Origin of the sequence: Pseudomonas algeriensis, from assembly GCF_048847255.1 — a bacterium.
Lineage (GTDB): Bacteria > Pseudomonadota > Gammaproteobacteria > Pseudomonadales > Pseudomonadaceae > Aquipseudomonas.
Genome location: NZ_JBKKRK010000002.1, coordinates 55720 through 491507 on the forward strand (window position 1 = coordinate 55720; position 435788 = coordinate 491507).

431 protein-coding genes, 3 tRNA genes, 1 other RNA gene, 3 pseudogenes and 1 riboswitch (1 of these 439 running past the window's edge) are annotated in these 435788 nt (G+C 60.6%); of the genes and pseudogenes, 281 read left to right on the forward strand and 157 right to left on the reverse strand.

The annotated features are described in order from the left end of the window. Positions 1-528, reverse strand: the 5' portion of a protein-coding gene (gene mqo, locus ACLK1G_RS03070) for a malate dehydrogenase (quinone) (protein ID WP_420764085.1). The gene continues 981 nt to the left of window position 1, outside the view; 528 of the gene's 1509 nt are visible here — the first part of the coding sequence; the start codon lies at positions 526-528; its stop codon lies off the left edge, out of view. Between the two features lie 735 nt (positions 529-1263). After that, entirely contained in the window at positions 1264-1497 is a 234-nt protein-coding gene (locus ACLK1G_RS03075; protein ID WP_420764086.1) for a hypothetical protein, read from the reverse strand. A 205-nt stretch (positions 1498-1702) separates the two neighbouring features. On the opposite strand from ACLK1G_RS03075, the gene ACLK1G_RS03080 reads away from it, so the two are divergent. Then, a complete protein-coding gene (locus ACLK1G_RS03080; protein WP_030138601.1) occupies positions 1703-2287 on the forward strand; it encodes a YajG family lipoprotein in 585 nt (194 codons plus the stop codon). Positions 2288-2421: 134 nt separating this feature from the next. On the opposite strand, the gene ACLK1G_RS03085 is transcribed toward ACLK1G_RS03080, so the two are convergent. Continuing rightward, positions 2422-2628, reverse strand: a complete 207-nt coding sequence (locus ACLK1G_RS03085) for a hypothetical protein (RefSeq protein WP_420764087.1) — start codon at positions 2626-2628, stop codon at positions 2422-2424. A gap of 225 nt (positions 2629-2853) precedes the next feature. Here ACLK1G_RS03085 and ACLK1G_RS03090 point away from each other — a divergent pair, with 225 nt between their 5' ends. After that, complete coding sequence (locus ACLK1G_RS03090; RefSeq protein ID WP_420764088.1) at positions 2854-3135, forward strand: hypothetical protein; 282 nt, start codon at positions 2854-2856, stop codon at positions 3133-3135. Between the two features lie 66 nt (positions 3136-3201). Here ACLK1G_RS03090 and ACLK1G_RS03095 read toward each other — a convergent pair whose 3' ends face one another. Continuing rightward, positions 3202-4368, reverse strand: coding sequence for a 1-acyl-sn-glycerol-3-phosphate acyltransferase (locus ACLK1G_RS03095; RefSeq protein WP_420764089.1), 1167 nt, complete (start codon positions 4366-4368; stop codon positions 3202-3204). A 137-nt stretch (positions 4369-4505) separates the two neighbouring features. On the opposite strand from ACLK1G_RS03095, the gene ACLK1G_RS03100 reads away from it, so the two are divergent. The 3 genes from ACLK1G_RS03100 (at position 4506) to ACLK1G_RS03110 (ending at position 5760) form a co-directional block, all read left to right on the forward strand. Next, the gene (locus tag ACLK1G_RS03100; RefSeq protein WP_186612369.1) at positions 4506-4688 is read left to right on the forward strand and encodes a CPXCG motif-containing cysteine-rich protein; all 183 of its coding nucleotides are present in this window, start codon (positions 4506-4508) and stop codon (positions 4686-4688) included. Between the two features lie 9 nt (positions 4689-4697). Beyond that, positions 4698-4958, forward strand: coding sequence for a putative signal transducing protein (locus tag ACLK1G_RS03105; RefSeq protein ID WP_420764090.1), 261 nt, complete (start codon positions 4698-4700; stop codon positions 4956-4958). 178 nt (positions 4959-5136) lie between these two features. Then, complete coding sequence (locus tag ACLK1G_RS03110) at positions 5137-5760, forward strand: SOS response-associated peptidase (protein ID WP_420764091.1); 624 nt, start codon at positions 5137-5139, stop codon at positions 5758-5760. A gap of 57 nt (positions 5761-5817) precedes the next feature. Here the strand turns inward: ACLK1G_RS03110 and ACLK1G_RS03115 are convergent, their stop codons facing one another. Further along, positions 5818-6660, reverse strand: a complete 843-nt coding sequence (locus tag ACLK1G_RS03115; RefSeq protein ID WP_420764447.1) for a methyl-accepting chemotaxis protein — start codon at positions 6658-6660, stop codon at positions 5818-5820. 15 nt (positions 6661-6675) lie between these two features. Next, positions 6676-8001: pseudogene (locus ACLK1G_RS03120) on the reverse strand (methyl-accepting chemotaxis protein); the annotation flags it as partial. Positions 8002-8173: 172 nt separating this feature from the next. On the opposite strand from ACLK1G_RS03120, the gene ACLK1G_RS03125 reads away from it, so the two are divergent. After that, on the forward strand, positions 8174-8989 hold the full coding sequence (locus ACLK1G_RS03125) for a M48 family metallopeptidase (protein WP_420764092.1): 816 nt from the start codon (positions 8174-8176) through the stop codon (positions 8987-8989). A 62-nt stretch (positions 8990-9051) separates the two neighbouring features. On the opposite strand, the gene ACLK1G_RS03130 is transcribed toward ACLK1G_RS03125, so the two are convergent. The 3 genes from ACLK1G_RS03130 to ACLK1G_RS03140 all read right to left on the reverse strand — a co-directional run bounded on the left by ACLK1G_RS03130 (position 9052) and on the right by ACLK1G_RS03140 (position 11897). After that, positions 9052-9636 (reverse strand): TMEM165/GDT1 family protein, encoded by a 585-nt coding sequence (locus tag ACLK1G_RS03130; protein ID WP_039592168.1) that lies wholly within the window; start codon positions 9634-9636, stop codon positions 9052-9054. Between the two features lie 90 nt (positions 9637-9726). Beyond that, positions 9727-9848, reverse strand: a riboswitch (yybP-ykoY riboswitch). A 51-nt stretch (positions 9849-9899) separates the two neighbouring features. Beyond that, on the reverse strand, positions 9900-10898 hold the full coding sequence (locus ACLK1G_RS03135; protein WP_420764093.1) for a methyltransferase: 999 nt from the start codon (positions 10896-10898) through the stop codon (positions 9900-9902). Positions 10899-10931: 33 nt separating this feature from the next. Beyond that, complete coding sequence (locus ACLK1G_RS03140; RefSeq protein WP_420764094.1) at positions 10932-11897, reverse strand: 2-hydroxyacid dehydrogenase; 966 nt, start codon at positions 11895-11897, stop codon at positions 10932-10934. 199 nt (positions 11898-12096) lie between these two features. On the opposite strand from ACLK1G_RS03140, the gene ACLK1G_RS03145 reads away from it, so the two are divergent. The 6 genes from ACLK1G_RS03145 (at position 12097) to ACLK1G_RS03170 (ending at position 21763) form a co-directional block, all read left to right on the forward strand. After that, the gene (locus ACLK1G_RS03145; protein ID WP_420764095.1) at positions 12097-12726 is read left to right on the forward strand and encodes a LysE family transporter; all 630 of its coding nucleotides are present in this window, start codon (positions 12097-12099) and stop codon (positions 12724-12726) included. A 145-nt stretch (positions 12727-12871) separates the two neighbouring features. Further along, positions 12872-14554: a fatty acid--CoA ligase gene (locus tag ACLK1G_RS03150; protein ID WP_420764096.1), complete on the forward strand. Its 1683-nt coding sequence runs from the start codon at positions 12872-12874 to the stop codon at positions 14552-14554. 287 nt (positions 14555-14841) lie between these two features. Further along, positions 14842-16737 (forward strand): DUF1302 domain-containing protein, encoded by a 1896-nt coding sequence (locus tag ACLK1G_RS03155; RefSeq protein WP_420764097.1) that lies wholly within the window; start codon positions 14842-14844, stop codon positions 16735-16737. 25 nt (positions 16738-16762) lie between these two features. Beyond that, a complete protein-coding gene (locus tag ACLK1G_RS03160) occupies positions 16763-18127 on the forward strand; it encodes a DUF1329 domain-containing protein (protein ID WP_420764098.1) in 1365 nt (454 codons plus the stop codon). Between the two features lie 231 nt (positions 18128-18358). Further along, positions 18359-21091 carry a winged helix-turn-helix domain-containing protein gene (locus ACLK1G_RS03165; protein ID WP_420764099.1) on the forward strand — a complete coding sequence of 911 codons (2733 nt, stop codon included), beginning with the start codon at positions 18359-18361 and terminating at the stop codon, positions 21089-21091. A gap of 171 nt (positions 21092-21262) precedes the next feature. Then, the gene (locus tag ACLK1G_RS03170) at positions 21263-21763 is read left to right on the forward strand and encodes a methylated-DNA--[protein]-cysteine S-methyltransferase (RefSeq protein WP_420764100.1); all 501 of its coding nucleotides are present in this window, start codon (positions 21263-21265) and stop codon (positions 21761-21763) included. An 87-nt stretch (positions 21764-21850) separates the two neighbouring features. Here the strand turns inward: ACLK1G_RS03170 and ACLK1G_RS03175 are convergent, their stop codons facing one another. From ACLK1G_RS03175 to ACLK1G_RS03195, 5 genes are all read right to left on the reverse strand, one after another. After that, positions 21851-23758 (reverse strand): alkaline phosphatase D family protein, encoded by a 1908-nt coding sequence (locus ACLK1G_RS03175; RefSeq protein ID WP_420764101.1) that lies wholly within the window; start codon positions 23756-23758, stop codon positions 21851-21853. Between the two features lie 111 nt (positions 23759-23869). Beyond that, positions 23870-25153 carry a C4-dicarboxylate TRAP transporter large permease protein DctM gene (gene dctM / locus ACLK1G_RS03180; protein ID WP_420764102.1) on the reverse strand — a complete coding sequence of 428 codons (1284 nt, stop codon included), beginning with the start codon at positions 25151-25153 and terminating at the stop codon, positions 23870-23872. Next, positions 25150-25782: a TRAP transporter small permease gene (locus tag ACLK1G_RS03185; protein ID WP_420764103.1), complete on the reverse strand. Its 633-nt coding sequence runs from the start codon at positions 25780-25782 to the stop codon at positions 25150-25152. Before ACLK1G_RS03185 ends, dctM begins: the two co-directional genes overlap by 4 nt. 66 nt (positions 25783-25848) lie before the next feature. Beyond that, positions 25849-26844, reverse strand: a complete 996-nt coding sequence (gene dctP, locus ACLK1G_RS03190; RefSeq protein ID WP_420764104.1) for a C4-dicarboxylate TRAP substrate-binding protein DctP — start codon at positions 26842-26844, stop codon at positions 25849-25851. Between the two features lie 125 nt (positions 26845-26969). Next, complete coding sequence (locus tag ACLK1G_RS03195) at positions 26970-27965, reverse strand: TRAP transporter substrate-binding protein (protein ID WP_420764105.1); 996 nt, start codon at positions 27963-27965, stop codon at positions 26970-26972. 201 nt (positions 27966-28166) lie between these two features. Here ACLK1G_RS03195 and ACLK1G_RS03200 point away from each other — a divergent pair, with 201 nt between their 5' ends. Then, a complete protein-coding gene (locus ACLK1G_RS03200; protein ID WP_039592153.1) occupies positions 28167-28538 on the forward strand; it encodes a PH domain-containing protein in 372 nt (123 codons plus the stop codon). Positions 28539-28559: 21 nt separating this feature from the next. Here ACLK1G_RS03200 and ACLK1G_RS03205 read toward each other — a convergent pair whose 3' ends face one another. Then, positions 28560-28976 (reverse strand): VOC family protein, encoded by a 417-nt coding sequence (locus ACLK1G_RS03205; RefSeq protein ID WP_420764106.1) that lies wholly within the window; start codon positions 28974-28976, stop codon positions 28560-28562. Positions 28977-29241: 265 nt separating this feature from the next. On the opposite strand from ACLK1G_RS03205, the gene ACLK1G_RS03210 reads away from it, so the two are divergent. The 7 genes from ACLK1G_RS03210 to ACLK1G_RS03240 all read left to right on the forward strand — a co-directional run bounded on the left by ACLK1G_RS03210 (position 29242) and on the right by ACLK1G_RS03240 (position 36548). After that, positions 29242-30396 (forward strand): mandelate racemase family protein, encoded by a 1155-nt coding sequence (locus tag ACLK1G_RS03210; protein ID WP_420764107.1) that lies wholly within the window; start codon positions 29242-29244, stop codon positions 30394-30396. Positions 30397-30465: 69 nt separating this feature from the next. Then, positions 30466-32088, forward strand: a complete 1623-nt coding sequence (locus ACLK1G_RS03215) for an ABC transporter substrate-binding protein (RefSeq protein ID WP_420764108.1) — start codon at positions 30466-30468, stop codon at positions 32086-32088. Between the two features lie 33 nt (positions 32089-32121). Beyond that, a complete protein-coding gene (locus ACLK1G_RS03220) occupies positions 32122-33159 on the forward strand; it encodes an ABC transporter permease (protein WP_420764109.1) in 1038 nt (345 codons plus the stop codon). Then, positions 33159-34067 carry an ABC transporter permease gene (locus ACLK1G_RS03225; protein WP_420764110.1) on the forward strand — a complete coding sequence of 303 codons (909 nt, stop codon included), beginning with the start codon at positions 33159-33161 and terminating at the stop codon, positions 34065-34067. Before ACLK1G_RS03220 ends, ACLK1G_RS03225 begins: the two co-directional genes overlap by 1 nt. 10 nt (positions 34068-34077) lie before the next feature. After that, entirely contained in the window at positions 34078-34917 is an 840-nt protein-coding gene (locus tag ACLK1G_RS03230; RefSeq protein ID WP_420764111.1) for an ABC transporter ATP-binding protein, read from the forward strand. A gap of 10 nt (positions 34918-34927) precedes the next feature. Continuing rightward, positions 34928-35695 carry an ABC transporter ATP-binding protein gene (locus ACLK1G_RS03235; protein ID WP_420764112.1) on the forward strand — a complete coding sequence of 256 codons (768 nt, stop codon included), beginning with the start codon at positions 34928-34930 and terminating at the stop codon, positions 35693-35695. Between the two features lie 130 nt (positions 35696-35825). Continuing rightward, complete coding sequence (locus tag ACLK1G_RS03240; RefSeq protein WP_420764113.1) at positions 35826-36548, forward strand: oligogalacturonate-specific porin KdgM family protein; 723 nt, start codon at positions 35826-35828, stop codon at positions 36546-36548. 177 nt (positions 36549-36725) lie between these two features. Here ACLK1G_RS03240 and ACLK1G_RS03245 read toward each other — a convergent pair whose 3' ends face one another. Then, positions 36726-37469 (reverse strand): FadR/GntR family transcriptional regulator, encoded by a 744-nt coding sequence (locus ACLK1G_RS03245; RefSeq protein WP_420764114.1) that lies wholly within the window; start codon positions 37467-37469, stop codon positions 36726-36728. Positions 37470-37565: 96 nt separating this feature from the next. Here ACLK1G_RS03245 and ACLK1G_RS03250 point away from each other — a divergent pair, with 96 nt between their 5' ends. Beyond that, on the forward strand, positions 37566-38279 hold the full coding sequence (locus tag ACLK1G_RS03250) for a FadR/GntR family transcriptional regulator (RefSeq protein WP_420764115.1): 714 nt from the start codon (positions 37566-37568) through the stop codon (positions 38277-38279). Positions 38280-38335: 56 nt separating this feature from the next. Here ACLK1G_RS03250 and aceE read toward each other — a convergent pair whose 3' ends face one another. Beyond that, positions 38336-41005 carry a pyruvate dehydrogenase (acetyl-transferring), homodimeric type gene (gene aceE / locus ACLK1G_RS03255; RefSeq protein WP_420764116.1) on the reverse strand — a complete coding sequence of 890 codons (2670 nt, stop codon included), beginning with the start codon at positions 41003-41005 and terminating at the stop codon, positions 38336-38338. 174 nt (positions 41006-41179) lie between these two features. Here aceE and ACLK1G_RS03260 point away from each other — a divergent pair, with 174 nt between their 5' ends. Continuing rightward, on the forward strand, positions 41180-41632 hold the full coding sequence (locus tag ACLK1G_RS03260) for a MarR family winged helix-turn-helix transcriptional regulator (protein ID WP_420764117.1): 453 nt from the start codon (positions 41180-41182) through the stop codon (positions 41630-41632). Positions 41633-41642: 10 nt separating this feature from the next. Here ACLK1G_RS03260 and ACLK1G_RS03265 read toward each other — a convergent pair whose 3' ends face one another. Continuing rightward, positions 41643-41915 (reverse strand): hypothetical protein, encoded by a 273-nt coding sequence (locus ACLK1G_RS03265; RefSeq protein ID WP_420764118.1) that lies wholly within the window; start codon positions 41913-41915, stop codon positions 41643-41645. 65 nt (positions 41916-41980) lie between these two features. Then, a complete protein-coding gene (locus tag ACLK1G_RS03270; RefSeq protein WP_420764119.1) occupies positions 41981-42280 on the reverse strand; it encodes a hypothetical protein in 300 nt (99 codons plus the stop codon). Positions 42281-42500: 220 nt separating this feature from the next. On the opposite strand from ACLK1G_RS03270, the gene ACLK1G_RS03275 reads away from it, so the two are divergent. After that, entirely contained in the window at positions 42501-42572 is a 72-nt protein-coding gene (locus tag ACLK1G_RS03275; protein ID WP_420764448.1) for a DUF4256 domain-containing protein, read from the forward strand. Between the two features lie 153 nt (positions 42573-42725). Here ACLK1G_RS03275 and ACLK1G_RS03280 read toward each other — a convergent pair whose 3' ends face one another. Further along, entirely contained in the window at positions 42726-44237 is a 1512-nt protein-coding gene (locus tag ACLK1G_RS03280) for a DUF6630 family protein (RefSeq protein WP_420764120.1), read from the reverse strand. 100 nt (positions 44238-44337) lie between these two features. Next, positions 44338-44742: a DUF488 domain-containing protein gene (locus ACLK1G_RS03285; protein WP_420764121.1), complete on the reverse strand. Its 405-nt coding sequence runs from the start codon at positions 44740-44742 to the stop codon at positions 44338-44340. Positions 44743-45023: 281 nt separating this feature from the next. Between ACLK1G_RS03285 and ACLK1G_RS03290 the strand changes: the two genes are divergently transcribed. From ACLK1G_RS03290 to ACLK1G_RS03310, 5 genes are all read left to right on the forward strand, one after another. Then, positions 45024-51167 (forward strand): two-partner secretion domain-containing protein, encoded by a 6144-nt coding sequence (locus tag ACLK1G_RS03290; protein ID WP_420764122.1) that lies wholly within the window; start codon positions 45024-45026, stop codon positions 51165-51167. A gap of 97 nt (positions 51168-51264) precedes the next feature. Then, positions 51265-52929 (forward strand): ShlB/FhaC/HecB family hemolysin secretion/activation protein, encoded by a 1665-nt coding sequence (locus ACLK1G_RS03295; protein ID WP_420764123.1) that lies wholly within the window; start codon positions 51265-51267, stop codon positions 52927-52929. 327 nt (positions 52930-53256) lie between these two features. Further along, positions 53257-54093: a response regulator transcription factor gene (locus tag ACLK1G_RS03300; protein ID WP_420764124.1), complete on the forward strand. Its 837-nt coding sequence runs from the start codon at positions 53257-53259 to the stop codon at positions 54091-54093. Further along, a complete protein-coding gene (locus tag ACLK1G_RS03305; protein WP_420764125.1) occupies positions 54093-56480 on the forward strand; it encodes a 7TM-DISM domain-containing protein in 2388 nt (795 codons plus the stop codon). Before ACLK1G_RS03300 ends, ACLK1G_RS03305 begins: the two co-directional genes overlap by 1 nt. 1 nt (position 56481) lies before the next feature. Continuing rightward, positions 56482-58833, forward strand: a complete 2352-nt coding sequence (locus ACLK1G_RS03310; RefSeq protein WP_420764126.1) for a TonB-dependent receptor — start codon at positions 56482-56484, stop codon at positions 58831-58833. On the opposite strand, the gene ACLK1G_RS03315 is transcribed toward ACLK1G_RS03310, so the two are convergent. Then, a complete protein-coding gene (locus tag ACLK1G_RS03315) occupies positions 58817-59902 on the reverse strand; it encodes a diguanylate cyclase domain-containing protein (RefSeq protein ID WP_420764127.1) in 1086 nt (361 codons plus the stop codon). The genes ACLK1G_RS03310 and ACLK1G_RS03315 overlap by 17 nt on opposite strands. A 112-nt stretch (positions 59903-60014) precedes the next feature. Between ACLK1G_RS03315 and ACLK1G_RS03320 the strand changes: the two genes are divergently transcribed. After that, positions 60015-60350, forward strand: a complete 336-nt coding sequence (locus tag ACLK1G_RS03320) for a DUF4160 domain-containing protein (RefSeq protein WP_420764128.1) — start codon at positions 60015-60017, stop codon at positions 60348-60350. Positions 60351-60353: 3 nt separating this feature from the next. Beyond that, positions 60354-60839 carry a DUF2442 domain-containing protein gene (locus ACLK1G_RS03325; protein WP_420764129.1) on the forward strand — a complete coding sequence of 162 codons (486 nt, stop codon included), beginning with the start codon at positions 60354-60356 and terminating at the stop codon, positions 60837-60839. A gap of 168 nt (positions 60840-61007) precedes the next feature. On the opposite strand, the gene ACLK1G_RS03330 is transcribed toward ACLK1G_RS03325, so the two are convergent. The 3 genes from ACLK1G_RS03330 to ACLK1G_RS03340 all read right to left on the reverse strand — a co-directional run bounded on the left by ACLK1G_RS03330 (position 61008) and on the right by ACLK1G_RS03340 (position 63075). Then, positions 61008-61289 (reverse strand): Rho-binding antiterminator, encoded by a 282-nt coding sequence (locus ACLK1G_RS03330; RefSeq protein ID WP_420764130.1) that lies wholly within the window; start codon positions 61287-61289, stop codon positions 61008-61010. Between the two features lie 96 nt (positions 61290-61385). Then, positions 61386-62273 (reverse strand): dihydrodipicolinate synthase family protein, encoded by an 888-nt coding sequence (locus ACLK1G_RS03335; protein ID WP_420764131.1) that lies wholly within the window; start codon positions 62271-62273, stop codon positions 61386-61388. Between the two features lie 19 nt (positions 62274-62292). Beyond that, positions 62293-63075 (reverse strand): aldolase, encoded by a 783-nt coding sequence (locus ACLK1G_RS03340; RefSeq protein WP_420764132.1) that lies wholly within the window; start codon positions 63073-63075, stop codon positions 62293-62295. Positions 63076-63225: 150 nt separating this feature from the next. Between ACLK1G_RS03340 and ACLK1G_RS03345 the strand changes: the two genes are divergently transcribed. Further along, a complete protein-coding gene (locus tag ACLK1G_RS03345; protein WP_420764133.1) occupies positions 63226-63792 on the forward strand; it encodes a helix-turn-helix domain-containing protein in 567 nt (188 codons plus the stop codon). Between the two features lie 510 nt (positions 63793-64302). Then, on the forward strand, positions 64303-64662 hold the full coding sequence (locus ACLK1G_RS03350; protein ID WP_420764134.1) for a DUF6124 family protein: 360 nt from the start codon (positions 64303-64305) through the stop codon (positions 64660-64662). A gap of 143 nt (positions 64663-64805) precedes the next feature. Here the strand turns inward: ACLK1G_RS03350 and ACLK1G_RS03355 are convergent, their stop codons facing one another. Further along, positions 64806-65522: a helix-turn-helix domain-containing protein gene (locus ACLK1G_RS03355; RefSeq protein ID WP_420764135.1), complete on the reverse strand. Its 717-nt coding sequence runs from the start codon at positions 65520-65522 to the stop codon at positions 64806-64808. Positions 65523-65660: 138 nt separating this feature from the next. Between ACLK1G_RS03355 and ACLK1G_RS03360 the strand changes: the two genes are divergently transcribed. Next, on the forward strand, positions 65661-66818 hold the full coding sequence (locus ACLK1G_RS03360) for a trans-sulfuration enzyme family protein (RefSeq protein ID WP_420764136.1): 1158 nt from the start codon (positions 65661-65663) through the stop codon (positions 66816-66818). 435 nt (positions 66819-67253) lie between these two features. Beyond that, positions 67254-67868, forward strand: a complete 615-nt coding sequence (locus ACLK1G_RS03365) for a hypothetical protein (RefSeq protein WP_420764137.1) — start codon at positions 67254-67256, stop codon at positions 67866-67868. A 135-nt stretch (positions 67869-68003) separates the two neighbouring features. Here the strand turns inward: ACLK1G_RS03365 and ACLK1G_RS03370 are convergent, their stop codons facing one another. Together ACLK1G_RS03370 and ACLK1G_RS03375 are read right to left on the reverse strand one after the other, a co-directional pair. Beyond that, positions 68004-68678, reverse strand: coding sequence for a DUF4276 family protein (locus tag ACLK1G_RS03370; RefSeq protein WP_420764138.1), 675 nt, complete (start codon positions 68676-68678; stop codon positions 68004-68006). After that, positions 68675-69802 carry an AAA family ATPase gene (locus ACLK1G_RS03375; protein ID WP_420764139.1) on the reverse strand — a complete coding sequence of 376 codons (1128 nt, stop codon included), beginning with the start codon at positions 69800-69802 and terminating at the stop codon, positions 68675-68677. Before ACLK1G_RS03375 ends, ACLK1G_RS03370 begins: the two co-directional genes overlap by 4 nt. 307 nt (positions 69803-70109) lie before the next feature. Here ACLK1G_RS03375 and ACLK1G_RS03380 point away from each other — a divergent pair, with 307 nt between their 5' ends. Continuing rightward, positions 70110-70781, forward strand: coding sequence for a hypothetical protein (locus ACLK1G_RS03380; protein WP_420764140.1), 672 nt, complete (start codon positions 70110-70112; stop codon positions 70779-70781). Between the two features lie 14 nt (positions 70782-70795). Further along, positions 70796-71482 carry a tetratricopeptide repeat protein gene (locus ACLK1G_RS03385; protein ID WP_420764141.1) on the forward strand — a complete coding sequence of 229 codons (687 nt, stop codon included), beginning with the start codon at positions 70796-70798 and terminating at the stop codon, positions 71480-71482. 106 nt (positions 71483-71588) lie between these two features. Here the strand turns inward: ACLK1G_RS03385 and ACLK1G_RS03390 are convergent, their stop codons facing one another. Further along, positions 71589-71918 (reverse strand): hypothetical protein, encoded by a 330-nt coding sequence (locus tag ACLK1G_RS03390; protein WP_420764142.1) that lies wholly within the window; start codon positions 71916-71918, stop codon positions 71589-71591. A 334-nt stretch (positions 71919-72252) separates the two neighbouring features. Further along, positions 72253-72337: transfer RNA gene (locus ACLK1G_RS03395), tRNA-Leu, on the reverse strand. A gap of 108 nt (positions 72338-72445) precedes the next feature. On the opposite strand from ACLK1G_RS03395, the gene queA reads away from it, so the two are divergent. The 6 genes from queA to ACLK1G_RS03425 all read left to right on the forward strand — a co-directional run bounded on the left by queA (position 72446) and on the right by ACLK1G_RS03425 (position 78526). Beyond that, positions 72446-73495, forward strand: a complete 1050-nt coding sequence (queA, locus tag ACLK1G_RS03400) for a tRNA preQ1(34) S-adenosylmethionine ribosyltransferase-isomerase QueA (RefSeq protein WP_420764143.1) — start codon at positions 72446-72448, stop codon at positions 73493-73495. 14 nt (positions 73496-73509) lie between these two features. Further along, complete coding sequence (gene tgt, locus ACLK1G_RS03405) at positions 73510-74625, forward strand: tRNA guanosine(34) transglycosylase Tgt (protein WP_161951757.1); 1116 nt, start codon at positions 73510-73512, stop codon at positions 74623-74625. Positions 74626-74668: 43 nt separating this feature from the next. Further along, complete coding sequence (gene yajC, locus ACLK1G_RS03410; RefSeq protein ID WP_007956696.1) at positions 74669-75004, forward strand: preprotein translocase subunit YajC; 336 nt, start codon at positions 74669-74671, stop codon at positions 75002-75004. Positions 75005-75067: 63 nt separating this feature from the next. Beyond that, positions 75068-76936: a protein translocase subunit SecD gene (gene secD, locus ACLK1G_RS03415; protein WP_420764144.1), complete on the forward strand. Its 1869-nt coding sequence runs from the start codon at positions 75068-75070 to the stop codon at positions 76934-76936. A 9-nt stretch (positions 76937-76945) separates the two neighbouring features. Then, the gene (gene secF / locus ACLK1G_RS03420; RefSeq protein WP_420764145.1) at positions 76946-77860 is read left to right on the forward strand and encodes a protein translocase subunit SecF; all 915 of its coding nucleotides are present in this window, start codon (positions 76946-76948) and stop codon (positions 77858-77860) included. A gap of 117 nt (positions 77861-77977) precedes the next feature. Continuing rightward, complete coding sequence (locus ACLK1G_RS03425; protein WP_420764146.1) at positions 77978-78526, forward strand: glycine zipper 2TM domain-containing protein; 549 nt, start codon at positions 77978-77980, stop codon at positions 78524-78526. A 312-nt stretch (positions 78527-78838) separates the two neighbouring features. On the opposite strand, the gene suhB is transcribed toward ACLK1G_RS03425, so the two are convergent. Next, positions 78839-79657, reverse strand: a complete 819-nt coding sequence (gene suhB / locus ACLK1G_RS03430; RefSeq protein ID WP_039592127.1) for a type III secretion system regulator SuhB — start codon at positions 79655-79657, stop codon at positions 78839-78841. A 144-nt stretch (positions 79658-79801) separates the two neighbouring features. Here suhB and trmJ point away from each other — a divergent pair, with 144 nt between their 5' ends. The 22 genes from trmJ (at position 79802) to ACLK1G_RS03540 (ending at position 99173) form a co-directional block, all read left to right on the forward strand. Further along, positions 79802-80572 (forward strand): tRNA (cytosine(32)/uridine(32)-2'-O)-methyltransferase TrmJ, encoded by a 771-nt coding sequence (trmJ, locus tag ACLK1G_RS03435; RefSeq protein ID WP_420764147.1) that lies wholly within the window; start codon positions 79802-79804, stop codon positions 80570-80572. 1 nt (position 80573) lies between these two features. Further along, positions 80574-81350, forward strand: a complete 777-nt coding sequence (cysE, locus tag ACLK1G_RS03440; protein ID WP_420764148.1) for a serine O-acetyltransferase — start codon at positions 80574-80576, stop codon at positions 81348-81350. A 241-nt stretch (positions 81351-81591) separates the two neighbouring features. Continuing rightward, the gene (gene iscR / locus ACLK1G_RS03445) at positions 81592-82083 is read left to right on the forward strand and encodes a Fe-S cluster assembly transcriptional regulator IscR (RefSeq protein ID WP_030139599.1); all 492 of its coding nucleotides are present in this window, start codon (positions 81592-81594) and stop codon (positions 82081-82083) included. Positions 82084-82133: 50 nt separating this feature from the next. After that, positions 82134-83348, forward strand: a complete 1215-nt coding sequence (locus ACLK1G_RS03450) for an IscS subfamily cysteine desulfurase (protein ID WP_030139598.1) — start codon at positions 82134-82136, stop codon at positions 83346-83348. Between the two features lie 43 nt (positions 83349-83391). Next, a complete protein-coding gene (gene iscU, locus ACLK1G_RS03455; protein ID WP_003185157.1) occupies positions 83392-83778 on the forward strand; it encodes a Fe-S cluster assembly scaffold IscU in 387 nt (128 codons plus the stop codon). A 24-nt stretch (positions 83779-83802) separates the two neighbouring features. Continuing rightward, positions 83803-84126: an iron-sulfur cluster assembly protein IscA gene (gene iscA, locus ACLK1G_RS03460; RefSeq protein ID WP_420764149.1), complete on the forward strand. Its 324-nt coding sequence runs from the start codon at positions 83803-83805 to the stop codon at positions 84124-84126. A gap of 8 nt (positions 84127-84134) precedes the next feature. Continuing rightward, the gene (gene hscB, locus ACLK1G_RS03465) at positions 84135-84656 is read left to right on the forward strand and encodes a co-chaperone HscB (protein WP_420764150.1); all 522 of its coding nucleotides are present in this window, start codon (positions 84135-84137) and stop codon (positions 84654-84656) included. 50 nt (positions 84657-84706) lie between these two features. Next, the gene (gene hscA / locus ACLK1G_RS03470; RefSeq protein ID WP_420764151.1) at positions 84707-86569 is read left to right on the forward strand and encodes a Fe-S protein assembly chaperone HscA; all 1863 of its coding nucleotides are present in this window, start codon (positions 84707-84709) and stop codon (positions 86567-86569) included. 3 nt (positions 86570-86572) lie between these two features. Beyond that, positions 86573-86914, forward strand: a complete 342-nt coding sequence (gene fdx, locus ACLK1G_RS03475; RefSeq protein WP_420764152.1) for an ISC system 2Fe-2S type ferredoxin — start codon at positions 86573-86575, stop codon at positions 86912-86914. 13 nt (positions 86915-86927) lie between these two features. Continuing rightward, complete coding sequence (iscX, locus tag ACLK1G_RS03480) at positions 86928-87128, forward strand: Fe-S cluster assembly protein IscX (RefSeq protein WP_305498989.1); 201 nt, start codon at positions 86928-86930, stop codon at positions 87126-87128. An 87-nt stretch (positions 87129-87215) separates the two neighbouring features. Beyond that, the gene (gene ndk / locus ACLK1G_RS03485) at positions 87216-87641 is read left to right on the forward strand and encodes a nucleoside-diphosphate kinase (protein ID WP_042727994.1); all 426 of its coding nucleotides are present in this window, start codon (positions 87216-87218) and stop codon (positions 87639-87641) included. Between the two features lie 28 nt (positions 87642-87669). Then, a complete protein-coding gene (gene rlmN, locus ACLK1G_RS03490; protein WP_420764153.1) occupies positions 87670-88818 on the forward strand; it encodes a dual-specificity RNA methyltransferase RlmN in 1149 nt (382 codons plus the stop codon). Positions 88819-88830: 12 nt separating this feature from the next. Beyond that, complete coding sequence (gene pilW / locus ACLK1G_RS03495; protein ID WP_420764154.1) at positions 88831-89589, forward strand: type IV pilus biogenesis/stability protein PilW; 759 nt, start codon at positions 88831-88833, stop codon at positions 89587-89589. Continuing rightward, positions 89589-90620 (forward strand): RodZ domain-containing protein, encoded by a 1032-nt coding sequence (locus ACLK1G_RS03500; protein WP_420764155.1) that lies wholly within the window; start codon positions 89589-89591, stop codon positions 90618-90620. Before pilW ends, ACLK1G_RS03500 begins: the two co-directional genes overlap by 1 nt. Positions 90621-90623: 3 nt before the next feature. Further along, positions 90624-91733, forward strand: a complete 1110-nt coding sequence (gene ispG, locus ACLK1G_RS03505; protein ID WP_325717643.1) for a flavodoxin-dependent (E)-4-hydroxy-3-methylbut-2-enyl-diphosphate synthase — start codon at positions 90624-90626, stop codon at positions 91731-91733. Between the two features lie 22 nt (positions 91734-91755). Next, positions 91756-93045, forward strand: a complete 1290-nt coding sequence (gene hisS / locus ACLK1G_RS03510; RefSeq protein ID WP_420764156.1) for a histidine--tRNA ligase — start codon at positions 91756-91758, stop codon at positions 93043-93045. 40 nt (positions 93046-93085) lie between these two features. After that, positions 93086-93727 (forward strand): tetratricopeptide repeat protein, encoded by a 642-nt coding sequence (locus tag ACLK1G_RS03515; protein ID WP_039592112.1) that lies wholly within the window; start codon positions 93086-93088, stop codon positions 93725-93727. Continuing rightward, positions 93720-94871: an outer membrane protein assembly factor BamB gene (bamB, locus tag ACLK1G_RS03520; protein ID WP_420764157.1), complete on the forward strand. Its 1152-nt coding sequence runs from the start codon at positions 93720-93722 to the stop codon at positions 94869-94871. Before ACLK1G_RS03515 ends, bamB begins: the two co-directional genes overlap by 8 nt. Before the next feature lie 134 nt (positions 94872-95005). Continuing rightward, positions 95006-96478 carry a ribosome biogenesis GTPase Der gene (gene der / locus ACLK1G_RS03525; protein ID WP_045155133.1) on the forward strand — a complete coding sequence of 491 codons (1473 nt, stop codon included), beginning with the start codon at positions 95006-95008 and terminating at the stop codon, positions 96476-96478. Positions 96479-96758: 280 nt separating this feature from the next. Further along, the gene (locus tag ACLK1G_RS03530; RefSeq protein ID WP_420764158.1) at positions 96759-97907 is read left to right on the forward strand and encodes a pyridoxal phosphate-dependent aminotransferase; all 1149 of its coding nucleotides are present in this window, start codon (positions 96759-96761) and stop codon (positions 97905-97907) included. Further along, entirely contained in the window at positions 97895-98689 is a 795-nt protein-coding gene (locus tag ACLK1G_RS03535; RefSeq protein WP_420764159.1) for an amidohydrolase, read from the forward strand. The genes ACLK1G_RS03530 and ACLK1G_RS03535 overlap by 13 nt, the downstream gene beginning before the upstream one ends. A gap of 64 nt (positions 98690-98753) precedes the next feature. Beyond that, positions 98754-99173: a hypothetical protein gene (locus tag ACLK1G_RS03540; RefSeq protein ID WP_420764160.1), complete on the forward strand. Its 420-nt coding sequence runs from the start codon at positions 98754-98756 to the stop codon at positions 99171-99173. Positions 99174-99284: 111 nt separating this feature from the next. Here the strand turns inward: ACLK1G_RS03540 and leuA are convergent, their stop codons facing one another. The 3 genes from leuA to xseA form a co-directional block, all read right to left on the reverse strand. Further along, positions 99285-100964: a 2-isopropylmalate synthase gene (gene leuA, locus ACLK1G_RS03545; protein WP_420764161.1), complete on the reverse strand. Its 1680-nt coding sequence runs from the start codon at positions 100962-100964 to the stop codon at positions 99285-99287. Between the two features lie 463 nt (positions 100965-101427). Beyond that, positions 101428-102249: a peptidoglycan DD-metalloendopeptidase family protein gene (locus ACLK1G_RS03550; protein WP_420764162.1), complete on the reverse strand. Its 822-nt coding sequence runs from the start codon at positions 102247-102249 to the stop codon at positions 101428-101430. A gap of 3 nt (positions 102250-102252) precedes the next feature. Further along, complete coding sequence (gene xseA, locus ACLK1G_RS03555; protein ID WP_420764163.1) at positions 102253-103632, reverse strand: exodeoxyribonuclease VII large subunit; 1380 nt, start codon at positions 103630-103632, stop codon at positions 102253-102255. Positions 103633-103848: 216 nt separating this feature from the next. Here xseA and ACLK1G_RS03560 point away from each other — a divergent pair, with 216 nt between their 5' ends. The 8 genes from ACLK1G_RS03560 to tadA all read left to right on the forward strand — a co-directional run bounded on the left by ACLK1G_RS03560 (position 103849) and on the right by tadA (position 112077). Continuing rightward, positions 103849-104616 (forward strand): sulfite exporter TauE/SafE family protein, encoded by a 768-nt coding sequence (locus tag ACLK1G_RS03560; protein ID WP_420764164.1) that lies wholly within the window; start codon positions 103849-103851, stop codon positions 104614-104616. 70 nt (positions 104617-104686) lie between these two features. Next, positions 104687-105235 (forward strand): sugar ABC transporter ATPase, encoded by a 549-nt coding sequence (locus ACLK1G_RS03565; RefSeq protein WP_420764165.1) that lies wholly within the window; start codon positions 104687-104689, stop codon positions 105233-105235. Between the two features lie 241 nt (positions 105236-105476). Further along, complete coding sequence (gene guaB / locus ACLK1G_RS03570) at positions 105477-106946, forward strand: IMP dehydrogenase (protein WP_420764166.1); 1470 nt, start codon at positions 105477-105479, stop codon at positions 106944-106946. A gap of 79 nt (positions 106947-107025) precedes the next feature. Continuing rightward, on the forward strand, positions 107026-108603 hold the full coding sequence (guaA, locus tag ACLK1G_RS03575) for a glutamine-hydrolyzing GMP synthase (RefSeq protein WP_420764167.1): 1578 nt from the start codon (positions 107026-107028) through the stop codon (positions 108601-108603). 613 nt (positions 108604-109216) lie between these two features. Then, on the forward strand, positions 109217-109492 hold the full coding sequence (locus ACLK1G_RS03580) for a hypothetical protein (RefSeq protein WP_420764168.1): 276 nt from the start codon (positions 109217-109219) through the stop codon (positions 109490-109492). Between the two features lie 4 nt (positions 109493-109496). Beyond that, positions 109497-110018: a helix-turn-helix transcriptional regulator gene (locus tag ACLK1G_RS03585; protein ID WP_420764169.1), complete on the forward strand. Its 522-nt coding sequence runs from the start codon at positions 109497-109499 to the stop codon at positions 110016-110018. A 185-nt stretch (positions 110019-110203) separates the two neighbouring features. Next, a complete protein-coding gene (locus tag ACLK1G_RS03590) occupies positions 110204-111580 on the forward strand; it encodes a multicopper oxidase family protein (RefSeq protein WP_420764170.1) in 1377 nt (458 codons plus the stop codon). Further along, positions 111580-112077, forward strand: coding sequence for a tRNA adenosine(34) deaminase TadA (gene tadA, locus ACLK1G_RS03595; protein ID WP_420764171.1), 498 nt, complete (start codon positions 111580-111582; stop codon positions 112075-112077). Before ACLK1G_RS03590 ends, tadA begins: the two co-directional genes overlap by 1 nt. A 73-nt stretch (positions 112078-112150) precedes the next feature. Here tadA and cmoB read toward each other — a convergent pair whose 3' ends face one another. The 8 genes from cmoB to ACLK1G_RS03635 form a co-directional block, all read right to left on the reverse strand. Beyond that, entirely contained in the window at positions 112151-113107 is a 957-nt protein-coding gene (gene cmoB / locus ACLK1G_RS03600; protein ID WP_420764172.1) for a tRNA 5-methoxyuridine(34)/uridine 5-oxyacetic acid(34) synthase CmoB, read from the reverse strand. After that, positions 113104-113847 carry a carboxy-S-adenosyl-L-methionine synthase CmoA gene (gene cmoA, locus ACLK1G_RS03605; protein ID WP_420764173.1) on the reverse strand — a complete coding sequence of 248 codons (744 nt, stop codon included), beginning with the start codon at positions 113845-113847 and terminating at the stop codon, positions 113104-113106. The genes cmoB and cmoA overlap by 4 nt, the downstream gene beginning before the upstream one ends. A gap of 59 nt (positions 113848-113906) precedes the next feature. Next, on the reverse strand, positions 113907-114542 hold the full coding sequence (locus ACLK1G_RS03610; protein WP_420764174.1) for a lysoplasmalogenase: 636 nt from the start codon (positions 114540-114542) through the stop codon (positions 113907-113909). Between the two features lie 2 nt (positions 114543-114544). After that, positions 114545-114937 (reverse strand): protease inhibitor I42 family protein, encoded by a 393-nt coding sequence (locus tag ACLK1G_RS03615; protein ID WP_420764175.1) that lies wholly within the window; start codon positions 114935-114937, stop codon positions 114545-114547. A gap of 205 nt (positions 114938-115142) precedes the next feature. Continuing rightward, on the reverse strand, positions 115143-117557 hold the full coding sequence (lon, locus tag ACLK1G_RS03620) for an endopeptidase La (protein WP_420764176.1): 2415 nt from the start codon (positions 117555-117557) through the stop codon (positions 115143-115145). 150 nt (positions 117558-117707) lie between these two features. Beyond that, the gene (locus ACLK1G_RS03625) at positions 117708-119021 is read right to left on the reverse strand and encodes an MFS transporter (protein ID WP_420764177.1); all 1314 of its coding nucleotides are present in this window, start codon (positions 119019-119021) and stop codon (positions 117708-117710) included. 303 nt (positions 119022-119324) lie between these two features. After that, positions 119325-120563 (reverse strand): CNNM domain-containing protein, encoded by a 1239-nt coding sequence (locus ACLK1G_RS03630; RefSeq protein ID WP_420764178.1) that lies wholly within the window; start codon positions 120561-120563, stop codon positions 119325-119327. A 12-nt stretch (positions 120564-120575) separates the two neighbouring features. After that, complete coding sequence (locus ACLK1G_RS03635; protein ID WP_420764179.1) at positions 120576-121388, reverse strand: cytochrome C assembly family protein; 813 nt, start codon at positions 121386-121388, stop codon at positions 120576-120578. A gap of 206 nt (positions 121389-121594) precedes the next feature. Here ACLK1G_RS03635 and ffh point away from each other — a divergent pair, with 206 nt between their 5' ends. From ffh to ACLK1G_RS03690, 11 genes are all read left to right on the forward strand, one after another. Further along, positions 121595-122971, forward strand: coding sequence for a signal recognition particle protein (gene ffh / locus ACLK1G_RS03640; RefSeq protein WP_413794151.1), 1377 nt, complete (start codon positions 121595-121597; stop codon positions 122969-122971). A gap of 251 nt (positions 122972-123222) precedes the next feature. Further along, on the forward strand, positions 123223-123474 hold the full coding sequence (rpsP, locus tag ACLK1G_RS03645) for a 30S ribosomal protein S16 (RefSeq protein ID WP_003198088.1): 252 nt from the start codon (positions 123223-123225) through the stop codon (positions 123472-123474). A 5-nt stretch (positions 123475-123479) separates the two neighbouring features. Then, positions 123480-124016: a ribosome maturation factor RimM gene (gene rimM / locus ACLK1G_RS03650; RefSeq protein ID WP_420764180.1), complete on the forward strand. Its 537-nt coding sequence runs from the start codon at positions 123480-123482 to the stop codon at positions 124014-124016. Then, the gene (gene trmD, locus ACLK1G_RS03655; RefSeq protein WP_170845966.1) at positions 123998-124771 is read left to right on the forward strand and encodes a tRNA (guanosine(37)-N1)-methyltransferase TrmD; all 774 of its coding nucleotides are present in this window, start codon (positions 123998-124000) and stop codon (positions 124769-124771) included. Before rimM ends, trmD begins: the two co-directional genes overlap by 19 nt. A 45-nt stretch (positions 124772-124816) precedes the next feature. Further along, the gene (gene rplS, locus ACLK1G_RS03660) at positions 124817-125167 is read left to right on the forward strand and encodes a 50S ribosomal protein L19 (RefSeq protein ID WP_003175895.1); all 351 of its coding nucleotides are present in this window, start codon (positions 124817-124819) and stop codon (positions 125165-125167) included. Between the two features lie 125 nt (positions 125168-125292). Continuing rightward, positions 125293-126189: a site-specific tyrosine recombinase XerD gene (gene xerD, locus ACLK1G_RS03665; RefSeq protein WP_420764181.1), complete on the forward strand. Its 897-nt coding sequence runs from the start codon at positions 125293-125295 to the stop codon at positions 126187-126189. 161 nt (positions 126190-126350) lie between these two features. Then, positions 126351-127082 (forward strand): DsbC family protein, encoded by a 732-nt coding sequence (locus ACLK1G_RS03670; RefSeq protein WP_420764182.1) that lies wholly within the window; start codon positions 126351-126353, stop codon positions 127080-127082. A 132-nt stretch (positions 127083-127214) separates the two neighbouring features. Further along, positions 127215-128519, forward strand: a complete 1305-nt coding sequence (locus tag ACLK1G_RS03675) for a homoserine dehydrogenase (protein ID WP_420764183.1) — start codon at positions 127215-127217, stop codon at positions 128517-128519. Positions 128520-128622: 103 nt separating this feature from the next. Then, entirely contained in the window at positions 128623-130032 is a 1410-nt protein-coding gene (gene thrC / locus ACLK1G_RS03680) for a threonine synthase (protein WP_420764184.1), read from the forward strand. A gap of 120 nt (positions 130033-130152) precedes the next feature. Then, positions 130153-131529 (forward strand): transporter substrate-binding domain-containing protein, encoded by a 1377-nt coding sequence (locus tag ACLK1G_RS03685; RefSeq protein ID WP_420764185.1) that lies wholly within the window; start codon positions 130153-130155, stop codon positions 131527-131529. Positions 131530-131686: 157 nt separating this feature from the next. After that, positions 131687-131974 carry a DUF3509 domain-containing protein gene (locus ACLK1G_RS03690; RefSeq protein WP_420764186.1) on the forward strand — a complete coding sequence of 96 codons (288 nt, stop codon included), beginning with the start codon at positions 131687-131689 and terminating at the stop codon, positions 131972-131974. Between the two features lie 244 nt (positions 131975-132218). On the opposite strand, the gene ACLK1G_RS03695 is transcribed toward ACLK1G_RS03690, so the two are convergent. Further along, on the reverse strand, positions 132219-133418 hold the full coding sequence (locus ACLK1G_RS03695; protein WP_420764187.1) for a CaiB/BaiF CoA transferase family protein: 1200 nt from the start codon (positions 133416-133418) through the stop codon (positions 132219-132221). Between the two features lie 147 nt (positions 133419-133565). Between ACLK1G_RS03695 and ACLK1G_RS03700 the strand changes: the two genes are divergently transcribed. From ACLK1G_RS03700 to ACLK1G_RS03710, 3 genes are all read left to right on the forward strand, one after another. Then, positions 133566-134108, forward strand: coding sequence for a YaeQ family protein (locus tag ACLK1G_RS03700; protein ID WP_420764188.1), 543 nt, complete (start codon positions 133566-133568; stop codon positions 134106-134108). 157 nt (positions 134109-134265) lie between these two features. Then, positions 134266-135975, forward strand: a complete 1710-nt coding sequence (gene recJ, locus ACLK1G_RS03705; RefSeq protein WP_420764189.1) for a single-stranded-DNA-specific exonuclease RecJ — start codon at positions 134266-134268, stop codon at positions 135973-135975. A gap of 264 nt (positions 135976-136239) precedes the next feature. Further along, complete coding sequence (locus tag ACLK1G_RS03710) at positions 136240-137346, forward strand: NADH:flavin oxidoreductase/NADH oxidase (RefSeq protein ID WP_420764190.1); 1107 nt, start codon at positions 136240-136242, stop codon at positions 137344-137346. Positions 137347-137422: 76 nt separating this feature from the next. Here ACLK1G_RS03710 and ACLK1G_RS03715 read toward each other — a convergent pair whose 3' ends face one another. Continuing rightward, on the reverse strand, positions 137423-139048 hold the full coding sequence (locus ACLK1G_RS03715) for a glucan biosynthesis protein D (RefSeq protein ID WP_420764191.1): 1626 nt from the start codon (positions 139046-139048) through the stop codon (positions 137423-137425). A gap of 359 nt (positions 139049-139407) precedes the next feature. Between ACLK1G_RS03715 and ACLK1G_RS03720 the strand changes: the two genes are divergently transcribed. Beyond that, entirely contained in the window at positions 139408-139593 is a 186-nt protein-coding gene (locus tag ACLK1G_RS03720; RefSeq protein WP_420764192.1) for a hypothetical protein, read from the forward strand. 45 nt (positions 139594-139638) lie between these two features. On the opposite strand, the gene ACLK1G_RS03725 is transcribed toward ACLK1G_RS03720, so the two are convergent. The 9 genes from ACLK1G_RS03725 to ACLK1G_RS03765 all read right to left on the reverse strand — a co-directional run bounded on the left by ACLK1G_RS03725 (position 139639) and on the right by ACLK1G_RS03765 (position 148575). Beyond that, positions 139639-139938 (reverse strand): type II toxin-antitoxin system RelE/ParE family toxin, encoded by a 300-nt coding sequence (locus tag ACLK1G_RS03725; RefSeq protein ID WP_420764193.1) that lies wholly within the window; start codon positions 139936-139938, stop codon positions 139639-139641. Then, on the reverse strand, positions 139901-140164 hold the full coding sequence (locus tag ACLK1G_RS03730) for a CopG family ribbon-helix-helix protein (protein WP_420764194.1): 264 nt from the start codon (positions 140162-140164) through the stop codon (positions 139901-139903). The genes ACLK1G_RS03725 and ACLK1G_RS03730 overlap by 38 nt, the downstream gene beginning before the upstream one ends. Before the next feature lie 145 nt (positions 140165-140309). Then, positions 140310-141734, reverse strand: coding sequence for a gamma-aminobutyraldehyde dehydrogenase (locus ACLK1G_RS03735; RefSeq protein ID WP_420764195.1), 1425 nt, complete (start codon positions 141732-141734; stop codon positions 140310-140312). Between the two features lie 146 nt (positions 141735-141880). Next, a complete protein-coding gene (locus ACLK1G_RS03740; protein ID WP_420764196.1) occupies positions 141881-142693 on the reverse strand; it encodes an ABC transporter permease in 813 nt (270 codons plus the stop codon). Further along, positions 142683-143630, reverse strand: a complete 948-nt coding sequence (locus ACLK1G_RS03745) for an ABC transporter permease (RefSeq protein ID WP_420764197.1) — start codon at positions 143628-143630, stop codon at positions 142683-142685. Before ACLK1G_RS03745 ends, ACLK1G_RS03740 begins: the two co-directional genes overlap by 11 nt. Position 143631: 1 nt before the next feature. Next, positions 143632-144669 carry an ABC transporter ATP-binding protein gene (locus ACLK1G_RS03750; RefSeq protein WP_420764198.1) on the reverse strand — a complete coding sequence of 346 codons (1038 nt, stop codon included), beginning with the start codon at positions 144667-144669 and terminating at the stop codon, positions 143632-143634. Between the two features lie 202 nt (positions 144670-144871). Next, the gene (gene ydcS, locus ACLK1G_RS03755) at positions 144872-146023 is read right to left on the reverse strand and encodes a putative ABC transporter substrate-binding protein YdcS (protein WP_420764199.1); all 1152 of its coding nucleotides are present in this window, start codon (positions 146021-146023) and stop codon (positions 144872-144874) included. Positions 146024-146105: 82 nt separating this feature from the next. Further along, positions 146106-147563 carry a gamma-aminobutyraldehyde dehydrogenase gene (locus ACLK1G_RS03760; RefSeq protein WP_420764200.1) on the reverse strand — a complete coding sequence of 486 codons (1458 nt, stop codon included), beginning with the start codon at positions 147561-147563 and terminating at the stop codon, positions 146106-146108. Between the two features lie 97 nt (positions 147564-147660). Further along, positions 147661-148575: a LysR family transcriptional regulator gene (locus ACLK1G_RS03765; RefSeq protein ID WP_420764201.1), complete on the reverse strand. Its 915-nt coding sequence runs from the start codon at positions 148573-148575 to the stop codon at positions 147661-147663. Positions 148576-148760: 185 nt separating this feature from the next. Here ACLK1G_RS03765 and ACLK1G_RS03770 point away from each other — a divergent pair, with 185 nt between their 5' ends. From ACLK1G_RS03770 to ACLK1G_RS03805, 8 genes are all read left to right on the forward strand, one after another. Next, positions 148761-149471 carry a tellurite resistance TerB family protein gene (locus ACLK1G_RS03770; RefSeq protein WP_420764202.1) on the forward strand — a complete coding sequence of 237 codons (711 nt, stop codon included), beginning with the start codon at positions 148761-148763 and terminating at the stop codon, positions 149469-149471. A 392-nt stretch (positions 149472-149863) separates the two neighbouring features. Further along, a protein-coding gene (gene prfB / locus ACLK1G_RS03775) for a peptide chain release factor 2 (RefSeq protein WP_095963568.1) occupies positions 149864-150959 on the forward strand; the annotation gives its coding sequence in 2 pieces (ribosomal slippage) (positions 149864-149935 and positions 149937-150959; 1095 coding nt in all). A 107-nt stretch (positions 150960-151066) separates the two neighbouring features. Further along, on the forward strand, positions 151067-152569 hold the full coding sequence (gene lysS, locus ACLK1G_RS03780; protein ID WP_420764203.1) for a lysine--tRNA ligase: 1503 nt from the start codon (positions 151067-151069) through the stop codon (positions 152567-152569). A 101-nt stretch (positions 152570-152670) separates the two neighbouring features. Beyond that, complete coding sequence (locus ACLK1G_RS03785; RefSeq protein WP_420764204.1) at positions 152671-153387, forward strand: TetR/AcrR family transcriptional regulator; 717 nt, start codon at positions 152671-152673, stop codon at positions 153385-153387. 89 nt (positions 153388-153476) lie between these two features. After that, positions 153477-154031 (forward strand): hypothetical protein, encoded by a 555-nt coding sequence (locus ACLK1G_RS03790; protein ID WP_420764205.1) that lies wholly within the window; start codon positions 153477-153479, stop codon positions 154029-154031. Between the two features lie 37 nt (positions 154032-154068). Then, complete coding sequence (locus ACLK1G_RS03795; protein ID WP_420764206.1) at positions 154069-155346, forward strand: flavohemoglobin expression-modulating QEGLA motif protein; 1278 nt, start codon at positions 154069-154071, stop codon at positions 155344-155346. A 144-nt stretch (positions 155347-155490) separates the two neighbouring features. Further along, positions 155491-156396: an alpha/beta hydrolase gene (locus ACLK1G_RS03800; RefSeq protein WP_420764207.1), complete on the forward strand. Its 906-nt coding sequence runs from the start codon at positions 155491-155493 to the stop codon at positions 156394-156396. Next, on the forward strand, positions 156393-156722 hold the full coding sequence (locus ACLK1G_RS03805) for a PA3694 family proteiin (protein WP_420764208.1): 330 nt from the start codon (positions 156393-156395) through the stop codon (positions 156720-156722). Before ACLK1G_RS03800 ends, ACLK1G_RS03805 begins: the two co-directional genes overlap by 4 nt. Before the next feature lie 186 nt (positions 156723-156908). Here ACLK1G_RS03805 and lptF read toward each other — a convergent pair whose 3' ends face one another. The 3 genes from lptF to ACLK1G_RS03820 form a co-directional block, all read right to left on the reverse strand. After that, the gene (lptF, locus tag ACLK1G_RS03810; protein WP_420764209.1) at positions 156909-157700 is read right to left on the reverse strand and encodes a lipotoxin F family OmpA-related lipoprotein LptF; all 792 of its coding nucleotides are present in this window, start codon (positions 157698-157700) and stop codon (positions 156909-156911) included. 49 nt (positions 157701-157749) lie between these two features. After that, positions 157750-158163 (reverse strand): DUF4398 domain-containing protein, encoded by a 414-nt coding sequence (locus ACLK1G_RS03815; RefSeq protein ID WP_014336761.1) that lies wholly within the window; start codon positions 158161-158163, stop codon positions 157750-157752. 286 nt (positions 158164-158449) lie between these two features. Further along, a complete protein-coding gene (locus ACLK1G_RS03820) occupies positions 158450-158794 on the reverse strand; it encodes a pilin assembly protein (RefSeq protein ID WP_420764210.1) in 345 nt (114 codons plus the stop codon). 176 nt (positions 158795-158970) lie between these two features. Between ACLK1G_RS03820 and ppc the strand changes: the two genes are divergently transcribed. From ppc to ACLK1G_RS03855, 7 genes are all read left to right on the forward strand, one after another. Next, the gene (gene ppc, locus ACLK1G_RS03825; RefSeq protein WP_420764211.1) at positions 158971-161601 is read left to right on the forward strand and encodes a phosphoenolpyruvate carboxylase; all 2631 of its coding nucleotides are present in this window, start codon (positions 158971-158973) and stop codon (positions 161599-161601) included. 289 nt (positions 161602-161890) lie between these two features. Next, positions 161891-162538, forward strand: coding sequence for an adenylate kinase (gene adk, locus ACLK1G_RS03830; RefSeq protein WP_420764212.1), 648 nt, complete (start codon positions 161891-161893; stop codon positions 162536-162538). A gap of 94 nt (positions 162539-162632) precedes the next feature. Further along, the gene (gene tsaB, locus ACLK1G_RS03835) at positions 162633-163322 is read left to right on the forward strand and encodes a tRNA (adenosine(37)-N6)-threonylcarbamoyltransferase complex dimerization subunit type 1 TsaB (protein WP_420764213.1); all 690 of its coding nucleotides are present in this window, start codon (positions 162633-162635) and stop codon (positions 163320-163322) included. A gap of 329 nt (positions 163323-163651) precedes the next feature. Beyond that, positions 163652-163960 carry a hypothetical protein gene (locus tag ACLK1G_RS03840; RefSeq protein WP_420764214.1) on the forward strand — a complete coding sequence of 103 codons (309 nt, stop codon included), beginning with the start codon at positions 163652-163654 and terminating at the stop codon, positions 163958-163960. Further along, positions 163960-164820: a DUF72 domain-containing protein gene (locus ACLK1G_RS03845; RefSeq protein WP_420764215.1), complete on the forward strand. Its 861-nt coding sequence runs from the start codon at positions 163960-163962 to the stop codon at positions 164818-164820. Before ACLK1G_RS03840 ends, ACLK1G_RS03845 begins: the two co-directional genes overlap by 1 nt. Positions 164821-164853: 33 nt before the next feature. Further along, positions 164854-165675: an isocitrate lyase/PEP mutase family protein gene (locus ACLK1G_RS03850; protein ID WP_420764216.1), complete on the forward strand. Its 822-nt coding sequence runs from the start codon at positions 164854-164856 to the stop codon at positions 165673-165675. A gap of 16 nt (positions 165676-165691) precedes the next feature. Then, complete coding sequence (locus tag ACLK1G_RS03855) at positions 165692-166390, forward strand: extensin-like domain-containing protein (protein WP_420764217.1); 699 nt, start codon at positions 165692-165694, stop codon at positions 166388-166390. A gap of 3 nt (positions 166391-166393) precedes the next feature. Here ACLK1G_RS03855 and ACLK1G_RS03860 read toward each other — a convergent pair whose 3' ends face one another. Beyond that, positions 166394-167014, reverse strand: a complete 621-nt coding sequence (locus tag ACLK1G_RS03860; RefSeq protein WP_420764218.1) for an energy transducer TonB — start codon at positions 167012-167014, stop codon at positions 166394-166396. Positions 167015-167106: 92 nt separating this feature from the next. On the opposite strand from ACLK1G_RS03860, the gene ACLK1G_RS03865 reads away from it, so the two are divergent. Next, a complete protein-coding gene (locus ACLK1G_RS03865) occupies positions 167107-167889 on the forward strand; it encodes a class I SAM-dependent methyltransferase (RefSeq protein WP_420764219.1) in 783 nt (260 codons plus the stop codon). 102 nt (positions 167890-167991) lie between these two features. Here ACLK1G_RS03865 and ACLK1G_RS03870 read toward each other — a convergent pair whose 3' ends face one another. Next, positions 167992-168627: a TetR/AcrR family transcriptional regulator gene (locus ACLK1G_RS03870; protein ID WP_420764220.1), complete on the reverse strand. Its 636-nt coding sequence runs from the start codon at positions 168625-168627 to the stop codon at positions 167992-167994. Between the two features lie 93 nt (positions 168628-168720). On the opposite strand from ACLK1G_RS03870, the gene ACLK1G_RS03875 reads away from it, so the two are divergent. Beyond that, entirely contained in the window at positions 168721-169821 is a 1101-nt protein-coding gene (locus tag ACLK1G_RS03875) for an efflux RND transporter periplasmic adaptor subunit (protein ID WP_420764221.1), read from the forward strand. Between the two features lie 6 nt (positions 169822-169827). Further along, positions 169828-172893, forward strand: a complete 3066-nt coding sequence (locus tag ACLK1G_RS03880) for an efflux RND transporter permease subunit (RefSeq protein WP_420764222.1) — start codon at positions 169828-169830, stop codon at positions 172891-172893. 144 nt (positions 172894-173037) lie between these two features. Here the strand turns inward: ACLK1G_RS03880 and ACLK1G_RS03885 are convergent. The 3 genes and pseudogenes from ACLK1G_RS03885 to plsB all read right to left on the reverse strand — a co-directional run. Then, positions 173038-173718, reverse strand: a pseudogene (locus ACLK1G_RS03885) (DUF4197 domain-containing protein); the annotation flags it as partial. 29 nt (positions 173719-173747) lie between these two features. Then, positions 173748-174146 (reverse strand): YbaY family lipoprotein, encoded by a 399-nt coding sequence (locus tag ACLK1G_RS03890; RefSeq protein WP_420764223.1) that lies wholly within the window; start codon positions 174144-174146, stop codon positions 173748-173750. Between the two features lie 53 nt (positions 174147-174199). Further along, positions 174200-176701: a glycerol-3-phosphate 1-O-acyltransferase PlsB gene (gene plsB / locus ACLK1G_RS03895; protein WP_420764224.1), complete on the reverse strand. Its 2502-nt coding sequence runs from the start codon at positions 176699-176701 to the stop codon at positions 174200-174202. Positions 176702-176941: 240 nt separating this feature from the next. On the opposite strand from plsB, the gene ACLK1G_RS03900 reads away from it, so the two are divergent. Further along, positions 176942-177151: a cold-shock protein gene (locus tag ACLK1G_RS03900; protein WP_007927922.1), complete on the forward strand. Its 210-nt coding sequence runs from the start codon at positions 176942-176944 to the stop codon at positions 177149-177151. A gap of 139 nt (positions 177152-177290) precedes the next feature. On the opposite strand, the gene ACLK1G_RS03905 is transcribed toward ACLK1G_RS03900, so the two are convergent. The 3 genes from ACLK1G_RS03905 to dapE all read right to left on the reverse strand — a co-directional run bounded on the left by ACLK1G_RS03905 (position 177291) and on the right by dapE (position 179708). Further along, positions 177291-177668: a hypothetical protein gene (locus ACLK1G_RS03905; RefSeq protein WP_420764225.1), complete on the reverse strand. Its 378-nt coding sequence runs from the start codon at positions 177666-177668 to the stop codon at positions 177291-177293. Positions 177669-177747: 79 nt separating this feature from the next. Continuing rightward, the gene (locus ACLK1G_RS03910) at positions 177748-178557 is read right to left on the reverse strand and encodes a putative RNA methyltransferase (RefSeq protein ID WP_420764226.1); all 810 of its coding nucleotides are present in this window, start codon (positions 178555-178557) and stop codon (positions 177748-177750) included. Continuing rightward, on the reverse strand, positions 178557-179708 hold the full coding sequence (gene dapE, locus ACLK1G_RS03915) for a succinyl-diaminopimelate desuccinylase (RefSeq protein WP_420764227.1): 1152 nt from the start codon (positions 179706-179708) through the stop codon (positions 178557-178559). Before dapE ends, ACLK1G_RS03910 begins: the two co-directional genes overlap by 1 nt. Before the next feature lie 305 nt (positions 179709-180013). Here dapE and tcdA point away from each other — a divergent pair, with 305 nt between their 5' ends. Then, entirely contained in the window at positions 180014-180826 is an 813-nt protein-coding gene (gene tcdA, locus ACLK1G_RS03920) for a tRNA cyclic N6-threonylcarbamoyladenosine(37) synthase TcdA (RefSeq protein WP_053182857.1), read from the forward strand. A gap of 125 nt (positions 180827-180951) precedes the next feature. Here the strand turns inward: tcdA and ACLK1G_RS03925 are convergent, their stop codons facing one another. The 5 genes from ACLK1G_RS03925 to ACLK1G_RS03945 all read right to left on the reverse strand — a co-directional run bounded on the left by ACLK1G_RS03925 (position 180952) and on the right by ACLK1G_RS03945 (position 184787). Then, the gene (locus ACLK1G_RS03925; protein ID WP_420764228.1) at positions 180952-181356 is read right to left on the reverse strand and encodes a SufE family protein; all 405 of its coding nucleotides are present in this window, start codon (positions 181354-181356) and stop codon (positions 180952-180954) included. Then, positions 181353-182558, reverse strand: coding sequence for an aminotransferase class V-fold PLP-dependent enzyme (locus ACLK1G_RS03930; RefSeq protein WP_420764229.1), 1206 nt, complete (start codon positions 182556-182558; stop codon positions 181353-181355). Before ACLK1G_RS03930 ends, ACLK1G_RS03925 begins: the two co-directional genes overlap by 4 nt. Positions 182559-182631: 73 nt before the next feature. Then, entirely contained in the window at positions 182632-183666 is a 1035-nt protein-coding gene (gene dapD / locus ACLK1G_RS03935) for a 2,3,4,5-tetrahydropyridine-2,6-dicarboxylate N-succinyltransferase (protein ID WP_420764230.1), read from the reverse strand. A gap of 32 nt (positions 183667-183698) precedes the next feature. After that, positions 183699-184061, reverse strand: a complete 363-nt coding sequence (locus ACLK1G_RS03940; protein WP_186728925.1) for an ArsC family reductase — start codon at positions 184059-184061, stop codon at positions 183699-183701. A gap of 330 nt (positions 184062-184391) precedes the next feature. Further along, complete coding sequence (locus ACLK1G_RS03945) at positions 184392-184787, reverse strand: type II toxin-antitoxin system PemK/MazF family toxin (RefSeq protein ID WP_420764231.1); 396 nt, start codon at positions 184785-184787, stop codon at positions 184392-184394. Positions 184788-185270: 483 nt separating this feature from the next. On the opposite strand from ACLK1G_RS03945, the gene ACLK1G_RS03950 reads away from it, so the two are divergent. Continuing rightward, on the forward strand, positions 185271-185636 hold the full coding sequence (locus ACLK1G_RS03950; RefSeq protein WP_420764232.1) for a DUF6124 family protein: 366 nt from the start codon (positions 185271-185273) through the stop codon (positions 185634-185636). 240 nt (positions 185637-185876) lie between these two features. Here the strand turns inward: ACLK1G_RS03950 and ACLK1G_RS03955 are convergent, their stop codons facing one another. Beyond that, positions 185877-186179, reverse strand: coding sequence for a Fis family transcriptional regulator (locus ACLK1G_RS03955; protein ID WP_420764233.1), 303 nt, complete (start codon positions 186177-186179; stop codon positions 185877-185879). Positions 186180-186189: 10 nt separating this feature from the next. Then, entirely contained in the window at positions 186190-186531 is a 342-nt protein-coding gene (locus tag ACLK1G_RS03960; protein WP_028237030.1) for a type II toxin-antitoxin system RelE/ParE family toxin, read from the reverse strand. 86 nt (positions 186532-186617) lie between these two features. Here ACLK1G_RS03960 and ACLK1G_RS03965 point away from each other — a divergent pair. Next, positions 186618-186764, forward strand: a pseudogene (locus ACLK1G_RS03965) (DUF6124 family protein); the annotation flags it as partial. 263 nt (positions 186765-187027) lie between these two features. On the opposite strand, the gene dapC reads toward ACLK1G_RS03965, so the two are convergent. The 3 genes from dapC to map all read right to left on the reverse strand — a co-directional run bounded on the left by dapC (position 187028) and on the right by map (position 191894). Beyond that, a complete protein-coding gene (gene dapC, locus ACLK1G_RS03970; RefSeq protein ID WP_420764234.1) occupies positions 187028-188227 on the reverse strand; it encodes a succinyldiaminopimelate transaminase in 1200 nt (399 codons plus the stop codon). A 137-nt stretch (positions 188228-188364) separates the two neighbouring features. Next, entirely contained in the window at positions 188365-191067 is a 2703-nt protein-coding gene (locus ACLK1G_RS03975) for a [protein-PII] uridylyltransferase (protein WP_420764235.1), read from the reverse strand. Between the two features lie 44 nt (positions 191068-191111). Next, positions 191112-191894 carry a type I methionyl aminopeptidase gene (gene map, locus ACLK1G_RS03980; protein ID WP_186705495.1) on the reverse strand — a complete coding sequence of 261 codons (783 nt, stop codon included), beginning with the start codon at positions 191892-191894 and terminating at the stop codon, positions 191112-191114. A gap of 375 nt (positions 191895-192269) precedes the next feature. Between map and rpsB the strand changes: the two genes are divergently transcribed. The 23 genes from rpsB (at position 192270) to ispD (ending at position 218593) form a co-directional block, all read left to right on the forward strand. After that, on the forward strand, positions 192270-193007 hold the full coding sequence (rpsB, locus tag ACLK1G_RS03985; protein WP_003198231.1) for a 30S ribosomal protein S2: 738 nt from the start codon (positions 192270-192272) through the stop codon (positions 193005-193007). 195 nt (positions 193008-193202) lie between these two features. Next, positions 193203-194069 (forward strand): translation elongation factor Ts, encoded by an 867-nt coding sequence (tsf, locus tag ACLK1G_RS03990; RefSeq protein WP_072387961.1) that lies wholly within the window; start codon positions 193203-193205, stop codon positions 194067-194069. A 213-nt stretch (positions 194070-194282) separates the two neighbouring features. Next, positions 194283-195026 (forward strand): UMP kinase, encoded by a 744-nt coding sequence (pyrH, locus tag ACLK1G_RS03995; RefSeq protein ID WP_039591983.1) that lies wholly within the window; start codon positions 194283-194285, stop codon positions 195024-195026. Beyond that, positions 195023-195580, forward strand: a complete 558-nt coding sequence (frr, locus tag ACLK1G_RS04000) for a ribosome recycling factor (RefSeq protein ID WP_420764236.1) — start codon at positions 195023-195025, stop codon at positions 195578-195580. The genes pyrH and frr overlap by 4 nt, the downstream gene beginning before the upstream one ends. 13 nt (positions 195581-195593) lie before the next feature. Further along, positions 195594-196349: a polyprenyl diphosphate synthase gene (gene uppS, locus ACLK1G_RS04005; RefSeq protein WP_420764237.1), complete on the forward strand. Its 756-nt coding sequence runs from the start codon at positions 195594-195596 to the stop codon at positions 196347-196349. Next, entirely contained in the window at positions 196349-197155 is an 807-nt protein-coding gene (locus tag ACLK1G_RS04010) for a phosphatidate cytidylyltransferase (protein ID WP_420764238.1), read from the forward strand. Before uppS ends, ACLK1G_RS04010 begins: the two co-directional genes overlap by 1 nt. After that, on the forward strand, positions 197152-198342 hold the full coding sequence (gene ispC / locus ACLK1G_RS04015; RefSeq protein ID WP_420764239.1) for a 1-deoxy-D-xylulose-5-phosphate reductoisomerase: 1191 nt from the start codon (positions 197152-197154) through the stop codon (positions 198340-198342). The genes ACLK1G_RS04010 and ispC overlap by 4 nt, the downstream gene beginning before the upstream one ends. Before the next feature lie 54 nt (positions 198343-198396). Then, positions 198397-199749, forward strand: coding sequence for an RIP metalloprotease RseP (gene rseP / locus ACLK1G_RS04020; protein ID WP_420764240.1), 1353 nt, complete (start codon positions 198397-198399; stop codon positions 199747-199749). 74 nt (positions 199750-199823) lie between these two features. Next, the gene (bamA, locus tag ACLK1G_RS04025; RefSeq protein ID WP_420764241.1) at positions 199824-202199 is read left to right on the forward strand and encodes an outer membrane protein assembly factor BamA; all 2376 of its coding nucleotides are present in this window, start codon (positions 199824-199826) and stop codon (positions 202197-202199) included. 45 nt (positions 202200-202244) lie between these two features. Then, positions 202245-202748 (forward strand): OmpH/Skp family outer membrane protein, encoded by a 504-nt coding sequence (locus tag ACLK1G_RS04030; RefSeq protein WP_003184901.1) that lies wholly within the window; start codon positions 202245-202247, stop codon positions 202746-202748. Positions 202749-202751: 3 nt separating this feature from the next. Continuing rightward, entirely contained in the window at positions 202752-203807 is a 1056-nt protein-coding gene (lpxD, locus tag ACLK1G_RS04035) for a UDP-3-O-(3-hydroxymyristoyl)glucosamine N-acyltransferase (RefSeq protein ID WP_420764242.1), read from the forward strand. A gap of 111 nt (positions 203808-203918) precedes the next feature. Continuing rightward, positions 203919-204359 carry a 3-hydroxyacyl-ACP dehydratase FabZ gene (gene fabZ, locus ACLK1G_RS04040; protein WP_003184897.1) on the forward strand — a complete coding sequence of 147 codons (441 nt, stop codon included), beginning with the start codon at positions 203919-203921 and terminating at the stop codon, positions 204357-204359. Then, a complete protein-coding gene (gene lpxA, locus ACLK1G_RS04045) occupies positions 204356-205132 on the forward strand; it encodes an acyl-ACP--UDP-N-acetylglucosamine O-acyltransferase (RefSeq protein WP_420764243.1) in 777 nt (258 codons plus the stop codon). Before fabZ ends, lpxA begins: the two co-directional genes overlap by 4 nt. A 2-nt stretch (positions 205133-205134) precedes the next feature. Further along, complete coding sequence (gene lpxB, locus ACLK1G_RS04050; protein ID WP_420764244.1) at positions 205135-206265, forward strand: lipid-A-disaccharide synthase; 1131 nt, start codon at positions 205135-205137, stop codon at positions 206263-206265. Between the two features lie 11 nt (positions 206266-206276). Further along, positions 206277-206921 (forward strand): ribonuclease HII, encoded by a 645-nt coding sequence (gene rnhB, locus ACLK1G_RS04055; RefSeq protein WP_420764449.1) that lies wholly within the window; start codon positions 206277-206279, stop codon positions 206919-206921. Positions 206922-207160: 239 nt separating this feature from the next. Next, positions 207161-210682 carry a DNA polymerase III subunit alpha gene (gene dnaE / locus ACLK1G_RS04060; protein WP_420764245.1) on the forward strand — a complete coding sequence of 1174 codons (3522 nt, stop codon included), beginning with the start codon at positions 207161-207163 and terminating at the stop codon, positions 210680-210682. A 150-nt stretch (positions 210683-210832) separates the two neighbouring features. Further along, positions 210833-211780 (forward strand): acetyl-CoA carboxylase carboxyltransferase subunit alpha, encoded by a 948-nt coding sequence (locus ACLK1G_RS04065; RefSeq protein WP_420764246.1) that lies wholly within the window; start codon positions 210833-210835, stop codon positions 211778-211780. A 132-nt stretch (positions 211781-211912) separates the two neighbouring features. Beyond that, the gene (tilS, locus tag ACLK1G_RS04070; RefSeq protein WP_420764247.1) at positions 211913-213214 is read left to right on the forward strand and encodes a tRNA lysidine(34) synthetase TilS; all 1302 of its coding nucleotides are present in this window, start codon (positions 211913-211915) and stop codon (positions 213212-213214) included. A 299-nt stretch (positions 213215-213513) separates the two neighbouring features. Beyond that, positions 213514-215145: a CTP synthase gene (gene pyrG, locus ACLK1G_RS04075; RefSeq protein ID WP_420764248.1), complete on the forward strand. Its 1632-nt coding sequence runs from the start codon at positions 213514-213516 to the stop codon at positions 215143-215145. Positions 215146-215149: 4 nt separating this feature from the next. Then, positions 215150-215995 carry a 3-deoxy-8-phosphooctulonate synthase gene (gene kdsA, locus ACLK1G_RS04080; protein WP_122565457.1) on the forward strand — a complete coding sequence of 282 codons (846 nt, stop codon included), beginning with the start codon at positions 215150-215152 and terminating at the stop codon, positions 215993-215995. Positions 215996-216149: 154 nt separating this feature from the next. Beyond that, a complete protein-coding gene (gene eno / locus ACLK1G_RS04085; RefSeq protein ID WP_258631378.1) occupies positions 216150-217439 on the forward strand; it encodes a phosphopyruvate hydratase in 1290 nt (429 codons plus the stop codon). A gap of 171 nt (positions 217440-217610) precedes the next feature. Then, positions 217611-217889 (forward strand): cell division protein FtsB, encoded by a 279-nt coding sequence (gene ftsB / locus ACLK1G_RS04090; RefSeq protein WP_420764249.1) that lies wholly within the window; start codon positions 217611-217613, stop codon positions 217887-217889. Further along, complete coding sequence (gene ispD / locus ACLK1G_RS04095) at positions 217886-218593, forward strand: 2-C-methyl-D-erythritol 4-phosphate cytidylyltransferase (RefSeq protein WP_420764250.1); 708 nt, start codon at positions 217886-217888, stop codon at positions 218591-218593. Before ftsB ends, ispD begins: the two co-directional genes overlap by 4 nt. 152 nt (positions 218594-218745) lie before the next feature. On the opposite strand, the gene ACLK1G_RS04100 is transcribed toward ispD, so the two are convergent. Then, on the reverse strand, positions 218746-219642 hold the full coding sequence (locus ACLK1G_RS04100) for a LysR family transcriptional regulator (protein WP_420764251.1): 897 nt from the start codon (positions 219640-219642) through the stop codon (positions 218746-218748). 107 nt (positions 219643-219749) lie between these two features. On the opposite strand from ACLK1G_RS04100, the gene ACLK1G_RS04105 reads away from it, so the two are divergent. The 8 genes from ACLK1G_RS04105 to rpoS all read left to right on the forward strand — a co-directional run bounded on the left by ACLK1G_RS04105 (position 219750) and on the right by rpoS (position 226889). Further along, positions 219750-220862: an S-(hydroxymethyl)glutathione dehydrogenase/class III alcohol dehydrogenase gene (locus ACLK1G_RS04105; protein ID WP_420764252.1), complete on the forward strand. Its 1113-nt coding sequence runs from the start codon at positions 219750-219752 to the stop codon at positions 220860-220862. An 8-nt stretch (positions 220863-220870) separates the two neighbouring features. Then, complete coding sequence (gene fghA / locus ACLK1G_RS04110) at positions 220871-221716, forward strand: S-formylglutathione hydrolase (protein WP_420764253.1); 846 nt, start codon at positions 220871-220873, stop codon at positions 221714-221716. A 44-nt stretch (positions 221717-221760) separates the two neighbouring features. Further along, complete coding sequence (ispF, locus tag ACLK1G_RS04115; RefSeq protein WP_420764254.1) at positions 221761-222234, forward strand: 2-C-methyl-D-erythritol 2,4-cyclodiphosphate synthase; 474 nt, start codon at positions 221761-221763, stop codon at positions 222232-222234. Further along, positions 222231-223289 (forward strand): tRNA pseudouridine(13) synthase TruD, encoded by a 1059-nt coding sequence (gene truD / locus ACLK1G_RS04120; RefSeq protein ID WP_420764255.1) that lies wholly within the window; start codon positions 222231-222233, stop codon positions 223287-223289. Before ispF ends, truD begins: the two co-directional genes overlap by 4 nt. Then, positions 223277-224026: a 5'/3'-nucleotidase SurE gene (surE, locus tag ACLK1G_RS04125; protein WP_420764256.1), complete on the forward strand. Its 750-nt coding sequence runs from the start codon at positions 223277-223279 to the stop codon at positions 224024-224026. Before truD ends, surE begins: the two co-directional genes overlap by 13 nt. 41 nt (positions 224027-224067) lie before the next feature. Next, positions 224068-224703: a protein-L-isoaspartate(D-aspartate) O-methyltransferase gene (locus ACLK1G_RS04130; RefSeq protein WP_161796107.1), complete on the forward strand. Its 636-nt coding sequence runs from the start codon at positions 224068-224070 to the stop codon at positions 224701-224703. Positions 224704-224929: 226 nt separating this feature from the next. Beyond that, positions 224930-225775, forward strand: a complete 846-nt coding sequence (locus ACLK1G_RS04135; RefSeq protein WP_420764257.1) for a peptidoglycan DD-metalloendopeptidase family protein — start codon at positions 224930-224932, stop codon at positions 225773-225775. 106 nt (positions 225776-225881) lie between these two features. Continuing rightward, positions 225882-226889, forward strand: a complete 1008-nt coding sequence (gene rpoS / locus ACLK1G_RS04140) for an RNA polymerase sigma factor RpoS (RefSeq protein ID WP_420764258.1) — start codon at positions 225882-225884, stop codon at positions 226887-226889. 490 nt (positions 226890-227379) lie between these two features. Here the strand turns inward: rpoS and fdxA are convergent, their stop codons facing one another. The 3 genes from fdxA to ACLK1G_RS04155 all read right to left on the reverse strand — a co-directional run bounded on the left by fdxA (position 227380) and on the right by ACLK1G_RS04155 (position 231154). Next, complete coding sequence (gene fdxA / locus ACLK1G_RS04145; protein ID WP_065886008.1) at positions 227380-227703, reverse strand: ferredoxin FdxA; 324 nt, start codon at positions 227701-227703, stop codon at positions 227380-227382. Between the two features lie 144 nt (positions 227704-227847). Further along, on the reverse strand, positions 227848-230415 hold the full coding sequence (mutS, locus tag ACLK1G_RS04150; protein ID WP_420764259.1) for a DNA mismatch repair protein MutS: 2568 nt from the start codon (positions 230413-230415) through the stop codon (positions 227848-227850). A 385-nt stretch (positions 230416-230800) separates the two neighbouring features. Further along, positions 230801-231154, reverse strand: coding sequence for a DUF6124 family protein (locus ACLK1G_RS04155; RefSeq protein WP_420764260.1), 354 nt, complete (start codon positions 231152-231154; stop codon positions 230801-230803). A 537-nt stretch (positions 231155-231691) separates the two neighbouring features. On the opposite strand from ACLK1G_RS04155, the gene ACLK1G_RS04160 reads away from it, so the two are divergent. The 18 genes from ACLK1G_RS04160 to ACLK1G_RS04245 all read left to right on the forward strand — a co-directional run bounded on the left by ACLK1G_RS04160 (position 231692) and on the right by ACLK1G_RS04245 (position 245778). Next, entirely contained in the window at positions 231692-232426 is a 735-nt protein-coding gene (locus tag ACLK1G_RS04160; RefSeq protein WP_420764450.1) for a LexA family transcriptional regulator, read from the forward strand. 534 nt (positions 232427-232960) lie between these two features. Beyond that, positions 232961-233389, forward strand: coding sequence for a hypothetical protein (locus ACLK1G_RS04165; RefSeq protein WP_420764261.1), 429 nt, complete (start codon positions 232961-232963; stop codon positions 233387-233389). 130 nt (positions 233390-233519) lie between these two features. After that, positions 233520-233870, forward strand: a complete 351-nt coding sequence (locus ACLK1G_RS04170) for a phage holin family protein (RefSeq protein WP_420764262.1) — start codon at positions 233520-233522, stop codon at positions 233868-233870. Positions 233871-233915: 45 nt separating this feature from the next. After that, positions 233916-234428: a hypothetical protein gene (locus ACLK1G_RS04175; protein ID WP_420764263.1), complete on the forward strand. Its 513-nt coding sequence runs from the start codon at positions 233916-233918 to the stop codon at positions 234426-234428. A 3-nt stretch (positions 234429-234431) separates the two neighbouring features. Continuing rightward, positions 234432-235043: a phage baseplate assembly protein V gene (locus ACLK1G_RS04180; protein ID WP_420764264.1), complete on the forward strand. Its 612-nt coding sequence runs from the start codon at positions 234432-234434 to the stop codon at positions 235041-235043. Between the two features lie 11 nt (positions 235044-235054). Then, positions 235055-235387 (forward strand): phage baseplate protein, encoded by a 333-nt coding sequence (locus ACLK1G_RS04185; RefSeq protein ID WP_420764265.1) that lies wholly within the window; start codon positions 235055-235057, stop codon positions 235385-235387. Next, a complete protein-coding gene (locus ACLK1G_RS04190; protein WP_420764266.1) occupies positions 235384-236379 on the forward strand; it encodes a baseplate J/gp47 family protein in 996 nt (331 codons plus the stop codon). The genes ACLK1G_RS04185 and ACLK1G_RS04190 overlap by 4 nt, the downstream gene beginning before the upstream one ends. Further along, positions 236376-237011, forward strand: coding sequence for a phage tail protein I (locus ACLK1G_RS04195; RefSeq protein ID WP_420764267.1), 636 nt, complete (start codon positions 236376-236378; stop codon positions 237009-237011). The genes ACLK1G_RS04190 and ACLK1G_RS04195 overlap by 4 nt, the downstream gene beginning before the upstream one ends. Continuing rightward, positions 237012-238886 (forward strand): phage tail-collar fiber domain-containing protein, encoded by a 1875-nt coding sequence (locus ACLK1G_RS04200; RefSeq protein WP_420764268.1) that lies wholly within the window; start codon positions 237012-237014, stop codon positions 238884-238886. It begins immediately after the preceding gene. A 2-nt stretch (positions 238887-238888) separates the two neighbouring features. Then, a complete protein-coding gene (locus tag ACLK1G_RS04205) occupies positions 238889-239311 on the forward strand; it encodes a phage tail assembly chaperone (protein ID WP_420764269.1) in 423 nt (140 codons plus the stop codon). Between the two features lie 84 nt (positions 239312-239395). Further along, a complete protein-coding gene (locus ACLK1G_RS04210; protein ID WP_420764270.1) occupies positions 239396-239605 on the forward strand; it encodes a hypothetical protein in 210 nt (69 codons plus the stop codon). 2 nt (positions 239606-239607) lie between these two features. Continuing rightward, entirely contained in the window at positions 239608-240774 is a 1167-nt protein-coding gene (locus tag ACLK1G_RS04215) for a phage tail sheath protein (RefSeq protein WP_420764271.1), read from the forward strand. Then, the gene (locus tag ACLK1G_RS04220) at positions 240774-241280 is read left to right on the forward strand and encodes a phage major tail tube protein (protein WP_420764272.1); all 507 of its coding nucleotides are present in this window, start codon (positions 240774-240776) and stop codon (positions 241278-241280) included. The genes ACLK1G_RS04215 and ACLK1G_RS04220 overlap by 1 nt, the downstream gene beginning before the upstream one ends. 149 nt (positions 241281-241429) lie before the next feature. Continuing rightward, positions 241430-241996 (forward strand): phage tail assembly protein, encoded by a 567-nt coding sequence (locus ACLK1G_RS04225; RefSeq protein ID WP_420764273.1) that lies wholly within the window; start codon positions 241430-241432, stop codon positions 241994-241996. 257 nt (positions 241997-242253) lie between these two features. After that, complete coding sequence (locus ACLK1G_RS04230; protein ID WP_420764274.1) at positions 242254-244164, forward strand: phage tail tape measure protein; 1911 nt, start codon at positions 242254-242256, stop codon at positions 244162-244164. After that, positions 244164-244547, forward strand: a complete 384-nt coding sequence (locus ACLK1G_RS04235; protein ID WP_420764275.1) for a phage tail protein — start codon at positions 244164-244166, stop codon at positions 244545-244547. Before ACLK1G_RS04230 ends, ACLK1G_RS04235 begins: the two co-directional genes overlap by 1 nt. Then, positions 244540-244752: a tail protein X gene (locus ACLK1G_RS04240; protein ID WP_420764276.1), complete on the forward strand. Its 213-nt coding sequence runs from the start codon at positions 244540-244542 to the stop codon at positions 244750-244752. The genes ACLK1G_RS04235 and ACLK1G_RS04240 overlap by 8 nt, the downstream gene beginning before the upstream one ends. A gap of 9 nt (positions 244753-244761) precedes the next feature. Continuing rightward, positions 244762-245778, forward strand: a complete 1017-nt coding sequence (locus ACLK1G_RS04245; protein WP_420764277.1) for a phage late control D family protein — start codon at positions 244762-244764, stop codon at positions 245776-245778. A 23-nt stretch (positions 245779-245801) separates the two neighbouring features. Here the strand turns inward: ACLK1G_RS04245 and ACLK1G_RS04250 are convergent, their stop codons facing one another. Continuing rightward, positions 245802-246614: a lipopolysaccharide biosynthesis protein gene (locus ACLK1G_RS04250; protein WP_420764278.1), complete on the reverse strand. Its 813-nt coding sequence runs from the start codon at positions 246612-246614 to the stop codon at positions 245802-245804. A 59-nt stretch (positions 246615-246673) separates the two neighbouring features. Here ACLK1G_RS04250 and ACLK1G_RS04255 point away from each other — a divergent pair, with 59 nt between their 5' ends. The 5 genes from ACLK1G_RS04255 to recX all read left to right on the forward strand — a co-directional run bounded on the left by ACLK1G_RS04255 (position 246674) and on the right by recX (position 249914). Then, the gene (locus ACLK1G_RS04255; RefSeq protein ID WP_420764279.1) at positions 246674-247219 is read left to right on the forward strand and encodes a glycoside hydrolase family 19 protein; all 546 of its coding nucleotides are present in this window, start codon (positions 246674-246676) and stop codon (positions 247217-247219) included. After that, complete coding sequence (locus ACLK1G_RS04260) at positions 247216-247731, forward strand: lysis system i-spanin subunit Rz (RefSeq protein ID WP_420764280.1); 516 nt, start codon at positions 247216-247218, stop codon at positions 247729-247731. The genes ACLK1G_RS04255 and ACLK1G_RS04260 overlap by 4 nt, the downstream gene beginning before the upstream one ends. A 70-nt stretch (positions 247732-247801) precedes the next feature. Further along, on the forward strand, positions 247802-248302 hold the full coding sequence (locus ACLK1G_RS04265) for a CinA family protein (protein WP_420764281.1): 501 nt from the start codon (positions 247802-247804) through the stop codon (positions 248300-248302). Positions 248303-248385: 83 nt separating this feature from the next. Then, positions 248386-249438 (forward strand): recombinase RecA, encoded by a 1053-nt coding sequence (gene recA / locus ACLK1G_RS04270; RefSeq protein WP_420764282.1) that lies wholly within the window; start codon positions 248386-248388, stop codon positions 249436-249438. Positions 249439-249446: 8 nt separating this feature from the next. Next, positions 249447-249914 carry a recombination regulator RecX gene (recX, locus tag ACLK1G_RS04275; RefSeq protein WP_420764283.1) on the forward strand — a complete coding sequence of 156 codons (468 nt, stop codon included), beginning with the start codon at positions 249447-249449 and terminating at the stop codon, positions 249912-249914. 42 nt (positions 249915-249956) lie between these two features. Here recX and ACLK1G_RS04280 read toward each other — a convergent pair whose 3' ends face one another. After that, complete coding sequence (locus ACLK1G_RS04280) at positions 249957-251075, reverse strand: LOG family protein (RefSeq protein ID WP_420764284.1); 1119 nt, start codon at positions 251073-251075, stop codon at positions 249957-249959. Positions 251076-251575: 500 nt separating this feature from the next. On the opposite strand from ACLK1G_RS04280, the gene ACLK1G_RS04285 reads away from it, so the two are divergent. Continuing rightward, on the forward strand, positions 251576-251770 hold the full coding sequence (locus tag ACLK1G_RS04285) for a hypothetical protein (RefSeq protein ID WP_420764285.1): 195 nt from the start codon (positions 251576-251578) through the stop codon (positions 251768-251770). Here the strand turns inward: ACLK1G_RS04285 and ACLK1G_RS04290 are convergent, their stop codons facing one another. Next, a complete protein-coding gene (locus tag ACLK1G_RS04290; RefSeq protein WP_420764286.1) occupies positions 251771-252193 on the reverse strand; it encodes a quorum-sensing-regulated virulence factor family protein in 423 nt (140 codons plus the stop codon). It lies immediately after the preceding gene. A 183-nt stretch (positions 252194-252376) separates the two neighbouring features. Between ACLK1G_RS04290 and ACLK1G_RS04295 the strand changes: the two genes are divergently transcribed. The 3 genes from ACLK1G_RS04295 to ACLK1G_RS04305 all read left to right on the forward strand — a co-directional run bounded on the left by ACLK1G_RS04295 (position 252377) and on the right by ACLK1G_RS04305 (position 254424). Then, the gene (locus tag ACLK1G_RS04295; protein ID WP_420764287.1) at positions 252377-253120 is read left to right on the forward strand and encodes a tRNA-uridine aminocarboxypropyltransferase; all 744 of its coding nucleotides are present in this window, start codon (positions 252377-252379) and stop codon (positions 253118-253120) included. A gap of 216 nt (positions 253121-253336) precedes the next feature. Then, positions 253337-253990, forward strand: coding sequence for a response regulator transcription factor ErdR (gene erdR, locus ACLK1G_RS04300; RefSeq protein ID WP_420764288.1), 654 nt, complete (start codon positions 253337-253339; stop codon positions 253988-253990). A 71-nt stretch (positions 253991-254061) separates the two neighbouring features. Then, positions 254062-254424, forward strand: coding sequence for a diacylglycerol kinase (locus ACLK1G_RS04305; RefSeq protein WP_420764289.1), 363 nt, complete (start codon positions 254062-254064; stop codon positions 254422-254424). 1 nt (position 254425) lies between these two features. Here the strand turns inward: ACLK1G_RS04305 and ACLK1G_RS04310 are convergent, their stop codons facing one another. Next, on the reverse strand, positions 254426-255352 hold the full coding sequence (locus ACLK1G_RS04310; protein ID WP_039594356.1) for a LysR family transcriptional regulator: 927 nt from the start codon (positions 255350-255352) through the stop codon (positions 254426-254428). Positions 255353-255474: 122 nt separating this feature from the next. Between ACLK1G_RS04310 and fpr the strand changes: the two genes are divergently transcribed. After that, the gene (gene fpr, locus ACLK1G_RS04315; protein WP_003198368.1) at positions 255475-256254 is read left to right on the forward strand and encodes a ferredoxin-NADP reductase; all 780 of its coding nucleotides are present in this window, start codon (positions 255475-255477) and stop codon (positions 256252-256254) included. A 208-nt stretch (positions 256255-256462) separates the two neighbouring features. On the opposite strand, the gene tsaA is transcribed toward fpr, so the two are convergent. The 5 genes from tsaA to rimO all read right to left on the reverse strand — a co-directional run bounded on the left by tsaA (position 256463) and on the right by rimO (position 260691). Next, positions 256463-257161, reverse strand: coding sequence for a tRNA (N6-threonylcarbamoyladenosine(37)-N6)-methyltransferase TrmO (gene tsaA, locus ACLK1G_RS04320; protein WP_420764290.1), 699 nt, complete (start codon positions 257159-257161; stop codon positions 256463-256465). 155 nt (positions 257162-257316) lie between these two features. Continuing rightward, positions 257317-257778, reverse strand: a complete 462-nt coding sequence (locus tag ACLK1G_RS04325; RefSeq protein WP_420764291.1) for a YehS family protein — start codon at positions 257776-257778, stop codon at positions 257317-257319. Positions 257779-257833: 55 nt separating this feature from the next. Then, the gene (locus ACLK1G_RS04330; RefSeq protein WP_420764292.1) at positions 257834-258544 is read right to left on the reverse strand and encodes an rRNA pseudouridine synthase; all 711 of its coding nucleotides are present in this window, start codon (positions 258542-258544) and stop codon (positions 257834-257836) included. A gap of 81 nt (positions 258545-258625) precedes the next feature. Further along, on the reverse strand, positions 258626-259099 hold the full coding sequence (locus ACLK1G_RS04335) for a GNAT family N-acetyltransferase (protein ID WP_420764451.1): 474 nt from the start codon (positions 259097-259099) through the stop codon (positions 258626-258628). A 251-nt stretch (positions 259100-259350) separates the two neighbouring features. After that, positions 259351-260691 (reverse strand): 30S ribosomal protein S12 methylthiotransferase RimO, encoded by a 1341-nt coding sequence (gene rimO / locus ACLK1G_RS04340; RefSeq protein WP_420764293.1) that lies wholly within the window; start codon positions 260689-260691, stop codon positions 259351-259353. A gap of 334 nt (positions 260692-261025) precedes the next feature. On the opposite strand from rimO, the gene ACLK1G_RS04345 reads away from it, so the two are divergent. After that, positions 261026-262867, forward strand: coding sequence for a potassium transporter Kup (locus ACLK1G_RS04345; protein ID WP_420764452.1), 1842 nt, complete (start codon positions 261026-261028; stop codon positions 262865-262867). A gap of 66 nt (positions 262868-262933) precedes the next feature. Here the strand turns inward: ACLK1G_RS04345 and ACLK1G_RS04350 are convergent, their stop codons facing one another. The 4 genes from ACLK1G_RS04350 to ACLK1G_RS04365 form a co-directional block, all read right to left on the reverse strand. Next, a complete protein-coding gene (locus tag ACLK1G_RS04350; RefSeq protein WP_420764294.1) occupies positions 262934-264223 on the reverse strand; it encodes a virulence factor family protein in 1290 nt (429 codons plus the stop codon). Continuing rightward, complete coding sequence (gene mprF, locus ACLK1G_RS04355; protein WP_420764453.1) at positions 264223-266790, reverse strand: bifunctional lysylphosphatidylglycerol flippase/synthetase MprF; 2568 nt, start codon at positions 266788-266790, stop codon at positions 264223-264225. The genes ACLK1G_RS04350 and mprF overlap by 1 nt, the downstream gene beginning before the upstream one ends. A gap of 224 nt (positions 266791-267014) precedes the next feature. Continuing rightward, positions 267015-267091: transfer RNA gene (locus ACLK1G_RS04360), tRNA-Met, on the reverse strand. A gap of 220 nt (positions 267092-267311) precedes the next feature. Beyond that, positions 267312-267388, reverse strand: a tRNA-Met gene (locus tag ACLK1G_RS04365). Positions 267389-267670: 282 nt separating this feature from the next. On the opposite strand from ACLK1G_RS04365, the gene dinB reads away from it, so the two are divergent. Continuing rightward, positions 267671-268732 (forward strand): DNA polymerase IV, encoded by a 1062-nt coding sequence (gene dinB / locus ACLK1G_RS04370; protein WP_420764295.1) that lies wholly within the window; start codon positions 267671-267673, stop codon positions 268730-268732. Positions 268733-268794: 62 nt separating this feature from the next. Here dinB and ACLK1G_RS04375 read toward each other — a convergent pair whose 3' ends face one another. The 4 genes from ACLK1G_RS04375 to ACLK1G_RS04390 all read right to left on the reverse strand — a co-directional run bounded on the left by ACLK1G_RS04375 (position 268795) and on the right by ACLK1G_RS04390 (position 273600). Beyond that, positions 268795-269748: a YceB family lipoprotein gene (locus ACLK1G_RS04375; RefSeq protein WP_420764296.1), complete on the reverse strand. Its 954-nt coding sequence runs from the start codon at positions 269746-269748 to the stop codon at positions 268795-268797. 17 nt (positions 269749-269765) lie between these two features. Further along, positions 269766-271481 (reverse strand): proline--tRNA ligase, encoded by a 1716-nt coding sequence (locus tag ACLK1G_RS04380; RefSeq protein WP_420764297.1) that lies wholly within the window; start codon positions 271479-271481, stop codon positions 269766-269768. A gap of 143 nt (positions 271482-271624) precedes the next feature. After that, positions 271625-273202 (reverse strand): AmpG family muropeptide MFS transporter, encoded by a 1578-nt coding sequence (locus ACLK1G_RS04385; protein WP_420764298.1) that lies wholly within the window; start codon positions 273200-273202, stop codon positions 271625-271627. A gap of 44 nt (positions 273203-273246) precedes the next feature. Then, positions 273247-273600, reverse strand: a complete 354-nt coding sequence (locus tag ACLK1G_RS04390; protein ID WP_420764299.1) for an MGMT family protein — start codon at positions 273598-273600, stop codon at positions 273247-273249. A 155-nt stretch (positions 273601-273755) separates the two neighbouring features. On the opposite strand from ACLK1G_RS04390, the gene ACLK1G_RS04395 reads away from it, so the two are divergent. After that, complete coding sequence (locus ACLK1G_RS04395; RefSeq protein WP_420764300.1) at positions 273756-274763, forward strand: DUF481 domain-containing protein; 1008 nt, start codon at positions 273756-273758, stop codon at positions 274761-274763. Between the two features lie 177 nt (positions 274764-274940). Here ACLK1G_RS04395 and ACLK1G_RS04400 read toward each other — a convergent pair whose 3' ends face one another. Further along, positions 274941-275150, reverse strand: coding sequence for a cold-shock protein (locus ACLK1G_RS04400; protein WP_002554837.1), 210 nt, complete (start codon positions 275148-275150; stop codon positions 274941-274943). 353 nt (positions 275151-275503) lie between these two features. Between ACLK1G_RS04400 and dcd the strand changes: the two genes are divergently transcribed. Continuing rightward, positions 275504-276070, forward strand: a complete 567-nt coding sequence (gene dcd, locus ACLK1G_RS04405; RefSeq protein ID WP_017126297.1) for a dCTP deaminase — start codon at positions 275504-275506, stop codon at positions 276068-276070. A 102-nt stretch (positions 276071-276172) separates the two neighbouring features. Next, positions 276173-276379, forward strand: a complete 207-nt coding sequence (locus tag ACLK1G_RS04410; protein ID WP_420764301.1) for a hypothetical protein — start codon at positions 276173-276175, stop codon at positions 276377-276379. A 34-nt stretch (positions 276380-276413) separates the two neighbouring features. Here the strand turns inward: ACLK1G_RS04410 and pdeM are convergent, their stop codons facing one another. From pdeM to ACLK1G_RS04460, 10 genes are all read right to left on the reverse strand, one after another. Next, the gene (pdeM, locus tag ACLK1G_RS04415) at positions 276414-277070 is read right to left on the reverse strand and encodes a ligase-associated DNA damage response endonuclease PdeM (protein ID WP_420764302.1); all 657 of its coding nucleotides are present in this window, start codon (positions 277068-277070) and stop codon (positions 276414-276416) included. After that, a complete protein-coding gene (locus ACLK1G_RS04420; protein ID WP_420764303.1) occupies positions 277070-279556 on the reverse strand; it encodes a ligase-associated DNA damage response DEXH box helicase in 2487 nt (828 codons plus the stop codon). The genes pdeM and ACLK1G_RS04420 overlap by 1 nt, the downstream gene beginning before the upstream one ends. Positions 279557-279806: 250 nt before the next feature. Further along, positions 279807-280571: an ABC transporter ATP-binding protein gene (locus ACLK1G_RS04425; RefSeq protein WP_420764304.1), complete on the reverse strand. Its 765-nt coding sequence runs from the start codon at positions 280569-280571 to the stop codon at positions 279807-279809. Between the two features lie 13 nt (positions 280572-280584). After that, on the reverse strand, positions 280585-281703 hold the full coding sequence (locus ACLK1G_RS04430) for a succinylglutamate desuccinylase/aspartoacylase family protein (RefSeq protein ID WP_420764305.1): 1119 nt from the start codon (positions 281701-281703) through the stop codon (positions 280585-280587). A gap of 27 nt (positions 281704-281730) precedes the next feature. Further along, on the reverse strand, positions 281731-282441 hold the full coding sequence (locus ACLK1G_RS04435; RefSeq protein ID WP_420764306.1) for an ABC transporter permease: 711 nt from the start codon (positions 282439-282441) through the stop codon (positions 281731-281733). Beyond that, positions 282438-283166, reverse strand: a complete 729-nt coding sequence (locus tag ACLK1G_RS04440; RefSeq protein WP_420764307.1) for an ABC transporter permease — start codon at positions 283164-283166, stop codon at positions 282438-282440. The genes ACLK1G_RS04435 and ACLK1G_RS04440 overlap by 4 nt, the downstream gene beginning before the upstream one ends. A gap of 58 nt (positions 283167-283224) precedes the next feature. Continuing rightward, on the reverse strand, positions 283225-284007 hold the full coding sequence (locus tag ACLK1G_RS04445) for a transporter substrate-binding domain-containing protein (protein ID WP_420764308.1): 783 nt from the start codon (positions 284005-284007) through the stop codon (positions 283225-283227). A gap of 264 nt (positions 284008-284271) precedes the next feature. Then, positions 284272-285960, reverse strand: coding sequence for an ATP-dependent DNA ligase (locus ACLK1G_RS04450; protein WP_420764309.1), 1689 nt, complete (start codon positions 285958-285960; stop codon positions 284272-284274). Further along, complete coding sequence (locus ACLK1G_RS04455) at positions 285957-286988, reverse strand: ligase-associated DNA damage response exonuclease (RefSeq protein ID WP_420764310.1); 1032 nt, start codon at positions 286986-286988, stop codon at positions 285957-285959. Before ACLK1G_RS04455 ends, ACLK1G_RS04450 begins: the two co-directional genes overlap by 4 nt. A 220-nt stretch (positions 286989-287208) precedes the next feature. After that, entirely contained in the window at positions 287209-289659 is a 2451-nt protein-coding gene (locus ACLK1G_RS04460; RefSeq protein WP_420764311.1) for a penicillin acylase family protein, read from the reverse strand. 271 nt (positions 289660-289930) lie between these two features. Between ACLK1G_RS04460 and ACLK1G_RS04465 the strand changes: the two genes are divergently transcribed. Continuing rightward, positions 289931-290488 carry a cysteine hydrolase family protein gene (locus ACLK1G_RS04465; RefSeq protein ID WP_420764312.1) on the forward strand — a complete coding sequence of 186 codons (558 nt, stop codon included), beginning with the start codon at positions 289931-289933 and terminating at the stop codon, positions 290486-290488. Between the two features lie 127 nt (positions 290489-290615). Here ACLK1G_RS04465 and ACLK1G_RS04470 read toward each other — a convergent pair whose 3' ends face one another. The 4 genes from ACLK1G_RS04470 to ACLK1G_RS04485 all read right to left on the reverse strand — a co-directional run bounded on the left by ACLK1G_RS04470 (position 290616) and on the right by ACLK1G_RS04485 (position 292363). Beyond that, entirely contained in the window at positions 290616-290816 is a 201-nt protein-coding gene (locus ACLK1G_RS04470) for an SEC-C metal-binding domain-containing protein (protein WP_034146774.1), read from the reverse strand. A gap of 5 nt (positions 290817-290821) precedes the next feature. Then, positions 290822-291307, reverse strand: coding sequence for an LEA/WHy family protein (locus ACLK1G_RS04475; RefSeq protein ID WP_420764313.1), 486 nt, complete (start codon positions 291305-291307; stop codon positions 290822-290824). 67 nt (positions 291308-291374) lie between these two features. After that, on the reverse strand, positions 291375-291851 hold the full coding sequence (locus ACLK1G_RS04480) for a YchJ family protein (protein WP_420764454.1): 477 nt from the start codon (positions 291849-291851) through the stop codon (positions 291375-291377). Between the two features lie 14 nt (positions 291852-291865). After that, on the reverse strand, positions 291866-292363 hold the full coding sequence (locus ACLK1G_RS04485; RefSeq protein ID WP_420764314.1) for a DUF6231 family protein: 498 nt from the start codon (positions 292361-292363) through the stop codon (positions 291866-291868). 193 nt (positions 292364-292556) lie between these two features. On the opposite strand from ACLK1G_RS04485, the gene ACLK1G_RS04490 reads away from it, so the two are divergent. From ACLK1G_RS04490 to ACLK1G_RS04505, 4 genes are all read left to right on the forward strand, one after another. After that, a complete protein-coding gene (locus tag ACLK1G_RS04490; protein ID WP_420764315.1) occupies positions 292557-293252 on the forward strand; it encodes a PA1041 family peptidoglycan-binding anchor lipoprotein in 696 nt (231 codons plus the stop codon). Between the two features lie 90 nt (positions 293253-293342). Continuing rightward, entirely contained in the window at positions 293343-294068 is a 726-nt protein-coding gene (locus tag ACLK1G_RS04495; RefSeq protein ID WP_420764316.1) for a PA1041 family peptidoglycan-binding anchor lipoprotein, read from the forward strand. Positions 294069-294190: 122 nt separating this feature from the next. After that, the gene (locus tag ACLK1G_RS04500; protein WP_420764317.1) at positions 294191-294463 is read left to right on the forward strand and encodes a DUF1145 domain-containing protein; all 273 of its coding nucleotides are present in this window, start codon (positions 294191-294193) and stop codon (positions 294461-294463) included. Then, positions 294456-295214, forward strand: coding sequence for a collagen-like protein (locus ACLK1G_RS04505; RefSeq protein WP_420764318.1), 759 nt, complete (start codon positions 294456-294458; stop codon positions 295212-295214). The genes ACLK1G_RS04500 and ACLK1G_RS04505 overlap by 8 nt, the downstream gene beginning before the upstream one ends. Positions 295215-295265: 51 nt before the next feature. Here ACLK1G_RS04505 and ACLK1G_RS04510 read toward each other — a convergent pair whose 3' ends face one another. Further along, positions 295266-295730, reverse strand: coding sequence for a CopD family protein (locus ACLK1G_RS04510; RefSeq protein ID WP_420764319.1), 465 nt, complete (start codon positions 295728-295730; stop codon positions 295266-295268). Positions 295731-295828: 98 nt separating this feature from the next. Between ACLK1G_RS04510 and dinG the strand changes: the two genes are divergently transcribed. The 4 genes from dinG to pdxH all read left to right on the forward strand — a co-directional run bounded on the left by dinG (position 295829) and on the right by pdxH (position 301171). Next, positions 295829-297973 carry an ATP-dependent DNA helicase DinG gene (gene dinG, locus ACLK1G_RS04515; RefSeq protein ID WP_420764320.1) on the forward strand — a complete coding sequence of 715 codons (2145 nt, stop codon included), beginning with the start codon at positions 295829-295831 and terminating at the stop codon, positions 297971-297973. Between the two features lie 143 nt (positions 297974-298116). Continuing rightward, the gene (locus tag ACLK1G_RS04520) at positions 298117-299262 is read left to right on the forward strand and encodes a serine hydrolase domain-containing protein (RefSeq protein ID WP_420764321.1); all 1146 of its coding nucleotides are present in this window, start codon (positions 298117-298119) and stop codon (positions 299260-299262) included. A 118-nt stretch (positions 299263-299380) separates the two neighbouring features. Then, on the forward strand, positions 299381-300499 hold the full coding sequence (locus tag ACLK1G_RS04525) for an OmpA family protein (RefSeq protein WP_420764322.1): 1119 nt from the start codon (positions 299381-299383) through the stop codon (positions 300497-300499). Between the two features lie 24 nt (positions 300500-300523). Continuing rightward, positions 300524-301171, forward strand: coding sequence for a pyridoxamine 5'-phosphate oxidase (gene pdxH / locus ACLK1G_RS04530; RefSeq protein WP_420764323.1), 648 nt, complete (start codon positions 300524-300526; stop codon positions 301169-301171). On the opposite strand, the gene ACLK1G_RS04535 is transcribed toward pdxH, so the two are convergent. Continuing rightward, on the reverse strand, positions 301119-301400 hold the full coding sequence (locus ACLK1G_RS04535; RefSeq protein ID WP_420764324.1) for a hypothetical protein: 282 nt from the start codon (positions 301398-301400) through the stop codon (positions 301119-301121). The two genes, pdxH and ACLK1G_RS04535, sit on opposite strands and share 53 nt — an antisense overlap. Before the next feature lie 172 nt (positions 301401-301572). Here ACLK1G_RS04535 and ACLK1G_RS04540 point away from each other — a divergent pair, with 172 nt between their 5' ends. Next, on the forward strand, positions 301573-302037 hold the full coding sequence (locus ACLK1G_RS04540) for an outer membrane lipoprotein (protein ID WP_024776354.1): 465 nt from the start codon (positions 301573-301575) through the stop codon (positions 302035-302037). 210 nt (positions 302038-302247) lie between these two features. On the opposite strand, the gene nhaA is transcribed toward ACLK1G_RS04540, so the two are convergent. Beyond that, positions 302248-303426, reverse strand: a complete 1179-nt coding sequence (gene nhaA / locus ACLK1G_RS04545) for a Na+/H+ antiporter NhaA (protein ID WP_420764325.1) — start codon at positions 303424-303426, stop codon at positions 302248-302250. Between the two features lie 265 nt (positions 303427-303691). Here nhaA and ACLK1G_RS04550 point away from each other — a divergent pair, with 265 nt between their 5' ends. Continuing rightward, a complete protein-coding gene (locus tag ACLK1G_RS04550) occupies positions 303692-304786 on the forward strand; it encodes a PLP-dependent cysteine synthase family protein (protein WP_420764326.1) in 1095 nt (364 codons plus the stop codon). 124 nt (positions 304787-304910) lie between these two features. Here ACLK1G_RS04550 and ACLK1G_RS04555 read toward each other — a convergent pair whose 3' ends face one another. From ACLK1G_RS04555 to ACLK1G_RS04565, 3 genes are all read right to left on the reverse strand, one after another. Further along, positions 304911-306524 (reverse strand): NAD(P)/FAD-dependent oxidoreductase, encoded by a 1614-nt coding sequence (locus ACLK1G_RS04555; RefSeq protein ID WP_420764327.1) that lies wholly within the window; start codon positions 306522-306524, stop codon positions 304911-304913. A gap of 109 nt (positions 306525-306633) precedes the next feature. Further along, positions 306634-307308 carry a COG3650 family protein gene (locus ACLK1G_RS04560; RefSeq protein ID WP_420764455.1) on the reverse strand — a complete coding sequence of 225 codons (675 nt, stop codon included), beginning with the start codon at positions 307306-307308 and terminating at the stop codon, positions 306634-306636. A gap of 59 nt (positions 307309-307367) precedes the next feature. Further along, entirely contained in the window at positions 307368-307967 is a 600-nt protein-coding gene (locus ACLK1G_RS04565) for a short chain dehydrogenase (protein ID WP_420764328.1), read from the reverse strand. A 104-nt stretch (positions 307968-308071) separates the two neighbouring features. On the opposite strand from ACLK1G_RS04565, the gene ACLK1G_RS04570 reads away from it, so the two are divergent. Then, positions 308072-308980 carry a LysR family transcriptional regulator gene (locus tag ACLK1G_RS04570; RefSeq protein WP_420764329.1) on the forward strand — a complete coding sequence of 303 codons (909 nt, stop codon included), beginning with the start codon at positions 308072-308074 and terminating at the stop codon, positions 308978-308980. Between the two features lie 180 nt (positions 308981-309160). On the opposite strand, the gene ACLK1G_RS04575 is transcribed toward ACLK1G_RS04570, so the two are convergent. The 6 genes from ACLK1G_RS04575 to ACLK1G_RS04600 all read right to left on the reverse strand — a co-directional run bounded on the left by ACLK1G_RS04575 (position 309161) and on the right by ACLK1G_RS04600 (position 314470). After that, positions 309161-309862, reverse strand: a complete 702-nt coding sequence (locus tag ACLK1G_RS04575) for an ABC transporter ATP-binding protein (RefSeq protein WP_072409624.1) — start codon at positions 309860-309862, stop codon at positions 309161-309163. Next, positions 309863-310630, reverse strand: a complete 768-nt coding sequence (gene livG, locus ACLK1G_RS04580; RefSeq protein ID WP_420764330.1) for a high-affinity branched-chain amino acid ABC transporter ATP-binding protein LivG — start codon at positions 310628-310630, stop codon at positions 309863-309865. Next, entirely contained in the window at positions 310627-311883 is a 1257-nt protein-coding gene (locus tag ACLK1G_RS04585; protein WP_420764331.1) for a high-affinity branched-chain amino acid ABC transporter permease LivM, read from the reverse strand. The genes livG and ACLK1G_RS04585 overlap by 4 nt, the downstream gene beginning before the upstream one ends. Beyond that, positions 311880-312803 carry a high-affinity branched-chain amino acid ABC transporter permease LivH gene (gene livH / locus ACLK1G_RS04590; protein ID WP_420764332.1) on the reverse strand — a complete coding sequence of 308 codons (924 nt, stop codon included), beginning with the start codon at positions 312801-312803 and terminating at the stop codon, positions 311880-311882. The genes ACLK1G_RS04585 and livH overlap by 4 nt, the downstream gene beginning before the upstream one ends. 230 nt (positions 312804-313033) lie before the next feature. Beyond that, positions 313034-314161 (reverse strand): branched-chain amino acid ABC transporter substrate-binding protein, encoded by a 1128-nt coding sequence (locus ACLK1G_RS04595; RefSeq protein WP_420764333.1) that lies wholly within the window; start codon positions 314159-314161, stop codon positions 313034-313036. Between the two features lie 60 nt (positions 314162-314221). Then, positions 314222-314470, reverse strand: coding sequence for a hypothetical protein (locus ACLK1G_RS04600; protein WP_181289307.1), 249 nt, complete (start codon positions 314468-314470; stop codon positions 314222-314224). 30 nt (positions 314471-314500) lie between these two features. Between ACLK1G_RS04600 and ACLK1G_RS04605 the strand changes: the two genes are divergently transcribed. Then, entirely contained in the window at positions 314501-314806 is a 306-nt protein-coding gene (locus ACLK1G_RS04605) for a DUF2288 domain-containing protein (protein ID WP_420764334.1), read from the forward strand. A 285-nt stretch (positions 314807-315091) separates the two neighbouring features. Here the strand turns inward: ACLK1G_RS04605 and ACLK1G_RS04610 are convergent, their stop codons facing one another. Beyond that, positions 315092-317266 (reverse strand): hypothetical protein, encoded by a 2175-nt coding sequence (locus tag ACLK1G_RS04610; RefSeq protein WP_420764335.1) that lies wholly within the window; start codon positions 317264-317266, stop codon positions 315092-315094. 361 nt (positions 317267-317627) lie between these two features. Between ACLK1G_RS04610 and ACLK1G_RS04615 the strand changes: the two genes are divergently transcribed. Then, positions 317628-318977 carry a spinster family MFS transporter gene (locus ACLK1G_RS04615; RefSeq protein ID WP_420764336.1) on the forward strand — a complete coding sequence of 450 codons (1350 nt, stop codon included), beginning with the start codon at positions 317628-317630 and terminating at the stop codon, positions 318975-318977. A 174-nt stretch (positions 318978-319151) separates the two neighbouring features. Here ACLK1G_RS04615 and ACLK1G_RS04620 read toward each other — a convergent pair whose 3' ends face one another. Continuing rightward, a complete protein-coding gene (locus tag ACLK1G_RS04620) occupies positions 319152-320642 on the reverse strand; it encodes an MDR family MFS transporter (RefSeq protein ID WP_420764337.1) in 1491 nt (496 codons plus the stop codon). 94 nt (positions 320643-320736) lie between these two features. Beyond that, positions 320737-321927 carry a 4-hydroxybenzoate 3-monooxygenase gene (gene pobA, locus ACLK1G_RS04625; RefSeq protein ID WP_420764338.1) on the reverse strand — a complete coding sequence of 397 codons (1191 nt, stop codon included), beginning with the start codon at positions 321925-321927 and terminating at the stop codon, positions 320737-320739. 172 nt (positions 321928-322099) lie between these two features. Here pobA and ACLK1G_RS04630 point away from each other — a divergent pair, with 172 nt between their 5' ends. Further along, positions 322100-322993: a helix-turn-helix domain-containing protein gene (locus tag ACLK1G_RS04630; protein ID WP_420764339.1), complete on the forward strand. Its 894-nt coding sequence runs from the start codon at positions 322100-322102 to the stop codon at positions 322991-322993. Between the two features lie 7 nt (positions 322994-323000). Here the strand turns inward: ACLK1G_RS04630 and ACLK1G_RS04635 are convergent, their stop codons facing one another. From ACLK1G_RS04635 to ACLK1G_RS04675, 9 genes are all read right to left on the reverse strand, one after another. After that, a complete protein-coding gene (locus ACLK1G_RS04635) occupies positions 323001-323177 on the reverse strand; it encodes a hypothetical protein (protein WP_420764340.1) in 177 nt (58 codons plus the stop codon). A 168-nt stretch (positions 323178-323345) separates the two neighbouring features. Further along, a complete protein-coding gene (locus ACLK1G_RS04640; RefSeq protein WP_420764341.1) occupies positions 323346-323705 on the reverse strand; it encodes a DUF5064 family protein in 360 nt (119 codons plus the stop codon). A 108-nt stretch (positions 323706-323813) separates the two neighbouring features. Then, the gene (locus ACLK1G_RS04645) at positions 323814-325160 is read right to left on the reverse strand and encodes a CoA transferase (protein ID WP_420764342.1); all 1347 of its coding nucleotides are present in this window, start codon (positions 325158-325160) and stop codon (positions 323814-323816) included. Between the two features lie 56 nt (positions 325161-325216). After that, positions 325217-325639, reverse strand: a complete 423-nt coding sequence (locus tag ACLK1G_RS04650; protein WP_420764343.1) for a YbaN family protein — start codon at positions 325637-325639, stop codon at positions 325217-325219. A gap of 135 nt (positions 325640-325774) precedes the next feature. Then, a complete protein-coding gene (locus ACLK1G_RS04655; protein ID WP_420764344.1) occupies positions 325775-326365 on the reverse strand; it encodes a biliverdin-producing heme oxygenase in 591 nt (196 codons plus the stop codon). Between the two features lie 160 nt (positions 326366-326525). Then, positions 326526-329117 (reverse strand): TonB-dependent receptor, encoded by a 2592-nt coding sequence (locus ACLK1G_RS04660; protein WP_420764345.1) that lies wholly within the window; start codon positions 329115-329117, stop codon positions 326526-326528. A 120-nt stretch (positions 329118-329237) separates the two neighbouring features. Then, positions 329238-330200 carry a FecR family protein gene (locus ACLK1G_RS04665; protein ID WP_420764346.1) on the reverse strand — a complete coding sequence of 321 codons (963 nt, stop codon included), beginning with the start codon at positions 330198-330200 and terminating at the stop codon, positions 329238-329240. 106 nt (positions 330201-330306) lie between these two features. After that, positions 330307-330819, reverse strand: a complete 513-nt coding sequence (locus tag ACLK1G_RS04670; RefSeq protein WP_420764347.1) for an RNA polymerase sigma factor — start codon at positions 330817-330819, stop codon at positions 330307-330309. A gap of 289 nt (positions 330820-331108) precedes the next feature. Further along, positions 331109-331837 carry a S24 family peptidase gene (locus ACLK1G_RS04675; protein ID WP_420764348.1) on the reverse strand — a complete coding sequence of 243 codons (729 nt, stop codon included), beginning with the start codon at positions 331835-331837 and terminating at the stop codon, positions 331109-331111. Positions 331838-331985: 148 nt separating this feature from the next. Between ACLK1G_RS04675 and ACLK1G_RS04680 the strand changes: the two genes are divergently transcribed. The 22 genes from ACLK1G_RS04680 to ACLK1G_RS04785 all read left to right on the forward strand — a co-directional run bounded on the left by ACLK1G_RS04680 (position 331986) and on the right by ACLK1G_RS04785 (position 343036). Next, positions 331986-332330 (forward strand): helix-turn-helix domain-containing protein, encoded by a 345-nt coding sequence (locus ACLK1G_RS04680; protein WP_420764349.1) that lies wholly within the window; start codon positions 331986-331988, stop codon positions 332328-332330. Continuing rightward, entirely contained in the window at positions 332323-334359 is a 2037-nt protein-coding gene (locus ACLK1G_RS04685; RefSeq protein ID WP_420764350.1) for a DNA-binding protein, read from the forward strand. The genes ACLK1G_RS04680 and ACLK1G_RS04685 overlap by 8 nt, the downstream gene beginning before the upstream one ends. Positions 334360-334421: 62 nt before the next feature. Then, complete coding sequence (locus ACLK1G_RS04690) at positions 334422-335144, forward strand: AAA family ATPase (RefSeq protein WP_420764351.1); 723 nt, start codon at positions 334422-334424, stop codon at positions 335142-335144. 56 nt (positions 335145-335200) lie between these two features. Next, positions 335201-335923, forward strand: a complete 723-nt coding sequence (locus tag ACLK1G_RS04695) for a hypothetical protein (protein ID WP_420764352.1) — start codon at positions 335201-335203, stop codon at positions 335921-335923. Continuing rightward, the gene (locus ACLK1G_RS04700) at positions 335920-336294 is read left to right on the forward strand and encodes a hypothetical protein (RefSeq protein WP_420764353.1); all 375 of its coding nucleotides are present in this window, start codon (positions 335920-335922) and stop codon (positions 336292-336294) included. Before ACLK1G_RS04695 ends, ACLK1G_RS04700 begins: the two co-directional genes overlap by 4 nt. After that, positions 336278-336460 carry a hypothetical protein gene (locus ACLK1G_RS04705; RefSeq protein WP_420764354.1) on the forward strand — a complete coding sequence of 61 codons (183 nt, stop codon included), beginning with the start codon at positions 336278-336280 and terminating at the stop codon, positions 336458-336460. Before ACLK1G_RS04700 ends, ACLK1G_RS04705 begins: the two co-directional genes overlap by 17 nt. Next, positions 336460-336954, forward strand: a complete 495-nt coding sequence (locus tag ACLK1G_RS04710) for a hypothetical protein (protein ID WP_420764355.1) — start codon at positions 336460-336462, stop codon at positions 336952-336954. Before ACLK1G_RS04705 ends, ACLK1G_RS04710 begins: the two co-directional genes overlap by 1 nt. Beyond that, positions 336944-337336 carry a hypothetical protein gene (locus ACLK1G_RS04715; RefSeq protein ID WP_420764356.1) on the forward strand — a complete coding sequence of 131 codons (393 nt, stop codon included), beginning with the start codon at positions 336944-336946 and terminating at the stop codon, positions 337334-337336. Before ACLK1G_RS04710 ends, ACLK1G_RS04715 begins: the two co-directional genes overlap by 11 nt. Further along, positions 337333-337974, forward strand: a complete 642-nt coding sequence (locus tag ACLK1G_RS04720) for a DUF3164 family protein (RefSeq protein WP_420764357.1) — start codon at positions 337333-337335, stop codon at positions 337972-337974. Before ACLK1G_RS04715 ends, ACLK1G_RS04720 begins: the two co-directional genes overlap by 4 nt. 59 nt (positions 337975-338033) lie before the next feature. Continuing rightward, positions 338034-338252 carry a hypothetical protein gene (locus tag ACLK1G_RS04725; protein WP_420764358.1) on the forward strand — a complete coding sequence of 73 codons (219 nt, stop codon included), beginning with the start codon at positions 338034-338036 and terminating at the stop codon, positions 338250-338252. Beyond that, an RNA gene (locus ACLK1G_RS04730) (hammerhead ribozyme type II) lies at positions 338251-338322 on the forward strand. The genes ACLK1G_RS04725 and ACLK1G_RS04730 overlap by 2 nt, the downstream gene beginning before the upstream one ends. A 19-nt stretch (positions 338323-338341) precedes the next feature. Further along, on the forward strand, positions 338342-338755 hold the full coding sequence (locus tag ACLK1G_RS04735; RefSeq protein WP_420764359.1) for a gp16 family protein: 414 nt from the start codon (positions 338342-338344) through the stop codon (positions 338753-338755). After that, on the forward strand, positions 338752-339195 hold the full coding sequence (locus ACLK1G_RS04740; RefSeq protein WP_420764360.1) for a Mor transcription activator family protein: 444 nt from the start codon (positions 338752-338754) through the stop codon (positions 339193-339195). Before ACLK1G_RS04735 ends, ACLK1G_RS04740 begins: the two co-directional genes overlap by 4 nt. Beyond that, the gene (locus tag ACLK1G_RS04745) at positions 339195-339698 is read left to right on the forward strand and encodes a hypothetical protein (protein ID WP_420764361.1); all 504 of its coding nucleotides are present in this window, start codon (positions 339195-339197) and stop codon (positions 339696-339698) included. The genes ACLK1G_RS04740 and ACLK1G_RS04745 overlap by 1 nt, the downstream gene beginning before the upstream one ends. A gap of 105 nt (positions 339699-339803) precedes the next feature. Then, the gene (locus tag ACLK1G_RS04750) at positions 339804-340121 is read left to right on the forward strand and encodes a hypothetical protein (RefSeq protein ID WP_420764362.1); all 318 of its coding nucleotides are present in this window, start codon (positions 339804-339806) and stop codon (positions 340119-340121) included. Continuing rightward, positions 340121-340408, forward strand: a complete 288-nt coding sequence (locus ACLK1G_RS04755) for a putative holin (protein WP_283553486.1) — start codon at positions 340121-340123, stop codon at positions 340406-340408. Before ACLK1G_RS04750 ends, ACLK1G_RS04755 begins: the two co-directional genes overlap by 1 nt. Positions 340409-340446: 38 nt before the next feature. Beyond that, positions 340447-341043 (forward strand): transglycosylase SLT domain-containing protein, encoded by a 597-nt coding sequence (locus ACLK1G_RS04760; protein WP_420764456.1) that lies wholly within the window; start codon positions 340447-340449, stop codon positions 341041-341043. Next, positions 341040-341675 (forward strand): DNA-packaging protein, encoded by a 636-nt coding sequence (locus tag ACLK1G_RS04765; RefSeq protein ID WP_420764363.1) that lies wholly within the window; start codon positions 341040-341042, stop codon positions 341673-341675. The genes ACLK1G_RS04760 and ACLK1G_RS04765 overlap by 4 nt, the downstream gene beginning before the upstream one ends. Then, positions 341662-341883 carry a TraR/DksA C4-type zinc finger protein gene (locus ACLK1G_RS04770; RefSeq protein WP_283553484.1) on the forward strand — a complete coding sequence of 74 codons (222 nt, stop codon included), beginning with the start codon at positions 341662-341664 and terminating at the stop codon, positions 341881-341883. The genes ACLK1G_RS04765 and ACLK1G_RS04770 overlap by 14 nt, the downstream gene beginning before the upstream one ends. Beyond that, positions 341883-342215 carry a hypothetical protein gene (locus ACLK1G_RS04775; RefSeq protein ID WP_420764364.1) on the forward strand — a complete coding sequence of 111 codons (333 nt, stop codon included), beginning with the start codon at positions 341883-341885 and terminating at the stop codon, positions 342213-342215. The genes ACLK1G_RS04770 and ACLK1G_RS04775 overlap by 1 nt, the downstream gene beginning before the upstream one ends. Beyond that, the gene (locus ACLK1G_RS04780; protein WP_283553482.1) at positions 342212-342520 is read left to right on the forward strand and encodes a hypothetical protein; all 309 of its coding nucleotides are present in this window, start codon (positions 342212-342214) and stop codon (positions 342518-342520) included. Before ACLK1G_RS04775 ends, ACLK1G_RS04780 begins: the two co-directional genes overlap by 4 nt. A gap of 3 nt (positions 342521-342523) precedes the next feature. Then, positions 342524-343036 carry a DUF3486 family protein gene (locus tag ACLK1G_RS04785; protein ID WP_420764365.1) on the forward strand — a complete coding sequence of 171 codons (513 nt, stop codon included), beginning with the start codon at positions 342524-342526 and terminating at the stop codon, positions 343034-343036. Positions 343037-343047: 11 nt separating this feature from the next. Here ACLK1G_RS04785 and ACLK1G_RS04790 read toward each other — a convergent pair whose 3' ends face one another. Beyond that, positions 343048-343500, reverse strand: a complete 453-nt coding sequence (locus ACLK1G_RS04790) for a hypothetical protein (RefSeq protein ID WP_420764366.1) — start codon at positions 343498-343500, stop codon at positions 343048-343050. Between the two features lie 59 nt (positions 343501-343559). On the opposite strand from ACLK1G_RS04790, the gene ACLK1G_RS04795 reads away from it, so the two are divergent. Together ACLK1G_RS04795 and ACLK1G_RS04800 are read left to right on the forward strand one after the other, a co-directional pair. Next, on the forward strand, positions 343560-345113 hold the full coding sequence (locus ACLK1G_RS04795) for a hypothetical protein (RefSeq protein WP_420764367.1): 1554 nt from the start codon (positions 343560-343562) through the stop codon (positions 345111-345113). Beyond that, complete coding sequence (locus ACLK1G_RS04800; RefSeq protein WP_420764368.1) at positions 345113-346669, forward strand: DUF935 domain-containing protein; 1557 nt, start codon at positions 345113-345115, stop codon at positions 346667-346669. The genes ACLK1G_RS04795 and ACLK1G_RS04800 overlap by 1 nt, the downstream gene beginning before the upstream one ends. Before the next feature lie 11 nt (positions 346670-346680). Here ACLK1G_RS04800 and ACLK1G_RS04805 read toward each other — a convergent pair whose 3' ends face one another. Continuing rightward, positions 346681-346950, reverse strand: coding sequence for a hypothetical protein (locus tag ACLK1G_RS04805; RefSeq protein WP_420764369.1), 270 nt, complete (start codon positions 346948-346950; stop codon positions 346681-346683). A 108-nt stretch (positions 346951-347058) separates the two neighbouring features. On the opposite strand from ACLK1G_RS04805, the gene ACLK1G_RS04810 reads away from it, so the two are divergent. The 22 genes from ACLK1G_RS04810 (at position 347059) to ACLK1G_RS04915 (ending at position 365423) form a co-directional block, all read left to right on the forward strand. Continuing rightward, a complete protein-coding gene (locus tag ACLK1G_RS04810; protein WP_420764370.1) occupies positions 347059-348345 on the forward strand; it encodes a PBECR2 nuclease fold domain-containing protein in 1287 nt (428 codons plus the stop codon). 100 nt (positions 348346-348445) lie between these two features. Beyond that, positions 348446-349000, forward strand: coding sequence for a phage virion morphogenesis protein (locus tag ACLK1G_RS04815; protein ID WP_420764371.1), 555 nt, complete (start codon positions 348446-348448; stop codon positions 348998-349000). Between the two features lie 144 nt (positions 349001-349144). Beyond that, complete coding sequence (locus ACLK1G_RS04820) at positions 349145-350149, forward strand: hypothetical protein (RefSeq protein ID WP_420764372.1); 1005 nt, start codon at positions 349145-349147, stop codon at positions 350147-350149. 55 nt (positions 350150-350204) lie between these two features. Then, positions 350205-351173: a phage protease gene (locus ACLK1G_RS04825; protein ID WP_420764373.1), complete on the forward strand. Its 969-nt coding sequence runs from the start codon at positions 350205-350207 to the stop codon at positions 351171-351173. A 27-nt stretch (positions 351174-351200) separates the two neighbouring features. Beyond that, positions 351201-352094 (forward strand): Mu-like prophage major head subunit gpT family protein, encoded by an 894-nt coding sequence (locus tag ACLK1G_RS04830; protein ID WP_420764374.1) that lies wholly within the window; start codon positions 351201-351203, stop codon positions 352092-352094. Positions 352095-352103: 9 nt separating this feature from the next. Next, positions 352104-352571, forward strand: coding sequence for an HI1506-related protein (locus ACLK1G_RS04835; protein ID WP_420764375.1), 468 nt, complete (start codon positions 352104-352106; stop codon positions 352569-352571). Further along, the gene (locus tag ACLK1G_RS04840) at positions 352568-353059 is read left to right on the forward strand and encodes a phage protein Gp36 family protein (protein WP_420764376.1); all 492 of its coding nucleotides are present in this window, start codon (positions 352568-352570) and stop codon (positions 353057-353059) included. Before ACLK1G_RS04835 ends, ACLK1G_RS04840 begins: the two co-directional genes overlap by 4 nt. Beyond that, positions 353059-353625, forward strand: coding sequence for a phage protein Gp37 (locus tag ACLK1G_RS04845; protein ID WP_420764377.1), 567 nt, complete (start codon positions 353059-353061; stop codon positions 353623-353625). The genes ACLK1G_RS04840 and ACLK1G_RS04845 overlap by 1 nt, the downstream gene beginning before the upstream one ends. Next, positions 353625-353822 (forward strand): hypothetical protein, encoded by a 198-nt coding sequence (locus ACLK1G_RS04850; protein ID WP_420764378.1) that lies wholly within the window; start codon positions 353625-353627, stop codon positions 353820-353822. The genes ACLK1G_RS04845 and ACLK1G_RS04850 overlap by 1 nt, the downstream gene beginning before the upstream one ends. Continuing rightward, positions 353819-354916 (forward strand): phage tail sheath C-terminal domain-containing protein, encoded by a 1098-nt coding sequence (locus ACLK1G_RS04855; RefSeq protein WP_420764379.1) that lies wholly within the window; start codon positions 353819-353821, stop codon positions 354914-354916. The genes ACLK1G_RS04850 and ACLK1G_RS04855 overlap by 4 nt, the downstream gene beginning before the upstream one ends. 13 nt (positions 354917-354929) lie before the next feature. After that, positions 354930-355301, forward strand: a complete 372-nt coding sequence (locus tag ACLK1G_RS04860; RefSeq protein ID WP_420764380.1) for a phage tail protein — start codon at positions 354930-354932, stop codon at positions 355299-355301. Positions 355302-355305: 4 nt separating this feature from the next. After that, on the forward strand, positions 355306-355692 hold the full coding sequence (locus ACLK1G_RS04865; RefSeq protein WP_420764381.1) for a hypothetical protein: 387 nt from the start codon (positions 355306-355308) through the stop codon (positions 355690-355692). 179 nt (positions 355693-355871) lie between these two features. Further along, the gene (locus ACLK1G_RS04870; protein ID WP_420764382.1) at positions 355872-358103 is read left to right on the forward strand and encodes a phage tail tape measure protein; all 2232 of its coding nucleotides are present in this window, start codon (positions 355872-355874) and stop codon (positions 358101-358103) included. Further along, positions 358100-359425 carry a DNA circularization protein gene (locus ACLK1G_RS04875; RefSeq protein WP_420764383.1) on the forward strand — a complete coding sequence of 442 codons (1326 nt, stop codon included), beginning with the start codon at positions 358100-358102 and terminating at the stop codon, positions 359423-359425. Before ACLK1G_RS04870 ends, ACLK1G_RS04875 begins: the two co-directional genes overlap by 4 nt. Further along, complete coding sequence (locus tag ACLK1G_RS04880; RefSeq protein ID WP_420764384.1) at positions 359409-360536, forward strand: phage baseplate assembly protein; 1128 nt, start codon at positions 359409-359411, stop codon at positions 360534-360536. The genes ACLK1G_RS04875 and ACLK1G_RS04880 overlap by 17 nt, the downstream gene beginning before the upstream one ends. Positions 360537-360544: 8 nt before the next feature. Then, complete coding sequence (locus ACLK1G_RS04885; protein ID WP_420764385.1) at positions 360545-361096, forward strand: phage baseplate assembly protein domain-containing protein; 552 nt, start codon at positions 360545-360547, stop codon at positions 361094-361096. Positions 361097-361165: 69 nt separating this feature from the next. Beyond that, positions 361166-361903: a hypothetical protein gene (locus tag ACLK1G_RS04890; RefSeq protein ID WP_420764386.1), complete on the forward strand. Its 738-nt coding sequence runs from the start codon at positions 361166-361168 to the stop codon at positions 361901-361903. Positions 361904-361984: 81 nt separating this feature from the next. Continuing rightward, entirely contained in the window at positions 361985-362335 is a 351-nt protein-coding gene (locus ACLK1G_RS04895) for a phage GP46 family protein (protein WP_420764387.1), read from the forward strand. A 1-nt stretch (position 362336) separates the two neighbouring features. Then, a complete protein-coding gene (locus ACLK1G_RS04900) occupies positions 362337-363407 on the forward strand; it encodes a baseplate J/gp47 family protein (RefSeq protein WP_420764388.1) in 1071 nt (356 codons plus the stop codon). Then, positions 363404-363979 carry a YmfQ family protein gene (locus tag ACLK1G_RS04905; protein WP_420764389.1) on the forward strand — a complete coding sequence of 192 codons (576 nt, stop codon included), beginning with the start codon at positions 363404-363406 and terminating at the stop codon, positions 363977-363979. The genes ACLK1G_RS04900 and ACLK1G_RS04905 overlap by 4 nt, the downstream gene beginning before the upstream one ends. After that, on the forward strand, positions 363979-365019 hold the full coding sequence (locus ACLK1G_RS04910; RefSeq protein WP_420764390.1) for a hypothetical protein: 1041 nt from the start codon (positions 363979-363981) through the stop codon (positions 365017-365019). The genes ACLK1G_RS04905 and ACLK1G_RS04910 overlap by 1 nt, the downstream gene beginning before the upstream one ends. Next, positions 365019-365423: a tail fiber assembly protein gene (locus ACLK1G_RS04915; RefSeq protein ID WP_420764391.1), complete on the forward strand. Its 405-nt coding sequence runs from the start codon at positions 365019-365021 to the stop codon at positions 365421-365423. The genes ACLK1G_RS04910 and ACLK1G_RS04915 overlap by 1 nt, the downstream gene beginning before the upstream one ends. 189 nt (positions 365424-365612) lie before the next feature. Here the strand turns inward: ACLK1G_RS04915 and gap are convergent, their stop codons facing one another. After that, positions 365613-366614 (reverse strand): type I glyceraldehyde-3-phosphate dehydrogenase, encoded by a 1002-nt coding sequence (gene gap / locus ACLK1G_RS04920; protein WP_039593774.1) that lies wholly within the window; start codon positions 366612-366614, stop codon positions 365613-365615. A 230-nt stretch (positions 366615-366844) separates the two neighbouring features. Between gap and edd the strand changes: the two genes are divergently transcribed. The 11 genes from edd to ACLK1G_RS04975 all read left to right on the forward strand — a co-directional run bounded on the left by edd (position 366845) and on the right by ACLK1G_RS04975 (position 380753). Further along, positions 366845-368671 carry a phosphogluconate dehydratase gene (gene edd / locus ACLK1G_RS04925; RefSeq protein ID WP_420764392.1) on the forward strand — a complete coding sequence of 609 codons (1827 nt, stop codon included), beginning with the start codon at positions 366845-366847 and terminating at the stop codon, positions 368669-368671. Further along, entirely contained in the window at positions 368668-369627 is a 960-nt protein-coding gene (locus ACLK1G_RS04930; RefSeq protein ID WP_420764393.1) for a glucokinase, read from the forward strand. Before edd ends, ACLK1G_RS04930 begins: the two co-directional genes overlap by 4 nt. A 183-nt stretch (positions 369628-369810) precedes the next feature. Further along, the gene (locus ACLK1G_RS04935; protein WP_420764394.1) at positions 369811-370542 is read left to right on the forward strand and encodes a response regulator; all 732 of its coding nucleotides are present in this window, start codon (positions 369811-369813) and stop codon (positions 370540-370542) included. After that, positions 370532-372001, forward strand: a complete 1470-nt coding sequence (locus tag ACLK1G_RS04940) for an ATP-binding protein (protein ID WP_420764395.1) — start codon at positions 370532-370534, stop codon at positions 371999-372001. The genes ACLK1G_RS04935 and ACLK1G_RS04940 overlap by 11 nt, the downstream gene beginning before the upstream one ends. A 255-nt stretch (positions 372002-372256) precedes the next feature. After that, entirely contained in the window at positions 372257-373516 is a 1260-nt protein-coding gene (locus ACLK1G_RS04945) for a D-mannose isomerase (RefSeq protein WP_420764396.1), read from the forward strand. Positions 373517-373632: 116 nt separating this feature from the next. Continuing rightward, the gene (locus tag ACLK1G_RS04950; protein WP_420764397.1) at positions 373633-374934 is read left to right on the forward strand and encodes an ABC transporter substrate-binding protein; all 1302 of its coding nucleotides are present in this window, start codon (positions 373633-373635) and stop codon (positions 374932-374934) included. Positions 374935-375168: 234 nt separating this feature from the next. Beyond that, on the forward strand, positions 375169-376077 hold the full coding sequence (locus tag ACLK1G_RS04955) for a carbohydrate ABC transporter permease (RefSeq protein WP_030139360.1): 909 nt from the start codon (positions 375169-375171) through the stop codon (positions 376075-376077). Further along, the gene (locus tag ACLK1G_RS04960; protein ID WP_420764398.1) at positions 376070-376909 is read left to right on the forward strand and encodes a carbohydrate ABC transporter permease; all 840 of its coding nucleotides are present in this window, start codon (positions 376070-376072) and stop codon (positions 376907-376909) included. Before ACLK1G_RS04955 ends, ACLK1G_RS04960 begins: the two co-directional genes overlap by 8 nt. 2 nt (positions 376910-376911) lie before the next feature. After that, positions 376912-378072: an ABC transporter ATP-binding protein gene (locus tag ACLK1G_RS04965; RefSeq protein WP_420764399.1), complete on the forward strand. Its 1161-nt coding sequence runs from the start codon at positions 376912-376914 to the stop codon at positions 378070-378072. 194 nt (positions 378073-378266) lie between these two features. Further along, positions 378267-379613, forward strand: coding sequence for a carbohydrate porin (locus ACLK1G_RS04970; RefSeq protein ID WP_420764400.1), 1347 nt, complete (start codon positions 378267-378269; stop codon positions 379611-379613). 285 nt (positions 379614-379898) lie between these two features. Next, a complete protein-coding gene (locus ACLK1G_RS04975; protein ID WP_420764401.1) occupies positions 379899-380753 on the forward strand; it encodes a D-hexose-6-phosphate mutarotase in 855 nt (284 codons plus the stop codon). A 140-nt stretch (positions 380754-380893) separates the two neighbouring features. On the opposite strand, the gene ACLK1G_RS04980 is transcribed toward ACLK1G_RS04975, so the two are convergent. Continuing rightward, positions 380894-381754, reverse strand: a complete 861-nt coding sequence (locus tag ACLK1G_RS04980; protein ID WP_181289374.1) for a MurR/RpiR family transcriptional regulator — start codon at positions 381752-381754, stop codon at positions 380894-380896. A gap of 196 nt (positions 381755-381950) precedes the next feature. Between ACLK1G_RS04980 and zwf the strand changes: the two genes are divergently transcribed. From zwf to ACLK1G_RS04995, 3 genes are read left to right on the forward strand one after another with little or no spacing between them, the layout of a single operon-like run. After that, positions 381951-383423, forward strand: coding sequence for a glucose-6-phosphate dehydrogenase (gene zwf / locus ACLK1G_RS04985; RefSeq protein WP_420764402.1), 1473 nt, complete (start codon positions 381951-381953; stop codon positions 383421-383423). After that, positions 383410-384123, forward strand: coding sequence for a 6-phosphogluconolactonase (gene pgl, locus ACLK1G_RS04990; protein ID WP_420764403.1), 714 nt, complete (start codon positions 383410-383412; stop codon positions 384121-384123). Before zwf ends, pgl begins: the two co-directional genes overlap by 14 nt. A 17-nt stretch (positions 384124-384140) precedes the next feature. Further along, positions 384141-384806, forward strand: a complete 666-nt coding sequence (locus ACLK1G_RS04995) for a bifunctional 4-hydroxy-2-oxoglutarate aldolase/2-dehydro-3-deoxy-phosphogluconate aldolase (protein WP_283556083.1) — start codon at positions 384141-384143, stop codon at positions 384804-384806. Positions 384807-384932: 126 nt separating this feature from the next. Here the strand turns inward: ACLK1G_RS04995 and ACLK1G_RS05000 are convergent, their stop codons facing one another. Then, positions 384933-386120: an aminotransferase class V-fold PLP-dependent enzyme gene (locus ACLK1G_RS05000; protein ID WP_420764404.1), complete on the reverse strand. Its 1188-nt coding sequence runs from the start codon at positions 386118-386120 to the stop codon at positions 384933-384935. A gap of 29 nt (positions 386121-386149) precedes the next feature. After that, positions 386150-386386 carry a DUF3820 family protein gene (locus tag ACLK1G_RS05005; RefSeq protein ID WP_060738861.1) on the reverse strand — a complete coding sequence of 79 codons (237 nt, stop codon included), beginning with the start codon at positions 386384-386386 and terminating at the stop codon, positions 386150-386152. A 207-nt stretch (positions 386387-386593) separates the two neighbouring features. On the opposite strand from ACLK1G_RS05005, the gene ACLK1G_RS05010 reads away from it, so the two are divergent. The 4 genes from ACLK1G_RS05010 to ACLK1G_RS05025 all read left to right on the forward strand — a co-directional run bounded on the left by ACLK1G_RS05010 (position 386594) and on the right by ACLK1G_RS05025 (position 390331). After that, a complete protein-coding gene (locus ACLK1G_RS05010; RefSeq protein WP_186709209.1) occupies positions 386594-387058 on the forward strand; it encodes a PA2169 family four-helix-bundle protein in 465 nt (154 codons plus the stop codon). Between the two features lie 205 nt (positions 387059-387263). Further along, positions 387264-389264: an FUSC family protein gene (locus tag ACLK1G_RS05015; protein ID WP_420764405.1), complete on the forward strand. Its 2001-nt coding sequence runs from the start codon at positions 387264-387266 to the stop codon at positions 389262-389264. Beyond that, positions 389251-389457: a DUF1656 domain-containing protein gene (locus ACLK1G_RS05020; protein ID WP_420764406.1), complete on the forward strand. Its 207-nt coding sequence runs from the start codon at positions 389251-389253 to the stop codon at positions 389455-389457. Before ACLK1G_RS05015 ends, ACLK1G_RS05020 begins: the two co-directional genes overlap by 14 nt. A gap of 10 nt (positions 389458-389467) precedes the next feature. Beyond that, a complete protein-coding gene (locus ACLK1G_RS05025; RefSeq protein ID WP_420764407.1) occupies positions 389468-390331 on the forward strand; it encodes an efflux RND transporter periplasmic adaptor subunit in 864 nt (287 codons plus the stop codon). Between the two features lie 165 nt (positions 390332-390496). On the opposite strand, the gene ACLK1G_RS05030 is transcribed toward ACLK1G_RS05025, so the two are convergent. Together ACLK1G_RS05030 and ACLK1G_RS05035 are read right to left on the reverse strand one after the other, a co-directional pair. Then, entirely contained in the window at positions 390497-390967 is a 471-nt protein-coding gene (locus ACLK1G_RS05030) for a MaoC family dehydratase (RefSeq protein WP_420764408.1), read from the reverse strand. Positions 390968-391007: 40 nt separating this feature from the next. Then, positions 391008-391952, reverse strand: coding sequence for an alpha/beta hydrolase (locus tag ACLK1G_RS05035; protein ID WP_420764409.1), 945 nt, complete (start codon positions 391950-391952; stop codon positions 391008-391010). Positions 391953-392161: 209 nt separating this feature from the next. Here ACLK1G_RS05035 and fadD2 point away from each other — a divergent pair, with 209 nt between their 5' ends. Both fadD2 and fadD1 read left to right on the forward strand, forming a co-directional pair. After that, positions 392162-393850, forward strand: a complete 1689-nt coding sequence (gene fadD2 / locus ACLK1G_RS05040; protein ID WP_420764410.1) for a long-chain-fatty-acid--CoA ligase FadD2 — start codon at positions 392162-392164, stop codon at positions 393848-393850. Positions 393851-394213: 363 nt separating this feature from the next. Then, positions 394214-395905: a long-chain-fatty-acid--CoA ligase FadD1 gene (fadD1, locus tag ACLK1G_RS05045; RefSeq protein WP_420764411.1), complete on the forward strand. Its 1692-nt coding sequence runs from the start codon at positions 394214-394216 to the stop codon at positions 395903-395905. 58 nt (positions 395906-395963) lie between these two features. Here fadD1 and ACLK1G_RS05050 read toward each other — a convergent pair whose 3' ends face one another. Beyond that, entirely contained in the window at positions 395964-396341 is a 378-nt protein-coding gene (locus tag ACLK1G_RS05050; RefSeq protein ID WP_030139341.1) for a hypothetical protein, read from the reverse strand. Positions 396342-396536: 195 nt separating this feature from the next. Between ACLK1G_RS05050 and ACLK1G_RS05055 the strand changes: the two genes are divergently transcribed. The 3 genes from ACLK1G_RS05055 (at position 396537) to def (ending at position 398389) form a co-directional block, all read left to right on the forward strand. Next, positions 396537-396728 (forward strand): CsbD family protein, encoded by a 192-nt coding sequence (locus ACLK1G_RS05055; RefSeq protein WP_420764412.1) that lies wholly within the window; start codon positions 396537-396539, stop codon positions 396726-396728. 174 nt (positions 396729-396902) lie between these two features. After that, the gene (locus tag ACLK1G_RS05060) at positions 396903-397853 is read left to right on the forward strand and encodes a YihY/virulence factor BrkB family protein (protein ID WP_420764413.1); all 951 of its coding nucleotides are present in this window, start codon (positions 396903-396905) and stop codon (positions 397851-397853) included. Next, the gene (def, locus tag ACLK1G_RS05065) at positions 397850-398389 is read left to right on the forward strand and encodes a peptide deformylase (RefSeq protein WP_420764414.1); all 540 of its coding nucleotides are present in this window, start codon (positions 397850-397852) and stop codon (positions 398387-398389) included. The genes ACLK1G_RS05060 and def overlap by 4 nt, the downstream gene beginning before the upstream one ends. 66 nt (positions 398390-398455) lie before the next feature. Here the strand turns inward: def and ACLK1G_RS05070 are convergent, their stop codons facing one another. The 3 genes from ACLK1G_RS05070 to gntR all read right to left on the reverse strand — a co-directional run bounded on the left by ACLK1G_RS05070 (position 398456) and on the right by gntR (position 400708). After that, positions 398456-398878, reverse strand: a complete 423-nt coding sequence (locus tag ACLK1G_RS05070) for a GNAT family N-acetyltransferase (RefSeq protein ID WP_420764415.1) — start codon at positions 398876-398878, stop codon at positions 398456-398458. Positions 398879-398964: 86 nt separating this feature from the next. Further along, on the reverse strand, positions 398965-399519 hold the full coding sequence (locus ACLK1G_RS05075; RefSeq protein WP_420764416.1) for a hypothetical protein: 555 nt from the start codon (positions 399517-399519) through the stop codon (positions 398965-398967). 157 nt (positions 399520-399676) lie between these two features. Then, positions 399677-400708, reverse strand: a complete 1032-nt coding sequence (gene gntR / locus ACLK1G_RS05080) for an HTH-type transcriptional regulator GntR (RefSeq protein WP_420764417.1) — start codon at positions 400706-400708, stop codon at positions 399677-399679. A gap of 216 nt (positions 400709-400924) precedes the next feature. Here gntR and ACLK1G_RS05085 point away from each other — a divergent pair, with 216 nt between their 5' ends. Together ACLK1G_RS05085 and ACLK1G_RS05090 are read left to right on the forward strand one after the other, a co-directional pair. After that, positions 400925-401458, forward strand: a complete 534-nt coding sequence (locus tag ACLK1G_RS05085; protein WP_420764418.1) for a gluconokinase — start codon at positions 400925-400927, stop codon at positions 401456-401458. Positions 401459-401550: 92 nt separating this feature from the next. After that, positions 401551-402903 (forward strand): GntP family permease, encoded by a 1353-nt coding sequence (locus ACLK1G_RS05090; protein WP_305496305.1) that lies wholly within the window; start codon positions 401551-401553, stop codon positions 402901-402903. Positions 402904-403065: 162 nt separating this feature from the next. On the opposite strand, the gene alaC is transcribed toward ACLK1G_RS05090, so the two are convergent. Further along, the gene (alaC, locus tag ACLK1G_RS05095; protein ID WP_305496304.1) at positions 403066-404280 is read right to left on the reverse strand and encodes an alanine transaminase; all 1215 of its coding nucleotides are present in this window, start codon (positions 404278-404280) and stop codon (positions 403066-403068) included. A 207-nt stretch (positions 404281-404487) separates the two neighbouring features. Between alaC and ACLK1G_RS05100 the strand changes: the two genes are divergently transcribed. Both ACLK1G_RS05100 and ACLK1G_RS05105 read left to right on the forward strand, forming a co-directional pair. After that, the gene (locus ACLK1G_RS05100; protein WP_420764419.1) at positions 404488-405150 is read left to right on the forward strand and encodes a LysE family translocator; all 663 of its coding nucleotides are present in this window, start codon (positions 404488-404490) and stop codon (positions 405148-405150) included. A gap of 77 nt (positions 405151-405227) precedes the next feature. Then, a complete protein-coding gene (locus ACLK1G_RS05105; protein ID WP_420764420.1) occupies positions 405228-405716 on the forward strand; it encodes a GyrI-like domain-containing protein in 489 nt (162 codons plus the stop codon). Positions 405717-405851: 135 nt separating this feature from the next. Here the strand turns inward: ACLK1G_RS05105 and ACLK1G_RS05110 are convergent, their stop codons facing one another. Beyond that, positions 405852-406337: a GNAT family N-acetyltransferase gene (locus tag ACLK1G_RS05110; protein WP_420764421.1), complete on the reverse strand. Its 486-nt coding sequence runs from the start codon at positions 406335-406337 to the stop codon at positions 405852-405854. A 141-nt stretch (positions 406338-406478) separates the two neighbouring features. On the opposite strand from ACLK1G_RS05110, the gene ACLK1G_RS05115 reads away from it, so the two are divergent. The 3 genes from ACLK1G_RS05115 to ACLK1G_RS05125 all read left to right on the forward strand — a co-directional run bounded on the left by ACLK1G_RS05115 (position 406479) and on the right by ACLK1G_RS05125 (position 408640). Continuing rightward, positions 406479-406913, forward strand: coding sequence for a YybH family protein (locus tag ACLK1G_RS05115; protein ID WP_420764422.1), 435 nt, complete (start codon positions 406479-406481; stop codon positions 406911-406913). Between the two features lie 55 nt (positions 406914-406968). Continuing rightward, positions 406969-407313 (forward strand): YciI family protein, encoded by a 345-nt coding sequence (locus ACLK1G_RS05120; RefSeq protein ID WP_420764423.1) that lies wholly within the window; start codon positions 406969-406971, stop codon positions 407311-407313. Between the two features lie 91 nt (positions 407314-407404). Next, positions 407405-408640, forward strand: a complete 1236-nt coding sequence (locus ACLK1G_RS05125; RefSeq protein WP_420764424.1) for an RNA polymerase sigma factor — start codon at positions 407405-407407, stop codon at positions 408638-408640. 152 nt (positions 408641-408792) lie between these two features. On the opposite strand, the gene ACLK1G_RS05130 is transcribed toward ACLK1G_RS05125, so the two are convergent. The 4 genes from ACLK1G_RS05130 to ACLK1G_RS05145 form a co-directional block, all read right to left on the reverse strand. After that, positions 408793-410136, reverse strand: coding sequence for an imelysin family protein (locus tag ACLK1G_RS05130; protein ID WP_420764425.1), 1344 nt, complete (start codon positions 410134-410136; stop codon positions 408793-408795). A gap of 183 nt (positions 410137-410319) precedes the next feature. Continuing rightward, a complete protein-coding gene (locus tag ACLK1G_RS05135; RefSeq protein ID WP_420764426.1) occupies positions 410320-412371 on the reverse strand; it encodes a putative bifunctional diguanylate cyclase/phosphodiesterase in 2052 nt (683 codons plus the stop codon). Between the two features lie 354 nt (positions 412372-412725). Next, on the reverse strand, positions 412726-413322 hold the full coding sequence (locus ACLK1G_RS05140; RefSeq protein WP_420764427.1) for a superoxide dismutase: 597 nt from the start codon (positions 413320-413322) through the stop codon (positions 412726-412728). 174 nt (positions 413323-413496) lie between these two features. After that, complete coding sequence (locus ACLK1G_RS05145) at positions 413497-414099, reverse strand: LysE/ArgO family amino acid transporter (RefSeq protein WP_420764428.1); 603 nt, start codon at positions 414097-414099, stop codon at positions 413497-413499. Between the two features lie 98 nt (positions 414100-414197). On the opposite strand from ACLK1G_RS05145, the gene ACLK1G_RS05150 reads away from it, so the two are divergent. From ACLK1G_RS05150 to ACLK1G_RS05160, 3 genes are all read left to right on the forward strand, one after another. Then, positions 414198-415091: a LysR family transcriptional regulator ArgP gene (locus ACLK1G_RS05150; RefSeq protein ID WP_420764429.1), complete on the forward strand. Its 894-nt coding sequence runs from the start codon at positions 414198-414200 to the stop codon at positions 415089-415091. A 41-nt stretch (positions 415092-415132) separates the two neighbouring features. Then, a complete protein-coding gene (locus ACLK1G_RS05155) occupies positions 415133-416125 on the forward strand; it encodes an NAD-dependent epimerase/dehydratase family protein (RefSeq protein ID WP_420764430.1) in 993 nt (330 codons plus the stop codon). A gap of 107 nt (positions 416126-416232) precedes the next feature. Next, on the forward strand, positions 416233-417111 hold the full coding sequence (locus ACLK1G_RS05160) for an ATPase (protein ID WP_420764431.1): 879 nt from the start codon (positions 416233-416235) through the stop codon (positions 417109-417111). Positions 417112-417169: 58 nt separating this feature from the next. Here ACLK1G_RS05160 and rapA read toward each other — a convergent pair whose 3' ends face one another. Then, positions 417170-420016 (reverse strand): RNA polymerase-associated protein RapA, encoded by a 2847-nt coding sequence (gene rapA, locus ACLK1G_RS05165; RefSeq protein ID WP_420764432.1) that lies wholly within the window; start codon positions 420014-420016, stop codon positions 417170-417172. Positions 420017-420266: 250 nt separating this feature from the next. Here rapA and ACLK1G_RS05170 point away from each other — a divergent pair, with 250 nt between their 5' ends. The 3 genes from ACLK1G_RS05170 to ccoM all read left to right on the forward strand — a co-directional run bounded on the left by ACLK1G_RS05170 (position 420267) and on the right by ccoM (position 421123). Beyond that, entirely contained in the window at positions 420267-420608 is a 342-nt protein-coding gene (locus ACLK1G_RS05170; protein ID WP_420764433.1) for an aspartate-semialdehyde dehydrogenase, read from the forward strand. 91 nt (positions 420609-420699) lie between these two features. Next, a complete protein-coding gene (locus ACLK1G_RS05175; RefSeq protein WP_420764434.1) occupies positions 420700-420861 on the forward strand; it encodes a hypothetical protein in 162 nt (53 codons plus the stop codon). Positions 420862-421006: 145 nt separating this feature from the next. After that, positions 421007-421123 carry a cytochrome c oxidase subunit CcoM gene (gene ccoM / locus ACLK1G_RS05180; protein WP_030139315.1) on the forward strand — a complete coding sequence of 39 codons (117 nt, stop codon included), beginning with the start codon at positions 421007-421009 and terminating at the stop codon, positions 421121-421123. Between the two features lie 185 nt (positions 421124-421308). Here ccoM and ACLK1G_RS05185 read toward each other — a convergent pair whose 3' ends face one another. The 3 genes from ACLK1G_RS05185 to ACLK1G_RS05195 form a co-directional block, all read right to left on the reverse strand. Then, entirely contained in the window at positions 421309-422784 is a 1476-nt protein-coding gene (locus ACLK1G_RS05185) for an inorganic phosphate transporter (RefSeq protein WP_420764435.1), read from the reverse strand. A 353-nt stretch (positions 422785-423137) separates the two neighbouring features. After that, positions 423138-423338, reverse strand: coding sequence for a hypothetical protein (locus ACLK1G_RS05190; RefSeq protein WP_420764436.1), 201 nt, complete (start codon positions 423336-423338; stop codon positions 423138-423140). Positions 423339-423480: 142 nt separating this feature from the next. Beyond that, a complete protein-coding gene (locus ACLK1G_RS05195; protein ID WP_420764437.1) occupies positions 423481-423882 on the reverse strand; it encodes a hypothetical protein in 402 nt (133 codons plus the stop codon). A gap of 16 nt (positions 423883-423898) precedes the next feature. Here ACLK1G_RS05195 and pcaR point away from each other — a divergent pair, with 16 nt between their 5' ends. From pcaR to pcaC, 11 genes are all read left to right on the forward strand, one after another. After that, a complete protein-coding gene (gene pcaR / locus ACLK1G_RS05200; protein WP_420764438.1) occupies positions 423899-424741 on the forward strand; it encodes a pca regulon transcriptional regulator PcaR in 843 nt (280 codons plus the stop codon). Between the two features lie 109 nt (positions 424742-424850). Then, entirely contained in the window at positions 424851-426197 is a 1347-nt protein-coding gene (gene pcaK / locus ACLK1G_RS05205; protein WP_420764439.1) for a 4-hydroxybenzoate transporter PcaK, read from the forward strand. 294 nt (positions 426198-426491) lie between these two features. Next, positions 426492-427352 carry a CoA transferase subunit A gene (locus tag ACLK1G_RS05210; RefSeq protein ID WP_420764440.1) on the forward strand — a complete coding sequence of 287 codons (861 nt, stop codon included), beginning with the start codon at positions 426492-426494 and terminating at the stop codon, positions 427350-427352. Next, positions 427349-428128 (forward strand): CoA-transferase subunit beta, encoded by a 780-nt coding sequence (locus tag ACLK1G_RS05215; RefSeq protein ID WP_420764441.1) that lies wholly within the window; start codon positions 427349-427351, stop codon positions 428126-428128. Before ACLK1G_RS05210 ends, ACLK1G_RS05215 begins: the two co-directional genes overlap by 4 nt. Continuing rightward, positions 428125-429330, forward strand: coding sequence for a 3-oxoadipyl-CoA thiolase (pcaF, locus tag ACLK1G_RS05220; protein ID WP_420764457.1), 1206 nt, complete (start codon positions 428125-428127; stop codon positions 429328-429330). The genes ACLK1G_RS05215 and pcaF overlap by 4 nt, the downstream gene beginning before the upstream one ends. 36 nt (positions 429331-429366) lie before the next feature. Further along, positions 429367-430071, forward strand: coding sequence for a protocatechuate 3,4-dioxygenase subunit beta (gene pcaH / locus ACLK1G_RS05225; RefSeq protein ID WP_420764442.1), 705 nt, complete (start codon positions 429367-429369; stop codon positions 430069-430071). A 1-nt stretch (position 430072) separates the two neighbouring features. Then, positions 430073-430639: a protocatechuate 3,4-dioxygenase subunit alpha gene (gene pcaG / locus ACLK1G_RS05230; RefSeq protein ID WP_420764443.1), complete on the forward strand. Its 567-nt coding sequence runs from the start codon at positions 430073-430075 to the stop codon at positions 430637-430639. A gap of 383 nt (positions 430640-431022) precedes the next feature. Further along, positions 431023-432318 carry an MFS family transporter gene (locus tag ACLK1G_RS05235; protein WP_420764458.1) on the forward strand — a complete coding sequence of 432 codons (1296 nt, stop codon included), beginning with the start codon at positions 431023-431025 and terminating at the stop codon, positions 432316-432318. 135 nt (positions 432319-432453) lie between these two features. After that, positions 432454-433818, forward strand: a complete 1365-nt coding sequence (locus ACLK1G_RS05240; RefSeq protein WP_420764444.1) for a 3-carboxy-cis,cis-muconate cycloisomerase — start codon at positions 432454-432456, stop codon at positions 433816-433818. Between the two features lie 12 nt (positions 433819-433830). After that, positions 433831-434631: a 3-oxoadipate enol-lactonase gene (gene pcaD, locus ACLK1G_RS05245; protein ID WP_420764445.1), complete on the forward strand. Its 801-nt coding sequence runs from the start codon at positions 433831-433833 to the stop codon at positions 434629-434631. Between the two features lie 10 nt (positions 434632-434641). Beyond that, entirely contained in the window at positions 434642-435034 is a 393-nt protein-coding gene (gene pcaC, locus ACLK1G_RS05250; protein WP_030142291.1) for a 4-carboxymuconolactone decarboxylase, read from the forward strand. Between the two features lie 476 nt (positions 435035-435510). Here pcaC and ACLK1G_RS05255 read toward each other — a convergent pair. Next, a partial coding sequence (locus tag ACLK1G_RS05255; protein ID WP_420764446.1) for an OprD family outer membrane porin occupies positions 435511-435788 on the reverse strand: 278 nt, incomplete at its 5' end.

Here is a 435788-nt window from a genome sequence, read left to right on the forward strand (position 1 = left end):
CATGACGCGGGTGGCGGCGATGACTTCATCGGCCGGCCGGCCTGGCATCATCAGGGGCATCCACTCGGCCATCTGGTCGCGATCTTCGGTGTATTCCATGTCGGCGAAGGCGTGATGCTGGCTCATCAGTTCGAAGCGCTTCTTCAAGAACTCCACGCCTTTTTCACCCTGTACGAAACTCAGGTGCGGCACCGGGGCAATGAAGGATTTCGACGAGCCGAACGTGCCCTTTTTAGTCAGGTACGTCCAGAACTGCTTCGACACCTCGAACTGGGTGTTGATGTGCACGGCTTTCTTGATGTCGACAGTGCCATCGGCGGCCTGGGGCGTGTAGTTCAGCTCACACAGCCCGGCATGACCGGTACCGGCGTTGTTCCAGGGGTTGGAACTTTCCGCGGCACCCGAGTCCATCAGCTCGACGACTTCCAGGGAAATCGCCGGGTCGAGCTCCTTGAGCAGTACGGCCAGGGTGGCACTCATGATGCCGGCCCCTACCAGAACTACATCAACTGCTTCGTTATGCGCCATTTAACGCGTCTCCAAAATCTGCAGCACCAAATTGTCGGCATAGCGGCCAGGAAGCGGGGCAGGTCAGTTGCGCCCCAGGTATCCATGGCCAGGAATCGCCATGTCCGAATCTTCGCAATTTTTCGCACTCTTGCGGATGCATGCAGCCTGGCCTCTAGAGTCCCATGAACTCATTTAAGCGCAGGGCAAGCAATTCGACTTATGGCCGAGACATCCGTTCGTGCAACCAAATCCGTAGCGGACAGGCTTCAGGCGGCGGTTCTTGAGCGATATCCGGTCCTGTGTCGTTGGGCTGTTCCAGACGCTGATGGTGCTTGTTCAGACGCAAAACTCTTCATTTGCTCGCCACACTCTTGTGAAGTTGTGAAAACCCGTTTTTTCACGCTCTTTTGAAGACGTGAACCTCAAAAAAGGGCTGTCCCAGCCTGGCACCGGGCCCGGTTTGGTTGCCCCCATGCAATACATGACAGGCAAAACGGGCAGACAGCTCAGTGACCGAGCGTAATGACAGCTCTGCAGATTCGCGAAAAGCGGTGATTTGCCAGGGAAACAGCAAGCGCGCCAGCTTCACTCGATCTGTGTGGGCGGCTCTCTGTGGGCGGTGCGGGGTGCCAATACAAGCGCATCAGCGGCGTTGCGAGGCCCGATCAGGAGACGTCCTTATAATCGGGGGGAGATTGTAACGAAGAAACGCGTAGAAATGGTCGTGTTTTATGACTTTTATTAGCCTTGCGGTCAGAAGGCCAACAGCTGGCGGTTACGTACGCGAGTGCGAGGCGGTTGTACCAGGGCACTGGCAGGCAAGGGCTGGTGCAGCCAGTTGAGGCGGATCTCTTCGATTTCCACCCAGCCATCGCCCATGGGCTGCAGGCTGCACTGCTTGAATGCCTGGCAGCGGCCGGTACGGTCTAACAGGGCGAAGCAACGATGATGCGGGCGCGGGGTAAACAGGGAGATGAGAAAACGCATGGTCAGGTACCGTGTCCGGGGAGCTTGGGGACAGCCTGACAGCCGGCCATGACACCCTGGTGTAAGGACCGTGACAAAGGGGTGACAGGAACCGCCTATCCGGGCCCGTGTCAGACATTTCAGTATTCATCGAAGGCGCTGGTTCGCCGCGATGGCGCACCGCTATACTGCCGGCCTGTCTGTGCCCGATTCTGGAGAGAAGAGCATGTTGCAACGCCTGTTGTTCGGTTTGATCGCAGTGACCAGTCTGACCCTCGTCGGCTGTGCCCACAGCCCGCAACAACTTAACCCGGAGCCCAAGCTCAACGCCCAACTGGCGCCGGTGGGTCGCGGCCAGCCGGTGGTGGTCCGTGTCGTGGACGGTCGTCCGTCGCCGACCCTCGGCACCCGTGGTGGCTTGTACCCGGAAACCAGCGTGATCACGGTGCAGGGTGCGCAAATCCTGCCTAAATTGCAGGCCCAGGCCGAGGCGGCCGTGCGTTTGCTGGGCTTCACCCCCACCGCCAATGCAATGAATGCCCCGCAACTGACCGTGACCCTGGCGGAACTGAAATACCAGTCGCCCAAGGAAGGCATGTACGTGACCGAGGCGACGATCGGCGCGACCTTCCGCTCTGACGTGCAGAACGCCAATCGTCGCTACAGCGGTCGTTACGGCGCTTCGCTGGACCAACGCTTCGGCATGGCGCCCAACCAGGACACCAATACCAAGCTGGTCAGCGATGTATTGAGTGATGCCCTGACCCGTCTGTTCAAGGACCCGACCATCGGTCAGGTGTTGGCAGAGTAACGACTGAAGACCCGTATCCCCCTGTGGGAGCGAGCTTGCTCGCGATAGCGATGGTTCAGCCACTTCGATGTTGGCTGATCCATCGTCATCGCGAGCAACCTCGCTCCCACAGGGGTTTTTTATGGGCGATAAATTCACGCCGCCTGGGAATAGAGCTCCAGCACGCTGATCCCGGTCAGCAGGTCCGTCTCCGGCAGATCGGCATGTGAATGGCCGCCGAGGGCGCAATACACCAGCCAGTGCCGGTCCTGCACGTTGAAGGACAGGCTGTCGACGAGGTTCTGTTGTTCGTCGCTCGGGCTGATGAGATAGAGGCGATCCTGGTTTTCGGCGTGCAGCATGACGGGTTCCGTGCGGGTTTGGAGGGCGACAGGGTGGCCTATCCATATGACGAAACCGTTACCGATGAAATTAATCCGCAAACACGCTCGCCCAAAAGCACCCAACCTTGCGAGGCATCGTTACCGGTCGGAAAAACCGACGCAGCACGCCAGGCTTTCGGTAGAATCCGCGCCCTGTTCGTAGGTCCCGGGCGCAAGGCGTCCGTTATTCGCTTGAGGTCTGTGATGTCGTTGCAATTGTTTTCGCTGTTCGCTGCCCACCCGGCCAAACTGATCAACCTGCTCGCGCTGCTGTTTGCCTGCCCGGGTGGCTGGGTATTGCATGCAACGCGCCGCCGCGAACAGCGAGCACGCGCCTGCCTCCAAGCGCGCAGTGGCGAAAGCAATGAACGATTCGAAGCCCTGCTGGACCTGGCCACCCAACGCATGAACCGGTTTTTCTACCGGTTCGGCTTTGCCTGCCTGGGCGTCGCGCTGCTGATGTCCTGGATCAGCACGCAGCTCTGAGCGCAGCAGCTTCAGTGTCGAGGGAGCAAGCCCCCTCGCCATTAAAGCCGCTAAGCAATCACTGCTTTAAAGCGGCAACCCCGCCTTGACCCGATACTGATTACGCACCGGCGTTGCATATTGCAGCACCAGGAATGGCCGCTGTTCCGCCGGGCACGCATCCAACCGACGCTGCCATTCTTCCTGAGCTTTCGCCAGTTCTTCGGCACCGAACACTTCAGCCGCCGTCGGCACCTGCAGCTGCGGGTCGGCATCGGTCCATTGGGCGTAGGCCAGGTAGTGCACGGGGAACAGGCGATAACCGCCGAGAATCTGCCGGTCCATCTCCGCTGCCAATTGCTTGGTGTCCTCGAACAGCTCTGTAATCGGCGCGGAGAAGTTCACGTGGACCCGGCCTTTGTAGCCGGTGATGCCCTTGGCGATGCTGACGTCGTCCTCGCCTGGTGCCTTGGTGTAGGTCCCGGTGGTGGCGCGGATGTAAAGCTCCCGGGCCTTGGCCTGGTCGCACGGATCATATTCGTAGCTGATCGACACCGGCGTGAGGTTCAGCGAGCGGATGACCTCGCCGAACGGCTCGTCCTTGCGGCTCATGTGGAACATCTTGAGGATCGCCGATTCGGTCCGGTCATCGCCGTCCTTGGCTCGGCCCTCGGCCTGGGCGATCCAGATCGAGGCGCAATCGTTGCGGATCGAGTGATTGATGTACGCCGACAGCAACTGGTACGCCGCCATTTTTTCCCGGCGACCGGTGATGGAACGGTGCACGATAAAACTCTTGTTCAAGCGCATCAGGTCGCTGACAAACGGCTTTTGCAGCAGGTTGTCGCCGATGGCGATGCGCGGCGTCGGCAGGCCCGCGTGGTAGACGGCGTAATTGACGAATGCCGGGTCCATCACGATATCGCGGTGGTTGGCGATGAACAGGTACGCGTTGCCGGACTTGAACTGCTCCACCCCCGTGTAGGTCACGCCATCGGTGGCGCGTTCGATGGTGTGGTCGACATAGAACTCCACTTTGTCCTGCAACGTGGCGACCGATGTCACACCGGAGAACTCTCGACGCAGCTTCTGCGCTATAAGGGGTTTGAGCATCCAGCCGAAAGCACCGGCCAGGCGCGGGAAGCGGAAGTGGGTGAGGATATCTAGAAACGCCTTATCGCTGAGCAGCCGTGCCAGCACCGCTGGGACTTCACTGTCGTCGTAAGGTCGGATGGCATCGAATTCGCCCATCATGCTCTCTTGTTGGAAACGGCTAGGGTAAGTAAAGGTTCGATAAATAGCGCCAGGGCACGGCCAGGAAGACAGTCCAGGCAACAATAGCCCTGCAAATAGACCGGCGATTATACGCACAAGTCACTCGGGAGACCGCGATGCTGGAAGCTGCTGAATATGAATGTCCGTATTGTGGAGAAGAGGTCGAGACTTCATTGGATCTTTCCGGTGGCGACCAGACCTATATCGAGGATTGCCAGGTCTGTTGCCGGCCGATCACTTTCGTACTGCAGGTACACGATGAAGAATGGCACCTCGAGGTCTTCAGCGAAAACGAATGAGGGGCGGCCATGCAGCGAATCTACGAACTGGAAAACCTGATGGAAGGCGAATTGCTGCAAGGCATGCTCGCCAGCGAAGGCATCACCGCGCATCTGGTGGGACGTGACCTGGTGGGGGGCGCAGGGGAATTGCCGATGCATGGCTTGCTGGGGCTGGCGGTGGACGATGAACAGGCGCAATACGCCCTGGAACTGATCGCCGCCTACAATGCCGCGCTGCCGGTGCCCGGCGATGAGCCGGACAGTTACCCCGGAACGCTGGTCTGTTAGGCTCTGTACGAAATGTATCCGCACTCACCCATACTGCGTTGAAACGGGGCTCGGAATGCTCATGTACTCCAGTACACTGCGCTTCCTCGCCCCGTTTCGCCTTGTCTGGCCTTCGCGCGAACACATTTCGTACAGACCCTAGGCTGGCCGCCGTTTGATAGGAGAGTCGTGTTACCCCATGTGTGGACGTTATGCCCTGTTTCGCTGGAACCCCGCCTTTGCGGCCTTGCCTGGCTTCCCTGCCGACCAGAAGGCCCAATGGAACATATCGCCCAATGATTCGGTTCTGATGCTGCGGGCTGGCGCCGATGGCCAGCGCGAATTGGCCCGCGCCCGTTGGGGGCTGACGCCGCCGTGGCTGACGGACCTGTCCCGGACCCCGGCCCATGCTCGGGCCGAAACCGTCGCCGAACAGCCGATGTTCCGCGAGGCCCTGCGGTTGCGTCGGTGTCTGCTGCCGGCCAACGGGTTTTACGAATGGCGCGGTGGTTCGCGTAAACGCCCCTATTGGCTGACGCCGGGGGAAGGTTCGTCGCTGTTTTTTGCGGCGATCTGGGAAGCGTATCCGGTGCAGGAACAGGTGTGGTTGAGCACCGCCGTCATCACCCAGCCGGCGGCCGGTCAGCGGCGTCCATTGATTCTGGATGAAGAAGGCCAACGGTTGTGGCTCGACCCCGAGACACCCTTGCATGCCTTGCAAGGGCTGCTGGCGAGCGAGCCTGCGCAACTGCGCGAGCGGGTGCTGGCCAACATGGTCAACGACCCGAAACTCAATGGGCCGGAGTGCCTGACGCCGGCTTGAGGTTTGTGATGGCTGTGCAGGCCTCATTGCGAGCTTGCTCGCAATGAGGTGCTTGGGTCAGACCCTGAACTGATTGATCAACCGCCGCTGCTGCTCCGCCAACTTGGTCAGCCCGGCACTGGCCGCGCTCGACTCGTCGGCGCCGCTGGCCACCTCGTTCGCCACTTGGCCGATGTTGATCACGTTGCGGTTGATGTCATCCGCTACGGCGCTTTGCTCCTCGGCGGCGCTGGCGATCTGGCTGTTCATGTCGTTGATGACCGACACCGCCTGGGTAATTGTCTCCAGCGCCTGGGCTGCCTTGGCTGCGTGCTGCACGCTTTCATCGGTGCGGTGCTGGCTGTCTTCCATGACGCGCACCACATCGCGGGTGCCCTGTTGCAATTGCTGGATCATCGACTGGATTTCTTCCGTGGCCTGCTGCGTCTTCTGCGCGAGGTTGCGCACCTCATCGGCGACCACCGCAAAACCTCGACCTTGTTCACCGGCCCGAGCCGCTTCGATGGCCGCGTTGAGGGCCAGCAGGTTGGTCTGCTCGGCGATCCCGCGGATGGCCGTGAGGATCGCGTTGATGTTCTCGCTGTCCTTGGCCAGGGTTTGCACCACGCCCACGGCCTTGCCGATTTCCACGGCCAGCGCGCCAATGGAAGTGGAGGTGTCGCGTACGATCTGCATGCCCTGGCTGGCGGCCTGGTCGGCGTGACTGGCGGCTTGGGCGGCCTGGGTCGCATTGCGGGCCACGTCCTGGGCGGTGGCAGTCATTTCATGCACGGCGGTGGCGACCTGATCGATCTCCGACATCTGCTTGTGCACGCCCTGGTTGGTGCGGATCGCGATGTCGGCGGTGTGCTCCGACGAATCGCTGACACTCTGCACCGAGGTCACCACTTGGGTAATCATCACCTGCAATTTGCCGAGGAACGTGTTGAAGCCCTTGGCGATGGCGCCCAGTTCATCGGCGCGGTCGCTGGTCAATCGGCGAGTCAGGTCGCCCTCGCCCTGGGCGATGTCATCGAGCATCGCCACCATTTGCTTGAGCGGCCGGGCGATGCCGTGGCCCACCAGCCAGATCACCAGCAGGCCGATGGCGGCAATCGCCAGGCCGACCATGGCCATGCCGAAAATGTCGGTCTCGCGCTGATCGTCGAGGTCCTTCTGCAAGGCTTGCAGATCTGCCATCACCGCGTTCAACGGCAGTTGCATCATCAGCGTCCAGCGAGCGCTGGTCTCGCCGATGCCGAACGGCATGTACACCTCGATGTGACCGTGGGCTTCGTCGACGTCGTAACGCACTTCGCCAGCGCCGAGCCTGGCCAGGTTGTCCAGCTCGTTGGCGTCCAGCAGGTCGCTGGCTTTTTCCCCGAGCTTGCTTGGGTCCTTGGTGAAGGCCACCAGGCGATTGTTACTGGCGAGCAAGGCCATTTCCCCGGCGCCGTCGTACAGCTTGGCGTCAGCGGCAACGAGCATGTCCTGGATGAAGTTCACCGACAGGTCGGCGCCGACGATGCCCTGGAATTTGCCATCGACGAGGATCGGTTCGATGAAGGAGGCCAGCATGGTCATGGTGTTGCCGACGCGGTAGGGCGCCGGGTCGATCACGCAGGCTTTCCTGCTGTCCTGGGAGCACAGGTAGTACTCGCTGGCACGAATGCCGGTGGACAGCAGTTTCTGGTCAGTCACGTCGGCGAGCTTTTCCAGGCCCAAGGTGCCGTCCTGGTTGCGAAACCACCACGGCAGGAAGCGCCCATTGGTTTCCATACCGAGCACCTGGCTGTTCACATAGTTGGCGTCGTCGTGGTCGATAGCGTTCGGTTCCCAGGCGATGTAGGCACCCAGGACCTTCGGGTTGCGCACCACGGACTCGCGCAACAGGCTGATCATCTGCTCGCGGGGCATCTTCAATAACGGGTTGCCGTCCGTGCCGTTCATGCCCATCAGGGCGTTAGTCGTCGCCAGTCCTCGGGCAAGCAACAGCGGTGCTTCAAGCTCGCGTTGGATCAGGCTGGCCTGGGTGCGGGCGAGGGCACTGAGGCGTTGTTCGATGAGTTGCTCGAATTGCGCCTTGGTCCGTTGTTGCACCATTTCCTGGGTACGGGCGCCGGCGAACAATGCGTACAGCACCAGGGCACCAACAACGCTGAGGACGATGGCACCGGCCAGGGCGGCAACGGAAAACTGGATCGATTTGAATTTCATAATGGCTCCGGACCCGGAAATGACGTCTGGTATCTGTATCGGCATTTCCGTGGGCGGGCATGAGGCGCTGTTCGTCGGGTGACTGTATTGGTTAGGTGGGAGTCGTAAAAGGATGAGTGGGACCTGTCCGAAAAAACTGTAATCGCTCGCTGTGTATCTGGCGCCGATACAAATCAAAGCCTAGGATACGCCCACGATTCCATGGAGCTTCTTTTGTATGAACAAGACTTTGATGGTGAGCGCTCTGGGCGCGGCTCTGCTGCTCGCCGGTTGCCAGTCAGTCAACACCACCAGCGGCGGAGCCGTGGGCGTGGAGCGCAAGCAGTACATGTTCAGCATGCTGTCGACCGCCGAGGTCAACCAGATGTATGCCCAGTCCTATCAGAAGACGTTGGGTGAGGCGAGTGCGCAAGGTGCCCTGGACAAGACCAGTAGCGACGCCAAGCGCCTGCAGGTCATTGCTGATCGTTTGATCGCCCAGGCGCCTGTGTTCCGTCCGGATTCGGCGCAGTGGAACTGGGAAGTGAACCTGATCAAGAGCGATGAACTCAACGCCAACTGTGGTCCCGGCGGCAAGATCATGTTCTACACCGGCCTGATCGACAAACTGAAGCTGACCGACGCTGAAATCGCCGCGATCATGGGCCATGAAATCGCTCACGCTTTGCGCGAGCACGGCCGTGAAGCCATGTCCAAGGCTTATGGCATCGAAATGGCCAAGCAGGGTGCCGGTGCGATATTCGGCCTGGGCCAGGATAGCCTGGCGTTGGCCGACACGGTTGCCAACTATGGCATGACCCTGCCCAACAGCCGTGGCAACGAGAACGAAGCCGACCTGATCGGCCTGGAGCTGGCCGCCCGCGCCGGCTACGACCCGAACGCCGCGATCACCTTGTGGAACAAGATGGCCAAGGCTTCGGAAGGGGCACCACCGGAATTCATGAGCACCCACCCGTCCTCGAGCAGCCGGATCGCCTCGTTGCAGGCGGCGATTCCGAAGGTGATGCCGCTTTATCAGCAGGCCAAGAAGTAACCACCGTCATGTGGTGAAGTTTTTTTTGTGGCGAGGGAGCAAGCTCCCTCGCCACAACAGCCTCAAACCCACCCACTGCTCTGCATCGCCTTGTACACCGCAACGATCGCCAGGATGAAAAACGCCGAGGCGGCCAGGCGGCGGATGAGGGCCAGGGGCAGTTTCTCGGCGGCAAAGTTGCCAGCCAGTACCACCGGCACGTTGGCAATCAACATGCCCACGGTGGTGCCAATGATCACCAGCCACAGTTCCGGGTATTGCGCGGCGAGCATCACCGTCGCGATCTGGGTCTTGTCACCGATTTCCGCCAGGAAAAACGCGATCAGCGTGGTCAGGAAGGGGCCGAACTTGCGGGCCGTATTCGCCTCTTCATCGTCGAGCTTGTCCGGCACCAGGGTCCAAAGGGCCGTGGCCGCGAAGCTTGCCGCCAATATCCAGTGCAACACCGCATCGGAAAAGAACCCGCTGACCCAGGCTCCTACCGCGCCCGCGGCCGCATGGTTGGCCAGGGTCGCGGCGACGATGCCAGCGATGATCGGCCACGGCTTGCGAAAGCGAGCAGCGAGGATAAGCGCAAGCAGTTGCGTCTTGTCGCCGATTTCGGCCAGTGCAACGATGGCGGTGGGAACAAGGAAAGAGTCCAGCATCAGGTAATTCCTAAGAGGGGCGGGTCGACACGGCTATGACACGGACAGCCTTCCCGCCCCGGGTAAGGTGTGCGTGTCATAGGTCTTGTCAAACCCAGCGACCATCTGCGTGGACGCTTGGGCCGCATACGCCATGGTCTGCTGACCAAGTATGTTGACGTATGCCGGGCGAGCAGGGCGCTCGCGGGAGACTACTCCCCTAGGACGGTGCGGATTCTGCCTAGGCAAATCCGATTGGGCAAGCGTTGTTTCTCAAAAACGCTTCAGCCGCGCTTGGCCCGGTAGATGCGAAAGCCTTGGCCCTCGGCCTTGATCGCGCAGGGGCCCAGGTGCTCTTCGATCAACGGCTGATACTTGAGGAAACTGTTGGCAACCAGGCGCAGTTCGCCGCCGTTTTTCAGATGTTTGGCCGCTTTTCGCAACAGGTTTTCGGTCGCGTGGTAGTCGGTGTGTACGCCGACGTGGAACGGCGGGTTGCTCAGAATCGCGTTCAGGCCCATGGGCGCGGCGTCGATCCCGTCACCCGTCAGCACTTCGGCTTCCAGGCCATTGGCGGCCAGCGTCAATCGACTGCTGGCGGCGGCGAAGGCATCCACGTCCAGCAGCGTCACGGTGTTATGGGGATAGCGTCGCTTGACCGCCGCCCCCAGCACGCCGGCGCCGCAGCCGAAGTCCAGCAGGTGGCCGCTGGGCAGCTTGTCCAGATGCTCCAGCAACAGCGCGCTGCCGCGATCAAGGCGGCCATGACTGAAGACTCCCGGCAAACTGATGACCTTGAGCGGGCCCTCGACCAGCGGCAATTCATAGGTTTGCGCGAGGCTTTCCAGCGGCTTGGCTTCAGGGACGTTGGCGACGGTGACCTGCCACAGTTGGCAATGCCGTGCGCTGTCGAGCTTGCGCGGCTTGCCAAAGGGGTTGAGCTGCTTGGAAGCGCCTTCGATGCCGCTGCGCTTTTCCCCCACCAGATACACCTCGCGCCCAGCCAGGCGCGCGGCAACGGCGTTGAGGATGTAGTCGGTCAGGTCCTTGGCCTTGGGCAGGAAGACCACGGCAGCGTCGAACGAAAGTTCGGGTACATTCACGCCAAAATGGCTGCGCCCTGGGAAGCGGGCATCCAGGGCCGCCTGGTCGCCGGCATGCCAGCACCAGCCGTGGGCCTCGGGCAAGCGGCCAAGCAGGTCGTCGGCGGGGAGCCCGGCCAGCAGGACCGGACCCTGGAATAACTCGGCCTGACGAAGCAGTACTTCACTGCGCGGATCCATGGTCTGCTCCTTGTAAAAAAGTGCGGCAGTCTATCAATTGACGACTCGTTGCGCTGTACCGCTGAAAAAGCCCCGGGCGTTTTCCGCCAGTTGGCCGACGATCCGTTGCCTGGCCTCGCGGCTGCCCCAGGCGTTGTGCGGCGTGACGATCAGCCGGGGGATATCACCTGCCAGCAGCGGATTGCCCTGGGTCGGCGGCTCCACGCTCAACACGTCGGTGGCCGCCCCGCCCAGGTGACCGCTGCGCAGCGCATCGGCCAGTGCCTGTTCGTGGATGAGGCCACCGCGTGCGGTGTTGACTACGAACGCGCCGGGTTTGAGCGACGCCAGTTCACGCGCGCCAATGAAGTGGCGGGTGTGCTCGTTGAGCGGGCAATGCAAGGTCAAGGCGTCCACCGTGGGTAGCAGTTGGTCCAGGGCCACGCGGTCCGCACGGGCGGGCCTTCCTGGAATCTGCCCCAGCAGCACGCGCATGCCGAAGGCTTCGGCCAGCCGTGCGACGGCGCCACCCAGTTCGCCATGGCCGAGCAGCCCGAGGGTCTTGCCCTGCAGTTCGACGATCGGGTAGTCCAGCAGGCAGAACTGCGAAGCCTGTTGCCAACGACCTTCGCCCACGGCTTTTTGATAGTCGCCCAGGCGCGTCGCCAGGTTCAGTAGCAGCATGATCGTGTGCTGGGCCACCGACGGTGTGCCATAGCCCTGGCAGTTGCTGACGACGATGCCATGGCTGCGGGCAGCGGCGAGGTCGACGTTATTGGTGCCGGTGGCGCTGATCAGGATCAGCTTCAGTTCAGGGTTGGCGGCCATGGCGGCTGCGTCGATCACGACCTTGTTGGTGATCGCCACCGTGGCGCCCTCGATCCGGCCTGCCACCTCATCCGGGCGGGTGCCGGGAAACAGCTGCAGTTCGGTGAAGCAATCGCGCAATGGAGCCAGCTCCAGGTCGCCGAGGTCCAGTGAAGCGTGATCGAGGAAAACTGCGCGTGCGGTATTGGTCATCAGCTGTACCTGTCATGTAGAAGACTGAAGGCGTAATGTGGCGAGCCTATCAGAAGAGTTGCCGTGGCGAGGGAGCTTGCTCCCGCTGGCCTGCAAGGCAAGGCCCCGATACGCGACGAGCGACTGCTGCGTAGCCGAGCGGGAGCAAGCTCCTCGCCACGGATTTCATTTAACAAAGATTGTCGCCAGGAGCACCACCATGTACCTCGCCGAATTTCTCACTGTCGCCCTGATCCACCTGTTGGCCGTGGCCAGCCCTGGCCCGGACTTCGCCGTGGTGGTCCGCGAAAGCGTGACCCACGGCCGCCGTGCCGGGACCTGGACGGCGTTGGGGGTCGGCACGGCGATTTTCCTGCACGTGGGGTATTCGTTGCTGGGCATCGGCCTGATCGTGTCCCAGTCGATCGTGCTGTTCAACGCCTTGAAGTGGGCCGCCGCCGCTTACCTGCTCTACATCGGCTTCAAGGCCCTGCGCGCCCAGCCGGCCAAGGCGAACCCGGAAAACCTGCACAAGGAGGCAGGTGAGCGCACCGCTCGGGGCGCGTTTACCGCCGGCTTCGTTACCAACGGCCTGAACCCCAAGGCGACGCTGTTCTTCCTGTCCCTGTTTACCGTGGTCATCAATCCCCATACGCCCCTGGCGATCCAGGCCGGCTACGGTGTGTACCTGGCGGTTGCCACGGCGGCCTGGTTCTGCATGGTCGCAATGTTGTTCAGCCAGGCGCGGGTGCGTGCCGGTTTTGCCCGCATGGGCCATTGGTTCGACCGGACCATGGGCGCCGTGCTGATCGCCATCGGCGTGAAACTGGCGTTTACCGAGGCCCATTGAGCGAGTTGAGCGAATCCTGATAATGGCTCAAGGCTAGTGTTTGCGGGCGGATCAAATCATTCCTTCGGCTGATTTGATCCGCGGACAAGCGCTTTAAAGTGCTTACTTTTCCAGCCAAGACCGTGCAGTCAGAAAAGGGATTCCTATGTTGCAGACTCGCGTTATTCCTCCAGCCGAGGGCGTTTACCAATACCCGTTGCTGATCAAGCGGCTGCTGATGTCCGGCGCACGCTATGAGAAAACCCGCGAGATCATCTACCGGGACCAGTTGCGCTACAGCTACCCCACCCTGATCGAGCGCGTCGCACGGCTGGCCAACGTGCTGACCGAGGCCGGGGTGAAAGCCGGGGATACCGTGGCGGTCATGGACTGGGACAGCCATCGGTACCTGGAATGCATGTTCGCGATCCCGATGATCGGCGCGGTGATCCATACCATCAACGTGCGACTGTCGCCGGAACAGATCCTCTACACCATGAACCACGCCGAGGATCGCTTCGTGCTGGTCAACAGCGAGTTCGTCGGCTTGTACCAGGCGATCGCCGGCCAGCTGACAACGGTGAAAAAGACGCTACTGCTGACCGACCAGCCGGACAAGACCGCCGACCTGCCCGACCTCGTGGGCGAGTACGAGCAACTGCTGGCCGGCGCCAGTCCGACCTACGATTTCCAGGATTTCGACGAAAACTCCGTCGCCACCACGTTCTATACCACCGGCACCACGGGCAACCCCAAGGGCGTGTATTTCACCCATCGGCAGCTGGTGCTGCACACCCTGGGTGTGTCGACCATCATGGGCGCCATCGACAGCGTGCGCCTGCTGGGCACCAACGACGTGTACATGCCCATCACCCCCATGTTCCACGTTCACGCCTGGGGCTTGCCGTACGTGGCAACCATGCTCGGCCTCAAGCAGGTCTACCCCGGTCGCTACGACCCGGAGTTCCTGGTGGAGCTGTGGCGCAAGGAAAAGGTCACTTTTTCCCACTGCGTGCCGACCATCCTGCAAATGGTCCTCAACGCCAAGGGCGCCCAGGACACCGATTTCGACGGCTGGAAAATCGTCATCGGCGGCAGCGCCCTGAACCGCAGCCTGTACGAGGCGGCGAAGGCCAAGGGCATCCAGCTCACCGCCGCCTACGGCATGTCCGAAACCGGCCCGCTGGTGTCCTGCGCCCACCTCAACGATGAGTTGATGGCCGGCGGCGAAGACGAGCGCATCACTTATCGGATCAAGGCCGGCGTGCCAGGGCCACTGGTGGAGGCGGCGATCGTCGACGGCGAGGGCCGCTTCCTTCCCGCCGATGGCGAAACCCAGGGCGAATTGGTATTGCGCGCGCCATGGCTCACCGAAGGTTATTTCAACGAACCGCAAAAGGGCGCCGAACTCTGGAGTGGCGGCTGGTTGCACACTGGCGACGTCGCCACGCTCGACGGCATGGGCTTCATCGACATTCGCGACCGCATCAAGGATGTGATCAAGACCGGCGGCGAATGGATCTCGTCCCTGGACCTGGAAGACCTTATCAGTCGGCATGTGGCGGTACGCGAAGTAGCAGTGGTCGGCATTCCCGACCCGCAATGGGGCGAGCGGCCGTTTGCCTTGCTGGTCGTTCGTGAGGGGCACCAGATCGGGGCTCGCGAGCTCAAGGAGCACCTCAAGCCGTTTGTCGAGCTGGGGCACCTGAGCAAATGGGCGATCCCTAGCCAGATCGCCCTTGTTACGGAAATTCCCAAGACCAGCGTCGGCAAGCTCGACAAGAAACGTATCCGCGTCGACATCACCGAATGGCAGAGCAACAACAGCACCTTCCTTTCGACGCTTTGAGCGTCCTCGCCGTGCCCGAAAAGGGCACGGCAGCCCCACCAAGCAAGCGCTTGTCTTGTTAAATCGGAAATTTCAGCCATCCTTGCCGTGCCGACAAACGTCGGCCTGGCGAAGGACTGTTCCAGAGTGGTCGGGGGCTGCAAATCACACTTTAGAGGGATCAAGCCGTACTACCTGCTGGCTATAGTCCGCTCAAGGCTTTTCGGAATGGGACGCGCGTGCCAGCACGGCGAAGGGTTTCCGGAAACGTCCACTGCCATAACAATAAAACACATGGAGTTGCGTCGATGACCTCAGCAAACACTTTCTGGCGCCGGGCAAAACTGCCTCTGGCCGTCAGTCTTGCCTCCTCGCTCGCCGGCCCGGCATTCGGCGTCAGCTTCAACATTGGTGAAATCGAAGGCCAGTTCGATTCGTCCCTGTCGGTCGGCGCGAGCTGGTCCACGGCCAAGGCCAACAAGAACCTGATCGGCGTCAACAACGGTGGCCATGGTTTGTCCCAGACCTCTGATGACGGTCACTTGAATTTCAAGCGAGGGGAAACTTTCTCGAAGATCTTCAAGGGTATCCATGACCTGGAGCTGAAGTACGGCGACACCGGTGTGTTTGTGCGTGGCAAGTACTGGTATGACTTTGAGCTCAAGGACGAAAGCCGTCCGTTCAAGGACATCAGCGACAGCAACCGCAAAGAAGGCGCTCAGTCTTCCGGCGGGCAGATTCTCGATGCGTTCATTTACCACAACTACGCCATTGCCGATCAGCCCGGCTCGGTGCGCCTCGGCAAGCAGGTGGTTAGTTGGGGCGAGAGCACCTTCATTCAGAACGGCATCAATGCCATCAACCCGGTCGATGTGTCCGCGTTCCGTCGTCCGGGCGCCGAGGTCAAGGAAGGGCTGATCCCGGTCAATATGTTCTATGTGTCCCAGAGCTTGACCGACAATTTGTCAGCTGAAGCTTTCTACCAGTTGGAGTGGGACCAGACCGTTACTGACAACTGCGGGACTTTCTTCTCGCAGCCGGACGTCATTTCCGATGGTTGTGACAGTAACCTGCGAGTGCTGAGGAGCGCGTCGGCGATTCCAGCGGCTGCCATGCCTACGTTGGGTGCGTTCGGTGTGGACGTAGATGGCGAAGGCACTTTGGTTCGTCGTGGCCCCGACCGTGATGCTCGGGACAGCGGCCAGTTTGGCGTGTCTTTCAAGTACATGTACGAGCCGCTGGATACCGAGTTTGGCGCTTATTTCATGAACTACCACAGCCGTGCACCAATTTTCAGTGGTCATGGTGCACCAGCCAGCGCTTATACCAGCGGACCCGGATTGGTAGGGTCGCTGATGGCTGCCGGCATTCCGTTTGCTCAAGCGGTTGCCATGGCTCAAGCCATGGTACCGATGGTTGTCGCAGGTAATTCAAACTACTACGTCGAGTATCCCGAAGATATCCGCCTGTATGGCCTGAGTTTCTCGACCACATTGCCCACAGGTACCGCATGGAGCGGCGAAATCAGCTACCGCCCGAATGCGCCGGTCCAGCTCAATACCACCGATATCCTGTTTTCCGGATTGACGCCTTTGAACCCCGATGTTTCCGTACTGCCAGGACAGGCAGACACGGACCAGCCAGGCTATCGCCGCAAAGAAGTGACACAGCTGCAAACCACTTTTACCCACTTCTTCGATCAGGTCATGGGTGCCGAGCGTCTGACCCTCGTAGGCGAGGTCGGCTTCACTCACGTCGGCGGTCTGGAAAGCACTTCCAAGGCGCGTTATGGCCGTGATCCGAGCTATGGCCCTGGGCCTTTGCCGAATGGCCAATGTGAGATATTGAACGGTTCGACCCTGGCAGGCGGAGCGCAGAACAACGCTAGTCGCTATTGCGAAAATGACGGCTTCACCACGGCAAACTCTTGGGGTTATCGCGGTCGTGCCATTTGGGACTACAACGACGTATTTGCCGGTGTAAATCTGCGTCCCAACGTAGCTTGGTCCCATGACGTCAAGGGCTACTCGCCAGGCCCTGGCGCCAACTTCGAGGAAGGCCGCAAGGCTGTGAGCCTGGGTGTTGATGCCGAATACCAGAACACCTATACCGCCAGCCTGGCCTACACCAATTTCTTCGACGGCAAGTACACCACCGTGGACGACCGGGATTTCGTGGCGCTCAGCGTCGGCGTGAACTTCTAAGCACCGTATTTCAGGACGACACACTATGAAAATAACAAAGAATCTGTTGCAAGTCGGAGCGCTGGGGTTGTCCCTGCTGGCGGCCAGCGTCATGGCCGCCGTGCCTGCGGCCGAGGCCGATAAGCTGGGCAAGAGCCTGACGCCGATGGGCGCCGAGATGGCGGGTAATGCCGATGGTTCGATTTCGGCCTGGAAACCCATGGCCAAGAACGCCGGTAGCGTGGACGGCAAGGGTTTCCTCGCCGATCCGTACGCCAGTGAAAAACCGTTGTTCACGATCACCGCGCAAAACGTCGACCAGTACAAGGACAAACTCGCCCCCGGCCAGTACGCGATGTTCAAGCGCTACCCGGAAACCTTCAAGATGCCGGTCTACACGACCCATCGCGGCGCAACCGTGCCCGATGACGTGTTGGCCTCCATCAAGAAAAACGCCGTGAACACCAAACTGGTGGGCGGCGGCAACGGCCTGGAGAATTTCGAGACGGCCGTGCCGTTCCCGATTCCCCAGAGCGGACTCGAAGTGATCTGGAACCACATCACCCGTTATCGCGGCGGCAGCGTGACCCGCCTGGTGACCCAGGCCACGCCGCAGCCAAACGGTTCGTACAACCTGGTGTACTTCCAGGATCAGTTCGTCTTCCGCGACAAGATCAAGGGCTTCGATCCGGCCAACCCGGGCAACGTGCTGTTCTACTTCAAGCAGCAAGTGACCGCGCCGGCACGCCTGGCGGGTACCGTGCTGCTGGTTCACGAAACCCTCGACCAGGTGAAGGAACCACGCAAGGCCTGGATCTACAACGCCGGCCAACGCCGTGTGCGCCAGGCCCCGCAAGTCGCCTATGACGGCCCGGGTACCGCCGCCGACGGCCTGCGCACCTCCGACAACCTGGACATGTACAACGGCGCGCCGGACCGTTACGACTGGAAGCTTGAAGGCAAGAAAGAGTTGTACATCGCCTCCAACAGCCACAAGATCGATTCGCCGCAACTCAAGTACGCCGACATCCTCAAGGCCGGCCACATCAACCAGGACCTGGCGCGCTATGAACTGCGTCGTGTCTGGCACGTGACCGCGACCCTGAAGGAAGGCCAGCGCCATATCTACGCCAAGCGTGACTTCTATATCGACGAAGACACCTGGCAAGCGGCGGTCATCGACCACTACGACGGTCGTGGCCAACTGTGGCGCGTGGCCGAGGCCCATGCCGAGAACTACTACGACAAGCAAGTGCCGTGGTATGCCCTGGAAACCCTCTACGACCTGCAGTCCGGTCGTTACCTGGCCCTGGGCATGAAGAACGAAGAGAAATCGGCCTACGACTTCGGCTTCACCGCGTCCACCAGCGACTTCACCCCTGCGGCGCTGCGCCAGGAAGGCGTTCGCTAACCGCTTTGCCCGAGGCCGCATCCTCGAAAAAACGCCCCGACTGGTTCGGGGCGTTTTTTTTGCCAACGCATATCGTTTGTGGCGAGGGAGCTTGCTCCCTCGCCACAACCGCCATAAACAATCTGTAGTCTTTTTGTAGCCATTTGTAGCACTCCCTTCAATACGTCCTCGTTTACGGCTAGTCTGCGGACATCTGCAACGCCGCCACCCGCATTCCAACAAGAGCCGGCCATGACTGATCTGTCTTCACTCCCGGATTCTTCCCGCGCAGCCTTCGCGGTACAGGAAGGGCGCTTTTATCGCCCGCCTTTGCCCGATGGGCACGTCGTGCGGCCGCGGTTGTGCGAGCGCCTGAGCGCGGGGCTCGGTGGCCGGTTGCTGTTGGTGAGCGCCCCGGCGGGGTTCGGCAAGAGCTCGTTGGCGGTGGAGTTTTGCCAGGGTTTGCCGACGCATTGGCACAGCCTCTGGTTGGGGCTCAGTGCCAGGGACAACGATCCGGGGCGTTTCCTGGAGCGGTTGCTTGAAGGGCTCCAGGCGTTTTTTCCCCAGTTGGGCGGCCAGGCGTTGGGCCTGTTGAAGATGCGCCAGCGCCACCAGCCCTTTGCTTTCGAGGAATGGCTGGACGGCCTGCTGGACGAGCTGTCCGGGCATCTATCGCCACGGGCGCCCTTGCTGCTGGTGCTCGATGACTACCATCTTGCCCAGAGCCCGGTGCTGGATCGCTGCTTGCAGTTTTTCCTCAACCACTTGCCCGATGGGTTGCTGGTGCTGGTGACCAGTCGCCAGCGGCCGGACTGGCATCTGGCGCGTTTGCGCCTGTCGCGCCAGTTGCTGGAACTCAACGAGCAGGACCTGCGCCTGACCCACGACGAAGCGCTGACGCTGCTTCAGCACCACAGCAGTTCACTGCGTGGGGAAGCCTTGGAAAACCTGATCCAGCGCAGCGAAGGCTGGGTCGCCGGGCTGCGTTTCTGGCTGCTGGCTGCTTCCGAGGCCGGCAGCGAGGGGCGATTGCCCCAGGCCCTGCACGGCGGGGAAGGGCTGATCCGTGACTATCTGCTGGAAGAAGTCATCGATTGCCTGCCCGCCGAGGTGCAAGCGTTTCTCTACGACATCGCCCCGCAGGAACGCTTTTGCAGCGAGCTGTGCGATGCGGTGCGCGACGCCCACGACAGCCAGGAAATTCTCCAATACCTGGCGGCCCATCAGGTTTTCCTCGTGCCGCTGGACGAGCACGGGCGCTGGTATCGCTTCCATCACCTGTTTTCCGATCTGTTGCGCAGTCGGCCCAGCGCGCAAGCCATGGTGCCGGGCGCAACGTTGCACCTGCGCGCCTGTCGCTGGTTCAACGCCCAAGGCCTGATCGATGAAGCCGTGGAGCAGGCGCTGCGCGCCGGGCATTTGGACGTGGCGGCAAACCTGGTGCAAAACCTTTCGGAGGAACAACTGCTGGCCGAACAGAATGTCGGTATGTTGCTGCGCTGGAAAATGGACCTGCCCGACAGCCTGCTCATCAGCACGCCGCGCTTGATCGTGCTCTACAGCTGGGCCTTGGGCCTGGCCTGCCAACTCGATGCCGCGCAGGAGCTGGCCGCTCATTTGAGCCGCTTCCTGCCGGCCCCGTCGGCCACCGCGCATAAATCCATGCTCGCCCAGTGGCTGGCCCTGAGCGGCATCGTCGCCCGTGGCCGTGGCGATCGCCAGGCCACCCTTCGCTATTGCACCGAAGCCCTGGAAAGCCTGCCGCAAAAACGTTACGGCCAACGCCTGATGTGCTTGTCCACCTTGTCGAACCTGGCGATTGCCGACGGCGACCTGTGGCGCGCCCGGGCGCTGAACCGCGATTCCCTGGAACTGGCGCAGCGGGTCGGCAACCCACTCTTCGAGGCTTTGGCCCATTACGATCGCGCCCGGGTGTTGCAGGCCCGAGGGGAAATCCTGAGGGCGCTCGATGAGGTGAAACAGGGCTTGCAGCGCTTGCACGCGCTCTCGCCTCAACGGTTGTATGCGGTGCGCGCGCGACTGGTCCTGTACGAAGGTTTCCTGTTGACGCTGCGCATGCAATCCACGGCCGGGTTGGCGCGGTTGCAGGCAGGCCTCACTGAAGCCCGTGCCTGCCGGGATATCAGCGTGTTGATCGGCCATTGCGTGATCGCCCGCGTCGAAGGCCACGCGGGCGAATTTGCCCGAGCCTTTGCCGAACTGGCCGAAGCCGAGCGCCTGATGCATATCTGGGATGTTCCGCCGGTGTACTACCTGGCGATGATCACCCTGGTCAAATGCGAGCTCTGGTTGGCCCAGGGCCGCACTGAACTGGCCGAAGCCTGGCTGGCGCGGCTGGGGCAGACCTATACCGGCGAACGCGCCGCCGCGCCACCGGAGTTCCATCCGCAACTGCCGCTGCATGTCGAGCTGCAACAAGCCCTGCTGGAGTCCATCCGCGGCCAGCCGATGCAGGCTGAAGGGCGGCTCGATGCATTGCTCCAGCACGCCCAGCAAACCGGACGGCAGATGCTCGCCGTGATGGTGCTCAACCAGAAAGTCGCCTTGCTGCTGAGCGTGGGCCGCGAACCCGATGCGCGCGGCACATTGGCCGAGGCTTTCGAAGCCGCCATCGGGGGGGCGCTGCAGCCATTTGAATGGTTGCTCAAGGAGCGTCCCGAATGGTTGCGTGAGCAACTGCTGCAAGCGCCGCACAGCGAGTTGCGTCAACAGTTGCTCGATCGTTTACCGTCGACGGTACTGCCTGTCGAGCCCGCGCCATCGGTGGAGACCCTCAGCAGCCGGGAGCGAGCGGTGCTGCAACTGATCGCCCAGGGATGTTCCAATCAGGAGATCAGCGAGCAACTGTTCATCTCGCTGCACACGGTGAAGACCCACGCCAGCCATATCAACAGCAAGCTCGGCGTCGAGCGCCGCACCCAGGCCGTGGCTCGGGCCAAGGCGTTGGGATTGTTGGGATGACGATGCTGTGAGAAACCTGTGGCGAGGGAGCTTGCTCCCGCTGGGTTGCGAAGCGGACCGCAACATCAAGCGCCGCGGTGTATCAGGCTTTGCATGGGGCTGCTTCATGCCAGCGGGAGCAAGCTCCCTCGCCACAAGCACCTATTGGGTTTGAGCCAAGGAATCACTCGAATGTTGCCGTTGTACAAAACCATCCCATCCCCGGTCGGCGAGCTGATCCTCGTTGCTCGCGACGCCAAGCTGGCAGCCATCCTGTGGGAAAACGAACGGCTCAACCGGGTGCGCCTCGGACCGCTGGAGCTCGACAGCGATCACCCGACCCTCAAGGAGGCCGAGCGCCAGTTGCTTGAATATTTCGCCGGTCAGCGCCGCCAGTTCGAGCTGGTACTGGACTTCGCCGGCACTGACTTCCAGGTGCGGGTCTGGCAGGCGTTGCTGACCATCCCGTTCGGCGAAACCCGCAGTTATCGCGACATCGCCATCCAGATCGGCCAACCGACCGCGACCCGGGCGGTAGGGGCGGCCAACGGCCGCAATCCGATCTCGATCATCGCCCCGTGTCATCGGGTCATCGGTACATCAGGCAGCCTCACCGGTTTCGCCGGCGGCCTCGCCGCCAAACAGTATTTGCTCAGCCTTGAAGGCCAGCAGAGCCTGCAATTGGCATTCTGACCTGGCCCCACCCTCTATGGGAGCGAGCTTGCTCGCGAAAGCGGTCGTTCAGTTGCATAGGCGTTGATGACCTCTGACAGCAAGTGATCAGCTCATGGGGTTTTTTGGCGACAGCATGCGCGTTGGCGGCTTGCCATCGGCATTGTGTTGATAGATTCGCGCCGGTTGCCCCTGTTCGTTGAAAAATACCTGGCCGATCCCGGCCGAGTTCCATAACCGTTCCCCGGCCTCGGCGTGTTCCGGGACATGGGGAACGATGCGCATGCTGCGGCGCTTAGTGAACCAGTTCAACGGCGAACGGGGTGAATAGAGCCAGCGGTTCAGGCGGTCGAACCACTCCAGCAACGCCGGCGGAAATTCATTCTTGATGCCGCTGCTGGTGATCTGCCAGACGCGCGGGCCACCCTTGCGATGTGGGATCAATACCTCGTAGACGAACGAATAATGCACGTCGCCGGACAGCACCACGTAGCTGCCCGGCGTGCGCGAGTGTCGGAAGATATTCAGGATCACCTGGGCCGCGCCACGGTGGGCCATCCAGTTTTCCGCGTCCACCAGCAGCGGGTAGCCGCACCAGCTGAACACCCGTTGTACGGTCTCGATCAGCTTGACGCCAAAAATCGGCGCCGGCGAGACGATGATCGCCGAAGGGTGGTCGAGCAATTCTTGTTGCAGTTCGCTCAGGGCCTCCCAATCCAGCAGGCCCGACGGCTGCTTGAGACTGTTCTCGCTGCGCCAACGGCGAGTACGGGTGTCGAGGACCACCAGCGCCGGGGTCGTCGGCAACACGTAATGCCATTGTTGGAAACTGAGCAATCTATCGATCAACGCATCCTGGGGGGCGCTGTCGATGTAGCGGTCCTGGGCGGTTCCGCTCAAGGCCACGGTTTGCTGGATGACCTCACCAAAGGCATCCGGGTTGTTGCCCCAGCCCTGGCAGAGCATGTAGGCGATCAATGCATTGCCGATGATGCGCTTGGAGAAGGGATGACCGTAGGCGGTTTCTTCCCATTGGGCGGACAGGTTCCAGTCGTCCGTGATGTCGTGATCATCGAAGATCATCAGGCAGGACAGGTGAGCAAATACCCGCGCCACGCCGTCCAGCCCGGTCTTGAAGGCCTCGATCCGTTGGTGTTCCAGCTCGTAGCGCTGGCGCCGTTCGACGGTCAGTTCCGGCGGTTGCGGATCGATCAGCGTCCACGGCACGGGTGACCACACCAGCAAATACATCGCCATGACTTCAGCGAAGGTCACTAAGTGATTATCGGCGCTGCTGCTGGTAAAGATCGGCTTGCGCGCCCCGCCGAAAAATCGTTCCCGCAGGGTTTCGTTGCTTTCCAGTGCCGGCAGCAGATCGGCGCGGTGGTAGTAACTGGCCGGGTGTTGGTAAAGCTTGGCGCTGTCTTGCACCACCGCGCCTTCAAGGCACTCTTCAAACAGCCCAAGGCGCTCGATCAAGGCATGGATCGCCCGCAGCATCGGGCCCGCCACATCATCGGCATACACCTGGTCGCCGCTCATCATCAGCAGCGCCGGCCGTTGTTCGGGGGATTGCGCCAACAACCGGTCGACGCAGAGCAATCCGTCGTTGGCGGGGAAATGGGGTTTGCGGCAGGAGCCGTGGACCAGTTGGTCGATGCGCGAATGCACCATGAAACTTGGACACCGTGCATCGCCATACACCAGATGCGGCGCCCATTCGGCGATGCCGGCACCGTCCACCAGCAGGTCGTAGCCAATCGCCGCGTCCAGCGACAGGGTGGTATCGAGTTGCACATCGATCAAATGCACAAACGCGTGGCGGCCCACCGGCACCACCGTGCAATGCAGGGCGTCGAGTTGCAGATCGGCTGCGCCGTCCAGCCGCAAGGTCAACGCCAACGGCCGCGAGCCCACCAGCCACATCACCAGCCGCCGGGGCTCCAGCCGCCGCAGCAGCGGGCCTACAAGGACGGAGGGCAGGGTGCAAGAGGTGTCGGAAGAGGACGGCAACATGCGTGGAAAAGCTCTGCTTTCAAAGGAAAGCGAGGATCATAACGCAATGTGCCCGAGGGCTGTGGAGGCTGCACTGGTGTGGCGAGGGAGCAAGCTCCCTCGCCACAAGACTTAGCTCATGCCCAGCCAGTTCGGCAATGCCAACGAGATCCATGGCACATAGGTAATCAGCACCAGGAACGCCAGCAGGATCATCAGCCACGGCATGGCCGCGCGGATGGTCGCTGTCAACGACATGCCGGTCACCGCCGAGGTGACGAACAGGTTCAGCCCCACCGGCGGTGTGATCAGGCCGATCTCCAGGTTCACCACCATGATGATGCCCAGGTGGATCGGGTCGATGCCCAGTTTCATGGCGATGGGGAACAGGATAGGCGCCAGGATCAGGATGATCGCCGACGGCTCCATGAACGCACCGGCAATCAGCAGCACGATGTTCACCACCAGCAGGAAGGTCACCGGCGTCAGCCCGGCTTCGATCACCCACGCAGTGATCTGCTGCGGCAGTTGCTCGGTGGTCAGCACGTGGGCGAAGAGCATGGCGTTGGCGATGATGAACATCAGCATGATGCTCAACTTGGCCGACTCCAACAGCACCTTGGGCGTTTCGCGGAACGTCAGGTCCTTGTAGACGAACAGTGCGATAAACGCTGAGTAGACCGCCGCCACGGCTGCTGCTTCGGTGGGTGTGAACATCCCCGAATAAATCCCGCCGAGGATGATCACCATGAGCAGCAGGCCCCAGCCTGCCTTGCGCGCTGCCGTCAGCCATTCACGCAAGGTTGCCCTGGGCATGGCCGGCAGGTTTTTCTTCACCGCGACAATGTAGATCACCACCATCAAGGCGGTCCCAAGCAGCAGGCCCGGTATCACACCGGCCATGAACAACTTGCCCACCGAGGTTTCGGTCGCGGCGGCGTACACCACCATGACGATCGACGGTGGTATCAAGATGCCCAGGGTGCCGGCGTTACAGACAATGCCCGCACCAAACGCCTGTGGGTAACCCGAACGCACCATGCCGGCGATGGCAATGGAACCCACCGCCGCTACCGTCGCGGGGCTGGAGCCGGACAAGGCGGCAAACAGCATGCACGCCAGCACCGCCGCAATCGCCAGGCCGCCACGGATGTGGCCGACGCAGGCGTTGGCAAAGTCGATCAGCCGTCGCGCCACGCCGCCCGTGGTCATGAACGCACCGGCCAGCAGGAAGAACGGAATCGCCAGCAGGGTGTAGTGTTCGCTGGTTTCGAACAGCTTGATCGCCAGGGAACGTACCGAGTCGGGGCTGAAGAAAATGATCGTCAGCGATCCGGCCAGGCCCAGGGAAATCGCGATCGGCACGCCGATAAACATCAGCACGAACAACGCGAGGAACAGGAAGGCAATGGTCATGGCTTGTCTTCCTCGATATCGGTCAGTTTGATCGCTTCCGCCGCTTCATCGGCCAGGCCCAGGCCGGTCTGACGATTCATCAGGATGCGTACGAGAATTTCCGCAAAGCGGATGAATACCAACGCGAATCCTACGGGCACGATCAGCCCGATATGCCATTGCATGATGCCGAAGTGGCCGAGGTCTTCGGCGCCGATCTCGGCAATCATCAAGGTGTTGATCCACTCGAAACTCGCCACCGCGAGCAACCCGGCATAACCCAGGCAGCACAGGCAGGCGATCACGCCGATGTAGCGTTGCACCGGTTTGCTCGCCAGTTTCACCAGCGCATCGACACCGATGTGCCCGGCGGTGCGCACGCCGTAGGACAGGCCAAAGAAAATCAACCAGCCGAACAGCGCCTTGGTCAAGGAGCTGCTCCAGGTCATGGCCTGGGCCATGCCCATGATGCCGTCGCCGATGGCGAACATGGGCTCGCTGGCGGCCGGCCAGTTGTCGCCAAGGCTGTAGAACACCGCATAAAGGTTGTTGAGGACCACGTAGACGAAGGTGACCAACGTCATGGCGGCCAAAAGGAAGGCAATGAAAGCTTCCTCGAAATGTTCCCAAGTGCGCCGAAGGGCGTTCATGGATGGCATCTCCTGCAGGGAGGACGACAGGTCGGCGCTGCCATGACGGCAGCGCCGGCCAACCCATTACTGAGCCTTGTTGGAGGCTTCGGCGGCCTTGATCAGGTCGGCACCGATGTCACCTTCGAACTTCTTCCACACCGGTTTCATCTTCTCGCGCCATTCGTTGCGCTCTTCAGGCGTGAGCGTAATGATCTCGGTGGTCTTGGCGTCGATAATGCGCTGCTTGTCGTTCTGGTTCAGTTGCGCCGCTTCTTTGTTCACGTGCGCGGTCACTTCAACCAGGATCTTGTCCAGTTCGCTACGTACATCTGGCGGCAGGCCGCTCCAGAACTTGGTGTTGGTGATCAGCATGTAGTCGAGTACACCGTGGTTGGATTCGGTGATGTACTTCTGAACTTCATGCATTTTCTGGCTGTAGATGTTCGAGTACGGGTTTTCCGCACCGTTGACCACGCCAGTCTGCAGGCCTTGGTACACCTCGGCGAAGCTCATCTTGCGCGGGTTGGCGTTCACCGCCTTGAACTGCTCTTCGAGCACGGCGGAGGCTTGTACGCGGAACTTCAGGCCACGGGCGTCCTTGGGTTCGCGCAGTGGCTTGTTGGCGGACAATTGCTTCATGCCGTTGTGCCAATATGCCAGGCCGGTGATGTTCTTGCTTTCCATGGACTTGAGCAGTTTCTGGCCTTCGGGGCTCAGCTGGAAGCGGTCCACGGCGGAGATGTCATCGAACAGGAAGGGCAAGTCGAACAACTGCACCGTCTTGGTGTATTGCTCGAACTTGGCCAGGGACGGGGCGATCATCTGCACATCGCCCAACAGCAGGGCTTCCATTTCCTTGCCGTCGCCGAACAGCGAGGAGTTAGGGTACACCTCGACTTTCACTTTGCCTGGCAGGCGTTCTTCCACCAACTTCTTGAACAGCAGCGCACCCTGGCCCTTCGGCGTTTGCTCAGCCACCACGTGCGAGAACTTGATGACCACCGGATCAGCCGCCATGGCGGTGCTCAGCGCGCTGAGGGCCAGTGTGCAGACGAGTGCTTTCCACATAGGTTTAAACATTGGGCTTTCCTTTTATTTTTAGTTTCGCCCGTGCGGGCTCATTCAAAACACAACGCACGGTAGGACAGTTGCAAGTCTAGGCAGAAAATAGCTTGCCTGGGCATTGTGACATCAAGTGCGGGGCTTTACTGCGTCTTGTTGGACGCTTCGGCGGCCTTGATCAGGTCCGGGCCGATATCTTTTTCAAACTTCGCCCACACCGGTTTCATCTTGTCACGCCATGCGTTGCGCTCGTCCGCCGTGAGGGTGGTGATTTGAGTGGTCTTGGCATCGAGCACCCGTTGCCGGTCCTGTTCATTGAGCCGCTGCGCCTCTTTGTTGGCATGGGCGGTTGCCTCGACCACGATCTTGTCCAGTTCGACGCGAATGTCCGCTGGCAGGCCGTTCCAGAAATCGGACGTGGTAATGAGCATGTAGTCGAGAATGCCGTGGTCCGTCTCGGTGACGTACTTCTGCACCTCGTTCAGTTTCTGGTTGTAAAAGTTCGAATAGGGGTTCTCCGCGCCATTGACCACACCCGCGCGCAGGGCCTGATACACCACCGAAAAAATCATCGGTTGCCCTTTGGCGCCTACCGCCTTGAACTGCTCCTCCAGCACGGCGGAAGTCTGCACACGAAACACCAGGCCCTGCGCATCGCTGGGCATGCGCAGCGGTTTGTTCGCCGAAAGCTGTTTCATGCCGTTGTGCCAATAGGCCAGGCCAGTGATGTTCTTGCTCTCCATGGACTTGAGCAATTGCTGGCCCTGGGGGCTTTGTTGGAAGCGATCTACCGCCGCGATGTCATCGAACAGAAACGGCAGGTCGAACAGTTGGACTTTGCGGGTGTACTGCTCGAACTTCGCCAGTGACCTGGCAATGATCTGCACGTCTCCCAGCAGCAAGCCTTCCATCTCCTTGTCATCGCCCAACAGCGTGGAGTTGGGGTAAACCTCGACCTTCACCTTGCCCGCCAAGCGTTCTTCCGCCAGTTTCTTGAACATCAGCGCGCCTTGGCCCTTCGGCGTCTGCTCGGCGACTACGTGGGAGAACTTGATGACGATGGGATCGGCTGCCATGGCGGCGCCCGATGCGGTAATGGCCAATGTACAGGCGAGCGCTTTCCACAAGGATTTGAGCATGGCGGATCTCTTGGAATTATGTTTATCGTACGGACACCTTCGATGTCCCTGCGAACAGCAAACAATGGCAAGTCTAGGAGATAAAATGCGGGCCGCCGGGCTGTTTTGGCGTGGTGGGTAAAATCGCTTGGCACCTGCCGGGACTGGCCTTCAGAATCAAGCAAGCAGGATGTTCTCAAATACCAGCAAGGACTTCGCTCCATGATCGATTTCAACAACAAAGGTTTCTTCAAGCTCAAGCAAAACGATGAGTACGCCGAACGCGTCACAGCCCTCTTGCTGGACGGCGAACAAGTCATCGACGCCTACAAGTCCATGCGCGATGGGGTGGTCTTTACCAACAAACGCATCATTGCCGTGAACGTGCAGGGCATCACCGGCAGCAAGAAGGACTTCACTTCGCTGCCCTATAAAAACATCGTCGCGTACTCGGTGGAAACCTCCGGCACCTTCGACCTGGATTCTGAACTGGAGATTTACTTTTCGTCCCTGGGCAAGGTGAAGTTCGAATTCACCGGCAAGACCGGTATCGTTGAAATCTCCAAGGTCATCTCCAGGCACCTCTTGGCCTGATCCCAGCAGGCCGGCTGGAGCTCAGGGCTCCAGCGACGGCCCCTTCAACTCGATCTGGTTGCCATCCGGATCGCAGCAGTAGATCGATAAGCCCTTACCCTCCGCCCCGAAGCGCATTTGCGCTTTCTCGACCTCCAGGCCTGCTGCGTGTAGATGAGCGAGCAGCGCTGGTTCGTCGAACGGTTCGATGCGCAGGCAGAAATGGTCGACGTTATGGCCGTGTTCGCCGGCTGCTTCGCCACCCTGACGGCCAAGTGGCCCGTCGACGTCCACCAGATCGATCATCGATGCACCGGCGCCGAGGTGGATCAGTCCCAGCTCGTCCCGACGTTTCCTGAGCTCGCAACCCAATACCGATGTGTAGAAGGCGAGGCTGCGTTCGATGTCTTTCACGCGCAAGACGATGTGGTCGATGCGCTCGATGCTGAAGTTCTTCATGTCGGCCTCCGCATGAGTTCTGGCGCCAATGAGTCCAGTCACTGTAGCCAATGATTCCCGCAACGGGCACGGGCTGATTCGTGGCGAGGAAGTGGCTTGTGGTATGACGACTTCTTAAGATGTCATGGTTGTAAAAAGCTGTCCGGACAAGATAAATCTCTTATTTCGTTGATTTGATGGGTTGACAGGTCGGCCAAAGTGCTCAAATAATCGGACATGTTGTATGACGACATACAAATATAAATAACAACACGGTGCCCTCCCTATGAGAATCACAGGCGTTCACGTCGAAATATTTTCCACTCCGTCGCGTCGCGCCCAGGACAGCGCCGGCCACGCTCATCCCGGCGACGAAGTCATGATCAAGATGGCCCTGCTGCGGATCAGCTGCGACGATGGATCGGAGGGTTATGCGTTCGGTACGCCTGAATTGATTCGACCGCACATCATCGAATCCTTCGTGCGCAAGGTGCTGATCGGTCGCGACCCGATGGACCGTGAGCGCATCTGGCAGGACCTGGCGCATTGGCAGCGCGGTAGCGCAGGGCAGTTCACCGACCGGGCGCTGGCCCTGGTGGAACAAGCCTTGTGGGATCTGGCCGGGCGCAAGCTGAAGCTGCCGGTGCACAAGCTTATCGGCGGTTACCGCGACAAAGTCCTGGCCTACGGCTCGACGATGTGCGGCGATGATCTGCCGGGCGGTCTATCGACGCCGGATGAGTACGGCCAGTTTGCCGAAAAGCTCGTCGAGCGCGGCTACAAGGCAATCAAGCTGCACACATGGATGCCGCCGATTTCCTTCGCGCCAAATCCGCAAATGGATATCCAGGCCTGCGCCGCCGTGCGCGAAGCGGTTGGCCCGGACATCGCGCTGATGCTCGACGGCTACCACTGGTACAGCCGCATGGACGCGCTGACCATCGGCAAGGCCCTGGAAAAGTTGAATTTCGCCTGGTTCGAAGAGCCGATGATGGAAGACTCCGCCGAGTCCTACGCCTGGCTGGCGGCCAACCTGGATATTCCGGTGCTGGGCCCCGAAAGCATCGCCGGCAAATTCCACAGCCGCGCCAGTTGGGTCACGCACAAATCCTGTGACATCCTGCGCGCCGGCGTGGCCGGCGTCGGTGGCATCGGGCCCTGCCTGAAAGTGGCGCACCTGGCCGAGTCGTTCGGCATGGATTGCGAAGTCCACGGCAACGGCGCGGCGAACCTCGCCGTGGTGGGGGCGATCAGCAATTGTCGTTGGTACGAGCGTGGCCTGCTGCACCCGTTCCTCGATTACGAGCAAGTGCCGGCGCATCTCAACAGCATCGTCGATCCGATGGACGCCGACGGTTATGTGCACCTGTCTGATCGGCCGGGGTTGGGCGAGGACATCAACTTCGCCTATATCGAAGCCAACACATTATCCCGACATTGATGGCGCACTGCGTCCGGGGCTGAATGGCCCGGACGGCAAGTCTATATAAATATAAAAAAGGACTGAACCATGAAACTCTGGCCCAAGCGCCTGTCCAGGCTGCTGTGTGTCATCGTGGCGCTGTGCACAGTGCAGGTGCCCGTCAGCCTGGCCAAAGGCGAAACGCCCGCCGACCAATTGGTGGTGGGCATGAGCATGATCAACCTGTTGTCCCTGGACCCGGCCGCCGCGACGGGCCTGGAGGTTGCCGAGGTCAACGCCAACGTCTACGACATGCTCCTGGAGCAAGACGCGGCGCAGCCGGACACGCTGGTTCCGGCCCTGGCCAAGAGCTGGGAAATCAGCCCGGACCGGATGCGCCTGACGTTTCAATTGCGCGACGACGTACGCTTTCACTCCGGCGCTCCGCTCACTGCGCAGGATGTCGCCTGGTCCTTGCAGCGCGTTGTCATCCTCAACCGCGCCTTGGCTTCGACTTGGAAAGCTTACGGTTTCACAGCCGAAAATGTCGTCAAACTGATGCGGGCAGAAGGGCCGCACACCTTTGTCATGGAGCTGGCGCGCAGCACCGATCCGCTGCTGGTGCTCAATACCTTGGCAACTTCGCCCAGTGCCTTCATCGTCGACCGCTCGGTGGCCTTGCAGCATCAGGTCGGTGACGATCAGGGCGCGGCCTGGCTGGCTACGCATACGGCCGGGTCAGGCGCATTCAAGCTCGACATATGGCGGGCCAACGATGTGATCCTGATGAGTCGCAATGACGACTATTGGCGCGGCGCGCCGAAGTTGCGCCGGGTGATCATGCGCAACATGACCGAGTCACAGGCGTTGCGCCTGATGGTCGAGCGGGGTGACCTGGACGTAGCGCGCGGCATGGCCGCCACCGACATCAAGGCGCTGGGCAAGGTCGACGAGGTGCGCATTCAGAGCATCGCCCGCGGAACGCTGTACTACGTGGCGATGAGCATGCAGCAACCGCTGTTCCAGGACATCCGCGTGCGCCAGGCGATCCGTCTGTTGATCGACTACCAGGGCATCAACGATGTGGTGATGCCGCATTACGGCGTGATCAACCAGCGGCCGATGCAATTGGGCTTGCCGGCGCGCCTGGAGGATCCGGGTTATCGCTTGGACGTGGCCAAGGCCAAGCGGCTGCTGGCGGAGGCCGGACACGCCGAAGGCTTCAAGGTGAGCATTCGCTCGCTGACCGACCCGCCGTTCATCAACATCGCCACCAGCCTGCAAGCGACGCTGGCCCAGGCGGGCATCCAGGCGACGATCATCACCGGCACCGGCAACCAGATTTACGGGGCGATGCGCGACCGACAGTTCGACATCCTCGTGGGGCGTGGTGGTGGCGGGGCTGAGCGCCATCCGCATTCGAGCCTGCGCGCTCTGGTGTACAACCCGGACAACCGCACCGAAGCCAAGTTGAGCAACTTCCAGGGCTGGCGCACCTCGTTCTTCAACCAGCAGCTCAACCAGTTGATCGAACAGGCCGAGAGCGAGCGCGACCCCGAGCGTCAGCGGCAAATGTACGCCCAGGTCCAGACCCTTTATGACCAACAGGCCGGGGCAATCATGCCGGTCTCGCAGATGGTCGATGAGGTGGTGATCCACGCTGACGTGCGCAACTACATCGGACACACCGCCGCTACCACGCGCCTTCGGGACGTCTACAAGCAGCGCTGAAATCGACGGCCGCAGGCCAAGGCAGGAATGAATATGTCGACTGCATCCTTTTCAATCTGGACCACCCGGGCCGTTTCGGCGACCCGGCGCGGCGGCTCGGTGGCGGTGACGCTGCTGGGGTTGCTGCTGCTGACTTTCTTTATCGGGCGCGTGATGCCGCTGGACCCGGTGCTGGCCATCGTCGGCCCGGACGCCGACGCTTCGGCGTATGCCCAGGTATATAAAGAGCTCGGCCTGGACAAGCCATTGTGGACCCAGTTCGCTATCTATCTCGGCGATCTGGTTCACGGTGATTTCGGCATGGCGTTGCTGACGGGCAACCCAGTCATCACTGACATCGCCCGAGTATTCCCGGCGACATTGGAACTGGCGACCCTGGCCATTCTGTTCGGCGTGCTGGCGGGCCTGCCGCTGGGTGTCTACGCGGCGACCCATCAGGGCCGTGCCGGTGACCATATCGCACGGCTGATCACACTGTTCGGTTATTCCACGCCGATTTTCTGGATCGGCATGATGGCTTTTTTGGTGTTCTACGCCTGGCTGGGTTGGGCCGGCGGCGTCGGGCGGATCGGCCTGGCCTATGACGGGCTGATCCCCAGTCACACCGGATTGTTGTTGATCGACACGGCTTGGTCCGGCGATTGGGAGGCCTTTCGCAGCGCACTGCGGCACATCCTGCTGCCGGCGGTGATCCTCAGCTTCAACTCGGTCGCCTACATCAGCCGCATGACCCGCAGCTTCATGCTCGAACAGCTGTCCCAGGAGTACATCATCACGGCCCGGGTCAAGGGGCTGTCCCAGCGCAAGATCGTCTGGGGCCATGCCTTCGGCAACATTCGCGTGCAGCTGTTGACCATTGTCGCGCTGGCCTACGGCGGGTTGCTCGAAGGCGCGGTGCTGATCGAAACCGTGTTTGCCTGGCCGGGCTTCGGGCAGTACCTGACGAGCAGTCTGTTGCTCGGTGACATGAACGCGGTGATGGCTTGCGTTCTGTTGATCGGCCTCATCTTCGTGACGCTGAACCTGATCAGCGATGCGCTCTACAAGATCTTCGACCCGAGGACTCGCTAATGAACCTGCCCCTTGCTTCCAGCGCAGCCGGCAGTGCCGCGCTGCCTGCTTCGAGTACGGCTGCGCTGGTCGCCAGCGCCACCCGGCTGCTGCGATTTCTGCTGCGCAACCCGATGACGTTCGCCGGCCTGGTCGTCGTCTCGACCCTGATCCTGGTCGCGGCCTTCGCGCCCTGGATCGCCGGTCACGATCCCTTGGCGCAGAACCTTGCTGGCGCGTTGCATGCGCCCAGCAGCGAGCACTGGTTCGGCACTGACGAGTACGGTCGCGATGTGTTCGCCCGGCTGGTGTATGGCTCGCGCATCACGCTGTACATCGTCTTGCTGGTGACGGTGATCGTCGGCCCTATCGGCCTGTTGGTCGGCACGGTTTCCGGTTACTTCGGCGGTTGGGTCGACAGCCTGTTCATGCGCATCACTGACATCTTCATCTCGTTCCCCAGCCTGGTGTTGGCGCTGGCTTTCATCGCTGCCCTCGGCCCGGGCCTGGAGCACGCGGTGATCGCCATCGCGCTGACGGCGTGGCCGCCGATAGCCCGATTGGCACGCGCTGAAACCCTGCCGCTGCGCAACGCTGACTTTGTCGTGGCGGTCCAGCTCCAGGGCGCGTCGAGTCCCCGGATCATCCTGCGCCACATCATTCCGATGTGCCTGTCGTCAGTGATCATCCGCCTGACCATGAACATGGCGAGCATCATCCTCACCGCCGCCGCCCTGGGCTTTCTCGGCCTCGGCGCTCAGGCACCCTTGCCGGAGTGGGGGGCGATGATCTCCACCGGGCGGCGCTACATGCTCGAAAGCTGGTGGCTGGTGGCGGCGCCCGGTGCGGCGATCATGCTGGTCAGCCTGGCCTTCAACCTGTTGGGCGACGGCTTGCGCGACGTCCTTGATCCCCGCAGCCAATCCTGAGGAACAAGTCATGACTGAGATAAAACTTGCGGTACAGGATTTGTGCGTGGAGTTTCGCAACGCGGGCAAAACCTCGCTGGCGGTGCGTGATGTGTCGTTCAACCTGGGCCGGGAAAAACTCGCCATTGTCGGCGAATCCGGCTCGGGCAAATCCACCGTCGGCCGCAGCCTTTTGCGTCTGCATCCGCCGACGGCGCGGGTCACCGCCAAGACCCTGCGCTTCGCCGATATCGACTTGCTGAGCGCGAGCGAAAAGCAGATCCAGGCGATTCGCGGCGCGCGCATGTCGATGATCATGCAAGACCCGAAATATTCACTGAACCCGGTGGTGCGCGTTGGCGAGCAAATCGCCGAAGCCTATCTTGCCCATCACAAAGTGCCCCATCGCCAAGCGCGGGAACGGGCCTTGGACATGCTCGCAAAGGTGCACATTCGTGACCCTCGTCGGGTCTATGACCTGCACCCCCACGAAGTCTCTGGCGGCATGGGCCAGCGGATCATGATCGCCATGATGGTCATCACCGATCCCCAGGTGATCATCGCCGACGAACCCACCTCGGCCTTGGACGTATCGGTGCGCCGGCAGGTGCTCAACGTGCTGGAAGAGCTGGTCAGCGAGCGTGACCTTGGACTGATTTTCATCAGCCACGATTTGAACCTGGTACGGCATTTCTGCGACCGCGTGCTGGTGATGTACGCCGGCCGCGTGGTCGAGTCGATTGCCGCCGCCGACCTGGATAACGCCACCCATCCCTACACCCAAGGCCTGTTGGCTGCATTGCCCAGCCTGGACCATCCGCGCGCCACGCTGCCGGTGTTGCAGCGCGACCCGCACTGGTTGAATCCTTGAGGAGCCTGTCATGAGCATGATCGAAATCACCGGCCTGAACCTCAGTTTCGGCACCGGCGCGGCACTGAACGCGGTACTGCACGACGTGGGCCTGAGCGTTGGCGAAGGTGAGGCGTTTGGCCTGGTGGGGGAGTCCGGTTCGGGCAAGACCACCGTGCTGCGTTGCCTGGCCGGACAATACCAGCACTGGACTGGTCAACTGCAAATCGCCGGCAGGGCAGTGACGCGCAAGCTGCCGCTGGACCACTACCGTACCGTGCAGATGGTTTTCCAGGACCCGTACGCCTCGCTGCATCCGCGCTACACCATCGACGCCGCGCTGCAGGAGCCACTGCGTATCCACGGTATCGACGGGCGTGGGCCGAAGGTCAGCGAGATCCTGCGCAAGGTTGGTTTGAACGACAGCTTTCGCTTTCGTTACCCGCATCAATTATCCGGCGGCCAGCGCCAACGCGTGGCGATTGCCCGTGCGCTGATCCTGCGCCCTCGGGTGTTGCTGCTGGACGAGCCGACCTCGGCGCTGGATGTCTCGGTGCAGGCGGAAATCCTCAATCTGTTGGCCGATCTGCGTCGCCAGGAAGGGCTGACCTATTTGATGGTCACCCACGACTTGGCGGTCGTTGCGCATTTGTGCGATCGGCTGGCGGTGATGCAGCAGGGCAGGGTAGTGGAGACACTCGACAGTCACTTGCTCGCGAACAATGGCGCCGACCATGAATACACGCGCCTGTTGGTGCAAGCCAGTCGCGATATTCAACGCGTACCTATTGCCGTTTGAAGTAACTGACCCGCTGTACCTGTTTTAAACCGCAGAACACGTTGAACCGCACGTTTCAATGCGCGTACGCGCTCGCCTGCGATTTGGCGTTCAACCCAACTAATGATTTCAACTTACAAGAATAAAAAATATGAAAAAGACCCTCGTAGTTTTGTCGATCGCTTCGTTGTTCACCTCGGTTGTCGCTCAGGCGGATACCGGTTATATCAATGTCCGGCATCAATATGCTGAAAAGACTCGAATGCATGCCGACCGCGCCAAGTTCGGCATCAGGCTGGATAACGGCGTGGGCCTGGAAGGTGAACTCAAATACAAGACCGCCGGTGACCGGAAAGACGTCGCCTTCGACAATACCGTCGGCAGCGGCCATGAATTTACCGTCAACTACCAGCATAAGATCGATGATCGCTGGACGCTGACGCCTTCGTTCGCCATGGAGAGCGACGAGGAATCCACGACCTACAAAATGGGCATGCGCCTGGGTTACAAGATCACCAAAGAACTGAGCATCGCCGGTCGCTACCGTTACGATTCCTCCAAGCTGGACCGCGACAAAGTCGATCGCGACGTGCCGGACAACGGCCAGGACGACCAGACGATCCATCGCTATGACGTGTACCTCAACTACGCGGATCAAGGGCCTTGGGCGTATGAATATCAACTGACGTACTTTGATGCCGATTACATCCGCTACAACGGCGGTACTGACGACTATGAGCAGAATGCCGTGGTCAAGTACAAGTGGGACAAGCGCTGGGCACCGTTCTTTGAAGTGGGTGATATCAAGGTCAACTCGGTGGACAGTGATCGCCAACTGCGGTTGCGGGTGGGGATCCAGTACAACTTTTTCTGAGTGGTGGGAGAGGTAGTCAACACTGAATTAAAACTGTGGGAGCGAGCTTGCTCGCGATAGCGGCCTGCCTGTGCCGGTGATATTGGATGTTCCGCCGCCTTCGCGAGCAAGCTCGCTCCCACAGGGGGCGGTGGAGAATAAAAATGCGGTGGTCACTGCAGCCACAAAACTGGGGGGTTATTCGTTGTAGAACGCCTGGCGTTGTTGGGTTTCACACAGGCGCATGCGGCTGTTGCTCAAATGCAGGTACATGGCCGCCCGCGCCGCATCGACATTGCGACTGGCGATGGCATCGAAGATTTGCTGGTGCTCGGCATTGATCCCATGCAGGTAGGCGCTGCGATCACTTTGCCCTGAGTAGGCGGAGTTCATCCGGGTGCGCGGGATCAGCTTCGTACCCAGGTGCTTCATGATGTCGATCAGGTAGTAATTGCCGGCCGCCTTGGCGATTTTCAAGTGGAACTGAAAGTCGGCGTTGATGGTGGTGCCGGATTTTTCCGGCCCTTGCAACAACGCATCCAACGCCTGGGCCAGTTCGGCCAGGGCTTCGGGCGTGGCGCGTTCGGCGGCCATGCCGGCGGCCTGCACTTCGAGGCTCAGGCGAAACTCCAGCAAGTTGAGCACGTCGGACAATGTGGCAATCGTCGCCGGCCCGAGGGTAAACCCTTCCGGTGCCGGCATATCCAGAACAAACGTGCCGACGCCGTGGCGCGTCTCCACCAACCCCGCCGCCTGCAAACGCGACAATGCCTCGCGCACCACCGAACGGCTGACGCCTTCGGCTTCCATGATGTGCACTTCGGTAGGCAGCTTTTCGCCACATTTCAGGATGCCGTCGCGCATGCGCTGGGCAAAACGGTCGACCAGTGTTTCGGCCAGGCGGCGCGGCTTGTTCAATGGAGATAACGCTTGGTCCGTCATCGGCGTGCTCTAGTGAGATCAGCGGGCATTATAGTGAGTTTTGAGGCAAGGTCGCGGCTATAATGCCGCGATCGTCTGGCTTGATGGATAGGTGCAATGGAGCGTGTCACAACCGATCGACGCCTGAGCATGACTCAGCAACTGGTGGTCGACCTGACGCAGCAGATACTCGCGGGCGACCTGCCTGCGGGCAGCAAGTTGCCAACGGAACAGGTGATCATCAAGGAGCGTGGCGTCAGTCGGACCGTCGTCCGTGAAGCCATGTCCCGGCTCCAGGCTGAAGGCTTGGTGGAAACCCGACATGGCATCGGCACGTTCGTGGTGGACACCGCGCGCCCGGGAGATTTCCAGGGCGGCAAACATGTCAAGGGTGACGCTTATGACGCGCTGGCCGTGATCGAACTGCGCCTGAGCCTGGAAGTGGAAGCTGCGGGTATCGCTGCGCAACGCGCCACGCCGGATCAGTTGCTAACGATGCGTGAGGCGCTCGATGCGGCGAATGCGCTTGATCCAACGGATGAGGAAAGCGCCCGGGTCGATTTCGAGTTTCATCGGCAGGTCGCCCAGTGCACCGGCAACAGCTTTTTCATCGATGCCATGGCCCATGTGGGCAACACGTTGATCGAGGTAGTGCAACAGGCCGGGCCGTCGGTGACAGGCCAGAACCGGGCACTGGTGGTGCGCGAGCGGGAGCAGATCTACGCGGCGTTGGCGCGGCACGATGCGCAAGCAGCACGGGCTTCGATGCGGTTGCATTTGATCAATATGTTGCAGCGAGTCCGGGGTGTGGTCGAACTGAAGGCGCAATGACCTGCATCACCATCCACTGTGGGAGCGAGCTCGCTCCCACAGGTTGATCGTGGGGGTCAAACTTTCGCAGGGTTCTGCTTTTGCGGATCGATCCCATAAAGTGTGATCGCCTCAGCGACTTTTTCCCTTGGGATTTGCCCGTCGTCGGCCAGGGCCTTCAACGCCGCGAGGGCGATGAAGTGACGGTCCACCTCAAAGAATCTGCGCAGCGACTCGCGAGTGTCCGATTGACCGAAACCATCCGTGCCCAGGGCCACGAAGCGGCGCTTGGGTACGAACGGGCGGATCTGGTCGGCGAAAATCTTCATGTAGTCCGTCGCGACCACCACCGGGCCCTGTTTGTCGTGCAGACAACTTTCCACATAACCGACGCGCGGCGCGTGCTCGGGATGCAGCAGGTTCCAGCGTTCGGCTTCCTGGCCGTCACGGCGCAGTTCGGTCAGGCTGGTCACGCTCCAGACTTCGCTGCTGACAGCAAAATCCTGTTCCAGCAATTGGGCCGCCGCAACGACTTCCTGAAGGATTGAACCGCAACCCATCAGCTGCACATGCTTGCCTTCGACAGGTTTTTCCGACGCCGAGAGGCGGTACATGCCCTTGAGAATGCCTTCCTCGACACCTTCGGGCATCGGTGGGTGGGCGTAGTTTTCGTTCAGTACGGTGATGTAATAGAAGATGTCTTCGTTTTCAGCGTACATCCGCTGCATACCGTCTTGGATGATCACCGCCAGTTCGTAGGCGTAGGTCGGGTCGTAGGATACGCAACACGGGATGGTCGAGGACAGCACGTGGCTATGGCCGTCGTCGTGTTGCAGGCCTTCACCCATGAGCGTCGTCCTGCCGGAAGTCGCCCCGAGCAGGAAGCCGCGAGCGCGTGCATCGCCCGCCGCCCAGGCCAGGTCGCCAACGCGCTGGAAGCCGAACATCGAGTAAAAGATGTAGAACGGCACCGTCATCACGCCATGGGTGCTGTAGGACGTGCTTGCGGCGATCCACGAAGATATCCCGCCGGACTCGTTCAGCCCCTCCTGCATGATCTGGCCGTCCCGGGCTTCTTTGTAGTAGCTCAACTGGCCGGCGTCTTGTGGGGTATACAACTGGCCGACATGGGAGTGAATGCCGATCTGGCGGAACAGGCTTTCCATGCCAAAGGTGCGAGATTCGTCCGGCACAATGGGCACGATCAGCTTGCCGATGTTCGGGTCCTTGAGCAGCGTGCCGAGGATGCGCACGAACGCCATGGTGGTGGAAATCGCCCGTTCGCCCGTGCCTTTGAGCTGTGTATCCAGCGCTGATAAGGGTGGCACCTGCAATGGCGCCACGGCGTTGAAACGCGCCGGGATATAGCCGCCCAACTGGGTCCGCCTGGCTTGCAGGTAGAGGGCTTCGACGCTGTCCGCGGCGGGTTTGAGATAAGGCATGTCACCCAACTGGTCGTCGGTGAGCGCCAGTGCGAACCGGTCACGGAACGCCTTGACCGCCTCGTCGCCCATTTTCTTGAGTTGATGATTGATGTTCTGGCCTTCACCCGCTTCGCCCATGCCGAAGCCTTTCACGGTCTTGGCCAGAATGACTGTCGGCCCGCCAGTGTGGCGCATGGCAGCGGCATAGGCGTTGTAGACTTTTTCCGGATCGTGGCCACCGCGAGACAACTTCCAGATGTCGTCGTCGCTCAGGTCGCTGACCAGCTCCAGCAACTGGGGATATTTGCCGAAGAAATGTTCACGCACATAGGCGCCGTTCTGGGATTTGTAGTTCTGGTAGTCGCCGTCAACGCATTCCATCATCCGTTGGCGCAGCAGGCCGCTTTTGTCCTTTTCCAGCAGGGCATCCCAGCCACTGCCCCAGATCACCTTGATGACATTCCAGCCAGCCGCCCGGTACAGGCTTTCGAACTCCTGGATCACCTTGCTGTTGCCACGCACCGGACCGTCCAGGCGTTGCAGGTTGCAGTTGACGACAAAAATGATGTTGTCGAGCTTCTCCCGGCCCGCCAGGGAAATGGCCGCCAGCGATTCCGGCTGATCCATTTCACCGTCACCGAGAAACGCCCAGACTTTGCGGCCTTGGTGTTCTTTCAGGCCACGATCTTCAAGGTAGCGCATGAACCGGGCCTGATACGCGGCGGTGATCGGTCCGAGCCCCATGGAGACCGTTGGAAACTGCCAGAAGTCTGGCATCAGCCGTGGATGCGGATAGGACGAAACACCGTCGCGGTCAGTCTCGCGGCGGAAGTTGTCCAGCTGCTCTTCGCTCAGGCGACCTTCCAGATAGGCGCGTCCATAGATGCCGGGTGAAGAATGGCCTTGGATGTACACCATGTCGCCAGCGAATTGCTCGGTGCGGCCACGGAAAAAATGCTCGAAGCCGACGTCATACAAAACGGCCGCCGATGCATAGGACGCGATGTGCCCGCCCACGTTTGAATGTTTGCCGGCGCGCAGCACCATGGCCAGTGCATTCCAACGGATATAGGCGTTGATCCGGCGCTCGACGGCCAGGTCGCCAGGGTAGGGCTGCTGGCGGTCGACCGGGATCGTATTGACGTAGGGGGTCGTCACTCGGCCGTAGAAATCGCCGTGGCGGTTGGCGTCGAAATCAAGCATCTGGTCGATCAGGTAGTGAGCGCGAGGGCGCCCTTCGACGCTTGCCACCGACTCAATGGATTCGAGCCATTCGCGAGTCTCTTGTGGATCCTCGTCGAGAAACATGGATTGTTGTGCCATCGTTGTCGTCTCCTGGACAGTGCTGCAGCACCGAGTCGTTTGGTGCCTGACTAAGGGGCGTGGGTGGACGCCAACCTTCTGGAATTTTGTAGTTGCATTTGCAACTACGAGCGAGAACTTATCCTGCCACGCGCTACAATTGCAACTAAATCGATCTCATCAAAAAGGTGCTGCATGTCTTCAAACGAGCCGGACACCTGGTTCAGATTCGTCCGGGCCCACCGCTGCCTGATCCGCGAAATAGAGCGTCGCCTGGCGGCTGAGGGGCTGCCTGCCTATGCTTGGTACGACGCGTTATGGGGCTTGGAAAGTGGCCCTGACGGCGCGCGGCGCATGAGCGAATTGGCCGATGTCATGGCCATCGAACGCTACAATCTCACGCGCCTGGTCGACCGCCTGGAGGCTGAAGGCCTGGTCACCCGCAGCCGCGCCAGCGACGACGGTCGAGGCGCGTACGCGGCCATCACCGAGAGCGGGAAAGCGCTGCGCAAGAAGATGTGGAAGGTCTATGAAGGCGCGGTGGACGAACTGTTCCTGTCGCAGTTCGATGACGACCAGCAACGAGTCTTCAGCGAAGCATTGGAACGTGCGGCCAAAGCGGCGCGCTCCAGTGGGCGAGCGGGATGAGCGATGTGTGTCATTGCAACAGGTATTGGCTCATCGCCTGCTCGACCAGCGCTCGGTCGATAAGCCCATCCTGAGCCAGGGCCTGCAACGACGACACCACGATCCAGTGTTTATCCACCGCTGCGCAAGCGGCACCGATAGAGTCGGCGCCGAGGGCCACGAACCGTGAGCCGATGTGGCTGCCGATCTGCTCGGCGACGTGCTGCGCGTAACCCGTCACCGCGACGACCGGATTGTCCGAGGGGCCCAGGCAGTCGAGCAGATGCGACGATCGTCTTGGCATCCCGGGGTGCATGCGATTCCAACGCTGTGCCTTGTCCGCGTCACGGGCTCACCAGCAGCGGGTGTTCATTCGCAATAGATGTGCTTCACTTTTCTTTTTTTGTCGATCACCACAGTGAGGCGAGATTTATCCGGGTGCTTGGCCCGTTCCGAGTGGGTGATCCGCACGCGCTTCACATCCAGTTTTTCCCTGTACTGGGCTTTGGACAAGGCTTTTTGAGCTATACCTCCAGGTTCCAGAATCATCGCCAGCCCGACTTTCTGAATATTGCAGTCCTCGGTCGCCAGCGCCGGGAAACAGGTGCCGGCCAATGTAATAGGCAGGATAAGTGGGAGCGCTCTGATGCAGCTTATCGTTGTATTCACCCTAGGCTCCTGCTCGCGAACCTGTAGCAGGTTAAGAGCCAACGCCGCCGCGCAACTACTGTCAGAGTCGACAGTAGCCAATATCAAATAGAAATATCCAAGCCGTGACTTTGCTGCATATCGCTATTAAGCGCTCCGCAGCCTCTGATACGACCGTGCGGCCCCGGATGCGCGCAAGGAGAACAAACCCAAAGGCAGTGCCTTGGAATTGGCCGAAGCGGTGTTCGTTTACCACAATGGGGTGCAGTCGTATTACGCGGCGCGTGGGTTTCGTGGGGTGCTGCAGGTTTAAGACAAACCCATGGCGAGGGAGCTTGCTCGCGCCGGGTTGCGCAGCAGCCCCCGGCGGCATGGCAGGGGAAAACGGTTGGCAGGTTTTGCGACTGCTGCGCAGTCGAGCGGGAGCAAGCTCCCTCGCCGCGGAGGTCGCCGCCGCGAAATCGCCTCACTGAAAAGTCAGAACCTCACATCCCTTGGCCTCAAGGATCTGCGCGAAGCCCGGCAACCGCGCCACAAAATCCGTCTCGAACGCCAGATACCGTTCCTGCGCCGGCACGTAACGAATCTCAGGCTTGACGCGCGGGATATCCTTGGTCGAGAGCTTCACTACCTCATTGCTGCGTTGATTCCAAAACCATGCCAGGGTCTGGGTGCCGAAGGTGTTGGCGCGATAACGCCACACCCACCAATCACCATGCCCACGGGACACATGAAGCTGTCCATGGAACGTGCGCAGCGTGATCACCTGCTTGGGCTGGGTGACCAGCAGGCGGGTGTCCTGGCGCAGCTCGCTGCCGAAGCCGTCCAACGTCGCCTTCGCCTTGGCACCGGTGATGAAATTGAAGCGCCACGCCAACAGCACCGTCTCTTGATAACCCGAGTGCTCGACGTTCGGCCGCGCGCCTTCGCTGAACAGCAAAATCTCGTCACCGCCCAGGTACGCGGTCGATGCGCGCAGCTTATAAGCCTCGGCGGGCATTGGCTTGGCGGCGACGGCCTGGTGCGGCGGGTCCTGGTTCCAGACCCAGCAGCGCTTGCCGTTGTGTTGCATGAACAGCAATCGGCGCGGGCCGACGGGCAGGATGGTCAGCTCATCCGAGTCCTCGAAAATCACCTCGCTGCTGTCCGCCGTGGTCCGCCAGATCCTCGTCAGGTGCTTGGGCTCGTAAATGCGCTGGCGCTCGAATATCGTGTCGTCTGCCACAACGCAGGGTTCTTCGAATGCCTGCCACTCCTGGCCGGCAGGTCCGAAGTCCTCGATGGTATCGCCCCGGCGAATCTCATATTTGAACCGATCATCCGCGCTGTAATCGCCGCGTTTGACCTGGCGTCGCCACAGGCTGCGCTGGGCGTTGGCGTCGATCAGCCGCAGGTCCCCGCCATCCACCTCATCGGTGCGTTGTTCGAGCATGTCCAGCTCGACAGGCGGCCACTGGTTGTAGTCGATCAAAAAGCACAACCACCGGTCTTCGTCCTGCTCGGTGATGGCAGCCCAGCCATTGCGATAGTTGTATTCATGCACGTGAGTGGGGCCGGGGTAGTCATGGACTTCCTGCAGCCAGTTCACCTTGCCGCGCTTGGTCTTGGCCGGTTTGTGTTCGGTCACCATGGGCTTGGGCGGCTCGATCAATCTCGGCGTGAATCTGGGTTCGCCACGTGGGCTTTGCCAATGCTGGGCAAACGCCTCGCGTTGGTCGGAGGGGAAAATAACCGGCCGATAATCATCGCCGCCGGCGTCCAGGTTCCACAGGTCGTAACCCTGGTGCGACAACAGCGCCGCCAGCGCCTCGAAGCAGACCTCGGGCATCTCGTTGGACAGCTCATCCAATAACGTCTCGAACCCCGGGCCGGCGAACACCCCGATGTCGGGGTAGTAATGCTGCAGCAGCCCAAGCAAGTCGCTGCCGGGTGTTTTCCAATCGATATGAACCAACGGATCAAAGGGCGATGGCGTCACGGCTGTCCTCCCGGTGAATTCTCTGCGCCGATCTTAGGCAAATCGATAACCCGTGGCGAGGGCGCAAGGTCCCTCGCCACGGTGTTACAGCAAGCCCCTTTCAAAGCTCTGGAAACTCATCCAGATAACACACCGGTGAGCTCGACTCCGTGCGTTTCTCCACCTCATCCTCCAACCACTGCGCCAGCACCACCGCGTTATTTTCATCCGTCGATTTGGCCGCATACACCAGGGTAAGCGTTCCATCCCGCGCAAGGTCCACCAGCTTCCACCAATGCTCCGGCCGCGCCGCCAATTCCTTGCGATACGCCTCGCGGAACTGCTCGAACGAAACCGCGCCCGCCTTGAACGCCTTGCGCAATGGGTGGGAAGGCCCGAGCTGCGGCAGCCACTCGGTGATCGCCAAGGCATCCTTGGGGCAGTTACGCGGCCACAAGCGGTCCACCAGCACCCGCACGCCATCCTCGGCGGTGGCGGTTTCGTAGGCGCGTTTGCATCGGATCATCAGGGCCCGCCTGTGGAAACTGGACCGACTGAGCATAGGTCGCCGACGAGGAGGTGACCAGCGAGCCACCCATCGGAAAATTGGAATTCCATCCCCTCATTCAAAAGCCATGGGCGCTCAAGCAAAGGCACTGCCCCCAGCGCGGCGGACATGATGGGCGCAGCACTGTGGGATTTTTCGAGCCGCAATCCGCCCCGGATTCGGTTTCTCCGTTTGATTTGTCGACAGGAACCGTCGGGTCGTCTTGGCGTGACCCGCTGTATCAGGAATGAGTGAACACAATGAATAGAAGTTACCGAGTCGTCTGGAATGCCGTGATGGGCGCATGGCAGGTGGCATCCGAGTTGGTCAAAAGCCAAGGCAAGGACAAAAGCCGTCAATCCCTCAACCTCAGGCTGAGCCTCGTCATGGGCGTGGGCGGCGGTGTATTCGCCTCGTTTGCCACGGCGGGGCCTTTGCCGTCCGGCGGCAATATCGTGGCGGGTAACGGCAGCATCCACCAGGGCGGCACGGGCATGGTCATTCATCAGGGCAGCGACAAGCTTGCGATTGACTGGCAGAGCTTTTCCATCGGCAAGGGCAACACCGTCCAGTTCGTCCAGCCTGGCGCGAATTCTGTCGCATTGAACCGGGTATTGGGCTCGGATGTGTCGGTGATCCAGGGCGCGCTGAAAGCCAACGGCCAGGTGTTCCTGGTCAACCCCAACGGCGTATTGTTCACCCCCGGCGCGCAAGTGGATGTGGGCGGTCTGGTGGCCTCCACGCTTAATCTATCCACCGAAGATTTCCTTGCCGGCAATTACCGTTTCAGTGGCGACAGCGCCGCGTCGGTGGTCAACCAGGGCAACATCAACGCAGCGCAGGGCGGCACTGTTGCCCTGATCGCTGCGAAAATCGTCAACGAAGGCAACATCACCGCGCACAAGGGCAACGTGGTGCTGGGCGCCGGCAGCGTCGTGACGCTCGACTTGGGTGGGCCGGTGCAGTTGGAAGTCCAGGAAGGCGCGTTGCAGGCGTTGATTGAAAACGGCGGTGCCATTCGTGCCGATGCCGGGAAAATCCTGCTGACCGCCCGTGCGGCGGAAACCCTGGCGAGCACCGTGATCAACAACACCGGCCTGATCGAAGCCCGTTCCCTGGATGTCGGTGAAAACGGCGTGGTCACGTTGATGGGCGACCGGGGCGACGTACAAGTGGCCGGGCGCATCGATGTGTCTTCCGACACCGCCAAGGGCGGCAAGATTGTCGTGACCGGGGATCGCGTGGCCATCAACGGCGGCGCTGCGCTCGACGCCACCGGCGCCAAGGGCGGCGGCGAGATTTACGTGGGCGGGAGCTGGCAAGGCAAGGACGCTTCGATCAAGCAGGCCAGCCAGACCACTATCGCCGCTGGCGCCGTGCTCGATGCATCGGCCACCGATAACGGCAAAGGCGGCACCGTGGTGGCCTGGTCGGATGTGAAGAAGCCTGGCAGCGTGACGCGCGTGGACGGCACCTTGAAAGCCACCGGCGGCGCCAAGGGCGGTGACGGCGGCAAGATCGAAACCAGCGGCGCCAAGCTGGCGGTGAGCAAAGCCGCCGATGCCTCGGCCAAAAACGGCAAGGGCGGCTTGTGGTTGCTCGATCCGGACAGCGTCACGGTGGGACCGGGCAACGGCGGGTTGACGGGCGGCGCCAACGGGACAGAGGCCACGGTCGGTTTCAACGCGATCGATACGGCCCTGGCCGGCGGCACCGATGTGGCGATCAAAGCCGACAACAGCATCCACTGGAACGGCGACTACACCCCGACGAACATCAGCGGCGATCGGACGCTGACCTTGCAGTCCGGGCACAACGACGTCGGCACGGGCCGCTACGTCTTCGGCAATATCTTCCTCAACGGTGATATCGATGCCAGCGGCGCGGGCAATGGCAACAGTTTGGCGTTGATCTTCAATGGCAAGATGGCGCTCAACACCGACGTCAGCCTGAAGAGCAACGGCGGCAACATCGTGTTTGCCGGCGTGGTGGATTCCGATGCGGTGGCCAACAAGCGCGAGCTGCGCGTGGACGCAGGTTCAGGCTCGATCATCTTCAGCGACATGGTCGGCGGTAACAGCGCCCTGGGCGCCCTGTACGCGACCACCAGTGGCGCCGGCAAGACGTATATCAACGGTGCAAAAGTCTTCACCAGCGGCGAGCAGGTCTACAACGGTGCGGTTGAGATGGGCACCTCGCAGTTCCTGAACGCAGACTTCGAAAACGGCCTGGTCGGCTGGAAGACCTCCATCGACCAGTTCTTCACTGGTGTGACCGTGGTGGAGGGCGTGGTATCTCCCGATGACCCGACGCTGCCAACCACATCGCCGACCAATGGCAACCCGCCGAGCGTTTCGCCTGGCGACCAGGGCGACATGAACTACAAGCCCCTCACACCGGTCGTCGCGGCTGGCCAGGGCCAGGACGGTGGCGCTGCGCTGCTGCTGGGCACCGAGAACAACTCCAACTGCCAGAACGCACCCGCCGGTTGCATCATGCGCGGTCCGTCGGTAGTGAGCGAGGGCACGGTCTCCCTGGCGGCGGGGGAAGCGGTCAGTTTCGATTACAAACCGGTTGCGGGCGGCGACACCTATGACGTCTTCGGCTATCTGTTGAACGTCAACACCGGTGAATACCAGATCATCCTGAACGAAACGGGGAACGGCACGGGCGCGGTGGATTGGAAAAGCCATACGGCGACCGCTGACAAGGCCGGCACGTACAAATTCGTGTTCGTTTCGGGCAGTTTCGACCAGACCGCCGGCAAGCAGGTTGGCGGCTCGCTGTACGTCGACAACATCAAGACCAACACCTCTGGCAGCAAGGGCCTGCAAGGCAGTTCGATTACGTTCAACGGCAGCCTCAACGGCACCGACAACAACCTGGCCATCAAGGCCGACGATATCAACTTCAACGGCGGCGCCGGCAGCGTTACCGGCAATGGCTCCATTGCCCTTGAAACCAACACCCCGAGCAAAAACATTGCCGTGGGCGGCAGCACCGGCGACGCCGCCGGTTCGTTGGAACTGACCGGCACCGACATCAGCGCCCTGGGCGACGGGTTCACTTCCGTCAAGATCGGTGGCGCGGACATGACCGGTGACATCAGCATCATCGAAGCCACCCGCATCAACGACAACCTTATCCTCGATGCCGGCACCGGCGATATCCACATCAACGACCAGTTGACCGTGGCGGACGCACCGGGCGCCGGCAACGACGACAACAAACCGGCTCCGGTCCTGGCATTGCAAAGCAATGGCGGCAAGATCGACCAGACCGCTGGCGGCGCCATTGTCGCCGATGGCCTGGTGTTGCTGGGTGACGGCGCCGTCCATGACCTGGACAACGCCGCCAACGACGTCGACACGATTGCCAGCGACACCGGCACCGTCAGCTTTGCCGATGTCGATGACCTGACCGTCGGCGTCGTCACCGTTCCTGACAGCCAGACCCCGGCGAACCCGCAAGGTGTGCCGGTGGCCGGCATGACTCAGACCGGCGACCTGAACCTTATCGCCGACACGCTCACGGTCGGCCAGGCATTGGCGACCCAGGGCAATACGAGCCTGACCGCCGACGAAATCGATCTCGCCGCGAGCGTTGCCGGTGGCGGCAGTCTCACCTTGCAGCAGAAGACCCCAGGCCTGGATATCCACGTGGGCGGCAGTGATGACCCAGAGGTGACCGGGCCAAACGATCCGCTGGTGCTGTCCGACGCTGACCTGGCCAACATCCAGGACGGTTTCGACAAGGTCGTCATCGGCAATGACAAGACCCGCAACATCACCGTCGACGATGAAGGCGCGACGCTCATGGACGACCTGGCGTTGGTCGCCAACGGTGTCCTGAACCTGCTGGGCGATCTGGCCCTCGAGGATCCCGAAGGCAACGACGAAGACGGCACGACCGGCAAAGGCCTGACCCTCACCGTCGACGCCGGCAAAGGGGCGACCCAGGCAACGGGCGCGACCATTACCGCGGACGAATTGGCCCTGCGCGGCGAAGGCGATTTCGACCTGGGCAAGGGGCATGACGTGGGCGTGATCGCCGCCGATGTCGGCAGCTTGAAATTCGCCGGCAACGGCAACCTGACGGTTGGCGTCGTGGACGGCACCGTGGGGATTACCTCCGACGAAGCGGTCACCCTGAAAACCGACCACGACCTGTCGCTGGTAAAAGGCATCACCATCGAAAACGGCCCACGGGATGACGTCGGCCAGGGTCAAACCCGCGCCGACGACATCATCACCCTGGACGTGGCGGGCAACACCACTCAGGCCGGTGACGCCGGGGCCAAGCTCGATGCCAGCGGCCTGGTGCTGCTGGGCGGCAACTACGCCCTGGGCAACAGCGGCAACGTGATCGGCGATATCGCCAGTGATGCGGGCAAGGTCCAGTTCAACAACAACGGGAACCTCAAGGTGGGCTCGCTTACCGCGACCCATGCCGATGGCACGCAAACGACCGTCACCGGTGTGAACAACACTGGCGACGTCAGCATCGCCACCGACGGTGATCTGGCGATCAACGAAGCGCTGGCCACCAGCGGCAACGTGTTCCTCAACGTCGATGGCAAGACCACCCAGGATGCCAACGGCAACATCACCGCTGACGGCCTGGCGCTCAATGGCGGCGACTTCGAGTTGCGCAACAACGGCAACGTGGTGGGCGACATTGCCAGCGAGGCGGGCAAGGTCGCGTTCAACAACACTGGCAATTTGAAGGTCGGCACGCTGACTGAAACCGACGGCAACGGCAACGTGGTCAAGACGACCACCGGCGTGAACAACACCGGCGACGTGAGCATCGGCACCGACGGCGATCTGGCGATCAACGAAGAACTGGTCACCAGCGGCAACGTGTTCCTGAACGTCGATGGCAAGACCACCCAAGATGCCAACGGCAACATCACCGCTGACGGCCTGGCGCTCAACGGCGGCGACTTCGAGTTGCGCAACAACGGCAACGTGGTGGGCGACATCGCCAGCGAGGCGGGCAAGGTCGCGTTCAACAACACTGGCAACCTGAAGGTCGGCACGCTGACTGAAACCGACGGCAACGGCAACGTGGTCAAGTCCACCACCGGGGTGAACAACACCGGCGACGTCAGCATCGGCACCGACGGCGATCTGGCGATCAACGAAGAACTGGTCACCAGCGGCAACGTGTTCCTCAACGTCGATGGCAAGACCACCCAAGATGCCAACGGCACCATCACCGCCGATGGCCTGGCGCTAAAGGGCGGCGATTTTGACCTGCGCAATGCCAGCAACTGGGTCGGCGATATCGCCAGCCGGGCGAAGGACGTCAACTTCGTCAACCGCACGGACGTCACCGTCGGCAGGCTGACCGAGACGGCGCTGGACGGCACCCAGCTGGATCAGATCGTTGGCATCGGCAACACCGGCAAAGTCCAGGTTGTAACGACCACCGGTAATATCACCCTGACCGAGAACGTCAGCACCACCAGCAATGCCGCTGATGCGATCGTGCTCAACGCCGGTCAATCCGCTTCGGCGGGCGTGGCCTCGGGCGGTGACGTGAAAGCCAACGCGGGCGTGACGGTGTCCACCGGCGCGGGTGGCCGGGCGGTGATCTACACCGGCAGCCTCGCCGGCAGCACCGGCGTGGTGGATGTGGTGGGCAGTGGCAGCGGCAACTTCCGCTACAACAGCGACGAGCAGCAGAGCAATTTCGGTCGGACGCTGGGCAACACCGGGGTTCATGCCATATACCGCGAGCAACCGACGCTGGTGGTGTCCACGAACGGTACGACCACCCAGACCAAACCATTCGACGGCCAAACCACGTTCAACGGTGGCGGTGCAGCCGGTTTCGACGTCAACGGCCTGCAGAACGGTGACACCAAACAGATGCTCGGCCAGCCGGAGTATTCGATAGGGAACCCAGACCCTGGCACCCACCAGATCAATATCGGTGGGCTGGCTGACCTCGGTTACCTGATCGTCAGCGACCCGGCCAATGCCAACCTCACGGTGACGCAGTCCATCGATCTCAGGGCCATCCAGCAGAGCGTCGCCGATGCAACGCGCATCGTCGTGCAAGTGACTTCGCCCCATGCGCCGGAGCTCAATCCGGTCCAGCCGAAACCGACTGATTGGTCCGGCGTCGGGGTCGAGGACGGCGGCCTGCTGCTGGTGGATCAGAGCGGCGCGCCGGCAAACGCCAATGGCGGCAACGCTGCGGGCGACGCCCTGGCCCAAGGCGACGGCGATTCGGCTGCCCAGGCCCAGGACGCCGACAGCGAGCGGGAACTGGCCGGGACTGTCTGCGCCGACGGCGGTGTATCGGGTGGGGCCGCCTGTGCGGCCTACCCGCCACAGACTGTTTTCGTCGTGCGCGGCGGTGTGCGCTTGCCGAGCCTGGCCATGCGTCCCTGACCCCTGACACTCACTTTTCCCTTTGAAGGAGCCCCTTGGCCGCGTCCCCGGACGCGGTCATGGGCTCAGGCAACCCGCTTTATTCGAGACATATTCAATGCATAACAAATTGATGTATTGCGCCGCTGGTCTGGCGCTGTTGTCCACTTCCCCGGCCTGGGCGGCGACCCTACCGGCACGCCCAATCCCTGACGCGGGGCGCATCCTGCAAGAACTGCCGATTCCTCAACAGGAACTGCCGCAAAGCATTCGCCTGGACGTCGAGGCGCCGCAACCGGCGCAGGAAAAAGTCGGCGGCGCCAAGGTCCAGCTCAATGCCGTGCGTTTCACCGACAATACCCGTATCGACGAGGCCAGCCTGCAACGCGTCGTCGCGCCGGCCATTGGCAAGTCTCTTGATCTGGACGAGCTGCGGGAAATCGCCCGGCAGGTCACGCTTTACTACCGTGAGCACGGTTACCCGTTTGCACGCGCCTACCTGCCGGCTCAGCGCATGGCCAACGGCGAGCTGACCATCGCGGTGATCGAAGGGCGTTATGGCAAAGTCACTGCCGTCAACGACGATGCAAAACTGGCCGCGCAGGCGCAGCCCTTCCTGGACGACTTGCAGCCGGGCGACGTGATCGAGCGTGACCGCCTGGAGCGCAGCATTCTGGTTCTGTCCGACCTGCCGGGCGTGGCGGTTCGTCCGGTCATCCGCCCGGGTGACGAGCTCGGTACGGGCGACCTCGATGCCCAGGTGAGCAAAACCAAGGCCTTCGAAGGCAAGGCCACGCTGGACAACCACGGCAACCGGTATTCGGGGCGCAATCGCCTGACGGTACAAGGTGACTGGAACAGCCCGATGATGCTGGGCGACCGGCTGAGCGCCGCCGTGATGGCCACCGATGAGGAGCTGTATTTCGGCAGCCTCGGCTACTCGATGCCATTGGGAACCTCTGGCCTGCGCGGCAACGTGGGCTACGCCAAAAGCTCCTATGACCTGGGCGCTGAATTCGCCGACCTGGGCGCGACCGGTACCGCCGAAGTCAGCAGCGTCGGCTTGAGTTATCCGCTCGTTCGCAGCAATCAGGCGAACCTCATGCTGGCCGGGCAGTACCAGCACAAGGATCTAGAAGATAAGTACGAAGTACTGGGCCTGAGCTTTGAAAAAAGCAGCGACTCGCTGCCCATCAGCCTGCAGTTCGATGTAAGGGACACCTTGCTCGGCGGCGGCATCACCTACGGCGGCGCGACGCTGACCTACGGTGACTTGAAACTCGATTCCGCCCTGCGCGAGGGCGACCGTCAGACCGCCCAGACCGAAGGTCAATTCAGCAAGGTGAACGTCGACCTTGCCCGCCTGCAAGCGCTGCCCGCCAACTTCACGCTGTTCGCCCGGTTCCTCGGCCAATGGAGCCAGGACAACCTCGATTCCTCCGAAGATTTCAGCCTCGGTGGCATCGATGGGGTGCGGGCTTATCCACAAAGCGAAGCCTCGGGCGACGAAGGCATGCTGACCCAGATCGAGCTTCGCTACCCCATCGACAAGCTGACGCCTTACCTGTTCTGGGACGCCGGCAAAGTGCGCATCAACCACGACGAGTGGGCTGATGAGGAAAACACCCGCAGCATCTCCGGCGGCGGTGTGGGTTTGCGCGCTCAGTACGGCCCGCTCTCGTTCGACGCAACGGTCGCCTGGCGTCACTCCGGCGGTGAAGCGCAGAGCGACACGCGTCAGGAAAACCCACAACTGCTGGCCCAGATTGGTTACCAGTTCTAACCAAACGCCGCTCATTCAAGGTAGTCAACAAACCCGTGGCGAGGGAGCTTGCTCCCGCTGGGCTGCGCAGCAGGCCCTGCAGTTCGGCACAGTTAGTCGACCATATCTCGTTTGTGGCGAGGGGATTTATCCCCTCGCCACATGTCTATGCCCCCCCAACTACATCCCACCCCGAACGGCATGACCGTTTATCGTCTGTTGAAAATTTGATAGCTTCAGTTCTCGCCCGCCCTGCCGTTATATCCATTTATTGCCGGCCCGATAGGTGATCTTCCGCCGGCAGTTTCGCGACAGAGAGCTGGCTAAACACAACAAGAGACCTGGCGAATGGACAACGGACGATACGCAAGGCAGGCAGCGACGGCGGAGGGCACGGCGGTGTCCGAGCCCGTGCCGCATATCCTGCTGATCGATGATATCCCCGAAGACATCCGCGCCACGCTCATCCTCTTGAAGGCCCAGCCCTGGCGCATTTCCCTGGCCAGCGACGCCTATCAGGGCTATCAACGGGCACTTGCGCTGCGCCCGGACCTGATCGTCCTGGATGTGCACATGCCACAAATGGACGGCTTCAGCCTGTGCAGGCTCTTGCGCGAGGCACCGGCCACCCGGCATATCCCGATTCTGTTCCTGTCTTCTGCAAATACCTCATTGGAACGATTGGAAGGGCTGACCGTGGGCGCCGTGGACTACATCCCCAAATCCTGCGCCCCCGAAGAAGTGCTGGCGCGCATCAAGATCCACCTGCAGCTGACTTGGCGCGCACCACCGACCGTCCAGGAAAGTCCGGCCGATCCGGAGCCGCAGGGTGATGAAATCGTGCTGCGCGCGGCCATGCGACTGATAGAAAACCAGTTGGACGACATGCCGTCCCTGGGCATGCTCGCGCAAAAAGTCGGCACCCATGAGAAACGCCTCTCCGCCATTTTTCGCGAGCATCTCGGGCTGACCGTGTTCGCCTATATTCGCGACGCGCGATTGCGGCGCGGCCAGGATCTACTGTGCGAAAGCGCCATGAGCGTGCAGGATGTCGCCGAACTGGTGGGCTTTCGCAGCGCCTGCAACTTCACCACGGCCTTCCGCCAGCGAATCGGCATGACGCCCAGCCAGTTTCGCCAGCAAACCCTGGGCATCGTTGAAACCGAGTCGGCCGGGCGCACCTGATGCGGCTTCTTCAGTTTCTGTTGCTGACCATTACATTGTTATCCACAGGCCTGCTGCGTGCGGCACCTGTGGATATCTGCCGCGCCGACTCTCTGAACCTGATGTCCGTCGTGCGGATTCTCGAAGACACTCAGGCACGCCTGAGCCTGGAAGAAGTCGCTCGGCTGCCAGACACGCAGTTCAAAGCCGCCACCCCAAGCTGGCCGACGCAGGGCTACAGCCGCTCCGCCTTCTGGTTGAAGTTTCGGCTGACCAATTCGAGCGATGCGGCGTGTTCGCGCTTGCTGGTGGTCGGGGCGCCGCGCCTGGAAGACATCCGCGTCTACCAACCGGGGTACGAGGCCCACGGCGGCGGCGCCTATCCCCTGGCCGAATGGCCTCAGCCGGCGGCGCGCCAGCCGGCGTTCCCGGTGTCGTTGGCGGCGGGGCAAAGCACCACGGTGTTCGTCCGGGTGGCGAGCAACTTCCAGATGCTGCTGGAGCCGGAACTGTGGTCCGAACCGGCGCTGCTGCGCAGTCAGCAACAGACGTACCTGAGCGACGGGCTCTCCCTCGGCATTGTCCTGCTGGTCGTGCCGTTCGGCTTTATCGTCGGCTGGATCCTGCGCTCCCGGCTGCTGATGGTGAACGCGGGTGCGGTACTGAGCTACATCCTGCTGACCTGCATCCTCAACGGTTACCTGATCTACTGGCCGTCGGCGCTGGGCTGGATGCGCGAGCTGCTGACCTGCGCCAGCGCGCTCTCGTTCGTACTGTTCCTGGCGTACTTCCGTGTACTGTTGCAGGTGTCCCAGCTGCCCAGGATCATCGGCTGGAGCTATTGGGTGCCGCTGCTAGGTTGTGTCTTCGGCCGACTTTGGTGGTTGAAGATCGATGCGGTCCAGGGCGCGCAGATCGTTCAGGTCTTCCTGATGAGTTTCTACGGCGTGTTGTTCGCTACGTTATTCATGGCGTGGCGCAGGCGGCTGAGCTATAGCTGGATGGCATGGCTGGTGCCTGGGCTCTTGGTGGGGCAACTGCTGATGCGGATTTTCTTCCCCCAGGAACAATTGCCCTGGCAGTCGCCGGAAAGCAAGTACAGCCTGTCTTCCACCTTGGCGGGCGTGGTGTTGCTGGTGTGCACCTTGATCATGGAAGTGGCCCGCAGCCGCAACCGGGAAAAGCACGCGCTGTCGACCCTCGAACAGCAACGCCAGGCAGAGCACGAGCGCCTGGAAAGCACCGTGGCCCTGCGCACCTCGCAGCTGCGCGACTCCCTCGCGGCTCGCAGCGCATTGATGGCGCGGATCAGCCACGACCTGCGCTCGCCACTGGTGCGCATCATCGACTATGCGCGCCTGCTACACGGCGGGCCGAATCGCGACTACCCGGCGACGATCGAGCGCAACGCCCGTCAACAACTGGAGCTGATCGACGAGATGCTCGAGTTCTCCCAGGGCGAGCTGGAGCAGATGCAACTGACCCTCGCGCCGGGCTATCTGTACGGCTTTCTCCAGGAAATCGCCGACGAGGCGGGCTTTCTCGCCGCGCGCCAGGGCAACAGCTTCAACGCGGTAATGGCCCAGGACCTGCCGCCCCTGGTGGAGGCCGACTTCAAACGGCTTCGGCAGGTGCTGATGAACCTTCTGGCGAACGCGGCGAAATTCACCCGCAACGGCCAGATCCGTTTCGAAGTGGGCTGTTGTCCGGGAGCAACCGCTGACACCGTGGAGCTGCGCTTCAGCGTGATCGATACCGGCATCGGCATCGATCCGCAAGAATTCGAACAACTGCTGCAACCGTTCCGCCGTGGCCGCAACGCCCAACGCTACGAAGGCAGCGGGCTGGGGCTGTCCATCGTCACCCAATTGCTGGAACGCATGGGCAGCCGTCTCGAACCCCAGGCCACGGGGCAGGGCAGCCACTTCAGTTTTCGCCTGCAACTCAAATGCGCCCAGGAAGATGACCTGGAAAACGGCATCGTCGATAACAACATCACGCCGCTCGATGGCCAGGGCAAACACGTGTTGCTGGTGGACGACATCGAACAAAACAGCGAATGGCTCTATGACCTGCTGGCCGGTTACGGTTTCGATGTGAGCATGGCGGCGAGCGGCGAAGATGCCTTGGCTTGCCTGGCGGAACAGCCAGTCGACCTGCTGATCAGCGATCAGATGATGCCTGGGATGGACGGTTGGGAACTGCTGCGACACGTTCGCGCCCGTGAGCATGATCTGCCCGTGATGCTTTATTCAGCGGTCCCGCCACACAGGCCGCCGGGTTACCCCGAGGACCTGGCCTTCGACGCTGTGCTGCTCAAGCCCACCGACAGCCGCCAATTGCTGGCGCGGATCAAGACCCTGGTTTGCCCGGACACGGTGCATCGAGCAATGGCCCGGGAGTTCTAGCATGCCGGGTATGGGTTATCGGCTGCTCTTGCTCGGCAGCCTTACGGTATTGCCTTGGCTGTCGGCCAAGGCAGCGCAAGACACCTCCGGCGGCCTCGTCCTTGACCAGACCACCGTCACCGCTCGCCGCCGCGAGGAAGACCCGCAAGACGTGCCGATCCCGATCAACGTCCTCTACGGCGATCAGCTGGACGAAGCCGGCCTGCATCGTCTGCAAGACATTCAACAACGGGTGCCGGGCCTGGTGGTGTCCGGCCACGATGCCCGTTATGCCGGTTTCGGCCTGCGCGGCTTTGGCGCGACCGCCTACAACGATGGCCTGGAAGGCAGCGTCGGCACCTACGTCGATGGCGTTTACCAGGCACGCCAGGGCATGGCCTTCAGCGAGTTGATGGACATCGAACGCATCGAAGTGTTGCGCGGGCCGCAAGGCACCTTGTTCGGCAAGAACACCACCGCGGGCGCGCTGAACATCGTCACGCGCCAGCCGACTTTCCAGCCCGAAGCCAACCTCGAAGCCAGTTACGGCGAGCGCGGTCTGCGGGAATATCGCGGCACCATCTCCGGGCCGCTGCAAGACGGCGTTCTCGCCGGGCGGCTCAATGTCTTCGACGGCTCCAGCGAGGGCGCCGTGGAAAACCTGCACGACGGCAGCCGCCTCGGCGACGCCGACAGCCAAGGCCTGCGCGGCCAATTGCTGTGGACGCCGAACAGCGACTTCAGCGCCCGCCTGATCGCCGACTACGCCGAGCAGAACGAAGCCGGCAACGTCCTGTTGGTCAATCATTACAGCGAGCAAACCCGCAAGCGCGCCAAGTTCTTCGGTTACCCGCTGGCGGAGCCTGACCCTTACCAACGGGAGAACCGCATCGACGCGCCGGGTCGCCCGCGAACTCTGCAGAACGGCGTGTCACTGGAATTGAATTGGGACTTGGACGAGGCGATGCGCTTCACCAGCATCACCGCCTACCGCGACTGGGACTACCGCGCCGGCCGCGACGGCGACAGCACCGCGCTGGCGGTGGCCCAATCCGAAACCGAGTTGGGCCATCGGCAGTTCAGCCAGGAATGGCGGCTGTCTGGCACGGCCGGCTCGTCCGTCGATTATGTCGCCGGGCTCTATTACCTGCGCCAACAGCTCGACCGCCAGATCGACGCCGAATTCGGCCCGGACGCCGCGCCCTGGTTCGTTGGCGATCAACTGGAGGCACTGCAAAAAATCTTCGGCATCACGTTTACCGATCCGAGTCAGGTGCCTTCCGTGCTGCTCGATGGCGCTCGGCAGCGTTATGACGGCGAGCAGAAGGGCGACAGCCGCGCGGTGTTCGGTCAACTTTCCTGGCGTCCGATCGACCCGTTGGAACTCACCGGCGGCCTGCGCTACAGCCAGGAGCGCAAGGACGGCTGGATCTCCCGCGACGTCAGCAACCTTGCCCCGCTGAACGGCTTACCCCCGGTGTTCCAGGTGGGCGGGCAATTGCTGCGGGACATCGCCCTCGGCGGTACTTATTACCGTGAAGACTCCATCAAAGAAAACAACGTCTCCGGCCTGCTCAGCGCCAGCTATCGCTTCAGCGATGCCGTAATGGGCTACGTCAGTTGGTCGCGGGGCTACAAGGCCGGCGGCATCAACTTCGACGTGATCGGCCCGTTCACCGAGCCCACCTTCGAGCCGGAACGCGCCACGTCCCTGGAGGTGGGCATGAAGACGCAGTTCTGGGATCAGCGCGCATTGCTCAATCTTGCCGTCTACCGGACCGACGTCGATGACTACCAAGCGCTCACCTACAGCCCGCCGACATCGCTGTTCGCGCCGCCGCTGCGGGACAACCTGATCAACGTCGGCAAAGTCCGCTTGCGCGGCATCGAACTCGATTCCGCGTGGCAACTCACCTCCCAACTCACCGGGCGCCTGGGCGTGGCCTGGAGCGACGCGCGCTACCGCAGCTTCCCCAACGCCCCGTGCCCACCGGCCTCGGGTCAATGGACCTGCGACCTCAGCGGCGAGCGCCTCTACAACGCGCCGGAATGGAACCTGAGCAGCGGCCTCGACCACACCCACCCGCTGCCCTATGGCCTGGAACTCTACAGCGGCGTCGACTACAGCTTCCGCACCGGTTACTACGGCACCCTCGAAGGCGGCGAAGGCAGCTATCAACCCAGTTACGGTCTCACCAACCTGCGCCTGGGCATGCGCAGCCAGGACCGCGCCTGGGAAGTCGAAGGCTGGGTGCGCAACGTGTTCGATCGCAACTACATCACCGCCGTCTACTCACTGCTCGGTGCCGGCGACTACGGCGTCATGACCGGCAGCGAACGCACCGTCGGCACCACCGTCAGGTTTCGTTATTGACCGAAAGGCAGCGGGTCGGACAAAACGCCAGGCGATTACCACCGGCCTTTTTCGACAGGTACATGGCCTGGTCCGCCTTGCTGATCAGCCCATCCACCTCAAGCCCATGCTCCGGAAAAAACGCCACTCCGATACTCGCGGCAATCTCCACCGTCTGCGCGCCAATCAGGATCGGCGCATTGGCCGCCGCCAGCATCCGCTTGAGCATCGGCTCGCAATCCTCCACTTCCTGCAGCCCCACCAACCCGGCCACAAACTCATCCCCCCCAAGGCGCGCGAACGTATCGCCCTCGCGCAACGTCGCATTGATCCGCGCCGCGACAATCTGCAACACCCGATCCCCCCAGTCATGCCCATAACTGTCGTTCAGCGCCTTGAACCCATCCAGGTCGATAAACGCAATCGCCACCTTCTGCTGATGAACCCGCGCCTTGCCCAACGCCTGCCGCATCCGCTCGGCCAACAACAACCGATTGGGCAACTGCGTGAGCGCGTCATACCGCGCATCCCGTTCCAGCAACTGCAAGCGCTGCTTCATCTGCGTCATGTCGCTGAACAGCGCCACGTAGTGCTGAACATTGCCGTGACGGTCATGCACCGCACTGATGCTGATCCTCGACGTCATCTCCCGGCCATCTTTATGGTTGGTCTGAATCTCACCGGACCAATGCCCGTGGAAATCCAGCGCGTTCTTCATCGGCGCGTAAAACGCGGTGAGGCGACGGACCATGCGATGGGAGTTCAGCTCATGGCCCTGAATCTCTTCCTGGCCATAACCGGTGAGCCGCGTGAAGGCCTCGTTCACGGCGATGACCCGGCCGAAGGGATCAACGAGGATGATGCCTTCGCGGGCATGGCAGAACACGGTGGTGGCCAGCTCTGGGCACAGGGTGTTGAGGTGACGGTCCAGGGTGGCTTCGTCGCGGGTGGCGGGCCATGTATTGGAATCGAAGCCTTGCAGGGCCAAGTAGCGGACCAGGGAAGAGAGCGATTTGTGCAGGCGTGTCAGGGCATTCGTGGCAAGCCTGGAGTTCAGGCAATAGCTGCGAATGAAGGTGTGTAGGTTCATGGGAGGGACGCGGTGCTCGGTTGTAGCGCTTGGGGTGGGTGAAGCGGGGGATTATCGAGGTGGGGGGGCGGTGGGGTGTTTGCTGGAGGGGATGGGGGCTTTGCGGGAGGGGATGGAGTGGAAAGATATTTTTGGGCGGGTGATATCAGCCGGCGGGCGGATGGATGTCCGGCGTCCTTGCGGTAGGGAAAAAAATTCCCTAGCCATGCTTGGCATGGCTGCCGTATATAGCGACCGTAACTGGAAAATAAAAATCTACCCGGACGATCACGCTCCGCCGCATTTTCAGGTACAAACGCCTGACGGTGAATCGCTGGTGGAGATCGATGGGCTCCAGGTCCTTGGCAAAGGAGCCAACCCTAAAGCCTTGAAAGCCGCCTTGGCGTGGGCGACAAGTCACAAGGCTGAACTGCAACGTGTTTGGAATGAACAGAGTCGGAGGCACTGACCCATGATCAGCAAAGCCAGAATCAACAGCGTGAAGCCTGTCCCCGGCAAACATGCCTTGCAGGTGGAGTTTGCTAACGGTAAGCGCTACGACGTTGACTTGCGGGAATACATCCAACAATTCCCGGTGCTCAAGCCCCTGGAGGACTTGTCGTTGTTCGGCACCGCCCAAGTGGGCGAATGGGGCTTCGATGTGAGCTGGGGGGATGACTTGGAACTGGCGGCCGTCACTTTGCATCGGTTGGCGCTGGAGCAAGCCGGTGAGGTGATGCCGACCCAGGCATTCAAACGCTGGATGGCCGCCAACAAACTCTCGTTGACGACCGCCGCGCAGGAGCTGGGCTTTACCCGTCGCACTATCACCGCTTATAGCAGTGGAACCTCAATGATTCCCAAGCATGTGGCCCTGGCTTGTAAAGGATGGGAGTCTGAGCACAAGGGCAAAAAAGTGACAAAAGCTGAGAGCAAAAGGACCTCGCAAATAGCTTAATGAGACAAAGCCCCTGCCCCGCTATTTTACTGACTGAATGATTACGGCTGCACAGAGCAAGCTACCTCGCCACGGGGATAACTGGACGTCCGTTGAGTTTCAGGCGCAACAGTTCCTTGTGGGAGCGAGCTTGCTCGCGATAGCGGTGCGTCTGTTAGCGGATCCATTTCACTGACCAACCTGGTCATCCACCGTCAACATAACCCGACCAAACCTGGCGTTCTCATTCAGCGGCGTAATTGCCAATAACTGATCGAGGCGAATCTCCTGACGACCCTCCGCCGTTTCGACCTCAAGAAATTCCTCCCGCGTGGAAGCGGTCCGCGTGGTAATCGCCCGAGCCGTCACGCGTTGGCCGTCAGTCAGTTCGATGTCCAGCGTGTAGCCGCACAGGCAGGCAATCTCCAGGTAGTCGTGCAGGTCGCAGTGCAACGGTTTATAGGTGTCCATCTCACGCCTCGCCGTTTTGCAGTTTGAGAATGAAGTGAAGCGACCGACAGGTTGACGTTTTGAGTCGCCACCCGCCGGGTCGCAGGGCAGGGCGAATCAGAGCAGTTGCTTCAGCATCGCTTGCAGCCGGTCATTCCCCGACTCATCGAGCGGAAACACCGGCAAGCGCGGGTCGCCGACTTCCAGGCCGAGGGTGCGCAGCCCCGCCTTGATGGTAGCGGGCAAGCCGCCCTTGAGGATGAAATCCAACAGCGGCAATTGACGATAAAACAATGCCCGAGCTTTGCTCAGGTCATTGGCCAACACGGCGGCGTAGAGGTCGAGATTGAGTTGCGGGATGAGGTTCGGCGCGGCGGTGCACCAGCCCTTGGCACCGGCCGCGAAGGCTTCCAGCGCCAGTGGATTGCAGCCGTTGTAGAACGGCACCTGGCCTTCGCCCAGCAGTTGCAGCTTGTGCATGCGCTGGATATCGCCGGTACTTTCCTTGACCATGGTGACGTTATCCATCGCGTTGAAAATCCGCAGGATCAGGTCCACGGACATGTCGATGCCGCTGGTGGCCGGGTTGTTGTAAAGCATGATCGGCACATCGATGCTGGCGCCGATGGTCTGGTAGTGCCTGAGGATTTCCGCCTCGCTCAGTTTCCAATAGGAAGCCGGCAAGACCATCACCACATCGGCGCCGTGATCCTGGGCAAAACGCGCGCGGCGCACCGCTTTGGCGGTGGTCAAGTCAGACACGCTGACCACGGTCGGCACCCGGCCGGCAACGCGGGCGATGCTGAATTCGCTGACCTGGTCCCACTCCGCGTCGCTCAGGTAGGCGCCTTCGCCGGTGCTGCCCAAGGGCGCGATGGCATGTACGCCGCTGTCGATCAGGCGGTCGATGGACCGGCCCAATGCGTCCAGGTCCAAGCCGTGGCCGTCGGCGGAGAAGGGCGTGATGGTGTAACCGATGATGCCGTGGATGTTGGGGGTAGACATGGCGTCGCTCCTATTGGGTTCAGTTCAGGCAATCGGCGTGTTGGCGCAGGTTCTGCCGGGCGTAGTAGTTGAAGGCGGCGGCGTGACGCTTGGGACGGGCGATCCAGTCGTGAGCTTCGCGGCCCAGGTGCGGCAGGATCGGCTTCACCTCGCCGGCGGCCATGGCGAGCAATTGCAGCTTCGCGGCGCGCTCGATCAACTGGGCGATGTTGCAGGCTTCTTCCACGGTCTCGCCGGTGGACAATTGACCGTGGTGGGAAAGCAGAATCGCCCGCTTGTCACCCAGGGCGCCGGCGATCAATTCGCCTTCCTCGTTGCCCACGGGCACGCCCGGCCAGCCTTCCAGGAACGCGCAGTCTTCGTACAACGGGCAGAGGTCCATGTGGGAAATCTGCAGCGGCACTTCCAGCATCGACAGTGCGGCGATGTGGGTCGGGTGGGTGTGGATGATGCAATTCACATCCGGCCGGGCGCGGTAGACCCAGGTGTGAAACCGGTTGGCCGGGTTGGGAATGCCGTGGCCTTCCAGGACCTCGAGGTCTTCGTTGATCAACAGCAGGTTGCCGGCGGTGATCTCATCAAACCCCAGGCCCAGTTGCTGGGTGTAGTAAGTGCCAGGCTGCGGCCCGCGTGCGGTAATCTGCCCGGCGAGGCCGGAGTCGTGACCGTTCTCGAACAAGATGCGACAGGTCAGGGCCAGCTTTTGTCGCACAGTCCACGTATTATCCGGCAGTGATTTCTGCATCTGGTTTACAGCATGCTGGACCAATTGGTCCTTGGGCGTCGCCAGTGTCTTGCTCATGTCAGTTCTCCTGATTCGTTCTTTGACCGTTCTTGATCCGCGTCATGGAAGCTGTGGGATGGAGGCGCTAATGACACTAAATAGACTATATGACACAAAGTGTCATTTGCAATCGCAGATTGTCCGTTTCCCTGGAAATGTGGGTTACCTATGTCCATTCGCTTGAAATTGCTCAGAAAAAAACTCGGTGTGACGCTGGACGTCCTGGCTGAAAAAACAGGGATGACCAAGAGCTACCTGTCCAAGGTGGAACGGGGTCTGAGCACGCCCTCCATCGCCACGGCGCTCAAGCTGTCCAAGGCGTTGAACGTGAACGTCGAGGAGTTGTTCTCCGAGGAAAACGTCTCGCTCGACAGCTACAGCCTGGTGCGGTGTGAAGACCGCCAATCCCTGGCGGCGAACCCTGGCAGCGCTGAATACGCCGTGTTGGCTCACCAGGTTTCCGAGCGAACCTTGCTGCCCTTCATCCTCTACCCCCCGGCCGAATTCGCCGCGCACCATGCGTTCAAGGAACACACGGGCGAGGAGTTCCTGTTCGTTCACGAAGGCCAGGTGGAAGTGGATTTCATGAACGAGCGCGTCGTGTTGAATCGCGGCGATGCGTTGCATTTCAACGCGCAAAAACCCCATCGCCTGCGCTCGGTGGGTGATGTTCAGGCGCAGTTGCTGGTGGTGGTGCACAGCGCTGAATCGGCACAGAAGGGCGAAGACGCCTAGCACCACGCTGTTCACCGGGTAAACACCAACCCCCCGTGGCGAGGGAGCTTGCTCCCGCTGGGCTGCGCAGCAGCCCCCTCCCATGAGCGCCTTGCCACAGATTTTTCGACAGCCTCAATTGAATGGCATCGGACACCTGCTCGGACCAGTCGAGTGACGTCCTGTCAGTAAAGACCGACAGACACTAGCGACAAGGCCCGCCAAGCCACAGCGCCTTGCGCCTTTGCCTACAACTACGCCAGAATCCGCCGGCTTGTGCGCCTGGGGTTGCGTCGGTAGTTTGGACCTGTCACTGCTCATCAGTGATCGGGTTTAGCAGCTCGTGGTGAAACAGGTTTGTGCAAGGTGTCATCCAGCCAGGAATCTCCTTCCTGCACTTAATGGTGGCTGTGCGCAGGGCGTCCCCGGACGCGCCGGTTTCTTGTTTCCCCGGTCTGCTAACCTGCGTACAGCTGCCTCCCATCGTTTAGCAGCGAGCGGGTGATGGCTCCAATGACAGGAAGCAAGACGATGGCAAAAGAGACTCCGAACCCTCCTGATACGAACGAGCATGTCTCCCGTGCTCAGTCTGCCCGCAACAAGAAAATCGACGACGCTGCCACGCGAGCGTTGGATTGTTATCTGAAACCCAAGCCTAAGAGCGAAACATCGGACAAGACCGACTCCATTTTACGGATTGATCCGAATGTGGATTCTGAGTGTTTGCTTGCGAATCTCAGTGAGAATTTGGCTTCGGCGAACGCGATGATCAGTGATTTGGCGTTTGATCTGGATGGGTCGCGACGGCGTGTTGCATTGGGGATTTTGCAGGTGATTGAGGTAAGTGAGCTGTTGGCGAATCGGGCGTTGGATATTGTTGAGGTGAGGTAGCCGAGGCGTTCGCCTCGGCAGGAAAGGCCTTGCGCAGCAGACCTTTCCTGCCGCCTGACGGGAGCATCAAAGCACACTTAAGACCTGCAGCGTGTGTGGAAGGACCAGAGTCGTTTTGATCTGGGCGATGATGTAACGAGGAATCACTGAGGCGCGCTTTGCATTAAATGAGTGGACTGAAAGGCCCGTGGCGTACTGCCTGTTATTTTTCGAAAGGCCGCCACATAGGCTGCTGCACTCGCAAACTGCAAAGTATGTGCAACCGATTTGACGGACCGATTCGATGCCAGCAGATCCAGCGAGGCAACGATGCGCGCCCGTTGGTGCCATGTGCGATAGTTCAAGCCCACTTCCGCGCTAAAGCGCCGCGTAAAGGTGCGTTCGGACATGGCCGCACGATACGCAATTTCAGATATCGACCAATGCCACTGATTGCCTGAAATCAGCTCCATCAATGCCGCGCGCAGCCGCTCGTCAGTCGGCATCGGCAAGTGTGTCGGTAGGCAGGCCGCTTCACCCAATGCATGCAGTAATAACTGCACCATCAATTCGCGCATCTCACCCTGGCGCGGCTGTTCGAACAAGCCCAGTACCAGTTCCCTGATAAGGCTGGATGCCACGACCGCGTGCACTTCGTTGCAACGCGCGAAGCGGGCGACTTCGGTGAACAATGCCGGGTGGAAATACACCGTTCGCATCTCAACATCCGACAGGATTTGAATGGCATGGGGTTGATGCGGCGGTATCCACAACGCCCGTTGCGGTGGAACCGTCCAGCGACTTTGCTGTGTTTCAACCAACATCGTGCCGCGCAACGCAAACACCAATTGCCCGGTCTGGTGCTCGTGCGAAGGCAACACAGCGCCGCGCTCATGCCGCTTCGCTAACAGGCGAAACTCGGCGGGCTCGGGGATGGCGCGTCAGCGATATTTTTTGGCTGATGGAGTCTGACATGCCAAACATACTATAGGACTCTGACCACTCGAATCGAGGCCATCATGCACCGTGACTCTGCTCTTGTTCACCTGGGCCGCACCAGCGCCGCAGCGGTTCATGCGGTCAACCCACCCTTGGTACGCGCTTCAACAGTAGTGTTTGAAACCCTGGAGGAATATCGGCATTCGTACCAGGGCAGGGTTTTCGAATCGTCACGTTATGGGCGCTCGGGCACGGTCACCACGTTTGAGTTACAAGAGGCCATGGCACGCCTTGAAAATGCCGAAACCTGCATCGCCACCTCCAGCGGTTTGAGCGCTATCGCCGCAGTGTTAGGCGCACATGCGGGACCGGGAAAACATATTCTGGTCTACAACGGCGTGTATGGTCCGACCCGAGTATTTTGCGAGCAATCGCTGACAGCACTTGGCACCAAAATCAGCTTCTTCAACGACAGCGCCGAAGTAGGCCAACTGATCGACGAGAATACGAGCCTTGTTTTCGTCGAGGTGCCTTCGTCGTTGACGCTGCAGATGCTGGACATTACGCAAGTGTGCGCGGCGGCCCGTGAACGGGGCATACCGGTTGCCTGCGACTCAACGTGGGGCTCACCGATGTACTTCAACGCCCATGCGCTGGGGATCGATATTTCGATTCATGCGGCTACCAAGTTCATCAACGGCCACTCAGACGTCATTCTCGGCCTTGTGACCGGCGCTTACTCAACGTTGGACACGACGCGCAAATGGTGTGACCGCCACGGCTCGCATGCCTCCCCGGATGCGTGCTGGCTCACCCTGCGCGGATTGAGAACACTCGCCGTGCGCATGCCCCGGCATCAAGCCAGCGCAATCGAAGTGGCTAAATGGTTAAGTGCACATTCGAAGGTCAAACGCGTGATGTTTCCAGTATTGGCCTCCGATCCCGGGCACGCACTTTGGAAAAGACAGTTCTCCGGTGGCGCAGGGCCCTTTACTTTCGAACTGCAACCTTGCAATGAAGCCACATTTGAACGCTTCATCAATGCGTTGAAATTGTTTGGCCTAGGCACCAGTTGGGGCGGGTATGAAAGTCTGGTCATGCCCGCCATTCCACACGAACTGCGCTCGATCAAGACGCTCCCTGACGAGGGGCGGCTGGTTCGTTTACACATTGGGCTCGAGCATGCGCCGGATCTGTGTGCGGATCTGGCCCAGGCGTTTGATCGGATGGAGGGATGAGCCGGAAAAACGCTTCTTTTGAAAGGTCTGACAGTCCTGGCTCACAGAGCCCGCAAGCCCCACGTCGCCTTGCGCCTTTGCCTACAACTACGCCAGAATCCGCCGGCTTGTCCGCCTCCGGTTGCGTCGGTACTTCGGGGCCTGTCAATGCTCATCAGTGATGGCTCCCACTACAGGAAGCAAGATGATGGCGAAAGTTACTCCGAATCCTCCCGATACAAACGAACACGTCTCCCGTGCTCCATCTGCCCGCAATAAGAAAATCGATGACGCCGCCACGCGAGCGTTGGTTTTTTACCTGAAGCCTTGTGCGGAACAGGCTCGCCAGCATGCATGCGGTAGGCACGGGATAAGGCATACGATAAGGTCGTCAGAGCGACCCACGGACTCCCGGCGGATAGCGACGGGCTCACCCTAATAACTGATGGAAAGCGCATGGACAAGCTAGCAATACTGGATGCATTCGAGGCAGCCCATGATAAGTATTTTCATCTTATGCTCGAACACTATCCGACGTTTCGTACCGCAGAGCCGAACGGCGGTTTCGGACCTCCTGAACTAATTACGCTTGCGATCGAAGCCCACTCGTGCGCCATCGCGTTAGGGCCGAAAGCGCTAAAGCGACTATGTTATCTGGGGCTGGATGTCCTTTATCCGTTTGACAATATCGTCGATCTTTACAATTGGCGGGTGAAGGTCAAAAAGGAAAAAATTGAACACACCACCTATGCTTCCATAGCCATCCGCATCGACTCGGAAATCGACCGGATGCGCCGTGTGTTTTCGCTAGGGGCATACGACTCATATGAGGCTTTGCCTACCGAAGAGTTTCTTGTATCGAAGTTACGCTACAGCGCGTCGCCCCAAAACGTGAGCGCAGTCGAAGCGCCTCAAGAGATGCCTGCACCAACCATGCGCGTCGATACGATAAATGTGCAATACGCTGCGGATTCACAGGCCGTCAGTAATCTCGAAAAGCTTGAGAAAGAAACGTCGATCGGATCGAACCTCAGCACAATTATTACGACGTTGAGACAGCTATTGGGTTGAGAGTGCCCATGCTCGGGCTGAAGCTGTCGAGCTATTGGCTTTGGATTCCCGTGCGCTTTATAGACATGTTTGCCCTGACCCATGATGGCGACCCATAAGGTAGCTGAGCGTCAGCAAAGGCTGTCGAATATTCTTCTATGTGATGGGTAGCAAGGATTCCATGCATTTGATCCAAGCATCAAATCTGTTGCATTGCGACCGAATCACCGGTAGCCCAATCTCAATTGCTGCCAACGAGCCATGCCATGGTTTGTCATAGCCCTGGTATAGGTTCTGGATTCGTTTGCTCGGAGCTGTCAACGGACTGTTGTTGATGGCTTCCGGAGTATCGAAATCGTTTCGGATCCGCAGCAGCTTTGCTTCGAGGGCCGGTTGATTGATTCCTTGGGCAAGTCGCGTGGGACAGCTGAACAGTAATCCCTCGAATTCATACATTTGGACGTAAGGAATGAAGCGGCGCATTACCTCGCCATCGAGCTTTTCTCGTAGCTTTTCTGTCATGGTCTCCAGCAAGCAATCAGCTTTGGCATCCATAGTTTCCTTGCTGTTGGCTTCATTTTTTCCGGGAAACGCTTCGGGCAAGCCATAGAAATCGAAGAAGGTAGTGCAATAGGCCTGACGGTCTCCTAGCAGCCGTTTCTCAACATCAGTAAGCAGGCGCTCAAAACGGAAGTTACCACCCTTGTGCCCCGGTTTCCCTATTAAGGCTGGCACAAGATAAATGTTCAAATGATGGAAGGCTGGTGCAAGCACCTCATTAATGAACATTTCCTCGGTCTGACCCTCGCAGATGACATGTACTCGAATCATCTACGCGGCCTCCCGCCAAGGATATTTTTCTCCCAAAGCTCACCAACTGAATAATCTTCTAACCAGATATCAAACTCGTTCTCGTCGAGCCGTTTGAATACCGTCGCCCCTTCTTCGCGCTCGACTATGATCAGATCGCTAATGGGAAACTCATTCACCAACGGAACTGACTGGGTTGAGACAATCACTTGCATCCTCGTCGAGGCCGACCGAAGCAGGGAGCCCAACAAAGTAATTGCATACGGGTGCAAACCCAGTTCAGGTTCGTCAATGATGATTGTGGAAGGCGGCTCCGGTTGTAGTAGCGCAGTGACCAGGCAAATGAAGCGGATAGAACCGTCTGAGAGCTGGCTGGGCCAGAAGACGTAATCGCTGTCTTTCTGTCGCCACAGCAAGTTGATCAGCTCCTCTTCCGTCTTTAAGCGAAGAGGAATGAGCACGAAATCATCAAAAAACGGAATCGCCAATTGAATTGTTTTACGAATCTGTTCGTAGACATCCGGCGCTTCTGTAAAGAGCCGATATAGATAGGCTGCCAGGTTGGATGCGTCTGGGCGCAGGTAGTCGTTGATGTGGACGGGGCCGCGACGCTTGACGCTTGCTGTATCGCTGCTGTCATGGAAGTGGAATACTTTCCAACTGGAAATCGATTCGTAGCAGTAGGAGACCACATCGTTTTTGTAATCGGCATAAAAACGCTTGGAATTGAATGTTTCTTTCAGTTTCGCTTCTTGATGTCCAGAACCTAGCTCTATCCATTGTGCTCCGTACCGAGGGCCATCAAAGAAAAGTCTCTCATTCGAAAATACAAAGTCCCCATCCACTGTTGGCTCAAGCTCGAATTGGTATCCGTTTAGGCCAAATTTGACGAAGGACACGATTTTCTGAGTTTCTTTTACGCCGAAACTGAGGATGCGATCAGCAGAGCCCTGTTGAGCGGTCCATTTCTTCAGGCGTTGTTCCATCATCTCGCCAAGCATGCGAAAGTAGGAGACGAAGCTGCTCTTGCCGGCACCATTGGCGCCCAGCAGGACGTTCAGGCTGCCAAGCTCCAGGCCCTCCAAATTTTTTATGGACTTGAAGCCCTTGATTGTCAGCCGGTCGATGGCGTTTTTCTTGCTCATTGATGCGACATTCCTTAGCGATACTGTCCCGTGAAGCTCAGGCCGCTTTTGTGATAGCTTTCCAGAGTTTGCCACTGATTTCAGAGGCTGGCTTGTTGCATCCTAACTCTAATCTTTTCCGGCTAATACCAGCCCTTGATTACGCCGTCGTTCACTGGATATTTTTCAGATATCACTGAGCGCGTTCAGCGGATCATGAGTCTGATCTCTGGTTTTCGGAGCCCGGGGCTTCTCCCGCAGGCCCCCGTTACTAAAGTTCGTGACCCATAAGCCGACAGCCTTCGTTTCCACCTCACGGATGATTCTAATGTTCCGCTCCGTTTTTTCCGGCGTTGCTTTGCTCGCTGCCGCCGCTGCCTGCACGGCCCAGGCCCAGACCGTCACCACTCCCGAACAACTGCTGACCGAATTTTCTCGTTGCGATGCGCGTTTCTTCGAGAGCCTGCGTGACGCCCGCCTGCCGGCAGGTACAGTGCGCCTGAGTGATTACGGTTCGGTCAGGGCACCGACCATTATGAATCCGCTCCAGGAGGGTGGCACTTACCAACATTTCGAAGCGCCCCTGATCGTCAACGGTGTGCGTATGGTCGGCTATTACAACCAGGCCCAAACCATCAAGGATCTCGGTAATTTTCTGTTCTGGGGGTTCGTAGTCGATGGCTCGCCGCAAGAGGTGGCCGTGAAACTAAAGCCGTTGATCGTCGATAACGCGCGCTTTGTCAGTCAGGGCAAAGCCATTGCCCGCGCCGAAATTCGCCGCGTCGGTGACCCGATCGGCCAATGGCGCACCGAAGGATTGACCGGCCCTGGCGTCGCCACTCCGTTTGGTTTCGTAGACCGTGTGTTGATGGTCGACACGGGCGACACGACACCGCCGCTCGCCGGGCATACCACCGTGTTCTGCTCGCTCCAAGGCACCGTGACCGCGCCGCTCTTGCAGGCCTATCGCCCTGACCTCAACGCTCGTCTCTTCGACTGACAAGGTTGCTCTTCATGAATGCTCGCTGGCCCGCACTGATCGCTTGCTCCCTCATCCTGATGGGATGTACCGGGATGCAGAACCCGCAAAAAGCCAACCTTGCGCACTGCACAAATCAGCTCAAGGCGGCTAAAGCCGAAAACTATCCACTGGTGCTGCAGGAAGGTGATTTGTGCTTACAGAAAAATGCGCTGCCTGCCTCGCTGGAAAGTCTGATTTACGCGGTGCAGGCTGACGCCCACAGCAACCTCAAGCATTTTCCCGAAGCTGTGGCTGCCAAGGAAAAATCCATCCAGTTGGCGGCCAAGCCTGATGCACGCGCCAATCTGGATTTGAGCGGTATGTATCGCGACGCTGGCAATCCGAAAAAAGCGCTGGAACTTGTGCAATACAACCTCGACAACGGGCTGGGAGAAGCCGGAAAGGGTTCGGGCTTCCACATGCCGACCTACTATCATCTGGGCCTCGCGCTGACAGACCTGGGTCAGTACAGAGAGGCCGCTGAAGCATTCAGCACCGGCCTTGAGCGTCAGTCGAACTATGCCTGGGCCTATTATGCGCGCGGGATCGCCTATGATCATTTGGGAGACAAGGACGATGCCAAGATCGACTTCATGAAGTTTTCGCAAATCGTCGATGAAAAGTACGTTCGGGATGAGCACAAGGCCAAGCTTGCCGAGTACAAGATTTCCTTGCCTTGATGTGCGGTGGATTGTCTGGTCTTGGAGCGGTATAAACCTGCCCAAGACCTGCAGCTCTCAATTCCTTATGCGTTCCCACGCGGAGCGTGGGAACGAGCGCTGGGGTTTATAGAATATCTTTCACATAAGCGTTAAGCGCGATGAGCGGACCGTGAAGGTCGTCTATCTTTTGCGCTGAGATGAAATCCGTAGCCAAACGGTGCAGCTCTCGGCCCAGCACTGTATCCACCCCACCAATCGCCCCCAACGCCAAATCCAGGCATCGACTGATTTCGACTTGAATTCCAGCTACATCGCCCCGCCGCACCAACAACCCAAAAACCTCCCGATCACAACCCCCCATCAACGGATCATCCCGCAGAATCGGGCTGTGGCCTTCGGTCTCATAAGCCAGCTTGAGGGAGTAAAGAGCGACCGTTTCCAGCAGCAATTCCATGGGGTGAAATCCTTTGTGACTGGGTGAGGAGGGTTGGGGTGAAGGTTCATGGCTTGGCGAGTGCTAGTCGGAGTATCGGTGTGGGGAGTGACTATTTTGTGAGCGCTTTGCGCTCAAGCGGGAGCAAGCTCCCTCGCCACGGGGTTTTCCCTACTTCCTGTCTTCCTTATTGCAGGTTCTTTCTTGCCACTGGGCTGGTATTTGGGGCTGCTTTGCAGCCCAGCGGGGATAAATCCCCTCGCCACAAAAGCGGGCTGGTGGCGTCGATCATGGGCCAAACCACTTTCTTGCAGACGAAAAAAAAGACCTTGAATTTCAAGGTCTTTTTTTAAGATGGTGCCCCGAGGGAGACTCGAACTCCCACTCCTTTCGAAAACGGATTTTGAATCCGCCGCGTCTACCAATTCCGCCATCAGGGCTCAATGGCGGCGAAGTATAGAGAGGTGCCTACCGTTGGTCAATCACGTTTCATGGTGAATTTATAATATTTCCGCTAGACTTTCCGGCCCTGCTAGACGAACCCCATCATGCGTGTTGCTGACTTTACTTTCGAACTCCCGGATTCGCTGATCGCTCGCCACCCGCTGGCCGAGCGGCGCGCCAGTCGACTGTTGACCCTGGACGGGGTCAGCGGTGCCATGGCTCACCGTCAATTCACCGATTTGCTCGAGCATTTGCGCCCGGGCGATTTGATGGTGTTCAACAATACCCGGGTGATTCCGGCGCGGTTGTTCGGCCAGAAGGCCTCCGGCGGCAAGCTGGAGATTCTGGTGGAGCGGGTGCTGGACAGTCATCGCGTGCTGGCCCATGTGCGGTCCAGCAAGTCGCCCAAGCCGGGCTCGTCGATTTTTATCGACGGCGGCGGTGAGGCGGTGATGGTGGCGCGGCACGATGCGTTGTTCGAGCTGGAATTTGCCGAAGAGGTGTTGCCGCTGCTCGACCGTGTCGGGCACATGCCGTTGCCTCCTTATATAGACCGCCCGGACGAAGGTTCGGACCGCGAGCGCTATCAGACCGTATACGCCGAGCGCCTGGGGGCGGTGGCGGCGCCGACGGCGGGGCTGCATTTTGATCAGCCGTTGCTGGAGGCGATCGCCGCCAAGGGCGTGGAGACGGCGTTCGTGACGCTGCACGTCGGCGCCGGCACGTTCCAGCCGGTGCGGGTGGAGCGCATCGAAGACCACCACATGCACAACGAATGGCTCGAAGTGAGCCAGGAAGTGGTCGATGCCGTGGCGGCCTGTCGCGCGCGCGGTGGGCGGGTGGTGGCGGTGGGGACCACCAGCGTGCGCTCTTTGGAAAGCGCCGCGCGCGATGGCGTGCTCAAACCGTTCAGTGGCGACACCGATATCTTCATCTACCCGGGCCGGCCGTTTCATGTGGTCGATGCCCTGGTCACCAACTTTCATTTGCCCGAATCCACGCTGTTGATGCTGGTTTCGGCCTTCGCCGGTTACCCCGAAGCCATGGCCGCCTACAAGGCCGCCGTCGAGCATGGGTACCGCTTTTTCAGCTACGGTGATGCGATGTTCATCACCCGTAACCCCGCGCCACGCGGGCCCGAGGAAACCGTATGAGTCGCACCTGTCGCATGTCCTTCGAGTTGCTTGCCACCGATGGCAAGGCTCGTCGCGGACGCCTGACCTTCCCCCGCGGTACCGTGGAAACCCCGGCATTCATGCCGGTGGGCACCTACGGCACGGTCAAGGGCATGCTGCCGCGTGATATCGAGGCAATTGGCGCGGAGATCATTCTCGGCAACACCTTCCACCTGTGGCTGCGCCCGGGCATGGAAGTGATCAAGGCCCACGGCGACCTGCACGATTTCATGCAATGGAAAGGCCCGATTCTGACCGACTCTGGCGGTTTCCAGGTGTTCAGCTTGGGCGCGATGCGCAAGATCAAAGAGGAGGGCGTGACCTTCGCCTCTCCAGTGGACGGTTCCAAGGTGTTCATGGGGCCGGAAGAGTCGATGCAGGTGCAGCGCGACCTGGGCTCGGACATCGTGATGATTTTCGACGAATGCACGCCGTACCCGGCCGATGAAGACGTGGCGCGGGTGTCCATGGAGCTGTCGTTGCGCTGGGCCCAGCGTTCGAAGAATGCCCACGGCGAAAACACCGCGGCGCTGTTCGGCATCGTCCAGGGCGGCATGCACCGCGACCTGCGCATGCGCTCGCTGGAAGGCCTGGACAAGATCGGCTTCGACGGCCTGGCGATTGGCGGTCTGTCGGTGGGTGAACCGAAGCACGAGATGATCAAGGTGCTCGATTACCTGCCGGGGGAAATGCCCGCTGACAAACCTCGTTACCTTATGGGCGTTGGCAAACCGGAAGATCTGGTTGAGGGTGTGCGCCGCGGGGTGGACATGTTCGATTGCGTGATGCCAACCCGTAATGCCCGCAATGGGCATCTGTTTATCGACACCGGTGTGCTGAAGATCCGTAACGCGTTCCATCGCCATGATGATTCGCCGCTGGATCCGACGTGCGATTGCTATACCTGCCAGAACTTCTCCCGCGCTTATCTGCATCATTTGGACAAGTGCGGCGAAATGCTCGGCAGCATGCTCAATACCATCCACAATTTGCGCCATTATCAGGTGCTTATGGCTGGTTTGCGCGAGGCTATCCAACAGGGTACATTGGCCGCCTTTGTCGAGGCCTTCTATGCCAAGCGCGGGTTGCCTGTTCCGCCTTTGGACTGAGTTTTCCGATCCCTATATTCAATACTTGCAACTGGAGTGCTAAATGAGCTTTTTTATCTCTAACGCCATGGCCGATGCCGCTGCACCTGCAGCTGCGCCAATGGGTGGCGGTTTCGAGTGGATTTTCCTGGTCGGCTTCCTGGTCATCTTCTACCTGATGATCTGGCGTCCACAGGCCAAGCGCGCCAAAGAGCAGAAAAACCTGCTCAGCAGCCTGCAAAAAGGTGATGAAGTGGTCACCACCGGCGGCATCGCCGGCAAGATCACCAAAGTGGCCGATGACTTCGTGGTACTGGAAGTGTCCGACACGGTTGAAATGAAGTTCCAGAAGGGCGCCATCGCGGCCACGCTGCCAAAAGGCACGCTGAAAGCGATCTAAGTAACAACTTCTCTTCAATCGACGGGGCGCGCAAGGCGCCCCGCGTCATAAGCGGGCGGCGTGATGCTGAACAAATACCCTCTGTGGAAATACCTACTGATCCTGGCGGTGCTGGCGGTCGGTCTGATTTATTCCGCTCCCAATCTTTACCCGGATGACCCGGCCATTCAGGTCAGTGGCGCAAGCACTGCGCTGCAGGTCACCCAGGCCGATCTGGACCGCGCGAGCGCTGCGCTCAAGGCGTCCAATATCGAGGTCAAGGCTGCGTCCATCGCCGAAAACGGCAAGGGCGGCCTGTTGCGCCTGGTCAAGTCTGAAGACCAGTTGCCGGCCAAGGACGTGGTGCGCAAGGCGTTGGGCGACGATTACGTTGTAGCCCTGAACCTGGCCCAGACCACCCCACAATGGCTGCGCAATCTCGGCGCCCACCCAATGAAGCTGGGCCTGGACTTGTCCGGTGGTGTGCACTTCCTGCTGGAAGTGGACATGGAAAAAGCCCTCGACGCACGCCTGAAAGTCTACGAAGGCGACGTCAAGAGCCTGTTGCGCAAAGAGCGCGTGCGCTATCGCAGCCTGCCGCAGTTCGAAGGTGCCATTCAGCTGGGCTTCAGTGATGAAGATACCCGCGAACAGGCCCGTGCGCTGGTCCGCAAGAATTTCAACGATTTCGACATTGTGCCGGCCGACCTCAATGGCCAACCGGTGCTGCGTCTGGCGATGACCCCGGCCAAGCTGGCGGAAATCCGCGAATACTCCATCAAGCAGAACTTGACCACGGTCCGTAACCGCGTCAACGAGCTGGGTGTGGCTGAGCCGATCGTGCAGCGCCAGGGCGCCAACCGCATCGTGGTTGAGCTGCCAGGCGTGCAGGACACGGCCGAAGCCAAGCGTATCCTCGGCAAGACCGCCAACCTGGAATTCCGCCTGGCCGCAGAGCCGGGTGCGTCCAAGGCCACTTCCGAAAGCTTCGAGTTCCGTGAGGGCGGCCGTCCGGCGGCGCAGATCGAGCGTGGCCTGATCATCACCGGTGACCAGGTGACCGATGCCCAGGCGGGCTTCGACGAGCAAGGTCGTCCGCAGGTGAACATTCGCCTCGACGGCCACGGCGGCGAACTGATGAGCCGGGCCACGCGCAGCAACGTCGGTCGCAGCATGGCGGTGATCTTCATCGAGCAGAAGCCGACCACCACCTACACCAAGCAAGTGGTCAACGGCGTCGAAAAAGACGTACCGGTCCAGACCTTCAAGGAAGAGAAGAAAATCATCAGCCTGGCGACCATCCAGTCGCCGCTGGGCAGCCAATTCCGCATCACCGGCCTGAACGGCCAGGGCGAGTCCTCGGAACTGGCCCTGCTGCTGCGTGCCGGTGGCCTGGCCGCGCCGATGTACTTCGCTGAAGAACGCACCATCGGCCCGAGCCTGGGTGCCGACAATATCACCAAGGGTGTCGATGCATCCCTGTGGGGCATGCTGTTCGTGTCGCTGTTCATCATCGCCATCTACCGCTTCTTCGGCTTGATCGCCACGGTTGCGCTGGCGGTGAACATGGTGCTGCTGCTGGCCCTGATGTCCTTGCTGGGCGCCACGCTGACCCTGCCGGGTATCGCCGGTATCGTCTTGACCATGGGCATGGCGGTGGACGCCAACGTGCTGATCTTCTCGCGGATACGTGAAGAGATCGCCGCGGGCATGTCGATCCAGCGGGCAATCAACGAAGGCTTCGGCCGCGCATTCACTGCGATTATCGACTCCAACCTGACCACGTTGCTGGTCGGCGGGATTCTCTTTGCCATGGGCACCGGCCCGGTCAAAGGCTTCGCAGTGACCATGTCCCTCGGGATCTTTACCTCGATGTTCACAGCCATTCTGGTGACCCGTGCAATGGTCAACCTGATTTATGGTGGCCGTGACGTCAAGAAGTTGTGGATTTAAGGGGCTGACATGTTACGTACAATCAACTTCATGGGCGTCCGCAACATTGCGTTCGGCGTCACATTGTTCCTTACGGCCCTGGCGTTGTTCAGCTGGGCCACCAAGGGCCTGAACTACGGCTTGGACTTCACCGGCGGTACGCTCATCGAGCTGACCTACGAACGTCCGGCCGATGTCACCAAGGTGCGTGAGCAGCTGGCGACCTCGGGCTACAGCGACGCCGTGGTGCAGAGCTTTGGCGCCACCACTGATTTGCTGGTGCGCATGCCGGGTGAAGACCCGCAACTGGGCCAGCGCGTAGCGGATGCCTTGCAGAAGGCCGGTGGCGACAACCCGGCGGTGGTCAAGCGCGTCGAGTTCGTCGGCCCGCAAGTGGGTGAAGAACTGCGCGACCAGGGCGGCCTCGGCATGCTGTTGGCGTTGGGCGGCGTGATGCTCTACCTGGCTTTCCGCTTCCAGTGGAAGTTCGCGGTAGGCGCCATTGTCTCGCTGATCCACGACGTGATCGTGACCGTGGGCATCCTGTCGTTCTTCCAGATCACCTTTGACTTGACGGTGCTGGCGGCGGTGCTGGCGATCATCGGTTACTCGCTCAACGACACCATCGTGGTGTTCGACCGGGTGCGTGAAAACTTCCGTGTACTGCGCAAGGCGTCCTTGGTCGAAAACATCAACATCTCGACCACCCAGACCCTGTTGCGGACCATGGCGACGTCGATCTCCACCTTGTTGGCGATTGCCGCGCTGCTGTTCTTTGGTGGCGACAACCTGTTCGGTTTCTCCATCGCGTTGTTCATCGGTGTGATGGCGGGTACCTACTCCTCGATCTACATCGCCAACGTGGTGTTGATCTGGCTGAACCTGAGCACCGAGGATCTGATTCCTCCGGCCGCTACGGAGACCGAGGTGGACGACCGCCCGTAAGGCTCGGTTTTCCGTCCGTCACCGCTGAGAAGGCGCGAGTTGAACTCGCGCCTTTTTTTATGCTCCAAGGCTGGGAGAAGCGCGGATTATTCCGCTTGTGATGGTCAGGAGGTTCAAGTGAACAAATCGATGCTGGTTGGTGCGGTATTGGGTGCTGTCGGTGTAACAGCCGGTGGTGCGGTCGCCACCTACAGCTTGGTAAAAAGTGGCCCTGAGTACGCGCAAGTACTGGCCGTGGAACCGGTCAAGACCCAGATCAAGACTCCGCGTGAAGTGTGCAAGGACGTCACCGTGACTCGGCAGAAGCCCGTCCAGGACCAACACCAGATCGCTGGCACCGTGCTCGGCGCCGTGGCCGGTGGCCTGTTGGGCAACCAGATCGGCGGCGGCACCGGCAAGAAAATCGCCACGGTGGCGGGTGCGGCCGGCGGTGGTTATGCCGGTAACAAGATCCAGGAAGGCATGCAAGAACGCGACACGTACACTACCACCCAAACTCGCTGCAACACGGTCAATGACATCAGCGACAAGGTGGTCGGCTACGACGTCCGCTACATGCTCGACGGCAGGGAAGGAAAAGTCCGCATGGACCGCGACCCGGGCAACCAGATCCCGGTTAGCAAGGAAGGCCAACTGATCCTGGGCCAGAACGAACCGGCCCAGTGATCCAACCGCTATGAAAAAGCACCCTTCGGGGTGCTTTTTTCATGCCCACAGTTCACGCGCCACCCCGAATCCCTGTGGGAGCGAGCCTGCTCGCGAAAGCTGTATTCATATTCCAGATAAACCTGTGGCGAGGGAGCTTGCTCCCGCTGGGCTGCGCAGCAGGCCCAAGATCTTGCGGTCGCTGCGCACTGGAGCGCCAGCCCGGCCGAGCGGGAGCAAGCTCCCTCGCCACGGAGTGTTCACATCTGAACTGAGTGGTTTGAACAGGCAAAAAAAAGCACCCCGAAGGGTGCTTCTCTTGAGCCAAGCGGCTTAGCGCTTCAGCGAGGCCGGCAGGTGTGGCTGGATCGCCGTCAGCACAGCCTTGAAGCATTTGGTGTTGCCAGCAACGATGTGGCCTTTTTCAAGGAAGTCATGGCCGCCAGTGAAGTCGCTCACCAAGCCACCCGCTTCCTGGATCAGCAGAGCGCCTGCTGCCATGTCCCACTCTGACAGGCCCGACTCCCAGAACGCATCGAAACGACCGGCCGCGACATAAGCGAGGTCCAGGCTGGCGGCACCGGCGCGGCGGATGCCGGCGGTCTGGCCGACCAGGGCACGGAACATGCCCAGGTAGTTGTCCAGGTTGTCCATCTGGTCGTCACGGAACGGGAAGCCGGTACCCAGCAGGGCGCCGTCCAGGCTGGTGCGGCCGCTGACGCGCAGGCGACGACCGTTCAATTGGGCGCCACGGCCACGGCTGGCGGTGAATTCTTCCTGGCGAACCGGGTCCAGCACGACGGCGTGTTCCAGGCGGCCACGGTATTTGCAGGCGATGCTGACAGCGAAGTGGGGGATGCCGCGCAGGAAGTTGGTGGTGCCGTCCAGCGGATCGATGATCCACAGGTACTCTTCGCCTTCGATGCCGGTACCGGCGTGCATGCCGGTCTCTTCACCGCGGATAGAGTGGTTCGGGTAAGCCTTGCGCAGGGCGTCGACGATTTTCTGTTCGGCGGCGCGATCGACCTCGGACACGTAGTCCTTGGCGTCTTTTTCATCGACCTTGATGGTATCCAGGCGCTCGATGGAGCGGAAGATCAGTTCACTGGCGCTGCGGGCGGCGCGCAGCGCGATATTCAGCATGGGCTGCATGGATGTGTCACCTAAGGTTGTTAAAGAAAGCCGCGCATTCTATCAGAAAGTTTTCTCAGGAGAAGGTTGGTGTTCGCATTCATAGCTTAACGGTAGGTGCTTAGGTAAGATTTGCTCCCTTTTATGTGTTCGAGAGCGCCTCCCTTGTTGCAGAACATTCGTGTCGTCCTGGTCAATACCAGCCATCCGGGAAATATCGGCGGAGCTGCGCGGGCCATGAAGAACATGGGCCTGTCGCGGCTGGTGCTGGTCGAGCCCCGTTCGTTTCCCCATCACGAAGCCGATGCCCGGGCATCCGGCGCCAACGACATCCTGGCCAATGCCGAGGTCGTCGCCACGTTGGAAGACGCCCTGGTGGGTTGCAACCTGGTGCTCGGCACCAGCGCCCGCGATCGCCGTATCCCGTGGCCGCTGCTCGATCCCCGCGAATGCGGCACCAAAGTGGTCGAGGAGGCGGGGCAGGGCGTGCAGATCGCTTTGGTGTTCGGCCGAGAAGATTCCGGCCTCACCAACGAAGAACTGCAGCGATGTCATTATCACGTGCATATCCCTTCCGACCCTGGATTCAGCTCGCTGAACCTTGGGGCGGCGGTGCAGGTGTTGAGCTATGAAGTGCGCATGGCCTGGCTGCAAGCCGAAGGCCAGCCCAGCAAGGTGGAAAAATTCGAGGCGACGTCGCCGCGCAGTGAGACACTGGCGACCATGGACGAACTGGAGCGATTCTATGAGCACCTGGAACAAACCCTGGTGGCCATCGAATTCCTCGACCCGGACAAGCCTCGACACTTGATGGCGCGCCTGCGTCGGTTGTACGGACGAAGCTCGGTGAGCCGGGCGGAAATGAATATATTGCGCGGCATCCTCACGGAAACCCAGAAAGCGGCCCGTGGCGAGCTGATTAAGCGGAAGGAATAAAATGTTCAAACGTTTGCGTGAAGATATCCAGAGCGTCTTTCATCGTGACCCGGCGGCGCGCAATGCCTTTGAAGTATTGACCTGCTACCCGGGGATGCACGCCATCTGGATCCATCGCCTGTCCGGCGCCCTGTGGAACATGGGCTGGAAATGGCTGGCGCGGCTGGTCTCGAACTTCGGCCGCTGGCTGACCGGGATCGAGATCCATCCGGGCGCCAAGGTCGGTCGCCGGTTCTTCATCGACCATGGCATGGGCATCGTCATTGGCGAGACCGCCGAGATCGGCGACGACGTGACGCTGTACCAGGGTGTGACCCTCGGCGGCACCAGCTGGAACAAAGGCAAGCGCCACCCAACGCTGGAGGACGGCGTCGTCGTCGGTGCCGGCGCCAAGGTGCTCGGGCCGTTCACGGTAGGGGCGGGGGCAAAGGTCGGTTCCAACGCCGTGGTCACCAAGGCCGTGCCGCCTGGCGCGACCGTGGTGGGTATTCCGGGGCGGATCATCGTCAAATCGGATGAAGAGCAGGACGCACGGCGCAAAGCCATGGCCGAAAAGATCGGCTTCGACGCCTACGGTGTCGGCGAAGACATGCCCGACCCGGTCGCCCGCGCCATCAACCAGCTACTGGACCATTTGCAGGCCGTCGATGGACGCCTGGAGGGGATGTGCGGAGCCCTCAAGGACCTGGGCAGTAATTATTGTGCCAAGGACCTGCCTGAGCTGCGCGAAGAAGACTTCGCGTGTGTGAAGGACAAGGATGAGACCCAGGCTGGCTGAAACCCTGCTGGCCTCATCGCGAGCAGGCTCGCTCCCACGCCTACAGCGCTGATCTCCTGTGGGGGCGAGCCTGTTCGCGGAGAACGGTAACGCGGTATAGCTGGTCGTTAGCCGCCTACCTTTGCTATCATGCGCGCGCTCTTTTGCGGGTAATCCCGAGTAAAGCACTAGGTCTTATACTTGACTTAAATACTCGGGAATTGCATACTCGCCCCCATTCCGAACTCCGTGGTAATTGTCCATGCGACTGACTACAAAAGGCCGATACGCCGTGACCGCAATGCTGGATCTGGCATTGCATGCGCAGCACGGGCCGGTGTCCCTGGCCGATATCTCCGAGCGCCAGGGCATCTCCCTGTCTTACCTCGAACAGCTGTTCGCCAAGCTGCGCCGCAGCAACCTGGTTTCCAGCGTTCGTGGTCCCGGTGGCGGCTACCAGCTGTCACGCGAGATGCAAGGCATCCAGGTCGCCCAGGTGATCGATGCCGTGAACGAATCGGTCGATGCGACCAAATGCCAGGGGCTGGGCGATTGCCATGGCGGCGATACATGCCTGACCCACCATCTGTGGTGTGACTTGAGCCTGCAGATCCACGAGTTTCTGAGCGGTATCAGCTTGGCCGACCTTGTAACTCGCCGTGAGGTGCAAGAAGTCGCCCAGCGTCAGGATCAGCGCCGTTGCAATGGCAAGGCGCCGCACCTGGACAAGATCGAAGCGTCCGCCGTCGAATGACCGCCGCAGAGCAAGCGGAACGCCAGCCAGCCTGATTTAGGAGAGAGTCCATGAAATTGCCGATTTACCTTGATTACTCTGCGACCACCCCGGTTGATCCGCGTGTCGCGCAAAAGATGAGTGAATGCCTGCTGGTCGACGGAAACTTCGGTAACCCGGCTTCGCGCTCCCACGTGTTTGGCTGGAAAGCCGAAGAATCGGTCGAAAACGCTCGTCGCCAGGTCGCCGACCTGGTCAACGCCGACCCGCGCGAGATCGTCTGGACCTCCGGTGCCACCGAATCCGACAACCTGGCAATCAAGGGTGTCGCGCATTTCTACCACACCAAGGGCAAGCACTTGATCACCTCCAAGATCGAGCACAAGGCTGTCCTGGACACCACGCGTCAACTGGAGCGTGAAGGCTTCGAAGTCACCTACATCGAGCCCGGTGAAGACGGCCTGATCACCCCGGCCATGGTCGAAGCCGCCCTGCGCGACGACACCATCCTGGTTTCGATCATGCACGTGAACAACGAAATCGGCACCGTCAACGACATCGCCGCCATCGGCGAGCTGACCCGTTCCAAGGGCGTCCTGTTCCACGTCGACGCGGCGCAATCCACTGGCAAGGTCGACATCGACCTGTCGAAGTTGAAAGTCGACCTGATGTCGTTCTCGGCCCACAAGACCTACGGTCCTAAAGGCATCGGCGCCCTGTACGTCAGCCGCAAGCCGCGTGTTCGCCTCGAAGCGACCATGCACGGCGGTGGTCACGAGCGCGGCATGCGTTCCGGTACCCTGGCGACCCACCAGATCGTCGGCATGGGCGAAGCGTTCCGAGTTGCCAAGGAAGACATGGCTGCCGAAAACGTGCGCATCAAGGCCTTGAGCGACCGCTTCTTCAAGCAGGTCGAGCACCTCGAAGAGCTGTACGTCAATGGCAGCATGACCGCCCGCGTCCCGCACAACCTGAACCTGAGCTTCAACTACGTTGAAGGTGAGTCGCTGATCATGGCGCTCAAGGATCTGGCCGTGTCGTCCGGTTCGGCGTGCACCTCGGCGTCGCTGGAGCCTTCGTACGTACTGCGCGCCCTGGGCCGCAACGACGAACTGGCCCACAGCTCCATCCGCTTCACCTTCGGCCGCTTCACCACCGAAGAAGAAATCGATTATGCCGCGCAGAAAGTCTGCGAGGCCGTGACCAAGCTGCGCGCACTGTCGCCGCTGTGGGACATGTACAAAGACGGCGTCGACATTTCGAAAATCGAATGGGCAGCGCACTGAGAAGTCGCCACCAGAGCGGCTCCACTGATGAGGATTGAAGCAAATGGCATATAGCGAAAAGGTCATCGACCACTACGAGAACCCGCGCAACGTCGGCAAGATGGACGCGCAGGATCCTGACGTCGGCACCGGCATGGTCGGTGCCCCGGCGTGCGGCGACGTGATGCGCCTGCAGATCAAGGTCAACGAGCAAGGCATCATCGAAGATGCCAAGTTCAAGACCTATGGCTGCGGCTCGGCCATCGCGTCCAGCTCCCTGGCTACTGAGTGGATGAAGGGCAAGACCCTCGACGAAGCCGAAACCATCAAGAACACCCAGCTGGCCGAAGAACTGGCCCTGCCGCCAGTGAAGATCCACTGCTCGGTACTCGCTGAAGACGCCATCAAGGCCGCCGTTCGCGACTACAAGCAGAAAAAAGGCTTGATCTGATCCGCGTTACGGTAAGGAGTTTCCATGGCTATCCAGATGACAGAAGCAGCAGCTAAGCATGTGCAGCGTTCTCTTGCAGGGCGCGGCAAAGGCGAGGGTATCCGCCTGGGTGTTCGCACCACGGGCTGCTCTGGCCTCGCCTACGTGCTGGAATTCGTCGACGAAGTGGGCGAAGAGGACCAGGTATTCGAAAGTCATGGTCAGAAAGTGATCATTGACCCGAAGAGCCTGACGTACCTGGACGGCACCGAGCTGGATTTCGTCAAGGAAGGGTTGAACGAAGGCTTCAAGTTCAACAACCCCAACGTGCGCGGTGAGTGTGGCTGCGGCGAAAGCTTCAACATCTGAGGCTGCTCGTGGGTACTCCTTGTCATTTTGCGTTGTTCCAGTTGCAGCCTGCTTTCCAGCTGGACCTCGATCAGTTGTCCGCGCGTTACCTGGAACTGGCCCGTGGTGTTCATCCCGACCGCTTTGCCGATGCCTCCGAGGCGGAGCAGCGGCGGGCGCTCGAGCAGTCGGCGAACCTCAACGAGGCTTACCAGACGCTCAAGAACCCGGCCAAGCGCGCGCGCTACCTGCTGGCCATCAGCGGCCATGAGTTGCCGCTGGAGGTCACGGTCCATGATCCCGAGTTTCTTTTGCAGCAGATGCAATGGCGCGAAGAGCTCGAAGACCTGCAGGACAGCGCGGATCTGGCCGGTGTCGCGGTATTCAAGCGTCGCTTGAAAGACGCCCAGCAAGAACTGAACGAAGACTTCGCAGCCTGCTGGAACGATGCCGCGCAACGCGAACAGGCCGAGCGCCTGATGCGGCGCATGCAGTTCCTCGACAAGCTCACCCACGAAGTGCGCCAGTTAGAAGAGCGCCTCGACGATTAACCCAGTGCCGCTCCGGTCGCACGCCTGATTACAGATAAGTCCTGATTACGATGGCCCTACTGCAGATCGCCGAACCCGGCCAAAGTCCACAACCGCACCAGCGTCGCCTGGCTGTCGGGATCGACTTGGGTACCACCAATTCCCTGGTCGCTGCCTTGCGCAGCGGTCTTTCCGAACCGCTGGCCGACGAGCAGGGGCGGGTCATCCTGCCGTCCGCCGTGCGCTACCACGCCGATCGCGTCGAAGTAGGCGATTCGGCCAGGCTGGCCGCCGCCAGCGATCCCCTGAACACCATTGTGTCGGTCAAGCGCTTGATGGGTCGTGGTCTGTCCGACGTCAAGCAATTGGGCGAGCAGCTGCCGTACCGCTTCGTTGGCGGTGAGTCCCACATGCCGTTCATCGAGACCGTGCAGGGGCCGAAGAGCCCGGTAGAAGTGTCCGCCGACATCCTCAAGGTCCTGCGTCAGCGCGCCGAAGCGGCGTTGGGTGGTGAGCTGGTGGGCGCAGTGATTACCGTCCCGGCGTATTTCGACGACGCTCAGCGCCAAGCCACCAAGGACGCCGCCAGGCTCGCCGGCCTCAACGTGTTGCGCCTGCTCAATGAGCCGACCGCCGCTGCCGTTGCCTACGGCCTGGACCAGCACGCCGAAGGCCTGGTCGCGATCTACGACCTGGGTGGCGGTACTTTCGATATTTCGATCCTGCGCCTGACCGGCGGTGTCTTCGAAGTCCTCGCTACCGGTGGCGACAGCGCCCTGGGCGGCGACGATTTCGACCACGCGATCGCTGGCTGGATCATCGAGCAGGCCGGCCTCTCCGCTGACCTCGACCCGGGTGCCCAGCGCCATCTGCTGCAAACCGCCTGCGCGGCCAAGGAAGCCTTGACCGACGCTGCCTCCGTTGAAATCGCTTATGGCGGCTGGAGCGCCGCCCTTACCCGCGAAGCCTTCAACGCACTGATCGAACCCATGGTTGCCCGCAGCCTCAAGGCCTGCCGCCGTGCCGTGCGTGATTCCGGCGTGGAGCTTGAGGATGTGAAAGCGGTGGTCATGGTCGGTGGTTCGACCCGAGTGCCGCGGGTTCGTGAAGCCGTTGCCGAGGCCTTCGGCCGCCAGCCGCTGACCGAAATCGACCCGGACCAGGTAGTCGCCATCGGCGCCGCGATCCAGGCCGACACCCTGGCCGGCAACAAGCGCGACGGTGGCGAGCTGCTGTTGCTCGACGTAATCCCGCTGTCCCTGGGGCTGGAAACCATGGGTGGCCTGATGGAGAAGGTGATTCCGCGCAACACCACCATCCCGGTTGCCCGCGCCCAGGACTTCACCACTTATAAAGACGGCCAGTCGGCCATGATGATCCACGTGCTGCAAGGCGAGCGTGAGCTGATCAGCGACTGCCGTTCCCTGGCCCGCTTCGAATTGCGCGGCATCCCGGCCATGGTTGCCGGTGCAGCGAAGATCCGCGTGACCTTCCAGGTCGACGCCGACGGTCTGCTCAACGTCTCCGCCCGCGAGTTGGGTTCGGGCGTGGAGGCGAGCATCCAGGTCAAGCCGTCCTATGGCCTGACCGACGGTGAAATTGCCAAGATGCTCAAGGACTCGTTCCAGCACGCCAGCGACGACAAGGTCGCCCGTGTGTTGCGTGAACAGCAAGTCGACGGCCAGCGTCTGATCGAAGCCGTGCAAGCGGCCCTTGAAGCGGATGGCGACCGTTTGCTCGACGCCGAGGAACGCATGGTCATCGAGCTGCAAGTGCAGGAATTGTCCGAATTGCTCAAGGGCACCGATGGTTATGCCATCGAGCAGCAGACCAAGCGTCTGTCGCAAGTCACCGATGCCTTTGCTGCCCGCCGCCTGGACTCGACGGTGAAAGCCGCCCTGGCGGGGCGCAACCTGAATGAAATCGAGGAATAACTGATGCCGCAGGTGATTTTTCTGCCCCACGAGAAGTTCTGTCCAGAGGGCATGGTCGTAGAGGCTGAGCCCGGAATCTCCATTCTCGAGCTGGCCCATGAGCACCATATCGAGATGGAAAGTGCCTGTGGCGGCGTCTGTGCTTGCACGACCTGCCATTGCATCATTCGCGAAGGCTTCGACTCGCTGGAAGAGGCGGACGAACTGGAGGAAGACTTCCTTGATCGGGCCTGGGGACTGGAAGCTCAATCGCGCCTGGGTTGCCAGGTTATCGTCGGTACCGAAGACCTGACCGTCGAAATCCCGAAATATTCGCTTAACCATGCGGCCGAAGCGCCGCACTGATGGTGACACTGTCATGAGCTATGGTTGGAATGATGTACAGCGCATCGCAGAAGAATTGGCTGAAGCCCATGAGGGCCTCGATCCGTACTCTGTAGGTTTCGTCCGTCTGCAGCAGATGATCCTGGAGCTGCCTGGCTTCGATGCCACCTCTGGCCGAGTCGGCGAGAAGGTGTTGGAAGCGGTTCAGGAGCTCTGGGCCGCCGAATTGGACTGATCGCTTCGCAGGTTAGGCAATACCTAAGAACCCGCGTATAATTCGCGGGTTTAATTTTTCGTAAATTACCGTTTCTGGAGTTACACCATGGCTGTTCAACGTACTTTCTCCATCATCAAGCCTGACGCCGTTGCTAAAAACGTGATCGGCAAGATCGTTACCCGCTTCGAAGACGCTGGCCTGCGCGTTGTAGCTTCGAAAATGAAGCAACTGTCCAAAGCCGAAGCCGAAGGCTTCTACGCTGAGCACAGCGAGCGCGGTTTCTTCGGTGAGCTGGTTGCTTTCATGACTTCCGGTCCGGTTGTCGTTCAGGTGCTGGAAGGCGAAAACGCCATCGCTCGCAACCGTGAGCTGATGGGCGCTACCAACCCTAAAGAAGCTGCTGCCGGCACCATCCGTGCTGACTTCGCTGAATCCATCGACGCCAACGCCGTCCACGGTTCGGACTCCGAAGCTGCCGCTGCTCGCGAAATCGCTTACTTTTTCTCCGCTACTGAAGTAACCACTCGCTAAGCCCAGGCTTTTGAGTGAAGGTGAATCCATGACTACATCGAACGGCAAAACCAACCTGTTGGGCCTGACCCAGCCGGAAATGGAGAAATTCTTCGACTCGATCGGGGAGAAGCGTTTCCGTGCCGGCCAGGTGATGAAATGGATTCACCACTTTGGCGTCGACGATTTCGACGCCATGACGAATGTCGGCAAGGCCCTGCGCGAAAAGCTCAAGGCTGTTGCCGAGATTCGCGGTCCCGAAGTGGTCAGCCAGGACATCTCCAGCGATGGCACCCGTAAATGGGTAGTGCGCGTGGCTTCCGGCAGCTGCGTCGAGACCGTCTACATTCCCCAGGGCAAGCGCGGCACCTTGTGCGTTTCGTCCCAGGCAGGCTGTGCCCTGGATTGCAGTTTCTGCTCCACCGGCAAGCAAGGCTTCAACAGCAACCTCACCGCCGCCGAAGTGATCGGCCAGGTGTGGATTGCCAACAAATCCTTTGGCAGCGTCCCGGCAACCGTCGACCGTGCCATCACCAACGTGGTGATGATGGGCATGGGAGAGCCGCTGCTGAACTTCGACAACGTCGTCTCCGCCATGCACCTGATGATGGATGACCTGGGCTACGGCATTTCCAAGCGCCGCGTGACCCTGTCCACCTCCGGCGTGGTGCCGATGATCGATGAGCTGGCCAAGCACATCGACGTTTCCCTGGCGTTGTCGCTGCACGCACCCAATGACGCATTGCGTAACCAATTGGTGCCGATCAACAAGAAATATCCGCTTAAGATGCTGCTCGAGTCGTGCCAGCGTTATATGTCGTCCCTGGGCGAAAAGCGCGTGCTGACCATCGAGTACACCCTGCTCAAGGACGTGAACGACAAGGTAGAACACGCGGTCGAGATGATCGAGCTGCTCAAGAACATTCCGTGCAAGATCAACCTGATCCCCTTCAACCCGTTCCCGCATTCCGGTTACGAGCGTCCGAGCAACAACGCGATTCGTCGCTTCCAGGATCAGCTCCACCACGCTGGCTTCAACGTCACCGTGCGCACCACCCGCGGCGAAGACATCGACGCCGCGTGTGGCCAATTGGTTGGACAGGTGCTGGATCGCACCCGTCGCAGCGAACGCTATATCGCCGTGCGCGAATTGAACGCCGCCGACGAAGTCGCGCAGAACGCTGCGAACAGTCACTAAGAGAGGAACTCTATGTCCCTGCGCTTCGCGCTGCTGTTGCTGTTGGCCGGACTCTGCTCCGGTTGTGTCCTGTCGGGTGACTACAACCCGATGAAGACCAGCAAAGGGCGCGACGAGGCGCGCGAAGCCTATGTGCAGTTGGGCATTGGATACTTGCAGCAGGGCATGACCGAGCGGGCCAAGGTGCCCCTCAAGAAAGCCCTGGAACTGGACAGCTCCGACGCCAATGCCAACGCGGCGCTGGCGTTGGTGTTCCAGGCGGAGCTGGAGCCGGAACTGGCTGACGAGCATTTTCGCAAGGCGCTGTCGGCCCAGCCGCAAGATGCCCGGATCCTGAACAATTACGGCAGTTTTCTCTACGAACAGGCCCGCTACAAGGACGCCTACGAACGCTTCGAGCAAGCGGCCGCCGATACCCTTTACCCCGAGCGCTCACGGGTCTTCGAGAACCTCGGCATGACCGCCGCGAAACTCGGCCAGCGCGACCTGGCCCGCCAGCAGTTGGAAAAAGCGCTGCGGCTCAACCGCCAACAACCCCGTGCGTTGCTGGAAATGGCTGAGTTGTCCTACGAAGACAGGCATTATGTGCCCGCGCGCGACTATTACGAGCGTTTTAGCCTGCTCAGCGAGCAAAATGCACGTAGTCTATTGCTCGGCGTTCGGCTGGCACATGTGTTTGAAGATCGCGACAAGGCCGCAAGCTACGGCCTGCAACTCAAAAGACTTTATCCCGGTACGCCGGAATATCAGCAATACCTGTCGGAGCAATGATGAAAGCGGCGCATCCCGAAGTTGTAGCAGCGACTCGCGTAAATCCCGGTGAGACCCTGCGTCAAGCCCGCGAAAGCAATGGTTGGTCGCTGGCCGAAGTGGCCCTCAAGCTCAATCTCACCGTGACTTCCCTGAGCAACCTGGAAGCAGGCGCGTTCGACAAATTGCCAGGGCATACCTTTGCCCGGGGCTATATCCGCGCCTATGCCAAACTGCTTGGCATGGACCAGACCACGCTGGTCCAGCAATTCGATCAATACACCGGTTCCGATGCCCAGGGCAGCAGCGTGCACAGCCTCGGTCGTATCGAGGAGCCGGTTCGCGTTTCCCACACCATTTTGCGAATCGTCAGTCTGTTGCTGCTGATTGCGGTGATTGGTGGTGGTTTTGTCTGGTGGCAGGACCAGGCTTCCTTGCGTGGCAAGGAGCCGGTTGCCATGAACCCCGAGCACGTCGAAGTCGAAGGCGCCGACGGCACGACCCAGATCCATCCGCTGGACGAACCGGAAGACCAGGCCGTCGTCGAAGGCCAGGCCGAAGGCGAAACCGCCCTGGCCCTGCCGCAAGGCCCTGATAATGGCGAGGCCGGTGCCGCCGCGGGTACCGAATCAGCCGCTCCAACGGCTCCAGCCACTGCGCCCGCACCGACCGCGCCGGCCCAGGCTGGCAGCGCTCCGGTGGCGCCAGCAGCCCCGGCAGCACCGGCCCCTGTCACGCCCGCGCCGACCATGGCGGCTCCAACGGTGCCAGCGGCGCCGGTTGCTCCAACCGCTCCGGCCCCCGCACCGGGCGACGGCCAGGTACAGATCCAGTTCACCGCCGATTGCTGGACGCAGATCACCGACGGCAACGGCAAGGTGTTGTTCAGTGGCCTCAAGCGCAAGGGCGACAGCACCTCAGTCAACGGCAAGCCACCGTTTGCCGTACGCCTGGGTTATGCCCGTGGCGCGCAGGTCAGCTACAACGGCCAGCCGGTCGATGTGGCTCCGTTCACCAGTGGCGAGACCGCTCGCCTGAAATTGGGTCAATAAGTCATGCACGGCGAATCTCCAATCAAGCGTCGCGAGTCCCGGAAAATCTGGGTCGGTAACGTGCCCGTGGGCGGCGATGCGCCAATCGCTGTGCAGAGCATGACCAACAGCGACACCAATGACGTGGCCGCCACGGTCGCGCAGATCAACCGCCTGGAAGCCGCCGGCGTCGACATCGTGCGCGTGTCCGTGCCGGATATGGACGCCGCCGAGGCATTCGGCAAGATCAAGCAACTGGTCAAGGTCCCCTTGGTGGCCGATATCCACTTCGACTACCGCATCGCCCTGCGCGTGGCCGAATTGGGTGTCGATTGCCTGCGCATCAACCCTGGCAACATCGGTCGCGAAGACCGTGTGCGGGCCGTGGTGGATGCCGCCCGTGATCGCGGCATTCCGATCCGCATCGGCGTCAACGCTGGCTCCCTGGAAAAAGACCTGCAGAAAAAATACGGCGAACCGACCCCAGCCGCGCTGGTGGAGTCGGCCCTGCGCCATGTGGAGCACCTCGAACGCCTGAATTTCCAGGACTTCAAGGTCAGCGTAAAGGCGTCCGACGTGTTCATGGCCGTCGAAGCCTACCGCCTGCTGGCCAAGGAAATCGTCCAGCCGCTGCACCTGGGCATCACCGAAGCCGGTGGGTTGCGTTCGGGTACGGTGAAATCCGCCGTCGGCCTCGGTATGCTGCTCGCCGAAGGGATTGGCGATACCATCCGCATCTCGCTGGCGGCTGACCCGGTCGAGGAAGTGAAAGTCGGCTACGACATCCTCAAGTCCCTGCACCTGCGTTCGCGCGGCATCAACTTCATCGCCTGCCCGAGCTGCTCGCGGCAGAACTTCGATGTGGTCAAGACCATGAACGAGCTGGAAGGGCGCCTTGAAGATTTGCTGGTGCCGCTGGATGTCGCGGTGATCGGCTGCGTGGTCAACGGGCCTGGCGAAGCCAAGGAGGCCCATATCGGCCTCACTGGCGGCACACCGAACCTGATTTACATCGATGGCAAGCCGTCGCAGAAACTGACGAATGACAATCTGGTGGATGAGCTGGAAAAGCTGATCCGCCAGAAAGCGGCCGAAAAGGTCGAAGCCGACGCAGCGGTCATCGCGCGCGGTTAAGTCGCAAGATTAAGGAATACATGTGAGCAAGTCTCTGCAAGCCATTCGTGGCATGAACGACATCCTGCCCGAGCAGACGCCCCTGTGGCGCTATTTCGAGGGCACCGTGGCGCGTTTGCTGGATAACTACGGTTATCGGCAGATCCGCATGCCGATCGTCGAGTTCACCGAGCTGTTCAAGCGCTCCATCGGTGAAGTGACCGACATCGTCGAAAAAGAGATGTACACCTTCGACGACCGCAACGGCGATTCCCTGACCTTGCGCCCCGAAGGCACGGCGGCATGCGTGCGTGCAGTGCTCGAGCATGGCATTACCGGCGGGGGCCAGGTGCAGAAACTCTGGTACGTCGGCCCGATGTTCCGCCACGAGCGTCCGCAGAAAGGCCGGTACCGCCAGTTCCACCAGATCGGTCTCGAGGTGTTCAACCTCGAAGGCCCGGACATCGACGCCGAGCTGATCGTCATGACCTGGCGCCTGTGGGGCGAGCTGGGGCTGCGCGACGCAGTCAAGCTTGAGCTCAACAGTCTGGGCACCAGCGAGTCCCGTGGCCGCTATCGCGAAGCGCTGGTGGAGTTTCTGTCCGCGCACATCGACAAGCTCGACGAAGACAGCCAGCGCCGCCTCAAGACCAACCCGCTGCGCGTGCTGGACACCAAGAACCCGGAAACCCAAGCGATCCTGGTGGACGCGCCGAAAATGGCCGACTACCTCGACGACGAGTCCCGGGCGCATTTCGAAGGGCTGAAGGCACGCCTGGACGCCGTTGGCATTCCTTATGTGATCAACCCCAAGTTGGTCCGGGGCCTGGATTACTACAGCAAGACCGTCTTCGAGTGGGTCACCGACAAGCTCGGCGCCCAGGGCACCGTGTGTGCCGGTGGTCGCTACGACGGGCTGGTGGAGCAGATGGGCGGCAAGCCGACCCCGGGCGTGGGCTTTGCCATGGGCATCGAACGTTTGGTACTGATGCTTGAAGCTCTGGATAAAGTGCCTGAACAGCTTTCCCGCCAGGTCGACGTATACCTGTGCGCCTTTGGCGAGGCCGCCGAACTGGCCGCCTTGTCGTTGAGCGAGCGGATCCGTGACCAGCTACCCAACCTGCGCTTGCAGATCAATGCCGGCGCCGGCAGCTTCAAGAGCCAATTCAAGAAGGCCGACAAGAGCGGTGCGCTGTACGCATTGATCCTCGGTGACGACGAACTGGCCCAACAAGTGGTAGGTTTCAAACCCCTGCGTGGCCAGGGCGAACAACAAAGCATTGCCTGGGATGCGCTTGCCGCGCACCTGGCCACCTGCGTCGTGCAGGGTTGAAGCTGTCAAACAGCCGATTTAGCGATTAAGGAGTATTGGGGTGTCGAGTACCGAAGATGAACAGCTGGCGGATTTGAAGGACTGGTGGACGCGCAATGGCAAGCCGCTGGTCACTGGCGGCCTGTTGGCGCTGGTCATCGTGTTCGGCTGGCAGGCCTACCAGAAATACCAGAGCAACCAGTCGCAAGGCGCCTCGATGCTCTACCAGCAATTGCTGGAAACCACCCTGACCCCGGACGGCAAGCCTGACGCGGCCCGCGTGGCGGACCTGGCCGGCAAGCTCAACAAAGAGTTCGGCGGCACCGCCTATGCCCAGTACGGCAGCCTCTTCGTGGCCAAGGTCGCGGTGGACAGCGGCAAGCTGGACGATGCGGCCACCGAGCTGAAAGCGATCGTCGACAAGCCGGCCAACCCGACCCTGGGCGAAGTGGCGCGTCAGCGCCTGGCACAGGTGCTGGCGGCACAGAACAAGGCTGAAGATGCATTGAAGCTGCTCGACGGCGACGCCGACAAGGCGTTCCTGGCGACTCGCGAAGAACTCAAGGGCGACCTGCTGGTACAGCTGGGTCGTGCCGATGAGGCCCATGCGGCCTACCAAAAAGCCAAGGCTGCGCTGTCGGATGAAGCCGCGGTCGGTGGCCTGCAAATCAAGCTGGACGACCTGGCCAAAGGGGATGCGTGACGTGATCCGTTGGAAACATGCAGCATTGCTGACCCTGGCCATTCTGGCCGCGGGTTGCAGCAGCAACAGCAAGAAAGAACTGCCTCCGGCCGAACTGACCGACTTCAAAGAAGAAGTCGTGCTGCAGAAGCAATGGAGCCGCTCCATCGGTGACGGCCAGGGTGAAACCTACAATATGCTGGTGCCGGCCATCGACGGCGACACCATCTATGCCGGCGACGTTACTGGCGTCGTCATGGCCATGGATCGCACGAACGGCGACGTGAAGTGGGAAAAAGATCTCGAGCTGCCTGTGTCCGGCGCCGTTGGCGTGGGTTACGGGCTGGTCATGATCGGCACGCTCAAGGGCGAGATCGTCGCCCTTGACGCGAGCAGCGGCGAAGAGAAATGGCGCGCCCGCGTGACCAGTGAAGTCCTCGCGCCGCCTGCCACCAACGGTGATGTGGTCGTGGTCCAGACCCAGGACGACCGTCTGATCGGCCTGGACGCCGCCACCGGCGACCAGCGCTGGTTGTATGACAGTACCCCGGCGGTCCTGACCCTGCGCGGCACCAGCGCACCGATCGTTACCAACCGCCTCGCGGTGGCTGGCCTGTCGACCGGTAAAGTCGTGGCCCTGGACATTTCCAATGGCGTGCCGGTCTGGGAGCAGCGTGTAGCGATCCCTCAAGGCCGTTCGGAACTGGAACGCGTGGTCGACATCGATGGCGGCTTGCTGCTGTCCGGCGGTACGCTGTACGTCGCCAGCTACCAGGGCCGCGTCGCGGCGCTCGACCTGGAAACCGGTCGTCCGTTGTGGCAGCGCGATGCGTCCAGCTACGCCGGTGTCGCCCAAGGCTTTGGCAGCGTCTACGTAAGCCTGTCCTCGGGCACCGTCGAAGGCGTCGACGAGCGTTCCACCACCGCATTGTGGAGCAACGATTCCCTGGCCCGTCGTCAACTGTCGGCCCCGGAAGTTTTCTCCAGCTACGTTGCAGTGGGTGACCTGGAAGGTTACCTGCACCTGCTCAGCCAGGTGGACGGTCGTTTCGTCGGCCGTGAGCGCATCGACAGCGACGGCCTGCGTGCCCGTCCGCTGGTGGTGGGCAGCATGATCTATGTGTATGGCAACAGCGGCAAACTGGAAGCCCTGACCATCAAGTAAGACTATGCTTGGGGCTTATCCCCCAAGCGGCCTTGTTCGCGAGGCTTGCAGTGCTTGCACAGGCTGCCCCGAGCACCAGCCGCTGCCTCGCAGCGGCTTTTGTATTTTCTGGAAATAACGAAGTGGAGAGCCGCATGGTTCCCGTAATCGCCCTGGTGGGCCGACCGAACGTCGGCAAGTCCACCTTGTTCAACCGCCTGACCAGGACTCGCGACGCCATCGTTGGCGACTTGTCCGGTCTGACCCGTGATCGCCAATACGGTGAGGCCAAGTGGCAAGGGCGTACCTATATTCTGGTCGACACCGGCGGCATCTCCGGTGATGAACACGGCATGGATGAAAAAATGGCCGAGCAGTCGCTGCTCGCCATCGAAGAAGCGGATGTGGTGCTGTTCCTGGTAGACGCCAAGGCCGGTTTTACCGCCGCCGACCAGATGATCGCCGAGCATTTGCGCAAGCGTAACAAGCGTTCTTACGTGGTCGCCAACAAGGTCGACAACATCGACCCGGACATGGCCCGCGCCGAGTTTGCACCGTTGGGCATGGGCCAGGCGATCCCGATCGCCGGCGCTCACGGCCGTGGCATCACCCAGATGCTGGAAATCGCCCTTGAGAGTTTCCCCAAGGACGATGAAGACGAGCCGGAAGAAGGCGAGGAAGAAGTCGTTGCCGAAGGCGAGGAAGCCAAGCGCATTCCGGGCCCGAGCGAAAAAGACGGGATCAAGATCGCAATCATCGGCCGCCCGAACGTGGGCAAGTCGACCCTGGTCAACCGCATGCTCGGCGAAGACCGGGTCATTGTGTACGACCAGCCCGGCACCACCCGCGACAGCATCTATATTCCCTTCGAGCGTAACGAAGAGAAATACACGCTGATCGACACCGCCGGTGTGCGCAAGCGCGGCAAGATCCACGAAGAAGTCGAAAAGTTCTCCGTGGTCAAGACGCTGCAGGCGATCAAGGACGCCAACGTGGTGATCTTCGTGATGGACGCCCGCGAAGGCGTGGTGGATCACGACTTGAACCTGCTGGGCTTTGCCCTCGAAGCCGGTCGTGCGCTGGTCATCGCGATCAACAAGTGGGACGGCATGACGCCGAGCGAGCGCGACTTTGTGAAAGTCGAACTCCAGCGTCGGTTGTTCTTCGTCGACTTCGCCGACATCCACTTCATCTCGGCCCTGCACGGCACGGGCGTGGGCAACCTCTACGCTTCGGTGCAGAACTCGTTCAAGTCGGCGGTTACCCGCTGGCCGACCAACCGCCTGACCCAGATCCTCGAAGATGCGGTCGGCGAGCACGCGCCACCGATGGTCAACAACCGTCGGATCAAGCTGCGCTACGCCCACTTGGGCGGTGCCAACCCGCCGATTATCGTGATCCACGGTAACCAGATCGAAAAGGTGCCCAAGTCGTACGTTCGTTACTTGGAGAACACCTATCGCCGAGTCCTGAAGCTGGTCGGCACGCCGATCCGCATCGAGTTCAAGGGCGGTGAGAACCCGTACGAAGGCAACAAGAACACACTCACCGACCGCCAGGTCAACAAGAAGCGCCGCTTGATGTCGCACCACAAGAAGGCCGACAAGAAGCGCCGCGACAAGCGCTGATTGGCGATGCAGCACGCCGAACCCTGTGGCGAGGGGATTTATCCCCGCTGGGCTGCGAAGCAGCCCCAAGACAGGCAATTCAATACGCCTGATATACCGAGTTGTTGGGGTTTAGGGCTGCTGCGCAACCCAGCGGGGATAAATCCCCTCGCCACAGGTTCTGCGACGAGATGCATTGAAGAGGGTGCCCACGGGCACCCTTTTTCATGCCCGGCGATTGGGCTATCCTCGACCTCTCCCGCGCCGCACCAGAGCCGGGTGCAGACCCAGGGAACCCTCGATGATCACCAGCAAGTTGCCGAACGTCGGCATCACGATTTTCACTCAGATGTCCCAACTCGCCGCACAGACCGGCGCGCTGAACCTGTCCCAGGGGTTTCCCGATTTCGATGGTCCGCAAGCCCTGCGCGATGCGGTCGGCCGGCACATCGCCCAAGGCCACAACCAATATTCCCCCATGACCGGCCTGCCGGCGCTGCGCCAGCAGATTGCGGCCAAAGTTGCCCGCGGCTATGGCGCTACCGTCGATGCCGATCAGGAAGTCACCGTGACCCCTGGCGCGACCCAGGCGATTTTCTGCGCCATCGCGGCGGTGGTTAACAGCGGCGATGAGGTCATCGTCTTTGACCCCGCCTACGATAGCTACGAGCCGTCCGTGCAACTGGCCGGCGGGCGTTGCGTGCATGTGCCATTGAGCCTGGGCGATTTCGCCATCGACTTTGAAAAGCTCGGCGAAGCCCTGAGCCCGCGCACGCGCATGATCATCCTCAACACGCCGCACAACCCCAGCGGTGCGTTGCTCAGCCGCGCCGAGCTGGACCAATTGGCGGCGTTGATCCGCGACCGTGATATCTATCTGATCAGCGATGAGGTGTATGAGCATCTGGTGTTCGACGGCGTGGCTCATGTCAGCGTGCTTGCCCATGAAGAACTGTATCGCCGTGCCTTCGTGGTCAGTTCGTTTGGCAAGACCTACCACGTCACCGGCTGGAAGACCGGTTATGTCGTCGCGCCACCGGCCCTGACGGCGGAGTTGCGCAAGGTGCATCAGTACGTCAGTTTTTGCGGCGTCACACCGTTGCAGTATGCCTTGGCCGACTACATGGCCGCGCATCCGGAGCACGTCGACGAACTGCCGGACTTCTACCAGGCCAAGCGCGATCTGTTCTGCGACCTGCTGGCACCGTCGCGCTTCAGCTTCAAGCGCGTCACCGGCACCTATTTCCAGCTGGTGGATTACTCGCAGATCCGCCCGGACCTCAACGACGTCGACATGGCGGTGTGGATGACCCGCGAACATGGCGTGGCGACCATTCCGATCTCGGTCTTCTACCAGAACCCACCGCAAGGCCAGCGCCTGGTGCGCCTGTGCTTTGCCAAGCGCGAGGAGACGCTGCGTGAAGCGGCGCAAAAACTATGCGTGATTTGAGCACCTTGCCCAACCTGAACGTTGCCTTGATCCAGACAACCCTGGCCTGGCATGACCGTCGAGCCAACCTTGAGCATTTCGACGCGCTGCTTGAACAGGCGCGGGGGGCGGACCTGATCATCCTGCCGGAAATGTTCACCACGGGCTTTTCCATGGAGTCCGAGACGTTGGCGGAGCCCGAGAATGGTCCGACGCGCCAATGGCTCAAGGACCAAGCGGCGAAACTGGATGCAGTGATCACCGGCAGCGTGATCGTCCAGGCCGGCGATGGCAGCCATCGTAATCGCTTGCTGTGGGCACGGCCCGACGGCGAGGTGCTGCATTACGACAAACGCCACCTGTTCCGCATGGCCGGCGAGCACAACCACTACACGCCGGGTGATCAGCAGGTACTGTTCGAGCTCAAGGGATGGCGGATTCGCCCGTTGATCTGCTATGACCTGCGCTTTCCGGCGTGGAGCCGCGACGCCGAGGACACCGACCTGTTGCTGTACACCGCCAACTGGCCGGGCGCTCGGCGTCAGCATTGGAACCGTTTGCTGCCGGCACGGGCCATCGAAAACCTGTGCTATGTGGCGGCGGTGAATCGGATCGGCACCGACGGCAAGGGCTTCGCCTACACCGGCGACAGCCAGGTGCTGGACTTCCAGGGCGAGACCCTGCTCGGCGCCGGCGAAGCCGACGGTGTGTTCACGGTTTGCCTGAGTGCCGCGGACCTGGCTGAGTATCGCAAACGCTTTCCAGCGAACCTGGATGCCGATCGTTTCGAATTCATCTATTGAAACGATTCAGCCTCAAGGAACGGTGTTGCGCGCCGATAACCGGTCAGCCAAGGAGGAATCCCCTATGACCAGCATCAGCGCAACGACCGTAAACCCTTATCCATTGTCTGCTCCCACAGTCACCATCCGCGGGGCTGAGGAAGACAGGGCGGTCAGCCCAGTGACACCGACCGAAACCGCCGAAGACAAAGACAAGCCACTGAAAGTCGACACCAGCGGCGCGAACATCGCAGGTGCCGGCGGCAGCAGCGGCAGCAGCGATGTCATCGAACAATTGAAGAAGCAGATCGAACGAACCGAAAAATTGCTGGCCGACCAGCAAGCCCAACTGGCCCGCGTCCAGAAAAGCCAGGCCGACCAGGCGCAGAAATCCCAGCAAGCCATGGCGATCCAGACTCAGATCATGGCGACCCAGGCAACCTTGCAGACCTTGCAGGCTGCGCTGTTGCAGGCGATGACGATTTCGATCGATACCCATGCCTGAGATTTTTATTGGCTGACTCGCGAACAGGCCAGAGCAGCCAATTCAAATCATCAGCCAAACAAAAAGGCCCTGAGGTTCACACCCCAGGGCCTTTTTGCATTTCAGCCTTGGTCAGGCCGCCTTGGCTTCCGGCTGGCTCAGCGAGCGGTTCAGTGCGCTGAACAGCGCCTTGAAGCTGGCGGTGGTGATGTTTTCATCGATGCCCACGCCATGCACCGCACGCTCACCGTTGACCCGCAGCTCGATGTAAGCCGCCGCCTTGGCGTTGGTGCCGGCGCCGATGGCGTGTTCGTTGTAGTCCATGATTTCCACCGGAATCGGCAGGCCGGCCACCAGCGCTTCCAGCGCGCCGTTGCCTTTGCCACGCCAGTGCAGGTTGGTTTCGCCCTGGCCTTTGCTGGCGACTTCCACTTCCACGGCGCTGTTGCCGTTTTCTTCCTGCAGGCGATGGCTGACCAGCGCATACGGGGTGTTGGCTTGCAGGTATTCACGCTGCAACAGGGCATGGATCTGCTGGGCAGTCATTTCCAGGCCCAGGCGATCGGTTTCGCGCTGCACCACTTGGCTGAATTCGATCTGCATGCGACGCGGCAGGCTGATGCCGTATTCCTGCTCCAGCAGGTAGGCGATGCCGCCCTTGCCCGACTGGCTGTTCACGCGGATCACCGCCTCGTAGCTGCGGCCGATGTCAGCCGGGTCGATTGGCAGGTACGGCACTTCCCACAGGGTGTCGGGTTTCTGCTGGGCGAAGCCCTTGCGGATCGCGTCCTGGTGCGAGCCGGAAAATGCAGTGTGGACCAGGTCGCCCACATAAGGATGACGCGGGTGCACCGCGATCTGGTTGCACTCTTCGACCACTTTGCGTACGCCGTCGATGTCGGAGAAATCCAGCTCAGGGTCGATACCCTGGGTGTAGAGGTTCAGCGCGACGGTCACCAGGTCGACGTTGCCGGTGCGCTCGCCGTTGCCGAACAGGCAGCCTTCGACACGGTCGGCGCCGGCCATCAGGCCCAGCTCGGTAGCGGCCACGCCGGTGCCACGGTCGTTGTGGGTGTGCAGGCTGATGAGCACGCTGTCACGACGGCTGATGTTGCGGTGGAACCACTCGATCTGGTCGGCGTAGATGTTCGGCGTGGCGACTTCCACGGTGGCGGGCAGGTTAAGGATCACCTTGCGCTCCGGGGTCGGGTTCCACACTTCGATCACGGCGTCGCAGACTTCCTTGGCGAACTCCAGCTCGGTGGCGCTGAAGGTTTCTGGGGAGTATTCGAACTGCCACTGGGTTTCCGGCTGCTGGGCGGCGTATTTGACGAACAGCTTGGCCGCGTTCACTGCGATTTCCTTCACGCCTTCCTTGTCCTGGTTGAACACGATGCGGCGGAACGACGGACAGGTGGCGTTGTAGAGGTGGACGATGGCTTTCTTCGCGCCACGCAGGGATTCGAAGGTACGGGCGATGAGGTCTTCGCGGGCCTGGGTCAGCACCTGGATGGTGGTGTCGTCCGGGATGTGGCCTTCTTCGATGAGGGTGCGCACGAAGTCGAAGTCAGTCTGGGAAGCGGCCGGGAACGACGCTTCGATTTCTTTCACGCCCACCGCCACCAAGGTTTTCCAGAAGCGCAGCTTCTTGGCCGCGTCCATGGGCTCGATCAGCGACTGGTTGCCATCACGCAGGTCGGAACTGCACCAGATCGGCGCGGCAGTGATGGTCTTCGACGGCCAGGTGCGATCCGGCAGGTTGATGGTCGGGAAGGCGCGGTATTTCGAAGACGGGTCTTTGAGCATGCTCATGAGGAAATCCTTATTGTCGTGGCCGGAAAAAGGCGGCCTGCCGGTGGTTCGAATGGGGTGGCTTGTCAGCCGGGACGAGTTGCCGCGATTCAGCCCGGCAGTCGTGCGCTGACGAGGCACAGGCTGCGGTGCTGACGAAGCTGAATGAGGGTGTGAGAGGTTTTCATGCCCTCAACCCTAACCGCGTGGACGGGGGGTTGCAAGCAGTCGGAAAAAATTGGGAGAAGTTCTGTTTTTGGATGGGTTTGCGAGATTTAATCGCGTAAGCGGTCAGAATAGGCTCAAAGGATTGCGCTGATATTTAGGGCTCGGCAATTCCAAGGATGGTGGTGCCAGGGCCTACCTCTTCGCGAGCAGGCTTGCTCCCACAAGGGATCTTTGTGGTTGCAATGTTGTGGTCTGCGCAGATTCCAATGTGGGAGCGAGCCCGCTCGCGAAGAGGCCAGTAGCCTGACCGAAATGCTCAGGGCTGAAACGCCCCGATAAAAATCGCCGGATCCACACGAGCATCGTTCAGGCTGATGTTCCAGTGCATATGCGGCCCGGTCGCCCGGCCGGTGGCGCCGACCTTGCCGACCACTGTGCCACGGGCCAACTGCTGGCCGACCTTCACATCTATTTTCGACATGTGGCAGAACATGCTGATGAAGCCCTGGCCATGGTCGACGAATACCGTGTTGCCATTGAAGAAATAGTTGCCGGTGAGGATCACCTTGCCGGCGGCCGGGGTCTTGATCGGTGTGCCGGCGGGCACGGCGAAGTCCAGGCCTGCGTGGGGGTTGCGTTCCTCGCCGTTGAAGAAACGGCGCACACCGAACTTGCTCGACAGCGGGCCGTTGACCGGTTTATCCAGCAACAGATTGCTGGGGATGTTCGGGCTGAAGCTGCGGTAGGCCTTCAACTGCACCGCCAGCTCGGCGTCGATGCGCTTGAGGTCCGCCGGGTTAGGGTTGACCTGACGCTTGTTCTTCAGCGTGATGTGCTGCTCGGGATACTTCTTGTAACCGACCACGAAGGGCTGAGTGCTGCCGCCGCTGCTGATCTGCTGCGTGCCGGGTTGTGCCGTCAACGGAATGCCGACAATCGCCAGCCAGTTCTGTTGCTCCTTGACCACCAGCACCGGTTTGCCCTGGTAGGTGGCTTTTGGCGCCTGGGCCGCGCTGCCCAGATCCACCACGGCCACACCGCCGGGCACCGGTTTGTTCAACAGGCGGGTGATGTAGCTGTCGGCGTGGGCGTTGACGGTCAGGCACAGCAACAGCAGCGGAGCGAGGAATCGCGGCATGAATCAATCCAATAAAGAAAGGGTGACTGGCGTCAGGTGGTTGTCTTCGACCCGCACCAGCAGTTCGCCTTCGCCGAGCTTGGCGGTCAGGCGCTGGCCCATCTGGGTTTGCCCGGCGTTGCGGATGGCATGGCCGCGCTCGTCCAGCAGGATGCTGTAGCCACGACCAAGGGTCGCCAGCGGGCTGACGATGTGCAGCGTCTGCATCTGGTTTTGCAACTGCACGCGTCGCGTTTTGAGCCCTTCGCGCATGGCCCGGGGCAAGCGTTCGGCAAGGCTGTCGAGGCGATGACGCAACATGGCCAATTGCCGGCCCGGATGCTGTCCGGCCAGACGGGTTTCCAGGCGGATCAGCCTTTCGCGGCGGGTGTTGAGGCTGCGCTCGAAGGCCCGGCGCATGCGCATGTCCAGATCGTCGAGGCGCTGGGCCTGCTGGCGCAGCCGTTCGCCGGGATGACGCAGGCGCCGCGTAAGACCTTCGAGGCGCAGTTGGTCGCGCATCAGCCGGTCACGCATGCGCATCACCAACCGGCGGTGCAGACTTTCAACCCGGCGGACCAGGTCGCCGGCATCCGGTGCCAGCAGTTCGGCGGCGGCGGACGGGGTCGGGGCGCGCACATCGGCGACGAAATCGCTGATGGATACGTCGGTCTCATGGCCGACGGCGCTGACGATCGGCGTGACGCAGGCATCCACCGCCCGGGCCACGGCTTCTTCGTTGAAGCACCACAAATCTTCCAGCGAACCGCCGCCCCGGGCCAGGATCAGCGCGTCGAAGCCGCGGGCATCGGCCAGTTTCAGGGCGCGAACAATTTGCCCGGTGGCTTCTCGGCCTTGCACTGCGGTGGGAATCAAGGTCAGGGAAATCTGCGGCGCGCGGCGGCGGAAGACGCTGATGATGTCGCGAATCACCGCGCCGGTGGGCGAACTGATGATGCCGATGCGTTGCGGATGGGCCGGCAGCGGCACTTTGCGTTCGGCGCTGAACAGCCCTTCGGCGCTGAGCTTTTCCTTCAGGGCATCGAAGGCCAGGCGCAGGGCACCATCGCCGGCCGGTTCCACGGTGTCGAGGATCAGTTGATAGTCGCCACGGCCCTCGAACAGCGAGACCTTGCCGCGCACCTTCACCGCCAACCCATCCTTCAAGGCCTGGCGCACCCGTGCGGCGTTCTGCCGGAACAGCGCGCAGCGCACCTGGGCGCCGCTGTCCTTGAGGGTGAAATACACGTGGCCGGAAGCCGGGCGGGCGAGGTTGGAGATCTCGCCCTCGACCCAGATGTTGCTGAACACGTCTTCCAGCAACACCCGTGCACGGCCGTTGAGTTGGCTGACAGTCAGGACCTCGCGGTCCAGGCCCAGTCGGGCAAAGGGATCTTTAATCATGGGCGGCATGATAAGGGGATTCGCCAATGGTGTGCAGACAATTAGACCGGGTTGTCTGCATCGCGAGCAAGCTCGCTCCCACAGGGGATCCATGTCGCACCGAAGATCCAGTGTGGGAGCTTGCTCGCGATAGCAGTAGCCCAGTCACCACAAATACTGGATATGCCCCGACACATCTGGCTAAAGTCCCCGCTCTCCCCATCAAGGAAGTGCCGGATGAATCTTCTCCCATGGTTGGGCCAGTGGGCATTTGCCCCGATGGAATGGCTGGTAATCGCCTCGGCCATTGTCCTGGCCTACATCGTGTTCGGCATCGCCGGGTTCGGCACCGCCCTGGTGGCCGCGCCGATCCTGCTGTTGTTCATGCCGCTGTCGAAGATTGTCCCGCTATTGGTCTTGCTGGATTTTGTCGCGGCCTTTGGCAACTTGTTGCCGTCGCGGCGGGACGTGTCCCGGCCGGAGCTGCTGCGGTTGCTGCCCTGCATGGCTGTGGGCTGCACCTTGGGTGTGATTTTCCTGCTCAACCTCAAGTCAGATCTTTTGCTGCTGTTGATGGGGCTGTTTATTAGCGCCTATGCGATCTACAGCCTGTTGATAAAAACCAGGCCCAAGCAGTTATCTTCATTGTGGGCGTTGCCGATGGGCACGGTGGGCGGGATGTTCGGCGCGTTGTTTGGCAGTGGCGGCTTTTTATATGCCATCTACCTGAACAGCCGTTTGCCCAAGGAGGCGGCGCGGGCGACCCAGAGTGCGCTGATCAGTTGCAGCACTGTGGTGCGCTTGAGTTTGTTTGTCATCGCGGGCGTGTATGCCGAGCTACCCTTGCTGGTACTGGCGCTGTGTTTATTGCCGGCCATGGCGCTGGGGTTGTGGGTGGGGCGTCGCCTGACCCTGAAGATGTCGCGCGAAGCGTTCGTGCGGTTGGTCACCTGGCTGGTGCTCGCCAGCGGCCTGGCGTTGATCGGCCGTTACCTGAGTGCTTGACCTGGCACGGCCAGGGATTAAGCTGCCGGCCTTTTATCAGATCCTGCCAGGGAAACAGCCAGGCCTCGCCATGAATTCGCAAAGCATTATCGTCCCGAAAATCTCCACACTGCCGGTCCACGAGCCTCGGGCCCGGGCAATCGTGCGCTGGCTGGTGCGCAAGAACATTATCGAAGAGCAATTGACCACATGCGGCCGCACCGGCAATCGCATGGCCCACGCCATCGCTCCCGGCGCGCGCGACGTGGTCATGCACCCCGAAGCCTTGCCGTTCGGCGAGCCGATCAACGGCCTGGAGATCATCACCAAGCGTTGCATCTATACCCCGGCCAAGGGTTTTCTGGAGGAGGCCGGTTGCGCCGAGTGCCGCAAGGAAGTCGGCGAAGCGCTGTTCGAAAGCCTGGAAGACTGGATGCCGGGGCGCACCGACAATTTCACTTGTCCTGAGTGCGGGCATGAGGACGACATCAATGGCTTCCTGTTCCTGCAACCCTGCGCGTTCTCCAACCTGGGGTTCATCTTCAATAACTGGCTGGAGGCAGGGTTCAAGCAGGGGTTTCTTGATGAATTCGCCGACTGGCTGGATCAGCCGGTGAGTTGGGTGAAGGTGGAGTTGTAAGGGCGTCGATGAGCCAATGTGGGAGCGAGCTTGCTCGCGATGGCGGCGGCCCCTTCAACATTGTTGCTGGCTGATCCACCGCTATCGCGAGCAAGCTCGCTCCCCCACGGGGGTGTTGCAATGAGGTAGGGTTTTAGCCCGTCAATCACCCCGCCAATAATAGACAGAGTTTTACATTGAGCCAGACGGGGTGCATGAGTATAATGGCGCGCTTCCATTTTCCCGCTCGGGAGCCCCCGCGATGCTGCGTATCAGCCAAGAAGCTCTGACCTTCGACGACATTCTCCTAGTGCCCGGTTATTCCGAGGTGCTGCCTAACGAAGTCAGTCTCAAAACCCGTCTCACCCGTGGCATCGAACTGAATATCCCCCTGGTTTCCGCCGCCATGGACACCGTGACCGAAGCCCGTCTGGCCATTGCCATGGCCCAGGAAGGCGGTATCGGTATCATCCACAAGAACATGACCATCGAACAGCAGGCCGCCGAAGTGCGCAAGGTCAAGCGGTTCGAGGCTGGCGTGGTCAAGGATCCGATCACCATCGAGGCTGACGCCACGGTCCGGGATCTGTTCGAACTGACCCGCATGCACAACATCTCCGGTGTTCCGGTGCTGCACGATGGCGACCTCGTCGGCATCGTTACTTCCCGTGACGTGCGCTTCGAAAGCCGCCTGGACGCCTCTGTTCGCCAGGTGATGACGCCTAAAGAGCGCCTGGTCACGGTCAAGGAAGGCACCAGCAAGGACGACGTCCGCGAATTGCTGCACAAGCACCGCATCGAGCGCGTGCTGATCGTCGATGACAAATTCGCCCTCAAGGGCATGATGACCGTCAACGACATCGAAAAAGCCAAGGCCTACCCGCTGGCCAGCAAGGACGACCAGGGTCGTCTGCGCGTCGGCGCCGCTGTCGGCACCGGCAAGGACACTGGTGACCGCGTCGCCGCCCTGGTCAACGCTGGCGTTGACGTGGTGGTGGTCGACACCGCCCACGGTCACTCCAAAGGCGTGATCGACCGCGTGCGCTGGGTCAAGCAGAACTTCCCCGACGTACAGGTGATCGGCGGCAACATCGCCACCGGCGCTGCCGCCAAGGCCCTGGCCGAAGCGGGCGCCGACGCGGTCAAGGTCGGTATCGGCCCAGGCTCGATCTGTACTACCCGTATCGTCGCCGGTGTCGGCGTGCCGCAGATCAGTGCCATCGCCAACGTCGCCGCTGCCCTTGAAGGCACCGGCGTGCCGTTGATCGCCGACGGCGGTATCCGTTTCTCCGGTGACCTGTCCAAGGCCATCGTCGCCGGTGCCTACTGCGTGATGATGGGTTCGATGTTCGCCGGTACCGAAGAAGCGCCAGGCGAGATCGAACTGTTCCAGGGCCGTAGCTACAAGGCTTATCGCGGCATGGGTTCGCTGGGCGCCATGTCCCAGGCCCAGGGTTCGTCCGACCGTTACTTCCAGGACTCCTCCGCAGGTGCCGAGAAGCTCGTGCCGGAAGGCATCGAAGGTCGCGTGCCGTATAAGGGCACCCTGAGCGCCATCATCCATCAACTGATGGGCGGCCTGCGTTCCTCGATGGGCTACACCGGCAGCGCTGACATTGAAGAGATGCGCACCAAGCCGGAATTCGTGCGCATCACTGGCGCCGGCATGGCCGAGTCCCATGTACACGACGTGCAGATCACCAAGGAAGCGCCGAACTACCGCGTAGGTTAAGGCTTCCAGCAAAACGTTAATCACCGGGGCTGTTCATTCAGCCCCGAGTTGTTTCTGATTCACTACATGAGAATGAGTCATGGCCCTCGACATTCACGCTCACCGCATCCTGATCCTCGACTTCGGTTCCCAGTACACCCAGCTGATCGCCCGCCGCGTGCGTGAGATCGGCGTGTACTGCGAACTGCATCCGTTCGACATGGATGACGAAGCGATTCGCGAATTCGCTCCGAAAGGCGTCATCCTCGCCGGCGGCCCCGAGTCCGTGCACGAAGCCAACAGCCCGCGTTGCCCGCAAGCGGTGTTCGACCTGGGGGTACCGGTGTTCGGCATCTGCTACGGCATGCAGACCATGGCTGAACAGCTGGGCGGCAAGGTCGAGGGTTCCGACCTGCGTGAGTTCGGTTACGCCCGCGTCGACGTGGTCGGCAAGAGCCGCCTGCTGGACGGCATCGAGGATCATATCGACGCCGACGGCCTGTTCGGCCTCGACGTGTGGATGAGCCATGGTGACAAAGTCACCAAGATGCCTGAAGACTTCCACATCCTGGCCAGCACCCCGAGTTGCCCGATCGCTGGCATGTTCAGCGACGAGCGTCGCTACTACGGCGTGCAGTTCCACCCGGAAGTGACCCACACCAAGCAGGGCGGCCGCATTCTGTCGCGCTTCATCCTCGATATCTGCGAATGCGAAGCCTTGTGGACTCCGTCGAAGATCGCTGAAGATGCCATCGCCCAGGTTCGCGCCCAGGTCGGCACCGACAACGTATTGCTGGGCTTGTCTGGCGGCGTTGATTCCTCGGTGGTTGCCGCACTGCTGCACAAGGCCATCGGCGACCAGCTGACGTGCGTCTTCGTCGACAATGGCCTGCTGCGCCTGCACGAAGGCGAGCAAGTGATGGCCATGTTCGCCGAGAACATGGGCGTCAAGGTGATTCGCGCCAATGCCGAAGAGCAGTTCTTGAACAACCTGGCCGGCGAGTCCGACCCGGAGAAGAAACGCAAGATCATCGGCCGTACCTTCATCGACGTGTTCGATGCCGAATCCTGCAAGCTGGACAACATCAAGTACCTCGCCCAGGGCACCATCTACCCTGACGTGATCGAGTCGGCCGGCGCCAAGAGCGGCAAGGCCCACGTGATCAAGTCCCACCACAACGTTGGTGGCTTGCCGGAAGAGATGAACCTGAAGCTGGTCGAGCCGCTGCGCGAACTGTTCAAGGACGAAGTGCGTCGCCTCGGCCTGGAACTGGGCTTGCCGTATGACATGGTCTACCGCCACCCATTCCCGGGCCCAGGCCTGGGCGTGCGGATCCTCGGCGAAGTGAAGAAGGAATACGCCGACCTGCTGCGTCGCGCCGACCACATCTTCATCGAAGAACTGCGCAAGGCCGACTGGTACCACAAGGTCAGCCAGGCATTCGTGGTGTTCCAACCGGTGAAATCGGTCGGCGTGGTCGGCGATGGCCGTCGCTACGCCTGGGTCGTGGCCCTGCGCGCCGTGGAAACCATCGACTTCATGACCGCTCGCTGGGCACACCTGCCGTACGAGCTGCTGGAAACCGTTTCCGGGCGGATCATCAATGAAATCGAAGGCATCTCTCGCGTGACGTATGACGTGTCGAGCAAGCCGCCGGCGACGATTGAGTGGGAGTGATGGGGCGCCGGCGCTGACCGGTAGCCTCTAGCAAGGAACACCCTGAAGCCCGCTTAATTGCGGGCTTTTGGCGTGTTGGGGGTCGGCATCTCCTTGTAGTCGGTCCGCGCCAGCACGCGGTCGGCTTCCAGATCCCTCTATTGCGGGATCAGCACTTTGTCACTGACGTGATGAGACTTGAAAGGCTCGCGTCATTGCCCGCCAAACACAAAACCGTGGCGAGGGAGCAAGCTCCCTCGCCACAGGGGTAGAGGCGATTCCAAGCTGTTTGTGCCCATCCATGCCAAATTTCCTATCGTTGTCCCTGGCTTGCCCACGTTTGTCCTTCGCTCCCTGTTAGGGAATGTCGCCTGGCGGTTCGGTCACCTTTCGCTACGATTCCTTGCCTCAACGGGCACCGAGAAATGCTTATCATCGGACGGCGAAGCCCCGCGGGAATTTCGCCGGCACGCCTCGCGAAACGCTGTCGCGTGCCAAGTAGTGCGCCTCGTGCCCCCTGTGTCCATGCTCCGGCCGGGCAAACGTGATCCCGCTGGGCAGAGCGTCGTTTGAAAGAAAGAGCCAGGTTGTCATTTGACAACCTGGCTGATCATGCGAATACTGGAGATCACGGATGATTCGTCCAACGCACCCGAAGAAAGAAATCGAAGAAACGCTGAGGTATGCCGAAGGGCAAGGGTGGCGCGTAGACGTTGGCGGCAGTCACGCCTGGGGGCGGGTTTATTGCCCGTACAAAGAAGTGGAGTGCCGTTGCGGCGAGTTCTGCATCACCTCGATATGGAGCACGCCGAAGAGTCCTGGCAACCATGCGCGAGCATTGCGACGCGTCGTGGACAATTGCACTGCGCATCGCAATCGGCGCGAGGCTGATGACAATGCTGAGGAATAGAACAATGGAATATATTTTTACTTTGAAATATCAGCTTGCTGACGATGGCTGTGCCATGGATGAACTGGTGGAGCGGCTGGGCGAAGCGGGCTGCGACGATGCCTTGGTCGGTATCGGGCAACCGGGACGACTGGCGCTTGAGTTCACTCGCGAAGCTCCTGATGCGGCCAAGGCAGTGCTTAGTGCTCTGGCGGATGTCCATCGCGCGGTGCCGTTGGCCAAATTGATCGAGGTTGCGCCTGATTTGGTTGGACTGACTGACGTCGCCGAGATCGTAGGTGTTTCTCGGCAGAACATGCGCAAGTTGATGTTGGCGCATCCAAGCAGCTTCCCGACACCGGTGCACGAGGGGAGTACATCCATTTGGCATTTGGCGGACGTTTTGGGCTGGCTGCAGGCCAAGGGCAGCTATTCGCTTACCGAGAACGTGCTGGATGTGGCCCGGGTGGCCTTGCAGGTCAACGTTGCGAAAGAGGGCCGACGGTTACCTGGCATGGTTGAAGAGTTGGAAGCTCTGGTGGAGTGACTGCGTTTGGGGGGCTTTGCTTGGGCCTGCGTCAATATGGACGATTACCTGGCTGAACGAGCTCGATTAGAGGCTCGGTACGGTACAGCGACAATCCTTCACTTAATATTTCTCAATTGCAGGTGTATCGTATTCGCCTTTTGCGGGCCCGCCGGTCCGTCGCAGATCCAGAGGTAGTTGCGTTCATGTCTTTCACCCGTCGCCAAATACTCGGTGGCCTGGCCGGTCTTGTTGTCGTTGGTGTGGGGGCGGGAGGCGCGTCGCGGTACTGGCTGGGGAAAATGGCCGATGCCGAGGCCGGTCACGACTACGAGCTGATCGCGGCGCCTTTGGACGTGGAGCTGGTGGCCGGGCACAAGACCCAGGCCTGGGCGTTTGGCCCCTCGGCACCGGGGACGGAGTTGCGGGTGCGTCAGGGCGAGTGGTTGCGGGTTCGCTTTATCAACCATTTGCCGGTCGCGACGACCATTCACTGGCACGGTATCCGTTTGCCGCTGGAGATGGACGGCGTACCTTATGTCTCGCAACTGCCGGTGCTGCCGGGTGAGTACTTCGACTACAAATTCCGCGTGCCGGACGCCGGCAGCTATTGGTACCACCCCCACGTCAACAGCAGCGAAGAACTCGGGCGCGGGCTGGTGGGGCCGCTGATCGTCGAAGAGCGCGAGCCCACCGGTTTCAAATTCGAACAGACCCTGAGCCTCAAGAGCTGGCACGTGGACGAGCAGGGCCAGTTCGTCGAATTCAGCATTCCCCGCGAGGCTGCGCGTGGTGGTACGGCTGGACGGTTGTCGACCATCAACGGCGTGCCGCAGGCGGTAATCGATCTGCCGGCAGGGCAGATTACCCGGGTGCGTTTGCTCAACCTCGACAACACGCTTACCTATCGCATCAACATTCCAGGCGTAGAGGCGCAGATCTATGCGTTGGATGGCAACCCCATCGAGCCGCGTCCGTTGGGCAAGGAATACTGGCTGGGGCCAGGCATGCGTATTTGCCTGGCGATCAAGGCCCCGCCGGCCGGTGAAGAATTGTCGCTGCGCAATGGCCCGGTGCGCTTGGGGACCTTGCGTTCGGTGCCAAACAATGAGGCGCCGACCCCATGGCCGCCGGCATTGCCGCCCAACCCGGTGGCTGAGCCGGACCTGGCCAATGCCGAGAAGCTCAACTTCAATTTCGAATGGGTCGGTTCGGTGTCGGTCAATGTCGACAATGGCAAGCCGCCGAGCCTGTGGCAGATCAACGGCAAGGCCTGGGACATCACCGACAAGACCTGTTCCGACCGGCCGATCGCCACGCTGAAAAAAGGCCAGAGTTACATTTTTGAATTGAAGAACATGACTCAGTACCAACATCCGATCCACCTGCACGGCATGAGCTTCAAAGTGATCGCGTCGAACCGGCACAAGGTCATCCCGTACTTCACCGACACCTACCTGCTGGGCAAGAACGAGCGGGCGCAGGTGGCGTTGGTGGCGGATAATCCGGGCGTATGGATGTTCCACTGCCATGTGATCGACCACATGGAAACCGGCCTGATGGCCGCCATCGAGGTGGCGTGATGCGCCAGATTCGTCCCGCCAAGATCATTGATCGTAGCCGTGACCAGGATTTCATGCGCGAAGCCCTGGCCCTCGCCGCACAGGGCGCCGCCTTGGGCGAAGTGCCGGTGGGCGCGGTGTTGGTGCAGGATGGCGAAATCATCGGGCGTGGTTTCAACTGCCCGATCAGCGGCCACGACCCCAGCGCCCATGCCGAAATGGTCGCCATCCGTGCCGCCGCCCAGGCGGTGAGCAACTATCGCCTGCCGGGTAGCACCCTTTATGTCACGTTGGAGCCGTGCAGCATGTGCGCCGGGCTGATCGTGCATTCACGCATCGCCCGGGTCGTCTACGGCGCATTGGAGCCCAAGGCCGGAATCGTGCAGAGTCAGGGGCAGTTTTTCAGCCAGGGGTTCTTGAACCATCGGGTACTGTTCGAGGGCGGGGTGCTGGCTGAGGAGTGCAGCACGGTGCTGAGTGAGTTCTTCAAGACACGAAGAGCCAAATCGCAAGGTTGAACACATACCCTCGCCACAATGATTGGCAGCCCTTAAGTGAGTAGGTTGCTCTCCCACAGGGGGCTCGGGCGATTTATTTGCGCGCCACAATCACCGCCCGCATCGGCGCTGGCAGCCCTTCGACGGTTTTGCTGTGGTCGGCGGGGTCGAGGAAGTCACTTAGGGATTGATATTTCATCCATTCGGTGCCGCGCTGTTCCTCCACGGTCGTCAGGCTCACGTCCACGCAGCGCACGTCGCTGAACCCGGCGCGACGCAGCCAGCGCTCCAAGGCCGGAACCGATGGCAGGAACCACACGTTGCGCATCTGCGCGTAGCGATCTTCGGGCACCAGCACTTGATGCTCGTCGCCCTCGATCACCAGGGTTTCCAGCACCAGTTCGCCGCCCTTGACCAGGCAATCCTTCAAAGCAAGTAGATGCTCGATTGGCGAGCGGCGGTGGTAGAACACGCCCATGGAAAACACCGTATCGAAGCCTTCGAGCTCTGGCGGCAGGGCCTCGAAGGGGAACGGCAGGTGCCAGGCGTTGGGCTGGGACAGGTAGCGCTGTACCGCCTGGAATTGGCAGAAGAACAGCCAGTTCGGGTCGACGCCGATCACCGTGTCGGCTCCGGCGCCCAGCATGCGCCACATGTAGTATCCGTTGCCGCAACCAACGTCGAGGATCCGCTTGCCCTTGAGATCCAGATGCGGGGCGACGCGCGACCATTTCCAATCCGAGCGCCATTCGGTATCCACATGCACGCCAAACAGATTGAACGGACCTTTGCGCCAAGGCGAAAGGCCCATCAACGCGGTACGCATTTGGGCGCGGGTTTCGTCGGAGCAATCGGCGTCCAGCGTCAGCCCATTCAGCAAATCCACCGTGGTGGGCTGCAAGAGCGGCAGCGCATCGAGGGCGCTTTGCCAACGCTCCAGGTCGCCGTGGCCCTTTTCCATCTTGACGTCGAGCTGCGTTTGCAACGTCGCGGCCCAATCGGCCAGGGGCGTGCCGGCCAGATGGCGGGCGAGGGGGGACAGATCGATCATGGCAGGGCAATCAACGAGGCAAAGTTAAGACACTGGAACCACGGCACGACTTTCGAGAACCCGGCGGCCAGCAGGCGCTCGCGGTGCTCTTCGAGGCTGTCGGGCTTCATGACGTTTTCGATGGCGCTGCGTTTCTGAGCGATTTCCAGTTCGCTGTAGCCGTTGGCGCGCTTGAACGCCACATGCAGGTCGGTGAGCAACGCGTGTTCCTCGGCATCGTTGAAGCGCAGCTTCTCCGAAAGGATCAGGGCGCCGCCGGGTAGCGACGATTGGCGAATGCGGCCCAATAGCGCGGTGCGCTGGTCCGGCGCGATGAATTGCAGGGTGAAGTTCAACGCCACCACCGAGGCCGGTTGAAACGTCAGGGCCAGGATGTCACCTTCGATCACTTCCACCGGCAGCAGCTCTTGGAACATCGAGTCCTGGCCGTTGAGGTATTCGCGGCAGCGCTCGACCATGGCCGAAGAGTTATCCACCGCAATCACCCGGCAACCCTCGGTGCGCACGTGGCGGCGCAATGCCTGGGTCACGGCTCCGAGGGAGGAGCCCAGGTCATAAAGCACGCTGTTGGGCTGGGCAAATTGCGCCGCGAGCACGCCGAGATTCTCGACAATGGTCGGGTAGCCTGGCACTGACCGCTTGATCATGTCCGGGAACACCCGCACCACGTCTTCATTGAAGGCGAAGTCGGGCACCTGGGCCAAGGGTTGGGCGAATAGGCGATCGGGCTCTTTGCTCACGGCGGTTCCAGCGGCTGGGGTGTTGAAAAGGCCGGCATTTTAACCAGAAAAACGGTGCTTTAGTGCGGCTTTCGGGGGAACGCCGATGCGGTGATGCCCCACTGTCCCAGCCAGTAACTGATGATGATCAGGTAGGGCGCGGCATGGAACGGCGCCACGAACCGGTTGATCCCGATCAGGCTGTCGGAAAAGACAAACCCCAGCGCTCCAACGGCTGCGAGCAGGGCCGAGCGTTTCGGCACCTCGGTCCCCAAGCGCGCCAGGGCCCTCCAGAGCATAGCGCTGATGACCAAGCCATAGACGACCACCGGCACCAGCAGCGGCCCGAGGCCGTTCGACACCAATATTCCCAACAGCAAGGCGCCAATGAACAAGGCAATCGTCAACGGCATGAGCGCCGGGCGGCGGCAGTCACTGAGGTAGGCTTTCAAATAGGCCAGGTGCGCCAACAAAAAAGCGCCGAGCCCCAATACAAACAAATCTCCTGGCCAGGCCAGCAATACGTCGCCCACCACTGAAAATATCAGGCCCAGGCTTATCCAGCGTCGGTATTCGCCCGGCGGCGCGTCGTGCAGCCAGCCCAGCAGGGCCAGCACCGGCATTGGCTTGACCAGCAGGCACAGCAACGTGGCATGCACGCTCAGGCCATATAGAAAGGTGGCCGCACCCATCAGCGCGAGGATCAGCCAACCCACGGTCATTTCACCGAAATAGCGCAGTCAAACGTTTCCACGGGTGGCACTTCGGGTGCCCATGGCTGTTGATAAGTCAGGCGCAAGCGCCCGGTGCCGGCGTCGAACGCCTGGAAGCGCCAAGTCGAGACACCGGCGGCGCCGACGATGCCGGCGTCTTCCGGGTTACGGTAAACCTCGGGGCCGAGGCCTTTGAGAACACCGCCGGCCGAATCCTGGATGCTCCAGCGATAGCCGGTGGTGGGATTGCTCGGCAAACTCAGGATCAGGTTCTGCCCGTTTTTGAGCTGCACCGGGCATTGGCTCTGTTTTTCCACCGTCACATTGTGTTTCGGCTGTGTGGCGCAGGCGCTTAGCAAGGCGAGGCTGACGGAGACAAGCAGGCGGGTGAGGGACATAAGGGCTCCGGCATTCACGACGAACGGCGAGCATAACCGAAGATGCTACTGGGTGTGTCAGCTGGACATGTGCTGGTGCAAATGACGCCTTCGCGAGCAGGCTCGCTCCTACAAGGGTTCGTTGCGAATCACATACCGTGAGCACCACAAATCCCCGGGGAGCGGGCCTGCTAGCGATGAGGCCAATGCAGTCACTGCAGAACGATCAGAACAACACCTTCACCACGTCCGCAAACCGCTTGGCAAAGTGCACCGTGACGCCTTCCTTCAGGTAGTCCGGCAGCTCCTCGAAGTTGCCACGGTTGGCTTCCGGCAGGATCAACTCATTGATTTTCTGCCGGCGCGCCGCGATGACCTTTTCGCGTACGCCGCCAATCGGCAGGACATGGCCGGTAAGTGTCAATTCGCCAGTCATGGCCACGCCTTTCTTCGCCGGCTGGTTGCGCGCAAGGGACAGCAAGGCGCTGGCCATGGTCACGCCGGCACTCGGGCCGTCCTTGGGCGTGGCGCCTTCCGGTACGTGCAGGTGCACGAAGGCCTCGTCAAAGAACTTCGGATCGCCACCGAATTGCTTCAGGTGGGAGCTGACGTAGCTGTGGGCTATCTCCGCAGACTCCTTCATCACCTCGCCCAGTTGCCCGGTGAGCTTGAAGCCGCGATTGAGAGTGTGGATCCGCGTTGCCTCGATCGGCAACGTGGCGCCGCCCATGCTGGTCCAGGCCAGGCCGGTGATGACCCCGACGCCAGACAGCACCTGCTCGTTGCGAAATACCGGTTTGCCCAGGGAGGCTTCGAGATCCTTGGGCCCGAGCTTGATCACGGCTTTTGGATCTTCGATCAGTTTCATCACGGCCTTGCGCACCAGTTTGCCCAGTTGTTTCTCCAACTGGCGTACCCCGGCTTCACGGGCGTAGCCGTCGATCAGGGCCTTCAGAGCGCTATCGTTGATGCTCAGGCTGCCCTTGGACACGCCGGCCTTGGCCAGTTGCTTGGGCCACAAGTGACGCTTGGCGATGGCAACCTTTTCTTCGGTGATGTAGCCCGACAGGCGAATGACTTCCATGCGGTCCAGCAGCGGGCCGGGGATCGAGTCGAGGGTGTTGGCGGTGCACACAAAGAGCACTTTCGACAGGTCCAAGCGCATGTCCAGGTAATGATCGAGGAATTCGACATTCTGCTCGGGGTCGAGAGTTTCCAGCAGCGCGGATGCTGGGTCGCCCTGGTAGCTCTGGCCCATCTTGTCGATTTCGTCGAGCATGATCACCGGGTTCATCACTTCGACGTCTTTGAGCGCCTGCACCAGCTTGCCCGGCTGGGCCCCGATGTAGGTGCGCCGGTGACCCTTGATTTCGGCTTCGTCGCGCATGCCGCCGACGCTGAAGCGATAGAACGGCCGCCCGAGGGATTCGGCAATGGATTTACCGACGCTGGTCTTGCCCACGCCGGGCGGGCCCACCAGCAACACAATGGAACCGCTGATCTCACCCTTGTAGGCGCCCACGGCGAGGAATTCCAGGATGCGCTCCTTGATGTCGCCCAGCCCGGCGTGGTGCTGGTCGAGAATCTTGCGCGCATGCTTGAGATCGAGCTTGTCCTGGCCATACACGCCCCAAGGCACTGATGTTGCCCAGTCCAGGTAATTGCGTGTGACGGCGTACTCCGGCGAGCCGGTTTCCAGGATGGAGAGTTTGTTCATTTCCTCTTCGATGCGCTTCTCGGCCTGGGCCGGCAATACCTTGCCTTCAAGGCGCTGTTCGAACTGTTCCAGGTCTGCGCTACGGTCGTCCTTGGTCAGACCCAGCTCCTGCTGGATGACCTTGAGTTGTTCCTTGAGGAAGAACTGGCGCTGATGTTCGCCGATCTTGCTGTTGACCTCGGCGGAAATTTCTTTCTGCAACCGCGCGACCTCGACCTCCTTGCGCAGCATCGGCAGGACTTTTTCCATGCGCTTGAGCATCGGCACGCAATCGAGTACTTCCTGCAATTCGCTGCCGGTGGCGGAGGTGAGCGCGGCGGCGAAATCGGTCAGCGGTGACGGGTCGTTGGGGCTGAAGCGGTTGAGGTAGTTTTTCAGCTCTTCGCTATACAGCGGGTTGAGCGGCAGCAGCTCCTTGATCGCGTTGATCAGCGCCATGCCATAGGCCTTGACCTCGTCGGTCGGCTCGCTCGGCTGGTGCGGGTATTCGACTTCCACCAGGTACGGTGGGCGGTGGTGCTTGAGCCAGGTGCGGATGCGCACGCGGGTCAGGCCCTGGGCAACGAACTGCAATTTGCCGGCTTCACGGCTGGCGTGGTGGACCTTTACCAGCGTGCCGTAGAGCGGCAGCTTCGAAGTGTCGAAATGGCGCGGGTCTTCCTGGGGTGAGTCCATGAAGAACAGCGCCAGGGAATGATGTTCGGACTTGGCCACCAGTTCCAGGGTTTCGGCCCACGGCTCTTCGTTGACGATGACCGGCAGCACCTGGGCCGGGAAGAACGGGCGGTTGTGGATAGGAATGATGTAGACCTTGTCCGGCAGGCTCTGGCCGGGCAGGGCCAGGCCGGTGCCGGAAACGGTATGTTCGATGTGCTCGGATTCTGTGTATTCGTTATTCGCTTCAGTAGAGTGCTGGTCGCTCATGGGGCACCTGCGCAATGGGGTATGGACCTTAGATGGGGCGGGCAGGAGGTTGTTTCAATGGCGGGCAATTGTCAGCGGTTATTTCATTGATGGGTATTCAGGTGGGCGACAGGTTGGCGTGGCGAGGGGGTGCACCCCTCGCCACGCGTTTCAGCCTACGCGGTTCAGGTCGTTATGGCGTGTTTCCTTCAGGCACAGCACCGCGATCACGCTGAGCACCGCGGCAGCGGATACGTAACCGCCGACGTAGCTCAGGCCGCCCATCGCCACCAGCTTCTGCGCGAAGAACGGTGCCGCAGAAGCGCCGACAATGCCACCCAGGTTGTAGGCCGCCGACGCGCCGGTGTAGCGCACATGCGTAGGAAACAGCTCTGGCAGCAACGCGCCCATAGGCGCGAAGGTCACGCCCATCAGGAACAGCTCGATGCACAGGAACAACGCCACGCTTCCCGTGGAGCCTTGAGTCAGTAGGGGCTCCATGAGGAAGCCCGAGGCCACCGCCAGCAGGCCGCCGGTGATGAGCACCGGCTTGCGGCCAAACCGGTCGCTTGCCCAGGCCGACAGCGGCGTGGCGGCGGCCATGAACAGCACTGCAAAGCACAGCAGGCCGAGGAAGGTCTCGCGGCTATAGCTCAGGGTCGCGACGCCATAGCTCAAGGAAAATACCGTGGAGATGTAGAACAGGGCGTAACACACCACCATCGCGGCCGCGCCAAGCAGTGTCGGCGCCCAGTACTGGCTGAACAACTCCACCAGCGGGATTTTCACCCGTTCCTGGCGGGCCATGGCGTTGGCGAACACCGGCGTCTCGTGGAGCTTGAGACGTACATAGAGGCCGACGATCACCAATACGGCGCTGAGCAAGAACGGAATCCGCCAGCCCCATGAGCGGAACTGCTCGTCATCCAGGGTCATGGCAAGGGTAAGGAACAATCCGTTTGCCGCCAGGAAACCGATAGAGGGGCCCAGTTGCGGGAACATGCCGAACCAGGCGCGCTTGCCTTTTGGGGCGTTCTCGGTGGCCAGCAAGGCCGCGCCGCCCCATTCGCCGCCAAGCCCCAACCCTTGGCCGAAACGCAAAAGGCACAAGAGAATCGGGGCCCAGGCGCCAATGCTGGCGTAGCCAGGCAGCACGCCGATGAGCGTGGTACACACGCCCATCAGCAGCAGCGAGGCCACGAGTGTCGACTTGCGCCCGATGCGGTCGCCGAAGTGGCCGAACAGCGCCGAGCCCAGGGGGCGGGCGAGAAACGCGATACCGAAGGTCAGAAAGGACGACAGCATCTGTGCCGTGCCTGAGGTCTGCGGAAAGAATACCGGTCCGATCACCAGGGCCGCGGCGGTGGCATAGACGTAGAAATCATAGAACTCGATGGCGGTGCCGATGAAGCTCGCGGTCGCCACGCGGGTGGCGGAGTTGGTTGGCTCGACAGGCACTGCTTCGTTGCAGGTAGTGGTTGTCATGCGGTTGTCCCTGACAGTCATATGCTCCGTTGGAGCGAATTATTATGGTCAAACACCCAGGGATGTGGGGTGGGCGCTGTCGCTGTTTCGGGTAGGAACAGTCGCAGGGCTGAAGCGAATAGAACCGGTGAACGGCCCGGAACCGTCTGGGTGCAGGGTAGGCACGAGGTTCGGGCGGGGCTGGGTAAGCGGTTTGAGTATAGGAAGGAGGCTAACGAATCAACAAGTGAGCCCGCACACAATTTGGAACATGCGCTGAGCTTTTGTAGCGAGGGAGCAAGCTCCCTCGCCACGGTGCGGTGATTAGGGAACTACCGGCACCGAACTGTTATGCCACACCAGCACCTGGCTGACGCGGTTGTCGACGGTCTCGATGATTTCCAGGCGGTAGCGGCCGATCTTCAGGCACACCGGGCTTTCCGGGATGGTTTCCAGTGCTTCGGTCACCAAGCCATTGAGCGTCTTGGGGCCGTCGCAGGGCAAATGCCAACCGAGGGTCTTGTTCAGCTCGCGGATCGACGCGGCGCCATCGATCATCAGGCGGCCGTCGGGTTGGGGATGAACGTGGGGATTGTCGAGGCTGTGCTCGCTTTCGAACTCGCCGACAATCTCCTCCAGGATGTCCTCCAGGGTCACGATGCCCATGACTTCGCCATATTCGTCCACCACCATGCCCAAGCGGCGTTGCTGCTTGTGGAAGTTGAGCAACTGCAGCTGCAGGGGGGTGCTCTCGGGAACGAAATACGGTTCGTGGCAGGCTGCCAGCAGTGCTTCCTTGGTCAGGCTCGCATCCGCCAGCAGATGGCGAACCTGGCGGGTATTGAGGACTGCTTCGACCTGGTTGATATCGCTGTGGAACACGGGCAGGCGGGTTCGCCGATTCAGGCGCAACTGCTCGATGATGTCGCCGATGGGGTCGTCGAGATTGATCCCGTCCACCTCGCTGCGAGGGACGAGGATGTCGTTGACGGTGATGTTGTCCAGCGCGTGGATACCGGAAACCGGATGCACCCGACCGCTGGTCTGTTCCTGTTCCTCGGCACGCGGCGTCGCGGGGGGCTCGTCGTCGCTTTGCTGGACCGCGCCAGCCTTGCGGGCAAAAGGGCGCAGCAGCAACTGGCTGAGGCCATTGAGCAGCCAGGCCACCGGATAAACGATTTTCAACGGAACGCCCAGCAAACCGTTGCCCAGGGCCAGCACCGCATCGGGATAACGGGTGGCGAGCGTGCGTGGCAGGTAGTCGGCGAAAACCAGCAGGGCCACGCTGGTGCCGAGCCAGGCCAGCCAGGGACCGTTTTCCAGCCAGGTGAAAATAGCCAGCCACGTGCCGATGACCACGGCGAGGGCGCGACAGAGGGTGTTGCACAGGATCAGGCTGGCCAAGGGAAAGCTGAGCTTCGCCAATGGCTTGTCGCCGGAGCGCGAGGCCCTGCGTTGGGCGAGCAGATACTGTTGGGCGGCTTCGATGGCCGTGAACAGGGCTGACCACAGGATCAGCACGACCATCACCGCAAACAATGGCCCCAAGGGCAGCCTATCCATCAGCGTCGTCCGTCAGACATGCAGGATGTATTCGCGGACCAGCTTGCTGCCGAAGTAGGCCAGCATCAGCAGGCAGAATCCCGCCAGGGTCCAACGAATGGCTTTGTGGCCACGCCAGCCGAGGCGGTTGCGACCCCACAGCAGCACGCTGAAAACGACCCACGCCAGGCACGCCAGCAGAGTCTTGTGCACCAGATGCTGGGCGAACAGGTTCTCGACGAACAGCCAGCCGGAGATCAACGACAGCGAGAGCAGGGTCCAGCCGGCCCAGAGGAAACCGAACAGCAGGCTTTCCATGGTTTGCAGGGGCGGGAAATTGCGGATCAGACCGGAGGGGTGCTTGTGCTTGAGCTGGTGGTCCTGCAACAGCAGGAGCAGTGCCTGGAACACCGCGATGGTGAACAGGCCGTAGGCGAGGATCGACAACAGGATATGCGCCAGGATGCCCGGTTCCTCGTCGATGATCTGCACGGTGCCCGAGGGCGCGAATTGCGCCAGCAGCACCGTGGCCAGCCCGAGGGGGAACAGCAGCACCAGCAGGTTTTCCACGGGGATGCGCGAGCAGGCCAGCAGCGTCAGCGCGATCACGGCCATGGCGATCAGGCTGGCGGCGTTGAAGAAGTCCAGGCCCAGGCCGATCGGCGTCATCAAGTGGGTGAACAGGCTGACCGCATGGCTGAGCACCGCCAGCACGCCGAGCGTGACCAGCAGGCGCTTGTTCGCCTTGGCGCCGGAGGCCAGACGGGTGCCCTGATAGAAGGTCGCAGCGGCATAAAGACAAGCGGCGGCGAGGGTTGCAAGCAAGCTGGGTGACAAGGGGAGCATAAATCCTGTTAGGCAGGCCCGAAAGGCGCTGAGTTTGGCATAGAACCCCTACCGCACGAAAGACCGCCGCAACCGACGGCGAGGTGTACGTCGCACGCTTCTTCGCTATAATCCGCGACCTGCCCACGCCGCAGGCTCGCCGAGCACATATTTCACGGTCTGGGCCGCCATTATCCCGGTCTTATCTGGGCCTGAAAGGATCGCGCATGTTTGAAAACCTAACCGACCGTCTCTCGCAGACGCTGCGCCATGTCACCGGCAAGGCGAAACTGACCGAAGACAACATCAAAGACACCTTGCGCGAAGTGCGCATGGCGTTGCTCGAAGCCGACGTTGCCCTGCCGGTGGTGAAGGACTTCGTCAATTCGGTGAAGGAACGCGCCGTCGGCACCGAAGTGTCCCGCAGCCTGACCCCGGGCCAGGCGTTCGTGAAGATCGTCCAGGCCGAGCTCGAAAGCCTGATGGGCGCCGCCAACGAAGACCTGAACCTCAGCGCCGTGCCGCCAGCGGTGGTGCTGATGGCCGGTCTGCAGGGCGCGGGCAAGACCACCACCGCCGGCAAGCTGGCGCGCTTCCTTAAAGAGCGCAAGAAGAAGTCGGTGATGGTGGTGTCGGCGGACATCTACCGTCCGGCGGCAATCAAGCAGCTGGAAACCCTGGCCAGCGACATTGGCGTGACGTTCTTTCCGTCCGACCTGAGCCAGAAGCCGGTGGACATCGCCCAGGCGGCTATAAAGGAAGCGAAGCTCAAATTCATCGACGTGGTCATCGTCGACACCGCCGGTCGCCTGCACATCGATGAAGAGATGATGGGTGAGATCAAGGCGCTGCACGCCGCGATCAACCCCGTGGAAACGCTCTTCGTGGTCGATGCCATGACCGGTCAGGACGCGGCCAACACCGCCAAGGCGTTCGGTGACGCACTGCCGCTGACCGGCGTGATCCTGACCAAGGTCGACGGCGACGCCCGTGGCGGTGCCGCGCTGTCGGTACGCGCCATCACCGGTAAGCCCATCAAGTTCATCGGCATGGGCGAGAAGAGCGAAGCGCTCGAGCCGTTCCACCCCGAGCGTATCGCTTCGCGCATCCTCGGCATGGGCGATGTGCTCAGCCTGATCGAGCAGGCCGAACAGACCCTCGACAAGGACAAGGCCGACAAACTGGCCAAGAAGCTGAAGAAGGGCAAGGGCTTCGACCTCGAAGACTTCCGCGACCAGCTGCAACAAATGAAGAACATGGGCGGCCTCGGCGGCCTCATGGACAAACTGCCGAACATCGGCGGCGTGAACCTGGCGCAGATGGGAAATGCCCAGGGCGCGGCTGAAAAGCAGTTCAAGCAGATGGAAGCCATCATCAACTCCATGACCCCGGCCGAGCGCCGCGACCCTGAGCTGATCAGCGGTTCGCGCAAGCGTCGTATCGCCATGGGTTCCGGCACCCAGGTGCAGGACATCGGACGCTTGATCAAGCAGCACAAGCAGATGCAGAAGATGATGAAGAAATTCTCCGCCAAGGGCGGGATGGCCAAGATGATGCGCGGCATGGGCGGTATGTTGCCCGGCGGCGGCATGCCGAAAATGTAAAGAATCTGCGCCGGCTGTCATGTCGGCGTTGCCTCGCACGGAAGCGGGGATTTCCAGCAAACCCGCGCTACGCGGGAGCTGACCCGCCGTTTTTCATGACGGCTCTATGGCAAATCTTGATTGCACCGCGCCAGGCGCCGGAAAAAGTCATTTGCAAAAGTCCGGATATTCCTTAGAATATGCGGCCTTTCGGGCACCTATGCCCGCTGTGCATTTAGATTTGCAGCACCGACTACAGGAACGATGTTCACATGCTAACAATCCGTCTTGCCCTTGGCGGCTCCAAAAAGCGCCCGTTTTACCACCTGACCGTAACCGACAGCCGCAACCCGCGTGACGGTTCCCACAAGGAACAGGTTGGTTTCTTCAACCCTGTTGCCCGTGGTCAGGAAGTTCGTCTGTCCGTGAACCAAGAGCGCGTAGCCTACTGGCTGAGCGTTGGTGCACAGCCTTCTGAGCGTGTTGCTCAGTTGTTGAAGGAATCGGCTAAGGCCGCGGCCTGAGCAATATGAACGCGACGCCAAAAGATGCCGGTGATTTGATCGTTGTCGGCAAGATCTACTCTGTACATGGCGTTCGCGGCGAAGTGAAGGTGTATTCCTTTACTGATCCGATCAAGAACCTGTTGGACTACAAAACCTGGACGCTCAAGCGCGAAGGTAGCGTGAAACAGGTGGAGCTGGTCAGCGGACGCGGGAACGACAAGTTCCTGGTCGCGAAGCTCAAGGGTCTCGATGATCGTGAAGAAGCGCGTCTTCTGGCCGGTTATGAGATCTGCGTGCCGCGCAACCTGTTCCCTGAACTGACCGACGGCGAGTACTACTGGTACCAGCTGGTGGGTCTGAAGGTCATCGACCACCTCGGGCAATTGCTCGGGAAGATCGATCATCTGCTCGAGACCGGTTCGAACGATGTCATGGTGGTCAAGCCTTGCGTCGGCAGCCTGGATGATCGCGAACGCCTGTTGCCCTATACGGAGCAATGCGTGTTGGCAGTCGACCTTGAAGCAGGCGAGATGAAGGTGGAATGGGATGCGGATTTCTAAACGTGGCTAATTTGCGCGTTGAAGTCATCACGCTGTTTCCCGAGATGTTTTCCGCCATCAGCGAATACGGCATAACCAGCCGCGCGGTGAAACAGGAGCTGTTGCAGCTCACCTGTTGGAATCCGCGAGACTACACCACGGATCGGCATCACACTGTGGACGATCGCCCGTTTGGCGGTGGTCCGGGCATGGTGATGAAGATCAAGCCCCTGGAAGATGCGCTGGTTCAGGCCAGGACGGCAGCCGGGGAGGGTGCGAAGGTGATCTACCTGTCGCCCCAAGGCCGTCAGCTGACTCAGTCGGCGGTACGCGAGCTGGCGAATTCGGATGCATTGATCCTGATTGCCGGCCGTTATGAAGGCATTGACGAGCGTTTCATTGAAGCTCATGTCGATGAAGAGTGGTCGATTGGCGACTATGTACTGTCTGGCGGCGAGCTGCCGGCGATGGTCCTGATCGATGCGGTTACACGACTGCTGCCTGGAGCTTTAGGGCATGCGGATTCCGCCGAGGAAGATTCCTTTACGGATGGTCTGCTGGATTGCCCGCACTACACCCGACCGGAGGTGTATGCGGATCAGCGTGTTCCCGACGTGTTGCTAAGTGGCAACCACGCGCACATCCGGCGTTGGCGTTTACAGCAGTCCCTTGGTCGGACCTATGAACGACGCGCCGATCTTCTGGAAAGCCGCTCGCTTTCTGGAGAAGAGAAGAAGCTGCTCGAGGAATACATCCGCGAGCGGGACGATAGTTAACAACGTATCGATGGTAAGTCCGTTGACTTGCCTTAGGAGCACAGCATGACTAACAAAATCATCCTTGCACTCGAAGCAGAGCAGATGACCAAAGAGATCCCTACCTTTGCCCCAGGCGACACCATTGTCGTTCAGGTGAAAGTGAAGGAAGGCGACCGTTCGCGTCTGCAAGCGTTCGAAGGCGTTGTTATCGCCAAGCGTAACCGCGGCGTAAACAGTGCATTCACCGTTCGTAAAATCTCCAACGGTGTTGGCGTAGAGCGTACTTTCCAGACCTACAGCCCGCAAATCGACAGCATGGCTGTGAAGCGTCGCGGTGACGTGCGTAAAGCCAAGCTGTACTACCTGCGTGACCTGTCGGGTAAAGCAGCTCGCATCAAGGAAAAACTGGCTTAAGTCCAGCTTCCGATGCAAAAAAAGCAGCCTGCGGGCTGCTTTTTTGTTGCCTGCGATTTGTGCTTTGAGCACTCTTCACTCGTCGTTTTTTATGCGACGCAGCCTTCGCTAGCTCATGAGTCTTTATGCCAGCCATCGACCATCCACTGATAGACCAGTTCCTCGACGCCCTGTGGCTGGAGAAGGGGCTCTCCGATAACACCCGCGGCGCCTATCGCAGCGACCTGGCCTTGTTCAATGGCTGGTTGCAGGAACAGAACCTGGAATTGATCAACGCCGGAAGGGAATTGATCCTCGATCATCTGGCGTGGCGTTTGGAGCAGAACTATAAACCCCGCTCTACCGCCAGATTTCTTTCCGGGTTGCGTGGTTTCTATCGCTATTTGCTGAGGGAAAAAGTGATTGCGGTGGACCCGACCTTGCGCGTGGAAATGCCGCAACTGGGCCGTCCGCTGCCCAAATCCCTGTCGGAAGCGGACGTGGAAGCATTGCTGGCGGCCCCCGACCTCAGTGACCCCATCGGCCAGCGCGACCGAGCGATGCTGGAAGTGCTGTACGCCTGTGGTTTGCGGGTCACCGAGCTGATCAGCCTGACACTGGAGCAAGTGAACCTGCGCCAGGGCGTGCTGCGGGTGATGGGCAAGGGCAGCAAGGAACGCCTGGTGCCCATGGGCGAGGAAGCGATCGTCTGGGTCGAGCGCTACATGCGCGATGCGCGTCATGACCTGCTCGGTGGGCGTCCCAGCGATGTGCTGTTTCCGAGCCTGCGCGGCGAGCAGATGACCCGCCAGACTTTCTGGCACCGCATCAAGCACCAGGCCAAGGTGGCGGGAATCAATAAATCGCTGTCCCCCCACACCTTGCGCCATGCCTTCGCCACGCACCTGCTCAATCATGGCGCTGATCTGCGGGTAGTACAGATGTTGCTGGGGCATAGTGACCTGTCCACCACCCAGATCTACACCCACGTGGCTCGGGCGCGGTTGCAGGACCTGCACGCCAAGCATCATCCCCGCGGCTGAAGAAGAACCCCACGGATAAGCGCTTGCCATTGCCTTGCATCACCGGCATTCGGCCACGCCAGCCTTATGTGGTAGGCTTTCCCGGTTTGCACGGTGGGCGGCTGGAACCCGAATCTGCGGGTCGTTGGTTCCCGTCCCATTTGTTCGCCTCAGGAGTCCTCATGCGTTTGATCCAGATGTTCACCGCCGCCGCCATTGCGTTGGCCAGCACCTTTGCCATCGCCGACGACGCGGCTGACCAGGCTATCCGCAAGAGCCTGGCCAACCTCGAGCTCGAAGTGCCGATCGAAGCCATCTCTGCCAGTCCCATGTCCGGGCTCTATGAAGTCAAGCTCAAGGGCAGCCGCGTGCTGTACGCCAGCGCCGACGGCCAGTACATCGTCCAGGGCAACCTGTTCACGCTCAAGGACGGCAAGCCGGTCAATCTCACCGAGATCACCGAACGCCAGGGCATTTCGAAGTTGATCAACGGCATCCCGGTCGCCGAAACCGTGGTCTATCCAGCAGTCGGCGAAACCAAGTCGCACATCACCGTGTTCACCGACACCACCTGTCCTTATTGCCACAAGCTGCACGCTGAAGTGCCCGAGCTCAACAAGCGCGGCATCGAAGTGCGTTATGTAGCGTTCCCGCGCCAGGGCCTGGGCTCGCCGGGTGACGAGCAGTTGCAAGCGGTCTGGTGTTCCAAGGACAAGAAAGCAGCCATGGACAAGATGGTCGATGGCAAGGAGATCAAGTCCGCCAAGTGCGAGAATCCGGTTTCCAAGCAGTTCGCCCTTGGCCAGTCCATCGGCGTCAACGGTACGCCGGCCATCGTTTTGGCGGACGGCCAGGTGATTCCGGGCTATCAGCCGGCGCCGCAAGTCGCCAAACTGGCTTTGGACGCAAAATGACCTGCGTCGATCCGCTTTTGAAGATCACGGCTCGGCGAAAACGTTCGTCGGGCCGTTAAACACAAAGTCGCGTTGCTGCGCGGCTGTATTTCACGGCCGACCTTGCGTCGGCCGTTTCATGGGGAGTCAAGAGTGAATCCGGTCAAAGTAGGCATCTGTGGGTTAGGTACCGTCGGTGGCGGCACCTTCAACGTACTTCAGCGCAACGCCGAGGAAATTGCTCGTCGTGCCGGGCGTGGAATCGAAGTGGCACAAATTGCCATGCGCACGCCAAAGCCTCAGTTCCAGACGACCGGTATTGCGATTACCAACGATGTCTTCGAAGTGGCCACGAACCCTGAGATCGACATCGTGATAGAGCTGATGGGCGGCTATACCGTTGCCCGAGAGCTGGTACTCAAGGCCATCGAGAATGGCAAGCATGTGGTCACCGCGAACAAGGCGCTTATCGCCGTTCACGGTAATGAAATCTTCGCCAAGGCACGAGAGAAAGGCGTGATCGTGGCGTTCGAAGCCGCCGTGGCGGGTGGCATCCCAGTGATCAAGGCGATTCGCGAAGGCCTGTCGGCCAACCGTATCAACTGGCTTGCGGGAATCATCAACGGCACCGGCAACTTCATCCTCACCGAGATGCGCGAGAAAGGTCGCACCTTCGAGGACGTCCTCACCGAGGCCCAGGCCCTGGGTTATGCCGAGGCCGATCCAACCTTCGACGTGGAGGGCATCGACGCGGCGCACAAGCTGACGATCCTGGCTTCCATCGCCTTTGGTATTCCGCTGCAATTCGACAAGGCCTACACCGAAGGCATCACCAAGCTGACCACCGCTGATGTGAACTATGCCGAAGCCTTGGGCTACCGCATCAAACACCTGGGCGTGGCGCGCAGCACCGCCAGCGGCATCGAATTGCGCGTACACCCGACGCTGATCCCGGCCGACCGCCTGATCGCCAACGTCAACGGTGTGATGAACGCAGTGATGGTCAATGGTGATGCCTCCGGGTCGACGCTGTTCTACGGGGCTGGCGCGGGCATGGAGCCGACTGCATCGTCGGTGATCGCCGACCTGGTGGATGTGGTTCGCGCGATGACCTCGGATCCAGAGAACCGTGTGCCGCACCTGGCGTTCCAGCCGGATTCGCTGTCGGCCCATCCGATTCTTCCGATCGATGCTTGCGAAAGTGCCTACTACTTGCGTATCCAGGCCAAGGACCATCCGGGCGTATTGGCCCAGGTGGCGAGCATTCTTTCGGAGCGCGGCATCAACATCGAGTCGATCATGCAGAAGGAAGTCGAGGAACATGATGGCCTGGTGCCGATGATCCTGCTGACCCATCGCGTGGTCGAGCAGCGCATCAACGATGCGATTGCGGCATTGGAAGCGCTCCAGGGGGTCGTTGGCCCAGTGGTCCGTATCCGCGTCGAACATTTGAACTAATTTAGCGGCAAGCTATAAGCTGCAAGCTGCAAGTAAAAGCCGAACCGCTTTTCACTTGTAGCTTGCAGCTTGAGGCTTGAAGCTCAAACCGAAGGTTTGCCCTATGCGCTATATCAGCACCCGCGGCCAGGCACCGGCCCTGAATTTCGAAGATGTCCTGCTGGCCGGCCTGGCCACGGATGGCGGTCTTTATGTGCCGGAGAACCTGCCACGTTTCACCCAGGAAGAGATTGCCTCCTGGGCCGGCCTGCCGTACCACGAGCTGGCTTTCCGGGTCATGCGCCCGTTTGTTGCCGGCAGCATCCCGGACGCCGATTTCAAAAAGATTCTGGAAGAGACCTATGGGGTCTTTTCCCACAATGCCATCGCACCGTTGCGCCAGCTAAACGGTAACGAATGGGTCATGGAACTGTTCCACGGTCCGACCCTGGCGTTCAAGGATTTCGCCCTGCAGCTGCTCGGCCGCCTGTTGGACTACGTGTTGCAAAAGCGTGGCGAGCGCGTGGTGATCGTCGGCGCAACGTCCGGCGACACCGGCTCGGCCGCGATCGAAGGCTGCAAGCATTGCGAGCACGTCGATATTTTCATCCTGCACCCGCACAACCGCGTCTCGGAAGTGCAGCGTCGGCAGATGACGACGATCTTCGGCGACAACATCCACAACATCGCCATCGAAGGCAACTTCGATGACTGCCAGGAAATGGTCAAGGCCAGTTTCGCCGACCAGAGCTTCCTCAAGGGCACCCGGCTGGTGGCGGTGAACTCGATCAACTGGGCGCGGATCATGGCCCAGATCGTCTACTACTTCCACGCGGCGCTGCAGTTGGGCGGCCCGGCCCGTTCGGTGGCGTTCTCGGTGCCTACCGGCAACTTCGGCGATATTTTCGCCGGTTACCTGGCGCGCAACATGGGCCTGCCGATCAACCAATTGATCGTCGCCACCAACCGCAACGACATCCTGCATCGCTTCATGAGCGGTAACCAGTACGTCAAGGAAACCCTGCACGCCACGCTGTCACCTTCGATGGACATCATGGTGTCGTCGAACTTCGAGCGCCTGTTGTTCGACTTGCACGGTCGCAATGGTGCCGCGATTGCCGGCCTGATGGACAGCTTCCGCCAGGGTGGCGGTTTCAGCGTCGAAGCCGAGCGCTGGACCGAAGCCCGCAAACTGTTCGACTCCCTTGCAGTGGATGACGCGCAGACCTGCGAAACCATCGCCGAGGTGTTCGAGCAGAGCGGTGAGCTGCTCGACCCACACACCGCCATTGGCGTGAGAGCTGCACGCGAGTGCCGCCGCAGCCTGGATACCCCGATGGTCGTCCTGGGCACCGCACACCCGGTCAAGTTTCCGGAAGCCGTGGAGAAAGCTGGCGTAGGAAAAGCGCTTGAACTGCCTGCACATCTTTCGGATTTGTTTGAGCGAAACGAGCGTTGCACGGTGTTGCCCAATGACTTGAAAGCCGTGCAGGCCTTTGTCAGCCAGCATGGCAACCGCGGCAAGCCTCTCTGATAGCTGGAAGTTGTCACATTTTGAAGCCCGTCTCCTGACGGGCTTTCTTGTTTCTGCATGCCAAACTGGCCGGGTTTCCGCCCTTGGAGGGACGGGCGGGTAATCTCGAAGGAAGTGCAGATGTTGTTCTTTATACGTTGCAAACCAGTGATGAGCTGGATGATGGGCCTGGTGTTTTTGTTTGGGGCGCCATGGGGAGGCGCGGCCCAGTTGGCGGCCTCTGGCAAGCCACCGTTCGAATCCAGCGGACGGATCGCGCTCGATGCCCAGGAGCTGAAGTGGATCAGCGAGAACCCTCGCGTCGTCGTCGCCTCGATGCAGTTCCCGTTGTACCTGTTCAAAAATGAACGTGGGCAATGGAACGGGCTGAACGACGATATTCTCCGGCGTATCGAGCATATGACCGGACTTGAATTCGTTCACCGGGAGTCGTTCTCTCCCGATCAATTAATGGCCCTGTTGGAAAAAGGCGAGGCCGACATGACGACTACCCTGGCGATGAACGACGAGCGCAGGGAGTTCTTGAGTTTCAGCCACGCGTTCGGAGGTTCCGGTTGGGTCTTCGTCGGACGTGACGCAGAGCCCGCACTTCGTTCGCTGGAGCAACTCGAAGGCAAGGTGCTGGTGTTGCCGGCACGGCATGCGTTGGAGTCGGAGATCAGGCGCAATCATCCAGCCATCGAGTTGCGCACGGTCAAGACGTACGGTGAAGCTCGGGCGCTGGTGGAAAGCGGTGAAGCCTACGCCACCATTGAAAATGAAACCGGCGCGCACCTGTACCCTGCGGGACAGCTGCAAGTAGGAAGCAATCTCGAAGGCAAGTGGGAGCCCGACTATCTGGCTGTGCGCCAAGACCTTCGGCCATTGTTAAGCATCCTGAACAAGGCGCTGGAAGCGTTCCCCGCCGAAGAGATGCGAGCGCTGCGCTCGAAATGGCTGACAGGCATCGCTCCCCGTCCGTCACCGTCTTCCTGGTTGTACATCAAACAGTGGGGCTACTGGTGTGTGGTCGTGTTCGGGGTGTTTGGCCTGTTGTCCCTGCTGTCGCTGTTATGGAACCGACGCCTGCAGGTCCAGATTGATCAACGCCTCAAGGTCGAGGCCGTACTCAATGACCAACTGAAGTTCCAGCGAGCCCTGATGGACGCGATTCCCGATCCGATCTTCATTCGCGACCTGGAAGGTCGCCTGATCATGTGCAACAAAAGTTATGAGGATCAGTTCGAGACTCGCTTCGAGAAGCTGCTGGGCACGCGCCTGACCGATTCCGCGACGTTTCCAGCAGCAACCGCCGAATTGTTGCACGGCGAGTTGATGGAGCAGCTGCAAACCCGGCAGCCGCGTTTTGTGGACCGCCAACTGATGTTCAGCGGTGGCTTGCGGGACATCTATCACTGGTCAGTGCCGTTCTATGGGGCCGATGGTCAGTTGCGCGGTCTGCTGGGAGGGTGGATCGATGTTGGGCATCGTTGGCGCCGCAACCGCTTCCTGGCTTGATGATGGCCGTGCCTGTTGCCAACCTGTCATATTGGGCGCGCATGCTCGGTTGAACACGCTGCAAAAGTGTCGGTTCGTTGCGCTGGCAGAACTTTAGGCCATGACCCACGGTCACTTAATGTGCAGTTGTTTTCTCGGACTATTGAAGGGTGATCGAATGGAAAGTATCAGCCTGTTGCTGAATGAAGCCTTGAGCCCGTATCAGGTCACGCTCACTCCCTCCGGTGCCAAGGGTGAATGCCTGGTAACGCTGAAAAACCCCACGGGGGCCATCATGGTCGAGCGGGTGTTCAACCAGGCCCAGCTGGCCGACAAGCGCCAGCTCACCGACGTGGTCGATGGCCTGCACCGCGATGTACTGATCGCCGAAGGCCGCCTGGAGCCCTGCGTGATCGCGGCTTTGCGTAATCTGGCAGGGGACAAGGCCATGGCTGTCCCTAATTGAGCGACGGTTTGAGGGAACCTTCCTACGTCCCTGTGAGTCAGACCTTTTACCAACAAGAGCGAGCATTGTGCTCCGGTGCTTGTCGCTTGTTGCACGGACCTTGAATGGTCACGTTTAACCCCGAGTTGTCTCCCCACTTCTCGGGGTTTCTTTTTGCCTGGCGTTCAGGGCTTGGCTCGTTCTATCCCGCCAAGGGCATCGCTCCCACAGTTACAGATCTGACAACATGCTTTAGCTGCTTATCTCAAATAGCACCATCGGCCCGCAGTTTGGCGATCCGCTGCGCATCGTAGCCCAGCTCGCCGAGTACCTGTGCCGTGTGCTCACCCAGCGCCGGCCCTACCCATTCGGATGTGCCCGGCGTGTCCGACAGTTTCGGTACGATGCCCGGCATCTTGAACGCCTTGCCGTCCGGCAGCTTGGCCTGCAAGAACATTTCCCGGGCGAGAAACTGCGGGTCGCTGAACATGTCTTCGGCGCTGAAGATCCGGCTGGCCGGTACTCCGGCCTGGTTCAGTTGGTCGATGACAGCCTCCAGCGGCAGTGAGTTGACCCAGCGATCGATCACGCCATACAGCTCTTCGCGGCGACTGTCGCGTCCATCGTTGCCGGCCAGTTGCGGGTCGTTGGCCAGGTCGTCGCGGCCGATGATCTGCATGAAGCGCTTGAAGATTGCGTCACCGTTAGCGCCGATCTGCACGTGTTTGCCGTCGGCACTGGTGTGGATGGATGACGGGGTGATGCCGGGCATGATATTGCCGGTGCGCTCGCGGATGAAGCCGAACACATCGAACTCCGGCACCATGCTTTCCATCATGGCGAAGATCGCCTCGTACAGCGCCACGTCCACCACTTGTCCGGTCCCGCCATTTACCTCGCGGTGACGCAAGGCCATCAGTGCGCCGATCACGCCCCAGAGTGCGGCAATGGAGTCGCCGATTGAAATTCCGGTACGCACTGGCGGACGATCCTCGAAACCGGTGATGTAGCGCAGGCCGCCCATGGATTCGCCGACGGCGCCAAACCCCGGTTGATCCTTCATCGGCCCGGTCTGGCCGAAACCGGAGAGCCGCACCATGACCAGTTTGGGGTTCAGCGCGTGCAATACGTCCCAGCCCAGACCGAGCTTTTCCAGCACGCCCGGGCGAAAATTCTCGATCAGGATGTCCGCTTCGCCGATCAGCTGTTTCAGGATCGACAGGCCTTCGGGGTGCTTGAGGTTCAGAGTCAGGGACTTTTTATTGCGTGCCTGGACGAACCACCACAAGGACGTGCCTTCATACAGCTTGCGCCATTTGCGCAGCGGATCGCCGCCGTCGGGGGATTCGACCTTGATCACCTCGGCACCGAATTCACCGCAGATCCGCGAGGCGAAGGGGCCGGCGATCAAGGTGCCGAGTTCAATGACTTTGACGCCGGCAAGGGGTTTGGCAGTAAGCGACATGGCGAATCCTGTAGGACAAAGGCAGAACGAATAGAGCGTTTTATCATAGGCCAACGCCTGTCGCCGCAGGTTGATGGTCGGCAATTCGTGGATTGGCCGCCTCATCGGTTAGACTTGCCGACTTTCCTCGTATCAAGAAGCCCGTTCATGGCCCAGCCGTCCACGACCTACAAATTCGAACTGAACCTCACCGACCTCGACCGCAGTGTGTATGAGAGCGTGAAGCAGACCATCGCCCGCCATCCTTCGGAAACCGAGGAACGCATGACCGTGCGCTTGTTGGCCTACGCGTTCTGGTACAACGAGCTGCTGGCGTTTGGTCGTGGCCTGTCAGACGTCGATGAACCTGCCCTGTGGGAAAAAAGTCTGGATGACCGTGTCCTGCATTGGATCGAAGTCGGCCAGCCGGATGCCGAACGCCTGACGTGGTGCTCGCGTCGTACCGAGCGCACCAGCCTGCTGGCCTATGGCAGCCTGCGTGTCTGGGAGGGCAAGGTGATTCCAGCCGTGAAGACCCTGAAAAACGTGAACATCGCCGCCGTACCCCAGGAAGTCCTCGAAACCCTGGCCAAGGACATGCCCCGCGTCATCAAGTGGGACGTGATGATCAGCGAAGGGACCATTTTCGTGACCGACGACCGTGGCCAGCATGAAGTCCAGTTGCAATGGTTGCTGGGTGAGCGTGGTTGAGCCATTGACAAGTATTGAGTGAACTCATTGTGGCGAGGGAGCTTGCTCCCGCTTGGGTGCGCAGCGCCCACAATCAAGGGGGCCGCTACGCAGCCCAGCGGGAGCAAGCTCCCTCGCCACGGTCCAGGACCAAAAAGTAGAGAAATGTCCGTCCCCCATGCGCATAGAACCCCGCCAACTGCCCGACACCCTACCGTTCCTCGGTGACCTGCCGCCCCTGTTGACCCGCCTGTACGCAGCACGCGGCGTGCAGTCCGAGGCCGAACTGGACAAGAGCCTGGCGCGCTTGATTCCGTTCCAGCGGCTCAAGGGGATCGACGCCGCGGTGGATCTGCTGGTGACCGCGCTGGAGCAACGCCAGCGGATCCTGATCGTCGGGGATTTCGATGCCGATGGCGCGACGGCCAGCACCGTGGGCATGTTGGGCTTGCGCCTGCTGGGCGCGGCTCATGTCGATTACCTGGTGCCCAATCGCTTCGAATACGGCTATGGCTTGACGCCGGAGATTGTCGAAGTCGCCCTGACACGCGAGCCACAGTTACTGATCACCGTGGACAACGGCATTTCCAGCGTGGAAGGCGTGGCGGCGGCCAAGGCGGCGGGCCTGAAGGTGCTGGTTACCGATCACCACTTGCCTGGGTTGGAGTTGCCGCGGGCCGATGCCATCGTCAACCCGAACCAGCCGGGCTGCGAATTCCCAAGCAAGGCTTTGGCGGGCGTCGGGGTGATTTTTTATGTACTGATGGCGCTGCGGGCGCGCCTGCGCGGCCTGGGCTGGTATGCCAGCACGCCCCAGCCGAACATTGGTGAGCTGCTGGACCTGGTGGCGCTGGGCAGCGTGGCCGACGTGGTGCCCCTGGACGCCAACAACCGGATCCTGGTTCACCAGGGTCTGGAGCGTATTCGCGCTGGCCGCGCGCGTCCCGGGATCAAGGCCATCCTGGAAGTGGCCAAGCGAGATCCGTCGCGCATCACCTCCACGGACCTGGGTTTCATCGTCGGTCCACGACTGAATGCGGCGGGACGCCTGGACGATATGAGCCTGGGCATCGAATGCCTGCTGACCGCCGACCCAACGCTGGCCCGTGAGATGGCGGCCCAACTGGACGGCATGAACCAGGATCGCAAATCCATCGAGCAGGGCATGCAGCGTGAAGCCCTGGCTCAGCTCAAGGACCTGCCGGTGGAGTCGATGCCGTTCGGCTTGTGTCTGTTCGACCCGCAATGGCACCAAGGCGTGATCGGTATCCTCGCCTCGCGCATGAAGGAGCGTTATTTCCGTCCGACCATCGCTTTCGCCGATGCCGGCGACGGTCTTCTGAAGGGCTCCGGTCGTTCGGTGCCGGGCTTCCATATCCGCGATGCCCTGAGTGTCGTTGCGGCACAGCATCCAACCCTCATCAGCAAATACGGCGGCCACGCCATGGCGGCGGGGCTGACATTGCCCGAGGGGAATTTTCCGTTGTTCGCCGAGGCATTCGACGCTGAAGTACGTAGGCAACTGCGTGAGGAGGACCTGACTGGGCGACTGCTGTCGGACGGCACCCTGGCGGTCGAGGAATTCCATCTGGAACTGGCCCGGGCACTGCGCCATGCGGGACCGTGGGGCCAGCATTTCCCGGAGCCAGTGTTCCACGGTGTTTTCCAGTTGGTCGAGCAGCGAGTGGTGGGCGAACGTCACTTGAAGGTTGTTCTCAAAAGTGAGTGCGGCTCGCTGAAGCTCGATGGCATCGCCTTTGGCATCGACCGCGAGATCTGGCCGAACCCGACTGTGCGCTGGGTGGAACTGGCCTACAAGCTCGACCTCAACGAGTTTCGTGGCCAGGAAACGGTGCAACTGATGATCGCCCATATCGAGCCGCGATAGCAGGACCCAAGCGAAACCTGTGGCGAGGGAGCAAGCTCGCTTGCCACAAGACCCTGGCAAACAGCTTGGCCGCCCAGGGTCGGTTTTTGGAATCGGAACCCTCCCTCCTTCGAAGTTGTCGACTAGTCTCTAAGCACTGCTTGATAGCCCTTGTGACGTCTTGTCGGATTTTTTGCCCGCGGGGGCGGGTGTTGTACCTTTTTGTCACTCGTCGACTTTTCAAACAGAACCCTGGAGCCTGCCCACTGATTCGAGAGGTGCCCCATGAGTCTGCTGCTGGAACCCTATACCCTTCGCCAATTGACCCTTCCCAATCGCATCGCGGTTTCGCCGATGTGCCAATACTCGAGCGTCGATGGCCTGGCCAACGACTGGCACCTGGTACACCTTGGCAGTCGCGCCGTGGGTGGCGCCGGGCTGGTGTTCACCGAAGCCACCGCAGTCACCGCGGACGGCCGTATCACCGCCCAGGACCTTGGGTTGTGGAACGATGAGCAAATCCCGGCGCTGCAACGCATCACCCGTTTCATCACCGCCCAAGGGGCCGTCCCCGGCATCCAGCTGGCGCACGCAGGTCGCAAGGCAAGTACCTGGCGGCCCTGGTTGGGCAAGCATGGCAGCGTCAAGCCGGAGGACGGCGGCTGGGTCCCGGTCGGTCCTTCGCCAATCGCCTTCGACCCACAACACACCCAGCCGATGCAATTGGACGAGGGGCAGATCGCTGGCGTGATCCAGGCATTCGTGGACGCGGCCAAGCGTGCCCTGACCGCAGGCTTCAAGGTGGTCGAGGTCCATGCGGCCCACGGTTACCTGCTGCATCAGTTCCTGTCGCCCTTGAGCAACCAGCGCCGCGATCAATACGGCGGGTCGTTCGAAAACCGTATCCGGCTGGTGCTGCAAGTGACTGAAGCGGTGAGGGCGGTGTGGCCAGAAGAACTACCGGTGTTCGTTCGCGTCTCCGCCACCGACTGGGTCGAAGACGGTTGGAACCCGGACGAAACCGTGGAACTGGCGCGACGATTCAGGATGTTGGGGGTGGACTTGATTGACGTGTCGTCGGGCGGAACCGCCGCGAATGCGGAAATTCCCACCGGCCCGGGTTATCAGACCCGCTTCGCCGAGCGGGTACGCAAGGAGTCGGAGATTGCCACCGGCACCGTGGGCATGATTACCGAGCCGGCCCAGGCCGAGCACATCCTGCGCACCTGCCAGGCCGATATCATCTTCCTCGCCCGGGAATTGTTGCGCGATCCGTATTGGGCCTTGCATGCCGATGATGACTTGGGTGGGCGCAAGGCCACTTGGCCGGCGCAGTACCAGCGGGCGACGCATCGGGACCAGCCGATCCATGAGTCGGATCTGCGGGACTGAATTGGCGATGAAACAAAAAGCCCCGGTCATTGGCCGGGGCTTTTCGTTTTTTGTTTATCGGGTGTCCAGAGTTGGTTCAGGGATACTTACGCCGATCCGGCGCCGGCGGGAAATACTGGTACAGCCAGGTCTCGCTCAACGTGCGGTCCTTGGAACGCAGGAACAGCCGCATCTCTACCGGGTCCACGCGATCGTCGGTCGGGTACCAGTCGAAAGTAATGCGGTAGCCCTTGATCGCGTCCAGTACCAACACGTTGAAGTCCTTGACCTCGCCGTGGGAGCACGTCACGACCGGTTCGATACCGGTGCCCGGTGGCAACTGGTCGAGGCCACCGCCGGTGAAGTCCACGGCAAAGCGCCGCGCCCAGACGGTCGGGTAATGCTCGCCGGGTGCCCAGCCTTCGATGAAGCCGCCCATGCCGGAGCGGGTGGCATCGACACGCGCCAGGTCGGTGCTCACCGGTGGCAAGGCACTCCAGTAGAGCTTGTAGCCGTAATTCAGCGAATCACCGGCGGCGACGGGTTTTTTCGGGGTCCAGAACGCGACGATGTTATCCAGGGTTTCGCCGGTTGTAGGAATTTCCAACAGATCGACTGAGCCTTCTCCCCATGCGGTCGTAGGCTCGACCCACAGGCTCGGACGTTTGCTGTACCAATCCACGGTGTCCTGGTAGCTGTCGAAGTCATGGTCGGTCTGCACCAGCCCGAAGCCTTTCGGATTCTTGTCGGCGAACGCGTTGAATTGCAGGGTGGCGGGGTTGTTCAGCGGGCGGCAGACCCATTCGCCGTTGCCGCGCCACATGGCCAGCCGGTCGGAGTCGTGGATTTGCGGGTGAATGGTGTCGCACATGCGCCGCTCGACCGTGCCGCAGCTGAACATGCTGGTCATCGGTGCGATGCCCAGTTGCTCAATGGCGGTACGGGCATGGATGTGCGCATCGATTTCCATGACGACCCGGGTCGGCTGGCAATCGATATCGAAACGATAGGCGCCGGTGGCGCTGGGCGAGTCGAGCAGGGCGTAGACCACGAAACGGGTGCTGTTCTTGTCCGGGGTTTCGAACCAGAACTTGGTGAAATCCGGAAACTCCTCGCGCTTCTTCGCATAGGTGTCGATGGCCAGCCCCCGGGCAGACAGCCCGTACTGGCCGCTGGCATCGACGGCGCGGAAATAGCTGGCCCCCAGGAATGAAACGATGTCGTGCCGGTCCAGCTCCGGTGCCTTGAACACCCGGAAACCCGCGAAGCCCAGGTCACCGGTTAATTGCGAGGTATTGACCGTGGTCTTTTCGTAGTTGAACAGCTCCGGGCGGAAATGCACCTCACGGGCCATACGCGTCTTCGGGTCGACGCTGTACATGCGAACCGGCTGCTTGAAACCCATGCCGACATGGAAGAACTGTGCGTCCAGTTGCCCGTCCAGCTCATTCCACAGGGAGTGGTTGGCGTCGTACCGGATGGCATTGAACTGCAGCGGCGACATCTGGGCCAGGGTCGGTGGCAGGACTTGCTTGGTGTCGACGTAGCGGCTCTCGGCCAGCCGCCGGGCCTGATCCTTCAGCCCTTTGAAATCGAAGGGACGGGCTTCGCCGTCGGCGGTCTGGTCAGCGGCCCAGGCGCGTGCGGCCATGAGTCCCGACGCCGATAGCCCGGTGTAGGCGGCGAAGGCCATGGAGGCCTTGAGCAAATTCCTGCGGTGCATAAATACAACCTTAATCAAAGCAATCCCGAGCCGATCCTGGCAACAGAGATTGAAAAAGGAGTTCGGACATGCCTTTGGCCAAACGCGACGAACGTAAGAACAGATACCTGAGAGCTGGATCGGTTCACCGAGGCGCAAAATCATAGGGGAAATGCGAGCTTGGAGAGACAGGAAAGCGTGACCTGGTCAAAATTTCTTACAGTTATTTCCTTTTTTATGAACATTTTGGGTTTTTTTGACTAATTACTCTAAAACTCCCTTTTCACCCGATGAATCCTCCCTATTCTTGAGTGTGAAGCACGATGTAACCGGTTCACCGGGCGCTATCAGGTCAACTCGACGTAACAGAAGGACAAGTCATGACGAAAATACAGGGCCTTACCGAAATGCTGGGAATCTTCCCGGGCCTGATCAACGCGCGCAAGAAACGCCGGCTCAGCCGGGAAGAATTGAGATTGGTCGAACGGTACCGGGAGCTGTCGGAAAGCGACCGGATCGCCATGCGCTACCTGCTGGATGCGATGCGCAGTGTTTCGCGATTTTGAATACCGATGGAGATCGGCGGCTGGGTCGGGAGGTGTTAGTCGGCGTTACTGCTCTGACCAGTCCTGGGGGCGCTCGGTGCGCTGGTGCAATACTCGCAGGACCTGCAGTTGCCCATGCAAGAGTCGGTAAGGGGCAAAAAACGGATAGCGCGTCAGCATCAGCTCTCGGATATCGGGAGCAGGTGAGGGACGACCCGAGCCAGGAAAACGCTGCAGTTGTTGCAACGTTTCAAGGATCGTGAGGACGACCTCATCAGCATCGTCCGGGCCGATAGCGTGGGAGTAATATTCATGGATCGAGTCGAGGTCACTCTGTGCTTTGTCGGTCAGTACGATGTTCGGCACGCTTTGCCCACTTAGCCTTCACGGCGTCCAGGTCGGTCAGATGTCCAGCATCGGCATCCGCCATGCCTTCGCTGATCGCTTGCAGATGCCACGATTCGGCTTCCACATATCGAACCAATGCACGCTTGAGGTGATATTGACGGTCGCGGTCGGTGGCGGCAGCCAGCAAGTCCAATTGCTGGGCCAGACCTTCCTCGACACGAAAGGACAAAACGGGCGAGGCCATGGTTCATCTCCTGGATGTATACATTGTAGACACCCTAGGCGCTGCCAGAATCTCCGTCAACCGGCGGCGTGCACCGATCGACGAAAACCTTAGCAGGACGAACGCGGGGCAGGCATGGGCATGTGTTGCCAACGTTGTCTTTACATCAGTGCTTGAACATCACATGCCGCACCACCGTGTAATCCTCCAACCCATACATGGACATGTCCTTGCCGTAGCCAGAACGTTTCTGACCGCCATGGGGCATTTCGCTGACCAGCATGAAGTGGGTATTCACCCAGGTGCAGCCATATTGCAGCCGCGCCGAGAGGCGATGGGCGCGGCCGATGTCGGTGGTCCATACCGATGAGGCCAGTCCGTAGTCCGAATCGTTGGCCCAGGCCAACACTTGCGCTTCATCAAGGAACGGCGTGACGGACACCACCGGGCCGAAGACTTCGCGCCGGACGATTTCGTCATCCTGCTGTGCATCGGCCAGCACTGTCGGTTCGAAAAAGAAACCGTTGCCTTCTACCGCCTTGCCCCCGGTGACCAGGCGGATGTGGGGCTGGGCAATGGCTCGCTCGACGAAGGCGGCCACTCGGTCACGATGCTGGGCAGTGATCAGCGGTCCCATCTCGGTGTCGGGCTCGTTCTGCAGACCGTACTTGATGCTGGCGACGGCGGCGCCGAGTTTCTCGACAAACTTGTCGTAGATGCCTTGCTGGGTGTAGATGCGGCAAGCGGCGGTGCAATCCTGGCCAGCGTTATAGAAGCCGAAGGTGCGGATGCCTTCCACCGCAGCGTCGATGTCGGCATCATCGAAAATGATCACCGGCGCCTTGCCGCCCAACTCCATGTGCATGCGTTTGACGCTGTCGGCGGTACTGGAAATGATGTTCGAGCCAGTGGCGATGGAGCCTGTGAGGGATACCATGCGCACTTTCGGGTGGGTGACCAGCGGGTTGCCCACGGTTTGCCCGCGGCCGAAGATCACGTTGAGCACGCCCGCCGGAAATATCTCTGATGCCAATTCCGCCATGCGCAACGCTGTCAGCGGCGTCTGCTCCGACGGCTTGAGCACCACCGTGTTGCCGGCGGCCAGGGCGGGGGCGATTTTCCAGGCAACCATCATCAACGGGTAATTCCACGGTGCGATGGACGCGATGACGCCCACCGGGTCGCGACGGATCATAGAGGTGTGGCCCGGCAGGTATTCGCCGCCCGCCGAGCCGTTCATGCAGCGACTGGCGCCGGCAAAGAAGCGGAACACGTCGGCGATTGCCGGGATTTCGTCGTTCAGCGCGGCGTTGAACGGTTTGCCGCAGTTATCCGATTCCAGTTTCGCCAGTTCCTCGCCATGGGTCTCGATGGCGTCCGCCAGCTTGAGCAGCAACAGGGAACGGTCCCTGGGCGGCACCTGCGACCAGGATTCGAAGGCGTTGTCGGCAGCGCGGACCGCGGCGTCGACCTGGGCCTCGCTGGCTTCGTTGATTTCCACCAGCACCCGGCCCAGGGCCGGATTGAAAACGGCCTGGCCAGGGCCCTCGCCGTTGACGAGGTGGCCGTTGATAAGCAGTTTGGTTTGCATGTCCATGTCCTCTTGAACGTTAGTGCTTTTCTGTGGGAGCGAGCCTGCTCGCGAAGGCGTCCTTGCAGCCGACATCTGTGTTGAGCGCTGGTCAGTCATCGCGAGCAGGCTCGCCCCCACAGGGGATAATCATCTTGGCGGCGAATCTATTTCCCACCGCTCCCCGCCACGCTTTCGCCACCACGGGTCAGGTAATACGCGCCGAGGATCGGCAACATCGTGACCAACATCACCAGCATCGCCACCACATTGGTTACTGGGACGTCGCGAGGGCGGCTGAGCTGGTTGAGCAGCCAGAGCGGCAAGGTGCGCTCGTGGCCGGCGGTGAAGGTGGTGACGATGATTTCATCGAACGACAAGGCAAACGCCAGCATCCCTCCGGCCAGCAGGGCCGATCCCAGGTTGGGCAGGACGATGTAGCGAAAGGTCTGCCAGCCGTCGGCGCCCAGGTCCATCGAGGCTTCGATCAGACTATGGGACGTGCGGCGCAGGCGGGCGATGACGTTGTTGTAGACGATCACCACGCAGAAGGTTGCGTGGCCGACGATGACGGTGAACATCCCCGGCTCGATGCCCAGGCTCTTGAAGGTCGCCAACAGCGCAATGCCGGTGATGATCCCCGGTAGGGCAATCGGCAGGATCAACATCAGGGAAATGCCTTGTTTGCCGAAGAAGTCCCGGCGATACAGCGCCGCCGAGGCCAGGGTGCCGAGCACCATGGCGATCAGCGTGGCGACAGCCGCCACTTGCAACGACAACTTGATCGCTTCCAGCACGTCCGGACGCGAAAAGGCCACGCTAAACCATTTCAACGTCAGGCCCTTGGGCGGGAAGCTGAACGCGGCGTCTTCGGTGTTGAAGGCATAAAGGAAGATGATCAGGATCGGGAAGTGCAGGAACACCAGCCCGCCCCATGCCGCGATGCGCAGGCCCCATGACGCTCGAGAGTCAGAGTGCATCGAAAGCCCCCAGTCGCTTGACGATGGAAAGATAGATGGCGATCAGCACGATGGGCACCAGCGTGAATGCCGCGGCCATGGGCATGTTGCCGATGGCGCCTTGCTGGGCGTAGACCATGCTGCCGACGAAGTAGCCCGGCGGGCCCACCAGTTGCGGCACGATGAAATCCCCCAGGGTCAGCGAGAAGGTGAAGATCGAGCCGGCCGCGATGCCTGGGACCGACAGCGGCAGGATCACCTGCATGAATGTCTGGTGTGGACGGGCGCCCAGGTCCGCCGAGGCCTGCAGCAGCGATGGCGGCAGGCGTTCCAGGGATGCCTGGATCGGCAGGATCATGAACGGCAGCCAGATGTAGACGAAGACCAGGAAGCGCCCCAAGTGCGATGTGGACAACGTGCTGCCGCCCACGCCGGGAATCTCCAGCGCCCATTGCAGCAGCGGCCCCAGGCCCAGGTGCTGGACGAACCATTGCGCCACGCCGCCTTTGGCCAGCAACAGCGTCCAGGCATAGGCCTTGACGATATAGCTGGCCCACATCGGCAGCATCACCGCGATGTAGAAGAACGCCTTGGTCTTGCCGCTGGTGTGGCGCGCCATGTAATAGGCAATCGGGAACGCAACCAGGGCGCTCGCGATGGACACGGCAATCGCCATGGTCAGGGTGCGAGCGATGATGTCGAAATTCGATGGCTGAAACAGTGCTGAAAAATTCGCCAGGGTCAGGTCCGGCGTGACCGCCATGGTGAAGTCGTCGAAAGTGTAGAAGCCCTGCCAGAGCAGGGTCAGCAACGAACCCAGGTAGATCGCGCCGAACCAGATCAGCGGAGGCACCAGCAGCATCGACAGATACAGATTCGGTCGTCGGTACAGCAGATTCGAAAAGCGCCGCAACGCCGAGCCGTGCGTCGCTGTTTGAGTCATGGCCAGGGTGCTCATCTCAGACCTCGCTGCCGACGGTGTCGTGCAGGGCAACCATCGCCTCGCGGGCCCAGCGCACGGCCAGGTGCTGGCCGGCCTGATGCCGGGTGCCGTTGTCGCTCCACTGGGTGTTGGCCTGGCTGAGACTCAGGGTCTGGCCGTTTTCCAGCTTCAATTCGTAGCGTGTCGCGCTGCCTTGGTACTGGATGTCATGGAGCAGGCCATTGACCTCTATTTCATGACTCGCCAGCGGTCCTTCGGCAAAACGCACGTGTTCCGGACGAATCGAGAACGGCTGTGGATAACCGCTCAGTTGTCGGGCCAGTTCGCCGCGGATCACGTTGGAGGTGCCGACGAATTCGGCAACGAAGGTGGTGGTCGGTTTCATGTACAGGTTGCGCGGCGTATCGACCTGTTCAATGCGGCCCTTGTTGAACACCGCCACGCGATCGGACATCGACAACGCTTCGGTCTGGTCATGAGTAACGAAAATGAAGGTGATGCCCAGCTGCCGTTGCAGCTTCTTCAGTTCGCCTTGCATCTGTTCACGCAGCTTCAAGTCGAGGGCGCCCAGCGGCTCGTCCAGCAACAATACCCGGGGGCGATTGACCAACGCACGGGCCAGGGCGACACGCTGGCGCTGGCCGCCGGAAAGTTGCACCGGCTTGCGCTCGCCGTAGCCGCCCAGGGCTACCATCTCCAAGGCTTCGTCGGCGCGCTTGATGCGCTCGGCCTTGGCGACGCCTTTGACTTTCAAGCCATAGGCCACGTTGTCGCGCACATTCATATGGGGGAACAGGGCGTAGTCCTGGAAAACCGTATTCACGTCCCGCTGGTAGGGCGCAAGACCCACGGCTTCTTCACCGTGGATACGGATCGAACCGGCGCTGGGTTGCTCGAAGCCTGCGATCAGCCGCAGGCAGGTGGTCTTGCCGGAGCCGGAAGGGCCCAGCATGGAGAAGAACTCGCCGTCCTGGATGTCGATGGAGACCCGATCGACGGCCTTCACATCGCCGAACTGACGGGACACATGGGTGAACTGGACTGCAAGTGTCATGGTGCGGGGCTCCACAAAACGGGGCTAAGTACTAGCGGTCGGGCAGGAACCTGTGGCGAGGGGATTTATCCCCGCTGGGCTGCAAGGCAGCCCCAAAGCAGGCGACTCAATCTGCCTGATACCCTGAGACGTCAGTGTTGGGGGCGCTTCGCGCCCCAGCGGGGATAAATCCCCTCGCCACAAAAGCACTGTCGGGCTGCGGTTAACGCCCACCCATGATCGCTATGTAATCCTGGGTCCAGCGGCTGTACGGTACAAACTTGCCACCCTCGGCCTGGGGCGTTTTCCAGAAAGCGATCTTGTCGAACTGATCGAAACCGTTGGTCTTGCAACCTTCGGCGCCCAGCAGTTCGCTGCCTTTGCACGCCTCGGGCACGGCAGGCAAGGAGCCGAACCATGCGGCCACGTCACCCTGGACTTTCGGTTGCAGCGACCAATCCATCCACTTGTAGGCGCAGTTGGGGTGCTTGGCCTCGGCGTGCAGCATGGTGGTGTCGGCCCAGCCGGTGGCGCCTTCTTTGGGAATGGTCGAGGCGATTGGCTGTTTCTCGTTCATCAAACCGTTGACCTGATACGGCCAGGCGCCGGACGCCACCACGCCTTCGTTCTTGAAGTCGCTCATCTGCACGGTGGTGTCATGCCAGTAGCGGTGAATCAACGGTTGCTGGGCCCGTAGCAATTGGAGCACAGCCTTGTACTGGGTTTCGTCGAGCTGGTACGGGTCCTTGATACCCAGTTCAGGTTTGGCGGTCATGAGATAAAGCGCCGCGTCGGCGATGTAGATCGGGCCGTCGTAGGCCTGCACGCGCCCCTTGTTCGGCTTTCCGTCGGGCAGGTTCTGGGCTTCGAACAGCACGCTCCAACTGGTCGGTGCCTGCTTGAATACCTGGGTGTTGTACATCAACACGTTTGGGCCCCACTGGTAGGGCGTGCCGTAGGTCTGTTGATTGACCACATACCACGGCGCGTCTTTGAGGCGCGGGTCGAGGTTTTTCCAATTGGCGATCAGCGCGGTGTTGATCGGCTGCACGCGTTTGCCGGCAATCAGCCGCAACGAGGCATCGCCCGAAGCAGTGACGAGGTCATAGCCGCCCTTGCTCATCAGGCTGACCATTTCATCGGACGTGGCGGCGGTTTTCACGTTGACCTTGCAGCCGGTTTCCTTTTCGAAACCGGTGACCCAGTCATAGGCCTTGTCGCTTTCACCGCGTTCGATGTAGCCCGGCCAGGCGACGATATCCAATTGGCCTTCGCCGGCACCAATGGCCTTGAGCGGTTCGGCGGCCTGGACGCTGACGCTGGTCAGCAGCGCCGTGGTGATTGCACTGAGCAATACGGTCTTGTGCGCGTACATGGAAATCCCTCTTGCTTTAATTATGGTCGGGGCAGTTTTTTGAGAACGTGTCGCTGGTTATTGTTTTAGCTTAGCTGCAAGCTCAAAGCTCCCGGCCATGCCGGGCCATGATATGGCGCACCACGCTGTAGTCCTGAAGCGAGTCGCTGGACAGATCCTTGCCGTAGCCCGAGCGTTTCAAGCCGCCGTGGGGCATCTCGCTGACCAGCATGAAATGGCTGTTGATCCAGGTGCAGCCGTATTGCAGCCGTGCCGCCACTTGCATCGCCTTGTCCAGGTTCTGGGTCCATACCGAGGAGGCCAGGCCATATTCCGAATCGTTGGCCCAGTCCACCGCTTGGCTGAGCTCGTCGAAGCGGGTCACGGTGACCACCGGGCCGAACACTTCCCGTTGGACGATCTCATCGCTTTGCTTGCAGCCGGCCAGCAGCGTCGGCTGATAGTAGAAACCGGCCCCGGAATGCACCGCCGCACCGGTGATGCGTTCGATGTGCGGCTGGCCAAGGGCTCGCTCGACAAAACTGGCGACACGGTCGCGCTGGCGCACGCTGATCAGCGGGCCGATTTCATTGTCGGCGTCGCGCTTGCCGGCAAAGCGCAGGCTGCCGACCGCCGCGCCGAGTTCCGCCACCAGCCGGTCGTGGATACCGGCCTGGGCGTAGATCCGGCAGGCGGCGGTGCAATCCTGTCCGGCGTTGTAATAACCATAGGTGCGCACGCCCTCGATCACCGCTTGGAGATCGGCGTCGTCACAGACAATCACCGGGGCCTTGCCACCCAGTTCCAGATGCGTGCGCTTGAGGGTTTTCGCCGCCGCCTGAAGGATCTTCTGGCCGGTGACGATATCGCCGGTCAGCGAGACCATGCGCACCTTCGGATGGCTGACCAGATGGCTGCCGACGCCTTCGCCGCCACCGCAGATGATGTTGATGACGCCGGGCGGCAGGATCTCGGCCAGTATTGGCGCCAGGGCCAGGATCGACAGCGGCGTGTGCTCGGAAGGCTTGAACACCAAGGTATTGCCAGCGGCCAGGGCCGGGGCGATCTTCCAGGCCGCCATCATGATGGGGTAGTTCCACGGCGCGATGGAGGCCACCACGCCGATCGGGTCGCGGCGCACCATGCTCGTGTAGCCCGGCAGGTATTCACCGCTGAGCTGGCCGGTCTGGCAGCGCACCGCGCCGGCAAAGAAACGGAACACATCCACCGTGGCGCTCAAATCATCCTGGCGAGCCAGGTGCAAGGGCTTGCCGCAGTTCAAGGATTCGAGACGGGCCAGGTGATCGGCATTTTTTTCGATGGCGCTGGCGATTTCCAGCAACAGGTTCGAGCGTTGTTGCGGCGTGGTACGTGACCAGCCGCCGAAGGCGTGATGAGCCGCGAGGATCGCGGCTTCGACCTGTTCGATACTGCCCTCGGCGATTTGCGCAACCACTTCACCCGTGGCCGGGTTGAGAATCGGCTCGACAAAACCCTCGCCGGCCGCCAATTCTCCGTTGATCAACAACGCGGTACACAACGGGGTTTGCGTGCCAGCCATGTTTTATTTCTCGAGTTGTCAGCAGTCTTGAGGATTCAGCAAGACTAGTGCGCACTCGCAAGGCCTACAAATTCGAAATACTCAACGCTGCGTTCGATTAAATCGATGGCTTGCGTCCGCCATGGGATTGTTCCCGAGCGACCGCCAGGAACGGGTCGACCGAGGCCGGGCGTGCAGTTCCCCGGCGCCAGGCCAGCCCGACATCCAGCGTCTGGTTGAGGTCGGCGATGGGGCGCGCCTCGATGATGTCGCCTTCCAGCGACCAGGGGCGGTAGGTCATGTCCGGTTGGATCGAAACACCCAGGCCGGCCGCCACCAGGCTGCGTACCGCTTCGGTCGAGGCTGTGCGCAGGGTGATTTGCGGTTGCAGGCCGGCGCCGCGCCAGAGGCGTTGCGCGTTGCGGTCCATTTCATCGACGTTCAATTGGATCAGCTGTTCCCGGGCGACATCCGCCAGGTGGATGCTGTCGTTTTCAAGCAGCGGATGCTGCGCCGGCAACCACAAGCGATGGGGTGAGTGGGTCAGCACTTCGGTCTGCAGGGCGTGGCGGTCTTCCAGGTTGGAGAGGATCAGCACGCCGACATCGATCTCGCCGCTGACCAGCAGATGCTCGATGTAGGGACGTTCGTCCTCCATAACCCGGATTGCCACATTGGGGTAGGCGCGCTGGAAACGGGTCAGGAGATCCGCCAGGTAGTAACCGGCGACCAGGCTGGTCACGCCGATGGTGATCTGGCCGGCCACCTGGTCGGTGCTTTGCTGCAGGCTACGCTTGGCGTTATCGACCGTGGCGAGAATCAAATGGGCCTGGCGCAGGAACTGGTGTCCCTGGTGGGTCAGCGTCATGCCTTTCGCGTGGCGGTTGAACAGGCTGACGCCGATTTCCTCTTCCAGTTGCTGGATTGCCAGGGTCAAGGTCGATTGGGAGATGAATGCGGTCTGCGCGGCGGCGGAGATCGAGCCGGTCTCGGCCACCGCGATGAAATGACGGATCTGGCGCAGGGTCATCATGACGCACATCCTGAGATCGGATTTATCGAGACCTTGAAGTGTATATCGTTTTTATCGAATGTTGCCGGCGAGACTCTGGTTGCCCAGGCAACATCTCGAAGCAATGTGACCAGGGGAAGTAGGGCACTTTCGTTCTAGGCTGAGGGCCTTATGATCCGGTTAACCCGAATGCGTGGAGGCGGCAAATGAACACCCGTGGATTGCTCGATCAGTTACTCAAGTCCGGTCAGGAAATGTTGCAGAACAAGGCCGGCGGTTCGCAAGGCAAGCCATCCAGCGGCCTGGGCGGTTTGCTCGGCGGCTCCGGCAACCTGGGCGGCATGCTGTCCGGCGCGGGGGGCGGGGCGCTGGCGGCGAGCGCCATGGGCATGCTGCTGGGCAACAAGAAAGCCCGCAATTTTGGTGGCAAGGCGCTGGCTTATGGTGGCCTGGCTGCCCTGGGCGTGATTGCCTACAAGGCTTACGGCAATTGGCAGGCCCAACAGGGCAACGCGCCGAAAACCGAGCCGCAGACCCTGGACCGCGTGCCGGCGGCGCAAGTCGAGCAACACAGCCAGGCGATCCTCAAGGCCCTGGTCGCGGCGGCCAAGGCTGACGGCCATGTGGATGACCGAGAGCGGCAGTTGATCGAAGGCGAATTCACCAAGCTCGATAACGACCAGGAGCTTCAACACTGGCTGCATGCCGAGCTCAACAAACCGCTGGACCCCACCGACGTGGCACGTGCCGCAAGCACGCCGGAAATCGCCGCAGAGATGTACATCGCCAGTGTGATGTTGGTGGACGAAGAGAATTTCATGGAAAAGTCCTACCTCGACGAACTGGCGCGGCAGTTGAAGCTGGAGCCGGGGTTGAAGGCGGAACTGGAAAAGCAGGTGCGCCAGGCGGCTGCCTGATCTGTTCGTACAGTAATTGGAAGAGTTGAAACTATACCTGTGGAGGGTTGCTGCGGGATCAGTCCCAGCCGTCGCTGCTGATCCTCCGACCTTCCGGCCGGCAATCGGGTGGGGAGTTAAATAGGTTTGCGGGGGAAAGATGCTTTTCGTGGCGAGGGAGCTTGCTCGCGCTGGGTTGCGCAGCAGCCCTAAAATGGCTCCCTCGGTCAACCTGACACACCGAGCCAACTGGTTTCAGGGGCGCTGCGCGCCCCAGCGGGAGCAAGCTCCCTCGCCACAGGGGCCGTAAGCTGAATCTCATTGCCCCTAAAGCCGCCAGGCGGGCTGCCGCTGGCGTTTGATTACGTTATACTCGCCGGCTTTCAAAAGTTCGCCAACGAGTGCTGCCCGCCATGGAAATCAACCCGATCCTGAACACTATCAAGGACCTGTCCGAGCGCTCCGAAACTATTCGGGGGTATCTTTGACTACGATCAAAAGCATGAGCGCCTGACCGAAGTCAATCGCGAGCTTGAAGATCCGAATGTCTGGAACAACCCTTCCTACGCCCAGGAACTGGGCCGCGAGCGTTCTGCGCTGGCGCAGATCGTCGAGACCCTGGACGAATTGTCCAGCGGCCTGGCCGATTGTCGCGACCTGCTGGACATGGCTGTCGAAGAGAACGACGAAGGCGCGGTCGGCGATGTCGTCGCCGAACTGACTCGCCTGGACGAGAACCTCGCCAAGCTGGAATTCCGTCGCATGTTCAGCGGCGAGATGGACATGAACAACGCCTACCTGGACATCCAGGCCGGTTCCGGCGGCACCGAAGCCCAGGACTGGGCCAACATCCTGCTGCGCATGTACCTGCGCTGGGCTGACAAACGCGGTTTCGACGCCACGATCATGGAACTGTCCGCCGGCGAAGTCGCCGGGATCAAGGGCGCCACCGTGCACATCAAGGGCGAATACGCCTTTGGTTGGCTGCGGACCGAGATCGGCGTGCACCGCCTGGTACGCAAGAGCCCGTTCGACTCCGGCAACCGGCGCCACACCTCGTTCTCGGCGGTATTCGTCTCTCCGGAAATCGATGACAACATCGAAATCGAGATCAACCCGGCCGACCTGCGCATCGACACCTACCGCTCCTCCGGTGCCGGTGGCCAGCACGTAAACACCACCGACTCGGCCGTGCGGATTACCCACGTACCGACCAACACGGTGGTGAGTTGCCAGAACGAACGTTCCCAGCACGCCAACAAAGACACCGCGATGAAAATGTTGCGGGCCCGCTTGTACGAGCAGGAAGTGCAGAAGCGCAACGCCGCGTCCCAGGCGCTGGAAGACACCAAGTCCGATATCGGCTGGGGTCACCAGATCCGTTCGTACGTGCTCGACGCCTCGCGGATCAAGGACTTGCGTACCAGCATCGAACGCAGCGACTGCGACAAAGTGCTCGATGGCGACATCGATGAATACCTGATCGCCAGCCTCAAGCAAGGGCTGTAACGCGACACCCACGCGGTGGGCAGGCACGCTTGCACGCAAGCGAGGCCTGCCCGCAAACTCCGGCCCGGGGCCGGGGGCAACGAACCTGTGATGGAATCCTTAAAGACATGAGCGACCTAGAACTCGACCCGCAAGCCCTGCAACAGGAAGAAAACTCCCTGATCGCCCTGCGCAAGGAAAAGCTTGCTGCCGAGCGCGAGAAGGGCCAGGCTTTCCCCAACGACTTCCGCCGCGACGCGTATTGCGACGTCCTGCAGAAGAAGTACGCAGACAAGACCAAGGAAGAGCTGGCCGAGGCGGCGATTGCGGTCAAGGTTGCCGGTCGCATCATGCTCAACCGTGGTTCGTTCATGGTGATCCAGGACATGACCGGCCGCATTCAGGTCTACGTCAACCGCAAGACCCTGCCGGAAGAAACCCTGGCCGCCGTCAAGACCTGGGACCTGGGCGACATCATCGCCGCCGAAGGCACCCTGGCCCGCTCCGGCAAGGGCGACCTGTACGTCGAAATGACCAGCGTGCGCCTGCTGACCAAGTCCTTGCGCCCGCTGCCGGACAAGCACCACGGCCTGACCGACACCGAGCAACGTTACCGCCAGCGCTACGTCGACCTGATCGTCAACGAAGACGTGCGCCAGACCTTCCGCGTGCGTTCGCAAGTCATCGCCCACATCCGCAGCTTCCTGATGAAGCGTGACTTCCTGGAAGTCGAGACGCCGATGCTCCAGACCATCCCTGGCGGCGCGGCGGCCAAGCCGTTCGAAACCCACCATAACGCCCTGGACATGGAAATGTTCCTGCGTATCGCCCCGGAGCTGTACCTCAAGCGCCTGGTGGTCGGCGGCTTCGAGAAAGTGTTCGAGATCAACCGCAACTTCCGTAACGAAGGCGTTTCGACCCGGCACAACCCCGAGTTCACCATGCTCGAGTTCTACCAGGCCTATGCTGACTACGAAGACAACATGGACCTGACCGAAGAACTGTTCCGCGAACTGGCGCAGTTGGTCCTGGGCAGCACCGATGTGCCATACGGCGACAAAGTGTTCCACTTCGGCGAGCCGTTCGTGCGCCTGTCGGTGTTCGATTCGATCCTCAAGTACAACCCGGAAATCACTGCGGCTGATCTGCAGGACATCGACAAGGCCCGCGCCATCGCCAAGAAAGCCGGCGCCAAGGTGCTCGGCTTCGAAGGCCTGGGCAAGCTGCAAGTGATGATTTTCGAAGAACTGGTCGAGCACAAGCTGGAGCAGCCGCACTTCATCACCCAGTACCCGTTCGAAGTGTCGCCGCTGGCCCGTCGCAACGACGAAGACCCAAGCGTGACCGACCGCTTCGAGCTGTTCATCGGTGGCCGGGAAATCGCCAACGCCTATTCCGAGCTCAATGACGCGGAAGACCAGGCCGAGCGCTTCATGGCCCAGGTAGCTGACAAGGACGCGGGCGACGACGAAGCCATGCACTACGACGCCGACTTCGTCCGCGCGTTGGAGTACGGCATGCCGCCGACCGCAGGTGAAGGCATCGGCATCGATCGCCTGGTGATGTTGCTGACCAACTCACCGTCGATCCGGGATGTGATCCTCTTCCCGCACATGCGGCCCCAAGCGTAATGGTCTGAATCAAAAAGCCGCCTCGATGGGCGGCTTTTTATTGCCTGTCTGGTACAAACGTATCAATTGGTTACTTCTGAAATAGCGAGGAAACACCTGTCGTGAATCGTGCAATGGCTCCAGAAGGTGCAGCGGGCGTCGCCACTGCTGTCGCTGAAAGTGTTCAGTACCAGGGTCGCAAGGCCAGCCGACAGGGCAGTGAACAGCGCCGCCAGGACATTCTCGACGCGGCCATGCGCATCGTCGTGCGCGATGGCGTGCGGGCCGTGCGACACCGCGCGGTGGCCGCCGAAGCGGGCGTGCCGCTGTCGGCCACCACTTACTACTTCAAGGACATCGACGACCTGCTCACCGATACCTTCGCCCAGTACGTGGAGCGCAGCGCGGCGTTCATGGCCAAGCTGTGGACCAACAACGAGGGGCTGCTGCGTGAAATGGTCGCCTACGGGGACGGCAGCGCCGAGTCGCGCTCGCAATTGGCCGACGACATTGCGCGGATGACCGCTGATTATGTGCAGCATCAGTTGCAGAGTCGTCGCGACTATTTGATGGCCGAACAGGCCTTCCGCCAGGAAGCGCTGCTCAACCCACGCCTGGCGGAACTGGTTCGTTCTCATCAACGAATCCTGCTCCATGGCACCTGTCAGTTTTTCCAGGTGTTGGGCTCGCGCGAGCCGCAACAGGATGCCAAAGTGTTGACGGCGATTATCGGTCGGATGGAATATCAGGGCTTGCTCAATGGCGCCGAGCCTGTCGCTGAAGAAGACATGCTCGGCATCCTGACCCGCTACATGCACCTGGTACTGGCGTCGGTGTAGCCCTTATTGGGGTACAACAGGTCCCCCGTGGCGAGGGAGCAAGCTCCCTCGCCACAAAAAACAAAGCGCTGAAGCCATAGGGAGTTCCAATGAAAGCCTGGCATGCCGTTGTACTGGCCGTGTCGTTGCTGCTGCTCACTGGGTGCCTGGTGTCGTTCAAGGCGCCGTTGCCCGACAGCGAAGCCGCGCCCAAGGGCCTGCTCGGCCAATGGACCAGCACCAACGCCTGGGGCGAGCCGTTGAACCTGGAGCTGACGCAAGTCGGCAAGCACCGCTACCAGGCCATCAGCTACTTCAGGGCCAAGCCCCGAGAGCGCGAAGCCATTCCCGTGACGGTCTCCCGACACGGCAGCCGCTGGTACCTGTCGGCCAAGGTGCCGGCCCGCTATGGCGGACATTTCGTCATCGCCGGTTTCGAACTGACCGACAAACAGGAACTGGTGGTCTACAACCTGGACATGGAACAGATCAACCAGGCCATCGGCCAGAAGCTCCTCAGTGGCCAGCCGAACCCAAGCGAAGAGGGTGATGGCGTGCTGGTGGACAGCGACATGGTCAAGGTGTTCAGCTACCTCGACGACCCAGCCAATTCCGACGTGTTCTCGGAAGCCGTGCGCTATCAGCGACTGGCCAAATCCCAATAACTGCTACAAGCGGACGTTTTTTTCACAGGAGTTCCGGGTGGACGATTACCAGCAGACGATACGCACCTTGTCCGATCGCATTGTGCTGGCGCAGACGCCGATTCGAATCCTCGACGCGGTGAAGTGGGACGAGAACATCCGCAAAGGTTTTCTCAAGACCAAGGGCAAGGAAATGCCCGCCGTGGACCGCGACTATTATCTCAACCGACCGCTGTCGTTCGATTCCAGCAAAGTGAAGCTGGAGTTTCAGAACATCGAGCGCGACATCACCCGCCAGCTCGGGCAGTTCAACCCGGTTGGCCAGATCATGCGGCGCATGTGCAAGGAATACCGCATGGTGGTGCGCATGCTCGAAGCGCGCGGCACCGAGGACTTCGGCCTGATTTCCCAGGAGCTGTATGGCGCGGCGTCCGACGCCTTCCACGCCGGTGACCCGACCCTGGCCGACCTGGGGCTGATGCTGTCCGATTACCTGAACAACATCGATGGCCGTGGCGACCTGAAGGACGAGCCCAAGGTCCTCAGCGCCAAGGAAGCCGTGAGCCTGTTGCAGCATCGCCTCAACCGGGTGTTCGGCGAAGCCGAGGAAACGATCCGCGTGTTCGAGTCCGACGGGATCGTGGCCGACGCGGCGGCGGGCGCCGACTATATCAAGATCCGCACCGACGCGATGTTCAACGAGCGTGATGTGCGCGCCCTGGAGGTCCATGAAGGGCTGGTGCACGTCGGCACCACCCTCAACGGCCTGAACCAGCCGATCTGCACCTTCCTGTCCAAGGGCCCGCCCTCGTCGACAGTGACCCAGGAAGGCCTGGCGATCCTGATGGAGATCATCACCTTCGCGTCTTACCCGAGTCGCTTGCGCAAACTCACCAACCGCACTCGTGCCATTCATATGGTGGAAGAGGGCGCCGATTTCCTGCAGGTCTACGAGTTCTTCCGTGAACAGGGCTTTGAAATGGCCGAAAGCTACGGCAACGCCAGTCGGGTTTTCCGTGGTTCGGTGCCGACCGGTCTGCCATTTACCAAAGACTTGTCCTACCTCAAGGGCTTCATCATGGTTTACAACTATATTCAGCTGGCCGTGCGCAAAGGCAAGCTGGAGCAGGTTCCGTTGCTGTTCTGCGGCAAGACCACCCTGGAGGACATGCGCACGTTGCGCCAGTTGGTGGATGAAGGCCTGGTCGTACCGCCCAAGTACCTGCCCGACCAATTTCGCGACATGAACGCGCTGTCGGCCTGGATGTGCTTCTCCAACTTCTTGAACCACCTGAGCCTGGACCGGATCGAAGCGGATTATTCCAATATCCTTTAACCACACCAACAATCCCTGTGGGAGCGAGCTTGCTCGCGATAGCGACAGGACAGTCAATACAGCTGTGACAGACAAAAAGCAAAAGCGAGCAAGCTCGCTCCCCCAGGGGACTGCGTTCACTTCTGACTTGCGAGGCTTCACCGGATGCGAACCCTCGGCATCATGTGCCTGCTGTTGACCCTGACCGGTTGCAGCTCCCTGTTGTTCTACCCCGAACGCGGGCTGCCGTTTACCCCCAAGCGGGCCAACCTTGAATACCGCGACGTCACCCTGACCACCGCCGATGGGCTGAAGCTGCGGGGTTGGTGGCTGCCGGTGAAGCCGGGTGTAGAGGTCAAGGGCACGGTGCTGCATCTTCACGGCAATGGTGGCAACCTGGCCTGGCACCTTGGCGGGAGCTGGTGGTTGCCGGAGCAGGGTTATCAAGTCTTGATGGTCGATTACCGTGGCTATGGCGTTTCCGAAGGCGAGCCGAGCCTGCCGGCGATCTACCAGGACATCGACGCCGCGTTCAATTGGCTCGACCAGGCGCCGGAAGTGCGGGGCAAGCCGTTGGTGCTGCTCGGCCAGAGTCTCGGTGGCGCGCTGGCGGTGCATTACCTGGTCGAGCACCCGCAGCGCCAGCAGCAGCTCAAGGCCTTGGTGCTCGACGGCGTGCCCGCCAGTTATCGTGATGTAGGGCGTTTCGCTCTTGGCACCTCATGGCTGACCTGGCCACTCCAGGTGCCGCTGTCGTGGCTGGTGCCGGACGGCGACAGCGCCATCGGCTCGATCGCGCAATTGAACGGCGTACCGAAACTGATCTACCACAGCCTCGACGATCCGATCGTGCCCCTTTCCAACGGCATCCGCTTGTATCAAGCTGCGCCGCCGCCACGGGTGCTGCAACTGACCCGTGGCGGGCATGTGCAGACCTTCGCCGACCCAACCTGGCGAACCGTGATGCTGCGCTACCTCGACGACCCCCGGCACTTTGACGGCCTGCGCCGCCTGGGCGAAATTCCGAATTACCCGAAATCACCCGTTGAATCACCTGAGAATCCGCAATGAGCGAAGAACGTAACGCCATCCCCCTGATAATCACAGGAATCTGCAGCATCCTCGGCACCGTCGCGGCGCTCTGGTACTACGGCTACCTGCATTTCGCCAAGCCCGAGGATGCGTTGCTGCTCAACGAGTTCACCATGCTCAAGACCGTGCCGGGGGAGGACTACAAGGTTTCCCTGGAGCCGGCGCCGCAAGTGGCCCAGTGCATCGATGGCGTGCTGGTGTTGTTCGACACCGAACAGAAAGGCCTGACCGGTGTGCTGATCAACGAGAAGAAGCGCGCGGTGCGCTGCATGGGGCAGGAGACCCCACAAAAACTTCAGCCTTAAGCGAGACCCCTGTGGGAGCGAGCTTGCTCGCGATAGCGGTGGTTCAGCAGCATTGATAGTGCCTGACACTCCCCTATCGCGAGCAAGCTCGCTCCCACGAGGATCGTGTGCAGCCAAATAAATTTGATCATAAAAAAGCCCCGCCTGATTGAAGTCAGGCGGGGCTTTTGAGTTGCAGTCAACCGATCAGTTGGCGCTCATGGTCGAACGCGGGGCGACGGGCTGGTTGTCGTTGGAGATGGTGACCTCCACGCGACGGTTCATGGCGCGGCCCGAGACGCTGGTGTTGTCGGCGACCGGGAATTCCTTGCCGTAGCCCTGTGTCACGATGCGGGCCGGGTCGACGCCCATTTTCACCAGGGCGGTGCGCACGGAGCTGGCGCGGCGTTCGGACAGCGATTGGTTGTAGGAGTCCGAACCGGTGCTGTCGGTGTAGCCTTCGATGATCACCTTGCGATCCGGGTTTTCCTGGAGGAACTGCGCCAGTTTGCTCACGTTAGTCATGCCGCTGGTACGCAGGTCCGACTTGTTGGTGGCAAACAGCACGTCGCCGAAGGTCACCAGCGTACCGCGCTCGGTCTGCTTGGCGTTGAGGCTGTCCTGCAACTGCTTGATCTGCGCGTTGCGGGCTTCCAGCAGTGCGCGGGCGCGTTCGTCACCGGCGTTTTTCAGCTCGGCTTCGGCGTTGCGCAGGGCAATGGTCTGCTTGGCCACTTCGACACGCTGGTTGGTCAGGTAGGCCAGTTGGTCGACCTTGGCTTCGTCCTCGTTATCCATGTAGGCCTTGTCGGCCTTGGCGAGAAAATCGGCAGCGTCCTTGGTTTCCAGGGCCGCGACCTTGGTGGCCGCCGGGTCGGCCTGCAAGCCGTTGTAGTTGGTGCGCGCCTGTTCCAGGTTCGCGTTCGGATCGTGGGAGCAAGCGGCCAGGGCTACGCAGGCGGCAAGCAGGGCGGGCATCATGAAATGTTTGTGCGTCATAGTCTGTCGTCCTTTTATCAATGAGAAGTGCGTCGTGGCTCGAACCGGGTCACTGGACCTTGTTCATGCCTTCCTGACGCAGTTCCTGAACCCCTTTCTGGGAATCCTTGAGAGCCTGTTCGGCCTTGGCGGCCTGGGCCTTGCGCTCGGCGACGCGGGCATCCCATTCGGCCTGTTCGGCCAGACGCTTGGCCTCTTCGTAATTCTCGTCGTGCATGGCGATCTCGGCCTGCTTGAGCTTGTCCTGGGCCGATTTCATTTCCACGGCGGCAAACTCGGTGCCGCCAGCGCTGACGGCGCTGTTGACCGCAGATTGCGTGACCGCGTATTGCTCCGAAGGTGGGTTGCCGGCACAACCGGCCAGAATGAAGCTGCTACCGATAGCCAGGGCAGCCAACTTCAGGCCGCGCAGGCCAGTGGATGAGGGTTTGGCAGTGCAGGTATTCATAGGCTTCAACTCCATTGGAAAACTCCTGAAAAAAACACCATTCCATGCTGGGACCGAAGCCGTGACGTCTGTTTTGGCGCTGGCGCCAGGGCGCGTTTTTTTAAACGGCCGTTCCAGTATGGTTATTCGGTGTGACCCGAGGCGTTTTTCAAAAGTTCAGGCAAGGATGGCCATTCGCCAAAAGAAATACTGACTGATTGGTCAAGCGCCAAAAAGCTGAACTTTCAAGGCGGGCAGCGGTATTCCAGCGCGACTGGGACAGGCTCCGCGCTGGAATTTCGCACGCTGGAACGGGCGGCAATCAGTGTTTGGATTTGTCGCTGTGGGAGGAAAGTTCGCGCAGATGACGGCGTGACAGCGCGAGAAAACGTGGCGTCGGGCCCACGTCTTCATACAGCGGATCACCTTCCTCATCGGTCGATACGACTTGCGATCCCTTGACGTAGGGGAAGCTGGCTTCCAGCTCTTCCAACGCGGCGCCGATCAGCTCCCCGAGCAGTTCTTCGGGCTGACGCTTGGGATACATGTCGCAGATGGCCGCCAGGCGCGCAGCGGCCTCTACATCGAGATGAATCGTGTAGCCGGTCTGGGTCAGGCGACCCTTGGCATTTTCTTCCCAATGCTGGGCAAGCTCACGGATTTTCATGATGACCTCAATAGCCCTGCTTATGGCAGGCGCGACAGTGACAAGCCGTTGTGTGGCTTATCTTGAGACTAGCTTTGTCCGACAAGGTTTAATGTCCCTTCGTCGCTTGTCATAAACGATCAGCATCGGCACTCTCTCCTACAAAGCTGTCCGGACCTTTTGCTGGAGAACTGCTGATGACCGATATCGATGCCCGCCTGCGCGAGGATGTCCACCTGCTCGGCGAATTGCTGGGCAACACCATTCGCGACCAGTACGGGGACACCTTTCTCGACAAGATCGAGCAGATCCGCAAAGGCGCCAAGGCGGACCGACGTGGTTCCATGGACGCCGAACTGAGCGCCAGCCTCAATCAGTTGAGCGAGGAGGAATTGCTGCCGGTCGCACGAGCGTTCAACCAGTTCTTGAACCTGGCCAACATCGCTGAGCAATACCAATTGATTCATCGGCGCGAAGAATCCAAGCCTGCGCCGTTTGAAGCGCGAGTGTTGCCCGAGTTGCTGGCACGCTTGCGCGCCGAAGGCCACAGCGCCGAATCGCTGGCCCGGCAGTTGGGCCGGCTCGATATCGAGTTGGTCCTCACCGCCCACCCCACGGAAGTCGCCCGGCGTACGCTGATCCAGAAATACGACGCCATCGCCGCGCAACTGGCGGCCCAGGATCACCGTGACCTCACCAGTGCCGAGCGCGCGCAGATCCATGAGCGCTTGCAAAGATTGATCGCCGAAGCCTGGCACACCGAAGAAATCCGCCGCACCCGGCCCACGCCCGTGGACGAGGCCAAGTGGGGCTTTGCGGTGATCGAGCATTCGCTGTGGCAGGCCATCCCCAATTACCTGCGCAAGGCCGACCAGGCCCTGCACGCCGCCACCGGGCTGCGCTTGCCGCTGGAAGCCGCGCCGATCCGCTTTGCCTCCTGGATGGGCGGCGACCGGGATGGCAACCCGAACGTCACCGCCGCGGTCACACGCGAAGTGCTGTTGCTGGCGCGTTGGATGGCGGCGGACCTTTATCTGCGCGATGTCGATCACCTGGCGGCAGACCTCTCCATGCAAAAGGCCAGCGAGGCCTTGCGCGCCCAGGCCGGTGACAGCGCCGAACCCTATCGCGCGGTACTCAAGCAATTGCGTGAACGCCTGCGGGCCACCCGCAACTGGGCCCAGGCCTCCTTGAAAGCCACTACGCCGGCCTCTTCCGAAGTGTTGCAGGACAACCGCGAACTGCTCGATCCGCTGGAGTTGTGCTATCAGTCCCTGCACGAGTGCGGCATGGGGGTGATTGCCGACGGGCCGCTGCTCGATTGCCTGCGCCGCGCGGTGACCTTCGGGCTGTTCCTCGTGCGCCTCGATGTGCGCCAGGATTCGACGCGCCACACGATGGCCATGACCGAGATCACCGATTACCTCGGGCTTGGACGCTATGAAGACTGGGACGAAGAGCAGCGCATCCGTTTTCTGCTGGATGAGCTGAATAACCGACGTCCGTTGTTGCCGCCGCATTTCAAACCGTCGGCCGACACTGGTGAGGTCCTGGCGACCTGTCGGGAAGTCGCGGCGGCGCCGGCGGCGTCCCTGGGTTCCTACGTGATCTCGATGGCCGGTGCCGCTTCCGATGTGCTGGCAGTGCAATTGCTGCTCAAGGAAGCCGGCGTGTTGCGGCCGATGCGGGTGGTGCCGCTGTTCGAAACCCTCGCCGACCTGGACAACGCTGGGCCGGTGATGGAGCGCCTGCTGGCGTTGCCGGGTTATCGCTCGCGCCTGCATGGACCCCAGGAGGTGATGATCGGCTATTCCGATTCAGCCAAGGACGCCGGGACCACGGCGGCGGCCTGGGCACAGTATCGAGCGCAGGAGCGACTCGTGGACATCTGCCGCGAGCAGCAAGTCGAACTGCTGTTGTTTCATGGTCGCGGGGGTACGGTAGGCCGTGGCGGTGGCCCGGCGCACGCGGCGATCCTGTCGCAGCCGCCAGGTTCGGTGGCGGGGCGGTTCCGCACCACTGAGCAAGGCGAAATGATTCGTTTCAAATTCGGCCTGCCGGACATCGCCGAACAGAACCTCAACCTTTATCTCGCTGCGGTGCTGGAAGCGACCCTGCTGCCACCGCCGCCGCCCACGCCAGAATGGCGCCATTTGATGGACGAATTGGCCGCTGACGGTGTCAGTGCCTACCGCGCGGTGGTGCGGGAAAATCCACAATTCGTCGAGTATTTTCGCCAGTCCACGCCGGAGCAGGAGTTGGGTCGTCTGCCCTTGGGCAGCCGTCCGGCCAAGCGTCGCGCCGGGGGGATCGAGAGCTTGCGGGCGATTCCGTGGATCTTCGGCTGGACCCAGACCCGCCTGATGCTGCCAGCCTGGCTCGGTTGGGAAACCGCCCTGGGCAAGGCGCTGGAGCGCGGCGAGGGTGAATTGCTGGGGCAGATGCGCGAACAGTGGCCGTTCTTCCGCACCCGCATCGACATGCTGGAGATGGTGCTGGCCAAGGCCGACGCCGATATTGCCCAGTCTTACGATGAGCGTCTGGTGGAACCGGCATTGCTGCCGTTGGGCGAGCATTTACGCGACCTATTGTCGCAGGCCTGCTCGGTGGTCCTGGGGTTGACCGGCCAGTCGCAGCTACTGGCACATAGCCCAGATACCTTGGAATTCATTCGCCTGCGCAACACTTACCTCGACCCCTTGCACCTGTTGCAAGCCGAACTGCTGGCACGGTCGCGGCAGCAGGACGTTGCCCAAGGCAGCCCCGTGGAACAGGCATTGCTGGTGTCTGTAGCCGGGATCGCCGCCGGTTTGCGCAACACCGGCTGACGTCGGGTCGTTACCCGCGACAACTCGCCCGGCTCGTCCGGGCGTAGCCGTTTATGGAGAACGGCAGGTCGGCCAGGCGACAGTTTGTTGTCAGGTTGCGACTCTCGCCACCTCGTACGAAGGTCGCGTTCGACGCGGGTTCCTCCGACTTTCGGCGGCTTGTGTGGGTCGGGCCTGCTGTGTATCTTGATCAGCCTTTGGCCGTTTGGGCGGCCACGATCCTGTTTTCCGAGATTGGCCCCACGAGGCGAATCCGAGCGTTTACATAAAAAAATTGAGGAGCACATCGATGCGCGTCATTCTGCTGGGAGCTCCCGGGGCCGGTAAAGGTACTCAGGCAAAGTTCATCACCGAAAAATTCGGTATCCCGCAAATCTCCACCGGCGACATGCTGCGTGCGGCGGTCAAGGCCGGCACCGAGCTGGGCATCAAGGCCAAGAGCATCATGGATGCCGGCGGCCTGGTGTCGGATGACCTGATCATCGCCCTGGTCAAGGATCGTATCGCTCAACCTGACTGCGCCAATGGCTTCCTGTTCGATGGTTTCCCGCGCACCATTCCACAGGCTGAAGCCCTGGTGAGCGCCGGCGTCGAGCTGGATGCAGTCGTTGAAATCGCCGTCGAGGACGAAGAAATCGTCCAGCGCATCGCCGGTCGACGTGTTCATGAGCCGTCCGGCCGTGTCTATCACACCGTTTACAATCCTCCAAAAGCCGAAGGCAAGGACGATGTGACGGGTGAAGAACTGGTGCAGCGCAAGGACGATACCGAAGAAACCGTGCGTCATCGCTTATCGGTCTACCACTCCCAGACCAAGCCGCTGGTGGATTTCTACCAGAAGCTGTCGGCTGCCAACGGCAAGCCGAAATACAGCCATATCGAAGGCGTCGGTTCGGTTGAGGCCATCACTGCCAAAGTGCTTGCGGCCTTGAGCTGAAAAGTCTGATCGGCAGCAACAACTACGGCCCGCTTGCGGGCCGTAGTTGTTTATACTGGCGCACTTTTTCCCCACCTGATTTACGGACACATCAATGAGCACCTTGCTGGCCCTGGACACCGCGACTGAAGCTTGCTCCGTTGCCTTGCTGCACAACGGCAAGGTCACGAGCCATTACGAGGTGATCCCGCGTTTGCATGCGCAGAAATTGCTGCCGATGATCCAGCAGTTGCTCAGCGATGCCGGCACCAACTTGCAAGCGGTGGATGCAATCGCCTTCGGTCGCGGGCCCGGGGCTTTCACCGGTGTGCGCATCGCCATCGGCGTGGTGCAGGGCTTGGCCTTTGCCCTGGAGCGCCCGGTGCTGCCGGTGTCGAACCTGGCGGTGCTGGCCCAGCGCGCCCTGCGCGAACACGGTGCGCGCCAGGTCGCCGCGGCGATCGATGCGCGCATGGACGAGGTGTATTGGGGCTGCTATCGCGAAGCCAACGGCGAGATGCGCCTGGCGGGGCCTGAAGCGGTATTGCCACCCGAGGCGGCGGCGCTGCCGGCTGAGGCGAGTGGTGATTGGTTCGGCGCCGGTACGGGCTGGGGTTATGCCGAGCGGATCGGTGTCAGCCTTGTTGGCCAGGACGCCTCGATGTTGCCCCATGCCGAAGACTTGCTTGCGCTGGCACGCTTCGCCTGGGAACGCGGCGAAGCCATTGTGGCCGATGATGCCCAGCCGGTTTACCTGCGGGACAAGGTAGCAACGCCAAAATCCGAGCGACAATCCCAGGCTTGACCACACTCCAAGCGGGCACAGTTGTGGCGAGGGGATTTATCCCCGCTGGGCGCGTAGCGCCCCCGACATTGTTGCGCCAGATGCGGATCTGGCGAGAGCTGCGCAGTCGAGCGGGGATAAATCCCCCGCCACACAGGCACTTTTAATCCCAGAGTTTTCTGGCTGAAAGTCATTTCCCCGTCCATAAGTCACACCCAACCTTGCCAGTCGTCACTTTTCCGGCCCGTTTTTAAACCTTTTTGGCTTTCTGTGTTCTAGTTATCACTTGCGCGTTTGCGCGGCTACGAATGTGCCGCTAAATTGCCATCATTGATACCGAGCATTCTGTCATGCGTATAGACGGCGTTTCATCCCAGTCCTACCCGATCAAGCGTCGGCCTCGTGCGGGTAAATCCGCTGAGCCCGAAAACTTCGATGACATCGATGGCGACCTGGAATTTCCGTCCGAAGAGCAACTGGCCGCACGTGCCGCCAAAGCCTCTGCGCAGCGCCTGAGCAATCTCCCCGCCCGTCAGCAGGACATGCTGTATCACCGCGCCATGAGCCGCAGTGTCGCCACGGCCCTTGCCAGTTATTTGAGCACTGCCGGTTTTGTCGACTGGGATATGGAAGTGCTAGGGCTCGACCTCTACATCTGATGCGGTTGCCTTATTACCTGGGCTGCCCATCCTGGAGCGAAAACGCCTGGCGCGATTATCTTTATCCCCAAGACGCAAAAAGCTCCGACTTCCTGAACCTCTATAGCCAGGTTTTCAATGCCGTGGAAGGCAACACGACCTTCTATGCGAGCCCGTCTGCGGCCACTGTCCAGCGCTGGGCGGAAATCATGCCCGAGCATTTTCGTTTCACGGCCAAGATCCCGGGCGACATCAGCCATGGCGGCGACTTGCGTGAACACCTGACCGCCACTGAAACCTTCGTTCAACTGCTCAGCCCGCTGGGCGAGCGCGTCTCGCCGTTTTGGCTGCAGCTGTCCAAGGCCTTCACGCCTAATCGGATGCAGGAGCTGGCGGCGTTTATCGACGCGTTCCCGAGCCCGTTGGCGGTCGAGGTCCGCCACGACGAGTTTTTTGCCAAGGGCGATGCCGAGCGCCGGCTCAATCGCCTGTTGCTCGATCGCGGCGTGGAACGCATCTGTCTCGATCCACGGGGCTTGTTCAGCTGCGCCTCGACCGATCCCTCAGTGCTTGATGCGCAATACAAGAAGCCACGGGTGCCTACGCGGCCAGCGGCTTTCACTCAATGCCCGCAGGTGCGCTTCGTCGGCCATCCAGTGGTGGAAGCCAACGAGCCGTTCCTGACGCCCTGGGTGGAAAAAATCGCCGAGTGGATCGAAGAAGGGCGCACCCCGTACATGTTCCTGCACACCGCCGACAACCTTCTGGCGGCAAAGCTCGCGATGCGTTTTCACAGCCGCTTGATGAACCGTTTGCCTGGCTTGCCGGCCCTGCCTGAGCTATATAGAGAACCCGCCGCCGAGCAACTGGGATTGCTCTAAGGCAAACCCTCCCATTGCTCAGGAGCGACTCTGATGGATGCACAAACCCGGCGAGCCCAGGCGTTCAAGGCCCTGCATGAACGCGAAGGGGCCTTTGTAATTCCCAATCCGTGGGATGCCGGATCGGCGAAGATGCTCGCCAGCCTTGGCTTCGAAGCCTTGGCGACCACCAGTGCCGGCCACGCTTTTTCCCTGGCGCGGCCCGATGGTGCGCTGGGCCTGGATGACACCCTGGCCAACGTGCGAGCGATTGTGGCGGCCACGGATCTGCCAGTGGCGGTCGACCTGGAAAACGGCTTTGCCGATGCGCCCGACGCATGCGCGGCCAGCCTGCTGCGTGCGGCAGAGGCCGGGGCGGTGGGGGGCTCCATCGAGGACGCCACCGGGCGCGAAGACAGCCCGATCTATCGTTTCGACCAAGCAGTCGCGCGGGTCAAGGCCGCGGCCGAGGCGGTGCGCAGCCTGCCGTTCCCGTTCATGCTCACCGCCCGCGCGGAAAATTTCCTGCACGGCAAACCCGACCTGGACGACACGATCCAACGCCTCAAGGCGTTCGCCGACGCAGGCGCCGACGTGTTGTACGCGCCAGGATTGAGCAGCGCCGAACAGGTCCTCGCGGTGGTACAAGCGGTGGCGCCCAAACCGGTCAATGTGCTGATGTCCGGTGCCCTGGACCTTACCGTGGCGCAGTTGAGCGAACTGGGCGTCAAGCGCATCAGTGTCGGCTCGGCGTTGGCGCTGGCGGCCTATGGCGAGTTCTTCCGCGCCGCGCAGGAAATCCAGGAGCAAGGCACGTTCACCTTCACCCGTCGCTCGATGCCATTCAAGCAGGCCAATCAATTATTCAAGGGCTGATGCCCGGGGCGTTGTCGTGCGGTTTTTCAAAGGTTTGATGGTGGTGCTGCTGATCGTCGGCGCCGCAGTGCTTGGCGTATGGCGCGGCTGGTTGTCGGTGCCGCCGCAATGGAATCCCTGGGCGCCACTGGACGTCAGCGCCCCGCCGAACATGCTGACCCGCTACAAGCTGATGGCCCTGCGCAACGACCCGCAACTGTGCGACCAGGCGCTCGCTACGTCAGGGCTTCGGACCTCTCGCCAGGCGGACAGCGGCGCCAACACCACCTGTCCGTTGACCAATGTGTTGCGAGTGCGGGGCGGCGAGGTAGCGCTGAGCAGCAGCTTCCTGGCAAGTTGCCCGCTGGCCGTGGCTTTTGCGTTGTTCGAGCGCCATGCGCTGCAGCCGGCGGCAACGGCGGCCTATGGGCAGAAAGTCGCGCGGGTCGATCATCTGGGCAGCTTTGCCTGTCGCAACATGTACGGCCGTGAGAGCGGGGCGCGCAGCCAGCACGCCACCGCCAGCGCGCTCGATATTGCCGGGTTTCGCCTGGCCAATGGGAAGGCGATCAGCGTGCTCAGGGACTGGCCGAAAGACAACACCGATGCGCAGTTCCTGCGGCAGGTGCGAGATGGCGCCTGTGAGATGTTCAGTGTGGTGTTGAGTCCGGACTACAACGCGGCGCACCGCAACCACTTCCATCTGGATGTAGGGCCGTGGTGGATCTGTCGGTAAGAATCAGGCGGCGATACGCAGGTTCTGCAGAACGATCGGACGTGCCCAACGGGTATCGAAATCGAGTTGCTTCTGCTGCGCCACCAATTCCTCTTCCGGGAACGGAGGGAACGGTTTATCCAGCAAGTCGAGTTCGAACTCGGCGATCGGCAGGTGCAATGGACGCGGGTGCGGCGCCGGGCCCGGTTCCGACTGTGGCTGGCCGGCTGTGAGGACGATCGGGCGAACCCAGTTGCTCTCGAAGGTTTGCTGCTTTTGCTGGGCAACGATTTCTTCGGGCGGGAACGGTGGGAACGGCTTGTCCAGCAAATCCAGTTCGAACTCGGCAATCGGCAGGAACAACGGCTCTGGCGGCTTGACCTGGGTTTCCTTCACGTCGCAGGTGCGCTGGCTGACGATGTGCTCCAGCAGCTCGGCGCCAAGGGTCGGTTCAACCGCTTCATCGAGGGCGACGGGCTGGTAGCTGCCAGGCGCCGGTGCGTTTTCACCCAGTTGATCGGCCAGGGCCCGGGCAAAAAAATCCTGCCACAGGTGACTGACGCCGCTCAGCGCTTGGGTGTTACGCAGGCTGTAATCGCCGTAAGGGGAGATAACGCCTATCGATGTGGATTGAATGTCTGACATTTTTCTCGGTCGACGCTCAGCTCTGGCAAAATGCCGTTCACCGTTGTTATCGGCTGGTTTTGCCGATCCTTAATTTTTTCGAGCGTGTTTTCATGATTGAGCAACCCGCGGCCTGCCGCATCCATGTCGAGGCCTTGATTCCGGCGTTCCAGCCCCAGGCCGAACAATGGGCAGAGCGGCTTGGCCTGCCTTTGCAAGTGGACGATGGCGAGTTTGCCTTGCAGGTCGGCGAGCAGGGATTGCAATTGCAGCAATTGGGTCCGGACGCGCCGGGACCGGTGCGGGTGGATTTCGTCGAGGGTGGCGCGGCCCATCGGCGCTTGTACGGCGGTGGCAGCGGCCAGATGATCGCCAAGGCGGTCGGTGTCGCCCAAGGTGTGCGTCCGCGGGTACTCGACGCCACGGCCGGGTTGGGCAAGGACGCGTTTGTGCTGGCGAGCCTGGGCTGCGAAATGAGCCTGATCGAGCGCCAGCCGCTGATCGGTGCATTGCTGGAAGATGGCCTGGCCCGTGGCGCGGAAGATTTCGACGTGGCGCCGATCGTGGCGCGCATGCGTTTGCTCAAGGGCAACTCCATCGAGGTGATGCGCCATTGGGAAGGCGAGCCGCCCCAGGTGATCTACCTGGACCCGATGTTTCCCCATCGGGAGAAAACCGCCCTGGTGAAAAAGGAAATGCGCCTGTTCCGACCTTTGGTGGGCGATGACAATGACGCACCGGCGCTGCTGGCCGCGGCGCTGGCGCTGGCGACCCACCGGGTGGTGGTCAAGCGCCCGCGCAAGGCGCCTTGCATCGAAGGGCCGAAGCCGAGCCATGGGCTCGAGGGCAAGTCCAGTCGGTACGATATCTATCCCAAGAAGGCGCTCAAGGCGTGACACCGTGTCGCCTCCATCGCGAGCAAGCTCGCTTTCACATCGGACCTGCACTGTTCCCTTGTTAAAGCGAGCCTCCCATGCTGGGAGATTGGCGCTTGGGAACTAAGGCCGATAGGCCCGCATGAACAACCCCACCACTTCCTGCACATGAGCCTCGGCCGCCTCGGCGTCTTGCGGTCCGTCGCAGCCGTACAGCAACCTGAAGTTGGCCGCCCCCTTGATCAGGCAGAAAAAATGCTCGGCGGCATTTCGCGGTTTGTCGATGCTCAAGGCGCCGCTCTGGTTGACCTTGCTCAATAACCGCTCCATGCCGCAGAGCATGCGTTGCGGGCCGGCCTCGTAGAAAATCGTCGAGAGCTTCGGATCCTGACTACCCAGGGCGACCATCAGCCGATGCAGATTCACCGACTCGTCGCTGTTGATCAGTTGATTGAAGCCTCGGGCGATGTTCAACAACACGTGTTCGATCGGGACGCCTTCGACCCATTCGAAGAACAGCGGCGGCACTTGCTCCTCGCACTTGGCGATCACCGCGGCGGAAAACAACGTTTCCTTATCGTTGAAGTGGCTGTAGACCGTCAGCTTCGATACGCCGGCCTCGGTCGCCACTGCATCCATGCTGGTACTGGCGTAACCCAGGCTCAGGAAGAGATTTTTGGCCGCATCGAGAATGGCCTGGCGTTTGGCCAGATCCTTCGGACGACCAGGGCCGCTGGGAGGGGGAGGATTGTTCGACATTCTTCGCTTTAATACTGGACTGGTGAGTTTGCTATTAATAACATACCCGCCAGTATAATTATTCCAAGCATCATTAGCGAAAGGTCATCCACCATGTTCCGCTATGTCCTGCCCCTCGCCGTGCCAGTCAGCCTGGCTTTTTTATTGTCTGCGTGTGGCCACGAAGAGCCGGTGGCCGTCACCGTCCGCCCGGCCATGGTGGTCAAGCCCGAGCCCTCGGCCCAGGCGATGGACAGTTATCCTGGCGAAGTGCGGGCGCGATTCGAGCCGGACCTGGCCTTTCGCATCGGTGGCAAAGTCAGCCGACGGCTGGTGGAGGAGGGGCAGCGGGTCAAGGCCAATCAACCCTTGGCTGAACTCGATCCCGAAGACGTGCGTCTGCAACTCGAGGCGAGCCGGGCCCAGGTCGCTGCCGCCGAGGCCAACCTGAGCCTGGTGCGTGCCGAGCGTGACCGTTACAAGACCTTGATGGAGCGGCAGATGGTCAGCCGCTCCCAATACGACAACGCCGAAAATCTCTTTCGCTCCGGGGCCGCGCGGGTCAAGCAGATCAAGGCTGAATTCGACGTTGCCAGCAACCAGGCCAGCTATTCGATTTTGCGTGCGCCCCAGGATGGCGTCGTGGCCCGGCGTTCGGTGGAAGTGGGTCAGGTCGTGTCGGCCGGTCAAACCGTCTTCACCCTGGCCACCGACGGTGAACGCGAGGTGCTGATCAGCCTGCCGGAGCAGAGTTTCGGTCGGTTCAAGATTGGCCAGCCTGTTTCGGTCGAGCTGTGGAGCCAACCTGACCAGCGCTTTAGCGGACGTATCCGCGAACTCTCGCCGGCCGCCGATCCCAGATCCCGCACCTTCGCCGCTCGTGTCGCCTTCACCGCCGGCAGCGTCCCGGCGGAACTGGGCCAGAGCGCCCGGGTGTTTATCCAGAATGCCGAAAAGGTCCCCCTGTCGGTACCGCTGTCGGCCCTCACCGCCGAGAACGGCGCGACTTATGTCTGGGTGGTCAACCCCGACAACACCCTCAAGAAAGTCCCGGTGCGTGTCGGTGCCTTTGGCGAAAACAACGTGCCGGTGCTTGAAGGCCTGGGTGCCAATGACTGGGTGGTGGCCGCTGGCGTGCATGTGCTCCTGGACGGCCAGCAGGTGCGGCCGGTGGATCGCTCCAACCGCGTGGTCAACCTGGCGGCCAAGGAGTAATCCCCGATGGGCTTCAATCTTTCCGAATGGGCGTTGCGTAACCGCCAGATCGTACTGTTCCTGATGCTGTTGCTCGCAATCGTCGGGGCGCTTTCCTACACCAAGCTTGGACAGAGCGAAGACCCGCCGTTCACCTTCAAGGCCATGGTCATCCGCACGATCTGGCCAGGCGCCACGGCTGAGGAAGTGTCGCGCCAAGTCACCGAGCGCATCGAAAAGAAGCTGATGGAAACCGGCGATTACGAAAAGATCGTCTCGTTCTCCCGCCCGGGCGAATCCCAGGTGACGTTCATGGCTCGCGATTCCCTGCATTCCAAGCAGATTCCCGAGCTGTGGTATCAGATCCGCAAGAAAATCAGCGATATCCGGCATACCTTGCCGCCGGGTATCCAGGGGCCGTTCTTCAACGATGAGTTCGGCACCACGTTTGGCAATATCTACGCACTCACCGGTGACGGCTTCGATTATGGCGTGCTCAAGGATTATGCCGACCGCATCCAGATCCAGCTGCAGCGGGTCAAGGATGTGGGCAAGGTCGAATTGCTCGGCCTGCAGGACGAGAAAATCTGGGTCGAACTGTCGAACGTGAAACTGGCGACCCTCGGCCTGCCGCTGGCGGCGGTCCAGCAAGCCCTGGAAGCGCAGAACGCGGTGTCTACGGCCGGATTCTTCGAGACCGCCAGCGAGCGATTGCAGCTACGGGTTTCCGGGAATTTCCAGACCGTGGAAGAGATCCGTGACTTTCCGATCCGCGTGGCCGACCGCACCTTCCGCATCGGCGATGTAGCAGACGTGCGTCGCGGCTTCAACGATCCACCCGCGCCGCGCATGCGGTTCATGGGCGAAGATGCCATCGGCCTGGCCGTGGCGATGAAGGAGGGCGGTGACATCCTTGTGTTGGGCAAGGCCCTGGAAGTCGAGTTTGCCCGCATCCAGAACACGCTGCCTGCCGGTATGCAATTGCGCAAGGTTTCCGACCAGCCCGCGGCGGTGAAGACCGGTGTCGGCGAGTTCGTCCAGGTGCTGGTGGAAGCGCTGACCATCGTGTTGCTGGTGAGCTTTTTCTCCCTGGGGCTGCGTACCGGGATGGTGGTGGCGCTGGCGATTCCGCTGGTGTTGGCGATGACCTTCGCCGCGATGTACTACCTGGGGATCGGCTTGCACAAAATCTCCCTCGGCGCGCTGGTCTTGGCCCTGGGGCTGCTGGTGGACGACGCGATCATCGCCGTGGAGATGATGGCGATCAAGATGGAGCAAGGCTTCGACCGGATCAGGGCGGCCAGCTACGCCTGGACCAGTACGGCGTTTCCGATGCTCACCGGGACCTTGATCACCGCGGCGGGCTTCCTGCCGATCGCCACCGCCCAATCGGGCACCGGCGAGTACACCCGTTCGATTTTCCAGGTGGTGACCCTCGCACTGTTGGCTTCCTGGGTGGCTGCCGTGGTATTCGTGCCGTACCTGGGGGAAAAACTCCTGCCGGACCTGGCGAAGATTCATGCGGCCAAGCATGGCACGGTGGACGGCCAGCCCGATCCCTACGGTACGCCGTTCTACCAGCGTGTACGGCGATTGGTGGAGTGGTGCGTGCGTCGGCGCAAGACCGTCATCGCGTTGACCGTGCTGCTGTTCCTGGGCTCGGTGGTGCTGTTCCGTTTTGTGCCGCAGCAGTTTTTCCCGGCGTCGGGGCGCCTGGAGCTGATGGTCGATTTGAAATTGGCCGAAGGCGCTTCGTTGGTCAACACCGCCGAGCAGGTCAAGCGCCTGGAAGCGTTGCTCAAGGACCATGCCGGTATCGACAACTACGTCGCTTATGTCGGCACCGGTTCACCGCGTTTCTATCTGCCCCTGGATCAACAACTGCCGGCGCCGAGCTTCGCCCAATTCGTGGTGTTGGCCAAGACCATCGAAGACCGCGAGCCGTTGCGCAGTTGGCTGATCACCACCCTGAACGAGCAGTTCCCAACCTTGCGCTCGCGGGTGACGCGCCTGGAGAACGGTCCGCCGGTGGGCTACCCGGTGCAGTTTCGCGTGACAGGCGAGCACATCGAGGAGGTGCGGGCCCTGGCGAGGAAAGTGGCGACAAAAGTCCGGGAAAACCCCTACGTTGCCAATGTGCATCTGGACTGGGAAGAGCCCAGCAAAGTGGTCTATCTGAACATCGACCAGGACCGTGCGCGAGCCTTGGGGGTGACAACCACGAATCTGTCGAGCTTCTTGCGAAGCTCCCTCACCGGATCCAGCGTCAGCCAGTACCGTGAGGACAACGAGTTGATCGAGATTCTGCTGCGCGGCACGGTGCATGAGCGCACGGAGCTGTCGCTGTTGCCAAGCCTGGCGGTGCCGACCGACAACGGCACGACCGTTGCCCTGTCGCAGATCGCCACGCTGGAGTATGGCTTTGAAGAGGGCGTGATCTGGCACCGCAACCGCCTGCCGAGCGTGACCGTTCGGGCCGATATCTACGGCAAAGAACAGCCGGCGACCCTGGTGCAGCAGATTTTCCCGACCCTGGATCCGATCCAGGCGGAACTTCCGGATGGTTATCTGCTTGAGGTGGGTGGCACGGTAGAGGACTCGGCCCGAGGCCAGAAATCGGTGAATGCCGGTGTGCCGTTGTTCATCGTGGTAGTGCTGACCTTGTTGATGCTGCAACTGCGCAGCTTCTCTCGCACGGCCATGGTCTTCCTCACCGCGCCGCTGGGGTTGATCGGGGTGACGCTGTTCCTGTTGGTGTTCCGCCAGCCGTTCGGTTTCGTTGCAATGCTTGGGACCATCGCCTTGTCCGGCATGATCATGCGCAACTCGGTGATCCTGGTGGATCAGATCGAACAGGACATCAAGGCTGGGCTTGCCCCGTGGCAGGCGATCATCGAAGCGACGGTGCGACGGTTCCGCCCGATCGTGCTCACCGCGCTGGCGGCGGTGCTGGCAATGATCCCGCTGTCTCGCAGCCTGTTCTTCGGCCCGATGGCGGTGGCGATCATGGGGGGATTGATCGTGGCAACGGCATTGACGCTGCTGTTCCTGCCGGCGTTGTATGCGGCGTGGTTCAGGGTCAAGAAGACTTGAACCGATTCTGATAGCACTGAAAATCAAATGTGGGAGCGAGCCTGCTCGCGATTGCGGTGCTACAGCCAACAGAGATGTTATGGCTGATACCGATATCGCGAGCAGGCTCGCTCCCACCGTGGTTTTGCGCTTGGCTGAGACGGTGCCAAAAACCTTCTTCGCCAAACTGGTCGCCGCAGCCGCCGGATTCTGGCGAATGGTGGCTTCCTGTTTTGCGATCATCTCGAACAAACCGTCCAGCGCCTGTTCAGTCACATAGTTCTCGACATTGGCGCTCTTGGCATCGACCACTCCCAGTGTCGCGGCTTGGCCGGCAAAGGCGTTGTATTGCTGGGCCAGGCCGACCTTGTCGGTGGCTTGCTTGACGATGGGCAGGAACTTGGCGCGGATCTGCTCGCGGCTGCTCTTGTTCAGGTACTGGGTGGCCGAATCGTTGCCGCCGCTCAATATGCCCTTGGCGTCGCTCACGCTCATGTTCTTCACGGCGTCGACCAGGATCGGCTGGGCCTGCACCACCGCGGCTTCGGCCGCCTGGTTCATGCTGGTTTCCAGCTGATCCACCTGGTCGCCCATGCCGAAGGCTTTCATCCTGCTGGCGACTTTGCCGAGCTTGCCTGGCAATTCAATCTTGACGTCCGGGTTGTTGCTGAACCCGCCTGGGGTGCCCAGCTGCTTGACCGCCACCTGGGCGCCCTGGGTCAGGGCATCCTTGAGACCACCCGTGGCGTCTTTCTGGGAAAGGTCGCCGAGGGACAGGGCCATGGCATTGGCGCAGATCAACAGGCCGGCGCACAGGCCGGTGAAACGAAGGGTAAAGCGGAGCATGGCAGCTTCCTTGAAGAGTGGAACAGGAATCAGCGTGCAGCGTTGACGCGAATCTTCAACGGCTGCGGATCTTTGCCATCGAGCTGCACGGTGTGTTGTTCAGTGCTGATGAACATCAACTGGCCGTCGACTTCGATGCGGGCGCTCACGGCATAACGGTGGCCGGGCTTGACCTGCGCCGGATCATAACTGAGCTTGAATGGTAATGGGACTTGGCCTTTGACGGGGCCCCGCTGCTCATCGACCGTCACGGCTGGCGCGTCGGCGAGGGAGACGTCTTGCAGGCTCACGGTCAAGGTAGCAGTGGGCGGCAAGGCGATGCGTTGCAGGTAGAACACCTCGCCGTCGAGGCTGTTCTTGCTGGCCAGCGGCGTGCTGGAGCAGGCGCTGAGCAACGTGGCAGCAGCGACGAGAAGAAGCTTTTTCATGGGGACATTTCCATATTGGGGGCCCCAGTGAAATCCTGGGGCCTGTGACAGAATCAATCCTGGGTGACTGGCGTGTCCGGAGCCATGGCGTCTTCACTGCGATGCAACGCCACCTGGCGGATCGATAAGCGAATCTCCGCCGGCAACACACGCTTGGCCGCGCCTTCGGCCAATTCGCCGAGCAGCTCGTGATAGCTTAGCTTGCCCGCTTCATCACGGCGCAGTACGTCGAGGTCGAGCATCGTCTGGATGAAGTGGCGGAACAGGCTCTTGTCGAAGAACTCCGGCGCGTTGAGTCCGTGCAGGATCGACAGCCGCTGGGCCATGACTGTGCAGAGGTCTTCCAGTTCTTCGGCGCTGATGCTGTTCTGCCCGCTGTTGAGCAGCAGCGAAACGGTCATGTAGAAGCGCTGCAAGGTCTGGGCGATGCTCTTCGATAGCAAGGTCAGCAGCACAAAGTGTCGAGAACTTGGAACGGGACGCAAGTACAGGTCTTTCTCGAAACGCAGCAGGCCCTGTTCGACGAACGCTTCAAGCCACTGGTCGACCACATCGTCCAGTTCTTCCAGCGACCAGCGGATGAACAGCTCCGATTGCAAGTACGGATACAGGGCCCGTGTATAACGCAGGATCTGTTCGCGGCTCATGCGCGAGCTGCTCTGGAAGAAGCTCGCCAGCAGCGCCGGAAGGGCGAAGATGTGCAGCACGTTGTTGCGGTAGTAGGTCATCAACACGGCGTTCTGTTCATCCAGATACAGAATCTTGCCCAAGGCATCGCTCTGTTCCGACAGCAGGTCCATGCCTTTGACATGCTCGATCAACGCCCGGCCGTCGCCCTCAGGCAAGGTGGTGTGGGGCGAATAGGGCACTTTGCGCAGCAGCGCGAGGTACAAGTCCAGCATGCGGGCCATGGCCTGGTCGTCGAGAGCCAGTCGGCTGGTGGACAGCAATGCCAGGGCGACAAGGTTGACCGGATTGATAGCGGCGGCCTCGTTCAGGTGCCGCGCCACGCGTTCGCCGAGGCGGTTGGTGGTCGCGTTGAGCCAGGCCGGCTTGAATTGCGGGCCCAGCTCCTGCTGGCGCCAGCCAGGTTGCTCGCCGTCGAGGAATTCCGCCAGCTTGATCGGCTCGCCGAAGTTCACCGCCACTTGGCCGAAGCGTTGCTTGAGGGCGCCGATGACCTTGAAGATGTCGAAGATCGACTCCTTCTTCTTGCTCGCGCCGCGCAGTTCGCCCAGGTAGGTACGGCCTTCCAGGACCCGCTCATAACCGATGTACACCGGCACGAAGACGATGGGCATGCGTGACGAGCGCAAGAAGCTGCGTAGGGTAATGGCGAGCATGCCGGTCTTGGGTTGCAGCATGCGCCCGGTGCGCGAACGGCCGCCTTCGACGAAGTACTCCACCGGGAACCCCTTGGTGAACAGCGTGTGCAGGTATTCGTTGAACACGGCGGTATAGAGCGGGTTGCCCTTGAACGTGCGGCGCATGAAAAACGCCCCGCCACGGCGCAGCAGGCTGCCGATCACCGGCATGTTCAGGTTGATGCCGGCGGCGATGTGCGGTGGCGTCAGGCCATTGCGAAACAGCAGGTACGACAGCAGCAGGTAGTCGATATGACTGCGGTGGCAGGGGACATAAATGACTTCATGGCCTTGGGCAACGTTTTGCACGCCTTCGATGTGGTTGACCTTGATGCCGTCGTAGATCTTGTTCCAGAACCAGCTCAGCACCACTTCCAGGAAGCGGATGGCCGTGTAGGTGTAGTCCGAGGCGATCTCGTTGCCGTAGCGCAGGGCCTGGGCTTTGGCTTTCTCCGGGGAAATCTTCTCCCGCTCGGCTTCTTCGGCGATGGCCTGCTTGACCAGCGGTTGGTTCAACAGACCCTTGACCAGATGGCGTCGGTGGGAGATGTCGGGACCGATGACCGCCGCTTTCAGGTTGCGAAAGTGTACCCGCAGGATCCGCTGGGCCATGCGCACGGTGCGTTCGTGGCCTTTATCGTGCTCGATCAATTCGCGCAGATGGATCGGGGCGGAGAACTGCACGCGGGTCTTGCGCCCCAGAATCATGATGCTCAGCAATCGGCGCAGGCGTCCTGTGACCGCCCAACTGTCGGCGAACAACAGTTTCCACGGGCTGGATTCGCTGTCGGGCGATTGGCCCCAGAACACGCTGACCGGAATGATCTGCGCGTCCTCGGCGGCGTTGTGGGTCAGCACGTCGACCAGCCGCGTCAGGGTGGGCGGCGCACCGCGTTTATCCTGGCGCCCGAGCCAGTCCGGTGCCGGCGTCAAGTAGAAGAATGCCGCCGGCTCCAGCAGGTTGCCCACCGAGACCGGCAGTACCGGGCGCGGCAGGCCGGCCTTGGTGCATTCGGTGTCGAGCACCGCCAGGTCGGTCAGCGAAGGGTCTTGCAGGACGTAGAACACGGGGCGACTGCGGTCGAGGTTGAGGGTAAAGGACGACTGATTGATCGTCTCGGAGCGAACCCAGAGATATAAAAGTCGGCGCAAGGTGCCAAACACAAGACGGCGGAACGGGGAGCGGGTCATACGGCTTCTGCATGAGTGAATGGGATGGAGCGGGCGCCAGTGTGCCGGATTCGTCGAAAATCGGCAAAAAAGCACCGAAGTAAAGTCAGTTGAGAGTTTTTCCGGGTGTCATATACTCGGCCGGCTACTGCCCGGGGCTTCCCCATGGACGTTCGGACGGTGGCTTAGGTTCGTACGGCTTTGCCTTTTCAATCGGGCGGGAAAAGCCGACTTAACAATAAGAAAACAGGAATGAGCATCATGGCAACACGCGAAACCGGCAGTGTGAAGTGGTTCAACGACGCCAAGGGCTACGGCTTCATCCAGCGCGAGGGCGGAGCGGATGTGTTCGTGCATTACCGCGCGATCCGTGGCGAGGGCCACCGCTCACTGACCGAAGGCCAGCAGGTCGAGTACGCGGTCGTGGAAGGCCAGAAGGGCCTGCAGGCTGAGGATGTGGTGGGGTTGTAAGCCGCATTCACCGGCAACACAAAACCCTGTGGGAGCGAGCCTGCTCGCGAAAGCTGTGTATCAGACAATGACTCATTAACTGTCACACCGCTTTCGCGAGCAGGCTCGCTCCCACATTAGATCAGCGCTGGACGCTAAATCACGCCGTTTTCCAGGTAATCTCTTCTTCCCCATCGGCGCTGATGCGAATCCAGCGGTCCGCCGATTCTTCCCCTTCTTCTTCCACCCAGGAGCCGGGCGCGCAGCGCACTTCGACGTTCAGCGCGGCGAAGGCGGCGCGGGCGCAGGCAATGTCGTCTTCCCACGGGGTCTGGTCACTTTCCAGATAGAGGCTGTTCCATTTTCCTACGGCCTTGGGCAGCCAGGTCACCGGAATGTGGCCAGCCTTGCACTTGTAGGTCTGGCCTTTCTGTACCCAGTCGCTGCATGGGCCCAGGGCCTCGCCTAGCCAGTGGGCGATGGCCTTGTGGTCAACGTCGGCGTCCTTCAGGTAAATCTCGATATCGGGTTGGCGCATGGATGTCCTCACTGCGGTCTTGAAAAATCCATTCGCGGATTTAGCTGGCCCCAAGCGATTGCCAGGGGCCAAAGGTTAATTATTGAACAATGAAATAATCGTAGCGCATCGACACCGTGACTTCGAACGGCTCGGCCTGTTCGATCACGTTGGCGCGGCGCTCGGCGCTGGCGCGCCAGCCGTGGGGCGTCATCGCCAGCAGATTGGCGCGGTCCTGGCCGCTGTCGAGCGTCAGCTTGAATTCCAGGGTTTCGCTGTGATCCAGCGCCATGCCGGGCGGCACCAAGGCCAGGTGCTTGTCGTCCGTGTACTCGCGCACTTCGTCGTACAGGCGCTCGCGCAATTCCATCAGGTGGCCGGCGTTAGGGCCGACTTTCATCAGGCCGCCGCCGGGGCTGAGCAAGCGCTTGGCCTCTTGCCAATCCAGCGGGCTGAACACACTCGCGAGGAACTGGCAGCAGCCATCCGCCAGCGGCACCCGGGCCATGCTGGCGATCAACCAGGTAAGCCGCGGGTTGCGTTTGCAGGCGCGCTTGACCGCTTCGCGGGAGATGTCGAGGGCATAGCCATCGGCGTTGGGCAGGGCATCGGCGATTTGCGCGGTGTAGTAGCCCTCACCACAACCGATGTCGAGCCAACGCCCAGGTGCCCGTTCGGCGGCCAATTCGGCCAGGCGCCGGGCGACCGGGGCGTAGTGCCCGGCGTTGAGAAAGTCGCGGCGAGCTTCGACCATCGCCTGGTTGTCGCCGGGGTCGCGGCTGTTCTTGTGCTGCACCGGCAACAGGTTCAGGTAACCCTGCCGCGCACGGTCGAACCGGTGGCCGGCGGGGCACACGACGCCGTTGTCCACGGCGTTCAGCGGTTCACTGCAGATCGGGCAGGCGAGCATCAGGCGAGCAACTTGATCAGCGTCTTGTAGTAGATATCGGTGAGCACGTCGAGATCAGCCGCCAGCACGCGTTCGTTGACCTGGTGGATGGTCGCGTTGACCGGCCCCAGCTCCACGACTTGCGTGCCCATGGTGGCGATGAATCGACCGTCGGACGTACCGCCGCTGGTGGAGGCTTTCGTCTCGCGGCCCGTCACGTCCTTGATGCTCGACGACACGGCGTCCAGCAGGGCACCCGGCTCGGTGAGGAATGGCAGGCCGGACAAAGCCCAGTCGATGTGCCAGTCCAGCTGATGCTTGTCGAGGATATCGGCGACGCGCTGTTGCAGGCCCTCGACGGTGGATTCAGTGGAGAAGCGGAAATTGAACACCGCTTCCAGATCGCCGGGGATCACGTTGGTCGCGCCGGTGCCAGAGTTCAGGTTGGAGATCTGGAAGCTGGTCGGTGGGAAGAAATCGTTGCCATGGTCCCAGTGCTCGGCGGCGAGTTCGGCCAGGGCCGGCGCGGCCAGGTGGATCGGGTTCTTCGCCAGGTGTGGATAAGCCACGTGACCCTGTTTGCCGCGTACGGTGAGTTTCGCGCCGAGGGAACCGCGACGGCCGTTCTTGACCACATCGCCCACCAGCGTGGTGCTCGACGGCTCGCCGACGATGCACCAGTCCAGGCGCTCCTGGCGGGCCTTGAGGCGTTCGACCACGGCTTTGGTGCCGTGGTGGGCCGGGCCTTCTTCATCGCTGGTGATCAGGAAAGTCAGCGAGCCCTTGTGGTCCGGGTAGTCGGCGACAAACCGCTCGGCCGCCACAACCATCGCCGCCAGGCTGCCTTTCATGTCCGCCGCGCCGCGGCCGCAGAGCATGCCGTGTTCGTCGATGACCGCATTGAACGGGTCGAGCTGCCACGCCTGCACCGGACCGGTCGGCACCACATCGGTGTGGCCGGCGAAGCACAGCACCGGGCCGTCCTGCTTGCCATGGCTGGCCCAGAAGTTATCCACATCCTCGATGCGCATCGGCTCCAGCTTAAAACCGGCGTCGCCCAGGCGCTGCATCATGATTTTCTGGCAATCGGCATCCAACGGCGTCACGGACGGACGGCGGATCAGGTCGATGGCGAGTTGCAGGGTCGGCGAAAGGTCGGCGTGGGCCGTCATGGAAGCTCCGGGAATAATGTGGACGCAAGGCTAGTGCGGGAGCAGGCTGGCTCGCGCAAAATGGCGGTTATCTTATAGCAAAACGACCTTCATGGGCCCCTGGTGCTGGTCGGTTGGAACACAAATCCTGTGGGAGCGAGCCTGCTCGCGATGGCGGTGGATCAGTCGATACTCTATTGACTGGATTGACGCCATCGCGAGCAAGCTCGCTCCCACAAGGGGAAATTGGTGGGATTCAATTCGCGAACAGCTCGAATTGCCACGGCAAAGCCCTATAATGCGCGCCGGTTTTTGGGGTAACGGTCATGAGTACAGAAGATCCACGGTTTGCCGGCATCGCCCGTTTGTATGGCATCGAAGGCCTGGAGCGCCTGCGGGCGGCCCATGTGGCAATTGTCGGCGTTGGCGGCGTCGGATCCTGGGCGGCGGAAGCCATTGCCCGTTGTGGCGTAGGCGAGATTTCGCTGTTCGACTTGGACGACGTCTGCGTCAGCAACGCAAACCGCCAGCTACACGCCCTGGATAGCACCGTCGGCAAGCCCAAGGTCGAGGTGATGGCCGAGCGGCTGCGTGGCATCAACCCCGATTGCACCGTGCATGCAGTCGCGGACTTCGTTACCCGCGACACCATGGCCGAGTACATCACGCCGAACATCGACTGCGTGATCGACTGCATCGACAGCGTCAACGCCAAGGCCGCGCTCATCGCCTGGTGCAAGCGCCGCAAGATCCAGATCATCACCACCGGCGGCGCGGGCGGGCAGATCGACCCGACGCTGATCCAGGTCTGTGACTTGAACCGCACCTTCAATGACCCGCTGGCCTCCAAGGTGCGCTCGACCTTGCGCCGCGACTACGGCTTCTCCCGCACCGTGACCCGCCACTACAGCGTGCCGTGCGTGTTCTCCACCGAACAGCTGCGCTACCCGAAACCGGATGGCAGCATTTGCTTGCAGAAGAGTTTTGTCGGAGACGGCGTCAAGCTCGACTGCGCCGGCGGGTTCGGCGCGGTGATGATGGTCACGGCGACGTTCGGCATGGTCGCGGCGACCAAGGCTGTGGATAAGATTGTCGCGGGCGTGCGCCGGCCGGCGGACAGGGTCAAGCCCGGGGAGTGATGCAGCGCAGTTGACTAAGGGAGTGATGACCTGTGGCGAGGGAGCTTGCTCCCGCTGGGCTGCGCAGCAGACCCATTAATGTGAGCGCTTCGCGCTCAAGCGGGAGCAAGCTCCCTCGCTATAGGTTATTGCGTCAGTTCGCGCATGCGCTTCAACACCGCATTCAATCCATTGCTGCGCGACGGCGATAGCTGCCGCGATAACCCCAACTGATTGAACCAATCCGGCAAATCCACCTGCTGTAACTCGTCAGCGGATAAGCCATTGACCCGCGCGAGCAACAACGCCACCAAGCCACGGATCAATCTCGCATCGCTGTTGGCGGAGAACTGCCAGTGGCCGTCGCGCAACTGCCCCACCAACCACACCTGGCTCTCACAGCCGTGGACAAGGTTGGCGTCGCACTTGTCTGCATCGCTCAATGGCGCCAGGCGATCGCCCCACTGCATCAGCAGGCGGGCCCGCTGTTCCCAACCGGAGGCGTCCAGAAAAACTTGCAGCGCGGCGACCGCATCGGCAGGCAGGTTCATCGCAGCATCTCCAAGGCCTGGTCCAGGGCCTCGAAAAAACGTTCGAGATCGGCGGAGTCGTTGTACAGCGCCAGCGACACCCGAATCGCCCCGGACAGCTTCATATGCCTGAACAGCGGCATTGCGCAGTGATGCCCGGCGCGCACGGCGATGCCTTGCTCGGTCAGCAGGTGCGCCAGGTCGGCATTGTGGATACCGTCGACCACAAAACTGACGAGGGCCAGTTGCGGCTCGCCCACCAGGCGCACGCCGTTGCGCGCCTGCAGGCCGTGAAGCAGATAGTCATGCAGGGCAGTTTCATGATCGATGACCGCCTGCCCGTCGAGGCCGGACAGGTAATCGAGGGTCGCTCCCAGGCCGATCACACTGGCGATAGGCGGCGTCCCGGCTTCGAAACCCAGTGGCGCCGGGCGGAAGGTGGCGCTGTGGTAATCGGCCTGCTGCACCATTTCGCCGCCAAACTGCCAGTGACGCAGTTGGCCAAGCGCTGCGGTGCGGCCAAACAGCACGCCCAAGCCTTCCGGGCCGTACAGCTTGTGACTGGAAAACACATAGAAGTCGCAGCCCAAGGTCTCCACATCATGACGACCATGGACGACGCCTTGGGCGCCATCGATGACCGTCAGCGCACCCTGCGCCTTGGCCATCGCCAGCAATGCCGGCAACGGCTGCCAAGTGCCAAGCACGTTCGACAATTGGCTCACCGCCAACAGGCGCGTGCGAGGGCCGATAAGCTCGGCGGCCGCAGCGCTGTCGATAACGCCGTCGGCGTCCAGTGGCAGTACCACCAGTTTCAACGCGCGGCGCTCGGCCAGTTGCTGCCAGGGCAACAGGTTGGCGTGATGTTCCAGGGCGCTGACGACAATTTCATCGCCTGGGTTGAACAGGTGTTCCAGCCCGTAGGCGAGCAGGTTCAACGCCGAAGTAGCGCCGTGGGTGAATACGATTTGCCCGCAGTCACCCGCGTTGAGCCATTGTGAGACCTTGAGGCGACTGTCTTCGAATGCCTGGGTGGCCAGGGCTCCGGGCAGATGTTGCGCCCGGTGCACGTTGGCCGCGCCGTTGGCGTAGTAATGCGCCAGAGCGTCGAGCAAAGCTTGGGGTTTTTGCGTGGTGGCGGCGTTGTCCAGGTAGGTCTGGCCTTGCCGTTGCAGGGCGGCGATGGCCGGGAAATCGGCACGCCAGGGGGATTGAATCAACATGCTTGCGGGCCCTGCTGGAGTTACGCCGGACCCTGTGGGAGCAAATCTGCTCCCACAGGTGATGGTGTGGAGCTTAGTTGTGCGCGTGCAATGCTTCGTTGAGCTCGATGGCCGACTTGTGGGTCTTGCATTCCACCGCGCCGGTCTCGGAGTTACGGCGGAACAACAGGTCCGGCTGGCCGGCCAGATCGCGGGCCTTGACCACTTTGACCAGCTGGTTGTTCTCATCCAGCAGTGCGACTTTGGTGCCGGCGGTCACGTACAGGCCCGACTCCACGGTGTTGCGGTCGCCCAGCGGGATACCGATGCCGGCGTTGGCGCCGATCAGGCAGCCTTCGCCGACCTTGATCACAATGTTGCCGCCGCCCGAGAGAGTACCCATGGTCGAGCAGCCGCCACCCAGGTCCGAGCCCTTGCCGACGAACACGCCCGCCGAAACACGGCCTTCGATCATGCCCGGGCCTTCGGTGCCGGCGTTGAAATTGACGAAACCTTCGTGCATGACCGTGGTGCCTTCACCCACATAGGCGCCCAGGCGCAGGCGCGCGGCATCGGCGATACGCACGCCGGCCGGGACCACGTAGTCGGTCATTTTCGGGAATTTATCCACCGAGAACACTTCCAGCAACTCGCCGCGCAGGCGGGCTTCGAGCTGGTGCTCGGCCAGTTCGGCCAGGTCGATCGCGCCCTGGCTGGTCCATGCCACGTTTGGCAGCAGCGGGAAGATACCGGCCAGGTTCAGGCCGTGAGGCTTGACCAGACGATGGGACAACAGGTGCAGCTTCAGGTAAGCCTCAGGGGTGGAGCTCAGTTGAGCATCCTCGGCCAACAGGGTGGCGACCAGCGGCTTGTGGCTTTCAGCCAGGCGAGTCAGCAGCTTGGCTTGCGCGGCGTCGACGCTGCGAAGTGCCTCGGCCAGTTGCGAGGCCTGGGCGGTGGTGAATGTGATGGCCTGGTTGCCTTCGCTGTAGCCAAGGATCGGCGCGACGGCTGCCACGATTTCGGCCGACGGGTTGAGCAATGGCTGTGCGTAGAATACTTCCAGCCAGGCGCCTTCACGATTTTGGGTGCCGACGCCGAAGGCCAGGCTGAACAGGGTAGTGGACATGAAATTACCTCTACAAAATGGACTGGGCAGGCTTACTTTATTTCTGCCGCGTAGATATCTGGCTTGAAGCCAATCAGGGTACGGTCACCGAGGTCTAGCACCGGGCGCTTGATCATCGAGGGTTGGGCGAGCATCAGTTCGATGGCTTTCGTCTGGTCGAGATCGGCTTTGCGTTCGTCGTCGAGTTTGCGAAAGGTCGTACCGGCGCGGTTCAACACCACTTGCCAGCCATGCTCGTCGCACCATTGAGTCAGGTGCTCACGGTCGATGCCGGCGGTCTTGTAGTCATGAAAATCGTAGTGCACAGCGTGATCATCGAGCCAGGTGCGCGCCTTTTTCATCGTGTCACAGGCTTTGATGCCGAAAAGGTGCAACGTTTTGCTTGAATCGGTCAAGGAACTGCCCCCTTTGCAGGTGCCGGAAATAAAAGGTGAAGGATTATGCCATGACCGGACGGTTTCGCGGCGGCCCAGGTTGATGTACACCAAAACCTGTGGGAGCGAGCTTGCTCGCGATGGCGGTCTTACACCTAACATTGATGTCGACTGATACACCGCTATCGCGAGCAAGCTCGCTCCCACATGGAGTCGTTGCGACATTGCTACAACGGCCAAGCCCATGCTAGGTGGTTAATATGGCACTTCAACGGCGAGCTGTTGCCGGATGTGTAACGCTTATTGCGTTCGGAGCGAGGTGGAATCTGGAGTCGATCAATAGAGGCTGGGTCAGAGCGGAAGGTAAGCCTTCACGCCGGTGATCACGCCTTGCATGTCTTCAGAGCCCAGGCGAGGAACAAAGTACTCTCGACCCTTGGATCGAGTTTTTCTGTGTAGCTTATCCAGGCGTTCAAAACTCACGGTATAGATCATGTCGCACTTTACCCACAGTTCTTTGTAGCCATCGGACTGGAGGGGATTGGTGCGGAGCAGGTGATGCCAGTCCTGCTGAGTCTGTGGCGTTGTGGAGGAAATCGGCACCACGGTACAGAGCTTGCGACTATGGGTGGCAGTGGGGGAGATCACCACCACCTTGCGGATCTTCAACATTTCAGGCGCAACAAAGCCCCGCGTGAAGTCACAAAGAAGAACATCACCTTGCTTGGGATGGTAAAAAAGAGGCATTCCTTATCCTCATGAAAAAGCAAAGCCGCCCGAAGGCGGCTTCAATCGACACGCAGTTGAGCTTGCTTCGCCCTTTCTGCGCCGCTGGGTCAACCCCCCGAGAGGGACCCAGACTCCTGCCAGCTCTCGCTGGTGACGGGGTCGATTATGGCTACCGGCGATAGCGAATTCAAGCCAGTTTGAACCCTCGTAACAGGGTTAAATGAGGTCTGTCGGTTTACAACATCAGCGAAATCAAAGGCTTGGCGTTCGCGGTACGTTTTATGTCTTTTCTTGTCTGAGCAGATAGATCGTGGTCTGTCAGACGCGCCGAAGTTTCCGACACGTTTTTAAGGTTGTCCGTCGGAAGCGAGGGCTCTAGCCTCTGGGTGTCGCTGCCAATTCAGCGGTCGGACGTGAGAATCCGAACATCTCTAGGAGCACGGAGTTCTGCACTACCGAAATGCAGGGCTTTACATACTCCAGCTCTAGGGAGCAATTTCGATGGTCAAGAAAGAAACTCAGAACGCACCAAAACCCGCATCCACTTTCCCCTACGGCGATTACGCCCCCGAAAAGCTGCAGGAAGCCGCTAACCGTGTGCTGGATCAATGCCTCAAACCTGATGACGACAGCGAGCCAGAACCCAAGCCCTCAGTGCAGTTGTTCACTGTGGCTGAAGGTATCGACACCGAAGTGTTGCTGGCCAACCTCTGCGAAACCCTGGCTTCGGCCAATGCAATGCTCAACGACCTTGCCTTCGATCAGGACGGCTCGCGACGGCATGTAGCGTTGGGGGTGGCGCAGATGATTGAGTTGGGGATGTTGTTGGCGAACAGGTGCCTGGATCGGGTAGAGCTTCGGACTTGATGTAATAAGTGCCGGCCTCTTCGCGAGCAGGCTCGCTCCCACAGGGTATGTGGTGTCAACAAATATGAGGTCTACATCAAACCCCTGTGGCGAGGGAGCTTGCTCCCGCTGGGCCGGGCTGGCGCTCCAGCGCGAAGCGGCCCTGAAACCGGGCAGCGCGGTATGTCAGGCAGATTGAGTTGGCTGCTTTGGGGCTGCTACGCAGCCCAGCGGGAGCAAGCTCCCTCGCCACAACAGCTGTTATGCGTGGGTTTCTTCCTGCTCAGGCACCAGCCGTACTTCCACCCTCTGACCCAACGCACGCGCTGCGCTGGCAAGTGTTGCCAGCGTCATCCCCGCATCGTTCTGATCCAGCGCACGATCAACAGCAGTGCGACTGGTGTGCATCCGCTGTGCCAAGGCCTTTTTGGTCACTTTCTGAAGCTTCATTGCTTCGGCAATCTGCCAGGCAATAACGCGTTTGAGCGCAGCTGCGGAAACTTCTTCGGCGATACCTTGCTCGGCGAGGAAGTCGTCAAAATCAGATCCGATGTGTTTGTTCATTTGCTGTGCCTCATAGTCTTGCTTTGCGTTGCTTGGCGGTTGCCATGTCGGTGGTTGGCGTTTTTTGACTTTTCTTTATGAAAGCGTGGAGCAGAACCATGTCAGAGCCCACCACAGTGAAGAGAACGCGGGCGATGGTATCCCCAAGGTCAATCCTGACCTCCCATAGCCCAGTGTCCAGCTTGCGAACCACCGGCATACCTATAGGCCAACCAATCTGAACGGTTTTGATGTCAGTTCCGATCATCCGTCTATGCTCGCGAGGCAGGTCAGTCAGCCATTCGCGAACAGGCTCATTCCCGGCGTCGGTGCGGAAGAAACGTACGTTCAGTATGGGGGCAATATCAACCATGAATGGGAGTGTACCGAAATAGGTGCATTTCACAAGTCCGGTTGCTACTGTGAATGTCTACAGAATCCTGCGATTGCGGGCATCTCCTGGCCTCGGCCTATGCAGTACTCAGCAACCTGACGTTTGACCTGGACGGCTCGCGACGGCATGTAGCGTTGGGGGTGGCGCAGATGATTGAGTTGGGGATGTTGTTGGCGAACAAGTGCCTGGATCGGGTAGAGCTTCGGATTTGATGTAATAAGTGCTGGCCTCTTCGCGAGCAGGCTCGCTCCCACAGGGTATGTGGTGTCAACAAATATGAGGTCTACATCAAACCCCTGTGGCGAGGGAGCTTGCTCCCGCTGGGCCCGGCTGGCGCTCCAGCGCGAAGCGGCCCTGAAACCGGGCAGCGCGGTATGTCAGGCAGATTGAGTTGACTGCTTTGGGGCTGCTACGCAGCCCGGCGGGAGCAAGCTCCCTCGCCACAACAGCGGTCCGCTTCAGTGCGATACAGCCATCAACCCCGGCGCTGGATAAACGCTCGGATCCGCTCCGCCGCTTCCACGCATTCGGCCAATGGCGCAACCAGGGCCATGCGCACGCGGCCGGCGCCTGGGTTGACGCCGTCCACGTCGCGGGACAGGTACGAGCCTGGCACGACGGTTACGTGTTCCTGTTCGAACAAGTCGCGGCAGAAGGCGGCATCATCGCCCGCTACGTTCGGCCACAGGTAGAAGCTGCCATCGGGGCGTTGTACGTCCAGCACCGGGCTGAGGATTTCCAGCACGGCGTCGAATTTTTCCCGGTACAGGGCGCGGTTGGCTCGCACGTGCTCTTCGTCGTTCCACGCGGCGATGCTCGCCAGTTGGGTCTGAACCGGCATCGCGCAGCCATGATAGGTGCGGTACAGCAAAAAGCCCTTGAGGATATCGGCGTCGCCGGCCACGAAACCGGAGCGCAGACCGGGCAGGTTGGAGCGCTTGGAGAGGCTGTGGAACACCACGCAGCGCTTGAAGTCCTTGCGGCCCAGTTCGGCGCAGGCGGTCAGCAGGCCTGGCGGTGGGGTTTGTTCGTCGAAGTAGAGTTCGCTGTAGCACTCGTCCGAGGCGATGACGAAGTCATATTCATCCGCCAGGGCGATGAGTTTCTTCAGCACATCCACCGGGATCAGCGCGCCAGTCGGGTTGCCGGGGGAGCACAGGAACAGGATCTGGCAACGTTTCCAGACGTCTGGCGAGACGGCATCGAAATCTGGATTGAAGCCGTTCGTGTCCAGGCACGGCAGGTAATGCGGCTTGGCCCCGGCCAGGAACGCCGCGCCTTCGTAGATCTGGTAGAACGGGTTCGGGCTCACCACCAGGGCGTCGTCGCCACGGTTGACCACGGTCTGGGTGAAGGCGAACAGGGCTTCGCGGGTGCCATTGACCGGCAGCACATGGCGCGCCGGATCGAGCCAGCCGTTCGGCACGTTGAAGCGGCGCTCGCACCAGCCGGTGATGGCTTCACGCAGTTCCGGGATGCCGAGTGTGGTCGGGTACACCGCCATTTTTTCCAGATTGCTGGCCAGCGCCTCGGCCACGAAGCTTGGCGAGCGATGCTTGGGCTCGCCGATGGACAACGCGATCGGGCGCTTGTCTGGGTTCGGCGTGACGCTGCCGAGCAGGGCGCGGAGTTTTTCGAACGGGTACGGCTGGAGCTGGTTCAAAGCGTTGTTCATCGGGGGCCTCGTTCAATGTGGGCACTGCCCCTGTGGGAGCGAGCCTGCTCGCGAATACGGTGTGTCAGTCGACAAAACCATTGACTGACCCGTCGATTTCGCGAGCCGGCTCGCTCCCACACGGGGAAATTTTTCGTTCAGATGCTGATCCGTGTCAGGTGGGCATCAGGTTCCTGGTTGACGCTCAAGTGCTGGACGATCGCTTCCTGCAAGCGGCTGCAAAGCTGCGGATCGGACAACGGCTGGTTGTGGGCGTCGGTGATGAAGAAAACGTCTTCCACCCGCTCGCCGAGCGTGGCGATCTTGGCGTTCTGCAGCGACAGGTCGAATTCCAGGAAAATATGGCCGACTCGCGCCAGCAGGCCCGGGCGATCCGGTGCGCTGAGCTCCAACACGGTGACCTGACGCTGGGCGTCGTTGTGGATCGTCACTTGTGGTGCAAAGGCAAAATGCTTGAGCTGGCGGGGCACGCGTCGCTGGATGATGGTCGGATAGTCCGCCGGGTTGCGTAGAGCGTCGGTGAGTCCGTCGCGAATCTGCTTGACCCGCGCCGGGTTGTCGCCAATAGAGTCGCCGTCAGTGTCGAGCACGATATAGGTGTCGAGGGTGAACTGGCTGGTGGACGTAATGACCCGAGCGTCATGGATGTTGAGATTGAGCTGGTCCATCGCCGCCACCGTCACCGCGAAGAAGTCGTGCTGGTCCGGCGCATAGATGAAGATCTGCGTGCCGCCCTCGAACTCGCGCTGGGTGGTTTCCTTGATCAACACCAGCGGCCCGCCATCGGCCGGTTGCTGCAGGATCGCGTCGCTGTGCCAGGCCACGTCGCCGGCGGTATGGCGCAGGAAATAATCATCACCCAATTGCGACCAGAGCTGCTCGACGTCGTCCGGATCGGTGCCCCCGCGCACCAGGATATCCAAGGCCGCGCTTTGGGTGCGGCGGATCTGCTCTTCGCGGTCCACGGGGTTTTCCAGGCCACGGCGCAAGGCGCGCTTGGTCTCGGTGTAGAGCTGGCGCAACAGGCTGGCGCGCCAAGAGTTCCACAGGGTCGGGTTGGTGGCGTTGATGTCGGCAACGGTCAGCACGTAGAGGTAATCCAGGCGGGTTTCGTCGCCAACGGCCTGGGCGAAGTCATGGATCACCTGCGGGTCGGACAGGTCCTTGCGCTGGGCGGTGGTGGACATCACCAGGTGGTTCTGCACCAGCCAGACGATCAGCCGGCTGTCCCAAGTTGGCAGTTGGTGCCGCTGGCAAAAAGCCTCGGCATCCACCGCGCCAATCTCGGAATGGTCGCCCTGGCGGCCCTTGCCGATGTCGTGATACAGCCCCGCCATGTAGATCAGCTCGGGCTTGGGCAGCTTGGCCATGAGCTTGCTGGCCAGCGGAAATTTCTCCGACACCTGGGTGTACTGCAGCTTACGCAGATGCTTGATCAGGTTCAGGGTGTGGGCGTCGACCGTGTAGATGTGGAACAGGTCGTGTTGCATCTGCCCGACGATGTAGCCGAACTCCGGCAGGTAGCGCCCCAGGATCCCGTAGCGGTTCATGCGTCGCAGGTTGCGGTGCACGCCGATCTTGCACTTGAACAGTTCGATGAACAGGCTGGTGTTGCGGATATCGTGGCGGAAATCATCGTCGATCAGGTGCCGGTTTTCCCGCAGCAGGCGAATGGTATCGGCGCGCACGCCCTTGATTTCCGGTTGCTGGGCCATGAGCACGAAAATCTCGAGCATGGCGAACGGGGTGCGGCGGAACACATTGGCATTGCGCGCTTCGATGTAGCCGTCGTGCAGTTGGAAACGCGAGTTGATCGGCTGCGGCGGCTCCTCGTCCTCGGGGGCGAGGATGACCTCTTCGAAGTGCTGGATGATCAGTTCGCTGAGCTGGGCGATGCTCATCACGACACGGTAGTACTGCTGCATGAAGTTTTCGATGGACTGCTTGGCATCCTGTCCTTCGAAACCCAGCAGGCCGGCAATGGAGCGCTGATGATCGAACAGCAAGCGGTCCTCGGAGCGTCCGGCGAGCATGTGCAGGGCGTAGCGGACCTTCCATAAGAATTCCTGGGACGATGCCAGCAAGGCGTTCTCGCTTTCCACCAGGAAACCTTCGCCGGCCAGGGCTCGCAGGTTCAGCGTGCCGTACTGACGGCGGGCGACCCACAGGATCGTCTGGATGTCACGCAGCCCGCCGGGCGAGCCCTTGACGTTGGGCTCCAGGTTGTATTCGGTGTCGTTGTACTTGTGGTGCCGGGCCTTCTGCTCGGCATGCTTGGCCAGGAAAAAGTCTTTGCTGGGCCACATGTGCGCGGTGCTGGTCACATCCAGCATGCGCTGGCGCAGGCGCTCGGGGCCGGCGATGGTGCGGCTTTCCATCAGGTTGGTGATCACCGTCAGGTCGGCGCGGGCCTCGTCGGCGCATTCCTGCACAGAGCGCACGCTTTGGCCGACTTCCAGGCCAATGTCCCACAGCAGCGTCAGGAAGCGCTCGATGGAATCGCGGAAAATCTCGTGGTCCGCGCTTTCCAAAAGGATCAGCAGATCAATGTCGGAATAGGGGTGCAGTTCGCCACGCCCGTAGCCGCCCACCGCCACCAGGGCGATATCGGTATCCTCGCTCCAGTTGAACTGGTCCCAGGCCTTTTGCAGGATGTTGTCGACGAACCAGGCGCGGTCTTCGATCAACCGGCGGATATCGCGGCCACTGCGAAAGCGCTGGTCGAGCACTTCGTGGGCCTGGCGGATCGCCTTCTTGAACGCCGAAATGGGGCTTGCCTTCAGGGCCAGTTCAGCCTGGAACTGGCCGCGGTCGAAGAGTTCGGGGTCCACCTGCGGCATCGAATGACTTTCCTTTCTATCTATATCTATAGGCTGGGTACGGGTCAGGCGGAAACGCGCGCGATGGTGTCATCGCTGCGCAGGGTAAAGATTTCGTAGCCGGTCTCGGTGACGAGCAGCGTGTGCTCCCATTGCGCCGACAACTTGCGGTCCTTGGTGATGGCGGTCCAGCCGTCGCCCAGTACCTTGGTGTCGGCGCGGCCCTGGTTGATCATCGGCTCGATGGTGAAGGTCATGCCCGCCTGCAGTTCCATGCCGGTGCCGGCGCGGCCGTAATGCAGGATCTGCGGTTCTTCATGGAACACCTTGCCGATGCCGTGGCCGCAGAACTCGCGCACCACCGAGAAACCGTTCTTCTGCGCGTGCTTCTGGATCACTTCGCCGATGTCGCCCAGGCGGCAGCCCGGTTTCACCAGTTCGATGGCCATGTACATGCATTCCTGGGTGACCTTGGACAGGCGTTCGGCCCACTCCGGTACGTTGCCGACATGGAACATCCGGCTGGTATCGCCATGGTAGCCATCCTTGATGACAGTGACGTCGATGTTCAGGGTATCGCCGTCCTTCAATGGTTTCTCATTGGGGATGCCATGGCAGACCACATGGTTGATCGAGGTACAGATCGACTTCGGAAAGCCTTTATAGTTGAGCGGGGCAGGGATGGCTTTCTGCTCGTTGACGATATAGTCGTGGCAGATGCGGTCCAGCTCTTCAGTGGTAACGCCCGGCTTGACGTAGTCGGCGATCATCTCCAGCACTTCGGCGGCGAGTTTGCCGGCGACACGCATTTTAGCGATGTCCTCGGGAGTCTTGAGGGTAACGGTCATACAGGCTCTCTCTGCGCCCGACGGCGCTGTTCAAAACGAAATGGGCGGTGGATGATGATCCATGCGGCCCTGAAAGAGGCGATTCTAACAGACGATCAGCGCAAATCCCCGTCCACATGCATCGCTTCTCTCTATAGGGGTGTGCATCCATGGCCCATGAAAGGGCTGTGGGAAGGGGGCTTCACCGGGATTTCAGAATCCGTGTTCCGTTTTCGCCCTTGCTGTGGTATAAAATGCGCCGCTTTCCGGGGATGACCCCGTAAGCTTAAATCCACACACGTGTCGACACGATGACCTGGGTGCCTTCGGCTTTCACCGCCGCTGGTTGGTCATTGGGATACGTGGAGGCCAAACCCGACTTATCAAGGAACTATCATGTCCCAAGTCAACATGCGCGATATGCTGAAGGCCGGTGTGCACTTCGGCCACCAGACCCGTTACTGGAACCCGAAAATGGGCAAGTACATTTTCGGCGCGCGCAACAAGATCCACATCATCAACCTTGAAAAAACCCTGCCGATGTTCAACGAAGCACTGACCTTCGTAGAGCGCCTGGCCCAGGGCAAAAACAAGATTCTGTTCGTCGGCACCAAGCGTTCCGCCGGCAAGATCGTTGCTGAAGAAGCAGCACGTTGCGGTTCGCCGTACGTCGATCACCGCTGGTTGGGCGGCATGCTGACCAACTTCAAGACCATCCGCGCTTCCATCAAGCGTCTGCGTGACCTTGAAGTCCAGTCCGAAGACGGTACTTTCGCCAAGCTGACCAAGAAAGAAGCGCTGATGCGCACTCGCGATCTTGAGAAGCTGGACCGCTCCCTGGGCGGTATCAAGGACATGGGCGGTCTGCCTGACGCACTGTTCGTGATCGACGTTGACCACGAGCGCATCGCGATCACCGAAGCCAACAAGCTGGGTATCCCGGTCATCGGCGTTGTCGATACCAACAGCAGCCCGGAAGGCGTTGACTACATCATCCCAGGCAACGATGACGCCATCCGCGCCATCCAGCTGTACATGGGTTCGATGGCTGACGCTGTTATCCGTGGTCGCAACAACGTTAATGGCGGCACCGAAGTCTTCGCTGAAGAAGCTCCGGCGGCAGCCGCTGAGTAATTGACGCCCTGGCGTTGACTCAGTAAGCAAAAAGGGGGCTTGGCCCCCTTTTTGCCACCTCGAAAACCACTTGTCGCAAGCGCAGCTACCTGTTTGTAACCTGCAGCGATCTATAAACAGTGGTTTTTCCAGGAAGAATTGATCGCCCGTTCGGTCGGGTGGAATGGTTGAAAACCTATCCAAGAGGATTTTGAAATGGCAGAGATTACTGCAGCGTTGGTCAAAGAACTGCGCGAGCGTACCGGCGAAGGCATGATGGATTGCAAGAAAGCCTTGACCAAGGCTGGCGGCGACATCGAGAAAGCCATTGATGACATGCGCGCTTCGGGCGCCATCAAGGCTGCCAAGAAAGCTGGCAACGTTGCCGCTGAAGGCGCCATCGCCATCAAGGACGACGGTAAAGCCGCCGTTCTGCTGGAAGTCAACTCCCAGACCGACTTCCTGGCTCTGCAGGATGACTTCAAGGCATTCGTCGCTGCCAGCGTCGAAAAAGCTTTCGCTGACAAACTGACCGACGCAGCTCCGCTGATCGAAGCTCAGGAAGAAGCCCGCCTGGTCCTGGTTGGCAAGACCGGCGAAAACGTCAACATCCGTCGCCTGGTTCGCGTTGAAGGTGATGTGGTTGGTACCTACCTGCACGGCAACAAGATTGGTGTTGCAGTTGTCCTGAAGGGCGGCGATACCGAGCTGGCGAAAGACATCGCCATGCACGTGGCTGCAACCAACCCTGAGTTCCTGCTGCCTTCGGACGTTTCGGCTGAAGCGATCGAGCGCGAGAAGGGTGTTTTCCTGCAGCTGAACGAAGAGAAGCTGAAAGGCAAGCCTGCTGAAATCGCTGAAAAAATGGTCAGCGGCCGTATTTCCAAATTCCTGGCCGAAGCCAGCCTGGTTGAGCAGGCGTTCGTCAAGAACCCGGAAATCAAGGTCGGCGACCTGGCGAAGAAAGCCGGCGCTGAAATCGTTTCGTTCACCTACTTCAAAGTAGGCGAAGGCATCGAGAAGCCGGTCGACAACTTCGCTGAAGAAGTTGCTGCCCAGGTAGCTGCTGCCAGCAAGCAATAAGACGGTTCAACGACTGTCGCCCAGAAGAGGCTGCCCGCTCACGCGCGCAGCCTCTTTTTGGATGAGGATGCCGATTTATATTGGTTTCCTGTCGGAACTGGCTTACAAAGCCGTGTTCCGATGGCGCTGTGTCAGCGTCAAGCTAGAGTGAACGAGGCTGCAAACAGCCCGTTAAGAATTTTTTGAGAAAATACGCCGCAGGAGAGATTCGCAATGGCTCAGCAGGGCAGTGGTTATCAGGCTCGCTATAAACGCATTCTACTCAAGCTTAGCGGCGAGGCCCTGATGGGCTCGGAAGAGTTCGGGATCGATCCGAAAGTGCTGGACCGCATGGCCCTGGAAGTTGGCCAGTTGGTCGGGATCGGCGTACAGGTCGGCCTGGTCATCGGTGGCGGCAACCTGTTCCGTGGTGCTGCGCTGAGCGCGGCGGGCATGGATCGGGTCACGGGCGACCACATGGGCATGCTGGCCACTGTGATGAACGCTCTGGCTATGCGCGACGCGCTGGAGCGTGCCAATATCTCGGCCATCGTGATGTCGGCCATTTCCATGGTTGGCGTGACCGATCACTACGATCGCCGCAAGGCCATGCGCCACCTCAACTCCAAGGAAGTGGTGATCTTTGCCGCCGGTACCGGTAATCCGTTCTTCACCACGGATTCGGCCGCGTGCCTGCGAGCGATCGAAATCGATGCCGATGTCGTGCTCAAGGCAACCAAGGTAGATGGCGTGTACACCGCTGACCCGTTCAAAGACCCGCATGCCGAGAAGTTCGATCATCTGACCTACGATGAAGTGCTGGATCGCAAGCTGGGTGTAATGGATCTGACGGCTATCTGCCTGTGCCGCGACCACAAGATGCCGCTGCGCGTTTTCAACATGAACAAACCCGGTGCCCTGCTGAACATCGTCCATGGCGGCGCCGAAGGAACACTGATCGAGGAAGGCAAGCAATGATCAACGAAATCAAGAAAGACGCTGAAGAGCGCATGAAGAAATCCTTGGACTCCCTGAGCCACGCATTCGGTCAGATTCGTACCGGCAAGGCTCACCCGAGCATCCTCGGCAGCGTCATGGTGCCTTACTACGGCACTGACACACCGCTGAGCAGCGTTGCCAACGTCACCGTGAAAGATTCGCGCACCCTGCAGGTCGTGGCTTTCGAGCGCAACATGCTCGCTGCTGTAGACAAGGCGATCCAGAGCGCCGGTCTGAACCTCAACCCAACTAACCTGGGTGAGCTGCTGCTGATCCCGATGCCGGCCCTCACCGAGGAAACGCGCAAAGGCTTTACCAAACAGGCCCGTAGCGCTGCGGAAGACGCGCGTGTTGCCGTGCGCAACATCCGTCGTGACGCGTTGGGTGAGCTGAAGAAGCTGGTCAAGGATAAGGAAATCAGTGAAGACGAAGAGCGTCGTGCCATCGCTGATATCGATAAGCTGACCAAAGAATCCGAGGCCCAGATCACCAAGGCCACGGACGAGAAAGAAAAAGACCTGATGGCCGTATAAGGGTCTCGTTTTAATGGATAAGACCAAGCAGGCCGTGCCGTCCGCGGTGCCGCGCCACGTGGCGATCATCATGGACGGCAATAACCGCTGGGCCAAGAAACGCTTTATGCCCGGCGTCGCCGGGCATAAAGCCGGGGTTGATGCGGTCCGTGCAGTCATCGAGGTGTGTGCCGAGGCTGGGGTCGAGGTGCTCACCCTGTTCGCCTTCTCCAGCGAGAACTGGCAGCGTCCGGCCGATGAGGTCAGTGCCTTGATGGACCTGTTCCTCAAGGCCTTGCGACGTGAAGCCAAGCGCCTGGACGAAAACAAGATCAGCTTGCGGATCATCGGCGATCGTTCACGTTTTCATCCTGAGCTGCAGGCGGCAATGCGCGAGGCTGAGTCAGCCACGGCTGGCGCCGATCGGTTTGTCCTGCAAATCGCCGCCAATTATGGCGGCCAATGGGATATTGCCCAGGCCGCCCAGCGGCTGGCGCGGGAGGTTCAGGCCGGTCATTTGCGGCCAGAGGACATCACTGCCGACCTGTTGCAAACGTGCCTGGCGACCGGCGACCTGCCGCTGCCGGACTTGTGCATCCGCACCGGTGGCGAACACCGCATCAGCAATTTCCTGCTGTGGCAGCTGGCTTACGCCGAGCTGTACTTCTCCGACCTGTTCTGGCCGGACTTCAAACACGAAGCCATGCGCACCGCGTTGGCCGATTTCGCTTCCCGTCAGCGTCGTTTCGGTAAAACGAGCGAGCAGATCGAAGCTGGAGCCCGGGTTTAATGCTAAAACAAAGAATCATCACAGCCTTGATCCTGTTGCCCATCGCCTTGGGTGGTTTTTTCCTGTTGGAAGGTGCGGGCTTCGCCCTGTTCATCGGCCTGGTCGTGACGTTGGGCGCTTGGGAATGGGCGCGGCTGGCGGGTTTTGCCTCTCAATCGGCGCGCGTGACCTACGCGGCGGCGGTAGCGGCCATGTTGTTCATCATGTATGTGGTGCCTGGTATCGCGCCCTGGGTACTGGGAGCGGCGGTGCTCTGGTGGGCAACCGCGACGTTCCTGGTCTTGACCTATCCGCGTACCACGCACCATTGGTCCAATGCCGCGACCAAGCTGGTGATAGGGCTGCTGATCCTGTTGCCGGCCTGGCAAGGGCTGATCTGGATCAAGCAGGGGCCTCTGGGCAACTGGCAGATCATGGCCGTGATGGTGCTGGTGTGGGGCGCCGATGTCGGAGCCTATTTTTCTGGTCGTGCCTTCGGCAAGCGCAAGCTGGCGCCTAAGGTCAGTCCTGGCAAGAGCTGGGAAGGCGTCTATGGCGGCCTTGCCTTGAGCCTGGTCATCACGGCGGTGGTCGGCTTCGTGCGAGACTGGACCGTCGCGCAACTGTTGATGGGGTTGTTCGGCGCAGCCCTCATCGTGTTTGTCTCGGTGGTCGGCGACTTGACCGAAAGCATGTTCAAGCGCCAGTCCGGGATCAAGGACAGCAGTAACCTGCTGCCGGGCCACGGCGGCGTACTGGATCGTATCGACAGCCTGACTGCCGCGATTCCTGTCTTCGCCGTTCTGCTCTGGATGGCCGCGTCGTGAGTCGTGCACAGCAGATCACTGTGCTGGGCGCTACGGGTTCGATCGGCCTCAGCACGCTGGACGTCATTGGCCGGCACCCTGAGCGCTACCAGGTGTTCGCCCTCAGTGGTTTCACGCGCTTGAGCGAGTTGCTGGCGCTGTGCATTCGCCACGCGCCACGGTTTGCCGTGGTGCCCGAGGCTGGCGTGGCGAGCGCGCTGCAAGACGACCTGCGGGCCGCGGGGCTGCAAACCCGGGTGCTCGTGGGGGAAGAGGGTCTTTGCCAGGTGGCCTCCGATCCGGAAGTCGACGCCGTGATGGCGGCGATCGTGGGTGCGGCGGGGCTGCGCCCGACCTTGGCGGCGGTGGAGGCTGGCAAGAAAATTCTGCTGGCCAATAAAGAGGCGCTGGTGATGTCTGGCGCGCTGTTCATGCAAGCGGTGCGCAAAAGCGGCTCGGTACTGTTGCCGATCGACAGCGAACACAACGCGATTTTCCAATGCATGCCGCAGGACTTTTCCCGTGGCCTGGGGACAGTGGGCGTCCGGAGGATTCTTCTGACGGCGTCCGGTGGTCCGTTCCGGCAGACACCGCTGGAAGAATTGGTGCATGTTTCACCCGAGCAGGCCTGCGCTCATCCGAACTGGTCCATGGGGCGCAAGATTTCCGTGGATTCAGCCAGCATGATGAACAAAGGGTTGGAGTTGATCGAGGCCTGCTGGCTGTTCGACGCCAAGCCGTCGCAGGTAGAAGTGGTGATCCACCCGCAGAGCGTGATCCACTCCCTCGTCGACTACGTCGATGGTTCGGTGCTGGCCCAGTTGGGCAACCCGGACATGCGCACGCCGATCGCCAACGCGTTGGCCTGGCCGGAGCGGATTGATTCGGGAGTGGCGCCGCTGGACCTGTTCGCGATCGCGCGCCTGGATTTCCAGGCGCCCGATGAACAGCGCTTTCCCTGCCTGCGCCTGGCGCGGCAGGCGGCCGAGGTGGGCGACAGCGCGCCGGCCATGCTTAATGCCGCTAACGAAGTGGCGGTTGCAGCGTTTCTCGATGGGCGTGTCCGTTACCTCGAGATCGCGAGTATCATCGAGGAAGTCTTGAACCTCGAGGCCGTGGTCTCCCTCGATGACCTCGACGCGGTATTTACCGTGGATGCCAGGGCTCGCCAGTTGGCGGGCCAGTGGTTGAGCCGCCACGGGCGTTGAGGCTGTGCGGTACGTTAGCCAGGGTTGTCCTGGGCAGGATTGTGGAGAAAACAGATGAGCGCGCTCTATATGATCGTCGGCACCCTGGTTGCGCTGGGTGTGCTGGTCACTTTTCACGAATTCGGCCATTTCTGGGTCGCGCGTCGCTGTGGCGTCAAGGTCCTGCGTTTTTCCGTCGGCTTCGGCATGCCCCTGCTACGCTGGCACGACAAGCAGGGCACTGAATTCGTTGTCGCGGCCATCCCCCTGGGCGGCTACGTGAAGATGCTCGACGAGCGCGAGGGTGAAGTTCCTCTCGACCAGCTCGACCAATCCTTCAATCGCAAGACCGTTCGTCAGCGCATCGCCATCGTGGCGGCGGGGCCGATCGCCAACTTCCTGCTGGCCCTGGTGTTTTTCTGGGCGCTGGCCATGCTGGGCAGCGAGCAGGTGCGCCCTGTCATTGGCGCGGTCGAGGCGGGGAGCGTTGCGGCGCGCGCCGGGTTGGGCGCGGGCCAGGAAATCGTGGCCATCGATGGCGAGCCAACATCAGGCTGGGCCGCCGTCAATCTGCAATTGGTGCGTCGCCTGGGTGAGAGCGGTTCCCTGCAGATGATCGTTCGCGAGGAGGGATCCACCGCGGACTCGCCCCGGGAGCTGGTACTCGATAATTGGCTCAAGGGTGCCGACGAGCCTGATCCGATCCGCTCCCTCGGGATCCGTCCATGGCGTCCCGCGCTGGCGCCTGTCCTCGCCGAACTCGACCCGAAAGGCCCGGCACATGCCGCGGGCCTGAAGACCGGTGACCGTTTGCTCGCGTTCGATGGGCGGGCGGTCAGCGACTGGCAGCAGGTGGTCGACTCGGTTCGTGTCCGTCCTGATGCCAAAATATTGCTGAGCGTGGAGCGCGACGGCGCCACGATTGATGTTCCCGTGACGTTGGCCGCCCGTGGCGAAGCCAAAGCGCCGACGGGTTACCTGGGGGCCGGGGTCAAGGCGGTCGACTGGCCACCGGAGATGGTTCGAGAGGTCAGCTTCGGCCCTGTCGCGGCAATTGGCGAGGGCGCGCGGCGTACTTGGACCATGAGTGTCCTGACCCTCGACTCGCTGAAGAAAATGTTGTTCGGCGAGCTCTCGGTAAAAAACTTGAGTGGACCGATAACCATTGCTAAAGTGGCGGGCGCTTCTGCCCAGTCGGGCGTCGCTGATTTCCTGAATTTCCTTGCTTATCTGAGCATTAGCCTGGGGGTTCTGAATTTGCTGCCCATCCCGGTACTGGATGGGGGGCATCTGCTGTTTTATCTGATCGAGTGGGCGCGTGGTCGTCCCTTGTCGGATAGGGTGCAAGGTTGGGGGATACAGATCGGTATCAGCTTGGTGGTCGGGGTGATGTTGCTTGCCTTGGTCAACGATCTGGGTCGTCTGTAACGCTTCGCTGAATTGCGAATCTGCCGCATTTTGCGGCAGTTTGTTTATTGCCAGTTGGAATAAGAAAGGACTTCATGAAACGTCTGCTGCTAACTGCGGTTCTCACCGTATTGATGATCGCCGAAGTTCACGCCGAGTCCTTCACTATCTCTGATATTCGCGTCAACGGCCTCCAGCGGGTTTCCGCAGGTAGCGTCTTTGGTGCCTTGCCGCTGAACGTCGGCGAGCAGGCGGATGATCGGCGCCTGGTGGAATCCACTCGTGCGTTGTTCAAGACCGGCTTCTTTCAAGATATCCAGCTGGGCCGCGACGGCAATGTCCTGGTCATCACGGTCGTCGAGCGCCCTTCGGTCGCCAGTATCGAGATCGAGGGCAACAAGGCGATTTCCACTGAGGACCTGATGAAAGGCCTCAAGCAATCCGGCCTGGCCGAAGGCGAGATCTTCCAGCGCGCCACTCTCGAAGGTGTGCGTAACGAGCTGCAGCGCCAGTACGTCGCCCAGGGTCGCTATTCGGCCACCGTCGACACCGAAGTGGTGCCGCAGCCACGCAACCGCGTCGGCCTGAAGGTCAACATCAACGAAGGCACCGTGGCGGCCATCCAGCACATCAACGTGGTGGGCAACACGGTTTTTCCGGATGAAGACCTGATCGACCTGTTCGAGCTCAAGACCACCAACTGGCTGTCGTTCTTCAAGAACGACGACAAGTACGCCCGTGAAAAACTTTCCGGTGACCTGGAGCGCCTGCGTTCCTACTACCTGGACCGTGGCTACATCAACATGGATATCGCTTCGACCCAGGTGTCCATTACGCCGGACAAGAAGCACGTCTACATCACCGTCAACGTCAACGAAGGCGAGAAGTACACCGTTCGTGACGTCAAGCTCAGTGGTGACCTGAAAGTCCCTGAAGACCAGGTGAAATCACTCTTGCTCGTGCAGAAGGGCCAGGTGTTCTCGCGCAAGCTGATGACCACCACGTCCGAGCTGATCACCCGTCGCCTGGGTAACGAGGGTTATACCTTCGCCAACGTCAACGGCGTGCCGCAGCCGCACGATGAAGACCATACCGTCGACATCACCTTCGCCGTGGATCCGGGCAAGCGTGCCTACGTCAACCGCATCAACTTCCGTGGCAACACCAAATCCGAAGATGAAGTGCTGCGTCGTGAAATGCGCCAGATGGAAGGCGGTTGGGCGTCGACCTACCTGATCGACCAGTCCAAGACCCGTCTGGAACGCCTGGGCTTCTTCAAGGAAGTCAACGTCGAGACCCCGGCCGTACCGGGCGTCGATGACCAGGTGGATGTGAACTACAGCGTTGAAGAACAAGCTTCCGGCTCGATCACCGCCAGCGTCGGTTTCGCCCAGAGCGCGGGCCTGATCCTGGGTGGGTCGATCACCCAGAACAACTTCCTGGGCACCGGTAACAAGGTCAGCCTCGGCCTGACCCGAAGCGAGTACCAGACCCGCTACAACTTCGGCTACGTGGACCCCTACTGGACCGCCGACGGCGTGAGCCTGGGCTACAACGCCTTCTATCGCACCACCGACTACGACGAGCTCGATGCTGACATCTCCAGCTACGCCGTGGACAGCCTGGGTGCGGGTGTGAACGTTGGTTACCCAATCAGCGAGACTTCGCGCCTTACCTTCGGCCTCACCGCGCAGCAGGACAAGATCAACACCGGTCGCTACACCGTTGACGAGATTTTCGATTTCGTCGAGAAGGAAGGCGATAACTACCTGAACTTCAAGGCGTCTGTCGGCTGGTCCGAATCGACCTTGAACAAGGGCGTGCTGGCGACGCGCGGTCGGTCCCAGAGCCTGGTGCTGGAAACCACCACCCCTGGCAGTGACCTGTCGTTCTTCAAGCTCGATTACCGTGGCCAGTTGTTCCAGCCGTTGACCGACAACTACACCATGCGCCTGCACACCGAGCTGGGTTATGGCGATGGCTACGGTTCGACCGATGGCCTGCCGTTCTATGAGAACTACTACGCCGGTGGTTTCAACTCGGTCCGTGGTTTCAAGGACAGCACCTTGGGCCCGCGCAGTACGCCGAGCCGTGGCACCAACCCGGGGACCATCCGCGATCCGGACCAGGATCCGCTGCCGTTCGGTGGCAACGTGCTCATCCAGGGCGGCGCGGAAATCCTGTTCCCGATGCCGTTCGTCAAGGATCAGCGCTCCCTGCGTACCTCGGTATTCTGGGACGTGGGTAACGTATTCGACTCCAGTTGTGATGACACCACCAACGCTAACGGTACGAGTTCCAATACCAAGTGCAACGACATTAGCCTCAGCAACCTGGCCAGCTCCGTCGGTGTGGGCGTGACCTGGGTCACCGCGCTGGGCCCGTTGAGCTTCGCATTGGCGATGCCGATCAAGAAACCGGACGACGCTGAAACCCAAGTGTTCCAATTCTCCCTCGGCCAGACGTTCTAAGCGTCTGACCCAAGATAACGACAACGGATTTTGTAGGAGTACATCGTGCGTAAGTTGACTCAATTGGTTCTCCTGGCGACCGTGCTGGTCGCAGGCCCGGCTTTTGCCGACATGAAAATCGCCGTGCTGAACTATCAGATGGCCTTGCTGGAGTCCGACGCGGCGAAGAAATATGCCGTAGACGCCGAGAAGAAATTTGGCCCGCAACTGACCAAGCTCAAAGGCCTGGAAAGCAGTGCCAAAGGCATTCAGGACCGTCTGGTGGCCGGTGGCGACAAGATGGCCCAGGGCGAGCGCGAACGCCTGGAGCTTGAATTCAAGCAGAAGGCTCGTGACTTCCAGTTCCAGTCCAAGGAACTGAACGAAGCGAAAGCCGTGGCCGACCGTGAAATGCTCAAGCAGCTCAAGCCGAAACTCGACAGCGCCGTGGAAGAAGTCATCAAGAAAGGTGGTTTCGACCTGGTGTTCGAGCGGGGCGCAGTGATCGATGTCAAACCTCAATACGACATCACGCGCCAGGTCATCGAGCGCATGAACCAGCTGAAGTAATCCATGACAGCGACTATCAAGCTCGGCCAATTGGCTGAGTTCCTCGGCGCCACCCTGCGTGGCGACCCGGAGAAGGTCATCACTGGGCTAGCCACTTTGCAAGAGGCTGGCCCAGCTCAGTTGAGCTTCCTGGCAAATCCCCAGTACCGCAAATACCTGGCTGACAGCCGGGCTGCCGCGTTATTGCTCAAGGCTGGCGATGCCGAAGGGTTTGTCGGCGATGCGCTGATCGTGGCCGATCCGTACCTGGCGTACGCGCGAATTTCCCATCTGTTCGATCCCAAGCCCAAGTCGGCGGCAGGCATTCATCCCAGCGCGGTGATCGCGTCGGATGCCGTCGTCGATCCCTCGGCCAGTATCGGTCCCTTCGTCGTCATCGAAAGCTCGGCCCGGATTGGCGCCGGCGTGACGCTGGGCGCCCATTGCTTCATCGGTGCGCGTAGCGAGATCGGCGAGGGCGGTTGGCTGGCTCCGCGGGTCACCCTCTACCACGATGTACGCATCGGCAAACGGGTGGTGATCCAGTCCGGCGCGGTGCTGGGCGGTGAAGGGTTCGGTTTCGCCAATGAGAAGGGCGTCTGGCAAAAGATCGCCCAGATTGGTGGCGTGAGCGTTGGCGACGACGTGGAGATAGGCGTCAATACGGCCATCGACCGTGGCGCGCTGGCCGATACGGTCATCGGCAATGGCGTCAAGCTCGATAACCAGATCCAGATCGCCCACAACGTCCAGGTCGGTGATCACACCGCCATGGCGGCTTGTGTCGGCATTTCCGGCAGCACCAAAATCGGCAAGCACTGCATGCTCGCCGGCGGCGTGGGCCTGGTGGGCCATATCGATATTTGTGACAACGTATTCCTGACCGGGATGACCATGGTGACCCACTCGATTACCGAGCCGGGTGCCTATTCTTCCGGCACAGCCATGCAACCGGCTGCCGAGTGGCGAAAGAGCGCGGCGCGTATCCGCCAGCTCGACGACATCGCGCGGCGCCTCAAGCAGGTGGAAAAGCGTGTAGGGGACGTGACCCCTGGCGGTAATGCTTCATCAGATGGCTGATACCATTTCCATATCAAGTGTGCACAGCCGCTAGGCCCTGGCCTCCTTGATTTGCTAGCGGGGTGCGCGTCAATCGTGCGCTCCCAATCTTTACATAGGCTTCCCCCCGAAATGATGGACATCAACGAGATTCGCGAATACCTGCCTCACCGTTACCCGTTCCTGCTGGTGGATCGGGTCGTGGACCTGGATGTTGAAGGCAAGCGCATTCGCGCCTACAAGAATGTCAGCATCAACGAACCGTTCTTCAATGGCCACTTCCCAGCGCATCCAATCATGCCGGGCGTGTTGATCATCGAAGCGATGGCTCAGGCTGCCGGGATCCTTGGTTTCAAAATGCTCGACGTGAAGCCTGCCGATGGCACGCTGTATTACTTCGTCGGCTCCGACAAGCTGCGTTTCCGCCAGCCGGTGACCCCGGGCGATCAATTGATCCTCGAGGCCAAGTTCATCAGTTGCAAGCGCCAGATCTGGAAATTCGAATGCCAGGCTTCGGTCGACGGCAAGCCGGTCTGCTCCGCTGAAATCATCTGCGCGGAACGCAAGCTATGAGTTTGATTGACCCTCGCGCAATCATCGATCCGTCGGCCGTGCTGGCCGCCGATGTCGAGGTTGGCCCTTGGTCAATCATCGGCGCAGGTGTGGAAATCGGCGAGGGCACGGTGATCGGTCCCCACGTAATTCTCAAGGGCCCGACCCGGATCGGCCGGCACAATCGCATCTACCAGTTTTCATCGGTAGGCGAGGACACGCCCGATCTCAAGTACAAAGGTGAAGAAACCCGCCTGGTGATCGGCGATCACAATGTGATTCGCGAAGGCGTGACGATCCACCGTGGCACCGTCCAGGACCGTTCCGAAACGACGCTGGGCGATCACAACCTGATCATGGCCTATGCCCATATCGGTCACGACAGCATCATTGGCAACCATTGCATCCTGGTCAACAACACCGCGTTGGCCGGCCATGTGCATGTGGATGACTGGGCGATCCTGTCCGGTTTCACCCTGGTTCACCAGTATTGCCATATCGGTGCCCACAGTTTCTCCGGCATGGGCACCGCCATCGGCAAGGATGTCCCGGCCTATGTCACGGTGTTCGGTAACCCGGCCGAAGCCCGCAGCATGAACTTCGAAGGCATGCGTCGTCGTGGTTTCAGCGAAGAGGCGATCACGGCCTTGCGCCGCGCCTACAAGGTCGTCTACCGCCAGGGCCTGACGGTCGAGCAGGCGCTCGCCGAACTGGCCGAAGCGTCAGTGCAGTTCCCGGAGGTCGCGACATTCCGCGACTCCATCCAGTCTTCGACCCGCGGCATCACCCGCTGACCATGGCCAATCTGCGTATTGCGCTGGTAGCGGGAGAGGCTTCCGGTGACATCCTGGGTGCCGGCTTGATGCGCGCGCTCAAGGCGCAGCATCCCGCGGTCGAATTCATCGGTGTCGGCGGCCCGTTGATGCAGGCCGAAGGCCTGGAGTCCTACTTTCCCATGGAGCGGCTGTCGGTCATGGGCCTGGTGGAGGTGCTCGGGCGCTTGCGCGAGTTACTGGCCCGTCGCAAGAAACTGATCCAGACGCTGATCGAGGAGAAACCGGACGTCTTCATCGGCATCGACGCGCCGGACTTCACGCTCAATATCGAGCTCAAGTTGCGCCAGGCTGGCATCAAGACCGTGCATTACGTCAGCCCGTCCGTCTGGGCCTGGCGGCAAAAGCGGGTGCTGAAGATTCGCGAAGGCTGCGACCTGATGCTCACGCTGCTGCCATTCGAAGCCCGCTTCTACGAAGAAAAAGGCGTGCCGGTGCGGTTTGTCGGGCACACCCTGGCCGATACCATTCCCCTGGAGGCAGACCGCGCGGCGGCTCGCCAGGCATTGGGCCTGCCGGAAGGGCCGCTGGTGGCGTTGATGCCTGGCAGCCGGGGCGGCGAGGTCAGTCGCCTGGGCGGGTTGTTCTTCGACGCCGCCGAACGGATGCGGACGATGCGTCCCGATGTCAGGTTTGTTCTTCCTTGTGCCAGCCCGCAGCGGCGCGGCCAGCTTGAAGCCTTGCTGGCCGGGCGCGATTTGCCGGTGATGCTGCTCGACGGTCAGTCCCACCAAGCGCTGGCCGCCTGCGATGCCGTGTTGATTGCCTCTGGCACTGCTACCCTTGAGGCGTTGTTATACAAACGCCCAATGGTGGTCGCGTATCGTTTGGCGCCGCTGACGTTCTGGATTCTCAAGCGCATGGTCAAGAGCCCTTACGTTTCCTTGCCGAATCTTCTGGCCCAGCGCTTGCTGGTACCCGAGCTGCTTCAGGACGACGCAACCGCCGAGTCGCTGGCCAATACGCTGTTGCCCCTGATCGACGGCGGCGAGGAACAGACCCGGGGCTTTGACGAAATCCACCGCACCTTGCGACGCGATGCGTCCAACCAGGCTGCGGAGGCTGTATTGACCCTGATCGGCAAGAAACAATGAGCAACGTAAAGCTGCAGATGGGCCTGGATTTCAACCTGGTCGCCGAGGTGGAACAGCTTGTCGCCGGTGTCGATGAAGTAGGACGCGGCCCGTTGTGCGGCGCGGTGGTAACGGCGGCGGTGATTCTCGATCCGACACGGCCGATTCTGGGTCTCGATGACTCGAAGAAACTCACCGAGGCCCGTCGCGAAAAGCTTTATGACGAAATCTGTGAGAAAGCCTTGAGTTGGTGCATCGCCCGGGCCGAAGTCGAAGAGATCGATGAACTCAATATCCTGCACGCCACCATGCTCGCCATGCAGCGTGCGGTGCACGGGCTGCATGTCACGCCGAAGCTGGCGATGATCGACGGCAATCGCTGTCCGAAACTGTCGATGCGCGCCGAGGCGGTCATCCAGGGCGACGGCAAGGTTCCGGCCATCGCAGCCGCCTCGATCCTAGCCAAGGTCAGCCGCGACCGGGAAATGGCCGCGTTCGAATTGATCTACCCCGGCTACGGGATTGGCAGCCACAAGGGTTATCCGACCCCGGTGCATCTGGAAGCCCTGGCACGCCTTGGGCCGACGCCGATCCACAGGCGTTCGTTCGCGCCGGTTCGGCTGGCTTATGAAGCGCGTGGTGGGCTGATCGTGAGTAATCAGGCTCCCATTACATAAAGGCGAATGTGGATTTGTGGCGAGGGGATTTATCCCCGCTGGAGCGCGAAGCGGTCCTTTAGCTGACAACCCGTTGCCTGATGGGTTTTTGGGGCCGCTTCGCAGCCCAGCGGGGATAAATCCCCTCGCCACAAAAGTAGTGTGCGCATTTGCCTGACGGGATACACATGGCTGATGTTTTACCCAAGGCCCGGTACAATCCGGGCCTTGTTGTTTTCATGACTTAACGCAGGATCACTATGCCGGCTTCATTCGTTCATCTACGCCTGCACACTGAATATTCCCTGGTCGACGGTCTGGTGCGGATCAAGCCCCTGATCAAGACCCTGGTGGGCATGAACATGCCTGCCGTGGCGGTTACCGACCAGAACAACATGTGCTCGCTGGTCAAGTTCTACAAGAACGCCATGGGCGCCGGGATCAAGCCGATCTGCGGCGCCGACCTATGGCTGGCGAGCAAGGACCCGGATGCGCCGCTGAGCCGTATCAGCCTGCTGGTGATGAATGCCGTGGGCTACCGCAACCTCACCGAGCTGATTTCCCGCGGCTTTATCGACGGCCAGCGCAACGGCTCGATCATCATCGAGCGCGAATGGGTGGCCGAGGCCAGCGAAGGGTTGATCATGCTGTCGGCGGCCAAGGAGGGCGAGATCGGCCTGGCCCTGCTCAGCGGCAATACCGAAGAAGCCGAGCAGCTCGCTCGCGACTGGATGGCGGTGTTCCCGGATCGCTTCTACATCGAGGTGCAGCGCACCAGCCGTCCCAATGACGAAGAGCACCTGCACGCCGCCGTGGCCCTGGCCGACAAGCTCGGTGCGCCGCTGGTGGCGACCAACGACGTGCGATTTATCAAGCAAGAAGATTTCGAGGCCCACGAGACCCGCGTCTGCATAGGCGAGGGCCGCGCCCTCGACGACCCGCGTCGGCCGAAGAACTACAGTGACCAGCAGTACCTCAAGAGCGCCGAGGAAATGGCCGAGTTGTTCAGCGACCTGCCCGAAGCGCTGGAAAACACCGTCGAGATCGCCAAGCGCTGCAACATCGAAGTGAAGCTTGGCAAGCACTTTTTGCCCAACTTCCCGATTCCCGATGGCATGACCATCGATGAATATTTCCGCAAGGTCTCGTTCGACGGCCTCGAAGAACGGCTGAGCGTCCTGTTGCCCAAGGACACCACCGAAGATTACGAAGCCAAGCGCCAGGTCTATGTCGATCGGTTGAATTTCGAACTGGATATCATCATCCAGATGGGGTTCCCCGGTTACTTCCTGATCGTGATGGACTTCATCCAGTGGGCCAAGAGCAACGGCGTGCCGGTAGGCCCTGGCCGGGGGTCGGGCGCCGGGTCGCTGGTGGCCTACGTGCAGAAGATCACCGACCTCGACCCGCTGGAATATGACCTGCTCTTCGAACGTTTCCTCAACCCGGAACGGGTTTCCATGCCCGACTTCGACGTCGACTTCTGCATGGACGGTCGCGACCGGGTGATCGACTACGTGGCCGAGAAGTACGGCCGCAACGCGGTGAGCCAGATCATCACTTTCGGTTCCATGGCCGCCAAGGCTGTGGTGCGCGACGTGGCGCGGGTGCAGGGCAAGTCCTACGGCCTGGCGGATCGCCTGTCGAAGATGATCCCCTTCGAAGTCGGCATGACCCTGGAAAAAGCCTACGAGCAGGAAGAAATCCTGCGGGACTTCATCAAGGTCGACGAAGAGGCAGCGGAAATCTGGGAGATGGCCCGCAAGCTCGAAGGCGTGGTGCGTAACGTCGGCAAGCACGCCGGTGGCGTGGTGATCGCGCCGACCAAGCTGACCGACTTCTCGCCGATCTATTGCGATGAAGAGGGCGACGGCCTGGTCACCCAGTTCGACAAGGACGACGTCGAGGCGGCGGGCCTGGTGAAGTTCGATTTCCTTGGCCTGCGGACCCTGACCATCATCGACTGGGCGCTCAAGACCATCAACCGCGACCGGGCCAAGGTCGGCGAAGAGCCGCTGGACATTGCCTTCATTCCGCTTGACGACAAGCCGACCTACAGCCTGTTGCAGAAAGCTGAAACCACGGCGGTGTTCCAGCTTGAATCCCGAGGCATGAAGGAGCTGATCAAGAAACTCAAGCCCGACTGCCTGGAAGACTTGATCGCACTGGTGGCCCTGTTCCGTCCGGGCCCGCTGCAATCGGGCATGGTGGACGACTTCATCAACCGTAAGCACGGGCGCGCCGAGCTGGCCTATCCGCACCCCGACTACCAGTACGAGGGCCTCAAGCCAGTACTGGCACCGACCTACGGCATCATCCTGTATCAGGAACAGGTGATGCAGATTGCCCAGGTGATGGCCGGCTACACCCTCGGCGGCGCGGATATGCTGCGTCGAGCGATGGGTAAGAAAAAGCCCGAGGAGATGGCCAAGCAACGCGGCGGTTTCATCGAAGGTTGCGCAAACAACGGCATCGATGCGGACCTGGCGGGCAACATCTTCGACCTGGTGGAAAAATTCGCCGGCTATGGCTTCAACAAATCCCACTCCGCCGCCTATGGCCTGGTGTCGTACCAGACGGCATGGTTGAAAGCACACTACCCAGCGCCGTTCATGGCGGCGGTGCTCTCGGCGGATATGCACAACACCGACAAGGTCGTGACCTTGATCGAAGAAGTGCGGACCATGAAGCTGCGCCTCGACGCGCCGGACGTGAACGCTTCGGAGTTCAAGTTCACGGTGAACGACGAAGGCCGCATCATCTACGGCCTCGGCGCGATCAAGGGCGTGGGCGAAGGCCCGGTGGAGGCGATCACCGAAGCGCGCCAGGACGGGCCCTTCAAGGACCTGTTCGATTTCTGCGCCCGGGTCGACCTCAAACGTATCAACAAGCGTACCCTCGACGGGCTGATCCGCAGTGGCGCCCTGGACCGTTTGGGCCCGTACTTCCATGACGAGCCCAAAGCCTACCAGGCCAACATCGACCGCAACCGCGCGGTGTTGCTGGCGGCGATGGAAGAAGCGATCAAGGCCGCCGAACAGACGGCCCGCACCCACGACAGCGGCCACGCCGACCTGTTTGGCGGGTTGTTCGTCGAGGAAGACGCCGATGTGTATGCCAATCATCGCAAGGCCAAGGAGCTGACCCTCAAGGAGCGCCTCAAGGGCGAGAAAGACACCTTGGGTCTGTACCTCACCGGTCACCCGATCGATGAATACGAAGGCGAGATCCGCCGCTTCGCCCGTCAGCGCATCATCGACCTGAAGCCGGCACGCGACACGCAAACGGTCGCCGGCATGATCATCGCCCTGCGGGTAATGAAAAACAAAAAGGGCGACAAGATGGGCTTCATCACCCTCGACGACCGCTCTGGGCGTATCGAAGCGTCATTGTTTGCCGACGCGTTCCATTCGGCGCAGTCGTTGCTGCAGACGGATGCGATGGTCGTGGTGGAAGGGGAGGTCAGCAATGATGACTTTTCCGGCGGCCTGCGGTTGCGGGTCAAACGCGTAATGAGCATGGAAGATGCCCGCACCAACCTGGCCGAGAGCCTGCGGCTGAAGTTGCAGACCCAGGATCTGAAGGGCGATCAGCTACGCTGGTTGGGTGAATTGTTCAAGCGTCATCGCGGTGCTTGCCCGATTACCATGGAGTACGTGCGCCCCGACGCCAAGGCCGTGCTGCAGTTTGGCGAGGGGTGGCGGATCGACCCGGCGGATGCGTTGATTCAAGCCTTGCGTGACCAGTTCGGCAAAGACAACGTCTTCCTCCAATACCGTTGACGGCCAGGGGCCACTCCCGCACCCGGAGCGCCCCTGACCTCGACTCGAATTTTTAATCTCGACCTGAACGCGCCTCTCCCTTAAGGTAGGGCGCGAATAGACAACCGGCCGGCCCAAGCTCTCTTGGACGTCGACCCAAGACGGACGCCTATGAACCCGAATTTTCTAGATTTCGAACAGCCGATCGCCGACCTGCAAGCCAAGATCGAAGAGTTGCGCTTGGTCGGTAACGACAATTCGCTGAATATCGGCGATGAAATCTCTCGGCTGCAGGACAAGAGCCGCACGCTGACCGAAGACATCTTCGGCAAGCTGACCAGCTGGCAGATCGCGCGTCTGGCGCGTCATCCGCGTCGTCCCTACACCCTGGACTACATTGAACACATCTTCACCGAGTTCGATGAGCTTCACGGCGACCGTCATTTCTCCGACGACGCCGCGATTGTCGGTGGTGTCGCCCGCCTGGACGACCAGCCAGTGATGGTGATCGGTCACCAGAAGGGCCGCGAAGTGCGCGAGAAGGTGCGTCGCAACTTCGGCATGCCGCGTCCGGAAGGCTACCGCAAGGCTTGCCGCCTGATGGAAATGGCCGAGCGCTTCAAGATGCCGATCCTGACCTTCATCGACACCCCAGGCGCCTATCCGGGCATCGACGCTGAAGAGCGCAACCAGAGCGAAGCGATCGCCTGGAACCTGCGCGTGATGGCGCGCCTGAAGACCCCGATCATCGCCACCGTGATTGGTGAAGGCGGTTCTGGCGGTGCGTTGGCCATCGGTGTCTGCGACCAATTGAACATGCTGCAATATTCCACCTACGCGGTGATTTCGCCGGAAGGTTGCGCTTCGATCCTCTGGAAAACCGCCGAGAAGGCACCGGATGCCGCCGAAGCCATGGGCATCACCGCCGAGCGCCTCAAGGGCCTGGGCATCGTCGATAAAGTGATCAACGAGCCAGTGGGCGGCGCCCATCGCGATCCGGCCGCAGCAGCGGCGCTGATTCGCGCTGAACTGAGCTCGCAGTTGTCTATGCTCAAAACCTTCGACAACGACGCGCTGCTGGCCCGTCGCTATGAGCGCTTGATGAGCTACGGTCTCTGATCTGATTGCAATACCTTGTGGGAGCGAGCCTGCTCGCGATAGCGATTTAACATTCAACTCCTGAGTTGACTGAGACACCGCCATCGCAAGCAAGCTCGCTCCCACAGTTGTTTATGCCCTAGGCTGACTCCTATGAACTCAAACACGGATCTGCCCAACCGGCTTCTCGCTCAGTTATCTGACTGGCGCAACGCGTCCACCTGGCGCATCGCCTTCTCCGGTGGCCTCGACTCCACCGTCCTGCTGCACCTGCTCGTTTCCCTGGCAAAAAGCCAGGTCCTGCCGCCCCTCAGCGCCATCCATGTCCACCATGGCCTCCAGGCCGTGGCCGAGGCGTGGCCGGAACATTGTCGCCGGGTCTGCGAGGCCCTTGGGGTACCGCTGCAAGTGATCAGCGTTGAGGTCCGGCCCGGCGCCAGTGTCGAGCGCGCTGCACGGGATGCGCGTTACATGGCTTTCATCGCGGCGACGCAGAACAACGAAGTGCTGCTCACGGCCCAACACCGGGACGACCAGGCCGAAACCCTGTTGTTTCGTTTGCTGCGCGGGGCCGGGGCGCGGGGCTTGTCGGCAATGCCGAGGCGGCGGCCCTTGGGGCAGGGGCATTTGCTGCGACCATTGCTCGATGTCTCCCGGGCGGAACTGGAAGCCTATGCCAGGCGGCATGGCTTGAGCTGGGTCGAAGATCCCTCCAATGACGATCATCGTTACGCCCGCAATTTCCTGCGGCAGCGGGTCTTTCCAGTCTTGTCCGAGCAGTGGCCCCAGGCGTCGCTGACCCTGGCCCGCAGCGCCGCGCACCTGAGCGAGGCGCAAGGCTTGCTGGACGAGTTGGCGCAGATCGACCTGGCGCGCGCCCTCACGCCGAATGCCTTCGATTGGCTCGGGCTGCGGTCCCTTGAAATGACATCTTTTCGGGCCCTGTCCCCCGCCCGGCAACGCAATGCGTTGAGTCATTGGCTGGCGCCCGTCACGAGGCTTCCCGACAGTGACCATTGGGTTGGCTGGGACTCGTTGCGTGATGCCAGGGACGATGGTCATCCTGTCTGGCGACTGGCCGATGGGGAAATACACCGGACCGGCGGACGCATCTGGTGGTTATCCGACCACTGGCTGCAGCCAGTCTCAGGCCCCGTTGAATGGCCTTGCGTGGATCAGCCTTTGGCCTTGCCGGGCAATGGCCGGGTGAGCTTGCGCGGCGAAGCCCCCCCGGGACCGCTTTGCGTTCGCTATCGCCGGGGCGGCGAAGTCATGGAATTGCCGGGTCGTGGGCACCGGGACCTCAAGCGTTTGCTCAACGAAAACAGCGTGCCGGCGTTCGTCCGTGGCCGTTTGCCGCTCCTGTACCGGGGCGAGCAATTGCTGGGGTTGGCCAATCTGAAGGGGTTCGATCGGGACGCCAGTGACCGTTGGCAACTCATTTGGCAGCCATGAAAGGCAAGATCTGGGTTTGAGCTGAAAGGGGCTTTCCGGTAGACTACGCTCCCTTCTTGATACAACTTCTGTGGATTCGCCTGAATTGCAGGAGTTGCCGATTACCAAGCAGTCTTTGCTGGGCGATTCCAAAAAATGTGTAGCGAGCAACGTACCGGTGATTTCACCTCCGGTCTGTCCCGACGCGGCGGTTTTTTTGAAAGGTGCACTGTGATTAATGCAGGTGATCGGGGGCTTCGGCCTTCCTTCGCTTTCCCCGGCGGCTCGGACCGCTTTAACGCAGACTTCTAGGGTTTTTCATGACGCGCTACATATTCGTCACGGGCGGTGTTGTTTCTTCATTGGGGAAAGGCATTGCCTCGGCTTCATTGGCGGCCATCCTGGAGGCGCGGGGACTTAAGGTCACCATGCTCAAGCTGGACCCGTACATCAACGTCGACCCGGGCACCATGAGCCCGTTCCAGCACGGTGAAGTGTTCGTTACCCATGACGGCGCCGAGACCGACCTGGACCTGGGCCACTACGAGCGGTTCATCCGCACGACCATGACCCAGAACAACAACTTCACCACCGGCCGTGTCTACGAGCACGTGCTGCGCAAGGAACGCCGTGGTGACTACCTGGGCGCGACCATCCAGGTCATCCCGCACATCACCGACGAAATCAAGCGCCGCATCATCAAGGGCGCCGGCGACGCGGACGTGGCGATGGTAGAGATCGGCGGTACCGTGGGCGACATCGAGTCCCAGCCGTTCCTCGAAGCCATCCGCCAGTTGCGTTTCGAAATCGGTGCCAAGCGCGCGATGCTGATGCACCTGACGCTGGTGCCGTACATCGCCACGGCCGGCGAAACCAAGACCAAGCCAACCCAGCACTCGGTCAAGGAACTGCGTTCCATCGGCCTGCAGCCGGACGTGCTGGTATGCCGCTCCGATCACCCGATCGATATGTCCTCGCGTCGCAAGATCGCCCAGTTCACCAACGTGGAAGAACGCGCGGTCATCGGCCTGGAAGACGCCGACACCATCTACAAGATCCCGGGCATCCTGCACTCCCAGGGCCTCGATGATTTCGTCGTCGAGCGCTTCGGCCTGCAATGCGCCAGCGCGGACCTGTCTGAGTGGGAGGCCGTGGTCGATGCCAAGCTCAACCCGGAGCACGAAGTCACCATCGCCATGGTCGGCAAGTACATGGAGCTGCTGGACGCCTACAAGTCGCTGATCGAGGCGATGAGTCATGCCGGCATCAGCAACCGCACCAAGGTCAACCTGCGCTACATCGACTCCGAAGACATCGAGAACCAGGGCACCGGCCTGCTCGAAGGCGCCGATGCGATCCTCGTGCCGGGCGGCTTTGGCCTGCGCGGCGTGGAAGGCAAGATCACCGCAGTGCAATACGCTCGTGAAAACAAGGTGCCGTACCTGGGCATCTGCCTCGGGATGCAAGTGGCGGTCATCGAGTTTGCCCGTAACGTGATGGGCTGGAAAGACGCCAACTCCACCGAATTCGATCGCGCCAGTGGCCACCCGGTCGTGGGCCTGATCACCGAGTGGGAAGACGCCACCGGTGCCGTCGAAGTGCGTACCGAAAGCTCCGACCTGGGCGGCACCATGCGCCTCGGCGCACAGGAATGCCTGCTCGAAGCCGGCTCCAAGGTGCACGACTGCTACGCCAAGGATGTCATCGTCGAGCGCCATCGCCACCGCTACGAAGTGAATAACAACCTGCTGCCTCAACTGATCGAAGCCGGCCTGAAGATCTCCGGTCGTTCCGGTGACGGCGCGCTGGTCGAAGTGGTCGAAGCTGCCGACCATCCATGGTTCGTGGCCTGCCAGTTCCACCCGGAGTTCACTTCGACACCGCGTGACGGTCACCCGCTGTTCAGCGGTTTCGTGAAAGCCGCTTTGGCTCAACACCAGAAAAAGGCATAAGACGATGGCCCAGAAGATCATCCGCGTCGGCGACATCGAGATTGCCAACGACAAGCCCATGGTGCTGTTTGGTGGCATGAACGTGCTGGAAAGCCGCGACATGGCGATGCAGGTCTGCGAAGAATACGTGAAGGTGACCCAGAAGCTGGGTATCCCTTACGTCTTCAAGGCCAGCTTCGACAAGGCCAACCGTTCGTCGGTCACCTCCTACCGTGGCCCCGGCCTGGAAGAAGGCATGCGGATCTTCCAGGACATCAAGCAAGCGTTCGGCGTGCCGATCATCACCGACGTCCACGAGCCGGCCCAGGCCGCGGTCGTCGCCGAAGTGTGCGACATCATCCAGTTGCCGGCCTTTCTGTCGCGCCAGACCGACCTGGTGGTCGCGATGGCCAAGACCGGCGCGGTGATCAATATCAAGAAAGCCCAGTTTCTCGCGCCCCAGGAAATGAAACACATCCTGAGCAAATGTGAAGAGGCCGGGAATGACCAATTGATCCTCTGCGAGCGTGGTTCGAGCTTCGGCTATAACAACCTTGTCGTGGACATGCTCGGCTTCGGCATCATGAAGCAGTTCGAGTACCCGGTGTTCTTCGACGTGACCCACGCGCTGCAAATGCCCGGCGGTCGCTCCGATTCCGCCGGCGGTCGTCGCGCCCAGGTGACCGACCTGGCCAAGGCCGGCATGAGCCAGTCTCTGGCTGGCCTGTTCCTTGAAGCCCACCCTGATCCCGACAATGCCAAGTGCGACGGCCCTTGTGCCTTGCGCTTGAACAAGCTGGAACCTTTCCTGTCTCAGCTCAAGTCGCTGGATGAGCTGGTCAAGGGTTTTCCGACGATAGAAACCGCGTAACGCGGTTTTCTCCGGTAAAGTACCGCTCGATCAATGCTCTGGCCTGCGGGCCGGGCGTTGTCGTCGGCGAGCCTGCCCGCTGCTCTTTACCCCCCGACCGTAAAAGTTTTCTTCTCGCTGCGTCGTTTTCGTCAACTTTGGAGTGTTTACAACAATGGCAAAAATCGTCGACATCAAAGGTCGTGAAGTTCTCGACTCCCGTGGCAACCCCACTGTCGAAGCGGACGTGCTTCTCGACAACGGCATCATCGGCAGCGCCTGCGCGCCGTCCGGTGCTTCCACTGGCTCGCGCGAAGCGCTGGAGCTGCGTGATGGCGACAAGAGCCGTTACCTGGGCAAGGGCGTGCTGAAAGCCGTCGCCAACATCAACGGTCCGATCCGCGACCTGTTGCTGGGCAAGGACCCTGCCGACCAGAAGGCCCTCGACCAGGCCATGATCAAGCTCGACGGCACCGAAAACAAAGCCACCCTGGGCGCCAACGCGATCCTTGCAGTGTCCCTGGCCGCCGCCAAAGCCGCCGCTCAGGACCAGGACCTGCCTTTGTACGCCCACATTGCCAACCTCAACGGTACGCCAGGCGTGTACTCGATGCCGGTGCCAATGATGAACATCATCAACGGCGGCGAACATGCCGATAACAACGTCGACATCCAGGAATTCATGGTGCAGCCGGTTGGCGCCAAGTCCTTCTCCGAAGGCCTGCGCATGGGCACCGAGATTTTCCATCACCTCAAGGCTGTGCTGAAGGCCCGTGGCCTGAGCACCGCCGTGGGTGACGAAGGCGGTTTCGCACCGAACCTGGCGTCCAACGAAGACGCCCTGAAAGTGATCTCCGAAGCCGTGGCCAACGCTGGCTACAAGCTGGGCACCGACGTGACCCTCGCCCTGGACTGCGCGGCCAGTGAGTTCTTCGAAGACGGCAAGTACAACCTGTCCGGCGAAGGCCAGGTGTTCACCGCCGAAGGGTTCGCCGACTACCTCAAGGGCCTGACCGAGCGCTATCCGATCATTTCCATCGAAGACGGCCTGGACGAGTCCGACTGGGCTGGCTGGAAAATCCTCACCGACAAGATCGGCGAGAAAACCCAGCTGGTGGGCGACGACCTGTTCGTGACCAACACCAAGATCCTGAAAGAAGGCATCGACAAGAAGATCGCCAACTCGATCCTGATCAAGTTCAACCAGATCGGCACCCTGACCGAAACCCTGGAAGCCATCCAGATGGCCAAGGCTGCCGGCTACACCGCCGTGATCTCCCACCGCTCCGGTGAGACCGAAGACTCGACCATTGCCGACCTGGCCGTGGGCACCGCGGCGGGCCAGATCAAGACCGGTTCGCTGTGCCGCTCCGACCGCGTTTCCAAGTACAACCAACTGCTGCGCATCGAAGAGCAGTTGAACGGCAAGGCCAAGTACAACGGTCGCGCCGAGTTTCGCGGTTAAGCGGTAAATGGTAAAAAGACAGCGGATTGCGTCGCAACAATTACCAACGCGGTGGTTTTGCCTCTAATCTGATGCCTTATCAAGCACAAGCCTGGATCTTCCAGGCTTCGTGCTATCAGACGCTTCAAAGTTTGGCATGGCGGTCTTTTTTCACTGGATACCTGATATTCGATGCGCAGTCCCAATTGGTTGTTTCTCGTCTTGCTCCTGTTGCTGGCCGGCCTGCAGTACCGCCTGTGGGTGGGCAATGGCAGCCTGGCGCAAGTGGCCGAGCTGAATCAGCAGATTGCCGACCAGCACGCCGAAAACGAGGCATTGCTGGAGCGCAATCGGGTGATGGACGCCGAAGTGATGGAACTGAAGAAAGGCATGGAGACCGTCGAAGAGCGGGCTCGCCATGAATTGGGCATGGTCAAGGAGGGCGAAACCCTCTACCAGTTGGCCCAATGAGCATTCGTCCACCGGCCTTCTGGGCCGTGATTCCTGCCGCGGGCGTTGGTGCTCGCATGGCCGCGGACCGACCCAAGCAATACCTTCAACTGGGCGCACGCACAATTCTTGAACACAGCCTCGGCTGTTTCCTCGATCACCCGACCGTCAAGGGCGTGGTGGTCAGCATTGCACACGACGATCCCTATTGGCCGACCCTGGCCTGCGCCAGCGATCCCCGGATCCAGCGGGTGGACGGCGGCGAGCAGCGTTCGGATTCGGTCCTCAATGCATTGCTGCACTTACACGAACAGGGCGCCGACGATTTCGATTGGGTGTTGGTTCACGACGCTGCGCGTCCCAATCTTGCCCGGGTCGACCTGGATACGTTGCTCCATGAGCTGGCGAACGACCCGGTCGGTGGCCTGCTGGCCGTCCCGGCTCGCGACACCCTCAAGCGCGCCGACAAGCATGGCCGTGTGTTGGAGACCGTCGATCGCAGCGTGATCTGGCAAGCCTATACACCGCAGATGTTCCGTCTTGGCGCCTTGCACCGGGCCCTGGCCGACAGCCTGGTGGCCGATGCCGTGATAACCGATGAAGCGTCCGCCATGGAGTGGGCGGGGCAAGCGCCTCGGCTGATTGAGGGGCGGGCGGATAACATCAAGGTCACCCGGCCGGAAGACCTTGAGTGGTTGCGCCAGCGGTGGGCGAATCGGCGTTAAGCGAGCAATGGAGGCGTCTTCAGGATCGCCATCGCGAGCAGGCTCGCTCCCACAAGGGATGTTGTCTGTACGCAAAGTTTGTATCCGCTGAAGATCCACTGTGGGAGCGAGCCTGCTCGCGATAGCAATCGATCAGGCAATATAAACCAGCGTTACCCCCGATACTCCGGCCGCTCAGCCAGCCCTTCCTTCAAGTAATCCACCAACTTGCGCACCTTCGGCGACAGATGTCGCTGCTGCGGATAAAGCGCCCACACCGCCGTGTTTGGGGGCTGATGGGCTTCCAGCAACGAAATCAACGCACCGCTGTGCAGATGCTCCAGCACGTAATAATCCGGCAACTGGCACAACCCCACGCCCTGCAACGCAGCGTCCAGCACCGCTTGCCCGCTGTTGCAGCGCCAGTTTCCCTGCACCCGCTGGGAAAATTCCCGGCCGTTCTGCTCCAGTTGCCAGATGTCGGAGCTGCCGATCAGGCAGTTGTGGCGGCTCAGTTCCGACAAGCTATGGGGCCGACCATAACGTTCCAGGTAGGACGGCGAAGCGCAAAGGTACATCCGCCGCGGTGCCAGGCGCGTGGCTACCAGCCGTGAGTCCTGCAAGCGGCCGAGGCGAATCGCCAGGTCCAGGCCTTCATGCACCAGGTCCAGCGCGCGATTGCTCAGCTCGATGTCCACCCGTAACTGTGGATAGATCCCCATGAACCGCGTCACCAATGGCACGATGAACCGTTCACCGTAGGCAACGGCACAGGTCAGGCGCAGCATGCCCTTGGGTTCGCTGGCAAGATCACCGACGGCCCGCAATGCTTCCTCGCGCCCATCCTGCAAGCGCTGGCAATGCTGCAAGAAGGTCTGCCCGGCTTCGGTCAGCGTTACCCGACGGGTACTTCGATAAAGCAAGCGTGTCTGCAGGCGCTCCTCAAGCCGTACGATTTGTCGACTGATATGGGAAGACGACACACCGAGACGTTCGGCTGCGGCGGTGAACTGGCTGCATTCGGCCACAGCCACGAACTCATCGATGCCTTCCCAGCGGTTGTCTGACATGGCTGATTATCCCTATATGGCAATAATGTTTTGCTTTCGGCTGGATTATTCAGTTTCCGGCATAGGATTACACTCCCTGTCTCGTTTTATTTTGCTGGAGTATCCGGATGATCAAGTCACGCGCTGCCGTTGCCTTCGAGGCCAAGAAACCCCTGGAAATCGTTGAAGTCGACGTGGCCATGCCCAAGGCGGGCGAAGTGCTGTTGCGCGTGGTGGCTTCGGGCGTTTGTCACACCGATGCCTACACGCTGTCCGGCGCTGACCCGGAAGGGATCTTCCCCTCGATTCTTGGCCATGAAGGCGGCGCCATTGTCGAAGCCATCGGCGAGGGTGTGACATCGGTGGCGGTGGGTGACCATGTGATCCCGCTGTACACCCCGGAGTGCGGCCAGTGCAAATTCTGTAGGTCGGGCAAGACCAACCTCTGCCAGGCCATCCGCGCCACCCAGGGCAAAGGCCTGATGCCGGACGGTACTTCGCGCTTTTCCTACAAGGGCGAGACGATTTTCCACTACATGGGTACGTCGACGTTCTCTGAATACACCGTGCTGCCGGAAATCTCCGTAGCGAAGATCCAGAAAGATGCGCCCCTGGAAAAGGTCTGCCTGCTGGGTTGCGGCGTTACCACCGGCATCGGCGCCGTGTTGAACACCGCCAAGGTCAAGCCGGGTGACACCGTGGCGATCTTCGGCCTGGGCGGTATCGGGCTTTCGGCCGTGATCGGTGCCGTGAAGGCCAAGGCCGCGCGCATCATCGCCATCGACATCAACCCGGCCAAGTTCGAAATCGCCAAGCAGCTGGGCGCCACCGATTGCGTCAACCCGAAAGATTTCGACCGTCCGATCCAGGAAGTCATCGTCGACATGACAGACGGCGGCGTGGACTTTTCCTTCGAGTGCATCGGCAATGTGCAGTTGATGCGTGCCGCCCTGGAATGCTGCCATAAAGGTTGGGGCGAATCGGTGATCATCGGCGTGGCCGGGGCCGGCCAGGAGATCGCCACCCGTCCGTTCCAACTGGTAACCGGACGCGTCTGGCGCGGTTCGGCGTTTGGCGGCGTGCGCGGTCGCAGCGAACTGCCGAGCTACGTGGACATGGCTGAAAAGGGCGAGATCCCGCTGGATACCTTCATCACTCACACCATGGGCCTGGAGGACATCAACAAGGCATTCGACTTGATGCATGAAGGCAAGAGCATCCGTACCGTTATTCATTTTTGAGGTCGGTCATGAGCCTGGAAAACATTTCCTGCCAGAAGAGCTTCGGCGGCTGGCACAAGCGTTACCGGCACCGCTCCGAAGTGCTGGGTTGCGACATGGTCTTCGCCGTGTATCTGCCGCCGCAAGCGGAGCAGGGCGGTAAGTTGCCGGTGCTGTACTGGTTGTCCGGTTTGACCTGCACGGACGAAAATTTCATGCAAAAGGCCGGCGCCCAGCGCATGGCCGCCGAGTTGGGCTTGATCATCGTCGCGCCGGACACCAGTCCCCGTGGCGCCGAAGTGCCCGGTGATCCGGACGGTGCGTGGGACTTCGGCCTGGGGGCAGGGTTCTATCTGAACGCCACGCAGGATCCTTGGGCGCGACACTATCGGATGCATGACTATGTCGTGCAGGAATTGCCGGCGTTGGTCGAAGCGCATTTCCCTGCTTCGGATAAGCGTGGCATCAGCGGTCATTCCATGGGCGGTCATGGCGCGCTGGTCTGCGCCTTGCGCAACCCCGGGCGTTACCGTTCGGTGTCGGCCTTTTCTCCGATCAACAATCCGATGGATTGCCCGTGGGGACAGAAAGCGTTCGCCCGCTACCTTGGGGAAGACCGTTCGAAGTGGCGCGAATGGGATGCCTGTGCGTTGATCGCCGAAGCGGGAGAAAAGCTGCCACTGTTGGTGGACCAGGGCGACCGCGACGATTTCCTCGCCAGCCAGCTCAAGCCCGAAGCCTTGCAGCAGGCGGCCAAGGCGGCCGATCATCCGTTGGAGTTGCGTCTGCAACCTGGCTATGACCACAGCTACTTCTTCATTGCCAGCTTCATCGATGAACACTTGCAACATCATGCACGCGCCCTGAACGGCTAATGCAGGTAGAATCACGCCCTGACAAAAATCGGGGCGTTTTTTTTATGCGTATTGGCCACGGCTACGATGTTCACCGTTTTGCTGAAGGCGACTTCATTACTCTGGGCGGCGTGCGGATTGCACACGGCTTCGGGCTGCTTGCGCATTCTGATGGTGACGTGTTGCTGCACGCCTTGAGCGATGCCTTGCTCGGCGCTGCCGCCCTGGGCGACATCGGCAAGCATTTCCCCGACACCGACCCACAATTCAAGGGCGCCGATAGCCGTGTGCTGCTTCGTCACGTGGTTTCCTTGATCCACGCCAAGGGCTGGAAAGTGGGCAACGTCGACAACACTATCGTTGCCCAGGCCCCGAAGATGGCGCCGCACATCGACGCGATGCGCCAGCGAATTGCCGAAGATCTCCAGGTAGACCTGGACCAGGTGAACGTGAAGGCCACCACCACCGAGAAGCTGGGCTTTGTCGGTCGCGAAGAAGGCATAGCCGTCCATTCCGTTGCCTTGTTGTTGCGCTCATGACCGAACTGGAACTATTGGGGCCACGGGCCTATGGCGAGTCGTTGGGCCGCGCGGTACTGAAAGCCACGGCGGAGGATTTCCAGGTCGATGAAGTGCTCGACATTCCGTTGACCGGCGATGGCGAGCACTTGTGGATCTGGGTGGAAAAACGCGGCTTGAACACCGAGGAGGCTGCCCGGCGTATCGCCAAGGCCGCGGGCGTGCCGCTGCGCACGGTCAGCTACGCCGGACTCAAGGATCGCCAGGCACTGACTCGTCAGTGGTTCAGCGTGCAATTGCCAGGCAAGGCCGACCCGGACCTGTCGACGGCCGAAAACGACACCCTGAAAATTCTCAAGACCGCCCGCCACAGGCGCAAGCTGCAGCGCGGCGCGCATTCGGCCAACGGTTTTACCTTGCGCCTGACTCAGTTCACAGGCGACACAGCGGCGATCGAGGCGCGCCTGCAACAAATTGTTCGCCAGGGCATCCCTAACTATTTCGGCGCCCAGCGCTTCGGCCACGAAGGTGGCAATGTCGTCGATGCTCGTGCGTGGGCGGCGCGCAAAGCCTTGCCGGAACAGCGCAACGTGCGTTCACGCCTGCTGTCGACGGCCCGCAGTTTTCTCTTCAACAAAGTGCTGGCTGCCAGGGTCGCCGACGGTACCTGGCAACACGCCCAAGTTGGCGATCTGCTGGCGTTCACCGACAGCCGCAGTTTTTTCCCGGCCGGGGAGGCTGAATGCAGCGACCCGCGCCTGGCGATTCTCGATCTGCACCCGACCGGTCCTCAATGGGGCGAAGGCCCTTCACCCGCCGCTGGCGTGGTCTTTGAATTGGAGCAGGCCGTCGCCCAGAGCGAGGCGGACCTGCGCGACTGGTTGATAAACGCGGGAATGAGTCACGAACGTCGCATCCTGCGGCTGCCCATTGGCGGGCTGTCGTGGCATTATCCCTCGCTGGACATTCTGCAATTGGAATTCGTCCTGCCGGCCGGATGTTTCGCCACTGTCTTGGTGCGCGAACTCGTCGATCTGGTGCCTGCAGGGCAGACGGACAGCCCATGCGTATTCTGATTTCTAACGACGACGGGGTGACAGCACCCGGTCTTGCCGCGCTTTATGCTGCGCTGGCGGATTTTGCCGAGTGCGTGGTGATCGCCCCGGACCAGGACAAAAGCGGCGCCAGCAGTTCGCTGACGATCGATCGTCCGTTGCATCCTTGCTACCTGGACAATGGTTTCATCAGCCTCAACGGTACGCCGACCGATTGCGTGCACCTGGGCCTGAATGGCCTGTTGGAGCGCGAGCCGGACATGGTGGTCTCAGGTATTAACCTGGGGGCAAACCTGGGGGACGATGTGCTGTATTCGGGTACGGTTGCCGCGGCCCTGGAAGGTCGTTTCCTGAACCACACCTCTTTTGCCTTTTCGTTTGTTTCACGGCAGGTCGACAACTTGCCTACCGCCGCCTACTTCGCCCGCAAGCTGGTGGAGGCCCACGGCGAACTGGACCTGCCGCCGCGCACGGTGCTGAACGTGAATATCCCGAATTTGCCGCTAGACCATATCCGTGGCATCCAGCTCACTCGCCTGGGCCATCGTGCCCGCGCGGCCAAACCGATGCATGTCGTCGATCCGCGCGGCAAGGCCGGCTACTGGATCGCGGCCGCCGGCGACGCCGAAGATGGCGGGCCTGGCACGGACTTCCATGCGGTCATGCAGGGCTACGTCTCGATCACGCCGTTGCAGCTGGATCGAACCTTCAACGATGCCTTCAGGCATCTCGAAGGCTGGCTGGAGGGGCTGCACTGATGTCACGTGAACAAGACGATATGCTGCGCCGGGGAATTGGCATGACCTCCCAGCGCACTCGGGAACGGTTGATCCAGCGGCTTTACGAAGAAGGGCTGTCGAATGCCCAGGTGCTGGAGGTGATTCGTCGCACGCCGCGTCACCTGTTCGTCGATGAGGCGCTGGCCCATCGCGCCTATGAAGACACGGCGTTGCCGATCGGCCATAACCAGACCATTTCCCAGCCTTATATGGTGGCCCGCATGAGCGAGCTGCTGCTGGAGGCTGGGCCGCTGGACAAGGTGCTGGAGATCGGCACGGGTTCGGGCTATCAGACCGCCGTGTTGTCGCAGTTGGTGGAACGTGTGTTTTCCGTGGAGCGGATCAAGGTGCTGCAAGATCGCGCCAAGGAACGTCTCGTGGAATTGAATCTGCGCAACGTGGTGTTTCGCTGGGGAGACGGTTGGGAAGGCTGGCCAGCGTTGGCGCCTTATAACGGCATCATTGTCACGGCGGTGGCCACAGACGTCCCCCAGGCCTTGTTGGATCAGCTTGCTCCGGGCGGGCGCCTGGTCATTCCGGTCGGTGCGGGTGAAGTCCAGCAGTTGATGTTGATTGTGCGCGAAGAGCACGGTTTTTCACGACACGTCCTCGGGGCGGTGCGTTTCGTACCGTTGCTCAACGGGCCGTTGGCCTGAGCATTTGTGATCGGATGCTGAATTCCAGGACACGGACTGTGTCTTACGGCAGCACCCGTTCGCCGGGCTTCGGTTTGCCAGATAACGTTAAACAGCGTCGAGCAAACGTGTGCGGGCGGCCATTGCGCTTCCTTTATAGACGCGCAATGTCGGCGAGCCATAGGGCAACATGTCTGCCTGGACAGGCAGTTTCGAATTTCTTCAGCCACCACAAAGGGAGCGGCGGGTGAGTCTCACAGTCATTGCGCAGCGTATGGGTATCACGAGCTTAAAGCGCCTGGTGACTGGCCTTCTCTTGGGTACCTTGCTGGTCGGTTGTTCCAGCACGCCTTCGGGTAACGTCCGAGTGGTCGATCGCAACAATGCGACACCGCAACGGCCAACGGTCACGACCGGCCAGTATGTAGTCCGGCGTGGCGATACGCTGTTTTCCATCGCTTTTCGCTACGGCTGGGACTACAAAGCCCTCGCGGCCCGGAACAACATTCCTGCGCCTTATACGATCCACCCAGGTCAGACAATTCGCTTTGACGGGCGCAGCGGTTCAACGCCTACGGCGGTCGTCACCCAGTCCGGTTCCACACCTTCTTCCTCGAGCAAAACCACGGTTATCCGTCGTCCGGCGGGTGCCGCGCCGGCGGCTGTACCGTCCGTCGCGAACAAGCCGGCCCCTGCTCCGATGCCTCCTGCAGGCCCCGCCCCGACTGGCTGGGGATGGCCTTCTAATGGCGTTCTCATTGGAAAATTCTCTTCAAACGGTAGTTTGAATAAAGGAATTGATATCGCCGGGGATTTGGGACAGCCTGTTTTAGCCGCGTCTGATGGCACGGTTGTGTACGCCGGGAGTGGTTTGAGGGGCTACGGCGAACTCGTGATCATCAAACACAGCGATACCTACGTCAGTGCCTACGGTCACAACCGCAGGCTGTTGGTTCGGGAGGGGCAGCAGGTCAAGGTCGGACAGACAATTGCCGAGATGGGATCAACGGGTACAGACCGGGTGAAGCTGCATTTTGAGATTCGCCGACAAGGTAAACCTGTAGATCCGCTGCAATTCCTGCCACGTCGTTGATTCGGTTGTCAGCCTGTTCCGTCACGTAGAGGGAACAGGCTCCAGCGTTGCCAAGGATAAAGGCGTCGCTCGAGCTTGAGGTCGAACTCACCAAAGGACTATAACAATGGCTCTCAGTAAAGAAGTGCCGGAGTTTGACATCGACGATGAGGTTCTCCTTATGGAGACCGGCATCGCTATGGATTCGATGTCGAATGATGAAGGGGCGACTCCACCTTCCGTTCGTGCCAAATCCAAACACTCCGCTTCACTTAAACAACATAAGTACATTGACTACACCCGGGCGCTGGACGCCACTCAGCTGTACCTCAACGAAATCGGTTTCTCGCCGCTGCTCTCCCCCGAGGAAGAAGTTCATTTTGCGCGCCTGTCGCAACGTGGCGACCCGGCCGGTCGAAAACGCATGATTGAAAGCAACCTGCGCCTGGTGGTGAAAATCGCCCGACGTTATGTCAATCGTGGGCTTTCGCTGCTGGACCTGATCGAAGAGGGAAACCTGGGGCTGATTCGCGCTGTCGAGAAATTCGACCCCGAGCGCGGCTTCCGTTTCTCGACCTACGCGACCTGGTGGATCCGCCAGACCATCGAACGGGCGATCATGAACCAGACCCGGACCATTCGGCTGCCGATCCATGTGGTCAAGGAGTTGAATGTCTATCTGCGGGCTGCCCGTGAACTGACCCAAAAGCTGGACCACGAACCTTCACCTGAAGAAATCGCCAACCTGCTGGAAAAACCTGTGGGTGAGGTCAAGCGCATGCTTGGGCTCAATGAGCGGGTTTCGTCGGTGGACGTTTCCCTGGGGCCGGACTCTGACAAGACGCTGCTCGATACCCTGACCGATGACCGTCCCACCGATCCATGCGAGTTGCTCCAGGATGACGATTTGTCCCAGAGCATCGACCAGTGGCTCTCGGAGCTTACGGACAAGCAACGGGAAGTGGTGATTCGCCGCTTCGGCTTGCGCGGCCATGAAAGCAGCACGCTGGAAGATGTCGGCCTGGAGATTGGTTTGACTCGGGAGCGGGTGAGGCAGATCCAGGTCGAAGGCCTCAAGCGCCTCCGGGAAATCCTGGAGAAAAATGGCCTGTCGAGCGAATCGTTGTTTCAATAACACTCACCAAGCGCAGCAGAGAAAGCCCCGACTGGTTCGGGGCTTTTGCGTTTCTGGGCCATTTGATTTTCCAGTCCTACCCATTTTGTAGTTTCAGTTTGTAAGCCTTTGCCTACTGTTACGTAAGCGTTCGGTTTTCCTTCAATGGGACAGATGACTAACGAATGCGGTGAAAAATAGTTAACTAGTTGTTTTTAAACAAGATAAGTTTCTGTGAACGGACTGTTACAGAGGGCAGGAAGACGCCTGCGGGCCATTGCACGGAAATGGGAAAACACTAATATCAGTCCTGTGTCGACGGACAGACACACCTGTCAAGGATGATGGGAAGGAAAGGATATCGCAGGATGCGATTCATCAGGACGATGAATAGGATTAAAGGGATTAGGGAAAAAATGTGGGCGGGTCAAACCGCCCCTTTTTTTTGCCTGCGATTTTGTTTTCAACCAGCAAAAAGGCCCGCAAGGGGCCTTTGGTGACGCGGGAAAGATCAGCGCTCGAGGTCTGCGATCTTGCCTGGCTTGCCATCCCACTCTTCAGCGTCCGGCAAAGCGTCTTTCCTTTCGGTGATGTTCGGCCAGATGTCCGCCAATTCAGCGTTCAGCTCGATGAAGTTCTCCATGCCAGCTGGCACTTCGTCTTCCGAGAAAATGGCATTCGCCGGGCATTCCGGTTCACACAGGGCGCAGTCGATGCACTCGTCCGGGTGAATGACCAGGAAATTCGGGCCTTCGTAAAAGCAGTCCACCGGACACACTTCTACGCAGTCGGTGTACTTGCACTTGATGCAGTTGTCGGTGACGACGAAGGTCATTTCTAATTCTCTCCTCAGGCGGCTGCGGCGAAGCCCCTTCACGGTAGGGGTCGCGGGGTTCGGGAGCGATAGTCTGCAAACCCAGGCTAATAGGCAGCAGCATCCCAAACCGCGCGAGATTCTAACAGCTTGAAAGCCTGTGCGTTAGATCCGTGTCTTCAATGTATAAAGCAATTCGAGTGCACGGCGTGGCGTCAGGTCGTCCAGGTCAACCTTGGCCAGTTCATCCAGCACCGGATGGGGCAGGCTGGCGAACAGGTCGCTTTGCTGCGGCGCGGCCGGTTTGCCTTTGGTCGGGCGGGGTACTTCGTGGGGCAGGCTGGTGGTTTCCAGGCGGCTCAGGTGCTCGCGGGCGCGGGTGATGACATCGCTCGGCACGCCGGCCAGCTGCGCCACCGCCAACCCGTAGCTCTGGCTGGCTGGGCCGGGCAACACGTGATGCAGGAAGACGATGCGTTCGTTGTGCTCGGTGGCGTTGAGGTGGACGTTTGCTACCAGCGGTTGGCTTTCCGGCAGTACGGTCAATTCGAAGTAGTGCGTGGCGAACAGCGTGTAGGCGCGCAGTTGAGCCAGGCGTTCAGCGGCAGCCCAGGCCAGGGACAGGCCGTCGAAGGTGCTGGTGCCCCGGCCGACTTCGTCCATCAGCACCAGGCTGCGTTCGGTGGCGTTGTGCAGGATGTTAGCGGTTTCGCTCATTTCCACCATGAACGTCGAACGCCCACCCGCCAGGTCATCGCTGGAGCCGATCCGGGTGAAGATGCGGTCCACCAGGGAAAGTTCGCAGCTGGCCGCCGGCACGAAGCTGCCGATGTGGGCCAGCAGCACGATCAATGCCGTCTGGCGCATGTAGGTGGACTTACCGCCCATGTTCGGGCCGGTGATCACCAGCATGCGGGTATTGTCGTCCAGGCTCAGGTCGTTGGCCACGAACGGCGTGGTCAGTACTTGCTCGACCACCGGGTGACGACCCTGGCTGATGCGCATGCACGGTTCGCTGACGAAGCGCGGGCAGTTCAGGTCCAGGTTCAACGCGCGTTCGGCCAGGTTGCTCAACACGTCCAGTTCAGCCAGGGCGGCGGCGGTGTCCTGCAGCGGCGGGAGCTGGCTGATCAAGTCTTCGAGCAGGGCTTCGTAGAGCATTTTTTCCCGGGCGAGGGCGCGGCTCTTGGCCGACAGCGCCTTGTCTTCGAACGCCTTGAGCTCCGGAGTGATGAAACGCTCGGCGCCCTTGAGGGTCTGGCGGCGAATGTAATCGGCCGGGGCTTGCTCGGCCTGCTTGCTCGGCAGTTCGATGAAGTAGCCGTGGATGCGGTTGTAGCCGACCTTGAGGTTGGCGAGGCCCGTACGGGCTTTTTCCCGGGCTTCGAGGTCGATCAGGAACTGGCCGGCGTTCTCGCTCAGCGATTGCAGTTCGTCGAGCTCGGCGTCGTAGCCGGTTTTCAGCACGCCACCGTCACGGATCACCGCCGGCGGATTGTCGATAATTGCTTTTTCCAGCAGCGCGGCCAGTTCCGGGTAGGTGCTGGTGGTGCGCGCCAGTTGTTGCAGGTGCGGTGCTTCGAGGTCGGTCATCGCCACTTGCAGTTCCGGCAGCGCGCCGAGGGCGTCGCGCAGGCGCGCCAAGTCGCGGGGACGGGCATTGCGCAGGCCAATGCGAGCGAGGATCCGCTCGATGTCGCCGATTTCCTTGAGCTGCGGTTGCAACTGCTCGAAGCGATAACGGTCCAGCAGGCAAGTAATGGAAGACTGGCGCGCTGTCAGTACCGTCAAGTCCCGCAGCGGACGGTTCAGCCAACGGGTCAGCAGGCGGCTGCCCATGGCGGTCTGGCAGCGATCGACGACCGATTGCAGGGTGTTATCGCGTCCGCCGGCCAGGTTGGTGTCCAGCTCCAGGTTGCGTCGACTCGCGCCGTCCAGCACCACGGTGTCATCCAGGCGTTCGTGACGCAGGCTGCGCAAGTGGGGCAGGGCGGTGCGCTGGGTTTCCTTGGCGTAGGCCAGCAGGCAACCGGCAGCGCCGATGGCCAGGGTCAGGTTTTCGCAACCAAAGCCCTTGAGGTCTTGCGTGGCGAACTGTTGGCAAAGACTTTTCAACGCCGAATCGCGCTCGAAGTCCCACGGTGCCCGACGACGTACGCCACGGCGTTTTTCCGCCGGCAGGTCTTTGGGCCAGTCGTCGGGAATCAACAGCTCCACCGGGTTGACCCGTTCCAGCTCCGCCAACAGATTTTCCCAGCCCTTGATTTCCAGCACCGAGAAATTGCCGCTGGTGATGTCCAGCACCGCCAGACCGAACAGGCGCTCGTCGCCCAGGACTGCAGCAATCAGGTTGTCCCGACGCTCGTCCAGCAAGGCTTCGTCACTGACCGTGCCCGGCGTGATGATCCGCACGACCTGGCGTTCCACCGGCCCTTTGCTGGTGGCCGGGTCGCCGACTTGCTCGCAAATCACCACGGACTCGCCGAGTTTGACCAGCTTCGCCAGATAACCTTCCGCTGCGTGGTAAGGAATCCCACACATCGGAATCGCCATGCCCGCCGATTGCCCACGCGCCGTCAGGGTGATGTCCAGCAGCTTGGCGGCTTTCTTTGCATCTTCGTAGAAGATCTCGTAGAAGTCGCCCATGCGGTAGAACATCAGCTGATCGGGATGCTGGTTCTTCAGGCGCCAGTACTGCTGCATCATCGGCGTGTGGGAGGACAGGTCGTTCACGGCTGTATTCATTGGGGTCAGGCAAAGCTCGTTGAAAGGTGTAGGCAAAAGGAGGGGCATCGGCCCGGCTTTTCCGCGATGGGCGCAAGGTTAACATGGGCGGTCTGGTGCTACCCATATGTGAGTGGTTTGCAGGACTGTGTGCTTATCCGTTTTTTCGGTAACGGCTACTTAGGGTGCCGCCCTGACGGCGGGTCACTTTTGAAGAGCCCGCAAGCCGGCCTGTTCCTCCGGCTGTACTCCGATCCAATTGTGGGAGCGAGCCTGCTCGCGATGACGGTTGCCAATACAACTTAGTTGTAACTGGACCACCGCCATCGCGAACAAGCTCGTTCCCGCAGTGATGACTCGGGTTTCTCTCAGGTCTTGGCTTGCATCATGAGTGCTACCTCACCTCAACCACATCCAACGCCCGATTCGCCAACAACTGGCTCAGCTCGATCATCTGTTGAACCCCCAGCGCAATATTCCGCCGCGAGCCCTTTAGGTCGAATGCCAGGTCGCTGACCATGGCGTTGGCCGAGGCCAGGGTTTCGCTGAGGTTGGCGAGCAGGCATTCGGCGTCGACGTTGGGGGCGATGATGAAAAGGGTGTCGGGTGTGTCAGCGGTTTCTTTGTCGGTTTTCGGCTTGAGGTAATAGTCCAGGGCGCGGGTGGTCGCGTCGTCGAGTTTCTTGGCGTTGGCCGATTGGCTGCGGGAGATGTGATCGTCTGGGGGATTTGGAGTGTTCTTCGGCATTCTATTGGATCCTTGAAGTTGAGCCACCACTCACTCGCGACTAAACGAGGGGTGGCAGCTGTACGCAGGTTAGTCGACCGGGGATCCAAGGAACCGGCGCGCCCGAGGGCGCCCTGCGCACAGCCACCATTGAGTACAGGAATAGAAGGACCTGACTGAATGGAGCAATGAGCACCTTGGAATACCGAGCGACTAAACCCGATCACTGATGAGCAGTGACGAGATCAAAAGTACCGATGGGATCCAAGGCGCACAAGCCGGCGGATTCTGGCGTAGTTGTAGGCAGAGGCGCAAGGAAACGTAGCCTTGCGTCGCACATTTGAAGAAAGCCTTTGAAGCCTTCCCAAGGGCTTGTAGGACGAATTCCGTGGCGAGGGAGCTTGCTCCCGCAGGGCTGCGCAGCAGACCCTTCTTGTGAGCGCTTCGCACTCAAGCGGGAGCAAGCTCCCTCGCCACAAGAAATGCGCGACGCTGGAATTGCATATTTATGCAAATCAGCATTTGTCTTCCGCCAAAAGAACAAGCATTATGCGCGTTATGCAAAAACGCAACGTTTCTACTGTATTAAGAGTATTGCTCGATCAGCACGGGATCTCCCCCACGGAGCTTCACCGGCGTACCGGCGTGCCTCAGTCCACCCTCTCGCGGATCCTCAGCGGCAAGATCGTCGACCCTTCGGATAAACACATCTCGAAGATCGCCGAATATTTTGCCGTGAGCACCGACCAGTTGCGCGGGCGCGCGGACGTTGTGCCCGCCGGCAATGCCCGCCGCGACGAGCCGCATTCCGAACTCAAGGACATAAGCCTGTGGGACGATGACACACCCGTCGAGGAAGACGAGGTGTCCGTTCCTTTTCTGCGTGAGGTTGAATTGGCTGCTGGATCAGGAAGATTCGTCATCGAAGAAAGCGAGCGCTCCAGCCTGCGCTTCGGCAAGCGCAGCCTGCGCCACAACGGCGTGCAGTTCGACCAGGCCAAGTGTGTGACGGTACGCGGCAACAGCATGTTGCCGGTGCTGCGTGACGGCGCCACGGTTGGGGTGAACGCGGGCAAATGCGGGATCGGCGATATTGTCGACGGTGACCTCTACGCCATCAACCACAACGGCCAACTGCGGGTGAAACAGCTCTACCGCCTGCCCACTGGCATTCGTCTGCGCAGCTTCAACCGCGATGAACATCCGGATGAGGACTACACGTTCCAGGAAATGCAGGACGAGCAGATCGTCATCCTCGGTCACGTCTTCTGGTGGGGCATGTACGCCCGTTAACCCCTCCGCTGTCAGATAAAACCCGCCGCCGTGCGGGTTTTTTTTCGCCTCCTGAAACTGGCAACCCTCAGTGTTCCTGCGGGCTTCATGCGTTCATGCATTTGCCATGCATAAATAAATGCATTCACGCATTGACTGTATATGCATCCATGCATATTCTGTGTCCAAGCCGCTCGACAAAGCGGCTGGCAACAAAGCTCTTTAGTTCTACCCACAGGCAGCGATGAACCGGCCTTAACGGTTCAGAGGGTTGGCAACTGGCCCGGGTGTGCAGCGTAAAGCACCAGAAGCAGTTATCCGGCGGGCAGGGACCGCGGCCGGAGGAACAATTTGAATGGATCCGTACCGCGCCAGTCGCGCCGAAAGATCAATCGCATTACTGAAAAGCCTGGGTAACCGGGCTTTTTGGAATGCCTGTGCCGCGAGGCACTTCAAACAGGCAGGGCATTTCCATGCGCTCATCCGTGAAACCAAGGAGATGCCCAGATAAAAAAAGTGATTTAAAAAACTTACCTAACTAAAAGGATGTAAATGATGAAAACCTTTTTCAGGGTGCTGGTCGTAGCTGTCCTGGCCTTCCAGTCCCTTAACGCAAGTGCTGAAACCTCACCTGTCGGTTCCTGGCAGTTCGCCTACTACCATATTCCGGGCGGCGGTTTTTTTGCCAACCAAACGATCTGTTTCAAAGCAGACAATACTTGGTACTCGAGCTCGCAGGCCGGCTGGAAGGGCGCATGGTTCCAGAATGGAGATGATCTCCAATGGAACGGAAGTGTGCCAATGCCGGGCGCAGGCAGCGCCAACAATCTCGCGACCATTGCCATGGGTAAGTTAGCTGTCGCGGGTTCGATGTCGGGTAACTACGCGGAATGGGCCGCGCCCAGTGCGCTACCACTGTCTTGGGACAGACACTACACCTACACCATGACTTACAAAGGCGCGACCTGCGCCGCGCCAAAGTGATGTCAGCTTTCAAATAACCCGACAAACGTCTGAACCCTGTTTCTAGCGACTTAATGGGTTGCATCGACCCACATCTCATTCCACTCCAAACAACTTCCCGCCCAATCTTAATCACCCCAGGAAACGAGACATGACAAACGAGCAACAAGCGTTGCTGGACATGCCGATCTGGCTGGTCATCGTGCTCGCCCTGGTGGGCGGGGTGACTGGCGAGATGTGGCGTGCCGATAAGGAAGGCGCCCGTGGCTGGTCGCTGCTGCGGCGCCTGGCGCTGCGTTCCGGTGCCTGCATGGTCTGTGGCGTCTCGGCGATCATGCTGTTGTACGCCATGGGCCTGTCGATCTGGGCCGCTGGTGCCTTCGGTTGCCTGACCGCAATGGCCGGGGCGGACGTGGCCATCGGGCTTTACGAACGCTGGGCCGCCAAACGGATGGGCGTGAGTGAACTGCCGCCGCGTGATTCCCGTTCCGATCCACATTGATCCCTCACTGGCGTTCTTCGTGCCGCCGTAAAAAAGGAGGCCTCGATGCCTGCCGTCCTCGAAAAACCGTCGCAGCTGTTCTTCGCCATTGCCCAGACGCTGCGCGCCACTTATCCCGCCTTGAAGATCGGCAGCCCCCAAGAATTCGACGGCACCGACGACCAACCTTGGGTGCTGATCGCCATTGAGCGCGATGCGTCCGGCCTTCGCGCCAACGACGGGCGTATCGCCCATGTGCTGACGGTGTCTTTGCAGGTGGTCATGGCCGTTCCGGGATGGGACGCCTGCGATTTGGCCGCAGAGCTGAAGCAATTGGTCATGGATAACCGCTGGGGGCTGTCCGGTGATCAATGCGACCTGCCGACGGAGCTCGATGGCCTCCCGTCAACATTCATCCATCCGGCGCGGCAATACACCGCCTGGACCCTTTCTTTCAGCCAGGCCCTGTACCTGGGGCCAACGCTGCTGGATGACCCGTTGGGCATTCCGAAATTCGCGCGAACCTGGGAAGTCTCGAGCATCGACGACCCAGATCAATACACAGCACTCGAGGGTTGAACCATGTTTGATGCGCTGTTGCGGATGCATCTGGGGCCGATCATCGAGCGTCTGGCGCAGATGGAAACCGAGCTCGAAGACCTGCATCGGCGTGCGGAAAGTTTCTGTCGCATCGGTGTGTGTCAGGAAGTCGATGCCGCCACCAATACCTGCAAGGTCAGCCATGGCGGGCTGCTGACACCGGCGATCCGCTTCTTCAACCCGAGCGCCGGTGCCCAGAGCGAGTCGCGGATTCCGTCCGTGGGCGAGCAGTGCCTGTTGCTCAACCATGGAGGCGGCGACGGCGGTGGCCAAGCGGTGGCGCTGTTCGGCCTTAACGGTGGTCAGTTTCCGCCCGTCTCGACCCAGGCTTCGCTGACGCGTCGCCTCTATCAGGACGGCGCGGAAAACGGCTACGACCACGCCAGCCATGTTCTGCATTGGAACAACGGTCCGGCGGCATTCAGCGGTTCCCGCGAATCCCTCCGGTTGAACATTGGCCCATCCAGTTTGGTGATGACGCCGCAAACCATCGAGTTGCAACGGGGCGCCGTTGGCATTCGCCTCGACGCGTCGGGTGTGCACCTGAGCGGCCCGGTGGTGGATCACCAGGGACGCGTCATCAGTACCGCATAAGAGATTTCCTCATGATTGGAATCGATCGAAACACCGGCGCCACGGTGGACGACTGGCTGCAGTTCGTACAGCGCGCCACCCGGGCGTTGACCACGCCGTTGGGCACTCGCCAGAAGCGTCCTTTGTATGGCTGCGCACTCACGCAGTTACTGGGGCAGAACCTCGGTGACGACCTGCTGATCCTCGCCCAGAGCCATGCGGCCCAAGCGTTCTACAACCCGCACAACGGTATCGATGATTTCGAGCCGCAGGTCATCGTTGCCAGCCGGCACGGTGCGGGATTGCTGCTGCGTTTCGCCGGCACCTGGAGAAACCGCAAACAGACTTTCGAGGTGGTGGCATGAGCATGTTGATACCCGGCCAGAACCAACTGGCCGAACCGGCCATCGTCACCGTCGAGGCATTCGAGGATCTGCTCGCAGAATTCAAGACCTTCGTGGTGGAGTATGTCGCGGCACGCTCTCCGGCAAGCGCCGCAAAACTGGTGGACAGCCTCGAAAACGAAAGCGAACTGCTGACCCTGGCTCTCGAGGCGTTCTGTGTCCGGCTGCAAACCCACGAACGCAAATACAACGCCCGCATCAAGCAGATGCTGGCGTGGTGGGCCACCGGCACCAACCTCGATGCTCGCCTCGCGGACATGGGTCTTGAACGCCAGTTGCTCGACCCGGGCGATCCGGCGGCATTCCCGCCCGTTCCCCCGGTCTACGAGAGCGATGACGATGCGCGGCTGCGCTACTACCTGGCGCCCCATGCCCCGGCGGCTGGCTCGCGCATGCAATATCGACGGGAAATTTTCACCCTGGGGCAACGCCCCGTCGTGAAGGTTGAAAGCGCTTCGGCGGGTGTGGTGACGGTCACGTACACCTTCGACCCGGACAGCTACGCCGCCCAGATCAAGGACGGCAACGGACGCCGCACCGCGCCCGGCGAAGTCACGGTCACGGTGCTGTCCCGCGACGGCGATGGAACGCCATCCGAAGCGTTGCTCGACCGCGTCCGCGAGCACTTCGCCCGACCGGATGTACGACCGGAAACCGACCTGGTCATCATCCAACCCGCGCAGATCAAGAACTACAAGATCCGCGTCGTGGCGAAGATCAATCCCGGCCCTGACTCGGGCCTGACCCAGGTTGCTGCACAGCGGCAACTGCAGGAATACGCCGAGGCCTGCCATCGCCTGGAAGGTCGGGTGGACCCGAGCTGGATCGACTACACGCTGCACAGCGCCGGCGCGGTTCAACTGCAGATTCTCGAACCGCTTGCGCCGATCGTGACGACGGCTTTCCAGGCGCCGTACTGCACGGGCGTCGAGGTCGAGGTGGATACGTTATGAGCGACGACACATCTCGACCGAGCCTGCTGCCGGTCAACAGTTCACCGCTGGAGCGGGCGCTGGATCTTGGTTTTGCCCGGCTGCTGGAACGCATCGATCCGCCGTTTCCCGAGTTGATGAACCCGGCGGCCACGCCTTTGGCGTTCCTGCCGTATCTGGGGGCGGATCGTGGGGTCAGTGAGTGGAGCACCGCGGCGCCCGAGGCTGAAAAACGTTTGACCGTGGAACTCGCTTGGCCCACCGCGCGGCAGGCCGGGACGCGAACGGCGCTGGAAAATGCCGCGAAGGGTTTGCAACTCAGGCCCGAAGTGCGCGCCTGGTATGAACAAACGCCACCAGGCCCGCCCTACAGTTTTTCCGTCAGGGCGTTCACGGAACAGCCCTACAGCGAAACCATCGACGCCCGTCTCGACCGCCGCCTGGCCGATGCCAAGAGTGAGCGCGACACCTTGGGCGTTTCGGTCGGCTTGAGTGCCTTCGGCCGTCAAGTCATCGGCGCCGCCACGCTGTGCGGTGAGCTGACTACCGTCTTCCCGATTGTCATCGAAGGGCTGGAAGCCTCGGGCCAAGCCTATATGGCCGCCGGGCTCTACACCGTCGAAACCTCCACTATTTATCCACAGGGGTCCTAAATGGCCGACTACTACACCCTGCTCACCGATGCGGGGATCGCCTACGAAACCGCCTGCAAGGCGGCGGGCACACCGATCAAGTTGTCCCAGATTTCCGTCGGTGACGGCGGCGGTGCGCAATACAACCCGGCGGCTACCGCCACCGCGCTCAAGCGCGAAGTCTGGCGCGGGCCGCTCAATGCGCTGTTCCAGGATGAGAAGAATCCGAGTTGGTTGCTGGCCGAGGTCACCATCCCGTCCGACGTGGGCGGCTGGTATGTGCGTGAGGCGGGGATCTGGACCGATACCGGGATTTTGTATGCGATCGTCAAATATCCGGAGTCGTTCAAGCCGGTATTGGCGACTTCGGGCTCGGGGAAAGAGTTTTATATCCGGTCGATTTTCGAGACGAGTAATGCCGAGCTGGTGACGTTGTTGATTGACGATACGGTGGTCAAGGCGACGCGAGCCTGGGTGATGAGCTATTTGGCTGATGAATTGGCAAAGCTTGATGGTAAGCAGTCGGTTCGTGTGGCTGCGACGGGCAACGTTGTGTTGAGCGGTGCTCAGCAGATCGACGGTGTAGCGGTTACGGCTGGACAGCGAGTGCTATTGCCGGTGCAAACGGCGGCCAAGGAAAACGGGATCTGGGTTGTAGCTAATGGCGCATGGTCGCGAGCTGCGGACGCCAATGTCAGCGCGAAGTTGACCTCTGGCTTGATGGTGATGGTCGAGGAAGGCGCGAAGAATGGCGACTCGCTCTGGCACTTGGTTACGAACGGGCCGATCTCGCTTGGGACCACGGCGCTGATATTCGAGATGCTTGCGGGTCGGACTGGCATCGCCCCTGGGACCTACAAAAGTCTGACGGTCGACAAATACGGTCGGGCGCTGAGTGGGGAGAATCCGGACACACTGGCCGGTTTCGGCATCAAAGACACTTACACGAAGCCGGCAATTGAATCGATGATCGCGCAGGCGTCGGCTCTTCCGGTAGGCGCAATGGTTGCGTTTCCAGTTAACAGCATTCCTCCAGGCTTTCTAGAAGTCGACGGCAGTGTAAAGAGCATTGCTGCATACCCAAGCCTGGCGGCCTTCCTAGGCACGGTATTCAATAAGGGCGATGAGGGGGGCGGAAACTTTCGCTTGCCTGAATCGCGTGGCGAGTTTTTGCGCGGTTGGGACCATGGACGTGGTGTCAACATCGGACGAGGTATCGGAACTTACGAGCTAGATGAACTCAAGTCGCATAGTCACATGCTTCCGAACAACCCCAACAACAATGCTCCGGGCTCTGGGTCCGACGGGGGCGAGGGCGCCGCTGGATATCTTGAAACGGGTCGAACAGCTATGGAGGGCGGCTCAGAGACTCGCCCCCGAAACCTTGCGGTCATGTGGTGCATCAAGGCTTGGAACGCGCCGATCAATCAGGGAAATATCGATATCGCAGCACTGCAAGCGTTGGCGGTGCAAGCCACGGAAATCAACCGCGGCACTGCGAGAATTGCGACGCAGGCACTGACTGATGCTGGCACGGATGACAGCAGTATCGTGACGCCGAAGACGCTTCGCTGGAAAGTGTCGTTTCTTATCGCACCCAATGGGTACGTGGCTTTCCCCTCCTGGCTTGGCGGCTTGATTGTCCAATGGGCCAGTACCCAGGTAACCACAAACGGCGCCAATGGCGGTACCGGGACGGTCACATTGCCTATGGCTTTTCCACATGCATCGTTTGGCGTAATTGCGATCAAGCGGACTACGGCTTTACTAAATGGGGCGGAAACCTACCAAGCGGCACCGTCTGGATTGGCTCAAGCCGTCATAAGCATTGATTCGGCCTCTGGTAATGAAAGTTCTGGTACTCGTGATGTCTTCTATCTCGCGTTGGGTAATTAATTATGAAGAAATATTTTTTTTGTCCTGAAACGCTTGGGCTCTATCCAAACACTCTTTATGGCGATGCGATGGGGAAGGCCAGTATCGAATTGAACGAAAGCGAATATCGCGCGCTTGCAGGTCACGCTTTGGCTTTAGACAAGGACAGACGCCCTGTATTGGCTGTGGCTCTGCCACTTACTTTCGAGCAACTTGCAGCCAAAGAACGGGCTTGGCGTGATAGCGAGCTAAGCGGAACGGAATGGCTGACCGCTCGTCACCGCGACGAAATCGATATGGGTTCCCCTATCACCTTGGCTGCTGAGAAATACAGCGCCTTATTGACTTGGCGCCAGGTGCTACGTGATTGGCCTGCTTCAGCTGAATTTCCCACCGCAGAGAATCGGCCGCCAAAGCCGGAATGGATTGAACAACAAACCCAATAAAAACGCCCCGCACCGACGGGGCGTTTTCCTACCCAACACCAAGGCCCCTTCTCAAGGGGCTTTTTCACATCCGGAGAAACCCAAGTGGCACCACGCCAAACCTACACCGTGCTCCTCCCTTTCCCCACCGGAGGCGGTCACTGGTCCAGCACCGGCCAGGAACTCGACCTCCTCGACGTCGAGGCCAACGCCTTGCTCAGCGCCGGTCGCCTGGCATTGAAAAAAACCGAAGCCGTCGAACCGGCTTCCGCATCCACCCCGGCCAAAAAGGCCACCACCAAAAAGGCTGAATAACCATGGCTGAGGTTTTGAACTTCGAGCACAACGGCATTACCGTCAACGCCACTGAATCTCCCGAGGCCATGGGTGGCCTGGGGGACAACGTCATCGGGCTGGTCGGCACCGCGCCGAATGCCAACCCGCTGATTCCGAAAAATACCCCGTTTCGCATCAACAGTTTTACCACCCAAGCCCAGCTCGACCCGAGCGGTGCCGAGGCGGGGACGTTGTTCCACGCGGTGTACCAGATCCTCAAAGTGGTCAAGGTGCCGGTGTATGTGGTCATCGTCGAAGAGGGCGCGACACTGGCCGACACGCAGAACAATGTAATCGGCGGCATCGAGGCGCAGACCGGGCGCAAGTTGGGCCTGGCCGCGTTGAGTGGCGTGGCCGAAGACCTGACGATCATCGGCGCGCCGGGCTTCACCGGCACCAAGGCCGTGGCCGGCGAGTTCGCTTCGTTCGGCAAGCGCATCAAGGCCCGTGTGGTGCTGGATGGCAAGGACGCCTCGGTCGCTGATCAAGTGACCTACAGCCAGGAATTGGGCGGCGCCGACCTCGGTTTCGACCGTTGCCTGGTGGTGCACAACATGCCGGCGGTGTACTCCAAGGCGGCGAAGAAAAACGTCTTCCTGGCCCCGTCGAGCCTGGCCATCGCCGCACTTGCCAAGGTCAAGCAGTGGGAGAGTCCGGGCAATCAGGTGACTTTCGCCGAGGACGTTTCCCGCACCGTCGAATACAACATCCTCGACACCTCCACCGAAGGCGATCTGCTCAACCGCTACGGCGTCAGCTATTACGCCCGCACCATCCTCGGCGGCTTCTCTTTGCTGGGCAACCGTTCCATCACCGGCAAGTTCATCAGCTACGTCGGCCTGGAAGACGCCATCAGCCGCAAGCTGGTGAAGGCCGGCCAAAAAGCCATGGCCAAGAACCTGACCAAGTCGTTCATGGACCAGGAGGTCAAGCGCATCAACGACTGGCTGCAAACCCTGGTGGCCGACGAAACCATTCCTGGCGGCAGCGTGTACCTGCACCCGGAACTGAACAGCGTCGAGAAGTACAAGAACGGCACCTGGTACGTAGTCATCGACTACGGCCGCTATGCGCCGAATGAACACATGATTTATCAACTCAATGCCCGCGATGAAATCATCGAGCAGTTTCTGGAGGACGTTCTCTAATGTTTACCAACCGCGTAAGACAGGCCATTGCGGCCACCCTGCAGGGCCTGCCGTTGTCGGCGACCGTGGAAGAATTCACGCCGCCGAAAATTGAATTCGAAATGGAAGAAATGCGCGGCGGACGCTTCATCGGCGAGGAAATGGCCAAGAGCGGCAAAGCGCTGACAGCCAAACTGGTGCTGCAAGGTGTCGGCCCGGAAATCATGCTGGCCCTGGGCGTGAGCGTCGGAGACGACATCCTGCTGAACGTGCGCGAGGCGGGCCAGGATCAGGACGGCAATACCTGGTTCACCTACCACACTGTGGGCGGCAAGTTGAAATCCCTCGACGAAGCCGCCCTGAAAATGAACGAGACGCCCACCACCACCCTGGAGCTGTCCTGCCGCACCTACAGCCGCCTGGAAAACGGCATCCCAGTGATCGACATCGACGTGCGCACCCAGAAGTTCGTGCTCAACGGCGTCGACATTCTTGGCGATGCGCGTCGTGCGGTGTTGCTGCCTTAAGCAGTTGCCAGCCGGCTAGATGCAATCCCTGTGGGAGCGAGCTTGCTCGCGATAGCGGAGTGTCAGACACCTTGATATTGAATGAACGTCGCCATCGCGAGCAAGCTCGCTCCCACAGGGGATCCCCGATTTTTCAAGGAATTGATTTTATGTCCTGGATGCCTCCAACCCTTGAGCTGTTATCGCCGATCACCGATGACGACGGTTCGCAGCTCGAGCAACTGCAACTCAGGCCGCTGTACTACGCCGCGCAAAAAGACGCCTTGGCCCGTGCCGGCGATGACGAGGACGAGCAATTCTTCGAATTGGCCAAATTGGCCACCGGCCTGTCGGGCAAGGAGCTCGATCAGCTCAAGCGTCCGGATTACGTGAGCATTGCCCAGTACGTGCTCGAAATGTCCACGCGCCCGGCGTCGTATTTCCTGGATGACCCACAGGCCGATCCTGACCAGATGCCGCTGCTGCAACCACTCGACGTCGCGGGCCGCAGCCTGACCTCATTGACCCTGGAAATGCCGGTTCTGCGGGCCACCAAGGCGATGAAGAAACTGAAGACGGCCAAGGAACGCGCCGAGTTCATCACGGCCCATTGCACCGGCCTGATGCTGCCCGATCTGGCCTCGCTGACTGTGCCTGACTGGACGCAACTTCAGGTGCGCATCGACGATTTTTTAAACAAACCGGCGGACTTCTTTCGGAGCGCGACATCGAAGTGATCCTCGATGTGGTGCCGCTCATTTACTCGGTAAGTGAAGCGGAAATCCTGGAGTGGGACGCCGGCAAGGCCTTGCGCCGATACGACATCGCGATCACTCGCCTTGGCGTGAAACAGGAGTAGAGCGGGATGGCGGACGATAGATATTCGCTCAGATACGCAGCCTTCACTGAGAGTGGGGCGGCGGCCTCAAATACGAACCCTGCGAGCAGTGTGATCATCTCCGCTGGGGATCGGCTGCCAGGACTGAGCCTCGCGATGGAAAACCTTGGGCTCAAGCTCGGCCGACTGACCACGGCAATCGAGTCGCTGACCGTCAAGCTTTCGGCGCAGCGATTGTTTTCCCAGGCAATGGGAACCGGCGCCAAGGGCGAGACAGCCAAGGAACCGAAGGGTCAGCCGGCCGGCGGTATTGAGCCACCAGAACTGCTGAAACCCGCGATAGCGATGGATTCAGCCATTGCCGATCTCAAGATGGCCACCCAATTCGGCCCTCGCCAGATTGCCGAGATGGCTGAGCCCACCCAGCGCATCGCCAGCGCGCCATTGGTGGCGGCGGGCGGGACCACGGCGGTTGATGTCGTGAGGATGGAAAGCCTGGCGGCCAGGGCGGGAATCAGCAGCGATCTGCCCAATGCCTCGGACCGGCAATTGGCACTGTTGCGCTTTGCCAGTGATGCAGGGGTGACGGCATCCACATTCAAGATGCCGGCCATGGAAGCCGCCGAGATGCTGCTCGGCTGGCGCACCGCCATGAAACTCAGCGCTGAAAAAGCGTTTGACCTGGCGGATGCAACCAACCACCTCGGCAAGCTCCCCGGCGGTGCGAAAGCCAGTGAGATCGGTACCGTGTTGCAGCGTGACGGTGCGGCCGCGACCTCGGCGGGTTTGCAACCAGCGCAAGCCGCAGCGTTGACGGCGGCGTTGCTCAACACCGGTTCGCAACAAGCTGAAGCCGGCGCCGCGCTGGATAGCTTCGCGAAGGCTTTGGGCAAGGGCAATCAGGCCTCCGCGACCGAGCAGGCAGCCTGGAAGCAGTTGCGGCTTGACCCAGAGGAAGTGGCGAGTGGGCTGCGTGACAAAGACGCAGCGCCCGGTACGGTGATGTCGGTATTGGCGGCCTTGAATGCGCAGCCTGTGGACCAGCGCCCGAACCTCGCCGCTTCGCTGTTTGGCGTGGGCGACCAAGCGGTGCTACGCATGGCGCAGAAGCTTGACGATGTGAACGCAGCGTTCTGGCAGGTGAAAGACCCGGCCCACTACGCCACGTCGTTATTGGGTGACAAGGGCTCGGTGCGGCAGGATGCGTTGGCGTTGTCGAACACCCAGCAAGGTCGGTGGAACGTCTTCAACGCCAGCAATGAGCGTTTGTCGGCGGCCGCTGGCAATGCCGTGACACCCGTTGTGGACAGCTCGCTGCAATGGCTCGGGTCGTTGAACGATGACATGAGCGAGTTGGCCGAAACTTCACCTAAAGCCGCCGCCGCCATTGTGCTGGTCGGCGCGGCGATCAAGCCGCTGGTGGGGGCGTTGCTCAAGGCCCTCACGGATGAATTGGGCAGTCGAGCTGCCAAGCGAATTTTGGAGCCGACGAGCGCTGCGAAGGCCGAGGGTGGTGTGAGCGGCGGCCGCTCCCTGCAAGGCGTGACCAGTTCATTGCGTACGGTGACTCGTTTAATGCCCAAAGCGATGGTTTTAGGTGCCGCCGCTGAGGTCGTCGAGGGCGCGATCAATGGGGACGGCGCAATGATCGGAGAGGGCCTGGGGGCCGCTGGCGGCGGCTGGGCGGGCGCGTCGGCAGGCGCTGCGATTGGCACCTTTTTCGGTCCGGGCATCGGCACCGTCCTCGGTGGAGCGATCGGCGCGCTTGTTGGCGGCCTGACGGGAAGCTGGATGGGCAGGGAGGCGGGGTCCTGGCTGGGTGACAAACTCGCCACGCCCGCCGACAGGCTCGCCGCCCCAGAGCAGGTCAGCAAAGACCTGCACGGCACCCAGGCAACCACCCAGCAAAACACCCTGACCGCAAACATCTACATCAACGGCCAGGATCAGGCCAGTGCCGCCCAATTGGCGAACCTGGTGGTGCAACAAATCAGCAGCCAATTCCAACTCATGCCCAACTCACTCGCCATGCGCAGTGACGCGGCCCTGACGGACGGAGGTACGTGATGCGTCAACAAATGGCGTTGGGCAATTTCATTTTCGGCCTCTCCCGCAACTTCGCTTATCACTCGCTGGTTCGCACCTCGGACGGTGGCTGGAAAAACATCGACATCCTCACCAGCAAACCCAGGTCCAGTCAGGTCGGGCAAGGCTTGCAAGGGCTGACGATCACCGGCAAATCGATGTATGCGACCGCCATGGATCGCCTCGATGAATTGCGAGCACTGCAAGCCTTGCGCATCCCTTTGCCATTGGTCGATGGCATCGGTCGAAACTGGGGGCTGTGGCAGATCAACAAGGTGTCGGAGACCCAGACCGAGGTCATCGACGATGGCACGGCGATGGTGGTCGGTTGGGTGATTGATTTGACGGAGTTCGCCAATGCGTAGGGTTCGAAGTATCGCCGGTGATTCGGTGAATCTGTTGCTGTACCGCGAGCTTGAGCGCTGTGACGACCTCGTGGAGGAGGCGCTCTGGCTGCTCAATCCGGGGTTGGCGCAATGGGGCCCGGTATTGCCGGCGGGCGTATGGATCGTCCTGCCGGAAGTGGATCTCAAGCCCGTGGCGATCCCTCCGGTTTCGGCCTGGGATTAAGGAGGCGACATGTCATTGGGTTTCACGCCTGCGGTGGAAATTTATGGTGCGAACGCCGCGCTGCTCAACGAACGCCTGCTCGGTTGGAGCCACGTCGACGCGGCGGGGATCGAGTCCGATCAATTGACGCTCACCATCAGCCTGGACGGACTCGAAGGGTTGCCAAGCCTGGGCGGAAAAATCGGCCTGCGGGTCGGTTATCTTGAATCGGGGCTGGTGGACAAAGGCGAGTTTGTCATCACTCGGCGCACGCCGTTGCTGTTTCCTCTGCAACTCGTTCTGGTGGCCATGGCGGCGCCGTTCAGCGCGGCTGACCAGACGGGCTTCAAGCAGCGCCGATCCATCAGCCATGGCCCGACGACCCTGGGGGCGTTGTTTCGGGAACTGACGTCCAGGCACGGGTTCTCGCCCCGTGTGGCGCCGGAGCTTTCGCTGATTAAAATCGAGCACATTGACCAAACCAACGAAACCGACATGGGCTTGCTGACCCGCCTGGCCCATCGTTATGACGCTGTGGCCAAACCAGTCAACGAGTTGTATGTGCTGGCCCGGCGCGGTCAGGCGAAGTCGTTGTCGGGCAAGGTCCTGCCCGAGATAAGGCTGTCGGTGACGACGAACAATCGCCCGGGCGACCACGCTTTCATTTCGGCCAAGCTGGATGAAACCGCGCGGGCGAAGTACGAGGGTTGCAAGACCTGTTGGTGGGATGCGGCGGCGGGCAAGCTGCGGGTCGAGGAGAGCGGCATCGCGCCGTTCAAGACCCTGCGCCAGCGCTTCCAGAGCGCAGAAGAGGCCCGCGCCGCCGGCGAAGGCGAGGTGCGCCGGATGCTGCGCGAGGCCCTCAAGGTGACGATCGAATGCCCGGGTAACCCGGGGCTGTCCGCCGAGGGCATCGTGCTGCTCGATCCTTCCTGGCCCGATTTCATGCGCGGTCGCTGGTCGATCGACAAGGTCACCGCCAGCGGTAGCCGGGAGAAAAGCTACCGCTGCAGCGTTGAGGCGACTTGCCTGGATGCAAGAGCGTGACCGGGGCTTGGAGGGGCCATCATTCAGTTACGTAGCATTCGCCGTGCGTCGTCGAGACTGATTTTTTTGATGATATCTGCCGGCACCCTTGAGGTCGCGGACAAGTTATACACCTGAAAATCGTCATCAATGATCTGCTTGGACATCAGTTTTAGAGAAGGCAGGATGCGAGTCTTGTAATGCTGATCCAACCCGCAGGGCGAGCGTTTGCTTTCGACTGTTTCATAGAATCGGCCGGCCGCTTGGTCCAAGTCGAAACCTACAAGGAAAACCCTATTGAAGCCCAGATGGTAGGCGACCTGTAAGGCCAAATACATCACCGTCCTGGCATCGAAGCAACCGAGGGTCATATTTTTGCTGAAGCCGATGTCTTTGCTTCGCTTGCTAAAAAGAGATCTGTACCTGACGAGAGACTTCTGCGGGTTGAATAACGTGGAGCAGATCGAGGCCCTGGGAGCTTTTTTCAAGCCGAAGGCTCGCCCGCTTGGCTTAGCTTGGACGATGTCGAACTGGTCCTCCCATAAGGCAACGTTCTCACTGAGCCGCATAGCGGTTGCAAAAAGATCGGGCTGCTGGAGCGGGAAGTGGGTATCGGAGCAGATGTAAAAAAAGGGTTTTGTATGCGCTTGGCTGAACATGGATATAGCGCCGTTCATGGTAATCATGGGTACGGCTGAAAACTCCTCCAGCGGAAAGCCCTTCGCTGAGTTGCCCGAGGCGATGATGAAAACCGGTCCACTTTTTACATTCCTACATTCGCTAAAGCTCATGTTTTCAAACGGTGTAAACGATGACTCCGTAATGAGCGATTTCTCAAAACTACTTCGCCTGCTCATTCATTCCATTCCGTTAGTCAATGATCGTTGTTGTATTCATTCGCGTTAAAGAGAGCGCCATGTTCATCACCCCAGCCCAACTACTGCGTATCCTCCCAAACGCCGGCGACAATGCCGGTGTTTTTGCACCTCTCCTAGGCACTGCCATGGAGCTTTACCAGATCATCGGCCCCAAGCGTGCCGCCGCATTCATTGCGCAGGTGGGGCACGAGTCCGGCCAGCTGCGGCACGTACGGGAGCTAGGCAACGATGTTTATTTATCAAAGTATGACACTGGCCGATTGGCTTCGTGCCTGGGCAACTCCCCCGAAGCCGATGGCGACGGGCAAAAATACCGTGGGCGAGGTCTGATCCAGATCACCGGGCGGGCTAATTACCAGGCCTGCGGTAAAGCCTTGAGTCTGGATCTGATGGAGCAGCCTGCATTGCTGGAGCTGCCGCGATGGGCCGCGCTTTCGGCTGCGTGGTTCTGGGCGTCGCATGGGCTTAATTCTCTCGCTGATGCTGGTCGATTCGACGCCATCACGCAGCGGATCAATGGCGGCCAGAATGGCGCGGCGCAGCGGCGGGCCTTGCATGGGCGGGCGTTGCAGGTGTTGGGATGAATCCGGCGCTGTTGAGGTTCTTTCCCATCACAGTATTGGGGCTTTTACTGCTGGCGACCAGCATGGCATGGAAGGTCCAGGATTGGCGTTACGGCAGGGTCTTGGCCGAGCAAGCGCGGGCGCAGGCCGAGACCTTAAAGCAGATGACCGCGGCAGCTGCGGCTTCCCAGCATAAGGAAACAGAGAAACGCCTCGCCCTGGAACAACAACTCTCCAACAGCGAACAAACCCATTACCGAGCCCTGAGCGATGCCCAACGTGATCAGGATCGCCTGCGCGATCGCCTTGCTACTGCCGATGTCCGGCTGTCAGTTCTCCTCGACGCCGACGATGTCGCCGCCGGTTGTACAGTGCCTGCCACCACCGGCACCGGCGGCGTGGATCATGGCGCCTCACGCGCCCGACTTGACCCGGCGCATGCTCAACGAATTATCGCCATCACCGACGCGGGCGACCGTGGACTGATTGCCTTGCAGGCCTGCCAGGCGTATGTCAGGGCGCTGGGCCGGTAATCCGCCGAGTGTTGCAAGCGGCGATTGCTCGTGTACGGTAGGGCCCATTGCGTCGAATCAGGAGAGCAGCGTGGACGACATCACTGAACTGGCCGCTGAATTGGGTAGGCGCTTGCAGGTGCTAAATGCCCATGTCACCACGGCCGAGTCTTGCACCGGCGGGGGGATCGCCGAGGCAATCACTCGGATTCCGGGGAGCTCGGCCTGGTTCGAGGCCGGTTTTGTCACGTATTCCAATCGCCAGAAAACCCAGCAGTTAGGTGTTCCCGCAGAGCTGTTCGACAGAGTCGGCGCGGTCAGTCGCGAGGTGGTGGAGGCCATGGTGCGCGGCGCCCAGCAGAAAAGCCTGGCGCGGTTTGCCGTGGCGGTCAGCGGCGTGGCCGGGCCGGACGGGGGCTCGCCGAGCAAGCCGGTGGGCACGGTGTGGCTTGCCTGGGGTGTTGGCGAGGCGGTGTACAGCGAGCAGAAATTCTTGCCTGGCAACCGCGACGAGGTCCGCCGACAAACGGTGAAGGCCGCGCTAGACGGGCTGTTACAACATGCCGCCGCAGAAATCTCAAATCAGGGGTAGGCGATCCCCGATCGCTGTGGAATAATACTGGCTACTTATACAGGTGTTGGCCGTCAGGCCTTATTGATTACGTGAGGACTTTAATGGACGACAACAAGAAGAAAGCCTTGGCTGCGGCCTTGGGTCAGATCGAACGTCAATTCGGCAAGGGTGCCGTAATGCGTATGGGCGATCAGGACCGCCAGGCTATTCCTTCCATCTCCACCGGCTCCCTGGGCCTGGACATCGCGCTTGGTATCGGCGGCTTGCCAAAAGGTCGTATTGTTGAAATCTACGGTCCCGAATCTTCCGGTAAGACCACGCTGACGCTGTCCGTGATCGCCCAGGCTCAAAAAGCGGGCGCTACCTGCGCCTTCGTCGACGCCGAACACGCCTTGGACCCGGAATACGCCGGCAAGCTGGGCGTCAACGTCGATGACCTGCTGGTCTCCCAACCGGACACCGGCGAGCAGGCCTTGGAGATCACCGACATGCTGGTGCGCTCCAACGCAGTTGACGTGATCATCGTCGACTCCGTGGCGGCCCTGGTACCGAAAGCGGAAATCGAAGGTGAGATGGGCGACACGCACGTGGGTCTGCAGGCTCGCCTGATGTCCCAGGCCTTGCGCAAGATTACCGGTAACATCAAGAACGCCAACTGCCTGGTGATCTTCATCAACCAGATCCGCATGAAGATCGGCGTGATGTTCGGCAGCCCTGAAACCACCACCGGTGGTAACGCGTTGAAGTTCTACGCCTCGGTTCGCCTGGACATCCGTCGTACTGGCGCGGTGAAAGAAGGTGATGAGGTTGTCGGCAGCGAAACCCGCGTCAAGGTTGTGAAGAACAAGGTGGCATCGCCGTTCCGTCAGGCTGAGTTCCAGATCCTGTACGGCAAGGGTATCTACCTCAACGGCGAAATGATCGATCTGGGTGTGCTGCACGGTTTCGTCGAGAAGTCGGGCGCCTGGTATGCCTACAACGGCACCAAAATCGGTCAGGGCAAGGCCAACTCGGCTAAATTCCTGGCGGACAACCCGGAAGTCGCGGCAGCCCTCGAGAAGCAACTGCGTGACAAGCTGTTGAGCCCGGTGGCGGACGTCAAAGCCGTGGCCAACCGCGAGACTGCCGACGACCTGGCCGACGCTGATATCTGATTGATCCGATGACCGCCGTACTCGATACCCTCGTCGCGGTGCGGCGAGCTGCGATGGACCTGCTCGCCAGGCGCGAGCACGGTCGTGTGGAGCTGACGCGTAAACTGCGTCAACGCGGGGCTCCTGATGAGTTGATCGACGCCGCTCTTGACCGTTTGACGGAAGAGGGGCTGTTGTCGGAAGCGCGGTACCTGGAGAGCTTCGTCTCTTATCGCGCCCGCTCCGGCTACGGTCCGATGCGCATTCGTGAAGAGCTTGGCCAACGCGGGTTGCAACGAGCGGATATCGAATCAGCCTTGCGCGAGAGCGGTATCGATTGGCAGCAACAGTTAGCCGAGACCTGGCGCCGCAAGTTTTCGGGACATTTGCCTATCGACATTCGGGAGCGTGCCAAGCAAGGGCGTTTCCTGGCGTATCGAGGCTATTCCATGGAAATGATCAACCGCTTGTTCAGTGGTCGCAGCATGGACGACTAAAAACGGCCCGCTATGTCGATAGCGGGCCGTTTTTTTATGGGCTCACGTTACCTTGATCGGCTCCCAAGTCAGGGGGTGGGCCTTAGCGGTGGGTTGGGCCCAGTTTTCCGGCAGGTTGATGTAGTCCACCAATTCCCTTAAACGACCGTGGTCACGGGCGTTGAACGTAAATGCCAATCGCGTCAGATGACTGAAGGGCGCTTCCTCGGGTTCTTCGCCGTTGTAAGCGTGCTGATGGAAACAGTCATTCAGGCACAGGTCGGCGAACTCGGCCTGCATTTGTTGCAGTGCTTGTTCACTGAGTTCGTGATTCATGCGGATCACGAACTGATGCTTGAGCCAGCGGCTGGAATGGAAGTTACGGTAGAACTGGTTGATTTCTTCCACAGCGTCCTCGGCGCAGTACACCAGGCGCATTAACTTCATGTCGGTCGGCAGGATGTAGCGGTTTTCCTCCAATTGTTCGCGGATAAAGTCCAGGGCGCTCTGCCAGAACTTGCCTCCGGGCACGTCCAGCAACACCACCGGTACCAATGGGCTTTTGCCCGTCTGCACCAGCGTCAGGACCTCCAATGCTTCGTCAAGAGTGCCGAAACCGCCGGGGCACAGCACCAAAGCATCGGCTTCCTTGACGAAAAAAAGTTTGCGAGTGAAGAAGAAATGGAACGGCAACAGGTTCTGCGTCCCTTCGACGGTCGGGTTCGCATGCTGCTCGAAGGGCAGGGTGATGTTGAATCCCAGGCTGTGCTCGCGGCCCGCGCCTTCATGGGCCGCGGCCATGATCCCGCCGCCTGCGCCGGTAATCACCATCATGTCTGACCGAGCCAGCGCCGCTCCCAGCTCCCGTGCCAAGCCATACAAAGGGTGTTCGATGGGCGTTCGGGCCGAGCCGAAGACCGTAACCTTGCGGCGCCCTTTGAATTGTTCCAGCGTTCGAAACGCATGTTCCAGTTCCCGAAGGGCCTGAAGCGTGATCTTGGCATTCCAGCGGTTGTGATCTTCCTGGGCCATGCGCAGCACGGTCAGGATCATGTCGCGGTAGATGGGGAGGTTGGGGCTGTTGGGCGATACCAGGTTGAGTTGCTCTTCGACCTTGCGGGTGAGGTCGTGGCCATGGCTCTCAAAATGACGGCTGAGCAGGTCATTCGGTTTGTAAGGCATTCAGCTTCTCCTTCTGAACAGGACCCCGGTCCTGACGAGAGATTCATCAGGGCCACGACACTTCCTGTGCCGTTGTGAGTCCGGGCGCGTGCCCGGGCGTAAACCTGGCTCGACGTAATCTGCAGCAAGGCGGCCAAGCCATCCAACGGGTCCTGCTGTTTCCCTTGGATGAAAAACGGTTGAACATCGCTTATTGGTGAGGGCAGCCTCTTTCTGCCCAGTAAAAACGATACGTTGAATCTAGCCTCTGGCGGTGAACTTCGCTGTCCAGATCATGGCGCTCGAATGTGAACGTTTGCAACATTTCCCCGTAGTCCTACGCTCATCGGTCGCTCGCGATGGGTTCAGTAATGACCTCGGCCCGTACCGCTCGTCAGCTCACCGGCTGGGTGCGTACCGCTCTGATTTACTCCATTAAAGGCGTGCCAACGTAGTTCGACGTCCAGGGCTGGACGTCCGCGCGATGAAATGCTGCATTGATGGGCAGGGAGGCGGGAGAAATGACCAGGGTAACGCTGGAGCTCGAAGGGCAGTTGTACTTGATGTTGTTGGAAGCGGCTCAAGCCAATCGGGTAAGCCTGGAAGAGGAATGTTGCCGTCGGCTGGAAGGTCGGGAATGGCGCTCACGCTATTTGCAGGCGCTGGTGGCGGAACTGCGCGCCGACGAAGAGCAGCGGCGCGCGCGCGCGGGTTGATTATTTCTTGGTCTTGGCCGGTTTCGGGCAATCCGATTCCTGGAAACGTTCGCTGGCGACCGGACGGTTGGTCTTCACTTCGGTGAACTCGTAGCGCATGGTCGCGCCCTTGGCCATCAGTTTGCGGAAGCCTGGATTGGTGCACACCGTGGAGCCCAGCTGGAAATAAACCGCCTTGGGATCCGCGCGCATTTTTTGCGCATGGCTGCTTTGGACGCTGAGATGGTTGATCAGCTCGGTGCCTTCGACAGTGTAGCCCTGGTCAAGAATGTCTTCGTTGATCGCGCGCGGCGTGCCGACACTGCTTTGCTTGGCAACGTTCTGCAGCATCTTGTTCAGTTCGAGTTCTTTCAGCGACGCAGCCTGAGCGCTGATGGACGTCGCCAGCAGAACGGCAACGGTTGGAACGATAAGGCGCAGCATGAAACTCTCCTGGTTCAGTAACTGGTGGTTCGACCGGTCACGTGACTGTGCGTTCAGTGGCGGCGATTATAGGGAAGCCCGGGTAGACGGTACAGGTTTGCGCGCTCTGGTAGACTGCCGGTCTTCATTGCCCTTGCGAGTGTGGTTCGTGTCAAGTTTTCCTGTCTGCGGGCGTTGCCCGCGATGAGCTGTGCTTCCAACGCCGTAGCCCGCTTGCGCGACCAACGCGTCGATGAAGGCATCAAGCCGCTCCAGGCCCGAGGGTGGCGCGCGCCCCGTTGTGGCGCCTGTCGAGTGATCGAGAGCCATTGCTTGTGCGCCTGGCGTCCGAGCGTCGAGACCCGTTCCGGCGTATGCCTGATCATGACCAATAAGGAAGTCTTCAAGCCGAGCAACACGGGCTGGCTGATCGCCGATGTGGTACGGGATAACCATGCCTTCATCTGGTCACGCACTGATGTCGATGAGCAACTCCTGGCTTTGTTGAACGATCCACAATGGCAACCGTACCTGGTATTTCCAGGTGAGTATGTCGAACCCTCCCGGGTAACCCACACGGTTGATCTGGCTCGGGGCAAGCGTCCCTTGTTCATCTTGCTGGATGCCACTTGGACGGAAGCGCGCAAGATGTTCCGTAAAAGTCCCTACTTTGACCGGCTGCCCATCTTGAGCCTGCTGCCCGACAAGCTGTCGCGCTATCGCTTGCGGCGCTCCACACGCAGTGAGCACCTGTGCACCGCCGAGGTCGCGGCGCTGTGCCTTGAGCTGGCGGGCGATAGCGACGCGGCGTCGGCCCTGGACGCCTATTTCGATGTGTTCAGCCAGCATTACCTGGGCGCCAAGCGTCAGCAGGAAGTGAACGTGTCGACTCCGGCCCATGCCGAACTGCTGCCCTTTGTCCGCTCGGCTCAGGCGGCGTTGGCCTAATAGTGGCCCATACTGGGTACAGCGGTGGCCGTGCAGCTTGACCACCCCGGTTTCGCTGGGCATGCTTGGCGCCGACCAGGGTGCGGCCGGAGTTTAAGACGCTGTGATTGGCGTTGAACGTGCCCCTGTGGATAACGCTGAATGGCGTTATCTTGAGTTGCATGGCGAGGCGCGAATGCATCGGGCCTGCCTTAAAAAAACAGGATCATTTGAAAAATGGCCACATACGAAATCCTGATTGCCGATGACCACCCGCTCTTTCGCAGCGCGTTGCATCAGGCGGTGACCCTGGGCCTTGGCTCGGATGTCCGGTTGACGGAGGTGGCCAGCATCGCGGAGTTGGAAGCCCGATTGGCGGAAAAGGCTGATTGGGACCTGGTGTTGCTGGATCTGAACATGCCCGGCGCGTATGGTTTTTCAGGGCTGGTCCTGTTGCGTGGGCAGTATCCGCAGATTCCCGTGGTGATGGTCTCAGCCCAGGAAGAAGCTTCGGTGATGGTCAAGGCCCGCGAATTTGGTGCCAGCGGGTTCATCCCCAAATCCAGCTCCCTCGAAATGATTCAACGGGGGGTAAAGGCCGTCCTCAGCGGTGATGTATCCTGGCCGCCGCAGGCGTTCGAGGCGGTGAGCGTGTCCGACGAGGCCAAGGCGGCCAGCGAAGGGCTCGCGAGCCTGACGCCCCAGCAGTTCAGAGTGCTGACCATGGTTTGTGAAGGTCTGTTGAACAAGCAGATCGCTTACGAACTGAATGTGTCAGAGGCCACCATCAAGGCTCATGTTACGGCGATCTTTCGTAAATTGAATGTGCGCACCCGGACCCAGGCTGCCTTGTTGTTGCAACAACTTGAGTCAATTTCGCCGCAGTCGTAGCGCCTGAATTCACGCTTTTTTGACTGCAATTACAGTAGCTTCTTCACTCCTATCGATCAGTTGCCCACTCTATGTCTCCTTTCAAAGGCCAAACCGGCCTGAAACGCATCCTCAATGCCTCCGGCTATTCCCTGGACGGGCTGCGTGCAGCTTTCGTCGGCGAAGCGGCGTTCCGTCAACTGGTCCTGCTTAACGTCATCCTGATTCCGTTGTCGTTTTTCCTGAACGTGAGCCGCGTGGAGCAGGCGCTGTTGATAGCGGTGTGCCTGCTGGCCTTGATCGTGGAGTTGCTCAACTCGGCGGTAGAGGCGGCGATCGACCGTATTTCCCTTGAGCTGCACCCCTTGTCGAAAAACGCCAAGGACATGGGCAGCGCGGCCCAACTTGTCGCCCTGACGATGATTGCCCTGGTCTGGGGCCTGGTGCTGCTCTGATTCAAGCGATGGCAGGCAGGACGATCTCGTCGCTGCGCTGGACCCCAGCGGTGAAGGCCCGGCAGAGGTCGAGGAATTCACGCATGGCCGAGGTCTGGTATTTCTGTTTGTGCCAGATGAAATAAAACTGCCGCGCCAGGTCCATGTCCGGGGTTTCCACGGCCACGAGGCTGCCGCGACGGAAAGCATCACGCAACGCCAGGCGCGAAATGCAGCCAATGCCCAGGCCCGATTCCACTGCTCGCTTGATCGCTTCGGTGTGTTCCAATTCCAAGCGAATGTTCAGCGCGCTGCGGTGGTGGCGCATGGCCTGATCGAAGGTCAGCCGCGTACCTGAACCCTGCTCCCGCAAAATCCACGCTTCATGGGTCAATTCCTCCATGGTCGCCTGACCACGCTTGGCCAGTGGATGCTGGGGCGCGCAGAACACCACCAATTCATCCTCGACCCAGCTCTGCACCTCAATGTCCGGATGGCTGCAATCGCCTTCGATTAGACCCAGATCAATTTCGTAATGGGCGACCTGGTGCACGATATTGGCAGTGTTTTGCACGTGCAGCTTCACCTGGCTTTCCGGATGGCGCTGCATGAATCCGCCGATCAGCAGCGTCGCCAGGTAATTGCCGATGGTCAGCGTGGCCCCGACCGCCAGCGAACCGAAGCCGGACTTGCCGTTGAGTAGGTCTTCGATCTCTTTGGCCTGGTCCAGCAATGCCACGGCCTGGGGCAGCAATTGCTTACCCAAGGCGTTGAGGCTCAGGCGCTTGCCGGCGCGGTCGAACAGTTGGCAGCTGGATTGACGCTCCAATTCAGTGATGGAAGTGCTGGCGGCCGACTGCGACAGATTGAGCAAGCCCGCGGCACGGGACACGCTTTCCTGCTGGGCGACAGCGACGAAGACTTGAAGTTGACGTAGAGTAAATCGCATATCGATATAACCGATAACCCTTATCTTAATAATCCATTTAACAGATATTGTCGCCGCCATTAGAATGCGATGCAATTGCGCAGATTACCGGCGCAGGCATCATTTCCAGGAGTCCCCCGTACATGAGCAACATGAACCACGAGCGTGTCCTCAGTGTTCATCACTGGAACGACACTCTGTTCAGCTTCAAGTGCACCCGCGATCCGGGCCTGCGCTTCGAGAACGGTCAGTTCGTGATGATCGGCCTGCAGCAGCCCAACGGCCGCCCGCTTATGCGCGCTTACTCGATTGCCAGCCCGAACTGGGAAGAGCATCTGGAATTCTTCAGCATCAAGGTCCCTGATGGTCCGCTGACTTCCCAGTTGCAGCACTTGAAGGAAGGCGACGAGATCATCATCAGCAAGAAGCCCACCGGCACGCTGGTGCTGGACGACCTCAAGCCTGGCAAGCATTTGTACCTGCTCAGCACCGGTACTGGCCTGGCGCCTTTCATGAGCGTCATCCAGGATCCGGAAACCTACGAGCGTTTCGAAAAAGTGATCCTGTGCCACGGCGTGCGTTACGTCAATGAAGTCGCCTATCGCGAATTCATCACCGAGCACCTGCCACAGAACGAGTTCTTCGGCGAAGCGCTACGCGAAAAGCTGATCTACTACCCCACCGTGACCCGCGAGCCGTTCGAGAACGAAGGTCGCCTGACCGACCTGATGCGCAGCGGCAAGTTGTTCCGCGACATCGGCCTGCCGCCGATCAACCCGCAAGATGACCGCGCGATGCTGTGCGGCAGCCCAAGCATGCTCGACGAAACCAGCGAAGTGCTCAACAGCTTCGGCCTGACCGTTTCGCCGCGTATGCGCGAGCCGGGTGATTACCTGATCGAGCGCGCGTTTGTAGAGAAGTAAGCTTCGGCATTTGCGGTGGCTGACCGACCGCCATCGCGAGCAGGCTCGCTCCCACACTGGATATGTATGACCACAAAATTTGGTGGTCGCTGCAAATCAGTTGTGGGAGCGAGCCTGCTCGCGATGGCAGCGACTTGGTCCAACTGACAGACCATAAAAAGCCCGCGCCGCCTGATGAAGGCCGCGCGGGCTTTTTCGTTTCCGGGTTTTATCCAGCCGTAGGAACGACTTCCAACACCCGAATCACCCCCGGCTCCGGGTAATGCCAGCGCACGTCCAGATCCCAGAACCGCGCACCGTATTCCCGTTCAGCTGTAGGAACCTGATACGCCGGGCGTGGGTCTTGGGCCAGGCATTGTTCGATCAGCTCCACCAAGGGCTCTTCGAGGCGCCTTGCGTGGTCGCGTGCCTGAAGCAGGGCAGAGTCCGCCCATTGGACTGGAATCAACTCAGGCGCGGCGCTGGCGATCCTGTTGGAGGCCGAGTCGATGATGTCCGCATAGGGGACGTAGGGCTTGATATCGAGCACGGGTGTGCCGTCCAACAGGTCGATGCCCGATATCCACAGTCGAGCGGCCTCCACCCGTTCTAGCTTCACCACCGACTGGCCGATACCGTTGGGGCGATGGGTGGCTCGGGTGGCGAAGACGCCCATGGATTTATTGCCACCCAGGCGCGGCGGCCGTACTTTCAATCGTGGCTTGTCTTCCAGGGCTTGATGGAACAGGAACAGCAACCAGACATGGCTGACCTGCTCCAGACCCTGCACGGCCTCGCCCTGGTCGAACGGCGCCACCAGCTCCAACACACCGCGCGCGGCCGGGGCCAGTTGTGGTTGGCGCGGAATGGCGAACTTCTCCTTGAAGCAGGAGCGTACGAAGCCGATGGGGGAGACGTTGTAGGTCATGGGCTGGGATCAAGGCAGGGTTGAAAGGGCATCATAGCGCGGGCGGCTGGTCTTGCCGTTTATGGCGGGGGCTTTTTTTGGGGGGGCGGCCGCCACCCCACCCCAAAAAAAAAAAAACACCCAACCCCCCCTCAAGAAATGGCAGCCCTTCGGCATTAGCCGCGAACGCGCAGCGTCAGGCCCTTGAGGAAGTTGCGCAGCAATTGGTCGCCACACGGCCGGTAGTTGGTATGGCCGAACTTGCGGAACAATGCGCTCAGTTCCGGCTTGGACACCGGGAAGTCGGCGGCCTTGAGGATGGCGTGCATGTCGTCTTCCTTCAGCTCGAAGGCCACCCGCAGCTTCTTCAGGATGATGTTGTTGGTGACCGGCACTTCGATCGGCTGCGGCGGACGGCTTTCGTCCTTGCCGCGCTTGAAGATCACCAGCCCGTCGAGGAAATGCGCCATGACCAGGTCGGGGCAGAACACAAAGCCTTCTTCTTCATCTTTCTTGAGGTAACCGGCCAAATCTTCCAGGGAGATTTCCAAGCCGCCCAGCTTGATGATCTCGACGACTTTTTTGTCGCTGATGTCGAGCATGTAGCGCACGCTGCGCAGTACGTCGTTGTGAATCATGTGTGCAATCCTGATGAAGGCAGTGGGCGCCCCGGTTCGGTGCGGCGCCGGAAAATTAGAATTTCTCTTTGGCAGACAGGTAGCGCCATTGGCCCAACGGCACCTTGCCGATCGACACGCCGCCTATGCGGATGCGGCGGATGGCAACGACCTTGAGCCCGACGGCCTGGCAAAACAGCGCGATAACGCCCGGTTGCGGGTTCTTCATGGCGAAGCGCAGGCGGTTCTCGTTCTGCCAGCTGGCCTTAACCGCCGGCAATTCCTTGCCTTTATAGGTCAGGCCGTGGTTCAAGCGATTGAGACCGTGGGCGACCATCTCGCCCTCGACTTCCACCACATACTCCTGCTCGATCTTGGCCGCGTCGGCGGTGAGCTTGCGCAGGATTTTCCAGTCCTGGGTGAATACCAAAAGGCCGCTGGCGCCAGCCTGCAAATCGGCGCTGGCGGTCAGGCGCAGGAAGTGGCCCTTGAGCGGGCGCTTGCCGAAGCGATGTTCTTCGCTCAAGGTCTGTGGCCCCAGAGTTGCCATTGCCGCGTCGACATCCATGCCAGCCGGGACGTTCAGCAGGAGGGTCACAGGCTCTGGCGCGGTGGCCTTGGCTTGGGGGTCGAGTTCGACCTTTTGGGTGGTGACCTTGAACTGCGGTTCATCGATGACTTCGCCGTCCACGGTGACCCAGCCGCCCTCGATGAACAGCTCAGCCTCCCGACGGGAACAGCCGACGAGTTCGATGAGACGCTTGGAGAGACGAATCGGGTCAGTCATGACGGGGCCGTAACAAAAAGGGGTGGGCATTGTACCTGTCTGGCGCCGGTTAATCGCGGGTCCATTTGCCTCATGCCGTTTTTAGCCGCGCCCCGCTTTCAGATCGGGCTGCTTGTAGCGCATATGCAGCAGCGGGTAGGGCTGGTCCATGCCATCCTTTGCCGAGCGACCGATAACTTCGAACCCTTGCTTGAGATAAAAGCCAAGGGCTTGCGGGTTCTGTTCGTTGACGTCCAGTTCATCGGCGTTCAGGTGTTCGATGGCATAGCGCAGCAATTGTTTGCCCAGGCCTTGGCCGCGATGCTCGGGGTCGATGAAGAGCATTTCGATCTTGCCAGCCGCGACCCCGGCGAACCCTGTGATGCGCTGGCGTGAATCACGGGTGCAGATGAGCATCACCGCGTCCAGGTAACGGGTGAGCACGAGGTTTCTGAGCAGTTCGATATAACTGTCGGGCAGGAAATCATGGGTGGCCCGTACCGATGCCTCCCAGACCCGGGTCAGTTCCTGATAATCGCTCGGTTTCGGTGTGTGGATGACCGAATGCTGGCGCATGTCCGCCTGTTCCTTGTGGTGGAGTTTTCTTGTCTGCATACGATAGCCGTAAAAAAGCCCTGCTTCTTGTTACAGAGCAGGGCTTCAGAAAGTTTTTTTTAGAGGCGGCGAGTGGCTGGCAAACAACCTGTGGCGAGGGAGCTTGCTCCCGCTCGATTGCGTAGCAATCGCAAGGATAGGGCTACTTCGTAGCCCAGCGGGAGCAAGCTCCCTCGCCACAAAAGCCTATTCGGCTTGAGCCCAGGCCTGGATCAACCGATCTGCTCAGCCCACAAGTCATACTCGTCGGCGTCGGTGACCTTGCACCACACCTTGTCGCCTGGCTTGAGATTGCTGCCGTTGTCGATGAACACGTTGCCGTCGATTTCCGGAGCATCGAAGAAGCAGCGGCCGACGGCACCTTGTTCGTCGACTTCGTCCACCAGCACTTCGATCTCACGGCCGATGCGCATTTGCAGGCGCGCCGAGCTGATGGCCTGCTGGTGCGCCATGAAGCGCTCCCAACGGTCCTGCTTGACGTCATCCGGCACCACGTCCAGGTTCAGGTCGTTGGCCGGTGCGCCTTCGACGGGCGAGTACTGGAAGCAGCCGACGCGGTCGAGCTGGGCTTCGGTCAGCCAGTCCAGCAGGTACTGGAAGTCTTCTTCGGTTTCGCCCGGGAAGCCGACGATGAAGGTCGAGCGGATGATCAGCTCGGGGCAGATTTCACGCCAGTTCTTGATGCGCGCCAGGGTCTTGTCTTCGAAAGCCGGGCGTTTCATGGCCTTGAGGACTTTCGGGCTGGCGTGCTGAAACGGGATGTCCAGGTACGGCAGGATCTTGCCGGCGGCCATCAGCGGGATCAGCTCGTCGACGTGCGGGTACGGGTAGACGTAATGCAGGCGGACCCAGACACCGAGGGTGCTGAGGGCTTCGCACAGTTCGGTCATGCGGGTTTTCACCGGCGCGCCGTTCCAGAAGCCGGTGCGGTACTTGACGTCGACGCCGTAGGCGCTGGTGTCCTGGGAAATCACCAGCAATTCCTTGACGCCGGCCTTGACCAGGCGCTGGGCTTCGTCGAGCACGTCGCCCACCGGACGGCTCACCAGTTTGCCGCGCATCGAGGGGATGATGCAGAAGCTGCAGCTGTGGTTGCAGCCTTCGGAAATCTTCAGGTAAGCGTAGTGACGCGGGGTCAGCTTGATGCCTTGTGGCGGCACCAGGTCGATCAGCGGATTGTGGTCCTGGCGCGGCGGCACGACTTCATGCACGGCGTTGACCACTTGTTCGTACTGCTGCGGCCCGGTCACGGACAGCACGCTCGGGTGCACGTCGCGGATGTTGCCTTCTTCCACGCCCATGCAGCCGGTTACGATGACCTTGCCGTTTTCCTTGATGGCTTCGCCGATCACTTCAAGGGATTCGGCCTTGGCCGAGTCGATGAAGCCACAGGTGTTGACCACCACCACGTCGGCGTCCTGGTAGGTGGACACAACGTCATAACCTTCCATGCGCAGCTGGGTCAGGATGCGCTCGGAGTCGACCAGCGCTTTCGGGCAACCCAGGGATACGAAGCCAACCTTGGGATTGGCTGGCGCGGTAGTGGTGGACATGTCTAACCTCGGTGTAGGGGGATCGTCTCTTGCGGAGACAGGGCGCCTGACGCGCCTCTGATCAAAAAGTGCGCAATTCTATCCGTGGTCGCCGCACTTGACCAGCTTTATACCGGGAAATACGACGAGTGCTGCGCTATGCTTCGCGCCTTTGCCTTCTGGCGAACGCTGCAGTCAACAGAACGTCTGTAACAAAGCGTAAAACCGCCCATGCTGCGTCACAAGAGCGTACGGCTTCTTTCAAGAAGGCAGGTCTGGAAATCAGGAGTGTTGGATGGGTCATGCAGGTAGTCAGGCGGCGGGCGCCGAGCATTCGGCAGCCAAACCGCTGAGCATGCTGGTCGCGGCGGTCGGGGTGGTTTATGGCGACATTGGCACGAGCCCGCTGTACACCCTTAAAGAAGTGTTTTCCGGTGGTTATGGCGTGCCCGTCAACCATGACGGGGTGCTGGGAATCCTGTCGCTGATTTTCTGGTCGCTGATCTGGGTCGTGTCCATCAAGTACATGATGTTCGTCCTTCGCGCGGACAACCAGGGCGAAGGCGGAATCATGGCCTTGACTGCCCTGGCGCGGCGCGCGGCGGCCGGCAGGGCGCGGCTGCGTACGTTGTTGGTGATCTGCGGCTTGATCGGTGCGGCGCTGTTCTATGGCGACAGCATGATCACCCCGGCGATCTCGGTATTGTCGGCGGTCGAAGGCCTGGGCCTCGCATTCGAAGGCATCGACCACTGGGTGGTGCCGCTATCGGTGGTGGTGCTGGTGGCGTTGTTCCTGATCCAGCGCCACGGCACCGCGCGCATTGGCATCCTCTTTGGACCGATCATGGTGACCTGGTTCCTCGTCCTCGGCGCCTTGGGCGTGTATGGCATCAGCCAGCACCCGGAAGTATTGAACGCAGTGAACCCGGCCTGGGCCGTGCGTTTCTTTGTCGTCCACCCGGGCATGGGCGTAGCGATCCTTGGCGCGGTGGTGCTGGCGCTGACCGGGGCCGAAGCGCTGTACGCCGACATGGGCCACTTCGGCCGTAAACCCATCGCCCGTGCCTGGTTCATCCTCGTGCTGCCGGGCCTGATGCTCAACTATTTCGGCCAGGGCGCCTTGCTGCTCGGTGATCCTGAAGCGGCGCGCAACCCGTTCTATCTGCTGGCGCCGAGCTGGGCATTGCTGCCCTTGGTGGGCCTGGCGACGCTGGCGACGGTGATTGCCTCGCAAGCGGTGATCTCCGGCGCGTTCTCCCTGACGCGCCAGGCAATCCAGCTCGGCTACATCCCGCGCATGTACATCCAGCACACCTCCAGCGCCGAACAGGGCCAGATCTACATCGGCGCGGTGAACTGGTCTTTGATGGTCGGCGTGGTCTTGCTGGTGCTGGGCTTCGAGTCGTCCGGAGCGCTTGCATCGGCCTACGGCGTGGCGGTGACCGGTACGATGTTGATGACCACGATCCTGGTCTCCGCCGTGATCCTGTTGCTATGGAAATGGCCGCCGCTGCTGGCGGTGCCGGTGCTGTTCGGTTTCTTGCTGGTAGATGGGCTGTACTTCGCCGCCAACGTGCCGAAAATCATCCAGGGCGGCGCATTCCCGGTCATAGCCGGCATCGCCTTGTTCGTATTGATGACCACCTGGAAACGCGGCAAGCAGCTGTTGGTGGAGCGGCTGGACGAAGGGGCGTTGCCGCTGCCGGTCTTCATCAGCAGCATCCGCGTGCAGCCGCCGCACCGGGTCCAGGGCACGGCGGTGTTCCTGACGGCGCGCTCGGATGCGGTGCCCCATGCGCTATTGCACAATCTGCTGCACAACCAGGTGCTGCATGAGCAGGTGGTGTTGCTGACAGTGGTCTACGAAGACATTCCCCGCGTGCCGCCACAACGGCGTTTCGAGGTCGATGCCTATGGCGAGGGCTTCTTCCGGGTGATCCTGCATTTCGGTTTTACCGACGAGCCGGACGTGCCCGAGGCGCTCAAGCTCTGTCATTTGGACGACCTGGATTTCAGTCCGATGCGCACCACCTATTTCCTCAGTCGCGAGACTGTTATCGCCTCCAAGCTGGAGGGCATGGCGCGTTGGCGTGAGTCGTTGTTTGCTTTCATGTTGAAAAATGCCAACGGCAACCTGCGCTTTTTCAATCTGCCGTTGAATCGGGTGATTGAATTGGGGACGCAGGTGGAGATGTAGCACCGGGAAACAAAAAGCCCCCACTGCCTTGCGGCGGTGGGGGCTTTTGTCTGGCTTGCCCCCCGCTTATTGCACGGCAGGCTTGGTTTGGCGCTTGTCGATCTCGCCGATCAGGCGCTTGGCCAGGGCCGGGTAGTTTTCATCGAAGTGGTGGCCGCCCGGCAACTTGATGACTTCGCCCACGGCAGTCTTGTCGGTGCAGCCGCTTTCGTTGGCCTCTTCGGCACCGTAGATGCACACCACTTTTTCGGCGGGCAGCTTGGCCATCTCCGGGCCGGTGGCGGCTTCGGTGCCGGCGTTGCCGAGCCAGCCCTCGACTTCGATTTCGAAGCTGCCGGTGCGAGCGAAGGCGAGCAGGATGATTGCATCGACCCGCTGTTGCTCTGTCGCCGGTAGACGGTTGTAGATCGCCGGCAGCACATCGGCGCCGAAGGAGTAGCCGGTCAGGATGAAGCGCTTGGTGCCCCAGATCTGGCGGTAGTGCTGCATCAGCTCGGTCAGGTCGGCGGCGCTCTGTTCGGGGCTCTTGTGCTGCCAGTAGTAACGCAGGGTGTCGATGCCGACGACCGGGTAGCCGACCTTGGCCATTTCATCGGCCACGTCGCGGTCCAGGTCACGCCAGCCACCGTCGCCAGAGAGAAACAGCGTCACGGTATCCCGGGCCTGGCTGGCGGGCACCTCCACCACCGGGATGCTCAGGCCGCCCTTGCCCTTTTCGGCACCTACCAGGATCTTGCGCAGTTCATTGTTCAGCACTTGCGGCAGGTTGATGTCGTAGTCGCTGATGCTGGTTTCGGCATTGTGTTGATCACGAACGAACCCGGCGCTGGTGTCGTCGGGGTTATCGTTCCAGGCGACCAGCCAGTGACCGTGTGCGGCGCTCTTGGGCAGCAGGTGCGTGCAGCCCGGTTTTTCCAGGGCCAGGTCCACCGAGACGGCCCGGGCATTGTCGTCCTTCTGCTCGGCCAACCAGCGCCAGGCCAGCACGGCGCCGGGGCCGATGCCGCTGACCAGCGTGGCCGGGCCGTGGAGTTGTCTCAGGCCGGCCTGTAGAGCACGGCCTTGCAACATGCAGTCCTTGGGCAGGATCACTTGGACGATCTGTGCCGAGCCGCTGCGGCTGAGGGTCGTCAACTGGGTGTCGCTGAGCTTTTGGTCCTCATTCACGGCCACCAGCACCTGGGCGCGGGGCTTGGTGCCGGGGATGACGCGCGTCATTGGCACGCCGTCGGCGGGTTCCAGTTGTTCCAGGGTCGGTTGCGGGGCAGGGCGGTTCCAATACCAGTAGCCGCCACCGAGAATCACAGCCAGCACCAGCAGGGCGGCCACTACGTATCGCCACGAGCGTTGCATCATCAGCGTTTCACCAATCCAGTCAGGCCGCCTGCAATCAGGGCGGCGGTATCAGCCAGCGCAACCAGCGGATCGAGTCCGGCGGGCACGGCCATGTAACGAGGTTCCCAGTCAGGCTGGAATTTGTCTTTGAAGCGGCGCAGCCCCTGGAAATTGTAAAGCTGCTCGCCACGGCGAAACACCATCGAGCCCAGGCGCTGGGTCAGCGGTGCGCCGCGACGCGGCTGCAAGCCCGACAAAGGGACCATGCCGAGACTGAAGCGAGCGTAGCCATGGTTTTTGTAATGCTGAATCAGGCCGACCATCATGAATTCCATGGTCAGCTTCGGCGCGTCGGGGTGGGCGCGCATCAGGTCGAGGCTGGCCAATTCGTGGTTGTGGGTTTCCAGCAGGTTGGCGAATGCCACCGGCCGGCCTTCGAAACGAATCACCGCGATGCGGAAATGCTTGAGGTAGTCATCGCTGAATCGTCCGAGGGAGAAGCCTTTTTCCCGGACGTTCTTGCCGGTCAGCCAGGCGTCGGAGATGACTTTCAGTTCGTCCATGGGCGCCTGGCCCGGCTCGTGGATTTCCAGCGACAGGCCATCGCGGGTGCCGCGATTCCAGGTGTAGCGCAGGTCCTTCATCTCTTTGCCCTTGGCTTCGAGATCGAAACGTTTGAGGTCGACTCGCGCCTCTTCGCCCAGCTTGATCGCGGTCAGACCGATGTCCATGTAGTAAGGCAGGTTCTCGGCGCGTACCTGGTAGAACACTGGCCGGGCGTGATAGATGTCGCACAGGTCGCGGAACTGCCAGATCATTTCCGCCCGTTGCTGGGTCGGCCCGATCGGGTCGTACAGCGCGACAAGGCTGCGGCCGCGACGGGCGTACATCAAAAATGCCTCGTCGTTGGGGTGAAACAGCAGCGCCTTGTCGCCGGTCAGGGCCAAGCCGCCGTCGGGTTGAGACGATGCCATGAGAATGGTCTTGGCGCGTTCCAGCTCTTGTGCCGTAGGCAAGTGAATCACCGGCCGCGCGGTGCGCAGCAACCAGGTCAGCGAAACCACCACCAGCAGCACCGCGGCACCGAGCAATGAGCGCAGGCCGCGGGGAGCGTCGGCATCCAGGGTGAATTGCCACCACAGTTGATGGCTGTAGGGCACGTCCTGATAGGCGAACAGCAACAGCCAGATCGACGCCCCCAGGACGCACAGGCTAGCGATCAAGAACAACGGCGAAAAAGGCAACTCGGTCAGGCGACTCGGCCTGTAGAACGAACGCCGGAAGATCGACAGCAGGGCAGCAGTCAAGGTCAGCAGCGTGGCTTCTTCCCAATCAAAGCCCTTGAGCAGCGAGAGCAGGGCACCCACCAGCAATAACACGGTGGTGAGCATCCAGGCGGCAGACAGGCGACGGCGCAAGCCTTGGGCCAGCATCAGGCACAGCACGCCAATCAGGCTGGCGCCAAAGTGCGAGGCATCCACCAGGCGGTGAGGAATCAGAAAGCCAATGTGCTCCAAGCGCGTGTCGATTTCGGGTGTCACCCCGGAAAACAGCAGCACCACGCCCGACAAAAACACCAGCACGGCCAGGATCGGTGCCGCGAAACCTGACGCCGCCCGCAAGGACTGGCGTGTCTGGAAGAGTCGTTGCGCCTCATTGATCAACAGCAGCACGCACGCTACCAGCATCGGCAGCAGCACGTAGATCAAGCGATACAGCAGCAAGGCGGCGGCCAGCGGCGCGGCACCCAGCTTGTCGGCAAACGCGGCCAGCAGGATCGCCTCGAACACCCCGACCCCGCCCGGCACGTGGCTGAGTACACCGGCGGCCAGCGCGAGCAAGTACACCAGCAGGAACGGACCGAACGGGGGCGCTTCGGGCAGCAACAGATAGAGCACCGTCGCGGCAGCTGCGACGTCCAGCGCGGTAATCACCAATTGCAGGAGCGTCAGGCGTCGGCCGGGCAGCCGCAAGGTCCGGCGACCGGCCCTGACCAGCAGGCTGTCGCGGTAGGGTTGGTCCGGCAAGCGACGGCGATAGATGCCCACCGCCAGCACGCCAGTCAGCAGCAGCACCGCGACGGCGATCGATCCCAGCAACGTGGCTGGAAGATGCAAGGCGGCGGATGCCGCAGGCAGATTGCTCAGTGTCGCCAGGGCGGCCAAGGGCGGCAGGGCACAGCCCAGCGACAGGCTGGCGAACAACGTCATATGGGCGACATCCGTCGCCCCCAGGCCATGGCGAGCATACAGGCGATAACGAACCGAGCCGCCCGACAGCAGCGACAGGCCGATGGCGTTGCCAATGGCGAAAGCGCTGAAGCCCCCTAGCACCAGGGTTTGCGGCGGCAGCTTCACCCCCGCGTAGCGGGTGGCGGACCACTCATAGCCCAGCAGAATGACAAAACCGGCCACGGTCGCGGCGATCGCGCCGAGCAGGGCCGGCCTCGGCACCTCGAGGATCGAGTCGTGAAGGGCGTAAAGGTCGAGCTCGCTCAACAGATGGCGGCAGGCGATCAAGGCAATTGCAAACAGGAGCAGCGTGACAGCGAGGCCGATCGGGTGCCGGTACTGGCTGATCCGCTCCATCCAGCGCAATCGCTCGGCCTTGATCGGTTGTGTCGCAGAAACAGTGTCTTGTGGGTCAGACGAGTGGGCGCGCATCAATCACCTCTTGAGCTATGCGCGACAGGATGGGGGTATCCAGCCAAGTTACCAATCCCTGCGGTGGAAAATATTACAAAATATTTGTCATGGAGTTTTTTCGACACGCACAAAAAAGGCCACTCTTTCGAGTAGCCTTTCTTGATGTTTGGTTGCGGGAGCCGGATTTGAACCGACGACCTTCGGGTTATGAGCCCGACGAGCTACCAGACTGCTCCATCCCGCGTCTGTGTGGCGGCATTCTACAGGCGAACGCCAGAGTGTCAACCGTTAATAGGGGGCTGGGTGAAATAAACGACGAGTTCACCTAAATACACGAAAACAAAAGAAAATTGTCCTACAACCATCAGCAAGGGCTTAGGTTGATAGAAGCGCCATGGGGCGCAGGCGCATAAATCATGCGCGCACAAAAAAGGCCACTCTTTCGAGTAGCCTTTCTTGATGTTTGGTTGCGGGAGCCGGATTTGAACCGACGACCTTCGGGTTATGAGCCCGACGAGCTACCAGGCTGCTCCATCCCGCGTCTGTGAGGCGGCATTCTACAGAAGATCGACGGGCTGTCAACCCTTGTTCAGGAAAAACATGTTCCGCTTCAAGCGGTTAGCCTAGACCCAGGGCAAGGGTTCGCGCTGTGACGCAAGCCGGGCAAGGGCTGGCGCCCTATCGGCGGGCTCTGGGTGATTGAGGAAATACATCCATGTAGGAATTTTCACGGTTCAACGAAGGATCTTTCAAAGCACTGGTGCTATATACAGGTTCGAATGAGATACTGGCGCCCCGAATCAATCCGTGTGCCGCTTCTCTCATGACGCAACGCAAAATCATCCACGTCGACTGCGACTGCTTCTATGCCGCTATCGAGATGCGTGATGATCCGCAGCTGGCCGGCAAGCCATTGGCGGTCGGCGGCTCGGCGGACCGGCGCGGCGTAATCGCGACCTGCAACTATGAGGCCCGGGCCTATGGCGTGCGCTCTGCCATGTCTTCCGGCCATGCGCTGAAGCTCTGCCCTGACCTGACCATCGTCAAGCCGAGGATGGACGCCTACCGAGAGGCGTCGAAGGAAATCCACACGATCTTCAGCGATTACACCGATCTGATCGAGCCGCTGTCCCTCGACGAGGCTTACCTGGATGTCTCCGCCAGCGCGCATTTTGGCGGCAGCGCCACGCGTATTGCCCAAGACATTCGCCGGCGTGTCTCCAATCAGCTGCACATCACCGTGTCCGCTGGCGTTGCGCCGAACAAGTTTCTCGCCAAGATCGCCAGTGATTGGAAGAAGCCCAATGGCTTGTTTGTCATCACCCCCGACCAAGTGGAAGATTTCGTCTCGGCATTACCGGTGAATAAACTCCACGGTGTTGGCAAGGTCACCGCCGACAAGTTGAACAGGCTCGGGATCACCGATTGTTCACAGTTGCGTCAGTGGGACAAGCTCGCCCTGGTGCGTGAATTCGGCAGTTTTGGCGAGCGCCTCTGGAGCCTTGCCCGTGGGATCGATGAGCGTCTGGTGCACAACGACAGCCGTCGTCAGTCCATCAGCGTGGAAAACACCTACGACGTTGATCTGCCCGATCTGAAAAGCTGCCTGGACAAGTTGCCGGAGCTGATGGAAACCCTCAGCGGGCGCATGGCGCGGATCGACAGCAGTTACCGCCCGGGCAAGCCATTCGTCAAAGTCAAATTCCATGATTTCACCCAGACTACCCTGGAGCAGTCCGGGGCCGGGCGGGATCTGGGCAGTTACCAGCTTTTGTTGACCCAGGCCTTCAACCGTGGCGGCAAGCCGGTGCGGTTGTTGGGGATCGGGGTACGGTTGGAGGATTTGCGGGGAGGGTATGAACAGTTGGAGCTGTTTGATCGGTAAGCGCTCGTTGTGGTGAGGGATAATCCCCTCACCACAGGGGAACATCCCTCGTTCAGCCAGGTTCAACTCGCCCCTGGATCCGCCACCAACCGTCCGCCATCCTTGGTCAACGCCTTCAGAAACTCGGTCTGCAGTTCCGGATCGTTGCGGGTCAGTTCGATCAGGCTTTGCTCCAGCTCACTGGCTTCTTCTTCAAGGCCCAGTTCCGACAGGCGTTTGACCCGGTGAACCCACTGGCTCACTTCGTCATCTTCCAGGTCGTCATAGATCAATGCGTGGGCTTCGACCAATTTGCCGCGCAGGGTGCTGCTGATGCTCAGCGACGAGTCGGTATGCACCTCGTCCTGGGCATCCGTCACGCTGATCTGCAATTTGCCGAACTGGCTCAGGTCATGTTCGGCGAACGGGCTTTCCAGCAGGTTCAAGCGCAGCACCCCGTTGCGGTCGGTGCTCATCTCGAATGTCTGGCGAGCGGCCTTCACCTGTACCGGGCGTTCGCTCCAGGGCAGGCTCGAGTGCTCGGTGCGCTTGTCGCGCTGGATTTCGTCGATACCGGCCAGGTTTTGTTGCGCTCGACCGTTGGAAGGTACGTTCATGAATGGGTTCAGGCCGGCGAAACCGTAGCTGATCCAGTCACGGGTCGCGGTGTCAGGCAAGGTGCCCAGGGCGAACACATTGACCACGTTCGCGCCGACACCGGCCACCACCGCCACCGCGCCCAGCGGGATCTCATAGACCTCGCGCCATGGCTGGTAGGGCGTGTAGCGATCGTAGTGCCGGGTGACTTCGAATTCAGTGACCTCGAAAGTCTTTTGCTCGTTGATCCGAACCCGACGCTGCGGTAAGTCGAGCACCTTGGGCTCGCCCACATCGATCTGCAGACTATGGTCGAGCAGCTTGCGCTCGATCCGTTCTTCGTGCTCGTTGCGTTGCGACATCTGGTTGGCGCAGCCGCTGACCAACAGGGCGCCGCACAGTGCGGCGCCCCCGAGGCCTAAGGTGTTTCGCTTGAACATGACGTCTCTATCTGGTCTCAGCGGCGGATACGAGCCTGGAGGAAGGACAGCACTTCGGCGACCGGTAGCGCTTGCGGCTCGGCCTCGGTGCGGCTCTTGTATTCCAGGTTGCCTTCGGCCAGGCCGCGATCACTGACTACGATCCGGTGCGGGATACCGATCAGTTCCATGTCGGCGAACTTGATACCGGGGCTGGTTTTCTTGTCGCGGTCGTCCAGCAGCACCTCGAAGCCAGCGGCCGTCAATTCGGCGTAGAGCTTGTCGGTCGCTTCGCGAACCTGTTCGGTTTCATAGCGCAGCGGCACCAGCGCGACCTGGAAGGGCGCCAGTGTGTCGCTCCAGATGATCCCGTTCTCGTCGTTGTTCTGCTCGATGGCAGCGGCCACCACGCGGGATACACCGATGCCGTAGCAGCCCATCTGCAGGGTGACCGGCTTGCCGTTGTCGCCCAGCACCTCGCATTTCATCGCCTTGCTGTACTTGTCGCCCAGCTGGAAGATGTGTCCGACTTCGATACCGCGCTTGATTTCCAGAGTGCCCTTGCCGTCCGGGCTTGGATCGCCGGCCACCACGTTGCGCAGGTCCGCGACGGCTGGAACCGGCAGGTCGCGCTCCCAGTTCACGCCGAAATAATGCTTGTCGTCGATGTTGGCGCCGATGGCGAAATCGCTCATCAGCTCCACCGAGCGATCAATGATGATCGGCAGCGGCAGGTTCAGCGGGCCGAGGGAGCCGGCGCCGGCGCCGATGGCGTCGCGCAGCTCGGCGTCGGTGGCCATGACCAATGGGCTTGCGACGCCAGGCTGGTTGGCCGCCTTGATTTCATTGAGCTCGTGATCGCCGCGGACGATCAGGGCGATCAGCTTGCCTTCTTCTTCCGCGCGCACGATCAGGGTCTTGATGGTGCGTTCGATCGGCAGGTTGTAGCCTTCCACCAACTGGGCGATGGTCTTGGTGTTGGGTGTGTCCACCAGGCGCAATTCTTCGGTCGGCGCGGCGCGGGACGTTTCCCGTGGCACGGCTTCGGCTTTCTCGATGTTCGCGGCGTAGTCGGAGCCGTTGCTGAAGACGATGTCGTCTTCGCCGGACTCGGCCAGTACGTGGAATTCGTGGGAGCCGGCACCGCCAATGGAGCCGTTGTCGGCTTCAACCGGGCGGTATTTCAGGCCCAGGCGGGTGAACACGTTGCAGTACGCCTGGTGCATGCGGTCGTAAGTAACCTGCAGCGACGCCAGGTCGGCGTGGAACGAGTAGGCGTCCTTCATGATGAACTCGCGACCGCGCATCAGGCCGAAGCGCGGACGGATCTCGTCACGGAACTTGGTCTGGATCTGATACAGGTTGATGGGCAGCTGCTTGTAGCTGCTCAACTCGTTGCGCATCAGGTCGGTGATCACTTCTTCGTGGGTCGGGCCTGCGCAGAAGTCGCGACCGTGACGGTCCTTGATGCGCAGCAGCTCGGGGCCGTACTCCTCCCAGCGTCCCGATTCCTGCCACAGCTCGGCCGGTTGGGTGCTCGGCATCAACACTTCCAGAGAGCCGGCGGCGTCCATTTCTTCACGGACGATGGCTTCGACCTTGCGCATGACCCGCAGGCCCATCGGCAGCCAGGTGTACAGGCCGGAGGCGAGTTTGCGGATCATACCGGCACGCAGCATCAGCTGGTGGCTGATCACGACGGCGTCGGAAGGCGTTTCTTTCTGTGTGGCGAGCAAAAATTGACTGGTGCGCATGGTTGGCCGTTGTCGGTTGCTGATGACGAGAAGTGACGCAGCATTGTACGGGCGAGATGCCCTGGCGTACAGGCGCGTGGCCTGTTGCCGGATCCAGGCGCCGCTTTCTCGGCGCCTGCTGAGCTTTCCTACGATTCTTGGGCCTACGACTCTTGGGCGGGCCGGGTCGGCGTCGATTTCGACTCCGGCTCTGACTCCGTTCCGTGCGTCGAGTCCTGGCGGCGATTTTCCTGATACCAGTGGAGCGCGATCAGCAGCAAGGTTGGAACGCCGAGCAGGGCGGTGATCAGGAAGAAATCGTGATAGCCGAACTTTTCCACCATGACCCCGGAATACCCACCGATCAGGCGCGGCAGCAAGAGCATGATCGAGCTGAGCAGGGCGTACTGGGTTGCGGAAAATTTCAGGTTGGTCAGGCTGGACAGGTACGCGACGAATGCCGAGGTCGCCAGGCCGGAGCTGAAATTGTCCAGGGAGATGGTGACAATCAGCATCTCCAGGTCGGCGCCCATCCCCGTGAGCATCAAGAACAGGATATTGGTGGCCGCCGAGGACACGCCCCCAATGAACAGGATCGGCAAGATGCCGAATCGCACGATGAGCAGGCCGCCCATGCCGGCGCCCACCAGCGTCATGATCAGCCCGAATATCTTGCTGACGCTGGCGATCTGGTCCTTGGTAAATCCTTGGTCGATGTAGAACACGTTGGCCATGACGCCCATGACCGTGTCGGACATCCGGTATGTGGCGATCAGGCCGAGCAGCAGCAGCGCCTGCCAGCGGTAGCGCAGGATGAAGTCATTGACGGGGGTGAGCACCGGCGCCAGGCCGCGACGGCCCATCGACGACAAGCACATGACAGTCAGGAGGATATAGAGGATGGCGCGCAGGAACGCCCGGTCCTCGAGCAGCAGGTCGAGCAGGCTGACGCCCTCGAACAGCACGCTGGCGAAGTCGGTGTTATAGAGTTGGGTGAACATGGCCGGGACCGACACCAGGAGCACGATCAGGACGAACACCGATGCGAGCTGATGGACGAAGGTATAGCGCCCGGCCTGCAACTGTGTGCGCAGTGGCACCGGGGGCTCGCGCATGAAAAGTGAGGTCAGCAAGGCGGGCACCATCAGCACGCCGAACAACAGGTACGTGCCCGCCCAGGCCGAATGTTTGTAGCTGAACCCGGTGGAGCCGAAGCCCTCGGCGAAAAACAGCGCGCCGGCCGTGGCCAGCAGGGCGGCGACCCGGTAGCCGGACATGTAGCTGGCGGCCAATGCGGCCTGGCGGGTGTCGTCTACGATTTCCAGTCGATAGGCATCGACGGCGATGTCTTGGGTGGCGGAGGCGAAGGCCACTATCACCGCGATTGCGATCAGCCAGGACAAGTGCTTTTGCGGATCGCAGAAACCCATGCCCACCAGGCCCAGGATGACCAGCCCTTGGGACAGCACCAGCCAGGATCGGCGGCGTCCCAGCTTGCCCAGCAGTGGCAGGCGCCATTGGTCCAGCAATGGCGACCAGACCCATTTGAAGGCGTAGGCGAGGCCGATCAGGCTGGCGTAACCAATGGTCTCGCGAGCCACGCCGGCTTCGCGCAACCAGACCGAGAGCGTGGAAAACACCAGCATGTACGGCAAGCCGGCGGCGAAGCCAAGCAGCAACAGCACGAGCGTCGAAGGACTGGCATAGGCGGCGAGGGCGGCGCGCCAGGTTTTACGGGGCATGGGCTGGAGTCTGCCTCAAAAATTGCGAAAACAAAGCGCGCACTCTAACCGCTGTGCTCTACCGGGCGCCAGCCATGGCGCTGAATATCAACACGATTATTCAGGACACTGATCCCCTCCGTGCGCAAGCGCGCGCGTTGTTCGTCCCCTGAGGGGCTTCCCACCGGCAGGCTGATCCGACCGCCGGCACCGAGCACGCGATGCCACGGCAGCTTCGTGTCGCCGGGCAATTGGCTGAGGGTTCGTCCGACCCAGCGCGCGGCGCGGCCCAGCCCGGCCATTTCGGCGAGTTGACCGTAGGTTACGACTTTGCCGGCAGGCACCTGTGCCAGAGTGAGGTAAAGCGTGGTGCGGCGGATTTGGGCGGCGTTCTCGGTGGCCGAAGAGGCGTCAGTCACAAGCGCGGTTCCTGAAAGTGTCCGTCTGTAGATTAATTCCTACAGGGCGGGTTGATAAATGAACTCATCTTCCATACGTGGGTCAGTCGTTGCTGAGGTGTCATCCTGGGGGATAATGCCGCCTTTTCATCGCAAACTTGAGCCCATTATCGCTTATGTTGTCCAGAACCCTGCTTTGCCTAGCTGTTACGAGCGCCTCCATGCCTTTGCTTGCCGATACCGTCTGGTTGAAGAACGGCGACAAGCTCAGCGGCAAGATCACCGTTTTCGACGGCGGCAAGTTGCTGATCCAGACCGATTATGCCGGCGCGGTCCCTATCGATTGGAAACAGGTCAAGACCCTTGAAAGCGACCAGCAGTTGTTGGTCAAGCAGGACGCTTACAGTGGCGAGAAAGCCAAGGCGTTGCAGGCGGCCGAGGATGGCAAGGTGACCTTGGCCAATGGTGATGTGCCCAAGACCGTCGAGCTGGCGAGCATCCAGCAGATTCTCAAGCCCAAGCCGGTGGTCGAGGATTTGGTGTGGAAGGGCAATATCGACGCCGCACTGGATTACCAGCGGGCGGAAAACGACACCGACGACTACGACATCGACTTCAAGACCTCGGCGCGCCACGGCAGGTGGCGGCACACCGCCGAAGGCGAATACAACCGCGAATTCCAGGACGACATAGTCTCGGCTGATAACTGGCGACTGGAGTACTCCCTCGACCGGTTCATCACCGATAAATGGTTCTGGCAAGGTCGGCTCAACTACAAGCGCGACAAAGTCGAGGACCTGGCCCGCCAGCGTGTCGTGGGTACCGGTCCGGGCTACCAGTTCTGGGACGACGAACTGGGTGCGTTCTCCCTGGGTTCGCTGCTCAACCGCACCGATTACGAGTACAGCGATGGCGGCAAGGACAACTTCTATTCCGTCGCCATGAAATGGGACTACAACCGTTACCTGATCGGCAAACGGGTTGAGTTTTTCACCAATGGCGAAGTCGGCAAGCCGCTGTCTGGCGTGGCGGATTATGCCTACGACGCAGAGTTGGGGTTGCGCTATAAAGTGACCGACTGGGCGTCACTCAATCTCAAGGCCGAGAAAGATGTCATCGAAGGGACGGAAGACAGCGACATCAGTAAGACGCGCTACACGGCTGGGTTCGGTGTGACCTGGTAATCCCAGGCTAATCAACGAACCCTCCTGTGGGAGCGAGCTTGCTCGCGATAGCGGTGGATCAGACAGACCGCTATCGCGAGCAAGCTCGCTTCCACAGTTTTTTTGTGCCTGAAAAATCAACAGACACAAAAAAGCCCCGCTTTTAAGGGCGGGGCTTCTTACTAAAGCAAGTACAAGTTAGATAACTTGAACTTCTTCAGCTTGCATGCCTTTCTGACCGCGGGTAGCGATGAAAGAAACCTGTTGGCCTTCTTTCAGGCTTTTGAAGCCGTCGGATTGGATAGCTTTGAAGTGAACGAACAGATCGTCACCGGATTGTGGAGTGATGAAGCCGAAGCCTTTTTCATCGTTGAACCACTTAACGGTACCGGTTTGGCGATTAGACATGGTGTAACTCCTTGAACAAAGATAACTGCGACTCAGGAAGAACCCTGGCCGAGACTGAGTGCAAAGAGCAGGAAAAATTCTTGTAGATGGTTGGATCGAAATTCAACATATCGTGTAGAGATTCTCAGTGACACAAGCAGCACAGTGACGCCACCTTAACCCTTTTTCCGGAACGTGCCAATGGTCTTTGCGAAGGTTTCTCGGTTTTAATGACTGACGGCGCTGACGGTTGCCGCCAGGGCCCGGAAATCAAGGTGGATCGGCGAGAATTGCGTCCCGCACTTTGAACCCGCCCCGCGCCCCGGTAAGATGCCGGACAGTTTTTTCCACCTCGCTATTTCAGGAAACCCGCCATGAGCATCAAATCGGACAAGTGGATTCGCCGCATGGCGCAAGAGCACGGCATGATCGAGCCCTTCGTAGAGCGCCAGATGCGTGGCGAAGGCGCCGACCGGCTGATTTCCTTCGGTGTTTCCAGCTACGGCTACGATGTGCGCTGCGCCGATGAATTCAAGGTGTTCACCAACATCAACTCGGCCACAGTCGACCCGAAGAACTTCGACGAGAAGAGCTTCGTCGACATCAAGAGCGATGTCTGCATCATTCCGCCGAACTCCTTCGCCCTGGCCCGCACCGTCGAGTATTTCCGTATTCCGCGCAACGTGCTGACCATTTGCCTGGGTAAAAGCACCTATGCCCGTTGCGGCATCATCGTCAACGTCACGCCGCTGGAACCGGAATGGGAAGGCCATGTGACCCTGGAGTTTTCCAACACCACGACCCTCCCGGCCAAGATCTACGCCAACGAAGGCGTGGCTCAGATGTTGTTCCTCGAATCCGATGAAGAGTGCGAAGTGTCCTATAAGGACCGGGGTGGCAAATACCAGGGCCAGCGCGGCGTGACACTGCCGCGCACCTGATTCTGACGAGCTGTTGGAATTCCTGGGCGGGCAGGCACTCTATGAAGTGTACTGCCCGTTTTTTTGCGTCAGCCCAATGGGCCTTCGCTCAGGAGTAGCTCTATGAAGATCGATCCGCGAATCAGTGCCGAACTGGCAAGTCTTGAGCCCAATCAGATCGGCGTCCTGGCTTGGTCACTGCTGGCCCATCCTGCTGAAGCGGCAGGCGGCATCCCCGGCCAGCCAGATCCCGATACCCCCAACGAGCAGCCAACCGAACCCGGCGAACCGACACTTCCCGACGAGCCGCCTCCTGCGCCCGTAGCCTGATCACATATGGCCCGTCAGTTGAAGCGAATGCGCTTTAGCTGACGGGCCATATTTCGTTGTCGCCAATCACGAAGATCTTGCAGTCGTTGTCCTGCTCGACCCGATAGCCTCCGGTGAACGCACCGAAGGCCGGCAGCAGGCTGACATCACTACCGAGGCGGAAACACGGAAGCCGAAGCCGTTGCCGGCCTTTGCCTGTCAAGTGATAGACCGGGTGCACATGCCCGGCCAGCACATGTCGGCTTGGGTGCGGCGTGGGTTCGTGTTGCACGGCGAACGGGCCCAGCAGCAGTGGCTCGGGTACGACGCGGATATTCATCGAGGGCGGTGGATCGCCAGCGCTCTTGTCGTGATTGCCACGTATGAGCGTGATGGGAAGTGCTTGATGCCGTTCACGCCAACCGGCGAGAGCGTTCAGAGTGCCGGGGGCATGGGAACCAGGCCCGTGAAGGAAATCCCCAAGGAAAATCAGCAATCGACACGGCACGCTTGCCAGCAGTTGATCCAGCACGGCGATATTGCTCGCCGTCGTGCCGTGGGGCACCGGTTGGCCGAGGCTGCGATAGGCAGCGGCCTTGCCGAAATGTGCGTCGGCCACCATCAGGGTTTCCTGGGCCGGCCAGTACAGGGCTTTGTGCGGCAGCAGCCAGAGTTCTTCACCGGCGAGGTTGATGGGGTAGGGCGCGGGCATCAGACGGTACCTTTATCGGCGGTTCGTTCCAGTTCGCTGACCATCCGGCGGATGCGATCGGCAAGTTTTTCCGAGCTCATGCTTTCGCGGAACCGTTCCACCAATAACGGGAAGCCCAGCGGGGTGGGGCGTTTAATGATGTGCAGGTCCAGCTTCAACGTATCGAGGCGTTCCAAGGTCTGCTCCAGTCGGCGTATATCCAATTCTTCGCGCAGGACCTCCTCGCCGGCCTGGGCCAGCAGCAGGTTATCGGCGTCGTATTGCTTGAACACTTGAAAAAACAGTCCGCTGGAGGCCTGGACTTGCCGTGTGCTCTTCGGCGCGCCGGGATAGCCGGCGAATACCAGCCCGGCGATTCGGGCGATCTCGCGAAAGCGCCGCAGCGCCAGTTCTCCGGCATTCAGGCTGGCGAGCACGTCCACCAGCAGATTATCGGTGCGCAAGAGCCCCGGGTTCAGGTGCGCTGACCAGTCCACTTGGGTGGCGCTGAGCAGTTCCAGTCCGTAGTCGTTGACCGCGATGGAAAATGTCACCGGTTGTCGCTGGCTGACGCGCCAGGCCAGCAGGCTGGCAAGCCCGAGGTGAACCTGGCGCCCGGCGAAGGGATAGAGGAACAGGTGCCAGCCTTCCCGGGACTTGAGCGCTTCGGCCAGCAACGTACTCTGCGTGGGGAGGCCGGACCAGCGCAGTTGCGTCGATAGCAATGGTTGCACGGCGCGCATCTCCGGGCCGTCGAAATGGCCTGCGGCGGCCTCGCTCAGGCGTGCTACGACCGCGGCGGCAAGTTCGCTGGAAAGTGGCATGCGGCCGCCGTTCCAGCGTGGCACGGCAGCTTTTTTCGCCTGGCTGCGCCGCACGTAGGCCGTCATGTCTTCGACCCGGACCAGTTCCAATAACCGCCCGGCGAAGAGAAACCCGTCGCCGGGACGCAGCCGCGCGATAAAACCTTCTTCCACGCTGCCCAAGGTCCTGCCGCCCCCACCCTTGCTCCAGAACTTCAGCTGCAGGCTGGCGTCGCTTACGATGGTGCCGATGCTCATGCGGTGGCGCCGGGCCAGGCGTGCGTCAGGCACGCGCCATACGCCGTGCTCGTCCGGCTCGACCCGTCGATAGTCAGGGTAGGCCGTCAACGAGAGTCCACCGTGGCGCACGAACGCCAGGGCCCATGCCCATTCGGCAGGGTTCAAATCGCGGTAAGCCCAGGCGCCACGGACCTCGTCGAACAGTTCGTCGGGCCTGAAACCGCCGCCCAGGGCCATGCTGACCAAATGCTGGACCAGCACGTCCAGGGGTTTGTGCGGCGATTCCCGGGGCTCGATGCGCCGCTGCGCCACGGCGTCCTGCGCGGCGGCGGACTCGATCAGTTCCAGGCTATGGGTCGGCACGAGTGTGATTCGCGAGGTCCGTCCCGGCGCGTGGCCGGAGCGTCCGGCGCGCTGCATCAGCCGCGCCACACCCTTGGCCGAGCCGATCTGCAACACCCGTTCTACCGGCAGAAAATCCACCCCAAGGTCCAGGCTTGAGGTGCACACCACCGCTTTGAGCTGGCCATCCTTGAGGGCTTGTTCCACCCAATCCCTGGTCTCGCGGGACAACGAGCTGTGATGCAGCGCGATCAGCCCGGCCCAGTCCGGACGTGCCTCGAGGATCGCCTGGTACCAGATTTCCGACTGCGCACGGGTGTTGGTAAAGACCAGGCAGCTGCTGCTGGCGTCGATTTCGGCGACGACCTGGGGCAGCATTTTCAAGCCGATGTGCCCGGCCCAGGGGAAACGTTCAAGGGTCGGCGGCAACAGCGTATCGACCTGTAGGGCCTTGGCGTTGGCGCCCTGCACGCTGGCACCATTGCCTTGTGGGATAAGCACCTGTTCGGCGTGGGCCTGGTTACCCAGGGTCGCGGAGACTCCCCACACGATCAGCCCCGGATGCCAGCGCCGCAAGCGGGCCAGGGCCAGTTGCAACTGCACGCCACGCTTGTTGCCGAGCAATTCGTGCCATTCATCCACCACGACCATGCGCAAGGTCGAAACGGCGGTTTGCGCGTCGGCGCGGGCCAGCATCAGGGTCAGGCTTTCCGGGGTGGTGATCAGCGCCGTGGGCAGGCGTCGGCCTTGGCGGGCGCGTTCGTTCGCGCTGGTGTCACCGGTGCGCAGGCCGACGGTCCAGGGGATCTGCAACGGGTCGAGGGGCGCTTGAAGTGCCTTGCCGGTATCAGCGGCCAGCGCGCGCATCGGCGTTATCCACAAGACTGTCAACGGCTCGGCCGCAGGTTTGCGTTTTCGGGGTTTGTCCGGTGGCGGCACGGCGCGGGCGAAACGGTTGAGGGCGGCAAACCACACGGCGTAGGTCTTGCCGGTGCCGGTGCTGGCGTGCAGCAGCCCCGACTCGCCGCGCTTGACCGCGGCCCACACATTTTTTTGAAAAGCGAACGGCTTCCAGCCCCGGGCGTCGAACCACTTTTTTGCGAAGTTGCTGGATGTCGCCATGCGTGCCGTGTGCGCCCTGAAGGTCCTTCTTCAGTGACCACGGCAGGAGATGAAGGTTTATTTGATCGACTGGTCGGGCACGGACCCCTGTGGGAGCGAGCTTGCTCGCGATAGGGCCAGCTCAGGCAGCATCCATGGCGACTGGTCTATCGCCTTCGCGAGCAAGCTCGCTCCCGCAGGTATTGCTGTGTTTAAGACTCGTTGATTGAACGCCAGCGTGAGCAAGCTCCCTCGCCACGGAGGCGGGGAGTTATTTCAGATTGCCGCTGAGGAACTGCTTGAGTCGCTCGCTCCTGGGGTTGCCCAGCACGTCTTGCGGCGCGCCTTCTTCTTCCACCAGGCCCTGGTGCAGGAACAGCACCTGGTTGGAAACCTTGCGGGCGAAGCTCATTTCGTGAGTCACCATGATCATGGTGCGGCCTTCTTCCGCCAGGCCTTGGATCACCTTCAACACTTCTCCCACCAGCTCCGGGTCGAGGGCGGAAGTCGGTTCGTCGAACAGCATGACTTCCGGCTCCATCGCCAAGGCGCGGGCAATCGCCACGCGCTGTTGCTGCCCGCCGGACAGGAACGCCGGGTATTGCTCGGCGACGCGGGCCGGCAGGCCGACCTTGTCGAGATAACGACGGGCGCGCTCGTCGGCTTCCTGCTTGCTGACGCCCAGCACCCGGCGTGGCGCCATGGTGATGTTTTCCAGCACGGTCATGTGGCTCCATAGGTTGAAGTGCTGGAACACCATGGCCAGGCGCGTACGGATGCGTTGCAGCTCGTCGGCATCGGCCACGCGCATGCCGTGATGATCCTTGATCATCTGGATCGACTGGCCGTCCAGGGTCATGGCGCCGTCGTTGGGTTGTTCGAGGAAGTTGATGCAGCGCAAGAAGGTGCTTTTGCCCGAGCCGCTGGCGCCGATCAGGCTGATCACGTCGCCGGTCCTGGCCTTGAGTGAAACCCCTTTGAGCACCTCGTGCTGGCCATAGCTCTTGTGCAGGCCTTCGATGGTCAGTTTGTACATGGAACAGGCATCCTCAAGGCGAAAGTAAGTAGCCGCTGCGGTAGGCTTCGGTTCCGGCGACATGGGCGATGACCATGCCGGCGGTGGCCATGCGGCGCAGCGAGCGGGCATAAAGCAGCCCGGCGTTGCGGCAATGAACGGGCGTGACGGTGTCGTTGACCGGGTCGATGATTTCGGCGATCAGTTGCCCCGCCTCCATGTACTCGCCGGGCAGGGCGTTGTACACCAGCAGCCCGCCAACCGGCGTCGCCACCGGTTCGACGGCCGCCAGCGGCGTGGCCGGGTAGGGCAGGTCGGGCAACGGCACCGGTTCGCCGTCGATGGCGCCGTAGTGGATCAGGTACTCGATCAATGCCTGGCAGTCGAGGCTCGCCAGGCCGTGGTTGACGTCACCCTGGCCGCGCAGTTCGACGGTGACCGAAAAGCTTCCCAGGGGAATCTCGAATCGTTCGCCAAAACGTTCCTTGAGTTGCCACCACAGCAGCGTGAAACACTCATCGAACGACTGGCCGCCCGAGTCGGTGGCCAACAGGCTGGCCTCGGCGCCGATGTAGCGCGCCAGCGGCTCGACCTGCGGCCAGGCTTCGGGGGTGGTGTAGAGGTGGGCCACGGCTTCGAAATCGCAATGCAGGTCGAGCACCATGTCGGCGTCGCAGGCCAGCCGCTGCAGGACCAGGCGCTGGGATTGCAATTGCGTGCTGGCGCTCTGGCGGCTCAAGGCATCGCGCAGGCTGGTACGGATCAGCATCAGGTTGTGCCGCGGGTCGTCGGTCAGCAAGCCTTCGATTTCGTTGCCGATCTCTTCGCTCAAGTCGACGAACCGGCGGTTGAAATTCTGCCCGCTCTCCAACTCATAGCGGCCCAGCGGCACGTCCATCAGCACTTGTTCAAGGCCGATGGGGTTGGCGATCGGCACCAGCACGATCTCGTGTCGCAAATGGCCGGAGGCCTCCAACTCGGCCAGGCGCTGCTTGAGGTGCCAGGCCACGAGCATGCCGGGCAGCTCATCGGCGTGCAGGGACGACTGGATGTAGATTTTGCCATCGGCCTTTTCCGGGCCGAAGTGAAAGCTGTGGATCTTGCGTGCGGTCCCCGGCAGCGGGGCCAGCAGGTCATGTATCTGGTGGCGCATGTGCGTGTATGTCCTGGAACGGAAGCCTTAGTGGGTTGGCCCGAGGAAGGCCAGCCAGCGGCGTTCGGCGAGGCGGAAGAGGCCCACCAGTGCAAACGTTATGGTCAGGTAGATCAAGGCGGCGATCCCGAACGACTGGAACGTCAGGAACGTGGCCGAGTTTGCATCCCGCGCGACCTTCAGCACGTCTGGAACGGTAGCGGTGAACGCCACGGTCGTCGAGTGCAGCATCAGAATCACTTCGTTGCTGTAATACGGCAGCGAACGACGCAGGGCCGACGGCATGATCACGTAGGCGTAGAGTTTCCAGCCGGTCAGGCCGTAAGCCTTGGCCGCCTCGACCTCGCCGTGGTTCATGCTGCGAATGGCCCCGGCGAAAATCTCCGTGGTGTAGGCGCAGGTGTTCAAGGCGAATGCCAGGATCGTGCAGTTCATCGCGTCGCGAAAGAAACTGTCGAGCACGGGTTGGGCGCGCACCGCCTCGAGGCTGTAGATGCCGGTGTAGCAGATCAGCAGCTGAATGTAGAGCGGCGTGCCACGGAACAGGTAGGTGTAGAACTGCACCGGCCAGCGGACGTAGAACCTGGGTGAAACCCGGGCGATGGACAGCGGGATCGATACCACGAAGCCGATCAGCAACGAAGCGCTGAGCAGCCACAGAGTCATCGCCAGGCCCGTGATGTTGACGCCGTCGCTGTAGAGAAACGGTCGCCAGTATTCCTGCAGGAGTTCGATCATCGCACCGCCTCCCGGGCTCCGGCGGCGTAGCGCCGTTCAAGCCAGCGCAGGATGATATTGGACGCGCTGGTGATCATCAGATAGATCAGCGCCGCGAGCACCAGAAAGTAGAACAGCTGGTAGGTGCTCTTGCCCGCGTCCTGGGCCGCCTTGACCAGGTCAGCCAGGCCGATGATCGACACCAGCGCAGTGGCCTTGAGCATCACCATCCAGTTGTTGCCAATGCCCGGCAGGGCAAAGCGCATCATTTGCGGGAACACCACGTAGCGGAAACGCTGGCCACGCTTGAGGCCATAGGCCGTGGCCGCTTCGACCTGCCCGCGAGGCACCGCGAGGATCGCGCCGCGAAAGGTTTCGGTGAAGTACGCGCCATAAATGAAGCCCAGGGTGATGACCCCGGCGCCGAATGGGTTGATCTCGATGTATTCCCATTCCATGAAATCGGTAAAAGACGTCAGCCAGGTTTGCAGGCTGTAGAAGATCAGCAGCATCAGCACCAGGTCGGGTACACCGCGAATCAGCGTGGTGTAGAGCTGGGCTGGAACACGCAGCAGTTTGACGCTGGACAGCTTGGCGCTGGCGCCCAGCAGGCCGAGCAGAACGCTTAACAACAGGGACAGGGCAGAGAGCTTGATCGTCATCCAGGTGCCCTGCATCAGCAGCGGGCCGAAGCCCTGCAGGCTGAAGGCCGAGAGCCCCAGATTTTGTAGGAGTTGTTCGAACATGGAAGATTGCCTTGGGCAGAAAAAAAGTGCCCACCCGAAACCGGGTGGGCACTGCGCATTATTTGCCGCTGTACAGATTCAGATCGCCAAAGTGTTTTTTCTGGATTTCGGCGTACTTGCCGTCGTCGTGTAACGCTTTGATACCTTTATCCAAAAGCGCCTTCAGCTCTTTGTTACCTTTCTTGATACCGATAGCGGTCTTGGAGGGCAGCAGTTCGCTGTCCACTGGCTTGCTGACTTCATAGCCTTCGCCTTTTGGCGACTTCAGGAAGCCCAGCTCAGCCTGGAGCATGTCCTGGATCGCGGCATCGAGGCGGCCGGAGGTCAGGTCGGAATAGACCTGGTCCTGGTTCTGGTAGGCCTGGGTCTTGACGCCAGCCTTGTCCAGCACGGTCTTGGCGTAGGTTTCCTGGATGGTGCCTTGCTCGTAGCCAACGGTCTTGCCTTTGAGCGAGGCAACGTCTTCGCTCAGGCCCGAACCTTTCTTGAATACATAAGCCGTTGGGCCGGAGAACAGTTCGTTGGAGAAGTCGATGACTTTTTCGCGGGCCGGGGTCACGGTCATGGACGAGATCACGCCGTCGAATTTATTGGCCTTGAGGCCTGGGATCATGCCGTCGAAATCGCTTTCGACCCATTTGCATTTGACCTTCAGCTCTTCGCAGATCGCATTGCCCAGGTCGATGTCGAAACCCACCAGATTGCCGTCGGCGGCCTTGGATTCGAACGGGGCGTAGGACGGGTCGACACCAAAACGCAGTTCCTTGTATTCCTTGGCCGTGGCAGCGCCAGCAGCCACGCACAATGCCAGTGCAGAAAGGGTCAGCAGTGCTTTTTTCATTATTGAGTCCCTAAAACCAATTTGAGCGCTTGTGGCGCGTTGGATTGTTACCGGTGAAGGTCTGAACGGTATGACGGCATAAAGGTAGCAATTTCCGAACCATAGTGCCGAACAAGTGTTTTAAAAGCACTGGCGGCCTGTGACGGAACGCGGTGGTGCGCGGGGATGAGCGTACATCAAAAAGCGCACCGGGATGGAGCGTGCGCTGTTTGGAAAAACGCTATGGCAAAAGACGAACGGTTATTTGTGGCGAAGGGAGCGGTGTTATTTCAGCAAGTCCTGAAGGGTTGCCAGCGTGTCGGCCTCGTCGACGGTTTTATCCTGGCGCCAACGCAACATTCGCGGGAAGCGCACCGCGATCCCACTCTTGTGGCGCTTGGACAGGGCGATGCCTTCAAAGCCCAACTCGAACACCAAGGTGGGGGTGACGCTGCTCACCGGGCCGAACTTTTCCACGGTGGTCTTGCGCACGATGCTGTCGACCTGGCGCATTTGTGCATCGGTCAGGCCTGAATAAGCCTTGGCGAACGGCACCAGCGTGCGTTCGCGACTGCCCGGCGGGTTGTCCCACACCGCGAAGGTGTAGTCGCTGTACAGGCTGGCGCGTCGGCCATGGCCGCGTTGGGCGTAGATCAACACGGCATCGACGCTGAACGGGTCGATTTTCCATTTCCACCAAACGCCCATGTCCTTGGTCCGCCCGACGCCGTACAGCGCATTGCGGGCCTTGAGCATCATGCCTTCGACGCCGAGGCTGCGTGAGGCTTCGCGCTGGCGGGCGAGGTCGAGCCAGTCCCGACCGGTCACGACGGGCGACGGCAACAGCACGGGGCTGTGGCAACGGGCGACCAACGTTTCCAGCTGTTCGCGCCGCTCGGCCTGGGGCCGGCTGCGCCAGTCCTCGCCTTGCCATTCCAGCAGGTCATAGGCCATCACCACCACGGGGGCGTCTTCGAGGATCTTCTTGCCCAGGGTCTTGCGACCAATGCGTTGTTGCAACAAGGCGAAGGGTTGCACCGCAGGTTGCAGTGGCGCCTGCGGGTCGAAAGCGTCGTCGGTGACTGACTGCGGCGCTTTCCAGACGACGATCTCGCCGTCGATTACCGTGCCGTCGGGCAACGCCTGGGCCAGTGGGTGCAGTTCCGGGAATCGTTCGGTGACCAGGTCCTCGCCTCGGGACCAGATCCACAAGTGGCCGTCGCGCTTGATCACTTGGGCGCGGATCCCGTCCCATTTCCACTCAACCTGCCAGTCACTGGCTGGCCCCAGCAGGGTGTCGAATTGCTCCGCCGGTTGCGACAGGGCGTGTGCCAGGAAGAACGGATATGGCTGGCCGCCGCGCTGGGCATGTTCATCGTCGGACTCGGCGGCGATCAGCTTGAGGTAGCTGGCCGCCGTGGGACGATGGGACAGATCGGTGTAGCCCACCAGTCGTTGGGCCACCCGTTTGCTGTCCAGCCCGGCCATGGTCGCCAGGGCACGGGTCACCAATAGCTTGGACACACCGACGCGGAAACTGCCGGTGATCAGCTTGATGCAGAGCATCAGGCTCGACCGGTCGAGCTGCGCCCACAGCGCCGGAAGCCGTTGAGCCAGGACCTCGGGCGACTCACCGCGCAGCGGCAACAGTTTCTCTTCGATCCAAAGCGCCAGGCCCTCGTCGCTGTTGTGGGTCGATTCGGGAAGGACCAGAGAAATGGTTTCGGCCAGGTCGCCCACGGCTTGATAACTTTCCTCGAACAGCCAGAGCGACAACCCGGACACCCGGACCGCCAGCTCCCGCAGGATTTTTACCGGCACCAGTTGCCGTGGACGGCCACCGGAGAGGAAGTACACAGCCCAGGCGGCATCTTCCGGCGATGCCTTGCCGAAATAATCCTGCATGGCGGCCAGCTTGGCGTTGCTGGAGGTGGTGGCGTCCAGTTCGGCATACAGCTCGGCGAAGGCTTTCATGGTGCCTCCTCGCCGCTGACGGGTGCCTGGGCGAGGTCTTCTTCATCGTCGCCGTACTCGGTGGTGAAACCCTGGGCGTCGAGACCTTGTTCGCAAAGGTGGCGCACCAGCACGGCGACCGAACCATGGGTGACCATGACCCGCTCGGCGCCGGTCTGCTCGACGGCCCAGAGCAGGCCAGGCCAGTCGGCGTGGTCGGACAACACGAATCCGCGGTCCACGCCGCGGCGCCGACGGGTGCCGCGCAGGCGCATCCAGCCACTGGCGAAGGCGTCGCTGTAGTCGCCGAAACGACGCATCCAGCTGCTACCGCCGGCGGAAGGTGGAGCAATGATCAGCGCCTGGCTCATGATCGGGTCGTTCTTTTTGAAATCGCCCGCATAAAGTGTCGGCGGCAGGTCAATACCTGCTTCTCGGTACACCCGGTTCAACGGTTCCACCGCGCCGTGGGCGAGGATCGGCCCGAGGCTGTCATCGATGCCGTGGAGAATCCGCTGGGCCTTGCCGAAGGAATAGCAGAACAACACGCTGGCCCGGCCGGCGGCAATGTTCCCGCGCCACCATTGGTTGATCTCATCAAAGACTTGCGCCTGGGGTTGCCAGCGATAGATCGGCAGGCCGAAGGTGGATTCGGTGATGAACGTGTGACATTTCACCGGCTCGAACGGTGCGCAGGTGCCGTCGGGCTCGACTTTGTAATCGCCGGAGGCGACCCACACTTCGCCTTCGTATTCCAACCTGACCTGGGCCGAGCCCAGCACATGCCCGGCGGGATGAAAGCTCAGCGTCACGCCGTGATGCCGCAGGCGTTCGCCATAGGGCAGGGTTTGCAGGTTGATGTCCTGGCCCAGCCGGGAACGGAGAATGCCTTCGCCGGGGGCCGCTGCGAGGTAGTGCTGGTTGCCGCCGCGGGCATGATCGCCGTGGGCGTGGGTAATCACTGAGCGTTCTACCGGGCGCCAGGGGTCGATGTAGAAATCTCCGGGCGGACAGTACAGGCCTTCGGGGCGGGCAATGACAAGATCCATGCGGTCACCGGGGCGATGGGCTTGTCAGGTAGAGGCGGGGGCGGGGGGAGAAGTTCGATCGGTTTTCAGAGGACGGACTGACGCCATCGCGAGCAAGCTCGCTCCCACAGTGGCTTGGTGTGGTGCGGAAATACGGAACTCAACACCGCCTCATTGTGGGAGCGAGCTTGCTCGCGATGGCAATTTTCAACTCACCGCAAATCTCAAAGGCCGTTCCAGGTTATTTTCCAGGCACCAACGTCAACCGCGCCTTGCCATACCCGCGATCAAAGTTCTGTGGTTGCATCGGCAGGCTTTGATACTGCGCCTTGATCCACGGATCGATGCCGTTCACATAGTTCGGGCTGGCCGGGTTCCCCGATTGACCGGCGCCGCCCTGGATCGTCAACGGCTCGGGCTGGCTGAAATCGACGATCAAGCGCAGGGCCGGCGCCAGGGCGGTGTTGAAATCCTGGCCCCAGGCGAATGCGGCGGCATTGAGCGTGGTGCCATCACCACCAGCCGCCAACGGCCCACGTACGACCTGGCCGCTGGTGTTTTTCCACTCGTAGCGGTGCAGTTTGCCCCACTGCCAAGTGGTGTGATCGCTGCCCAGTTGGCTCTCGCCGACAGTGATGGCCGCTGCCAGGCTGCGAGCAAGGATCACGGCCTTGTCTTCTTTCTGCGGGGTGCGCACGTCGTCCCAGAACGGGCTGTCCTCGCGGCCGAGCAGGTGATCGGCCTGGGCCGAGTAGGACCGTTGGCCGTTCGCGACCAGTGCTTTCCAAGCTGGGCTGCTTTCCGGACCCAGTTCATCGAGGAACGTCTGCTTCATGCTTTCCTGCAGGAACAGCTCGTAGATCGCCGCGTCGGTGGACACCGGGCTGAGCCTGCCGTCGAACGCCATCAGGCGGGTGTAGGCCTCGCGAGCCTTGGCCCGGTCCGCCACCGGCAGGGCTTCGATCGCCTGTTTCAGCGGCTGGGCCATGCCTGGGGCTTCGAAGACTTTCTTGAGTTTGGCCGCGAACGTCGTGGTCTGGTCATATTGCATGGCGCTCAGGCTGCGGGCGTCGTGCTTGCCGGCGCCGGCCAGTTCGGCCAGGCGCTCGCCACGCTCCGGCGCCGCCCAGGAGTTGGACAATTGCATGCCGTAGCCATGGGGAATGACCCGCTGGTTGGTAGTGCCGAGCCAACCCTGGACCGGGTCCTGGTCGTAGGGGTGCAGCATCGGGTCGGCATAACCGTCCCAGTCATAGCGACCCTCCCAGCCGGGCGATGGCAGCAATCCTTCGCCTTCACGGCGGTTGGGGTAGCGGCCGGTCACTTGCCAGCCGATGTTGCGCGCGTCGGCAAACACCATGTTCACCGCCAGGGCGCGAATCTCCCGGCTGGCATCCGAGGCTTTCTCGATATTTCGCGAGCGTGACAGATCGAAGAACGCATCCAGGGTCTTGTCGTCGGTGAAACTCGGCAATTGCAAGGCCAGCCCCAGACCGTTGGCCATGGCCGGGCCTTGGGCGCTGTTGAGCAGGGGGCCGTGGCGGGTCTCGTACACGGCTTCACGAATAGACCGTTGACCCTTGATGAAATAGGTTTCGTTGCGCACGGTCGCCGGCTGCCATTTGCCGTTCACTTCGTAGGACAGCCCGTTGCCCTGGCGTCGGATCTTTTCCAGGAACAGGTCTTGGTTGTCACCAAGGACGCTGGTCATGCTCCACGCCACGTGGCCGTTGAAGCCGGCCAGGATCATCGGAATACCCGCCACGGAAAGCCCGGCCGCCTGGTACTTGGGCGCGCGGATCTGCACCGGGCTCCAGAGCGACGGCACGCCCAGCGGGCCATGGCTGTCGCTGGCCAACAGGCTTTTACCGTTGCGGCTGCGTTGCGGGGCAATGGCCCAGTTGCTCGAAAACGCTGCGCCCAACAGATTCAGGTCGGACAACTGGGCGCCAGCCTTGCTGATTTGGTCCAGGCCGGGCACCTGGCCATTGAGGCGGACGCCCTGAAGTTTATCGGCTTCCGCCAGGGGCAGCGGTTCATCGGGGTAGGACGGGCTCAGCCAGGCCAGTTTGTCGTTTGTGACGGTCTGGGCCAGCACCAGGGTGGCCAGCTCTTCCGGCAAGTTGGCCGACTGGCTGAAATTCAGCAGGCAGAACAGCAGCGCCGAGTCTTCCGGCTTCCAGTATTCGGGCTTGTAGCCGGTGGCAGCCAAGTCCGCCGGCAACTTGTCGCGATAGCGGAACAGGTAGGCATTGACGCCCCGGGCATAGACTTCAAAGAATCGCTTGAGGCGCGGCGATGACGCTTTATAAAGCTCGTCGGCGTTTTTCTTCAGGTTCACCGCCCGCATGTAGCGGTCGATATCGAGCCGTTCGGCCCCGGACATTTCCGCCAGCCGACCTTGGGCAAGCAGGCGCAGGGTCGCCATCTGCGTGATCCGATCACTGGCGTGGACATAGCCGAGGGCGAACAGGGCGTCGTGGAAACTGTTGCTTTCGATCAACGGCATGCCCATGGCGTTGCGCCGGACCGAGACATTCTGCGCCAGCCCCTTGAGCGGTTGCACGCCGGTGGTAGGCGGGACAGTGTCCTGGGTATTCCAGGCCTGGCAACCGCTCAAACCGAGCACACTGGCCGCTGCTGCGGCTACGCCGAGCTTGGGAATGAGGGAAATAAAGGCTGGCGAGGCCATGGCAAAGCTCCTGCGGGAGGGGGTGGCACCAATAAAGGCGCTACGTTAGTGAGCAGGAAGGGGCCGCGCAAGCGGGCGGTGGGGTTATTTGCTGATTTGGCGATGAAAGCCCGCGGCGAAGCCTGCGGCAAAGCCTGCGGCGAAGCCCGCAATCCGCTGAACACGTGGCGATGAAGCGGCCCCTCGCCACGGGCCGATCGACGACTTGCTCGTAGGGAACGGTGATGTTCAAGTGGTGCAAAATCCAACGATCGATCATGGGAAATCCGACATGGATCTACAGAAAAACGCGGCGCTGATTCTTATCGATCAACAAAAAGGCATCCTCCACCCCAAGCTCGGCCCCCGCAACAACCCCGAGGCGGAGCTGCGCATGCTTGAGCTGCTTGCCCGCTGGCGGAATTCGGCGCGGCCTGTCATCCATGTCCACCATCTGTCCCGCTCTGAAGACTCGGTGTTCTGGCCCGGGCAATCAGGCGTGCAAGTCCAGGAACGGTTCGAGCCGATGGACGGGGAGCGGTTGGTTCAAAAACAGGTGCCGGATGCGTTCTGCGGCACCTCCCTGGAGGCGGATCTGCGCGGTGCGGGAATCGGGCAACTGGTGATCGTCGGCGTCGCGACGAACAATTCGGTGGAGTCCACCGCGCGGACGGCCGGCAACCTGGGATTCGATACATGGGTGGCCGAAGACGCCTGTTTCACCTTCGACAAGGCCGATTACTTCGGCAATGCCCGTTCGGCTGCCGAGGTGCATGGGATGTCCCTGGCTAACCTGCACGGGGAATATGCGACGGTGGTCAGCGTGATGCAGATTTTGCAGGCGGGGTGATGAAGGGGTACAGGGCGGCCTCATCGCGAGCAGGCTCGCTCCCACAACATTCTTAGGCGGACTTTGAATCCCGTGGGAGCTAGCTTGCTCGCGATGACGGTCTAACAGGCAAAAAACTTTTTAGCCATCAAGCCCCGTGGCACTTCTTGAATTTCTTGCCATTGCCGCAAGGGCATGGATCGTTGCGGCCCACATCCTTCAAGGCATTGCGCACGGGCTCTTGGTGGGCGTGGCCGCAGTTCGGGCCATGGACGTGGCCGTGATCATGGTCGTGGTGGTCATGATCGTGGTTGCAATCAGGGCCATGGACATGGGGTTGCTGTGTCATCGGGGTTACTCCGCAATTAAATCGGCGGCGATTATCACGCCATTGCGCTCCAGGTGCACGTAGTGGGCGATGAATAAACCGGTTTCCAGCTCACCTTCCAGGCGATAGGGGATCTGCTCACGAGGTTTCTCCAACAGCTTTACCAGCTCCCGCACCTGGGGCCACAGGTTGGTGCGAACCGGCAGCTTGAAATACCCGCTGCGTCCGGGGCGAACCGTGAACCAGTGCTCATGCTCGCCTTCGGTCAGCAAGAGGTCGCCCAAATGAACCCGGTAGGTCAGGCCGCGCACGGTGAGGTCGCTATCACCGGGGTTGTCGACGCGAAAGTGCAGCATGAACCTTTGTTCCACCAGGCGCGCCCGCACCACCTCGACCTTGACCAGGTGGACTCGCGGCTCGGGTGCCTCTTCAGCTTGCCAGGACGCGCAACCGCCGAGCCCTACGATCAGTAGCAGGCAGGTGACGCATAGCCATTGGAGTTTGAAGGTCATGTCCGTGCCTCTGGTTTGTCCCCAGTTTAGCCCTCGGTTGGTGGTCGAGCGTCAGACGTTTGCAAAATCAGCGATTGAAATACCCGGCGCAGCATTTTTTGAATTTATGCCCGCTGCCACAAGGGCAACTGTCGTTGCGGCCGATCTTCACCGGCACGGTGGGGTCGATGAAGTACCAACGCCCGCCGTTCTGCACGAACGATGACTGTTCGCGATGGCTGTGCTCACCTTGGCCGTCGTGCCAGCGCGCGGTGAACGTAACGAAAGCGTGTTCCGGTTGGCCGCCGAACACTTCGCTGCTTTCCACTTCCAGCCCCAGCCAGGTGCTCCTGGCGCTCCATTCGCTGATGGACTGGCGATCGAGGCCATCCTGCTGGGCCGGCAGAGTGGTGCTGACCAGGTAGTCCACAAGGCCCAGTACATAAGCGCTGTAGCGCGAGCGCATCAAGGCTTCGGCACAGGGCGCGGGATGGCCGTCATGGTAACGGCCGCAGCAGGCATCCAATGGGTTGCCACTGCCACAAGGGCAAATGGTCGTGTGCAGGCTTGTGTCCACAGCTACCACCAATATTTTCCAAAGTTTTCGGGGTTAGCCCAAAACCGTGAGTTGAGCCAGTCGGGGACCTGCTTGTATTCAAGCAGATCGTAGGTAAACAGGGTCAGCACCTGGTCCTCGCGCTGGAACCGCTCGCTGGCTTGCAAGGCCAGGGAAAAGAAGTCCGTTTCCTGCCAGCCGCAGGCGTTGAGGTCGGCCAGCACCGCAATCCGGCTGGCGTTGAGATTGCGGATGCCGCCCAACAGGTTCAGACCGTCGCGCTTGGGCAAATGCTCCAGGCAATCGAGCGCAAGGGCCAGGTCGAAACGCCGCGCCGCCACGTCCGCCGGCAGCGCGCCGGGGCCCGCGTGGACCACTTCGGTGGCGGGATGGGCCTGCTGAAACGCCTCCAGCGCAGGAAAGCTGCTGGCGCCGATCAGCAGCAGCCTTTGCGGGGCGTAACGGTCAAGCACGGCGGCCAGGGCTTGCTGGGGCGTACGCGAAGAAATGGCAACGGTCATCGAAGTTCCTCAATCAGAACCGCCAAGATAGCCTGCCCGGACATCATGGCCTAGAGCGGTTTGTCCACGAACGTACGGAACCTGCGCAAACACGTGGCGAAAACCTGTAATCGTTGGGGCTGGCGCAGATCCGAAGTCCGGTCTTTACTCCCCTGAATCGGCGGCGAAGCCGATCCTTCAAGGAGAAAACCCGATGAGCATAGTTCGGACAGCGTTACCCCTGGTTCTGCTAACGAGTGTGTTGACTGGTTGCGCAGGTTTGCAGAAAACCGACTGGCCGATCTGTGCGGCCACCGGTGGTGTCGTGGGCGCGGGATTGGGCGCCATCGAGAGCAGTTCCTGGATTGGGCCGGGCGCGTTGGTGGCCGGCACCGTGGCGGCAGGTTGGTGCTGGGCCCATGGCGATGGCGACGAAGACGGCGATGGCGTCCCGGACAGCCGCGACAAGTGCCCGGGCACACCGAAAGGCGTGCAGGTCGACGCCGACGGCTGCCCACCGCCCGCCCCGGCGCCAATGGCCGAGGAGCCGGTAGTGGTCAAGGAAGAAACGATCGTGGTGCGCGATGTGCATTTCGAATTCAACAAGGCCACGCTGACACCAACCGACAAGGAAGTGCTGAGCACCATCGCGACCCGGTTGAAACAGGAAACCTCCACCGCGCAACTGCGGGTGACGGGCCACACCGACAGTGTCGGCAGTGATGCCTACAACCAGAGACTGTCGGAAAAACGCGCCAATTCCGTGGTGCAGTACCTGGTGGAAAGCGGCGTGCCTCGCGCCAGTTTCGTCTCGGTGGAAGGCGCCGGGGAAGGCCAGCCGGTGGCGGACAACAAAACTGCTGATGGCCGGGCGATGAACCGTCGTACCGAAATCAAGATAAACCGTTGAAACCCTTGTCATCCGCGGCTTGTACAGTCGCGGATGCGGGTCTTTACTCCTGTGTGACCGGTATGGGCCGGTGACACAGGAGCATTCATCATGAAGGTTCTCATCAGGGTTGCCATGCCGGTGCTGCTCGCGAGCAGTCTGTTATCCGGTTGCGCCACTCACAGCGACGGCAGCGCATCACTCAATCAACGCACCTGGCCGATCTGCAGCCTGATCGGCGGGCTCGTCGGCGGCGGTCTGGGTGCCATCGAAAGCACTGGCTGGGCGGCCGGTGGCGCCGCGTTGGGGCTGCTCGGCGGTGGCTTGATCTGTTATGCCCAGGATGGCGACGAAGATGACGATGGCGTGTTCGATCGTCGCGACCGTTGCCCCGACACGCCGGCCGGTACGGCCGTTGAACATCACGGTTGCCCGCTGCCGCAGTATCCGGCCAGCGCACCACCGGACGAGCCGCAAACGCCGACCAGTGAAGTCATCACCCTCAATGACACCGGCAAGGTGCTGTTCGAATTCGATAAATCCGATCTCACCCCGGCGGCTCGAAGCCAGCTCGACGAGCTGATGGGCAAGCTGAGCCACGCCAACGTCGCGAGCATTCGCGTGGTCGGCCATACCGACAGTGTCGGTACCGACGCTTATAACGAAGGCCTTTCCGAGCGCCGGGCCGGCAGCGTCGTGGAGTATTTGCTGACCCAGGGCGTGGCGCCGGCAAAAGTCACCAGTGAAGGCAAGGGCGAAAGCGAACCGGTGGCCGACAACGAGACCGACGAAGGCCGCGCCCAGAACCGTCGGGTTGAGTTGCGCATCCAGCGTTGATAACCGTTGCGACAACGGGCCAGAGCCGTCGGATCGCAAAATTAAATTTGCCCGGCCCTCTGGCTTATCCTTTGCGCGAGCCGTTACTGTTCACGCAAAGAATAATTTCGAACGGGGGGCGTATGAAGGTGTTTTGGGGGCTGGGGCGCTTGTTGACCCTGCTGTTCTGGCTGGTGGTGCTGGTCAACCTGCTCTTGCCGTTTGTCCACCCGCTGCATGTCTTGGTCAATCTCGCCGGGGCGCTGTTGCTGGCGGTCCATTTGCTTGAGCTGTTGTTGTTCAGGGCACAGTTTCGCGGGCGTCCCGCTCCGGGCCGTGATCGCCTCCGAGTGCTGCTGTTCGGCATCTTCCACTTGCAAACCCTTCCGACCGCGCCAGAGGCTTCCCATGCGTAAATTGTGTCTACTCGCGGCATTCGTGTGCCCGTTGGCCTGTGCCCAAGTGGTCCAGGTCGAAAGCAATTCCTTGATGCGCCTGCCGAACACCACCAGCGTGCTGGCCCTGGAGCGCTTGGATGTGGCCGATTACGGCACGCTGTTGGTGCCTTCGAACGTCACGCAGCTGTCCATCGCAGAGCTGCACCTGGGGCGCGAGGCACGCATTGCGATCGTGCCGGCGCAACAGGCATTGGAGATGAAGGTGGCCCAGGCCGAACTGGACGAGGGCAGCCAGATCACGGCTCGCGGCGCGCCGGGAACCTACACGAAGGCGGCGCGGCCGGGGCGCAATCTCAACCTGCGCTTCAATGCGTTGAACGCACCGCTACTGTCAGTCGATGCCCGTGGCGGCAGCGGTGCGCCAGGTTATGTGGGGCTCGACGGCGCCAACGGACAAGCTCCGGGGTGTACCTGGGGTTCGGCCGGTCGCGGCGCCGACGGCAGCAATGGCGGCGACGGCCAGCCGGGCGCGGCCGGTGCGCTGGTGCGGCTCGAGTTGCCTCGCGCCTACCCCGATGAACAGATAAAGGTCACGGTGGACGGCGGCGCCGGCGGCAAACCTGGGCACGGTGGCAAACCCGGAGCAGGCGGCAAAGCCAAGGGATGCCTGGTCTATACCGCCGACGGTGGCAAGAGCGGCCGGCCAGGCGCCGATGGCCAGCCAGGGCCTGCCGGAACGGCGGGCGCGGTGACGGTGCAGCGGTTCTGAATAACATTCATGACCCAGTGGGAGCGAGTTCCCACTGGGTTTGATGCGATATCAAAACATCGGCCGCGCCGCGCCTATCGCCACCACCAGCAACCCGATCAACAGATTGATGCCCACCAAGCGGCGTATCTTGCCCAGCATCGCTGCGCCAGTCGGCCAGTCCTGGGCCGTCACGGCGGTGCGCAATGCAGGCAGTTGCAGGCCCTGAATGCGGATGAACAGTGCCGTCATCACGATATACAGCCCCATCATCACCTGCACATAACGTGGCGCGGTTTCGAAGCCGGTGAAGCGCAGGTGGATCAGGCCTACGCCGCTGATCGGCAAAAGCACCACCGCCACCCAGACCCAGACAAAAAAACGCTGAAACACTTCTACCCATAGTTTTAGCCGGGCGGGGCCTTCAAGCGCCGTCATTGCGGCGGGACGCAGGATCATCCAGGCGAAAAACATGCCGCCGACCCAGATCAGGGCCGCCAGTAAATGCAGGGTGTAGACGAGGGCAAAGGGTGTCATTGGGTCACTCCGTTCTGCGCGAGATTCATTAGCGGGGTATGATAGCCGCCGATCCGAACCACTGAAAATTTATCCAGCGTTTTTTGCGCCCGACATTCATGATCAGCACCGAACTCAAAACCACGATCCAGGGCGCCTACTCGCGTTTTCTCGAAGCCAAGAGCCTCAAGCCGCGATATGGCCAGCGTCTGATGATTGCCGAAGTGGCAAAAGTCCTGGGCGACATCGACACCGATGACGAAGGTCGGCGCAGTGGCGAGCCGGCCGTCGTGGCGGTCGAGGCCGGCACCGGTACCGGCAAGACCGTGGCCTACAGCCTGGCGGCGATTCCGAGCGCCAAGGCTGCCGGCAAGCGGCTGGTGATCGCCACAGCCACCGTCGCCCTGCAGGAGCAGATCGTCTACAAGGACCTGCCCGACCTGATGCGCAACAGCGGGCTGAATTTTACCTTCGCTCTAGCCAAGGGCCGCGGGCGCTATATGTGCCTGTCCAAGCTCGACATGTTGCTGCAGGAAGGCCACGCCCAGACCGCCACCGCGCAGTTGTTCGAAGAGGAAGGCTTCAAGATCGAAGTCGACGAGGCGAGCCAGAAGCTGTTTACCAGCATGATTGAAAAACTGGCCGGCAATAAGTGGGACGGTGACCGCGACAGCTGGTCAACGGCCCTGGAAGACGCCGACTGGTCGCGCCTGACCACGGATCACAGCCAGTGCACCAATCGTCACTGCCCCAACTTCGGCCAGTGTGCTTTCTACAAGGCGCGCGAAGGCATGGGCAAGGTCGACGTGATCGTCACCAACCACGACATGGTCCTGGCCGACCTGGCCCTGGGCGGTGGTGCGGTGTTGCCGGACCCGCGCGACACCATCTACGTGTTCGACGAAGGCCATCATCTGCCGGACAAGGCCATCGGCCATTTCGCCCATTACACGCGGCTGCGCTCCACCGCCGACTGGCTGGAAACCACGGCGAAGAACCTGACCAAGCTGTTGGCTCAGCACCCACTGCCGGGTGACCTGGGCAAATTCATCGAACAGGTGCCCGAGCTCGCGCGTGAGATCAAGACGAACCAGCAGTTCATGTTCACCGCATGCGAACAGGTGGCTGATTTCAAGCCAGGCGAAGATGTAGAGGGCCGCGAGCGGCCTCGCCATCGGTTTGTCGGCGGGATCATCCCCGAGCATATGCGCGAGATGGGCATCGAGCTCAAGAAGGGCTTCGCGCGCCTGACGGATTTGTTCACGCGCCTGACCGACTTGCTCAAGGAAGGCATGGATGGCGAGGTGAACATCGGGATCGCCAGCAACCAGGCCGAGGAATGGTATCCGCTGTTCGGCAGCCTGCTGTCCCGCTCGCAAGGCAATTGGGAGCTGTGGACGGCTTTCACCACCGAAGACCCGGAAGACAACCCACCGATGGCGCGCTGGTTGACCCTGGCCGAGAGCGGTTCGCTGTTCGACATCGAGGTCAATGCCAGCCCGATCCTGGCGGCGGACATGCTGCGGCGCAACCTGTGGAACGTTGCCTACGGCGCGCTGGTGACGTCCGCCACGCTGACCGCCCTGGGTACGTTCGACCGTTTCCGTATGCGCGCCGGCTTGCCGAAAATCGCAGTGACGGCCGTGGTCCCGAGCCCATTCCACCATGCCGACGCCGGCGTGTTGCGAGTCCCCGACCTCAAGGCCGACCCACGGGACGCCGCGGCCCACACCGCGGCGATCATCCGTGACTTGCCGGACCTGGTGGAAGGTTCCCGTGGCACCCTCGTGCTTTTTTCCTCGCGCAAGCAGATGCAGGACGTGTTCGACGGTCTCGACCGTGACTGGCGCAAGCAAGTGTTCATCCAGGGCAATCTGTCGAAGCAGGAGACCCTGAACAAACACAAGGCGCGGGTCGATGGCGGCGACTCCAGCGTACTGTTCGGCCTGGCAAGTTTTGCCGAAGGCGTCGACTTGCCCGGCGCCTATTGCGAGCACGTGGTGATCGCAAAGATACCGTTCTCGGTCCCGGACGACCCGGTTGAAGCCGCGCTGGCCGAATGGATCGAAGCCCGGGGTGGCAATCCGTTCATGGAAATCTCCGTGCCGGACGCCTCGCTGAAACTTGTCCAGGCCTGCGGTCGCTTGCTGCGCACCGAGGAAGACCGCGGCACCATCACTTTGCTCGACCGCAGGCTGGTGACCCAGCGTTATGGCAAGGCCATCCTCAACGCGCTGCCACCGTTTCGGCGGGAGATTTCCTGACGGTCTTGTGTGGCGAGGGGGCTTGCTCCCTCGCCACACAAGACTGCGCCTAACCAGCCGTCTTGCGAAGGTTCACAAAAACATCAATGACTGAAACAATGCCAGCCAGCTGAAAAAAAGCGTGTGTTTCAAAGGAGTTGCGGGTGCAAATTCAAGGCCATTACGAACTTCAGTTCGAAGCAGTGCGTGAAGCGTTCGCGGCACTGTTCGACGATCCGCAGGAGCGCGGCGCGGCGTTGTGCATCCAGGTCGGGGGCAGCACGGTCATCGACCTCTGGGCCGGCACAGCCGACAAGGATGGCCATGAGGCTTGGCACTGCGACACCATCGCCAATCTGTTTTCTTGCACCAAGACATTCACCGCCGTTACCGCCTTGCAATTGGTCGCCGAAGGCAAGTTGCAACTGGACGCGCCGGTCGCTCGCTATTGGCCTGAGTTTGCGGCGGCGGGCAAGCAATCCGTCACCCTGCGCCAGTTGCTCTGCCATCAGGCCGGACTTCCCGCATTGAGGGAGTTGATGGCCCCCGCGGCACTTTACGATTGGCAGACCATGGTCGATGCACTGGCTGCCGAGACGCCTTGGTGGACCCCCGGCGAGGGCCACGGCTATGCCGCGATCACGTACGGCTGGTTGGTGGGCGAATTGTTGCGCAGGGTCGATGGCCGTGGGCCAGGCGAGTCCATCGTGGCCCGGGTTGCCAAACCCCTGGGACTGGATTTCCACGTTGGCCTGGCCGACGAAGAGTTTCATCGCGTGGCGCATATTGCCCGCGGCAAAGGCAACGTTGGCGACGCAGCGGCCCAGCGTCTGTTGCAGGTCACGATGCGCGAACCGACGGCCATGACCACCCGGGCCTTCACCAACCCTCCATCGATCATGACCAGCACCAACAAGCCGGAATGGCGGCGGATGCAGCAACCGGCTGCCAACGGTCACGGCAACGCCCGCAGTCTCGCCGGGTTCTACGCCGGCCTGCTGGACGGAAGCTTGCTGGAAGGTGAAATGCTCGACGAACTGACTCGCCAGCACAGTTTCGGCGAGGACAAGACATTGTTGACCCAGACCCGTTTCGGCCTGGGTTGCATGCTGGATCAACCGGATGTGCCCAATGCGACCTACGGCCTGGGGCCGCGGGCGTTTGGTCATCCCGGAGCAGGGGGCTCCATCGGTTTCGCCGATCCTGAGCATGACGTTGCGTTCGGGTTCGTGACCAATACCCTCGGGCCCTATGTCTTGATGGACCCACGTGCCCAGAACCTTGCACGGGTGCTTGCCACTTGTCTATAAAACGCCATTGGCGGTAGTGGGTAAAGGAACAAGGTGTTGTTTTCGCTTTCCAAGCGACTGTTTATGCGGCCGGAACATGGCCTTCGTTTTTTACTTCAGATCATTTTGTGGATATCCAATGTCATCGAACAAAACCCTCGCTCTGGCGCTGTGCTTCGCTATCACCGGTTGCGCACAAAACCCACAAAATGATGCCGAGGGCGGCGGTGGCTGGTGGCCGTTCGGGTCCTCCGACAAGGTCGCGGCCAAGGAGCCGGTCCCGCCGGCTCCCCTGAAACCCGCCGCCGTGGCGCCGCAAGCCAAGGCAGAGGGGGCCACGCATTGGTGGTGGCCGTTCTCCTCCGACGATGGCGCCGATGTCGCCAAGAAAGAAGAAGCGAAACCTGTCGCCAAGCCTGAAACCAAGGCGCCGGCTACCGTCGCCAAGGCCCAAGCCGAGAGCAGTGGCAAGTGGTGGTGGCCGTTCGGCGGCAAAGAGCAGGAGACCGCGAAGGCAGTGCCGATGCCCGACCCGAAAGTCACCCAGGCCTGGCTCGACGACTATGAGCCAAAGCTGCGTACCGCCATCAAGGACAGCAAGCTTGAGCTGGAGCGCCGCGATAATGTGCTGGTGGTCACCGCTCCCGTGGACGGCTCGTTCAACCCGGACCGTCCGGCCATGCTACTGCCGGTGACACTCGGCCCGTTCACTCGCGTCGCCAAGATTCTAGAGGCCGATCCGAAAACCGCGGTGCTGATCCTCGGTCACGCCGATACGTCGGGCGCGGCGCCGGCGAATCTGAAGCTCAGCCAGGAGCGCGCCCAATCCGTCGCGGCGATCTTCCGGCTCAGTGGCTTGCAGCGTGATCGCCTGATGCTGCGCGGGATGGGCTCGGTGGCGCCACGTGCGGCCAACGATAGCGTCGAGGGACGGGCTTTGAACCGTCGTGTCGAATTGCTGGTAACGCCCGCCAATACCATGGTCGCGTTGTTGAGCAAGTACAACATGCCGACCCCTGCGCCGGTGACCATGGTGGCTGCCCAGGACGTCAAGCCCGCGGCACCTGCCCCGGCCCCGGCGGCGAAAAAATCCGCCGCGCCGGCAACCAAGAAAGCCGCAGCCAAGAAGGCTCCTGCAAAGGCCCCGGCCAAAAAAGCCCCGGCCAAGAAGGCGACTCCGGCGAAAAAACCTGAACCGGCCAAGGCCGCGGCTGACGGGAAAAAAGTTGCTGCCGCCGACTCCTCCAAGAAACAGTGATTGGCTGATCACAAGGAACGCGCCATGACCCAAGCGCTGGCTGATATGCGCCGTGACTACACCCGCGATGGCCTGACCGAGGCGCAAGCCCCGGCCGAGCCGTTCGCGTTGTTCCACCAATGGTTCGCCGACGCGGTGAAAACCGAACAGGCTCCGGTGGAAGCCAATGCCATGACCCTGGCAACAGTGGACGCTGACGGCCGGCCTCACTGCCGGATCCTGCTACTGAAGGGCCTGGATGCCCAGGGCTTTACTTTCTTCACCAACTACGACAGCGCCAAAGGCCAGCAACTGGCTGCGAATCCGTACGCGGCCATGACGTTTTTCTGGCCGACACTGGAGCGTCAGGTGCGTATCGAAGGCAAGGTAGTGAAAGTCACTGCGCAGGAGTCGGACGCTTATTACCAGGTCCGACCGCTGGGCAGCCGCCTTGGTGCCTGGGCCTCACCCCAGAGCCGGGTGATTGCCGGGCGCGGCGAGCTGGAAGACTTGCTCAAGGCCACTGAGCAGCGTTTCAGCGACAGCCAACCCCATTGTCCCGAGCACTGGGGCGGCTACCGCTTGCTGCCCGAGCGCATCGAGTTCTGGCAGGGGCGCCCCAGTCGCCTGCATGATCGTCTCAACTACCGCCTGCAAGGGGCGGATTGGACTCGCGAGCGCCTGGCGCCTTGATGGGGTAACCTGCCGCTGCCGCCTGGAGCCATTGCGGCAGGTCCCGTCGCTTGACGCCTTGTTCGCGGGCGCGGGCCAGTTGTTGCAGCATGTAGTGTTTTTTCGGTTCATCCTGCCCCGCCAATGACAGCGCCAGGTCTCGGTCCATCCAGCGTTTGATGCGTACGTACAGCCACCAGTGGAAGTACAGGCCGGCTAGGGTGGTAGCGACTATGATGAAGTAATCCATGGAGAGTCCTTGGAGCGGTAACGCTGCTGACTGAATTTGGCGCTGATGTTTGATGAATTTTCTCGGGTGCGCCTGTATCCCACCTGAATGAAAACAATTTTATCCCGGCGAGGCCGTGACAGGTGTCAAGCCGGGGAGTTTAATGGATCCCTGTCTTTTGGAGTTTGATGCTATGCGTAAGTCTGTTTTGCTGGTTGCTTCCTTTTCCACGATGGCGATGTTGCTCACTGGCTGTCAGTCGAGCCTGACCGGTGACTCCTACTCCCGTGACGAAGCGCGTCGCGTTCAGACGATTCGCATGGGCACTATTGAATCCCTGCGTCCGGTCAAGATCGAAGGCACCAAGACGCCTATCGGCGGTGCGGCGGGTGCTGTAGTAGGCGGCGTGGGTGGCAGCGCGATCGGTGGTGGCCGTGGCAGCATCGTTGCCGCCGTAATCGGCGCGGTGGCTGGCGGCTTGATCGGTTCGGCCACTGAAGAAGGCCTGACCCGTACCCAGGGTGTTGAAATCACGGTTCGTGAAGACGACGGCAGCATGCGTGCCTATGTTCAACAGGTTCAGGAGAATGAAGTGTTCCGCGTGGGCGAGCGGGTGCGGATTTCTACTGTCGGTGGAACCAGTCGCGTTTCCCACTAAGTGGCTTTGATCGCCAACGCCGCTGATAAAGTTGAATGAACTGGCCTCTTCGCGAGCAAGCTCGCTCCCACAGTGGATCGGGGTATACACCGAATGGTGCGTCCGCCGAAAAAACCGTGGGAGCGAGCTTGCTCGCGATAGGCGCTGGTTCAGCTATGAAAACGCTGGATGAGTGCCCCGCTGTACGGCCCGCTCAACACGTCATGAATGCTACGAAACGGGCTTGCGACTAGCCATCGCCGTAACCCCATACCCAATTACCGCCGCCAGGATCGACCCGGTAAGAATCCCCATCCGGTCCATTCCTGCATACTCACTTGCACCCGGTGCGAACGCCAGAGAACCCACGAACAGGCTCATCGTGAAACCGATCCCGCAGAGAATCGCCACCCCCAGTATCTGCCCCCAGTTCGCCCCGGCGGGAAGGCTGGCAATGCCGACCTTCACCGCGAGCCAGGTCAGGCCGAACACACCGACTGTCTTGCCCAGCAACAGCCCGACCGCGATGCCCATCGGCACGTGGTGAGTAAAACTCTCGACGGTGACGCCGCTCAACGACAGACCCGCGTTGGCGAAGGCGAACAGCGGCAGGATGCCATACGCCACCCAGGGATGCAGCGCATGTTCGAGGGTCAGTAATGGCGACGTTTCAGCGTTTTTCGTGCGCAGTGGAATGCAGAAGGCCAGGGTGACACCCGCCAGGGTGGCATGGACACCGCTCTTGAGCACGCAAACCCACAGAATCAGCCCGACCACCATGTAGGGGCCGAGTTTGACCACGCCCATGCGGTTCATTGCCACCAATGCCGCGATGCAGGCCGCAGCCAGCCCCAATGACAGGGTCGACAGGTCGCCAGAGTAGAAGATCGCAATGATGATAATGGCGCCCAGGTCATCAATGATCGCCAGCGTCATCAGGAACAGCTTGAGCGACACCGGCACTCGCTTGCCCAGCAAGGCCAGCACGCCCAGGGCGAAGGCAATATCGGTGGCCGTCGGGATCGCCCAGCCGGCCAGTGCGGCTGGGTTGTCGCGGTTGAGGAACCAGTAGATGAGCGCCGGCACCAGCATGCCGCCGACGGCCGCAGCGCCCGGCAGGACAATCTGCGATGGTTTGGACAATTGCCCGTCGAGGACCTCCCGCTTGACCTCAAGGCCGATGAGCAGGAAGAACATAGCCATCAGGCCGTCGTTGATCCACAGCAGCAAGGGCTTGGCGATCTGCAAGGCGCCGACCTGAGCCACCACCGGAGTCTCCAGCAAGCCGTTATAAAGCCAGTCCAGCGGCGAATTGTTGATCACCAGGGCCAGCACAGCGGCCGCGATCAACAGAAGGCCGCTTGCCGCTTCCAGTTGGAAAAAACGTGTCATAGAGCTACGTAGAGCCAAGACTGCTCTCCATTCATCGGATCCAAAGATAGGGACACCCTAACCCGTACCGTTAGTTGTTAAAACAAAAGTTATATTCTTTTTTGTTATATGCTGTTACAGCGCCTGTATTGGGCAGTCGGGCAGTTGACGGGCATATTGGACCTTAGCTGTACCTGTGCGCGATGTCGGTTTTTTCCTAAGCTTGCGTCTCGTATTTCCGAACCAGATCGTGCCCCGTGGCTATCGGTCTGCCTGCGTCGTACCGATCCAGCGAGAAAACACCATGAACGACCACCGCCAGTGGGCGCGTGAGGCCATCCGTATCATCGAGGCGGACTTCCAGCGCAGCGCCGATACGCACTTGATCCCACTGCCGTTGCCGGGGTTGCCGGGCACTGAGCTGTACTTCAAGGATGAGTCCAGCCATCCCACTGGAAGCCTCAAGCATCGATTGGCTCGTTCGCTTTTCCTCTATGCGTTGTGCAACGGCTGGCTCAAGCCGGGGGCGCCGGTGATCGAAGCCTCCAGCGGATCGACGGCAATTTCCGAGGCCTACTTCGCCCGGTTGCTGGGCCTGCCATTCATTGCGGTGATGCCGGCGACGACCTCTCGGGAAAAAATCGCACAGATCGCCTTTTATGGCGGCCAGAGCCATTTGGTGGATGATCCTACGCAGATCTACGCCGAGTCCGAACGCCTGGCGCGTGAGCATGACGGCCATTTCATCGACCAATTCACCTACGCCGAGCGCGCTACGGACTGGCGCGCCAACAACAACATCGCCGAGTCGATCTTCCAGCAGATGCGTTTTGAGCAGCATCCGGAACCGACCTGGCTGATTTCCAGCCCCGGAACCGGTGGCACGACCGCCACCCTGGGACGTTATGTGCGTTACCGCCAGCACTGTACCCGTGTGCTGTGTGCCGACGCCGAGCGCTCGGTATTCTTCGATTACTACCGCAGCGGCGACGCCAGCCTGCGCCTGGATTGCGGCTCGCGGATCGAAGGCATCGGCCGACCACGGGTCGAAGCGTCGTTCCTGCCCACGGTCATCGATGCGATGGTCAAGGTCCCGGACGCCTTGTCTCTCGCGGCCATGCATTACCTGGCCCAGCGGTTGGGGCGACGGGTAGGTGGGTCCAGCGGTACCAACCTGATCGGCGCGCTGATCGCCGCGAAGGGGATGGTGGATGCTGGTGAGTCAGGGTCGATCGTGGCCATTCTTTGCGACGGCGGGGAGCGTTATGCCACGACTTATTATGATCCGGCATGGCTCAAGCAGCAGGGGTATGAGTTGAGTGGGTTGATCGATGCGGTGGCTGCGTGTGCGGAACGCGGAGAAGCGCTGCCGGAGAGTGTGTTGCGAGCTAACATCTGAGTTCTTGAACACTCGGAGAACCCTGTGGGAGCGAGCCTGCTCGCGAAACCGGATTAACATTCAACATACATGCTGAATGATCCATCGCTTTCGCGAGCAAGCTCGCTCCCACAGTGAATGGATGTCAGTCCTTCAAGCCGAGGATATTCCGCGCCACCGCCTCGGCAATCCGGATTCCATCCACGCCCGCCGACAGGATGCCGCCCGCGTAACCGGCGCCTTCCCCAGCGGGGAACAAGCCCTTCACATTCAGGCTTTGCAGCGTTTCGTTTCGCGTGATACGCAGCGGTGACGAGGTGCGCGTCTCGATGCCGGTGAGCACTGCATCGTGCAGCGAATAGCCACGGATCTGTTTCTCGAACGCCGGTAACGCTTCACGAATGGCTTCGATGGCGAAATCCGGCAGGGCCAGGGCCAGGTCGCCCAAGGCAACCCCCGGTTTGTAGGACGGTTCAACGCTGCCCAGCGCCGTCGAAGGCTTGCCGGCGATGAAATCGCCCACCAGTTGCGCGGGGGCCTCATAGTTGCTGCCGCCGAGTACGAAGGCGTGGGACTCCAGGCGCTCCTGCAACTCGATTCCCGCCAGCGGGCCCCCCGGGTAATCCACTTCCGGGGTAATGCCGACAACGATGCCGGAGTTGGCGTTGCGCTCGTTACGTGAATACTGGCTCATGCCGTTGGTCACGACCCGGTTCGGCTCGGAAGTCGCCGCCACCACTGTACCGCCCGGGCACATGCAGAAGCTGTACACCGATCGGCCGTTCTTGGCGTGGTGCACCAGTTTGTAGTCGGCCGCGCCGAGCTTCGGATGGCCGGCGTACTTGCCCAGGCGTGCACTGTCGATCAGTGATTGCGGGTGTTCGATGCGGAAACCCACCGAGAACGGCTTCGCTTCCATGTACACGCCACGGCTGTGGAGCATGCGGAACGTGTCCCGGGCGCTGTGGCCCAGGGCAAGGATCACGTGTTTGGAATGGATCTGTTCACCGCTGGCCAACTCGACACCGACCAATTGGCCGTCTTCGATCAGCACATCGGTGACTCGCTGCCCGAAGCGCACTTCGCCGCCCAGCGCGCGAATCTGCTCACGCATGTTTTCCACGACGCCTGTCAGGCGGAACGTACCGATGTGTGGCTTGCTGACGTAGAGGATTTCTTCGGGCGCCCCGGCCTTGACGAACTCGTGCAGGACCTTGCGCCCAAGGAATTTAGGGTCCTTGATCTGGCTGTAGAGCTTGCCGTCGGAGAATGTCCCCGCACCGCCCTCGCCGAATTGCACGTTGGATTCAGGGTTGAGCACGCTTTTGCGCCACAGGCCCCAAGTGTCCTTGGTGCGCTGGCGCACCTCCGGGCCGCGCTCGAGGATGATCGGCTTGAAGCCCATCTGCGCGAGCAACATGGCGGCGAAAATGCCGCACGGGCCGAAGCCGACCACGATCGGCCGTTCGCCCAGGTCGGCCGGCGCCTGGCCAACCACTTTGTAGCTGACGTCCGGCGCTTCGTTGACGTTACGGTCATCGGCGAACTTGCGCAGCACGCTGGCTTCATCGCGCACCGTCAGGTCGATGGTGTAAATGAAGCACAGCTCGGAAGATTTCTTGCGTGCGTCATAGCTGCGTTTGAACAAGGTGAAGTCGAGCAGGTCATCGCTGGCGATGCCCAGGCGTTGCACGATGGCGGGACGCAGGTCTTCTTCGGGATGGTCGATCGGCAGCTTGAGTTCGGTGATTCGTAACATGACAGGATCCGGTTCGCGGGGCGCACAACTGCGCCAGGGCGTGCTTCAAACCGGCGATTATAAGCTGCATTCCCTGCTACCCGTGAGGTTAAAACAGACTGGCGACAAGTCAGTCGTCCCGTGCGCCACCGAAATAGGCACATCCGCGCTGGACCTGGCCGTTGACCCGCAATTCGGCGCTCATGTGTTGCACGCTGCCGCTGGCGCTGTCGACACAGCGAGCCGGGGTGACCCATAGCTCGACTTTCTGGCCATTGGCTTCGGTACCGAGGTTGAACCTGCCATCACCCAATTGCTCCTCGACATAGGGCACCGCCAGTAGCGGCTGACCTACCCGATCCAGCACCAGGCCCTTGCCGCTGGCCGTGAGGGTCCATTCAGGGCTGTGGCCCGTTGCACGCAGAATCACGCGCTTGAAGTCTGCGTCGCCGCACGCGGTCCCCGAAGGTTCCAGGCGATAGAGCTGGCCAACGTCCAGCTGGCTGTCGGCACCGGCCGATGCGCTGGAAACGATGCGGCCGCGCAGGTCGGCGAACAACTTGCCGCTATCATCCGCCAGGGTGGCGGCTTGTTGCAGCACGCTGGTGCCGCCGGCGTCATTGACCAAGTAGCGGCGCTGTTCCTGGCACGGCTGGAACATCAACTTGCCGTCCGCGGCTGTCAGTTCGCCTTGCATACGTGTTTGCCCCGCATGGGGCGCGCTCTGGCGCGGGGCTTCGAGCAGCTGGCAGCCGGCGAAAAGCGGGAGGAGGGCGACAAACAGCAGGGAACGAGCGGCACGCATCATTGGGTCTCCAGACAAGTGCCGCCACGTTACGCAGACTGTCCCTCTATCACAAGGGGTCAGCCCACGTGAAAGGTCTGGCCGGTTTGCAGGCCTTCGACACTCTTCGCGTAGGCCAACGCCACTTCCGCCGCGGGAACGGGCTTATAGCCACGGAAGTACGGCGCATATTTGTCCATGGCTTCCAGAAGCACGTTCGGGCTTACCGAATTGACCCGTAGCCCGCGCGGCAATTCGATTGCCGCCGCGCGCACGAAGCTGTCGAGGGCGCCGTTCACCAGCGCCGCCGAAGCGCCGCTCTTGATGGGGTCGTGGCTGAGTACGCCAGTGGTGAAGGTAAAGGATGCACCGTCGTTGGCGAACTCGCGGCCGATCAGCAGCAGATTGACCTGGCCCATCAGTTTGTCCTTCAGGCCTAGGGCAAAGCTGTCTTCGGTCATGTCGCCCAGAGGTGCGAAGGTGACATTGCCCGCGGCACAGACCAGCGCGTCGAAGCGGCCGGTCTTTTCAAACAGGGCGCGGATCGAGGCGCTGTCGCTGATATCGACTTGTACGTCACCGCTATGGCGGCCGATGCGTACGATTTCGTGGCGGGGCGATAATTCATTATCGATGGCCGAACCGATGGTGCCGTTGGCGCCGATCAACAGGATTTTCATGGGCTGCTCCTCATTGGTTTGAACGAGGTTGCAGTCTAGGCTGGATTTTCTTCGGGATAATCGTGCTAATAGGAAACCTTTGGTTTTCAATTGGAAACAATCCAGTGAGCGAGATAGATGACCTCGCAGCGTTCGCCGTGCTGGTGGAGGCTGGGAGTTTCACCTTGGCGGCGCAGCAGTTGGGGTGCAGCAAGGGGCAACTGTCCAAGCGCATCAGTCTGTTGGAAGAGCGGTTTTCGGTGCTGCTGCTCCAGCGCACGACACGACGCCTTAGCCTGACGGCGGCGGGCGCTGCGCTGTTGCCCCAGGCCCAGGCATTGTTGGTCCAGGTGGAAAGGGCGCGTCAGGCGTTGGCGCGCTTGAAGGGCGAAATTTCCGGGCCGGTGCGCATGACGGTTCCGGTTTCGTTGGGCGAAACGTTCTTCGAGGGATTGCTTACGGAATTTGCCTGTGCCTATCCCGACGTGCAGATTGAGCTGGAGCTCAACAATGGTTACCGCGATTTAACCCGCGATGGCTTCGATTTGGCGATTCGTTCGGATGCGGCGGTCGATGAGCGGTTGGTGGCTCGACCGTTGCTGGCCTGGCATGAAATGACCTGCGCCAGCCCGGCCTACCTGGAACGCTACGGCGAACCCGAGTCCCCCCACGCCTTGGTGGAGCACAAGTGCCTGCTCAACAGCCACTACAGTGGTCGGGAAGAGTGGCTGTATCACCAGCAGCACGAATTGTTGCGGGTGCGAGTGTCCGGGCCGTTCGCCAGCAACCATTACAGCCTGTTGAAAAAAGCCGCCTTGGCCGACGCGGGTATCGCCCGTTTGCCATCGTATTTGCTCCATGAAGAGCTGGCCGACGGACGCCTGCGTTGGCTGCTGCGCGATTTCCAGACCCGGCGCATGCCGATGTACCTGGTGCATCCTTATCAGGGTGGGTTGCCCAAGCGTACCCAGGTGCTGGTTGATTATTTGATTGAATGGTTCAAGCGCAGTGGGGCGGCGTTGGATAGGCTTTAGCAATAGTCGCCGTAACCCTGTGGGAGCGAGCTTGCTCGCGATCGCGGTGGTTCAGCTTGCATAGTTTGTGTATTTGCCGCCGCCTTCGCGAGCAAGCTCGCTCCCACTGGGGGCTTGGCGTTAGGGAAGATTAGCAGGCAAAAAAAACGGCCCGAAGGCCGTTTTTTCTTGGTGACAGCCTCAGCCGCCCAGGTACGCCTCGCGCACTTTCGGGTCGGTCAGCAGCGCTTCACCGGTGCCTTGCATCACCACGCGACCGTTCTCCAGCACGTACGCCCGGTCGGCGATTTTCAGCGCTTGGTTGGCGTTCTGCTCCACCAGGAACACCGTCACGCCATCCTTGCGCAGCTGTTCGATGATGTCGAAGATCTGCTGGATGATGATCGGTGCCAGGCCCAGGGAAGGCTCGTCGAGCAGCAGCAGCTTGGGCTTGCTCATCAGCGCACGGCCGATGGCGAGCATTTGCTGTTCGCCACCGGACATGGTGCCGCCGCGCTGGGTAAAACGCTCTTTCAGGCGTGGGAAAAGGTGCAGCACCTTGTCCATCTGTTCCTGATAGTCGCCCTTGTCGGTGAAGAACCCGCCCATGGCGAGGTTTTCTTCCACGGTCAGCCGGGCAAATACCCGACGGCCTTCAGGCACCACAGCGATGCTCTTGCGCATGATCTGCGCCGACTCCTGGCCCACCAGTTCCTCGCCCATGTAGCGGATGCTGCCGCTGTGGGCCTGGGGCGAACCGCAGAGGGTCATCAGCAGCGTCGATTTGCCAGCACCGTTGGCGCCGATCAGCGTGACGATTTCGCCCTGGCGGACCTCGACGTTGACGCTGTGCAGCGCCTGGATCTTGCCGTAGAAGGTGGAAACGTTTTCGAATTGCAGCATTTACGCTTCCCCCAGGTAGGCTTTGATCACTTCGGGATTATCGCGGATCTGTTCCGGCGTACCGTCGGCCAGCGGCGTGCCCTGGTTGATCACGACGATGTGGTCGGAAATGCTCATGACCAGCTTCATATCGTGCTCGATCAGCAGGACGGTGACGTTGTGCTCCTCGCGCAACACGCTGATGAGCGCCTTCAGGTCTTCGGTTTCCTTCGGGTTCAGGCCGGCGGCCGGTTCGTCGAGCATGAGGATCCGCGGGCGGGTCATCATGCAGCGGGCGATTTCCAGGCGCCGTTGCTGACCGTAGGCCAGGGTGCCGGCGGTACGGTTGGCGAACTCGGTGAGGTTGACCTTGTCCAGCCAGTAAGCGGCGTACTCCATCGCCTCGCGTTCGCTCTTGCGGAACGCCGGGGTCTTGAACAGGCCCGCGAAGAAGTTGGTGTTCAGGTGACGGTGCTGGGCGATCAACAGGTTCTCGACCGCCGTCATGTCCTTGAACAGCCGCACGTTCTGGAAGGTCCGCACCACGCCCTTGCGAGCGATGTGATGGCCGGCCAGGCCCTGGATCGGCTCGCCGTCCAGCAGGATGGTGCCGCCGGTAGGCTGGTAGAAGCCGGTCAGGCAGTTGAACACTGTGGTCTTGCCCGCGCCGTTTGGCCCGATCAGGGCAACCACTTGTTTCTCTTTCACGGTCAGGGCCACGCCGTTGACCGCAAGCAAGCCGCCGAAGCGCATGCTCAAGTTTTCAACTTTGAGGATCTCGCGGCTCATTTGCGCAGCTCCATGTGTGGGCGTTGCATAGGCAGCAGACCTTGAGGACGCCAGATCATCATCAGCACCATCAAGGCGCCGAACATCAACATGCGGTATTCACTGAATTCACGCATCATTTCAGGCAGCAGGATCATCACGATCGCCGCCAGGATCACGCCCAGCTGCGAGCCCATCCCGCCCAGCACGACGATGGCGAGGATGATCGCCGACTCGATGAAGGTGAACGATTCGGGCGTCACCAGGCCCTGGCGAGCCGCGAAGAAGCTACCGGCGAAACCGGCGAACGCAGCACCGAGGGTAAAGGCCGACAGTTTGATCACGGTTGGGTTGAGACCCAGCGCGCGGCAGGCGATTTCGTCTTCACGCAGCGCTTCCCACGCACGGCCGATCGGCATGCGCAGCAGGCGATTGATGACAAACAGTGCCGCCAGTGCCAGCAACAGGGCAACCAGGTACAGGAAGATCACCTTGTTGATCGAGTTGTATTGCAGGCCGAAGTACTCGTGGAAGGTCTGCAAGCCTTCGGCGGCCTTGCGCTCGAAGGTCAGGCCGAAGAACGTCGGCTTCTCGATATTGCTGATGCCGTTCGGACCACCGGTGATGTCGGTCATGTTACGCAGGAACAGCCGGATGATCTCACCGAAACCCAGGGTCACGATCGCCAGATAGTCACCACGCAAGCGCAGGACCGGGAAACCCAGCAGGAAACCGAAGGTGGCAGCCATCAGCCCGGCGATCGGCAGGCAGATCCAGAAGCTCAGGCCGAAGTAGTGGGACAGCAGCGCGTAGCTGTAGGCGCCGACGGCGTAGAAGCCGACGTAACCCAGGTCCAGCAGGCCGGCCAGGCCTACCACGATGTTCAGGCCCAGGCCGAGCATCACGTAGATCAGGATCAGCGTAGCGATGTCCACCGCGCCGCGCGAGCCGAAGAACGGCCATACCAGCGCGACGATGATGAGGGCGATGATGAAATAGCGCTGAGTCGTTGGCAGGGTCAGGAAGTTGCTGGCCTTGGCCGGGATCAGTGGCAGGCCCGGGGAGGAGCGCCAGGCCTTGCTGATTTGCTGGTTGAACAGCACGCGCAGGAACATCAGCACCGAGCAGATCGCGATGGTCGCAAGCACCGCAGGGCTGGTGTTGTGCACTTCCAGGTTGATACCGACGATGGTCAGTTTCAGACCGAGTACCGGGTAGGCCACGGCCCAGACCAGCAAGGCACTGAACAGTGCCTGTTTAAGATTCCTAGTCATACTTTCTCAACCTCCGGACGGCCCAGAATGCCGGTCGGACGGAACAACAGCACCAGAACCAACAAGCCGAATGCAACGACGTCCTTGTACTGGTCGCCGAAGATATCGGCGCCAAAGGCTTCCGCCACCCCCAGCACCAATCCACCGAGCATGGCTCCGGGAATGCTGCCGATGCCGCCCAATACCGCAGCGGTGAAGGCCTTGAGGCCGACGAGGAAACCGGCGTTCGGGTTGATCACGCCGTATTGCATGCTCAGCAGAACAGCCGCAACGGCTGCCAGCGCAGCACCAATGACAAAAGTCAGGGCAATGATGTTGTTGGTGTTGATGCCGAGCAGGTTGGCCATCTTGATGTCCTCGGCACAGGCGCGGCAGGCGCGGCCCAGGCGAGAACGGGAGATGAACAGGGTCAGGCCGAGCATGGCGATCACAGTGACGATGAACACCACGATCTGCATGTAGGAAATCAGCACTTCTTGTGCGCCACCCGGACCGAAGGCGAAGTTGCCAGGGATCAGGTTGGGGATTGCTTTGTCCTTGGAGTCTTGCGCCAGCAGAACGGTGTTCTGCAGGAAAATCGACATACCAATGGCGGAAATCAGCGGGATAAGACGGTTACTGCCGCGCAAGGGGCGATAGGCGATCCGTTCGATGCTGTAGCCATAGGAGCTAGTGACCACGATGCTCGCGATAAAAGCCGCGGTCATCAACAGCGGGACACTGTCGAGTCCCATCATGGTCAGCCCGGCAATGGCGATGAACGCCACGTAGGAGCCGATCATGTACACCTCGCCGTGGGCGAAGTTGATCATTCCAATGATGCCGTAAACCATCGTGTAGCCGATGGCGATCAGGGCATACATGCTGCCAACGTTAAGGCCGTTAACCAGCTGTTGGAAGAAGTGATAGATGTCAGGCATTACAGCGCTCCTAAAAACCTGATACGCATTTCACTGGTGGAGTCATTTTCCCGCCCGGCCCCGTGGATCTCTATCCACTTCGAATCCGGGTTTTGCCAGCGAACCGCTGATGACGGTTTTGAGATTTTCAGGTGGGGAGACTGGCGGATCACGCCAGCGCGGCCCATACATTCGTAAAACAAAGCCCACGGCACGCCGTGGGCTTTATTGGCAGTCAGTGAGGCAGCGCCTTACTGAGGCGAAACTTCAGTTTTAGGTTTGCCGTTGTGCCACTCGTAAACCACGAATTTGAAGTCTTTCAGGTCGCCCTTTTCATCGAAGCTCAGGTCCCCGGTCGGCGTCTTGAAAGTGCCGGCATGGATGGCTTCAGCCACTTTGGTCGCGTCTTCGGACTTGGCCGCCTTGATGCCTTCGGCAATCACGGTCACTGCGGAGTAGGACGGGAACACGAACGGGCCGCTCGGGTCTTCCTTCTTCGCTTTGAACGCGTCAGCCAATGCAACGTTGGCCGGATCCTGGTCGAAGGACTTCGGCAGGGTCACCAGCAGGCCTTCGGAAGCATCCTTGGCGATCTGGGTGATCGAATCGTTGCCCACGCCTTCCGGACCCATGAAGCGGGCTTTCAGGCCCTTTTCCTGGGCTTGACGCAGGATCAGGCCCAGCTCCGGGTGGTAACCGCCGTAGTAAACGAAGTCGACACCGGCTTGCTTGAGCTTGGCGATGATCGCGGAGAAGTCCTTGTCGCCGGCGTTGACGCCTTCGAACACGGCAACCTTGGTGCCTTTCTTCTCGAGGGTGGCTTTCACCGCGCTGGCGATGCCTTCACCGTACTGCTGCTTGTCGTGCAGGACCGCAACGATTTTCGGCTTGACGTGATCGGCGATGTAGTTGCCGGCCGCTGGGCCTTGGGCACTGTCCAGACCGATGGTGCGGAAGATCATCTTGTAGCCACGGGCGGTGATGTCCGGGCTGGTGGCCGCTGGGGTGATCATGATCACGCCTTCGTCTTCGTAGATGTCCGAAGCCGGCTGGGTGGAGCTGGAGCACAGGTGGCCGATCACGAACTTGACGCCGTCGTTGACGACCTTGTTCGCGACGGCGACCGCTTGTTTTGGATCGCAGGCGTCGTCGTATTCAACGGCTTCGAGTTTCTTGCCGTCGACGCCGCCCTTGGCGTTGATTTGCTCGATCGCCATCTTGGAGCCGCTGAACTGCATGTCGCCGTATTGGGCTACAGGGCCGGTTTTCGGGCCGGCGATGCCGATCTTGATGGTATCGGCGGCAAACGAATGGCTGGCAACCCCGGCCAGAACCATAGCGGCAAACAGTTTGGAAATCTGCTTAGTAGCCTTAGTCATAGTGCTCCACTCATGCTGTTGTAGTTTTTATAGTCCTGGCGCCGTAGCAGCAGAACCGGGTCAGATATCTTGGATATCCTCGCGGAAAATGCCCCCGGCAACTGTACCGGTACAGTGTAGAGCGCCGATTGTTGGCAAGGGAAGCTGGCGCTTGGGGGCAAAACCTGAGGGTGTCGCTTTATTGAAAGAAAAAGACAGATTCGCGGCGGGGGTTGTCCGGTCAAATCGGCAATCCTTGGCTTTGCTGCGCTTTTCAATCGGTGCTGCAATTGCAACTGGGTTTTTCTGCCAGACCACCGACGTTATCATTCGCGCCGATTTCTTTTCCGGACAGCTCCCATGAATCAAGAACCTAGCACCCTCTATGCCAAATTGCTCGGTGAAACCGCATCCATCACCTGGAAAGAGCTGGAGCCGTTCTTTGCCAAGGGTGCCCTATTGTGGGTCGATCCGGGACTGGATCTGATCGCTGCCGCCGAGGCCGTGGCCCAGGACGAAGGTACCAAAGTCGCCGCCTGGCTGGGCGCCGGGCAGGTCGCCAAGCTGTCTGAAACGCGGGCGCTGGATTTTCTGGAGCGCGATCCGCAGCTCTGGGCGGTAGTGGTTTCGCCTTGGATCATGATCCAGGAAAGGGCATCGGATTGATCAACGCACCAACTTGGTTCGCTCCCTGGCTCGGTTGAAAGTGTGTAGGTGAGTAGCGAGATGACAGCCTGCCGTGGCGAAACGCCACAGGGCAGGGTGACGTATACGTAACGGGAACAGTTTATTGGGCAGCCTTTTGGCTGCTTAATTGTTTCTGGATGTTGTTCTGGGGAGAGATTCAAGGCCGCTATCGCGAGCAAGCTCGCTCCCACAATGGGTCTGTGTTCACAAAACCTGTGGGAGCGAGCTTGCTCGCGATTTGGGCGACTCGGTCTCAAGCCAGACTTAATAAGTACGGCCAGTATGGTTATTAAGCGAAATAACCTTAGTCTTGCCGATCCGATGACGGTAGATCTCGCGCAGGTACTTGATGGACTTCTTCACGCAGTCGCGGGACAGGCGGATGTCGTTGATCGAGACGAATTTTTCCTTGTCGCTGATCAGCTCGCGGTATTTCTTTTCATACATCGGCTTGATCGCGTACCAGTTGGTGTCGAGGATTTTCGCCGGGTTCTCGAATTCATTGAGCAGGTCGTCGATGCGTGCCTCGTCGAATTCTTCGTTGATGATGAAGTCCAGGATCGAGTTGTCCAAGGTCTCATCGAAGCGGTACGGCGTACGGGCGAAGCAGCGTTTGATAAACGCCACGATCAGGGTCAGGAAGTCGTCCGACAGGCACGGGCTCTTGGCGATCAGCGTGGTCAGCGACAGGTTCGCCGAGGCGCCGATCACCAACGCGTAGCGCTTGAGCGTGGTGTTGGGGAACAGGCTGTTGAGGTGGGTCTTGAGCCGGTTCAAGTCCATGTAGGACAGCTTGTAATCCTTGGGCAACGAGACGATCGATACCACCGACGAGCAGTTTTTGAAGAAGTGCAGGTCATGCAGCGCAGCGGCGTCGTAGCCGGAGTTCTTGTACTGCTCCAGCGAGGCGCGGTAGCGCTTGGACTCGATGGGCAACAGGCTGATGCCTTCGATGGCCTGGGTGACTTTGTTGAAGTGCGGCAGGTCGATGGAACGGAAGAACAGGTCATCGATGTTCAAGCGCGGTGGCTCTTTCTCGAACACCTTGAACTTGTCGCCGCTCGGCGCCGGGGTTTCCGGGACCACGGACTCGGCGTAGGCAATCGCCACCGGGCCGGCCAGGCTCATGAACAGGTCGTTGGCGTCCAGGCGAATGGTTTCACCAATGTCGATGCCGGCGCGACGGAAGTAGTTCTGGTCGTAGTCGGTGGTCACGGCTTGGGCCGTCAGGATGTTGAATATCTGCTGGGAAATGTACTGGTTGGCGTGCTTTTCCATGGCATTGACATCAATGTTCTGGATGTTGCCGTCATCACTCTCTTCGGCGTAGCGCATGATGTCGTTGGAGATCAACATCATCGCGTTCCACGGACGGATGCGGCCCATGACGCTGGCTTCGCTGCTGTCTTCGTTGGCGAAGTTGTACGAGAAATCCCATTCTTCCGAGAGGTATTTGCACAACAGCCGACCGGCGTTGATGTGCAGAGCCTCGGACATTTCGCTGCGGTGGTCGGAGATATTAGGCAGCACGCAAATGCCGCTGGTGAAAATCGGCTCGAAGACGAAGGAGTGACCGCTCTTGCTGTCGTGTTCGTCCATCGGCTTGGTGTCGAACGTCTTGTTCATGTAGGAGTACTGCTGGGCCAGGCCAAACTCCGAGGCCATGCCCGAACCGGTACCGCCGCCGGCGCTGAAGATCGAAAAATACAGGCGCGACTGGTTGGCCTTGATGCCGCAGCTGTCGATCAGGTACGAGTGAATCATCTTCCAGTCGGGGCTGGAGAAACGCTGGGTGTCCTTGTTCAGGATGATCTTCGCCAGATACTGGCCGAGGATCGGCGCGTTGCCGGCGCCACCGGCATGGACTTCCGACAGGTCCATGATTTTCATCTTGCTGTAGTCGCGCAAGAAGCCGCTTTTCTCGCCTTTGCGCGAAAAACGGATGCGCCCGGCGATGTCCTTGTCCAAGTCTCCCAGCATGACCAGCGGTTCCACCAGGAACACCGGTTTGCTTGCCTTGCTGTTGCCCAGGCGCAGGTTGCGCATCCACTGCGCCGGGCGATAACTTTTGTCGCCGTAGTTTTTATCCTCGGCATTGAATTCGTTGAGGTAGAACTTGCGGGCGTTGTAGACCAACTCCGCGACGTCCAGGGCGATGTTGGAACCGCAGCGACCTAGGCCGATCAGGCAAACCGATGGGAACTCCTGCTGGCCACGTTCGCTCTCGTCGTCCACCAGGTGCGGCGGACGGGGGAACACGGCATCGCGCAGGCCGTCGAGGTTGTCGAGGATGCGGTCGGTGTTGGTCTCGGTGAAATACAGGTATTGCTGGGTAGCCAGGGATCGCGAGCTGCTCGACAGCGTCGAGGTTTCAGGGCCGTTGGCGGCTGGGCTCAAGGTCAGATCGGAAACCGCAGTGGCTGTTTTTTTGGAAGTCATTGTGCGCCGTATGCCTGGACTGGTCGGATCGACGATATGTCATCGAACCATCGCGAATGGGAACTCGCGTCCTTTGATGGCAACGCGAATGTCGGCCCAAGCGTTCAGGGCTGCAGCCTGAGCAGCGCTCGGGAGAATCTATTCCTGATCATGTTGGATCGGCCATCGCGCGAGGTTCTTTAATCAAGAGCAGGCAAAATGATGGCAGTTGTTGCAGCAAATTGACCAAAGCAATGAAACACGCCCTGCGCCATGGTTTGGTATCAGCCATGCGAATGATTGGAGACAGCTCGCGTCCCGCTGTCTAGATTGCAGACTCCGGGCTCGGATGCCTCGCCCAACAATAAAAAGAGACGGACCCATGCAGAACTCGACCCAAGCGGCGAATGCCTGGCGCATTCTGTTCCTGTTGTTCCTGGCCAACCTGTTCAACTTCTTCGATCGCACCATCCCGGCGATCATCATCGAGCCGATCCGCATGGAGTGGAGCCTCAGCGACTTCCAGATCGGCATCATCGGCACCGCGTTCACAATCGTCTACGCCATTGCGGGCTTGCCGCTGGGGCGCATGGCCGATACCGGTTCGCGCAGCAAGTTGATGGGCTGGGGCCTGGCCGCCTGGAGCGGATTGACCGCGGTGAATGGCCTGGTGGGCAGTTTCTGGGCGTTCCTGGTGGTGCGCATGGGCGTGGGCATCGGTGAGGCCAGCTATGCGCCGGCCGCCAATTCGTTGATTGGCGATCTGTTCCCGGCTCACCGCCGGGCTCGGGCAATGGGCATCTTCATGCTGGGGCTGCCGCTGGGCCTGTTGTTGGCGTTCTTCACCATCGGCGCGATGGTCAAGGCCTTCGACAGCTGGCGTGCGCCTTTCTTCATCGCGGCGGTGCCGGGGCTGGTGCTGGCGGTGTTCATGTTCTTCATCAAGGAACCCAAGCGCGGCGCGGCGGAAACCGTGCAGGTGTCCCAAGAGAAGGTTGATAAACCGGTTCGCCGGGTGCTGGCGATTCCGACCTTTCTCTGGTTGGTGCTGGCGGGGCTGTGCTTCAACTTCGCCACCTACGCCTGCAACTCATTCCTGGTGCCAATGCTGCAACGGTATTTCGGGATGCCGCTGCACGAGGCGGCCGTGGCGACCGGCATCATGGTGGGCGTGACCGGATTGTTCGGGCTGACCCTTGGCGGCTGGGTCGCAGACAAGATCCACCAGCGCGTGCCCAACGGCCGTCTGTTGTTTGCAGCGTTCAGCCTGGCCATTTCGACCGTGACCACGGCGTGGGCCCTCCATGCCGGGCGCATCGAGATCGGTGTTTTCGTGGCCGTGTTCAGCGTTGGTTGGTTGTTTGCCTATAACTTCTACACCTGCGTCTATACCGCGATCCAGGACGTGGTGGAACCGCGACTGCGTGCTACGGCGATGGCCTTGTATTTTGCCGGGCTGTATCTGCTCGGCGGCGGCCTCGGGCCGGTGGTGGTGGGCGGCTTGTCCGACTACTTCGCCCACGCGGCGATGGCCGTCGCAGGTGCCCCGCAAATGACCGAAGCCTTCAAGGCCATCGGCCTGCATGACGCGATGTACCTGATCCCGGTGGCGCTGTTGCTGACCATGGTGTTCCTGTTCCTGGCGTCTCGCTGCTTCGTGCGCGATGCCAAGCGGATGAAGGACGGGATGAGCGTCGTGGTGGAGCCGGCGGGCGTGGCGGCGACAGCTTGAGATCAAACTGCTGGCGAAACAGCTTTTGTGGCGAGGGGATTTATCCCCGCTGGGCTGCAGAGCAGCCCTCGAAAAACACTCAGCTAACCTGACACAGTGCGGCGTCGGTTTTAGGGCTGCTGCGCAGCCCAGCGGGGATAAATCCCCTCGCCACAGGGTTCAGCGCCATCTGCACTAACGAGCCTTTTCCTCTCGCCCGCGCAACAGGCGATCGGGCATGGCCACCGCAGCCGCCAGCCCCAGCAATGACACCGCCGCGCTGATCATCAGCAAGTGCCGGAACGTCGCTTGCAACTCCTCACGCAAGGCATCCCGTGCCTCGCCGGGAGCGGCATTCAAACCATCGAGCAGGACGTTGCCGGAATGCCCCTCGCCGATCATCGACGAACCGGCGAGCTGGGCAAAACCGGAATCCTGCAGCAAGGCCAGCAGCAACGCCGACATCAGCGCCACACCCACCGCGCCGCCCAATGAGCGAAACAGGTTAGTGGTGCTGGTAGCGACACCGATGTCCCGTTGCTGCACCGAATTCTGCGAGCCCACCAGCGAAGTGGGAAATTGCATGCCCGAAGCGATGCCGCTGAGCAACATGAACAGGCTGCTCAGCCAGAACACAGCGGGCGGCGTGAAAGCCATGCCAAGAATGGCGAACGGGAAGAGCAGGGCGCCACTGAGGATCATCGGTTTGTAGCGCCCGGTGATCGAGGTGCGCCGCCCGGCAAAATAGGCGCCCATCGGCAAACCCATCGCCAGCGGCAGCAAGTGCAGCGCGGCGCTGTCGGCGCCGGCGCCGGTCACGCTCTGGAAGCGCAACGGCACCAGCACTGTCAGGGAAATCGCCTGGAAGCTGGTGAAAAAAACCGTGCACCAGCACAGCACCGCGCTGCGGTTGACGAACAGGTGCATAGGCAGCAACGGCTCCCGTGCGCGGCGTTCATGCCAGGCGAAGAGACCCAGCACGAGTACTGCGCCACCCAGCAGCCCGAGCACTTCGCGGCTGTGCCAGGCATGGCCTTGGCCGATCTGGGTAATGCCCAGCAGCAGCGAGGTCAGACCGATGATCAGCAACACGGTGCCCAGGTAATCGATGATTGGTGTGCGTTGTGGCACCGGCAGCCCCACCAGGGCGCGCCGGGCCACCAGCCAGGCGCCCAGGCCCAATGGCAGGTTGATCCAGAAGACCCAGCGCCACGACAGGTACTCGGTCATGTAGCCGCCCAGCACCGGTCCGGCCACGCTGGCCACCGCGTACATGCTGCTGAAATAACCCTGGTAGCGCCCACGCTCGCGGGGCGGGATGATGTCGCCGATGATCGCCTGGCTCACAGAAATCATGCCGCCGGCGCCGATGCCCTGGAAAATCCGCGCCAGCACCAGTTGCTCCATGTTCTGTGCCAACCCGCAAAACAGCGAAGCGAGGGTGAACAGGCCCATGCCGAACAGCATCAGCGGGCGCCGGCCATACAAGTCGCCCAGCTTGCCGTAGATCGGCACCGCTACGGTCATGGCGACCATGTAGCCGGAGATCACCCAGGCCAGCAGGCTGACATCCTTGAATTGCGCGGAAATGGCCGGCATCGAGACCGCGACGATGGTCTGGTCCAGCGCACCGAGGAAAATCGCCAGCATCAGCGCCACCAGCACGCTGCGGATAGCGGGTTGCATAGCTTGAGGCGTATCGAGCTGAGTCAAGGCAGGACCTGCGGGCATCGCGCCTGGCGGCGAGGGGACGAAGCCCGCAGTTTAATTCGGTAGCCGCCTATTCGATAGCCTCGTAAGGAAGGCCGACGTAATTTTCCGCGATGGTTTTGCGCCCCGCCTCGGAGTCGACGAAATACTCCAGCTCCGCCTCGCTGATGCGCTGGTTGAACGCGTCGTCATCGAAGCGGTGCAGCATCGACGTCATCCACCAGGAGAAGCGCTCGGCTTTCCAGACCCGTCGCAGGCAGATGTCGGAATAGCGTTCCAGCAGATCCGCGCGACCGTCGCGATAGACCTTAAGCAAAATATTGAATAGCGTGCTGACATCGCTGGCAGCCAGGTTCAGCCCCTTGGCCCCCGTCGGCGGGACGATGTGGGCGGCGTCGCCCAGCAAAAACATCCGCCCGTACTGCATCGGTTCCACGACGAAGCTGCGCAGCGGTGCGATGCTTTTTTCTATGGAGGGACCGGTCACCAGGGTTTCGGCCAGGTCGGTGGGCAGGCGTATTTTCAGTTCATCCCAGAAACGCTCGTCCGGCCAGTCGGCCACTTGTTCCTCGGCGGGCACTTGCAGGTAATAACGGGTGCGGGTCCGCGAGCGCATGCTGCACAGGGCAAAGCCGCGCTCGTGGCGAGCGTAGACGAGTTCTTCGTGGACGGGCGGGGTGTCGGCGAGGATGCCGAGCCAGCCGAACGGGTAGACGCGTTCGAAGACCTTGAGCTTTGCCGCCGGGATCGATTGCCTTGCCGCGCCATGGAAACCATCGCAGCCGGCCACGTAATCGCAGTCCAGGCGCCAGGTTTCGCCGGCGTGTTCAAAGGTCACGAAGGGGTGCTCGGTCTTCAGGTCGTGGGGCTGGGCGTTGTCGACCTGATACAGCGTCTGGGCGCCGGATGCCTGCCGGGCGGCCATCAAGTCGCGAGTGACTTCGGTCTGACCGTAAATCATGACGTTCTGGCCACCGGTCAGCCCTTTGAGGTCGATGTGGACACGCCGACCGTTGAGGACCAGCTCGAAGCCATCATGGGGCAAGCCCTCGGCGTCCATGCGTTGGCCAACTCCGGCCTGGCGCAGCAGCTGGACCATGCCCTGCTCGAGCACACCGGCGCGGATCCGGCCGAGGACGTAATCGGGAGTCTGGCGCTCGAGGATCACGGTGTCGATCCCTGCGTTGTGCAATAACTGGCCGAGCAGCAGCCCAGAGGGGCCGGCGCCGATAATGGCGACTTGGGTCTTGAGGGTTTTCATTGTTGTTATGGCTCGCAAGAGGCACGCGACCAGGGTCGGCATTTATTTTTAGTAATCCTGGCGTGCATTTTTCGCTTGCGGACCTGTCAATTGAAGGGGAAAACTGAGCTGAAACCTGCACATTCTGCCAATCGGTGCGATTACCGCCCGTAACCCAAGGCCGATCCTCGTTATGAAGAAAACTGAGCTGCCTTCGATTCCCGTGTTCAAGCTCTACGGCGAGAGCCAGGATTGGCCCACGCCGGACCTGCTGCACTGCGAAACCATTTCCAGCCGCAGCAGCGAGCACCAATGGGAAATAAAACCTCATCGACATGCCGATCTGTGCCAGCTGCTTTTTGTGTTCAAGGGTCAAGCGGAACTGGAAATCGAAGGCCAGCGTACACGGCTCGACGAGCCGGCCGTGCAGATCCTGCCGCCGCTGTCGGTCCATGGTTTCCGTTTTTCGGAGGATGTGCAGGGTTACGTCGTGACCCTGGCGGCGCCGCTGGTCACCCACCTGCAAGCCCAGCTAGGCCATTCGGTCAATGTCCTGGCCCAGGCGGAAGCCTATCCGGCCGGAGAGAACGCTGATTACCTCAACAGTTTGTTCAGTGCCATGCAGGCGGAGTACGTGGGCCATCAACCGGCCCGGGAAATGCTCATGCATGCCTTGGTCAGCGTGATCATGGTCTGGGTGAGCCGCCAGGTGATGAACCGGCGTATCTCCACCCAGCGCCCGCAGCGGGCCCGGGAATACCTCAACGGGTTCATCCAACTGGTGGAAGAGACCTATCGCCAGCACGTCAAGGTCGAGGACCTCGCCCATCGCCTGGGCATCTCGGTGTCGCACCTCAATGGCACCTGTCGCGAACTCGCGGGACAGCCGGCACTGCAGATCATGCACGAGCGCCAGTTGCTGGAAGCCAAGCGGCTGCTGACCTATACAGGCATGACGATCTATGAGATCTCCGAGATGCTCGGCTTCTCCGACCCGACCAACTTCACCCGACTGTTCCGTCGGCGCGTCGGTATCTCGCCCAAAGCCTTCCGAGACCGGCTCAAGACCGATCAGCAGGACGACTGAAACCGTCTCAGCGCAGCGCGTTCAAGGTTGCGTTGTGCGGTATGCAGCGTTCGAAGTTGCAGCTGGCGTATTCACGGGGCAGTTGCCTGGCCTGCTCGACCCGATAAGCGGCGGTGCCATACAGCGCCAGCGTGGCGGTGCAGGTGACGAAGATGGCGAGGCGTCTTCTTGTTTTGATGTTCATGGCGATGACCTCTGAACGAATACCCGGGGGTACTGTTTTCAGCATAGGTCAGCCATGGCGGGTTGCCAGCCAGGCGGTTTGTGTATGTAAGCAGATATTCAGCTCGCTGATATTCCCTATGGGAGCAAGCTCGCTCCCACAGGGATTAGGGTTGTTTTTTCGAGCGTTCTATTCCAAATGCTCAGGCTTCATCGGATCCCCCGGCTTGACATCCAATTGGTGGCGCACGTCTTCGAACATTTCGTCGTAGTACTTGTGCATCGAGCCGATGTTCGTGCTCTTGGGCAGGCCGTATTGTTGAGCAATGCGGGTGGCGTGGCGGGCGAAGTCGAAGGCTTGGTCCTTGGCCAGGAAAAACGTCTCGTCTACGTTCTTGTCTTCTACCGTGCCGTGCAGGCGAAATGACATGCCCTTTCCCTCGTCGGGATCCTCGGCAATTTCGTAATCGATGCACAGGTTGTAGCTGAAATCATCCTTGTTCAGCGCATGGCGCTCCATGTGCAGGTGTCCGGGTTGGAACGTGGCCATCAGCGTCTCTCCTTCGAAGGCGTGGAGAACGGCAGACACCGCGCCTGCCCCATAAGTTTTCCCGTTATCGATAAACATGCCGGGCGACGGGTGCGGTCTATTGAACCGTCACCATTGCGCGCGGTGGGCGCCCAGGTCAGCGGCCGGCAAATTCCATTGCAGCGGCGTGCCGGGCATTTTCAGCGGTACCTGCAAGCGATGCGCCGGACCCCAGGGCGTCTGTTCCACCAGCAACCCCTGGTCAGCCTCGTCTTCGGGGCGCAATGCAACCTCACTGCCGGCGCCGCCCTCGATCAACAGCTTCGCCGTGCGCGCCAGTGACAAGCGTGCCGAGCCCCCACGGCCGTTGGCCAAGCGTCGATTCAGCAACACGATTGCGCTGGCGGCCATCAGGTAACCGGTGCCGTGGTCCAGCGCCTGGACCGGCAGAGGCGTCGGTTTGTCCGTGTGTTTCCAGGCCATGCCGGCCTCGGCGATACCGCAGCTCATCTGCACCAGGCTGTCGAAGCCGCGGCGGTGTTGCCAGGGGCCGCTCCAGCCGTAGGCGTTGAGGCAGACGTCGATCAGGCCGGGCGCCAACTGCCGACGTTGTGTAGCGCCGTAGCCCAGGCGTTCGAGCGCGTCGGCGCGGTAGCCGTGCAACAGGATGTCCGCCTCCTCGAGCAGCGCCTCGAACGCTGCTCGATCGGTGGGCTGGCGCAAGTCGAGGCGGGCGCAACGTTTGCCGAGGGTGACTTCAGGCACCACGCCGGGTTCGTTCCAGGTCGGCGGGTCGATGCGCAGCACGTCGGCCCCCAGCCCGGCGAGAAAGCGACTGGCAACCGGGCCGGCCAGCACGCGGGTCAGGTCCAGCACCTTGAGGCCCGCCAAGGGCTGGGCGACGGAGCCGAGCCAGGGGCCAGGCGCGCCTTGCGCTCCGCTATCCAAATGAACGAGGGGCTCGGCATTGACAGCGATGCCCTGGGGATGCGCCTGCCATGCCAGCCATGAACGCATCTGCGCGGCGCAACCGCCGGCATCGATCACGGCCTGTTCCAGTTCGGCCTTGTTCCACCGGACCACTCTGCTGGCCATGTCGGCGCGGTCGGTGCAGGCGCCGAGCACCTTTTGCGCCGCCTGGCGATGATGCGGCGCGTTGGTGTGCAGGCGGATCCAGCCGTCGGCGGTGGCGTAGTCGCCCGCCACCGGATCCCACAGGGGCGGCACGCCCCAGCCGATGGGCCGCAGGGAGGTGGAAAACCAGAATGAGGCCAGGCGCCGGTCGACTTCCATCGACGGCAGGCGACCGGTTTGCTGGCGGATCAGTTCGGCGACCGCTTGACCGGCCGTGGCGATGCTCGCGCAGGCCAGCTCGGTGACGGCGAAGGCGGAGGGCAGGGCGCCTTCGCTGGTGAAGGGGATGGGTGTCGTGGGCAAGCCGATGGCGGTTTGCATGGGTGTGAGTAGGTCTGACATTTGGAAACCCTCCTGAATCAGAGAGCGAGCATAGATCAAACAAACGTCGGGGGCCGCTACGCCCGAGGCGTCGGACCGGCCCAGCGGGAGCCAGCTCCCTCGCCACGATTCTCCGGTCTGGACCAGATCCAGAGATTGCCCAGGCCCATGCCTGCGAGTGCCAGGTATACCGGCCAGCGGTGATCGAGCATCAGCAGCATAAACCCTGCACAGCACAGCATGCTGACCGTTGCAGCGATCTTGGCCCGGCGCGGGATAACCTTGCCGTTGCGCCAGTTGCGCCGCATCGGTCCGAACAACCGATGGCCCTCCAGCCAAGCGCTCAGGCGCGGCGAACTGCGGGTCGCGGCCCAGGCGGCAAGCAGGATGAATTCGGTGGTGGGCAAGCCCGGCACGACGATGGCCACCAGGCCGATGGCCAGGCTGGTGTAGGCAAGGAGGGCGAAGAGCAGGCGAGTGAATCTGGAAGGGCGTTTCATCAGTGTTCTTCTTTCATGCACATTCCCTGTGGGAACGGGCCGGCTCGCGATGGCGGTGGGTCAGGCGACTTCTGTGGCGACTGAGCCAGTGTCATCGCGAGCAGGCTCGCTCGCGCAAGGGAAACTGTGAAGGCTTCAGGCCAACTCGGTCGCGTAGGCTTGCTCCAGCAACACGGTAAAGCGGTTGAAGGCCGCCAGCGCTCCTTTGTCCGCCTCGGCTTCCTGCTGTTCGGTGAGGGGCAGCGCGTCGAGGATCCGGGTGAAGGTTTTCCAGCCTTCGGCACGCCCGCCCGCCGGTTCTGCCAAGTGTCGGGCACCAACGGTTTCGCTCAGCCCCAGCCCCACGGCGCGCTTGATCAGGAACGCGGCGCCAAGCTTGGAACCCTCGGACACGAACAGCCAGCCGAGGGCTTCGGCCTGGGTTGGGTTTTTCACTGCGCCGGCCACTGGCGGCGGCACTTCGGTGTGCAGGTCCGCCAGGTCGGCCTTGGCCGCTTCGGCGCGGCAGCGCGCGGGCAGGTCGGCAATCAGCGCGGTCAGTTGCGCGTCGTTGTACAGCGCCACCAGTTCCGACTGGAATTGGTACTGGGCGACGACGAAGCGGGCGTAGCTGGCCTGGGTTTCGAATGGGGCGTGAGCCTTGACCAGCGCGTCGAGCTTGCCGTGGGGCTCGTGGGTGATCTGGTTCAGGCGTTGGGAGCGGGAAAGGGTGCGTTGTGTGCTCATAGCAATTCCTTCGAGTGGAATACATCGTGGCGAGGGAGCTTGCTCCCGCTCGGTTGCGCAGCGAGCGTTAGATCCGGGGGCGCTTCGACCGAAGCGTCGGACCGTCCCAGCGCGAGCCTGCTCCCTCGCCACAGGTAACTGTTTTACGTGAAGAATCGGATCAGATATCCCAGATCAGGTTGACCGCGAAGTTGCGCCCAGGGGCGGTCAGGCGGTCGAGGTTGGCCGGGCTCAGCACTGCCGCTTCGCCGACGCTGTCGTAGCCGCGCACGTCGTCCCACAGCCAGTATTTCTTGTCGGTGAGGTTGTAGAGGCCGCCGCTGACGGTGACGTCGTCGGTGACCTTGTAGTACCCGCTCAGGTCGAGGATGCCGAAGCCCGGCGTCTTGAACTGGCTGCTGACGCCGTCAGGGGAGTTGAAGTTGCTGTCGTCGACGCGGTTTTTCTTCTTCACCAGGGTCCAGCTGAGCAAAGTGCCGAACTGCTCCTGGTCATAGCCCAGGCCGAATACGCCGGTCATCGGGTTGATGCTGTTGAGCGGTTCGCCGGTGTCGTCGTTGCGGCCTTGGAGGTAAGCCACCGAACCTTGGGTATAGAGGCCCCGTGGCGCGCCGAACACGTCCAGATCCAGGCGCCCCTTGGCCTCGATGCCCTTGATGGTAGCGTGCTTGATGTTGTTGCTCTGGAAGGTCAACTGGTCCGCGCCAGGGGTAATGGCGTCCTCGTTGATGAAATCGCGGTACTTGTTGTAGAACACCGCCACGTCGAACGAACCGGAGTCGAAACGACCGCGCAGGCCGGTTTCGTAGCTCTTGCTTTTTTCCGGCTCCAGGTCGGGATTGGGTTCCACGCTGTAGCCCGCGTCCGGGTTATCGAAGCGCCCGTACAAAGCCTTGGCGGTCGGGGTGCGGAAACCCTCGGCGTATTGGCCAAACCAGGTGTATTGGTCGGTCAGGGCGTAAGTCAGCCCGAACTTGGGCGAGACGCGGTGCCAGGTCTTGTTCTCATCACTGACTTTACCGCCGGCGGTAGGGTCAACGGTGCTGAGGAATTCTTCGGTCAGGTGTGGCTTGAGCTGGGTGTAGTCGTAACGCAGCGCCGGTGTGAAGGTCCATTTTTCCCAGCTGATCTGGTCCTGGGCGAACAGGCTGTAGGTGTTGATGGTCGGGTCCGGGAAGTCACTGGCTTTTGCCAGTACGTCCCGCGTGCTGATGGCGCCGACGGCGGCGCAGCCCACGCCGACCGCCAGGCACACGCCATTGCCGCTGCGCGAACCGGTGACTTTCTGCTGTTTGAGCGTGGTGCCGTAGGTCAGCGTGTGATCGGTGTCGGCAATGCTGAATGACTTGTCGACTTGCGCATCAAGCACCCACTGTTTTTCTTCATACAGGGTCTCTCGCGTGCGAAGGACCCTACGGGTGATCGGGAAGTAGAATTCGGCGGTGCTCTGGTCGGTCTTGGCGACCTGGTGGTTCAGGCTCCACTTGATGTTATCGGCCAGCAGGCTGTCGAGCGCGAAGCTGTGCTCCAGGCCGAAACGTTCGCGGGTGATGGTGTCGTTGCCGGTGCGCCACTGGTACATGCCGCCCGGCAGGATGGAGGCGGGAATGGCCGGTTGGCCGTTGGCGTAAGGACCGCCGTAAGCGCTTTTCAGATCGTTGTCACGGTCGTCCTTGTACTTCTCGTAGACCAGGCTCAGGCGTGCGTCATCGTTGTAGTTCCAGCCGAGCTTGGCCAGCACGTTGTTGGCGCGCACGTCCTGCGGGTTGGCCGCGGTGCGGTCCAGGCCGGTGCCATTGTTGCTGCCGTAGGATTCGGTTTCATGGCCGTCGCGCTGGCTGTAGTGCAGCAGGCCGTCGAAGGGCCCGCTGCGACCGGCGACGGTGGCGGACTTGAGCCAGCTCTCGTCGACGGAGCTGTAGCCAGTCTTCAGGCGCGCGCCAACATCCTTGCCCGGCTTGATGATGTCATCCGCATCGAGGGTGAAATAACTCACGACGCCACCAATGGCGTTGCTGCCGTACAGCACCGAGGCCGGTCCGCGCAGGATCTCCACGCGCTTGATGATCTCCGGGTCGACATAGTTGCGCTGGGTCTTGGCGTAGGGGCCGTTGAAGAAACCGCCGGGCACTTCCACGCCGTCGACCTGGGTCAGGATGCGGTTGCCGTCGATGCCGCGGATGTTGTAGCCGCTGATGCCGCCGCGCTCGCCCGCGCCGCCCACCGATACGCCGGGCTCGTAGCGCACCAAGTCCTTGATGGTGTTTACGTTGTTACGGTCCAGTTGCTGGCGATCATGAACGGAAACGGTGCTCGGTACGCGGGTGATGTCCTGTTCTTGACGGGTGGCGCTGATGGTCACCTGCTGCAAGTCCAGCACGTTGCCCGCGCTGCGTTTTTCCAGAACGATGTTATTGCTGCCCAGTTTGCGGTAGCGCAAGTCGGTCCCCACCAATAGGCGCTCCAAGGCTTTCTCCGGCGACAGCGAGCCGTTGACGCCCGGCGAGGCGATGCCTTCGGCCAGTTCAGCCGGCAGGCCCACCTGCCAGCCTGTGACGGCAGTGAACGCGTTGAGCGCGGAGACCAAGGGCTGCCGGGCGATGTTGAAGCTGTAGTCGCCCATGTTGTGCGCGGGCGGTTGGCCAGCGGCGGCAAGGGCGGCCGGCGCGGCACCGGCCATCAGGATGGCGGCGGTCAGCAATGAAAGTGCGCGGGAAGGGGCGAGTAACCGGCAAGTAAGGCGAGAGGACATCGATAGCGCTCCGTGTCGCATCTGTTATAGGTGCAGATCGGCATCGTGGAGATGCGAATCAGTTGCATTGGCTATAACGAGACGAACCAGCGGAGGCTATCGAGTAAAAATAATTCTCATTTAGTTCAAAATCACGAGCGCCGGGAATTCCTGCAGGCGCGCGGAGGTGATCTGGGCCAGGGAGCGGACCACGTCCAGGGGCTGGTCGAGGCGGTAGTTGCCCGTCACCGCGACGTTGGCCAGCCGTTCGTTGGTGTTGATGATCCAGCCTGGGTAGTAGCGTCGCAACTCCGCCAAGACCTGGCTCAGCGGACGGTTCTCGAACACCAGTCGGCCCTGCACCCAGGCAAGGTCGGTGCCGGCATCGAGCCGTGCCGGGCGGTCGAAGCCATTGGGGCCGATGCGGATGCTTTCGCCAGCCGACAGCCGCACGTGGGTGTCGTAGCGGGTGGCCCGCAGGTCGACGTCGCCGCGCTGCACCTGGACTTGCGCGACGCCATCCACGTAGCGCACGGCGAACGAGGTGTCGCTGACGCTGGCGGTGACCGGGCCTGCGTCCAGCTCCAACGGCAAATGACGGTTGGCTGGCACCTCGAAGAAAGCTTCGCCCTTGTAGAGCCGGGCCACCTGCCGTTGGTTGTCGAATGAGCTGGAGAAGGCCGAATCGGTATTGAGCAGCACCTTGGAGCCGTCTTCCAACTGCAGGCGCTGGCGTTCACCGACCACGGTCAGGTGGTCGGCCTGGAAGCGCAGGGGCAGGTCGCTGAAATTGAACAGTCCCAGCAACAGCACGGCGGCGGTGGCCAGGGGTTTCCAATGGGCGCGCAGGCGCGACAGCGTGGTGATCTTTGGCCGGTCCCTCAGTTGCCGGGCGCTTTCGATTATCTGCGGGCCGTTCCAGATCGCCTGGGCCCTGGCGAACGCTTCGCCATGGCGTGGATCGGCCGCCAGCCAGGCCTGGAAGTGTCGGCGCTGCTCCTCGCTGGGGCTGTCGAGCAGGATCAACCAGTCCAGCGCCTGATCCATGGCGTGGGCGGTGTCCTGCGCCTCGGCGGCTTCAGGTGGGCGATGGTTGTCCGTCACGGTGGATTCTCATTATTGGCGGCAAGCACACGCTACAAGCCGCAAGCGGTAGCTGGCAAGCCCACATCCCGCTTGCGGCTCGAAGCTTGCGGCTCGCCGCATGTATTCACGGGTTGCGTTCGGCCACGCCCACGCAGATGGCCATGATCAGTTTCAGTTCTTTTTGCACCGTGCTCAGGGACACGCCTAATCGTTGCGCGATGTCCTGGTAGCTGTGGCCATGCAGCCGGCTGAGAATGAAGATCTGATGTTGACGGGGGCTGAGGGATTGCAGGCTGACGTTGAGGCGTTCGAGCATTTGCGCGGCGTGGGCGGCATCTTCGGCGCTGCTTTGAGGGGCGACGACGTTGTTCACGATGTCCAGCGGCACGTCGTCGACCAGGGCCCGCGACTGGATCCGCCGTGCACGCAGATGATCCAGCGCCAGATTGCGGGCGGTCTGGAAAACAAAGGGTTCGAGATGATCGACGGTGCGTTCGCTCAAGGCGCGGGTGACACGCAGGTAGGTTTCCTGCAGCAAGTCTTCGGCGGTGCTCGGGTTGTTGACCATCCGCTCGAGGGTGCGCAGCAGCGGGGTACGCTGGGCGAGAAAAATGTGGTGAAAACGCGATTGACTCACGATAGGGCCCGATCCGGTTCGAGTAGATGATAATGCTTATCATCTGCGTGACGGGTCAAGCCTTCATTTCATCGATGTTGTAACCCTGTGGGAGCGAGCTGTGAGGCAGTGAGAGATATGGCACTAAAGGAAACTGGTGGGAAGAAAAGGGAAGAAAGAGGACAAGCCAGGAAAAACGGGGTCTTTAGTCAATAAGCGGCACTAATCGGTGCCAAAAGAGGCGCGCCCCCCAAAAGTCCCGCCCCAAACTAAAAAGCCCGCGTTTCGCGGGCTTTTTGGCACTAGCGGTTTAGATCATCCATCCACCCGACCAGACCACACGCCCTACGACCTGAAGTCGCTCCAGACGATCAGTAGGCACATGCACGCTTGGATAAGCTGTGTTGGCGCTAATGACCAACACCCCGCCGTCGATCTGGCGTTGCAGCCGCTTGGCGTACAGGAGGTCATCCAGGCGTATTACATAAAACGCCTCGCCCTGGATCGTGTTCCGGGAAAGATCCACCATCACGGTATCGCCGTCCTTTAGAAACGGCTCGTTTGAGTCGCCATCCACCCGCACCGCTGCGAGCTGCGACGCTTGCAGCCCTTTTTTCTGCAAGCTGTATTTAGTGAAGGCAAGCATTGTCAGGATGCGAGCGCCATCGCTCCAAGCGCCGTGTCCCTGGCTGATTCTGGCGTCATACAGCGGAACATAGGCGTAGATGCTGTCGTCCTTCGTTTGGGCAGGCGTCCCCTCCGCCGGATACATCTCTCCGCGCCCAGACGCGATCCAGTCCAGAGACACCCCTACCGCAGAAGCCAACAGCGCCAATGAGTTGAACGCGGGCATTCCTTCCCCAGCGATCCACCGCTGGAGAGACGACAGCGCCACGTTCGCAGCCTCGGCAGCCTGTTTTCGGGATTCGAACAAGCTTGCGACCGTGGCTATCCGGGTTTCTATTCCCGAATTCGGAAAAGAAACCGCATTTTCGCCCACTGGCGCGTGTTTCGATTCCGTGTAAGTCACTGAATTCACTTGAGTTTTCCACAATAGGCTGTTGTCTTGCCCGAAAACAGGAATAGAAACACCCGAATTCGGTTTACCACGTCCCGAATACGGGATATATTGTCCTAAACCGGCCGTTAGAAAGCCTAAAAAAACCACCCTAGACGATGGTTGAAAAATGGAAACCTACGACATACCGCTCGATTCGGAACGACGCTGGGAATGGATTAAATTCCAGCTCCGCGTTCGAGGCACAAATTTTGCCGAACTGGCCAGAACGAATGGCCTGAATGAGCGCGCCATCCGTAACGCTAAACACCGACCCTACCCACGGGTAGAGCGGGCAATCGCCCAGGCCTTGGGGCTTCAGCCTGTCCAGTTATGGCCAGAGCGTTGGAATCTCAATGGCTCTCCACTTCGCCAGCGACCAAACCGCGCAGAGACGAATTCGGTCTATCCAAAGCATACCGAAAATAGTCCGGTTGGTCACAGTAAAACCAAGTGGAAAGACGGCGATGCGTGACTGGTACACGTCGCAGGAACTGGCGGGCCTTCCCGGGCTGCCAGGAACCGTTCCTGGTATTCGCAAGGTGGCGGCTCGCCTTGAATGGGAGAGCCGGAAACGTCTCGGCACCAAAGCGGTCGAGTACCCGTTTTCGGGTCTGCCCGCAGAAACGCAAGCAGCGCTGATGGCCCGGTCCATTGCCGAGGTTGAGACTCCTGTCGAAGCGGTCCCCACCAAGGTTCCGGAGCAAAAGGCTATCGCAACAGTGGTCAAGGGCACCTCAAGGCTGAATGACGTGCAGCGGGCTGTCATGGTCGCTCGGCTCTGCTTCATTCGGGAGATCGAGCGCATGTGCGTCGCGACATCGCAAAATCGCGCCATAGACGTTTTGGTTAAGCAAGCCCGCGATGGGGCACTAAGTCCGTACTTGACCGAGCGGTTGGCTCTGGCCAACAACAAACAAACTGGCGACAGAACGCTATCGGAGAGAAGCCTAAAGCGCTGGCTATCTGCGTATCGGACCGATGGCGAGGCGGGCTTGGCGCCGTTGCGCCAACGTCCGAACCTGACGGTTCCTGCGTGGGCAAAAGACTTTCTTCGGTGTTACCAGCGGCCCACAAAGCCGAGCGTGGCAGCCAGCTATGCCGAGTTTGCGCAACGCTATGAAGGCCCTATGCCAAGCATCCATGCAGTGCAACGTTTTCTGAAAAAGCTTTCTCCAGAAGCATTGCAGGCAGGACGGATGAGCCCGCAAGAACTTAAAGCGCTGCAACCATTCCGGCGCCGCTCTACGAAGAACCTTTTTCCAGGGGACGTTTATACCGCCGACGGCCATAAATTTGATGCGGAAGTTATCAATCCGCTGACCGGCAAGCCATACCGGCCAGAGATCACAACCGTGTTGGATGTAGCCACCCGAAAAGTCGTTGGCGTATCGGTTGGGGAAGCAGAGTCGGCCATTGGTGTTTTGGACGCGCTGCGTGATGCGGTCCGTGAATGCATGTTCGGCATTTTCTACGTCGACAACGGCTCAGGTTTCGCTAATGACACCGTGCGGGAAGTTGTCGACCGCTTGGGCGGCACGATGACCCACTCGCTGCCATACAACAGCCAGGCGCGGGGCCTCTCCGAACGGGGACATCAGACTATTTGGGTGCGCGCAGCCAAGAAGCTGACCAGCTACATCGGCGCCGACATGGATAAGCACGCCGGTACACGAGTGCATCGCATTGGCCGCAAGGAGCTGCGTGAGGGCGGGAAAAGCAGGCTGCTGCCTGCATTCGGTGAATTCATGTCAGGCGTTGAACATGAAATCGCGACCTACAACGCTACTCCGCATCGAGGCCTAGCCAAAATTCGCGACCCCGAAACCGGCGTACTGCGGCATATGAGCCCAAACGAGGCTTGGCAAGCAGCGATAGCAGAAGGCTGGGAGCCGATAACCGCGCCCGGCTCATTGGTTGAATCACTCATGCGTCCACAAGTGGTGCGCACAACGAGGCGCGGTGAAGTCGCTTGGGCGGGTAGCACCTATTTCCTAACGGATCTAACGGCCTTGCACGGGCAAGAAATACGTATTGCCTATGACGTTAGAGATGCTAGCCAAATCTGGACGTTCACGTTAGACGGCGAGCTGATCGGCGCGGCCCAACTGGATGGAAATAGCTCCGATTACATGCCTCGCACCATGGTTGAGATGGCGCGAGACAAACGGCAGCAAGGCCAGTTCAAGCGTGCCGTAGACAAGCTCGAAACGCTGACTGGGCATCGGGTGGAGATGATCGCCCCTACAACTGCGCCGTCTGCAAACCTTTCACCAGAGGCGCTAGAGGCGGCGCGAGATTACGCAGTCTCGCTGGACCAGCAACGGCCCAAATTTGAAGTACCTGGAGACGACGTTGCACGTTATCGAGCTTGGGTTCGACTGAACCAGCGAAAGCTAGCGGGGGAAGAACTGACCGCCGACGAAGCCAGATGGTGGGAACGTTATCCCAGCCATCCGGACTTCGTGGCGATGCAGGAAGTATTTCAACAACACGCGGGATAAGAACAACCCGTATTGAACTAGTCGGTGTGTTGCAGCACGTCCGACCTATTAGGAGAAGCGCAATGAGTGTAACGAAGATTGTTCCTTTAACAAATGTTGGATTGCTATCCGGCGCCATGAAGCGTGCTCAAGCCCGGCCAATTGGCCTACCCGGATTAGTGGCGATGTACGGCCCGAGTGGGTATGGCAAAAGCGCAGCGGCAGCATTCGCAGCCAATCAACACCGGTGCTATTACACCGAATGTCGTGATACCTGGAGCAAAAAAGCATTCCTGTTGGCGATTCTGCGAGACATGAGCATTTTGCCGGGTCGCACATTGTCAGAAATGGTTGATCAGATAGCGGTTCAGCTGTCGGCCTCGCGCAGGCCTTTGATCGTCGACGACGTGCAATACCTGTTGGATAAGGCAACGGCCAACGTGTTGACGGACATTTACAACGCAAGCGAAGGAACGATCGTTCTGATCGGTGAAGAGCGCGTACCGGCATCGCTCCAGCGACTTGAGCGTTTGCATAACCGAGTGCTGGAGTGGGTTCCCGCGCAGCCTGCCACCATTGAAGACATCCGCCAACTTGCCAGCGAAAGCTATCCAGCGCTCAAGTTCGGCGATGATCTGTTGGCAGATTTGAACCGTGTAACGAAAGGTTGTTTGCGCCGTATAGCGGTGAACCTTTACCGAGTCCAATCCGAAGCCGCCGCAATGATGCTCGACTATGTCGATATGGCCGCGTGGGGATCACGCTCTTGGTTTACTGGCGAAGCACCGAGCCGGAGGGGTCACTAATGGCTGGACGGATACCCCATCTACTGGTGACAGGCACCAAGGAACCTCGGCAGCGTATGTGGGAATCCATTCGCGTGCTTCAGCCAGGGTTCTCAATTAACGACATCGCAAGGCGTAGCGGACAGCTACCGTACGATATTAATCGTTACTTCTCGGCCCTTACCAAAGCGGGAATTATCAAGCAGATCGAAGCCCCGAAAGGAAAAGAAGGCCGGGTATTTGCGTTGGTTCGCGATGAAGGTGCCGACCACCCTCGCCTCAACAGTAAAGGGCAGCGCACGTATTCTCATCTCGCTACGGAGAACATCTGGCGAACCCTTCGCATCTTGAACGGAGATGTGACAGCTGAGGATGTAGCGCAGACAGCGTCCGTAGGTGGTGTAGCACTGACGTCCATCAAAGTTCGTCAGTACATGAATGCCCTGACGGAAGCGGGATATCTGGAGATCAGCCATAGCGGCGGTCCGACGCCTGATACTTATCGGCTCATCCAAGGCAAATACACAGGACCACGCCCGCCTGAAATCCGGCAACTTGACTCTCTTCAAGTGTACGACCCGAACCTAAGCAAGCTGGTTTATGTGAAAACCACCGGTTCCATTGGAGCGGATCGTAGCCTAGTCGAACCGGGAGTTGCGTTGCTGCGCACTCGCGAACTGCTCAGCGAATGGCTGGACGTAGCTACCGGGACCAAAGGGCCCTTTACCCTTCCGACAGATCTAATACAGCGCACTCAGTTGGAACTGGCTACTCCGAATGAATCGGGAGGCCTCCAATGACACAAGTAGACCTGTCGAAATGGGGCCAGCAACCACCGCTCTTTGTTCGTCTGCTCGCGGCGGAAGTGGCAGCGAGCGACCGCACCAAAGCGGCGGTTCGAATCGGCATGAGCCGTACAGCGGTAAGTTTGATCCTGGCGAATAAATACACCAGCCCTAGCACGGCGGGTGTTGAACGCCGCGTCATGAACGCGCTTGGCCGGATGGACTGTGTCGCCGTCAACGATGTTGTGACTATCGAACAGTGCCAAAACTATCGCGACAAGCCGCCGCCGACGCACAACCCACAAGCGATGCAGAGTTGGCGAGCCTGCCAGTACTGCGCCTTCAATCCCAATTGTGCAGGTGCCGAACATGCAACCATCCATTGAGATTGCCAGCCCACCAAGGCCCACCGTTCAGATCTATATCTCTGGTCGCAGCATGATCCGTCTGTACCAAGGGGAGAAATGCGTCGGTTTTTCCGACAGCTATAAGTTCGCCCAAATTCGAGCGGATGAACTGGCAAAGGCGAAGCCCGAACCGGAGGTGCATTGATGCGTACTCGATGCCCTAACTGCGGAACGACAGTAAGCCTTGATGCGCTGATCGCACACGACGGTGCACGCGAAGCACTCGGAGTGGCCTTTAAGGTTTCCGGTCAACTCGGTAGCGCCTTGATTCGCTATGTCGGTTTGTTCCGGCCGGAAACCCGAGAACTGACTATGGATCGTGTGGCCAAGATCCTCGGGGAGCTTCTTCCCGATCTTCAGGCCCAGCGCATAGAACGCAACGGAGCAGTTTTCAATGCCCCTCCTGCATGTTGGGTATGGGCGATTGAACAGGCGATTAGTGCACGCGATTGCGGTCGCTTAACGCCACCGCTTAAAGGCCACGGCTGGCTCTACCAAGTGATGAGTCAGTGGCAGGGTGAAGCGAGTTCGACGGTACTGCGGCCAGAGATGAGCATGCACAAACCGCCTGTAGTCGCCCGGCCAAGCCAAACAACTGCCGCGCTGTCAGCGCTACAGGGGCGATTAAATGGTGGATGACTGGCTGGAGCGCGAAGTAATCGCCGGGTTGATGGGGCTCGTCGCTCTGCGCTTGGACGGTGCGCCTGCCGCAGATGCTGTGACTCACACACTGGATATCTGGCTGGTGGCCTTGAAAAAGGCGCAACGCTGGAACGAAGAGACAGACAGGGAGCGCGTTAAAGCCGCTTTCGAAATGCTCTTTGCAAGTTGCGAGCGGTGGCCCGCACCTGCCGCACTGATTCGGATGTTGCCTACCAGGGATCTCCCTCGGGCACTACCGAAGCCTGTTTTAACGAATGAGCAACGCGCAAATGGACGTCGACGGATCGGGGAGATCTTCGAAGTGCTTGGGCGCCGTATTACCAAACACGAAACGAACACGGAGCAACACAACGAATGAGCATTCCAGAAGGGTTCCGCCAGGACGCCAAGGGCCACTTGGTGCCGGAAGTACTGATCAAGCCAATTGACTTGGCTCGCGATGAGCTGGTCACTGAGCTGGTCAACAAAGCGAAAGCAGTGTCAGGGGCTTTGGGCGCTTTCAAAGCCTCGGCGTTTGGGGACATCAAGGCGTTTGTGGACCTGTCCGCAGAGCAGTACAAAGCGACTATCGGTGGGAAGAAAGGCAACGTAACGCTGCTGTCGTTTGATGGCCGTTACAAGATCATCCACGCGGTTCAGGACTCCATCAAATTCGACGAGAGGCTACAAGCGGCACGCGTGTTGATCGATGAATGCGCAGCCGAATGGACGCAGGACGCACGTAGTGAGGTACGCGTCCTGGTCAACGAGGCATTCCGCACCGATAAGGCGGGTGAAATCAGCACTGGTCGAGTGCTGGGCCTTCGCCGGTTGGACATCCAGGACGAACGATGGCAGCGGGCGATGCAAGCCATCAGTGAGGCCGTTCAGGTTGTTGGTTCAAAGAGCTACATCCGGGTGTACGAGCGTCTCGGGGACTCAGACCAGTACGCACCCATACCCCTTGATATTGCAAGCATCTACGTGCCGGACACCGCGTCCCCAACGTTGCATTGAATTGCGATCAGCTCTGAAAACACATCTGCCAACACAGACCAACCGCGAGATTAATTCGAATGGCCAAATTCCAAATCATCATCGAAGACAGCACCGATGGCGTGTCCATCACCGTAGATAACGCAAGCCAAATGAGCGGCAGCGCAGCAGGTCACGTTGCTGCTCGCATTATCGCTCGCATTCCGCTTGAAGGCTCCGTCCGCCATATGGGTGGCTGCGATTGCGAGATCTGCCAAGCGATGCGCGAAAAACTAGTCCTTAACCCAACCATCCACTAAGCGAAACCGTCCCAGGCCTCCTGGGACGGTCTATCCGGCGTGGCATCCGGATACTGATGAGCTGCCGAGGATGTGAGGGGAAAGGAGAGATGAATCGACGTAACGTGAACCTGTCAAAGATCCATATCGCTAAAAAGGATTTGGGCCTTGATGATGAAACCTACCGGGCGTTGCTCAACCGAGTTGCGGGGGTAAAGTCCGCCAAGGATTTGGGGCCGATCAAAGTGGCAGCCGTGCTCGCTGAGTTTGAGCGGCTGGGCTGGAAACCCAAAGCCAAACCGGCTGGGCGGGCAGCTCCGAAAGTAGCACCGGATAAACAGAAGCTGATCGGCAAAATTCAAGCGTTCATGGCCGACGCCAAGCGACCTTGGGAATATGCCGATGGAATGGCGAAGCGGATGTTCAGGGTCGAGCGAGTCGAGTGGCTGGACTGTCGGCAACTGGGGAGCCTTGTCTCGGCGCTGACTTACGATGCGAAGCGTAACAAGAGGCCGGCCTTATGAGTCAGGACCAGCTATTCCCCAATGACACTGACAGGCTGGACCCCAATAAAGTATTGGCCCATATGGAAGATCCTTCGGTCATGCATCGTTGGGAGGGAACGATCAAGGAAATGGTCGAGATCGCCGAGGCTGAACTGCGGGGCAAGCTTCAAGACAGGCCAGAGGCAGTGGCGGAAATTGCCAGGGCGGTGGTCTTTGCGATATGCGACACCATGGGGGGAGCGGTGGTTTACTTACCTCGCGGCGACTCTTTGAAGAAAGCCATGCGCGATGCGGCGATCTATCGGGATTGGCGCGACTCAAACATCCAGCCAACGGACTTGGTGCGCAAGTACAAGCTTGCATCACCGACTATTTATGACATCATCGCCCGCCAAAGGGCATTGCACAGGCGCAACGAGCCCGATCTATTCGGCTTCGATGACAGGACTGTTCATTAATGATGACGGCTTTGAGAGTGATGTTCACGGTATCGGCAATGTATGCGTCAGTGGCGTTTGCGGCCGCGACGTCCGACACCACTCTCGAAGCCGATTTGAGCCACGCCAAGGTTAACCAGTCGGTTGCCCAACAACTCTGGTCGAAAAATCTGGATGCTTGTTTGACTCGTGACACCTCGGCTTTAGCGCAGATCCAGCGCTCGGCAAACGAGCAATTGCACTCTCAAAGCAAAGCAACCGCGTCGCGTTTTCCGAGCTGCCGATTATTGCTAACCGATGTCATGTATTTCAGCGGCGGTTGCTACACCGGCAGCTTTTCCCAAGCAGAGTTGGATCGCGTGCGTTCCAACTGGACACGGGATAATGTGGATTGTGTCGCGCAAATAGCCAAACCATCATCGAATATGGAAACGCTTTCGGATTCAGAATGGGAAGCGGAGCGCCGAAAGGAAGGCGCTACGGATACTGAAATCGAAACAATGAAGGCGATCAGAGGCCTTTAACGAAAGCACCGCACTGTCGGGGCTTTTTCTTGTGCGTTTAAGAAACACTGCGGCATCCCTTCCCAAGCGAATCTAGTCCGGACATCTACTCCGGCAGGTTCGCACATGGCCATTGCGCCCCGTTCATCCAGGCAATACGCCCAGCTCATTATTGATACTCCGTTTGCGGATGAATCCCAGGTGCTCTTGGACAAGTGCCCGCCGGAGTGGCGCGCTACCGTCGAGTTGATAGTAGCGAGTCATGAGCGACGCGTTGCCGAACACGTCCGGCAGAAAGAAAAGCTCCGGCCTAAACAGCGAATCGCATTGCCAGAGTTAGGTATCTACACGTCCGTGGACGCGGTACGGGGCAATCCCGTTATTGCTGCACGCTCAATTGCGGATATTCGCGCCGCACTCAAACCAACAAAGGAAGTTCGTTGATGGACCACATTCAACGGCGCCGCCGTGCGCCACGTATGACCGACTGGACCTTGATCACTCTGATTCTCTTGATTTGCCTTGCCCTGGTCGCTCCAACCAAGCTTCCAGTCGTGCTCTATAAGGCAGGTCTGGTCACGCTGGGCGGCGTGCTCGGCTACTGGATTGATCGGGCACTGTTCCCCTATGCACGACCCAACCAAGTGGCTCGTCCCGAACGCGCCATGGCCGGTGTCCGTCGTGCTTTGGTTGTGCTGGCCTGCGTGCTTGGCCTGACGTTGGGGCTCTGATCATGCGAACGCCTCTTCTCTATCTGTCGGCGCTCTGCATGGCTTCCATCATTGGACTGGCAATCAGCTTGCCGGTACGCGCAGAGATCCCCGACCAAGCCGAACGCTACCGCCGCGACCTGACCCGCATAGCGCAGGCGGAATGGGGCTTGGATGCCCCGGTCGCAACCTTCGCCGCGCAGATTCACCAGGAAAGCCGGTGGCGCTTCGACGCCAAGTCGCCAGTTGGTGCGCAAGGCTTGGGCCAGGTGATGCCCTCGACCGCGACCTGGCTTGCTCAGGTGTTCCCTACAGCTCTGGGCAAGGTCGAGCCGTTCAATCCGATTTGGTCCATGCAGGCGCTCGTCAGCTATGACCGTTGGTTGTCGTCTCGCCTCCAGGGGCGTGACCCCTGCGAGCACTCGGCGCTGACCCTGTCCGCCTATAACGGTGGCTTGGGCTGGGTGTTTCGCGACCGCAAGTTGGCATTGGCTAAAGGGGCCGATCCGCTGACCTGGTTCAACTCTGTCGAGCGGTACAACGCCGGCCGGTCGGCCGCAGCCTTCAAGGAAAACCGCCAATACCCGCGCCTGATCCTTCTGCGCTGGGAGGCCCTGTATGTCGCCAATGGTTGGGGCCAGGGAGTCTGCCCATGAAGACCACTTTCGAATTGCTCAAGCCAGCGCTCTGGTATTTGGGCGTCATCGCAGCGGCCGTCTACGGCCTGCACCTCAATCGACAGGATGGCTATGACGACGGCTATGCGCAGGGCAAAGCCGACGGTGCAGTAGTGGTCGCTCAACTGCGTGAAACCTTCGCCAGGGAAAAGCAAGGCATGGCCGAAGCCGCCGCCAGTGCGGCGAAACAAGCGTCGGCCTCATTAATTGCCGAACAGGCCAAGGGAAACCGGCTGGCGCGTCAGCTTGCGGACACTAAAGACCTGTTGCGCAAGACCACCGACACACTCACTGGAGAAATAACCCGTGTTACCAGCCAATACCGCCCGACCTTTGGCGCGCAGCTCGAACCGCTACCTGTTGCTGTGTTCACTGCTGGCTTTGTCCGCGTGTGGAACAACGCCAACGGAATCTACACCGCAGTGCCAACCCCGAACGACGCCAGCGGAGCTGCTGCGACGGCCAGGGGAACCGGAGCCGCTGATGAACTCGACTCCGGCGTTGGCCAGGCTCAAATCCTGGCCAACCAGGTGCGCAATGCCGAGCTGCATGGAATCTGCCGGGCGCAGCTCAACAACTTGATTGATTGGACGCTGAATGAAAGCAATTGATAGAGCCAGCGAACTGGAGGCGATTCACAACGAAACCTCTTTGGCGGCTCATTTGGCACAACGGGAAACCTTGACTGGACCCTCCGCCGAATTTTGCCAGATGCCGGATTGTGAAATGCCGATCCCCGAGGGACGTCGCTTGGCTTTGGTTGGCGTGCAATTTTGCGCCGAATGCCAGACCCGCCGCGACCGGGCAAGGGGGCGCTGATGCTGATGATTGAAATGCCCGCTTGGCAACTGATTGGCGCGGGAGTGACTGTCCTGGGCGGCTTTGCTGGGTTGGTGAAACTGTTGCTGCTCCAAATGGAGCGTCGTCTTGATCAACGCAACGCCGTCATGGATGACCGGTTTAACGCTATCGCTAGAGACGGTGAACGTCTGCGTCAGCTTGAGCTGAGCTTTGAACGACTGCGGGGTGATATGCCGCTGCACTACGTGCGCCGGGAAGATTACGTGCGTAACCAGACCGTCATCGAGGCCAAGCTCGACGCGCTGGCCATGAAGCTGGAAAACGTTCAACTGAAAGGAACCGTCAAATGATCGACCCCGCCAAGACGCGTCGGGAATCCCTGCGCTGGTACATCATCAAGACCCTGGACACTTCGCGTCCTGTGGATCCGCACGAAGCCGTGGTACTTGCCACTATCCAAGGCATCTATCCGGACTCCACCACAATGGAGTTGCGTCGAGAGCTGGATTACCTGGCCGACCGTAGCCTGGTGACGCTGAACAAACAACCGAATGGTGTCTGGATCTGCGGCCTGACTCACTACGGTGTAGACCTCGCTGAATACACCATCCCTTGCAACCCCGGCATTGCCCGCCCCGAAAAATACTGGAGCTAAGCCATGCCCCCGCGCAGCAAAGTCGCCAGCCTGCCAGTGGCTGTTAAAGCCTGGCTGGATAAAGCCCTCGCTGAAAACGGCTTCGGCGAGTACGAAAGCCTTGCGGCCGAGCTGTCGGCCAAGGGCTTTTCCATCAGCAAGTCAGCCTTGCACCGCTATGGACAGGATTTTGAATCCAAGCTGTCGGCGCTTAAGGTCGCGAGCGAACAGGCTCGCGCTGTGGTGGCGGCTGCGCCTGACGAAGAGGGTGCGGTCAACGAGGCGTTGATGCGTCTGGTCCAGGAGCATCTGTTCAAGTTATTGATGACCGACGACAAGCCATTCGATTTAGCCAAGGTGGCAAAGGCTGTGGCTGAGCTGGGCAAGGCATCTATCGCGCAGAAAAAATGGCAAACGGAATACCGAGAGAAGGCAGAGGCGGCGGCGTCTCGTGTTGAGAAAATTGCCAAGAAAGGCGGTCTGAATCAAGCGACGGTCGATGAGATCCGTCGCGAAATTCTAGGGGTGGCGGCGTGAGGGCATGCACATCAAATATCCGTCCTTCGTGCGGCTATAAACATGGCGCATCGCGGGCAGGTGTATCCACTTTCCCAACCCTGGCTGGTGGATTGGAGAGTAACGCGATCACCTTTTTCGAAGCAATTGCTACACAAATAGTGCTCCGGCGCTTCATCTCGCAGGTCTTCTCGGAGCGTGTATGCATAAACCCCTTGAGGAAATTTATACAGAACGTATTTGGCTCGCTCGTCAGCTTGAGATCGGGCCTGAGACAAGTCGCTTTCAAGTTCCGCTACCCGCCGTATCAGTTCCATCTGCTGAACTTGAGCATTCATCATTTGCTGCTGAAGCTCCATCAGGCTGCTAGTAAGTTCATAAACTCGGCTTCTTATCGCTTCCTCCTCACGGAGGATCAAAAAGCTCTGCGTAATTTCTTTTGCTGCGTTGGCACTCGAAACCGCCGCCGAAAACCATTCGATCATGTCAGGATCCCTATCAAGTTTATCTGGTGTCAGCAGCTTATCACCCACGCGGTGGCCATATGAGCGTCCCTGTAGTGCTGGCAAACACCGCAACCTTCAACGCTCCGACAGTATTGTTGGCCTATCAGAAAAAATGGATCGGAATCCGCGCCCCACTGAAGGTGGGCGAGAAGTCCCGTCGAATTGGTCTCACCTGGGCGGAAGCCGCTGACAACGTCTTAGTAGCTGCCGCCCAAAAGTCCGCCGCAGGCCAGACGGTCTATTACCTGGGCTACAACCAGGACATGACAGTCGAGTACATCCAGGCCTGTGCCATGTGGGCGCGGGCTTTCAACTACGCGGCCGGAGAGATCGAGGAAGGAATTTGGCCTGACAGCGATCCCGACAAGCACATCAAGACCTACACCATCGCGTTTCCCAGCGGTCACCGCATCGTCGCGCTGACCAGCCGCCCGTCCAACCTGCGCGGCCGTCAGGGCGTCGTTGTGATCGATGAGGCTGCGTTCCACCAGGACTTGGCGGAGCTGCTGAAAGCCGCACTGGCGCTGCTGATCTGGGGCGGCGAAGTGCACGTCATCAGTACCCACGACGGCACCGAAAATGCCTTCAATGAACTGATCAACGACATTCGCGCGGGCAAACGCAAGGGGGCGTTGTTCCGCTGCCCATTCCGTGAAGCGGTAGCCGATGGGCTCTACCAGCGCGTGTGTCTGCGCAAGGGCATCGAGTACAAATCCGAAGAGGAAGCCGCCTGGGTCCAGGACGTTTATGACTTCTATGGCGATGCCTCAGAAGAGGAGTTGGATTGTGTGCCGTCCCAAGGCGGTGGTGCCTTCCTAAGCCTGGCCCTGGTCGAGCGGCGCAGTAATCGCGACGTGCCGGTGTTGCGCCTGGCGTATCCGCAGGGCTACGAGACCCTGCCGGAACCCCTGCGCCTAGCTGAATCGCTGGAGTGGTGCGAAGAGCACTTGAAACCGTTGCTTGAAGCCATCCCGCCGGATGTCGAAAGCTATTACGGAATGGACTTCGCTCGCTCTGGCGACCTCTCGGTCATTTGGCCGTTGCTCAAGGAACAGAATCTGCGCAGGCGCACACCGTTCGTGGTCGAACTGCGCAACGTGCCATTCAAGCAACAGCGTCAGATCAAGTTCTACATCATCGACCGCCTACCGAACTTCCGCAAAGGTGCAGATGACGCTAGGGGCAATGGCTCTCAGCTCTCTGAAGAAACCGCCATTGAGTACGGTTTCAACCGCATTGAACGGGTAATGCTTACGGAGGGATGGTATCGAGACAACATGCCGCCCTTTAAAGCGGCCCTCGAAGACGACAGCTTCTACGACATCCCGGCCGACAAGGACGTGGTTAGCGATGTGCGCGCCTTTCGCATGGTCAAGGGCGTGGCTCGTATCCCGGAAAAACGTACCAACGAGAAAGGCGAAAAGTCCGGTCCCAAACGCCACGGTGACGCGGGTATTGCCGCCGTGCTGGCGGACTACGCCTCACGGCAAGAAATCGAAATCTTCGAATATCACCGAATCCAACCCGCTGCCCAGCAAGATCGCGAGATCAAGCTCGGTGGCGGCTGGCGAACACAGAAAGGCATTTGGTAATGGCTGATTCACGCATCGTCGACCAGTACGGTCGACCCATCCAGTACGACAAACTCACCGAAGAACTGGCCGCCGCCCGCACCACCGGCATTCGCCAGGTTTGGCACCAGTCGGTGGCCAGCGGCCTGACACCTGGTCGGCTCGCCAATATCCTGCAAGCCGCCTCCGAAGGCTCGGCCCATGACTACCTGACCCTGGCCGAAGAGATGGAAGAACGCGACCTGCATTACGCCTCGGTTCTGGGCACTCGCAAGCTGGCGGTGGCTGGCCTGAACATCCGGGTTGAGGCTGCCAGCGATGATCCTGAGGACGTTCGTCGGGCCGATGCGTTGAAAGAGATTGTCGACTCGCCCGAATTTGGCGAGCTGCAAGCCGACCTGACCGACGCCATGGGCAAGGGCTACGCCGTGTCGGAGATCATGTGGGACCGCAGCGGCAAGACTTGGAACCCGTCGCGCTTTGAGCCCCGCGACCAGCGCTTCTTTCAGTTCGACCGTGATACCGGCCGGGAACTGCGTCTGCTCGATGAGGCCGACCCCGTCGACGGTGTAGCGTTGGCGCCTTATAAGTTCATCGTCCACCTGCCGCGCATCCGTTCAGGCCTGCCGATCCGGGGCGGCCTGGCGCGTCTCGCGGCTGTCGGTTACATGTGTAAGGCATGGACCTGGAAAGACTGGATGGGCTTCGCCGACATCTTTGGCATGCCCATGCGCGTTGGGCGCTACGGTCCAGGTGCCAGTAAGGAGGACATTGCAACGCTCATGTCGGCGGTGGCCAACCTCGGTAGCGATGCCGCCGCCGTCATCCCTGACAGTATGCGCATCGACTTTACCCAGGCCGCCAATGTCACGGGCGCGGGCGACTTTTTCAAAGGCTTGGCGGAGTGGTGGGACAAACAGGTCAGCAAGGCAGTGGTTGGGCAAACCATGTCTACAGACGACGGCTCCAGCCAAGCCCAGGCCACGGTACATAACGAGGTGCGCCTTGACCTGCTGCAAGCCGACGCCAAGGCTGAGTCCAACACCCTGCAACGGTACTTCGTCCGCCCCTGGTGCGACCTGAACTTTGCACCAGGTCGACCTTATCCGCGCCTGATCCTGGATGTGCCACAACCGGAAGATTCGAAGATTCTGATACAGGCGCTAAAGGATTTAGTGCCGCTGGGCCTGAAGGTCGAGCAATCGGTTATTCGAGACAAGCTCAACATTCCCGAACCAGCGGCGGGGGCGGAACTGCTAGGTATGCAAGCGCCGGTCGTTTCCCCTCCTTTGGCACGGGCAACGAACCGCGAGCAGGCGCGAGCCAAGCCAGCAGCTGTGCCGGACATTGTGGATAACCAGGTGCGAAGGTTGGAACAGGCCGTAGCAGGCCCCTTGGATGATATGGTCGAGCAGATTAAGGAACTGCTCGACACCGTCAGTAGCTTGGAAGAGTTTCGGGATCGATTGATTGAAACCTATCCAATGATGAACACCGCCCAGTTGGCAGATGCAATTGCCGATGGGCTTGCGGCTGCCAGCTTGGCTGGGCGAGATGACATATTGCGGGGACTATGAGTCGCTTCGAATCAATCTGGAAGCAGCTTATGCAAAATCACTGCTGCCCCACCCCAACAAAGCAGATAAATAACCTTCGAAATAAGCAGCGTGAAATTGTTCGCAATATTTGAAAGGTCGTGCGCCTGCTGAGGTGAAGGAAACACGAATCCAACAACCACCAAAGCCACGACGATAGTGACGATCCAAGCAAGGCCTTTACTCTTCTGCGTCAGATAGTAAGTGACAGCAAAGACGGCTGCACTGAAGAAAAACGAATAGAACATAAGATCATTCAGCATTTAAACCTTCCATTTGGAATGTGATGGACTAACGACATAGGGTCGGCAGAGATTCGGAAATAATTAGGGCTGTATGGCTTTTTTTAACGCGACCAGAGCAGGTTAATAATGGCGGTTTCTCATGGCTCTCTTCCATTCAAAGAGCAAATCGACTATTTCCAGGGCAAGACGGACATCCCGACCCGCGCCTGGACAGACATCTATAACGTCGAACATGACTGGGCCTTTGTCGTCGCCGGGACGATGAAGCGGGACCTGCTTTGTGACATGCGCGGTGCCGTTGAAAAGGCGATTAGCCAGGGTTTGACACTTGAACAGTTCAGAAAGGACTTCGACCAGGTCGTTGGGAAACATGGATGGCAGTACAAAGGCGGCCGAGGCTGGCGCTCCCGCGTGATTTACGAAACCAACCTTCGTCAGTCCTATAACGCTGGCCGCGAAACGCAAATGGCGGACCCTGAACTGCGTAAGCGTCGGCCCTTCGGAATTTATCGACATGGAGACAGCGCGCACCCACGGCCGCAGCATCTGGCATGGGACGGCACGGTGTTACCGCTGGATGATCCATGGTGGGCAACTCACAGTCCGCAAAATGGTTGGGGCTGCAAGTGTAAAAAGTTCATGCTGAGTCAGCGAGACGTTGATCGGCAAGGGCTGACGGTGGGGCCTGCGCCGGTCATTGAATACGAAAGCAGGACCATTGGCGTTAACAGTCCGAACGGCCCAAGAGTGGTTCAGGTGCCCAAAGGCATCGACCCCGGTTTCGACTACGCGCCCGGTCAATCGCGGTTGAATGCAGCCGTTCCACCGCTGCGAGCCTATGACCCTCTGCCTGATCCCGGAGCGCGTGCAAGTAGCGTTCAGGGCGCCGGACTACCGAATCGTCGCGCACCAGGTGCGTTGCCTGCGGCGCGGGAGATGGCGCCGGACCGGCTGTTGCCAACGGGCTTAAGCGACTCGGAGTATGTAGAACGATTCCTTGGCGAGTTCGGCGCTACCGACGCAAAGCCGGTGGTGTTCAAGGACGTGACGGGAGATGCAGTAGTTATCGGACGGGAGTTGTTCACCAATGCCAAAACCGGCGCTCTGAAGATCCGCAAACGCGGTCACGCTCGCGAGCTGCTGCTCCTGGCCGACGCCATCAAAGATCCAGATGAGGTATGGGTGCGCTTGGAATGGCTTTATTCCAGGAACAAGGCCGTCGTGCGCCGTCGCTACATCTCGCGCTATCAAGTCGATGGCGAGCCTGTTCCGGCGCTGTCTGTGTTCGAGGTGGGGGATGATGGGTGGGACGGTGTAACGACGTTTTCACCAGAGTCGAACGATCCCGATTACCTGGAACAACTGAGGATTGGGGTTCGCTTGTATCGCCGCCCGCAGATCGATCAGGAATGAAACCGCGCGCCGCCACACGCGATTAGACCCTGAGTGTAGGCCTGGAGGTCCTGGCGGGGACTGCTCACTCAATGGGCTGAATAGATAGTAGGAGGTGCTTGTGGCTGGTGCAATGCTTAATGTGGAGCTGGACGACAGCCGGACGGGGGCGGCGCTCACAGAGCTGATGTTGCGCCTCGGGGATCTGACGACGCCCCTCCTGGACATCGCCGAATATTTACACCAATCAACGAACGAGAGGTTCGGCCGTCAGGTTGCTCCTGATGGTTCTCCCTGGGCGCCTCTCGCGCCGTCAACGCTGGCCAAAAAGAAAGATGGACGCATTCTGCGAGAGACCGGCGCCCTCCAGGACACACTACGTCACAGCGTCAGCAACAACGAGTTAGCGTTTGGCACCGACCGTCCTTACGGTGCGATCCACCAATTCGGCGGCAAGATCGAGCACGCCGCCAGATCGCAACAGGTCTATTTCCGTCAGGGTAAGGATGGTTCGGTTGGTAACCGCTTTGTTAAGAAGCGCCAATCCAATTTTTCACAATGGGTGACACGAGGCGCGCAATCGACAGAGATGCCAGAGCGGCCCTATTTGGGGCTGTCCAGTGGGGATGCTGAGCAGGTTGCGTTGATCATTCGGGACTATTTAGGGGGCGTCTGACTCAGGCTTCGTTGGCGCTGAAATGACAGCCTCACCCGCACGTGGTTATAGATAACGCTACGAAGGGGCGTTAGACATGCGTTAGATTGTCTTGGGAGCTGTTTCCTTTGCGGCTCCGAACCGTAAGGATAAGGAGACTGCGGAATGAACGAATGGGACTACCACGATAGGCCAGAATTGCCCGAGGAAGCTGGGAGCCAAGACGCTCGGTATTTCGATCCTAATAATGACTGGTTGAAAGACGCGCCTGAGGATCTTCAAGTCGAAGCCATGAGAAGATGGTTTTATGCTCGCTACGAGGATCCCGCTCAGTCAACGCCCTACAATGGCCGTGAAGGTGGTTATTTGTTCATCCACGGCGGTCCTTACGATCCAAGCGATGAGATCCAAGATCGCTTTTCAGATTTTGTTGAACAAGAAGTAATGGAAGGGCTGATTGATGAGCTGCATCAAGAGTGTGGAGACGAATGGGCCCCCATCGATCACGAAGACTGGGAATACGATGATATCTATTCGATGCTTCCTGAAGATCGTACCGACCCATTGAAAATGCTGAAGGACCGATTAGAGCAAATAGAGCGAACCTTAAATGGACCGCTCCCTCCCGAAGATTTTGTAATACAACTGCTTCACAGTGCGACTATAACTGCGCTTGAGGCATATCTTTGGGATACCACAGCTTACTGGGTTACGCACAATAAAGATGTGTTGCGATTGTTTGTGGAAAGCAATGCGGACTTTGCGGCAGAGAAATTTAAGCTTTCCGATATCTTTACGGCTATGAATGACTTGGAGAAAAAGGTAATTGAATACTTGCAGACATTCATTTGGCATCGCCTGGATAAAGCTAAGCCTTTGCTTGAAAAAACATTGGGGATTAAGTTTCCTGAGATTGGGTTGTTTATCCCGGAAATTGCCATTCGGCACGATATAGTTCACAGGGGTGGCCGCGATAAGGAAGGCTATCCAGTTAAAGTATCTGTGGCAGATATTCGGCGTGTATCCGAGTCAGTGAAGCTGTTCGCCGAAACTATGGACGCCGAACTCAACAAAGCATTCCCAGCTCCACCAGCATTCGTTCCTTTGGTTATTCCCGGTGTGCCGCCTGTTCCCCCTGTTCTGAGTATTCCCAATCCTCCCGATTTCTGAAACCTTAAACCCGCCTTAAATTACTTCCCCTTCATGACCCGCACAAACTGGGGTCATGAAAACACAACTCGCCCTCAACACCGACCTATCCGCCGCCGTCTCTGACGGCCAGGCGCCTGAATGGGTCGAACTTATCCCCCCAGGCCCAAAGGTCTCTGGCCGTGACGGTCGGCAATGGCTGTTCGATGAGCAGGCCGGGGCGCTGGTGCAATCCAGCTTCACCGGTCGCGCCATCGACCTGCCCATTGATTGGGAGCACGCCACCCAGCACCGCGCCACCAAGGGCGAAGACGCCCCGGCCGCTGGTTGGATCAAGCAATTGGAAATCCGGAACGGCGGCCTGTGGGGCCTCGTCGATTGGACGCCCCGCGGTGCCAATCAGGTCGTCAATCGCGAGTACCGCTTCCTTTCTCCCGTCTTCGATTACGAATCCGACTCCACGCGCATCGTGCGCCTGGTCAGCGCCGGGCTGACCAATAAACCCAACTTCCTGCTGACAGCCCTCAACCAAGAAACCCTGGAGAACTCGCCTGTGAAGCTTTCACCTGCGCTTTTGGCCGCGCTCGGCTTGCCCGAAACCGCCACCGAAGAACAGGCCATCGCGGCCACCACGCAACTCAAGACCACTGCCCAGGCAATGAACGCCGAGCGGCCCAACCTGGAGCAGTTCGTCCCTCGGGCGGATTACAACGCTTTGGAGAGCCGCGCCATTAACGCCGAACAGGCCCTGGCTACGCAGAAGAAAGCCGACCACGAGAAGGCTGTCGACGCGCTGATCACTGCCGCCACCCAGGCCGGGAAGATTACCCCGGCCACTGTCGAGTACCACCGCGCCGCCTGCCACGACGAAACCGGCCTGGCCCGCTTCAAGGCCTTTGTCGAGGCGGCGCCGGTAGTTGCCGCTGCCAGCAACTTGGGCGAACGCAAACCCGACAACACGGCTACGGCGCTGAACGCCGAAGAGCAAAAGGTCGCCTCGCTGCTGGGTATGAGCGAAGCCGAGTTCATCAAGGGCAAGGCGTAATCCGTCCCTCTATATAGGAAGCACTCAATGATCATTACCTCTAGCTCCTTGGCGGCGTTGTTTACCGCGTTCAAGGCAGAGTTCCAAAACGCCCAGACGACTACCCCGACGGATTGGAAGCGCATCGCTACGCCTGTGCCGTCTTCCTCCGCCAGCAACACCTACGGCTGGCTGGGTCAGTTCCCGACCTTCCGCGAGTGGATCGGCGACCGTGTTCTCAAGAACATGGCGGCGCACGGCTACTCGATTACTAATAAAAAGTTCGAGTCGTCGGTGGGTGTTCCTCGCGACGCTATCGAAGACGATGAGATCGGCGTCTACAAGCCGCTGTTCGCCGAGATGGGCCGAGCCTCCAGCGCCCACCCCGACGAGCTGGTGTTTGGTCTGCTGAAAGCCGGACTTACCACGCAATGCTATGACGGCCAAAATTTCTTCGACACCGATCACCCTGTCTACCCGGAAACCGACGGTACCGGCACGGCTGTGTCGGTCAGCAACTACAAGGACGGCACCGGCCCGGCCTGGTATCTGCTCGATGTCAGTCGTGCAATCAAGCCGATCATCTTCCAGACCCGCCGCCAGTACGCGCTCAAAGCAATGACCAGCATGGACGATGAACAGGTGTTCATGCGCGACGAATACCGCTATGGCGTCGACGCTCGCGTCAATGTGGGCTTTGGCTTCTGGCAATTCGCCTACTGCTCGAAAGAGCCGCTGACCGCCGAGACCTATGGCGCCGCCCGTGCCGCGATGAAGAATTTTCAAGCCGACGGTGGCCGCCCGTTGGGCATCAATCCAGGACTGCTGGTTGTTCCGTCCCAACTGGAAGGCACGGCCCGCAAGATCCTGGTCAAGGACGCGGATAACGGCAACGAATGGGCAGGCACCGCCGAAGTGCTGGCGCCGAGCTGGCTGGGATAAGGGGGCGCCATGACGATTGTTATCACGTCCAAGCGCGACGGCTTCCGTCGTTGCGGTATCGCCCACCCCAGCACTCCGACGAATTATGCGGATGACTTCTTCACGGAAGATCAGTTGGAGGCGCTGAGCAAGGAGCCGCAATTGATCATCGCCTATGCGGAGGATGAATTCGACCAGGTGCAGGAGCAGGTCAATGAACCTTTGTCGCAAGCCCCGTTATCGCAAGCGCCCGATGCCTTGGAAGCAAGCCAGTCGCAAGCGCCTCAAGCAAACGCTGCACCTGTGGGTGATGCAGTGGTCGACACCGTCGTTCAAGTCTTGGGCGACGGCGAGCCAGGACCGGATGCTCAGGGACCTGGCCAGGTTCCGATAGATGGCCAACCTGCGGACGATTCGCCTACAACCTCGGGTGCTGTTGAGGCGCCTGTTAAGCCCGAGAAAGCCCGGTCCAGCAAACCTAAGGCTGACGGCAAATGAATCTGACGCTGCCATCGGCTACCCAACTGCTGATCCGCTTTGGTGCCCGTGACATCTCCCAGGTCGCGGCACCGGATGCCGGGCGGGCCATTGAGCCGGAGCTGCTGGCAGCGGCTGCGTCAGGTCAGCCGCTGGACGACTGGCCCGCCGAAGACATTGCCATTGCGGTTGCGACGTTGGCCAGGATCGCCGACGCCGTCACCAGGGCGCGCAGTGAAGTTTCGTTTTACCTGCGTTTCCGCCCAGCCGGGGAGGATGCGCCCCTATGGGTGGCTGACGATCTGGCCGAGATTGCCCGCTACCACCTGTACGACGATGCCGGTAAGGAAGAGTCGACGGTGCGTGTGCTTTACAAGGATGTCATCAAGCGCTTGGAAACCCTGGCAGCCGAGGACAAGGAGCGCGGCGCCGGTGACGGTGGCCAGTCCGGGCTACAAGTCAACAGCCAACCCCGGCTTATGAGCCGTCGCACCTTGAGGGCGCTGTAATGCTGGGCGAGCTGGAAGACCTGATCGAGGCACGGCTTAAAGAGTTGAAAGCCAAGCTGCCCAAGTTGGCCGTTGAAAGCTACGGCGGCGAGTTGAGCGACCCCGATCTGTTGTCCGGCTTGCTCAAGCGTTGCCCGGCGGTGCTGGTGATGGTGCCGAAGGTGACATTTAAACGCTCTGCCCAAGGGCGCTACAGCGTGCCGATCACGTTCCGCCTGGTTATTGCTACCCGTCACCCTCGCGGTGAACGAGAGACCCGGCGCGGGACGACGCCGACCGATATCGGCAGCTACGCGCTTTGGGAGGCTTGCATGCATCAACTGGTGGATTGGCAGCCATGGGAAAACCGCGCCGCCGTCCGACCTACAGAACTATCCAACCTGGTCAACGGCAAGCTATCGAGCGACCACCTGTCTGTCCTGGGCCAATCATTCCTGATTGAGCTGGATTGGCAGAAACCAGCCGAGGCCTTGCCGGACCTGTTGGGCATCAATCTGGCGTACCACTCGCCCTCGGATAACCCCGAGCCGGTGGCCACCGACAACATCGAATTGAGGGACGTGTAATGCACGTAGTTGCCGCGCCTGGTCATCGGGTGCCCATGGAAAAAGACCCACACCAACAGATCGAGGCGGCACCCGCTGACTCGGTCGAGGTGCCGGACACCTCTTATTACCGTCGCCGAATTGCGACGGGCGAACTGCTCATCAGCAAGAAGCCTCGCAGCAGTGCCAAACAACCCGCACAGGAGCCCGTCGAATGAGCATTGCCTTTGACACTATCCCGGCCTCGATCCGCAAGCCGGGTGCCTATTTTGAGTTCAATACCAGCCTTGCCGTGCGCACGCTGCCGACCAACAAGCAGAGTATTTGCCTGATTGTTCCGCTTGGCGCCGACGCGACAGCGGCGCCGCATGTGCCGATTCAGGTCTACAGTGCCACCGAGGCAGGAAAGCTCTTTGGGCCGGTTGCCGAAGAGATGGTCGCCGCCGCGATTGATGCCTATCGCTACGTGGCTATCTCAGCCGTTGGCGTTGTGGTTGAAGGTGATGCCGAGCCAAACATTACCGCCGCGCTGGATGCCACGGCGCTGGGTGGCTACACGCTGTTGGTGCCTGCCTGGTTCAGCCAAACCGCCCTGACTGCGCTGCGAACGCATATCCAGACCTACACCGACTCTATCGAGCAACAAAGCATCATCGGTGTGGCGGCGTTGACCAGCACGTTGTCCGCCGCGACAACGTTGGCCGCCTCGCTGAACTCGGGCGCGATCACTTTGGCCGTTCTGCCGGGCACCACATCGACAGCGCGTCAGGTGGCCGCCGCCTACGCCGCCGTGATTGCTTCGGAGGAAGATCCGGCCCGGCCATTGAATACCCTGGTGCTGAAGGGCGTTCAGGTGCCGACCATCACCCAGCGTCTCGGCCGCACCGAGCAGGAAACCGCGCTGGCCAACGGCGTCACGCCGCTGGAAGTAGCGGCCGGTGATGTGATTCAAATCGTGCGCGCCGTCACGACCTACACCAAGTCCGCAGCCGGTGCGACGGACGTGTCGCTGCTCGATCTGACCACCATGCGCACCCTGTACTACGTGCGCAATGCGTGCCGCGAGCGTATCCGCCTGCGCTTCCCTCGCTCGAAACTCTCCAAGAAAACGCCCGACGCCGTGCGCGGCGAGCTACTGGACGTGCTGCTCAAACTGGAAGAGCTGGAGATCATCGAAGAGGTGGAGTCCAACGCTGACGGCCTGGTGGTCGAGCGCTCGCTCCAGGACGTGAACCGCCTCAACGCTTCCATTCCCACCGATGTCGTTAACGGCCTGCATGTGTTTGCCGGTCGCATCGACCTGCTCTTGTAAGAGGTAACGCTAGATGGCTGATAACTATGTGGGACAAATCGTCCTGGAGATCAACGGCACCGATTACGAAGTGGTCAGCGTGGAGCCGAGCCTCAAGACCGGGCGCAAGGTAATCAAGACCATGAACCGCACCGGCCGCGCTTCCGGCACGGCGAAAGGTATCGAAGAACATGAACTGAAAATCTCGGTGGCCATTCCCAAGTCGGGCGAGCCGGATTGGCGCGCATTGATGGACGCCAAGATCACGATCTATCCGCAGGATGGCGGCAGCAAGCGCCAGACCTGGACCGGTTGCTCGCTGCTGGAGATGGGCAGTAAGTACCAAGTCGAAGGCGAAGCCACCCGCGACCTGACCGTTGCCGCATTGAACTACTACACGGAGTGAGGGGATGACTGAGCAATCGAACAAAGAGTGGGATGGTTTGACGATCAGCGGTGAGCTGCAAGTCGGTGTGTATTACGCAGGTGTGCGCCATAAGCGGTTTACCCTACGAACGCCTGTCACCGGAGATCTGATCGGCGCCCAAGAACTCTACCCTCATGGGCCGATGCAATTGATCACGGTCGATGTGTATCGCCGCCAGCTTCTTTCCTTGGGTGATATCCCAGCCGAGGCGCTGACAACGGATCTGCTGCGCGTAGCGCTGACCGAAAGCGATCTTGGCCTACTCGCCGATGCCGATGCCGCGTTGGAAAAAAAGCTCGCGCCGCCGAGCGCGGCATCGCCGATTGGCGACGCATCGAGCATGGACTCGTCAGGGCAGGTTATCGCCTAGACGAAATTCGGCGGATGACTCGGCCGGAGATCGACGCACGTATTGACCTGATCGTAGGTAAGCCCAAAGCCACGCGGTACGTGAGCAAACGGCAACGTAAAAAAGCTGCCTGCCGCTAAATGATTCAAAGGCTCGATACCGGGCCTTTCTTGTATCTGTAAGACGCTCTGGAGTGTTTGATGAGTTCTGATTTGCGCGTTGCGCTCCGTATCCAAGCCCACTCGGGAAACAGCCGCCGCGAAATCGAGCAGCTAAACCGCGATCTGCGTAAGGCTGGGAAGGAAGGCGCGAAGTCACTGGCCGATGAAAGTTGGAAGGCAGGAGCGGCCATTTCGAAGGTCGGCCAGGCTGGCGTAGCGAGTTACCAGGTCATTCGAAACTCAATGCGCGAAACCGCGAAAGCGGGCTCGCAGACTCGGCTAGAAATCAACAAGACCAAGGACGAACTCAAAGCGATGGCCGATGCTGGGCGCAAGGCTGCGCGGGACATCAAGGCCGATGCCGCGAGCGCGGATCGTCAGGGTGTGCAGCCGCTTCGTCAAAGCGTCGAGCGCACCGAATCAGCTTTCCATCGTCTGGCGCAGAACGGCGGCCGCAACCTCCAGACGCTTAAGGCTGTCGCAGCAGGCGTTCGCAAAGAGTTTGATCGAATTAAGTCTTTAGGGTCGAGCGCTCAAGGGCAGTTGGCAGGTCTTGGGGTTGGCATAGGCGCCGTGGCCGGTTTGACCGGCAGTGCTCGCTTAGATCGTCAGTTAATCCGCACAAAGCAAACGGCGAACATGTCGCCAGAGCAGAAGGACGATTGGAAGAACAAAGGCTTTAGGATCGCCAAGGACTATGGTCTGAGCCGCGAAAGTGTGGACTCTGGCTTCAATACCTTGATTGCCTCGGGCATGGATTATGGCCCAGCAAAAAAGACTGCCGACGCGATTGGCCAGGCATCCACTATCACGGGTGCAGATTCCGCCGTCCTGGGTAAGGCCGTTGTCGCGGCTGCCAGCGCCTTTAACATCGATTTGAACAAGGGCGGTGCGGCCCTCGACCTTTTGCAAAAAATGACCGTCGCGGGCCGCCTCGGTACGGCAGAGCTTGAACATCTCTCCGATCTGTTTCCAAAGATCGGCGGTGTTGCATCAGCCGCAGGCATGTCGATTGAGCAAGCGCTTGCGTTCACTGAAGCTCTTTCCAAAGTAGAGCAACAGCCGGACCGACTGGGGACCTTGGCCGAATCCACCCTTCGCGTATTCAGTAATAAGCAATACCGAGACCAAATCACCAATTCAAGCGGCGTTGGCTTTTTCAACAAAGACGGGACATCCAAGAACCCGCTCGCTGTATTTGAAGAGTTGAAGCGTAAGTACAGCGCAATGAAAACCGATGAGCAACGCGCAAAGTTTATGGGCGTCGTTTTCAAGGGCATGGATCAGGACACTGTGCGCGGTATGCGTAGCATGTTGACCGGCGAGCGCTTGGACGACTTCCGCAACGGCGCAACCACACTTCAGAAAGCCGAACCAATCTTCAACAGTGACCTGAAAGAAAACACGAATAGTGCCAGCGGTACGGCTGCCCGAATGAAAGCCAGTTTGGGTGAGGCCATCGACCGGATGGCAACGCCTATTAATAAAACCTTCGCTGACATGGGGAGCTACCTGCTCGATGACTTGAATTTATCGGGCGAGCAAATGCTCGCGGGCGGTGCGGCATTGGGCGTGGGTGGCTATTACGCTGGGCGTGGTGCCAAAGCCGGTGCAGGTGCGTTGTTGAACAGGGTGATGGGTGGGCCGGAGACGCTGAAGAACATAGCGGTCGGCAAGGTCTTAGAGGAAGCCACGGGCGTCACTTCCGTGTTTGTGACTAACTGGCCAGGCAACATGCAACCTGGTGTCGGAATGCCTGATGTCCCCGGTGGCGCCTCTTCATCTGGGAAGGGCAAGCCTGGTGGTTTTATTGCGCCATGGTTGGCACCGATTGCGCTTGGCGCCAGTGCAACCCAACTCAGCGGCTCGACCGGCCAGAACACTGACGAAGACCGTTTGGCCATGGTTGCAAGGAACAAGCTTTTGGACGACGGGCAGCGTGCCTATCAATCAGCGTTCTATAGCAACCGCATTGCGCTGGCCGGGCAGAATCCTGGCCAATCTCAGGACTGGTTGTCGAGCCAGGCCCAGCGCTTGGCACATCAACAAACGGGACTCACTGCTTCAGGCACATCCGTCGCAGGCGCGAACGCCTGGGCGGCTGGCGTTGCCAATCGTGCCGTTGGCGCTGGGGCTGATACGCAAGCAGCCGTAGCGCGCTTGCAACAGCTCCTGGACAAACCATTGGTGATTGAGGTTCGGTCGGATTCACGCATGATCCAGGCCGAAGTCGAGCGCCGTACTGATCTGCAAGTGAGGCGCGGCCAATGAGCTGGGCGGAAACCTTACTGGACGCCTCCTTTCGCGGGGTGCCGTTCCAGGTTGTCGAAGAAAGTCTCCAGGCTCAACGGGCTTTGGCCGAGCACGGCACGCCCTTTAAGGATGGAGACCGCGTCAGGGATCTAGGGCGCGGAGCCCGACGTTTTCAGATGCAAGTCGTAGTGTTTGGCGTCAACTATGAGTTGGAATTACAGAACATCTTGCGAGCCTTGGACACTCCAGGCCCTGGGGAGCTGATCCATCCCATTTATGGCAGCGTTAGTGTCGTTACCCAGACTTGGGAGGTTAAACACAACGCAGACGGCCCCGACTCGGCCTTGGTCAGCCTATTGTTTCTGGAGGATACGCCGGAGCTGCCATTCTTTGTCCGTCAGTTCGAATTCGTCGACATCGGCATCACGGATGTGGAGGAGCAAGCCAGCTGGCAGGACGGCGTTTTCGATTTGTTCGGCCGTATCGATTCCCTGGTCAGCGAGATTCAATCCTGGATCGGTGGCGGTTGGGTCGGCCTGATAGAAAAGGCCTTGGGCTTGCCCGGTATTTTCCTCCGTGTGCAGCAACTGCGCTCACAGATCCTTGGCGTAGTCTCCGGTGTGGCGTCCATGGCCAAACATCCTTCGGCCGCCTACGATCCGTTGGTCGACCTGTTCCGTACTCCGACGCAGATCCGTAGCGCTGTCCAGGGCAGTACACCCAGTTCATCGACTGCATTACTGTCGATGTCTGGCATCCCGGCCAGTATTCCTGGCGGTGCCAGCCTGACGACTCAGGCGGCGCGAGCGGGCAACGCTTTTTTGATCAGCGCTCGCCAGGGGAATGCGCCAGACGCCGACCTGTTGCCCGACGGTATGCCTGACGATCCGGTGGAAAGTAGCGGCTTCGCCCTGGTGGTGCTGGTCATCACCGAACTGGCGGCCGCACACGCCCAGGCCGTGGCCATCGTCATCGAGGACGAAGGTCAAAATCCAACGCTCAGTCCGGTGGAATTGGAAGGCCTGGTTAACCTGGCGCGCTCGTTGGTCCAGTCCGCAGTCCTGCTTCAGCGGCGTTTGTATGACGTTGAGACCTCGCGGCCCATCATCGAAGCGTTGCGCAACACCGCCGCGCTGATACAGGCCCGCGCTCGCCAGGTCATCTTGCAAAGCCCCCCCATGGTTGAGCGGTTGGTCGAGACCCCGGCCAGCCTTCGGCTATTGGCCCATCGCTGGTACGGCGACCACACCCGCGCCCTTGAGTTGATCCGTCTCAATCCTGACCTGAATACCCCTCACAACATTCCGGCCGGGAGGGTGCTACGTGCCTACGCAGAATGACCAAACGGCACCGATCCGCCTCGCCATTGGTGGGCTGGCCCACGACACCTGGGACGGCTGGTCGGTCGAGTCCGACTTGCTCACACCTTCGGATGCCTTTGAGCTGGAGTTGTACACCAAAAACACTACACGGCTGCCGTCCGTGCTGAAGGAAGGCGCGCCGTGTTCTCTGACCCTGGGCAGCGACCGCGTGATGACAGGGCAACTGGACGAGTTCGAGCATGATGTTTCGCGTCAGGGTATTTCAATCCGCATCAATGGCCGCGACCGTGCTGCGCCCTTGGTCGACTGCTCGGCGCCGTTCGTGTCGATGCGCGACGCGTCATTGGCTCAGATCCTCGACCAGGTGGTTAAGCCCTTGGGCATTGACCGGGTCGAGATTCGCGCCGACCAGGCCAAGACCCGGCGCCGCATTCAGATAGAGCCAGGCCAAACAGCTTGGGAGGCGTTGCTCCAGGTGGCCGAGGCGAATGGGCTATGGCCATGGGTCGAGCCCGACGGACGCTTGATCATTGGTGGCCCCGACTACAACACGCCACCCGTCGGTGCGCTGATCATGCGTGAGGATGGCGTCGGCAACAACGTTCAACGCCTGAGCGTTCGCCGTTCCATCGCCAACCGGTTTAGCCAGATCACTGTCCTTGGCCAGCACGGGCAGTACGACAATGATGGGCTCGACACCAAGCGTTCCCACTTGCGTTCGGTCATCCAGGACGAAACCTTGGCCCGCCGTGGGATCTTTCGACCCAAGGTCATCATCGATAGCGCCAGCGAGAACCAGGACATGGCCACCACCCGCGCCCGCAAGCTGTTGGCTGACAGCCGCCTGGAAGGTTTCGAGATCCGCGCCATCGTCGAGGGGCACCGGGCCGACAACGGCCAAGTCTGGACACCGGGCCAGCGCGTCTTCGTCCGTAGCGAGCCCCACGAACTGAATGCCATATATTTTTTAATGGCCCGCACGCTGCGCTTGTCCCGTGGCGAAGGGGCTATTACCGAGCTGCGCTTGCGGGAGGACAAGATGTGGGTTCTCGATGGCGTGAAACAGAAGAAGCACCAGGGCAAGGTCAATAAAGACGCGGCCTTCATCGAAATGGTTAAGGGGCTGTGATGAGAAATATGGGGGGATTGATTCGCGAGCAGGTGGGCCGCTTCATGTCGAATATACGGCTGCCCTTTCGTGCGGTCGCGGCGCGTAACAGCCATGGCAAGTTAATCGGCGTGGACATGCAGGGTTTATCCGGCGAGTCGGTGTCTGGGGAGTTGTTCCAGCACTATGGCTTCAGCTCGGCACCGTTGCCGGGGGCCGAGTACCTGGTTATCCCCGTAGGTGGGAACAGCAAACACGCCATCGTCGCCGCCAGCGAGGACGCTCGCTACAGAATCGCGCTCCAGGATGGCGAAGTGTCGATCTATACCGATGAGGGGGATTGCGTGCATTTGAAGCGTGGGCGGGTGGTTGAGATCGTGACCGAAACGCTGGTGGTGAAGGCTGGGACGAAGGTTCGGTTTGAAACACCTATCGTCGAGATGACCGGGGATCAGCACGTTGACGGGAATGTCAAAGCTGAGGGGGAGGTCGCCGACCATTCCCGAACCATGCAAGGCGATAGGGAGCTTTACAACAAACACGCGCATCCGACAGGAAATCCACCGTTGCCGCTGCAATAAGCATCTACTCTTAGAGTCTTCTCGGAATCCATATATTTTCATACGGTTTATTTGAGGCGTTAGAAGTCTATGAGCCAACCGTCAGCACCGGAAAAACGACGTATTTTCCTTGGCACGGATGCTGAGAGCTTTCACATCTTCAGCATGACGCAAAACAAAAATGAGGGGAGCATTTATTTCAGTGCCCCTGCGTTTAAGGACATCGTATGGAGGGCGCCCTCAACTGACGCGAACCAGCAGTTGGAATTGCTTTCCTATCAGGCAGATGACCAGACAAAGCTAAGCCTTCACGGATCAGGACAAACACACTTACCCAAAGGCCGTCCTGACGCATTTGCGATTCAAGGCAATAGGTTATGGGACAATGGCGGAGATTGGCTGGGTACGCGCCATCTCGTGACAATTTTCCTGACGGAACCACGTCATCGACCAAGCTCTCCAGCGCTTGCAAAGAAAAGCGATTATGTAATGACAACTCCGCATTTACGTCCTTGCGTACTGGTACTTTGGGCCATACCCGTGAGGCGTATAACGGCGGTGACCATAAAATCTTCCTTTAAACTAGATGAGATAGAGGATGTTCCGCCTATTGAAGGATGGGGGACATTTGAGATGCGTCTTCACTCGATTGTATGGCTGGCCTATCGGACAAAATTTATGGATCAATGGCCCCTGCAATCGCAAGCGTGTTATGACGATGGGTACCTGATTCCACTCTTCATAGGAACAGGGGCTGGCCAATTTCGACTTGATTATCATAAGCCTAGTTATGTGCTGGTCGATGATAAGCTAACTCTTACCCTGTAACCCTGAAGCTAACGCTACTTGAATAAAGCTTAAACCGTACTGAAATGCGGTTTTTTCCGCAGCACGGCACTATGCCCGCCTATGGACGCAGGCATAAACCCCACCACTGGCGACTTGACGGGCCAGCGTATCAATACGCTGGCAAACGCCGTCTACATCCGCCTCATGACTCCCCTTGGAACCTGGTGGGCTAATCCCGCGTTGGGCTCCCGCCTGCATGAACTTCGCCGCGAAAAAGACCGCCCTCGGGTTGGCATCCTCGCCAAGCAATACGCCGAGCAAGCGCTCCAGCCTCTGCTGGATGACGGCCGCGCCAAGAAGATCACCATCACCGCTGAGCAGCCCCACAACGGCTGGCTTGAGCTGCAAATCGACATCATCGACGCCACCGGCAATCCGCAGGTGTTTCGCCAACCTGTAAGGGTGATTTGACATGGCCTTTTCCGCCCCCTCGCTGGAGGAAATCCTCGCGGGCATCCTCCGGGACATTCGCAACCTCCAAGCCGAAGCCGATATAGGCACCGATAGTGATAACTACGTCCGCTCGGCAGCGGTTGCCGCTGCTATTGAAGGGCTGTATCAGAAGATTGCGTGGACGTATCGCCAGATATTCCCCGACACAGCAGACGAAGACGAGCTGGTCCGAACTGCTGCGATAAGAGGCGTGCCACGTAAAGAGCCCGTTGGCTCTACGGGTACGGTGGAGCTTAAAGGCGTTCCGGGGGTTGAGCTGTTGCAAGGCTCAACGATTACGCACGTAGTCACTGGTGAACGGTTTACCACGCTTTCCAGCGTGATAATTGGCACAGGTGGCACAGCGACCGTCCAGGCCAGGGCAGAGAGTCTGGGGACTGGCCTCAACGATCTTTCCGGCGCGGTAATTCTTGTGAGCCCACCACTGGGGATGGACTCGGCGGCAATCTTCATCGGGCCGACAACCGGAGGTGAAGATAAGGAAAAGCCAGAGGCGTTGCTTGCTCGCCTCTTGGACATTATTCAACTGCCCCCGGCCGGGGGCGCCGCCTACGACTTTAAGCGGTGGGCTAGAAGTGTGGCCGGTGTAGCGGACGCACTGGTCATCCCGAGGCGTCGAGGTGGCGGCTCCGTCGACGTCGTCATCACCGCCAGTACTGGCAATCCGTCAGCCGAGGTCATCGCCAATTGCCTGGAGTTTATTAAAGAGCAGTGTTCCGTTATCGCGGATGTGTGGGTCTACGCGCCCACGATTCGGACGGTCAACTGTACGGCTCTGGTCGAGCTAGCGGATGGATATACGCTGGCAGAGGTTCAATCCGCTGCGCAGGTTGCCTATGAGGCATTGCTGGGTGCGTTGAAGCCTGGCGAAGCCCTCAAGCGCTCGCAGATTGAGGCCATGGTCAACAACCTGGCGGGCGTTGTCGATCGCTCTGTGACGGCTCCGACCGGTAACGTCAACGCCTCTGATGATTCGGCGCTGATCGGCTGGATTAGGCCCGGCACCATTACCCTGGGCCTGCTGATATGAGCAGCCTGGCCGACCAGCTCCGGTTGCTTTTGCCGCCCGTTTCTTATGACGGGACGGCTCCAAAGCTGTCCGCCGCCGTTGAGGCTGATGCCAATGCGCTCTCGCTAGCTGACTCACAAGTCGAATCGGCCTATAGCGTGATTTTCCCTGACTCTGGCAAAGGGTTGGCCGATTGGGAACGCGTTCTTGCATTGCCTGACCCTTGTTTGATTGGGGTGCAGCAATCGACCCAACAACGAATACAGGCGGTAGTCAGCAAGTTGCAAGGGCGAGGTGGGCAAAGCAAGCCCTTTTTCATCGCCTTGGCGAAGTCCCTGGGCTACGACATCACCATCACCACGTTCCGCCCTGCGCGTGCCGGTCGTGCGCGTGCTGGCGATGCTATCTACGGCGGTGATTGGAGCTTCGCATGGCGTGTGAACGCCCCAGCCGTAACGATCAGCCGCGCCGTCGTGGGGAGGGCCGCCGCTGGTGATCCCTTGGCGTCCTGGGGCAATAAATCACTTGAATGCAGGCTCAGCCAAATGAAACCGGCCGAGTCTATTTTGCTATTCGGTTACGGAGCCAACTGATGCAGAAGATAGGAAGCAGTACATCAACCGCGAACGGGGCCGGTGAATATACCGAGGGCAGTCCAGGCTCAGGCGTAGATGCCACGCTCATTACCGCCGCGTGGCTGAACACGATCCAACGTGAACTGGTGAACCTTATTCTAGGGGCCAGCCTGACGCTAAATCCGGCGGATGATTCGCAGGTGTTAAAGGCTGTCCAGGCGCTGCAAACATCGATGAGCACCTGGGCAAAGATCACCGGCAAACCCACCACCGTTGCGGGTTATGGCATCACCGACACTTTTACCAAGACGGAGACTTCAAGCGCTATTCAGGCTGCTGTCGCTGCCCTGGTGGCGTCATCGCCAGCAGCGCTGGACACGTTGAAAGAGCTGGCTGCGGCATTGGGCAACGATCCTAACTTCGCCACGACGATGACGAACGCCCTAGCGAGCAAGGCAAACAAGGCCACGACGCTGGCGGGCTACGGCATTAGTGATGCCTATACGCAAACACAGATTGATGATTTGTTAGGGGGGCTGACAGACCCTTGGGCCTTTATGCCTATCGGGATGCCTTTCCCGTTCTGGGACAACAACTCAGTTCCTGCTCCATCTAGGACGAACCCTAATTACCGGTATATCAGGCTGACTGCTGCTGACAGTTACAACGCTGGCGCACTGGTTTCAGAATCAGTTTCTGGAACCTCCCCATTGGTTGTGGCAACCGGCGTGGTCAACTTTGCCGGGAGCTTATTCAACGGGTTGACGATCAACCTGATCAACACTGAACGAAGGGTTATTCGGGCGGGATTACCTGGCGTAACCGAAACCGACCAAATTCAAGGCCATTGGCACGACTACTGGTACGCGAGTGGGGGCCGGGATGGTTCTACATTTTCAGATGGGTTTAATGCTGCCGCAACGACCAAGGACTCACGTGGGCCAACATATGCCCGGGTTCGCGACGCAATCAGCGACGGTGTTAACGGCACGCCGCGTATCGGTCTGGAAACCCGAGCCAAAAATATCGGTGCAACCTATTACATGAGGATCAAATAATGCCTTTTGCAGCCAATGGAATTGTCCAGCAAGATCCAATCAACGGAGGAATTGAAATCACGTTTGAGCAGTACACCGAAGCAGTCGAAGGGATGTGCTCAGGATTGAGTGTCACTATCGATGATGGGTTCAAGGTTGCACCGGCTCCAGTGCCTGAGCCCAATATTCCTAATCCACCAACACCAGCAGAGCTGGCCGCGATTGCTTTGAGTCAACGCGACAGCTTGCTTGGCTCGGCCACGCTCCGAATAGGTCCGCTCCAGGACGCTATTGACCTCGGAGAGGCTACCCCTGAGGAAATTAACTTGCTGACCCGGTGGAAGCAGTACAGGGTCGCGCTGAATCGTATTGAACAGCAGGCGGAGTTCCCTGTGGTTATCGACTGGCCTGTTTCACCAGATTGATATGAAGCCAATCTGCGTGTAGTGCCAAACGAACCGCGAAGCGGTGCCAAATCCGGCGCGCGCTTACACGAGCTTGCTCGCGATGACGGAGTGTCAGTTGCCATTGATGTTGGCTGATACGCCGCTTTCGCGAGCAAGCTCGCTCCCACAGAAACCGCCCACAGAAAAGCTCAAGAACTACCGTGGCAGTTACTCCGCGTTACACAACGCCAGGCAGTTATCCAGCATGCGGTTGGAGAAGCCCCATTCGTTGTCATACCAGGCCAGCACCTTGAGCAGCTTGCCGCTGGCTTTGGTGTGGTTGGCATCGAAGATCGACGACAACGGGTTGTGGTTGAAATCGCTGGAGACCAACGGCAGGGTGTTGTAGCCGAGGATCTTGGAGTGCTGGCTGGCCTGCTTGAGCAGTGCGTTGACTTCATCGGCCGACGCTTCGCGCTTGAGTTGCACGGTGAGGTCCACCAGGGAGACGTTGATCACCGGCACGCGCACGGCCATGCCGGTCAGCTTGCCCGCCAGTTCCGGCAGCACCAGGCCGACGGCTTCGGCGGCGCCGGTCTTGCTCGGGATCATGTTCTGGGTGGCCGAGCGGGCGCGGTACGGGTCGCTGTGATAGACGTCGGTCAGGTTCTGGTCGTTGGTGTAGGCATGGATGGTGGTCATCAGGCCGCTTTCGATGCCGAGCTCGCGGTGCAGCACCTGGGCCACCGGGGCCAAGCAGTTGGTGGTGCACGACGCGTTGGAAATGATCTGGTGGGACTGGCGCAAGATGTCATGGTTGACGCCGTACACCACAGTGGCATCGGCGCCCTTGGCCGGGGCCGAGATAATCACTTTGCGAGCGCCGGCACTGATGTGGGCGGCAGCCTTGGCGCGGTCGGTAAACAGACCGGTGCATTCAAACACCACATCGATCTTCTCGGCGGCCCAGGGCAGCTCGGCCGGGTTGCGGATGGCACTGACCGAAATGCGGTCGCCATTGACCGTCAGGCTTTCGTGATCGTGCTGCACGTCGGCATCGAAAGTGCCATGCACGGTGTCGAACTTGAGCAGATGAGCGTTGATCGCACTGTCGCCCAGGTCGTTGATGGCGACGATCTGCAGGTCGCGACGATAGCCTTGGGTATACAGTGCGCGGAGGACGTTGCGGCCGATGCGGCCAAAACCATTGATTGCGATTCGAAGAGTCATTAACTGCGCCGCCATCGATTTGTTGTTGGAATTACAAGATTATTCGCATAAAAATAGAAAACAAGCCTTTTTAGTGGCAATATTTTGTTTTATCTACAACGAGTGACCTGAATCAACTGGTCCGATTGGTCAAAAACCGTTTGTCGCCTTGTCTTTCACCGGGTGTGCAACGGGCTTTTAACCAGCATAGACAATCAGGTCGCCACACCCGCTAGCCTGGAGTTCTACACATGCATCCCCGCGTACTTGAGGTCACCGAACGGCTTATCGCCCGCAGTCGCGCTACGCGCGAGGCTTACCTTGCACTGATCCGCGGTGCAGCCAGCGACGGGCCGATGCGCGGCAAGCTGCAGTGCGCCAACTTCGCCCATGGCGTGGCCGGTTGCGGCACTGAAGACAAGCACCACCTGCGGATGATGAACGCCGCCAACATCGCCATCGTGTCGTCCTACAACGACATGCTCTCGGCCCACCAGCCCTACGAAACATTTCCAGAACAAATCAAGAAAGCCCTGCGCGAGATCGGCTCGGTTGGCCAGTTCGCCGGCGGCACGCCCGCGATGTGCGACGGCGTGACCCAGGGTGAGGCGGGGATGGAACTGAGCTTGCCGAGCCGTGAAGTGATCGCACTGTCCACGGCGGTGGCGTTGTCCCACAACATGTTCGACGGCGCGCTGATGCTCGGCATCTGCGACAAAATCGTCCCTGGCCTGATGATGGGCGCGCTGCGCTTCGGTCATCTGCCGACGATCTTCGTGCCCGGCGGGCCGATGGTCTCGGGCATTTCCAACAAGGAAAAAGCCGACGTACGCCAGCGCTACGCCGAGGGCAAGGCCAGCCGTGAAGAGCTGCTGGAATCGGAAATGAAGTCCTACCACAGCCCGGGCACCTGCACGTTCTACGGCACCGCCAACACCAATCAGTTGCTGATGGAAGTGATGGGCTTGCATTTGCCGGGCGCTTCGTTCGTCAACCCGAACACGCCGCTGCGCGATGCGTTGACCCGTGAGGCCGCGTTCCAGGTGACGCGCCTGACCAAGCAGAGCGGCAATTTCATGCCCATCGGCGAAATCGTCGACGAACGCTCACTGGTCAACTCCATCGTTGCACTGCACGCCACCGGCGGTTCCACCAACCACACCCTGCACATGCCGGCCATCGCCATGGCGGCGGGCATCCAGCTGACCTGGCAGGACATGGCCGACCTCTCCGAAGTGGTGCCGACCCTCAGCCACGTCTACCCGAACGGCAAGGCCGATATCAACCACTTCCAGGCGGCGGGCGGCATGTCCTTCCTGATACGCGAATTGCTGGAAGCAGGCCTGCTCCACGAAAACGTCAACACCGTGCTCGGCCATGGCCTGAGTCGCTACACCCAGGAGCCGTTCCTGGAGGATGGCGAGCTGGTGTGGCGCGACGGCCCGACCGAAAGCCTCGACGAAACCATCCTGCGTCCGGTGGCCCGTGCCTTCTCCCCAGAAGGCGGGTTGCGGGTGATGGAAGGCAACCTCGGGCGTGGGGTCATGAAGGTTTCGGCCGTGGCCTTGGAAAACCAGATCGTCGAAGCGCCGGCCATGGTCTTCCAGGATCAGCAGGACCTGGCGGATGCGTTCAAGGCGGGTCTGCTGGAGAAGGATTTTGTCGCGGTGATGCGCTTCCAGGGCCCGCGCTCCAACGGCATGCCGGAGCTGCACAAGATGACGCCGTTCCTCGGCGTGCTGCAGGACCGTGGCTTCAAGGTGGCGCTGGTCACTGATGGACGCATGTCCGGGGCATCCGGGAAAATCCCGGCGGCCATTCATGTCAGCCCTGAAGCTTATGTCGGCGGCGCGTTGGCGCGGGTGCAGGAGGGCGATATCATCCGCGTCGATGGCGTCAAAGGCACCTTGGAGTTGAAGGTCGACGCCGAGGAATTCGCCGCGCGCGAACCGGCCAAGGGCCTGTTGGGCAACAACATCGGCACTGGTCGCGAGCTGTTCGGTTTCATGCGCATGGCCTTCAGCTCGGCAGAGCAGGGCGCCAGCGCCTTCACTTCTGCCCTGGAGACGCTTAATTGAAACTGGCTTTGGTCGGTGACATCGGTGGGACCAACGCGCGTTTCGCCCTGTGGAAGAACCACAACCTGGAGAATATCCAGGTGCTGGCGACAGCGGATTACGCCTGCCCGGAAGATGCCATCGAGGTTTATTTGAATGGCATGGGAATGAAACCGGGCGCCATCGGTTCGGTGTGCCTGTCGGTGGCCGGCCCCGTGAGCGGCGATGAGTTTCGTTTTACCAACAATCACTGGCGCCTGAGCAACCTGGCGTTCTGCCAGAGGTTGCAGGTGGAGAAACTGTTGCTGGTCAATGACTTCTCCGCCATGGCCCTGGGCATGACCTGCTTGCGTCCGGATGAGTACCGGGTTGTCTGCCAGGGCACGCCGGAGCCGATGCGCCCGGCGGTGGTGATCGGCCCGGGCACCGGGCTGGGCGTCGGTACGCTGCTGGACTTGGGCGAGGGCCGTTTTGCGGCGTTGCCAGGGGAGGGCGGCCATGTCGACCTGCCGATGAGCAGTCCGCGCGAGACCCAGCTCTGGCAGCACATCTACAACGAGATCGGCCACGTCAGCGCCGAAACCGCCCTGAGCGGCAGCGGCCTGCCCCGTGTCTACCGGGCGATTTGCGCGGTGGACGGTCATGACCCGGTGCTCGATACCCCCGAGTCGATCACTGCCGCCGGGCTGGCCGGCGACCCTATCGCCCTGGAAGTGCTCGAGCAGTTCTGCCGATGGCTGGGCCGCGTGGCCGGCAACAACGTACTCACGGTGGGCGGGCGTGGCGGCGTGTACATCGTTGGCGGCGTGGTCCCGCGGTTTGCCGATTTCTTCGTCGAAAGCGGTTTCGCCAAATCCTTCGCCGACAAGGGCTGCATGAGCGATTATTTCAAGGGTATTCCGGTCTGGCTGGTGACGGCGCCATACTCCGGCCTGATGGGCGCGGGCGTGGCGTTGGAGCAATCCTCCACGATTTGAAATTGGAAACTCGCCCCTGTGGGAGCGAGCTTGCTCGCGATGATGGAGTGTCAGTCGCCATTGAGATTGACTGATACACCGCTATCGCGAGCAAGCTCGCTCCCACAAGCGGCTCTGTAGTGTTTGTAAAACCCGGCCATCAGGCATAATCGCCCCCAATCCACACAACAAGGACGAGGCCCCGTGAGTGCAGTGAACAAATCGATTTTGTTGGTCGACGATGACCAGGAGATTCGCGAACTGCTGGACACTTACCTCAGCCGTGCGGGTTTCCAGGTGCGCACCACGCCTGATGGCGCCGGGTTTCGCCAGGCCTTGAACGAGGCGCCAAGCGACCTGGTGATCCTCGATGTGATGCTGCCCGATGAGGACGGTTTCAGCCTTTGCCGCTGGGTTCGCGAACATCCACGCCAGGCCCATGTGCCGATCATCATGCTCACCGCCAGCTCCGACGAAGCCGACCGGGTCATTGGCCTGGAATTGGGTGCCGATGATTACCTGGGCAAGCCGTTCAGTCCGCGTGAATTGCAGGCGCGCATCAAGGCGCTGCTGCGCCGGGCGCAGTTCGGCCAGGAGCGGACGGGCGGCGACGTGCTGGCCTTTGACGAGTGGCGGCTGGACATGGTCAGCCATCGGCTGTTCCACGCCGACGGTGAAGAGGTGATTCTCTCCGGCGCTGATTTTGCCCTGCTCAAGTTGTTCCTCGACCACCCTCAGGAAATCCTCGACCGTGACACCATCGGCAACGCCACGCGTGGGCGCGAACTGATGCCCTTGGACCGAATCGTCGACATGGCGGTCAGTCGCCTGCGCCAGCGCCTGCGCGACACGGAAAAGCCGCCGCGGTTGATCCGCACGGTGCGCGGCAGTGGTTATCAACTGGCGGCCAGTGTGGTTGCCAGCAATGGTCACTGAAGCGATCAGGAAAGTCGTGCGCCGGGTGCCCGTGCCACGCTCGTTGCTGGGGCGGATGCTGCTGCTGACGCTACTGGTGGTGCTGTTCGCCCAGACGCTGTCCAGTCTGATCTGGGTCTCCCAATTGCGCGCCACCCAGCTTGAAGGCCTGGTCACCAGCGCGCGCAGCCTTGCCCATTCGATGACCGCCACTGTCAGTTATCTGCGCTCGCTGCCGGTGGCGTACCGGCCCCTGGTGCTGGACCAGTTGCGCAGCATGGGCGGCACACGCTTTGTCGTCACCCTCAATGACAAGCCGCTGGGCATGGACGTGCTGCCCGTGACGCCGCGAAAGCTGGCGGTGCTCCAGGCCGTGGATGACGTGCTGCGGCGCTCCCTGGGCAGCAGCGCCGACATCTCGGTCAAATTCGTTAGCCCTGAAGACCTGCGGATTTTCAACGGCGGGCTCAAGCTCGACGAGCTGCCGCGATCATGGGCCCATTACGCCTTGACGCTTGAGCCGGTGAATCCGCCGGTCCTGGTCACGCAAATCCAGATGGCGCCGGGTGAATGGCTTTACATCGCCTCGCTGCTGCCCGAACCCTATACCAGCCTCGAAGAGCAGGATCTGCCCAAGCAGCAGGTGGGCTTCATCGTGCTCACCAGCAGCCTGCTGTTGCTGTTCATCGGCTTGTTGGTGCATTGGCAGAGCCGACCATTGAAACGCCTGGCCCGAGCGGCGCGGGACATGTCCCTCGGTGCCGAAGTGGAACCGGTGGCCGAGGGTGGCGGCAGCGAAGTGGTGGAGGTGGGCCGGGCTTTCAATGCCATGCGCGAGCGCATCAGCCGCTATTTGACCGAGCGCAGCCAGTTGTTCAGCGCCATCTCCCACGATCTGCGCACGCCGATTACCCGGCTGCGGTTGCGGGTCGAGCTGCTGGAGGATGAAAACCTGCAAGCCAAGTTCGGCCGAGACCTGGATGAGCTGGAGCTGTTGGTCAAGGGGGCGCTGCAATGCGTGAAGGACACCGACATCCACGAAAACATCGAGCCGGTGGACCTCAACCATGTGCTGGATTGTCTGGTAGAGCCTTATCTGGCGCCCAACGGCAACGGCCGGGTGACCCAGGATGGCCGGGCGCTGGCGCCGTATCCCGGCAAGCCGCTGGCCCTCAAGCGGTGCATCGGCAACCTGATCGACAACGCCTTGAAATACGGCCAGAGAGCCCATTTGCACATCGATGATGATGAGTCGGCGTTCATTCTGCACGTCGATGACGAAGGCCCGGGCGTACCGGAACAACGCCTCGAACAAGTCTTCGAGCCGCACTTTCGCCTGGCCGGGCAGCAGCAGGGGTACGGCCTGGGGCTGGGTATCGCACGCAACATTGCCCACAGCCATGGCGGTGAGGTGAGTTTGCAGAACCTGCGCGAGGGTGGGTTGCGGGTGACGTTGCAGTTGCCTCGCAGCGTGGATTGATTAGACCGCGTTATCGTTCGTCGCGAGCAGGCTCGCTCCCACAGGGGATCTGTGTCGAACAGAATAAGCGCGTCAATGAGGTCCAATGTGGGAGCGAGTCTGCTCCGGGCGGCGTTCCGACGAAGGCGCCAATCGCTTCAACACATATCCATGCCAATGTCACAACTCGGTGACATAACTCGCCCCTTTCGTTACCTGCCGTCAACCCTCCCTTGTTTAGACTCCCTGCGTCAAAACAACAAAAAAGGTATCTCGATGGACACCTTCCAACCGGCGTTCAGCAGTTGGCTGAATGCGCCCGCCCACCAGCAATGGCTTGCCGCAGAAGGCTTGCGTCTGCTGACGTTCGCCAAGGCCTCGAAGCTGCCGGACGGCTTTGGCAACCTGGACGAATTGGGCCGCCTGCCGGCCGATGCCCGGGCCGAAACCATGAATACCGCGCGCATGACCCACAGCTTCGCCATGGCCCACATCCAAGGCCTGCCGGGGTTCGCCGAGCTGGTTGACCATGGCGTACAGGCGCTCATGGGGCCGCTGCGCGATGCCGAGCATGGCGGTTGGTTCGCCAGGACCGATCCGGCTGAAAACGAGGCTGGAAAAGCCGCTTACCTGCATGCTTTCGTTGCCCTGGCAGCCAGCTCTGCGGTCGTGGCCCAGCGCCCCGACGCCGAGGCCCTGCTCAAGGAGGCGGTGCGGGTCATCGACGAGCATTTCTGGTGCGAGGAGGAGGGTGCCCTGCGTGAATCCTTCAACCGCGACTGGTCAGAAGAAGAGGCCTATCGCGGCGCCAACAGCAACATGCACGGCACCGAAGCCTTCCTCGCCCTCGCCGATGCCACGGACGATCCGCGCTGGCTGGCTCGCGCGTTGCGTATCGTCGAGCGGGTGATCCATGGTCACGCGGCCGCCAACGACTACATGGTCGTCGAGCATTTCGACCGCGACTGGCAGCCGCTGCGCGAGTACAACCACGACAACCCGGCCGATGGGTTTCGTCCCTACGGCACCACCCCTGGCCATGGTTTCGAATGGGCGCGGCTGTTGTTGCACCTCGAGGCCGCACGCGTGCAGATCGGCATGCTGACGCCGGGCTGGCTGGCCCAGGACGCTCAGAAACTGTTCGACCAGAACTGCCGCCATGGCTGGAACGTCGACGGTGCCCCGGGCATCGTTTACACGCTGGACTGGGACAATCGCGCCGTGGTTCGCCATCGCCTGCACTGGGTGCATGCCGAAGCGGCAGCGGCGGCCAGTGCCTTGCTCAAACGTACCGACGAGGCTCGATACGAAGCGTGGTACCGGCGCTTCTGGGAATTTTGTGACAAACATTTCATCGATCGCTGCAACGGCAGCTGGCATCACGAGCTCGACCCGCAGAACCGCCCCAGCGCCGACATCTGGCCGGGCAAGCCGGACCTTTATCATGCCTGGCAAGCGGTGTTGATCCCTCGTCTGCCGTTGGCCCCGAGCATGGCGTCAGCCTTGGCGCGGTTGTCCGATCCTGCACCTGTGTAACCATGTCGTGACATATCCACGTCCCTTCGTTACCTGCGAAGGGATAACCCCTGATTAGAATCCATGCAGCGCAAGCACCAGACTTGCATGCATAACAACAAGAAAGGTACTTCTAGATGAATGCGATTTCTCGCCTCGCTACTGTCATTTCTCTTGCTTCCTTGCTTCCCGTCGCAGCATTCCCTGTCAGCGCCCTGGCCGCCGAATCGAAAGGTTCCGTGGAAGTCGTCCACTGGTGGACGTCGGGCGGTGAAAAAGCCGCGGTCGATGTGCTCAAGGCTCAAGTAGAAAAAGACGGTTTTACCTGGAAGGACGGTGCCGTCGCTGGCGGTGGCGGTTCTACCGCCATGACCGTGCTCAAGAGCCGCGCCGTGGCCGGCAACCCACCGGGCGTTGCCCAGATCAAGGGCCCGGACATCCAGGAATGGGCGACCACCGGCCTGCTCGACACCGACGTCCTCAAGGACGTTTCCAAGGCAGAAAAGTGGGACAGCCTGCTCGACAAGAAAGTCTCCGATACCGTGAAGTACGAAGGTGACTACGTAGCCGTGCCGGTGAACATCCACCGCGTCAACTGGCTGTGGATCAACCCGGAAGTCTTCAAGAAAGCCGGTATCACCAAGAATCCAACCACCCTCGAAGAATTCTACGCCGCCGGCGACAAACTCAAGGCCGCGGGCTTCATCCCCCTGGCCCACGGTGGCCAGCCTTGGCAGGACAGCACCGTGTTCGAAGCGGTGGTGCTCTCGGTCATGGGCGCTGATGGCTACAAGAAAGCACTGGTCGACCTGGACAACAAAGCGTTGACCGGCCCGGAAATGGTCAAGGCGCTGACCGAGCTAAAGAAAGTCGCGACCTACATGGACGCCGATGGCAAGGGCCAGGACTGGAACCTGGAAGCGGCCAAGGTCATCAATGGCAAGGCCGGCATGCAGATCATGGGTGACTGGGCCAAGAGCGAGTGGACCGCCGCCAAGAAAGTCGCCGGCAAGGACTACGAGTGCGTAGCGTTCCCGGGTACCGAGAAGGCCTTCACCTACAACATCGACTCCCTGGCGGTGTTCAAGCAGAAGGATGCAGGCACTGCGGCGGGCCAGCAGGACATCGCCAAGGTCGTGCTGGGTGAGAACTTCCAGAAAGTCTTCAGCATCAACAAGGGTTCGATCCCGGTGCGTAACGACATGCTGGCCGACATGGGCAAGTACGGTTTCGACTCCTGCGCCCAGACCGCCGCCAAGGACTTCCTGGCGGACGCCAAGAACGGCGGCCTGCAACCGAGCATGGCGCACAACATGGCGACCACGCTGGCCGTGCAAGGCGCGTTCTTTGACGTCGTGACCAACTACATCAACGACCCGAAAGCCGACCCGGCCGACGCCGCCAAGAAACTTGGCGCAGCGGTTCAGTCTGCGAAGTAATTAGCGCCGCGGTCCCTTGTGGGAGCGAGCTTTGTGGTGAGGGGATTTAGCGAAACGTCGCACCCCCCCGATGGGTCGCGCAGCGGCCCCAAAAAATTGTCATGGCGGAGTAACAGAAACACCGCATGCAATGGCTTTGCGACTGCTTCGCAGTCGATCGGGGATAAATCCCCTCGCCACAGAGTTCGCTCCCACAGAGGGAGGCCCTTGTAACCTGGTTTTTGGATTTTCCCCATGAGTTCTGTTGCTGTGTTCAGCAAGGCCTCGCCGTTCGATGCATTGCAGCGCTGGCTACCAAAACTGGTGCTGGCGCCGAGCATGTTCATCGTCCTGGTGGGCTTTTATGGCTACATCCTGTGGACGTTCGTCCTGTCGTTCACGACGTCGACTTTCCTGCCTACCTATAAATGGGCGGGCCTGGCTCAGTATGCGCGGCTGTGGGACAACGACCGCTGGTGGGTGGCCAGCAAGAACCTCGCGGTGTTCGGCGGGATGTTCATCGGCATCACCCTGGTCATCGGCGTGCTGCTGGCGGTGTTTCTCGACCAACGTATTCGCCGCGAAGGTTTCATCCGCACCATTTACCTGTACCCAATGGCGCTCTCGATGATCGTTACCGGTACCGCTTGGAAGTGGCTGCTCAACCCGGGCATGGGCCTGGACAAATTGTTGCGTGACTGGGGTTGGGAAGGCTTCCGCCTGGACTGGCTGATCGACCCCGATCGCGTGGTGTATTGCCTAGTGATCGCTGCCGTTTGGCAGGCCTCGGGTTTCATCATGGCGATGTTCCTGGCCGGCCTGCGAGGCGTGGACCAGTCGATCATCCGCGCCGCGCAGATCGATGGCGCGAGCATGCCGCGCATCTACTGGAAAGTCGTACTGCCGAGCCTGCGTCCAGTGTTCTTCAGCGCCGTGATGATCCTGGCGCACATTGCGATCAAGAGCTTCGACCTGGTGGCGGCCATGACGGCCGGTGGTCCGGGCTACTCCTCCGACCTGCCTGCCATGTTCATGTATTCGTTCACCTTCAGTCGCGGCCAGATGGGCATGGGCTCGGCCAGTGCAATCCTGATGCTCGGTGCGATCCTCGCGATCATCGTGCCTTACTTGTATTCCGAGCTGAGGGCCAAGCGTCATGACTAGTCTCGCTGCGAAACCTTCCATCAGCCGCATCGCGATCTATGCGGTGCTGATTGTTGCGGTACTGCTTTACCTGGTGCCGTTGGTGGTCATGCTGTTGACCAGCTTCAAGACGCCGGAAGACATCAGCACCGGCAACCTGTTGAGCTGGCCGACCGTGGTCAGCGGCATCGGCTGGGTCAAGGCCTGGGCGACGGTCAACGGTTACTTCTGGAACTCGATCAAGATCACCGTGCCGGCCGTACTGATTTCCACGGCCATCGGTGCACTGAACGGTTATGTGCTGTCGATGTGGCGCTTCCGTGGCTCGCAGTTGTTCTTCGGCCTGCTGCTGTTCGGTTGCTTCCTGCCGTTCCAGACCGTGCTGCTGCCGGCCTCGTTCACCCTCGGCAAGATGGGCCTGGCCAGCACCACCACTGGCCTGGTGTTTGTCCACGTCGTCTACGGCCTGGCGTTCACCACGCTGTTCTTCCGTAACTACTACGTGAGTATTCCCGACGCGCTGGTGAAGGCGGCGCGCCTCGATGGCGCCGGGTTCTTCACGATCTTCCGGCGGATCATCCTGCCGATGTCGACGCCGATCATCATGGTCTGCCTCATCTGGCAGTTCACGCAGATCTGGAATGACTTCCTGTTCGGCGTGGTGTTCTCCAGCGGTGACTCCCAGCCCATCACGGTGGCGCTGAACAACCTGGTCAACACCAGCACCGGGGCCAAGGAATATAACGTGGACATGGCGGCGGCGATGATCGCCGGGCTGCCGACCCTGCTGGTCTATGTGATCGCAGGCAAGTATTTCGTGCGCGGCCTCACGGCTGGCGCGGTCAAGGGGTAATCATGGCTACGCTTGAACTTCGCAATGTAAACAAGACCTACGGCGCGGGCCTGCCCGACACCTTGAAAGACATCCAGCTGTCGATCAAAGAAGGCGAATTCCTGATCCTGGTCGGTCCTTCGGGCTGCGGCAAATCGACTCTGATGAATTGCATCGCCGGCCTCGAGACCATCACCGGCGGCGCGATCATGATCGGCGACCAGGATGTCAGCGGCATGAGCCCGAAGGATCGCGACATCGCCATGGTGTTCCAGTCCTACGCGCTGTACCCGACCATGAGCGTGCGCGAGAACATCGAGTTCGGCCTGAAGATTCGCAAGATGAAACAGGCGGACATCAATGAGGAAGTGGCGCGGGTCGCCAAGCTGTTGCAGATCGAGCACCTGCTCAACCGCAAGCCTGGCCAGCTCTCCGGTGGCCAGCAACAGCGCGTTGCGATGGGCCGGGCCCTGGCGCGGCGGCCGAAGATCTACCTGTTCGACGAACCGTTGTCCAACCTCGACGCCAAGCTGCGGGTCGAGATGCGCACCGAAATGAAACTGATGCACCAGCGCCTGAAGACCACCACGGTCTACGTCACCCACGACCAGATCGAAGCCATGACCCTGGGCGACAAAGTGGCGGTGATGAAGGACGGGATCATCCAACAGTTCGGCACGCCGAAGGACATCTACAACAACCCGGCGAACCTGTTCGTGGCGAGCTTCATCGGTTCGCCGCCAATGAACTTCATCCCGCTGCGCCTGCAACGCAAGGACGGCCGCCTGCTGGCCTTGCTCGACAGCGGACAGGCCCGTTGCGAGTTGCCGCTGGGCATGCAGGACGCCGGCCTGGAAGATCGCGAAGTGATCCTTGGCTTGCGCCCGGAGCAGATCGTGCTGGCCGGCAACGAGCCGAACGGCATGCCAACCATTCGCGCCGAAGTGCAGGTCACCGAACCCACCGGGCCAGACACCCTGGTGTTCGTCAATCTCAACGACACCAAGGTCTGCTGCCGCCTGGCGCCAGACGTGGCGCCGCAGCCGGGAGAGACCCTGACGTTGCAATTCGACCCAGCGAAAGTGCTGCTGTTCGACGCCAAGTCCGGCGAACGCCTGGGCGTGGCTGCGCAGCCGCGGGCCGAAGACCGACCTGCCAACGTGGCGCAGTTCAAAGGCCGGTGATGAACAAGTGTGGGAGCGAGCTTGCTCGCGATGGCGGTACATCAGTTGCGGCTGAAGTGAATGACACACCGCTATCGCGAGCAAGCTCGCTCCCACAGAAAAAGGAGTATGCGACGGGTGGGGACATCCGTCGCAATCGTTGTAAACCGCGTTAGATAAAAACAGTTAATAACAATAAAGACGAGGATGTAGGGATGAAGAAGAAGAACAATGCCCAGCTTATCTGCCAGTTGTCAGCCGTTGCGGCGATGATGCTGGCCGGTAGCGCACACGCTGCCGACGCGTTCAGCGCCGATTCGCAGTGGATGACGGGCGACTGGGGCGGTGAACGGACCAAGCTGATCGAGCAGGGTATCGACATCAAGGCCGATTTCGTCGGTGAGATGGGTGCCAACCTCCACGGCGGCTACAACGATGACAAGACTGCGCGTTGGTCCCAGCAGTTTGGCCTGGGTGTCGCGCTCGACCTGGAAAAACTGGCGGGCTGGAACGATACCGAAGCCAAGATCCAGTTCACTCGCCGGGATGGTCGCAACATTTCCAACGACCGTATCGGTGACCCGCGTGCCGGCACGCTCAGTTCGTCCCAGGAAGTCTGGGGTCGCGGCCAAACCACGCGTCTGACGCAGTTGTGGATCAAGCAGAAGTACTTTGACAGCAAGCTGGACGTCAAGGCCGGTTACTACGGCGTGGGCGAGGATTTCAACACTTTCCCTTGCGACTTCCAGAACCTGGCCTTCTGCGGTTCCCAAGCGGGTAACTGGGCCACCGGCATCTGGTACAACTGGCCAATCATGCAGGCAGCGATTCGGTTCAAGTACAACATCACCCCTGAGCTCTACGCGCAAATCGGTGCGTACAACCAGAACCCTTCGCAACTGGAAAACAACAACCGTTACAAGCTCAGCGGCAGCGGGACCGAGGGTACGCTGATTCCGGTCGAGTTGGTCTGGTCGCCCAAGCTCAACAACCTGCCTGGCGAATACCGTGTCGGTTACTACAAGAGCACGGCCAAGGCCGATGACGTCCGCGAGGACGACAACGGCAACGACGCCGCAACCACCGGCAGCGCCTATCGCAGCCACAGCAGCAAGGACGGCTACTGGTTCGTCATGCAACAGCAGCTCACCACCCACAATGGTGACGCTTCGCGCGGCTTGAACATCGCGGCCAACGCCACCTTCCACGACAAGGACACCAACATCGTCGACAACTACCAGTCGCTGATGTTCGTGTACAAGGGCCCATTCGATGCGCGTCCAAAGGATGACGTGGGTATCGGCTTCGCCCGTATCCATGTCAACGAAGACGTGAAGAAGAACGCCGATCTGACCAACGTAGCCAATGGCGTGACCGATTACGACGATCCGCTGTTTTCGCCGTTGCGCAGCACCGAGTACAACTACGAAATCAACTACGGCTTCCACGTCACCAACTGGCTGACCGTGCGTCCGAACCTGCAATACGTCACTCACCCGGGCGGTGTTGACGAGGTGGACAACGCGCTGGTGGCCGGCCTGAAAATCCAGTCGGTGTTCTGACGCTGTTGCGATAAGCTCTCCTCTATGTGCGCATATTTGCGGACGGCCAAGGCTGTCCGCTTTTTTTTGCGGAGCGATCAATTGTTTGGTTGGGGGCCGAACCTGTGGCGAGGGGATTTATCCCCGCTGGGCTGCGGAGCAGTCCTCAGCTGGCCAACTCGGTGCGTCAGGCAGATTATCTGCAACCTGTTTTGGGGCTGCTCCGCACCCCAGCGGGGATAAATCCCCGCGCCACCAAAACTGTCGCATCAATTGAGAGTTCAGTGATTCCCAGGACTACAGCCCATGCATGAGCATCCGCTACAACGCTTTTTCAGATCCTTGCGCGAGCGTCCGGTGTTTGCGTGGGAGCGCTATCAGCAGCGCGACGTCTTGGTTATTGACCATCCGTTGTGCCAAGCGGTTTTCAGTCGCCAGGGTGCGCAGTTGTTGCACTTCCAGCCGCGAGGCCAGAAACCTTGGCTGTGGTGCGCGGCCAAGTGGCCCCAGGTCGGCGCGATACGCGGCGGGGTACCGGTGTGTTGGCCTTGGTATGGCCGCCATCCGAGCGAAAATGCCTGGCCGTCTCATGGTTGGGCGCGGCTGATCGATTGGAAGTTGCTCGACAGCGCCAGCGACGACGATGGCGTGCATCTGCATTGGCAATTGCAGCTGTGCGACTGGCAAGTGGACCTGCATGCCGACTTGGGCGACCGCATGGAATTGCGCTTGAGTACCGAGCATCAAGACAGCCTGCCTTGCCAATTGAGCCAGGCCTTGCATGCCTATTGGCGCATTGGTGACGTTGGCGAGGTAGCGCTGTCTGGGCTCGAAGGCGCGCAAGGTTACGACCAGTTGAACCGTGCGGTTTGCCGGCAGGAAGGCGAGTTGCGGGTCGAGGGCGGCTGTCAGCGAGTGTTTCAGCATGAAGGCGAGTTGCAGCTCAAGGATCACGCCTGGCAGCGGGAATTGTGCATCGACACCGGTGAAAGCGCCGACACGGTGGTGTGGCATCCCGGTACACGGCCGTTGCTGGGCGTGAGCTGGGATGAGGTCAACGAGTTCGTTTGCGTCGAAGCGGCCAGTGGCGGCACCGACAGCCTGAGCCTGGCGCCCGGGGAGCGGGCGCATTTGAGTTTGCAGGCGCGGGTAGGGGCTTAGCTCTGGATCTACGGTGTGGCGGCTGCCGTCATCGCGAGCGAGCTCGCTCCCACACAGGTTCTCTGGCGTTCACAAAACCCCCGTGGGAGCGAGCTTGCTCGCGATGACGACCTATCAGGCACCAAAAGTTCCGGACCGAATCAGTTGAACTCATCCCCAACCGGATACCGGCTGGCATTGAGGCTTTCCTTGATCTTGCGCAGGTGCGGCTGGAAGTCCACCCCGCGGCGCAGGGTCATGCCGGTGGCGAGCACGTCCAGTACGGTGAGCTGGATGATCCGCGAAGTCATCGGCATGTAGATATCGGTGTCTTCGGGCAGCGGAATATTGAGGCTCAAGGTGCTGGCCTTGGCCAGTGGCGAGCCTTCAGCGGTCAGGCCGAGTACCGATGCGCCGTTTTCCCGGGCGATACGCGCGACTTCCACCAGTTCGCGGGTACGACCGGTGTAGGAAATGATCACGAACAACTCACCGGTATGGGCCACCGAGGCGATCATGCGTTGCATCAGCACGTCGGCGTGGGCGGTCACTGCCAGGTTGAACCGGAAAAACTTGTGCTGGGCATCCAGCGCCACCGGAGCCGAGGCGCCGAGGCCGAAGAAGTGGATCTGCCGGGCCTGGATCAGCAGGTCGACCGCGCGGCTGATCAAATTTGGATCAAGGGCCTGGCAGGCACTGTCCAATGAGGCAATGGCGCTGCCAAAGATTTTCTGGGTGTAGGCTTCAGGGTTGTCGTCGGCTTCCACTGCGCGGCTGACATAAGCCGCGCCGCTGGCCAGGCTTTGGGCCAGTTGCAGCTTGAGTTCCGGGTAACCGCTCACGCCGAACGAGCGGCAAAAGCGGTTGACGGTCGGTTCGCTGACCGAGGCCGCCTGGGCGAGGGCGGCAATGCTGAAGCGGGTAGCCTGCTGTGGGTTGAGCAGGATCACCTCGGCCACCTTGCGTTCGGCCTTGTTCAGGTCTTCCAGGCGACTCTGGATCTGCTCCAGTAGATTTCGCACGCGGTCCATACAGGATTCCTAGAGAGACGGGTCTTTGATACGACCCTTTGCGGTGGCCTATCCTACTGATGGCTCCGACGGACCACCACTCGGAATCGGTATTTTCGGAAAATGTTGTGGTTATTACTACATTTTTCCTTGAGTGATGCCTTGAAAAAAGGTATTTGTAGCTTAACTTGATAAAAGAACAAACATCATGCATTCGATTACGGTTGAACCGTGTACTTTTGCCTTGTTCGGCGCGTTGGGCGACCTGGCGCTACGCAAGCTGTTTCCTGCCCTTTACCAGCTCGATGGCGCCGGCTTGTTGCACGAAGACACGCGGATCCTGGCGCTGGCCCGTGAACCGGGCAGCGAACAACAGCATCTGGCGTTCATCACCACCGAACTGCGGCGTTACGTCGGTGATAAAGACCTCGACGAATCCGTGATCGAACGCTTCCTGGCGCGGCTGACGTACCTGCACGTGGATTTTCTCAAGGCGGACGATTACGTCGCGCTTGCCGAGCAGGTCGGGCTGACGCAGCAACAAGTCATTGCCTATTTCGCCACGCCGGCGGCGGTCTACGGCCCGATTTGCGAGAACCTGGCGAAAGTCGGCCTCAGCGAAAACACCCGTGTGGTGCTGGAAAAGCCCATCGGTTCGGACCTCGAATCGTCGCGCAAGGTGAACGACGCCGTGGCGCAGTTCTTTCCGGAGAACCGCACTTACCGCATCGACCATTATCTGGGCAAGGAAACGGTACAGAACCTGATCGCGCTGCGGTTCGCCAACAGCCTGTTCGAAACCCAGTGGAACCAGAATTACATCTCCCACGTGGAAATCACCGTGGCCGAGAAGGTCGGGATCGAAGGGCGCTGGGGCTATTTCGACAAGGCCGGCCAACTGCGGGACATGATCCAGAACCACCTGCTGCAGCTGTTGTGCCTGATCGCCATGGACCCTCCGGCGGACCTTTCCGCCGACAGCATCCGTGACGAGAAGGTCAAGGTGCTCAAGGCCTTGGCGCCGATCAGTCCGGAAGGCCTGACCACCCAGGTGGTGCGTGGCCAGTACATCGCCGGCCACAGCGAAGGCAAGGCGGTGCCCGGCTACCTCGAAGAGCCGAATTCCAATACCCAGAGCGACACCGAGACCTTCGTTGCCCTGCGCGCCGATATCCGCAACTGGCGCTGGGCCGGGGTGCCGTTCTACCTGCGCACCGGCAAGCGCATGCCGCAGAAGCTGTCGCAGATCGTAATTCACTTCAAGGAACCGTCCCACTACATCTTCGCCCCCGAGCAGCGCTTGCAGATCAGCAACAAACTGATCATCCGCCTGCAACCGGACGAAGGGATTTCCTTGCGGGTAATGACCAAGGAGCAGGGCCTGGACAAGGGCATGCAGTTGCGCAGCGGTCCGCTGCAGCTCAACTTTTCCGACACCTACCGCAGCGCACGGATCCCCGATGCCTACGAGCGGTTGTTGCTGGAAGTCATGAACGGCAATCAGAACCTGTTTGTTCGTAAAGATGAAATCGAAGCCGCGTGGACGTGGTGTGACCAGTTGATCGCCGGCTGGAAGAAGTCTGGCGATGCGCCCAAGCCTTATGCCGCTGGGTCATGGGGGCCGATGAGCTCCATTGCACTGATCACGCGGGATGGGAGGTCATGGTATGGCGATATCTGAATTGAAACTGCCTCAGGGTGTCACTGCCCTGGAGTTCAAGAGCCCGGTGGTGCTGGCGGAAAAACTGGCGGTGAACGTGGCGGAGCAATTGCGCGCCGCGATCGATGCCAAAGGCGCGGCGACCTTGGTGGTGTCCGGCGGTCGTAGCCCGGTGGCGTTTTTCCAGCATCTGGCCAAGCAGGCGCTGGACTGGTCGAACGTGGTGGTGAGCCTGGCCGATGAGCGCTGGGTGCCGGTTGAACATGCCGACAGCAACGCCGGCCTGCTCAAGCGTTATCTGCTTCAAGGGGCTGCGGCCAAGGCCCAGTTCCTGAGCCTCTACAGCGCCAGCGCCAATCTGGAAGCCGCCGCCGAGCAGGCGGATCGCCTGCTTGCCGAGCTGCCGCCGATCGACGTGCTGATATTGGGCATGGGCGATGACGGGCATACCGCGTCGCTGTTTCCCGACAGCCCGAATCTGGCCGAGGCCCTGGATAACAATGGTGCTCGCCGCTGCTGGCCGATGCTCGCGCCGACGGTCCCACACCAACGTCTGACCATGAGCCGCGCCTTGCTGGCGTCGGCCAGGCACAAAGTGCTGTCTATTTCCGGTCAATCGAAACTGACCACCCTGAATGCCGCGGTGTCTGGTGACGATGTCGCCGAGATGCCGATCCGCGCATTTCTGCAACCTACGTTAGAGATTTACTGGTGCCCATGAACCAAGGATCAGCCGCTATGACAAACCCATCCCCGACCGTTTCCATGGCGGACAAAGTGACGCTGATCGACAGCCTCTGCGCCAAGGCGCGGATCCTGCCGGTGATTACCATCGCGCGTGAACAGGACATCCTGCCGCTGGCCGATGCCCTGGCCGCCGGTGGCCTGACGGCACTGGAAGTGACCTTGCGCTCGCAATACGGGCTCAAGGCCATTCAGGTCCTTCGCGAGCAGCGCCCAGAGCTGGTGACCGGTGCCGGCACGGTGCTCGATCGCCACATGCTGGCCGCCGCCGAGGCTGCCGGTTCGCAATTCATCGTGACGCCGGGTATCACTCGGGATCTGTTGGAAGCCAGCGTCCAGAGTCCGATTCCGTTGCTGCCGGGGATCAGCAATGCCTCGGGCATCATGGAAGGTTATGGCCTGGGCTATCGCCGCTTCAAGTTGTTCCCTGCGGAAGTCAGCGGTGGCGTTGCTGCCATCAAGGCATTGGGCGGGCCGTTCGGCGAAGTGAAATTCTGTCCGACCGGCGGCGTGAGCCCGGCCAATATCAAAAGCTACATGGCGTTGAAAAACGTGATGTGCGTAGGCGGGAGCTGGATGCTCGATCCGGAGTGGATCAAGAACGGCGACTGGGCCCGCATCCAGGAATGCACCGCCGAGGCATTGGCGCTGCTGGACTGATCGTCCTACCGAACTTCGTTGTGTGTTCTACGGCTTTACGGTGCGCTTGGTCGGCGCACCGTTTTTTTTTGCCTGTTTTTTGGCTGCAGATCCCCGTGGCCAGGGACCAAGCGCCCTCGCCACGGGTTACGTACTGTTCAGGTTGATCAGTGCCGCAGTCAACCGCTCCATATCCCGCGCCAAGGTAATCAACCCCGGCGTAATGCGGATGCAGAGGCCGACGCTGGTCTTGCGCACCACGGTAAAGATCCCATATTCCTTGAGCAGTCGGTCGGCCATCACCTGTTGATCAGGCTGGTTGGTGAATCGCATGGACGTGATACCGCAATAGAGGCGTCGGTCGTCTGGGGTCATGACCTCGATGCCGGGCACATCGCGCACCGCGCTCACCCACAGGTCCCGTAGATAACAGAGCCGAGCACCCTTGGCCGGTGCTCCGCCCAGGGCACGGTGCTCTTCGAATACCAGGGGCAGCGTCAGCAGGGCCGGGATGTTGGGCGTGCTGTGGGGCGTGCGCGAGCGTATATCGGTGGTGGGGTAGTGGCCTTCGTCCATGTCCGGGTCGATGTCGGCCAGCCGGTGTGGAGCGATATAGAGAAAGCCCAGGGCCAGAGGGCCGCCAAGCCATTTCTGCAAGTTGAACCCGGCAAATTGAATGCCGAGCTTATTGAGATTGAAATCGATCTGCCCCAGGGCGTGGGCGCCGTCGAGAATGATATCGACGTCGAACTCCCGTGCCGTCTCGGCTATCGCCTGGACCGGCATCACCAGGCCGGTCAGGTGGTTAACGTAGGTCAGCGCCATCAGCTTCAGGCGCGGATAACGAATGAAGGCTTCTCGATACGTGCCCACCAGGCTGTCGAAACTGGCGGGGTGCGGATGGACCAGCTCGATGACCTCGGCGCCACGCTGGCGGGCGAGCCAGCGCATCGCGCTTTTGACCGACTCGTACTCCACGTCGCTGATCAGAACTTGGTCGCCAGGCTTGAGCTGGTTGTAATTGCGGATCAGCGTCTGCAAGGCGTCAACCGCGTTGGTGGCCAACGCCACGGTGGACGCTGGGGCGTGGATGAGCTGCGCCACCTCTCGGCGAATCACTTCGCAATGCTCCAGGTCGAACTGTTGGCGCACGTAGACCGAATTGCCGCGGTTCACCCAGTCGATATTGCGTTGGTACTCCGCGACCACCGTACGGGACATCCGGCCAAAGTAGCCGTTTTCAAGGTTGAGCGGACCATTGACGTCGACATCGTAACGACCGACAAAGGTTTCCCAGAAGGCTTCGTCGTGGGCACGCAGCGTATTTTCGGGCATCGCAGAGCTCAGTCAGTCAATGGCAGGGGTCAATGGCGAGGTTTAGGCAAGCCATGTTTAGCCCGCAGCGGATCCAGGAGGTCAGACAGACCGTTGTGGTCGATTTCCTGCATCAATGCCAGCAACCCGCCCAATTCGCCGTGGGGGAAGCCCTCCCGCGCGAACCAATTCAGGTATTGGCCTGGCAGGTCGGCAAGAATTCTGCCCTTGTATTTGCCGAAGGGCATCTGGCGGGTGACCAGCAGCTCAAGCTTTTCTGGATTCATAGGGCGGCTGTCTTGTTGAAAGTCCTAGGCAAAATACAGGCATTCTGCATGCAGGCCAAATGACAGATCATGCAAATAACGCGGATACAGATTTCGCCTGTGTTCATAACATATTGATTTAAATGGATTTTAATTTGAGCTGAAGGCTGGCATGGCCGATGCAATATCCCTTGCAGGTTTTTATTCACCAAGCAAAGGAACTGAAAAATGACTGACATCAACAAAGAATCCATCTCTGTCTTGAACGACCTGATCGAGACTAGCAAGGATGGCCAGGAAGGATTCAAGACCTGCGCTGAAGACATCAAGCACCCTGAGCTCAAGGCGCTGTTCGTCAAGCGCGCCGCCGATTGCGCCACCGCTGCGGCTGAGCTGCAAGCCGCCGTGCGTTCCCTGGGTGGCGATCCGGAAACTTCTACCAGCGTTGCCGGTGACCTGCACCGCCGTTGGGTCGACGTAAAATCCATGTTCACCGGCAAGGACGAAGAGGCTGTGCTGAACGAAGCCGAACGCGGCGAAGACCACGCGCTGAAGGCTTATAAGGAAGCCATCGAGAAGATCAACAAACACAACCTGGTGGGCATTCGTGACCTCGTGGAGCGTCAGTACCACGGTGTGCAACGCAACCATGACCAGGTCAAGGCTCTGCGCAACCAGGCGCGCGCCAGCTAACATCCGCGTGTGAAGAAAAAACGCCAGCTTGCCTGGCGTTTTTTTATGGGAGCGATCCGGGCAGTAAGACTTTTCGGCACCAATTCGCAAGAGTGTTTGTCAGAACGCTCAACAATCAACTCTGGACGTGAATAGATAGCTCCCTAATAATTGCGCCGCCCCTCTCACGATCTATCGTTACATCATCTCAAGAAGAGTTTTGCGCGTGCCCATCACCTTTCAGGCTCTGTTCGCCCCTGATCGTCTCGCTGTGCAGTTCGCCATCAAGACTGTGCTCGGTGGCGGCCTGGCGTTGTGGCTGGCGTTGCGCTGGGGATTGGAGCAGCCATCGTGGGCGCTGATGACCGCGTTTATCGTTGCCCAGCCGTTGTCTGGGATGGTGGTGCAGAAGGGCCTGGCACGCTTGGTCGGGACTCTGGTGGGGACAATCATGTCGGTGGTGTTCATGGGCCTGTTCGCCCAGGCGCCCTGGTTGTTCCTGCTGGCGCTGGCGTTGTGGTTGGGCGTGTGCACGGCCTGTTCGACGCTCTTGCGCAGCGCGTGGTCGTATTCGTTCGTGCTGGCTGGCTACACCGTGGCGATCATTGCCTTGCCGGCCATCGCCCATCCGCTTGGAGTGTTCGACCAGGCGGTGGCGCGTTGCACCGAGATCAGCCTGGGCATCACCTGCGCCACCGTGACCAGCGCCTTGCTCTGGCCGTTGCGGGTTGAACGGCAATTGGCGGATCAGGCACGTGCTGCCTGGCAAAGTGGCATGCAGGCGGCGCGCGCCACATTGGCCGGCGATGCCCAGGCGCGCAAAGGTCTGTTGGAAATCCTCGGCAAAATCGTCGCGGTAGACGCCCAGCGCGAACATGCCTGGTTCGAAGGCCGCCTGGGCCGCCAGCGTGCCCGGGCCATCAGTGGCTTGAGCCAGAAACTGTTGATGCTGCTGCGCATTTCGCGCTCGGTACGCCGACAATGGAACCAGCTCGACCCTCAAGAAGCCCAAGCGCTGCAGCCGTGGATGAGCGAGGTGCAGCAAGCCCTCGACGCCGACCGCACGACATTGCAGGCACTGCGGCCGCGGGTATCGGATGCGTCTCACGAAGCACGGTTCAGCTCGGCGCAAAGTTATTGCCTGGCACGTTTCGCTTTGTTGCTCGACACCGCCCTGGCGGCCTGCGCTGCGCTGTCGGCGGTGCAAGAGGGCAGGGCGGCGGCCGATCCGCCACGCACCCTGGCGCCCCATCGGGACCTGTCCCTGGCGATGGTGTTTGGAGCCCGCAGCGCCCTGGCGTTTCTGGTAGTGGCGTGTTTCTGGCTGGCCACTGCCTGGCCTGCCGCCTCGGGCGCGCTGTTGCTGACGTGTGTGGTGTGCAGCCTGTTCGCCAGCCGCGAAAATGGCGCGCAGATCGGCATGAGTTTCTTGCGAGGCATTCTCCTGGCGGTACCGACCGCGTTTGTAATCGGTGAAATCCTGCTGCCCCAATGGAGCAGCTTTGCGATGCTCTGCATGGCCATGGGCGTACCTCTGTTCCTGGGGGCGCTGGGCATGGCCAAGCCGCCGCTCTACGCGACCGCCACCTCGTTCTGCCTGCACTTCGTGGTGTTGGTATCGCCGCTTAACGCCATGAAGTACGACGTTGCGACATTTTTCAACAATGCCCAGGCCATGATGATCGGTGTCGGCGCGGCCGTGCTGGCATTCAATCTGTTGATTCTGCGCAACCCGGCCTGGCACAGCCGTCGGTTGCTGGCGGCAACGCTCGATGACCTGGTGCGCTTGACCCATCGCAATCTGCGCGGCGCCGAGAGCTGGTTCGGCGGGCGCATGGCCGATCGTTTGCTGCAACTGGCGCGGCACTATCCGGAGCTGCCGGTGCCGGCGCGCAGTCGTTGGGACGATGGTTTGCTGGGCCTGGACGTCGGGGACGAATTGCTCCATCTGCGCTTGAGCCTGGCCGTCGCCCAAGTCCCGGACAGTCCAGCCCAACGCCGATATTTCGAAACGTTGGAGCAGGTGCTGGAGCACGGCCCGGCGGGCGGGCAGGCCGACGCACTGGCCCAGGCGAGCGACGATTATCTGGCAGCGCTTTCAAAGCAACCGCCAAGCGACGCGCTGAAGCTGGCCCAGGGCGCGGTGGTGCAATTGCAGAACAGCTGGCGCGCCTGGTGCCGCCAGCACGAATCTTCAGAAGGGAAACATAGCCATGGGCTTGCATGAATGGTCGATCGGCGGGGTGCTGCTCAGCCCGTTTTTGATTTATGTCGTGCTGGCCTTGTTGGTCACCGGAGCCTTGCGACTGCTGCTCAGTCTCGTGCCGGCAGGGCGCTGGATCTGGCATGAAGCGCTGTTCGACTGCGCTCTGTATGTCTGTGTTTTGACTGTCATTACCCTGGTCCTCGGACCGTCATGAGGAGTTGAACATGCGTACTTCCGTACGTGTCGCCGTCACGTTGAGCGTGGTGGCCCTGGCGATCTTCGCCGGTTTTCATTTGTGGCAGTACTACATGCTCACGCCCTGGACCCGGGACGCGCGGATCCGTGCCGACGTGGTGGTGATCGCCCCAGACGTCTCGGGTTGGGTGCGCGAGCTCAGGGCCGTGGACAACCAGCACGTCAAGGCGGGGGATTTGTTGCTGAGTATCGATCGCGAGCGTTTCGAGGCCGCGGTGGAGAAGGCCCGCGCGGTAGTGCAGACCCGCCAGCAGCAGTTGAGCCTGCGCGAACACGAAGCCAGCCGTCGAGCGGCCCTGGGACCCCAGGCCATCAGCGCCGAATTGCGCGAGAACGCCCAGATCAATGCCGGCATCGCCCGTGGCGAGCTACGCGAGGCCCAGGCCGAGGCCAAGGTCGCCGAGCTGAACCTGGCTCGCAGCCAGGTCCTGGCCCCACGCAGCGGCCACGTCACCAACCTGCGCCTAGCCGAAGGCAATTATGTGAACGCCGGGCAACCGGTCATGGCGTTGGTCGATGATTCGACGTTCTACGTGCAAGCTTACTTCGAGGAAACCAAGTTGCCGCGGATTCGCGTCGGCGATCCGGTCAAGGTCTGGTTGATGAGCGCCGGCCATGCGCTGGACGGCCATGTGGAAAGCATCAGTCGAGGCATCACCGACCGCAACACCAACCCCGATGCGCAACTGCTGGCAGAGGTCGAGCCGACCTTCAACTGGGTGCGTCTGGCCCAGCGGATCCCGGTGCGGATCAAGCTGGACAAGGTGCCGGAAGGGGTGAGCCTGAGTGCCGGGATGACAGCGAGTGTGCAGGTGCAGGACGAACAGCGATAGCCGCTGCGCCACGCACCCGTGGCGAGGGAGCTTGCTCCCGCTCGGCTGCGAAGCAGTCGCAAAACGAACGTTGCGTTGTTCAGGTTGGACGCGCAAGCCTTTTCCAAGGGGCGCTTCGCACCCCAGCGGGAGCAAGCTCCCTCGCCACGGGAGTGTCGAGTCGCATCAGCCGATGCTGATTGCCGGCAACTCGGGCAAGGTCACGGTCTGCTGCTTGCGCGGCGCCAGGATCTCCGCTTCGCCGTCCACCACCAACTCATCGCGCTGGTTGAACACGCGCGTGGCGATACGCACGCGGAATTTCGGCAGCTTTTCCAGGATCTCCAGGCGCACGGTCAGAGTATCGCCAATCTTCACCGGCTTCTGGAAACTCATCTGCTGACCGATATAGATGGTCCCCGGCCCAGGCAACTCACAGGCCACTGCCGCGCTGATCAGCGCACCGCTGAACATGCCGTGGGCGATGCGTTCCTTGAACATGCTGGCGGCGGCGAATTCGGCGTCCAGGTGTACCGGGTTGTGATCGCCGGACATGGCGGCGAACAGCTGGATGTCGCGCTCTTCGACGGTCTTGCTGTAGCTGGCGGTCTGGCCGACTTCGAGGGCTTCGTAAGGGATGTTGGTAACCTGGGTCATGTCTGGATCCTGTGACGTGTAGAGAAAAAACGCTGCAAACCTACTCGCTGCGTGGTGGTCGCTGGTGGCTTAGCGTCTGGGCAATCCAGGCCAGCACATCGGCGGTCACCTCATCGCGGTTGGTTTCGTTGAACAGTTCGTGCCGAGCCTGCGGATAGATCTTCAGTTGCAAACGTTGGTTGCCGGCGTCGCGCAGGGCATCGGCCAGATCTCTCAGACGCTTGCCTTCGCTCACCGGATCACATTCACCGCCAATCACCAGCAGCGGCAGCCCTGGATCGATCTGCGCGAGATTGGACGCTTTGCTGATCTGCTGCAACCCGCCGAGCAGGTCGATCCACAGTTGATTGGTGCAACGAAAGCCGCACAGCGGGTCGCGAATGTATTTGTCGACTTCGCCGGGGTCGCGGCTGAGCCAGTCGAAGGGCGTGCGGGTCGGTTTGAACTTTTTATTGAAGCTGCCAAATGAGAGCCATTCGATCAGGGCGCTACGCCCAGTGGCCCCCTGCCGCCTGCGTTCGAAACGGGCGATTAGCCGCGCCGCGCGGTAAAGCGCCACGGGTTGGAAGTTCGAACCGCTGAGGATGGCCCCGTGCAGGCTGGCGCTGTGGTGCAACAAATAGCCCTGGGCGATATAGCTGCCCATGCTGTGCCCCAGCAGCAGGATTGGTGTTTCTGGATGTTGCTGGCCGATGTGATGGTTCAGGCTTGCCAGGTCGCCCACAACCTTGGCCCAGCCGTCCTGGTCGGCAAAATGACCCAGGATCGCTTCTTCGCCGGTCTTGCCGTGGCCACGTTGGTCCGGCGCGTAGACGGCGTAGCCTTCATCGCACAACGCCTGGGCCAGGCGCCCATAGCGGCCACTGTGTTCCGCCATGCCGTGAGCCAGCATGATCACCGCCAGCGGGGCGGTTTCGGGTAGCCATTGGTTGACGAGCAAGCGGCTGTGATCGGTCGCGGTCAGCCAGAACGTTTGGTGGATCATGGCGGTTCCTTGCACAAAGTCAGACGCAGCGTCGCTGCATTGTATAGCGCATCCGTTGCGCCAGGCGATTCAGCAAGATTCACACAATCTATGACGCAAGTTGCCATATTTGCCTGATTGGCCATAGCTGCTAGTGTCCCATGAGCTCCGCCTGTGCAAGCGATACGCAAGCGGTTACCGGATATGTTCAGGTAAAGAGGACAAAAACAATGCAGCCTGATTTCTGGAATGACAAACGCCCGGCCGGCGTGCCCTCGGACATCGACCTGAGTGCCTACAAGTCAGTCGTCGAGGTGTTCGAGCGTTCCTGCAAGAAATTTGCCGACCGTCCGGCGTACAGCAACATGGGGGTGACGATCACCTACGCCGAGTTGGAGCGTTACAGCGCGGCCTTCGCCGGTTACCTGCAAGCCAATACCGACCTGGCGCCCGGCGATCGTATCGCCGTGCAGATGCCCAATGTCCTGCAATACCCGATCGCGGTTTTTGGTGCCCTGCGCGCCGGGCTGGTGGTGGTCAACACCAATCCGCTGTACACCCCCCGGGAAATGCGTCACCAATTCAAGGACTCCGGCGCCCGGGCGCTGGTGTACATGAACCTGTTCGGGCAGAAAGTGCAGGAAGTGCTGCCCGACACCGACCTGCAATACCTGATCGAGGCGAAGATGGGCGACCTGATGCCCACCGCCAAGGGCTGGCTGGTCAATACAGTCGTGAGCAAGGTCAAGAAAATGGTCCCGGCCTATTCGCTGCCCCAGGCCATTTCCTTCAAGAGCGCCTTGCGTTTGGGACGGGGCCAGGCCATCAAGCCGCTCAATGTCAGCCTCGGGGACATTGCCGTGCTGCAATACACCGGCGGCACCACCGGCTTGGCCAAGGGCGCCATGCTGACCCACGGCAACCTGGTGGCCAACATGCAGCAGGCCCGCGCCTGCCTGGGGCAGATCGGCGACGACGGCAAGCCTTTGTTGCGCGAGGGCCAGGAGGTGATGATCGCACCGCTGCCGCTGTATCACATCTACGCCTTCACGGCGAACTGCATGTGCATGATGGTCACGGGCAACCACAACGTGCTGATCACCAATCCAAGGGACATCGGCGGTTTCATAAAGGAGCTGAAGAACTGGCGGTTTTCGTTGCTGCTGGGGCTCAACACGCTGTTCGTCGCGCTGATGGACCATCCGGATTTCAAGACGCTGGATTTCTCCAACCTCAAGGTCACCAACTCAGGCGGCACCGCGTTGGTCAAGGCCACCGCCGAACGTTGGAAGCAGTTGACCGGTTGCGGCATCACCGAGGGCTACGGCCTGACGGAAACCTCGCCAGTGGCCAGCGCCAACCCTTACGGTGGCAAGTCGCGCCTGGGCACGGTGGGGCTACCGGTGCCGGGTACGCTGATGAAAGTCATCAGTGACGACGGTGTCGAGCTGCCCTTGGGCGAACGCGGCGAGCTGTGCATCAAGGGGCCGCAGATCATGAAGGGCTACTGGAACAAGCCCGAAGCGACCGCCGAAGTGCTCGACAGCGAGGGCTGGTTCAAGTCCGGAGATATCGCCGTGATCGACCCCGACGGGTTCGTGCGCATCGTCGATCGCAAGAAAGACATGATCATTGTCTCGGGCTTCAACGTGTACCCGAACGAAATCGAGGATGTGGTGATGGCCCACCCGAAAGTCGCCAGCTGCGCGGTCATCGGCGTGCCGGACGAACGTTCGGGGGAGGCGGTGAAACTGTTCGTCGTGGCCCGTGAGGCGGGCGTCAGCCTCGAAGAGCTCAAGGCGTACTGCAAGGAGAATTTCACCGGCTACAAGGTGCCCAAGCACATCGTGCTGCGGGAATCGCTGCCGATGACACCGGTGGGCAAGATCCTGCGCCGGGAGTTGCGCGATATCGCCTGACGCCGGCGCGACAGACCCTTAGTGGGAGCGAGCTTGCTCGCGATGGCGGTGTATCGGTGCCAGAAAGATTGGCTGATACATCGTTATCGCGAGCAAGCTCGCTCCCACAGGTTTTATGGATTCGGGACAATTAAATAAGGCTTAGAATTTTTACTCTAAAAATGACCATTGAATGTTCTTGAGTCATATTTGTGACTGTAGGGGCCGCTTTTGGCTCTAGGCGACCCTTGGCAAAGCTGCTACTCTCGGCGCGCTTTTGTGACTTCTCGGCCGTTATCCAAGCCAGATTCACCAATAGACATACACCAATAATAATCGCATCAAATGCGGTGAGAATTCGCGTTGCTGAGGAGTGGGGCTTCCATGATTGAAAACTTTTGGAAGGATAAGTACCCAGCTGGGATTGCTGCCGACATCAATCCAGATGAGTATCCGAATATTCAGGCGGTGTTGAAGCATTCCTGCCAACGCTTCGCCGACAAGCCGGCATTCAGCAACCTCGGCAAGACCATCACCTACGGTGAGCTCTACGAATTGTCCGGTGCCTTTGCCGCGTACCTGCAACAGCATACCGATTTGCAGCCGGGCGATCGAATCGCCGTGCAACTGCCCAACGTCCTCCAGTACCCAGTGGCTGTGTTTGGCGCGATCCGCGCCGGCCTGATCGTGGTCAATACCAACCCGCTCTACACCGCGCGGGAAATGGAGCATCAATTCAACGATTCCGGTGCCAAGGCACTGGTCTGCCTGGCTAACATGGCGCACCTTGCCGAAAGCGTGGTGCCCAAGACTGGCGTCAAGCACGTCATCGTCACCGAAGTGGCCGACTTGCTGCCGCCGCTCAAGCGCCTGTTGATCAACAGCGTGATCAAGTACGTCAAGAAGATGGTCCCGGCCTATCATTTGCCCAAGGCCATCAAGTTCAACGACGTCCTGAGCAAGGGCCACGGCCAGCCTGTGAACGAAGCGAGCCCCACCAGTGATGATGTGGCGGTGTTGCAATACACCGGCGGCACCACGGGCGTGGCCAAGGGCGCCATGCTGACCCACCGCAACCTGGTGGCTAACATGCTGCAATGCAAGGCGCTGATGGGTTCCAACCTCAATGAGGGCTGTGAAGTACTGATCACGCCGCTGCCGCTGTACCACATCTACGCGTTTACCTTCCATTGCATGGCGATGATGCTGATCGGCAACCACAACATCCTGATCAGTAACCCGCGCGATTTGTCGGCGATGGTCAAGGAGCTGTCGAAATGGAAGTTCAGCGGCTTCGTCGGGCTCAACACGTTGTTCGTGGCGCTGTGCAACAACGAAGCCTTCCGCAAGCTGGATTTCTCGGCGCTGAAGGTCACCCTGTCTGGCGGCATGGCTTTGCAGTTGGCGGCGGCGGAGCGTTGGAAAGCGGTCACCGGTTGCCCGATCTGCGAAGGCTACGGCATGACCGAGACGAGCCCGGTTGCCACGGTCAACCCGATCCAGAACATCCAGGTCGGCACCATCGGCATTCCGGTTCCGTCGACCTTGTGCAAGGTCATCAATGACGCGGGCGAAGAGTTGCCTTTGGGGGAAATCGGCGAATTGTGCGTCAAAGGCCCGCAGGTCATGAAGGGCTACTGGCAGCGCCAGGACGCCACCGACGAGATCCTCGACAGCGAAGGCTGGCTCAAGACCGGTGACATCGCCGTGATCCAGCCGGATGGCTACATGCGCATCGTCGATCGCAAGAAAGACATGATCCTGATCTCCGGTTTCAACGTCTACCCCAACGAGCTGGAAGACGTGCTGGCGGCCTTGCCGGGCGTGCTGCAATGCGCGGCCATCGGTGTACCTGACGAGAAATCCGGCGAGGCGATCAAGATATTCATCGTCGCGCGTCCGGGTGTCACGCTCACAAAGGAACAGGTGATGGAGCACATGCGCGCTAACGTCACCGGCTACAAGGTGCCCAAGTCCGTGGAGTTCCGCGATGCACTGCCGACCACCAACGTCGGCAAGATCCTGCGGCGTGAGTTGCGTGATGAAGAGCTCAGGAAGCTGGGGCTGAAAAAGTAACAACCCCACCAATGAAAAGCCCCGCTGATGCGGGGCTTTTTGTTGATCGTGTGGAGCGTTACAACCGAAACTGCGCAAAATCCAGGTTGGTGCCGCCGGGCCGCATGTCTTGCAGGTACGAATCCTTGTCTGCGCTGAGCTCCAGGCTCAGGGCTGCCTTGCGTTTGCCCTGGTTGCGCACTTCCAGGCCTTCCATTTTTTCCCTCAGGAACACGGTGGGCACTTTCAGGTGCAAGAGTTCGTCGGTGGCAGGCGTGTGCAGCAGCAGGTGAATCCATTCGTACTGCCCAATGGCCAGGCGGGCCACCGGGATGTCGAACCAGAAGATGTTGCGGTTGCGGTTCAGTTCGCTGAAATGGCAGTTGTTGACACCCAGGACGGCACCGCCCAGTTCCTGGTTCCTGCGGGCGATGGCCTGCTTTTTATCGAGTTTCATAACGTTCCTACGGGAATTGGAGCTTCAGGCGCAGCCTGAATACGTGGAGCATTCTCGGGTGTGGGTCGGCAAACATAAAGCGCAACCTGCATCTGACGATGAAATGCGCCGCTGAAAAAATGAAACTCCCTGCAAACGGCGTCGGTCAACCCCTATGTAATGACTTTTCTTACAGTTGTTCACAGGAGAAACATCATGGGAAGCACGAACGATAAAGTGAAGGGCGTTGCCAACGAAGCTGTCGGCAATATCAAGCAAGGTGTCGGCAAGGCCACCGACAATGATCGCATGCGCGCCGAGGGCGTGGTCCAGGAGAAAAAAGGTGAGGCCCAGCAAACCGCGGGCAAGGCCAAGGATGCAGTCAAGAAAGGCGTTGACGAGGCATAACCGGCCTGTAAGAAAGCGATTGGAACGGCCATCCGCGGGTGGCCGTTATCATGTCGGCTCGAACTTGCACCGGGGAAATTGTTCCAAAGTCGCCAAACAGGTTACTTTTGTCACGGATAGCAGCCCCGTGAGTCGCCAGGCGACCTTCCTCTTTTGCGGCGAAAGGAGACGCACATGATGTTCCCGGCCTTGAAAGGCTTGCCCCTGCATCGCGTGATGATGCGCACGGTGACCGAGTTTCTCGACGACGAGATGTCGACCTACGCCTCCGCACTGGCTTACCAGATGCTGTTTTCGCTGTTTCCCTTCATTCTTTTCCTGATCGCGCTGATCGGCTTCCTGCACCTGCCGGATTTCTTTTCCTGGCTGCGCCTGCAATCGGAACTGGTGCTGCCGCCCCAGGCGCTGGAACAGGTCAACCCGGTGATCGACCAGCTCCAGCAATCCAAGGGCGGCTTGCTCTCGGTGGGTATCGTCATTGCGCTGTGGACCGCGTCGGCCGGCGTGCGGCTGATGATGAGCGCCATGAACGCGGCGTACGACGTGGTCGAGGGGCGCCCGGCCTGGAAGCGCTTTCCGCTGTCGATTCTTTATACGGTCGGTATCGCCGGCATGCTGTTGGTCGCCGCGGCCTTGATGGTACTGGGCCCGCAAGTGATGGGTTGGATTGCCTCTCAGATCGGGCTGGAGGAGTTCATCGTCACCGTCTGGACCCTGGCGCGCTGGCCGGTCATCGTGTTTTTGCTGATGGTGGCAGTGGCGCTGATCTATTACGTGATGCCTGACGTCAAACAGGAGTTCCGCTTCATCACGCCGGGCTCGGTATTGGCGGTGGTGGTGTGGATCATCGCGTCCCTGGGTTTTGCGTTCTATGTGAAGACCTTCGCCGACTACAACGCCATGTATGGCAGTATCGGCGCGATCATCGTGTTGTTGCTGTATTTCTATATCTCTGCGGCGGTGTTGCTACTCGGCGCCGAGATGAATGCGGTCATCGAACACATGTCCGCCGAAGGCAAGGACACCGGTGAAAAGACCCCGGGCGAGCACGAGAAGCAGCATGTGTCGGGCCTGGGGCGCGACCATTCCGTTGCTCATACCCCTACAGACGAAGCCCGACCATGATCCGCGAAATCCTGAAAATGGGCGACGAACGCCTGCTGCGCATCGCCCCGCCGTTGCCGCCGGAAATGTTCGACAGCCCCGAGTTGTGGCAACTGATCGACGACATGTTCCAGACCATGGAAAGCGTCGGCGGCGTCGGCCTGGCGGCGCCGCAGATCGGCGTGGACCTGCAACTGGTGATCTTTGGCTTCGAGCACAGCGAGCGCTATCCCGATGCCGAAGCGGTGCCGCAGACGATCCTGATCAATCCTTTGATTACGCCGCTGAGTCCGTTGATGGAAGAAGGCTTCGAAGGTTGCCTGTCGGTGCCAGGCTTGCGCGGCGCGGTGGATCGTTACCAGCATATCCGCTACGAAGGTTTCGACCCCAAGGGCGAGCCGATCATGCGCACCGCCTCGGGCTTTCATGCCCGGGTGGTCCTGCATGAGTGCGATCACTTGATCGGCCGCTTGTATCCGTCGCGCATCACTGATTTCAGTAAGTTCGGGTTTACCGAGGTGATGTTTCCGGATCTGGACCCTATGGCTGACGACTAGCTAAAACCGACACAAAAAAATTGTGGGAGCGAGCCTGCTCGCTCCCACAATGAACTGTGTTCGGCGTCAGGAGAGTATGTTGGGCTCCAACCCCATCGCAATCATCGGCTTGCTGCGCGCATACCGGCTCAGCCTTTCAGCCATCGCATAGGGCAGTTCGGGGTCGAAGCTGAAGCCCCGTCGTTCATAAAACCCGCGCAAGTCCGGGTGACAGAACAGCCACACCGGCTCATTCAGCCCCTTCACCGCTTCTGCGATCAGTCGCGCGGCGACGCCTTGTACGCGGTGCGCCGGGTCGACGAACAATCCCGTCAACCAATGCCCGCCCGAAACCGGTCGAAGGCACAGCGCCGCGACGATGTCTTCGCGCCGTGCCACCCACAGCTGTGCGTCGCGCACGGCTTTCATCGAGGATTGGTGGGCGCGGTAGAACTTGTTCATCAACGGCCACAGAGGCTCGTCGAGACGTGTGTAGTGGAAGTCGGGCATGGCGAGGGCGGAGAGGGCAGTGGAGGCGGGCGATTATAAGGGAACAAACAATGCGCCGGGACATCTCCGGCGCCTGTCTGCAAGGTCTACAGCGAGGCGAGGAACATGTCCGTGGCCGGATTCTTCTCATCCGTCCGGCTTTCCTGGGCTTTTTCCACCTGCGCCATAGCGGCCTTGTCCTGCATGCGCTGGGCAATTTCCTCGCCGACCGCCCGTTGCTTCTCGGGCGGCATCTGCGCGTACTCTTCTTCAGTGATGCCCATTTCCTCAAGAATGCTGTCACGCAATCGTTCTTCAGGCGTCTTGCTCATGTATTCCTTGAACTCCGTCATGGCAGAGCTGCGTGCTTTCTTCGCCTCGTCGGCGGCTGACGAAGCGACGGTCTGCAGTTGCACGCGGGTCTTGGCGAAGGCCTCGTCGACGTTGTCGCTGATGGCGGTGGCGGCGTTGACCTGCTGCGAGGCTTGCCGGGTGATGGATTCCTGGACCTGGGTGCTGCCCTGGTTGGCCTGGGCCTGGACGTTGTCACGCAGCGATTGCAGGGCGGCGCTTTGCAAACCGCTGGCGGCTTCGGCGGTCGGGTCTTCGCCGGGGCGTTTGAGGGGCAGGTTTATCGCTTGTTGTTTTACGCTGACCAACATGATGTGTACCCGTAGATAATGGCTGAGCGATGGTGGGAGCAATTACCATGCCGTCGCGCAAGGCCCCGTTTTCAAGGGCTACAGGCGAAACGCACAGCGCGGTGCGGCCAATCCTTGCCGTTCGTCGGCATGGATCGACCGCACGGTGGCGGGGCGCTCAGGTGCTTTCGCGAATCTTGAGTTCGAAACCCAGGTCGACGACCGGCTGGGCGATGCGGTTGCCGGCCATCAACGTGAGCATCTGTTCGGCGGCGCGCCGGCCGATTTCTTCTCGCGGGGTGCTGATGCTGCTCAAGCGCGGGACCATGTGGGCCGAAGCGGGCAGGTCGTTGAAGCCCAGTATCGAAACCTGTTCGGGAATCCTGATGCCGCAGCGCAACGCTTCGAGCAGGGCGCCGTGGGCCAGGTCGTCGTTGCCGAAGAAAATCGCGTCGACGTCTGGATGGCTGGCCAGCAATTGCAGGAACAATTCGCCGCCCAGGCCCACCGACGACGGGCGAGGGGTCAGCACTTCCAGGTCAGGGTCATAGAGCCCGGCCTTCTGGAGGGCGCGACGAAAGCCTTCGCCGCGCAGCAACGTGCGTTGGTCCAGTTGCGCGCCGATGTAGGCCAGGCGCTTGCGGCCTCGGGAGATCAAATGCTCGGCGGCGGTCTCGCCGGCCTGGAGCTGGGAGAATCCCACGCAGTTGAGGCCGGCGCCCGGATCCAGTTCCATCATGTACACGCAGGGGATATTGCTGGCCTCGATCATGCGCCGGGCGCTTTCGGTCCGGTCGAATCCGGTCAGCAACAGACCGCGCGGCTGATAGGCCATGTAATTGCGCAGCAGGTCTTCTTCTTCGTCCCGGGAATAATGGTAGTTGCCGATCACCACTTCGAATCCCTTGGGCCGCAAGACGCGATGGATGGCTTCCAGGGTGTCGATGAACAACAGGTTGGACAGTGACGGCACCAGTACCACCACTGAATGGCTCTGGGCCGAAGCCAAGGCCCGGGCCGCGGGATTGACGACGTAATTGAGTTCCAGGGCGGCCTGGCGGACCTTGTCCACCAGTTCGACGGCCACGGTGCTGACGCCGCGCAGGGCACGGGAGGCGGTGATCGGGCTGACCCCGGCCAGGCGGGCGACTTCATTGAGCGTGGGGCGACCGGTGGTGCGAGTATTCTTATCGTTTTTAGGGGCGGTCATCAGGGCGGCTTGCCAAACAAAAATCAAGGCACTAAGGTAGCGCTGTCTCGGCGCGGCTGCAAATGCGTTGACAGGGTTTGCCTGATCCCTGTCCCGTGGGTGTCGTGGACGAACATGCTGCAACCACAAAAATGACAAGAAGGCGTCGGCAACTTCTGCTTTTGCTGCGGTGTCATAACTGGCAAAGGTAGCGCTGTCTGCGCGCTGAGGTGTTACATGAATAATCCAATCACCGCCCTGGTCATCATGGGCGTTGCCGGTTGCGGCAAAACTTGCGTCAGCCAGGCCCTGTGCCAACTGAGCGGCGCCACCGCCATCGAAGGCGACACGTTCCACCCCGCGGCCAACATCCAGAAGATGAGCGCCGGTATTCCCCTGACTGACGACGACCGTGCCGGCTGGCTCGACAGCCTGTGCGACGAGTTGCGCCGTGTCGACGGCACGGGCGAGCGCCCGGTGCTGACCTGCTCGGCCCTCAAGCACAGCTACCGCGAGCGCCTACGCAGCGCCCTGCCGGGCCTGGGCTTCGTATTCCTTGAATTGACCCCCGAAGTGGCTGCCGATCGTGTCTCCCACCGTCCGGGCCATTTCATGCCGTCGACCCTGATCGACAGCCAGTTTGCCACCCTCGAATCCCCTGTCGGCGAGCCCCTGACCCTGGCTCTGGACGCGTCCAGCCACAGCATCGATGAATTGGCCCGCCAGGCCTACGTCTGGTGGCTGGCCCACGGTTTGAAACTCGCCGGCTGAGTTTCGAAAAATATGCGTCAGAAAGATAGCGCTGTCCCGACGGCCCATTAATAACTGCTTCAATAACAACAACAAATCAGGAGACACCTCCCATGTTCGGCATGTCCCACGAGACGTTTCTACTGCTTGATGCAGTGGTCACGGTGATCGGACTCATCGTCCTCATCACCAAGTTCAAATTCCACCCGTTCATTGCGCTGACCATCGCCGCCGCGTTCCTCGGCCTGACGTCGGGCATGCCGACCGGCACCATCATCAAGGCGTTCCAGGACGGCTTCGGTGGCGTGCTCGGTTTTGTCGGCATCATCCTGGCGCTGGGCACGATGCTCGGCAAAATGATGGCTGAATCGGGCGGGGCCGATCAGATCGCCCAGACGCTGATCCGTGCCTTCGGCAAGGAAAAGGTGCAGTGGGCGATGATGTTCGCCGCGTTCCTGGTGGGCATCCCGCTGTTCTTCGAAATCGGCTTCGTGTTGCTGATTCCGTTGGTGTTCATCGTGGCGCGCCGCACCGGCGTGTCGATCATCAAGATTGGTATCCCGCTGCTGGCCGGCCTCTCCGCGGTCCACGGCCTGGTGCCGCCGCACCCGGGGCCGCTGCTGGCGATCGGCATCTTCGGCGCCGACATCGGCAAGACCATTCTTTATGGCCTGATCGTCGCGCTGCCGACCGCTATCATTGCCGGCCCGATCTTCGGTACCTTCATCGCCAAGCACATCCCCGGGCATCCAAATCAGGAACTGGTGGATCAACTGGCCCGTGAGACGAACGCCGCCGAGCTGCCAAGCTTCAGCATCACCCTGATCACCGTGCTCTCGCCGGTGTTCCTGATGCTGCTCAAGACGTTCGCTGATGTGGCGCTGCCGGATGGCAACCTTTTCCGCGTCTGGATGGACATGATCGGCCACCCGATCTCGGCGCTGTTGTTGGCGTTGCTGCTATCGCTTTACACCTTCGGCTACAAACAGGGGATCGGTTCCAGCCAGATGTTGAAATGGCTCGACGCGAGCCTGGCCCCGACCGCCGCGATCATCCTGATCATCGGTGCTGGTGGTGGCTTCAAGCAGATGCTGGTGACCAGCGGTGTGGGCGATGTGATCGGTCACATGGCGGTGAGTGCGCAGATTTCGCCGATCCTGCTGGCGTGGCTGGTGGCGGCGGTGATCCGTATCGCCACAGGCTCAGCGACCGTGGCAACCATTACCGGTGCCGGGATCGTGGTGCCTGTCGTGGGGATGATGCCGGGCGTGAACCGTGAGCTGCTGGTGCTGGCGACCGGCGCCGGTTCGCTGATCCTGTCCCACGTCAACGATGCGGGTTTCTGGCTGGTCAAGCAGTACTTCAACATGACCGTGGCCGAGACTTTCAAGACCTGGACCGCGATGGAAACCATTCTGTCCGTGGTGGGCTTGATCTTCATCCTGCTGCTGTCGCTGGTGATCTAAGAACACCTTGGACTAACTGTGGCGAGGGAGCTTGCTCCCGCTGGGCCGCGAAGCGGCCCCAATCCAGTCAATTCCTCTCATGGAGTGAGGCGACCGGTTTGCGACTGCTTCGCAGTCGAGCGGGAGCAAGCTCCCTCGCCACATAGAGGTTGTGGTTGGCCGTCAGGCTTGTTTGCCAGCCAACCCATCCGCCCGGAACATCCCACGGATCCCCCGCACCGCCTGGCGAATCCGGTCCTGGTTCTCGATCAGCGCAAAGCGCACGTGATCATCCCCATATTCCCCGAACCCCACCCCCGGCGAGACGCAGACCTTGGCTTCGGCCAGCAGCTTCTTGGCAAACTCCAGTGAGCCCAGGTGCGCATAGGCTTCGGGGATCTTGGCCCAGACGTACATCGACGCCTTCGGGTTTTCCACCATCCACCCCAGCTCATGCAGGCCTTTGACCAACACATTACGGCGCTGGCGGTACTGCTCGGCAATGTCGCGCACGCATTGCTGGTCGCCTTCGAGGGCGGCGATGGCGGCCACTTGCAGCGGGGTGAAGGTGCCGTAGTCGTGGTAGCTCTTGATCCGCGCAAGGGCGCTGACCAGTTCCGGGTTGCCGACCATGAAACCGATGCGCCAGCCGGCCATGTTGTAGCTCTTGGACAGGGTGAAGAACTCCACCGCGATGTCTTTGGCCCCTGGCACTTGCATGATCGACGGCGCTTTCCAGCCGTCATACACGATGTCGGCGTACGCCAGGTCGTGGATCACCAGCACGTCGTATTGCTTGGCGAGGGCGATGACCCGTTCGAAAAAATCGAGCTCCACGCATTGCGCGGTCGGGTTGGATGGAAAGCCGAGGATCATCATCTTCGGCTTGGGGATCGAACCGCGAATGGCCCGCTCCAGCTCATCGAAGAAATCCACGCCGGGCACCAGCGGCACCGAACGCACCTGGGCGCCGGCGATCACCGCGCCGTAGATGTGGATCGGATAGCTGGGGTTGGGCACCAGCACCGTGTCGCCCTGGTCCAGGGTCGCCAGCATCAGGTGCGCGAGGCCTTCCTTGGAACCGATGGTGACGATGGCTTCGCTTTCCGGGTCGATGTCCACCTCGTAGCGGTCCTTGTACCAACGCGAAATGGCGCGGCGCAGGCGCGGGATGCCTTTGGACGTGGAGTAGCCGTGAGTGTCTTCACGCTGGGCGACGGTGACCAACTTCTCCACGATATGTGGGGGCGTGGCGCCATCGGGGTTACCCATGCTCAAGTCGATGATGTCTTCGCCGCGCCGACGCGCAGCCATCTTCAGCTCGGCAGTGATATTGAATACGTACGGGGGGAGTCGATCGATGCGCGCAAAGCGGCGCGGCGAACCTTGTTCGGCCATTGTTGCCTCGAGATACGTGAGCGCCCGGAACCGTCCGAGCGACGTTGGCCACTGCGGTGGCCTGCGGCGCAAGATAATCGGGCGGATGTCGAATTGTCCAGTAGCCGCGCCGAACTATTTTCGACGACACTGTCGCCCTGGCTGCGGCGCCCCCGAAAGGCCCCGCAGGCGGCTGAACGCGCCTATCCAATCCTGATGGAACAAATCATGGAATTTTCCAGCGGCTTCCTGCTGAGTCTTTCGCTGTGCCTGGACATTGGCGTGGCCAACATCGCGATGATCACGCTGGCGATGCAACGCGGCTATTTCCAAGGCTTCGCCTTGGGCCTGGGCACGTGCGTGGGCGACCTGGTCTATGCAGTCCTGGCGCTGGCCGGGATGACCGTTTTGCTGCAATACGAACCGGTGCGTTGGGCGCTGTGGATTGGCGGCTCGGTGGTGCTCTTGTATTTCGCGGCGAAAATGGTTCATTCGGCGATCTATCACAACGCGGTGCTGGCTGAGGCGGGCGAGACTCGGGCCAACTCGCCGCGCCAGGAATTTTTTCGCGGGATTTTCCTCGCCATGTCATCGCCCAGCGCCATTCTCTGGTTCGCCGCAGTGGGCGGAACGCTCATCGCCCGCTCGGGTGGCGGCACCGTGCTCAGCTCGGCCTTGTTCCTGGGCGGATTCCTCAGCGCCGGGCTGCTCTGGAGCGCTGGCTTGTGCCTGGCAGCGACCCAGGGCGGGAAAATGCTGGGCGACAAGTTGCTGCGGTACTCCTATTGGGCATCGGCGGCGATCTTCTGTTATTTCGCGGTCTACGTGATCGTTTCTGGTTATAACGAGTTTGTAGGAACGGTAAACGCCCCCAGCTGGCCGGGACTTTAACAAGCGAAACGGCCTGGCAATTACGGTTTGGCTTCTATACTGCCAAACCCGCCTTCAAGTTTTCGGAGTGTTGAGCAATGGAAACGCAAAAACGCGCTAACGCAGCCGAGCCGCGCTTCGAGCAGGGACGCTTTCAGCTCATCGCCGGTTTCGGCGCGCGTTTTACCCAGGAAACCGCCCAGGACATCCCGCAGCTCTGGGAAAAATTCCTGCCTTGGCTCGGCAAGGTGCCCGGACAGAAAGACGAGGTGACGTACGGGGTGTGCTGCAACCCGGACGGCCAGGGCGGCTTCGAGTACATCGCTGGCGTGGAAATCAGCCGGCTCGACGACCTACCCGAACAATACCGCTGGATCGAGATCCAGCCCGGGTCGTACGCGGTCTTCGAGCACAAAGGGCCGCTCAAGGATCTGCCGGATACGTTCCAATACATCTGGAAAGAATGGCTGCCCCAATCCGGCCATCAGGCGGCGGATGAACCGGAGTTTGAGCGCTACAGTGAAGATTTCAATCCCCGGACCGGCGAAGGCCACCTGGAAATCTGGATACCGCTCAAGCCGAGTTGATCACCTCGGGTCCCTGTGGAAGCGAGCTTGCTCGCGATAGCAGCGGACCAGCCAACGTCGACGTCGACCGATATGCCCTCATCGCGAGCAAGCTCGCCGCCAGACTTTGCAGCTATTGATCGTTGGCCCTGTTTGTCAAAACACCAACCCCATCCGCCGCTCATAACCGATGCGGCCTTTGTAGGCTTCGCCACTGTCGACCCAGCCCAGTCGGGTGTAGAGGCCGATGGCCGAGTGGTTGTCAGCATCGACGGAGAGCTCCAATCCCCTGATTTCCGGCCAGGCCGCGCGGGCCGCGGCGGGTAGCGCTTGCAGGCACGCCTTGCCATAGCCTTTGCCCTGGGCGCGGTGGTCAACTTGCAACGCGTGCAGGGTCGCGCTGTGTTCGTTGGCCCAGGCCGGCAGCACGGGCGGGCGCTTGAGCAGCAGGAATGCAACGGGGACCTCGTCGTCCAACAAGGCGAAGCCCTTGACCCCTGGGCCGGGCTTGGACAGCAGTGTGTGCAGCGCGCCGTGGATGTCGCCAGAGAACTTGATTTGGTCGGGGTAAATCTCGATGGATTCGACCTGTTGCCGTTGCAGTGGGGTCAGGTCTTCATAGGGTACGAGCAGAGCAGTCACGAAAACATCCGTTGTTTGTCGACAGAATGGACCTTGGATTCTAGCGAAATTTTTTCTTTGGATTATTTTTGTTTAGCTGTCGATTTGCCGTTTCTCCAAACGACAAAGGGTGTCTCTAACAAAAACCTGCGGAGAATCACCATGAATACCCAAGCTGCCGATACCGAGATCCAGACCCTGATCGATACTTATCGCCAAGCGGTCATGGCCAAGGATGTAGAAAAGGTCATGGCGCTTTATGACGATGGCATCGTTTCGTTCGACGCCATCCAGGCCTTGCAATTCAAGGGCAAGGTCGCCTACCGGGCGCACTGGGAGGCTTGCATGGAAATGTGCCCCGGCCCGCACAAGTTCGATTTTCACCAGGTGCAGATCAACGCAGCCGATGACATTGCGTTTGCCCACTGGCTGGCTTATTGCGGTGGCACCAACGACAAGGGCGAGGAGCAGGCCTGCTGGATGCGCGTCACGGCCTGCTACAAACGTTCGGCCGGGCAGTGGAAAATCGTCCACGAGCATTGGTCCGCGCCGTTCGATCCCATGGCCGGGACGGCGATTTTCGATTTGCAGCCCTGAGCGGCTGCGGTTCGCTTCTGCCATCCTTGTCGATCAGCCGATCACGGAGCTCTCCATGAAGTATTTATGCCTGGTGTATAGCAACGAAGAGGTCCTGCACAACTCGCCGGACAGTCCCGAGGACGCCGAATGCATGGCCTACGCCGAATCAGTCCAGGGCAGCGGCCGGATGGTCGCGGCCGAAGCCCTGGAGTCGGTGCAGACCGCCACCACGGTGCGCATGCGCGGCAGCAAGCTGTCCATCACCGATGGCCCGTTCGCCGAAACCAAGGAGCAATTGGCGGGCTTCTACCTGATCGACGCCAAGGACCTGAATGAAGCCATCCAGGTCGCCGGCCACATACCGGCGGCCCGGGTCGGCTGTGTCGAGGTTCGACCGGTACGTCAATTGAATCCTTGAAAACGATGATCAACAGGATTGCTTCCATGAACCTTGAGCTTGTTTCTTCCATGCGATCCATCAGCCCAGTGACCAGGGGGCTGTCCGGCTGATGTCGGCCGAAGTGGTCAAGGCGCGGGTCGAGCAGGTCTACCGGCAGGACTCGCGGCGGATCCTGGCGACCCTGATTCGCCTGCTGGGAGACTTCGACCTCGCTGAAGAGGCTATGCACGAGGCCTTTTTCATCGCGGTGGAGCGCTGGCAGCGCGACGGAGTGCCGGACAATCCGCGAGCCTGGCTTGTATCGGCGGGGCGGTTCAAGGCGATTGACGGCCTGCGCCGGCGGGCGCGCTTCGCGGCATCCCAACCGATGCTGATTGCGCAGCTCGAGGAGCTGGAGCAGGCCGATTGGAGTGACGAGGACGTGGAAGACGATCGCCTGCGGCTGATTTTCACCTGCTGCCACCCCGCGCTGGCGGCTGACGCCCAAGTGCCGTTGACCCTGCGAGAAGTGTGCGACCTGACGACCGAGGAGATCGCCCACGCATTTCTCGCGGCGCCGGCGACCATCGCCCAGCGCATCGTGCGGGCCAAGGCGAAGATCCGTGATGCACGGATTCCTTACCAGGTGCCGTCCCGCACCGAATTGCCTGAACGCCTCGACAGCGTCCTGCGCGTGATCTACCTGGTGTTCAACGAAGGGTACTCGGCGTCGATGGGCGCCGAGTTGACCCGGGAAGACCTGACCCGCGAAGCCATACGCCTGGCACGCCTGGTGATGGAGCTGTTACCCGAAGCCGAAGTCATGGGGTTGCTGGCATTGATGCTGTTGCACGAATCGCGGCGGCCGGCGCGGACTTCCATGACCGGTGAGCTGGTCTTGCTGGATGAACAGGACCGGTCGCTGTGGGACCAGGCAATGATTGCCGAAGGCTGCGCCATGGTCGAGGCGGCGCTCAATACCCGGCGATTCGGACCGTATTGCCTGCAAGCGGCGATCGCTGCGGTGCACGCCGAAGCGTCGACAGCGCAGCAAACCGACTGGCCGCAGATCGTCGGCCTCTACGATGTGCTGCTGCGTGCCGTGCCATCGCCGGTCATCGAACTCAACCGCGCGGCCGCCTTGGCCAAGCGCGACGGGCCGCAGGCTGGGCTGAGCCTGATCGATGGAATACTGGGTAGGGGTGAATTGACCGACTATCACCTGGCCCATTCGGCGCGGGCGGAGTTTTGTCGGCAGTTGGGACGGATGGAGGAGGCGAGGGCGGCGTACCGTCGTGCGCTGGCGTTGACGCAGCAGTTGCCGGAGCGGCGGTTTATCGAGGCACGGCTTGCCGGGTTGCAATGACCACCGAAAACCACTGTGGGAGCGAGCCTGCTCGCGATAGCGGCAGGCCAGCCGACATCGATGTCGACTGACATACCCTCATCGCGAGCAGGCTCGCTCCCACAGGTTTGTGGCGTGGCCGGCTGCGTTAACCATCAGCCAGCCGGTGCTGATCAGAACTCGTGATCAGCGCTGTCCGGGTTCAGGTCGCTGATGCCCAGCTTGCCTGCGGCCTGTTCGATCGAACCGGTCTGCTTGACCAGGGCGGCAATGGCGTCGCGCACGACCTGGTTGCCCGCGGTGTTGCCAGCGGCGATCAGTTGGTCGTAGTGCTCACCCTTGTTGGCGTGATCCACCATGACCTGGATCTTCGCTTCGGTATCGGCCAGGTCGGCCTTGAGCGCGGTGTCGGCGGCCGGGTCGGCCTTCGCCACCAGGGACGACAGGCTGGCACCGGTCATCTTGGTGCCGTCTACGCGTGTGTATTCACCCAAGTAAACGTTACGCACGCCCTTGGCATCGTAGAAATGCGAGTTGTGGGTGTTGTCGCTGAAGCAATCCTGTTCGTCTTCCGGGGAGTTGGCTTCCAGGGAGACTTTCATGCGCTCGCCCGCCAGTTCACCCAGGGACAGGCTGCCCATGCCGAACAGCATCTTGCGCAGGCCGGTTTCGGCAGGCTCGGCTTCCAGGGTGGCGCGATAGTTGTCGGCTACGTTCGGCTTCCAGTTGCCGACCATTTCCTGCAGGTCGTTGACCAGCAGCTGGGTGACGGACTTCAGGTAGGCGCGACGACGATCGTTGTGGCCGCCCGTGGCGCCGGCGCCTTCCAGGTAATCCGAGGCCGGGCGATTGCCAGCGCCAGGGCCGGTGCCGTTGAGGTCCTGGCCCCACAGCAGGAATTCGATGGCGTGGTAGCCGGTGGCGACGTTGGCCTCGGAACCGCCCAGCTCGTTCAGGCTGGCGAGTTTTTCCGGGGTGATGTCCTTGACGTCGACCTTGTCTTCGCCGACCTGGACCTCAGTGTTGCCAATGATATTGGCGGTGGCGCCCGGGTTACCCAAGGCATGCTCGTAGGATTTGTCGACGTAGTCGATCAAGCCCTCGTCCAGGGGCCATGCGTTCAACTGACCTTCCCAGTCGTCGATGATGGTGTTGCCGAAGCGGAACACTTCGCTCTGCAGGTATGGCACGCGTGCGGCGACCCAGGCAGCCTTGGCGGCTTTCAGGGTGTCGGCGTTCGGCTTGGCCAGGAAGGCATCGACGGCGGTCTGCAGGTTTTTCGCGGTGGATTCGGCATCGCTGTAGACGGCGTAGACGATGTCGGCGTAGTGCGCGACAACAGCCTTGGCGGCGGCTTCATCGATCTTGCCAGCGGCAGCGGGGGCAGCCGGTGCAGCGGTGCTGGCGGCCGGCGTTGGCGCTTGCGGCGCGGCGGCCTTGTCTTTGCCTTCGCCGCAACCGGCGAGGGAAATAGCAATGGCCAACAGACTGGCGGTAGCCAGAGGCATACGAATCATGGCGAACATCCTGCTTCGGTGATGAATGGGACAGGCGCGAGGGCGCGCAAAACTGCGACATAATGCGAAAGATTTGCATTATGTGTAAAGGGTTGTGCCTGTAAATATTTCTTATTCACTCGAGCGGATCGCTGTCTTTCGACGACGTCCGTAAGAAATTTCCGATGACGGGGCCGTCGAGGATCAGACGATGGAAGCCTTGATGCGCTCCGCCTGCTTCAGGTAAAGGCCCAACTCCCGCGCGGGCAGGGGTTTGCTGTAGTAGTAGCCCTGGCCTTCATGGCAGCCCTCGGAAATGATGTACGCCTCCTGCTCGATAGTCTCGACACCTTCGGCAATGACCTGCATGCCCAGGCTCTTGCCCAGTTGGATGATGGCGCGAACGATTGTTGCATCGTCTTCGTCATCGAGCAGGTCCTGGACGAAGCTCTTGTCGATCTTGATCTTGTCCAGCGGCAGGCTCTTGAGATAACTCAGCGATGAGTAGCCAGTGCCGAAATCGTCAATGGCGATCAGCGCGCCGGAACGGCGCAGGCTCAGCAAATGCTGGGCAGCGGTGGTGATGTCCTCCATCAGGCCGGTCTCGGTGACTTCCAGTTCCAGGCTGCGCGGCGGCAGGCGGTACATCTGCAGGAAGTTGTTCACCACCCTGGGCAACTCGGCGTGGTGCAGCTGCACGGTGGACAGGTTGACCGCCATACGCAGGTCGACGAAGCCCTGGTCATGCCAGTCGCGCAGCTGCTTGCAAGCCTGGTCCAGGACCCATTCGCCGATCGCGATGATCGTGCCGTTCTGCTCGGCCAGAGGAATGAACAGGTCTGGCGGCACGAAACCGTGTTCGGGATGGTTCCAGCGAATCAGCGCTTCGGTGCCCACCACGCGCAGGTCGCGATAGCTGATCTGCGGCTGGTACACCAGGGTGAACTGCTCGCGCGATAGGGCTTCGCGCAGGTCCTTTTCCAATTCGCGACGGCGGCGCATCTCGCTGTCGACGCTGGCAATGTAGAACTGATAACGATTGCGCGAGCGGGTCTTGGCCAGGGTCATGGTCTGCTCGGCTTTTTGCAGCAGCTTTTCGGTGCTGTCGCCGTCTTCAGGAAACAAGGTGATGCCAATGGTCGCCCTCAGGCGGATCTCCTGGTCGTCCAGCGCGAACGGCGCTTCCAGGTCGTCAAGAATGCTCTGGGCCAGTTCGGCGGCTTCGTAGGGTTGCTCGATATCGGCCTGGACCAGCGCAAACTGGTCGCCGCCCAGTCGCGCCAATGCGCCGAGGCGTCCGCTGTGGGCGCGCAGCCGATCGGCCAGGGCAAGCAGCAGCTGGTCACCGGTCTGGTAGCTGAACTGTTCGTTGATGCTCTTGAAATCATCCAGCCCCACGCACAGCACCGCGACGCGACGTTGCAGACGTCCGGCATCCACGAGGATCTTGTCCAGTTGCTGTTGCAGTTGCTGGCGATTGGGCAGGCCGGTCAGGAAATCGTACTGGGCCATGCGCAGCAGGCTGTTTTCAGCCTCGTGGCGCAGGTGGGTGTTGCGCTCGATGGAGGCCAGCAATTGATTGGCGGTGTTGATCCACAGGCCCAGTTCGTTGTGCTCGTGACCCCTTAGCTGCGGGATCTTGTGGGCACTGGGGCGGTCCGGGTTTATTTCGGTCAGGTGCTGGATGATTCGCGACAGCGGCTTGGTCAACAGCCAGTGGTAGACCAGGTACAGCACCAGGCCCATGGCCAGGGCCCGCAGCATTCCGGAAATGAAGATGATGACCGAACTGACGATAAAGCCCTGGCCATAGGTGGCGGTGTCGAGCGTGATGCTCAGGTCGCCATAATATTCACTGTAGGGGCCGCGGCCCACCAGTTGCGTGGTGAAGGTCCGCTCCTGGCCCAGTATCAGGTCGGTCAGCCAGCGGCTTTCAGACTTCTGCAGAGGCCGGGTTTTTTCGGCTAGCATGGTTTCGCGCGGATGCCCGATGGACGCCATGCGCACGGCTTCATCTTGGAACAGGCCTTCGATCACCTGCATGCCCATCTCGCGGTCCAGGCTATAGACCGCCTGGGTGGACGGGTCGCGGAACATATCGAGGATGCGCTGGGCGTCGTCGGCGACGGCCCGGTTGGTTTTGTAGGCGTCGAATACGATCTGGGCGCAGCTCAAAACCATGCCAACGATCAACGCCGAGAGGAGCACGACCCGGAGCAACTTCACAGACAAGCTGTTTTTGAGTTCCAGCTTCAAAGAGGGATTCCTTGTTCCGTGCGGGTAGCGTCAAGATGCCATGAGTATTGGCAATCCTGTGATGTCAGTCAAAGGGACAATCAAACACAAGGGATTTCGCCTGAAACCTGGCCGTTATACGGTGTTTGCAGAGTGATGACTCTACGACCATTGTTTCGGTTGGAAGGGCCTGCAACTTGAGGCTTGGCGGGTTTTTTATTGGTTTTTCGGACGCGAGGTCATTTTGTCTGGGGCGATATTGCTTGATCACCGCGAAGCTTGCCGAGGGGCAAGCTCGCTCGCGCAAAGCAATCCAAGTCTAAAAAAAACGGCGCTTTCCCGTCGGAAAAGCGCCGTTTTTCAAGACATCACAGCTTAGGCAGTAAAGGTCTTGCCTTCGAACTGCTGAGCCACGAACTCCCAGTTCACCAGGTTCCAGAACGCCTCGACGTATTTTGGACGCACGTTACGGTAGTCGATGTAGTAGGCGTGCTCCCAGACGTCGCAGGTCAGCAGCGGGGTGTCGCCGCTGGTCAGCGGGTTGCCGGCGCCGATGGTGCTGGCCAGGGCCAGGGAACCGTCAGCCTTTTTCACCAGCCAGCCCCAACCGGAACCGAAGGTGCCGATGGACGTCTTGCTGAATTCTTCCTTGAACTTGTCGAACGAACCGAAGGCAGCATTGATGGCTTCAGCCAGCGCGCCGGTAGGTTGGCCGCCGCCGTTAGGCGTCAGGCAGTTCCAGTAGAAGGTGTGGTTCCAGACCTGAGCGGCGTTGTTGAAGATACCGCCCGAGGAAGTCTTGACGATTTCTTCCAGGGTCTTGCCTTCGAACTCGGTGCCAGGCACCAGGTTGTTCAGGTTCACGACATAGGTGTTGTGGTGCTTGTCGTGGTGGTATTCCAGCGTTTCTTTGGAGATGTGTGGCGCCAGTGCGTCGTGTGGGTACGGCAGCGGCGGCAATTCGAAAGCCATGGTGATTCTCCTAATCAGGTCAGTTGCGGTGAGCGCAAGGCCGATCACGGGCGGCCAGACTAGCGCCGGGGAGTTTGTACTCTTTGCGGCGCAGGAGTCGGATCATAGCACCGGGGGTGCGGCATAACCACGCAACAACTGTGTGGAATAGAGGTTCCAGAGCGGTTTGGAATATCAGCCCGACACGATCAGTTGCGCTGCTACCGTGAACATCATCACGGCCACCAGCAGGTCCAGGACGCGCCAGGTCGCAGGGCGGGCCAGCCAGGGAGCGAGCCACGCGGCACCCAGGGCCAACGTGGAAAACCACAGCAGCGAAGCACTGGCCGCGCCCACGACATAGGCGCCAGGCACGCTCTGCTGGGCACCGAGAGAGCCGATCAGCAACACGGTGTCGAGGTAGACGTGAGGGTTGAGCAGCGTGACCGCCAGCGCGCTCAGCAGCACGGTTCGCAGAGACCGCGCGACCTGCTTTTCATCCCGCTCCAGACTTTGCCTCGAACAGGCCCGACGCAGCGCCTGGCTGCCGTACCAAAGCAAGAACGCAGCGCCGCCCCAGCGAGCGATAGAAAGCAACCATGGGCTCTGGGCCAGCAGCGTTGCCAGGCCGAACACCCCGGCGGCGACCAACAGCGCATCACAGGCGATGCACAGCGCAGCCACCGGCAGGTGATGCTCGCGGCGCAGGCTCTGGGCCAGCACGAACGCGTTCTGCGCGCCGATCGCCATGATCAACCCAAGGGCCACCAGCAGCCCGTTTACATAGCTTTGCCACATAACGTTGTCACTCCAGGAGTTCGCAAATTGCTGGCCATTCTCCGGGGTGCGGGGGTATAAGAAAAACAAATCATGCTGATCGGCCATAAGGAAAACTGATGTTCGATTACAAACTGCTCTCCGCCCTGGCGAGCGTTGTCGAGCAAGCTGGCTTCGAGCGAGCCGCGCAGGTGCTGGGATTGTCGCAATCGGCCATCTCCCAGCGGATAAAGCTACTCGAAGCGCGGGTCGGCCAGCCCGTGCTGGTGCGCGCCACGCCTCCGACGCCCACGGAAATCGGCCGTCGCCTGCTCAACCATGTACAACAGGTGCGTTTACTGGAGCGCGACCTGCAAAGCCTGGTGCCGGCGCTGGACGAAGAGGGCCTGCCGGAGCGCCTGCGCATTGCGCTGAACGCCGACAGCCTGGCCACATGGTGGGCCAGCGCGGTGGGGACATTCTGTGCCGAGCAGCATGTGTTGCTCGATTTAGTGGTGGAGGACCAGACCGTAGGCCTCAAGCGCATGCGCGCCGGAGAGGTCGCCGCTTGTCTTTGCGCCAGTGAACGCCCGGTGGCCGGCGCCCGCAGCGTGTTGCTGGGGGCCATGCGCTACCGGGCGCTCGCCAGCCCCGCCTTCATTGCCCGGCATTTCCCCGGCGGGGTGCGCGCCGATCTGCTGGCTCGCACACCTGCCCTGGTGTTCGGCCCGGATGATTTCCTGCAACACCGGTATCTCGCTTCCCTCGGCGTCGAAGGCGGATTCGAACACCATTTATGCCCATCATCCGAAGGTTTCCTTCGCCTTATCGAGGCGGGGCTTGGCTGGGGGCTAGTGCCCGAGCTGCAAGTTCGCGATGCACTGGAAAGAGGCGAACTGGTGGAGTTACTCGCAGATAAGCCGATTGATGTGCCGCTGTACTGGCATCATTGGCGCAATGGCGGGCAGTTGCTCGGTTTGTTGACCGAGCAGCTGGTCGCAGCGGCAGGCAGCACGCTACATGGGGTGAACTGATGCAGCTGGCTTGTGGCACGAAACTGATTTAGGAGCATTTCATGAAAATTCTGGTCACCGGCGCAAGCGGCTTCATTGGCGGACGCTTTGCGCGTTTCGCCCTGGAGCAAGGCCTGGATGTTCGGGTCAATGGCCGCCGGCCTGAAAACGTCCAGCACCTGGTGACGCGCGGCGCCGAGTTCATCGAGGGCGATCTGGGCGACCCGATGTTGGCCCGGGACCTGTGTCGCGATGTCGACGCCGTGGTGCATTGCGCCGGCTCGGTGGGGTTATGGGGACGCTACCAGGACTTTCACCAAGGCAATGTCCAGCTCACCGAGAACATCGTCGAGGCTTGTCTGAAGCAAAAGGTCCGGCGACTGGTTCACCTTTCTTCGCCCTCGATCTACTTCGATGGTCGTGACCACTTGGGATTGACCGAAGAACAGGTGCCCAAACGTTTCAAGCATCCCTACGCTGCCACCAAATACCTGGCCGAACAGAAAGTCTTCGGTGCTCAGGAGTTCGGTTTGGAAGTGCTGGCCCTGCGCCCGCGATTCGTCACCGGTGCCGGCGACATGAGCATTTTCCCGCGGCTGCTTAAAATGCAGCGCAAGGGACGCCTGGCGATTGTTGGCAACGGCTTGAACAAAGTGGATTTCACCAGCGTACAGAACCTCAACGAAGCGCTGCTCAGCAGCCTGCTGGCCACCGATTCGGCCTTGGGCAAGGCTTATAACATCAGCAATGGCGCGCCTGTCCCACTGTGGGATGTGGTCAATTATGTGATGCGGCAGATGGAAGTCCCGCAGGTCAGGCGTTACCGCTCCTATGGACTGGCCTACAGCGTTGCGGCCATGAACGAAGGTCTTTGCGCAATCTGGCCCGGACGGCCTGAACCGACGCTGTCACGCCTGGGCATGCAGGTGATGAGCAGGAATTTCACCCTGGATATCGACCGGGCACGGCACTGTCTGGATTATGATCCGAAGGTCAGCCTCTGGGCCGCCCTCGATGAATTCTGCGCCTGGTGGCGCGTCCAGCATGGCCGCTGATCGCCCCGTCATGAACCGAGTGCCCGGTTCGGGGTCAATGGGTGCGGCGGGCGAGGGGGTTATACTCGCCGCATCGAGTCACCACCGATTTCCCAAAGGTTGAACCCATGCCCACGCGTAACGATGCCAACGACGACTTCGACGATGTACCGAGCCTGCGGATGCGGGCGGACATCCCCGATGACGATGACTTCCTGAGCAATCGCCCGCCCCACGTGCAGGCGCGTCCGGCGTCCGTTGCGGCGGCGAAGGTCAAGGCACCGAGCACCGGGCCGCTGTGGGCCTTGGTCGGAGCCTTGCTGTGCGCGCTGGCCTTCCTGGCGTGGTGGAGTTTCCAGCAGATTTCCCTGATGGAACAGCAATTGGTGGCCACCCAGGAAAGCTTCGCCCGCATCAGCGAGGATGCGGCCGGGCGCTTGCAGGACATTTCCGGCAAGGTGGTCGCCGGACAGTCCAATGTCATGAGCGACAGTGAAGCCTTGAAACTGCAGATCAGACAGTTGGAAAACAAGATGCAAGAGCAGGGCCGCCAATTCGACGGCAAGCTGCAGGAACAATATAAAGCGCTGCAAGGCGCCTTCGGCCCGTCCGCCGACCTGGACACGCAACTGGCCAAGATGATCACCCAGGCTTCGCAGCAGGAAAACACCAACACCCAGCTGCAAGCGGCCAACAAGGAACTCCAGGCTCAGGTCAAGGCGTTGGCGGCGGAAGTGTCGGCCTTGAAGAACCAAGGCGAGGGTGGTGCCCTGGATGCCCAGCTCAAAAGCATCGGTGCGGACATCACGGCTTTGAAACGAGCCACTTCCAACTCGGCCATCGAGCGTTTGGAGCAGGACATGGTCGTGCTCAAGAGCCAACAGGAAAACCGTTCCGGCAATACCGCCGAATTCGATGCCTTCCGCGGCCAGGTCACCCGCAACATCAACACCTTGCAATCGCAGATCCAGTACCTGCAACAGCAACTGAGCAACCGATCTCAGTAACGAACCCTGTGGGAGCGAGCGTGCTCGCCCCCACACGGAAACGAAAGCCCAGCCGAAATTACCCCGCCACCAGCACCCGAATTGCCTCCAACCGCAACGCAGCCTTCTCCAACATCGCCAACCCTTGCTCACGCTGCTGGCGCAAAGCCTCCAGTTCGCTGTCCCGCACGGTTGGGTTGACGGCTTGCAACGCGGTCAAGCGTGCCAGCTCTTCTTCGGTATCAGCCGCCAGGCGACGTTGGGCCTCGGCCACGCGCTCGGCATGGCGTGGGATGATTTTCTGTTCGCCGGCATTGATCCGCGGCGCGAGTTGGTCGCGCTGGGCCTGGATGAATTTGTTGGCGCTGGCGCGTGGCACGCTTTCGAGCTGGTCGTTCAGGGTTTCGAAAGAGACCCGAGCCGCCAGGTCGTTGCCGTTGGCGTCCAGCAGGCAGCGCAGGGCCGCTGGTGGCAGGTAGCGGCCCAGCTGCAGCGAACGCGGGGCGACCACTTCGCTGACATAGAGCAGTTCCAGCAGCACGGTGCCGGGTTTGAGTGCCTTGTTCTTGATCAGCGCCACGGCCGTGTTGCCCATGGAGCCCGACAGCACCAGGTCCATGCCGCCTTGCACCATCGGGTGCTCCCAGGTGATGAATTGCATGTCCTCGCGAGACAGCGCCTGGTTGCGGTCGTAGGTGATGGTCACGCCTTCGTCGTCGCCCAAGGGGAAACTGGCGTCGAGCATTTTCTCGCTCGGCTTGAGGATCAGCGCGTTGTCTGAATGGTCCTCGCTGTCGATACCGAAGGCGTCGAACAAGGTCTCCATGTAGATCGGCAGGGCAAACTGGTCATCCTGTTCGAGAATGGCTTCCACCAGCGCATCACCTTCACCCGCGCCGCCGGAATTGAGCTCCAGCAGGCGATCGCGGCCGGTATGCAGCTCGGCTTCCAGGCGCTCGCGCTCCACGCGGGCCTCGTCGATCAGCGCTTGCCAGTCGCCATCGTCGGCTTCTTCGAGCAATGGCAGCAGGCGCGGGCCGAACTGATGCTGCAAGGCGTTGCCGGTCGGGCAGGTGTTGAGAAACGCGTTCAGGGCTTCGTGATACCACTGGAACAGCCGGGCCTGCGGGCTGGTTTCCAGGTAGGGCACGTGCAGCTCGATGGTGTGTTTCTGGCCGATCCGGTCCAGGCGGCCGATCCGTTGTTCCAGCAGGTCCGGGTGCGATGGCAGGTCGAACAGCACCAGGTGATGGGCAAACTGGAAGTTACGACCTTCGCTGCCGATTTCCGAGCAGATCAGCACCTGGGCGCCAAACTCTTCATCGGCGAAGTAAGCGGCCGCGCGGTCGCGCTCCAGAATGTTCATGCCTTCGTGGAACACCGTGGCAGGGATGCCGGAGCGCACGCGCAGGGCGTCTTCCAGGTCCATGGCGGTTTCCGCGTGGGCGCAGATTACCAAGACCTTGGTGCGCTTGAGCATTTTCAACTGGTCGATCAGCCATTCGACGCGCGGGTCGAATTTCCACCAGCGCTCTTCTTCGCTGGCGTCCGGCTGGGCCTGGAAGCTGACTTCCGGGTACAGCTCGGCATGATCGCCCAGCGGCAGTTCCAGGTATTCGTCCGGGCATGGCAAAGGATAAGCGTGCAGCTTGCGCTCCGGGAAGCCTTGCACGGCGGCGCGGGTATTGCGGAACAGCACGCGGCCAGTGCCATGTCGGTCGAGCAATTCACGAACCAGGCGGGCGCTGGCTTCGATGTCGCCATCGTTGACAGCCGTCAGCAGCGCTTCGCCCTCGTTACCCAGGAAACCGTGGATGGTCTGGTGGGCTTCGGGCGACAGGCGCCCTTTGTCCAACAACTCCTGGACGGCTTCGGCGACCGGGCGATAGTTCTCGCTTTCGGCACGGAAGGCCTGCAGGTCATGGAAACGGTTCGGGTCCAGCAGGCGCAGACGGGCGAAGTGGCTGTCCTGTCCCAGTTGCTCAGGTGTCGCGGTCAGCAGCAGTACGCCGGGAATGGTTTCGGCAAGTTGCTCCACCAGCGCGTATTGAGGGCTGACATGGTCTTCGTGCCACACCAGGTGATGGGCTTCGTCGACAACCATCAGGTCCCATCCGGCGGCAAACAGCGCGTCCTGGGCCTTCTCGTCGTCTACCAGCCATTCCAGCGCCACCAGCGCCAGTTGGGTGTCTTCGAAGGGGTTGCTGGCATCGCTTTCAATGAAGCGTTCTTCGTCGAACAGCGCCACCTGCAGGTTGAAGCGCCGGCGCATTTCCACCAGCCATTGGTGCTGGAGGTTTTCCGGGACCAGGATCAGGATGCGGCTGGCGCGCCCGGAAAGCAGTTGGCGGTGGATGATCAGGCCGGCTTCGATGGTCTTGCCCAGGCCCACTTCGTCTGCCAGCAGTACCCGTGGCGCAATGCGGTCAGCCACTTCACGGGCGATGTGCAGTTGGTGGGCGATCGGTTGGGCGCGGACGCCACCCAGGCCCCAAAGCGGGGACTGCAATTGGCGGCTGGTATGTTCCAGCGTGTGGTAGCGCAGGGAAAACCAGGCCAGTGGGTCGATCTGGCCGGCGAACAGGCGGTCGCTGGCCAAGCGGAACTGGATGAAGTTCGACAGCTGGGTTTCGGGCAGCGTGACGACTTCGTTCTGGCCGTCAAGGCCGTGGTAGACCAACAGTCCATCGACGTCGTCGACTTCGCGCACGGTCATTTTCCAGCCTTCGAAGTGAGTGATCACGTCGCCCGGCGAAAACCGTACGCGGGTCAAGGGCGCATTCCGTAGCGCGTACTGGCGAGTGTCGCCAGTGGCCGGATAGAGCACGGTCAACAAGCGGCCGTCCTGTGCCAGAACGGTGCCTAAACCCAGCTCGGCTTCGCTGTCACTGATCCAGCGTTGCCCCGGTTGATACTGCTGCGCCATGCTGCCTGACTCCCGCCGTGAAAAAGCCGGCTATCTTAACGGAATGAGCCGCCAGACCAAAGGATTTACGCACATCTGCCAGGCCTCGCGTGGGCGTTCCCCGTCAACCTGGCCAAGGGAACTTAAACGGGCTGCGCGATCAAACAAGCTTGTGGGCTGGCAGGGCGCAATGCCAACCAGGTCACAAGTTTCGGACCAGCGGTTCAAGCTGTCCCCGCCACAGCCGACAACCTGAAGACAGGAGACCTTTATGTTGCCACCCATGCTTCCCTTGAGCGCCGTACCCGTTACCGCGCAGCAGGATCCTATCCGGCCGCGACCGGATATTCCGCCCGTGGTCCCTGTTCAGGAAAGCTCCAGCGAAAGCACCATCGACCTGCAAAAGCGCGATCCTGAAGAAACCGCGTTGTTGCTGCGCGAGGAACAGCGCCGCCAGCAGGAGCGTGAAAGGCGTCGCCGTGAAGCCGATGAAGACCCCGACGAACATTTGGCGGTGCCGGGCACCGAGCTGAACGCCGACAACACAGTGCCGGTCGTACCGCTGGTGGAAGGGGAGTCGCGCCAAGGCCTATGGGTCGATATCCAGATCTGATCCAAGCCCGCCGAGACGGCCGGGCTGGTCAACGCAGGAAGCAGCCCGCATCATGGGCGCATCCGAACTCACCGTATGATGCCGACACACCATGAGCCAAGAAGACAAGCTGATTGACCTGGGCGCTGAGCGCGCCAAGCGCGTTCACGACCTCAACGAAAAACGCCTCAATGAAGTTCGCCAGGCTTTCGAGCAGGCCATGCCGCTGGCCAAACCAAAGAAAAAACCGAAAAACAAACCGAAAAAGCGCTGAGCTCCCCTCGATTCATTGATCCAAATCAATTATTCCCTCTTCATTTCGCTCCGTCGCGAGCGGTATTGATTCCGGTCAATTTTCATCCAGGCCCGATTGGTTAACTTGGCTCCAACGAAACAGGGGCAAGACCAGGAGGCCAGTCATGTTTATCGATAATGTGGTGTTTGCCGGTGTGTTGACGGTCGGCCTCATGTTCGTGTTTTTCGCAGGTTTTGGATTATTCATCTGGAAAGATGCGCACAAGCGCAAGAAGCCGTAGGCCTTTTCAGCGACAACGAGCACGCAAGGCATTTTGGGCGACTTCGGTCGCCCTTTTTTTTGGCAAATGTTCCGGTTTCACATAAAACCATTGTGGGGGCGAGCTTGCTCGCTCCCACAGGTGGCTGGGCATGAAAAAAGGTGCGAACCGCAAGGAACGCACCTTTTTTCATAACTGCCAGAGACTCAGCCGCTGATGGCCTTGGACGCCAGCCAGAACAGCGCCGCCGACAGGGCCACCGTTGCCGGCAAGGTCAGCACCCAGGCCAGCAGGATGGTCTTCACCGTGCCGCCTTGCAGGCCGCTCTTGTTGGCGACCATGGTGCCCGCCACGCCGGAAGACAGTACATGGGTGGTGGAAACCGGCAGGCTGAAGACGTTCGCCGCGCCAATCATGCAAGCGGTGGTGATCTGGGCCGACATGCCTTGGGCGTAGGTCATGCCTTGCTTGCCGATCTTCTCGCCGATGGTCAGTACCACGCGCTTCCAGCCGACCATGGTGCCCAGGCCCAGCGCCAGGGCAACCGCCAGGATCACCCAGAACGGCGCGTATTCGGTGGTCGCGGTCAGGTCTTTGCGCAGCTTGTTCAGGTCGTCTTTCTCACGAGCCGCCAGGCCCGGCAGCTTGCCGACCTTTTTCGCCGTGTCGTCCAGGCAGAGCAGGTAGCGACGCACTTCGATACGGCTTTCCGAAGGCAGCGAGTGGTAGTCCGCCACGCCTTTGAGCGTATCGAGCAGCGCGTTGATGGTCGGTTCGGTCTGTTGCGGGTTGCAACGGAATTTCTCCGGCAGATCGCCTTCGACACTCTTGCCCAAGGCCAGGAATTCGCCGAGGGATTCACTGTTGCGCTTGTAGAACTGGCTCAAGTGCAGGGTCGCGTCGCGGGTACGCTCGATCTGGTACGTCGTGCTGTTCAGGTCGAGTACGAACTGCGCGGGGACGATCCCGATCAGCACCAGCATGATCAGGCCGATGCCTTTCTGGCCGTCGTTGGAACCGTGGACGAAGCTGACGGCCATGGCGGAAATCACCAGCACCAGGCGGTTCCAGAATGGCGGGTGTTTCTTGTCGTCGATCTTGCGGCGCTGTTCCGGCGTCTTGTGCATCTTCGACAACGGACGCCACCATTTCAGGCCGATCAACACCAGTGCGGCGATCAGGAAGCCGGCCATGGGCGAGAACACCAGGGAAGCACCGATGTCGATTGCCTTCTGCCAATTCACGCCATCGCGCAGCGCAATGTCATTGATCAATGCGTTGGCCAGGCCGACGCCAAGGATCGAGCCGATCAGGGTGTGGGAGCTGGAGGCCGGGATACCGAAGTACCACGTGCCCAGGTTCCAGGTGATGGCCGCCGCGAGCAGTGAGAACACCATGGCCAACCCGTGGCCGGTGTTCACGTTGATCAACAGTTCCACGGGCAGCAAGTGCACGATGGCATACGCCACCCCCACACCGCCCAACAACACGCCGAGGAAATTGAACACACCGGAAAAGAACACCGCCAGGTGAGGCGGCATGGCTTTGGTGTAGATAACAGTGGCAACCGCGTTAGCGGTGTCATGAAAGCCGTTGATGAACTCGAAGGCGAGGACAAAAGCCAGGGCGAGCAAGAGGCTCACGAGCACCCAAGCATCCAGTCCGCTGAATAAATCGATCATGAAGGTTTTCTGACCCGGTCATAAGGGGGCGCGATTATGCCAGAAAACCTCGCAAATCGATGCATTGCCTGCTCATCGGTAACAATCTTCTGCTAAGCGACCGGGGTGCCGGCTGTCTTTTTCGAGGGGCGCCAGGAGGCTGCAAGCCTTTGTTTACAAGGATGAAAGCTCTGTTGGCGTGTTCGCCTCGCGCCGGGATCGTCGGAAGAAAAAAACTGAAGGACGAGCAGTCGTTACGGTTACCCGACCGATGGCTGGTGAGTTGAAGCGGCCCGCTTCTGGCGGGCGTCCGCTGCCGTGTCCGGCCTGGGTGGCGACCGGACACGGCCCGTAACAACATCAAGTGCGCGACGTCATCCTTCTTCGGACTTGAGCTCTTTTTCCATCTTTTGAAGTTCCTGGCTGAAAGCCTGGTCCTGGACGGTGGCGCGTTTGCGCCAAGGTTTGCGTTCCGGTTCGGGTTGCGCGGCGTAGGTGGTGATTTCCCCGCCGTAGACTTCCTTGTAACGTTGTTCCTGGCGCTCAAGTTCCGCGCGCAGTTCTTCTTTCGTCACAGTATTACCTAATGAATTGAAATTAATCTGGTGATACGCACTGCATGCAGTCATGCAGACGGCCACGGCACCAGAGCTGACAGCTGACGTAGCATCAGGGCTTCGGGTTATTGCCGATACAGAGGAAGCGGTCATCGATGCTTCACGCACCGGTTGCCGACATGACAGTTAGAACTGTCGTGCCCGCGGACGGGACTGGCCGATTGGCCGCGCCGTCACTGAGCGCATTATAGCGGTCCATCTGAATAACACTATCGCTAAAGTTAAAACGTTCGGTTGCCTTGTGTGAACCAATGTTTGTATGTGCAAGTTGTGTCAACAGAGTTTGAAGACGTACCACAAGTTCAATATTGAGCCTCGTTTGTTGCAACCCCTCACGGCCCATCTTTGTTATTTCCATACCCGAGTGGGCGATATCAGGAGCATGGCCAGATGAAGAGCTGATGCATGGATTGCGATTATCGGTCGCCAGTTCGATAATCGAACGGTCTTGATCGCCAGGTGCTTGTCTGTCGGCCGGGCAGCCGCTTGTAATAGTCGTCAATTTCCGAGGACCTGACATGAACGACCAATTGCGCAATGCCTTTACGTCAGTCGCGCCACCGATCGTCGCCTCGCCGGCCAAGCGGATCCAGGCCATGACGGGTGACCCGGATTTCATGACCTCGCTGGCCCGGGGCCTTGCCGTGGTCCAGGCTTTCCAGGAGCGCAAGCGGCACCTGACCATCGCGCAGATCAGCCATCGCACGGAAATCCCCCGCGCCGCCGTCCGCCGTTGCCTGTATACCTTGATCAAGCTCGGCTATGCGACCACCGATGGGCGTACCTATTCATTGCTGCCCAAAGTACTGACGCTGGGCCACGCCTATTTGTCATCGACGCCGCTGGCCGTGTCCGCCCAGCCTTATCTGGACCGCATGAGCGAACAGCTGCACGAGGCCTGCAACATGGCCACGCTCGAAGGCGACGATATCCTCTACATCGCCCGGTCGGCGACCACCCAGCGGCTGATTTCCGTGGACCTGTCCGTCGGCGGCCGCCTGCCGGCGTATTGCACGTCCATGGGCCGGATCCTGCTGGCGGCCCTGGACGACGCTTCGCTGCGAGATTACCTCGACCATGCCGACCTTCAGGCCAAGACCAGCAGGACCCTGCATACGCCCGAGGCGCTGCTTGAATGCTTGCATCAGGTCCGGCAGCAAGGGTGGTGCATCGTCGACCAGGAGCTGGAGCAGGGGCTGCGCTCGATTGCCGTGCCGGTCTATGACGCGTCGGGCCAAGTAGTCGCGGCCCTGAATGTCAGCACCCATGCCGGGCGGGTCAGCCGCAATGAGTTGGAGCAACGTTTCCTGCCAGGTCTGTTGGGGGCCAGCCGCGACTTGAGCGCACAGTTGTTTTCTTAAGCTGTTCGATAAACGCACACACTCGGCTGCGATGAATTGACGGTATTTGCCCGGCCTCATTAATGTCGCGCAGCGTCATCTGGCGTCTCTTGCGTGGAATAAAAATAAAATGAATCAGCCCCAGACTTCCGTAGGCACATGCCTCGATGTGCAGTCCTTCATCAACGCTCAACCGATCTCACGCTATCAGTGGCGCGTGGTCATTCTCTGTTTCCTGATCGTCTTCCTCGATGGCCTCGATACCGCGGCCATGGGTTTCATCGCGCCGGCGTTGTCCCAGGATTGGGGCATCGACCGGGCCAGCCTTGGCCCGGTCATGAGTGCCGCGCTGATCGGCATGGTCTTCGGCGCCCTGGGCTCCGGCCCGTTGGCCGATCGCTTTGGACGAAAACTCGTATTGGTCGGCGCGGTCGTGTTGTTTGGCGCGTTCAGCCTGGCCTCGGCGTTCTGTACCAATGTCGATCAATTGCTGGTGCTGCGTTTCCTGACCGGCTTGGGATTGGGCGCCGGCATGCCGAACGCCACCACTCTGCTGTCGGAATACACCCCGGAGCGCAAGAAATCCCTGCTGGTGACCAGCATGTTCTGTGGCTTCAACCTCGGCATGGCCGGCGGTGGGTTCATCTCGGCCAAGTTGATCCCGGCATTTGGCTGGCACAGCCTCCTGCTGATTGGCGGCGTTCTGCCGCTGATACTCGCGGTCGTGCTGGTGTTCTGGTTGCCGGAGTCCGCGCGTTACCTGGTTGTGCGTAACCGTGGCACCGACAAAGTGCGCAAGACCCTGGCGCCGATTGACCCAACGACTATCGCCCAGGCGTCCAGCTTCAGCGTGCCGGAGCAGACAACCGTGAAGGCGCGCAACGTGCTGGCGGTGATTTTCTCGGGCACTTACAGCGCCGGCACTTTGTTGCTGTGGCTCACGTATTTCATGGGCCTGGTGATTGTCTATCTCCTGACCAGCTGGCTGCCGACCCTGATGCGTGACAGCGGCGCGAGCATGGAGCAGGCGGCATTTATTGGCGCGCTGTTCCAGTTCGGTGGGGTATTGAGCGCCGTTGGCGTGGGCTGGGCGATGGATCGGTTCAATCCGCACAAGGTCATCGGCATTTTCTACTTGATGGCCGGACTGTTTGCCTACGCGGTCGGGCAGAGCCTGGGCAACATCACCCTGCTTGCCACCTTGGTGCTGGTGGCGGGCATGTGCGTCAACGGCGCCCAATCGGCGATGCCGTCCCTGGCGGCGCGCTTCTACCCGACCCAGGGCCGGGCCACCGGTGTTTCCTGGATGCTGGGCATAGGTCGCTTCGGGGCGATTCTCGGGGCCTGGATGGGCGCGACCCTGCTGGGGCTGGGCTGGAACTTTGAACAGGTTCTGACCGCGTTGGTGATCCCGGCGGCCCTGGCGACCGTGGCGGTGGTGATCAAGGGCATGGTCAGCCATGCGGACGCAACCTGAGCCATAGAGCTTGAGCCTGTAAAAGACCTGTGGGAGCGCGCTTGCTCGCGATGGCGGTGGGTCAGTCAACATTGATGCAAGTTGATACGTCGCTATCGCGAGCGAGCTCGCTCCCACAGGGAATTTGCTGTGTCCTGATAAATAGATAGCCAAGCAACAATCTGTTCGATAAACGAACGCTCTGTCGATTATCGGATTGTTTTGCCTTCATCCCGAAGCTTAATCTTCAGTCATTCCGGCGCCTAACCTCGCGCCTTATTCATGTCGGTCTACTGGAAAACGGGAGCCTGCCCCATGGCTGAAATCCTTTCGCTGCACGATGCGGTGAAGCAGTTCGTCAACGACGGCGATACCGTCGCGCTCGAAGGCTTCACCCACTTGATCCCGACAGCGGCGGGTCATGAAATCATCCGTCAGGGCAAGAAAGACCTGACGCTGGTGCGCATGACGCCCGACCTGATCTATGACCAGTTGATCGGAGCCGGTTGTGCTCGCAAGCTGATTTTCTCCTGGGGCGGCAACCCTGGCGTGGGCTCGTTGCACCGGTTGCGTGACGCAGTGGAAAAGCAATGGCCGCATCCGCTGGAAATCGAGGAGCACAGCCACGCAGACCTGGCCAATGCCTACGTTGCCGGTGCCTCCGGCCTACCGTTCGCGGTGCTGCGGGCCTACGCGGGTTCCGACCTGCCGAAGGTCAACCCGCTGATCAAGAGCGTGACCTGTCCCTTTACCGGTGAGGTGTTGGCCGCCGTGCCTTCGGTGCGCCCGGACGTCACGGTGATCCACGCTCAGAAAGCCGACCGCAAAGGAAACGTGCTGCTGTGGGGCATCCTCGGCGTGCAGAAAGAAGCCGCCCTGGCCGCCAAGCGCTGCATCGTCACCGTGGAAGAAATCGTCGATGACCTGAATGCGCCGATGAACGCCTGCGTGCTGCCGACCTGGGCGTTGAGCGCCGTGTGCCATGTGCCCGGCGGCGCCCATCCGTCCTACGCCCACGGTTATACCGAGCGAGATAATCGTTTCTACCAAGCGTGGGACCCCATCGCCCGGGATCGCGATACGTTTAGCGCTTGGATCGACGAATACATTCGCGGCACCCAGGATTTCAGTGAGTTCCAGGCCCGGCTCGCAGCCGCTTCGCAGGTGAAACCATGACCTATTCCACCAATGAGATGATGACGGTCGCGGCGGCGCGGCGGTTGAAGAACAATGCCGTGTGCTTCGTGGGCATCGGTTTGCCGTCCAAAGCGGCCAATCTGGCACGGCTGACTTCGTCACCCGATGTAGTGCTGATCTACGAGTCCGGTCCGATCGGTGCCAAGCCCAGCGTATTGCCGCTGTCCATCGGCGACGGTGAGCTGGCGGAAACCGCGGACACTGTCGTACCGACCGGTGAGATTTTCCGCTACTGGCTGCAAGGGGGGCGTATCGACGTCGGTTTTCTCGGTGCGGCCCAGGTCGACCGTTTCGGCAACATCAACACCACGGTGGTGGGTGACTACCATCAGCCGAAAGTCCGCCTGCCCGGCGCGGGTGGCGCGCCGGAAATTGCCGGTTCCGCCAAGAGTGTGCTGATCATCCTCAAGCAGTCGGCCCGTTCGTTTGTCGACAAGCTGGATTTCATCACCTCGGTCGGTCACGGCGAAGGTGGCGATTCGCGCAAGCGCCTTGGCTTGCCGGGTGCCGGGCCGGTGGGGATTATCACTGACCTGTGCATCATGGAGCCGGAAGCCGGCAGTCATGAATTCGTGGTCACCTCGCTGCACCCTGGCGTGACTCGCGAGCAAGTGATCGCGGCCACCGGGTGGGCGATCCGCTTCGCCGACCAGGTGCAGACCACCGCCGAGCCGACCGAGGTGGAGCTGCGCGCACTGCGTGACCTTGAGGCCCGCACCGCGGCGGCCCACGGGCAGACACCGGGAGAAGCCTGATGCGCGACGTTTTTATCTGTGATGCGATTCGAACCCCCATCGGCCGGTTCGGCGGCAGCCTGGCCGCCGTGCGTGCCGATGATCTGGCCGCCGTGCCGATCAAGGCATTGATGGAGCGCAACCCATCCGTGGACTGGAATGCAGTGGACGAGGTATTCCTCGGCTGCGCCAACCAGGCCGGCGAGGACAACCGCAACGTCGCGCGCATGGCGCTGCTGTTGGCGGGCCTCCCTGAAAGTGTTCCTGGCGTGACCCTCAACCGCCTCTGCGCTTCGGGCATGGATGCTATCGGGACCGCGTTCCGCGCCATCGCCAGCGGCGAGATGGAACTGGCGATTGCTGGCGGCGTGGAGTCGATGTCCCGTGCGCCGTTCGTGATGGGCAAGGCCGACGCGGCGTTTTCCCGCAACATGAAACTGGAAGACACCACCATCGGCTGGCGCTTCATCAACCCTTTGATGAAAGCCCAGTACGGCGTGGACGCGATGCCGCAGACGGCGGATAACGTGGCCGACGACCATGTTGTCTCCCGCGCCGACCAGGACGCCTTCGCCGTGCGCAGCCAGCAGCGGGCGGCAGCGGCCCAGGCGGCCGGTTTTTTTGCCGAGGAAATCGTGCCGGTGCGCATCGCCCACAAAAAAGGTGAAACCGTGGTCGAGCAGGACGAGCATCCACGGGCTGACACCACGCTGGAGACCCTGAGCAAGCTCAAGCCGGTCAACGGCGCGGACAAAACCGTCACCGCCGGCAACGCCTCGGGTGTGAATGACGGCGCGGCCGCGATGATCCTGGCGTCTGCAGAGGCGGTTAAAAAACATGGCCTGACGCCTCGGGGCAAAGTGCTGGGCATGGCCAGTGCCGGGGTGGCGCCCCGGGTAATGGGCATCGGCCCGGTGCCAGCGGTGCGCAAGCTCACCGAGCGCCTGGGAATGGCCGTCGCCGATTTTGACGTGATCGAGCTTAACGAAGCCTTTGCCAGCCAAGGCTTGGCGGTACTGCGGGGCTTGGGGCTGGCGGACGATGCGCCGCAAGTCAACCCGAACGGTGGCGCCATCGCCCTGGGCCACCCGCTGGGCATGAGCGGGGCACGGTTGGTACTGACCGCGTTGCATCATCTGGAAAAGACCGGCGGCAAGAAAGGCCTGGCGACCATGTGTGTTGGGGTCGGCCAAGGTCTGGCGCTGGCGATCGAACGCGTCTGACGGTCGTTTCACTAATAAGAAACCGAGGAATGCTTCATGACTGACAAGCCTGGTTACCGCCGCCCTCAAGTGGGCACCCAGCCGGAATACCTGCACCCGTCGTACCAGTCCACCAACCTGCGTTCGCCGTCGAAACCTTTGGTGTATCTGCCTCATTCGCTGTCGGAAATCACCGGCCCGACTGTGGGCGCAGATCGCATTCAGGAGAAGGACCACGACCTGACCGCCCAGCACACTGGCGAGCCGCTCGGCGAGCGGATCATCATTCATGGGCGCGTGCTGGATGAACACGGCGAGCCGGTGCCGGGCGTTCTCGTGGAGATCTGGCAGGCCAACGCCGCCGGACGCTACAACCACGACCGTGACAACCATGACGCGCCGCTGGACCCGAACTTCACCGGCACCGGTCGCACCGTCACCGACGCCGACGGTTGGTATCAATTCCAGACCATCAAGCCCGGCGCCTACCCGTGGGGCAATCACCACAACGCCTGGCGCCCGGCGCATATCCACTTCTCACTGTTCGGGCCGAGCATCCTGACGCGCCTGGTGACGCAGATGTATTTCCCCGGCGACCCGTTGCTGGAATACGACCCGATCTATAACTGCGTGCCGGACACCAGTGCCAAGGAACGCTTGATCGCCCGGTTCGACCTGGAAAAAACCGTCCCTCACTACGCCCTCGGTTATCGCTGGGACATCGTCTTGCGCGGCCGCGATGCCACGCCGATGGAGAAATAAGATGACGCTCAACGCCACTACGTCCCACACCGTCGGGCCTTACTACCACATCGGCCTGACCTGGCTGAACCGCGAAGACCTGACCGACGAGCAGACCCTCGGCCAAAGGGTGGCGATCACCGGGCAAGTGGTCGATGGCAATGGTCAGTTCGTCAACGACGCGATGCTGGAAGTCTGGCAGGCCAACGCGGCCGGCAAGTACGCCCACCCGGAAGACGACCAGGACAAACCCCTCGACCCGCATTTCGACGGTTTTGGTCGGGTACCGGTGGATGCCGAGGGACGTTTTCGTTTCACCACCATCAAGCCCGGCACCGTGCCGGGGCTGGGCGGCACGACCCAAGCCCCGCACCTGGTGGTGTTGGTGTTCGCCCGTGGGCTGGTCAAGCATCTGCTGACGCGGATCTATTTTGACGATGAACCCGGTAACGAAGCCGACCCGCTGCTGGCCTGCGTGCCGCAGGAACGACGCGGCACCCTCGTGGCCAAGCCCGATGCGTCAGGTGTGTACCAGTGGAACGTGATCCTGCAGGGCACGGATGCCGAAACGGTGTTCTTCGATTACTGAGTGAAATTCTCGGTGGCGAGGGAGTTCGCTCCCGCTGGCTTGCGACGCATTTCGTCAGACCAATCGCGCTGCCTGGTTTGCGACTGCTTCGCAGCCGAGCGGGAGCGAGCTCCCTCGCCACGGGTGGGATGCAAGCCCTGCGGGAGCGAGCTTGCTCGCCACGGGTGTGATGCAAGCCCTGCGGGAGCGAGCTTGTTCGCCACGGGTGGGATGCGAGCCCTGCGGGAGCGAGCTTGCTCGCCACGGGTGTGATGCAAGCCCTGTGGGAGCGAGCTTGCTCGCGATAGCGTTGGTACAGGCGCTACTGCATGAAAGACTGTTTGTGGAACGGGACTGTTACGAAGTGTGTCTAGACGTCGTCAGTCCCCAACGAGTGAAAAATGATGACCACCCCAACCAGCCACTACACCGGTGAAGAGCGCAGCAAGCGTATCTTTGCCATCGTCGGTGCCTCATCCGGCAACCTGGTCGAATGGTTCGACTTCTATGTCTATGCCTTTTGCGCCATTTACTTCGCGCCGGCATTCTTTCCGTCGGACAACCCCACCGTGCAACTGGTCAACACCGCCGGTGTATTCGCCGCCGGGTTCCTGATGCGGCCGATCGGCGGTTGGATTTTCGGCCGGGTGGCGGACCGTCACGGGCGCAAGAATTCGATGATGATCTCGGTGCTGATGATGTGCTTCGGCTCGTTGCTCATCGCCTGCCTGCCCACCTACAAGGACATCGGCGTCTGGGCGCCGGTGCTGCTGTTGCTCGCCCGTCTGCTGCAAGGCCTGTCGGTGGGCGGCGAGTATGGCACCACCGCCACCTACATGAGCGAAGTCGCCCTGAAAGGCCAGCGCGGCTTCTTTGCGTCGTTCCAGTACGTGACGCTGATCGGCGGGCAGCTGCTGGCGGTGTCTCTGGTGGTGATCCTGCAGCAGTTTCTCAACGAAGATGAACTGCGCGCCTGGGGCTGGCGGATTCCGTTCGTGGTCGGCGCCGTGGCGGCGGTGATCTCCCTGTTCCTGCGCCGCTCACTGAAGGAAACCAGCAGCAAGGAAATGCGCGAAAACAAGGACGCCGGCAGCATCGCTGCACTGTTTCGCAGCCACAAGGCCGCCTTCATTACCGTACTGGGCTACACCGCCGGTGGTTCGCTGATCTTCTACACCTTCACCACGTATATGCAGAAATACCTGGTGAACACCGCCGGGCTGCACGCCAAGACCGCCAGCTACATCATGACCGGCGCGCTGTTCCTCTACATGTGCATGCAACCGCTGTTCGGCATGCTGGCGGACAAGATTGGCCGGCGTAACTCCATGCTCTGGTTCGGTGGCCTTGGGGCGCTGTGCACGGTGCCGATCCTGCTGACACTCAAAAGCATCAGCAGCCCGTTCCTGGCATTTGTCCTGATCACGTTGGCGTTGGCGATCGTCAGCTTCTACACCTCCATCAGCGGTTTGGTGAAGGCTGAAATGTTTCCACCGGAAGTGCGCGCGCTGGGAGTAGGGTTGGCGTATGCGGTGGCGAATGCGATTTTTGGCGGTTCGGCCGAATACGTCGCCTTGAGCCTGAAGGCCCAGGGCATGGAGAACGCCTTTTATTGGTATGTCACGGTGATGATGGTAGTGGCGTTCCTGTTCAGCCTGCGCCTGCCCAAGCAGCCGGCGTATTTGCATCACGATCTTTAAGGCTTGCTTGATTCATTGTGGCGAGGGGATTCATCCCCGCTGGGCTGCGCGGCAGCCCTCTCTTGTGAGCGCTTCGCACTCAAGCGGGAGCAAGCTCCCTCGCCATAACTGCATCTATTTTCTCAAGGAATGTTTATGAGCGAACGACCGGGCAATCAGCTCTTCGATGCCTACTTCACCGCCCGCGACATGCGCGACGTGTTCTGCGATGCGGGGCGGGTGCAGGCCATGCTGGACGTCGAAGCGGCACTGGCCCGGGCCGAGGCGCGAGTGGGGCTGATCCCCCACGAGGCGGTGGCGCCGATCGAGAACGCCTGCCACGCCCACCTGTACGATTTCGGCGCGTTGAGCGAAGCGATCGCCAGTGCCGGCAATTCGGCGATCCCGCTGGTCAAGGCGTTGGGCAAGCGCATCGCCACCCAGAGCCTGGAAGCTGAGCGGTACGTGCATTTGGGTGCCACCAGCCAGGACGTGATGGACAGCGGTCTGGTGGTGCAACTGCGCCAGGCGCTTGGGCTGATCGAAAACGAACTGGCGCAACTGGCCGACAGCCTGGCCCGACAAGCCGAACGCTACGCCGCGACGCCAATGGCCGGGCGTACGTGGTTGCAACACGCCACGCCGGTGACCCTGGGCATGAAGGTCGCCGGTTGGCTGGGGGCGATCACCCGCAGTCGCCAACGCTTGCGCGAGCTCAAGCCGCGCCTGCTGGTGCTGCAATTCGGCGGCGCTTCCGGGACGCTCGCTGCCTTGGGTGAGCACGCGCTGCCAGTCGCAGAGGCGTTGGCCGCCGAGCTGCAATTGAACCTGCCGGAGCAGCCGTGGCACACCCAGCGCGATCGCCTGGTGGAGTTCGGTTCGGTGCTGGGCCTGATCGCCGGCAGCCTGGGCAAGTTGGGGCGTGACATCAGTCTGTTGATGCAAACCGAAGCCGGCGAAGCGTTCGAACCCTCGGCGCCGGGCAAGGGCGGTTCGTCCACCATGCCCCACAAACGCAACCCGGTGGGCGCGGCCGTGCTGATCGGCGCGGCGACGCGCGTGCCGGGCTTGTTGTCGACGTTGTTCAGCGCCATGCCCCAGGAACATGAGCGCAGCCTGGGGCTGTGGCACGCCGAATGGGAAACCCTGCCGGAGATCTGCTGCCTGGTATCCGGCGCGCTGCAACAGGCGCGGCTGCTGGCCGACGGGCTGGAAGTGGATCCGTCGCGCATGGCCCGTAACCTGGAGTTGACCCAAGGGCTGGTGCTGGCGGAGGCCGTGAGCATCGTCCTGGCCCAGCGTGTGGGGCGCGACACCGCGCATCATTTGCTCGAACAATGCTGCAAGCGCGCCGTGGCCGAACAACGGCACCTGCGCGAAGTGCTGGGGGACGAACCTCAGGTCACCGCGCAGCTATCCACGACCGAGCTCGATCATCTGCTCGACCCGGCCCACTACCTTGGACAAGCCCAGACCTGGGTCGCCCGAGCCGTGGCCGAACACCTTGCCTTGAAAGCCTGAAAGGAGATTGTTGTGGGATTCGTCAAACTCGCCGAGGGCGATCTGAATTATCGATTGGACGGGCCGGAAGACGCGCCGGTTCTGGTGCTTTCCAACTCCCTGGGCACCGACCTGCACATGTGGGACGAGCAGATCCAAGCTTTCAGCGAACACTTTCGCGTGCTGCGTTTCGACACGCGTGGTCATGGTCAGTCGTTGGTGACCGAAGGCCCCTACAGCATTGAACAGCTGGGGCGCGATGTGCTGGCCATGCTTGATGCCTTGAGCATCGACAAGGTGCATTTCTGCGGATTGTCCATGGGCGGGTTGATCGGCCAATGGCTGGGAATCAACGCGGGCGAGCGAGTGTTCAAACTGGTCATCTGCAACACGGCGGCCAAGATTGGCGACCCGTCGGTGTGGAACCCGCGCATCGAAACCGTGCTGCGTGACGGCCAGGCGGCGATGGTGGCCTTGCGTGACGCGTCGATTGGCCGTTGGTTTACACCGGACTTCGCCGAGGCGCACCCCGCGACGGTAAAGAAAATCACCGACATGCTGGCTGCCACCTCGCCCCAGGGTTATGCGGCAAACTGCGCGGCGGTGCGGGACGCCGATTTCCGCGAGCAGTTGGCGTCGATCCGCGTGCCGTTGTTGGTTGTGGCGGGCACCGAGGATGCGGTGACACCGCCGTCCGGTGGGCATTTTATACAAGAGCGGGTCAATGGGGCCGAATATGCCGAGTTCCGCGCCGCGCATTTGTCCAACGTCCAGGCCGGCGCTGCGTTCAGCGCGCGGGTGCTGGATTTCCTGCTTGATTCTGGCCGGGCCTGAGGAGTTTTTTGTGGACGAGAAACAACGTTACGACGAAGGCATGCAAGTGCGCCGCGCCGTGCTGGGCGATGCCCACGTGGATCGCAGCCTCAACGCCCTGACCGAATTCAACAGCGAATTCCAGGAGATGATCACCCGTCACGCCTGGGGCGACATCTGGACCCGCCCGGGACTGCCGCGCCATACCCGCAGCCTGATCACCATTGCCATGCTGATCGGCATGAACCGCAACGAAGAACTCAAGCTGCACCTGCGCGCCGCCGCCAATAATGGCGTCAGCCGTAGTGAGATCAAGGAAGTGATCATGCAAAGTGCGATTTATTGCGGCATTCCGGCGGCCAATGCCACCTTCCATTTGGCCGAATCGGTCTGGGATGAACTGGGTGTCGAGTCGCGGGGTTAGGGCATACCTCGATTCCTGTGGGAGCGAGCCTGCTCGCGAAAGCGGTGGGTCAGCTTGCATCGATGTTGGATGTGATGACGCCATCGCGAGCAAGCTCGCTCCCACAATGATCTCCAGCGGCCATTGAATCTACGTCCACCGCCAATCCCCTGTGGGAGCGAGCCTGCTCGCGAAAGCGGTGGGTCAGCTTGCATCGATGTTGGATGTGATGACGCCATCGCGAGCAAGCTCGCTCCCACAATGATCTCCAGCGGCCATTGAATCTACGTCCACCGCCAATCCCCTGTGGGAGCGAGCCTGCTCGCGAAAGCGGTGGGTCAGCTTGCATCGATGTTGGATGTGATGACGCCATCGCGAGCAAGCTCGCTCCCACAATGATCTCCAGCGGCCATTGAATCTACGTCCACCGCCAATCCCCCTGTGGGAGCGAGCCTGCTCGCGATGACGGTGGTACAGCCTCCATCCATCTTTGGTTTTTACAGCAGGCTGATCGGATAGCTGACAATCAACCGGTTCTCATCGAACTCATTGGTACTGAAGTCCCTACGCATCGTCGAATTACGCCATTTCACGTTGAGGCTCTTGAACACGCCGCTCTGCACCGTGTAGGCCAGCTCACTTTCCCTCCCCCATTCCTTGCCGTCGTCGACCGTGGCGGTGTGAACGTTGTCACCGCTGATGTAGCGGTTCATCAGGGTCAGGCCCGGCACGCCGACGGCGGCGAAGTTGAAGTCGTGGCGCAGTTGCCAGGATT

Bases quoted from the DNA above. Each gene is read 5' to 3' on its own strand.
- ACLK1G_RS03075 (WP_420764086.1), bottom strand. From the start codon at position 1,497: ATGCGTTTTCTCATCTCCCTGTTTACCCCGCGCCCGCATCATCGTTGC.
- ACLK1G_RS03080 (WP_030138601.1), top strand. From the start codon at position 1,703: ATGTTGCAACGCCTGTTGTTCGGTTTGATCGCAGTGACCAGTCTGACC.
- ACLK1G_RS03085 (WP_420764087.1), bottom strand. From the start codon at position 2,628: ATGCTGCACGCCGAAAACCAGGATCGCCTCTATCTCATCAGCCCGAGC.
- ACLK1G_RS03090 (WP_420764088.1), top strand. From the start codon at position 2,854: ATGTCGTTGCAATTGTTTTCGCTGTTCGCTGCCCACCCGGCCAAACTG.
- ACLK1G_RS03095 (WP_420764089.1), bottom strand. From the start codon at position 4,368: ATGATGGGCGAATTCGATGCCATCCGACCTTACGACGACAGTGAAGTC.
- ACLK1G_RS03100 (WP_186612369.1), top strand. From the start codon at position 4,506: ATGCTGGAAGCTGCTGAATATGAATGTCCGTATTGTGGAGAAGAGGTC.
- ACLK1G_RS03105 (WP_420764090.1), top strand. From the start codon at position 4,698: ATGCAGCGAATCTACGAACTGGAAAACCTGATGGAAGGCGAATTGCTG.
- ACLK1G_RS03110 (WP_420764091.1), top strand. From the start codon at position 5,137: ATGTGTGGACGTTATGCCCTGTTTCGCTGGAACCCCGCCTTTGCGGCC.
- ACLK1G_RS03115 (WP_420764447.1), bottom strand. From the start codon at position 6,660: ATGATTACCCAAGTGGTGACCTCGGTGCAGAGTGTCAGCGATTCGTCG.
- ACLK1G_RS03125 (WP_420764092.1), top strand. From the start codon at position 8,174: ATGAACAAGACTTTGATGGTGAGCGCTCTGGGCGCGGCTCTGCTGCTC.
- ACLK1G_RS03130 (WP_039592168.1), bottom strand. From the start codon at position 9,636: ATGCTGGACTCTTTCCTTGTTCCCACCGCCATCGTTGCACTGGCCGAA.
- ACLK1G_RS03135 (WP_420764093.1), bottom strand. From the start codon at position 10,898: ATGGATCCGCGCAGTGAAGTACTGCTTCGTCAGGCCGAGTTATTCCAG.
- ACLK1G_RS03140 (WP_420764094.1), bottom strand. From the start codon at position 11,897: ATGACCAATACCGCACGCGCAGTTTTCCTCGATCACGCTTCACTGGAC.
- ACLK1G_RS03145 (WP_420764095.1), top strand. From the start codon at position 12,097: ATGTACCTCGCCGAATTTCTCACTGTCGCCCTGATCCACCTGTTGGCC.
- ACLK1G_RS03150 (WP_420764096.1), top strand. From the start codon at position 12,872: ATGTTGCAGACTCGCGTTATTCCTCCAGCCGAGGGCGTTTACCAATAC.
- ACLK1G_RS03155 (WP_420764097.1), top strand. From the start codon at position 14,842: ATGACCTCAGCAAACACTTTCTGGCGCCGGGCAAAACTGCCTCTGGCC.
- ACLK1G_RS03160 (WP_420764098.1), top strand. From the start codon at position 16,763: ATGAAAATAACAAAGAATCTGTTGCAAGTCGGAGCGCTGGGGTTGTCC.
- ACLK1G_RS03165 (WP_420764099.1), top strand. From the start codon at position 18,359: ATGACTGATCTGTCTTCACTCCCGGATTCTTCCCGCGCAGCCTTCGCG.
- ACLK1G_RS03170 (WP_420764100.1), top strand. From the start codon at position 21,263: ATGTTGCCGTTGTACAAAACCATCCCATCCCCGGTCGGCGAGCTGATC.
- ACLK1G_RS03175 (WP_420764101.1), bottom strand. From the start codon at position 23,758: ATGTTGCCGTCCTCTTCCGACACCTCTTGCACCCTGCCCTCCGTCCTT.
- dctM (WP_420764102.1), bottom strand. From the start codon at position 25,153: ATGACCATTGCCTTCCTGTTCCTCGCGTTGTTCGTGCTGATGTTTATC.
- ACLK1G_RS03185 (WP_420764103.1), bottom strand. From the start codon at position 25,782: ATGAACGCCCTTCGGCGCACTTGGGAACATTTCGAGGAAGCTTTCATT.
- dctP (WP_420764104.1), bottom strand. From the start codon at position 26,844: ATGTTTAAACCTATGTGGAAAGCACTCGTCTGCACACTGGCCCTCAGC.
- ACLK1G_RS03195 (WP_420764105.1), bottom strand. From the start codon at position 27,965: ATGCTCAAATCCTTGTGGAAAGCGCTCGCCTGTACATTGGCCATTACC.
- ACLK1G_RS03200 (WP_039592153.1), top strand. From the start codon at position 28,167: ATGATCGATTTCAACAACAAAGGTTTCTTCAAGCTCAAGCAAAACGAT.
- ACLK1G_RS03205 (WP_420764106.1), bottom strand. From the start codon at position 28,976: ATGAAGAACTTCAGCATCGAGCGCATCGACCACATCGTCTTGCGCGTG.
- ACLK1G_RS03210 (WP_420764107.1), top strand. From the start codon at position 29,242: ATGAGAATCACAGGCGTTCACGTCGAAATATTTTCCACTCCGTCGCGT.
- ACLK1G_RS03215 (WP_420764108.1), top strand. From the start codon at position 30,466: ATGAAACTCTGGCCCAAGCGCCTGTCCAGGCTGCTGTGTGTCATCGTG.
- ACLK1G_RS03220 (WP_420764109.1), top strand. From the start codon at position 32,122: ATGTCGACTGCATCCTTTTCAATCTGGACCACCCGGGCCGTTTCGGCG.
- ACLK1G_RS03225 (WP_420764110.1), top strand. From the start codon at position 33,159: ATGAACCTGCCCCTTGCTTCCAGCGCAGCCGGCAGTGCCGCGCTGCCT.
- ACLK1G_RS03230 (WP_420764111.1), top strand. From the start codon at position 34,078: ATGACTGAGATAAAACTTGCGGTACAGGATTTGTGCGTGGAGTTTCGC.
- ACLK1G_RS03235 (WP_420764112.1), top strand. From the start codon at position 34,928: ATGAGCATGATCGAAATCACCGGCCTGAACCTCAGTTTCGGCACCGGC.
- ACLK1G_RS03240 (WP_420764113.1), top strand. From the start codon at position 35,826: ATGAAAAAGACCCTCGTAGTTTTGTCGATCGCTTCGTTGTTCACCTCG.
- ACLK1G_RS03245 (WP_420764114.1), bottom strand. From the start codon at position 37,469: ATGACGGACCAAGCGTTATCTCCATTGAACAAGCCGCGCCGCCTGGCC.
- ACLK1G_RS03250 (WP_420764115.1), top strand. From the start codon at position 37,566: ATGGAGCGTGTCACAACCGATCGACGCCTGAGCATGACTCAGCAACTG.
- aceE (WP_420764116.1), bottom strand. From the start codon at position 41,005: ATGGCACAACAATCCATGTTTCTCGACGAGGATCCACAAGAGACTCGC.
- ACLK1G_RS03260 (WP_420764117.1), top strand. From the start codon at position 41,180: ATGTCTTCAAACGAGCCGGACACCTGGTTCAGATTCGTCCGGGCCCAC.
- ACLK1G_RS03265 (WP_420764118.1), bottom strand. From the start codon at position 41,915: ATGCCAAGACGATCGTCGCATCTGCTCGACTGCCTGGGCCCCTCGGAC.
- ACLK1G_RS03285 (WP_420764121.1), bottom strand. From the start codon at position 44,742: ATGATCCGATGCAAACGCGCCTACGAAACCGCCACCGCCGAGGATGGC.
- ACLK1G_RS03290 (WP_420764122.1), top strand. From the start codon at position 45,024: ATGAATAGAAGTTACCGAGTCGTCTGGAATGCCGTGATGGGCGCATGG.
- ACLK1G_RS03295 (WP_420764123.1), top strand. From the start codon at position 51,265: ATGCATAACAAATTGATGTATTGCGCCGCTGGTCTGGCGCTGTTGTCC.
- ACLK1G_RS03300 (WP_420764124.1), top strand. From the start codon at position 53,257: ATGGACAACGGACGATACGCAAGGCAGGCAGCGACGGCGGAGGGCACG.
- ACLK1G_RS03305 (WP_420764125.1), top strand. From the start codon at position 54,093: ATGCGGCTTCTTCAGTTTCTGTTGCTGACCATTACATTGTTATCCACA.
- ACLK1G_RS03310 (WP_420764126.1), top strand. From the start codon at position 56,482: ATGCCGGGTATGGGTTATCGGCTGCTCTTGCTCGGCAGCCTTACGGTA.
- ACLK1G_RS03315 (WP_420764127.1), bottom strand. From the start codon at position 59,902: ATGAACCTACACACCTTCATTCGCAGCTATTGCCTGAACTCCAGGCTT.
- ACLK1G_RS03320 (WP_420764128.1), top strand. From the start codon at position 60,015: ATGGAGTGGAAAGATATTTTTGGGCGGGTGATATCAGCCGGCGGGCGG.
- ACLK1G_RS03325 (WP_420764129.1), top strand. From the start codon at position 60,354: ATGATCAGCAAAGCCAGAATCAACAGCGTGAAGCCTGTCCCCGGCAAA.
- ACLK1G_RS03330 (WP_420764130.1), bottom strand. From the start codon at position 61,289: ATGGACACCTATAAACCGTTGCACTGCGACCTGCACGACTACCTGGAG.
- ACLK1G_RS03335 (WP_420764131.1), bottom strand. From the start codon at position 62,273: ATGTCTACCCCCAACATCCACGGCATCATCGGTTACACCATCACGCCC.
- ACLK1G_RS03340 (WP_420764132.1), bottom strand. From the start codon at position 63,075: ATGAGCAAGACACTGGCGACGCCCAAGGACCAATTGGTCCAGCATGCT.
- ACLK1G_RS03345 (WP_420764133.1), top strand. From the start codon at position 63,226: ATGTCCATTCGCTTGAAATTGCTCAGAAAAAAACTCGGTGTGACGCTG.
- ACLK1G_RS03350 (WP_420764134.1), top strand. From the start codon at position 64,303: ATGGCAAAAGAGACTCCGAACCCTCCTGATACGAACGAGCATGTCTCC.
- ACLK1G_RS03360 (WP_420764136.1), top strand. From the start codon at position 65,661: ATGCACCGTGACTCTGCTCTTGTTCACCTGGGCCGCACCAGCGCCGCA.
- ACLK1G_RS03365 (WP_420764137.1), top strand. From the start codon at position 67,254: ATGGACAAGCTAGCAATACTGGATGCATTCGAGGCAGCCCATGATAAG.
- ACLK1G_RS03370 (WP_420764138.1), bottom strand. From the start codon at position 68,678: ATGATTCGAGTACATGTCATCTGCGAGGGTCAGACCGAGGAAATGTTC.
- ACLK1G_RS03375 (WP_420764139.1), bottom strand. From the start codon at position 69,802: ATGAGCAAGAAAAACGCCATCGACCGGCTGACAATCAAGGGCTTCAAG.
- ACLK1G_RS03380 (WP_420764140.1), top strand. From the start codon at position 70,110: ATGTTCCGCTCCGTTTTTTCCGGCGTTGCTTTGCTCGCTGCCGCCGCT.
- ACLK1G_RS03385 (WP_420764141.1), top strand. From the start codon at position 70,796: ATGAATGCTCGCTGGCCCGCACTGATCGCTTGCTCCCTCATCCTGATG.
- ACLK1G_RS03390 (WP_420764142.1), bottom strand. From the start codon at position 71,918: ATGGAATTGCTGCTGGAAACGGTCGCTCTTTACTCCCTCAAGCTGGCT.
- queA (WP_420764143.1), top strand. From the start codon at position 72,446: ATGCGTGTTGCTGACTTTACTTTCGAACTCCCGGATTCGCTGATCGCT.
- tgt (WP_161951757.1), top strand. From the start codon at position 73,510: ATGTCCTTCGAGTTGCTTGCCACCGATGGCAAGGCTCGTCGCGGACGC.
- yajC (WP_007956696.1), top strand. From the start codon at position 74,669: ATGAGCTTTTTTATCTCTAACGCCATGGCCGATGCCGCTGCACCTGCA.
- secD (WP_420764144.1), top strand. From the start codon at position 75,068: ATGCTGAACAAATACCCTCTGTGGAAATACCTACTGATCCTGGCGGTG.
- secF (WP_420764145.1), top strand. From the start codon at position 76,946: ATGTTACGTACAATCAACTTCATGGGCGTCCGCAACATTGCGTTCGGC.
- suhB (WP_039592127.1), bottom strand. From the start codon at position 79,657: ATGCAGCCCATGCTGAATATCGCGCTGCGCGCCGCCCGCAGCGCCAGT.
- cysE (WP_420764148.1), top strand. From the start codon at position 80,574: ATGTTCAAACGTTTGCGTGAAGATATCCAGAGCGTCTTTCATCGTGAC.
- iscR (WP_030139599.1), top strand. From the start codon at position 81,592: ATGCGACTGACTACAAAAGGCCGATACGCCGTGACCGCAATGCTGGAT.
- ACLK1G_RS03450 (WP_030139598.1), top strand. From the start codon at position 82,134: ATGAAATTGCCGATTTACCTTGATTACTCTGCGACCACCCCGGTTGAT.
- iscU (WP_003185157.1), top strand. From the start codon at position 83,392: ATGGCATATAGCGAAAAGGTCATCGACCACTACGAGAACCCGCGCAAC.
- iscA (WP_420764149.1), top strand. From the start codon at position 83,803: ATGGCTATCCAGATGACAGAAGCAGCAGCTAAGCATGTGCAGCGTTCT.
- hscA (WP_420764151.1), top strand. From the start codon at position 84,707: ATGGCCCTACTGCAGATCGCCGAACCCGGCCAAAGTCCACAACCGCAC.
- fdx (WP_420764152.1), top strand. From the start codon at position 86,573: ATGCCGCAGGTGATTTTTCTGCCCCACGAGAAGTTCTGTCCAGAGGGC.
- iscX (WP_305498989.1), top strand. From the start codon at position 86,928: ATGAGCTATGGTTGGAATGATGTACAGCGCATCGCAGAAGAATTGGCT.
- ndk (WP_042727994.1), top strand. From the start codon at position 87,216: ATGGCTGTTCAACGTACTTTCTCCATCATCAAGCCTGACGCCGTTGCT.
- rlmN (WP_420764153.1), top strand. From the start codon at position 87,670: ATGACTACATCGAACGGCAAAACCAACCTGTTGGGCCTGACCCAGCCG.
- pilW (WP_420764154.1), top strand. From the start codon at position 88,831: ATGTCCCTGCGCTTCGCGCTGCTGTTGCTGTTGGCCGGACTCTGCTCC.
- ACLK1G_RS03500 (WP_420764155.1), top strand. From the start codon at position 89,589: ATGAAAGCGGCGCATCCCGAAGTTGTAGCAGCGACTCGCGTAAATCCC.
- ispG (WP_325717643.1), top strand. From the start codon at position 90,624: ATGCACGGCGAATCTCCAATCAAGCGTCGCGAGTCCCGGAAAATCTGG.
- bamB (WP_420764157.1), top strand. From the start codon at position 93,720: ATGCGTGACGTGATCCGTTGGAAACATGCAGCATTGCTGACCCTGGCC.
- der (WP_045155133.1), top strand. From the start codon at position 95,006: ATGGTTCCCGTAATCGCCCTGGTGGGCCGACCGAACGTCGGCAAGTCC.
- ACLK1G_RS03530 (WP_420764158.1), top strand. From the start codon at position 96,759: ATGATCACCAGCAAGTTGCCGAACGTCGGCATCACGATTTTCACTCAG.
- ACLK1G_RS03535 (WP_420764159.1), top strand. From the start codon at position 97,895: ATGCGTGATTTGAGCACCTTGCCCAACCTGAACGTTGCCTTGATCCAG.
- ACLK1G_RS03540 (WP_420764160.1), top strand. From the start codon at position 98,754: ATGACCAGCATCAGCGCAACGACCGTAAACCCTTATCCATTGTCTGCT.
- leuA (WP_420764161.1), bottom strand. From the start codon at position 100,964: ATGAGCATGCTCAAAGACCCGTCTTCGAAATACCGCGCCTTCCCGACC.
- ACLK1G_RS03550 (WP_420764162.1), bottom strand. From the start codon at position 102,249: ATGCCGCGATTCCTCGCTCCGCTGCTGTTGCTGTGCCTGACCGTCAAC.
- xseA (WP_420764163.1), bottom strand. From the start codon at position 103,632: ATGATTAAAGATCCCTTTGCCCGACTGGGCCTGGACCGCGAGGTCCTG.
- ACLK1G_RS03560 (WP_420764164.1), top strand. From the start codon at position 103,849: ATGAATCTTCTCCCATGGTTGGGCCAGTGGGCATTTGCCCCGATGGAA.
- ACLK1G_RS03565 (WP_420764165.1), top strand. From the start codon at position 104,687: ATGAATTCGCAAAGCATTATCGTCCCGAAAATCTCCACACTGCCGGTC.
- guaB (WP_420764166.1), top strand. From the start codon at position 105,477: ATGCTGCGTATCAGCCAAGAAGCTCTGACCTTCGACGACATTCTCCTA.
- guaA (WP_420764167.1), top strand. From the start codon at position 107,026: ATGGCCCTCGACATTCACGCTCACCGCATCCTGATCCTCGACTTCGGT.
- ACLK1G_RS03580 (WP_420764168.1), top strand. From the start codon at position 109,217: ATGATTCGTCCAACGCACCCGAAGAAAGAAATCGAAGAAACGCTGAGG.
- ACLK1G_RS03585 (WP_420764169.1), top strand. From the start codon at position 109,497: ATGGAATATATTTTTACTTTGAAATATCAGCTTGCTGACGATGGCTGT.
- ACLK1G_RS03590 (WP_420764170.1), top strand. From the start codon at position 110,204: ATGTCTTTCACCCGTCGCCAAATACTCGGTGGCCTGGCCGGTCTTGTT.
- tadA (WP_420764171.1), top strand. From the start codon at position 111,580: ATGCGCCAGATTCGTCCCGCCAAGATCATTGATCGTAGCCGTGACCAG.
- cmoB (WP_420764172.1), bottom strand. From the start codon at position 113,107: ATGATCGATCTGTCCCCCCTCGCCCGCCATCTGGCCGGCACGCCCCTG.
- ACLK1G_RS03615 (WP_420764175.1), bottom strand. From the start codon at position 114,937: ATGTCCCTCACCCGCCTGCTTGTCTCCGTCAGCCTCGCCTTGCTAAGC.
- lon (WP_420764176.1), bottom strand. From the start codon at position 117,557: ATGAGCGACCAGCACTCTACTGAAGCGAATAACGAATACACAGAATCC.
- ACLK1G_RS03625 (WP_420764177.1), bottom strand. From the start codon at position 119,021: ATGACAACCACTACCTGCAACGAAGCAGTGCCTGTCGAGCCAACCAAC.
- ACLK1G_RS03630 (WP_420764178.1), bottom strand. From the start codon at position 120,563: ATGGATAGGCTGCCCTTGGGGCCATTGTTTGCGGTGATGGTCGTGCTG.
- ACLK1G_RS03635 (WP_420764179.1), bottom strand. From the start codon at position 121,388: ATGCTCCCCTTGTCACCCAGCTTGCTTGCAACCCTCGCCGCCGCTTGT.
- ffh (WP_413794151.1), top strand. From the start codon at position 121,595: ATGTTTGAAAACCTAACCGACCGTCTCTCGCAGACGCTGCGCCATGTC.
- rpsP (WP_003198088.1), top strand. From the start codon at position 123,223: ATGCTAACAATCCGTCTTGCCCTTGGCGGCTCCAAAAAGCGCCCGTTT.
- rimM (WP_420764180.1), top strand. From the start codon at position 123,480: ATGAACGCGACGCCAAAAGATGCCGGTGATTTGATCGTTGTCGGCAAG.
- trmD (WP_170845966.1), top strand. From the start codon at position 123,998: ATGGGATGCGGATTTCTAAACGTGGCTAATTTGCGCGTTGAAGTCATC.
- rplS (WP_003175895.1), top strand. From the start codon at position 124,817: ATGACTAACAAAATCATCCTTGCACTCGAAGCAGAGCAGATGACCAAA.
- xerD (WP_420764181.1), top strand. From the start codon at position 125,293: ATGCCAGCCATCGACCATCCACTGATAGACCAGTTCCTCGACGCCCTG.
- ACLK1G_RS03670 (WP_420764182.1), top strand. From the start codon at position 126,351: ATGCGTTTGATCCAGATGTTCACCGCCGCCGCCATTGCGTTGGCCAGC.
- thrC (WP_420764184.1), top strand. From the start codon at position 128,623: ATGCGCTATATCAGCACCCGCGGCCAGGCACCGGCCCTGAATTTCGAA.
- ACLK1G_RS03685 (WP_420764185.1), top strand. From the start codon at position 130,153: ATGTTGTTCTTTATACGTTGCAAACCAGTGATGAGCTGGATGATGGGC.
- ACLK1G_RS03690 (WP_420764186.1), top strand. From the start codon at position 131,687: ATGGAAAGTATCAGCCTGTTGCTGAATGAAGCCTTGAGCCCGTATCAG.
- ACLK1G_RS03695 (WP_420764187.1), bottom strand. From the start codon at position 133,418: ATGTCGCTTACTGCCAAACCCCTTGCCGGCGTCAAAGTCATTGAACTC.
- ACLK1G_RS03700 (WP_420764188.1), top strand. From the start codon at position 133,566: ATGGCCCAGCCGTCCACGACCTACAAATTCGAACTGAACCTCACCGAC.
- recJ (WP_420764189.1), top strand. From the start codon at position 134,266: ATGCGCATAGAACCCCGCCAACTGCCCGACACCCTACCGTTCCTCGGT.
- ACLK1G_RS03710 (WP_420764190.1), top strand. From the start codon at position 136,240: ATGAGTCTGCTGCTGGAACCCTATACCCTTCGCCAATTGACCCTTCCC.
- ACLK1G_RS03715 (WP_420764191.1), bottom strand. From the start codon at position 139,048: ATGCACCGCAGGAATTTGCTCAAGGCCTCCATGGCCTTCGCCGCCTAC.
- ACLK1G_RS03720 (WP_420764192.1), top strand. From the start codon at position 139,408: ATGACGAAAATACAGGGCCTTACCGAAATGCTGGGAATCTTCCCGGGC.
- ACLK1G_RS03730 (WP_420764194.1), bottom strand. From the start codon at position 140,164: ATGGCCTCGCCCGTTTTGTCCTTTCGTGTCGAGGAAGGTCTGGCCCAG.
- ACLK1G_RS03735 (WP_420764195.1), bottom strand. From the start codon at position 141,734: ATGCAAACCAAACTGCTTATCAACGGCCACCTCGTCAACGGCGAGGGC.
- ACLK1G_RS03740 (WP_420764196.1), bottom strand. From the start codon at position 142,693: ATGCACTCTGACTCTCGAGCGTCATGGGGCCTGCGCATCGCGGCATGG.
- ACLK1G_RS03745 (WP_420764197.1), bottom strand. From the start codon at position 143,630: ATGAGCACCCTGGCCATGACTCAAACAGCGACGCACGGCTCGGCGTTG.
- ACLK1G_RS03750 (WP_420764198.1), bottom strand. From the start codon at position 144,669: ATGACACTTGCAGTCCAGTTCACCCATGTGTCCCGTCAGTTCGGCGAT.
- ydcS (WP_420764199.1), bottom strand. From the start codon at position 146,023: ATGTACGCGCACAAGACCGTATTGCTCAGTGCAATCACCACGGCGCTG.
- ACLK1G_RS03760 (WP_420764200.1), bottom strand. From the start codon at position 147,563: ATGGCTGGCACGCAAACCCCGTTGTGTACCGCGTTGTTGATCAACGGA.
- ACLK1G_RS03765 (WP_420764201.1), bottom strand. From the start codon at position 148,575: ATGATGACCCTGCGCCAGATCCGTCATTTCATCGCGGTGGCCGAGACC.
- ACLK1G_RS03770 (WP_420764202.1), top strand. From the start codon at position 148,761: ATGAACACCCGTGGATTGCTCGATCAGTTACTCAAGTCCGGTCAGGAA.
- lysS (WP_420764203.1), top strand. From the start codon at position 151,067: ATGAGCGACCTAGAACTCGACCCGCAAGCCCTGCAACAGGAAGAAAAC.
- ACLK1G_RS03790 (WP_420764205.1), top strand. From the start codon at position 153,477: ATGAAAGCCTGGCATGCCGTTGTACTGGCCGTGTCGTTGCTGCTGCTC.
- ACLK1G_RS03800 (WP_420764207.1), top strand. From the start codon at position 155,491: ATGCGAACCCTCGGCATCATGTGCCTGCTGTTGACCCTGACCGGTTGC.
- ACLK1G_RS03805 (WP_420764208.1), top strand. From the start codon at position 156,393: ATGAGCGAAGAACGTAACGCCATCCCCCTGATAATCACAGGAATCTGC.
- lptF (WP_420764209.1), bottom strand. From the start codon at position 157,700: ATGACGCACAAACATTTCATGATGCCCGCCCTGCTTGCCGCCTGCGTA.
- ACLK1G_RS03815 (WP_014336761.1), bottom strand. From the start codon at position 158,163: ATGGAGTTGAAGCCTATGAATACCTGCACTGCCAAACCCTCATCCACT.
- ACLK1G_RS03820 (WP_420764210.1), bottom strand. From the start codon at position 158,794: ATGAAAATCCGTGAGCTTGCCCAGCATTGGGAAGAAAATGCCAAGGGT.
- ppc (WP_420764211.1), top strand. From the start codon at position 158,971: ATGACCGATATCGATGCCCGCCTGCGCGAGGATGTCCACCTGCTCGGC.
- adk (WP_420764212.1), top strand. From the start codon at position 161,891: ATGCGCGTCATTCTGCTGGGAGCTCCCGGGGCCGGTAAAGGTACTCAG.
- tsaB (WP_420764213.1), top strand. From the start codon at position 162,633: ATGAGCACCTTGCTGGCCCTGGACACCGCGACTGAAGCTTGCTCCGTT.
- ACLK1G_RS03840 (WP_420764214.1), top strand. From the start codon at position 163,652: ATGCGTATAGACGGCGTTTCATCCCAGTCCTACCCGATCAAGCGTCGG.
- ACLK1G_RS03845 (WP_420764215.1), top strand. From the start codon at position 163,960: ATGCGGTTGCCTTATTACCTGGGCTGCCCATCCTGGAGCGAAAACGCC.
- ACLK1G_RS03850 (WP_420764216.1), top strand. From the start codon at position 164,854: ATGGATGCACAAACCCGGCGAGCCCAGGCGTTCAAGGCCCTGCATGAA.
- ACLK1G_RS03860 (WP_420764218.1), bottom strand. From the start codon at position 167,014: ATGTCAGACATTCAATCCACATCGATAGGCGTTATCTCCCCTTACGGC.
- ACLK1G_RS03865 (WP_420764219.1), top strand. From the start codon at position 167,107: ATGATTGAGCAACCCGCGGCCTGCCGCATCCATGTCGAGGCCTTGATT.
- ACLK1G_RS03870 (WP_420764220.1), bottom strand. From the start codon at position 168,627: ATGTCGAACAATCCTCCCCCTCCCAGCGGCCCTGGTCGTCCGAAGGAT.
- ACLK1G_RS03875 (WP_420764221.1), top strand. From the start codon at position 168,721: ATGTTCCGCTATGTCCTGCCCCTCGCCGTGCCAGTCAGCCTGGCTTTT.
- ACLK1G_RS03880 (WP_420764222.1), top strand. From the start codon at position 169,828: ATGGGCTTCAATCTTTCCGAATGGGCGTTGCGTAACCGCCAGATCGTA.
- ACLK1G_RS03890 (WP_420764223.1), bottom strand. From the start codon at position 174,146: ATGAAAAAGCTTCTTCTCGTCGCTGCTGCCACGTTGCTCAGCGCCTGC.
- plsB (WP_420764224.1), bottom strand. From the start codon at position 176,701: ATGACCCGCTCCCCGTTCCGCCGTCTTGTGTTTGGCACCTTGCGCCGA.
- ACLK1G_RS03900 (WP_007927922.1), top strand. From the start codon at position 176,942: ATGGCAACACGCGAAACCGGCAGTGTGAAGTGGTTCAACGACGCCAAG.
- ACLK1G_RS03905 (WP_420764225.1), bottom strand. From the start codon at position 177,668: ATGCGCCAACCCGATATCGAGATTTACCTGAAGGACGCCGACGTTGAC.
- ACLK1G_RS03910 (WP_420764226.1), bottom strand. From the start codon at position 178,557: ATGCTCGCCTGCCCGATCTGCAGTGAACCGCTGAACGCCGTGGACAAC.
- dapE (WP_420764227.1), bottom strand. From the start codon at position 179,708: ATGACGGCCCACGCCGACCTTTCGCCGACCCTGCAACTCGCCATCGAC.
- tcdA (WP_053182857.1), top strand. From the start codon at position 180,014: ATGAGTACAGAAGATCCACGGTTTGCCGGCATCGCCCGTTTGTATGGC.
- ACLK1G_RS03925 (WP_420764228.1), bottom strand. From the start codon at position 181,356: ATGAACCTGCCTGCCGATGCGGTCGCCGCGCTGCAAGTTTTTCTGGAC.
- ACLK1G_RS03930 (WP_420764229.1), bottom strand. From the start codon at position 182,558: ATGTTGATTCAATCCCCCTGGCGTGCCGATTTCCCGGCCATCGCCGCC.
- dapD (WP_420764230.1), bottom strand. From the start codon at position 183,666: ATGTCCACTACCCTGTTCAGCCTGGCCTTCGGCGTCGGCACCCAAAAT.
- ACLK1G_RS03945 (WP_420764231.1), bottom strand. From the start codon at position 184,787: ATGCCTCTTTTTTACCATCCCAAGCAAGGTGATGTTCTTCTTTGTGAC.
- ACLK1G_RS03950 (WP_420764232.1), top strand. From the start codon at position 185,271: ATGGTCAAGAAAGAAACTCAGAACGCACCAAAACCCGCATCCACTTTC.
- ACLK1G_RS03955 (WP_420764233.1), bottom strand. From the start codon at position 186,179: ATGAACAAACACATCGGATCTGATTTTGACGACTTCCTCGCCGAGCAA.
- ACLK1G_RS03960 (WP_028237030.1), bottom strand. From the start codon at position 186,531: ATGGTTGATATTGCCCCCATACTGAACGTACGTTTCTTCCGCACCGAC.
- dapC (WP_420764234.1), bottom strand. From the start codon at position 188,227: ATGAACAACGCTTTGAACCAGCTCCAGCCGTACCCGTTCGAAAAACTC.
- ACLK1G_RS03975 (WP_420764235.1), bottom strand. From the start codon at position 191,067: ATGCCGCAGGTGGACCCCGAACTCTTCGACCGCGGCCAGTTCCAGGCT.
- map (WP_186705495.1), bottom strand. From the start codon at position 191,894: ATGACCGTTACCCTCAAGACTCCCGAGGACATCGCTAAAATGCGTGTC.
- rpsB (WP_003198231.1), top strand. From the start codon at position 192,270: ATGTCCCAAGTCAACATGCGCGATATGCTGAAGGCCGGTGTGCACTTC.
- tsf (WP_072387961.1), top strand. From the start codon at position 193,203: ATGGCAGAGATTACTGCAGCGTTGGTCAAAGAACTGCGCGAGCGTACC.
- pyrH (WP_039591983.1), top strand. From the start codon at position 194,283: ATGGCTCAGCAGGGCAGTGGTTATCAGGCTCGCTATAAACGCATTCTA.
- frr (WP_420764236.1), top strand. From the start codon at position 195,023: ATGATCAACGAAATCAAGAAAGACGCTGAAGAGCGCATGAAGAAATCC.
- uppS (WP_420764237.1), top strand. From the start codon at position 195,594: ATGGATAAGACCAAGCAGGCCGTGCCGTCCGCGGTGCCGCGCCACGTG.
- ACLK1G_RS04010 (WP_420764238.1), top strand. From the start codon at position 196,349: ATGCTAAAACAAAGAATCATCACAGCCTTGATCCTGTTGCCCATCGCC.
- rseP (WP_420764240.1), top strand. From the start codon at position 198,397: ATGAGCGCGCTCTATATGATCGTCGGCACCCTGGTTGCGCTGGGTGTG.
- bamA (WP_420764241.1), top strand. From the start codon at position 199,824: ATGAAACGTCTGCTGCTAACTGCGGTTCTCACCGTATTGATGATCGCC.
- lpxD (WP_420764242.1), top strand. From the start codon at position 202,752: ATGACAGCGACTATCAAGCTCGGCCAATTGGCTGAGTTCCTCGGCGCC.
- fabZ (WP_003184897.1), top strand. From the start codon at position 203,919: ATGATGGACATCAACGAGATTCGCGAATACCTGCCTCACCGTTACCCG.
- lpxA (WP_420764243.1), top strand. From the start codon at position 204,356: ATGAGTTTGATTGACCCTCGCGCAATCATCGATCCGTCGGCCGTGCTG.
- lpxB (WP_420764244.1), top strand. From the start codon at position 205,135: ATGGCCAATCTGCGTATTGCGCTGGTAGCGGGAGAGGCTTCCGGTGAC.
- dnaE (WP_420764245.1), top strand. From the start codon at position 207,161: ATGCCGGCTTCATTCGTTCATCTACGCCTGCACACTGAATATTCCCTG.
- ACLK1G_RS04065 (WP_420764246.1), top strand. From the start codon at position 210,833: ATGAACCCGAATTTTCTAGATTTCGAACAGCCGATCGCCGACCTGCAA.
- tilS (WP_420764247.1), top strand. From the start codon at position 211,913: ATGAACTCAAACACGGATCTGCCCAACCGGCTTCTCGCTCAGTTATCT.
- pyrG (WP_420764248.1), top strand. From the start codon at position 213,514: ATGACGCGCTACATATTCGTCACGGGCGGTGTTGTTTCTTCATTGGGG.
- kdsA (WP_122565457.1), top strand. From the start codon at position 215,150: ATGGCCCAGAAGATCATCCGCGTCGGCGACATCGAGATTGCCAACGAC.
- eno (WP_258631378.1), top strand. From the start codon at position 216,150: ATGGCAAAAATCGTCGACATCAAAGGTCGTGAAGTTCTCGACTCCCGT.
- ftsB (WP_420764249.1), top strand. From the start codon at position 217,611: ATGCGCAGTCCCAATTGGTTGTTTCTCGTCTTGCTCCTGTTGCTGGCC.
- ispD (WP_420764250.1), top strand. From the start codon at position 217,886: ATGAGCATTCGTCCACCGGCCTTCTGGGCCGTGATTCCTGCCGCGGGC.
- ACLK1G_RS04100 (WP_420764251.1), bottom strand. From the start codon at position 219,642: ATGTCAGACAACCGCTGGGAAGGCATCGATGAGTTCGTGGCTGTGGCC.
- ACLK1G_RS04105 (WP_420764252.1), top strand. From the start codon at position 219,750: ATGATCAAGTCACGCGCTGCCGTTGCCTTCGAGGCCAAGAAACCCCTG.
- fghA (WP_420764253.1), top strand. From the start codon at position 220,871: ATGAGCCTGGAAAACATTTCCTGCCAGAAGAGCTTCGGCGGCTGGCAC.
- ispF (WP_420764254.1), top strand. From the start codon at position 221,761: ATGCGTATTGGCCACGGCTACGATGTTCACCGTTTTGCTGAAGGCGAC.
- truD (WP_420764255.1), top strand. From the start codon at position 222,231: ATGACCGAACTGGAACTATTGGGGCCACGGGCCTATGGCGAGTCGTTG.
- surE (WP_420764256.1), top strand. From the start codon at position 223,277: ATGCGTATTCTGATTTCTAACGACGACGGGGTGACAGCACCCGGTCTT.
- ACLK1G_RS04130 (WP_161796107.1), top strand. From the start codon at position 224,068: ATGACCTCCCAGCGCACTCGGGAACGGTTGATCCAGCGGCTTTACGAA.
- rpoS (WP_420764258.1), top strand. From the start codon at position 225,882: ATGGCTCTCAGTAAAGAAGTGCCGGAGTTTGACATCGACGATGAGGTT.
- fdxA (WP_065886008.1), bottom strand. From the start codon at position 227,703: ATGACCTTCGTCGTCACCGACAACTGCATCAAGTGCAAGTACACCGAC.
- ACLK1G_RS04155 (WP_420764260.1), bottom strand. From the start codon at position 231,154: ATGCCGAAGAACACTCCAAATCCCCCAGACGATCACATCTCCCGCAGC.
- ACLK1G_RS04160 (WP_420764450.1), top strand. From the start codon at position 231,692: ATGCAAAAACGCAACGTTTCTACTGTATTAAGAGTATTGCTCGATCAG.
- ACLK1G_RS04165 (WP_420764261.1), top strand. From the start codon at position 232,961: ATGAAAACCTTTTTCAGGGTGCTGGTCGTAGCTGTCCTGGCCTTCCAG.
- ACLK1G_RS04170 (WP_420764262.1), top strand. From the start codon at position 233,520: ATGACAAACGAGCAACAAGCGTTGCTGGACATGCCGATCTGGCTGGTC.
- ACLK1G_RS04175 (WP_420764263.1), top strand. From the start codon at position 233,916: ATGCCTGCCGTCCTCGAAAAACCGTCGCAGCTGTTCTTCGCCATTGCC.
- ACLK1G_RS04180 (WP_420764264.1), top strand. From the start codon at position 234,432: ATGTTTGATGCGCTGTTGCGGATGCATCTGGGGCCGATCATCGAGCGT.
- ACLK1G_RS04185 (WP_420764265.1), top strand. From the start codon at position 235,055: ATGATTGGAATCGATCGAAACACCGGCGCCACGGTGGACGACTGGCTG.
- ACLK1G_RS04190 (WP_420764266.1), top strand. From the start codon at position 235,384: ATGAGCATGTTGATACCCGGCCAGAACCAACTGGCCGAACCGGCCATC.
- ACLK1G_RS04195 (WP_420764267.1), top strand. From the start codon at position 236,376: ATGAGCGACGACACATCTCGACCGAGCCTGCTGCCGGTCAACAGTTCA.
- ACLK1G_RS04200 (WP_420764268.1), top strand. From the start codon at position 237,012: ATGGCCGACTACTACACCCTGCTCACCGATGCGGGGATCGCCTACGAA.
- ACLK1G_RS04205 (WP_420764269.1), top strand. From the start codon at position 238,889: ATGAAGAAATATTTTTTTTGTCCTGAAACGCTTGGGCTCTATCCAAAC.
- ACLK1G_RS04215 (WP_420764271.1), top strand. From the start codon at position 239,608: ATGGCTGAGGTTTTGAACTTCGAGCACAACGGCATTACCGTCAACGCC.
- ACLK1G_RS04220 (WP_420764272.1), top strand. From the start codon at position 240,774: ATGTTTACCAACCGCGTAAGACAGGCCATTGCGGCCACCCTGCAGGGC.
- ACLK1G_RS04225 (WP_420764273.1), top strand. From the start codon at position 241,430: ATGTCCTGGATGCCTCCAACCCTTGAGCTGTTATCGCCGATCACCGAT.
- ACLK1G_RS04230 (WP_420764274.1), top strand. From the start codon at position 242,254: ATGGAAAACCTTGGGCTCAAGCTCGGCCGACTGACCACGGCAATCGAG.
- ACLK1G_RS04235 (WP_420764275.1), top strand. From the start codon at position 244,164: ATGCGTCAACAAATGGCGTTGGGCAATTTCATTTTCGGCCTCTCCCGC.
- ACLK1G_RS04240 (WP_420764276.1), top strand. From the start codon at position 244,540: ATGCGTAGGGTTCGAAGTATCGCCGGTGATTCGGTGAATCTGTTGCTG.
- ACLK1G_RS04245 (WP_420764277.1), top strand. From the start codon at position 244,762: ATGTCATTGGGTTTCACGCCTGCGGTGGAAATTTATGGTGCGAACGCC.
- ACLK1G_RS04250 (WP_420764278.1), bottom strand. From the start codon at position 246,614: ATGAGCAGGCGAAGTAGTTTTGAGAAATCGCTCATTACGGAGTCATCG.
- ACLK1G_RS04255 (WP_420764279.1), top strand. From the start codon at position 246,674: ATGTTCATCACCCCAGCCCAACTACTGCGTATCCTCCCAAACGCCGGC.
- ACLK1G_RS04260 (WP_420764280.1), top strand. From the start codon at position 247,216: ATGAATCCGGCGCTGTTGAGGTTCTTTCCCATCACAGTATTGGGGCTT.
- recA (WP_420764282.1), top strand. From the start codon at position 248,386: ATGGACGACAACAAGAAGAAAGCCTTGGCTGCGGCCTTGGGTCAGATC.
- recX (WP_420764283.1), top strand. From the start codon at position 249,447: ATGACCGCCGTACTCGATACCCTCGTCGCGGTGCGGCGAGCTGCGATG.
- ACLK1G_RS04280 (WP_420764284.1), bottom strand. From the start codon at position 251,075: ATGCCTTACAAACCGAATGACCTGCTCAGCCGTCATTTTGAGAGCCAT.
- ACLK1G_RS04285 (WP_420764285.1), top strand. From the start codon at position 251,576: ATGACCAGGGTAACGCTGGAGCTCGAAGGGCAGTTGTACTTGATGTTG.
- ACLK1G_RS04290 (WP_420764286.1), bottom strand. From the start codon at position 252,193: ATGCTGCGCCTTATCGTTCCAACCGTTGCCGTTCTGCTGGCGACGTCC.
- ACLK1G_RS04295 (WP_420764287.1), top strand. From the start codon at position 252,377: ATGAGCTGTGCTTCCAACGCCGTAGCCCGCTTGCGCGACCAACGCGTC.
- erdR (WP_420764288.1), top strand. From the start codon at position 253,337: ATGGCCACATACGAAATCCTGATTGCCGATGACCACCCGCTCTTTCGC.
- ACLK1G_RS04305 (WP_420764289.1), top strand. From the start codon at position 254,062: ATGTCTCCTTTCAAAGGCCAAACCGGCCTGAAACGCATCCTCAATGCC.
- ACLK1G_RS04310 (WP_039594356.1), bottom strand. From the start codon at position 255,352: ATGCGATTTACTCTACGTCAACTTCAAGTCTTCGTCGCTGTCGCCCAG.
- fpr (WP_003198368.1), top strand. From the start codon at position 255,475: ATGAGCAACATGAACCACGAGCGTGTCCTCAGTGTTCATCACTGGAAC.
- tsaA (WP_420764290.1), bottom strand. From the start codon at position 257,161: ATGACCTACAACGTCTCCCCCATCGGCTTCGTACGCTCCTGCTTCAAG.
- ACLK1G_RS04325 (WP_420764291.1), bottom strand. From the start codon at position 257,778: ATGATTCACAACGACGTACTGCGCAGCGTGCGCTACATGCTCGACATC.
- ACLK1G_RS04330 (WP_420764292.1), bottom strand. From the start codon at position 258,544: ATGACTGACCCGATTCGTCTCTCCAAGCGTCTCATCGAACTCGTCGGC.
- ACLK1G_RS04335 (WP_420764451.1), bottom strand. From the start codon at position 259,099: ATGCGCCAGCATTCGGTCATCCACACACCGAAACCGAGCGATTATCAG.
- rimO (WP_420764293.1), bottom strand. From the start codon at position 260,691: ATGTCCACCACTACCGCGCCAGCCAATCCCAAGGTTGGCTTCGTATCC.
- ACLK1G_RS04345 (WP_420764452.1), top strand. From the start codon at position 261,026: ATGCTGGTCGCGGCGGTCGGGGTGGTTTATGGCGACATTGGCACGAGC.
- ACLK1G_RS04350 (WP_420764294.1), bottom strand. From the start codon at position 264,223: ATGATGCAACGCTCGTGGCGATACGTAGTGGCCGCCCTGCTGGTGCTG.
- mprF (WP_420764453.1), bottom strand. From the start codon at position 266,790: ATGGAGCGGATCAGCCAGTACCGGCACCCGATCGGCCTCGCTGTCACG.
- dinB (WP_420764295.1), top strand. From the start codon at position 267,671: ATGACGCAACGCAAAATCATCCACGTCGACTGCGACTGCTTCTATGCC.
- ACLK1G_RS04375 (WP_420764296.1), bottom strand. From the start codon at position 269,748: ATGTTCAAGCGAAACACCTTAGGCCTCGGGGGCGCCGCACTGTGCGGC.
- ACLK1G_RS04380 (WP_420764297.1), bottom strand. From the start codon at position 271,481: ATGCGCACCAGTCAATTTTTGCTCGCCACACAGAAAGAAACGCCTTCC.
- ACLK1G_RS04385 (WP_420764298.1), bottom strand. From the start codon at position 273,202: ATGCCCCGTAAAACCTGGCGCGCCGCCCTCGCCGCCTATGCCAGTCCT.
- ACLK1G_RS04395 (WP_420764300.1), top strand. From the start codon at position 273,756: ATGTTGTCCAGAACCCTGCTTTGCCTAGCTGTTACGAGCGCCTCCATG.
- ACLK1G_RS04400 (WP_002554837.1), bottom strand. From the start codon at position 275,150: ATGTCTAATCGCCAAACCGGTACCGTTAAGTGGTTCAACGATGAAAAA.
- dcd (WP_017126297.1), top strand. From the start codon at position 275,504: ATGAGCATCAAATCGGACAAGTGGATTCGCCGCATGGCGCAAGAGCAC.
- ACLK1G_RS04410 (WP_420764301.1), top strand. From the start codon at position 276,173: ATGAAGATCGATCCGCGAATCAGTGCCGAACTGGCAAGTCTTGAGCCC.
- pdeM (WP_420764302.1), bottom strand. From the start codon at position 277,070: ATGCCCGCGCCCTACCCCATCAACCTCGCCGGTGAAGAACTCTGGCTG.
- ACLK1G_RS04420 (WP_420764303.1), bottom strand. From the start codon at position 279,556: ATGGCGACATCCAGCAACTTCGCAAAAAAGTGGTTCGACGCCCGGGGC.
- ACLK1G_RS04425 (WP_420764304.1), bottom strand. From the start codon at position 280,571: ATGTACAAACTGACCATCGAAGGCCTGCACAAGAGCTATGGCCAGCAC.
- ACLK1G_RS04430 (WP_420764305.1), bottom strand. From the start codon at position 281,703: ATGCGCCACCAGATACATGACCTGCTGGCCCCGCTGCCGGGGACCGCA.
- ACLK1G_RS04435 (WP_420764306.1), bottom strand. From the start codon at position 282,441: ATGATCGAACTCCTGCAGGAATACTGGCGACCGTTTCTCTACAGCGAC.
- ACLK1G_RS04440 (WP_420764307.1), bottom strand. From the start codon at position 283,166: ATGTTCGAACAACTCCTACAAAATCTGGGGCTCTCGGCCTTCAGCCTG.
- ACLK1G_RS04445 (WP_420764308.1), bottom strand. From the start codon at position 284,007: ATGAAAAAAGCACTGCTGACCCTTTCTGCACTGGCATTGTGCGTGGCT.
- ACLK1G_RS04450 (WP_420764309.1), bottom strand. From the start codon at position 285,960: ATGAAAGCCTTCGCCGAGCTGTATGCCGAACTGGACGCCACCACCTCC.
- ACLK1G_RS04455 (WP_420764310.1), bottom strand. From the start codon at position 286,988: ATGGATCTTGTCATTGCCCGCCCCGAAGGCCTGTACTGTCCGCCCGGA.
- ACLK1G_RS04460 (WP_420764311.1), bottom strand. From the start codon at position 289,659: ATGGCCTCGCCAGCCTTTATTTCCCTCATTCCCAAGCTCGGCGTAGCC.
- ACLK1G_RS04465 (WP_420764312.1), top strand. From the start codon at position 289,931: ATGGATCTACAGAAAAACGCGGCGCTGATTCTTATCGATCAACAAAAA.
- ACLK1G_RS04470 (WP_034146774.1), bottom strand. From the start codon at position 290,816: ATGACACAGCAACCCCATGTCCATGGCCCTGATTGCAACCACGATCAT.
- ACLK1G_RS04475 (WP_420764313.1), bottom strand. From the start codon at position 291,307: ATGACCTTCAAACTCCAATGGCTATGCGTCACCTGCCTGCTACTGATC.
- ACLK1G_RS04485 (WP_420764314.1), bottom strand. From the start codon at position 292,363: ATGACCGTTGCCATTTCTTCGCGTACGCCCCAGCAAGCCCTGGCCGCC.
- ACLK1G_RS04490 (WP_420764315.1), top strand. From the start codon at position 292,557: ATGAGCATAGTTCGGACAGCGTTACCCCTGGTTCTGCTAACGAGTGTG.
- ACLK1G_RS04495 (WP_420764316.1), top strand. From the start codon at position 293,343: ATGAAGGTTCTCATCAGGGTTGCCATGCCGGTGCTGCTCGCGAGCAGT.
- ACLK1G_RS04500 (WP_420764317.1), top strand. From the start codon at position 294,191: ATGAAGGTGTTTTGGGGGCTGGGGCGCTTGTTGACCCTGCTGTTCTGG.
- ACLK1G_RS04505 (WP_420764318.1), top strand. From the start codon at position 294,456: ATGCGTAAATTGTGTCTACTCGCGGCATTCGTGTGCCCGTTGGCCTGT.
- ACLK1G_RS04510 (WP_420764319.1), bottom strand. From the start codon at position 295,730: ATGACACCCTTTGCCCTCGTCTACACCCTGCATTTACTGGCGGCCCTG.
- dinG (WP_420764320.1), top strand. From the start codon at position 295,829: ATGATCAGCACCGAACTCAAAACCACGATCCAGGGCGCCTACTCGCGT.
- ACLK1G_RS04525 (WP_420764322.1), top strand. From the start codon at position 299,381: ATGTCATCGAACAAAACCCTCGCTCTGGCGCTGTGCTTCGCTATCACC.
- pdxH (WP_420764323.1), top strand. From the start codon at position 300,524: ATGACCCAAGCGCTGGCTGATATGCGCCGTGACTACACCCGCGATGGC.
- ACLK1G_RS04535 (WP_420764324.1), bottom strand. From the start codon at position 301,400: ATGGATTACTTCATCATAGTCGCTACCACCCTAGCCGGCCTGTACTTC.
- ACLK1G_RS04540 (WP_024776354.1), top strand. From the start codon at position 301,573: ATGCGTAAGTCTGTTTTGCTGGTTGCTTCCTTTTCCACGATGGCGATG.
- ACLK1G_RS04550 (WP_420764326.1), top strand. From the start codon at position 303,692: ATGAACGACCACCGCCAGTGGGCGCGTGAGGCCATCCGTATCATCGAG.
- ACLK1G_RS04555 (WP_420764327.1), bottom strand. From the start codon at position 306,524: ATGTTACGAATCACCGAACTCAAGCTGCCGATCGACCATCCCGAAGAA.
- ACLK1G_RS04560 (WP_420764455.1), bottom strand. From the start codon at position 307,308: ATGCGTGCCGCTCGTTCCCTGCTGTTTGTCGCCCTCCTCCCGCTTTTC.
- ACLK1G_RS04565 (WP_420764328.1), bottom strand. From the start codon at position 307,967: ATGAAAATCCTGTTGATCGGCGCCAACGGCACCATCGGTTCGGCCATC.
- ACLK1G_RS04575 (WP_072409624.1), bottom strand. From the start codon at position 309,862: ATGCTGCAATTCGAAAACGTTTCCACCTTCTACGGCAAGATCCAGGCG.
- livG (WP_420764330.1), bottom strand. From the start codon at position 310,630: ATGAGCCGCGAGATCCTCAAAGTTGAAAACTTGAGCATGCGCTTCGGC.
- ACLK1G_RS04585 (WP_420764331.1), bottom strand. From the start codon at position 311,883: ATGACTAGGAATCTTAAACAGGCACTGTTCAGTGCCTTGCTGGTCTGG.
- livH (WP_420764332.1), bottom strand. From the start codon at position 312,803: ATGCCTGACATCTATCACTTCTTCCAACAGCTGGTTAACGGCCTTAAC.
- ACLK1G_RS04595 (WP_420764333.1), bottom strand. From the start codon at position 314,161: ATGACTAAGGCTACTAAGCAGATTTCCAAACTGTTTGCCGCTATGGTT.
- ACLK1G_RS04600 (WP_181289307.1), bottom strand. From the start codon at position 314,470: ATGATAACGTCGGTGGTCTGGCAGAAAAACCCAGTTGCAATTGCAGCA.
- ACLK1G_RS04605 (WP_420764334.1), top strand. From the start codon at position 314,501: ATGAATCAAGAACCTAGCACCCTCTATGCCAAATTGCTCGGTGAAACC.
- ACLK1G_RS04610 (WP_420764335.1), bottom strand. From the start codon at position 317,266: ATGACTTCCAAAAAAACAGCCACTGCGGTTTCCGATCTGACCTTGAGC.
- ACLK1G_RS04615 (WP_420764336.1), top strand. From the start codon at position 317,628: ATGCAGAACTCGACCCAAGCGGCGAATGCCTGGCGCATTCTGTTCCTG.
- ACLK1G_RS04620 (WP_420764337.1), bottom strand. From the start codon at position 320,642: ATGCAACCCGCTATCCGCAGCGTGCTGGTGGCGCTGATGCTGGCGATT.
- pobA (WP_420764338.1), bottom strand. From the start codon at position 321,927: ATGAAAACCCTCAAGACCCAAGTCGCCATTATCGGCGCCGGCCCCTCT.
- ACLK1G_RS04630 (WP_420764339.1), top strand. From the start codon at position 322,100: ATGAAGAAAACTGAGCTGCCTTCGATTCCCGTGTTCAAGCTCTACGGC.
- ACLK1G_RS04635 (WP_420764340.1), bottom strand. From the start codon at position 323,177: ATGAACATCAAAACAAGAAGACGCCTCGCCATCTTCGTCACCTGCACC.
- ACLK1G_RS04640 (WP_420764341.1), bottom strand. From the start codon at position 323,705: ATGGCCACGTTCCAACCCGGACACCTGCACATGGAGCGCCATGCGCTG.
- ACLK1G_RS04645 (WP_420764342.1), bottom strand. From the start codon at position 325,160: ATGTCAGACCTACTCACACCCATGCAAACCGCCATCGGCTTGCCCACG.
- ACLK1G_RS04650 (WP_420764343.1), bottom strand. From the start codon at position 325,639: ATGAAACGCCCTTCCAGATTCACTCGCCTGCTCTTCGCCCTCCTTGCC.
- ACLK1G_RS04655 (WP_420764344.1), bottom strand. From the start codon at position 326,365: ATGAGCACACAACGCACCCTTTCCCGCTCCCAACGCCTGAACCAGATC.
- ACLK1G_RS04660 (WP_420764345.1), bottom strand. From the start codon at position 329,117: ATGTCCTCTCGCCTTACTTGCCGGTTACTCGCCCCTTCCCGCGCACTT.
- ACLK1G_RS04680 (WP_420764349.1), top strand. From the start codon at position 331,986: ATGGAAACCTACGACATACCGCTCGATTCGGAACGACGCTGGGAATGG.
- ACLK1G_RS04685 (WP_420764350.1), top strand. From the start codon at position 332,323: ATGCGTGACTGGTACACGTCGCAGGAACTGGCGGGCCTTCCCGGGCTG.
- ACLK1G_RS04690 (WP_420764351.1), top strand. From the start codon at position 334,422: ATGAGTGTAACGAAGATTGTTCCTTTAACAAATGTTGGATTGCTATCC.
- ACLK1G_RS04695 (WP_420764352.1), top strand. From the start codon at position 335,201: ATGTGGGAATCCATTCGCGTGCTTCAGCCAGGGTTCTCAATTAACGAC.
- ACLK1G_RS04700 (WP_420764353.1), top strand. From the start codon at position 335,920: ATGACACAAGTAGACCTGTCGAAATGGGGCCAGCAACCACCGCTCTTT.
- ACLK1G_RS04705 (WP_420764354.1), top strand. From the start codon at position 336,278: ATGCAACCATCCATTGAGATTGCCAGCCCACCAAGGCCCACCGTTCAG.
- ACLK1G_RS04710 (WP_420764355.1), top strand. From the start codon at position 336,460: ATGCGTACTCGATGCCCTAACTGCGGAACGACAGTAAGCCTTGATGCG.
- ACLK1G_RS04715 (WP_420764356.1), top strand. From the start codon at position 336,944: ATGGTGGATGACTGGCTGGAGCGCGAAGTAATCGCCGGGTTGATGGGG.
- ACLK1G_RS04720 (WP_420764357.1), top strand. From the start codon at position 337,333: ATGAGCATTCCAGAAGGGTTCCGCCAGGACGCCAAGGGCCACTTGGTG.
- ACLK1G_RS04725 (WP_420764358.1), top strand. From the start codon at position 338,034: ATGGCCAAATTCCAAATCATCATCGAAGACAGCACCGATGGCGTGTCC.
- ACLK1G_RS04735 (WP_420764359.1), top strand. From the start codon at position 338,342: ATGAATCGACGTAACGTGAACCTGTCAAAGATCCATATCGCTAAAAAG.
- ACLK1G_RS04740 (WP_420764360.1), top strand. From the start codon at position 338,752: ATGAGTCAGGACCAGCTATTCCCCAATGACACTGACAGGCTGGACCCC.
- ACLK1G_RS04745 (WP_420764361.1), top strand. From the start codon at position 339,195: ATGATGACGGCTTTGAGAGTGATGTTCACGGTATCGGCAATGTATGCG.
- ACLK1G_RS04750 (WP_420764362.1), top strand. From the start codon at position 339,804: ATGGCCATTGCGCCCCGTTCATCCAGGCAATACGCCCAGCTCATTATT.
- ACLK1G_RS04755 (WP_283553486.1), top strand. From the start codon at position 340,121: ATGGACCACATTCAACGGCGCCGCCGTGCGCCACGTATGACCGACTGG.
- ACLK1G_RS04760 (WP_420764456.1), top strand. From the start codon at position 340,447: ATGGCTTCCATCATTGGACTGGCAATCAGCTTGCCGGTACGCGCAGAG.
- ACLK1G_RS04765 (WP_420764363.1), top strand. From the start codon at position 341,040: ATGAAGACCACTTTCGAATTGCTCAAGCCAGCGCTCTGGTATTTGGGC.
- ACLK1G_RS04770 (WP_283553484.1), top strand. From the start codon at position 341,662: ATGAAAGCAATTGATAGAGCCAGCGAACTGGAGGCGATTCACAACGAA.
- ACLK1G_RS04775 (WP_420764364.1), top strand. From the start codon at position 341,883: ATGCTGATGATTGAAATGCCCGCTTGGCAACTGATTGGCGCGGGAGTG.
- ACLK1G_RS04780 (WP_283553482.1), top strand. From the start codon at position 342,212: ATGATCGACCCCGCCAAGACGCGTCGGGAATCCCTGCGCTGGTACATC.
- ACLK1G_RS04785 (WP_420764365.1), top strand. From the start codon at position 342,524: ATGCCCCCGCGCAGCAAAGTCGCCAGCCTGCCAGTGGCTGTTAAAGCC.
- ACLK1G_RS04790 (WP_420764366.1), bottom strand. From the start codon at position 343,500: ATGATCGAATGGTTTTCGGCGGCGGTTTCGAGTGCCAACGCAGCAAAA.
- ACLK1G_RS04795 (WP_420764367.1), top strand. From the start codon at position 343,560: ATGAGCGTCCCTGTAGTGCTGGCAAACACCGCAACCTTCAACGCTCCG.
- ACLK1G_RS04800 (WP_420764368.1), top strand. From the start codon at position 345,113: ATGGCTGATTCACGCATCGTCGACCAGTACGGTCGACCCATCCAGTAC.
- ACLK1G_RS04805 (WP_420764369.1), bottom strand. From the start codon at position 346,950: ATGCTGAATGATCTTATGTTCTATTCGTTTTTCTTCAGTGCAGCCGTC.
- ACLK1G_RS04810 (WP_420764370.1), top strand. From the start codon at position 347,059: ATGGCGGTTTCTCATGGCTCTCTTCCATTCAAAGAGCAAATCGACTAT.
- ACLK1G_RS04820 (WP_420764372.1), top strand. From the start codon at position 349,145: ATGAACGAATGGGACTACCACGATAGGCCAGAATTGCCCGAGGAAGCT.
- ACLK1G_RS04825 (WP_420764373.1), top strand. From the start codon at position 350,205: ATGAAAACACAACTCGCCCTCAACACCGACCTATCCGCCGCCGTCTCT.
- ACLK1G_RS04830 (WP_420764374.1), top strand. From the start codon at position 351,201: ATGATCATTACCTCTAGCTCCTTGGCGGCGTTGTTTACCGCGTTCAAG.
- ACLK1G_RS04835 (WP_420764375.1), top strand. From the start codon at position 352,104: ATGACGATTGTTATCACGTCCAAGCGCGACGGCTTCCGTCGTTGCGGT.
- ACLK1G_RS04840 (WP_420764376.1), top strand. From the start codon at position 352,568: ATGAATCTGACGCTGCCATCGGCTACCCAACTGCTGATCCGCTTTGGT.
- ACLK1G_RS04845 (WP_420764377.1), top strand. From the start codon at position 353,059: ATGCTGGGCGAGCTGGAAGACCTGATCGAGGCACGGCTTAAAGAGTTG.
- ACLK1G_RS04850 (WP_420764378.1), top strand. From the start codon at position 353,625: ATGCACGTAGTTGCCGCGCCTGGTCATCGGGTGCCCATGGAAAAAGAC.
- ACLK1G_RS04855 (WP_420764379.1), top strand. From the start codon at position 353,819: ATGAGCATTGCCTTTGACACTATCCCGGCCTCGATCCGCAAGCCGGGT.
- ACLK1G_RS04860 (WP_420764380.1), top strand. From the start codon at position 354,930: ATGGCTGATAACTATGTGGGACAAATCGTCCTGGAGATCAACGGCACC.
- ACLK1G_RS04865 (WP_420764381.1), top strand. From the start codon at position 355,306: ATGACTGAGCAATCGAACAAAGAGTGGGATGGTTTGACGATCAGCGGT.
- ACLK1G_RS04870 (WP_420764382.1), top strand. From the start codon at position 355,872: ATGAGTTCTGATTTGCGCGTTGCGCTCCGTATCCAAGCCCACTCGGGA.
- ACLK1G_RS04875 (WP_420764383.1), top strand. From the start codon at position 358,100: ATGAGCTGGGCGGAAACCTTACTGGACGCCTCCTTTCGCGGGGTGCCG.
- ACLK1G_RS04885 (WP_420764385.1), top strand. From the start codon at position 360,545: ATGGGGGGATTGATTCGCGAGCAGGTGGGCCGCTTCATGTCGAATATA.
- ACLK1G_RS04890 (WP_420764386.1), top strand. From the start codon at position 361,166: ATGAGCCAACCGTCAGCACCGGAAAAACGACGTATTTTCCTTGGCACG.
- ACLK1G_RS04895 (WP_420764387.1), top strand. From the start codon at position 361,985: ATGGACGCAGGCATAAACCCCACCACTGGCGACTTGACGGGCCAGCGT.
- ACLK1G_RS04900 (WP_420764388.1), top strand. From the start codon at position 362,337: ATGGCCTTTTCCGCCCCCTCGCTGGAGGAAATCCTCGCGGGCATCCTC.
- ACLK1G_RS04905 (WP_420764389.1), top strand. From the start codon at position 363,404: ATGAGCAGCCTGGCCGACCAGCTCCGGTTGCTTTTGCCGCCCGTTTCT.
- ACLK1G_RS04910 (WP_420764390.1), top strand. From the start codon at position 363,979: ATGCAGAAGATAGGAAGCAGTACATCAACCGCGAACGGGGCCGGTGAA.
- ACLK1G_RS04915 (WP_420764391.1), top strand. From the start codon at position 365,019: ATGCCTTTTGCAGCCAATGGAATTGTCCAGCAAGATCCAATCAACGGA.
- gap (WP_039593774.1), bottom strand. From the start codon at position 366,614: ATGACTCTTCGAATCGCAATCAATGGTTTTGGCCGCATCGGCCGCAAC.
- edd (WP_420764392.1), top strand. From the start codon at position 366,845: ATGCATCCCCGCGTACTTGAGGTCACCGAACGGCTTATCGCCCGCAGT.
- ACLK1G_RS04940 (WP_420764395.1), top strand. From the start codon at position 370,532: ATGGTCACTGAAGCGATCAGGAAAGTCGTGCGCCGGGTGCCCGTGCCA.
- ACLK1G_RS04945 (WP_420764396.1), top strand. From the start codon at position 372,257: ATGGACACCTTCCAACCGGCGTTCAGCAGTTGGCTGAATGCGCCCGCC.
- ACLK1G_RS04950 (WP_420764397.1), top strand. From the start codon at position 373,633: ATGAATGCGATTTCTCGCCTCGCTACTGTCATTTCTCTTGCTTCCTTG.
- ACLK1G_RS04955 (WP_030139360.1), top strand. From the start codon at position 375,169: ATGAGTTCTGTTGCTGTGTTCAGCAAGGCCTCGCCGTTCGATGCATTG.
- ACLK1G_RS04960 (WP_420764398.1), top strand. From the start codon at position 376,070: ATGACTAGTCTCGCTGCGAAACCTTCCATCAGCCGCATCGCGATCTAT.
- ACLK1G_RS04965 (WP_420764399.1), top strand. From the start codon at position 376,912: ATGGCTACGCTTGAACTTCGCAATGTAAACAAGACCTACGGCGCGGGC.
- ACLK1G_RS04970 (WP_420764400.1), top strand. From the start codon at position 378,267: ATGAAGAAGAAGAACAATGCCCAGCTTATCTGCCAGTTGTCAGCCGTT.
- ACLK1G_RS04975 (WP_420764401.1), top strand. From the start codon at position 379,899: ATGCATGAGCATCCGCTACAACGCTTTTTCAGATCCTTGCGCGAGCGT.
- zwf (WP_420764402.1), top strand. From the start codon at position 381,951: ATGCATTCGATTACGGTTGAACCGTGTACTTTTGCCTTGTTCGGCGCG.
- pgl (WP_420764403.1), top strand. From the start codon at position 383,410: ATGGCGATATCTGAATTGAAACTGCCTCAGGGTGTCACTGCCCTGGAG.
- ACLK1G_RS04995 (WP_283556083.1), top strand. From the start codon at position 384,141: ATGACAAACCCATCCCCGACCGTTTCCATGGCGGACAAAGTGACGCTG.
- ACLK1G_RS05000 (WP_420764404.1), bottom strand. From the start codon at position 386,120: ATGCCCGAAAATACGCTGCGTGCCCACGACGAAGCCTTCTGGGAAACC.
- ACLK1G_RS05005 (WP_060738861.1), bottom strand. From the start codon at position 386,386: ATGAATCCAGAAAAGCTTGAGCTGCTGGTCACCCGCCAGATGCCCTTC.
- ACLK1G_RS05010 (WP_186709209.1), top strand. From the start codon at position 386,594: ATGACTGACATCAACAAAGAATCCATCTCTGTCTTGAACGACCTGATC.
- ACLK1G_RS05020 (WP_420764406.1), top strand. From the start codon at position 389,251: ATGGGCTTGCATGAATGGTCGATCGGCGGGGTGCTGCTCAGCCCGTTT.
- ACLK1G_RS05025 (WP_420764407.1), top strand. From the start codon at position 389,468: ATGCGTACTTCCGTACGTGTCGCCGTCACGTTGAGCGTGGTGGCCCTG.
- ACLK1G_RS05030 (WP_420764408.1), bottom strand. From the start codon at position 390,967: ATGACCCAGGTTACCAACATCCCTTACGAAGCCCTCGAAGTCGGCCAG.
- ACLK1G_RS05035 (WP_420764409.1), bottom strand. From the start codon at position 391,952: ATGATCCACCAAACGTTCTGGCTGACCGCGACCGATCACAGCCGCTTG.
- fadD2 (WP_420764410.1), top strand. From the start codon at position 392,162: ATGCAGCCTGATTTCTGGAATGACAAACGCCCGGCCGGCGTGCCCTCG.
- fadD1 (WP_420764411.1), top strand. From the start codon at position 394,214: ATGATTGAAAACTTTTGGAAGGATAAGTACCCAGCTGGGATTGCTGCC.
- ACLK1G_RS05050 (WP_030139341.1), bottom strand. From the start codon at position 396,341: ATGAAACTCGATAAAAAGCAGGCCATCGCCCGCAGGAACCAGGAACTG.
- ACLK1G_RS05055 (WP_420764412.1), top strand. From the start codon at position 396,537: ATGGGAAGCACGAACGATAAAGTGAAGGGCGTTGCCAACGAAGCTGTC.
- ACLK1G_RS05060 (WP_420764413.1), top strand. From the start codon at position 396,903: ATGATGTTCCCGGCCTTGAAAGGCTTGCCCCTGCATCGCGTGATGATG.
- def (WP_420764414.1), top strand. From the start codon at position 397,850: ATGATCCGCGAAATCCTGAAAATGGGCGACGAACGCCTGCTGCGCATC.
- ACLK1G_RS05070 (WP_420764415.1), bottom strand. From the start codon at position 398,878: ATGCCCGACTTCCACTACACACGTCTCGACGAGCCTCTGTGGCCGTTG.
- ACLK1G_RS05075 (WP_420764416.1), bottom strand. From the start codon at position 399,519: ATGTTGGTCAGCGTAAAACAACAAGCGATAAACCTGCCCCTCAAACGC.
- gntR (WP_420764417.1), bottom strand. From the start codon at position 400,708: ATGACCGCCCCTAAAAACGATAAGAATACTCGCACCACCGGTCGCCCC.
- ACLK1G_RS05085 (WP_420764418.1), top strand. From the start codon at position 400,925: ATGAATAATCCAATCACCGCCCTGGTCATCATGGGCGTTGCCGGTTGC.
- ACLK1G_RS05090 (WP_305496305.1), top strand. From the start codon at position 401,551: ATGTTCGGCATGTCCCACGAGACGTTTCTACTGCTTGATGCAGTGGTC.
- alaC (WP_305496304.1), bottom strand. From the start codon at position 404,280: ATGGCCGAACAAGGTTCGCCGCGCCGCTTTGCGCGCATCGATCGACTC.
- ACLK1G_RS05100 (WP_420764419.1), top strand. From the start codon at position 404,488: ATGGAATTTTCCAGCGGCTTCCTGCTGAGTCTTTCGCTGTGCCTGGAC.
- ACLK1G_RS05105 (WP_420764420.1), top strand. From the start codon at position 405,228: ATGGAAACGCAAAAACGCGCTAACGCAGCCGAGCCGCGCTTCGAGCAG.
- ACLK1G_RS05115 (WP_420764422.1), top strand. From the start codon at position 406,479: ATGAATACCCAAGCTGCCGATACCGAGATCCAGACCCTGATCGATACT.
- ACLK1G_RS05120 (WP_420764423.1), top strand. From the start codon at position 406,969: ATGAAGTATTTATGCCTGGTGTATAGCAACGAAGAGGTCCTGCACAAC.
- ACLK1G_RS05125 (WP_420764424.1), top strand. From the start codon at position 407,405: ATGTCGGCCGAAGTGGTCAAGGCGCGGGTCGAGCAGGTCTACCGGCAG.
- ACLK1G_RS05130 (WP_420764425.1), bottom strand. From the start codon at position 410,136: ATGATTCGTATGCCTCTGGCTACCGCCAGTCTGTTGGCCATTGCTATT.
- ACLK1G_RS05140 (WP_420764427.1), bottom strand. From the start codon at position 413,322: ATGGCTTTCGAATTGCCGCCGCTGCCGTACCCACACGACGCACTGGCG.
- ACLK1G_RS05145 (WP_420764428.1), bottom strand. From the start codon at position 414,099: ATGTGGCAAAGCTATGTAAACGGGCTGCTGGTGGCCCTTGGGTTGATC.
- ACLK1G_RS05150 (WP_420764429.1), top strand. From the start codon at position 414,198: ATGTTCGATTACAAACTGCTCTCCGCCCTGGCGAGCGTTGTCGAGCAA.
- ACLK1G_RS05155 (WP_420764430.1), top strand. From the start codon at position 415,133: ATGAAAATTCTGGTCACCGGCGCAAGCGGCTTCATTGGCGGACGCTTT.
- ACLK1G_RS05160 (WP_420764431.1), top strand. From the start codon at position 416,233: ATGCCCACGCGTAACGATGCCAACGACGACTTCGACGATGTACCGAGC.
- rapA (WP_420764432.1), bottom strand. From the start codon at position 420,016: ATGGCGCAGCAGTATCAACCGGGGCAACGCTGGATCAGTGACAGCGAA.
- ACLK1G_RS05170 (WP_420764433.1), top strand. From the start codon at position 420,267: ATGTTGCCACCCATGCTTCCCTTGAGCGCCGTACCCGTTACCGCGCAG.
- ACLK1G_RS05175 (WP_420764434.1), top strand. From the start codon at position 420,700: ATGAGCCAAGAAGACAAGCTGATTGACCTGGGCGCTGAGCGCGCCAAG.
- ccoM (WP_030139315.1), top strand. From the start codon at position 421,007: ATGTTTATCGATAATGTGGTGTTTGCCGGTGTGTTGACGGTCGGCCTC.
- ACLK1G_RS05185 (WP_420764435.1), bottom strand. From the start codon at position 422,784: ATGATCGATTTATTCAGCGGACTGGATGCTTGGGTGCTCGTGAGCCTC.
- pcaR (WP_420764438.1), top strand. From the start codon at position 423,899: ATGAACGACCAATTGCGCAATGCCTTTACGTCAGTCGCGCCACCGATC.
- pcaK (WP_420764439.1), top strand. From the start codon at position 424,851: ATGAATCAGCCCCAGACTTCCGTAGGCACATGCCTCGATGTGCAGTCC.
- ACLK1G_RS05210 (WP_420764440.1), top strand. From the start codon at position 426,492: ATGGCTGAAATCCTTTCGCTGCACGATGCGGTGAAGCAGTTCGTCAAC.
- ACLK1G_RS05215 (WP_420764441.1), top strand. From the start codon at position 427,349: ATGACCTATTCCACCAATGAGATGATGACGGTCGCGGCGGCGCGGCGG.
- pcaH (WP_420764442.1), top strand. From the start codon at position 429,367: ATGACTGACAAGCCTGGTTACCGCCGCCCTCAAGTGGGCACCCAGCCG.
- pcaG (WP_420764443.1), top strand. From the start codon at position 430,073: ATGACGCTCAACGCCACTACGTCCCACACCGTCGGGCCTTACTACCAC.
- ACLK1G_RS05235 (WP_420764458.1), top strand. From the start codon at position 431,023: ATGACCACCCCAACCAGCCACTACACCGGTGAAGAGCGCAGCAAGCGT.
- ACLK1G_RS05240 (WP_420764444.1), top strand. From the start codon at position 432,454: ATGAGCGAACGACCGGGCAATCAGCTCTTCGATGCCTACTTCACCGCC.